This is a genomic window from Paenibacillus sp. FSL R10-2736, from assembly GCF_038000245.1.
GTDB lineage: Bacteria > Bacillota > Bacilli > Paenibacillales > Paenibacillaceae > Paenibacillus_AQ > Paenibacillus_AQ phytohabitans.
Genome location: NZ_JBBOBN010000001.1, coordinates 6168112 through 6551264, shown reverse-complemented (window position 1 = coordinate 6551264; position 383153 = coordinate 6168112). Strand labels below are relative to the sequence as shown.

Genomic DNA, 383153 nt, shown 5'->3' with positions numbered 1-383153 from the left:
AATCCGCTAGAAGTGGGCTGGATGGAGGAATGAAAGGGATAAATCCCACTAAATCCGCTAGTAGTGTGCTGGATGGAGGAATGAAGGGGATAAATCCCACTAAATCCGCTAGAAGTAGGCTGGATGGAGGAATGAAGGGGATAAATCCTACTAAATCCGCTAGAAGTAGGCTGGATGGAGGAACGAATTCGCCGAAAATGGGCGGCAGGCAGGACTGAGGAGCAAAAGTGCCCCTGAATCCGCCGAAAGTGGGCGGCAGGCAGGGAAGAGGAGCAAAAGTGCCCCTGAATCCGCCGAAAGTGGGCAACCGATGGGACTGAGGAGTAAAGTGCTTTTGGTTTCACCAGGCGTAGGCATAAGTGATCACCAGTGGAGTGAAGTGGACTGACAAGCCCTTATTTACTGGAAAAGCCTAGTTTTGAGGCTGAAGCGGACTGAGATTCCGTAAACTTGTGACTTCGAGCTTAAAACGTGGCATATGTTGACACATAGCGGAATCTCAGTCCGATTGGCCAGTGATTTCGCCTGATCTGACCAAATAACGGAATCTCAGTCCTCTTACTAGTCGAGGAGTGGCAAAGCCTTAGCAAGTCCCGCCGTCCCGCCAAGCCCCCGCTCTCGCAAGCCGCCAATCCCGCCAAGTCCCGCCAAATCCGGCAATCCCCGCCGTCCCGCTAAGCCGCAGCTCTCGCAAGCCGCAGCTCCCGCCAATCCCTCACCCATACTTTATGCTCCCGCTAACCTCCACCCCCATTTGCCCAACGAGCGGTTTTGTACCTGTACACCCGGGCAAGAGCGGGTTTTAGCATACATAGCTGGCAAGCGAGGTTTTTACTGTAAGCTATATTGTATATAATGGAAGCAATGCTTGATTTCGGAGGAGGTGCTTGGGGTGACGGAGACGGAGACGGAACGGTTGAACGGGCTGGAGAATGTGGAGCAGCCGGGAGAGCGGGGAGGGCCAGGAATGCGGGGGAAGCCGGGAAAGCGGAAGAAGCTTACGCTAGGCCGGGTCTTCCTGATTATTTTCCTGTTGGGAATTGCGGTTTATCACGTAGGTACGATTGTACAGATGTTCACCTCTTTCGAGGCAAGGGTGTCCAGCCGCATCAGCCTGCAGGATATCACCTCGATAGAAATTACCCGGTCTTTGCCGGAGACGGCTGATGACGTCGTGGTCACGGTGACCGATCCGGCAGAAATCGCGGGGATCATGAATGCTTTTGCCGGAGTTAAGTTAAGAAGCTCCTATGCTTCGCATGATTTCACCAGAAGCTACTGGATTAATATTGATGTGAACAAAGCCTACCGGTTCTCGATTAGAGTGGATGACGCCAAGTATATCTCGATCAGTGATTCCTCCCGGCGAGACAAGTACAGCAGCGGATCTTTTAAAATCATCAACGATTATGACATCCGGTCGATCGACCGCCTGTTTCCGTGAGAATCCGCCGCTTCCGGTTGACTTGCGTAGGACCCGCCCCTATGATGATAAATAATATGTAACATTAGGCTCGTACACAGAGGAGAGAAACAGCATGGCTATAGAGATTGAACGCAAATTCCTGCTGCCGGAATACCCGGAGCGGCTTATTGAAGAAGGACAGCTGAAGGTGCTCACCCGGCACAGCATTGACCAGACGTATTTAGCGATTGAGGACGGGCAGGAGCTGCGGGTACGCAAAATTACCGACCTGGATACGGGCGAAGTTTCTTATACACATACGTTCAAGGATGGCAAAGGCATCAGCCGCCAAGAGATCGAATATTCCATTTCGGCAGGTTTATATAATCAGATGATCGAGGCTGTGAAAGCTGTAGCACTGGTCAAAACCCGCATCACAGGCGTATGGAACGGCACAACGGTGGAGATTGATCTCTATACTCAGCTGGAGCTTACGGTGCTGGAGGTTGAATTCGATTCGCTGGAGGAAGCGGAGAGCTTCATCGCCCCGGAATGGTTCGGCCAGGATGTCAGCACAGAGAAGAAGTACAGCAACAAAACCGTCTGGAAGCAGCTGCAGAACAAATAGTGTCCATAGGCATGATGCCGTAAAAAGGATGCGTGCGAAACTTCGCTTTATTTTAAAAATAACGCCAATAATTAACGGACTTTAACGCGTAAACGTGTTACTATGTAAAGTAAAATTAAGCACCATATAAGCTGAACTTAAGAATGATGGCGAGTATTGTTATATGGTCAGTTAATATCAGCTGGTTAAATAAAGAGGGGTTCAGGAGGATGAGACGGGTATGGAGTATGTAAGCACAAGAGGCAAGGTGGAAGCAAGAGGCTTTATTGACACGGTTCTGATGGGACTGGCGGATGATGGCGGTTTGATGGTGCCTTTTCAGATTCCTACGGTTTCCCCTGAAAAGCTTGAAGAATGGAGAAGCCTCAGCTTCCAGGAGCTATTCCTTGAGATTTTCTCCTACTATACGAATGATGAAATTCCCTATGATGACTTGAAAGAAATGGTCTACACGAGCTACGGCAATTTCCGCGCTCCGGAAGTCACACCGCTGCACAAAGTAAACGACTCCCTGTATGTGCTGGAGCTGTTCCACGGGCCTACGTTTGCCTTCAAGGATGTGGCGCTGCAGTTCATGGGTGAGCTGTATTCCTATATTGCCAAGGTACGGGGCGAAATTATTCATATTCTCGGCGCAACCTCGGGCGATACCGGAGCGGCTGCAATCCAGGGCGTTCGCGGCAAGGAAGGCATCAAAATCTGTATTCTTCATCCGCACGGCAAGGTCAGCAAGGTGCAGGAGCTGCAAATGACGACCGTGGATGACAGCAACGTGCTGAACCTGTCCGTGGAGGGTAACTTCGACGATTGCCAGAAGATCATCAAGGAGCTGTTCGCCGACCTCGACTTCAAGGGACGGTATCACCTGCGGGCGATCAACTCGATCAACTTCGTGCGTATTCTGGCGCAGACGGTCTATTATTTCTATGCCTATCTGCAGCTTCCGGAGAGTGACAAGAAGAAGGTGAATATCAGCGTGCCTTCGGGGAACTTCGGCAATATTTTCTCAGGCTTCCTGGCGCAGAAAATGGGGCTGCCGATCAACAAGCTGATTATCGCCACCAATGAGAACAACATTCTCGAACGGTTCGTGTTAACCGGCGAATACAAACCGGGCAGCTTCACGGGCACCTACAGCCCGTCAATGGATATCCAGGTAGCAAGCAACTTCGAGCGTTATCTGTATTATTTGCTCGGTGAGGATACAGTGAAGCTGTCCGAATATATGGCTGCGTTGCAGAGTGAGGGCGCCATCACGGTTGACGGCGAATTGTTTGCCCGGGTGCAGGCTGACTTCTCGGCGCTGGGTGTCAAGAATGCGGAATGCCTTGCGACGATCAGCAAATACGAGCAGGAATCCGGCTATCTGCTGGACCCTCATACGGCCTGCGGGGTTGCGGCTTACGAGAAATTCAGCGCCCCGGGTGAGACAAGCATCGCCTTCGCGACAGCGCATCCGGCCAAGTTCGACGAGGCGATTGCCCTGACCGGCATCAAGCAGGAATTCCCGGCGCAGATTGCCGCCCTGTTCGAGCAGCCGCAGCATCAGGTCGTGGTTGATCATGACAAAGCGGAGATTGTGCGCCAGCTGCAGGCTTTTTACGGTTAAAATGGTTCGGGGGTCTATACAGGTCCCGCTCTCTGAATAGGAATAGTACAGCCCCCGCTCTCCTTCTGGAGCGGGGGCTGTTTATGTTCTGTGCTTAGTGTTTTCTGCGGAGAGCTCTTTATAAAAGGAAACATTGGTGCAGTTTCAAAGACGGAGACATTCATGGATATAGCCTAATCTGACAAATTTGAGGAGGATTACGATGATCAACCTTTTTGATTTAACAGGCAAGACAGCCATTATTGCCGGTGCGTCCAGCGGAATCGGTGTGCAGTTTGCCGACATGCTGGCTGATCAGGGTGCGGATGTGGCCATACTGGCCAGACGATACGACAAGCTGTCAGCAGTGGCCGAAGAGCTTCGCGCCAAATATCCGGAGCGGCGGATTATCCCTGTTGAATGTGATGTTAGAAAAGAAGATGAGATTATCGCCGCAGTCTCTAAGGTGATGGAGGCTTTTGGCCAAATTGATATTCTGGTGAACAACGCAGGTGTGGTGGACTCTGTGCCGATTGATGCGCTGGAGGAAGAAGCCTTGGACCGCGTCCTCGATACGGATCTGAAGGGTGTCTTCCTGATGTCGAAGCATGTCATCCGCCACATGAAGGATCGCAAATACGGCAAAATCAGCAACACCGCCTCCATGCTGGGCCTCACGGCATCGGCTTCGATTCCAACCCATTCCTACAATGCGGCCAAAGGCGGAGTGATCCACCTGACCCGGGGCGTAGCGGCTACGTATGCCAAGCACGGTATTACCGTCAATGCGATCGGCCCCAGCCTGTTCCATAGCGAGATGACAGAGAACACGCTGTTCACTGAACAGGCGCTGCGGATGTACAATGCGGTCTGTCCGATGGGCCGGCCCGGCAATCCGGGGGAGCTGAACGGGGCGGTGCTGTATTTTGCCTCGGATGCCTCCAGCTACACTACAGGTCAGACTCTGTTTGTAGACGGCGGCTGGACGATTGTATAGAAGCTGCATCGTATAGAAGCTGTATAAAAGATTGCATAAACACTGCATAAACATTGCATATTAGACGAAGCGCCTGCATTTATGCAGGTGCTTTTTTTCACAAGCGGAATCTAGCGGAATTTGTCGGAAATTACGGCTGAAAAGTGGACATACCTACCACGGAATGAGAAAATAGCAGTTATAGATCAGTATGACATGCTGAAACCCTTCTGCTGTCCTGAGTAAGGATGGGTAGGCTCAGCAGTAAACAGAAGGATACTTAATTGTGTTCGGATATAAAGTCTTATATTTATAAAAAAGGACGGGATCATTCATGACAATTCGTTTCGGGGTCGTAGGCACTAACTGGATTACTGACCGCTTCGTTCAAGCCGGACTGGAGAATGAGGAATTTATCCTCACAGCCGTGTATTCCCGCACAGAGGAGAAGGGACGGGCTTTTGCCGCAAAATATGCAGGGGCTTCGATCTATACGGATCTGGAGGAAATGGTATCCGGCGCAGAGGTGGACGCGGTCTATATCGCCAGCCCCAATTCGATGCATGCGGAGCAGTCCCTGATCTGTCTGAACCATGGCAAGCATGTGATCTGCGAGAAGCCGGCTGCCTCCAACAGCAGAGAGCTGAAGGCGATGATTGACGCGGCGCGCAGCAATGATGTGCTGCTGATGGAAGCGATGAAATCAACCTTTATGCCGAATTTTGGCGTAATCCGCGATAATTTATATAAGCTGGGTCAAGTGCGGCGATATTTCGCCGGTTATTGTCAATACTCATCGAGATACGATGCTTACCGCCAGGGCACGGTGCTGAACGCCTTCAATCCGGAATATTCGAACGGCTCGCTGATGGACCTGGGCATCTATTGCCTGTATCCCATGGTGGCGTTATTCGGCAAGCCGGACTCGGTGAAGGCAGTGGGCATGATGCTCTCCTCCGGAGTGGACGGCGAAGGCAGTATGGTGATGCGTTATCCGGATATGGACGCCGTGGTTATGCATTCCAAGATTGCCGACTCCTACCTGCCGGCTGAGATTCAGGGCGAGAACGGGACGATGGTCATCGACAAAATCAACCAGCCTTATCAGGTCAAAATCCACTACCGTGACGGCACCATCGAAGAGCTTACGCTTCCGCAGGTGTTCGAGCCGATGTATTATGAGATTCAGGAGTTCATTCATCTCTTGAAGAGCGGCCAGCGGGAGAGCGGCATTAACAGTCACGCCAATTCTCTGGCGGTCGCCGAGCTGATGGAGGATGCCAGAGCGCAGATTGGTCTGCGCTACGCCTCGGATCTATAGCTGTACGGACTGGATGGCCCGGATTAGGATGTACGATTGAAAAGGGGAGCGGAACTTGAAGACTTTCAAAAAGGTATACATCGAGATTACAAGCGTCTGCAACCTGGCCTGCAGCTTCTGTCCGCCAACCGAGCGGCAGAAGAACTTCATGAAGCTGGAGACGTTCAATACCATACTCGATGAGATTAAACCGCATAGCAATCATATCTACCTGCATGTCAAAGGCGAACCCCTGCTCCATCCGAAGCTCGGCGAGCTGCTGGATGCAGCGCATGCCAAAGGCTTCAAGGTCAACATCACGACCAACGGCACGCTGATCCATAAGGCGGGGCCGAAGCTGCTGGGCAAGCCGGCATTGCGGCAGATGAACTTCTCGCTGCACAGCTTCGACGGACATGCGGGCTCCGAGAACCGCGAAGGTTATGTGTCGGAGATTATCAGTTTCGTCCGGGAGATATCTGCCCAGGGCGTCATTGTCTCGTTCAGGCTGTGGAACCTGACGGAGGACAACCGGACGAATCTGGAGAAAAGCCGCAACCGCGAGACGCTGGCTCTGCTGGAGGAGGCCTTCGGGCTCGACTTCCGGATCGAAGAGAAGGTTGTCCCCGGCAGCGGGGTGAAGATTGCCCCGCGTGTCTATCTGAACCAGGATCACGAGTTCAGATGGCCGGCTCTGCACGAGCCGGAGGACGACGGCAAGGGCTTCTGCCATGCGCTGCGCAGCCAGGCGGCGGTGCTGGTGGACGGCACGGTTGTGCCGTGCTGCCTCGATGGCGAAGGCGTGATCAAGCTCGGCAATATTCACGAGACGCCGTTCTCCGAGATTGTTGAGGGTGAGCGGGCGAATAACCTGTTCTATGGCTTCTCCCGGCGGGAAGCTGTCGAGGAGCTGTGCCGCAAATGCGGTTACCGGCAGCGGTTCGGAACTTAGCGGGTTAGTGGTGCTGGTGAATACAGGAAGCTGCCGCAGGGGAAGTTAAGCTTATATCTGAAATATCAGTACAGGCCGTACAAAGCGAAAAGAGGGAACGGATGCCTACTATACTTGTTGCAGACGACGATGCGAACATCCGCGAACTCGTCTGCCTATTTCTGCGTAATGATGGATACACAACAGCTGAAGCCGCGGACGGCAAGGAAGCACTGGAGGTCTATGCCAGGGAGCATGTTGATCTCGTCGTGCTCGATATTATGATGCCGGTGATGGACGGCTGGACGTTATGCAAGGAGCTTAGAAAAGCCGATCCTGATCTTCCGCTGCTGATGCTGACGGCCAGAGGCGAGACATGGGAGAAGGTGAAGGGGTTCGAGCTGGGCACGGATGATTACCTGACCAAGCCGTTCGATCCGCTGGAGCTGACGGTCCGCGTCAGGGCGCTGCTGAAACGGTACCGGATTGGCAGCGCGCAGATGATCCGGTTCGGCAGCACTACCCTCGACCGGCAGACTTACAAGGTGATCAGCGGGACAGAATCGCTGTCGCTGCCGCTCAAGGAGTTCGAACTGCTGTACAAGCTTGCCGGGACACCCGGACAAGTCTATACGCGTGAGCAGCTGATCGATCAGATCTGGGGAATAGATTATCCCGGGGATGACCGGACGGTAGATGTGCATATCAAGCGGCTGCGGGAGCGGTTTGCGGCTACACCTGATTTTCGCATAGAGACTGTGCGCGGGCTGGGCTACCGGCTTGAGGTTACCGAATGATCAAATCCTTATATACCCGGGTTGTCCTGACCTTCCTGGTCTCCGTAATCGGGGGGACGGTTATTTCCTTTTTTGTGGCTACATGGCTGTTCAGAGATAAATTAAACGAGAATCTGCAGCTCCCCCTGCTGCGCTTCGGACAGGATATTGTGCGGATCTATGACGCCTTCCCGCTGAGTGAGGCAGATGCGTTCGTACACGGAATGCAACAACTTGAATCCTACCATATCCGGATTTATGAACAGACGGGCCAGTTTCAGTCTTTCGGGGAGCTGCATGAGAATAAGCCGGTTACCGTGACCACGGAACAAGTGAAGCAAGTCTTGTCCGGGAAGATTGTTCAGCTTAATCCAACGGGAATTTCCACTACGCTCTTAGGGCTGCCGCTCACAACTGATGCGGGGACGAAAGCGATGTTTGTAGAGCCCATCGGTCCTCCTTCCACCTCTTTTGTCCTGACATGGATTCTGAACTTCTCGATCTATTCGCTGGTAGCAGGAAGTCTCGTGATTCTGGTGGCTGCCATGTTTCTGGTCCGGCCGATCAAAAAGCTGACCAACGCGACCCGGCGGATCGCAGCCGGAGATTTCAATGTGAAGCTGAATATTAAGCAGAAGGGTGAGCTTGGCACCCTGGCACGCAGCTTCGAAGAGATGATGCGTGAGCTGCAGCAGCTGGAGCAGATGCGCAGGGAATTCGTCACCAATGTGTCGCATGAGGTTCAGTCACCGCTGACCTCCATATCCGGTTATGCACTGGCGCTTAAGCAGATGAATATCCCGGAGGGCGAGCGGAACCGTTATCTGGATATTATCATCAGCGAAGCGGAGCGGATGTCCAAGATGAGCGACAGTCTGCTGAAGCTGAGTCTGCTGGAATCGCAGTCCCGGCAGCTGCAGCTCACCACATTCAGCCTGGATGAACAGATCAGACGGGTAATCGTTGCACTCCAGCCGCAATGGTCGGCCCGCAGCATTAGCTTCGAGCTTCATCTGAAGGCCGTCCGGCTGACGGCTGACCATGATCAATTCAATCAGGTGTGGACGAATCTGCTGGGGAACAGCATCAAATTCTCCAGGGATGGCGGCGTGATCAGCGTCAGTATCAAGCAAGATTATAAGAACGTGACCGTGCGGATATCCGACACGGGCATCGGGATCTTGCCTGAGGACCAGAAGCGGATCTTCGAACGGTTCTTCAAGGCTGACCGTTCCCACAGCCGCCAGTATAACGGAAGCGGTATGGGACTGGCCATTGTTAAGCAAATCGTCTTGCTCCATCAAGGCGATATCCGGGTGGAGAGTGAGCCGGGACGGGGCGCGAGCTTCATTGTCACCCTGCCGGTCACTGCACCGGCGGATTAGTCTGTTCTGCTGCGGCAACCTGCTCAAGCTTAGGCTTGTACAGGTTGCCTCAGCTTTTTTTCAATGACTGGAAAATCATGCTACTCGTCTATTGTGGATAATATGTGCATAATATTGTGGATAAGTTACATTGGAATTTGGAGCAGGAACCGTCTATAGAGGACGATTGTTGTTCTTGTATCAGAAATCCCTCTGAATCTGCCAAAAGTGGGCAGTATGGGAAAATCAAAGGGATAAATCCCTCTAAATCCGCCGAAAGTGAGTGGCATGGGGAAATTAAAGGGATAAATCCCTCTAAATCCACCGAAAGTGAGTGGCATGGGGAAATTAAAGGGATAAATCCCTCTAAATCCACCGAAAGTGGGCGGCACGGGGAAATTAAAGGGATAAATCCCTCTAAATCCGCCGAAAGTGAGCGGCATGGGGAAATTAAAGGGATAAATCCCTCTAAATCCACCGAAAGTGGGCGGCACGGGGAAATTAAAGGGATAAATCCCTCTAAATCCGCCGAAAGTGGGCAGTATGGGGAAATCAAAGGGATAAATCCCTCTAAATCTACTGATAGTGGGCAGTGAGAGGAAATCAAAGGGATAAATCCCTCTAAATCCGCCGAAAGTGGGCAGTGAGAGGAAATTAAAGGGATAAATCCCTCTGATTCCGCCGAAAGTGAGCGGCATGGGGAAATTAAAGGGATAAATCCCTCTGATTCCGCCGAAAGTGGGCAGCACAGGAAATGAGGGGCAGAAGTGCCCCTGAATTCGCCGAAAGTGAGCGGCAAGAGGAAATGAGGGGCAGAAGTGCCCCTGAATCCGCCGAAAGTGGGCGGCAAGCAGAATGAGGGGCAGAAGTGCCCTTGAATCCGCCGAAAGTGAGCGGCAAACGGAATGAGGAGCAAAAGTGCACTTGATTCACCCGTAAAGGTGATTTTGTTCAAATATAAGAATTTATATGTTTCGCACGGTAACTTATCCTTCTATTGATCGCTGAAACACCCCGTCCTTATAGGACGGCGCAGCCGTTTCCACTTGTATGCAGCTGTTCATATTCAGTTCATATTGCCGTCACGGGGAGTACATCTTCATTGTGTAAGCTTACCTTATTGGTTCGTAAGGATCTTAATCAAACGATGAGGACAGGTGCATGTATAATGAAAAAATGGCTTAGGGTTACGCTTAAATCTATTGCGGCCATAATGATCGCCATAGTGCTTTTTTTAGCTGTTGTGTTTGTAGTGAATATTATCAGCAGCAAATCGGAGCAGGGGAAAATTGAGTCTTACGGCCAACTGGTGCCTGTAGACGGCAAAAAGATGAATGTACTGATTCAAGGGACGGGCGAGGAAACTGTGGTGCTGCTGCCTGGTTATGGCACAGGCGCTCCGGCACTTGATTTCAAGCCGCTGATCGATGAGCTGTCTCCGTTCTACACGGTGGTGGCGGTTGAGCCATTCGGTTATGGATTAAGTGATGGAACCGATAAGGAACGGACTAACGATAATATTGCAAGTGAAATTCATGAGGCATTGCAGCAGCTGGGTATTAACCGTTACACGCTGATGGGGCATTCCATTGCCGGCATATACGGACTGGATTATGTGAACAAGTACACAGACGAAGTGACTGCTTTTGTCGGAATCGACAGCAGTGTGCCGACACAAGGCGGGATGGATGCTGAAATGCCCATCGGACTGTTTAAGTTTCTGGACAAATCAGGTCTGATGAGAATGCTCAAGAAGCTGAGCGGTGACCCGTATGCCGGACTGCCATATGATGATCAGATCAAGCAGCAGATGAAAATGATCTCGAATAAAAACTCCAGCAACGATACTACTATGAATGAAATGAAACATTTCAATGATAACTTTACAGCGGCTCAGGCTTTGGCATTCCCTAAGGAGCTCCCGCTGCTCCTCTTCATACAGGCTAATAATACAGATGTTGAGGGCTGGCAGACGCTGCATGAAGGGCAAGTGAAGGATTCTGTGCACGGCAAACTGATCCCGCTTGAAGGGGAGCATTACCTACACCACACCCTGTCTAAAGAGATCGTCCAGGATTATAAGGCGTTCATGGAACAGGTTAAATAATAGAAGCTTTGCGCTATATTCTGGGTAAACAGAAACAGCGGCAGCCCGGGACAACAGGTCCTGGATTGCCGCTGTTTTGTGATGATAATTGTAGTTAGCTTAGTTGATTATTTACGGGATTAAGAAACCTGGCAAGCTTCTCTTTATAGGCTTCAATGTCATGAAAAGTCTGAAGCAGCCATATATCATTACCACCTTTAGATGGAGGTCTGAGCGGACTGAGATTCCCTTATTTCGCCAAAAAAGCTCATAATAAGGCTGAAGCGGACTGAGATTCCGTTATGTTGTTCTTTTGAGCGTAAAAGGAGGCAAATCAGGATACTTAGCGGAATCTCAGTCCGAATCCCCCGCAATATCCCCAGATCGTGCAGGATAGAGGAATCTCAGTCCGTTTCACAGCTGGATGGGCCATGAGGACCCGCCGAAGTTCCAGTGGTAGAATGGCTAGCTCCATGCGCAGCCGCTAAGCTCCCTCTTGATTCACCCGTAGTATAATTATGTTCTACTATTTACACCCGGCTTACCTTCCTCAGTCCCTGACAATAAGATCTGCCTGAATCAGGATCTTCTCGTAGCTGGTGCCCGGATTCAGGATTCTCCACAGCATATGATCTACAGCTCTTGTACCGAGCAGCTGCTTGTTTACATTAACGGTTGCCAGGAACGGCAGGTTGGGGTGCGTATTATCGAAACCGGTAAACACCAGATTGTCAGGAACAGGCATACCCATAATCTCCATCGTCTCCAGGGCGAACAAAGCGTAGATATCATTAGCACATACAAAAACCTCGGGCAGACCGTGTTCGGTAACAGCCGCAGTGAAGGTTTCCCGGAAATTATCAATTTCCGGCCCGTTAAGGGAAAGGTTCTGCTTAAGTTCGATCTCGTTATCCTCAAGTGCGGCCCGGAAGACCAGGAACCGTTCATAGAAGCTCTGGGCATCGCGGATGTTGCCGAGGAACTGGTAGCTGCGGTAGCCCTTCTTGATGACAAGGTTCATCAGTTCTCTCATGCAGGACAGATTATCGGTAAAAATAGAATCGCACGGAAAGCTGGGATCGTAGTGATCCACCATCATGACCGGAATGCCGAGACTCCTGATCTCTGCCAGAATAGGTGTGGAAATGGAGCCGACTGTAATGACCCCCATGATGGCCTCGGGATTGAGGAGCGAGAACATTGAATCATCTTTGGGCTCTGTCAGCGTTAGCACATTAATGCCCCGCTGATCCAGCCGGGTAGAGATGCCGTTGAACAGCGGGCCCCAATATAAGGAGTCCGGATTCTGGTAGCGGATGTTGGGAAATAAGATCAGAATGGTTCCCGACCATTTACGGGCATCCAGATCAATAAGCTCACCCGGAGGCTGCGCAGCGGTTGAGTCTTTAAAGTATCCGAGCTGCCCTGCGGCTTTGAAAATCATATCTCTGGTCTGTGTGCTTACACCGGGTTTGCCGGATAATGCCCGTGACACTGCAAATTTAGATAGCCCCGTAAAATCTGCTATGGATTGGATAGTTACTTTACGCCGCATGAAATCATCCTACTTTAGTCAGTTTATTTAGTCTCTTCAGAAGAACTACATTCCAATTTTACATGAAGAAGAGTAGACTAACACTTGTTTTTTTAGTTTTCTGAAAATGGTTTTGCCTATGAATCTATCTGTTATTATAATTATAGTTTTATATTATCTTTTTGTTTTTATATAATGTTATTTTGTTATGATAAAGATAACACTGTTGTACGACTTCAACAAGAGATAAGCGGTTTTTCCACGTAAACAAGCCTTTATTATGTTAAAATAAGGATTTTTAATAAAATATTATTGACCATCTTCCTGCTCGGTGGTAATATTTGTTATGCTAAGAAAAACAAATAAACAATAACAAATAGGGGCGGTGTGGAAAACAAACAAAGGTAAATGGGCTTTTGTTATTTTTTTAACCAGCATTGTAAGCGCTTTATAAGGGATGTGGCAGCACTGACGTATTCATCATTTATCAATTATCATGGGAGGTTTGACGGATGAGAAAGATAAAGGGGTATTCAGTTTTATTATTGTGTTTTGTTTTTTTACTTACAGCCTGCAGCGGCGGCAACAATGCAGCCAATAATACCAAGGCCAATGCGACGGCAGAGCCTGCTGCTACAGAGGCAGTGGCAGAAGCAACAGCGGAACCGACGGCAGCACCTGTTGATATGGGCGGACGTGTAATTAAGGTAGCGGCCTGGTGGGATCTGAAGCCTGCGGGCAATTCCGCATCCGAGAAGGAACGTCTGGCCAAGATTACTGAAGTGGAGCAGAAGTACAACTGCAAGTTCGAATTTGTAAACGTTCCCTTCGAAGAATTCATGCCTAAATTCACAGCTACCGCTCTTACCGGCGAACCCTTTGCCGATATCGTAATTATGGAGTACAACTCGGCCTGGCCGGCAATCCTCAAGGGACAGCTGATGAAAGTAAGCGAATATACAACAGCGGCTTCCAATATCAACAACGAAGCTAATCTGCTGGTGAAGGCGCCAAAAATTGCTAATGAGGACTACGCCTTTGCTGAACCCGGTGTGGGTGGAGCCGGTATTCACTACAACCGTGACTTGTTCAAGAAGCTTGGGCTTCCTGACCTTCAGGAGCTGTATGCCAGCGGACAATGGAATTGGGAGAAGTTCGTTGAAGTTGCCAAGCAGGCAACCAAGGACACAGATAATGACGGCAAAATCGATACTTACGGCTTCTCAGGCTGGGCGATCGATATGCTGCGTAACTTCTCCGCTGCCAACGGCGGCAAGCTGGTGGATGAAGCAACAAGCACTCAGGGTCTGACTGATCCGAAGGTTATTGAGGCGGCTGAATTCATTAACCGTCTATACAACGTAGAGAACGTAGTCAAAGTCAAAGGCGCAGACAAAGTCGGCTATGACGAATTCAATACCTTCAAGGATGGCGATGTAGCGATGTTCCCGGCTCCGATCTGGAACCTGGGCGATCTGACCTTCGATTTCGGTGTGGTTCCTTTCCCGAACGGACCTTCCGGATCGCCTGAAGTTACCTATGCCGATAACGGCAAGAATGCATTCTTCGTTCCCAAAGGTGTGAAAGATCCGCAGGCGGTCTATCAGGCTTTTGAAGATACCTATGATATTACACAAACCGGTGATTTCCCTAGCCAGGAATGGCTGGAAAGTATCTACGCACATGAAGAAGATGTCGCTATGATGCATGAGCATATCAACAACACAGGCCAGATCCTGCTTGAAACCGCTTACCCGGAATATCCGACCTCCGGTTACATGAAGGATATTATTGTAGACAATCAATCGGTTACTGCAACTGCCGAGAAGTATAAGCCGGAAGCAGAAGCTTCCATTGCTAAGCTAGGCAAGTAATAGGAGGGTTCCGGATCGTCATAACAACGGGGGGTGTCTTGGTGACTCCCCCTATTGTATGGATATAAGATTTCCGCTTGTAAGGAGGACTTCTGGTGACAGATAAAAAGCGTCAATCCAAAATAGCCAAGAATATAATGCTTGCTGCTGTAGCATTGCTGATCATGCTTCCGGCAGGCTTGAATGTACAGGCTGAGACAACTACGCAGGCTGTGGCCGCAAATGAGCAGGCTCCCGGCGAACCAATAGAGATTGCCGCGAATCAAGAGAATAAATACGTTGCCTATCTGGCTGAACATAAGGACGCTCCCAGACCTGATCAGGAAATTCTTCTGGAGGCGGCTGACTATAGCCGTGTAGAAGGAGGCGGCTTCGAGAAGTGGTCCGATTACGAAGGTATGGCCGGTGAAGCGCTGTTAACCGGTGAAACGGGCAAGGCCGAGTGGACTGTCCAAGTTAAGGAAGCCGGCTTCTATAACCTGTCGATGCTGTACTATCCCGTCGAAGGGAAAAGTTCGGCTATTGAGCGCGCCTTCTATATTGACGGGCAGCTCCCTTTCAAGGAGGCGGCGTTCCTGCAGTTTGACCGGATTTGGGATAATCAGTCGGATCAGCTGGTCCAGGACAATCAGGGCAACGACCTGCGGCCAAGGCAGGTGGAGCGGCCGGTCTGGAGCGAGAAGGCGTTTCAGGACTCCGACGGTTATGAGAATGAGCCGTTTTTATTTTATTTCAGCACCGGCACACATACGTTAACCCTGGAATCTTCAAGAGAACCTGTACTGATTAAGCAGCTGAAGCTGTTCAGGCAGAGTGCACCGCTGCCGTACGAAGAAGTGAAGAAAGCGTGGGACTCCGAAGGCATGCAGGCCGTAAGCGGCCAGCTCCTGACTGTTCAGGCAGAAGACGCAACAGCGAAATCCTCCCCGACGTTGTACCCGCTGAATGAGCGTTCGAGCCCGGCAGTGACTCCGTACAGTTCTTCTGTAATCAAAATCAACACTATAGGCGGGCTGAACTGGCGGATACCGGGTCAGTGGATCGAATGGGAAGTGGATGTGCCTGAGACCGGATTCTATAAGCTGGCCTTCAAGACGCAGCAGAATTATGTGCGGGGAATCTATTCAACCCGGAAGCTGACCATTGATGGTACCGTCCCGTTTGCGGAAATGGCCAAGGTTCCTTTCCGGTATAAGAGCTCTTATCGGCTGGACATTATGGGCGGCAATGAGCCCTATCTATACAAGCTCGAACAAGGGAAACATGTCGTAAGGCTTGAGGTTAGCCTTGGCGAGTTTGCCCCGCTCATCCGTGAGGTAGAGAACAGCCTGTACAATCTCAACTCCATGTACCGCAAGATTCTGATGATTACCGGAACGAAGCCGGATGAGTACCGGGATTACCAGCTGGACCGGAAGATTCCGGGCCTCCTGGAGGTATTCGCTGCGGAGCGCGACCGCCTGAAGGGGATTGCGAAGGAACTGGTCCGTTTATCCGGACAATCCAGTGATCAGGAAGCGCTGCTCAAGACGATGGCCGAGCAGCTGGACGAGATGATTGAGGACCCGGATACGGTCCCCAAAAGACTTACCGCCTACAAGACGAATACCGGCGGACTCGGCACCTGGGTCCAGACGGCAAGAGAGCAGCCGCTTGAAGTGGATGCGCTCTACATAGCTTCACCTGATCAGAAGCTCTCGAAGAAAGGGATGGGCTTCGGCGCGAAGCTGAAGCATGAGACCGCAGCCTTCTTCACTTCTTTCTTCACCGACTACAACCAGATCGGCAATGTGTCGGATGAGGATGACCAGAAGTCGGTAACCGTATGGATCGGCAGCGGACGGGATCAGGCGAATACGATGAAGGCGATGATCGATGAGACGTTCACCGCAGCCACCGGGATTAATGTCAATCTGAAGCTGGTCAACATGACCACGCTGCTTCCGGCGACCCTGGCCGGACAAGGGCCGGATGTGGCAATGCAGGTCGGCAATGATCTGCCTGTTAACTTTGCGATGCGCAATGCGGCGGCAGATCTGACGCAGTTTGCGGATTTCGGGGAAGTGAGCACACGTTTCCGCGAGAGTGCGGTGCTGCCTTACCGGTATGACAGCGGGGTCTACGCCCTGCCTGAGACCCAGACCTTCAATATGCTCTTCTACCGCAAGGACATTCTGGAGGAGCTGGAGCTTGAGGTTCCGCAGACCTGGGATGAGGTATCCACACTGCTCGCGGTGCTCAGCAAGAATCATATGCAGTTTGGCCTGCCCGTAGTGGTCCAATCGGCAGTGCAGGGACAGAACATCCCGCCGAACTCGATGTTTGCCGCACTGCTGTTCCAGAATGGCGGACAATTCTACCGCGATGGCGGCAAAGCGTCAGATCTGGATTCGCGTACCGGAATTGAGACCTTCAAGCAATGGAGCGAATTCTATACCGATTACAAGCTGGAACGCGAATATGACTTTGCCAACCGTTTCCGTACAGGTGAAATGCCGATCGGCATCGCGGATTATACCTTATACAACCAGCTGTCTGTCTTTGCTCCGGAGATCAGGGGCATGTGGGGCTTCGTGCCGATCCCCGGAACCGTCAAGGAAGACGGCACACTGGACCGGACAGTCTCCAGCGGAGGCAGTGCAGTCGTGATGCTGGATAAAGCGAAGGACAAGGATGCGTCCTGGGAGTTCATGAAGTGGTGGACGAGTGAACAGACGCAGACGGTGTTCGGGCGTGAGATGGAAGGCTTGATGGGTGCTGCCGCACGTTATCCGACAGCGAATATCAAAGCGCTGGACAGCTTGCCTTGGCCGATCGCCGATTACGAGAATCTGAAAGCCCAGTTCGAATGGGCGGAAGGGGTTCCTGAGGTTCCGGGCGGATATTTCACAGGCCGGCATTTGTTTAATGCTTTTTACAAAACAGTGGTCGGCGGTGTGGAAGCCAGGGAATCCATCATGGACTATGTCCAGTATATTCAGGACGAAATCACCACCAAACGCAAAGAGTTTGGTCTATAGCGGTAAGGGGGAGAGTCAAGCGTGCAAACTTGGTGGAGCCTGAAATGGCAGCAGATGAGAGCGAATAAGCATTCGTACATTCTGATGGCGCCGTATATGCTGTTGTTCGCCGTATTTACGGTGCTGCCGGTATTGGTCTCGGTTGTGCTTAGCTTCACATATTTCAATATGCTGGAATTTCCGAAGTTCATTGGGTGGCAGAACTACACTCGTCTTTTTTTGGAGGATGATGTATTCCTGATTGCCCTGAAGAACACGCTGCTGTTCGCAGTAATTACAGGTCCGATAAGCTATATCGCCTGTTTCGTGTTCGCCTGGATCATCAATGAGCTGTCACCGAAGCTTAGAGCTGTAATGACGCTCGTGTTCTATGCCCCGTCCATCTCGGGGAACGTGTACTTCATCTGGCTGATGATCTTCTCCGGAGACCGGTACGGGATCATGAACGGGCTGCTGCTGAAGTTCGGCTTCATTCTGGAACCGATCCAGTGGCTGAAGACAGAAGGCTATATTATGCCGATCATCATCCTGGTCCAGTTATGGCTTAGTCTGGGAACGGGCTTCCTGACCTTCATTGCCGGACTGCAGACCGTGGATGGAACCTTATACGAAGCGGGAGCCGTGGACGGAATCAAGAACCGCTGGCAGGAGCTCTGGTATATCACCTTGCCTTCCATGCGCCCGCAGCTGATGTTCGGTGCTGTCATCCAGATTACGACCGCGTTCGCCGTAGCTGATGTTTCGATTGCCCTGGCCGGGTTCCCGAGCGTGAACTATGCAGCGGAGACCATCGTGACGCATCTGATCGACTTCGGCACCACAAGGTTCGAGATGGGCTATGCTTCAGCGATTGCTACTGTATTGTTCTTCATCATGGTAGGCACCAACCTGGTGGTGCAGAAGCTTCTTAGAAAGGTGGGTGAATAGAAGACATGAATACCCCCTTTCAAATAGGTTCCAAACGGTTAAACCGGCCTTTGCGGATGCCCAAGAAGCGGGTGAACCGCTCTGCCTGGGGCACCTTCTCTTTATTTGCCCTGCTTACTGTATTCGGGGCGTTTATGATTTTGCCTCTGGTGTATGCGATTAATAATGCGTTCAAGCCGCTGGACGAAATCTTCATCTTCCCGCCGACCCTGTTTGTCCGGCACCCGACGATGAACAACTTTATCGATCTGTTCAACCTACTGGGGAATTCATGGGTGCCGTTTTCCCGGTATATTTTCAACACGGTGTTCATTACCGGTGCTGGGATTATCGGGCATGTCCTGCTGGCTTCGGCGGCAGCGTACCCTCTGGCCAAACATCATTTTCCGGGCAAAAAAGCACTGTTCAGCATCGTTGTCCTCTCGCTGATGTTCACACCGGCGGTGACGGCTATGCCAAACTATATGATCATGTCCTGGCTGGGCCTCATCGATACGTACTGGGCAGTTATCATACCGGCCTTTGCCTATTCACTGGGCCTCTATCTGATGAAGCAATTTATGGAGCAGATTCCTGATGTGCTGCTGGAAGCCGCCAAGATTGACGGGGCGAGTGAATACCGCATTTTCTGGTCGATCGTGATGCCTAACGTCAAGCCGGCCTGGCTGACGCTCATCATTCTGTTATTCCAGATTCTCTGGGGCAGCGACGGCAACGGGTTCATCTACAGCGAGCAGCTGAAATCACTGCACTTTGCAGCGGGCCAGGTGGTTGCAGGAGGGATTGCCCGTTCCGGTCCGGCGGCAGCGGTGGCCCTCATTCTGATGAGCGTGCCGATCACGCTGTTTGTGTTCTCGCAGAGCCGGATTATAGAGACCATGGCAACTTCGGGAATGAAGGATTAAGGGGGGAACGCAGTTGATCGCAAAAAAATGGCTGCTGTCACTTATGGCGGCATCCCTGCTGATTGTGTATGCAGCTCCCGCTCCGGCGCATGCAGATTCTGCGCCTTATGAGAGCTACAACTATAACTATTGGGAAGAAGCGGTGCCCGCTCCTGCGGCGTATATCCCTGACCGGACCCTGTCCGGCAAGGATCTCGGGGTAGGCGATTTCCGGGAACCCGGCGACATGGTCGTGGCGGCAAGCGGCCTGATCTATATAGCCGACAGCGGAAACGGGCGGATTATTTGCCTGGACCCGGACTGGAAGGTCGTTAAGGTCATTAATAGCTTCGATAATCAGGGCGCTGAGGATACATTCAAGAATCCATCCGGATTGTACATTACGGAAGACGGCAATTTGTATGTTGCCGATACGGATAACGGGCGTGTGGTGATCCTGTCCCCGGAAGGGGAGCTGCTCGGCATGGTGGAGAAGCCGGCGTCTGATATTTTGCCGGCGGACTTCAAGTTTATTCCCGTGAAAGTGACTGTAGATCAGGCTGAACGTGTCTATGTCATCGCTAAAGGGATCTTCGAAGGGATCATGCAGTTTGATAAGAACGGTGAATTCATCGGCTACGTCGGCACGAACAAGGTACAGCGTGACTATACCGAATATCTGTGGCGGCTGGTCTCAACCAAAGCGCAGAAAGCGCAGATGGCGCTGTTTGTGCCTACAGAATTCTCCAATGTTGATGTGGATGCCAAAGGTTTCCTCTATGCGACGAATATTGATCCGGGCTCGCAGGAGCCGATCAAGCGCCTGAATCCCTCCGGGGAGGATGTACTGAAGCGGTTCGGATATTTCGACATTAAGGGGGATATCCGGTACCGCACAGCGGATGGACCGTCCAAGTTCACAGATATTAAAGTGCTGGCGAACGGGATGTACAGTGCGCTTGATGCCAATCAGGGCAAGGTGTTCACGTACAACGATGAAGGTGATCTTCTCTATGTCTACGGAGGCAAAGGCAACCAGACCGGGACCTTCAAAATACCGGTAGCGGTAGAGTTCTCCCAGGGGAACCAGCTCGTACTGGACCGGGGGAAAGGCAACATTGTCGTGTTCAGGCCGACCCGGTTCGGCACAAGTGTCAATGAAGCGGTGGGGTATCACTACAATGGTGAAGATACGCTCGCTGTGCCGGTATGGAGGGAAGTCCTGAAGCTGAACTCCAACTACGATATCGCTTATATCGGCATTGGCAAGTCCTTGCTGATGGACAAAAAAAACAAAGAGGCACTTAAATATTTCAAGCTCGGAATGGACCGCGACGGGTATTCGGTAGCCTTCAAACGGTACCGGAGAGAAGTCATGCAGGAGCATTTCGGAACCTTCCTGACAGCGGTAATGATCCTGGTGCTGGCTTGGCTGTCTTATAAGCTCTTCAGCTTCTGGAGAAGGAAGCGGCGGTTAACCGCATCCAGGCAGGCTTCGCCAAACCTTAAGGAGGGGAACGCCCATGAGGCAGGATTTCATTAAATTCCCGCTGCACCTCATTGTGCATCCGTTTGACAGCTTTTGGGATATGAAGTACGAAGGCAAAGGGAAGGTCCGGGTCGCGTTGACGATTCTGCTGCTGGTCGTGATTTCGATGATCCTGAAGGATCAGTTTGCGGGTTTCCTGGTGAATTATAACGACCCCCGGCATCTGAACAGCATCACGCAATTGTTCACGATTATCTTTCCCTTCTTCCTGTGGTGCCTCTCCAACTGGGCGATCACCACACTCATGGACGGGGAAGGCAAATTCAAAGAAATTATGATGGCTACAGCCTATGCGCTAGTTCCGATTGTAATCATTTATGTGCCGATGATCCTGGCCAGCCGGTTTATGGCGGAGGAAGAAACAGCCTTCTATTATCTGATGATGACGATATCCTCCATATGGTTCGTCGCGTTATTATTCGTCGGTATTATGACCGTTCATCAATATACCGTGCTAAAAACCATAGTCACGATGCTGCTCACGGTTATTGTCATGGGAATTGTCGTGTTTCTGGGGACGCTCGTATTAAGCATGCTTCAGCAGATTATAGAATTCTTCGTTAACATTTACCGGGAATTAATTTTCCGTACGTAAAGGAGGCCGCACCTGTGAAAAATCGTAAAATGCTGGTCGCGGTGCTCGCCTGTGCCGCAGTCATGCTTATTCTTGCCGGTTCTGCCGTATTCTTCTCCTCACGCGGAGTGAAGGCGGTGGAAGCCTCGGCCTATATGGAAGTAACAGATGAGCTGGAGGCCGGAACCGGGTTCACCGCACTGCCGGATTCGTCCGGGGGCATTCCGGGTATGCAGCTCGCAGCAGATGAATCTGAGCTGTCCTTATATTTCAATCCAGAGACAACGGAAATCGCCGTGAAGGATAAAAGCCATGGTCAGATCTGGTACAGCAATCCGGCGGGCCGCGGGCAGGATACCCTGGCTTCGGGATTCGAGAAGGAGCTGCTGTCCTCGCAGCTGAACGTACTGTTCCGCGACTCTATAGGGACGCTTGAATCCTATACGAACTTCGCCCAGAGTATCAGCAGCAAACAATTCACTGCCGAGAGCATCAAGAACGGGCTGCGGATTGTATATACGATTGGAGATACATCCATCGGGATTGATGCGCTGCCTAAGTTCATCAGCAAGACAAGAATGGAAGAGAAGGTCCAGGCTAATCTGGATGCGTCCAGCGCCAAATATGTAGGGCAGCGTTATTATCCGAAAGACGGTGACCCGGAAGTTCTGGAGCGCATTGATGCCCAGGTCTCGAAGCCGCTGGTGCTGAGCAAAATGACCGCGGCCTTCAACAAATCCGGTTATTCTGCGGAAGATCTGGCCTTCGATAATGAGGAGAACGGAGTGGAGGGCGGCTCCGGAGCAAGCAAGCCGAACTTCATCATTCCGCTGGAATACCGGCTGGATGCAGGGTCGCTGGTAGTAACTATTCCTGTGAACCAGGTCAAGGAGAGCGGTGAATACCAGATCCGCAGCCTGGAGCTGCTGAATATGTTCGGAGCAGCCGGTCAGCAGAGCGACGGCTACATGTTCGTTCCGGACGGCTCCGGCAGCCTGATCTATCTGAATAACGGAAAAGTGAAGGAAGAGCAGTATGTACAGCGTGTATACGGCCCGGACCCGAATGATAACAGCTATAGACGCGGGCAGGTCAGCGAGAGTGCCAGAATGCCGGTCTTTGGCCTGAAAACAGAGGATGCCGCATGGTTTGCCGTGATCGAGAAAGGCGATGCCATAGCCAGCATTGCCGCAGATATCAGCGGCAAGAAGAACTCCTACAACTTCATCCACAGCAGCTACACCCTGCGGGGAGAAGATGAGCTTGAGCTGTATACGGGTTCTACCATTCAGGAAATCCAGCTGTTAAATGATGAGATTTACAAAGGCGATATTGAGGTCCGCTACAGCTTCCTCGGCAAAGATAAAGCCAATTATTCAGGAATGGCTGAGCTGTACCGGAATAAGCTGGCGGCGGAGCAGGTGCTGCAGCCTCTGGAGACCGGACAGGATGTCCCCTTCTATCTCGATATGCTGGGGGCAGTCGACAAGCAGAAGTCGTTCCTCGGCGTCCCTTACCGGTCCGAGATTGCCATGACCACCTTCGGACAGGCGGCACAGATTGCTGAACAACTGAAGCAGGATGGCGTTGACCGGCTGCTTATGCGCTATACCGGCTGGTCTGCCAAAGGGGTGAATCACGCTACACCGGATAAGCTGAAGACGGAAAGTGTGCTCGGCAGCAAAGCGGAGCTTCTTGAATTATCAGAGCAGCTGGAACAGGCGGGAGGTGTGTTATTCCCGGATGTGGCCTTCCAGAAGATTTATCACGATGATGGCGGCTTCACGCCTTCCTCCGATGCCTCGCGGTTCGTGACCCGGGAAGAAGCGGAGCTCTATCCGTACAACCGGGCCTTGAACCGGATGGATATGACGCTCGGAAGCTACTATCTGTTGTCACCGGCCAAGCTGCCCTATTATGTAGACACATTCATGAGCAAGTATAAAGCTTATAGGTTCAATGGCGTATCCCTGCGGGATCTCGGCAGTGTGCTCAGCTCGGATTTCCGGGTCAGCCGGGTCATTCAGCGGGAGACGGCCAAACAAATTGTAGAAGAGCAGCTGGGCAAGCTGGATCAGAGCATAGGCCAGACGATGGTCGCCGGAGGCAATGCGTATGCATGGCCTTACTCGGATCATCTGATCAATGTGCCGACCGCCTCCAGCGGCTTCGTGCTGACGGATGAAGAAATCCCGTTCTATGAAATGGTTGTCCATGGTTACATCAGCTATACGGGGACGCCGGTGAATCTGAACGATGAACAGGATCTCAAGGTGCAGCTGCTCCGCTCTATTGAGCTTGGTGCCGCGCCCCATTTCTCCTGGTCGTATGAGCCGTCCTCCAAGCTGAAATACACTCATTTTGACGACATGTATGCCACAAGTTATCAGGATTGGTACGGTCAGGCGGTTTCGCTGTACAAGGAAGTCAGTAAAGTGCTCTCTCCGGTACAGAACGCGCAGATCGTGAATCACATACGCCATCAGGAGGGTGTTGTGGAGGTGCAGTACAGCAACGGGATTTCAATCTATGTAAATTACACAGACATGCCAGTCTCCGTACACGGCTTCACCGTCGGAGCCGGACAATATGGGATAGAAGGTGGGCAGTCATGAGGGGGAGCAAGCTCAGCTTAAATCACAAGCGCTCTTGGCTGGGAATCGCCTTTATTACGCCGTGGCTGCTTGGATTCGTATTCATGTTCGCGGCTCCGCTCATTCAGTCCATCAAATTCAGCTTCAGCAAATTAAATGTCGATCCGACCGGGTTCACACTGGACTGGGTGGGCTGGTCTAATTTCAACAATGCGTTGTTTGTAGATGCCACCTTCAACCGCGTACTCACCGAATCCGTCAGGGATATGGTGCTTAACGTTCCGATGATCCTGTTCTTCAGCCTGTTCTCGGCAACACTGCTGAATCAGAAATTCCGGGGGAGAGTTCTGGCCCGTGCGATATTCTTCCTGCCGGTTATTCTGGCTTCGAATGCGATATCGGCGGCAGAAGCTTCCGGACTGATCAACCTGGTGGGGGATGCCACGGCTGTGAATGAACTCGGTCAATCCGGCTCCCAGTACAACGTCATGTCTATGGTGATGATTCTGAGTGATATCGGTCTGCCGCTGTCGTTCGTGGATTACATTGTGGATGCTATCCTGCGGATCTATGAGATTATTACGAGCTCGGGTGTACAGATTCTAATCTTCCTGGCCGCGCTGCAGTCTGTGCCGGGAGCGATGTACGAGGTAGCGAAGATTGAAGGGGCGACCGCTTATGAATCCTTTTGGAAAATCACCTTCCCGCTGGTAAGCCCGCTTATCCTGACCAATGTGATCTACACCATTATCGACTCTTTCACGGGTAGTAAAGTGACGCAAATGATCTTCACCACTGCGTTCACCACCCAGAACTTTGGTCTCAGCGCGGCCATGTCGTGGATCTATACGCTGATTATTAGCATCGTCCTGATTATTGTAGGATACGTGCTGTCCAAAAGAGTGCATTACAATTGATGAATCGCAAAGGAGGATATGGCTATGCAAGCTCCTCAATCTGTTCAGCCTGCTCATAGGGAGGCGAATCACCATAGAGTCCATAAGCTAAAAGGCAAAGCAGTGGATCTTCTATACGCACTGTTCCGCTATGCGCTGGTCATCGGGATCTCCTTCATCATTATTTACCCGCTGCTTATGAAGTTCTCCATCGCCTTCAAGGATAAAGCGGATATCTACAATCCGACGATTTATATGATTCCGGTCCACTACACTATGGATAACATCAGAATGGCGATGCAGATTCTGGATTACTTCCCGCTGCTGGGGAATACGCTGCTCTTCGTCGTAGTGACTACGGTGCTAACCACGGCTTCCTGCGCTTTGGCCGGTTACGGCTTCGCCCGGTTCAGCTTTCCGGGGAGCAACATCCTGTTCGCGCTCGTCATTCTTACCCTGCTTGTCCCTACCAGCACGCTGATGGTGCCGATGTACCTGCATTTCAGAAGCTTTGACATTATGGGGATTATTCATTTGTTTACAGGGAGAAGCGGCATTAATCTGCTCAATACGTATTGGCCATCGATGATTACATCCGCGACAGCCATCGGACTTAAGGCGGGGTTGTTTATTTATATTTTCCGCCAGTTCTTCAAAGGGATGCCGAAGGAGATTGAGGAAGCGGCGCTGATCGACGGTGCAGGGGGCGTGAAGACGTTCCTGCGAATTATGCTGCCCAATGCGGTCTCGCCGATGATTACGGTCATCCTGTTCTGCTTCGTCTGGCAGTATAACGATACCTTCTTCACCTCGCTGTTCATGAGTGAAATTGCACTTATGCCTACGAAGGTCAGCTCGCTGGCCGCGCAGGCCAATGCCCTGCTGCCGGGATTGCTGGGGGTAGGCGGGGGATCGGGTGTTAAGGCGGACCCCAATCACGTAGCGATGATTATCGATACCGGTATCCTGCTGGCGATTCTCCCGCTGATTACCTTGTATATGGTGGTGCAGCGTTACTTCGTAGAGAGCGTGGAACGCAGCGGAATTATCGGCTGATCTCATTCAGAGAGGAATTTAGAACATGCATAAAGAGAAGGCATCCCAATATATAGTGGAGCCTAAGCTGGTGAACCCGCATGCGGATGCGGGTGCGCTTAGGCTAATGACCTATCTGTGCAGCATCTACGGGTCCCGTGTATTAACGGGACAGCAGATCGGTGTCGAATCGGCGCCCGAGCTTGAGATTCTGTACGAAGTGACAGGCAAGTACCCGGCTGTCTATGGTTTCGACTTCATGAATTATTCGCCTTCCCGGACGGAGCGGGGGGCGGAATGCAGTGACACCGATATTGCCATCGGCTGGTGGCGGAGCGGCGGGATCGTCACCTTCTGCTGGCACTGGAACGCGCCCAAGGATCTGATCGATCTGCCGCCCGACAAGACCTGGGGAAGCGGCTTCTATACCAAGGCCACGACCTTTGATCTTGCACAGGCGTTGGATCATCCGGAATCGGAGGAGTATCAATTGCTGCTGCGGGATATGGATGCCATCGCCCTGCAGCTGAAGCGGCTTCAGGCTGCCGGAGTCCCCGTACTGTGGAGACCGCTCCACGAGGCATCTGGCGGCTGGTTCTGGTGGGGCGCGCGCGGCGCTGATCCGTATATCCGGCTGTGGAAGCTGATGTATGACCGGATGACGAATCTGCATAAGCTGAATAACCTGATCTGGGTATGGAACGGCCAGCATGGTGACTGGTATCCGGGTGATGAATACGTTGATATCATCGGAGAGGATCTGTATCCTTCGGCCAGAGACTATAGCTCGCAGAAGGGGCATTTCCAGCGTGCACGAAGCTATACCGGGCAGAACAAAATCATTGCCTTATCGGAGAATGGAGTGCTTCCGGACCCGGATTCCATGCTGAAGGATCAGGCCCTGTGGGCCTGGAACTGCACCTGGTACGGCAACTTTGTGTATATGACTGAAGAGGATGGCCGGCGAACCTACAGCAGCACGTATACCGGTAGAGAGCATCTGATCAAATATTATGATCATCCGCTCACGGTAACGAAGGATGAGCTTCCAAATCTGCGAGACGAGAACGAATAAAGCAGCATTTGAATGAGCATGTGTATTTAGAGATGATTAGGAAGGCGGCCTAAGATGAAGGTGAAACGCTCGTTCGTCATTACCTGTATACTGCTGCTGGCCGTCCTGGTGACGGCAGTTCCTGTACAGGCGGAAACCCGGGCGAAGAAGAATGCCCTGCAGGCTTATGTTGAATCGCTCGGACCGGGCTGGAACCTGGGGAATACCTTCGAGGCCTCCGGGGACGAAACCTCATGGGGGAACCCGGCCGTGACCCAGGCCTTCATCGGGCAGCTTGCGGCGGAGGGCTATAAGAGCATCCGTATCCCGGTTACCTGGAAGCACCGGATGGGCGATGCCCCTGATTATGTGATCCGGCAGGATTTCATGGCCCGGATTCAGGAGATTGTCGACTGGTCGCTGGCTGCGGACCTTCATGTCATCATTAATCTGCATCATGACAGTAACTGGGTGATGAACATGGCGGCGGAGCATGATGAGGTGCTGGCCAGATTCAATGCCGCCTGGACGCAGATTGCCGGGCATTTCAAGGATTATCCGGACAGCCTGATGTTCGAGAGTCTGAATGAGCCGCGTTTCTCAGACGACTGGAGCAAGGACAGCCCGGAGTATTTCACCATGCTGGATGAACTGAATGTGTCCTTTCATACTATTGTCCGGCATTCCGGAGGGAACAACAAGCGGCGGCCGCTGGTACTTTCTACGCTCACTGCTGCCCCTACCCAGGCCCGACTGGATGCATTAGCCGCAACCATCAAGAAATTAAATGATGATAGACTGATAGCAACGTTCCATTACTATGGTTATTATGCGTTCAGTGTGAACCTTGGGGGCTCGACCACGTTCGATACCACGGCCAGGGAGGATCTGATTCAGGCGTTCGACCGGGCTTATGATACCTTCACGGCCAAGGGCATTCCCGTAATTGTCGGGGAATTCGGCCTGCTCGGGTTCGATAAATCGCTGAGTACGGTCCAGCATGGCGAGATTCTGAAGTTTTTTGAATACGTTACCTACTATGCCCATGAGAAAAAAATGCCGCTGATGTTATGGGACAACGGGCAGCATTTCGACCGGCGCACGCTCAAGTGGGTAGACGAGGAGCTTCATCAGGTGATGAAACAGGGCTGGAAAGGCCGTTCCTCCAATGCGGAGACGGATTCGGTCTATATTCTAAAGGATGCGGAAATGAAGGATACCGCCATTCCCCTGAATTTGAACGGCAACACGTTCACGGCGCTGCTTAATCAGGAACAGGTGCTTGTAAAAGGAACGGATTATGAGCTTGATGGAGATAACCTTATCCTCAATGCCGGGCTGCTGCAGAAACTTGTTACGCAGAAGTACGGTATTAATGCAGTGCTAACTGCCAGATTCAGCGCGGGTGCTGACTGGAGAATGGATATTATCTATTACGACACGCCGAGCTTGATCAGTGCGCAGGCTCCGGAGGGGATCTTCACGATCCCGGCCTGGTTCAACGGGGATAGTCTGGCAACGCTGGAGGCTGTCTATACGTCTGGCGGCAATGCCGGACCTAATGACTGGACGCCCTTCAAGGAGTATTACAAAGCTTTCTATCCGGACTATACGACCGGAGAAATCAAATTCACGGATGAATTCTGGAAAGAAGTGAAGGATGGGGAAGTGCAACTGAAGATGCATTTCCGCAGCGGTGCAGTTATCCCGTATACGATTACCAAGACAGGCAGTCAAATCGTTGGTGTCTCTGTAGAGGATGCAGAAAAAGCGGCAGCGCTGGCTGCGGAAGAAGCGGATGGGCAAGCAGTAGAGGTGCTGGCGGAATCCGCTGATCCGGCACCAACAGACACTGCAGCAGCAACTTCAGTGGAGAATTCTGCTGAAGCTGTCCAGCCAGAGGAAGCCAGCCAAGGCGGCAGCAAAACCTTGATGATCCTGCTCGCTGTATCGGCGCTGATCGTTGTATCGGCAGCGGCCATGTACTGGCGGAGAGCGGGTAGAAGATAGGCTTAGCGGATAAGTAAACAGCAGCAACCGTGGACGGGGAAGCATGTCCTCGTTTGCTGCTGTTATTTTTGAACCCATAAATGCATGATTAATGTTCGCTGGTGTTCATTTGACTTTGCAGACGCGCAGCTGTTTCGGCAGTAGCTGTATAAATCATCAGCTTCAGATCCGGATGGCCCTGGGGCTGTAGGGTCATATGTTCGAACTCCAGCTCCCCGATGCCCGGCGCATTCCACTGTTTGTGGCAGTCCGTTACAACCTGAACATCATGCAGCGGCCATTTCTCGCGGAACAGCGGGCTGCTCTGCATAAATTCCCCGATAAGCTCCTTGAACCTCAGGTCATTAGGAAAATGTGCGTAATCCGCACGAAAGCGTGCAACGATTACTTCTGCTTTACTCTCCCAGTCCTCTGGATTCATTCTTCGCTTCCCGGTCGTCAACAGCAGCCTCATCCAGTTGGGACTCTCCTGCTCTGAAATTGAAGGAAAGCCGAAAACCAGCTCCGCTGCCTGATTCCATAACAGCAAATCCCAGCATCTCCCGATTACGAAGGCCGGATTAGGCTCCAGGGCCTTAATCATCCGTTCCAGGCCTGTGTTCAGTTGCTGATCTACTACTGACTGCTGCTGCACCGGTCTGGCAAGAAGATGAAGATGGTGGCGTTCATCTTCAGTCAGCCGCAGCGCCTCTGCTATGTTATTCAGTACATCCTCTGAAGGATTGATACTTCTTCCTTGCTCAAGAGACGTGTACCATGAGGTTCCGATGTGGGCAAGCTGGGCCACTTCTTCCCGGCGGAGCCCCGGAGTCCGCCGTCTTCCATAAGAGACTAACCCGGCTTCTTCAAGAGTCAGACGTTCCCGGCGCGAACGCAGAAATTCTCCTAACGGCATTCTGGAAGAAATCTCTTCCATGTTGAACTCCTCCTTATCCTGACACTGACAGTCCTACGATAAACGCAGGAAGGATGCCAGTTACACATTTTATTATACTGCCAGTATAGCATCTATAAACTTAGGAGGATTTGAACTATGAATATATTTGTAACTGGAGCCACCGGTAAAGTAGGAAGCCGTTTCGTTCCGCGTCTGCTGCAGCGCGGTCATCACGTTAAGCTGTTGATCAGGGATGCCGCCAAGGCGGATGGGCTCCGGGAGCAGGGGGCAGAAATTGTAGAAGGAGAGCTTCTACAGCCGGAGCATTATGTGGAGGCTCTCAGGGGGATTGATGTTGTGTTTCATCTGGCAGCACAGTTCCGCGGCGTAGACGAGAACACCACCTGGATATCCAATTTCGATGGCAGCATTGCTCTGGCCAAGGCAGTGCTGGAGGCGGGGGTGCCAAGGTTTGTTTTTGCGAGCACCAATAATGTCTACGGCTCCGGAAGTAACGCGGGACCCAGTCAGGAGGATGACGAGCTGAAGCCTGCGTTTGCTTATCCGCAGTCCAAAGCTAAGGCTGAGGCAGTACTGCTGCAGCTTCATCACGAACAGGGATTAGGCCTGCGCATCGTAAGGCTGCCTTTTGTCTATGGTGAGCGGGACCCGCATATCACAGAATATCTGCCGCTCGCAGGCAATTGGAATCCGGCGAAAAGAATGCATATGGCGCACCATGCCGATGTAGGTCAGGCCCTGCTGCTCGCAGCTTCCGCAGACGGGATAGATGGCCGGATCTACAACGTCGGCGACGATGCACCGATCTCCATTGCGGAGCTGCTTAAGCTGCATCAATTGGAAATTTCCCCGGAAGCGCGGCAGCAGGAATTCAATCCATGGGAGGGAGTCATCGATACCACCCGGATCAGGGATGAACTACATTACCGGCCGATTTTCCCGTCCTTCTATACGGCGAGGGATGCAGGTGCACTTTAAATTGGATTTATCTTCTCCCGGCAATCTGGTATACAATATACAATAGTAGTGCATTTTCTTGACCGCAGGCTTCTCTTCAGAAGCTTGCGGTTTGTTGTATGAACAGTATGAATAAGATGAACTAAAGAAATCTGGACACAACAGCGGCTGGAAGGCCAAATATTCACCGCAGTTACGTCCTCGCCCAGCTGGGGGGGCTTAAGTTGATCTATAGAGATCATGATTCAACCGCAGCCAGCAGGGCTATTGTATAGAGATCGTTATTACATAGGGAGGCAGGCAAATGCTGAAATCATTGCAGGCTATTGAAACATACCGCGAAGAAGGAAGACTCCCCGGTGAAGGCTGTCTGTGGCTGGGATATATCGTTCAGGCCGAGCAGACGATTGTGAACCTCGAACGGGTGGAGTCACTGGGGGAACTGGAGCAGCAGAGTCCGGTGCTGGATTACGTAGAGCGGAGCCTGCGCGTATTGGACAGTCTGCCGCTATCCTACTGGATCAGGGAATTGGCTGAAGAGACGCTGATCTGGTCGGAGACTGCCAAGGGCGGTACGATCCGGCAGCGCAGAAGCTGGCAGGAGGACGGTATTAATATATTTGTGCATAATATCGGTTCGGCACAGCTGTACTGGCGTTATGCAGAGGATGACCGGGAGGACGCTGCCTCTGCGGATAAGCGGCTGATCGTGCACCGGCTGATCGAAACCCACGGGCTGATCGGGCAGCAGATCCGCGGCGAGGTTCCGCCCTCGGTCAATCTTCCGTTATCCGGACTGGTGGAGCAGGGGCTGCTGACTGCAGATGAGCTGGAGCGGCTGCTGTTCGCGCTGAATCACTGCATTATCTCTGCCGTTGCCCCGGAGCTGTGGCAGGAGGTTCGTCCTCAGGTGATGGAGCTGATTGCCGTAATCTCCTCGGGGAATCTGCATGATGAAGTTCCGATGAAGGAGCGTCTGCGGAGAATGCGCTCCGGGTCTATCGCGCAGGGCGAGGATTATGAGACGGAGTGGAGCAGTCTTGTGCAGGAGGGCTTCAATCCTGCTGTACTGGAGCCGCTGCAGCCTGTCACCTTCTGGTATGTGGAATCAGCACTGCAGACCTTCTCGCTGGAGCAGTTTCTCAAAGTAGTAAGCCTCTCCGCTAGCAGTGATTTGTCCGCTCTGAACCATATCAGCTTCGAAGCGGTGATGAATAGCATTTATTATGACTACAAGGGCAGCAAAAAGATCAACGTGTACAAGAAACGGATCATTGAGAAATACTTGTCTGAGCTGGACTGGACAGAGATCTACAGCGGGGAGCAGCCTTCCGGCAATCCGCATCTGTTGCACCGGCTGCTGCGGAAGGAGCATTTGCCCGACACGCTGTTCTTCAACTTCGAATTCTCCCCGGCGGCTGAGAAGCTGATTGAATTCTGTATAGAAGCCGAGAAGTCGGCGCTGTATGAACGGGCGGTGCTGCTGCTGTTCGATCTGTTCGATCTGCGCCGGGATGCGTTCGACCGCTTCCATAACGAGGATACGTACTTAAGCCAGATGAATGATACGGCAGATTATAAGGCGGTTATTCTGGATTACGTCACCGGCCGCAAGGTGCTGGACATCGGGCCGGGCGGCGGGGTGCTGCTGGATCTGATCGAGCAGCGGATGCCGGACGTGATTCCGGTGGGCATCGATATCTCCAGCAATGTCATTGAAGCATTGCGGCAGCGCAAGCAGCGGGAAGACCATCGCTGGGAGGTGCTCCAGGGCGATGCGCTGAACCTGAAGGATTACGTGGAGGCGGGCACGGTCGACACGGTGATTTTCTCCTCCATCCTGCATGAGCTGTATTCCTATGTCCCGCTGGACGGGAAGAAGTTCAATCACGGGACGGTTGCGGCTGCGCTAACCAGCGCCTTCGGGGTGCTGGCGGACGGCGGAGTCATTATTATCCGCGACGGTATTATGAGTGAGCCGGAGGATCAGCAGCGGAGAGTGCGGTTCCTGGAGGATGACGGAATGGCGTGGCTGGAGCGGTATGCTAAGGATTTTGCCGGCCGGAGTATCCGGTATGAGCAGCTTAGCGCCCGGGAGGTCCTCATGCCGGTGAATGATGCGATGGAGTTCCTGTACACGTATACGTGGGGCGAGGAAGCCTATATCCATGAGGTACAGGAGCAGTTCGGATACTTCACTCCGGCGCAATATGCCGCGTTCATTGAGCAGACGCTTGGTGATCAGGCGAAGATTGAAGTCTTCCGCCATTACCTGCAGGAAGGGTATACGGAGGCGCTGCAGGATCGGGTCGTGGTGATGGATGAGAGCGGGCAGGCGGTCGCACTGCCGGACAGCACCTGCTTCATTGTAATCCGTAAGGCGGGCTGAAGCCGGGCGCTTGAGTGGAACATAAAAGGGGCATTACCACAGCCGTGTCCGGCGCTGGTAATGCCCTTTTTCGATAAACTGACCGATCAGTTGGTGGCCGGCAGCCTGGATTTCCTGAAGCCAGCCACACTGTAGACAATCAGGGCAACCCAGATGAAGGAGAAGCTGACCAGCCTCCCTTGTGAGAAGGGCTCACCAAGCAGGAATACTGCCAGCAGCATACTCGTCGTCGGCGAGATGTACTGGATGAAGCCGACCATGGAGAGCGGGAGCAGCTGCATAGACTTGGCGAACCAGAACAACGGCATCGCCGTAGCGGCTCCGGACAGCAGCAGGACGATCATCAGCAGGGGAGACAGCGAAGCGAACGTTCCTGTGCCCTGCGACTGAATGTAGATCAGATAGCCCAGCGCAACTGGCATGGCCATCAGTGTTTCCCCGGTCAGGCCGAGCAGAACATCGAGCCCTGCAAGCTTTTTGGCCAGACCATACAGGGAGAACGTGACCGCCAGCGCAATTGCCACCCATGGAACCTGCCCGTACTGGACCGCCATAATCCCCACACCGGTGCCTGCCAGAAGAATAGACGCCCATTGCCACGCTGACAGCTTCTCCTTGAGGAAGATGACCGCAAACAGAACGCTGATCAGCGGATTCATGTAGTAGCCGAGGCTGGTCTCCAACACGTGATTATTGTTCACGGCCCAGATGAACAGGAACCAGTTCATGCTGATGAAGAAGGAGCAGAGGACAACTGCTACGGTGCTTTTGGTGCTTGAAAAGATAGTCTTCAGCCGCCCCCACTGCCGCGAGCACGTAACCAGTACGGCTACAAAAACGAAAGCCCACACAATCCGGTGCCCAAGTATTTCCCACGCGGGCATAGCCTGGAACAGCCGCCAGTAGAGCGGCAGAAACCCCCAGATGAGATAGGATAGAACGGCATAAATAATGCCTTTTTTCATAATGACACCCCTGCCCGAAGAATCAGAAGAATGGAAATATTAGGTTCAATTCGTTCATTATATCAGGCATTCCGCATCCTGTATTTAGCTGAGCTTCGCTCCGTAAGCACGATAGACGAAATGCTCTGTGTCGAACAACAAAAAGGAGCCGCGTGACTGCGGCCCCCTTCACATTATAAATGAAATCTGTATCGCTACTTAAGCGTGATGTTAAGTAAGCTGATTTTACCGCTGCGTACCTTGAACTCGTGTCTGAACAGCTGCGGAGCGGGAACGCGGTTCTTGTTAAATTCCCCTTCCATCTCTGCTGTCACAGCGACGGACTCCCCGGATTCTTCTATTTCCATGATCGTATAGCGGACCTTGGCAGAGAACAGCTCTGATTCTCCCCAGGCCTGTATAGCCTCCCTGCCCGCAATCTCTTTACCGTTATCCTTAACGCTGGCGCCGGGAGTGAACAATTCTATAAAGGCTTCAGGCTGATATTGGTTAATGGCATTGTAGAACTCCTGTACCTCACTCGGCATAGTGACATGTTGATTCATGGTGATCTGCCTCCTGTAAGTAGAGTAGCGGAAGCGGCATGGCTCCACCCTTACACGTAACTTAAACGTATCCGGGCATCGGTAAGCAGATTGGAGGGTGAATAGGGAGGTGACCGATCCTATCGAACCCGCTGACCTCACGTCCCTACGCGGTACGTATAGACATTCTCGAAGAATAATTTTTTGAAATCATCCGCTTTGATGAAAAAATGCAATAAACCGGACAAGTCCCATTCCATCCCGATCTGATCATCAGAATCAGCCTGGAATAATAGAATCTCACCGCTGGGATGACCTCCGTATTGCAGTGCTGTCATATGGCCCAGAAAACGGAATCCGATTCCACGGTCGTAAGTAATCAGAAAATTCGGTTTGAATTCCAGGGAATAGCGGTTCAAGTCGGTTTCGTTGTTCATCAGATGGTTGGCTTCCAGATAATCTGAATCGGGAATCGTTAATTCAAGCTTTTTTTCGAGCAGCGCGGATTTGAATATTTGATCTTCCGATAATGTCATTGGCGGCTCCATTCGAACCAATTCTGTCGTTTCAGGGGAGTAATATACAACATTATTATTCTTCTTGTCTGAATCATAATCATCGCTGTTATACCATACCTCAGAATCATACACGTAGAAGAAGTAGAGAATTCCGGTAGCCGGATACCCCGGGTTAACCAAATTCATAGGGAACTCTTCAAGATTGATTTGAGCGACAAACGACATGGGATGGTTCTTCCACGAAGGCCATTGAAAGGAAGAGGGCATATCGGGATGTCCCCCGATTTTGCTGGCGCCAAGCTTGATTTCTGTTTCATCTGTCATTTGTGGAACCATGTAGAATCCGGGCAGAATGTGATGTTTTAATGTATCCCAATACTTATCAAGACCTGCTTCTCCCAGCATCAAGCGGATCTCACCCATTGAAGGGTCTGTGATTTGATCAGATGCCAGCGGGTGCTTGTATATGAAGGTCCCATTGCTGCCTCCTGCATCACCTGTTATTAAGAAGCGGAGCAGTAATATAAATGCTGTTATTATCTTAAATGTATTCAAGGTTTCTCCCGCCCTTCTGAATTGTTATTCTACACGGGCAGGTTAAATTTGTCAGTTCGAATTATCCCATTGATCTTACGGATAAAGCTGGCCCTGACCGGCTCCCGGAATAGCATCCTTGCGGAATTCGGAAGGCGAGCAGTTCATCGCTTTGCGGAAGACTTTAATGAAGTAGCTGACGTTGTCGAAGCCGACATCCATGGCGATATCGGAGATTTTGCGGTCACTCTGCTGCAGCAGGGCTGCGGCCTGGCGGATCCGGTAGGAGTTGATATAATCGACGGGCGTCTTGCGGGTCATGCTTTTGAAGAACCGGCAGAACTGCCCCTCGCTCATCGGAATCAGTTCGGACAGATCGCGCGTGCGGATCGGCTCCTGATAGTTGTCCTGGATATAGAGGATGACCTTCTTCAGCCGGTCGATCTTCGTGGTATCCGCGCCTGCCGACTGGCTGTAGTTCACCGAACGTCCCGGCGGCGCAATCTGTGAGAGCATGATCAGCAAAGTTCCTTTCATAAAGGACTCGAATCCGGGCATTTTATTATCATATGCCTCCATCATCCGCTCCAGGTGCAGCAGAAGCTCCCCTTGCCAAGGCACGGAGGAGGTGAGGTGACGCGGAAAGCTCTGGCGTTTCTCCTGAAGCGGCAGAATTACAGTCTGCTGGATGGTATCATATTGGGCGCTGGCCAGGAGATCGGGGTGAAAGACAAGTGCGCAGAACCGGCAGGGAGTGTCCAGAGCCGCATAGGCGGCATGAATATCACCGGATTCAATAAAGACGGCTTCGCCGGGGCGGAGCGTGAAATAATCCGTATCCACCTGAAAGAGAATCTCGCCTTCAAGCAGCAGGAAGAACTCCGCTTCCTCATGCCAGTGGGTATCCAGGACAGGGGCTCCGGCCGGGAGCTCTATCCAATAGGCGGCCAAGGGAAACATAACATCCCCGTGTTCACGGTCTTCTTTGAGCAATCGCTGCGATGTGCGGTCCATTAAAGCCCTCCTTGTGGGAAAAACATCAAAATAGTGTTATAAATAAGCTATATTATAGTAGTTTTGTGATTTTGTTATCGTTATAATGCAACTATAAACACCAAATTGAAGGGTGGCAAGTGCACACATGAAATTTACAGACGGCCTTTGGCTGGTTCGCGACGGAATCACAATTAATGGTGCAGTTCAGAACTATGCGGTGGAAAAAACTGCAGAAGGTCTGACAGCAATTACGCAGACAACTCCGATTACTGGACGTGCAGCAACACTGAACTCCACGCTGCTTACCGTAAAGTTCCATTCCCCGCTTCCGGGTGTGGTTGGAATTAAGATTATTCATAATGACGGCGTTATCGACCGCGGTCCTTCCTTTGAATTGACTAAGGGAACAGGCGATCATGTTCAAATCGAAGAAACCGAAGCACAGACCGTGCTGATCAGCGGCGGACTCCGTGTAGTGATTAACAAGGGAACTCACTGGTCGGTAGACTTCTACCGCGGCGACGAGCGCATTACAGGCAGCGGTTACAAATCGATGGCCTATATCACCGATCAGGACGGCAACACGTTCATGCGTGAGGAGCTGGATATCGGCATCGGCGAATTCGTGTATGGTCTGGGCGAACGCTTCACTGCTTTTGTGAAGAACGGCCAGGTAGTTGACCTGTGGAACAAAGACGGCGGTACAAGCTCCGAGCAGGCTTACAAGAACGTTCCGTTCTATGTGACCAGCAAAGGCTACGGCGTATTCGTGAACCAGCCTGAACTGGTGTCGTATGAAATCGCTTCGGAGAAGGTGAAGAAAGCCCAATTCAGCGTAGCTGGAGAGAGCCTGGAATACTTCGTTATCGAAGGGCCGACTATCAAAGAAGTTATTACTAAATATACTTCCCTGACCGGCAAGCCTGCGCTTCCACCGGCATGGACCTTCGGTCTGTGGCTGACCACTTCGTTCACTACGGACTACGATGAAGCTACGGTTAACTCCTTCGTAGAAGGTATGGCTGAGCGCGATCTGCCGCTGCATGTCTTCCACTTCGACTGCTTCTGGATGCGCGAATACCAATGGACCGATTTCCAGTGGGATTCCCGTGTGTTCCCGGACCCTGTGGGCATGCTGAAACGCCTGCATGAGAAAGGGCTTAAGATCTGTGTCTGGATCAACTCTTACATTGGGCAGCGTTCACCGCTGTTTGAAGAAGGCAAGAAGAACGGCTATCTGCTCAAAAAACCGAGCGGCGACGTTTACCAGACGGATCTGTGGCAAGCGGGTATGGGACTCGTGGACTTCACGAACCCTGCGGCTTGTGAATGGTATGCGGGTTACCTGCGAGATCTGGTTGACATGGGCGTAGACAGCTTCAAGACCGATTTCGGCGAGCGCATTCCAACGGATGTTGTGTACTTCGACGGCTCCGATCCGCACAAAATGCACAACTACTACACACAATTGTATAACAAGGTTGTCTTTGAAGTACTGGAAGAGAAGCTTGGCAAAGGCGAAGCAGCCGTGTTTGCACGTTCGGCAACCGCCGGCGGACAGCAGTTCCCGGTTCACTGGGGCGGCGACTGCTACGCTGACTATGAATCCATGGCAGAAAGCCTGCGCGGCGGCCTGTCGCTTGGCCTGTCCGGCTTCGGCTTCTGGAGCCATGACATCGGCGGCTTCGAGAACACTGCTCCGGCGCATGTCTTCAAGCGCTGGCTGGCCTTCGGCCTGCTCTCCAGCCACAGCCGTCTGCACGGCAGCACCTCGTACCGTGTGCCTTGGGCTTACGATGATGAAGCCGTGGATGTTACCCGCTTCTTCACCAAGCTTAAATGCAGCCTGATGCCTTACCTGTATGATGTAGCCGGACAGGCACATGAGCAGGGCTGGGCTTCGATGCGGGCGATGGTGATGGAATTCCCTGAAGATCCGACCTGCGAAGTGCTGGACCGCCAGTACATGCTGGGCGATTCCCTGCTCGTGGCTCCGATCTTCCATGAGAACGGCGAAGTGAAATACTATCTGCCGGCTGGACGCTGGACGCATCTCCTGAACGGTGAGACCGTAGTGGGCGGATCATGGCGCAAAGAGAAGCATGACTTCTTCAGCCTGCCGCTGTTCGTACGCCAGAACTCCCTGCTTGCCGTGGGCAGCGAAGACAGCCGCCCGGATTATGATTTTGCCGAAGGCGTGAAGTTTGGCTTGTACTCCCTGGAGGATGGCAAGGCTACAACTGCAACCGTACGCGACATCAACGGCGCTCCTGAGCTGAAGGTGGAAGCTGCACGCAGCGGCAATACCATAACTGTAACTGCAGAAGGCAGCGGCAAAGCATTCACCCTGGCTGTGAAGGATCTCGGCGCTATCGCTTCCGTAGAAGGTGCGGAGCAGGCAGATGAAACTACAGTGAAAGTAAACGCCGGAGCCAAATCCGTATCGTTCACCATTACACTGAAGTAAGCTTATACCGCCCTATACTCAAGCTCTCTGATGACAGGGGACATTCGTCCCCGGTGTATCAGAGAGTTTTTTGAGGATTAAACAGCGGGTACGGTATTTGAGGCTATTGGGACTTCAAGCTGTTCTTGCCGCGCAAATCTTGCACGGAATACAACATTTTCCACCTATTATCGATCCTGATCCGGAATTGTTGTATGTAAGGCAGCATTTCTCCTTCTCTCGGCTGCTTTGCGGGGGAATTCATGTATTTCGTACAACATTTCTCTCAAACAGCCTGTTATTCATGCATGGAAGTTGTAGAACGTACAACATTATTGCCTTTTTCTATTTATTACAGGTAAGCTGTGAACTAATAATCTCATTTCTGTCAGCAACGATAGGAGAATAGAAGGCTATGAACAATAAAGTTAATACCAGTGTGTACAGCCAGTCTGGATTCATTTCAGCAACGGCAGTATCCGCAGCCGCTAATTATATTATGAACTCGTCCGAGCCGTTCACCCATACCTACCGGACCTATGTCCGCCTGCGGGAGAATGGCAGCCTGACACTGAAGTTCTGGCACAGCAATGCTGTGGATTCGACATGGGACTTGGGCGCAGAGTCAGCGGCCAGTGAACCGGGCGGGGAGTGGAGCATTGAAGCGGCATATGTAGCCGATGGCGGAGCCGTGCCGGATGGTACAGTTGTGCCAGGTTCGCAGGTTCCGGTAACCTTCGGTGGCGAAGCCTCGCGGAACGTTGCTCCGGGCGAGCAGTTCTGGAGCGATGAAGCGCTGCTGAAGCTGCCGGAAGGGCATTACCTGGCCTTCACCTGGACGCTGAAGACGGCAGCTGCCGGCAAGTCGATCCCCTTCAACGTGGAGGGCATGCTGGTCTCCGGCTACGATGCGCCGGGCAATCTGGCTGCTCAGGAGACAGCTGAAGCGTTCACCGAATCGGACAAGCTGCAGGTATTGCCAAGCTTCATGGGGTACAAGAAGGATGTAACGAAGAAGCTGGTCTTCCTGGGGGATTCGATTACGCAGGGAGTGCGGACCGCGAAGGATGAGTATTCCTACTGGGCGGCAAGAATTGCCGAAGGATTGGGGACAGACTACGGGTTGTGGAATATCGGCTCCGGCTGGGGCCGGGCCTATGATGTCGCCACCGATGGAGCCTGGCAGCACAAGGCGCAGCAGGGCGATGAAGTATTGATCGTGCTTGGAGTGAATGATCTGGATATCGGGCAACGCTCGGGGGCGGAGCTGCTGGCAGACCTCACGCATATTATCTCCGCGATCAAGGAAGCGCGGCCTGAGACTGCCGTGATTCTCAGCACCGTGCCGCCGTTCAATTTCGAGGGGGAACGGGAAGCGTACTGGCGCAAGGTGAATGAGACGATCCTGACGAACCCTCCTGCCGGGGTGGATCGCGTGTTCGATATCGCGGCGGTACTGTCTGTACCTGCTCCGGCAGATCACAGAATCAGACCGGAGTATATGAGCGATGAGTTCGATCCGCATCCGAACGGCACCGCCGGCAAGGCAGTGGCGGATGCTTTTCTGGAGTGGTACGGGAAACAATTGTAACGAACTTCTTGAATGCACTAGGCATACTATGTAGTACTTTATCAGAAGGGTAGTGTGCCTGTAGTGAGCATTCAAGCGGGAGTACCAATGCAGCCCAAAGTGCTGTATCAAGCAGATCAAAATTATATTCAGAGTCTGAAGTCTGTTCGGCATCACTTGCACAGTGTATGCAGACAACATGTGAACCAGATTGTCCGGGTGCAGACGATTGACGGCCAGGTCGTTACTGGGAGAATTCTCGGCTGCGATAGAGGATTGTTATACATGGGGGTACAGAATCATCATGGAGCAGGACGCGCCTTCGGAAGCAGCGATGAAGCCATCCTGACCCTGGTACTGTTCGAATTGCTGGTTATAGTTTTATTGTCTTAACTCAAAAGATAAGAGCCTGCGTAAGCAGGTCCTTATCTTTTTTTTATGATTGGTTAGAATGTTTTGAGAATGATCACCAGCAAAATATAAAGGACTAAGATTGTAGTGGTAGAAGTAAAAAGTCCACCGACATTTCCGCAACCGCTCATCGTCTTACCTCCTTCACAATATCATCGTTCAGAACCATGATATGCACTTTTGGTCATTCGGGTATAGACCATCGACCAATTTAAAGCTCAGAGCCAGGTAAGAAATAGAAGCGGAAATGGATAATGTCTTCAATGCATTCAATGCTCCGCCTGCCCCCGGAAATCCTTCGGCGGGCAGCCGACCTGCTTCTTGAAGACCTTGCTGAAATATTTGACGTCGTGGAAGCCGACCATCTCCGAGATCTGCGCCAGCTTCAGATTAGGATTCTGCATCAGCAGCTTGGCCTTCTCGATGCGGACGCTGCCGATGTAGTCGGAGAAGTTGATGCCGTATTCCTGTTTGAATTTGCGCGAGATATACTCGCGGCTGACATAGAATTTGCCGGCAACCTCCTGCAGGGAGAGGTCGGACGGGTAATTCTGCTCGATATATTTAACGATCTCCGTCATCGGGTTCCGTTCTTTCATGTGTCTGGCCGAGAGCGTCTGGGACAGCTGCTGCATCAGCGCAAAGGACCAGTCACGCCAGGCGAACAGGGAGAAGGAATAACCGCTTGGCAGCGGTGAAGGACTGAGCAGATCAGCCTGCTCCAGCTCCGCCAGCACACTGTCCGACTGGTTGCCCAGCGCTTCCCGGACCAGCCGGGAACGGAACAGGAGGGCATCCGCCTTCCACGAATTCAGCATTTGCGGGGTAACGACACCCCGGCGGCTGAGCTCATGGGTCCAATGCTGTGCGGCGGCGGATATGGCTTCAGTGGTGCCGCTGATGACCGCCATCCGCCAGTCCTCCTGGACATCAGCGAAGTTCAGCGGTGCCTCCGCCTCCGTGTTGGCGGAATCACGGCTGTCTGCCGCCATGCCGCCGGCTCCCGCACCCGGGGAGAAATGGCAGTAATCCTCATGCCGTAACAGGTTCCGCCGCAGCAGGGCTTCGGCGGCTTCTGTGCGCTGCGCCGGCAGCTGTCCCGGGAACGTGCCTGCGGTGCTGATTCCGAAATGCATGCGGAACTGCAGGGTACGGTAGATCCCCTGATTAATCCGGCTGATCAGCTCGACAACAGATTCCTCCAGATCCCAGAGAATGATGGCAATCTCCGGCGGCCCGCCCCAGTAACGGAAGGCAATGCCCTTACGCTGCAGCTGCAGGAATTCATTGCAGATGTTAACGATGGCGTAGTACATCAGCTCACTATCGCCCCCGAACCGTTTGAGCAGCGGATTGTTGCCGCTGTCCGTCTGCACAAGGATCAGCCGCGCAGCCTGTACACTCTGCGGAATGATTCCGTCAACGTTAAGCCTGCGCAGCGAGGCCTCGGCATTGACCTTGTCATCAATCAGCGCGGAGAGCAGCTTCTCCCCGTAGATCGGCTTGATCTCATTCAGCCGGAGGCTCTGGCGCTGACGGTGGCTGCGCTCCTCTTCTTCGGAGCGCCAGGCGGCAACCGCCTTGGACACTGCGTTATTAATCATATCCGCTTCGATGGGCTTAAGAATATAGTCAATGCCGCCGTGGCGGACGGTCTGGCGCACGAAGTCGAAATCATCATGCCCGCTGACAACAATGAATTTGGTGTTGCCTGCGAATTCATCTACCCAGGTCATCAGCTCAACACCGCTCCCTGATTCCATCATCATATCCATAATCACCAGCGCGGGCTTCTCCTTGCGGATCAGCCCGATGGCTTCATTGCCGTTCCCTGCTTCCAGAATCTCATCAATCTGATGTGCATCCCAGTTCACCAGCAGCCGGACGGCCTTCCGGACTCTTGCTTCGTCATCCACAATAAGCGCCTTCATATCCGTTCACTCTCCACTAATATCTCAATTTCCAGCCGGATGATAACCCCGCCGGCCTCCAGATTATCTACCGTCAGCAAAGCATCATCCCCGCAAACCAGCCGCAGCCTGGCCAATACATTACCCAGGCCGATTCCCGCACCGGGAGCATCACGTTTGCTGTAGCTGTCCTGACCTGAGTTCTTTATCATGTCGAGCTCTTCAACAGCTCTGGGCTGCTGCAGCTCCTTGCGCAGCGTCTCCAGCTTCACGGCCGGAATCGAGAGGCCGTTGTTCCGGATACTGATCTCCATCCGGCTAGGGCTAAGTCTGGCTGCCGTAATCTCAATGAATCCGTCCGTGCGGGCAAGGTTGAACCCGTGCTTGAAGTAATTCTCCACAATCGGCTGCAGGATCATCTTGGGCATCAGCGCATGCAGCAAGGATGCTTCCATATCGTAGCGGAAACTGAACTTATTTTCAAAACGTTCCTTCTGCAGCTCAATATACGCTTTAACATGCTCCAGTTCATTCTGAATCGTCACAATCTTCTCATCATTGTACATGCTGTAGCGCATCATCTTGGCCAGTGCCGAGAGCAGGCCGTAGATTTGCGGCACCTTCAGCTCAAGGGCGAGTGTACCGATAATCTGAAGTGTGTTGTTCAGGAAATGCGGGTTGATCTGCGACTGCAGCGCCCTCAGCTCATTGGTTTTGTTCGACAGCTCCAGCCTGTACTCGCGCAGAATCAGGTTGTTGATCGTGTCCATCATACTGCGGAAATGCTCCGTGACCACACCGATCTCATCTTTTCCTGCCGGCCGGATATCAATCTCAAGGTTACCGGTCTGCACCTGATTCATGTACCGGGTCAGCTGCTTGATGGGGGCGGTGATCCGGAAGGAGATCAGAATCGTCAGGGCGATGATCATACTCATCAGCACGAAGAGCAGAAGCAGGTTAATGCCGGCGGCCTCCTTGGCTTCACGGAACAGATAGGAGACAGGGATTTGCTTGACGAGCGTCCAGCTCAGTCCTATGCTTTCGATCTTTTGATAGATGAATACAGAGTTATCCTGCTCAAAGTGCCCCTGGGCCTCGGTGCTGTCAGCTATCTGTTTATTGTACCATGCTGCATCCAGCGGTTGGCCGAATGTGCCGGCGTCAGGTCCGTATACGAGCTTGCCGGCGCTGTCCACCAGATAGATGTTCTCCTGATCCTGGTCGTACAGCTGGTCTACTATATCACCAAGAGCTGCCAGCTTGACATCAATCGAGAGATAGCCGAGTGCTTCAGAGGAGGGGATTCGCTCAATTCTGCGGTGCATGGTAAAAACAGGCTCCGGCACGAATTGTGTTAACGGCAGTTTTAACCCGTAGGCATTGCTTGTATGGGTACTTTGCACCGCAACCGGAGAGGCTCCTGTAATATTGGACTCTTGATACGGCAGGTTTTCCAGCCAGCGCTTGGGTGTCGTATTATCGGTAATCAGTGTAGCTTTACCGTCTTTGACGCCATATAAGTACACCTGTGAGATATTAGGCAGCGAGGTGGAAATGTAACTGAGCGAATTGTAAATTGCGATGTCGGAGGACAGATCGTCGTGCCCGGCTTCAAGCAGGCGGTAGAAATCCGAGTCAGAGTACACACTGAGCGACAAACGGTTGATTTCCCCAATCAGACTGTTAATGTTCTTGGAGCCCTGATAGAGCAGATTCTTATTCTCATCGACAGCCCGTGTTCTGAGGGAGTTGGTCGTATAGGAATAGCTGACGAACATAGTAGCCATAATACAGATTAATGTTGGCAGGAGTAAAAAAACGATCAATTTGGTGCGGATACTGTTCCATTTCATGAGGCACGCTTCACATCCGATCAATATTTTACACCCTAAAGATCACTTGCGTAGGTGTAAGGGGCTCTGTAAAAAACAGATAATATGTTTAGATCATAAACAAGTGAGTGAGTAAAAGAAAGGGGGACCATTACATGCGCGGCAATAAGTTGTCCCAATTAGGTCAACAAGTATTTTTCGTTGGCCCGGCATTGTTGTTTTTTACCTTGATCACGATTATTCCTTTTCTGATGGGGATGTACTATTCCTTCACGGACTGGAACGGCGTATCGGGTAATGTTAGCTGGGTCGGCTTTCAGAACTTTAAAATGATTTTTACCAATGATCCCGATTTCTGGTCATCCTTCTGGTTCACCGTGAGATTCACGGTCCTTGGAGTTGTATTGACCAATGTAGTGGGCTTTTTCCTGGCCTATCTGCTGACCAAACCTCTAAAAACACGCAATATGCTCCGGACCATTTTCTTCATGCCGAATGTCATCGGGGGCTTGCTGCTTGGGTTTATATGGCAGTTCATCTTCATCAAGGGCTTCGCCACAATGGGCGATATGACAGGCTGGTCCTTCTTCAACCTTCCCTGGCTCGGGGATGCAACAACCGGCTTCTGGGCGATCGTCATGGTGTTTATCTGGCAGTCCTCCGGTTATCTGATGGTTATCTACATCGCTTCGCTCAGCAACGTGTCCAAAGAAGTGCTTGAAGCCGCTGAGATTGACGGCGCATCCCGGATGCAGGTGCTGCGCAACATTATCGTGCCGCTGATTATGCCTGCGGTGACCATCGGCTTGTTCCTGGCGATTTCCTGGTCCTTCAAAATGTTCGACCTGAACCTGTCGCTGACCAAAGGCGGACCGTTCAAATCGACGGAATCCGTAGCTATGAATATCTACAATGAAGCCTTCCTGAACAACCGTTACGGTCTGGGTACGGCAAAAGCGTTGCTATTCTTCGTAATTGTCGCACTGATCACAGTGATTCAGGTCCGTGTAACGAAGAGCAAGGAGGTAGAAGCTTAAATGAATGCTAAATCAAAAGGCAGATGGAATATCGGAATTGAAGTGATTATGATTCTGCTGGCGCTTCTGTTCCTCTCTCCTTTCTATTTCCTGCTGGCGAACTCGGTGAAATCCTTCGGCGAGATCCTGAGCGATGCGGCAAGCTGGCCGCAGACCTTCATGTGGTCGAACTATACTAACGCCTGGAAGCTGGCCCGTTTCTCCGAGGCCTTCCGCAACTCGCTGATTGTTACGATCATCAGTGTGGTTCTGATCTCTCTGTTCAGCGCAATGGCGGCTTACCGCATGGTGCGTGCCAATAACCGGTTCAACCAGGTTCTGCTGCTGCTGTTCGTAGCTGCTATGGTTGTTCCGTTCCAGACCATCATGATTCCGATCCTGAAGGTCGTGAACATCCTGCATGTGAACAACTCCTTCACGGGTCTGATTATATCGAACCTCGGTCTTAGCATTCCGATGGCGATCTTCCTGTTCCACGGCTTCATCAAGTCCGTGCCGCTGGAAATCGAAGAGGCCGCTACCGTGGACGGCTGTAACCCGATCTCGGCATTCTTCCGGATTGTGCTTCCTCTGCTGAAGCCGATGCTGATGACCATTATCGTGCTGAATGCCCTGGGCATCTGGAATGACTATCTGCTTCCATCGCTGATCCTTCAGGCACCGGGACTGCGGACCATTCCGCTGGCGACCTTCTCCTTCTTCGGCCAATATACGAAGCAGTGGGATATGGCGCTTCCGGCACTGACTATCGGGGTTGCTCCAATTGTAATTTTCTATCTGTTCATGCAGCGTTATATTGTTGAGGGAATAGCGGCTGGCTCGGTGAAGGGTTAATTCACCGGGCTCCCGTTCCACATATTAAGCAGTTAAATTATTCAAGGGGGAAATAAAAATGATGAAAAAACGCTCTGCAGTGATGCTGTCCAGCGTCATGCTGATGTCTGTCGTGCTTGCGGCATGCGGCGGTAATAACAATACCGCTTCAAATAATGCTTCAAATGGAAGCGCTGGCAACTCCGGAGAAGTGAAAACGGTTAAGATCTTCCAGTTCAAAACCGAAATCGTAGAAGGCCTTAACGAGCTTAAGGTTGAATTCGAGAAAGAATACCCTAACATCAAGCTGGACATCCAGACTGTCGGCGGCGGTGCAGACTATGCAGCAGCCCTGAAGACTAAATTCGCTTCCGGCGATGCTCCTGATATTTTCTCCAATGGCGGTTACGCTGAAATGGAACTGTGGGGCGACAAGCTCGAAGATCTGTCCGATCAGCCTTGGGTGAAGGATCTGATTCCTTTGGCAGCTGAGCCAATGACGAAAGACGGCAAAACCTACGGTATGCCAATGAACCTTGAAGGTATCGGTTATGTATACAACAAGGATCTGTTCGCTAAAGCCGGTATCACTGAAACGCCAAAAACGATCTCTGAGCTGGAAGAAGCGGCTAAAAAGCTGCAGGCCATTGACGTTATTCCTTTCGGCAACGCATACCAGGAATGGTGGCTGCTGGGGATCCAGGGCATTAGCGTAGCTTTTGCACAGCAGGATAATGTAGATGAATTCATCAGCGGCCTGAACGCCGGAACTTCCACAATCGTAGGCAACGAGAAATTCAAGGATTGGAGCAACCTGCTCAACCTGACTGTGAAATACGGACAGAAGAATCCTTTGACTACAGATGCTAACACTCACCTGGCTATGTTCGCCAATGGCGAAACCGCTATGATGCAGGAAGGCAACTGGGCGCAGACCCTGGTTGACAACATTACTCCTGACATGAACATCGGTATGTTCCCTATGCCAATCAACGATGATCCTGCTATGAACGATAAGCTGTCTGTAGGTGTTCCGGCGAACCTGGTCGTTAACAAGGAATCCGGATCCAAGGAAGAAGCTAAGACTTTCCTGAACTGGCTCGTAACTTCTGACATGGGTAAAGAGTATATCGTCAAAAAATGGAAGTTCATCCCTGCGCTTTCCACCATTGCAGCAACACCTGAAGATATCGGTCTGCTTGGTGCGGATGTATGGAACTATGTTCAAGAAGGTAAAGTCTACGGACTGCAGGCTTCGAAATTCCCTGATGGTGTAACTCAGGAATTCGCCAGCGTTATTCAAGAGCTGATCGCCGGCAAAGTTGACGAAGCAGGCTGGGAAACTGGCATGCAGGCCGCTTGGGACAAGCTGAAGAAATAATCAGCCCCTGCAAGCAAGTCATTGTAATGTTAGGTTAAATAGAGAGTCCTTATAGGGACCTACACCCGGATAAAGTGGATTTGCCAGGACGCTCCAGTCTATCTCAGCATATGAGGTGAGGCGGGGGCGTCCTTTTGGTTATCCGGCGAACAGGCAGGCAGCTGAGATATACTCTATTCATAAAGACTCTGTGCATGAATGAGGAGAGGGAGCTGGTGGAACTTATGAAGCTGAACAGCTACAGCAAGGTGCAGATCGGTGTGGACTATTATCCTGAGCATTGGGACGAGTCTATGTGGGAGACGGATATCAAGTTAATGAAGTATGAGGATGATTTCTTTGCCGGTGCTCCTGCGGTTACGGTGAACTGGTTCGGGGCGGGCAGGGTTTATTATATCGGCACCCATGCGGAGGAGAGTTACTGGATGAAGCTTCTGGGTGATATCGCACCGGATGCGGGACTAACCCTGTTCCCGGAACTGCCGGACGGCGTGCAGGCCTTCACACGCACAGGATCAAAGGGAGAGCTGCTGTTTCTGCTGAATCTCAGCCGGACGTCTCAGACGGTGGGGTTAGACAAGCTGTACCGCAGCGCTCTTACCGGTACCCCGATATCTGGTCCGGTAGAGCTTGCGGCATATGGTGTAGAAATTCTGGAGAATCACGGCTGAAGGCTGAAGCTTGGCGGGGTGTTGACACTCAGGCGGAAGGATGGCGTCTCTTGTCCAGCATGCGCGAGATCAAGGGGATTACCACTGCTCTGGATTGCGGAGGATTCAATCCTGGCTGCTGTTCCTTCTGCGGAGTCTGAAGCTCTTCTTGCCGGAGCATGTCCAGCAGGTCATAGACCGTTGTGATTTGATTCGTATCTATAGTTAATTCTTTACCATCCGGGTTCCCGGGGATCTTGAAATTCCATTGTTTATTTCCCATCATAATCACTCCTTATTAGTTTGTGCCATCCGGCAGAGGCAGAGTGTTTCTTTTATATTTTCATCATAATCTGCGAAGCGGATCATGTATAATGAAGGGAAATGATGGTGGCCATCACTGCGGCTGATGGGTGATCCGGGGGAGAGATGCGGTATGGATATTGGTCTTCTTAAAGTATTTCAGGCGGTTGCTGAAGAAGGTAGTATCTCTAAAGCAGCCCAAAGCCTAAACTATGTGCAGTCGAATGTGACAGCCAGAATTCAGCAATTGGAGCAGGAGCTGAAGACTCCGCTCTTCTACCGTCATAGCCGGGGGATCACGCTGACTTCAGCGGGACAGACGTTCATGGAATATACGGTCAGGATTCTTAAGCTGCTGGACGAAGCCAAACAGGCGGTGCTGGATTCGCCGGTGCCCAAAGGCTCGATAACGGTCGGCTCGGATACGACGGCTGCTGTACGGCTGCCTGCCATCCTATCCGCTTACCGCGTCTGTTACCCTGATGTTGAAGTTCATCTGCAGGTGGGACGGGCGGGGGAGCTTATTGATTCTGTCCTGCAGCATACCGTGCACGGAGCCTTTCTCGACGGACCGGTTGAGCATCCGGAGATTGTCCAGGAGCTGCTCATCCATGAGCGGATCGGACTTGTCATTCCGGATACGATGGATTATCAGGGCATCCGCTCTGTACATGACAAGACCCTGCTGATGCTGAACTCAGAGTGCCTGTACCGGAGCAGGCTGGAGAAATGGCTCGCCGAAGAGGGCGGCCGGCTGGGCAAGGTGATGGAATTCGGGACGATGGAGGGACTCCTCGGCTGCGTGAAAGCGGGAATCGGCTATGCGGTGCTGCCTTTATCCTATTTCACCCGGATGAATGTAACGGAAGGCATCCGCATTTATCCGTTCCCGGAGAAGTATGCGGAGGTCCCGACGGTGTTCATCCGGCGGCGCGATCTCTATATGACGAGTGCTTTCCGGGAGTTCATAGAGGAGCTTAAGGCAGGGCTGCCTGAAGCGGTGAGCGGGGCAGATATGACGGCGGACACAGCGGCAGAGCTGTGAATTAACAGCTATATAATCAAACAGCGGCACCCCGGCTGGCTTAGCTGCGGGTGCCGCTGTTTATGTCTGGAGAAGGATTAATGCAGCTTCCTGAACTGCTCCGGCGTAATCGCCGACTGCTTGCGGAACGTAGCCACGAAGTGGCTGACGTCGCGGAAGCCGACGCGCTGTGAGATTGCTTTTACCGTAAGCGCAGGCTGGGTGACAAGGAGCTCCTTGCTCTTGCGGATTCGCAGCCGGACGAAATAGGCATAAGGGGAGAGGCCGAACGTCTGCAGGAACAGGCTGTTCAGATAGCGCCCGGATACATCGAGCTGGCCAGCGAGATCATAGAGACCGACCTCGGGATCGCCGTAGTGGCTGTCCATCCATTTCAGCAGCGGCTGAAGCTTGTCCACATTGCGGGAGATCGCTGTGTTATTGTGCAGCTGCCCGTATTTGTTCAGCGTCAGCAGGAAACGGTAGGCGTCGGTAGATTCACCCAGATTGAACATGTCGCTTGAAGCATCATGGCGGTCGAGCATCTCCTTCAGCATATGGCGGAGCGGTGATTCATTCTCCCAGCGGTACAGAAGATTGGTATTCATCGCGAGCGAATCCAGAATATGCCGGGCTGAAGTCCCGCCGAAGGTGAGATAATAGGTGCACCATACCTCGGAAGAGAGGGATTCATAGCCGTGTGGCATACCCGGCATCAGCAGAATGCCGCTGCCTTCGGCGAGTGTTATCTTTTTGTTATCGAAATGAATGATGCCTTCACCGTACGCGGTTTGCAGCCAGTGATAGGTATGATAGCCTTGCGGGCGGGAGACCTTCTCCTGATCGGGGTTATAGCCCATACTATCCAGGGCAATCGGAAGCTGCTGTCCGCTCTCCTGGGCGAACACGATTCTGCGCACGGTGCTAACTGGCATAAATGTCAACTCCTGTAGTTCCATATTATTATATGTTAGGTTTTTTATTTTATATATAAAGCGCTTAGTTTAATGCTTAAAATAAGAATATACTTATACTATAAAGGATGTGCAAAGTATGATCAACGAGAAATTGCCGAAGATCTGGTATGGTGGAGATTATAACCCGGAGCAGTGGGATGCCCCGGTATGGGCAGAGGATGAACGGATGTTCAAGCTGGCAGGGATCGATGTCGCTACGATCAATGTGTTCAACTGGGCAACGCTTCAGCCCTCTGAGGATACGTACGATTTCAGCGGTCTGGATGCATTAATCGACCGTCTATATAAGAATGGAACCTATATATGTCTGGCTACCGCAACTGGTGCGCATCCGGCTTGGATGGCTCACCGCTATCCTGAGGTTACACGGGTGGATGTCCAGGGCAGAAAGCGCAAATTCGGCGGACGCCATAACTCTAATCCGAACAGCCCGGTGTACCGTGAATATGCTGCACGGCTGGCCGGCAGGCTGGCGGAACGCTACAAGGATCATCCGGCGCTGCTGATCTGGCATATCTCCAATGAATACGGCGGATATGATTATTCCGAGCAGTCTGAAGCGGCCTTCCGCGTCTGGCTGAAGGAGCGTTACGGATCACTTGATGCGCTGAACAAAGCCTGGAATACCCGTTTCTGGGGCCATACCTTCTATGACTGGGAAGAGATCGTAGTCCCGAACGAGCTCAGTGAAGAGTGGAACGGCAACCGGACGAACTTCCAGGGGATTTCGCTGGATTACCGCAGATTCATGTCCCACAGCCTGCTGGAATGCTATAAGCTTGAGCATGCTGCGATCAGGGAACACAGCACGAATATTCCCATTACGACTAACCTGATGGGCTTCTATCCGGAGCTGGACTATTTCGAATGGGCCAAATATATGGATGTTATCTCCTGGGACAACTATCCGGCACTGGATACACCGGTCAGCCATACAGCTATGACGCATGACCTTATGCGCGGGTTGAAGAACGGCCAGCCGTTCATGCTGATGGAGCAGACGCCAAGCCAGCAGAACTGGATGCCGTACAATTCCGTGAAGCGTCCGGGCGTGATGCGCCTGTGGAGCTATCAGGCGGTGGCGCGCGGCGCGGACACGGTGCTGTTCTTCCAGCTGCGCCGGTCTATCGGTGCGTGCGAGAAGTATCACGGTGCGGTTATTGAGCATGTGGGACATGAGCATACGCGGGTATTCCGTGAATGTGCCGAGCTTGGCCGGGAGCTGGAGCAGCTGGGCGATGAGCTGCTGGATGCGCGCAGCGCGGCGCAGATCGGGATTATCTATGACTGGGAGAACCGCTGGGCGCTTGATCTCTCCAGCGGCCCGACCGTTGCACTGGATTATGTGAAGGAAATTCACAGCTATTATGATGCACTGTATCAGCAGAATATTGAAGCGGATATGATTGGCGTAGAAGAGGACTTAACGAAGTACAAGGTTGTAATTGCACCGGTCCTGTATATGATCAAGCCGGGATTCGCGGCGAAGGTTGAAGCTTTCGTTCAAGCGGGCGGAACGTTCATTACCACCTATTTCAGCGGTATCGTTAACGAGAACGATCTGGTTACCGTTGGAGGCTACCCTGGCGAGCTGCGCAAGGTGCTGGGGATCTGGGCTGAAGAGATTGATGCCCTGCTGCCGGATATGCGCAATGAGATCGTGATGAACCAGGAATGGGGGCAGCTTAACCGATCCTATTCCTGCGGTCTGCTCTGTGATCTGATTCATTCCGAAGGTGCAGAAGTGCTTGCACAGTACGGCACTGACTTCTATAAAGGGATGCCGGCCCTGACCGTGAACCGCTTCGGCGAAGGCAAAGCCTATTATGTAGCCACCAGTCCCGATGCTGCGTTCCTGCGCGCATTCCTGGCTACGGTGAGCGCAGAGAAAGGCATTGCCCCGCTGGTGAGTGCGCCGGAAGGCATTGAATCCGTTCAGCGGGTGAAGGAAGGCGTATCCTACCTGTTCCTGCTGAATCATTCCGCAGAGGAGCTTAGTGCAGATATCGGCACCGGCGAGCGGACAGATCTGCTGACAGGCAAGAAATGCAGCGGTTCCACTGTAGTTCCTGGCCGCGGAGTAATGATCCTGTCGGATAAACAGTAAATTGGAATAAGACAAAGCAGCTAAACCGGCAATTCTCCGCACAGCAGAGGTTGCCGGTTTTTTACGCAGTCAAAGCTGTTTCCGCTTGGATATTTTAATTGGTAAAGGAGCCGAAGTCTGTAATCTTCAGTTCAACATTAATATGGATGGGGGTCCGGCTAAACACATCATCCCAGTGATCCTCTGACTTTCTCCATAATGCCGGCTTTTGGATACTGAGCCTCTCGCCGAATCCGGCGACATCGGCCTTGTAGTCGGACTGCAGCTTCTGAATCAGCGCCTGCATCATTTGCTCCAGCTTTTCCTTGAACAGCTTTTCTGCTTTTTGCGAGTTCTTCACTGCTGCGGGATAGTCATCTATATTCCAGGTTTCGCTCAGTCTACCTTCGGTGGCGATTTTTACATCAAAGGCCAAGCTGTCGCCGTTCATTTTGGCATTGATTTCGCTTTTCATCGCCTTCATTTCGTAAGTTATTTCCTGTTTGTTCCCGTCATAGGTTTTGATAATACCGGTCTGTCCTTCATTGGTCAGCCAAGCGAGGCACTCTGTATCCTCCTGGTTCAACGCCCCTACCCAGTGCCCGGTATCTCCTTTAATAATACCTGCACCCGAGAATTCTACTTCGCCATTCGCCGTCACCAGATTTTGTAGCGCAAAGCTTCGCTTGGAATACATCAGGGCATCCATTTTGGATAAAATGACCGGGTCCATTACCTTGCTGGTTCTTTTCTGATTATGGACCATATCCCTGATATGAAATGCGGGAATTTCATTCTTTTCCTTGGAGATGAGTGTATCCTCTGCCCGGCCCTGACTCAGGAACACCATAGTACTTGGACGGATATCGTTATCACGAAGTACAAAATCCATTAACTGGTTCATCTCCTGACGCTTAAGCAGCTCGGTCGAGACCACAATAACTTTAAGGTGATGCCCGATAATCGGCCGGTCCAGGCGGAGCGAGTACTGGCGGAATATTTCCAGCACAGAATCTCCTGTCCCCGTTACATTCAGATAGGGAGCATCACTGCTACTGCTACTACTGCTGCTCTGACGGCCTGTCCCTCCTAAGGAATTTGCCGGAACGAGCTGTATGGTGGCTGTAATTGTATTCCGTTTGGGATAAGTCGCCCCCTGATCCTGCAGCGCCTGCTCGGTGAGGGTGGGCTCCCCGACATCCAGAGCCAGGCCGGAGTATAGCGCCAAATCTTCGATCTCCTTGCTGCTCCAGCAGGAGGTCTGTGTAGTCAGAAGGATTAGGCTGCACACCAAGAGGAGAAGCCTTCTATACATGCTGCTTCAACCCCTTCACACGGATGAGCCAGATAACCGAGAGCAGCACAGGCAGCAGCAGGAACAGAAGAATCCCCATTTTGCCGATGGCATCCCCGAGTGCGAACAGGTCGGTTATAGATTTGGGCAGCATCGCCGATAGGAACAGAACGGGAACCATAGCATAAATAATCGGATGGAGCTTCATCTTGAAAATCTGTGAGATTCCCAGCGTAGACTGGAAAAAGAAGCTGCTGAAGTTACAGAACATCTGCATCAGCCAGATGACCATAAACGGAAATTCCATACGCTCGAAGATAAAGCCCGGAATCTCGAAGCTGCGCATCAAATCGATCGTAGGCCAGGTGCTGGTAATGGCGGAATTAATAGAAATGCCTCCGATGACCATGACTACGGTCAGTAAATATAGACACAGAAGGACTGCAATACCTCCAAGCATCGCTCTGACTGCCTGCTTGGGCTTCTGCATGTACGCTACGAGTGTCATCGTAACCTCACATCCAGTGAATATAAGCACAGTAGATTTCAGGCCTCTTAATACAGGGAACAGTCCATTGCCGAGTACAGGGCGCAGATTATCGATATCGAAATGCCGGAAGCTGAGGGCATAGGAAATGAGCAGGATCATAATACTGATCGGAAACACAATGGTATAGACACGGGCAATGGAATTGATGCCTCCGTACACAAGGTAGGTGCTTAGCCAGAGAAAAGGAAGAATGACTGCCCAAATGGGGGTTCCCTCCAGCAAAAAGAACAGTGTGACCTCGGCCAGCGTGCGGATTTCAAAGCCGGCAATAACGATGAAATAGAGAATCAGAAGCAGGCATAGTGCTCCGCCGATCACCCGGCCGGTAATCAGTCCGGCATATTGGAATACGGTTTTGCCCGGGAATTGCTGGCTGATCTTCACCATCAGGGTTACAACCAGCATAACAATGGCTCCGCCGAGCAGGACGGATAGCCAGGAATCCGGGGTCTTGACGGTCTGGCTTACACTCCGCGGCAATGTAAGAATACCAGCACCCAGAATAGTGTTGTTCAAGAAAACGGTCGCTTGTAAAGCTGTGATTTTATCGTCGGTGCGTACAAACATTATGCGTTCCTCCTTGCGCGCAGGCGCGGTTATGATTTTCGTTTATCCTGTTTGGTTTTCATCATCACCGGTCTGCGTTTCATCAGAGCCATCGGAGCACGCAGGAACAGATCTTTCCAGTCACTCAGCCGGAAAGGGGATACCGGCGTCAGATAAGGCACACCGAAGCTTTTGAGCTTGGTGAGATGGCAGCAGATCAGCAGGAAGAACAGAATGGTGCCGTACATCCCCAGCACTGACGCGAACAGCATGCCGGCGAAGCGCAGCAGCCGCAGTGTGATTCCTGCACTATACATGGGAATTGCGAAAGACGAGATAGCCGTGACAGCAACCACTATGACCAGAAAAGGGCTGACGATGCCCGCCTGTACGGCGGCATCCCCGATGATCAGACCGCCGACGATCCCCATGGCCGGGCCGATCGGCTTCGGCAGCCGGATGCCGGCTTCCCGTAGAATCTCGATGGCAATTTCCAGAATCAGCACTTCAATCAGTGAAGGGAAGGGTACGCCCTGCCGGGTCTTGATGATGGTGATTGCCAGCTCCGTCGGTATCAGCCCCGGATGAAAGGAGATGAACGAGATATACAGGGACGGGGCCATCAGCGCCAGGAAGGCGGCTGCAAAACGGAGCAGCCGCAGCAGTGTGCCGGGAAGCCAGCGTTCATAATAATCCTCCGGCGATTGCAGCAGCATACTGAAGGTTACCGGTACAATCAGTGCGAAGGGTGTTCCGTCCAGCAGAATAGCAATCCGTCCCTCCAAGAGGGCGCTAATGACCCTGTCCGGCCGTTCAGTATTCTGGACCTGCTGGAAGGGGCTGAGATAGTTGTCTTCAATCAGCTGCTCGATATAGCCGGATTCGGCGAGGAAATCGATATCGATTTTGCCGATACGGTTCGTAACCTCCTCCAGCAGCTCGGGATTGACGATATCCTTCATATAGGCCAGGACTATATCCCGCTGAATGGTGTTGCCTGCCCGGTAGGTCTTCATCTCGAGCTGGTCACTGAAGCCCTGGCGACGGAGCAGGGAGGTGTTCTCGCTTAATACTTCAGAGAAGCCCAGTCTAGGCCCGCGCAGCAGGGCTTCAGAGACTGGCTCCCCAATCGTGCGGTTGGCGCCTCCGGGAAGCTCAATCAGCAGACCGCCGGGCAATCCTTCAATCAGCAGGGCCGTGTGGCCGAAAAGGACAGATTTATTGAAGCTCTCCACACTGTCCGCTTCATTAAGCTGGCTGAAGGGCAGCAGCTGGTTGGCAATCTCTGCAGAGGACACCGGGCCGGCGGGTATCTCATACATCAGGAACTGCATAATCCGCATATTAAGAATCCTGTCATTCTGCATGCCGTCTACGTAGATCAGCGCTCCCCGGCCTACGCCATTCGCGATCGTGAATTCCCGGATATGCAAGTCGCTGTTGGCACCGATAGCATTCTTCACCGCGAGCAGGTCGGTAGTATAGTTGCCGCTGAAGGGGATTGAAGCCGGTGTGCCAGATTTTGCCCCGGCTGGAGACTGTGCTTGTGACCGGGGAACGGTCTTGGTGCCGTAGCCAGACTGACCCCGCCCGCTCCCTACCAGCAGGTACAAAGCTTTGTACAAGTATCCGAGGACAAGCGGAACGAGCAGAGCAACACCCGCCTGACCAAAGATTGCCCAGCCGGGTATATAGGATACAATGGAAGCAAGCAATCTGATCATCCCCCCAGCCGCAGAAATTAAGAATCCGTGTTAATGAAGTTTTCCAAAGTTTGCTTCGATTTAGTCATTTCTCTGAAAAATATAAATAAAAACCGGAGGCGCTCTTGTGGAAGCGCCTCCGGTTTTTATTTAAGATAAGAATTTAATGGAATGACGGGTGCCGCCTTTCCGCCCGCTGACGGCCTCCGGAATTAACGAATCACCGGGTCCTCTGACTACTGTAGCCCGCCTCTTCTGTTACTTGCCGGTAGCCAAGCCGTTTGCCGCGGCATCGCCTGCCGGTGCCTTGCCTTGACCCTGTCCCCGTCCGCCGCCCATTCCACCGCCGCCGAAGCTGCCGAAGCCAAGCGTGATTTTCTCTGCCTCGGCAGTATCCGTCTTCAGTGTATATTGGATGATGTCATCGGCTTTCAGGTCGGAGAGGGCGAGCGTGGTCTCCGTCTGAGCGCCGTTGTCGAAGGTGACCGATACGTACTGGGTATCACTTCCGGTTGTGATATCGGTTGTCTCTTCCGAGAAGTTCTGCATCATGCCGCCCCTCATCATGCCGCCGCCTTGAGGTCCGCCGCCCTGCGCAGAGTCCTTACCTCCCCCGTCTGTGGGCTGTCCGCCTTCAGGGGGAGTACCTTGCCCCTCCGCCTGGGCACCTGCCGCGTTGCCGGGAGCCGCTGCCCCGCCTTCCGGCGCAGTCCCCTCTCCGCCGTTCTGCTGCCGTGCCGGCATATCAGCGGTGTAGATTGTGATGGTGTTTCCGCTGATGCTCTTGATTTTGCCGATATTCATTCCGGCCCGGTCCATCCGGTTCGCGCCTGCCCCGGCAGTCCCGTCCGGCTGAGCCGCCTTGCTGCCGCTCTGGGTCTGGGCTGTCTGAGCATCGCCTGAGGTTGCTGCCGCCGGAGCTGTATCCGAGCTGCAGCCGGCAAGCAGGATCGCAGCAAGCAGGCTGCCGGCCATCATATAAGGCACATGTTTTTTCATATTCATAGTCCTCCTAAACTGTATGGTGTGTATAAACTTCATCGCCTGTTGTCGTATAATGCTGGCATAAAAAGCCTGGGATTAGGTTTAACACTGTCCTGGAGGACAATATATCAGATGCTCCTGAAAGCAGGCTTAAAGTTAGGCAGAGCTTTCCCGGAAGTATCGCTTGGTGAAATGTTATATAATGCATAATAGAGTGGATTTGACAGAGAACAGGAATGAAGCGTTCAGGAAAGAGGCAGCACATGAAAACCTTACTGGTAACAGGCTACCGTGCGCATGAGCTCGGGATTTACGACAGCAAACATCAGGGGATTCCTTATATTAAGAAGGCGCTCGCCAACCGGCTCGCTCCGCTGATAGAAGATGGGGTGGAGTGGGTTATCACTCCCGGCCAATACGGCGTCGATCTATGGGCCTGCGAGGTTGTGCTTGAGCTGAAACGGCAATACCCCGGACTGAAGCTGGGGATCATTACAGCCCATGCAGCCCCGGAAGAGAAGTGGAAGGAAGAGAAGCAGAATGAATACCGCCGTATTATTGCCGGAGCAGACTACTACGGAGCTGTGAGTAATGCACCCTATGACGGCAGCTGGCAGTTCAGGGCGAGAGATGATCTGCTGTTCCGCAAAAGCGACGGGATTCTGCTGTTCTATGACGAGGATGCTGCGGAAGGCAGTGCGAAATTCACCAAGGAACGGGCAATGAAGCTGCATGCTGAAGGTGATTATGAACTCTATCTGATGCATGCAGAGGAGATTCAGAACATTGCCGACGAAGAGAGCCAGCGAGGTTACGAATGAGGAGGAGAGCAGGTTGAGTGAAAAGCAGGCTGAAGAGGATATTTGTTATGTAATATTGCTGAGCCCGACTGCACAGGACCGCAGAGATATGGATATCATCCGGGCGCATGTCAGACATCTGCAGGAGCTGGAACGCAGCGGACAGCTGGTGCTGTGCGGTCCCTTCAGTGACAGTCCCGGCGGAATGGTCATTATCCGCGCCGGTTCCCGTGAAGAGGCAGCAGAGATTGCCGGGCGGGACCCCTATGTACTATCGGGTATCCGCAGCTATGAACTACGCACCTGGGGCCTGTCCCATGAAGGCAACAGGCACATGGGCATAGCCGCCGATTAGGCGGCTTACAAGAGGATTTTAGATGAAGCTCTGCAGCGAAGGCGCCTTGCGGACCTTGTAATTCTGCTCGTAGGCATAAGCCAGCCGGATGAGCACCGGTTCCTCATAAGCCCGTGCCGAGAAGGTTACGCCAAAGGGAGCGCCAGCCGATGTGTAGCCGGACGGTACTACAATGGACGGGTAACCGGCTCTTGACGTGATTCGTGCGCCGAAGTCAGCCGGGAATAAGAGGGCATCCAGCTGATGCTCCCGCATAGTCGCATCGATACCCAGTTCCTTGCAGAGCCGCAGATCCGTCGCACGGTCACGCAGATACTGCGGCTCCGTGAGGGTGCCGGAGGTTGTATATTCGGCATCCAGCAGGGTGGCTTGCCCGAACTTCAGCGTTTCTACCGGATGGGCATGATTGAAATCAATGATATCCTTCAGGGTTCGCATGGGAGCGCCCGGGCCCAGTTTTGCCAAATAGGCGTTAAGTGAGGTTTTGAACTCATTCAGCACCACAGAGGAATAGCTGATCTCCCGTGCAGTTGTAATCTCTGCCGGATCAATAATGGTCGCCCCGAGCTCGCGCATTCTGTCCACTGAGGCATTGAACAGCGCGAGCTGTTCGTCTGTAAGCTCCTCGAAATAATAATCCCGCGGAATCCCGATGCGCGCACCCTTCAGGCCGTCTTCATCAAGGAAGACCGTATAATCCGCATGTAGTCTGCCTGTATTCGTCCCCATTGAGGCATCGCTGTCGTCCTGTCCAAGCAGGGCATTCAGCAGAAGTACAGCATCGCGGACGGTTCTCGCCATAGGTCCGGCGGTATCCTGCGTATTGGAGAGCGGAAGAATGCCGGAGCGGCTGATCATTCCCACAGTAGGCTTGATGCCGATGACCGATCCAAGGTTGCCGGGATTCAGGATCGAGCCCGAGGTTTCCGTTCCTACGGACACCGCGCAGAAATTGCAGGCAACCGCCACTGCAGATCCGGCGCTGGAGCCGCCTGTCGGCGTGGAGATATTATAAGGGTTAAGCACCTGACCGCCCCGGGAGCTGAAGCCTGAGGGCATGCCGTTCGTCATGAAATTGGCGAATTCCGTCATGTTGGCCTTGCCCATAATAATCGCCCCGGCTTCGCGCAGCCTGGTAACAATGAAGGCATCCTCCTGCGCAAAAGAATCCGCCAAAGCCAGCGAACCCGCACTGGTATGCATTTTATCCCCTGTGTTGATATTGTCCTTCAGCAATACCGGTATACCGTGCAGCGGTCCCCGGGGCCCCTGAAGCTGTCTTTCCACGTCCAGGGATTCAGCGATGAACAGCGCATCCGGATTAATCTCCAGCACGGAATTGATCGTCAGGCCGTTTTTGTCATGATCTGCAATGCGTTCAAGATACATAAGGACTAATTGTCTGGAAGTGATTTCTCCGGAATCCAGAGCGGCCTGAATCTCCGGTAGGGTAGCCTCTACGATTTCAAAACTCATGCGGGTTCACGCTTCTTTCCCTCTAGGTTTTAGGTTTTCTCCTTCATCTAACCATAGTTTTCCCTGTCTTCATAGTGTTGTTTTTGCTGTCCGGGTTACTCTTACAGTTCATGTTAGTTCTTAAAGAAATGTTAGAGGCGTATCTCCCGTGGTTAATAGTTGACATGCACTAACACATCTTGCCAATAACGATTAGGAGGATTACAACTTGAGAAAATGGACTGCATTATTCATGGGGGTTATTCTGTCTGCTGCCTTAACCGCATGCGGCAACAATGAAACGGCTCAGCCGGCTGCTGATGCTTCTGAAGCCCCGGCAGCAGCTGCCGGTACTACCGCCACTACAGCCCCAGCCGAACAGACATCCGCCGGCGTTCCGGCTCTGGAGGAACTGCTGCAGAAGACGGCTGCTGCACAATCGGAATTGAAGAGCTTCGCCATGAACTCGCAAATTCAGCAGAATATGGTGGTCAAGCAGGGCGAAACCAATCAGGAACAGGCCATTGAGATGGCAGTGAACGCTGAATATACTAAAGATCCGCTGGAAATGCATCAGGAGATCGTTATGACTCTGGCAGGCCAGGGAGAACAGAAGATGGAGCAGTATGTAACCGCAGACGGTTTCTTCTCGCTGACGAACGGGCAGTGGGTTAAGATGCCGGCTGCGATGACTGAGCAGTTGACCGCTGCCATGCAGCAGTCTGCAAATCCTGAGAAGCAGCTGGAGCAGTTCAACCAAATTGCTGACCAGACGAAAATCACCGAGGAAGGTGACAATTATCTGATAACAGCAGAAGTATCTGGCGAAGAAGTCAAGAATCTGGCGAAGAGCTATCTGAACCAGAGCGGAAGTGTAGACAGCCAGATGACTGCGATGATGGAGCAGATGAATATCAAGAGCATGAACATCGCTTACACCGTGGACAAGAAGACTTATTTCCCGACTTCATCGGATGTTAATCTGGTCATGGATATGAGCAGCGGTGAACAGACCGTCTCGATGGATATGAAGATGAAGGCAACCATTAGCGATCATAACAAGATCACGGAGATCAAGGTTCCGCAGGAAGCTCTGGAGGCGCAGGAGGCTCAAATGCCGGCAACCCAGTAACCGGCCCCAATATAAATCATGCAGAACAGGAGGACCCGTACACCGGGTCCTCCTGTTTGGTCATGGCAATGCTGACTACATGTTTACAGGCCAAAGGGGGACATGCTGTTGAACAGTCCGTAGGCTGCTCCGGCCAATACCGACATTACCAGCTTGTAGAATATATATCCGGTTGCAACGTTTGCAGTGGCAATCAGGTATAGGGTATCGATTCCGCGGTTGGAGGTGTTTAGCGGATATTGAAACGCCACGGTGTTGATGCTGACAAAGACGAAAAGAAAGGACAGAATAAGCAGGAGAACCGAGAAGGAATACAGGCTGAGGATCAGCGACAGGATAGCCAGAACCAGCAGCGCTACAGCGGGAACGAGCAGAGTGCCGAATCTTGCGATCAGCAGCTTGAGATCAAAGCTGACTTTCTCCAGCCGGAGTGCGGCATAAGTAGTCCCGCAGCCAACGGCAATTCCTGCAGCCGTTAATAGAAGCGGCCTCAGAAATCCGGGGCCTATGATTGGCGAGATATCCCATTTAATGAACCAGGTGAGAAAATATAGTGCTGACAGTATTGCCGTCAGTCCCATTGTAATCAGACTGTTCAACAATTGGGCGGCCTGGACCTCTTTCATCGTACTGTAAGGACGGGTTAGAGCACTCAAGAAAAATCCCCAGTACTGTTTACTGACCTGCTTAGCCTGCCTGACGCGTTCATCCTGGAGCAGATTGTCCCATTGCCCGGATGTTCTGCGCTGGGGCTGCGGTTGCCCGTTATCTGAATTTGGCCCTCCGGGATTCGTAAAGGGCGCTCCGCCTTCCGGATTGTTCATTGCTCTTCCTCCTTAAGAAAAATATGGAAATCATAGCATTGGCTATAGTATAAGGGGGTTGCCCTATAAATACTATAAATTTGCCAAAGACATAAACCGCCCATACCGGATTCGTTGCCGGGAGAACCTGGAATTTTTATGTTTCATAGGGTTTAGGCTTAATGGGCTTAATTGTTGTACGCAGTACAGCTTAGCTTCCTAAATCCCTGGGTGTTCGGACAGATTGTTGTATGAAATACAAGAATTGTCCCGCTTCATGCTATGTGGGAAGAGGAATGCTGCCTTTTGTACAACAATTTCCGATTATAGCCGGGATTACGAGGGGAATGTTGTATTATGGGCAGGATTTTAAAAAGCCTGTATTCCGCAGATAAAATGCGGTTTACAGGCTTTGCGTTGAATGTACCTTACAGGAAAGCTGGCGGGTAATCAGGAAGTTACTCCTGTTCCCGGACAAATCCCTCTTCCGCCAAATACTCCTCGGCTTCTTCTACTGTTTCGAAGGCCATCTCCAGCTGGAGGCCTGCATACAGGTACCACAGATCTTCCTCGAATCTTAGACTCAGCGTGTGGCCATCCTCATTCTTCCATAGAGATTCAGTACCAGTCTGCGCTTTTTTCTTTCTTTTGGCCGGAGCAGGGGCATCGGGAATGAACATGGATAGAGACGTAATCGAAGCATCCACCAGTTCCCGCAGTTCAGCTTCCGAATAATCCCTGATGTTCACCAGACCTTTGTCATCACTCTCATAGCCCCGCAGCAGGCCGGCATAGACGAAGCCGTTGCCGTTCGGGTGGAGATGGGAAGCGACGGTCTTCTTGTCATGCCGGCTCTCCTCGAAGTGGTAGTTCACCCGCCCAAGCGAGACATTCCGCCGTTCCAGCTGGGGGTAGGAATCAAGAATAGCTAATTTCTGTTCAAAAGTAAGCATATGCAGCCTCCGGTTCGCATTTTCGTCAGTTGATTATACCATGCCGGCGGGCAGTGGACTATATAGCCTGCCGGAACTGTTACGGCCCTTAAGCCGGCTCAACCGGCAAGCGGCAGCCGCAGCACGAACGAGCAGCCCTGCTGCGGGGTGCTGCCCAGCTCAAGGCTGCCGCCCATGCCTTCGGCGAGCAGCCTGCTGAAGGTCAGGCCTAGCCCGAGTCCGCGCAGCACGCTCTGCTTGGCAGTGCTGCGGAAGAAGGCTTCGAAGATCAGCTCCCGGCTCTCCGGATGAATACCCGATCCGTTATCCGTCACCGTAATTTCGGCGCTGCCCTGCGGCGTGGCCGCAAGCTCCAGCGTTAATTGAAGCTTGCGGTCCTGTGCCTTCGCCTGCACGCTGTTATTGAGCAGATTGACAATAATCTGCTGGATACGCAGCGGATCTCCCCGCAGAAACAGCCGGCTCTCCGGCAGATGAAGGATGGGCTCGCAGACATCCTCGCCTTGGGTCAGCTTCCATTGATAGAGGATTTCCTCCAGCAGCGGAGCGGCCTCCAGCCTATCATGACGGACAGCAACAATGCCCGCTGTCAGCGCGTTATAGTCGAGCAGATCCGCGACCATGCGCTGCAGCCGCTCGGCTTCGAGTAAGGCGATATCGAGGAACTCCCCGGCCTCATCCCCCTCGACCACACCCTCGCGGACCGCATGAAGCAGTCCTTTAATGGAGGTGACCGGGGTCTTCAGTTCATGTGACACTCCGGCCAGCATGACGGCCCGGGACTGCTCGAACTGCTGCAGCTTGCCCGCCATCTCCTGGAAGGATACCAGCAGTTCATGGATTTCCCGCTCCTTGGCTCCGGTCTCCAGCACGATGTTATACTGGCCGCCGCTGATCTGTGCAGCAGCGGCAGCGACCCGCTGAATCGGCTTGGCCAGCTTGATCGACAAGAGGTAGATCGTCAGCCAGCTTAAGATGATCAGGAAGACAATGATGATCGAGAAGAAGGTGATCTCTTCCTGCGGGATATGACGCAGGGAACGTTTGGACTGCAGGACGATTACCTGCCCGAGCGTTCCCTGATCTCCCTGGATCTGCGCAGCGGCGGCCTTGAATTCCGGGCTGCGGGAATCCGTCAGCGTATCATTCAGCTTATGCCGCATCTCTTCATCCGTCAGAGGAGGCTGGGAATACAGCAGCTCGCCCGAAGGTCCGGTAATGATCACGCACATTTCCATGGTTACCTTGAAGAACCGCTTGCGGTCCTCGACCAGCTTGTCGAGGCCCTGGGTGATGGCGAGCTGTCCGTCCGTGCCGACGCTGCGGTCGGCAATCTCCTGGGCCAGCAGGCCGGTGGTCTGCATCCGGTTGTTCATCGCTTCCTGCTGAATCCACCAGAAGGTTACCAGCGCCGTCAGCAGCAGCCCGATACTGATAATCAGCAGGTAACGGACGGTCCAGTAGGAGAGGATCGATGTGGGTTTCTTTGTTCTGTTATTCATGTTGTCCATAATTGATAACCTGTTCCTCTCAGGGTACGGATCTCTCCTTCATTGTCCGGCCAGTGCGAGAGCGCCTGGCGCAGTCTTTTGATGGACAGATCAACGGCCCGGTCACTTCCTTCATAATCCATTTCCCAGACATGCTCCAGCAGCTGGTCCCGGGTGCAGATCTGATTCGGGCGCTCCGCCAGGAATAACAGCACCGACATGTCGCGCGGGCTAAGACTGACCTCGGCCCCGTTCAAGAACACACTGCGCGCAGAGTAATCAATGAACAGGCTGCCGAAATGGCGCTTGCGGCTGCCGTCCGACCACTGCGAGGGGCGGCGCAGCACCGCATTCACGCGGGCGACAACCTCCTCGGGGATGAACGGCTTCGACATATAGTCATCGGCACCGCCGTCCAGTCCCGCCAGCCGGTCATTGATGCCGTCCCTGGCCGTGAGCATAATGACAGGACAGCTGCTTTTCTCGCGGATCAGTCCCAGCAGCTCGAAGCCGTCCATGTTCGGCAGCATAATATCGAGCAGAATCAGCGAGGGCGGCGCCACCTCGAAGGCTTCCAGGGCACTCCGGCCGTCGGCGGCACGGGTGACGTGGAAGCCCGCTTTTCGCAGATAAGCACTGAGCACCCGGGCAATCGCCTCCTCATCCTCAACAATCAGAATGGATTTCATCTATTCAGCCTCCTTCTCAGGCCCGGCGGGGAATGCTTCTCCCGGGGCTACAGCTATGTGTTAGTTAAAATTACGACAATTCTACCATACTGCGGGCCGGTGTGCTTTGACTTCTTCCCGACATATTGCTTTGTTAGAATGGGAACCAAGCCTAATAGGGCATACAGAGAATTGGATGGAGGGAATAAGATGAAGAAGAAAACAATCGCCTTAATAGCAGCCGTAGTCGTTATCGCAGGAGCCATCACAGCATTCATGTTACTTAACAATAGCCTGGGCAATAATGTTGAGATCGAATCTGTTATTCCTGCGCAGAATCAGGGAACTGAAACCCAGGAGGCGGGAACTGCAAACGCGGCGGCAGCGACTGGTGCTGCAGTTACGGCAGAGCAGCTGAACGGTGCCTGGAGCATTGCGGATACGTCCAAAGTCTACTGGTCAGTGACAACTTCCAAAGAAACTGTTAACTTCGTAGACCCTTCCGTTACCGGAAACTGGAATGTGAACCTGGAGGATGCCAGCTCGATGACGGGCGAGGGGACCGTAGAGATGAGTGCGCTGGATTCCGGCAACGGCCAGCGGGACGAGCATGTCAAGGGAGCAGACTTCCTGGCAGTGACGGAGTTCCCGGAGTCCACATTTACCGTGAGTTCCTTCTCGGAGCTTCCGGAGGAATGGACGGAGGGCACAGCGGTGCCGGTTGAGCTCCAGGGTACGCTGACAGTCAAGGGGATAGAGAAGGACGTTACGTTTGACTCGCAAGCCGTATACAGCGGCGGACAGCTTATGCTGTCAGGAACAACCATGGTTACCTTTGAAGATTTCGGCATGAGCAATCCGCATTCGATTGTGCTGGATACCGAGAATAACCTTGAGGTGCGTTTGGAGCTTGTACTGAGCAAATAATATAGGATTAGATTGTTTATAAGAAACTCTCCCCGTCACTGCGGATTCGCGGCTGGCGGGGAGAGTTTTTGGTTCGGGTATATATACAAACCTAACAGTGGCCGGAAGTCAAACATTCTCTGCAGCCACGGCTAATCCCCACAGTGGAATTTTCCCGGTTCAATCTATATAGTGCCTTTATCTTTATATGGAATGAACCGGACTGAGAAGCCGTTATTTCTTCCAAAATCCTCTTTATGGAGCTCAAGCGGACTGAGAATCACTTATCTTGTTTTTTTATGCCCGATAGGGTGTGAACCATCAATTAACGGATTCTGAGTCCGTTTGGCCAGCAAATACATCTGATTAACTGGAATAGAGGATTCTCAGTCCTTTTCACCGGCGGATGAGTTGATTTGTTGAACATTTGATGGTGTACTAGAGGAGAAATCTCTATGCCCTATTGCGGGTCCGGAACAAACTATTCACCCTCCATTTCGAAGGCGGCACTGCCCGGCGGAACAAAGGGAAATTGGTGTGACTGCTGGTGATATTGCTTCACTTCTGAAGTATGAGCTAGCTTCAATAGATTATGGTAGCTTCAATGGATTATGTTTGATTCAATGGATTATGATTTGTAGTTGGATTCATCCGGTGATCGTACATAAATATGTCTATAAATTCAATACATCCCGAAGGAGACAATGAAATTGGCTGATTATCCGAAACTGGTGCGTGACGGAATACCGGCGCTGATTGCGGCGAACGGGCAGACCTGCAGGACAAGAATTATGGACGAGGAGGAATACATAGGGGAGCTGCGTGCGAAGCTGCACGAGGAGCTGGCTGAGTATTTACGGGAGGACAATGACGGACAAGCGCTGGAGGAGCTGGCGGATCTGCTGGAAGTAATCCGGGCCTTGGCGGTAACCCATGGCGGGGACAGCGGTATTCTGGAACAGATCCGTGCTGACAAAGCGGAGCGCCGCGGCGGATTCAAGGACCGGATTCTGCTGCTGCAGGTGGAGAGCAGGGGTTGACCGTATGGACCCGGCAGGTGGCGATTAGCGGGCATCATGTACACACCAGGCACATTTTGATATATTAGTTTTCGCAAACTCGTGACTTTAGTCGTAAGTTAGGAAACTTCGGATAAGGCATGTCTATGATATATTAATTATCCGACATGTGTTCGATTGAAAAATAACTTATATGCCTTATTATCAATGAAAAAACCGATTTTTTTAATGACATATGTTATGATGAATAAGAGGTGACTACATATGTCTGAGATTAAGTATGGACGAGGTTATGTATTCTCCATCCAGTATCATATTGTTTGGTGCGTAAAATATCGTCATAAGGTATTGCTCAATGATGTAGAGATAAGACTTAAAGAAATCCTTAGCCAAATCGCATTAGACAACCACTTTGAGATTGCGGAGATGGAAAGTGACAGCGACCACATTCACTTGCTGGTAGAATGTTCACCGCAACACGCCATTCCTTCCATGATTAAGGCTTTAAAGGGAGTGTCAGCAAGATTGTTGTTCAAAGAGTTTCCTCCACTTAAACAGAAATTGTGGGGCGGTCATCTATGGAATCCCTCTTACTTTGTAGCTACGGTTAGTGAGAACACAGAGAAGCAGATACGGGAATATATTCAAAATCAGAAAGTGAAGTGAGAACCCTGCTAACACATAAAGCGTACAAATTCCGTATATACCCAACCGTAGAACAGCAGATACAGATTGCAAAAACGATGGGATGTAGTCGCTTTGTGTTCAATCACTTTCTGAACCAGTGGAATGAAGCATACAGGGAAACAGGCAGGGGATTAACGTACGCTTCCTGCTGCTCTGAACTCACGAATCTGAAAAAAGAAATCGATTGGCTGAGAGAGCCGGATAAGTTTTCACTGCAAAATGCGTTGAGAAACCTAGATGATTCGTTTAAACGTTTCTTCAAGAAGCAGAATGACGCTCCAAGATTTAAAAGTAAAAAGAATCCTACCCAGTCCTATCAAACGAATTTCACGAATGGAAACATTGCTCTTGTAGGCAATAAGATAAAGTTGCCGAAACTTGGGCTCGTTCGCTTTGCGAAAAGTCGTGAGGTAGAAGGGCGTATTTTAAATGTGACCCTTAGACGTAATCCTTCGGGTAAGTACTTTGTCTCTGTTCTTGTAGAAACGAATGTAGAGCCCCTTCAACAAACGAATAAAGAAGTCGGAATAGATGTAGGGGTGAAGGATTTTGCGATTTTGTCGGATGGCACCGTATTTGGCAACCCTAAATTCTTTCGTACGCTGGAAGCAAAGCTAGCCGATGCACAACGTATACTTTCTAGAAGACAGGAGTTGGCGCTTACGCAAAAGCGTCCTCTTGCCGAATCCAAGAACTATCAGAAACAAAAAAGAAAGTTGCACGTATACATGAACACATAACCAATGCTAGAAGCGACTACTTGCATAAAATCTCAACCGAGATCATCAAAAGCCACGATGTAATCGGTATTGAAGATTTATCCATAAGCAATATGCTTAAGAATGGTAACCTTGCCAAAGCGATTAGCGAAGTGTCATGGTCGCAATTCAGAAGGATGCTTGAATACAAAGGAAAATGTTACGGCAAACAGGTTGTAGTCGTAGCCAAGAACTTCGCAAGCAGTCAACGATGTTCAAGTTGCGGATATAAAAATAAAGACGTTAAGAATCTTGCCTTACGTGAATGGGATTGTCCAGAATGCGGAAGCCATCACGATCGAGATATTAACGCAAGTTTAAATCTTAAAAATGAAGCGATAAGACTTCTAACCGTGGGAATTACGGGGATAGCCTAATCAATTAGAAGCCATTAGGTTTCCGTACTTAGGAATCTCGTCACTTTAGTGATGAGTGGTTCAAAGAATCATAGGGACTAAGTTTCATTTAAGAGGAGGATTTAACTAATGACAGAAGATAACGCTTACACGATAAAATGGGGCATTCTCAGCACAGGCTGGATCGCCCATCAGTTCGCTACAGATTTGGCACATGCCAGCAATGGTGTGGCTTATGCGGTTGGATCGCGCACGCAGGAAAGCGCAGATGAGTTTGCCCGAAATCACGGCATCCCTGTGGCATATGCCACCTACGAGGAATTGGTCAGCGATCCTGAAGTGGATGCGATTTATATTGGAACGCCGCATCCGTTCCACAAAGAGAATGCGCTGCTCGCATTGCGTGCCGGTAAAGCCGTGCTCTGTGAGAAGCCTTTTACCGTGAACAGTGCAGAGCTGGAAGAAATCGTGGCGTATGCCCGCCAGCAGAAGCTGTTCCTGATGGAGGCTATGTGGAGCCGCTATATTCCGGCCAATGCCAAGGTTAGAGAATGGCTCGCAGCGGAGTGCATCGGCGAAGTGCGGCTGGTCAAAGCGGATCTTGGTTTCCGCGCGGACTGGAATCCGGAGGGGCGTCTGCTGAACCCGGCCCTTGGCGGCGGAGCCCTGCTGGATGTCGGTATCTATCCCATCTCCTTCGCGTCGATGGTATTCGGACCTCACCCGGAAGCCGTCTCCAGCACCGTACATATCGGCGAGACTGGTGTGGACGAGCACTTCTCCCTGCTGCTGTCTTATGGGGATGGCAAGTCGGCTTCCCTGAACGGCGGGATTCGCCTGAAGCTGCATGAAGAAGCCTATGTCTATGGAACTGAAGGCTATATCGTGGTCAAAGGCACGCTGGTAAATCCGAAATCGGCTGAGCTGTATATCGGCGGGGAGCTGGTGGAGACCTTTGAGGATGACCGTGCTTCGATCGGGTATTCTTTTGAAGCTGAGGAAGTGGGACGTTGTCTCCAGGCAGGGCTGACGGAAAGCCCGGTGATGACGCTGGATGAGTCCGTTGCGATTCTTAAGCTGCTGGACGGTGTGCGTGAACAATGGGGGCTTAAGTATCCCGGTGAATAAACTGAGCCTGACGCCATTAACCCGCAAGCTTCTGCTTCACACTGTAGTCTATCTTGTATTGTTTCTGGTGATCCCGTATTTTCAAAGCGGCGATTCCGGGGTAATGGAGGATCTTGGCAGCTGGCTGCTGCTGCTGGTTCTGGTGAATCCCACAGCCGTGCTGATTCTTGCTGCGGATTCGGGACTTAAGCTGGGCTTCAACCTGCTGGTATGCCTGTTGCCGTTGCCGCTGTTCGTGTTATCCATCTACGTGTTGTTTGACGGAAGCGGTGCGTTGTTCTATGGCATCATGTACTCCGTAATCGCTCTAATCAGCAATAGTATAGCTGCAAGCGTAAGAAGGAGGAAAAAGGGGGAAACCAAATGACATTGAATGCTGACCGCTACCAGGGCTGCCTGCAGGGTCTGGCCGCTGGAGATGCGCTGGGAACGACCGCTGAGTTCAAAGCACCCGGAACCTTTGAGCCGCTTACGGATATTGTCGGCGGCGGGGTATTTGGTCTCCAGCCGGGACAGTGGACCGATGATACGTCAATGGCGCTCTGCCTTGCGGAGAGTCTGCTTACGAAGCAGGCATTTGATCCTGTGGATCAGATGCAGCGTTATGTGAAGTGGTACCGCGAAGGAGAGCTCAGCAGTACCGGCGAATGTTTCGATATCGGCAATGCGACACGCGCAGCGCTGCATCAATTCGAAGCCGGCGGCGAAGGGTTCAGCGGATCGGAGGATCCTCATTCTGCCGGGAACGGCTCCATTATGCGGCTTGCGCCGGTGGTCATGTACTACGCAGAGAACCCTGCAGAAGCTATCCGCTATGCGGCGCTCAGTTCAAGAACGACGCATGGCGCAGTTGAATGTCTGGATGCCTGCCGTCTGCTCGCGGCGTACATCCTTGCCGGACTGCACGGGTGGAGCAAGCAGGACATGCTGGTCCCGGAGGCTTACCGTGATTGGCTGAATGAAGACAGCCTGACGCCGCATATGCTGAATATTAAGTATGGCTCCTACCGGATCAAGGAGCCGCCTGATATCCAAGGCTCGGGGTATGTAGTAGAGTCGCTGGAGGCGGCACTGTGGGCTTTTCACAAATCCTCCAGCTTTGCGGAGGGCGCACTGCTCGCTGTGAATCTGGGCAATGACGCCGATACCACAGGGGCGGTCTACGGCCAGATCGCCGGAGCGTATTACGGGCTGGATGGTATACCGGCAGAATGGCGGAGTAAGCTGGCCATGCGTGAGCTGATCAGTGACTACGCCGGCCGGTTGTTTACAGAACGGGTGGAATAGAAGGAAATAGGCTGCATGAGACAGGCTGAGCGCATCTATAACGGGCACTCAGCCTTTTTTAATTATGGAAAGGGGAGAATGGATATGGGCAAGGGTTGGCGGAAACTGCTGATATGGCTGCTGATTAACATCATCCTGGTAGTATTGACGGATGGGATGACATTCACATATAAAACCGGCGGAACGATATCCGGCAACGGCAATCCGGGAATTATCATGCTTGCGGCGGGATGGCTGTTTGGCATTATTCTTTTGTGCAGTGCGGGCATGGTGCTCTACCGATTATTCCGGATGAAATCCGTATTCAGCATACCAAGTCTGTTGATTGCCGTCTCAGCGCTTATTGTGCTGCCGCTCGCCATCTGGCTGGAAACCGGATATGTCGATGCGTTGAGAGTACATCTGAGAGGTTTCACCAGAGATGAGGATTCCGTCGTATTCCGCTTCGGCTGGATCAATCAATATACCAACAACCTGTTCTATAATGCTTATATTCTGGCTGGCGGGATCGCACTGGTTATCCTGGTGGCTTGGATTACAGCACTGCTGCGGCGGAAAGCCGGTACACAGTCACGGAGAAATTCCGGATAGTCGGAAGCGGAGAGCAGCGGCACTCCTACGTACGGCGATCCTTTCGGCGGGGGCTTAAGAGAAAGACAGGTAGAGATGAGCCGAATGCTATGCGAAAAACCGAATACATTGTGCCAGCGATAGGGTAAATGAACCGAATGTATACGAAAAACCGAATACATTGTGCTAACGATAGGGTTGATGAGCCGAATGTATGCGAAAAACCGAATACAAGGTGCCAGCGATAGGGTAAATGAGCGGAATGTATGCGAAAAACCGAGTATAATGCATCAACGATAGAGTAGATGAGCCGTACACTTACGGCAAGCCTGACATGGAGTAGATGTGAAAAAGGACAAGTACTCCGTTAATTTTTTCTGAACAAGGCAGTCCACAGAAAAGCTTCACCAAACAGCACATCCTTCTGATCCATCTGGCGCATGCGTCTGAACTCTATAAGCTCCAAACCGCTGAAGAAGCTCTTAAGCTTATCCTCGGTGAAGCCTAGTCCGCCCCGGAGGCTCCGCTGCCGGTACACTTCCCAATCTGTGATCTCCGCACCCATGGCGCCGGCGGCGAAGCAGACCAGTCCGAAATACCCGCTAGGCTTAAGTGTCCTGTTCACCAATTCGAGGAAGGTAACTCTCCGGTGGGGGTAGATGTGATGGAAACATCCGCTGTCATAGATGAGGTCGTAGCTGCCTGGCTCCAGGCTTAGGTCAAAAATATTGCTGCGGGCGAAATTCACCTCCACCTGATGTTTGCGGGCGCGTTCCTTTCCCCATTCTACCGCTGCCCGAGAGATGTCAATGGCATCCACGGCGTAGCCCTGCTGAGCCAGATAAACCGCATTTCTGCCGCCCCCGCAGCCTAATTCGAGCACCCTGCCGGGTGTAATATGCCCGCCACTTACGTATTCAACCAAATTCTCATCCGGACTATCCTTGAAGAAAGGAATCCCTTTATTCCGGTCCCCGTAGAACTGATCCCACCATTGCCCTTCTTCCCGAAAAAGAGAGTCCAGCATCCTCAGCGTATCCTCATGACTATAGATCGTTTCAATTGACATATAGCAGCAGTCTCCTTTCATTTCATTTGCCCGGTTTAGTTGTTAACGAAGATGGAGAGCCCCGGATATGCCTTCATCAGCTCAGCACTGTGTTCATTCAGCCGTGCCTGTTCAAAGCCTGTGCCCAGAAATTCCTGATCCGGCTTAAAAGTCACACTTGTCCCCGTATCCTTCGCGATTCCAACCGTCATCAGTCCGGACTGCGGCACACCATGCCTATATTCCTGGCGGTACATTCTGCCGCCGCGCCGGATATCAACGGTAAGTCTGCCGGAGAGGGCGTTGACCACGGCAATGCTGATCCCCTGCTCTGCACCGGGGACCTTAAAAGCTCCGTCTCCATTAAATCTATGAATATCGGTCAGTATGGATTGAACAGCTGGCATATTGGAATTCGGCAGAGACGCTACCGGAATTCCCCGTCCATTGTCCATTACGGTGACACTCCCGTCATCGTGCAGGAATATCCCGATTTCGCTGCAATATCCGGCCGCATGCTCCATCACCGGATTCTCGATAACGGCCCACAGCAGGTGATGGACATCGAAATTTTGTGCAGGGCCCAAATAAATCCCCGCGTTATTTCTCGTTCTCATCGTGTCCATATAATCGCTTGTATCCTCCAGAGTACTAACCGAAGCGAGCAGCAGGAGGAAGGGGAGGAGGCGGCGGGAAGGGAAGGCATAACGGCCTCCGTTCTCCTGCACTAATAAATCTGCGCCAGTCAATGCTTTGAGATGATGATACAGCTGGCCGGTAGTGCCCATGCCCAGACGTTCCACCAGCTCCGTGCCCGTAAGCGGCTCCTGAATGACGGATTTCAGAATGTCCAGCCGTTGCCGGTTGCTTAATGCCGCCAGTACTTTGGCTGATTTCTCGTTGTTCACTTCGAGCAGCTGTTCCATCGGACGCTCATGGGGCTCCCAGCGGTAGCTTTGTCCGTTAAGACGGGTATGGCCGGAATAAAATACAGATCCGCGTCCCGCGCCGGGCAGCCCCGCTTCTGCGGCTGAATTCACAGATTCTGGCGGATCAGCATGGCCTGCCAAGCTTCTCCGCTCAGTGTTCCAATGCTGGACGGCCGCCTGAAGTTCGGCAACCTGCTGCTTCAGCGTATCCAGTTCGCTGCTTAAGTCACGGGTCATGAAGGAAGACACCTGCTTTCGAAATTATGTAATTACGTAGTTACGTAATGATTGTAATTCATTAGCGTTATTTTGTAAATATTTAGGATGATATCTTTTTATGTGTAAACTAACATTACATATAATCCGAAATATTAATTAACATGTTAATTTATCTTACGTAAATTTATTGACAACTCTACCTTTTTATCTATAATGATGTATAAGCGGTGGACAATGATGCAGTTGTTGACGTACTTGTGACATAATGTAACATTATTAATAGCTATGAAGGTGTGATCGCAATGATCGCTTCCGCCGGACAATGGAAACAGGATATTTTAAGGATTTATAACGAAATCAACAAGAAGCTGTTTAACGCCGGCGTCAAGCAGCAGAAGGTCGACTTCGTGGGGAACAAGATTATTATTCTATCCATTAACAGCCGGGTGCCCGTACTGAAGGTGCTGGATACCCATGATGCCACGGCAAGCCGCCAGATTAATCTGGTACTGCATGAAGTATTCAAGTGTGAAATCAAGCAGGCATTTCTGGATGAATTTCAAGTGAATATCAAGGCCGTTCTTAAAGATTATGATGTGGAGACCGAGTATTCCGGTACGATCATAATTTTGGAGAAGGACCTCGAGCATTACCTGAACGTTACGTTGGAACTCTGATCTTCCGGAGAGCCGGCCTGCCGTCAGTTTTCGGACATTAGCCCTCTGGGGCTGTGTCTAAAACTGGCGGCTTTTTGTTTATCTGTTGTTTGTCCCGAGTTCATCCCGGCTGCCGATGCTATTAAACCTAATAAGGAGCTGATTCTATGAAAGCAAAGATTGAGATTGCCGGTGTAAGCAAGTGGTTCCGCCGTGACGGCCAGGAGATTATCGCCATGCAGGAGACGAATCTCTCTATAGAGCAAGGCAGATTTGTCAGTATAATCGGCCCCAGCGGCTGCGGCAAATCCACATTGTTCAATATCATAGCAGGACTGATTCCACCGTCTACCGGCCGCGTGCTTGCTGACGGTGAGGATATCGTTGGCAAGACCGGATATGTCGGATATATGCTGCAGAAGGACATGCTGCTCCCCTGGAGGACGATCCTGGATAACATTATTCTGGGCATGGAGATCCGCGGGGTGCCGCGTAAGGAAGCGGTAGCCCGGGCCCAGCCGCTGATGGACCGTTATGGACTGAAGGGCTTCGGCGGCCATTATCCGGCAGAATTGTCTGGAGGCATGCGCCAGCGGGCAGCGCTGCTCCGCACGCTGCTGTACGACCGGGATATTATTTTGCTGGACGAGCCCTTTGGCGCACTGGATGCCCAGACCCGGCTGACCATGCAGAACTGGCTGCTGGAGATCTGGGAGGATTTCCGCAAGACGGTGTTATTCGTCACCCACGATATTGATGAAGCCATCTACCTGTCTGATGACATCTATGTCTTCTCCGGGCGGCCGGGCAGGATCATCTCCAAGATTTCTGTGGATATGCCGCGCCCGAGACATAAGGAGGATACGGTATCTGCGTCATTTATGGAGCTTAAAGCCCATCTGCTGGACCTGCTGTCAGGCGGAGGCGAGGAGCCGGCAGCCCATATCTCGTAGAACTTACAAAACTTACAGAAGGAGAGAACAACTATGGAGAGTGTGCAAAAGAAAGGGTATGTAATTCACAAGCTGGAGCCGGCCCCAATCCATTCGGTCAAGCCTGAGAAAATGCAGAAGGAACCCGTCATCGTGGATGAAGAGGGTGCAAGGCGCCGGACACAGCGGATTGTCGGAATAGGGCGGCTGACGGTCGGGCTGCTGATCGTGCTCTGCTGGGAGCTGTTTACGCGGATCGGCTGGATGGATTCATACTATTGGAGCAGCCCGGTACGGATTCTCAGCACAACATGGACACAGGTGACGCAGGGTACTCTGCTGGAGGATATCGCTTATACCTCCAGCTCGACGATTCTGGGCTTCATCGGCGGAACCCTGATCGGATCGCTGCTCGGTTTATCCTTCTGGTGGTCACGCAGATTCGCCGGCATCAGTGAACCGTTCCTGATCCTGCTCAATGCCATGCCGAAGCTGGCGCTTGCTCCTGTGCTGGTGATTCTGCTGGGCATCGGATTCTTCTCCAAGGTGGCGCTCGCTTTTGCCATGACGGTAGTCGTTGCCGCCTTATCGGCGCACAGCGGCGTGCAGAGTGTGGACAAGGATATGGAGAAGCTGATGTATTCGCTGGGCGCGAAACGCCATCAGGTATTTACCAAGGTAGTCATTCCCTGGGCGATGCCCTGGATGATCAGCAGTCTGCGGATTAATATTGCCCTCTCGCTGGCCGGTGCGATTGTCGGGGAATTCATCGCTTCCAGCCATGGGATTGGCCGCATGGTGATCTACGCCGGTACGATCCTTGATATCAATCTCGTCTGGGTGGGAGTTGTAGTCTTGTCCGTTCTGTCGATGGTGATGTATGCGGGAGTGGTCCTGCTGGAGAAATGGCTGTCCAAGGGATACGGGATGAAGAAGGCTTGAGACCTAAGCAATCCTATATAAGATAAAGGGGAGAATCTGATGATGAATGTAACCAAAGTGAAGCTGTCCGCCGTCCTGCTTGCCTCTGTAATGATCCTGCTCTCGGGCTGCAGCGGTAAAAGTAATGCTGAAGTTGAAGCCGCAGCTGCCGGCAACGAAGCGGGGAAACTCAAGAAGCTGATCATTGCCGAGCCGCTGCACTACACAGGTTATCTGCCGCTGTACGTGGCGCAGCGCGAGGGATATTTTGCGGATGAAGGGCTTGAGGTTGAGATGCTGCAGGCTGCCGGAGGCACACATGTGACTTCGGTAGTCAGCGGGGATGCCTGGGGCGTCATCGGCGGTCCGGAATCCAATGCACTGGCGAATATCGGCAACTCTGACCCGATCGTATCAGTCAGCAATGTGGTTAACCGTGCGAATGTCTATCTGATGGCCAAGAAAGGGACAGCCCCTGCGGGCAGTTCTGATGAAGAATTGAAAGCCTTCCTGCAGGACAAGAAATTGAATGCCGGACGGCATGGCGGAACCCCGAACCTGCTGACCCAATATCTGCTCCTGGAGCTTGGGCTTGATCCGCAGAAGGATGTGCGGCTGCTTGAACCGGCGGATGGCTCCACCGTGGTGGCGATGGTTCAGCAGGGTGCGGCGGATATTGCGAACGGCGCCGAGCCGCAGATCAGTGACGGGATCGCCAAGGGGGTCTGGGAAGAACCTTTTTACAAGTTCCATGATATGGGCGACTATGCCTACTCTGTGCTGAGCGTGAAGAAGTCGACACTGGAGAAGGACCCGGAAACGGTGCAGAAGGCGGTTAACGCCGTTGTGAAAGCACTGAAGGCCATCCAGGAGGATAAAGCTCTGGCGATGAGTGTCCTGAAGGCTGAATTCCCTACACTATCCGATGAAGCGGCACAAGCTGCGCTTGACCGGGCGTATGCCGATCGGCTCTGGAGTCCGGATGGTGTGATTACCGAGGAGGCGCTGGATAAGGACATGAACGTGATGATTAAGACCGGAATCTACAAAGGCGAATACACCTACGAGGATTTGGTCGATATGCAGTTTGTGAACAACATAGCAGTGAAATAGCTAAGCGTCGTGCCATAAGCCTTCAAAAACTAAAGAGGTGAAGATGATGGAATTAACTGCCGATCTGATTATGCCTGATAAAACCGCACTTATTATAGTAGATGTACAGAACGATTACTGCCATGAGGAAGGAGCACTTGCCGCTGGCGGAAATGATGTGTCAGCCGTACGCGAGATGATGCCGCAGCTGCATGGGCTGATCGCGGCAGCGAGGACACAGGGCGTGCCGGTGATCTATATCCAGACCTTCCATGAAAAGGCGACCGATTCGCCCGTCTGGACTTCCCGCTCCGGGCGCGGTTCGCTGGGGGTCTGCCGCAGAGGAAGCTGGGGGGCTGAATTCTACGAGGTGGCCCCGCTTCCTGAGGAGATTATTGTCAATAAACACCGGTATAGTGCTTTTATCAATACCCGCCTCGATTCTGTGCTCCGTTCGCAGCGGATCGAAACCCTGATTATGACAGGAGTGAGCACCAATGTGTGCGTGGAGTCGACGGCAAGGGACGGCTTCATGCTGGATTATCAGATTGTGATGGTGCAGGACGCCTGTGCTTCCTATTCCCGGGCCGCTCATGAGATGACGCTGGAGAACATGAAGGGCTACTTCGGCGTGGTAGCTTCAGCCGCAGACATTGAAGAAAGCTGGAAAATGTGGAATCAGCCCGCCCTGCAGCGGATGTTATGAATTTACCGGTAAGGTCTTCAGGACAAGCTGTGAACCATTCGGCGGTCAAGGTGGTCATCTGCCTCGGGGCCTTTCTGTCCAATCTGTCTGCCGGTATGTTCAATATTTCGCTCATCGATATTGCGGCTGATCTTCGGTTCCCGGTGGCCTCTGCCCAGTGGATCGTCAGTATCTATCTGCTGGTGATCTCGGTGCTGCTGCCTGTAATGGGACGGCTGGGAGACAGGTTCGGCCGCCGTAAGGTGCATAATCTGGGTCTGTTCGCTTTTGCGGCGGGAGCCCTGGGCTGTGCGCTTGCCCAGAACGAAGCCATGCTGCTTGGCTTCAGAGTCATGCAGGGAGCCGGAGCCTCCATGTATCAGGCGACCAATATGGCCCTCATTGTCTCTGTATTTCCACCCGGGCAGCGGGGCAGGGCGCTGGGGCTGATGAGCACCTTCGTCGCTGCCGGCTCCATGGCAGGCCCCGGTCTGGGCGGCTTCCTGATCCAGTGGTTCACCTGGGAGAGCAACTTCTGGCTGCTGGCCGGAGTGGCGGCGGGCGTAGGCATGCTTGCGCACAGGCTGATTCCCCGGGATACGGAAACGGCCGGAGGCAGGCTGGATCTCGCCGGAGCCGCCTGGTTTGCGGCCTGTCTCTCCTCGCTGATGATCGCCTTCGATCTCGGCGGCCGCTCCACCTTCCTGTCTCCGCCTGTGCTGCTGCTGCTGGCGGCTTCAGCGGGAATGGCGGGCGCTTATACGGCACATGCCCGCTTCTCCCGCAGCAGGGATAAGAGGCGCACGCTTGGTGAATTCCCGCCAGCGGACAGCGGTGTCAGCCTGTTCACTAACCGGAGCTTTGCCGCAGGCATCGCCATTACGGTTATCACATATATGGCGGCCTTCGCCGCACAGCTGGCTTTGCCCTCGCTACTGCGTTTATCGGGGGCCGAGCCAGCCTGGGTGGGACTGATCATGATCGGATATCCGCTGGCGCTGGTGGTGACCGCTCCTGTCAGCGGGAGCATCGCGGACCGCAAAGGGCCGCTCGGTATCCTTACGGCCGGACTGCTGCTGATGAGTGTCACGCTGCTGGCGCTGGGCTTCGGCTCACCTGTGCTGAGGACAAGTGCAATGGTGCTGCCGGTTATGCTGCTCGGCTGCGCAATGGGGATGATTACTTCACCTAACACAAGTATTGTTATGGGACTGGCGGCGAAATCGCAGCTTGGCCGGGTCAGCAGCCTGCTTGCCTTGTCGCGCAACATTGGCATGATGTTCGGCACGGCGGCAGGCGGACTGATGATTGGCGGCAGAGGCAGTCCGAACGGAAGCTATCTGGCTGTGTTCGTAGTCTGTGCAGCCGCCGTAGGTCTTTCTTCAGTCTGGCAGCTGTATTCCTTCCGTCACAGCAGCAAGCGCAAAGGGGCGGAACAACTGCATATACCCTATAAATAAGAAGGAGCCTCTGCCCGCCGGGCAGAGGTTTTCGTGCTGAAACAAGAAGGAGGTCCCGCTTCTTAAAATGGTTTGTTCCATCGGCAAATGACATGGCGGGAGCATCCGGAGCTTTGCGTCCGCGGATGCGGAGAAGGCATAACCGGCTAAAGTAATTTTCTGCATTGAAAAGAAATACCGATGTTGGTATGGTGGAATCGCCCGTGTAAATATATGGTTATCTTATGAGATTCATAGCCTACTTACATAAAAGTTAACAATGAACGGCATTGGCTTGGAGGATGGCGGATATTGAGGGCGTTCGGGAGGACTGCGGCTCGCTCAATCAATGTCCGGTAACCGCCTCGACCAGAGAAGTAGTAGCTCATTATCTGGCAACAGGGATACATAACAAGCTGGTTTATACCAGTTCAATGCATTCGGTTCTGGGAGAGCCGCGGGTGCAGTGGGCCATTCTGCAGGATTGGGAAGGACAGGTGAAAAGATGAAGGACAAGGTTTCCATTCTCGGAGTTCCATTCTCCAAGCTGACGCTTGAACAGACAACCTCGCTATTGGACAGCCACATCGGGGGCGGACAGGGAGGGCTGTTTCACCTGATTACAGCGAACCCGGAGATTACATTGGCCAGTCAATCGGACGGGAGACTCCGCGAGATCATCTGCTCAGCGGATCTAATCGTGCCAGACGGGATCGGGATTGTAATGGCAGCACGAAGACAGGGAAATCCCATTCCGGAGCGGGTGACCGGCTACGATCTGCTGCTGAGTCTCCTTGCGAAGGGGGATGAGCGGGGCTGGAGCTTCTATTTCCTCGGAACGGATGAAGTGACCAGCGGACAAGCGGTGGAGAGAATCGCCCTGCGCTATCCGCAGGTGAAGATCGCCGGAAGGCATCACGGATTCTTTACCGCAGACGAGGAGCCAGGAATTATCGCCGGTATTCAGCAGGCCAAGCCGGATATTCTCATTCTTGCGATGGGCGCTCCCTACTCGGACAAATGGCTGTATAAGCATAAGGATGCGCTTAGCGGGATTAAGCTAGTGTTTGGCGTAGGCGGTAGTCTGGACGTAATCTCAGGCAAAGTGAAGCCGGCACCGGCCATCTGGAAAAAGCTAAATCTGGAGTGGGCCCACAGGCTCCTGTTCGCACCCGTTGCCAAAGGCCAGAAATCACGCTGGCGCAGACAATCCGCCCTGCCCAAATTCGTCTACCGGACGATGATCCGCAAATGAAGGAGACGATTCAATTGAAGAGAGTTGAACAGGAAAGGGGCAGAGTTCATGTCTAAGAGCTTTGAAGTGGTACTCAAAAAAGTAGTCGATAACTCCTACAATATAGAGATTGGTGAGAATCTGTTCGGTTCCCTGATCCGCGATCTGCAGCAGGGACTTCTGCCGGATGTAAGCAAGTTCGCCATTATTACCGATTCTACGGTCGAGCCGCTATATGGCCGTCCCTTACTGGAGCTGCTGCGGCAAAGCGGCTTTCAGGCGGATTTATTTTCTTTTCCGGCCGGAGAGAGCTCCAAAAACCGTGAAACCAAGGCGCTGCTGGAAGACCAGCTGTTAAGTCAGGCCTACGGGCGGGATTGCTGCATTATTGCCGTGGGCGGCGGAGCCGTAACGGATCTGGCGGGATTTCTGGCCGGCACCTTTGGCCGCGGGGTCCCTGCCCTGAATTATGCAACCACTCTGCTGGCAGCGGCAGATGCCTCTGTCGGCGGCAAAACCGGCGTGAATACACCTGTCGCCACGAACCTGATCGGCGTGTTCCACCAGCCCCGCAAAGTGTACATAGACCTGGCAGCATGGCACACACTTCCGGCCCGTGAGTTCCGCAGCGGTCTGGCGGAGACGATTAAGCATGCCTGCCTGGCGGATGAGACATTCTTCCGTTACCTGGAGGAGAATATCGGCAGGGTCATCTCAGAACAGGGCGGGCTTATCCTGGATGCGGATGTATGCGGGCATATCGCGCTGACGAACTGCCGGATCAAATACGAAGTGGTAGAACAGGATGAGCATGAGAGCAACCTGCGGCAGATTCTGAATCTGGGGCATACGGCGGGCCGGGCGCTTGAGGCGCTCAGTGGCTACCAGCTGCTGCATGGCGAGGCCGTTGCAGTCGGGCTTGTCATTCAGGCCAGGCTGGGTGTGAAGTATGGATATATGACGGCTGAGCAGGCTGATCGTGTAGTCTCATTACTGAAGAAGGCAGGCTTGCCGACGGAAATCCCGGATTCTATTGCTAACAGGGCACTGATGGACAAGATGTACACGGACAAAAAAGTGCGCGGCGGCCGCATACGCTTCGTCTTCCAGGACGGCATCGGGGAGATGAAACGTTTCGCGGACGGCTCCTATTCAATTCCGGTTGAAGAGACGGATATCATGGTGATGCTGGAGGAAATGCGCGGCAACTGATACATATTAAAGAGTGCTGTGCTTTATTTTAACCGATCGGGAAGCTGCCCCCTCCATTCTGGGTAAATGTAGATAAAGGGAACTTAGGAGGCATCGATATGGGCAACCCGCTGAAGGAATTCAAGAACAGCATTAACGGGCTGAAACAGTCGCTGGACGGTGTGAAGCAATCGGTGGACGGGCTGAAAGCACCAGTGGATGAGTTCAAAACGAATGTTCAGGAAACGCTGGACGAGGCGAAGTCGAGATCGGAAGGTGTGAAGTCAGAGCTCGGACGGATGAAGCAGGCTGTGAGGGAAACGCAGGCGGTGCTCACTGAGGTGAAGGATACCCTGACGGCATCGGCGGATGTGCTGTATACCCGCAAACGATATTTACGCTTATTCGGCCGCAAAAGAAAACTGCAAACCGCCAAGGCCGGGCGTGCTTAAGCCAGTCAGCAGTTAGACTTGGGAATTAGGGTTCCCAAAAAGAAGAAGCAAGAGACAAACGGCACAATCACCGTTCATCTCTTGCTTCTTCTGGCATGACCGGAACATCAGCGGCATCAGGGCATCTGAATGTTTAAACTACCAATCGAATCTACAATAAAGACAGGTACATACTGCTCGCCGGCATCCGTCTGCGCATGGTCATAGCCGTTCTCGAACTGGCCGCTGACGACAGCTAATCCGGTAACCCCGCCGGTTTCACCTTGAAGAATCAGATAACGCCCGTTCGAGCTGGCGACCGTTCTTCCGGCAGAGTCGATATATACATCACAGGAGAGCGTCACCTTCTCATAAGGATGAAGCTCCAGCTGTGTAGCGTCTATAGGGGTATACGTAACCTCCCGGTAGATTTCCGAGAACTCATACACGCCGTTCATTTGGCGGAAAATGGCCGTCTGCCCGTCTTGACCGTCTGCAAGGTCCGTATCTGCTACGCGGATGGAGCCGTCTTCTGCCATCAGCTCATAGCCGCTGCCGGCAAAGCTGAACAGCTGCGAGATCCCCTCGGGCCTAATGGTGTAGGCGGTGAACGTACGGCGCCCGTCCTCTCGGCTGCCTATAGCTGTAACTACAGGTACTTCTGAATAGACAGACAATGACTCGTCAAAAGCAAGCTCTATCAGTGCAGCCGCATCCGGAACGGTGCCGCCGGTGCGGGTGGAGAGGGTTCCGTCATCGCTCATATCGGCGTAGACCAGCCTGCCGCTGGCGTCCACTCCGGCCACAGCCACCTTAGCGCCATAGCGTCCGGTGACGGAGGCCGTAAGGGTATAGCTGCCTTGCACATCACCGCCGGGCAGCAGCCGTACCGGTTCAGCGGTATTCCAGGCGAGTGTCGCAGCGGCAACCGCCTCGGAGGTGTCCTGCAGCGGATTAAGATCCCCGTAGAGCCGGATGGCTTCGGCATATTGTCCGCCCCGGACCTGGCGCGCCGCCTCGCGAAGCAGCCTGGTGGTGCTGCTGTCGATCAGCTTCAGCGCTTTAGAGGATGCTATACCCGCAGACTCTGCATACTTGCGGTAGGCCACAGCGTGTCCGGCGAAGGCGGCGGTACGATCGCCGTCCAGGTCCTTGTTCAGGATAAGTGTGGTACTTTCCTGAACCTGATCCTCAATCCAGTCCGCTGTATAACTATGGCTTTGATAAGCCTCTTCCATAGATAAGGCGCTGTCCAGCATAGGCTGGAAGCTTCCGGCTGCCGCCAGAGCCTTCAGCCTGGCGGTGTCATGAGCCTCGAATTTCGCAGCCAGTAATTCTTCCTTGGCCCCGGCCCCGCCGTAATAGGCATCGGGGATTTGCAGCAGGCTCCATTTGACGCTCTCTGCGCTTCCGGCACTGTTCGTGTTATTCGCTGCGTACTTCTGGCTCTCCGTGAGCCCGGCAAGAAACTGCTCCTTGAACTGCCGGAACCCTGCCGTCATCTTCTCCGAAATGCCTGAATCAGCGGACAGCTGGCGATAATAGACTTCATAAGGTCCTCCCGTAACCATATACTTGCTCTTCAGGCTGAGCAGGGAGGCATAACTCTCCATATATCCGGTGAAATCCTTGACCGTCAACTGGTCTTCCAGGGTTAATACCAGTCCCCTTAGGCTGCTGCGTATAGCCGTTATGGGAGCGAGCTCTTTAAGCCGTGCGTTAATCTGTTCTTCCTTGTATAAGATTGCCGTATTTGCCGCTGCCAGCCGGTACTGGTTCTCGGCAGCGATGAGCTCTCCTGCAGCATACAGCCGCTCAGCCTCACGCACGGTCTGAATCTTGTCCTCTATCCCCAGAGCCTTCTGTCCCAGCAGAACCAGCATGAAGATACACAGAATGATCATAATATTCCGCAGGGTTAATGCTTGTTTGATCGTCATATAGTATAGCCCCTTTATTCGGATATAAGGATTGCGCGTGCTGCCAGCTATCATCCTTATACTTCAGGGTCCCACCGGTACTTGAGCTCGCGGATTTCCGCCACCTTGGCATCCAGGCCGTTCCACGGCTCATAGGGGTTCGCAGCAATCAGCCGGGATAAGCGCAGGAAGCGGTCCTTGGGCAGCTCCTGTACATATCTTCCGATCAGCCCGGAATAGAGCAGTGCATAACGCTTCAGGCGTACCGCTGCCCCGGCAACGACAGTCAGAATAGCCAGCCCTTTGTCCATTTCGAGAATCTGCACTTCGTAGTTCTTAACATAGCGGAGGGTGCGGTCTTTAATCAAATCGGGCCGGACCTTGGCGATCTCACCGATATATTCAGCGAGCAGCGGCTCAAAGTCCTTCAGCAGCAGCTGCTCCAGCTCCAGAACCATGTCCTTGCGCAGCTGGAAGCCGTGCAGCAGGGCTACGCGCTGGCGGGAGATCCGGTCTCCGCGCAGCAGAATGGAGATCTCGCGGAGCTTCTCATAAGCGAGGACATCATTCTCGCGGAGGACGGATACTGCCTCCTGGCGGTTAAGCTCCAGATCTTCCTTAATTCTGAGGATGTTCCGGCCCAGCAGCTCATTAAGGGCATACAGATTTTCGTTCTGCCGTACTTTTCGCTGCGTATAGTAGACCAGTCCGGCTATCACGATGCCGCCGGCACCGCTTAGCGCCATCTGCTGCAGGCTTTGGCCGAAATAAACCGAAGCCAGAGTCAGCAGGAGGATGAGCAGCAGCCGGGTATGCATCTTGCGCCCGGCAATGGATACCGCCTGCTTCTCCACGGGAGTAAGCGAGGCGCGGCCGCAGCGGCTGCAGCGTTCCTCGCCCAGGGCGGTGTAACGCCCGCAGCGGCGGCAGATACGGAGCTTCTCATAGGAATAGCGGGGAGCCTTGAACGGCCGGAACGTAACAGGTTTCTTCTTACTCACGGGTAGTGTCGCCTCCGTTCAGTGCAGCAAGGAGCCGCTCGTCTATGTCCTCACGGGTAAGCGGCTTCCGCTGGCGTGAAGCGTATAAGGAGATCTGAATAACGGCATAGAGGAACGTTACTCCGAGTATGACGTATGTAATCATGGAACTCTTCCTTTCTCTCTGGTTACGGTCTTTTAATCAAATATTCAGGAACACGGCGTATACTTAGAATAATCCATCCGCTTCAAGATGGCGATTCTACCAGACGGGAGTGCCGGTCCAGCGGTCACTATGTTGATGTTTACAAGGTTTAATTATATCATAATGGCATACTATTTACAGAATTTAGCTATGCTGCCGGATTTGCCAGATCCGCCGAATTTAACACAAGAGGAGCCCTATTTATGCTTCGTACACACCGTAACCCCAGAACGATCAAGAATAGACTGCAGCGCATTTTTCCTGTATTGCTGCTGATCCTATGCATCGCTGTCCTGCCTTTCGGAGGCGCAGCGGCCAGTGCTGCTTCTGCGGCGCCGTCCCATATTGATGCTGTACTGCTGATTGATGTCAGCAACTCGATGAACAAGAGCGACAAGAACAAAATCGCGAATGAAGCGATGAAGATGTTCATAGATATGCTGTCCACGCAAGGAGACAAGGTAGGGATCGTTGCCTACACCGACAAGGTGCAGCGAGAGAAGGCCCTGCTTGGCATCACCTCTGCCGGGGACAAACAGGATTTGAAGGATTTCATCGACGGGCTGAACCGTGGACCCTACACGGATATAGCGGTCGGAATGGAAGAAGCTGTGAAGGTGCTGGAGAACGGCAGCGATCCTGGCCATGAGCCGATGATCGTGATGCTGGCCGACGGCAACAATGACTTAGATGAAGCCAGCGGCGCTACGCAGGCCCAGTCCGATCAGGAACTGAAGGCCGCTGTAGAAACTGCGAAGCAGAAGGGGTATCCGGTCTATACGATCGGGCTCAATGCGGATGGTAAGCTGAACAAGGATATTCTGTCTAATCTGTCCGATCAGACAGGCGGCAAGGCATTCACAACGGATTCCGCGGATGATCTTCCGCAGATTCTCAGCGAGATTTTTGCCAGCCATCTGAAGCTGAAGGTCGTGCCGGTGCCGTCGATTACGGCGAATGGCGACTATCAGGAAGTGACGGTCAATGTGCCGAACGGCAGTGTACTGGAAGCGAATATTTCAATAATGTCCTCGCAGCCTGTAACCGCGAAGCTGAGTGATCCGTCAGGGAAGGAAGTAGCGATTCCCTCGGATGCTGTGCTGCTGTCCAAGTCTTCTACCTACACGCTGATCAAGTTGCTCTCGCCGGAGCAGGGAGACTGGAAGCTCCAGGTCAAGGGTGTGGCGAAGGACAAAATTGATATCAATCTGGTATTCAACTATGATCTGGAGCTTAAGATCGATGCGCTGCCTTCCCAGTCCTACCGCAAAGGTGACACCGTCGATATCTCCTCGCATCTGTTCAGCAACGGTGCTGAGGTTACAGAGAGCAGCTTGTACCAGGAGATGAAGGCAGTGCTGCTGGCTACGGATGTCGATACGGGCACTGTGGAGGAGATTGCGCTTGACAACTCAGGTGCTGAGTTTAAGGGTGCTTTTGAAATAAAAGACAATCATGCCTATGAACTTAAGGTACGGGCCGAAGAGAGCAGCTTCTACCGCGAGAGCGATGTGCTGACAATCAACGCCAAGACGGGAACGGTGGCTACAAGCCCTCCGGCTACGGGGGCAGGCACTGGTGAAGAACCGGTAACGGATCAGAAGTCCTCGAACACTCTTTACTATATTATAGGCGGGATTGTACTCCTGCTGGCTGCCGCCGCCGCATTCTGGCTGCTGCGCCGCAGATCAAACCGCGGTTTTGTCGGACAGCTGATTGTGGAAGTGCTGGACGGCAATACCGGAGAGAAGACCTATCCGCAGTACAAGAAGCTTGCAGGCTTCCGTGGCAAATTCACATTGCATCAGCTGCTGCAGCTGGCGCCAGAACTGAAGGAGAGCGAGAAGCTGGTCTTCACTCCGGGGAACAATGACCGGCTGATGCTGCGCGGAGGAGAAGGAATCTCTGTGGAGCGGTCAGGGCGTGCCGCCGATACCTCGCGGGGCCTGGAAATGAAGAGCGGTGACCGCGTATCGGTCTCCCTGCAGACGGTAGACAAGACGATATTACTCGAATATTTGATATAACAGCAGACTAAGCGTAAGCTTCCGAAGTGAATTTTGAACCAAGCATGTTCAGGAAGAAGCGCTACGCATAACTTTTAGGAGGATAACCTATGAAACCGGTAGTAAGAGAACATATTCAGCAGCTCGATGTATCGCTTGGCGGAGGAATCGTCAGCGACAAAATAAGAGTGGACACCATAGACAACCCGATTCTGATTATCGGACTTGGCGGCACGGGCATCGATGCCCTGCTGCGCTTGAAATACCAGATTAACCGCCGCTTCAAGCTGCCTGAGGATCCGTTGTCCAAGAAGAAACGGGATAAGCCCGACAATGTGGAATTCCTGGCGTTCGAGACCAATGAACAGGACCGCGGCAAAAAATATAAAGGCATCGGCCTCGACCCGCAGAATGAATTCGTGCTGCTGGCCAATGCCGAGATCGGCGGACTGCTGCAGAACCGCAGCATTCTTGATTCGTACATTACAGACTGGCTGTCGCCGGAGCTGAGCATCACGGACGGTATGAACGGAGCCGCCGGGGTGCGCCAGGCCGGACGCCTGCTGCTGTTCACGAAGATTAATCAGGTCGTGGCTGCGATTGATAAGAAGATCAAGACGCTGTCGGTCGGCACCAGCAAGAAGCTGATGGTTTTCCTGCTTACCGGCTTGTCCGGCGGAACAGGCAGCGGTGCCTTTCTGGATATTGCCTACATTGTCCGGGGGATTATTGAACGCGACTATGGCGCTGCCGGTATCGACCGCGTGAATACGCTGGGTTACCTGTTCACCCCGGATGTGAATCTGGCGAACAAGAGCCTCAGCGAGCATACCCGCGAGTATATCCGCAAGAACGGTTATGCTGCGCTCAAAGAGCTGGATTACTGGATGAATGTGGACAGCCGGGGAGAACGGTTCCGCCAGCAGTACGGCAATATTCTGAGCGTCAATTCGCCGCTGCCGCCGTTCAATCTGTGTCATCTCATCTCAGCGACGAACACGGAAGGCAAGCTGCTGGAGAATGCCTATGATTACTGCATGAATGTAACGGCTGAGAATATCACCAACTTCATGGCCAGCGAGGAAAAAGCCTCCGGCGAGGAATTCGCCATCCATGACTATATCAGCAACATCCGCACCAACATTGCGCAGATGAACAAGACGTATCCTGCGAATTATGAATACAACATTATCGGCGCTTCCTCGGCGGTGCTGCCGATTGAGGAAATGACCACATATCTGGCCTTCCGCCTCTTCGACAAGATGGACAAGATGTTCCATCACGCCCCGGGACAGGAGGATGTGGAGAAGATGGCACGTAAGCTCGGCATTGATCTCGATACGATGATCAAGACCTTCGAGTCCCGTGTGCCGGAGCCGCTGCCCGGCTATCAGAACAGCGAGCGCCTCAGCCATGCCAATGTAGTGAAGAACCAGGTGGTCAGCATGGATACGGAGCTGGAACAGAACTTCCTCGCCCGTGCGCGGGAAGAATACATCAAAGCGAAGAAGCAGCTGCCGGGTGAAATCACCGGACGTTTCGGCGAGGAGCTGGAGCGGATCTTCCTGCATCCGGAGCAGGGGCCGTTCTATGTATCCCGGCTGCTCTACACGGAGAAGGGCTTCTGTATCCTGAAGCTGATCCAGTCGTATATTGAAGCGCTGCGGGAGAGCCTGCTCCGTCTGCCGCGTGATATCGAGACGGCGCAGGACAGTGCAGAGGAGAAGCTGGGCGATGCGCGCAGCGCTTTTGTCTCCAAGGAGAAGAAGAAGAACGCCTATATCGAAGCCAAGATCAATGAATACTGGCTGCATGCCGATGTGGAGCGCACCGAGCAGATGATCCAGTTCTACGAGGATCTGTACGAGCTTCTGAATGAAGAGAACAGCCGGATCTACGGCGTATTCACAGAGATTCTGACGGCGCTCAGCTCAATCTTCGAGAAGAATGGCGACATTCTGATCAATGGCGAAGAGCAGGCTGATCATAAGGGCAACAAAACCTACTATTGGAATATCGTCAATGTGCCGGATATTTCGGCAACCATCTCTAAGGTGATGGACCAGAAGGACGGCGACGATCTGATCCGTGATTTCACGCGCGAAATGCTGAAGCATTCCGGACGCTGGGTCAAAGAGCAGGAGATTGATATCGTCCGTTCGATCTCTGAATTCCTCAGCGACAAGTTCGGTGATCTCATTACCCGTTCAATGGAAGATTTCCTGGTGATGAAATACGGGCGCGAGGAGCCGCTGGATAAGTTCGTTGAGCGGATTATCGCCGGACGTCTGGATGAAGATGCGGTGCCGATTTTCCACCTCAGCAACAGTTCAGGCAGTCTGCACTTCCCGTCTTGGGGCTTCGTATCCGTGCCGGTGAAGGCGCCGGGTATTCTGAAGGGAATCCGCAATTATCAGAACAATGCACTCGGCAAATCGCAGTTCACGATCAAGGAAAGCCAGGTTAAGAACCGGATTTTCTGGCTCAATACACGTAACGGGGTGCCGCTGTTTGTGTATACGCCGCTGCGGGTGTTCGAGGAGAACTATGAACGGACCATCCTGGACAAGGAAGGCATCGGCCGCCATCTGGTGATGACCGACAAGGATAACTGGACCTACCTGCCTTCCCCGATTCCGGAGAAATCATGGGGCGATACCTACGTTAATGCGCGGGTCCGTGATTATAATGCCAGAGTGCGTGCGGATTTCTTACGTGCCCTGGAGGCTGGTGTAATTATCGAGAAAGGCATCGACGAGAATACGAGCAGCCGCTTCTCAGTCATCTTCACGAAGCCGTTTGATCTGGATAAAATGCTAAGCGGCTATGATCTGCAGCTTGGCTCCTCGCGTCCGAATCTGGGCGAAGTGAGAAAAGCCGCTGAAGAGCTCAAAGCGCTGCGCTCGGGCGGCCTGGAACGTGAAGGAATTAAGGACATCTTCGGCAGCATCAACCGTGAACTGGCCCAGGAGAACCTGATCCGCTCACCGCAGCTGATTGCCCGTGTCCGTGAAGAGCTGGCGAAATACGACGTATTGTCGGCCAAGGCAGCGGAACTCGAAGTGCTGGTCCACCAGCATCTGGATGAAGACAAGTGGATCGACCAGTTCATTGAGGCGCTGTACACCGATACCATCACCAAAAAAGGTGCGCTCTATGTCTATGACCGTGACGAGGACGAAGATGCCTGGGAGCCGTTCGCGAACCTGATGAAGGAGCGCAGCTATGTGGAGTATGCCGTCTACCGCCATTTCCGTGCGCTCGATGAGAAAAGCCGCAGTCTCCTGCTGCGCAAGGCGGCACGCCGGGCCGGAGAGATGACGGCCGCGGAGGACGTAACTCCGCTGCTGTATAAGCTGGAAGGGATGTATGTATCCTTCCTGGAGGCGCGCGACAGCCTGGAATATGAGCGGGTAGAGCATGCGAACGGCGATGAAATGTACGGCTTCTACAAGAGCCTGACCGGCAAGCTCGGCAGCATCCGCAGAAAGCTGAAGTAAGCCTATGATCAGAGATCAGGCCTTACAATATTCAGAGCAGTACGCTGCGCAGGAGGAAGCGCAGCATAACAGGGGGGATGGGCGCAGCAGCATCCATTACCCTGCTCTGTTTCTGTTCCTCGGCGACAAGGTGACCCCGGCCATCGGTCCGGTGCTGGAGCGCTGCGAGCGCAAATGGGACAATGCAGGCGGTGTCATGGCGCTGCACGCGGGTTCTCCCAGCGGCAGCGGCAGTACGCAGGAGAAGGATGGAATCAAGGGATGGATCGGCAGCGGTAACAGCAGCGTTCATGAACGCGTGTTGCACATGGCCCTGCCGAACACGGCGGGCCGTGATCCCCGGACGGTCCGGCGGGAGCTGTACCGTGAATTTCATGAGGACAGCCAGTACCTGGCCGGGATGAACCGGACGCTGCGCCAGTTAAGCAACAGCATAGCGGACTACGGACGGCTGTATTCTTCGTTCGATGTCATCCATCTGTCCATCGTTACGCGGGTCGATGATCCGCTTAATGTGCTGCTGCCGGAGGTTGCCCTGCTGGCCCGCGCCATCCTTAGCCAGTCGTTCAAGTCGGTGCAGACCGATCTGTATGCGCTGATCAACGAGCGGGAGCAAGGGGATAACTTTGGCTATTCCAGCTCGGTAGGGCTGGCTTTTCTGCGTGAGCTGGACGGGATGCAGGCGGCGGACTATGCCTTAAGCGCTCCGCTTCTGGTTACGGAGGAAGGACTGTCCATCCCCGTGGGCCATGGTCCCTCCGCGTTGTTCGATCTGGTCTATCTGCTCTCCGACAAGAACGAGCGCGGACTGATGTCCGTTCACGGGATGGACGACAATTATGAGATTATTGCCCATATCAGCCTGCTGAAGAACCGTGTCCGGCCTGCGGCTGATCATGCTTCCGGGCATGGCGGCTACAATAATATGACCTTCAAAAGCGGCATCCGGGGCAGCACGGGCAGACAAGGCTATGCTTCGGCCGGTTTCTCGGCGGTACGCAGGCCCAACCGGCAGATTGCGCTGGCGGTGCTCTACCATGCCCTGCATTACCTGGCTGAGAAGCTGCGTGCCGGCAACAGCCGGAGCCTTAAGGAACGGCAGGCGCTGCTGGGCCTCGGAGCGGATTCCCTGCGTGCCCGCGCGGCGGAACTGCTGCCGGATGATACCGGCCTTGCGGAGATGACCGGGCTGATGAGCCATGGACGCCCGTCCTACTCGGAGCTCAGGGCGCTGTCGCTGCGCGAAGCCGAGGAGCTGCTCTTCGGTGAAGGCGGGCAGGCCTATTTCCGCAGCAACTTTGCGGAGGTGTCCGCAAGAAGGACTGCGGCCATCGACCCTGCCCGGGAGTGGGCCGGCGTTCTGCCCGCCGAGGAGCAGGCAACTCCGCCGGTGACCTTCTACCAGCTCGCAGAATGGACCGCTGAGCTGGCAGAGGGCGGAGGGAGTGTGCTTCATGCCCTGCGCCAGCATATGGGCGGACTGCGTTCGGCACTGCTCTCTGCGCAGGAGGAGCTGGAACGGCTCTATGCGGAGAGTGTAGAACGCCAGCCGTTCCAGCGGGTGCCGCTGCTGGATAAACGGACTGTGCGTAATTTCATTCATTATTTATTCGATACCGTATATGGTAAGAAATATGAGATTCTGCGGCTCGAAAGCGAGCTTGCCCTCTGCCTCCGCTATGATGCGGCGCTTGAGCAGCTGCATGCGGACAGCAGAGCCAAGGTCCTGGCGATGGAAGCGCTGGAGGAGGAGCTGCATAGCCTGGCCCTTGCCAGCATCGGCCGCAGCAAGGACACCGTGGACCAGAACATCATGGAATATTACCGCAGCGTGACAGAAGAGGTCATGAAGGATATCGAGACCCGACGCGGCGGAGATATCTTCTTCAGTGAGCGGTTTATGGGCAGCCTCTCAGAGCTGCTGCGGCGCGGCCGCGATGCCGTGGCTGAGCGGCTGATCGAAATCTGCCGCCGGGAGCTGCTGACGGCAGGGCCCTTCACGCTTCCGTTCGAGGAAGAGCTGCTGCGGCGTGCCAATGTCGCGGCGGCCTATGAGAACCGGGACATTGTCTCCAAGGAGGAGCTGTTCAAGCAGCTCTACCGCAGTCTCGAAGAGGAGGCGGCAATGAATGTCCGCCTGTTTGAATATACACAGGAGCACCGGCATGAGGAGAAATACTTTTTCGGCGACAGTGCTTCCGAATTCCTGCGCTATGCCTTCGGTGCTGACGAGACCACCCGCATCTACCGCTTGGGCTTCGTGCATGAGCAGCGCAGGAGCGGAGTGGAGAAGCTGAATCTGATGGGCGGCTTCCACCTGGAGGATCTGCTCTATTACCGCAACGGCAAGGTATATTATGAGACCTATGCGGGCAACGGCTATGAGCTGCACGGTCTTGCTGAGGAGCAATTGCCGGAGATGAGATGAGGACAATTTTCTCTCATTCTGCTGCGGGAAGTGCAATAGAATGAAATTTCAGATCCTTTTTCCGGGAATCTGTTGTACAGAATGCATCAGAATAGAATTAGCAGCCTATTCACCCTGCAGGTGAAACTTCAGCCCCACAGCGCCGGTTTCAAGCGCATTATTATTAAGGTTTTTCCGGAAAGGATGAATATTAATGCAGCGTAAAATCAATCTCCTCCTGCTCCTCTTCAGTCTGCTGGGCGGCGGTGTGGCTTTTGTGCTTGGAGAGCTGCTACTGGACCGCAGGCCGTATGACCTGCCGCCGATTGTACTGGTTGGGATCTATTTTGCCCTTGTCGCGCTCTGTGTCTCTATAGGCAGCGTGGTTGCCGAGACGATCTCGCCCAAGCTGAATGGCCAGTCCTGGAAGCTACGTTATCTCGGCACGTCATGGAAAATGCTTCCGCTGGCAGTGGTGCTGCTGTTTGGCATAGGTACGCTGACCGAGTTCGTGTATGAACTGAACTTTGGCGGCATCAAGCCGGTCAAGAATGTGATCATGGTCATCGATGATTCCGGCAGCATGCTGGAAAGCGACCCCAATAACAGCCGCTACGAGGCAGCCAGAGCACTGGTGCAGCAGCTGGATGAAGACAACAAGGTGGCCGTGGTCACGTTCAGCCATGAGGCTTCCGTAGTCCAGCCGCTGATCCCGCTCTCGAAGGCGGAGAACCGCCAGAAGGTGTCGGATGTAATCAGCAGCCTGGTGACTACCGAGGGCGGAACGAATATCAGCGGGGCTCTTACAGAAGCGATGAATGTCATCAACGAAGACGGCGCCGACCGCGGAGCGATGGTCATTCTGTTATCCGACGGCTTCAGCCAGTTTGATACTTCAACGGAGCTGACCGCATTTGTTGACCGCGGCATTGCGGTCAATACCATCGGGCTTGCCCTGGATGATCCGTCCGGCTCCAATCTTCTGCAGGATATCGCCAGCGTGACAGGCGGCCAGTATTATGATGTTACAGATGCGAACCGTCTGGGCGAGGTATTCCAGCAGATCTATGACCGTCTGGGTGACCGGACCCTGCTTACCGAGCGCAGTGATAGGGCAGCAGACAGTCCTTATTATGCTGTAGTGCGGATTCTTGCGTTGATCCTGATTGGTACCGCACTGGGTCTCGGGCTTGGCATTATATTCGATAACCGCCATCTGGCCCGCAGCTTCAGCTTCGGAGGCGCATTATCCGGGCTCGCTGCCGGACTGATTCTCGAATTCGGTCTCAACGGGGATACGGTTACAGATCCAATGATCCGCCTGCTGGCACTGCTGGTGCTCGTTGCTATTCTTACATTGTTTACTTATGTAGTACCTGTAGGGGAAGGACGCCTGTCCCGCAAGGGGAGAGCCGCCGGAGCTGCGGCCGCACCTGCGGACGGCTTCCCTCCGCCGCGCCGTAACCGCGGCAGTAAGGGATTCTGAGTCAGATGGTTACCAAATGAAAGGAGCATGTTGCCATGAAGTACGCCGAGGTTGATTCTGGTGCACCGGTTATAGCCGAAGTGGTATCCAGAGTGGAAGACCGCTTCTGCACGCTGCGGTGGCGCTGGCCGGATGGCGTGCAGGCGGTATGTATTCATAAAGCCTCTGCGGAGGCACCGGAGGATGAGGAACATCCGCCTTCCAGCATGAAGCTCTACACACGTGAAGAGTACAAAGCGAATAACGGTTACCGTGACCGGCTGGATGAGATCGGGCTGGTGGCGTATACCATCTATGCCCGGCTGGCCGGGAACGGGGAGACGCTGCTGGTGCGTCAGCGGGACGGTGCCAACAAGACACTGGTCAGCGCAGGCAAAGCGAGAATCTATTATTCCGTCCAGCACAAAAAGGGCCTGTTCAGCAAGCTGAAAACTGTGCAAATGACGATCACCGCTGAAGTGCCTGTACCGAAGGAAGTACTCTGCTACGTGAAGAAGCGGGATGGCCATCCGACCTCCAGGGAGGACGGGGCGCTTTTCCCGTTCGTGCAGGATTTCGCCCCCGGACGAAATCAGCTTCCGCCGATTGAGGTCGGCAAAGACGACTTCATCCGGATCTTTTTCACGGACGGCCGCAAGTACGGTTTATATTACGAGCTGGTGCCGGAGTGACCGGCCGGCAGGGTGTGAGGAATATTAGTTGGAGCGAGAAGCTCAGCCGGGTACGTCCAGATATGGAATAACTGTATTTCATACAGCTAAATTGGCAGATTTCTGCCGTACGGGATGTTTAATTGTATTTTGTACATCTATATCTCGGGGAACCCCTCTAATCATGCTCTCTGCTCTGGTATAGTTGCACGAACTGCAGCTATTCGGACGCAAGCGGGCGGAAACGGTAATATAGCTGTACAAAGTGCAGTTATATGCGCTCCAAGAACCGCGTACAAACGGAATGCCGGGGAAGTGCAATGTGTAAGGCCGGAGAAATTAAGCGAGCGGACCGTCTGCGCTCAGATATAGAAGCAAATTTGTGCGATACCCGTTTTGCGAGCAGCTCGTTCGTTGAGCCGCTGCTGCTGCTGCAAAACTTTAGGCTTATGCTTTCGAAGCCCGTTTTGCGAGCAGCTCGTTCGTTGAGCAACTGCTGCGGCAAAACTTTAGGCTTATGCTTTCGAAGCCAGTTTTGTGAGCCGCTCGTTCGCCTGAGCTGCTGCATCAAAACTTGGAGATTATGCTTTCGTAGCCAGTTTTGTCAGCCGCCCATTTACCTGAGCTGCCGGACAAAACGTTGAGGAGGAAGAGAAATGTCTTTTTTTAGCCGCTTCATGAAGAAGAATCAGCCCCCGGCAAGGCCGCTGTATTATGACATCGTCTGCCCGTACTGCTTCTCCCGCTTTGAGCCGGAGGAAGTGGTGTTCCGGGCCATGCACAGCCGTGAGGATGACGAGAATTATGCGCTGGGCGAAGATGATCTGCTGAATAAGTACCGTGAGCGCTTCGGCCTCGATACGGTAGACGATATGGAAGCGATTCTGAACCCGGCGGATATTCCGGAGGAGTACCATCATTATACGGACCATGTGCTGACCGGAATCACCGACCGCTATGGCGTGCTGACCCGCAGACGGCTCTGCCCGTCCTGCCATAATGAGCTGCCTGTAACTGCCGGCAAGGTGCCGAGCAATATTATCTCGATTATCGGCGCTTCCCAGGTAGGGAAGTCAGTGTATATGACCTCGCTGATCCATACGCTGCAGCATACGACAGCTGGGCATTTTGACGCGGCCTGTATGCCGCTGAATGCCGAGATCAGCCGCAAATTCCGCACCCTGTACGAAGAGCCGCTGTTCGAGCGGGGAGATTTGCTCGCTTCTACCCAGAAGGAGAAGATGCAGGAGCCGTTCATTTTCCAGTTCGTGTTCAAGGATGAATCCAAGCCCCCGCTGACGCTGGTGTTCTTCGATGTTGCCGGTGAAGGGATGGTCGATCAGGACTATCTGGGCTTGCACGGCCAGCATATCAAGAATTCCGCAGGCATTCTGTTCATGGTCGATCCGCTGCAGATCCGCTCCATCCGCGAGAAAATCCGCATCAACTTCGGCGACCGTCCGGGCGAGTGGGTGTCGCAGTACGATGAGCCGCGCGATGTGGTGCTGACGATGTTCGGCGACTTCATCGCTTATCAGGAGAAGAGCAAAACCAATATTCCAACGGCCATTGTACTGGCCAAAAGCGACATGCTGCACTCACTCAAGGATGAGGACGGCGATTACATCAAGTCCAACAGCAACGTGTTCAACAACTATGTGCACCGCAACACGCTGAATCTGGACGAGTTCCACAACATCGACGGTGAAATCCGCCGCTTTATCGAGAAGGTCGACCGTCCGTTTAAGGATACGATGGATGTGTACTTTGCCAATACCGGTTACTTCGCAGTATCTGCGCTGGGCAGCAATCCGGTCAATCAGAAGGTGGAGGGTGTCGTCAGTCCGATCCGTGTGGACGAGCCGTTTATCTGGCTGCTGCACAAGCTGAACTATATTGAGGGGAGCGACGGGCCGTGAACAGATTTTCAGGGTCCATGATCACCCAGCAGATGTATACCCGCGAGCGCCGCGGCGTTTACCGGGCGACAGAGGGATTCGATACGGTAGCGAAATCGGAGAGTCTCGACAATAATTTTGTCAAAAAAATCCTGCATCCCTTCTGCCTCTACGATGCTCCGGCCGAGCTCGCGGCACGCGGTGAGAAGGATGAGGAGCTGTATCCTGACGCGCTGCATCTGTTCCATACGGAGGGCAATGAGACGGTGATTGGCCTCAGCCGCTATCTGGCGGCGGATTTCACGGGGCAGCGGAGCGCTTTTTTTGCCCATAATTTCGTGGTGCCGCCTATCCGCTCTGAGGAGATTGTTGAGGGGTACGGGGAATGGCTGCATGCCGGCTTTGCGCGGAGTTATGAGGGGGAGCCGGGCGGAACACTGCCTGAGCTGGAATCCATTCCAGTCGGGGTCCGTGAAGAGTCTGCAGACCCGCTGACCGTGCTTCGCAGCCTCGGATTCACCGAAGAACTGTTCAAAGCCCTGCTGCAGGCGGTCATGCTGTCCGTAGCCGGCAAGAAGAAGATCTATGTGGCGCTGGATGTGCCGATCAGTGAGTTGTCGCAGCGTGCGGTGGAGCTGACGGAGGTCCTCTATGCTTCAATGCCGCATGACTTCCGCCGCAGGCTGGGAGTGATCACTTATGCCAAAGAGCCGCAGAGCCGCAAATATATTCACCTGAGCTTTGTGGAGAAGGGCTCGCTGCGCCCGGGGGACCGGAGTATTGAGAAGGATTATATTTTTGATCTGGCAGGCGCGCGGATTCTGAATGCCGATTTCGGGGAGTCTCGGCAGACGTATGCAGACCTGGCCTGGAAGACGCTGGGGCAAAAGGGCGGGAGTCTCAGAGATTTCGCCAGATTCGCCGACTCCCTGCTGCTTGGGGAGAGCGTGGACCGCAAGCTGTCGCTGGCACTCTACAATGAGCTGGCTGTCTTTTATGAGATTGAGCAGGGCAATGAAGATTTATATACTGGGAACAAGAACGCTGTGCTCGGCGGTCTGCTGTCCTATCTGAAGCCGGAGGGGGCGCTGGAATCCCGGGTGCGGCTAAATGATATGTTCCTGGAGCGGTTCGACCGTGAGTATGATCTGATCCGCAAAAAAGGGATACCGGCGCCGGAGATTCTGGAGTGGTTCAAGGAGTATTTTGCGCTGCCGGGCCATAATTACCGGGTCAAAATTGTGGATTACTTCATCAACGGAATGCTGAACTGCCAGTCGGCGGGACGTGAGGATGCGCTTGCTGCCGCTTACGGTATTATTGAGGGCAACGATGAGCTTAGTGCGGCCTTCTTCAAAAGAGTGCTGGCCCAGCCTATCTTCCGCAAAGCGCTGCTGGAGCCTTATATGGAATCCCGGCTGGCTGACGCGCCGAAATCGGCGGATATTCTGCGGTTCGTGGCGCATTGGGGCCGTTTCCTTCCGGAGGCGCTTCAGCAGGCTTTCGTGCGCGATACCGTCAAGGAATATCTGCTGGAGAAGCTGCAGCGGGACAATGATCCGGTGGCGGCGGTGGCATCGGTTCATGAGTCGGTGCAGAAGGCCGAGAAAGAACGCCGCAGAGGCGGCGGTGTACATGCTGAAGCGCTGTCACTGCTGCAGGAGCTGGGAACCGTTGCCGACCGCTTCCTGCTGAACCGGATCTCGCTGGACGAGCTGACGATGGAGCAGCTGCTGGAGATTTCCTTCCTGCGCTACCGGGATACGGCGGATTGGCAGCCGCCGCTGGATGCAATCGCTAAGCGTAAAGCGAATGCGCTGCGCGCTGCGTACCGCTGGTTCGGGGAGGAGAAGCCGGACGAGGAGATTTTCGCCGGTCTGTCTCCCCGGGAGCTGGATGATGTACAGCTGCTCGGAGGACGCTGGCTGAAGGAGTCGCGGAGCATCGAGCCGTTCGAACGGCTGCCGCTGGCCTTTTACCACAGCAGTGAACGAGAGGGCGGTCCGCTTGATTACGATGCGCTGCTGGAGCTGGTGGCGCGCAAAGCGGGCAATGATAAGGAAACGGTCTACCGTTTCCTGGCCTGGTCGCAGCATAACCGGCTGTTCACCATCTCGAGCAAGAAGCTGTGGCCGAATTACCGGCGGGCGGTGCTGAAGTATTTCCTGAAGAACGACCGCGAGGCGTTCAAGAACCGCGATTTCCGCAAAAGCTATAGCTCGGCCGCAACGCCCGCCATGCAGAATGTCTACAATGAAGCCCGCTCCCAGCTGGCTTCGCCGCTGGCGCGGTGGGTCAGCCGCAGCCGATTTCAGATCCTGATCTCCGGCAGCGTGCTTGGGATCGTATTGATCATAGCCGTCATCGCCATCAGCTGGCTGCGGCCGGATGCGGATACCGCTGCACCGCAGCCGACTGTAAGCCCGATTCGGGGCGATATCCACAATGCGGATGGGCAAGAGCAAGCCCCGGTCTCTGTGCGGCTTATCGGCAGCGGGGATGAGGGCGCCGGGTCAGGCAGCGGGACCGGAAACGGTGGAACAGAAGGTACCGGGAACGCTGGCGGAGCTGAAGGCGGCGGAACGGAAGGTAGCGGGAATGCTGGCGGGGCTGAAGGCGGCGGAACAGAAGGCAGTGGGAATGCAGGCGGGGCTGAAAGCAGCGGAACAGAAGGCACCGGGAATGCAGGCGGGGCTGAAAGCAGCGGGGAAGCAGGTGTCAAGCTGGTGTTCAGCTTTGCCGCTGCGGCGGAGTGCTCCGACTTCAAGCCGGCGGAGATCATTGTGATGTCCGGTAATAACGTTGCTGACACTTACAAGGTTGCAGCAACTGCGAGCAGTTGCCTGGCCGCCGGAGTTGACGGCGGCGCGAATGGGGATGCAGCCGCTGGAAATAGCGGCGGCTCTGATAAAGCCGAAGCCTCCCCGGCGGCGGGTGCATCGGGCGCCGGAAATGACGGCGGCTCTGATGAGGGAGCCGTCGGGACTGACGGCGGGGCGACCGGAAATGAAGCCGTGGGGACTGACGGCGGCGGAGATGCAGCCGCTGGAAATAGCGGCGGCTCTGATGAAGCCGAAGCCTCCCCGGCGGCGGGCGCATCGGGCGCAGGAACACCTGCGCGCGTATATGAAGTGACGGTGGAGCTGGAGCCGGGCGCAAAGCTGGCCGCGGGTGATGTGATCACCGCCGGAATCTATACGCTGAAGCTACAGGCTAGTCCGGGGAGCATTCTGGGAAGTACCCCAAGCACTACTCCGGAGACTACACCCGGCACCGACCCCACTCCTTCCGCCAGCCCGGACACGGATGCGGAATGATTGAGTGAGAGCCTGAATTGGGCGAAGCCGGATGTAAGAGAAGTCCGGCATTTCATCAACGGTGCTTCCGCGAAAGCTGGCAGAGAGGTCATTGTACTTTGTACACTCAACGTTTATTCCCATTCTGTTGTACATAATACAATCAACCAGCTGCCGGCTCTTGCCGGAAGCGGAAGCATCACTATTTAAGTCCTGAACAGCACGATATGCCGGGAGAATGCGGCGAGTGTTGTTCAGGATTTTTTGTGCGGAAGGGGCCGGTTGTGCCTATAATTGAAACAGCTTGTCTATAGACATACAGGGGAATAGTAGATATGATTGTTTGTGAATATTCAAATTTAATAAGCTTTGGAAAAAGGTGCGGATTTCCGTAGAAACAGGCGCAGTCATGCAACAGATACCCATGCCGGTTCTACGATTGTAATCTGCTTAAAAGGGAAGTCCGGTGCAAGTCCGGTGCGGTCCCGCCACTGTAAATGCGGAGCGACTCCTGAGAAGCCACTGTCTGATAATAGGATGGGAAGGCGGGGGAAGCAATGAAGCTTAAGCCAGGAGACCTGCCTTTTTCGTTGTTGTTTCTATTCTTCGGGGGTAAGAATGCGGAACAGGTGCAAATATAAGCAGTGGCTGTGTGAGGGAAACTTCATATCAGCTGCATGTATTGTATCCTTCCCCGGCCGCCCTGTACAGGGCGGTCTTTATGTTGCACCCGCATCAGCGGAGGACGCAGGATTCATCTATACCATTCTATTCACAGAAAGAGGTCAAGCAATGAAAAACAATTTATCATCCAAGTTTATCCGGCTGGGTCTGATCGTTGTCATGATGTTCGCGGTTCTGGGAGCGGCTGTAGCTCCGGCGGGACAGGCTTTTGCAGAGACGGCTGCGAGCACTGGGAATAACGCGGCATCTCTACCTTCAGGCACAGCAGTTAGCGTAGCTGAGGCAGTCTATGCCACTTCGGAGTTTGTGCTGAAGGCCGGAGTCCAGTCCGACTGGCAGGCCATCGGCCTAGCGCAGGCGGGCTATAAGGTTCCGGATAGTTATTTAAAGGCGCTTGAGAGTAAAGTAGCCGCAGCCAAGGGTGTCTACGCCAGAGCTACGGACTATGCGCGGATTACGCTTGCGGTTAGGGCGCTTGGCGGGAATCCGGCGGATGTTGCCGGATACAATCTGATTGAGAAGCTCTACAATAACGATAAAATTACCGGCCAGACGCTGAACAACGCAGCCTATGTACTGCTGGCGCTTGATTCCGGAACTTATACAATTCCTGACAATGCGAAATGGACACCGGCGAAACTGCTGGCCGAGATCCTGGCCAAACAGAACACTGACGGAGGCTTCACCCTGACTACGGGGGCTAGTGATCCGGACATGACGGCGATGGTGCTTACTGTGCTGGCAGGACATAAGGATGATCCGGCAGCCAATACCGCGGGACAGCGGGCGGCAGCCTGGCTGGCGACCGCACAGGACAAGAACGGCGGCTATGGTGACAGCAGCGAGAGTGTCGCTCAAGCCATTATTGGTCTGTCCGCCTTTGGCATTGACCCGGCAGGAGCGGAGTATACCGTAGGCAATGTAAACCTAGTCAGTAAGCTTCTTAGCTATAGGGCAGCAGATGGCGGGTTCGCTCATACAGCGGGCGGAAGCTACAATCAGCTCTCGACAGAGCAGGCACTGGAAGCATTGGTAGCTTACAAGCTTTTCAGCACAGGCAGCAAGCTCTATGATCTTAGCAATTCACCTGTGAAGAGTCCTCAGGTTAGTGTGTCCGTTGCCATTGAGAGCCCTAACGGAACCCTGGCAGAAGGCACTGTATATGCGGGAAATGTACTTCAAGCACTGGAGAAGGCAGCGGCGGCGAAAAAGGTGGCCCTGGTCAATGAAGCTGGCAATTACGTGACGGGAATCGGCGGCGTAACTGCGGGTGCTTTTGGCGGCTATGACGGATGGATGTATGTTGTAGCCCGCGGTGGAGCGTGGATCTATCCAAGTGTAGGCATGGGTGATTTCCTTCTTGCGGAGAATGACCGCGTGCTTGTCTATTATGGCGGGGATAACACACAGGTGGTAGAGTCCGTGGCGGTCTCCCCTGCACAGCCGCAGCCTGGACAAGATATTACTGTAAAAGTAACTCAAAAGCAGTGGGTATGGAATGAAGCGACCTTCACTTCCGACCCGGTATCCTCGCCAGCCGCAGGGGTTCAGGTATCCATCGGCGGTAAAACTGCTGTTACGGATGCTGCGGGTTCAGCTGTTGTTGCCGGCGGCCTGCCAGCGAATAAATATACGATTACCGTTACCGGATATCTCAAAGACAGCACACCTGCGGTAGTCCGCTATTCGCAGCCGCTGACCGTGGCTTCTGCTGCGGCTGACCGTGCTGCTTTTACCGATGTGAAGTCAATCTCGCCTTGGGCGCTGGAGTCAGTGTACACGGCCTATGACCGCAAGCTGATGGGCGGGGTCAGTGAGAGCAGCCTCGTGTTTGCACCGAAGCAGAATATTACCCGCGCTGAATTTGCGGCACTACTGCTGAGATTGACCGGCAACGAGCCGTCTGCGGCATCGTCAGCCCAGAGTTTCAGTGATGTTAAGGCGGATGCGTGGTATTATGGAGCAGTGAACAAGGCGAAGGAACTGGGAATTGTCAGCGGAGTAACAGGCACTGCCTTCAAACCGGACGGCCCCGTTACCCGCCAGGATATGGCTGTAATGATCGTGAGAGCCTTGAACCTGGACGAGGCTTCGGCAGCAGCCGGAACCGGGAAATTCACCGATGAAGACCAGATCAGCGCCTACGCATTAACGGCGGTACGTACTGTAACCGGACTTGGAATTATGAGCGGTACCGGCGGCGAATTCGCTCCTGCCACAGCTGTAACCAGAGAAATGGCCGCAGCTGTAGCGGTCAGATTGCCTTAGGAAGGATATGAGTCAAGGAAGAAGAGCCTTGATGAAGAAAAGATCCTAGATAAGCTAAACCTTAAATATGAATATATAACTTAGTCTTCACCGCAGTGAAATTTGAATAGTAGGGCTGCTGGGGCAAGAATCTCACGATTTCAACCCGCGTTTGGGGTGGGAATCCGAATGCTTGTTGAAAATCCTGCACATAATACAACATTTTCACCAGGATATCGCCTATATTCGAAAAATGTTGTACAAAAGGCAGCATTTCTCTTCTAACAAGCGGTGTAGCGGGAAGATTGTTGTATTTTATACAACAATCCTTCCGAATGCCTAAGGATTAAGGGAGTTAAGTTGTATTTTCTGCAAGATTTTGCATGGAGCAGCCTAATAAAGCGATAGTGCGGGGTGCTGGTGGGATATATAAGTGGAAAAATGTCACTTAATTCCCGGTAAATCTCCCGATATGGCGGCGTAGTTGGAAAAACAACACTTAATCTCGCATGAATTAGCGAATGACCGGCTAGGGGCAGAATTAAGTGTCATTAATCCAACTAGGATCGGCATTAAAGACTGCATAGGATAAATAAGTGTCATAAATCCAATTGCTGTTCCGGCGGAGGGATGTTTTGCGGAGTTTCGCTCGGGAAGGCATGCTTTCCCGGATTGAGCAGATGATTTAAAATGCTACTGATGCTACTGATGCTACTGATGCTACTGATGCTACTGATGCTGCTGCTGATGTTACTGATGCTACTGATGTTACTGATGCTACTGCTAGTGGGGCTAGAGCTGATGAAGCTGATGGAGCTATTGCTAGTGGGGCTAGAGCTGATGAAGCTACCGTTAGTGGGCTAGAACCAATGAAGCCAATGAAGCCAATGAAGCTAATGAAGCTAATGAATCTACTGCTAGTGAAGTTAGAGCTAATGAAGCTAATGATGCTATTACTAGTGGGGCTAGAGCTAATGAAGCTAGAGCTAATGAAACTGAGAGTATGGTGCCAGCCAGTATTTTAAGCGGCTGATTTTAGCCGATAGAGAAGCTCCTTCGGGTTGCGGGGCTGGATGCTCAGCGGCCAAGGGGCTGGCTGATGGTGCTTTGCTCAGGATTAGTTTGTATAAGTCACACTAAGAAATCATAAGGTGTTTGGACGGAACGGGGAACAGGCTGACTGCCCCCGTTCTTTTCCCTTTTGTGGAGGTGCTTGAGGTAATGTTCAGTCTATTGAAATCAGGAAGGGCGAGGCTCTATCCGCTGCTCCTGCTCCTGGTCGTCCTGCTGCTCTCCGGCTGCTCCAAGGCGCAGCCGGATTCCGCAGGCGGCGGGCCTGTGCCGCCCGCCAGTTCCCAGGCCGCGCAGACGCCGCGGCCTGAGGGCACTGCCATACCCTCCGCCACGGCGGACGGCATGGCAGCTTCCAGCTCCGGCGCAGCGCCAGCCGGAGCCGCCCCCGGCGTAACGGAGCAAGCTCCCGTTACGCAAGCCCCGGCAGCCACCGGCAGTCCCGCCGCGCCAGCATCGGCGGCCACGGGCAGTCCCGCCGCGCCAGTCCCGGCGGCCACCGGCAATTCCGCCGCGCCAGCCCCGGCGGCCACCAGCAAGTCTGCCGCGCCAGCCCCGGCGGCCACCGGCAGTCCCGCCGCGCCAGCATCGGCGGCCACCGCCAAGCCAGCCGCGCCAGCTCCGGCCGCCACCGCCGCACCGGTGAATACGGTGACTCTCTCCATTACTGGAGATGAGGAGCACGGCGTTATTCTGGCTCCGGCGGCTTATGAAATAGAGAAGAATGAGACTGCGCTGGAGCTGCTGGGGCGGATTACCCGCCAGCACAAGATCCAGATGGAATATCAGGGCAGCAAAACCTTTGCCTATGTGGAAGGTATAGATAATCTGTACGAATATGATCACGGGGCAGAGAGCGGCTGGATGTATAAGGTGAACGGAGAGTTTCCGTCCAAGGCTTCCGGCAGCTGGGTTATGAAGCCCGGAGATACGGTAGAGTGGCTGTATACGCTTGATCTTGGCAAGGATATCGGGGCAGCGTCGCCATGAACAGCGGCTTCCGGTCCACGCATCCTGCCGTAGCCCTGCTGTATTATGCCGGGCTGCTGCTGTTCGCCCTGCTGGGGCTTCATCCGTTGTTTCTGGTTACGGAAATAGCAGGTCTGCTGGCATTGCTGCTGCTGCAGGGCCAGGGGAAAGCGCTGCTGCGCGGTCTGCCTTTTATGCTCCTGATGGGCGGCTCAGTCGCAGTGTTGAATCCGCTGTTCTCGCACAGGGGAGCGCATATTCTCTTCTACTGGCTGGACCAGCCGATTACGCTGGAGGCTGTGCTGTACGGACTTATAATGATGACCGTACTGCTGACAATCTTCATCTGGTTCATTTCATACAATTACACGGTAACGACAGATAAATTCATGTACCTGTTCGCTGCCGCTGCGCCAAGAACGGCATTACTTACGCTGATGGCGCTCCGGTTCGTCCCCTTATTCCAGCGGCGGCTGCGCCAGATTACCCTGATCCAGCGCCTGCGCGGGGTAGATGTCCGCACAGGAAGCCTGCGCAAGCGGATGCAAGACGGCATGACGCTGCTGAAGGTGCTGCTCACCTGGTCGCTGGAGGAAGCGCTGCAGACCGGAGATTCCATGACGGCCCGCGGCTATGGGGTTGCCAAACGCAGCACGTACAGTATATACAAGCCGGATCGGCAGGATAAGCTGATTCTGCTGGTACTGACGCTCAGCGGTATGATTGCATTGTTCTTTTGGCTGCAGGGCTACGGTACGCTGGAGATTTATCCCCGGATGAAGAGTATGGATTTCGGCTGGCAGGATGCCGTGATGTACGGCAGCTTCTGCTTGTTCGTCCTGCTCCCTGCAGGTCTGGAAGGAAAGGAGAAATGGTTATGGAGATCCTCAAAGCGGAACAAGTATCCTTCCGCTATCCTGAAGAAGACAGGGACTCGCTCCATGAGCTCTCGTTCACAATAGAAGAAGGCGAATTCGTAGTGCTCTGCGGTCCGTCAGGCGGCGGCAAAACGACACTGCTGCGCCATCTGAAACGCGAGCTTGCTCCGGTAGGCATGTTCAGCGGAAGCCTGACATATAAAGGGCAGCTCCTGCCAGAGCTTCCCGCAGCCGTTGCCGCCGGGGAGATCGGCATGGTCTTCCAGAATCCGGATGCGCAAATCGTGATGGATACCGTCTGGCATGAGCTTGCGTTCTCCATGGAGAATCTGGGGATACCGCCTGCGGTGATGCGGACCCGGCTGGCTGAGATCTGCGCATTATTCGGGCTGGAGCCGCTGCTCTACCAATCCGTGCATGAGCTGTCCGGCGGGCAAAAGCAGCTGCTCAATCTGGCCTCGGTGCTGCTGCTTCAACCCAAGGTGCTGCTGCTGGATGAACCGACCTCACAGCTTGACCCTGTAGCTGCCCGGGAATTCATTATGGCGCTGCAGCGGCTGAACGAGGAAATGTCAGTGACGGTAATCATCAGCGAACACCGGCTGGAGGAGGTGCTGCCGCTCGCCGACCGTGTGCTGATGCTGGAGGGCGGCAGGCTGGTGGCAGATGCGAGCCCGCGCGCTTTCGTTCAGCAAGCCGGCAGCGCATCACTCGCTTCGCGTCAGGCTTATCTTCCGGCAGCTTCACGGTTATATCTGGCGCTGTCAACGGAAGCGCGAACAGCCGCGCCGGAGAATATTCCGCTGACCGTACGCGAGGGCAAACGCTGGCTGCATTCCAGGGCGGCGGGAGCTTCTGTTGTGACAGAAGCAGGAGTATGCGCTACTGTCATTCGTGATCATCCGGCCGCTAATCCCGGCGCTGGATTACCTGCTGCGCTCTCCCATGAAGCCTCTGCTACAGCTCCGTGTATTGTCACACCCGGCAATACAGCCGCTGAGCCCGTTACTTATCCGGCTGGAGCCTCCGGCCCGCCCGGGCAGGATTCACCCGTGAACCTTCCTGCACCATCCGCAGAAATTCTGCTCAGCTGCCGGGAGGTTACTTTCCGCTACGACAAGGAAGGCCGGGAGGTGCTGAGGAAGCTCTCGCTAACGCTGAGGCGGGGAGAGCTTCTGGCTGTTATGGGCGGGAACGGTGCCGGGAAGTCGACCCTGCTGCATGTACTGGGCGGCCTGATGAAGCCGCAGCGCGGCAAGGCCGAGCTGTCCAAGGGGAGTACAACCGGGCTTCTGGCCCAGAATCCGCTGCTCTATTTCAGCTATGATACTGTGGCTGAGGAGCTGCAGCATATGGCGCAGTATGCCGGGGCATCCCTGGAAGAAGCCGGGCGGGAAATAGATGCCCTGCTGGAAGTCTTCCGGCTCCGCGGGGTGCTGCAGAGCCATCCGCATGATCTTAGCGGCGGCCAGCAGCAGCAGACCGCACTTGCCATGATGATGCTGCTGAAGCCGGATATCCTGCTGCTGGATGAGCCGACTAAGGGGCTCGACCCGGCAGCCAAGGACAGGCTGGCTGCTCTGCTCCAGCAACTGCGCAGGCAGGGGGCCAGTATTCTGATCGTAACGCATGATGTGGAGTTTGCCGCTAAATATGCTTCCCGCTGTGCGCTGCTGTTTGACGGCAGCATAACTGCGGAAGGGGCGCCGGCAGAGTTCTTCAGCAGTAATTATTTCTATACTACGGCAGTCAACCGTATGGTCCGGGACATACTGCCGCAGGCATTGACAATAGAGGATGTGATTCGAACATGGTCCGGTTCCGCGCCCCCCTGCTGATTGCCCTGGGATTATTCGTGGCTGGCCTCGCGCTAACAGCGGCGCTGAAAGACCGTCATTATGTGCTGCTCAGCCTGGTGCTGCTATTGGCTGCGCTGCTGCCGCTGTTTCTCCGTCTGGAGCGCCGCCAGCTGGCATCCCGTGAACTGGTGCTGCTGGCCGTATTATCTGCTATTGCTGCGGTCAGCCGGATTCCTTTTGCCGCATTGCCGGGGGTCAAGCCCGTGTCTGCCGTTGTCATTCTGTCGGCTTATGTCTTTGGGGCAGAGGCGGGGTTCGTCATCGGTGCAGTGGCGGCGCTGGTCTCGAATATCTACTTCGGTCAGGGTCCCTGGACACCATGGCAGATGTTCGCCTGGGGGATGACCGGACTTACGGCAGGCTGGCTGCGGAATACCTGGTGGATGAAGAAACGGCCCGGGCTGCTGATCTTCGGTTTTATCTGGGGATTCCTGTTCGGCTGGATTATGAATCTCTGGGTTATTCTCAGTCTCCCGGATGCGTTCAGCTGGGGGCTTGTGGCAGCGACCTATGGAGCCAGCTTTTATTTTGACCTGGCCCATGCTTTATCCAATGTTTTTTTCCTGGCTATTCTGGCCGGCGGTTGGACCAAAGTGCTGAAGAGATTCCGCAAGAAGTACGGACTGCTTCAAGAGTGAAAAGCTGTTTATAGGTCTTTGTTCATATGAATCGATAATATTTTTCTTTTTTCGACATTTTTTTCAGCGTATTATCAACATTTTGGCCTAATTCTCCGATAAATACAGTTACAGCAAGATATCGAGAAGGCGGGATTATAAGAAATGAGACATCTGAAGATTAAGCATAAAATGACTTTGCTGATTGCAGTGATTGTAGTGTTACTCATAGGCATTGGGACGACAGGCATTATGACCACCAGCAGAATGGCGGACAGGTCCCAGGAGACATACGAACAGAATTTGCTGCCGATTTATCTCATTACGGAGATCCGCGGGAATAACCGGGCGATCGAATCTTTTCTGCTGGAGGATCTCATTACCAGGGATGCTGCCAAGAGTCAGGAGCTTAAGGCGGCTATTGAAACGAATATCACTACGAACAATGAACTTTTAGAACAGCTCAAGACGGTTGAGTTCAGCAATGACAAAATCGCGGCCAATATCAACGAATATCTGCTCCTTCTGCCCGACTACCGCTCCCAGCGTGATAATATCATCCATCTTGCCGACAATAAACTGAATGATGAGGGTTATCAGGTTTTCTCGGGTGGAGCGTTCAGTGAATCGCGCCGGACGATGGTTAACCTGCTGGAGGATACTGCGGCCCTGCTTGTACAGGATTCATCCGCGCATAATGAGGATACTGTAGCAAGCGCCAAGAGCTCCATCACTTTAAGCGGCATTCTGATTACTATTGCCTGGGTTCTGAGTATTGTGATCAGCATCATGATTACCCGGTTGATTACGAAACCGCTCAAGGAACTGCAGCAGCTGATGAAGCGGGCAGAGGAGGGGGATTTGACTGCTGCCGCCTCCTATCAGTCGAAGGATGAAATCGGCCAGATTAACACTTCGTTTAATACAATGCTGGAAGGCCTCCAGAATATGATGCGCGGAGTTTCCGAGAGTGCCGAGATTCTGTCGGCTTCCTCAGAGGAGATGAGCGCCAGCGCAGAACAGACGGCGCATGCTTCCCAGATGATCGCCGAGACCTCAAGTGAAATCGCTGCCGGATTCGATGTGCAGGCCGAGAGCATCGCACGTACCGCCCGGTCAGTCCGGACGATGACGTATGATATTACCGAGGCCCGGCACAGCGGCAATGAAATGAACGGTCTGATGGCACAGGCTGCCTCATCAACGGACCGGGGCGTCGAAGCGGTTGAACGGATTCTGGCCCAAATGCGGGAGATCGACTCCAGTGTATCGGCAAGCCAGAGTATTGTCGGCAGTCTGGGCAGCCTGTCCGAAGAAATCAACACGATCATCACAACCATCAATGACATTGCTACCCAGACTAATCTGCTGTCACTGAATGCCTCGATTGAAGCGGCCAGAGCGGGAGAGCATGGGCGGGGCTTCGCTGTCGTTGCGGGTGAAATCCGCAAGCTTGCGGAAGCTACCGGAAGAAGCTCGCTGCAGATTACGGAGATTATTACCCATATCCGCCAGCAGACTGAAAGCGCAGTGGAATCCATGGAGCTGGGCTCCGGGATTGTCTCCCATGGCGTAGCACAGAGCGAAGTGGTCTCCGCCGCATTTACTGAGATACAGACCTCTATTCAAGCAGCCAGCGAGCAGATGGAATTGATTACGGAGGTTATCGGACATGTCGCCCAGGAATCGGAGGGCGTAGCCCAGGCGATGGCTGAGGTGGATGAAATCTCGCGTAAAGGCGCCGGTGATGTTCAGGACACAAGCGCAGCGAGTGAGCAGCAGCTAACCGCGATGGGGGAGATGTCTTCCTCTGCCCAGTACCTCGCCACATTGGCCGAGGATCTGCAGAAGCATCTGGCCCGGTTCAAGCTATAGGAAGTACTGAAGCCTTGTTCGGCTAAAGATAGCAGGGAGTTTCCTGTTATATGCAGCTTAACAAGGCTTTTTTTGAATGAATAAGGTCATCCGGCCCTACGACAACAGGCAGCTTCCTGCAACATACGGCTTTCTGCTCACGTCTTTAATGATACCGGGAGAGTAGCTCCGGAGTATTGCTAAGGAAACGGAAGGGCATCTTGAGCGCGATTCCATGATTCCATGATTGGATGATCATTCCAGGAAGTGAACCTGAATTCAAAGGAGGCGATTCACAGGATGAGGACCCCAATATTCAAACTGGCCCTAGTTCCGGTATTATTGAGCACACTTATTGCCTGCAGTGCAGGTCAGGACGGAAATAATGCCACGGCTGAACCCGTCAAATCTGCCGAACCAACCCGGGAAGCAGCCGGGCCTGGGGTAACGGCGGGGGAGATCAGGCATTATGAGAATATAATTATTTCTGACTGGATGGATGAGGATACGGTTGTAGTGTCCAAGGAGAACGACAAGTTAGGTAAAATGAGTCTGGAGGAGCTCGCGGATTCATTGCCCAAAAGCCTGTACTTCTACCACCTGGATACCAAAGAATTTGAATTGATCAAGGAACAGGAAAATGTGTTTCTGGGAGACGCTGTATTGTCATCCGATCACAAGCATCTGCTGTATAGTGAATTCTCATTAGGAGATCCGGTCTACTATGTGATGGATTTAGGGTCAAAGAAGACCTTCAGCATCACAGGCGATGACATTGCAGGAGCTATGAGCGCCCGGTGGGCTGATGATGACACTGTTATAGGACCTGCATACAGCGGCGGTGCTTTTACAGCAAATACCTCCGGTAAGATCGCTGCGGTAGAGGGGCTTAGCGGTGAAGGACTGATTGTTGTCCGGCAAATCAAAGATAAGATTTATTACACCTCCAATTCCGGCGAATCGCTGCAAACCTTCGATCTGAATACCAAGGAAAAAGCCACCTTGAAAATTGACCGTGTCGGCAGCGTAATTCCTTCACCGGGCGGAGATCAGCTGCTGGTCCAGCAATATAAGGATTCCGCACAAGCGCTGCTCCTCACTGATACAGACGGGGGAAATCAGAAGATTATCGTGGAAGGCGCGGAGCTTGGCGGTATCTCCTGGTCGCCGGACCAGCGGATGATTGCCTACAGCATGTCCGCTGACGGGGACGGTACGGCCTCTACTGCTCTTTATGTCTACGATCTGGAATCGGGTAAGTCTGTCAAGGTTGCAGATGGTACAGGGAATCTGACGACCTCCTGGAGCCCTTCGGGCAAACAGCTTGCGTATACCGAATGGAGCGGGGATGAGAGCAGCAGCAGTGTGGTGCAGTTGCAGGATTAGTGATTATTTACTGAGAGCATCTGAGATAGCTAGATAATAACAAAAAGCGCAAAGGATCGGAGGGGGATTTTGGAACTGTAGGAGCGGTAGCGTCCGCCTTTGTCTACGGATTTCGACCGCCAAGAAGCGGTATCAATCCAAGAAATCTGTAGACGGGCAGCGGCCGGAAGTCCAAATATTCACCGTAGTGACGATTGAGCTTTTAGTTAATGCTTTAAGTTAATATTTAAAATACAGTCTAGCCAAAAAAAGCGGCCCGTCCCGGAACATACCGGAAACGGACCGCTTTTATTATGCTGCGTGGAAGGGACGTTCCCGCCCCTCATAAAGTTTAAGAGTACCAGCCCCACACGAAGATGAACAGGGTTCCGAAGATGGTAACCAGACCCACGAACAGTGCATAGGCGATGTTGATGTACAGCTCTTTCTTGGAGTCGGCCGATTCCCCGATGTGCATGAATACAAACAGCTGCAGAGAAGCCTGGATAAGCGCTGTAATCAGCAGCACGGCCATATTGGCCCCGGAGGAGAGATCTCCGTAGATGACAATCAGCGCAGCGGCAGAAAGGACCAGAGAGGCCAGATAACCCATCACATGGCGAATTGGGAACAGTTGCTTCATCATGTCACATCAGTCCTTTCAGGTAGACGAAGCTGAAGATAAAGATCCAGACAACGTCCAGGAAATGCCAGAACAGGGAGAAGATAAAAGCCTTGTTGGCGGTGGCCGGTGTGATGCCGTGGCGCCACAGCTGAATCATGATTCCCGCTCCCCACAGGAAGCCGAAGCTGACGTGGGCACCATGCGTTCCGAGCAGTACGAACAGACTGGAGAGGAAACCGCTGGTTTGCAGGGTCGCACCCTCATGCACGTAAGTGAAGAACTCGTCAATTTCAATGCCGATAAAGCCGAGACCCATAAGCAGCGTGATGGCCATGAAGACCATCATCGCTTTCTTATAGCCATGCCGCATGGCATGGATAGCCAGGCCGATCGTGAAGGAGCTCGACAGCAGCAGGAAGGTCTCGATCAGCACAGGGCCGATTTTGAACAGCTCGCTGGCGCTCGGTCCGCTGGCAAAGCGGTTGACCATTACGAAATATACTGTAAACAATGTAGCGAAGAGAGGGATTTCAGCTCCGAGAAAGACCCAGAAGCCGAAGATCTTGTTACTGTTCTCTTCCGTTGAATATTCGAGCGGCTTGGACGCATCTATTTTCATACAGTCTCACCCCGCTTCAATTTCTTTTCTGTAGCGATAACCTCTTCAGCCGAAATATAGTAGCCGTGATCCCGGTCGAAGGACATGAAGGCCAGCATGACAATGACACCGATACCTGAGAGGATGGCCGGAATCCATAAGCTGAATACCAGGGAGAATCCCAGGATGAAGAAGATCACGCCCAGAATGAACGGCTTGCCGGTATTGCTAGGCATATGGATCTTGGTGATTTTTTTGTCGTCATAGAGCGGGATATTGTCCTGCTTCGCGGACCACAAGGCATCACGGGTCTGCACAGTAGGGACAATTGCGAAGTTGTAGATCGGCATCGGGCTATGCGTAGCCCATTCGAGTGTCCGTCCATCCCATGGATCACTTGTTGTGTCTCTAGGCATATAACGTGTGCTCCAGTAAATATTGTAGACCAGCAGCAGGAATCCGATAGCCAGCCCGACTGCCCCTACGAAGGACAGCATATTCAGCGGGCCAAAGCCTGATTCCTCGGAATAGGTATACGTCCGGCGTGTCATTCCCATCAGACCCAGGAAGAACAGCGGGAAGAAGGTTACGTTGAAGGAAATCACGATCCACCAGAAGGAATGCTTACCGAGCCGTTCATTAAGGCGGAAGCCGAACACTTTAGGGAACCAGTAATGGAACCCGGCGATGACGGCGAACACGGCACCCGGAATGAGCACATAGTGGAAATGCGCCACAAGGAACATCGTGTTGTGATACTGGTAATCGGCACTGGCCATTGCGAGCATGACACCCGTTACCCCGCCGATGGTGAAAATCGGAATAAAGGCGAGTGTATACAGCATTGGCGTTGTGAAGGTAATCCTGCCTTTTCGCAGGGTGAACAGCCAGTTAAATATCTTAACCCCTGTAGGAACGGCAATGGCCATCGTGGTAATCGAGAAGAAGCTGTTGACCATGGCGCCTTGACCCATCGTATAGAAATGGTGAGCCCATACGAGGAAGGACAGGAGCGAGATAATCAGCATACTGAATACCATTGAGGTATATCCGTACAGGTTCTTTTTGGAGAAGGTGGCGATAATTTCGCTATAAATACCGAAGGCCGGCAGAATAACGATATAGACCTCCGGATGACCCCATACCCAGAACAGATTGGCCCAGAGCATATCCATCCCGCCGTTGGCCATCGTGAAGAACTGGGAGCCGAACAGGCGGTCGAACATCATCAGCGCAAGCGCGACAGTAAGTACCGGGAAGGCGAAGACGATAATGACGTTGGTGATGAGTACGGACCAGGTGAACATCGGCATCTTCATCAGCTTCATGCCCGGTGCGCGCATCTTGAGAATCGTTACGATAAAGTTGACCCCTGTAATCAGCGTCCCGATACCGGAAATCTGCAGAGCCAGAGAGTAGTAGTTGTTACCGACCGTCGGGCTGAATTCGAGACTCGCCAGCGGGAAGTAGGCTGACCATCCGGCATCCGGCGATCCGCCGATAACGAAGGAAATGTTCAGCAGCATGGCCCCCATGAAGAAGAGCCAGAAGCTGACGGCGTTAAGCCGCGGGAACGCGACGTCACGCGCGCCGATCTGCAGCGGAATGATCACATTCATCAGACCGATGATGAATGGCATGGCCATGAACAGGATCATGATTAGGCCATGCGTGGTAAATACCTCATTGTAATGCTGGGCATCAAGGAATTTCATTTCTGGCGCTGCCGTCTGCAGGCGCATCATCATCGCGTCCACACCGCCGCGGAACAGCATGAGCAGCGCCGCGAGGATATACATGACACCAATTTTTTTGTGATCTACAGTAGTAAGCCATTCACGCCAGAGGTATCCCCATTTCTTGAAATAGGTAAGCCCGACGAGAATCCCGATGGTGGCAAGTGCAATGCTGACCATGGCTCCGTATATCAAGGGTTCGCCGTGAACCTTAAATTTGTCTAAATCCATTAGGGTGGCTCCTTTCAGTGTGTTACGTTAAGCTCTTGCAGAGCTAGTGGCCATCATGAGTCTCGGCATCTACGGGTGAGCTTGGCAGCGGCTGTTCGACTTCCGGATCAGGTTCGCTGTCAAATTCGGTTCCGCTGGACGGCTCAGGAGAAGGGTGGATCTCTTTGTTATCCTGATGCTCTTCACTGCCGTTGTCCATATCCATCTCACTTCCGTCACCACTCATGTGCTCACTGTGGTCTCCAGGGGGAGGACTGAACTCCAAATGGGTCGAGGAATAGGTTTTGCGTCCGAGGAAGTCCGTGGCGAGCAGGCCTTTGAATTCATCCTCTGTAAGCTCTGGCGCGGTTTCCTTGACGTCGTTCACCCATTCGTCATAATCCTTGTTGCTCATAACAAGAGCTTCAAATTCCATGTGGGCAAAGCCTTTACCGCTGAAGTTGGCATTCTTTCCGATATAAGAGCCTTCGGTATCAGCAGAAAGGTGAAGCGTGGTGAGCATGTCGCTCATGGCGTACTTTTGTCCGGCAAGTTGTGGAATCCATAAGCTGGTAATGGTGCCGAATGAGTACATTCTGAATTCAACTGCACGATGCACAGGCATATTCACGTAGTTAACCGTTTCAATGCCTTCCTCCGGATAGCTGAAATGCCATTTCCAGTTGGAGGATGATGCGTAAATGACCAGCGGTGTCTGATCTTTGTAATCCGCGGCCACGTTCTCAACCTCGGTAGTTGTCTTGACGGTTACTACTGACAAGAAGGCGACGATAATGATCGGGATAATAATCCAGATCGCTTCAAGTACCTTGTTGCCCTCCTCGTGTTCAGGAATATAACCCTCGTTACTCTTCTTCGCCCGGTATTTCACCAGTACAAAGATATATAAGATGTAGACAACTGCCAGAACACTAAGCATTACAACAATGGAGAGAATGATGGTGTCCGATAACGTCCTTGCAGACGGCCCCTTCGGGTTCAGAACAGCGATCGAGCTGCATCCCGGCAGGAGAAGGATCAGGCTTAGAAACAAAGCGTATAACGGTCCCTTTTTTTTCATATAGAACTCCTTCCTTCAATACTACTTTTCATTCGCCGTTCATTAACGGTCTTACTACTTAACCTGTATCTATAGTAAGAACTACTTACCCATAATGCAAAATACATATTTTGTATATTAAGCTAAAAAAGGCCTTAAAAATGGCGAACAAGTTAAATATGTGTGATCAAATTGTTACAACTACTTAAAGGTATGATAAAGATCACTGTAGTGGCGCAGTTTAAGCTGATTTTAAGGTTGTTCAAACTTTGTTCAAGATTGCACAATTGTTATTAATTTTGTCACATTTATTTTGGGTCAAAAAGATGTGATTTAACCGCATATTGCTTGCTGTGACAGCATTCGACGCGAATTGTCGTATTTCAGAAAAAAAGCTGAATAATCATTTTCTCATTGCAAAAAGGGTAACAATATTTTAGCTTGCGGTTACAATCTCTCAAATTACGTTATATCTATGTGTGATAAAGTAATAGACAAATATACATAGATTGGAGATTGCTGCTGTGCCCATTAAAAAAATAATGCTGTTATTCTTCTCTTTATTCCTGATTACGGGTCTTGTACAGATCCCTGCTAACGCTGAAGGTAAGACTAATGTACTAAAGCTCGGGATCAACGATAAATTGAGCGGTATAGAAGCCGTGTCTGTAAAAGGCACTTATTATGTCCCGCTGCGTGCTCTGGCCGATGAATTAAAATGGACGCTTACCGGCCTGACTGACGGAGTTCTGGTGTCTGGCGGCTCCGGGTCGCTGACCTTACAGGGTGATGCCGGTGCTGTGCTCAAAGATGGTACAGTGGTGCCTGTGAGCACTTTTTTGCAGGACGGTAAACTTATGGTTCCGCTGAAAGTAAGCGGGTATCTTGGGTATATCATATCCTTTGCGGGGGATAAATATTTACTCCGGGTGAAGGACGGCTCGGCGGGACTTACGGATGACGCCTTTGTCACCAAGTATGCAGCAGAGCTGAAGCCGAAGGAAACAGTGCCTGCGGCTCCTGCGCCATCCGCTGAACCCGGCAAGCCGGGACAAACCGTGTATCTTACTTTTGATGACGGCCCGTCGGCGACGACTTCCCAGCTGCTGGATATCTTAAGCAAGTATGAGGTGCAGGCAACCTTCTTCATGCTGGGAAATAATATGAACAAATATCCTTCGCAGGTGAAGCGGATTGTGAAGGAGGACTACGGCCTGGGGCTTCATGGCATGACACACCGCAAGGAGAAATTCTATGCTTCTCCGGCTGCGGCACTGGCAGAGATGTCAGGCGATAATGCTGTCCTCAAGAAGCTGACGGGTGCTACTACAACGCTAATCCGGCCGCCTTATGGAAGCAAGCCCTATTTCACCAAGTCTTTCCGGGATATGGTACTGGGTCAGGGCTATCATCTCTGGGACTGGAATGTGGATTCGAATGACTGGAAGTACAAAGAGGACAGTGACAAGATCTACAATACAGTAATGGAGCAGGTTCGCACGCTGAAGAAGTCGAAGACTAATCCGGTTATTCTGATGCATGATCAGAAGGCTACGCTCAAGGTGCTGCCGCGTCTGCTAGAAGCGCTTAAGGAGGAAGGCTACACCTTCCAGGTCATTACGAAGGATATGGAGCCGGTGAATTTCTGGAAGGATAAACGGTGATCAGAAGGATTTGAATGCAAAAGAGTAAGCTGCGGGAGGTTTACGGCGGCTTGCTCTTTTTTTGCGGCTTGTACAGGGAAATATGGAAACAACCCTTGTGAAAAGTGAAAGGGTGAATAGGGCTAGGTTGCCAGACAGCCAAATCGCCAAACTGGCCAAACCACCAAACCGCAATTGCGAAAATCCTGCACGAAATACAACAATCGGTGGCGCTGAAGCGTCGATCTGGTGGAAATCTTGTACAAAATACAACAATCGGTACCGCTGAAGCGTCAATCTGGTGGAAATCCTGCAGAAAGTACAACAATTCTGGATATGGCCCGCCGAATCGCCGGAAATCCTGCATAAAGTACAACAATGCAGGTTCGCGCCGGCTGAATCAGCGGCCAGATGTGTTAGCACGAGAGTAACGGAGGCGCTACTTGTCATTGCTGCGGATCAGAGCGTTCAACAGCACATCTGTTTCTATGATCATCTTAGGTGGGGCTCTCGATGGCGCCTGTCATGTCTTCGGTCATCCGGGTCGTTCCTTAAGACAAGGTGGGCATAGCTTCGGGGGTAACCAATATGGCAAAGTCGCTGGGAAGTGTGCTCGGCGTGGCGGTTATCGTAACCGTGCTGCAGCATAATACAGCCGGGCAGTTGAGAGCAGCGAGCTCCGCTAACATACGGGTGATACCTGGAGCGGATGTGCAGCAGCAGGCTGCCGCAGATGCTTTCAGCCAGACTTATAAGTTCGCAAGTTACCTGATCCTGCCCGGCATCGCCGCAGCTTTATTCAGTGATGAACGCAGACAGCGGCGGGGCAGCGTTTGATAATTAGCGTGTCGTATCTCTACAGCTGTTTGTTTGCGAAACTGGACAGTGATTATTTTGTTCACCGGTGTTCCGAATCGTAGCAATAAGTCCCGGCCCCGCATAAATTGGAACAGGACGAGATGCCGGGCAGCGTTCTCTGCGGTCCCCCATCCTGTTCAAGTGCCGGGAGGGATGCTTATGCCACGCAGAATTACCAGTACACCCAGACAAGACGGCTACCGTATGCCCGGAGAATTCGAGCCGCATCAGGGGACATGGATGCTCTGGCCGACCCGGACGGACACTTGGCGGCTGGGGGCGAAGCCGGCGCAGGCTGCTTTTGCCAGAGTGGCGGCAGCGATTGCGGAGTTTGAGCCTGTAACGATAGGCACCATCAGTGCCCAATATGAGCATGTCCGGGCACTTGTGCCACCGCAGGTACGTGTGGTGGAGATCTCCTCGAACGATGCGTGGATGCGGGATATCGGCCCGACCTTTGTAGTGAACAGCAGCGGCGGGGTAAGGGGAATTGACTGGGGGTTCAACGCCTGGGGCGGACTGGACGGAGGGCTGTATTTTCCCTGGGACCAGGATCTGCTGGTGAAGCGGAAGGTGCTGGAGATCGAGAAGCTGGACTATTATGACCTGCGGCATTTCATCCTTGAGGGCGGAGCTGTTCATGTGGATGGAGAGGGTACGCTGATAACGACTGAGCAGTGTCTGCTGCATAAGAACCGCAACCCTCATCTGTCCAAAAGGCAGATCGGGGGTTACTTGCGCGATACGCTGAACGTAGACAAGATTATCTGGCTGCCCAGAGGAATGAGCGATGATGAGACGGACGGGCATATTGATGAGGTGGCCGCTTTTGTGAAGCCGGGCGTAGTGGTGATGAGCTGGACGGACGACCGGGAAGATCCGCAATATGAGGTGCTGCACGAAGCCTATTCACGGCTCATCCGGCAGAGGGATGCCCGCGGGCGCAAACTGGAGGTTCACCGGCTGCACATCCCGGAGCGGCTGATCATTACAGATGAAGAGGCGGGATGGATCGACCCGGCCAGCGGCAGCTACAGCCGTGCCTCAGGTACAACATTCGCTGCGACTTATGTGAATTTCTATATCTGCAATGGCGGAGTGGTAATGCCGGCATTCGGGGACAGGCGGGATGGGGAGGCGCTGGAGACCGTGCAGCAGTTATTCACAGACCGCACGGTGGTGCAGGTCAATACCCGTGAGATCGCCTTGGGCGGCGGGAATATTCACTGTATTACCCAGCAGCAGCCCCGGGGCTGGTAGTTTTGTACTTGACCTGCACCGGGCTCGAAACGGGCCGGCATATCGTCTAACCCGGGTCCTCTTGTGGCCCGGGTTCTTTTTGTGCATGGAGTGAAACTTGTTTACCCGGCCGACTCGCTGGAAAAGCGCTGGTTAAGGTTCAATCAATGCTTGTATGTTAATGATTGACATATGCCCATGACTGTATTAATAATAGTAGTACAGTTAATACACCCTGGCATCCTGTGAAACATCATATGAAAGGAGGACTGTCATGTTCGAACTCGATGTACGCAGCCGCAAGCCGATCTATGAACAGCTGACCGGTAAGGTCAAAGAGATGATTATGCATGGTATTCTGCAGGCGGATGAACAGCTGCCTTCAGTGAGGGCTTTATCCTCGCAGCTTACGGTGAACCCCAATACGATCCAGAAAGCCTATAGGGAGCTGGAGCGGGAAGGTTACATCTATTCACTGCAGGGCAAAGGCAATTTCGTAGCCCCGCTTCAGCACGGACAGAATGAGAGTAAACGGGCAGAGCTGAAGGAAGAGCTGCTGCGGCTGATGGCAGAGGCAGTCTATCTCGGATTCACGGAGAGTGAGATGAGTGCGCTGTACCGCCAGGCGCTGGATAAGAGAAGAGAGGAGAACAGCCATGATTGAGATACGCGGAGTGAGCAAGATTTTCCAGGAGGAAAAGGCTGTTGACGACATTTCGCTGACTGTACATAAAGGCGCCATTTACGGCTTGCTGGGCTCCAACGGAGCCGGTAAAACAACGCTGCTGAAGACGCTCGCCGGTATCTATCGTCCTGAAACAGGGAGTGTCAAGATAGACGGCCAGCCGGTGTTCGAAGCTCCTGAGGTGAAGCGCAGGCTGATCTTCATGCCGGACAGTCCTTATTTCTTCCCGCAGGCAACTATCAGAAGTATGGCGGCATTCTACCGTTCCATCTATCCGGAATGGAGCCAGAAGAGGTACGAGGAGCTCGGGACGGCGTTCCGGCTGGATACCCGGCGCAAGCTCAGCCGTTTCTCCAAAGGAATGCAGCGCCAAGCCGCCTTCTGGCTGGCCCTCAGCTGCAAGCCGGATGTGCTGATTATGGACGAGCCAATTGACGGGCTGGACCCGGTCATGCGCAGGCAGATCAAGAATCTGCTGTTCCAGGAGGTGGCCGAGCGGGAGCTGACCGTGCTGATCTCCTCGCATAACCTGCGGGAAATCGAAGATCTATGCGACCATGTCGGCATTATGCATGAAGGCCGGATGCTGGTGGAGAAGGATCTGGATGATCTGAAGGCGGACACGCATAAGATCCAGGTGGCCTTCCGCGATGAACGCCATGCGGCGGCGCTGGAGGCCAAGCTGCAGATTCTCCACCAGGAGCAGCGGGGGAGTGTCAGCCTGTATATTGTAAAAGGCGACCGGGAGCGGATCGCCCAGGCTTTTCATGTCTACGAGCCTTATGTGTTCGATCTGCTGCCGCTGACGCTGGAGGAAATCTTTATTTATGAAATGGGGGATGCCGGTTATGACGCGCAGCCGATACTTCTTTAACAGCAGCATTATCCGCCAGAATCTGCGCCAGCACGGCTGGATCGGAATTCTATATACACTGGTACTGTTGTTCATATTCCCGCTGCAGATACTCATGAACGGCTATCGTTTTACGGAGCCGATGGAGATACCGGACCTTTTTAACATTGGCATAGATATTGCACCTTTCCTTGTTGCTTTTCCTGTTGGAGCCGGCTTATTCCTGTTCCGTTATCTGCAGTCCAAAATGCCTTCCGACCTGTGGCACAGCCTGCCGCTGCGGCGCTCGCATCTGCTGGCTTCCCATACGCTGAGCGGTTTGCTCCTGCTGCTTCCGCCTGTCTGGATTACGGCTGCGGTTGCGGCTATCATCCGTCCGCTGGACGGCATCATGTATATCTACAACGCAGCCGATGTCTGGGAATGGTGCCTGACCGTCAGCCTGCTGACGCTGTTTCTATTTGTGTTCACGGTATTTGTAGGCATTTGCACGGGACAGACCATTCTCCAGGGAATCCTGATCTTCATCCTGCTGATTCTTCCCGCTGCACTCCTGCAATTCATCGACCTCCATCTGAACAGATATCTCTACGGGTATCCGGAATGGTCCGGCTTGCAGAATATCCTGAATAACTGGGCACCGCTGCTGCGTATTATGGACCTGTCCGTGGAGCCTTTAACTAGTGTGGAAACGTGGGTCTATGCCTTTTTATCCGCTGTGTTCATGGTGCTGTCCTTCCTGCTGTACCGTAAACGCCACGGGGAAAAAGCCGGTCAGGCTCTTGCCTTCTCCTACTTCAATCCGCTGTTCAAAGCCGGTGTGATGCTGTGCAGTATGCTGCTGGCCAGCCTTTACTTCGGTACCGGGCGGAATCAGCTTGGCTGGATCATCGGCAGTGTCTTTATCGGAGGGCTGGTTGGTTATATTGTAGTAGAGATGATTCTCCGTAAAACCTGGCATATCATGAACCGCAGGCTGCCGCTTGAATTCGCGGTGTACAGCGTGCTGCTCGGTCTGCTGCTCTACATCCCCGTGTCAGGGTTAACCGGGTATGAAGACAGGGTGCCACAGGTTGATAAAGTGACTGCGGTATATGCCGGGGGGAATTACGAGTTCTTAACCCAGGATCCACCACAAGGGATTAACGGCATTAAGGAACCGGAGGAAGAGATCCTATCCACGGATCCGCGGTACATTGAAGCTGTCACTGCGCTGCATCATGCGATTGTTACTTTGAGGCCGGATCCCGGGAATGCGCCGAGTTATGATTATACGGGTAACCGGCAGTTCACCCTGGTATATAAGCTGGAGAGCGGGCGGAAGCTGATGCGGACCTACAATGTTCCGGCCAAGGGTTTCGAGCCGGAACTGAAAGCCATAATGGAGAATGCGGACTTTAAGCGCGTGAAATATGTTCTGTCCATGCTGGACCGGAATGTAGACAGCTTCAGACTGAGTAATCTGGATAAGGCGGTCAGTATTTCTGACCGGCAGGAGGTTCAGGAGCTTAAGGAGATTCTGAAGCGGGAAGTATTGAATATGTCCTATGAAGATCAGGTTTCCGGTCAGCTTGAGCGGGCATCCATTGAGTTAGTCAATAAACCGGATTCAACAGGTTATCAGCGCTATTATTCTTATCCGTGGTATCCTTCATACCATGAATTGGGGACCTGGCTGGAACAGAAGGGCTATGCTAATAAAGTTAAAGCAACAGCAAAGGACGTATTGTCGGCTGTAATTTTCAAAGATTACAACAAGGATGGAATGGCTTCAGCGCTTCGTGGCAATATTGAACGGCGTTTGAATCTGGCCCGCAATGAGGAACGTTCAGTCACGGTTAAAGATAAGACACTTATTGATGATATTCTGGAGCACCGTCAGAATGTCACCGGACAAGATGGCAGGTACGTGGTGAAGATAGAGTACAAAATTGGAATGACGAGTTACATCTCAATAGACGAACAAGACGTAACGCCAGCGCTAAAGGCCCTTCTACCATAGTCATCTTGTCTATTAAAGCAATGTCAGATTAATGCCCCCGTATCCGGTGATGTTTCCCGGGCGGGGGCATTGTTCTGCCGCATCCATGGAATGAACAGCGGTTGAGGCTGCCGCTTTCGGGATGGATATTCTTGATTCTGCCCGAAGCGTGCCGGAAGAGGAAATGAGGTTCAGATAATGAGGCGCTTGCGTGTCTTAAGCCTCTGCTTTGGGTTATGCTTATATAAAGTAAGTATAATGAATCACATGGTGCTGCCGTGTAAGGAGGGAACTTTAATGGAAGAGGTACCGGATCATCTGGATCATGGACTGCAGATCGTCTTCATAGGATTTAACCCCAGCATCCGTTCCGGAGAGCTGGGTCACCACTATGCCAATCCGCGCAATAACTTCTGGCGCATCCTGCATAAGTCCGGTCTGACGCCGCGGCTGTATGATACCTCGGAGGACGGCGAATTGCTGAAGCTGGGCTACGGGTTCACGAACATTGTCGCCCGCCCCACGGTAGGCGCTGAAGATATTACCCGGGAGGAATACACACAGGGCCGGGAGCTGCTCCGTGCCAAGCTGGAGCAATACCGTCCGGAAATCGCCTGCTTTGTCGGCAAAGGCGTATACACGGAGTTCAGCCGCAGAACCAAAGCGGACTGGGGATTTCAGGAGGGGGTGACGCCGGTGGTCGATGGTGTGCGGGAGTTTGTCGCGCCTTCGTCCAGCGGACTTGTCCGGATGCCGATGCCGGAGATCTTGGATATTTACCGGCGTCTGCATGATTTTACGGAAGAGAAAGAGACTTGAGGCAAGGGCCGCCATATACTTGATTCGTAGTTTCCGCAGAATGGGGACTTCTAAGGAAGCCCTGTAGACCTGAAAGTTGTACGTTGTGCAACTTTGATTCATTGAGAGCAAGGTATTCAGGCGGATTGTTGTATGAAATACAAGAATAATCCTGCTAAGCCGCTTGAGAAAGGCTAAATCATGCCTTTTGTACAACAATGCTGGATTTAGGCCGATAGGATGAAGGGAATGTTGTATTATGGGCAGGATTTTATAAAAGTCACCAGATCTTTGCCCCGGAAAGCGTATAAGCGTATAAGCGGATTAATCGAACAATTGCAGTGAACTGAGCCTAAACAAAAGCCCCCTCGAACCGAGGGGGCTTAAACACTTAGATCTGAATCAGCAGCAGAATAATCGATGATAACGACAGGCAGACGCTGACTAGATACAGCACAGCAACGACCTGTTTCTGGTTCAGGCCGGCTTTGAGCAGGCGGTAATGAACCTGGGTGGCGTCGGCCTGATAGATGGCCTGGCCCTTGAGGAACCTTTTGACGACAACAAAAATATTATCGAAGATCGGCACGCCGAGCGCAAGAATCGGGATGCACAGGGACAGCACCGTTGCCTGCTTGAAGGCACCGTCGAGCGCAATCACGGCCAGAATGAAGCCGAGGAAGGTGGCACCGGCGTCACCCATGAAGATTTTGGCGGGAGCCTTGTTGTAGCGCAGATACGCGACTGTGACCCCGATAAGCGACATCGCCATGATGGCCGACGAAGATTGTCCCATGGTAATGGCGACTACGAACAGGGTTACTGCCGAGATCGCCGTCAGTCCTCCTGCCAGGCCATCCATGCCGTCAGAGAAATTAATCACCGTGGTGACGCCGAATATCCAGATAATCGTCAGCAGGAACTGCAGAATGAACGGCAGTGAGATATAATCTCCTGAGAAGGGATTGATGAATCCCGTGAAGGCATTGCCTGAGAAAAAGACGAGAATCGCTGCGGCGATCTGAACAATGAATTTCGGAAGCGCCGGGAAGTCCTTGCCTTTGGTTTTGTACCAGTCATCAATGGTTCCTATAGTCAGCAGCAGCACGCCGCCGATGAACAGGGCCAGCGTCTCCAGTGAGAAATCCCGGGCAAACAGCAGATATGTAATAAAGAAGCCTACGAATATGGCATAGCTGGCCGTGAGCGGAATCGGCTCCCTATGTATTTTGCGTTCTACATCTTCCCTGGGCCTGTCCACAAAATCAAGCCGGAAAGCGAGCTTACCAAGAGGGGGAATCAGCAGATAAACGATAAAAAATGACACGAGAAACGCTAAAACGTATAAAATGACAATCACCCCGTTGATTTATTTAGGCTGGTCTGAGTAAATTATATCGCAGAAGGTTATACGTTGTCGAACCGGCAAACGAGATGGAGGGAATTATTTTGAAATACGAATGTATTTTATTTGATGCTGATGATACGCTGTTTGATTACGGGATGGCGGAGAGCCATGCCTTGTACCACGCCTTTGCCCATTTTGGCCTGCCGACAGGGGCGGAGGACTATGCCGCCAGCTACAAAGCAATTAACCATTCGCTATGGAAGGATTTCGAGCAGGGGCGGATTACCTCTGCCGCGCTGCGGGTGGAGCGGTTCAACCGGCTGTTTGCCGCACATAGCCTTGAGCTTAAGCCGGATGAATTCAGCGAAGCTTATCTGCGGTTCCTCGGTGAAGGCACGTTCCTGATTCAAGGCGCGATAGAGCTGTGCGGAGAGCTTGCCGGATGCAGACTGGCGATTATTACGAATGGAATCAAGGATGTGCAGCAATCCAGAATCAAGGGTTCGCCGCTGAGCGAGGTGTTCGAGGCGATTATTATCTCTGAGGAGACCGGGTATCAGAAGCCGGAGACGGGGATTTTTGATTATGCTTTTGAGCGGCTTGGTATTTCTGATAAAAGTAAGGTGCTGATTGTCGGTGACTCCCTGACCTCGGATATTCAGGGCGGGATCAATTATGGCATCGATACCTGCTGGTTCAATCCGCTGGAGAAGCCGGGAGATCCGGGTGTGCTGCCTACCTATGAAATCCGCAGTTTAGATGAGCTGCTAGAGATTGTGCGCTAGGGTGAGTTTTGTGTCAGTCGGGTGAAGCGGAGCGCTAATCCTTCTTGAACTTGGCTTCCGGGAGGTTGAAAGATTCTCCCCTGTGTTAAATATATAAGGACGCTATATTCGTCCTATATTGATAACAACACACGGGAGAGGATTACTATGAATAAAAAATGGCTGATTGCCGCCGTTGTCACCGGACTTACGGTAACCGGCTCGGCAGGAGTCTATGCAGGCGCCAAGCTGCAGCAGATCAAAGCCTATCTCAACCACAGTCTCGGGATTGTGGTGGATGGCACTCCTTACTGGCTGAAGGACGGCAACGGCAAAACTCTAACGCCAATCACCTACGAAGGAACCACTTACCTGCCCATCCGTTCGATCGCGGATGCGCTGGATGTGCCGATAACTTATGATGCCGCGAATTATAAAGTGCGGATCGGTACCGGCAGCGAGGTTGCCCCTTCACCGGGAACCTCCGCCGGCGGCGGGACTACAGCTCCGGTAGAGGGTACTGCCCGGCCGGTTAATCTGCCGAAGGATTTCCCGATTCCGGCCGATGCCCTGATTGCGACTACCCTTGATACGGATGCTAACGGCGTGAAAAAGGTAGCCTTCAGCTACTCCACGCAGGAAACGCTGGACATGATGGGATTCGTATACAGTGAATATGTGCGGATTAAGCGGCTCGATAATGCCTCTGAGACCGTATCCGCCAGCACGGTCAAAATTACCGGCAGACTCGGTGGTACAAGCCCGGTATCGATCACTGGTAAAGCTTCGACTGCCCGGCCGGGCTTCAATATCTTCACCGTTACCTGGTCAGAGAGCTGACGGAGTAAGAATGCCGTCATACAGCCGTATACAGACTCAAAACTCCGGACCGCTTGTCGGCCCGGAGTTTTTGCTGGGATGCTGCAGATTCAGGAGGTGCCTGGTACACGGACTTCTGCACCCGGAGACCCTGATTGTCCACTGTCCGTGGGTCCTCTAAGAAGGATAGATGCTGTGCCCGCCAGCCGGGCAGAAGCCTTAAGCCTGCTGCCGGGTATCCAGCGGCTTCAAATGGGCTTCGATCTGTGCACGTTTCGACTCCAGGAACGGCGGCAGGGCCAGTGATTCCCCGAGATGCTCCACCTCTTCATCGGTGGCGAATCCCGGTCCATCCGTAGCCAGCTCGAACAGAATTCCATTCGGCTCGCGGAAATACAGGGAGCGGAAGTAGAAGCGGTCGACGAATCCGGAATTGGGCAGCTGCACGGTGCGGATACGTTCGATCCACAGCTTGAGCTCTTCTTCGTTATCCACGCGGAAGGCGACATGGTGTACACCGCCCCGTCCGAGGCGCTCCTGCGGCAGATCCTTGCGTTCCTCCAGATGAATCTCGGTGCCGGACCCGCCTTCTCCGGTCTCGAACACGATGACATCCGGCTGTCCGGTTACCGGCGAAGGATAAGTGCCTGCGCGGCGGAAGCCGAGCAGATCTTCCAGAATCAGTGCCGTATGTTCAGCTGTCTCCACTGTGAGATGTGCCGGGCCCAGTCCAACAATGGCATATTCCGCCGGTACGGGGCTCTTGTCCCAGGGCTTGCCACCGGCCATGCCCTGATTATGCTCATCTGAGACGAGGATGAGGCGCTGTCCCTCGTGGTCGGTGAAGGCCAGCGTCTTGCGGCCGCCGCGTTCGGTAATCTCATCGTGCTCTACACCAAACACCGTGAACCGCTGGGTCCAGAAGAGCAGCGCATCATCACTTGGTACACGGAGTGAAAGTGCAGAGATGCTGTTGTTGCCGTCGCGGTTGCGTCCGGCGTTCGGCAGCTCGAAGAAGGTGAGCTCCGTACCCGGATTCCCGGTCTCATCACCATAGAACAGGTGATAGACAGAGACATCATCCTGGTTTACTGTTTTTTTGATCAGGCGGAGTCCGAGCACTTCTGTATAGAATTTGTAGTTTTCCGGTGCTTTGGCTGTAATGGCGGATACATGATGAAGCCCTTTTAATGTTAAACTCATGGGAAGACCTCCTAATAAAGTTTTGCCGCTTCGTAAGCAGCAGCTATAATTTTGTGACCTTAAGCGGATGTATTTGAACGTGCTGGATACTTAATGAGTATTTTTAAGTTACTATAATTTTAATAGTTAGTAAGAATAAATGCAAGATGTATTTTATAATCCTATATAGTATCCAAGAAAGCGGGGGTAAACATGCATACCCAATCAAGTCTGCTACGGCAGCTGGAGAACCTGCGAATCGATCCGCGCGGAACGCTGCTGGTCCATTCCTCCTATAAAAGCATCGGTGAAGTAGAAGGAGGGGCAGACACCGTTCTGAATGCGCTCTCCGAATATATGAAGGAAGGGCTGCTTGTCCTGCCGGCACATACCTGGTCATATATTAACGGGGCGAACCCGAGGTTCTCTGTTCTGGAGTCACCCGTCTGTGTCGGCATCCTGCCGGAGCTGTTCCGTAAGCGGCCGGGTGTGATGCGCTCCTGGCATCCGACCCACTCTGTAGCTGCGCTTGGAGCGGACGCGGCGGCCTTCACTGCCGGAGACCAGCGCTGGGATACGCCCTGCGCGCGAGGCTCGGTCTACGGTAAGCTGCTGGACCGCAAGGCAGAGATTATGCTGCTGGGTGTGGATCTGCGGAGGAATACTTTCATCCATGGCATTGAAGAGTGGGTGGATATCCCCGGCAGAATGACGGACGGGCATGAACTGCTCTACACTGTGACACCTGAAGGGGAGGAAATCGCTGTTCCTTCACGCAGACATTCCGGGCTGTCCTGGTCGCAGCATTTCTGGAAAGTGGAGCCTGTGCTGGAGGAAGGCGGCGCTCTGCGCCGGGGGAGCTTCGGGGATGCCGGAGTCATGATCTGCGGAACCGTGGATACCACGGATATCCTGAGCCGCATGCTGGCGGACAATCCGGATTTGTTCTCGGACAATGAACCGCTAAGCGGAGGGGATGTGCCTGAAGCATTACCCAAGACGAAGCCGGGAATTCCGCAGCACCGGCCAGCCCGGGAGCGCTCCCGCCCTTAATCCGGGACCGGGCATCTGTTCATTCTGGCAAGGCTCTATCAATGTATGGTATATTATTCTCACAAAAAACAAAGTAAGGAGATTGGAAATGACAAAAACTTTGATCTTTGGACACAAAAACCCGGATACAGATACCATCTGTTCAGCAATTGCTTATGCAGCACTCAAGAAGGAACTGGGCTGGGATGCCGAGCCGGTCCGGCTGGGAGAAGTCAGCGGCGAAACCCAATATGCGCTTGATCACTTCGGGGTTCCGGCACCGCGCCACGTGGAGAATGTTGCCGCTGAAGCGAAGCAGGTTATTCTCGTTGACCATAACGAACGCCAGCAAAGTGCGAATGATATCGATCAGGTCCGTGTGGTTGAAGTTATCGACCATCACCGGATTGCCAACTTTGAAACCGCTCATCCGCTGTACTATCGTGCAGAGCCGGTAGGCTGCACTGCAACAATCCTGAACAAGCTGTACAAAGAGAATGGTGTAGCCATTCCGAAGGACATCGCCGGTCTGATGCTCTCCGCTATCATTTCCGACTCCCTGCTGTTCAAATCGCCGACCTGCACAGATGAAGATGTTGCCGCTGCCCGTGAGCTGGCTGACATTGCTGGTGTAGACGCTGACAGCTATGGCCTTGCCATGCTCAAAGCGGGTGCGGACTTAAGCGACAAGAGTATTGCCCAGCTGATCTCCCTGGATGCCAAGGAATTCAAAATGGGTGAATACAAAGTGGAGATCGCCCAGGTCAATGCGGTAGATGTGAACGATGTGCTCTCCAAGCAGGCGGAGCTGGAAACAGCCCTTACCGCGATTATCGACGACAAGGGACTTGATCTGTTCCTGTTCGTAGTTACCGATATCCTGAACAACGATTCGGTTGGACTGGCTCTGGGCCGCGTGGCAGGTGCTGTGGAGCAGGCTTACAATGTGAAGCTGGACGACAACAAAGCTGTGCTGAAGGGTGTAGTTTCCCGCAAATCGCAGATCGTACCGGTGCTGACCGAAACGATTGCCAAGCTGTAACAGGCACGCCCGGAACTCATCCGGAACAGTGAATAATCCATAATTTTACATAAAACCGGCTGCAGCATTCTTAACAGGATGAAGCAACCGGTTTTATTTTACAATTGACAGCAACTCCTTCCGGTTTGGCGGGTATAATCAGCATAGGAATATTTGAGGGGGACGGGAATGATGGGGAAGATACGTAAGCTGGCGGTGTCCACACTTGGACTGATGATTATCTCAGGAGGAACTTTGCTGTATGCTGCTGCGGGCAAAACGGATCTCTCTGTATACATAAATAACGTGCTTCAAAAGCAGCCGGGGATATCATCGGAAGGCCAGACCTATGTGCCGCTGGACCAGCTTCCTGACAATATGCATGCGATCCTGTCTCTGGACGAGTCGGCGGGGACGGTCCGTATCTATAAGCCCAATGTGAACACGGTGCTGCTTGATGAAAAGGGTACCATTTTCGGCAAAGTAAGAACCGCATCCAGCAGCACGTTCTACACCCTGGTGCAGGTGGATCAGCTGAAAACGGATGTTTCCGATTTGAAAATAACAATTACTGACCCGGCCGGCAAAACGGATACCGTGGACAATCAGCAGATTACGGAGAAGAAGGAGAGCTTCTGGTTCAAGTCGGCGGCGTATAATTACACCTTCACGGAGAAGGGCAGCTATACGATCCAGGTCTATTTGAAAGACACTGCATCCAAGAAATGGTTCATCGTTTCCGAACTGCAGATATCGACCACTTAAGGTCTTCATCATGAAGGAGGAGCGGGGAATATGGCAAAAACACGAAACAGCGGAGCTCCCCAATATAAGTCGTTTGGTCTTGTGCTGCAGGCATTGGTGATTCTCGCGAAAAAAGGTAGTACCTGTTCCAGCTGCGAAATCGCCGGATTGCTGTCGTCTGAAGCCACACTGTTGAGGCGCCTTATGGCTAATCTGACCCGTGAGCAGATTCTGGTAACCCGCGAGGGGCGTGACGGAGGATATCTGCTTAACCGGGCGCCGGAAGAGTTGACGCTTGCTGAGATTTATCAGGCTATGGAGGCAGGAGAAGGACGCGATAATGGTCATAGTGATACAATATGTGTAAATGCATTGGGGACACAAATGAAGGTAGCCTATGGTGAATTGCTGGACGAGCTGGACCAGAGTGCGCTAAGAGTTCTGGAACGTTATACGCTGGCCGATATGGTGCGCAAAACGGAAGATTGACAGGGTGCTTTTTTTTGAATTATACTGTGCGTAATATTATACAGTTAAACGCTGGCGCTAGAATACAGCGGTTGATGAAGTGCTTATTTGGATCAGGAAGAGGAAGAGGAGGATGAGCGTATGTCAGCAGAACTAAAGGTAGAACAGGAATTCGGCAAGGTGATTCGCGATAGGCATTCTGTGCGGAAATACGATCCATCCTGGACAATATCCGATGCGGAGATTAAGGAGATCCTCGAAGAGGCGATTCTTGCCCCGTCTTCGTCCAATCTGCAGCCTTGGCGGTTCATTGTTATTACCGACCCGGACGTGAAGGCGCAGCTCCTGCCGATCGCCCATAACCAGGCACAGATTACCGAATCCTCAGCAACGATAGCCGTGCTTGGCGATCTGGAGGCTTACCGCAACGCGGAGACCATCTATCAGTACGCAGAAGCAGCCGGTTATGTCACAGCGGAAATAGGTGCGGCTATGGCCAAAAGAAGCTATGACGGCTATTCGGGCATGCCTGCTGAGAAGCTGAAGGAGATTGCGCTGATCGACGGAGGGCTGATCTCCATGCAGCTTATGTTGGCAGCCAAGGCGAGAGGTTATGATACCGTGCCTATGGGCGGATTCGTGCACGACAGCTTCAAGGCGCTGTTCGGGATTACTGAGCGTTATGTGCCGGTGATGCTCATTGCACTGGGCAAGGCAGCTGTAGAGGGACGGCCGACAGCCAGACTTCCGCTGGAAGCAGTTGCGCAATGGAACGCTTTTCAGGCCTAATTCTGAAGGATTAAGCTTCACACTATATTACTGAACCTGCTGTCTTCTGAAGAAACGGATGCCGCCCCAAGGGCCGGTGCCCGTTTCTTCTTGTTTGCGGAGCTTTCTGCTACACTGAAGGTATGGAAGACCCTGAAATTCATTAAGACAGACCATAACAGCCTTTAGGAGGAGATCACAATGATTACAGTATATCCTGCAGAGTCTGCACACCGGTTCGATCACGGCTGGCTGAAGGGCAGTCATGTCTTCTCGTTCGGCGATTTCTATGATCCTGACAATACAGCCTTCGGCCCGATGCGGGTCTGCAACGACGATACCATCTCTCCGGGAAGAGGCTTTGGTGCCCACCCGCACAGTGATATGGAGATCGTCTCCATTGTGCTGTCCGGCGTGCTGCGCCATGAGGATAACCTGGGCAATGTGGCGGAGACTTCTTTTGGCGGCATTCAGCGGATGTCAGCCGGAACGGGCGCTATTCATACAGAGCATAACCCTTCTGACAGCGAGCCGGTGCGGCTGCTGCAGCTGTGGTTCATGCCGCGTACCCGGGGAACGGCTCCTTCCTATGCGACAGGACGCTTCGATCCGGCGAAGCTGGATGGAAGACTGCTTCCGGTAGTGGCAGCTGAAGCCTCGGCGGAGGTCGTCGGCATTGCCCAGGATATGACCATCTATCTGGGCAGAGCGCAGGCTGGCGGGCTGCTTGATTTCCGGCAGGAGCCGGGCCGGCGGATCTTCGTCTATTTAATCGGCGGACAAATTACGCTGAACGGGGACGCTGTGCTGAAGCCGGGAGATTCTGCCCGGATTGAAGGGGTGAGCCATTTGGAGCTGCAGGCAGACGGGGATATGCTTGTCATGCTGATTGATCTGCCTTAAATAAGGCTTAAACCTAAATGTGGAGGAGGAATCCTTGATGGCAGAGCAGGAAAGAGTACTGGTGAAGCATTCCGTAACAGGGCGTATGCTGATCAGCAGTACAGATGGCATAGGCTATACCTTTGATGAGCAGGGCGGGCTAACCGTGATTACCCTAACCGGAGTTCCGGCTGATAAGGGTGCGGCAGTTGCTGAACTCAAGGCTGAGCTGAATGTATTCCGTTTCGAGGAACCGGCTGGCGGGCCGGTGATTAAGCACTGGTATTACGTAGGTGATCATCCTGTAGTATATGATGCGGCCACGGGCCGTCTGACGATAGCTGTGCAATCCGAGATCGAATACCGGCCGGACCAATACTGGGAATAAAGCTGCAAAGACATCAATCTGACTCTCTAACGCTTCGCGTGAGGTTGATGTCTGTTGATTGCTGGATTTTGCTGAAAAAAGCTGAAAATGGGACAAAAGATATTGACAACATGTCCTGAAAGGTCTAGCTTTGTTATGAAACGTAACATGTACATAAAGTGGAGACAGGAGAAATGAAGCTAATGGAATTGTTTGCTGCAATGGAGCGGGACGACTACGAGGAAGTGCTGTTTTGTCAGGATAAGGCATCAGGCTTGAAGGCAATCATTGCTATTCATGACACAACACTGGGTCCCGCACTGGGTGGAACGAGAATGTGGACCTATGCTACAGAGGAAGAGGCGGTTGTGGACGCGCTCCGGCTGGCCAAGGGCATGACGTATAAGAATGCAGTTGCCGGGCTGAATCTGGGCGGCGGCAAGACGGTGATTATCGGGGATCCCAAAAAAGATAAAAATGAGGCGATGTTCCGCGCCTTCGGCAGATACATACAGGGCTTGAACGGCCGTTATATTACAGCCGAGGATGTAGGCACTACGGAAGAGGATATGGACATCATCCATCAGGAGACGGATTTCGTCACCGGCATCTCGGCTACCTACGGTTCATCCGGCAACCCTTCACCGGCTACAGCTTTCGGGGTATACCGGGGAATGAAGGCAGCGGCCAAGGCGGCATTCGGCAGTGATTCACTGAACGGCAGAACCGTTGCCGTGCAGGGTGTCGGCAATGTATCCTTCACGCTGTGCAAATACCTTCACGAGGAGGGGGCACGCCTGATCGTCACAGATATTAATAAAGAGGCTGTCAGCCGGGCAGTAGAGGCTTACGGGGCTACAGCGGTGGACCCGGGCGAGATTATTCAGGCGGATTGTGACATCTACGCGCCGTGCGCACTCGGTGCCACCATTAATGATGAATCCCTGCCGCTGCTGAGAGCCAAGGTTGTGGCGGGAGCCGCTAACAATCAGCTTAAAGAACCGCGCCACGGGGATGCCCTGCATGAGATGGGGATTGTCTACGCCCCGGACTATGTCATTAATGCCGGCGGCGTAATCAATATCGCCGACGAGCTGAACGGCTATAACAAGGAACGGGCGTTCAAGCAAATCGCCAAAATCTACGACAGCATCACCCGCGTGCTGGAAATCTCCCAGCTGAGCGGAATTCCAGCTTACGCTGCAGCGGATCAGCTCGCAGAGGAGCGGATCTCGCTGCTGCGTAACAGCCGCAGTACCTTCCTGCGCAACGGGCAGCATGCCCTTAGCAGAAGATAAGGTGAGCAGCCGGGGCGGGAGCGGTGATCCCGCTGCATAATCCGGGTTGCGTTGAATCTGTACATGAACGGCTCTGTTCCGCTAATCGGTGGTGAACAGGGCCGTTTCTTAGGCTGTATAGCAGATCATTCGACAATTCGTTTGCTATTTCATGCAGAATAGTGAGAAATGTAGCAGTAGCCGGCTTGGATAATAAGGAAAATAGAACCAGGAAAGATCTTGCAGGATTGAAAGGTGGAGACACATGGCAGCGGTGAATATGAATGCGGCAATGAATTACGGAAGCAGGGAGTCGTACTTTGACGGGACACTTATCGAGTATATTGGCTGGTGCCTGGCAGGCTGGCTGGTTACGGTGTGTACCCTCGGAATTTGCTATCCTTGGTCTGTGGTGATGATCTACCGCTGGAAGGTGGAGCATACCGTAGTTAACGGGCAGCGTCTGCGGTTTGACGGCAGTGCCGTAAGCTTGTTCGGACAATGGATCAAGTGGTTCCTGCTGTCATTAATAACGCTCGGCATCTACAGCTTCTGGGTAAGAATTAAGCTGGAGCAGTGGAGAACGAAGAATACTCATTTCCAATAATCCGCCGCATGATTTAAGAATACGTAAGACAGACCAAGAGCCATCGTCCGTAACCGGAGGATGGCTCTTGCTTTGCAATTCCGCTGCTGGAAGGGCGGCAGCGGGGTACGGGATAAATAGCGGTTATTGCACCTTTTGCGGCTCCGGATAGGTTACGCCGAGAGTATCGACCGTTACCTTCTTCATCACCGGCGGCTGTTCAGGGCGGTCATTAGCATCACGCGGCAGATTGACGATATCCTGGACGGCTTCCAGTCCTTCGGTAACCTTGCCGAAAGCGGCATAGCTGCCGTCAAGGCTCGGATACGCGGCGGCCATAATGAAGAACTGCGAGCCTCCCGAATTCACATCCTGGCTTCTGGCCATGGATAGAACGCCTTCTGTATGCAGCAGATTATTGGTGAATCCATTGGCGGAGAACTCTCCGGCGATACTGTAGTCCGGACCGCCCATACCTGTACCGTCAGGGTCGCCGCCCTGAATCATGAAGCCGGGAATAACCCGGTGGAAGATGGTTCCGTCATAGAAGCCCTTCTGGATCAGCGAAATGAAGTTGTTGACCGTGTTGGGGGCAACCTCGGGATACAGCTCAGCCTTAATAATGGCGCCGTTATCCATTTCAATTGTAACTACCGGATGGCTGGCCGTGGCTGAAGGTACGCCTTCCGTAGCTGCAGCAGCATTATCCTGTGGCGCCGTAGTAGCCTCGCTGCCGGCGGTAGTACTATTTCCGTTTCCGGCAGCAGCATTATTGTTCATAGGCTTGTTGCCGCAGCCCGCCAGAATCACGAGCATCAGACACATCGCCGCCAGCAGGATGACGGGTTTTCTAGTAGTAAGCTTCACGGTACAAATCTCTCCTTTTATCTTTGAATAATAGGTGCAGTCTCCCTAGTATCATACCTTCTTTGTCCCGCTTCATGCAAAGCCTGCCCCTCCGGCCGGGATTGGCACATTCTTCAAAGAGGGGTAGAATGGGAGAAGTGCTTCCAAAAAAACGCTGAAGGGATGTGTACAGCATGAGTTTTTCATGGAAGCGGAACCTGATCGTGCTCTGGGTAGGGGTTTTCTTTTGCAGTACGGCATATTCGATCTCGATTCCGTTCCTCTCAATTTTTCTTAGCGACCAGTTAGGTGTTACAAGCCATTTGGAGATATGGTCTGGGGTCAGCTTCGGCATTACGTTTCTGGCCAGCGCGCTAATCTCGCCTTACTGGGGTTCACTTGCCGACAAATACGGCCGCAAGCCAATGCTTATCCGTTCGGGCTTCAGCCTGGCGGCCCTGTATCTGATTAATTTCTTCGTGCATGATCCTTATGTATTCTTAGTCGTGCGGATTCTGCAGGGACTGCTCGCAGGGTTCGTTCCGGCAGCAATTGCTATGGTAGCGACCAACACACCGGAGGATAAGACAGGCTATGCGCTTAGCATCATGTCTACAGCCGGAGCCACCGGCAGCATCATCGGGCCGCTCATCGGCGGCGTAGTCAGCTATTATTCCAGCAACCGTGTTGCGTTCCTGTTCTCGGCTGTTATTGTGCTGGTCTCCGCGCTGATCGCTACCTTCTTCGCCAAGGAAGAGAACTTCGACCGTTCTGCCCCGCGTTCCAGGGTAAGTGATGATATCCGGGAAGCCGGCCAGAACCGGGCATTTATCACCCTGCTTCTGCTTGCGGGCATCAGTACCTTCTCCGTCATGATTCTGGAGCCGCTGCTGCCGATCTATCTGCTGGACATGGGGATTTCACGCAGCAGCGCCTCGCTTAGCTCCGGAATCGTTTTCTCGGCAGTCGGCATCGCTACCGTAATTATGGCACCGCAGTGGGGAAGAATCGGCAGCCGCAAAGGCTATGGCTTTATTCTCTTCATCGGTCTGATTGGCGGAGGGATCGGGAATATTCTGCAGTATTTTGTATCAGGTTATGTAGAGTTTGCTATTCTGCGGTTTGCCTACGGCCTCTTCTATGCCGGTGTGCTTCCTTCCGTTAACGCGATGATAGTCCAGGTCATTGAACCGGGATTTCGCGGACGGGCCTTCGGGCTGAATCAGGCGGCCAGCCAGCTGGCAACGATGGCGGGACCGATTATCGGCGGTCTGCTCGGAGCCTTCCTGCCGATCCGCTGGGTATTTGTCATTAACGGCGTCATGCTGCTTGTAGCGGCTGTACTCGTGAAGACCCACAAGCTGGAATCGAAGGTGAATGCCGCGCACGCGGGAATCCAGGTGACACCTTGAGAAGTAACTGCCGCTGTTTCTACTTGTGAAGCTCTTTGACGGCGGCCAGCGTCGTCCCTTCAGGAACAGGGAGCAGTGCGCTTTTGGAGATGCCGATGAGCTGGGAACTGTAGATGCCGCTGTGTCCGGAGAACAGATAGCTGATTACGCAGGCGATGAACATGTATACCGCTCCGCCGGAGCCAAACAGCTCAATGCCCATAATGAAGCAGGCGATCGGTGTATTGACCGCTCCGCAGAAAACGGCGATGAAGCCGAGCGAAGCCAGGAAAGGTCCATAGAGATGAAGTAAGCCGGCCAGACTATTCCCCAGAGTAGCTCCGATGGCAAAGAGCGGGGTCACCTCGCCGCCCTGAAAACCAGTCCCTAGGGTGAAGGCTGTGAAGACCAGCTTCCACAGAAAGGCGAAAGGATGGACATCCCCCGTAAATGAACCGCTGATTAGCGGAATCCCGAGGCCCAGATAATCCCGTGTACCGGCAATGTACACCAGGGCGATAACGATAAGACCGCCGGTGGCGCTTTTGAGCATAGGGTTACGGATTAGGGCGGTGAAGGTCCGCTTCAGATAATGGGTAAGCTCGCTGAACAGCAGGCTGACCAGACCGAACACAATGGACGCGGCAATTACTTTGACCAGCACCAGCGCATCCATTCCGGGGACAACATCCACCTGATAGTGGATATGGTGCACACCCCACAAGCGGGAAGCGACAAGATCACCGGTGAAGCTGGCAACGAAACAGGGCAGCAGGGCCTTGTGGCTGATCAGGCCGATGGCGATAACCTCCAGACCGAAGACCGTTCCGGCCAGCGGGGTCCCGAAGATCGAGCTGAAACCTCCGCTGATTCCGCACATGAGCAGAATTTTGCGGTCCAGGGAGTTGATCCGGAGCCGTCTTCCCAGCGCATCGGCCAGACTGCCGCCCATTTGCACAGCCGTTCCCTCACGCCCGGCAGAACCTCCGAAGAGATGGGTAATGAGTGTCCCGATAAGGACCAGAGGCGCCATCCGCAGCGGAATCGCTTCATCTCCCTGCTGAATCTGCTCCAGAATCAGATTGTTGCCCTTTGCGCTGGTTTTGCCGAACCGCATATACATACCGCTCACCAGAGCTCCCCCCACAGGAAGCAGGAACAGCAGCCAGGCATGCTCCAGCCGGACCTTGGTCACGGCTTCCAGGCTTTTCAGGAAAATAGCCGAGGCACTCCCCGACAATAGTCCCACCATTCCCCCCAGCACCACCCATTTCACAAATGTACTCCAAAGAGCGAGCTGGCTCTGCCGTGCTGCAAGCTCCACCCACCATGCATACTTCCTCTTCATCCTGCTATGCCCCCATATCCCGAGTCTGCTCCCTGAAAATAAACAGACTCCTACCAGCAAGTGATCACTGGTAGGAGTCATTAGTCCCGAAGGACGGTTATGGCGAACTCCATCGCCGTATTGAATGCCATTATAGTAAGTTTATTTCGTTCAAATGTCAATACGGTTATGCCGCTTAGTCCTCTTCGCCGCTCGAGCCGTTCAGCACATCGGTTCCGGGCATTGCGTCGGGGTCCGGGGAGACCGGGTCGATCGCGCTGCCGGGATCAATATCGTCGGCATCCGGAATATCCTCCAGCGGAAGCTCTTCCTCTTCCTCCAGCAGCTCTTCCTCATCCGCATAATCAATTACATTGCCGGTCAGGCCTGCCGCGCCGGCAGCGTACAGTGCATCCGATTCCAGGAGCTCGTCCCGTTCCGGCGCCGGAGTCCCTGGCGGAGGGGGGTTCCGGTCTGCACGCGGGCCCAGCCCGGAATCCGGCACATTCAGTCCGATGTCGGCAGCCAGAATATTATCGCCGACCAGTGCCGGATCGGAACCGTCGTCCACCACACCGTCGAAATCTATGGGTGTGAAATTAGCGGGATCGTGGCTGGCCAGAGCAGATTCAAGCGGCCGGTTCCCGGCGGTGTCCACTTCATCACTTGGACTTTGTTCGGTAATGGTGCCGAGCGGACGCAATTCTTCCAGCGGAATATCCTGTTCCGGGGAAATGCCGCCCATTTTGGTATAACGCTCGTACACAAAGTCAGCTTCGGTCTTATTGAATTCATTGCCCATTGCTGTTCAGCTCCCTTTATTTTAAGTCTGCCCCACTTTGGGGACAGCATGATTAACCGCAGCTTTCTGATCCTTGTCCGGAAGTGCGCCGGGATAGGTGCCTTCCTGGAACAGTCCGGACTCTTCATCAATATCCCGCTCGGTAATCAGGTCCTCACGGTCTTGTTCTTCACCATCAGCAGGTTTCTTATGAGTGTCCATCGCGAGCCTCCTTTACCTATAGTAATTGTATACCCTTTAAACCGGCGGCGAATCTGTTCGGCAGCCGGGCAGCCATTCTGTTAATATATTCATTCCACCCGTGGAATAACCGCAATTAACGCGTAAATATAAGAATGCATAGGCTTCACAAGCTAACTTATCCTTCTATTTTTCGAGGTTTTTTGCAGGATAAGGCAGGTATAGTGCGAACGTTGTCGAAAATAAGAATCATATGAACTACGTAAATACAACTAAGGATTCACTGGGGTGCCACAATGAAGTTGCCTTCAACCAAAACAGCAGCCGCACTAATTATGCTGCTGCTCGTAATTGCCATAATCCCGGTTGGCATTGCCATGGAATGGGGCGGACATAAGGAAGTAGCCCTTCCGGCATGGCAGCTTAAATGGGAACATGCAGCTCTACATGATATTCAGGAGGCGATGGCTGCTCCTTCCGGGGAGTGGCGGACTGTACAGGCGCGGGCAGACAGGCCGCAACCGCCTGTAGGTGCGGATTCAGTCTGGCTGCGGTTTTCTTTGCCGCGGACAGAGGCGAATTCAGCACTCCTGATCGACAAAGTATACGGCGACAGCCTTAAGGCATATATAGACCGCCGGCTTATCTATGATTCCAGTGAGGTGATCAATTACAGCGGCAACAAGGTGCTAATTCCGCTATCCGGGGAGGACAGTGCCAAGCAGCTGTATCTATGGAGTGCCGGCGGCGGCAAGGATTTCGGCATCGGGGGAAAGGTCAGGGTAGGCAGCTATGACAAGCTGCTGTCCTTCTATGTTAAGCAGGATCTGGTGGATATTGTCATTGGAGCGGCGCTGATATTTATGGGCGGAGCGCTGATGATCTGTCTGTTGTTCCTTAAACCGGAATTTTTCTCGGGCGGATTATTTCTGATTCTGGTCATTATATCCTTTGGCGTGCTGCTGATTACGTATTCTCCGTTCCTGCGGCTGATCGTGAACAGCCAGGAGCGGCTTACGGGAATCTGCTTCGATCTGGCACTCTTCACACTTCTGCCGGCGTTTACGATCTACTTTGAACAATTATTTGGACCCGGCAAGCGGGGATATACCACCCGGCTGCGCAATTTCCAGCTGGCTTACTCCTTGTTCTGCCTGGGTGCGCTTGCACTGAATGCCGTGCTCTCATTCCGGCTCGACTACCTGTACTCCTTCCTGACCATCAATGTGACAGGTGTGCTGATTATGGCGCAGTTTGTTTATTTGCTGTATATGTCGCTGACTTATGCCCTCAGGGGCAATAAAGATGCTGTGATTTTCTCGATGGGGTTCTCTGTGTTTGCCTTCCTGTCCCTGAGTGAGCTGCTGATCTATTATTTCTCTTCAGAGAGGTATCATCTGTATTGGTGGAAATGGGGAATGGTTCTGTTCGTTATTTCCCTGATTGTTATTCTGGGAAGACGGTTTGCGGGGAGTCATGAGCAGGCTTTGGAATACTCCAGGGAACTGGAGAAATTCAATAATGATCTGCAGCGGTCGGAGAAAATGGAGATTATCAGTGAACTCGCAGCCTCGGTTGCCCACGAGGTACGGAATCCCCTGCAGGTAACCCGCGGTTTCCTGCAGATTCTGGGAGAACGCTCCGGCAAGAAGGAGAAGGAGTATCTGCAGATGGCCATGGAGGAGCTGGACAGAGCCTCGGTCATCATTACCGACTTTTTGACGTTCGCTAAGCCCGGTATGGATACGGTAGATGTATTTGAAGTCTCCGGAGAGCTGAAGCATGTGTCAGGCATTCTGGTGCCCCTCGCCAATCTGCAGGGTGGAGCCATTGAACTGCATCTGCAGGAGGATCTTCAAGTGTCGGGCAGCCCGGCCAAATTCAAGCAGGCATTCATTAACCTGATTAAGAACAGCATTGAGTCATTGCAGGAGGAAGGCCTGATTATAGTAACCGCCTGGAAGACAGGCAGTCATGTGGTCATCAGTGTGCAGGATAACGGCGAAGGCATGAAGGTCAGCGAGCTGGCCCGGCTGGGGGAGCCGTATTATTCCAATAAGACGAAGGGAACGGGGCTTGGACTCATGGTTACCTTCCGGATTATTGAAGCGATGAACGGTTCCATAGAGTTTCTGAGCAGGAAGGGTGAGGGGACAGAGGTTATTGTTAAATTACCAGCCTCAGGTAATAATTAGGAATTATTTTTGTTTATTCCGTTTTTTTGAAGGGATGGGCGGAGGGCGGAGCGAAATACTAACACTAACAGAACTTTGTTTCTGAAACTTTCTTCTGAGGTGCTTGCATGTCTTTGATGTTCAAAAGTTTACATATAACCTTAGTGCTGTTTCTGCTCTCAGTAACCTGTGGACCGTTTCTGGTATCAGCGCAAAGTTACTACCCTGCCAGCGAGATCAGCCATTGGCAGATGAAGTGGCAGGAGGGTCCGGGAGACAGCGGGCGTAAGATTCCTCTGAGGGAAACGGAGGGATGGATGGAAGTTGAAGCGAAGACAGAGATGCCTCAGCTGCCTTCCGGGGTATCCTCCGCCTGGACGAAGCTAACACTGCCCTCATATAGCTACGCAGCCCCTTCCGTCTATATTGATGCGATCTATGCCCTGCATGTCAAAGTGTACGTGGAAGAGCGTCTGATTTTTGAGAGCGACTACAGCTTTATTAAGGATAATTATTCGCTGCTTGTGCCTCTGGATATGACGGACAACGGCAAGACGATGTATATCTGGACGGAAACCCTGAAGGACCGGATTGGAATCAAGGATAAGATCGTGGTCGGTGAGCATAGTGTTCTGATCAAGGATTATATTAAAAATGGACTTATCGATGTGATCCTGGGCGGCGCCTTTGTGTTCGTGGCGGTGGTCCTGTTTGTCTGCTCATTTTATCTGAACAAGGAGTACTTCCCGGTTGCAGCTTCCTTAGCCATAGTGATAGCCTCCACCGGAGTGCTGTCTATTACCTACTCACCGTTTACATATACCTTCTACAGTTATCTGGGACCGGTCAGCGTGGTGTTCTTTGACGTGGCGCTATTGTCGCTGTTGCCTTCCCTGACCTTTCTGTTTGAGAAAATATTCGGCGGCGGCAAATTCGGCATCATCCGCTCATTCCGCAAATTCGAGTCCGTTTACTCCCTTTTTTGCATCCTTTGTCTGATTATTAATACGCTCTCCGGCGACCGGATTTTGGAATTCTACTATTTTGTCTCGACTAAGATTCTTGGGATCATCATGATCCTGCAATTCATTCTGCTAATCGCCTGCGTGATCATATTCTCCCTGAAGCGCAATAAGGATGCCATCATTTTCGCCATTGGTTTCGGTACTGCAGCATTAACCGGAGCCTCGGAGCTGGTCTGGTATTATGTTAAGGGCGGAAATTATGACCTATTCTACTGGAAATGGGCGCTGGTTGTATTCATCCTGTCGCTGATTGTCATCCTGGGCCGGCGGCTGGCGCAGAATCATCAGCAGGTGGTGAAATATTCGCGAGAGCTGGAGCTGTTCAACAATGAACTGCAGCGTTCGGAGAAAATGGAGATTATCAGCGAGCTGGCAGCGTCTGTAGCCCATGAGGTGCGCAACCCGCTTCAGGTTACCCGGGGGTTCCTCCAGCTGCTCAGCGAGAAGTCGAACGGCGATGAGCGGAGATATCTGTTCATGGCTCTCAGTGAACTGGACCGTGCAGCAAGTATTATCACGGATTTCCTGACCTTTGCCAAACCGGAGTTTGAGCAGATTTCCCTGCTTAACGTGAACGAAGAATTCAAGCATATCCAGAGCATACTCTTGCCGCTGTGCCATTTAAATGGAGGCAAAATGATTCTGGATGTTGAGGATTGCTTATGGGTTAAGGGCAACTCGTCCAAATTCAAGCAGGCGCTGATCAATATTATCAAGAATAGTATCGAATCACTGGGAGAAGACGGCGCGATCCATCTGCTGGCCTATGGTAAAGGGGATAAAGTATACATTCATATTAAGGATAACGGGGCGGGGATGGAGCCTGCGGTCCTCAGCCGTCTGGGTGAACCGTATTTCTCTTCCAACAAAACAAAAGGTACGGGTCTTGGACTGATGGTTACTTTCCGTATTATCGAGGCGATGGAGGGGGAAATCCGCTTCATGAGCAAAAAAGGAGCCGGAACCGAATCCATCACCATTCTGCCGCGTGCAGAAGGTCCGGATGATTCCAACTCCCTATTAGCTTGATTTCATTAGTGAAAGTTACCAGATGCCGAGCGCAGAGACATTAGTCTTCATCATTCCGGAGGCCGGACTTGGAGGAATAACGAGATAGAACTCATTGGAGCCTTCCTCTACTGTCTTAAGTGTAATGTTATCAGGAAGGGTAATGCCGAGCACTTCTTTGAGGGCTGCTTTCGGATCTGTGAGTAGTCTCTGTTTGAAACTCGGATCTTCCCAGGCCTTCTGAATCACTTGATTCTTAAGAATTGCGTCTGACAATACAATCACCCTTTCAAAATGGTTATATTTTCCTGATAAGCATAACATAGGCCAATCTATAATTCTATTGCTTTTTTATATATTTTATAAAATATTCATATTTTTGGTTAACCAATAATTGAGCCCTCCGCTTTGCAATAATTGCTTCTCGGCTTCGATCGCTGCGGCCATATGCTGCAGGTTCTTCACCAGCACCTGATGGAAGGATAACAGATGGGGAAGCTCCAGCGTGAAGGCTTCCAGTGTGCTGTGATTAACCAGAGCTGTCCCCGCATACGAAGCAAGTCCGCCATTTGTGAAAATAAAATCCTTCACCGATGATTTAGTGAGCGGTACTCCTTCATCCTCCCCATGGCAGCGTGCCAGCGACAGCAGGCAATTGTAATTTCCCTCCTCCAAATCCTGTTCCCAATCCTCATAGTCATCAAGCATCTGCAAGGTCAGCAGTACGCCGTGAATCATCTCTTCAGCTTCAGTTATCAGGTGGGATTGGTCTGAGAGCAGCAGTGCCGCCGTGCTGGTAAGCTTAAGCGGACTAGCTTTGTGGGAGATACGGAGGCGGTCCCTCAGGAAATAATCTCCGCCGGCTTCACCGCTTACACTGTCTGCCCACTCCGAGATATAACGCCCAAAGTATGACCAGAACGGGGAATCCGCCGGGAAAAGCGGACGGTAAATATTCAGAAACTCGACATAGAGCAGATTGGCCAGCGGCAGTGCCTGTACAGCGGAGAGCTCATTACTGTCCATCAGATCATCCTGGAGGAAAAAATAAAGCATAAAAAAGACGTTGCCGACCGACATTTGACGGGTCAGGGGGATACTCAGGCCGCATCTGTCCTGCAGCCAGAAGGGGAGAAGATAACATATGTAATTTTTGTGGCTTCCTGCCCTAAATACGTTAAACTGATCAAGATAGGACAGGCCTTGGGCATTAAGCGGTTCGGGAAACGCTGAGATAACCGTGCAGCTCTCCTGAAAAACCAGGCGGAGCTCGTCCTCGTAATCATGAAGCCAATCCATAGGCTTGTCTCCTGTCAACAATGTATTGTTCTTCTACTATTAGGAAAAAAGTGGGTATTTGTCATGATTATAGTCCTAGATTCAGCCTATTTCAATCCAATTTTGGAAATGAAGTCCCTGGGGGTCTAACGGACTATTTAACCGCAGAGATTACAGGCCGGGAGAAGGCTGGAGCAACGGAATAACACTATGTGAGCAGTGCAGAAAGGAAGGATGTTAAGCATGGATATTATCAGGTTCGGACTGGTGGGGGGAGGCTGGCGGGCTGAATTCTATCTGCGGATCGCCAGAGCACTTCCGGAGCGCTTTGCCGTAGGGGCCATGTACGTCCGTAATAAGGATAAAGCGGAAGCATTGAAGAGAATCTGGGGAGTGGAAGTATATACTTCCATCGATACGTTTATTGAAGCAGGCGGCTATTCCTTTGCTGTTATCTGCCTGAAGCGGGAGGCCAGTAAAGACTACATCATTAGAATGGCGGCGGAAGGGATTCCGCTCCTGGCGGAAACTCCGCCGGCACCGGATCTGGAACAGCTCACTCAGCTATGGAATGCGCTGGACCGTTCAGCCGTTATCCAGATAGCCGAGCAGTATATGTTCCAGCCGATGCATGCAGCCCGGATCAGGCTGGCCCGCTCAGGACGCCTCGGGACAATCAGTCAGGCGCAGGTGTCAGCGGCCCATGGATATCACGGGATAAGCCTGATCCGGCAGCTGCTGGATCTCCGCTTCGAGAACGTGAGTATCCGTGCACAGCGTTTCGGTTCTTCTATTATTAACGGTCCGCAGCGCAGCGGGCCTCCGGCTGCCGAGGAGCTGGTGCAGACCGAGCAAACGCTGGCTATCCTGGATTTCGGCGGCAAGCTGGGGGTCTATGATTTCACCCGTGACCAGTATTTCTCCTGGATTCGCGCTGGCCGCGTGCTCGTCCGGGGGGAACGTGGAGAGATGATGAACGATGAAGTCTCCTGGCTGCAGAGCTATGACACTCCAGTCTACAGCAAGCTGCGCCGGATCGATGCCGGCCACGGCGGGAACCTGGAGGGCTTATATCTCAGGGGGATTATGGGGGACGGGGAGTGGCTGTACCGCAATCCCTTCATTCCTGCCCGGCTAACGGAGGAAGAAATTGCTATCGCCGAGAGTCTGGACAGAATGCAGCGGCACGTAGAGGGAGGCCCTTCATTCTACAGCCTGGCCGAGGGTAGCCAGGATCAATATCTGGCGCTGCTGATGGAGCAGGCTGCGGCAAGCGGTGAGATTGTCCTCTCTACTACTCAGCCTTGGGCGGCCGAGTGACCAACTGGCGGGTGGAGGAGGGAAGAGCGGAGCAGGATCAGGGAAGTGCCGGATGTAGTAAAAACGAGTCCCAATTCCACTATTGTGGATAGGGACTCGTTTGTTTAGAGATCATGAATGGTTGGGTACCGCATTCCAGTACAACTTCGATCAGAATTCCTGCACGAAATACAACATTCTTCGAGATATATAACCCTTAACCGGAGATTGTTGGAGAAAATACAGCATTTCTCCTCTTCCAACCGGCTTAGCGGGGGAATTGTTGTATTCCATACAACATTCCTCTAAAAGCCCGCCTATCAGGAGGTTAAAGTTGTAATTCTTACAACATTTTTTTGCGCTTACCTCTTCTGATCACACTAAGCGCGTGTATAGTCCTGGGACTAGCTCTATCCTTGTACTTCAGCCTCACTGAGCTTGGCTGCAAGCGCAACATACTCTCCGCGCAGGCGGACCAGCTTCGACACACTTTGCTCCAGGCCGCCGAGCCGGTTGCGCCGGGTCCATAGCTGCCGGTAATGATGTAGCAGGAGATCCAGATCATGGATCAGCTCCTGAACGAGTGCCGCATCAATCTGCGGCGTTGCCCCGGCCATCTGTTTCTTAAGCCGGGTCAGCTGCACGGCATGCTTCACAAAGTGAATCCCGTTGCTTAGCTCTTCTGCGACAAGACCGGCATCATCGCATTCCAGGGCGAGCCCTTCAAGCTTTGCTTCTATGCCGGTGATGTAATGCTCAAGCTGCTGAAGCTGCTCTCCAGTCAGCTTCTCTGCCAGATGCACATGATCCAGACTGCTGCGCAGCAGCATGGACATTTCTGTATCATTCGGGCGGAGGGTTCCGGATTCGAAGGTATAATAATTTCCGAGATCGAGCAGTAATTGCCCGATGGCTCCGGAGCGGTCTTGGAAGATGGAGGTGTTCAGGTATTCGGCAACATCCGCTTCAAGGTTGCCCTCCACATTCCAGGCCAGTGCAGCCCCGTATACGAATCCGGCGTAGCTGACCGGCAGATGCTGCCAGTGGCCGAAATCGCCCCAGTCTGTAATCAGGTAGCCGATCGCACCGTTACGTTTGCCGTGGACTGCCGCACTGCGCAGATTAGCCAGCATATTGTCGGTCCGTCCGGTAAGTGAATTCCAGGAGCTGGTTCCCGGACAGACATAGAACGGAATCTCCGCTTCACGGAACTTCAGGGTATCCGCTTCGAACGGATGAGCGGCGCTGTAGCCCCATTCCATGGCGATAATATCCTTCGGCAGGCGGGGAATCAGCTCCGGATGCTGGATAATGATATCACCCCAGAACTGCATGGTTTTACCGCGCTCCGTAACGAGCCCGTGGATTTTCTCCAGGAAAGAGAGATAGAGCTCGCCTTTACCGGTGGAGTCAGCCTTCGCTTTGCTTTTGCCAAGTCCCAGTTCATAGGTCTCGTCACATCCGACATTGAATAGCTGCGAATGGAAGTAAGGAAGAAGGTCATCATACATTGTGCCCAGAAGCTTCAGTACTTGCGGATCTTCCGTATCGAAGGTTCCGGGATGCATAAACAGCCCGTCGGGATACAGATCGCTGTCATACATATGATCAGGGAGCATGAAGCCTTCGGGAATTTCGGCCAGACTATTGAATTCAGGACGGGTCAGCCAGCCCTCCATATGGCCGAAGCTGTTCTGGTTAGGCACCAGCTCGATATAACACTCACGGCAGTAGGCATCCAGCAGCAGAATTTCCTCCCCGGTAATGGGCGTTTCCAGCTCCCAGACCTGCGGGAAAGACTCATAGGCAAATGGAACTCCTTCTATATATAGCTGTAACTGATTCAGCTTCAGATCGGACATCAGATCAATGATCCGGTACAGGGTTTCCAGCTTGGGGATTTTGTTGCGGCTGATATCGATCATGAGTCCTCTGGCGGCAAAGTCCGGCTGATCACGGATAAGCAGCTGGGGAATACTTCTGCCATACTGCTCCAGCAGCTGCTTCAGCGTACCGGCCGCATAATAAGCGCCTTCCGGGGAGCCATAGGCAATGGTGATTCCGTGTTCATCAATGTGAATCTCGTAGGCTCCGGCCGCCAGCAGGGCATTATAGCTGAAGGTAAAGGAGGAAACGGTGGAAGGGCGTATCCCCACCGACAGAGACAGACGGAGCTGAACCGCCTGTAGAGTAACCTGTTGAAGCTTGCGTGCTGCCGGGAGTGCGGTTTGATTCCTCTCACCGGCCAGAACAATACTCCCCTTGGCGGGAATGAGATACTGGCCTTGGGATACTGTGACCTGCTGGGGGTAAGGGAGCAGCTGTAAATTACTGTTTTCAGGCATAGCGTGGACACCTCTTATTCATGTAGAATATGATCATCTTCATTACAACCATATCACTCCTAAACAGGTGGAGGAATGCAATGTATGCCCAAGCTCATGGATTATATGATCAGTCCCTATCCGATCCGGATTATCGATCCCAAGGTAGAAGCTTCCAGGCTCCGGCTGAAGTCGATACGGATAGGGCAAGCGGGTCATCTGCCGGGAAGAACGCTCTTTCGTTCAGGTGTGGTGTTCGAGCACTGGGCGCTCGTATACATAGTTTCGGGTGGCGGTTCTTATAGTGAGAACGGAGGCAAGGAGCAGCAGGTCCGCGAAGGGAGCCTGTTCTTTTTCCGTCCCGGCTGCACCTACAGTTTCGGACCGCCTTCAGGAGGGTATTGGGATGAATACTATATTAATTTCGCCGGAAGCCGTGTCACGGAATGGCTGGAGACCGGAATGATAGCTGGAGGGGCTGTCTGTCAGGCGGATGGGGTGCAGGGACTTACGGCCTTGTTTGAAGAGGTTCTGGGGCTAATGGACGGCGGGGCTCCCGGAGATGCGGACCGGGCGGCCTTGAAGCTCGAAGAGATGCTGCTGGAGTGTTCACTGCGTATTCAGGGCAATAACCGGCTCCTGCAGGCAGAACCCATGTCTCATATCCGCGAAGCGCTGAATGCCTGCATCTATGAGGAGCCTGATCTGCCTGGAATCGCTGCAGGTCTGCATATCTCCATGTCCACACTCCGTCGTACGGTTCGCAGAAGCAGCGGTTATCCCTTGCATGAATATATCCACCGTCTCAAAATGGCAGAAGCCAAACATCTTCTGCTCAATACTTCCCTGCAGGTACAGGAAATCGCGGGAATGCTTCATTATAGGGATTCCTTCTATTTCTCAAGGCTGTTTAAGAAATATATGGGTAATTCTCCGCAGAACTGCCGCAGCAACGTATAAAAACCGACATTATTCTACTTTATTTCTGGATATATGTCGTAATTTGCAGATTATTGTTGACATGCAGAAAAAGACAGTGATATGATTTAGAACATATTAACAGTTTTTTGAATAGTTCTTCTAGACTATGCCGGAGATGAAGCCATGAGAGAATATTACTGCATCAGTTGCCGCAGTCTCCATAAGGTGGACGCAAGAAACCATACCTTACGTATTCTGTCCACCGGGTATCATATCGTTGGCGAACAGCGTTACCAGATTTGCATATGTAATAAAGCCAAGCAGCAAACAGCCTTGCCGGCGGTGACTGAGTAGACTGCAGACGACAGAATGATCATGACGGTTGTGAATATTATATAACGAACAGCCTGTCCCTCCAGAGGGACAGGCTGTTTGTCTTGTGCAGGAAATGGTTGTTAGACCATGAATGCGCTATTATTTGGAATTATGGATATAACTGAGTGCGATTTTGTAAAAAAAGGTTAATGACATGCTTTTTATTTTAAAAGTAAACGCTGTCATTAAAAAGCGAAACTTGTTATTGTGATTTTTCTCATGTATGATGCTTTTAAACATAGCTTAGAATAAGCTCGAATTTTCCACAAACTGGAGAATAGGGTGGTGGGATGAAAATTAAAGCAACAGCCGAAGACAGAATGATCGCCTTTTACAGAACCATTTCTTTGTCCCTCACATCGTTTATGTTCCTCATGGTTCCTGCGGGGCCTTCCGTAATATACAAATCCCTACTAATCATTGTGCTATTCTTATTTGCTCAAGTATTCACTTTCTATTACCGGAGGCTTCGTGCAAGACCGCGTATTCTTATGCTCGTTATCTGTATAGAGCTGGCGGGAATCATTGTGTTGACGCTATTTACAGGGGGATATGACAGCCCGTTTAAGCTGTATGTGCTGAGTCCCGTCCTGATTGCTGCTGGATCGCTATCATACTATTTTGTCTGGAGCCTGCTTCTCGGGTATTTCGGCATCGTTGCCGCGCTATGTTATTTTCTCCCCGGATCTACGGGGAAATCTTTCTCCGAAATCGTGCTTACGAACGGCAACATGTTTCTAGCCCTGGCTCTTGCGGTTATAGTTATGCAAATGGTTAACGGGATAAAGCGGCAACGGGAGGAAGCAAACGCGCGGACCAACGATACCATGGAACATATCAAGTCGCTTTATCACATCGTGGAAACATCGAGCCAGCATGATTTCATGAACATAGGCCAAGTCATCACCGACTACGTTGTAAAGCTTACCAAGCTGGAGAAGGCCTTGTTCTGGTTCGCGAAGAAGAGCGGAGAACCCGCTCCGGAGAGCCGGCAGACGGGCTGGCAGCATGAGGAAGAACGGTTTCTGTTCATGGAGCTGGAGAAGCATGAGCATGAATGGAGGCTGCAGCGGGAACCGGTATTCAAGAGTCTGCCGGGTCTTGGGGATTTCCTGCTGATGCCGGTAAGGATGAGTACACGTTTCGTGGGGATGATCGGCGTGAGGCTGGAATCCTCGGAAGGGCTGGAAGGCCGCAGATGGTATATCCAGCAGCTGATGTTCCTGTCGGAGCTGAGTGCGATTATTCTTGAGCGCCATGAGCTGGGCGTGATCGAGAACCGGCTGATCATCACGAACGAACAGAACCGGATAGCCGATGAAATGCATGACAGTGTATCACAGAGCCTTTTTGGCATTGTATATGCTACGCATTCCCTGAAGCAGTCCTGGCGCAAAATGTCCGAAGGCGAGCTGGAGGAGCAAATTGAGCTGATCCACGATTCAGCCACCAAGGTGGCCAAGGAACTCAGGATCACCATCTACAGCCTCAGCTCCAAGAAGAGCGGCGGCCCCAGCTGGCTTGGTATGGTCCGCTCCCATCTCAAGAGCCTGTCCCGGCTCAATGATGTGGAAATTGAACTAAAAATAACGGGGGATGATTTCAGTCTCCCTTATCCTTACCACAAGGCGCTCTTCCGGATTATCTCCGAAGCGACAGGCAACGCCATACGTCATGGTGCGGCCAGCCGGGTGGATGTTGAATTGTCCCTGAAGCCCAAATGGATCAGACTATCGATTATCGACGATGGCGTCGGATTTGATACGGACTTGATCTGGACCGAGTCCGAGGATAACACCGGCGGACTGGGAATGAAGAATATGCAATATTTGGCACAGTCCCTTGGCGGTGACTTCCAGTTGTCCAGCAGTGAGAATGCAGGTACCAGAATTTTGATCTCAATCCCTGTCGGTGTGGCTGAACTAAAAAATGCATAAACTTTAGGCAGGAGGTCGTTCAAGTGAAAATCGTCATTGTTGATGATCACCCTTTGGTGAGAAGAGGATTGGCTGCTGTGATTTCAATGCAGGCTAATCTGGAGTTTGCCGGTGAGGCTACGAATGGCCAGGAAGCTCTTCTCGTTATAGAAGAGATACAGCCTGATCTTGTGCTGATTGACCTGAAGCTTGCCGATGAATCGGGTCTGGACATTATCAAGGCAGCCCGTATACGCGGAATTGCCAGTAAGTTCATTCTGCTTACGTCCTCCGCAAGCCGGGAGGATTTCCTGAAGGCGGAAGAAGTGCTGGTAGACGGTTACGTGCTGAAGGAAGCTTTGCCGGAGGAATTGCTGTTTGCGATTCAACTGGTGCACAAAGGCAGAAAGTATTATGATCCCGGCCTGATGGAAGACAAAATGCGGATGAGCGGCAACAGTCCAACGGATGAATTGACACCGAAAGAGAAGGAAGTGTTGATTGAGCTTGGACAGGGGGCCTGCAACCGGGAGATCGCTTCCCGCTTGTTCATCAGTGAATTCACAGTCAAGAAGCATGTCAGCCAGATTCTGGCGAAGCTTCAGGTAGCGGACCGGACGCAGGCGGCATTATATGCCAATGCGGTTGGGCTTACCAAATACGAGATGTCGTACGACTAAGGTTACCTCATAACGGATGGTTAATGAACACGGACAATGATGTCCGTGTTTTTTTGTGCCCTTTGGCCCCTACCCTACCATGAGCATCTGAACATTTTCTGAACAGTTTCTTTATCTTTCAAAAGCATGAAGTGACACGTGAAGTAGGTAACGCTACCGGATGCTGTTAGTTATTACCAGTCGTATGGTACTAAAGTATACCATCCCTACCCTCTTAGGGACTAAACGGCATCACACGAAAGTGAAGTGTAAAGGGATGCTATGAGGCATGTGACAAATGTTGCGCGTTGATAGAATAAAAGCAAGAGTTCTGAAATTTTCATGATTGCTTTCAAAATGAACACATGCGGAAGGAGGGTTACTGTGGAAAAGACGATTTTGGATTACATTAACCTGATTAAAAAAAGATTATGGTTAATCACGGTGTTCGTGCTTATCTCCTGCGCCACCACCTTCTATGTCAGCAAAAACTTCGTTGTCCCCGTCTACTCCGCCTCTGGACAGCTACTGGTCAACAACGTCGTAAATGTTCCCGAGAGCAACAATCTCAACGCACTCAACTTCAGTCTTAACCTCATCGAGAGCTATAAGGAAATCATGAAGTCACCAACGATTATGAAGAGTGTGATCGCGGAGCATCCCGAATTCGGTCTGACGGCAGGCCAACTCGCTGCCAAGCTGCAGATCAAATCCTCAGAGAAGAGCCAAGTGATTAATCTGAGTGTGCAGGATGAGGATTACGCCACCGCAGCTACGATCGTAAACGCGGTCTCACAAACATTCATCCGCAGCCTGCCGGCACTGATGAATCTGGACAATGTAACGTTCCTGACCCCGGCGGACCCGGCGAATCAGCCTGGACCGGTCAATAGCGGTTCTACCATGAACATTATCATCAGCTTTGTAGTCTCGCTGATGGCGGCAGTAGGTATCATCCTGCTGATGGAAACGCTGAACGGTACATTGAGATCCGAGAAGGAAGCAGAGTTCGATCTTGGCCTTCCGGTCATTGCCAGTATTCCGGCAATCCGTAAACGTGATTTGGGCAAGGCGGCAAATGCCAAGGCAAGAGTAGGGGAGGGCGCTTATGTTACGGCTGAATAGAAGTTTGATTACGGACATGAACCCGTCCTCGCATATCTCTGAATCCTTCCGCTCGCTGCGTACCTACATCCGCCAGCTCGGTCTGCTGAAGGGCAATGGTGGACAGGTGCTGCTCTTCACTTCTGCGGAAGGCGGGGAAGGCAAGACAACGATTCTCTCCAATCTGGCCGTATCCTTTGTCCAGGACGGCAAGAAGGTTGCCGTTGTAGACTGCAACCTGAGGAAGCCCGGACTGCACAGTGTGTTTGAGGTAGAAGGAAGCCAAGGGCTGGCCGCTTATCTGGCCGGTTATGAGGAAACCAAAGATATTGCCGTATACGGCAGCCTGGCTAATCTGGCCGTAATTCCTGCAGGTATTACCAGTGTCAGTCCCCCGGATCTGCTCGGGAGCGACAAGATGTCAGCCCTGCTGGAAGAACTGAAAGCAAGCTTTGATCTGATTCTGCTGGATTCGCCGCAAGCGGTGGAATTCAGTGACGCCCGCATTCTGGCTCCGCTCTCAGACGGTGTAATCATCGTGGCCAGACATGGCCGGACGAAGCGTGAGTCTCTCCGCAAGCTGAAGGCTCTTATGGAACAGACAGGTGTGAGAATTCTCGGAATTGCGATGAACCAGACCAAATAATGTACTGAAGCGGCAAGGTGAATGAAACTTTTGGGAGGTATGTGTGATGAAAAAGGTCAAAAAGGTAATAATCCCGGCAGCCGGGTTAGGCACACGTTTCCTTCCGGCAACCAAAGCGATGCCTAAGGAAATGCTGCCTATTATCAACAAACCAACGATTCAATATATCGTGGAGGAAGCAATCGCTTCCGGGATCGAAGACATCATCATCGTTACCGGTAAAGGAAAGCGGGCGATTGAGGATCATTTCGATAATGCCTTTGAACTCGAATCCAGATTGCTGGAAGACGGTAAGCTGGAGCTGCTCAAAGAAGTACAGCGTTCCTCAAAAGTGGAAATTCACTATATCCGGCAAAAGGAACCCAAGGGTCTGGGCCATGCCGTATGGTGTGCCAGACGGTTTATCGGGGATGAACCCTTCGGCGTTATGCTCGGCGATGATATTGTAACCGGACAGGTCCCCTGCCTGAAGCAGCTGATTGACCAGTATGAAGAAACACAGAATTCAGTGATTGGTGTTCAGGTCATCCCTGATGAATTCACCAACCGCTACGGGATTATCGAACCGGATCTGCAGGACGGACGGCTCTACCGGGTTAACAACTTCGTGGAGAAGCCTCCGCTCGGAACGGCTCCTTCCAACCTGGCGATTATGGGGCGTTACGTGTTCACACCGAAGATCTTCAAGTATCTGGACCTTCAGGAAAAAGGCGCGGGCGGCGAAATTCAGCTCACGGACGCGATCCAGAAGCTGAACCAGAGCGAGCGGGTATATGCTTATAACTTTGATGGTACACGATATGACGTTGGTGAACGCCTTGGTTATATTTTGACCACACTGGAATTTGCTCTACAGAGCGAGGATTTGCGCTATCAGGTCATGGATGCAATGTCGGAATGGCTGAAACAGGCCGGACAAACCACGCTGAGCAGCTGAACCAACAATATTTAGGAGGAATGAGGAGAGATGAGCATGCAAAAACTGCCGGAAGACTATGAGGCCGTCCTGCCGAAACTTTACATGCTGCATGCCAATGAAGGAAGTAAGGAAATGGATTCCTATCTGGTATTGAAGCGGATTATCGACATTTTTTTCTCCGCTCTTGGCCTTCTCGTACTGCTGCCGCTGTTCGCGGTGGTGGCTGTCCTAATCAAGCTGGAGGATCCTAAAGGCAAAGTATTCTTCCGCCAGAACAGGGTCGGCAAGGATGAGAAACTGTTCCCTATGTACAAATTCAGATCCATGGTCTCCAATGCCGAGGAGCTGAAGGCCAATCTGATGGCCTACAACGAGGTGAGCGGCGCAATGTTCAAGATCAAGAATGATCCCCGCATCACGCGGACAGGAAGATTCCTGCGCAAGACAAGTATTGACGAACTGCCTCAGCTCTGGAACGTGCTTATGGGCCATATGAGTCTCGTAGGACCCCGTCCCCCGCTCGTTGAAGAGGTGGCGCAGTATACGGAGTATGACAAACAACGGCTGATGGTTACACCGGGCTGCACCGGGTACTGGCAGGTTAATGCCAGAAACAGCGTTGGCTTTGACGAAATGGTCCAGCTGGACCTGACCTATATCCACATGCGCAGCACTATGCTGGATCTTAAGATCATTGTCAAAACCGGCCTGATGCTGCTCGGCTCCAAAAATGCTTATTAAAATTATGGGAATTGGGTGAATGCCGATGCTTGTACACGGAGAAGTACCTAAGATTTCCATTATCATCTGCACCTACAACCGGTCGGCGCTGCTGGTCAAGACTCTTCATTCGCTGCTTCCGCTGGAGAATCTGGACCACGCCGAAATCATCGTAGTGGATAACAGTTCCAAGGATGATACGGCAGCCGCTATCCGGAGGTTTATTGATACCTATGGTGCTGATATGGATATCCGTTATCTTCTGGAGCCGGTGCAAGGACTGTCGGCGGCCCGGAATACGGGGATTCTGGCTTCCAAATCGCCGCTCATCGCCTTCCTGGATGATGATGCGATACCTTGCCGGACCTGGATTAGTACGATCGTCAGTACGTTTGAGCAGAAGCCGGAAGTGATGGCGATGGGCGGTAAAATTGCTCCGATCTTCGAGAGCAAACGGCCGGAATGGCTGATTAAGCCATTCGAGCTTCCATATACCATAGTTGATCTGGGCAACCGGATCAGGGAATATCCGAAGCGTCTGCACCCCTGCGGAGCCAATATGGCGATGCGCAAGATCGTGTTCGACATCAGCCTGTTTCCGCTGGAGCTGGGGAGAAAAGGTGATTCGCTGCTCTCCGGTGAAGAGACCTGGCTGTTCGGCCAAATCCAGCAGGAGGGGCATTCCATTCTCTATCATCCGGAGATGGCGGTGGATCATTTCGTACCGGCTAACCGTTTGACGGAAGACTGGATTATGAAACGTTATTACAGCCAAGGCATCTCGAACGCGATGAAAAGCGAAGGGATGAAGGGCAACCTGCTGCTGCTGGGTAAAACAGGGGCCAAGGTGATGTACATTCTGGCAGATTCCATTCTCTCCCGCAGTCAGGGAAGAAGGCTGCTGAACAAATGCCGGCTGGAGAGTATTCGCGGAACTCTCCATATGATTTGGAACCGGAAGAGGGAATCCGCAGCGGGGTGAGGGGAGTGCGTGACATGACTAATTTTGAATGGGGCTCCAAAATAAACGCTTTGCCATACGGAATGCTCTATCTCATGTCCGCATTATTCCTGGGGGCAGCGGTCATCTACCAGCCGGTCATAGCCGTAGCTGCTGTACTCCTGATTATGCTGCTGTTCGTCTCCATCTCCCGTCCGGAACTGATCAGCTACTTCGTTCTGCTGACCACCGCAGTCTCGATTAATTTCCTGTTCAGCGGCAGTATGTTCGGTGTTGAGATTCTCTCACTCTACAAACTGGTTATCCTGGTGCTGCTGGTGCCGTGCATTCTGGTCAACGGCCTGAAGTTCCGGCTCAGCCAGCCCCTGTGGGCGATGCTGGCGCTGGTCTTCATCACCTTCACCTTCTCCATCTGGCTGCCGGAGATGAGCTCATCGATTGCAGTCAAAGCTTTTATCGGATTATCGCTGCCCTTCGTATTCCTGCTTATCAATTGGAAGAAGGAGGTGGCTGAGAAGCAAATCCGCATCATCACCCTGCTGCCGCTGGTCAGTGTATTGGCCGGAGTGGTGCTGCAGGCGGCTCATCTGCATTCCTTACTCGACATCGAATTCACCGGCGCAGTACGGATTCAGGGGGCGAATATTCCGGCGCATCTGGCTATGCTGGCGTTCATGGGAGTCGCGATCGCGTTCATTGAAATTAAGCGAAGCCCGCAGCATATCCGCTTTTACTACACAATGCTGGGCCTGAATTTCCTGATTCTCATTGGAACCGGGACACGGGGGCCGATCCTGGCGCTGGTCCTGATGGTGCTCTATTATTTCTACGACATCTCCCGCCAGTATTTAAAAGGCAAAACGAAATTTCTAATCCCGCTGCTGTGTTCACTGCTCGTGATCACCTCGGCAGTATACCTGCAGCTCGATAACATCAAGAAACGTTCCTTCGAACGTACGACGGAAACGGGGGTCGACCTGTCAGGGCGTGCGGAAGCCTGGGAGTACTTCCTGAACAAAGCGGAGGATTCCCCCTATGCGGGACGGGGTCTTGGAGCGGTGACGGTGGCGAATGACGGATCGCTCTACAAAGGGTTTGTTGTTCCTCACAATGAGTATATCCGCTTCTACTTCGATGGAGGGTATTTCGGCGCAATCCTGCTGCTGCTTTCCTTGTTGGCTGTGTTCCTTCTGGTGTACAGGGCTTTGGCACCGCCGGTCAAACCTTATTATCTGCTCTTTATAGCAGCGTTTCTGATCTACTCATTTACAGATAACACGCTGTCGACGGTCCAATTCATCATTCCGTTCTGTTGGTACCTGAACTGCCTGTATCGATCTTCACAGCTGGCCGATTCCCCACAAAAAGAAGTGATACGATGAACCAAGTGAATATGTTCGATGTCAATTTCGATAACTATGATTTCATGGACCTGCTCGATTACATTGACAAAACGATTCAGGAAAGGAACCAGTCCTACATCCTGACATGCAATGTCGATCATGTGATCAAGCTCCGCAAGGACAAAGAGTTCCAGGAGGTCTATTCCGAAGCCGGAGCTGTTGTGGCAGACGGAATGCCGCTCATCTGGGCTTCCAAAATGCTCGGTAAGCCGCTGAAGCAAAAGGTATCGGGAGCGGACCTGTTCAGCAGGCTGGGCAATGCTTTTGAACAAAGGAAATACCGGCTGTTCTTCCTGGGCTCAGCGGAAGGCGTGCCGGAGCAGGCGACGAAGAACCTGAAAGCAGCTTATCCGGGTATCAATGTTGTCGGCTGCTATTCTCCTTCCTACGGCTTTGAGCACAACGAAGAAGAGAACCAGCGGATTATCCAGATGCTGACCGAGAGTCAGCCGGATATTGTGTTCGTAGGCGTGGGAGCGCCGAAGCAGGAGAAATGGATATACCGTCACTATACCTCTTATCAGGCGCCGATCTCGATCGGTGTGGGCGCAACCTTCGACTTCCTGTCAGGCTCGGTCAAACGGGCTCCGGATTTCATGCAGAGAACCGGAATGGAATGGCTGTGGAGGCTCAGTCAGGAGCCGGGCCGTCTATGGAAAAGATACCTGGTCGATGATGCCCAGTTCCTGGTGCTGCTCCTCAAGGAGCTGCGCAAGCGGGATAAAGTGAAGAACAGCAAATCGCAATAAACGAGAAGCGGCGGAGACGGGAGGCGGGGGAATGAAGATGCTAAGCAGGGATGAGAACAGTCTGAGTCTTCCCTCTAGATCAGCTGTGAAGTCAGCGGCAGTGATGACCATGATCTGTGGCGCAGCAGTGATCCTGCCGCTGCTGATCGGCTTCGCCAGTGCGAAGCTCAGCTCATCGAACAGTCTGCAGGGAGTGATACTGGCAGGAATCCTCTTCCCGGCCTTCCTGCTGGCGCTGCTGAATACGCGGCTGCTGATTCCTTACACGCTGCTGATCTGGGCGGTTGCTCCGGAGCTGCGGCGGATCGCAGACTGGTATGAAGGGGTGTATCACTCCGTATCACTGCTGAGTCTGGCTCCCCTGCTCACCGGAGCTACCTTAGCCATTCCGGTACTGAAGGAGATTCACAAGATCCGCAAATCCTCTACCCGGATCCTGCTGCTGTTCTCCATTGCGCTGGCCTACGGCGCGATGATTGGCCTCGCGAAGAACGGCATTGGCTCGGTATACGATCTGGCGAATTATATCGTACCGCTGCTGCTGATTCCGTTCTTCGCAGTAACCCAGTACAAACCGAAGGATATCGACCGGCTGCTGTACGCTTTTGCGAATATCGCCGTGCTGGTTGCAGCATATGGAATTGTACAGTATCTGACGGTTCCCCCGTGGGACGCCTTCTGGATGCGGAACGCGGATATGATGTCCATCGGCACACCGTATCCCCTGGAGATCCGGGTGTTCTCCACTCTGAATTCTCCGGGCCCGGCGGCAACCTTCCTGGTCTTCGCACTGGTCCCGATGATTCTGGAGAAAAGATGGCAGGGGACACTGCGCTGGATCGGTGTTCTGCTCGTAGTAGTCTGCCTGTTGACTACGCTGGTGCGTTCCGCATGGCTGGTCCTGCTGGTGATGCTGCTGGTGTACATTGCCTCCTCTCCATCCAAAGGCAAATGGAAAACCCTGCTGCAGCTTGGATTCGTGGCAGCCGCGCTGTTCACGATTGTTCCCAAGCTGCCGGGGGCAGAGGGGCTGGTCGCCCGGATGGAGACCCTCACCTCGGTGCAGGAGGATCATTCCTACAATGAACGTCTCAGCCTCTGGACGAACATGCTGCCGATGGTGGCAGGTAATCCGGTCGGGCAGGGTATCGGCAGTGTAGGACAGGGGACGAAGATCGGCAACGGCGGGGAGCTTGGTGAATACGGGAACATGGATAACGGTGTGATCGCACTGCTGCTTACCTTCGGAGTACTCGGCGCATTGTTCTTTTTCGGAGCCCTGGGGGCCGTCATTAAAGAGATTGCCGTCAGAGTTACCAGCAAGGATCATCTTCAGCCTTATGCCCGCCTGTCGCTGGCGGCATGGATGGGGGCTGTGGTAAGTCTGGTATCGGATAACGGATTTCCGGGTCTTAAGGGTTATCTGATCTGGATGCTGATCGGACTCGGACTCAGTGCCAAAGAGATTACTCAGAGCAGAAAGAAGGGTATACCACATGCAGCAGTTGAACGCAAAATCACTTCCCGCTAGTACAGTCTGGTCCTCCCTCCGGCGCTTCACGAAGAGTAAGGACAACAGCTCGGCTGCCGTCAAAACAATGTTCGTCAGCGTACTGATTCTGCTGGTCAATATGCTGACCGGCGTGCTGACCGCGCGGTATCTCGGCCCGACAGGTCGGGGGGAACAGACCGCTATGGTGAACTGGTCACAATTCCTGGCGTTCAGCATGAGCTTCGGTATCCCCTCGGCACTGATCTACAACGCCAAGAAGAACCCGGATGAAGCCGGGGTGCTGTACAGGGTGGCGCTGCTGATCGGACTTGTGTTCGGAACCATGGCCATGATCATCGGGATTATTGTTCTCCCGTATTGGCTGAAGTCCTTCAGCCATGATGTTGTGGTCTTCGCCCAGTGGTCGATGATCCTGTGTCCGCTGATTGTGGTCTCACAGGTCAATAATGCGGCGTTCCAGTTCAGAGGCGATTACAAAACCTTCAACTGGCTGCGTTATCTGATTCCCCTGCTGACGCTGGCCGCGATTGGGATACTCATCCTGACCGGACACATGAATCCTTATACAACAGCGCTGGCCTATCTGGTCCCGTCGGTTCCGCTGTTCATCGGAATGACGGTCTCGCTGCTCCGCACCTACAAAGTAAAGCTGCGGGATGCCTATCTTAACTTCAAAAGATTGTTTACTTACGGTATGGGCTCCTATGGTAATGACCTGCTTGGACAGTTCTCTTATTACATAGACCAGATCATTATTGCCGGGCTGCTCCGGCCGGCCGATCTGGGGCTCTATGCGGTTGCGGTAAGCTTGTCGCGGATGGTCAACTTCTTCTCCAATTCGATTACGGTGGTCCTGTTCCCCAAAGCCTCCGAGATGTCGAAGGACGAAGCGGTAGCCCTTACCTTCAAGGCTTTCCGGATCAGTACTACCTGTACTCTGCTAGGCGCAGTGTTCCTGATGCTGGTTGCCCCGTTTGTCATCCCGCTGCTCTACGGCAAGGATTTCAATACGGCGCTTACCGTGTTCCGCCTGCTGCTGCTGGAAGTAACCATCAGCGGAGGGACCCTGATTCTGGCCCAGGTGTTCATGGCGCTGGGCAAGCCGAAGTTCGTATCCATCCTTCAGGGAGTCGGCCTCATCCTCGTGATTCCGCTGCTCTTCCTGCTGGTGCCGAAGTTCGGATTGTTCGGAGCCGGAGTGGCTATGCTCTCCTCGGCAGTGCTGCGGTTCCTGTTCATTATTCTTAATATCAGATACAACCTGAAGGTTAAGCTTCCGCGGCTGCTTATTAACGCCCAGGACCTTCAGTGGCTGAAGACGACGATGAATTCGTATATTCGCAAAAAACCTATGGATGTGTAAGCAGGTAAGTAATTGATTCAGCGAGCCGAGAATACGAGGCGAGCGACTTATCTGCTAAAAAACCAAGGGACGGTGATTGGAGGAGCGCAGAGAAAATTTGGAGCTGCAGGAGCGTCAGCGTCCGCCTTTGTCTTCTGATTTCAACCGCAAACAGCGGTCCAATCAATGAAATCAGAAGACAACAGCGGCCGGAAGCCCAAACTTTTCTCGCAGCGACGACACACACCGGACCTACAAGGCAAAGGAGGATACCTTCATGGATTCAATGACAAGCGTGCTTGGCGGCCGGGGGAGTTACCCGATATCGGCGGTCATCATTGCTCAGGATGACGAAGTTCGAATCTCCGCAGCAATTCAGTCCTGCCGGTTGTTCGCCGACGAGGTGGTTGTAATCGACGGGGGCAGCAAAGACGGGACGGTCCAGCTGTCCGAGAGCCTGGGATGCCGGGTGTACGTTAACCCATGGCCCGGATACGCGAAGCAAAGGGAATTCGGAGTGGAACGCGCCGTCCATGATTGGGTCTTCCTGATTGATACCGACGAAGTGGTCAGTGAAGAGCTGGCGCGGGATATTCTGGAGCGCAAGCCGGGACTTACGGATGCTACCGTAGCGTTCTCGCTATACCGGATTGGTGATTTTCTCGGCAAATGGCTGGATAAGGGTGAGTACCTGGTGCGGCTGTATAACCGCAAGGAGTACGGCATCCGCAACAGCCTGGTGCATGAGATGCCCGAGGTATCCGAGGAACGGACGGTGAAGCTGAACGGAACGCTGTGGCATCAAGGCTTCCGCAGCATCAACGACCATGTGGCCCGGTTCAACAAATACACGGATCTGGAAGCGCAAAGCGCCTTTGAAAGCGGCAAGCCGTTCAAATTGAGCCACCTGCTGCTGCGGCCGCCGGCACGTTTCCTGCAGAAGTATTTCGTGCACGGATTATTCAAAAAAGGAATTTCAGGCTTCGCGGTATCGATATTCTGGGTGATGTATGAATTCATGGTCGGCTTCAAGCATTACGAATTACACAGCTCCGGCAAGCTGACCCGGCATAATGCCATGGGCCAGGCCGACAAGGAGAACAAAGGGGAGAGAAGCTATGTCGTACAATGACGGATTGAACATTATGACGACCGGCCTCAGCTGGCCCTCGTTACAGCCCGGAGGACTGAACACCTATTTCAAATCCGTATGTGAGCAGCTCTCCTCACGGAACCAGGTGCATGCCCTGATCTGTAGTCAGGAGACACCTGATACCCCGAAGGAACTGATCATCCACAACGCCGGTGATCCCAAGGAGACGATCTGGAAACGCAAGGATGCCTTCCAGCGCAAGGCGGCGGACCTGATGGGAGACGGCAGCGGGCGGATTGATATCCTCTATACCCACTTCGCACCTTACGGCATCGGGCCGGCAATTGAAGCGAAGAAGCGGGGCATTCCGGTGGTGATGACCTTCCACGGCCCGTGGAATGAAGAGATGAAGATCGAAGGTCAAGGCATCAAGCACAAGGTGAAAACAACGATTGCCAAATCGATTGAACATAAGGCTTACAAGCTGGCAGACAAATTCATTGTCCTGAGCGAATACTTCCGCAATATGCTGCATGATCTGCACGGGGTGCCGCTGCACAAGATCATCGTCATTCCGGGTGCGGCTAATGTGGAACGGTTCGTGCCTTCCACCAACCGGCTGGCGATCCGGCGGACACTGAATCTGCCGGAAGGTGCAACTACCGTGCTGACGGTCCGGCGGCTGATGAACCGGATGGGGCTGCTGCAGCTGCTCGAAGCCTGGAAGCAGGTTGCCGAGCGGTTCCCGAACGCAATTCTGCTGATCGGGGGCAAAGGCCCGCTGCGCGGGGAGCTCGAAGAGAAAATAGCCGATTACGGACTGGGCAACAAGGTCCGGCTCCTGGGCTATATTCCCGATCATGAGCTGGCCTCCTATTATCAGGCGGCGGATATGTTCGTCGTTCCTTCGCAGGCGCTGGAAGGCTTCGGCCTGATCACCGTGGAGGCGCTGGCCTCCGGCCTTCCGGTGATGGCGACTCCGGTCGGCGGCAACAAAGAGATTCTGCAGGGCTTCCGGCCGGAGCTGCTGTTCAAGAGTGCAGGCAGCGACGATATGGCAGAAGGCATGATTCATATGCTGAGCAACCGTAAGCTGCTGCCGGGCCGTGACGAATGCCGGAATCATGTGCTGGAGAAATATACCTGGCAGCATGTAGGCGATCAAGTGGAGTCCGTATTCCTCGAAACTTTGGGAAAGGGTGTGAGCGTAGGATGATCAAAGTCGCTTATATTGATCACACCGCCAAATGGAGCGGCGGAGAGGTTGCCTTGTTCAACATTCTCACCAACATCGGTGAACAGATTAGCCCGCTGGTGATTCTGGCGGAAGAAGGCACTTTGGCCGAACGGCTGCGGGAGAAGGGCATTGATGTCCGCATTATCCCGCTGGACGAGAGCATCCGCAGCCGCGGACGCAACGCTGTGAACCTCGGTGCTCCGGCTGCTGCAATGAAGCTGCTGGCCTACGGCCGCAAGCTCGCTCCGCTGCTCAAAGAGGAGAAGGTCGATTGCGTGCATACCAATTCGCTGAAATCGGCATTTTACGGAGCGGTGGCTGCCAAAAAAGCCGGAGTGCCCCTGATCTGGCATATCCGGGACCATATCGGAGCCCCGTACCTGAAGCCGGTTGTCGCCAAGGCGATCCGGCTGCTGTCACGCCTGCTGCCGAACGGCGTCATCGCCAATTCCCATTCCACGCTGAATGCGCTGGAGCTGCCGCGGTCGAAGAAGACGCTGGTCGTTTACTCCGCTTTTGCCAAAGCGATTGGTGAAGGGATCGGCAAGCGGGACCAGAAGGACTTCAATGTCCTGCTGGTGGGACGCCTGGCTCACTGGAAAGGCCAGCATATTGTACTGGAAGCCGCCAAGGCCTTCAAGCATGACAGCCGGGTGAAGTTCTGGCTTGCCGGAGACGCGCTGTTCGGGGAAGAGGAATACAAACAGGAATTAATTCAGCAGATGCAGCAAGGCAACATTACCAATGTCAGCCTGCTGGGTCATGTAGATGATATACAAGGACTTATGAACAAAGCCGATTTACTGATTCACACGTCGATCACCCCCGAGCCGTTTGGCCAGGTCATCGTCGAAGGTATGGCGGCTGGACTGCCGGTGATTGCCTCCAATGAAGGCGGACCGGTTGAGATTGTAGTTCCTGGCGTAACAGGAATGCTGATCCAGCCGGGAGATGCTACTGTACTTGCAGACTCCATCACCTGGATGCTGAACCATCCCGAAGAGCGTAGACGGATGGCGGATAATGGAATGAAACGGGTGAAAGAGCACTTTGTCATCGAGAATACGGTCAAGGATATCGTCGCTTACTACAAAGGTTTGCTGGCGGTTACCTGACCCTCGTACTTGGACAATGCTTAAGACTTGCTTCACTATCCGTTTCTACCATGCGTTCACTGCTTGATGATGCTGCTCCATAAAACTTTGAGGATGATTCACATGAAAATTGCGATAGCGCACGATTACTTAATCCAAATGGGCGGAGCGGAAAGAGTGGTGGAGGTTTTTCATCACATGTATCCGGATGCTCCGATCTTCACAACGGTTTTTAACGGAAGCCGCCTGACCGATAACCTCAAAGATGCGGATATCCGGGCCTCCTGGCTGCAGAAAATCCCCGGCGTGAAGCGGAATTTCAAAGGGGTGCTGCCGCTCTATCCCATGGCCGTCCGCGATTTGGACTTCAGCGGGTATGATATCGTCCTTAGCTCCAGCAGTGCTTTTATGAAAAGCATCCAGGTGCCCGAGTCTACATTTCATCTGTGTTACTGCCATACCCCCATGCGGTTCGCCTGGGATTATGACACTTACATGGAGCGGCAGTCGAATTCCGGATTATTCAAAAGACTGCTCAAGGTGTATATGCAGCGGCTGAAGAACTGGGACCAGCGTACCTCCAAAAATGTAAATCAGTTCGTAGCCAACTCCTCCGTCGTGAAGACGCGGATTCAGAATTATTATCACCGGGATTCCGATGTGATCTTCCCGCCGATCAATACAGCACGCTTCACCAGCTCCCCTACCATTGGAGATTACTATCTGATCGTATCCCGGCTGGTTTCCTACAAGCGGATCGATCTGGCAGTAGAGGCGTTCAACCGTAACGGTGTGAAGCTGTACATCGTGGGAGACGGGCCGGACCGCAAGCGTCTGGAAGGCATGGCTAAGGATAATATCTCTTTCCTGGGCCGGCTGGAGGATGAAGAAGTGACAGGACTGATGTCGCAGTGTCGGGCTTTTGTTTTTCCCGGAGAAGAGGATTTCGGCATTACGCCCCTGGAGGCGAATGCAGCAGGAAGACCGGTCATCGCCTATCAGGCCGGAGGAGCGCTGGACACGATTATTCCTTACGTCAACGGCGTGTTCTTCCAGCACCAGGAAGTTGATGATCTGCTCCAGGCCATAGATGAAGCAGAATCCTATGCGTGGGATATCGAGCAGATTATGGGCCATGCACGTAAATTTGATGAGCAGGCGTTTATGGTCCAGTTCAAGCAGTATGTGGAACAGGCCTACGTCAATTTCCTAAAAGGAGGATGATTGTATGAAACTCGCAGTAATCGGTACCGGATATGTAGGTCTTGTCTCAGGTGTCTGCTTCACCCTTAACGGAAATCATGTCATCTGTGTGGATAAGGATGAGGCGAAGATCGAGAAGCTGAACCGGATGGAATCCCCAATCTATGAGCCGGGTATTGAGGCACTGATCGAAATGAATCTCCGTGAGGGCAGGCTGAGCTTCTCGGCCGATCTTAAGGATTCGGTCCGCCGCTCCGACATCGTCATCCTTGCCGTAGGGACCCCCTCACTGCCGGGCGGTGAAGCGGATCTAAGATATATCGAAGGGGCAGCCATTGAAATTGCGCAGGCAATGGAAGGCTACAAGGTCATCATGACCAAGTCAACCGTACCCGTAGGCACCAATGAGAAAATCCGCAATTTGATCGCTTCGCACACGAATCATCCCTTCGACATTGTCTCCGCCCCTGAGTTCCTCCGTGAAGGCTCCGCGATCCGCGATACGCTGCATCCCGACCGGATCGTGATCGGACTCGATAATCCTGAGCTTGAGCCGATGATGCGCCAGCTTCATCAGGGCTTCACAGACAATGTATTCGTCACGGATATCCGCAGCGCCGAGATGATCAAATATGCGTCAAATGCATTCCTGGCTACTAAAATATCGTTCATTAACGAAATCGCCAATATTTGCGAAAAAGTGGGAGCTGATGTAACCGAGGTGGCCGAGGGCATGGGAATGGACCGGAGAATCGGATCTACCTTCCTGCAGGCCGGTATCGGTTATGGAGGCTCCTGTTTCCCGAAAGATACCAATGCGCTGATCCAGATTGCCGGCAACGTGGATTACGAGTTCAAGCTGCTGAAATCGGTGGTCGAGGTCAATAAAGGCCAGCGCTTCATGATCATCTCCAAGCTCCATGAGTCGCTGGGCAGCCTGCGCGGCGCAGTCATCGGCATCTGGGGCCTCGCCTTCAAGCCGAACACGGATGATGTCCGCGAGGCGCCTGCCCGTGAAATCGTTGAGGCGCTGGTAGCCGAAGGCGCCACCGTGAAGCTCTATGATCCGATTGCCGCCGAGAATTTCCGGGCGCAATATGATCACCCGCAGCTCCGCTGGTGCGGGCTGGCGGAAGAGGCTGCCGAAGGCAGCGATGCGGTATGCCTCCTGACCGACTGGAGCCAGTTCAAGGATATCGACCTGCATCTGCTGGCGAAGAGCATGCGCCGCCAGGTGTTGATCGACGGCCGCAACGTCTATAGCAAAGAGCAGATCGAAGGAACCGGCCTGGAGTATCATTCTGTCGGACGCCCGCAGATGGGCGGCCTTAGCGGATTCTCCGCCAGCGTTGCCGGCGCGGTCTAAGCTCTTGGTCTATCAGTGATCCCGCAGCCTCCCACTGAAAGTGTGATGCACGGGGAAATTAGAGGGAAAAACCCCTCTAATACCGCTGAAAGTAAGCTGTATGGGGAAATTAAAGGGATAATTCCCTCTGATTCCGCCGAAAGTGTGCTATACGGGGAAATTAAGGGGATAATTCCCTATAATTCCGCCGAAAGTGTGCTATACGGGGAAATTAAGGGATAAATTCCTCTGATTCCACCGGATGTGGGCCAATGGAGGAAATGAGAGGCATTAGTGCTCTTGATTCCACCGCCGCGTAAGTGAACGTAAAACCTTGGAACAAGAGTGTTATGTTTCCCCTTCGCTGCTACAGCGAGCGGAAATCCCTTGGAACAAGATGCACTTAATCCCTTAAATCTCTCACTGCCGCATAGTTGAGCGGCGCCGCCTTGGAACAAGCGTGAAATGGCTTTGTCCCCGCAAAAGCAGGCGGGGCAGCCACAGGCTATATTGCCGTAACAACCAGCGGCAGCAGTTAATTCTATTGCCGCTCAACCAAGCGGCAATAGCCGGATCTTTAGCCGGGAGCTTCGCCTGTGGGCGAAGCGAATAAGCCAGCTGTTATGTAATGGAACGGAGAGGAATTTTGGAACTGTAGGAGCGTTAGCGTCCGCCTGAAAGCTTTCCGTAGGAAAGCTAGCTTCGGAAGCATATGCTGTCTCCGGATTTCTACCGCGATAAGCGGTTTAAATCAGGAAATCTGGAGACGGGCAGCGGCCGAAAGTCCAAACATTCCTTGCAGTGACCCTCATAACAGCCCGCCTTTTTGGCTTAAGCAAACGCAGCCAGTTCCCAATAACAATCCGATATTTTCGCGACATCACATAAACTTAGGAGGGTTCACTTATGAAACTAGTACTTCTATCAGGCGGTTCTGGTAAACGGCTCTGGCCTTTGTCCAATGATTCACGTTCGAAGCAATTTCTGAAAGTACTGGAAAGCCCGGCAGGTGAACCGGAATCCATGGTACAGCGGGTATGGAGACAGCTGCAGGAGACAGGGATGGCGGAATCGTCCTACCTGGCTACCGGCCGCAGCCAGGTAGAGATGATTCAGAGCCAGCTGGGCAGCGGGGTGCCGATTATCGTTGAGCCGGAGCGGCGCGATACCTTCCCTGCCATCGCACTGACAGCAGCTTACCTGTATTCGGTCGCCGGTGTTTCACCAAGCGAGACGGTAGCCATCCTGCCCGTCGATCCTTATGTGGAGTCGTCCTTCTTCGAAACCGTTCTGCAGCTGGAGAGCACGATGCTGGAGAGCGGCGCCAATCTGGCGCTGATGGGCGTAGTTCCGGAGCATGCCTCCGAGAAATACGGCTATATCATTCCTACCAGCGCCGAAGCGGGGGCGAGCGGGTATCTGCAGGTGAGCCACTTCCAGGAGAAGCCGGACCGCAAGCAGGCTGAGGAGCTGATCAGCCGGAACGCGCTCTGGAACTGCGGCGTGTTTGCTTTCCGTCTAGGTTATCTGCTGGATATTCTGCAGCGCAAAGGACTGCCGCTGAACTATGAGGAACTGCAGAAGCAGTATAAACTGCTGGCTTCCATCAGTTTTGATTACGAAGTGGTGGAAAAAGAAGAGAATATCGTGGTTCAGCCTTACGCCGGATTCTGGAAGGATCTGGGCACCTGGAACACGCTGACTGAAGAAATGACCAGCAATCATGTCGGCAAAGGCTTCGTCACTGCAGATTCCGAAGGCACCTGCCTGATCAACGAGCTGGACATTCCGATCACCGTGATCGGAGCGAAGGATCTGATTATCGCCGCCAGCCCGGACGGAATTCTGGTTACGCACAAGGCGGAGAGCCCGCGCATTAAAGAAGTGCTGAAATCTTTTGAACAAAGACCGATGTACGAAGAACGCCGCTGGGGCCACTACAAGGTAATTGATTATGTGAAATATGCGGAAGGCAATGAGGTGCTGACGAAGCGGATCTTTATCTCTGAAGGTAAAAATATCAGCTATCAGCTGCATCACAAACGCAGTGAAATCTGGACCATTGTCAGCGGTGAAGCCAGCATTGTGCTCAATGAGAAAATGCATAATGTGAAGGCGGGGGATGTCGTACGGATTCCGGAAGGCACCAAGCATGCGATCCTGGCATTGACAGATATGGAATTTATCGAAGTGCAGACCGGCTCTGAGCTGGTGGAGGAAGATAACATCCGAATCACCTTGGATTGGGAAGATATCGCCTTACAGCAATTCATTTCGTAGGTCTAATCTATCTATATAACCAATTGTTACAAATCCAAAACAGGTATTAAGAACCATTTATTAAGAAAATTTCATTTTTGCTCTAAATTAAAACTAAATAGGGACGATACTTACGGTAAGAGGGATTAATCCTTCCAATACGACAAAGGCAAACCTAATCGAAAGATAGGGACGCAAAGCTATAGGGCCTTCGCAAGAGTGGCAGCCTGGCTACCGAAAGGAAGATGGATTTTGATAACTTACCGTAAGTCTCGTTTGCTGTGCACTGTGCTGTCTCTGGCCCTTTTATTGACTGCAGTACCTCTGGGACTCGGCGGAATGCCTTCATCTGCAGAAGCTGCATCTAGTTCCAAAGCGCCCGTTAATCCGGAGGCTTCAACCGAAGCAGTCAGATTGCTGGATGATCTGTATTCTATCACTGGAAAAGGCATTATTACCGGCCAACATGACTATCTGGAAAGTCCGGACGAATTCAGCAACAAGCTGAAGGGAACCAGCGGACAATATGCAGCTCTTCACGGCTATGAACTGGGTGTAATCAGCGGCCAATCGGAAAGTACAGCAGCGGCGCAACGCAGAAATGTTGTGAACAGCGCGATCAACTGGTATAAGGGCGGCGGCATTGTAGCCATGACTTTTCATGAGAATCTGCCGGGTACCGCATACCTCTGGTCCAATGTTCAGAAACCGCTGAGCCAGGCGGAATTCAATAAATATATTACTCCGGGTACAACACAGTACACTGCATTGATTGCAGATCTGGACAAAGTGGCAGTTTCACTTAAAAGCCTGCGGGATGCTGGTGTTCCCGTACTCTGGAGACCTTACCACGAAATGAACGGTGACTGGTTCTGGTGGGGGAAGAAAAATAACTTTGCTGCGCTTTGGAATATTATGTATGACCGTTTCGTAAACGTTCATAAATTAAACAACCTGCTGTGGGTATGGAACCCCAATGCACCCAATGCCTGGTCTGATCCTTATGCGCTGACCTATCCGGGGGCTGACAAGGTGGATGTACTCGCGGCAGATATATATGAGAATGATTATATGAATAAATACCATGACAGCCTGCTTGCCCTTGCGAATGGCAAACCGATTGCCATTGGCGAGAATGGACAAATGCCAAGCACGGCAAAGCTGCAGCTCTCCCAGAAAAATTGGGTATATATGATGAGCTGGGGAAAAATGCTGTATGAAACCAACACCAATGCTACCATCAAAAGCTTCATGAGCGACAGCTATACTGTGACCCGGGACGATTATAAAGCAGGCACATTTGCTACGGCGACGCCGAAACCAACAGCAACGCCAACGCCGGTACCAACAGCAACACCAACGCCGGTACCAACAGCAACGCCAACGCCGGTACCGACAGCAACACCAACGCCGGTACCGACAGCAACACCAACGCCGGTACCGACAGCAACACCAACGCCAGTTCCAACAGCAACACCAGCGCCGGTACCGACTGCAATGCCAATACCGGTACTGACGCCGCCCCCTGCTTCCAATGATTCTGTGACGGCCCCCGTCGTTCAGAATGGTCTTCAGGGAGAATACTACAAGAACATGACGCTTTCGGGCACTCCGGTTCTGGTCCGGAATGATGCGCTGCTGAACTTTAACTGGCGCCAGGCAGCGCCGGATGCCAAGCTTGGAGTGGATAGCTTCTCCATACGCTGGACGGGTCAGATCAAACCTTCTTTCAGTGAAACCTATCAGATTATCACTACATCCGATGATGGTATCCGCGTCTATATTGACGGCACAGCTGTAATCGACAGCTGGACCAAACAGAGCGGTACCGAGCGTACAGGAAGCATAAACCTGCAGGCAGGCCGGCTGTATGATATCAAAGTGGAGTATTACGAGAATGCCGGCGATGCCAATATCCGCCTGATGTGGCAGAGTCCAAGCCAGGCGAAGGCAACTGTCCCTACAAGCGCGTTATTTGTGAACACGGCTGCTTCTTCAGCCAGCAAAGCAGCTTTGGATGCTCCGGCTGTGACTGCAACACCAGTACCAACAGCAACGCCGTTACCAGTATCAACACCAACACCGGTGCCAACAGCAACGCCGACAGCGGCACCAACGCCGACAGCGGCACCAACGCCGACAGTGGCACCAACGCCGACAGTGGCACCAACGCCGACAGCGGCACCAACGCCAGCAGCGGCACCAACGCCGACAGCGGCACCAACGCCAACAGCGGCACCAACGCCAACAGCGGCACCAACGCCGGCAGAAGCTCCATTACCGGAGAATCTTACGGCCGAGGCTCCTGCGGCGAATGGGCTGGTTGCGGAATATTTCAATAATATGACGTTGTCTGGTGCTCCGGCAGTGGTACGTACCGATGCAGTGCTTGACTTCAACTGGCGTCAAGGCACGCCGGATGCCGCAATCGGCATAGATTTCTTCTCTGTACGCTGGAGCGGTAAGCTCAAGCCGCTATACACTGAGACTTATCAGATTTATACCACTTCAGATGACGGCATCCGCGTACGGATCAATGGTGAGCTTGTGATCGACAGCTGGATGAAGCAGAGCGGGACCGAACGCACAGGAAGCATAAGCCTGACAGCCGGTCAGCTATATGATATACAAGTGGAGTACTATGAGAATCAAGGAGATGCCAGAGCACGCCTGATGTGGGAGAGTCCGAGCCAAGTTAAGGCAACGGTTCCTGCGAGCGCACTGTTTCTCCCTTCCGCTTCCTAAGATCATACCCCCGCAGCTGTATTCATTATTGGCGCTGATACTGGTTAAGACGTTACAATTCTAAATCCTATAAAGTCCAATCTTAATGGCCCTGCTTATCAGCAGGGCTACTAAGCTATAGACCATCCGGGTAATTCATTGCAGCCTCTTAAAGAGAGAACTGCATGCCTGCACGCCTAAGGCGGCAGTGAGACCCGGGGAAAGGAGATTATATTGAACACTTACCGTAAGTACAGGCTATATACGACAATTATTCCAATTATCCTTATCCTTTCTCTTCTGCCATGGGGGGAGGCGCGCAGTCTTCCGGTAGCACGTACCGTCAATACTCCTGCCGCTCCAATCAAACCCGTTAATCCCTCCGCTTCCAAGGAAGCCACCGCACTGTTAAGCTATCTTGCCGATCTCAGCGGCAAAGGTATGATCTCCGGCCAGCATGATTATCTGGAGAGTCCTGATGAATTCAATAATAAGCTTAAAAATGCAAGCGGGCAGTATGCCGTTCTGCACGGCTACGAGCTGGGAGCCATTAACAACCAGTCCGAAGAGACCATTGCTGGGCAGCGCCAAGCTGTCGTAGACAGTGCCATTAAGTGGTACAAAGGCGGAGGCATTGTGGCGATGACCTTCCATCAGAATCTGCCGGGAACCTCTCCCGAATGGACTAATGTGAAAATGAACCTGAGCCAGGCCAAATTCGACGCCTACGTTACTCCCGGAACACCCCAGTACAAAGCCCTGATCGCAGAGCTGGATGAGGTTGCCGGATATTTGGGTGAGCTGCGGGATGCAGGGGTGCCGGTCTTATGGCGGCCTTATCATGAAATGAACGGCAACTGGTTCTGGTGGGGTCAGAAGGACAACTTCGCCAAGCTGTGGGACATTGTGTATGACCGTATGGTGAACACGCATAAGCTGAATAACCTGCTCTGGGTATGGAACCCGAATGCACCGAACGAGTGGGCAGAGCCTTACAGCAATTATTATCCGGGTGCCTCCAAGGTGGATGTACTGGCAGCCGATATTTATAACAATGACTTTAAGCAATCCTATTACGAGAACCTTCTGAAGCTGGCTGACGGCAAACCCATCGGTATCGGGGAGAGCGGAGAGCTTCCAGACCCTGTCATATTGTCTCAAACCCAGAGTAAATGGGTATATACGATGACATGGGGGAAAATGCTGCTCGAGAATAATAATCTCCAGAAAATTCAAAGCTTTATGAGCAATAAGTACACCGTATCACGGGATGATTACAAGCTGGCACTGAATGCTCAGATCAACACACTTACTGCGGTATCGCGCAACGGTCTCAAGGGGCAATATTTCGGCAATGCGGAGCTGTCCGGCAAACCGCTGCTTACCCGGAATGACAGCAGGATTGACTTCAACTGGCATGGGGATTCACCGGCGCCGGGAATCGGCAAGGACTCTTTTTCCGTACGCTGGACCGGTAAGATCAAGCCAGTCTACAGTGAAAAGTATACTTTTACAGCCTCTTCCGATGACGGCATCCGTGTGTGGATCGGCGGCAAGCTGATCATTGACAGCTGGAAGAAGCAAAGCGGTGTCAGCCGGGAGGGAAGTATAACTCTTACAGCCGCAACTGCCTACGATATTAAAGTGGAGTATTATGAGAATCACGGTGACGCAAGCGTCCGTCTGATGTGGCAAAGCCCGCGCCAGAAGCAGGCGGTGATTCCCCAGAACGCGCTGACTCTTCCTTGAGGAATGAAGCTGGTCATCACGAATGCGGCTCTACGGAAACCGGTACATTACAGCCACCCTGGAAGAAAGTGAGGACAAGGGAATGAGGACTAGACTCAAAACAAAGAGAAATAAACCCATTCATCTACTACTAAAATTTGCAGCATTGATCATCTTGTTTCTGTTGTCCGTTTCTGTCTTCGGAGAGGATGGGACAAATAGCGGCGAGGTGGAAGTTGACATGTCGGAATTATCTGCGGCCAAGGATGCGGGTCCCGCAGTTCCGGAGGGGACTGTGCTATGGAAGCTTGGCCAGCATGACGGTTCAGCCGCAGAGTTTGCAGCAGCCGGATCAAACGGGGCCAAGGGGGTATTCAGCGTTGCTTCAGCCGCAGCGAAGACGGCGGAGCTTCAGAGTATCCCGTCCGGGCTGCACGGCGCTACCAATCCTGAACTGCGGATTACCTACAAGCTGGATAAGATCCCGGTTAACGGGGTCTTATTTCGTGTCAGCATCCTTGAAGCCTACAAATCTGTACCGCAGATGAGCGTATTCTCCAACCGGCAGCTGTCAGGGATTATTCAGATTGCCGGTGTAGACGGTACGGACAGTAAATATGATTTCCGCAAAACCTATGAGCTGTACATTCCCAAAGAACAGCTCATCAGCGGAACCAACGAGCTAACGCTGCGGGCAGCGCGCGGGATCTATTCCTCGGCTGCGGAGGATAAGTATAACTGGTGGACATGGGATAACCTTAGTCTGGAAGCACTGAAGACTCCGGTTAAGGAGCCGATTCACGGGAGCTATACACTGACCGGAACCATGGTCAACAACAAACAGTTCTATTTCGACAAAGGTGCCGTTACGCATTTGCCTTATATTATGAAATGGCTGGGTTTAGCCTACAGCGGCAACATTATGCGGACCAGCTGTGCCAGCGATGTGGGCAGATCCTGTGAGAATATGGGAGAGTACTATGAGGTCCTGAAGGATTATAATATGCAGGCTGTTGCCCTCTATCTGTACACGGGTGATATCAAGCTCAAGGAAGACGGTTCACTGCCGGATGATGCGGAGAAGAAGCTGACCGATTATTTCAAGCAATACGGCCAGTATTTCCAGTACTATGAGGTGGATAATGAGCCCGGACTGTTCAACCGTTCCAAAGCAGTCAATCTGGCGATAGCCGACTGGCTGAATAAGAAAGGCAAGACGATCGCACCACATCTGCAGACGGTGGCCCCGGGCTGGGCATACTGGCCGGGTTACAGCGAAGATTCCTGCGGCAATCAGAAGGGGACGCTTAAGCAGTGCGGCGATCCGGACGGCTGGGAACGTGACCCGGAGCAGCGGAATGAACTGGAGGAAGTTACGGATTTGACCAATGGGCATTCCTATGGGGAATCCTACATTTTCAGCAACGGAGGCAGCTTTACAGAGAATCTGAAGACCTTCGGGGGAGCGGTTGACGGCCTCAGCAAAAAAATGCTCACCACCGAATTCGGCACTTCGGATACCCATGTGGATGCCTATCAATACGGCGCATCCGAGCGGACTGCGGCGGTGTTTGACCGGATTATGCGGGGGCATATCGGATATGCCGATATGTTTGTGCAGCATGCCGCTTTCTTCAAGAACTTCAGTCTGTTCAAGTACGGCTTCAACCTGGAGGAGCATGATCCGGGAGCTACAGAGATTTATTATACCAAAGAAGGTGAAGACTCACGCGTAAGTATTATGCGCCGGCTGGATCTGGCTTATGCCACACACGGGGCGCCGCTGAGCTACCAGATTACGAACAAAGATGATTTGGCTGACAAAATGGTGTATGTACGGGCGGTAGACACTTCTACTCTTGAGCCTCTGGCAGGCAGCGGAGCCACATCCAACAAGTTGCTTGTGAACTTTGTCAATTTCGAAGAAACCGAGCAGACGGTTAAAGTGAAGGTGACCATGCCGGAGAAGACCGTATATGAGGGTGAACGCTTTGGCCGCGGAGATACTTATGAAGAGGCACGCAGCTATATGTCGGGCAGGAATGCTACACCTGTGCTGGAATTCACCGAAACGCTGGCTCCGGGTGAGGCGGTGCAGTACATTCTGCAGCCCTCTTCCGAAGTAGCGGATGTGGCGCCGCAAGGCTTCAAGGCCGCGGCAGTCAAAGGGCTGTCGATGCATCTGAGCTGGCTGGAGGCTCCCGGGGCAAGCTATGAAGTGCTCCGGGCCGACGGCCCGGGCAGTGAACTGAAAGTGATTGCGGCGGGTGTGCAGAGCACAGAGTACACTGACAGCAAACTGCAGGAGGGCACATTGTATACTTATGCGGTAAGAGTGTCAGGCTCTGGCGTCATGTCAGAGAAGACACAGATTACAGCAACCGGACTCGTCCCGCTGGACCGGACCGGCTGGAAGGTTACGTCTAATGTGAACACGGCAGCCTCGAAGCCGGAGAGTGCCATTGATGGAGACCGGCGCACACGCTGGGATACCGGTAAACATCAGGCATCAGGTGAATACTTCCAGATTGATTTAGGTGCAGTACATGCAATAGAAGCCATAGAGCTGATTTATACTTTATCGTCGTATGATTATCCGCGGGGATATACCGTCCAGGTATCCGATGATGCCAAGAGCTGGACACAGGTAGCATCCGGCAAAGGGAAACTGGAGTTGACCAGAATTGCCTTTTCCCAGGTCCAAACCCGTTATATCCGCATACAGCAGACAGGTTCCGGAGGCAACTATTGGTCAATTCAGGAGCTGCAGGTGTATTCAAGAGAATAAAGGACGGCATAATAAGCTCCGTGGATTTAAGAAGCCACCGGGGTTTTTTGCTGCGAAGTATGAATGGGAAAGGGGTGAACCGGATCGATGACTCATCTTGCAGATCAAATTATTCTGCTGCTGGCGGCTTTGCTGCTGGTAGGCGTGCTGTCCACCAAATTCTCCACCCGTTTTGGAATGCCCGCACTGGTTCTGTTTATCGCTGCCGGGATGGTGCTCAGCCATTTCATTTATTTCAACAATGCTTCATTAACACAGATCGCCGGGATTTTTGCGCTTGTGGTTATTCTGTTTGAAGGCGGAATGCAGACGAGTATGAAGGATATCCGTCCGGTCATGAAGCCGGCGCTGTCGCTGGCTACGGCAGGTGTGCTTGTGACAACGGGGGTTGTCGGTGTTTTTGCCAGATTTATATTAGGCGTGCCGTGGGCGGAGAGCTTCCTGTTCGGGGCGATTGTCGGTTCGACGGATGCGGCTGCGGTGTTCTCAGTACTGGGCGGCAAAAACATTGATAAACGCCTGACCTCCACACTCGAAGCAGAATCAGGCAGCAACGATCCGATGGCGGTATTCCTCACCGTCTCCCTGATCGAATGGATACAGCATCCTGATACTGCAATCTGGAGTCTGGTGCTCTCCTTCTTCTGGGAGATGGGGATTGGTCTCCTGCTGGGGATTCTTATCGGTAAGCTGGCTACATATCTGATCAACCGGATCAATCTGGACTCCACCGGGCTGTACCCGGTGATGGCCATCGGCTTTGCGGTTCTGACCTACGGGGTTTCGGCGATGGTCCACAGCAGCGGTCTGCTTGCCGTCTATGTCATGGGGCTGGTGCTGGGGAACTCCGAGCTGATGTATCACCGTACGATCATGAATTTCAATCACGGCTTTGCCTGGATGATGCAGATTGCCATGTTCATCCTGCTCGGACTGCTGGTCTTTCCCCAGGAGCTGGCGGATATTGCCTGGCAGGGCATTCTGCTGTCCGTTATTCTAATGGTAGTAGCAAGACCTGCGGGTGTATTCATCAGTCTGCTGTTTGCCAAGTTCTCCTTCCGCGAAAAGACACTGATCTCCTGGGCCGGACTCAGGGGCGCCGTCCCCATTGTGCTTGCGACCTACCCGCTGCTCGCGGGGCTTCCGCAGGGCCGGCTGTTCTTCAATGTTGTTTTCTTCGTAGTCCTGACCTCGGCGGTCATTCAGGGAACGACCATTTCGCCCTTGGCATCGCGGCTTAGACTGGTAGGACGGGAGGATGCATCCCAGCCGTCGCTGATGGAGCTCGTGGCTCTTGGCAAGACGGATTCCGAATTTAACCACATCGGGATTGACCGGCATATGCCGATTGCCGGGATGCAGATTGCGCAGATCGGGCTGCCGGATGATATCCTGTTCACCGCGATTATCCGCAACAAGAGCATCGTGACGCCGCATGGCAGCACGGTTATTGAACCGGGTGATACAGTATATGTACTCAGCCCAAAGACCAAACGGGACGAGATGCGGGCGATCTTCCGGAGCGGGAAGGGGAAGGCGGCGGAGACAGATATCACATCGGTTTAGGATAAATGTGAGCTTCTCTGCCGGGTGAAGTGATTTGTGTCAATATAGCAGATTTTACAGCATTGTGACCGAAATAATAGGAGGTTCCGAAAGGGGAATGCTAGAATTTGCAGTAACCCTATATCATAAAGCAGAGTTGCATTAAGGCGTAATCTGTGTTAAATTGTATATAGATTTAGAATGAGTCTAAATACAATAACAAATAAACACATATCCCAGGAGGTTATTAGAATGAGTACACAAGTTAAAAGCCATACTGAATTGCATGCTGCCCTGAACCGTCAGACAGCGAACTGGACGCTGCTTGGAGTGAAGCTGCATCATTACCACTGGTATGTCAGCGGAGCACAATTCTTCACGCTGCATGAGAAATTTGAAGAGCTGTACAATGAAGCTGCCGGTTATGTGGATGAGCTGGCTGAACGTTTGCTCGCCATTGGCGGACAACCTGCTTCCACAATGACACAATATCTGGCTCTCTCCGGACTGAAGGAAGCAACCGGCGGCGAAAGCGCGAAGGAAATGGTAGCGCAGCTGGTTAAGGACTTCACTGCCGTAGCCGAAGAGCTGAAGCAGGCGATCTCTGCTGCCGAAGAGCTTAGCGACCAGCCTACGGCTGACCTGCTGATCGGTATTAGAACAAGCGTCGAGAAAACATCCTGGATGCTGAACGCTTACCTGGCTTAAACCGTAACAATAGTATATAAGAAGAGCGCCCGTGGGTATCCGCACGGGCGCTCTTTGCAGTATGGCCGGTTATCCCGGCAGCAGGCTTACTTGATAAATACTCCGCCAAACGGCAACGCCTCACGCAGGAAGCGTTTGATAATGCCGTCTTCATTATTATCCCGCTGAAAACGCCTGCTCTGGCGTCCGGCCTGGAACAGCACAGGCCCGTGGCCGGTCATCTTCCAGTGATAGCTCATATGCTGGCTGGCGAGATGATTGCCGTAGACCGTAAGCTCAAGCCGGGCATTCTCGGGATAGGCAATAATACTGCCGGCATCGACGTACAGCGGATCAAACGGGTCAAGCTCGGCTTCACAGACCGTGCCTTCTGTCAGAATGCCGATGCTGCCATGTCCGGAGAATTTCACCTTGACGATATCCCGGGTAATCAGCATATTCTTCATATTCAGCACTCTGGTCTGCATGGTGACTCCCTTGCTGTAGAAGAACAGATGCCTGAAATCATAGAGCAGATCGCTCTTGCCGTCGAGCTGCAGCGTCTTGACCCGGTAACCGGGCGGCAATGCCGCTACGAACCGGCAGGGTCCGGTGATATCCGAGCGGATCAGCTTCCGTTTGCGGTACATGCCCTTCACATCCATCAGCCGGTCCGCCCGTCCTGAAGAGGGGCCTTGATAGGCTATAATCTGCTGCGGATGGAGCACATGAACCTCTTCATTCTCTGCGACGGTAAAAGCAACGGCCTGTCCGCTGCCGCTGTCGCCTTCATCCTGGACATCAACATTCATTCCTTATGCTCCCCTCGTGCAGTGCCGTGTACATGCGCTTCTTCCTCCGGCCTTAACGCAGCCGGTCGCTTCTTCTGGAACGGTGGCGCATGGTGAAGCGCAGCAGCCGGATCAGCAGGAAATAACCCAGGATAAGAGCAAGTCCGGTGATCACAGTCACCTTGATCCGGTTATAGTAATTTTCCCTTGCCGTACGGTCATTCTTCAGTTCATCGACGACCTGGCTGAGCTGGCGGTTCTGTTCCTGCAGCGCGGCATTCTGGGCCTGGTAGGTCGCCATTTGCTGCAGAGACTGGTCCAGCTGGTCTTTTGTCTGCCCCAGCTCGTCCACTGCCGTTCCAAGCTCCGCCTTTGTTTTCTGCAGTTCCTCCGCCGTCTGCTGATAGCTCTCCTGCAGTTTGTTGACTTCACCGGGCAGCTCCGAGAAGCTCTGTAGTCCATTATATAAATCAGTGAAATAGTTGGCTTTGGCCGCAGGGATATCATAAGTGAAAGAAATCCCGAGCAGCAGCAAGGCCGACCCCAGCAGCTTTATCATATTTCTTGTTGCGCGTTTGTTCATTACTGATCACCACCTGTTATAGGCTTGTTGTATTCTTATTTTATCATAGCCGGTCCTGATTTGGGCAGTGCGGGCAGCTTTAGGAATAATTACCCTTCCTGTCTATGCAGGTAACCATATGTGTAATACAGCACAAATCATATGAAGGTTTCTATTATATTGAGTGTGCACATAAATTAACGTATACTTTGAACGGAAAGGAGCTGCTTCGAGTGAATAAATGGCTCAAAACGTTGTTGTTTCTGGCAGGTTCTGCACTGTTGACCCGGTTTATTCCGTTCTCATCCTTATTCCGTAATCTGGATACGATGTTTCACGAATTCGGCCATGCGCTGGTAACCCTGCTGCTCTCGGGGAGTGTGCTGCGGATAGAGCTGCATCCCGACCATAGCGGTGTAACCTATTCAGCGATTGCCGCAGGGGGGAGGGCAATTCTTGTATCGCTGGCCGGTTATCCTCTGGCTTCACTATTCTCATTGCTGCTCTTCTATCTATATAGTAGAGACAAGCGGCAGTGGGGGCTGATTATGGCCAGCGGTGTTGCGCTGGTGATGCTGGTGCTCTATGTACGGGGCGGCTTTGGGATGATTTGGCTGAGCGGTTTTATTCTGCTGAATGCCGCTATGCTGTTCCTTTGGCCGAAGGTCAGCAAATATTATTATTTATTTCTTGCATTTCTGACTCTGGAGGAGTCCGTAATGGGGACGCTGTTTCTGGTAACGGCTTCGGTACTGACGCCTTCCCGTGCGGGGGATGCAGCAAATTTGGCCAGATTAACGCCGCTGCCGGCTATATTGTGGGCACTGCTGTTCTTCCTCTTCTCGCTGCTGTGTGCCAAGTGGGCGCTGGGCTTTTTCTTTAAGGAAGAAAAATCAGCTAACCGGGCAAGAAGCCTATAATGCGCAAAACTGTGTTCGTCATATTTTGACAAAATAATAGACTTTCGCAAAGAGGCAATTACCTTTAGTGGTAGGTTGGCTCTTTTTTTGTCGATATTATAGGACCGAACATATATTCCATGACAAGGAGTTGTCCGCCATTATTGGTACATTAATAGAAGACCCAAAAAAAGAAAGAGGTGGAAATATGCAAGCAAGTATTCAGCCCATATTTACTTGGAGCCAGGATCGGATTTTAGCAGGAGGTGCGAAGAATATTATCCTGCTCGTGGAGTGGAAAGGAGTGTCACAAGGAGAGGAATTCCGCAAGAAAAGCCGAAAGGTTGTAGCCCGGGAGATTGAGCTGCGCGTATGGCTGGAAAGCCACGTTACGGTGACCGGATGCTACGGGTGTACAGCAGAAGAAGGAGAAGGACGCTCACTGCTGCTGAAGCTGGGCAAAATCCATTCCGGGCAACGCAGGTTTATTGCTTTGGAATTTACGATGTCAGGCATGCCTGCAGGCATACATGAGGCGCTTTGGCTGCAGTGGCAATACAGACAGCCCACGGTAGAACGTATACGTGAGCTGCCGCTCAAGAAGCTCGGAATGGAATATTCACATCATACGGATGTACTGGGCGCTCAGTGTTGTTTTCATGTTGAGAAGCATGTAGAACTGCTCAAAATGGAGGGATTATTAGCAGAAAGGGAAGTGGCCAGAGCCCAAAATCAGCAGCAGGTCTCCACGGAGAAGCTGCGGCGTCAGGCGGATAAATTGCTGCTGCTCGCTGCACGTTCCGGCGATATGCAGCTTGTAAAGGAAGCGGAAGCACTCTATAAGCAGCTTGAGGTGGAGATGACTCTCTTGGGAAAGGTTGTAACGAGATAAATGTAAGGAATGCAGCAGGGATACAATAGGCAGTGATCATACATATAGGTTAAAATTTGAATCCAATTCGCAGAAATAGATAACGAATCGTGTAATATATAAATGTGGTAATATAGTAAAATAGTTCTATTATATTTTCTTATCTCGGTTATTACATCCTTGGTTATAGATATATATAACTAGTTTATTTAAAAATAATGGGTCTATTTTACCATGAATCAAGGAGAACTGAAAATGACAGACCGATTAATCCGGCTGATGCGCATTATTACGCTAGTTCAAGCCAAACCGGGAATTCTGGCCCGTGAGCTGGCGGAACGATGCGGCAACAGTGAGAGAACGATTTACCGGGATATGGATGCGCTCAGTGCCATGCATATCCCCATTACCCATATGGGACACGGTAAGGGATATGCTTTTATCGGTAATTTTGCACTGTACCCTTTGGATTGGTCAGAAGAAGAAGCAGCCGCATTTTCACAGTTGCGCAGTATTATGACGGATATCAAACCTTTACTGCCCCCGGATTTTGAAGACGCCTATGAGAAAGTGATGGCCGCAGAATATAAGCAAAAGGCAGAAAGGGAAGAAACGATGGAGAGCGCGAAGAAGGAAGCGGGTCAGCATTGGATGGAGAGAAGCGGATCTCATGGAGATCAGCCATTCTATCTGACCGGCATTCTGGATGCCGTGATGAAGCAGCGCAGTATACAGGCGGACTACAGTGAGAATGCATACGAAGAAAAAGGTATCAAGATTGATCCCTACTGCCTGGTCCCGTTGGAGAATCGTTTTCATTTGATTGGGTTTTGTCATCGCTTCGGGATCATCCGCACCTTTCATATTAACGGGTTTTCCAGTGTGAAGCCGCTGGACAGCTGGTTCTCCAAGGATAAATTTGATTTACAGGCTTTTATGGAGCAGAAGTGGTCTCTGGACCAGGATAGTCTGCAGGTAGAATTCAAAGTCAAGTTCTCGGAACGGATGATGGAGAGGCTTAAGCATGAGGAGATGTTTGTGAAGCCCAGCAGGGTGGACCGCCAGAACCGCTGTCTGCATTTTAAGGTTGCGGTGGAGCAGGATATTGGCTTTGTTCACTGGATTATGAGATACGAGGAAGAAGCTGAGATTATGGAGCCGGTCTACTACCGGGAAGTTCTCAGAAATCAGCTCGAGAAATGGCTGTCGCTATATAAATAGCGCAGTTTTTCTTTTTATATATAGGTATTTACACAGGTTGGGCATGTAATTATTCATACCAAAACACTCGTGTTAGTTATATGCGCAAATTTTCCTTGTCTAGTCGGGGTATATATAGTAAGTTATACATTAAATAACAACAATGTGTATTTAAGCGGATTATTGTAACGTGTCATGTCAGGTATTCGTTAATATATCTAACTTTTTAAATATATTTTCTATCCTGTCATTTGACCTTTGTTCAATTTTTAAGTAGAAGAGAGGTAGAGATTTGATCCAGCCCATTCTAAAAATTGAAAATTTGCACACCCACTTTTTTACCGACCGCGGTGAAGTTCCTGCAGTTGACGGTGTTGATTTGTACATTAATCCGGGTGAGGTTCTGGGTGTGGTAGGCGAATCCGGCTGTGGTAAAAGCGTAACCTCCCTGTCCATTCTGAAGCTGGTTCCGAATCCCCCGGGAAAAATCGTGGGTGGACGTATCCTGCTGAAGGGCCGTGATCTTGTCCCGCTCAAAGAGAAAGAAATGCGTAAGATCCGCGGTGACTCGGTCTCGATGATTTTTCAGGAACCGATGACTTCGCTCAATCCGCTGTTCACGGTCGGACAGCAAATTATAGAAACCGTACGCCTGCACCGCGGCCTCTCCAAGAAGGAGGCCCGGGAGCACGCTGTAGAGATGCTCCGCAAGGTTGGCATTCCCCGGCCGGAGGCCATTATTGATGAATATCCGCATCAGCTGTCGGGAGGCATGCGCCAGCGTGTAATGATCGCCATGTCCATTTCCTGCAGTCCGGAGCTGCTGATTGCCGATGAGCCGACGACTGCGCTTGATGTAACGATTCAGGCACAGATTCTGGATCTGATCCGCCGGCTTAACGAAGAACAGGGTACCGCAGTTATGCTGATTACCCATGATCTTGGTGTTGTAGCGGAGATGTGCCACCGTGTTGCGGTTATGTATGCCGGCAAGGTAGTGGAGGAAGGCAGCGTACGTGATATTTTCAAGAATCCGCTGCATCCGTATACCCGGGGGCTGATCGAATCTGTACCGCGGATGGATGAAACCAGGGAACGGCTGTATTCTATTCCGGGCAATGTGCCGATTCTCAGCAAAGAAATGCAGGGCTGCCGGTTCGCGCCGCGCTGCCCTGATGTCATGGATATCTGCCGTCAAAGTCTTCCGAAGCTTACGCTCCAGGAGGAACAGCACAGCTGCAGATGCTGGCTGCATGAAAGTCAACAGGAGGATGCGGTATGAGTGAGAGCCTGCTAGAGGTCAAGGGCCTTAAGAAGTATTATCCGATCAACAAAGGGTTCTTCAATCGCGCGCAGGGCTATGTCAAGGCTGTGGACGATATCTCCTTCTCGGTAAGCAAAGGTGAGACCTTTGGCCTGGTTGGAGAGAGCGGCTGCGGTAAATCCACAACCGGCCGTGCCTTGCTTCGGCTGATTGAGCCCACGGCGGGAGAGGTTTGGTTCGAAGGTCAGGATATCACGAAGCTATCTATAGAGGAGATGCGGAGGCGGCGCCGGGAGATGCAGATTGTTTTCCAGGACCCGTTCTCATCCTTAGATCCGCGCAATACCGTACAGCGTATTCTTGAAGAGCCGATGATCGTGCACGGAGTAGGCGATGCCAAGCAGCGCCGGGCCGAAGTAGAACGGCTTGCGGATGTAGTCGGGCTGGCTAAAGCGCATTTGCAGCGTTACCCGCATCAGTTCTCCGGCGGACAACGCCAGCGGATCGGGATTGCCAGAGCACTGGCGCTCCAGCCGAAGCTGATTATCGCCGATGAGCCTGTATCTGCACTGGATGTATCGATCCAGTCACAGGTTATTAACCTGATGCAGGATTTACAGAAGGAATTCGGATTGACCTATATCTTCATCGCCCATGATCTCAGCGTGGTGAAGCATATCTGCGACCGTGTTGCCGTCATGTATCTGGGACGGATTGTTGAAGTCACCGATAAGCATAAGCTCTATGCCGATCCGCAGCATCCCTATACGCAGGCACTGCTGTCCGCAGTTCCTGAGCCCGATCCCGATATCCGCAAGGAACGGATCATTCTGCAGGGTGAGGTACCGAGTCCGGCGAATGCGCCGGTCGGATGTGCTTTTAATACACGTTGTCCCAGGGTGATGGAGGTATGCCGTAATGTCAGACCGCCGCTGCAGGAGACAGGGGCCGGACATTTGACCGCGTGCCATCTGTATGATGAGGAAGTCCGTTCCCGGCTGGCCTAATGAAAGAAGGAAGAATTCAATACCGCTCTCTATGCATGGGCCCTGATATATGGCAGCGCTTTGGCGCAGCTCCATATAAACGCTTTAATACTTTTAATGAGAGAAGGGAGTTTTCTAGAGATGAAGAAGTGGAGTAGTCTTGCACTGGCAGTAACGCTGGGGGCGGTATTAACATTAAGCGGCTGCGGGGGTAACAATAACAACGCAGGCACAGAAGCGACTGCAGGCACGAATGCAGCGGCGACTACCGCACCGGAGAGCTCACCTGAAACATCGGCTAACACTCAGGATACACTGATTCTTGGGCGCGGCGGCGATTCTGCATCGCTGGATCCGGCCATTGTCACCGATGGCGAATCCCTGAAGATTGCCCACCAGGTATTCGATTCCCTGCTGGAATACAAGCCCGGCACCTCTGAAGTACAGGCTTCCCTTGCGGACAGCTGGGAGGTATCTGCTGACGGTCTGACGTATACCTTCAAGCTTCATCCGGGCGTGAAGTTCCATGACGGAACGGATTTCAACGCTGAAGCAGTAGTCTTCAACTTCACGCGCTGGAGTGATCCGGCAAGTGAGTTCAAGTTCGAAGGCGATTCCTTTGACTACTATGATTCGATGTTCGGTCCGGACGGCAGCCGCGTAATCAAAGAAGTTAAGGCTGTGGACGCAACTACTGTTGAGTTTACACTCAATCAGCCGCAGGCACCGTTCCTGCAGAATATCGCTATGACCTCCTTCGGGATTGCCAGCCCTGCTGCCATCCAGGAGAAGAAAGAAAACTTCAAGAACGAGCCGGTAGGCACAGGGCCTTTCGTGTTCACGGAGTGGAAGCATAATGATTCCATTACACTGGACAAGAACCCTAACTACTGGAAAGAAGGCCTTCCGAAGCTGAACAAAGTCATCGTCCGCTCGATTCCGGACAACTCGGCACGCTTCAATGCCCTGCAGAACGGCGAGATCGACCTGATGGAGGATTTGAGCCCGGATGACCTGTCTACACTTGAAGGCAACACTGAGCTGCAGAAGATTGAACGTCCGCCGTTCAATGTCGCATACCTCGGCTTCAACTTTAAGAAGAAACCTTTTGATAATGTGAAAGTAAGACAGGCCCTTAACTATGCGGTGAATAAACAAGCTATTATTGATGCATTCTTCTCGGGCCAGGCTAGTGCCGCTGTTAACCCGATGCCGCCATCACTGTGGGGCTACAACGATGCTGTGCAGGATTATGCATACGATCTGGACAAAGCGAAGGCGCTGCTTGCGGAAGCTGGCTACCCTGACGGTCTGCCGGATACAGTAACCCTGTATGCTATGCCGGTATCCCGTCCTTACATGCCTGACGGCAAGAAGGTTGCTGAAGCGATCCAGGCAGACTGGGAGAAAATCGGCGTGAAGACGGTTATTGAATCCCCGGAATGGGCGACTTATCTGGATGATACCAAAGCCGGCGAGAAAGATGATATCTACATGCTCGGCTGGACCGGCGACAATGGTGACCCGGACAACTTCCTGTATACCCTGCTCGATAAGGATGCTATCCCTGGTAACAACCGTTCCTTCTATGTGAATGAAGATCTGCACACGATCCTGATCAATGCCCAGAAGGAAACGGATCAGACGAAACGTTCTGACCTGTACAAACAGGCTCAGGAAATCATCAAAGCGGATGCACCGTGGATTCCGCTTGTGCACACTACACCGCTGCTGGCAGCGAAGGCCAATCTGAAAGGATTCGTTCCAGGCCCTACAGGTACGGAATATTACAGCGAAATTTACTTCGAATAGTATGCTCCATAAGCATTTGCTTGCCGCCGCATGCCGGGCGGCAAGTTATGCTTAAGGACCACTGGAAGGTGAGCCAACTTGAACTCCTACCTATTAAAACGTGTCATGGTTTTATTCCCTGTGCTGATCGGGATGACGATTATCGTCTTCTCCATTATTCACGCCATTCCGGGTGATCCGGCAGAAACCATTCTGGGCCAAAAAGCAACCGAGCAGTCCAAACAGGCGCTGCGCGAGCAGCTGGGTCTCGACAAACCATGGCTGCAGCAGTACTTCAACTATATGGGGGATTTGGTGCAGGGTGATCTGGGGACCTCAATCCGGACCAAGACACCGATTGCCAAAGAAATTATGCCTTATCTGGCGGCAACGCTGGAGCTTACGGCAGCGAGTATGCTGTTTGCTACCATTGTAGGAGTGAACGCCGGTATTCTAAGTGCCTGGCGGCAGAATTCCTGGTTTGATTATACCGCGATGATTATAGCGCTCATTGGCGTGTCCATGCCGATCTTCTGGCTGGGGCTGATGGAGCAGATGTTATTCGCGCTGAAGCTGCACTGGCTGCCCTCTATAGGCAGGATGGATCAGCGGAATCCCGTGGAGAGTATAACCAATCTGTATGTGATCGACACGATACTGGCAGGAGACTGGCGCCAGCTGTGGACGGTCATCAAGCATCTGATCCTGCCAAGCATAGCGCTGGGCACCATTCCGATGGCAATTATTGCCCGGATGACCCGTTCGAGTATGCTGGAGGTCATGAACTCCGACTATATCCGTACGGCAAAGGCCAAAGGATTGTCGCAATTCCTTGTCGTATATAAGCATGCACTTAAGAATGCGCTGATTCCCGTGCTGACCGTAGTAGGTCTGCAGACAGGTGCGCTTCTCGGCGGTGCGGTGCTGACAGAGACAATCTTTGCCTGGCCGGGCGTGGGAAGATATATATTTGAGGCGATCAGCTCACGCGACTATCCGGTCATCCAGACCGGCATTCTGATCATTGCTTTTATCTTCGTGTTCATTAATCTGCTGGTGGATCTGCTGTATGCCGTCATTGATCCGCGCATCAACTACAAGTGAGGGGTGAACCTATGGGACAGGCATCAATTCAAGTAACGCCCCCGGCTGTACCTGCTGACAAGGTTTCCGGGCCTTGGCGGGATGCGTGGAAGGCTTTCCGCAAGAATAAGACAGCGATGGCCGGCCTTGGCATCATCGTATTTTTTGTGCTGATTGCCCTGCTGGCACCCTTCATCGCCCCTTACGGCTTCAAGGAGCAGGAGCTGGTTAACCGGCTCAAGGCGCCGTCCGCTGACCACTGGTTCGGTACAGATGATCTGGGCAGAGATATGTTCACCCGTATTCTATACGGTGCCCGGATCTCTCTCTGGGTGGGCTTCTTCTCGGTTATCGGCTCCATTGTTGTCGGTACGTTTCTGGGGATTCTTGCGGGATTCTACGGCAAATGGATTGATATGCTGATCTCCCGCATGTTCGATATTCTGCTGGCCTTCCCGAGTATTCTGCTGGCCATTGCCATCGTAGCCATTCTGGGGCCTTCGCTGCAGAATGCGCTGTATGCCATTGCCATAGTTAATATCCCTACCTATGGCCGGCTGGTAAGGGCCAAGGTACTCTCTCTGAAATCGGAGGAGTACATTACGGCAGCCCGGGCGATCGGAATGACGAATAACCGCATTCTGCTGACCCATATTCTGCCGAACAGCTTAACGCCGATTATCGTGCAAGGGACACTTGGCATCGCCACCGCGATTATTGAGGCAGCTGCACTTGGCTTCCTGGGACTCGGCGCACAGCCGCCCGATCCGGAATGGGGCAAGATGCTCTCGGATTCACGGCAGTTCATCCAGAAGGCACCCTGGACGGTTATTTTCCCGGGGCTATCCATTATGCTGACCGTGCTTGGCTTCAATCTGGTAGGGGACGGCCTGCGCGACGTGCTTGACCCGCGGATGAAGAATTAACTTCTGTTCACTGATAGCCCTGCAGGCCTTTGGCTTGTAAGGGCTATTTTTTCTGAGTAGCTATACTTACAGCTGAAATTATCACTTGTTCATATCAATAATAACTAAATATAATCAAACATAATCAAAACGTATAGTAAAACCAAAAAAGATGTGCTAGAATAGCACCAAAATATATAAGATACATACATGGGAGGAATGGAAATGTTCAAGAAGCTGGGGTTAGTGTTAGTAGCGGGATTGGTAGCGGCGGGATTGTCTGCTGCACCTGCTGAACAGGCACAGGCAGCTAAGAAAACTGAAATTATTATATCTGCGGCAGCCAGCCTGCAGGACAGTCTCGACAAGATTGCCGTGACTTACGAGAAGCAGCATCCCGGTATTGATCTTGTTTTTAACTACGGTGCTTCCGGTACGCTGCAAAAGCAGATTGAACAAGGCGCTCCGGCTGATCTGTTCTTCTCTGCAGGAGACAAACAGATGACTGCCCTGGTAGATGGCGGGCTCATTAGTGATAATACGGAGCTGCTGAAGAATCAGCTGGTTCTCGTGGTGCCTTCTGATTCGAAGACTTCCATTACTACAATCACCCAGCTTACCGATAAAGCCTTCAAGAAGGTGGCTGTCGGCCAACCGGAATCGGTGCCGGCCGGGCAATATGCGCAGCAGTCATTGACGGCTAAGAAGGTATGGGATACGCTGCAGAGCAAGCTGGTCTTTGCCAAGGATGTCCGTCAGGTATTGTCTTATGTGGAAACAGGCAATGCAGATGCCGGCTTCGTCTACAAGACAGACGCGCTTACGTCGAACAAAGTGAAGATTGCCCTGACAGTGGGCGGACATGTGCACAAGGCCATTAATTATCCGGTAGGCATTGTTAAGGAGTCCCCGCATCAGGCGGAGGCCAAGGCATTCTACGATTATGTACAGACAACAGCGGCGGACGCGGTATTTACAAGCTACGGCTTTCAATTAGCACAATAATAACTACTATATAAATGGGGTGAGAAGAGATGGAGATCAATTGGACCGATTTTTTCGCCCCGGTCTGGCTTTCGGTCAAGATTTCAGTGATTACCAGCATTATAGTGTTCTTACTGGCTACGCTCGCAGCCAAGAAGATGGCAGGGCGGAGGTTCTTCGGACACAGCCTGGTTGAAACGGTCCTGCTGCTTCCGCTGGTTCTGCCGCCGACGGTTGTCGGCTTCGTCCTGCTGGTGATCCTCGGCCGGCGTAGCTGGATCGGCAGGCTGTATGAACAGTTCACCGAGCATACCATTCTGTTTACCTGGGGCGCGGCGGTCATTGCCGCAGTAGTGGTCGCTTTCCCCTTGGTATACAGGACGGTCAAGGCGGGCTTCGAAGGGGTGGAGAAGGATCTTGAGGATGCCGCGCGGGCGCAGGGAGCCAGCGAGCTTCAGGTCCTGCGCTATGTAACCCTTCCGCTGGCCAGCCGTTCACTGGCCGCAGGTTATGTGCTCGGGTTTGCCCGGGGGCTGGGCGAATTCGGCGCTACGATTATGGTAGCGGGGAACATTCCCGGGCGGACCCAGACGGTGCCGACCGCAATCTATGTAGCAGTTGACGGAGGCAATATGACGCTGGCCTGGATGTGGGTATGCTCGATTATTGTCATCTCGGCCCTTATGCTGATGTTTGTTAACCGCCGTTCCTGACGGAGTGTAAGCTGAATTACCCCCGGTATCACCAGAAATTCTGGAGATACCGGGGGTTTTTCATTGGGGCATTCCCATGCCCATTCTGCGGTAATCGGAAGGGGATACGCCGGCCTCTTTCTTGAAGATCCGGTTAAAGGACCGGTAATTCTCAAAACCGATAGATTCAGAAATTTCAAATGTCTTATGATCCGTGGTAAGCAGCAGCAGCTTTGCCTTTTCAATCCGCAGACGGGACAGGTATTGAATGAAGCTTTCGCCTACTGCTTTTTTGAACATGGAGCTGAAATAAGGCACACTGTAATTAATCGAAGCTGCCAGCTCCTCCAGCTTATAGGGATAGCTGAGGTCTTCACGCATGTGCTGAATGATTCTTGTAATCGAAGCATCGATCTTCCGGCCGCCCTCCTGAAGCTGCTGAAGCTTGCGGAAATAATCACAGGTCGCCTCGTGTACGGAGTTGAAGGTCTGGCACAGCTCCATTTTTTTACGCAGGTCCGCTTCGAGATCCGCACCACCCTCTGCTCCAATAACGTTATGGCTCATATCCAGGAAGACTCTCAAATATAAGGATTTGATCTGCTCCGGGTCCCAGGATTGCTCCATAGCCTGGCGGTATAAGGAGAGGCGTTCCTGCTCCAGTGCAGCCGTGTTCAAATGCGGCTCCAGCAGTGCTTTCTTGAGTACCTTGCTCCAGAACCGGCTGAGCGGCTCCGGAATCCGCTGGAAACGGGCGATTTGTTCCCAATCCTCAATAGCGATGCTCTCGCCAAAGCGGTAAAAGAAAGGATAGGGGGCAGAAGCCAGCCGTTTCAGTGCCTCAGGCCGGGCCTTCAGTCCCTGGCCGAAGCTGCACTGCAGGGCAATACAGCTCATTTTGAGATTGGCGGCAAAGGAATCCAGCACCTGTTCCGGGAAATTGGGGCGCATAGCCTTTGACGTATCGGTGTATATGGCGAGAAAACGTCCCTTGTCGAGCGCGATGACTTTATGCGGGCCTATGCCGGCCAGCAGCTCCTTAAGTACGTTGACTCCGGCGAATTGCCACAGCTTCAGCTCTTCAAGCTGATCAATCGGGAAGCGAAGGGAATTCCTGTCCAGCTCCAGCAGCAATACCTTGAAGCTTTGTTCGTGAAGCGGGAGCTGGGAGTCCTCCAGACTGCGCAGCCACTTGGCTTCGGCCGCCGGACTCAGCAGCATATCCAGAAAGAGGCTCTGCTCAATCTCCACCTCACTGAGCCGGACCTGCTGTTCCAGCTGGAGATGCTTTTCCCGGGTTTCATCAAGTGAGTTCACCTGGGAGGCCAGCTCCTCCATCGTCCGGGTCAACAGGCCGGGATCAGAAAGACAGTCATCTTTAATGAGATAGGCTGCAGCCTTCAGATGAATGGCCTGCTGGGCATAATGGAAATCCTGGTGGCAGGTAAGGATGATGATCTGCGGCGGACGTTCTCCGCTTTTCTCAATTTCGCTTAGCATCTCAAGCCCATTCATGCCCGGCATGGTGATATCGGTTACGACAAGCTCCGGCTTGTGCTTCAGGAACAATTCAAGTCCGTCCCGGCCGTCTTCGGCTTCGCCAACCAGCGTGAATAAATCGGCACGCTCTTCAATGAAATGACGGAATACCGTTCTTGCCGGAATTTCGTCCTCCACGAGCACAACTCTATAGGGATTCATGAGGCTCCTCCTTTACAAGAACATTCTCAGACGGCAGCATAATACGGATCGTCAGCCCTTCACCCGGGTCACTGGAGAGCAGAATTTGCGCATCCCCTCCGAACAGCAGCTTCATCCGCAGCCATACATTCTGCAGCCCGATGTTCTCCGTGGACTCTTCATGGAGCAGATGGAGCTGCAGCTTCTTCAGTTCGGCTTCCGCAAGGCCAATCCCGTCGTCAGTAATCTCAAGGATGATATAGTTCTGGCCGGTATCGGTGAAGACCCGTATACTGATATGCCCTTCCGGCGTTTTACGCGGAAGAATCCCATGGAACACAGAATTTTCGATCAGCGGCTGGAGGCTCAGCTTCGGAATCTGCATACTCTGCAGCGGCTCCTCGATGCTGGACTCCAGCCGGATTTGACATTTATACCGCATATTGAGCAGCCCCACATAATCCGCCAAATAATCAAGCTCCTGCCGAAGCTGTACGGTCTGCTCGAAATTCTCCATAGAGTACCGCAGCAGCGCGACCAGCCGGCCCATCAGCGAATTGATCTTCTCATAATCCTTCATCATGGCGAACATCCGGATGGTGTTTAAGGTATTGTACATGAAATGGGGATTAATCTGCGATTGCAGCGCTCTAATCTCCAGTTTGCGCTTCAAATCCTCTGAATCATGCAAATCTGCCAGCAGATCCTGAATGCGGACAGCCATCGTATTGAGCATCCGGCCCAGATCCCCGATTTCATTATTGGCAAAATGAGTGACCCGGGCCTCGAAATGCCCTTTCTTAAGCGCATCCACCTGCCGCTTCACGGCTTGCAGCGGCCGGTATAACTGATATCCGAACCCGACAACGCATAGTGCCCCCAGCACCGCAAGAATGACCAGGAAATAAGTTACGGTCCGCCGGATAATGTCTGCGCTGGCGGTAAGCTCCTTGGACGGAATTTCCGAGACCACGATCCAGTTGTCGTAGGTGGAGGTCTGTTTGACTGAGACAATGGAAGAGCCTGCCGCGAATTGATCGGGGCGGTTCAGCTCTTTCCAGTGCTTGAGAATACCCTGTACACGCCGGGTATCCTCGGCTTTCTCAAGCTTGCTGGTTGTAGCGATCGTCAGCCCGTCTTCGGTCAACAGCGAAATGGAGCCTTCGCTCCCGAGCTGAATATTCTCAATCTGCCGCTGGTATTGGTTATTGCTCATGGAGATCAGCAGTACTCCCTTCAAGTCCTCATACAAATCGAAGGGAACCCGTGAGATATAATAGGTGGAAGAGTCCAGAATCGCAAGTTCCGGCAGAGAGTGCTTATCCAGAAAAATATTAGGTTTCCCCGAGGCCAAATACGTTTCAATCAGCGGCCGGTAAGGGGAATCCGCAAGGGCAGCCGGGGCCTCCGTAGAAGAGAGCACTTCTCCTGTAATAGCTGAATAGACCTGCAGTCCTTCAACATTCCCGATAATCGCCGAGGCGCTGCTGAGCACGGAGATCAGATCCTTTTTGCGGACAACCTCTTCAAAATATTGGGCCGACGGTGAAACCAGCGCGCCCTGAATCGACGAAATACGTGAGTATTGCTCGCTTAATTCCCTCAGCCGGGTCATGGTTAATTCAATCCGGTCTACGACCTGATTGACCAGCTGGGCATTCAGACGGTTCACCTGTTTCTCTACGGTTGTGGTGGATACGCTTACAGAGATAATAGACAATACAATCAGCGGAATCACGGAGATGGCGAACATGACGAGAATCATCTTGATGTAGAAGCTCCGCCGCAAAAAGCTGAAAAATGGTGAACTCATAGGAACCCCTTCCGTTAACCGGTTTTAGACGCTGGATGCTGGATAGGCTATCCTATAAAGATTATAGTACATTGGAGAATAAGGAGAAACACAGATCCGGGGAAATCTTAAGAATGGTGACACTTTGGCTCGAATCCGGCATGTTCACTACCTGCGGTGTCTTCTATAATCCAAAGTGTAAGAACAATGTAAACGCACTCAATACAAGCGAATGGGGGATAACAATGAATTTTACAAGAAAGCTTGTACCGCTTATGGCATCAGCAGCATTAATGGCAACAGCCCTGGCAGGCTGCTCCGGTAACAACAATTCTGCGGCAGGCAGCACAGCCTCACCGGATGGAAGCGCACAGACAGAGACTGGCGGCAAGCCGGCCAGCATCAAAGCGATGACGATCCTCTTCGGCAATCCGCCGGAGATGGGCAGCAATAAAGCGCTGGAGGATCTGGAGAAACGCGGCAACGTTGATCTGGATGTGACCTTCGTACCCTCCGAGGCCTATACCGATAAGCTCTCCGTAGCCGTGTCGGCAGGTGATTCCTATGATCTGCTGCTCATGGACGGCGGAAAGGACGACAAATTCAATAACCTGGTGAAGATGGGCGCGTTCCATGATCTGACGCCTTATCTGGAGAAGACGGAGAATATCAGCCAGATCGATGATGTCGTCTGGGATGGAATCAGAATTGACGGCAAGGTATACGGAGTTCCCCGGCCGCGCGGCCTGTACGGCGGAGGGGAAGCCAATATCCTGATCCGTAAGGACTGGCTGGACAAATACAATCTGGCTGTGCCAAAGACGATGGATGAGCTGACGAATGCACTTGCCGTATTCAAGGAGAATGATCCGGCGGGCGGAGGCAAAACCATTCCGTTTACGATCTATGGTTCAGACGGAGTCAACAGTCCAGGACCTTTCTCAGGAGTGCTTCCAATTCAGTTTGCCTTCGGCATTCCTAATGTGTGGAAGCTGGACGGCGGGAATGCTGTGCGCGATTTCCAGACTCCCGAATACAAGGCATTTCTGGAGTGGCTGAGAGATTCCTGGAGCAAAGGCCTGATTGACAAGGATGCGCCGGTGCTCAAGAACCAGGGCCAGGCACGGAGCAAGTTCCTGTCAGGCACAGCGGGTGCTTTTGTGGGGAATGTCAGCGATCTGGGAGAGGCCAATGTGGAGAAGCTGAAGCAGACAGATCCAAATGCTGAAATTGCCATTGTCGACGTGCTCGAAGGGGCAGGCGGACACAAAGGTGCTGCTGTACTAGGCGGATACTACGGGCTGTGGGTCATTCCAAGCTCCGTACCGGAAGATAAGGTTCAGCAGATTGTTGATTTCCTTGATTTTACCGCCTCCGAGGAGAATATAGCGTTCTCCAAAGCGGGAGTTACCGGCATTCACTCCAGTGACTTCAAAGATGGTGTTGCTGTGCAGACTGAAGAGCAGAAGAAGCAATACGACCTGGATAAGCCGAGCCAATTCGTGCTGGAGAACCGGGTAGATCCATATGTATACGCCAGCTCCAAGGAGCCGGAGATTCTGGCGCAGCAAAAGGCGACGCTGGATATCATCAGCAAGATCGGTGTTGAGAATCCGTTCCTCAGCTACAACTCACAGTTCGCCAGCAAGAATCCGGACAGCTACAAAAAAATGAGCGCCGTGATGACGAAATATGTGCTGGGTGAAGGCACCTGGGAAGATGTGCAGAAGGAGATTGATACCTGGACTAATGGTGCAGGCGGGCAGATAGCCAAGGAACTGCTGGATCAATATAATGCAGCGCACTAAATAAGACACCACTAAATATACACAGAGGCAAAGGAGGGGGCTTCCCCTTTCTTTTGCCCATGGATAAGGAGGTTTAGCCTGTGCAGAGAACTTTGCGCCCTAAACGGTTTAATCAATTATGGCCTTTCTATTTACTGGCGGCACCTGGCATTCTCTATTTTCTGGTTTTTCATTATATCCCGATGTCGGGACTCATTCTGGCCTTCAAGGAGTACAGCCCGTTCAAAGGCATTATGGACAGCCCGTGGGTGGGGCTGGATAATTTCAGACAGTTTTTCGGAACCTCCGATTTCTATATTTTGCTGAAAAATACACTGCTCATCAGCCTGCTGAACCTGATCATTTATTTTCCGTTTACGATCCTCCTGTCGTTACTCCTGAATGAAGTGCGGCTCAAAGTGTTCAAACGGGTGTCGCAGACGATCGTCTATCTGCCCCATTTCCTGTCCTGGGTCGTCATTTACGGGATTACGATTTCGTTCTTCGGGCCTTCAGGCGTCATTAATCATTATCTCAGCCAGTGGTTTGACGGCAATGCCAATTTCCTGGTGAGCAATGAATGGTTCCGGCCGCTGGTCATCTTCCAGTCCATCTGGAAGGATGCAGGCTGGGGGACAATTATCTTCCTGGCGGCACTGGCAGGGATCAACCCGGAGCAGTACGAAGCGGCCAAAGTGGATGGAGCGAGCCGGCTGCAGAGCATCTGGCATATTACCCTCCCCGGCATCAAGAGCACGATTGTTATACTGCTGCTGCTCCGTCTGGGCTCATCTATGGACTCCAACTTCATGCAGATCTTCCTGATGACCAACAGCCTCAACCTGGATGTCTCCAATGTGTTCGATCTGTTCGTCTACCATATCGGTCTGGAGCAATTCAACTACAGCTTCGCGATTACCGTAGGCATGTTCAAATCCGTTGCCAGTCTGATCCTTGTAGTCGGGGCCAATTATGCGGCAAAGCTGCTTGGCGAGGAAGGCATATTCTAGAACAAGAACAGGAGTGGAGACGTTATGAAGCTCAAGGCAACATGGTTTGACACCATTATTGTAGTTATTATCTGCTTAATCAGTCTGCTGGTTATTCTGCCTTTTCTATACATTATCGCGGTATCCTTCAGTCCGCCCGGAGATTCAATGGCCGGGAATTTCTTCATCTGGCCCAAGCACTGGACGCTGGATGCTTACAGCTATCTGCTGAATGCGAATACGTTCCTGACCTCGGTCAAGAACTCCGTCATTATCACGGTAATGGGTACGCTGCTTAGCCTGTTTGTATCGATTACCCTGGCCTATGCCTTATCCAAGAAGTTTCTGCCCGGCCGCCGCATCATGCTGCTGATTATTTTCTTCACCATGATCTTTCACGGCGGGATGATTCCCAGTTATCTGGTGGTCAAAAATCTGGGTCTGATCGATTCCTACTGGGCAGTGGTGCTTCCGGCGGCCTCCAGTGCTTTTAATATCATGGTCATCCGCTCGTTCTTCCAGAGCCTGCCGGAAAGTCTGGATGAAGCGGCAAGAATTGACGGGGCAGGAGAGTTCAGAATTCTGTATTCGGTCGTGCTTCCGCTGTCCAAACCGATCATCGCCACGTTTACGCTGTTCTTCATGGTGCAGTTCTGGAATGAGTTCTTCTCAGCGGTCATCTATCTGAATGATACATCGCGCTGGCCGATTCAACCGCTCCTGCGGCAGATGGTGGCGATCAGTGCCTCCAATATTTCGGCAGAGGCTGCAGTTGACGCACAGCTTGCGGCCAACCTTGGACCCAATGTCCAGAATGCGGCGATATTGCTGGCCATGCTGCCTATTGTAATCGTGTATCCGTTCCTGCAGAAGTATTTTGCCAAGGGTGCCATGCTGGGATCGATCAAGGAATAGACGCGGATGAGATCCGTTAAACCAATAAAGGTGAGGGTTCAAATGACGATTGGATATAAAGACTTGCGCCATAATCCTATATATACAAAGCCGCAGCTATCGGATGAAGAATTCCTCGGCACCATGCTGGACTTGAACAGACCTGAGCTTGGCGGTGTGGCTGCATACTTGAAGTCAGGTGATGTGCCGGCTGCACGGAATGCCTATCTGGAACTCATTTCAGCTGGTAACAACGGGAGATATTACTTTGAAGTGAAGGATGTTCCCAAGCTTCAGGCGTATGCCGCAAGCTACTACGGCCATGAGGAGGAAGCGCAGCAGACAATCGCTGAGGCAGACCGGATCGTGGAAGGGGATATTCCGCTATTTAAAGGGAAAAGAGTGGTCTTTCCGCGTGGAACCTATGACTGGAACAGCTGGCTGTATGACAGCTCACAGTATCAGCTGCATCTGACCCGGTTCGTATATGTGAAGCATCTGTCCAGAGCTTATGCGCTGACCGGTGATGAGAAATACGCCAAATGCTTCAATGACATGATCAGCGACTTCATCGATGATAATAGGGTGCCGGTCGATGATACATTCCGTTCCGAGCATTCGACCTGGGACCCGCTGTCTGTCGGGGTGCGGCTGTTTATGCTGCCGGAAGCCTTCATTATCTTCTTCAGCTCACCTGCGTTCGAGCCTGAGGTTAGGCTGAAGCTGATCAAGTCCTTCCAGGAGCACGGGCAGTATGTGCGCAAATACCATGCCGGCGGCGGTAACCATGTCTGCATGCAGCTGCGGGGGCTGATCCAGACGGCGCTGCTCCTGCCGGAGCTGAAGGATTCCGCGGAATGGCTGGAGTACGGGCTGCGTGAGCTGCCGGGATATATCCGCCAGAACGTATATGCGGATGGGGTACAGTTCGAAGGCAGTCCGAATTATCATCTGATCGTGATGCGCGATCTGTACGAACTGGTGGCACTGTTCCATAAGCTTGGAATCGACGCCGGGGAGTATCGCGACACCTTGGAGAAGATGTTCACCGTGACGATGCATCTGCTTGCCCCTGACGGACAGCTGGTCAAATTCGGCGATACCGATGTGCAGGTGGTCAGCGAGCTGCGCAATGTCATGAGTCTGGGCGCTTATCTGTATCAGCGCGGCGATTTCAAAGCGCTGGGGCATGAGCGGCTGCCGTTCTCGCTGCTCTGGAGAGTAGGGCCGGAAGCGGTGCAGCAATATGAGCAGCTGAAGGCGAAGCAGCCTGCTGAAACGGCAGCCTGCTTCCCGATTGGAGGTTACATTACCTCCAGGCAGGGCTGGAGCCGGGAAGACATGTACATGGCGATGCGTGCAGGGGTTGGAGTCGGCGGACATGCCCATTCGGATGCGCTGAGCCTGGTGCTCTACGCCGGAGGGCGCGAGCTGCTGGCGGATTCAGGCATGGGATTGTTCGAGTGGAACAAGGAGCGTAAATATACGGTATCCACCCGGGCCCATAATACAGTAGTGGTAGATGGCCAGGACCAGCATGTCCGCAGCTTTCACTGGAATACGCCGACTACGGCAGCCTGCAGAATCTGGGACGTCCAGTCCAGTGCAGCCTATGACTACAGCTTCGCGAGCCATTACGGCTATACCCGTTACGATGATCCGGTCATCCATTCCCGCAAGGTGCTGTTCATCAAGAACAGCTACTGGCTGATTGTGGATCTGTTTGAAGCGGAGGAACAGCACCGTTATGAGCAGTACTTCCATCTGCCTACAGGCGGAGCGGGATATGACTGCCGCAGCGGTGAAGTATCCACTCAGCTGGAGGGGGCTAATCTGCTGCTGCTGCATCTGCCGGCCGGCCACGCTGAGGACCAGCTGATGCTTGAACCGGGCCTGATTTTCAAGCAGGGGGAGTATACTGAGAGTCCGGTGGTGAAGCGTTCGCTAACTGTGACGGGGAGGACGGCAATCGTAACGCTTGCCGTTCCGTTCGGAACGGAGAAACCTAAGGTGACCATTGAGCCCCTGCCTGCACGGATGAACGGAAAAGAGCTATCTGCTGAAGAGGCAACGGCCCTGCGTATTATAATGGGAGATCGAGTGGATGAAATCTGCTTATACCATAATAGTGTAGAGGTAGCGGGCTACCTCGATCACACCGGCAATATCATTGCCGAAGGGCTGCTGCCCCGCAAGGAAGAGCCGGCAGGCTTGGAGTTTGCCGGGGGCAGCTATAGCCGGGATGTTATTGTGATCACGGAATCCAAATCATAGCGGTCTGAAAAGAACAACGTCTATCCTGAACCGGGGTGGGCGTTGTTTTAGTTTGGGGGGGAGAGGAGGAAATGAAAGGGAGAAATCCCCTTGAATGCGGCGGAAGCAGGCAGCAGGCGGGAATGAGGGGCAGAAGTGCCCCTGAATCCGCCAACTTGAAAATGTTTGCGCCGAATCTCCTTGTTGCAACCGTTATCATGTTATAATTTTAGATATAATTTGAATGATAATGGAGGGACTCATGAGGAACTCTTTGGAACTGCTTGAGCATGTCGTGGATACACAGGCGCTGCAGATCATTCAGGACGATCTTGCTGCGGTGACGGATATGGCTGTGCTCACGGTCGATGCTGGCGGCAAGCCGGTGACCCGGCACAGCAAATGCACGGACTTTTGCAGAGCGATGAGATCGGCCACCCAGTCCTCCCGGTTATGTGAGAGCTGTGATTACCGCGGGGGATATGCCGCACAGAGTATGCAGCGTCCCTATGTCTATAAATGCCATATGGGGATTGTGGATATGGCGGTACCGCTGGTAGTCGGCAGCAAGTACCTTGGCTCCATTATGCTGGGGCAGATCTCTATTCCCGCACAGGATACCGGTAAGAAGCTTGATATGCTGAGCGCAACCAGCACTCCAGATCAAAGGGAGCATGACAGCATGCTGGAGGAATATTACCGGAGCCTTCCGGAGATGTCTTATGAACGGATCGAATCCGTAGCCCGTCTGGTCACCCACATGAGCCATTATATAACCGGCAGAGTTAGCGCCAGGAACCGGACTTATGTATTCGGCGCTTCTGCAGCTGCTGCCGATGTGAAGCTTACAGAAGAAGCAGCGCAGGTACATGAGATTCCCCGGCAGCAGGTACAGGAGGAGGCGGGCCAGCCGACTGACAGGAAGCAAGCTGCGGGCACAACAGGCGGCAGCCTCAGGCTGAAGCCGGCGCTGGAGCATATGCATGGGCATTTCCGGGAGCGGCTGAGACTGGCGGATATGGCCCAGTTATGCTGGATCAGCGCGGACTATTTCAGCAGACTGTTCCGGCAGGAGACGGGCAGCACCTTTTCTTCCTATATAAATAGCCTTAGGCTGGAGGAAGCGAAACGTAGTCTGGCGGAGGGGGAAGAATCTGTAGTGAGCATCGCGTATTCGCTGGGTTTTGAGGATAGCGGGTATTTCATCCGGACCTTCAAAAAAGCTACAGGCGAAACACCGGCGGTCTACCGCCTGAAGAGCCGTGCATAATCCGCGCTGCGCTGGGAGTTTATAGGATGAAATGACGGAATAGTTCTATACAGGATCGTGCAATGCCAAACAGCGGCAAAGCGCTTATACTGAATAGGAAGCGTTTACAAATCCTGCCTAAGGAGTGCTGTGAAATGAGAAAAATACTAACCTCTCCCTCTAAATATGTTCAGGGCAAAGATGAACTGTACAACATCGGGGACTATGTAACGATCTATGGACGGAAAGCGCTGCTGGTGGCGCATAAGGATGATCAGGCCCGGGTTCAGGATTACCTGGACAAGGCAGTTGCCAAAGGCGGCTTCGAATTCGTAACCGGCGGGTTCGGCGGGGAATGTACGCTTAAGGAGATCGGCCGGCTGGAGCAGTTCGCGGCAGCAGAAGGCTGTGATGTGATTGTTGGCCTCGGCGGCGGCAAGGCGCTGGATACAGCCAAAGCGATCGCCAACCGGGCTAGAATTGCGATTATTGTCGTACCGACGATTGCGGCGACTGATGCACCATGCAGCGGCTCTTCGGTGATCTATTCGGAGCACGGCGAGTTCGAATCCTATCTGTATGCGCGGCAGAATCCCAATGTGGTGCTGGTGGATACCGGAATCATTGCCAATGCACCGACGCGTTTTCTGGTGGCCGGGATGGGGGATGCGCTGTCGACCTTTTTTGAGGCGAGATCCTGTGTTAGAGGGTTCACCTATAACAATTCCGGGGCGGTAAGCACGAAGGCGGCGATGGAGCTGGCCCGGCTCTGCTACGAAACACTGCTGGAGGACGGACTGAAGGCCAAAGCGGCCAATGACAGCAAGGTGGTTACGCAGGCGCTGGAGAATATTATCGAGACGAATATCCTGCTCAGCGGGCTTGGATTCGAGAGCGGGGGACTGGCCGCAGCGCATGCTGTGCATAACGGACTGACCATTCTGGAGGAGACTCATCATTATTATCACGGGGAAAAGGTGGCTTTCGGCACGCTGGTGCACATGGTGCTGGAGAATGCGCCGCAGGAAGAACTGGACACGGTGCTTGGCTTCTGCAAGTCGCTCGGATTACCTACCTGCCTGAAGGACCTGGGTGTTACAGATATCAGTGAAGCCCGGCTGATGCCGGTGGCCGAAAGAGCCTGTGCCGAAGGGGAGTCCATTCATAATATGCCGTTCCCGGTTACGAAGAATGATGTATATGCGGCCATTCTGGCTGCGGACCGGCTGGGCGGAAGCGGAGGCGAAGCCAGATGAAGAAGATCATCAACGCTCCTGAAGATGTAGTCGTGCAGATGATCGAGGGCATGGTGCTTGCCCATCCGGAGCTGCTGGAGTGGAACCGGAAATACAAGATTATTACGCGCAAAGAGCTGAACCCGGACAAAGTCACCCTGATCAGCGGCGGAGGCAGCGGACATGAGCCTGCGCATGGCGGATACGTAGGTAAGGGAATGCTGGATGCGGCGGTATGCGGTGATGTGTTTGCATCTCCGTCGACGATTCAGGTCTACAATGCGATTACGAAGACGGCTTCCTCCCAAGGAACGCTGCTGATTATCAAGAACTATTCCGGCGACTGTATGAATTTCGATGCGGCGGCGGAGATGGCGTTCGAAGATGATGATATCACCGTGGAAAAAGTGTATGTGAACGATGATGTGTCCGTAGCGGACGATGCATCGACGGCAGGCAGAAGAGGCGTGGCCGGAACGGTGTTTGTGCATAAGATCGCCGGAGCGGCTGCAGAACGGGGAGATACACTTCCGGAGGTCAAGGCCATCGCGGAGAAAACAGTGCGCAATGTCCGGTCGATCGGCTTCGCGCTGACTTCCTGTACCGTGCCGGCCAAAGGCTCACCAACCTTCGCGCTTGGAGAGGATGAGATCGAATTCGGTGTAGGCATTCACGGCGAACCGGGTATTGCCCGGGAAAAGCTCGTTCCGGCCGATGAACTGGCCGCGAAGGCACTGCAGGCGCTGCTCGCCGATATGCCGGTTAACCCGGAGGAAGAGGTCGTGCTGATGATTAACGGCTTCGGGGCAACGCCGCTGCAGGAATTGTACATTCTGAACCGTTCCGTCAGCCTGCTGCTGGAGGAAGCCAAGATTAGGGTGTACCGGACCTTTGTCGGTAATTATATGAGTGCGATTGATATGGCGGGAGCATCGGTCACCCTGCTGAAGCTGGATGATGAGCTGAAGCAGGCACTCGACTATAGCGCGGAGACGGCAGCTTATAGATGTTAGGAGGCGGAAGCAATGGAGAAGCTGCTTACAGCTGATATAGTAGTGATGATAGATGAGATGGCGAAGCTTATCATTGAGAAGGAAGTCGAATTCTGTGAACTGGATTCCTTTGCCGGAGACGGGGACTTCGGCATGTCGCTGGCCAAAGGCTTCCGGCAGCTGAAGCTGGAATGGGAGGAGCTGCCGCAGGAGGAAATCGGTGAATTCCTCAAAGCCTGCGGAATGGTGATCATTGAGCACTGCGGAGGCGCTTCGGGTCCGATCTGGGGCTCGGCCTTCCGCAGCGCGGCGAAATACGCCAAGGGCCGGACAGAGCTAAGCGGACTTGAACTTGCCGAGCTGCTGGAGCATGCAGCGGAAGGGATTCAGAAGCGGGGCGGAGCGAAGCTTGGCGATAAGACGCTGCTCGATGCACTGATTCCTGCTGCTGAAGCTCAGCGGAAGAGTGCGGAGAGTGGCGACGCCCTGCTGATCAGCATGCGCAAGGGCGCAGAAGCGGCGGTGCAGGGAGCCGAGCACACCAAAGACATTATCGCTTCCAAAGGCAGGGCAAGCTATGTGGGCGAGCGGAGCCTCAGCCACCCGGATGCCGGAGCTACAGCGATAGGTATTCTGTTCACCGGGATTGTAGACCGGATGCAGCAGTAAGGATTGAAGACCCCGATTGAAATACAGATGCAGCGAAAAGGGACGTCCCGGTGGTATATCTCCGCCTGGCGTCCCTTTGCTGTTCCGCTAGTTCAAGTCTCGTATATAATATTCCCTGTTTCGGTAAGGTCATAGCTGTGAATGGACTTCAGCTCGTTCTGGAAGGCGGATGAACGCAGAATATCAAGAACCGTGCTGATCCATTGTTCATTCTCGGGCTTCTTGACCATGACCAGATCGTAGCGTTCCGTGGTGAGCGGAATGAAGTCGATGCCGTCAATAATCTTGGCGGCCTTCTCAGTTCCGATGCCCACATCGGCGCTGCCCCGCGCCACCATGCCGGCTATAGCCAGATGGCTGTTCTCTTCGGTTCCGTAGCCCTCCAGCGATGCGGATGGAATTCCGAGCAGGCGGAGCTGCTCATCCAGCAGCACCCGGGCCCCGGAGCCGCGTTCACGGTTGATCAGGGTCAGCCCGCTCTGCCGGAGATCACTCCAGCCGCGGATGCCTTTGGGGTTGCCCTTCCGCACATAGAACCCGGCACTGCGTGATAGCAGATGCACTACGATATAAGAGAAGCCTACGAGCAGCTTGCGGATATAAGGCAGATTATATTCGCCGGTATCCCCATCCAGGAGATGGGTGCTGACAATATCCGATTCCCCGTGATACATGGCAATCAGGCTGTCCAGACTGCCGGCATACGAACGGAGCGGGCGGGTGGACGGCAGCGTACGCTCCAGATAGGTCGCCAGAATATCAAGCGACATATCCTGGCCGGTAATGACCACATTCATACTGGTGCTTTTGCCGGTATGGGGCGGCGGAGGGGCGAAGGCCTGAAACGGAGCCGCGAAGGAAGCGGGCGTCTGCAGCGGCTGTATTTCCTGTAATCCGCTTCCGCCGGGGAGCGGATGCCCATAAGCCCCGCTGCTGCGGGAATTCTGCTTGTATGCCTCCAGATCAGAGAGGTCAACACGCATCTGTTTGCCGACACGGTAGGAGGGCAGCTCTCCTTTTTTGATCAGATCATAGACTTTAAGCTTGGATATTTTGAGTAACCGGGCGATTTCCTCGGTGGTATAGGAAGTATTCTCAGACATGAATTAAACCCTCCCAGGGGATGCACTGCGGCAGAAGTCACAGGTAGCCATATAATGCTTATAATGCTCAAGACTACCTTATTTTGTGGACCTGCGCAATCTAAGAAACCCCCGGACCGCAGGCGGAGAGCGGCAGACGGAGCTTCAATAAGTCCCGTGCCGCTCTGTCTTCGCCTGCTGCGCATCGGATAACGTGATCAGCTCGGAGACAGTGACGAACCTGAACCCTTGCTTCTCAAGCTCGGGGAGGATAATCTTCAGCGCTTCCTTCGTTTGCGATTGCCCATGGACATGGTCATGGAACAGAACGATATCCCCATTCCGGGCATTGCGGATCACTCTGCTGGAGATGCTCCAGACTCCCGGGCGGTTCCAGTCGCGGGTATCCTGATGCCAGGACCAGAGCACCGGCTTCAGGCCCATGCTGTTGGACACATCAATCATCGTGTCGTCGTACATTCCGCCCGGCGGTCTGAACAGGCTGCTGTGTTTGCCGGATACTTTGACAATCTCCTTCTCCGTCAGCTCCAGCTCCTCCTGAATCTGCTGCCCGGAGACCGGTTTTTTGAAATAAACGTGATTATAGGTATGGTTCGCAAGCTCATGGCCTTCATTAATGACGCGTCTGGCGACCTCGGGATAAGCGGCGATCCGTTTGCCAATTGCAAAAAAAGTGCATTTCGCATTGTATTCATGCAGTACCTCCAGAATGCCATCCGTCTCGAAGGGGTCCGGGCCGTCGTCGAAGGTGAGTGCAATAACCTTTTGGCTGGTCTGCACCTCCCAGATCATGTCGCCCCGTTCCTCATAATAATAGCGGTTCTTGGCCCTGTTCGGGCTGCCTAGGGCAATGTCTGCAGAGCCGTGCATAAGCGCGAGCGCTGCAAGGGCCGCGGCAGTGATTCGGATTCCTGTTTTCATGCGTCTCAAGTTTCACTCCACACCCTGTGTTTTTATAAGCCGTTCCTGCGCTGCTTGAGCCTTAGAATGCTCGATTTGCCCCGGGAAATATGCATTTTATATAGAGCGAACTGGAAGGTTAATGATAAAGATGAAAGTAACATCTGAACCGGAAACTTATCTGGCCGCATTTTAGAGTGAAAGTTCTGCCGGAAATGACTTATAATGAGATACTAAATACAGAATAATGGAATAGGGGCAGCGGAGATGACACTAATTGAGAAAAGAGAGCATAGGCAATATCCGGAAATTACCCGGCTGGAAACGTCCAGAGCCGCATATGAACGCGATTATTCGCGTCTGATCCATTCGCCGACCTTTCGACGGCTGCAAGGCAAATCACAGGTATTCGGTGCAGGCACCGGAGATTATTACCGCACACGGCTGACCCACTCGCTGGAGGTGGCGCAGATTGCCCGCGAAGCGGCCAAGAGTCTGCTGCGTTCTTATCCTGAGGTAGAGACGGGGGCAGCTGAGAATCCGGGATTGGTCATCGATCCGGAGGTTGTGGAATGTGCGGCCATTGCGCATGATTTCGGCCATCCGCCGTTTGGGCATAAGGGGGAAGAGGTGCTGGACAGCCTGCTGGAAGGGCTTATTGCCAAGAAGACAGCGGAGGCTGCCGCGAAGTCCGGGGCCGGTCCGGTACAGAAGCAGACGATTCATGAGAGCATGAAGCGTAAATATGAACATTTTGAAGGCAATGCCCATAACTTCCGCCTGATCATGTTTCTGGAGAAACGCGAAAATATTGATGGACTGAACCTCTCGGATGCGGTGCTGCTGGGCATTAACAAATATCCGTTTCCCGGTACTGTGCTGAAGAAGGGCATGTACCTGCATGAATGGGAGTACATCAACGAGATCCGCACCCAGTGGGGGGTTCCGGCAGGCAAGAAGACACTGGAAGCACAGCTTATGGACTTATGCGATGATATAGCCTATTCGGCCCATGACCTCGAAGACGGCATCAAGGCCGGCAAGATAGAGGTACACGAGCATTTCATGCACGACGAATACATTCAGCGGCTGATTGTTGAGAAGATCACGACGCTGGAGGATGCCTTCTGGTCAGGCTGGCAGGCCGAGGCGATCAGCGCCAAGGTGGAGGAAGTGCTTAGCTCATTCCTTCGGGTATGGATGGAGAAAATGCCAACCTGTGAGAATGACTACTCCCGCACGCGCCGTGAAGTTAAAGCTTATTGGGTCAGTACTTTCGTCGCCAGTCTCGGCGTCATCGAGGACGGGGACTGGAAGAAGGTTACCTTCATCAAGGAAGGCCAGGAGGATGAGGATATGCTGCGGACGGTCAGTGTGCTCAAAAGCTTCGCCTGGGTAACGATGATCCGCGATTTGCGTGTGCAGCGCCTGCAGAAACGGAGTGAATGGATCCTCCGGCGGCTGTGGGAGGCCTTCCTGGATCCCGAGACCTCCCGGAGTATTATTCCGAGCGACTGGCTGCAGCGGTATGAGAAGGATCAGAGGTCGGCCAGGCCCATCTGGACCTGGGAGCATATGGTGACAGATTATATCGCCGGGATGACCGATGCGTTTGCCGAGAAAATCTACAATGAGCTGTATGGACTAAAGGTAGGCTCGATTTACGATCTGGATTAGGACATACTGCTGCGTTTATAGTACCTGTCAGCCAGTTTGGCTTGCGGGTACTTTTTTTATAGTTCTGGATATACATATAAAACTTTTTGGGTGTTTTGCCGAAATAGTACTAGCAACCTATTTTTTTTTGTTCTTTTATGAAAATGGAATGTAATAGAATGGAATTCCGGTCATGTTTTCGGAAAAAGTTTGAGGAGGCGCGCGTAGATGGGCAAGGGTCAACAACTGAAAAGTGCAGTTAAAAAATGGGTGAGTAGAACTAAAAAGGTGCGCCAGACCGCAGTAGCTAAAGGAAGTAAAAGTATTGGATTCAAGATTGCCTCCGGTTATGCGGCTTTGGCAGTACTGGTTCTGGTTACCGGCGGGGTCTCGCTCTATCAAATGAATGGTATGCAGAAGAACACAGGCAATATTATTGATCAGAGCATTCCCGCACTGGATAAAATCCACAATGTAAATTACCTGACAGAGCATGTTATGGCGATCAGCATGCAGCATATTCTGAGCACGGATAGCGCAGAGAAAAACACACTTGCGGAAGAGCGGGCTGAATTCATCCGCAAAGTGTCAGATACATTGAAGGAATACAAGCTCACCTTGCGGGGAGAGCAGGAGCTGGGGCAATTACAGTCGCTCGTCGGGAAATGGGGAGAGTTCCTGACCGTCAACAATCAGGCGATCCTGCTCAGCAGCTCGAATGACGAGGAATTAGCATTGGAGGTATCCCACAAGGGGATTGAGGCGTTTAATTCGATGCAGATTGATCTGGACGCGCTTGTTGCACACACTCAGGATGAAGCAGCGAGTGAGGGTGAAGTTTCCGAGAATATTTTCCACACTTCCCTGACGTTGAGTATTGTAACTGTGCTGATTGTCCTGGTAGTCATCGGAATGATTAACATGGTGATCCGTAAGACCATGATCAATCCGCTCAAAAAGGTAACCGTACACCTGCAGCGGATCTCCGGCGGTGATCTGACCGCAGAGGATACCCTGATCGGCAATATGGATGAAATCGGCCAGCTTGCCAAGACCGTTAACGAAACTAACCGTACCTTGCTGGAAATGGTGAACCGGATCAGAAATGTCTCCGAGGTGATTTCGGAACAGGGCGATGAGCTGATGCATACGATTTCCGAAACCAAGGAGGGCAGCAGCCAGATTGCCTTGACCATGGAAGAGCTGGCCAAAGCCTCCGGCAGCCAGGCCGAAGCAGCGGTAGATGCTTCTAAGGCGGTGGAGGAATTAAATGCTATAATTGAGAATTTTGCCGGCAGGGGAATTGACCTCTCGCTTCATTCGGAGCAGGTGCGGCAGAAGGGTGAAAAAGGCAAAGCGCTCATGGAGAGCTCGGTGGCGCAAATGAACCAGATTGCGGACGCTGTATCGCAGTCTATGGACACGGTGGAGGAGCTGAACCGCAAGAACGAGGGGATCTTCCGGCTTGTCGGCTCCATCCGCAGCATCTCTGAGCAGACGCATCTGCTGGCGATCAATGCGGCCATTGAAGCGGCGAGAGCCGGTGACAGCGGCCGGGGCTTCGCGGTAGTAGCACAGGAGGTGCGCAAGCTGTCGGAGGATGTGCAGCGGACCGTAGCGGAGATTACCGGAATTACACAGGGAATCCAGCATGACTCCAGAGCGATGGTTGAACAATTGCGCGGCGGCGTGGCGAAGACGGAAGAGGGCAGCCGGCAGATAGTCGAGACAGGCGAAGCCCTGGCCGATATCAACGGCTCGGTGGGGGTAATGGCGCTCACGGTGGAAGAAATGGCCAAGGATCTGGAGCAGATGACCGGAGCCAGTGAAACCATGAACGAGTTCAGCCAGCATATCTCGGCACTCGCCCAGCAATCTGCGGCCGGTGTAGAAGAGACTTCAGCTTCGGCTCACGAGCAGCTCAGCGCGACTACGGAAGTGGCTAACGGCATCGAGCATCTGAAGCTGCTGATTACTGAGCTTAAGGAGTCTGTTACTCGGTTTCAAGTGTAAGGGGCTATATAGGCTGAAGCAGTGAAATTTAATTACTTAGGGATACGCCGTGACTGCAGAGAATGTTTGGACTTCCGGCCGCTGTTGTTCCCGGATTTCTTGATTTATACCGCTGGTAGCGGTGGAAATCCGTGAACAAAGGCGGACGCTGCCGCTCCTACAGTTCCAAACTTCTCTTCCGCCACTAAATGTAAATTTCAAGTTCAAACTATATAGTGAGATGGGAATATAAAAACAGCCTCTGCTTAGTTTAGCAGAGGCTGTTTTTGTCTTGGTATTGTGCTGGGGAGAGTGAAGTTATGTTACCTACTGCTATATTACTGCTTGAACTGGGGGTTTTTCGGATGGCCCGTGCTCCTAGCTCCAACTGCAGGCTCGAACTCCTTGGCGAATTGATGACGAAATTCGCGCTGCCTAAGTACTAACTAACTGTATTTTGTGCAACTAAAGCGATCGTTTTTTGCGCTGCGAGGGTTTTAATTGCATTCTCTGCAGTTAAAATCCCCCATACTCCGGGAAAAAAGACGTACCGCTAATTTTAGTTGTACAGAATACAGTTAACCGGGCAAATCCGTTTTTTCGCCGTTATTTAACTGCAGGAAATACAATTAAAGTAATTGCAATGCACTCCGCACTAGCTAGTTCACAATAGACTTGTCCGCGCAGGAGTCTTGCCGGCACAGGGTTCTACGGAGCAAGGTACTTTCCAGCTCAATCTATAGTCTATATAGTTAAAATCCTGCACAAAATACAACATTTTCCTCAAAAGATCGACGTTAACCGAAAATTGTTGTACAAAAGGCATCATTTCGCCTCCATCCGGCAGATTAACGAGAGAATTGTTGTATTTCGTACAACAATTCTCTAGAAAACCCTTTTATCCAGCATCTAATGTTGTAATATGTACAACATTTAGCCGCAGGAGGCACCTTTAAACCCGCAAGTCACAAACAAGTCAGCAAATCCTCAGCAATCACCGGCCCGTCCACAAGTTAGCAGCGACCCCGCAGCAGGCTCGCCAGCCTAGTTCGCAAGTCCGCATATCCCACAGTTACCCCGCCACCCAGGCAGCGGAGGCTTAATATTGGCGGCTGTAGTCGACCAGATTGAGTGAAGGCGTTCCGGACTCCAGATAGGCCTTCATGTTCTCAACGAAAATATCCACTACCCGGTCCGCGTAACGGTCGGTTACCCCGGCACAGTGAGGGGTCATGATGACCTGCTCCATTCCCCACAGAGGGTGATCCTCCGGCAGCGGTTCTTTCTCGAAGACATCGAGTCCGGCACCGGCAAGCTGTCCGCTGTGCAGCGCAGAGATTAGATCGTCCGTATTGGTAGTCGCTCCGCGGCCAATATTAATGTAATAAGCCCCCTGCTTGGCAGCGGAGAAGATGTCTGCATCGAATATTCCCTGCGTCTCGTCGGTGATCGGCAAAGTGTTGATAATAAAATCGGCGTCGCTCACGGAAGCCTTCAGCTGTCCGGTCGTGAAGACCTCATCGAAGCCGTCAACCGGCCGGCCGGAACGGCTCACACCGATCGTCTTCATACGGAAAGCCTTGGCAATTCTGGCGGTTTCACTGCCGATGGAGCCGGTTCCGGCAATCACTGCCGTCTTGCCGGTCAATTCACTCTCTTGTCCATCCGAATGCCAGCGGCGGTTCTGCTGGTTGCGGATAGCGGTATGCATGTTCCGGGTGAACATCAGCATGAAGCTGAAGATAACGGCAGTAATCGGTTCGGCATGAACACCGCTGGCATTCGTCAGCAGAATCCCGCGTTCATGCATGGCTTCGAGCGGAAGTTTCTCCACACCGGCAGACCAGGCCTGGACCCAGCGCAGCGGTGAACCCTGGCGCAGAAGGGTATCACTGACGCCTTTTCCCCAGCCGATGATAATTTCCGCACCGGAGAGCAGCTCAAGGTCCGGATTCCTGGAATCTCCGAGGGTAAGGGTATAATCTGGTGCAGCGGCGCGGATCAGCTCCTGCTGCCCATCTGATAAATGCTGCATACAAACGATGGATTTAGTCATGTTGGTTCCCTCCTATTCTACATTTCAGTAGAGAAATGGACGATAAGTATAGAATAAGCATAACAAATCTGCCTGGAAAGGTGAAATTAGAATGGAACATAAGGAGCCGGAGCAAGAATTTGAGCGTCTGTTTATCGCGATACCTTTGCCGGAAGCACTGCGCTATTATCTTAAAAATGAGTCTGCCCGCGTGTCTTCCGGACTTAAATTTGCCAGATGGACACATTTTGAAGATTTCCATATTACGCTGCAATTTCTTGGCGACACTCCGAAGGAGGATATCCCGGCCCTGTTCGCGGCGCTCCGGAAAGTTTCCTCGTCAAGCAAAGGCTTTCAGCTGAAGCTCGGAGAATGGGGCACATTCGGCCTCCCGGACTCGCCAAGAGTGCTCTGGACGGGGGTTTCCGGGGAGCTTGAGCCGCTCAGGGAGCTGCAGAAAAAGGTGGTTTCGGCGACACTTCCGTTAGGGTTCACGGCGGAAACGCGAACGTATAATCCCCATTTGACAGTGGCCCGCAAATACCGTGAGGAGCAGCCGTTTACGCTGGAGCGGCTGGGAAATTTACGGGTAAAGGGACGTCCCGCAGGCAATTTACTTCCAGACTTAGGCTGGACGGTGGATGCTTTTGTGGTGTATGCTACCAGGATGCATGCCATTCCTATGTATGAAATGACCGAAAAATTTACATTTTTCTCAACATAAATCGACAAGAAAGTTTTCAAAGCTTCCATTTTCGGTTACATACAATAGGAGTGTGCCGTAAAATAGGAGGTAAATAATGTTAATATTTAAACAGAGCCGCTGTATTGCGCTGCTGGTTAGTGTAATTCTAGTGTCTTTCTCAGCGATAAGTTTGATGAACCCCGAAGGATCTGCTGCTACCGGGGAGAATGTAATAGAAATGGGTAAATTGAAGTCTGCCGGCCATGAGTCTCTGGAGCCCCGTGTTCCGAAAGCTGCATCAGCTGTATATAGGACAAGCCCTTCATCCAGCACAATGATTCCCATGCTTTACACCACAGCTGCCGAACCGGTCCACACCTGGGCCCGCATGGTAAGCGCCGGATGGTTAAGCCCCGAGAAGCTGCAGCGTGAAGAGGCTGTGAAGACGGGCGCCGTTCAGCCTAAGCCTAAGGCTAAGGTAACTGTGGTGAAAGCAACGCCGTCAGCGGCGCAAGCGCTGAAGAAAGCGGCCAAGGGGACAACGAGCGTAAATAAAGTCAAAGCGGCAACTCAGCAACATCCCCCCGCAACATTGTTCTTCTCTCGGACCAAGCTACTAAGCCAGGAGCAGCAAGCTGAAGCTACCTGGAGCTACGCCGTATCCGAAGAAGACCTGCTACTGCTGCAAAAAATCGTCATGGCAGAAGCAGAAGGCGAACCGTACCAGGGCAAGGTGGCAGTTGCCAACGTTGTTCTGAACCGGCTGCGGTCAGCCAATTTTCCCGATACCATTCATGATGTAATCTATCAAAAAAGCCAATTCAGTCCTGTCGCCAACGGCCGTCTAAAGCGTGTGAAGCCCAACGCAGACAGTATCAAGGCTGTTAATGCTGCACTTATGGGAGTTAAGGAAGTTACGGATGACACGTACTTCTTCTTATCGCTGACACTCGCGCAGGATCTTACTGTGCATCATTCACGGACACTCCTTAAGACCATCGGCAATCATACCTTTTACAAATAATCACTGTTACGGTCTAGCCATCCGAATTCACGCTGGCTGCGCGCGGAGAAGGTTTCCGCTGCATTCTCATCTTAAGTAATGCAAAAGAACCTCCAAATCCACGCTTACCAGTGGCTGGAGGTTCTTTATGTTGTTGTTCACCTGGGGGCCGTTTACGGGGTGACATAGACGGCCTCTTCATTGCGCACCTGTGAGGGGGAGCTCCACGACTCGGATTCGGCAACAGCTTGGCTGGCGGGCTTGCCCAGCAGCTGGAGCACAGTAGCTGCACAATGCTGAGGCTGCTGGCGTTCCGGAGAAGTCCGGCGTTTCCGCTGTAATTCAAGTCCGGCATATTCATGCAGCAGCATGGAGAACCATTTGTTCACCACTTCCGAATCAAGCACCTCGGCCAGCCCCAGCTCTACAAAATACTGGCTGTTCTTCTCTTCCTGCCCCGGGATGGCGCTGTAGAACAGCATCGGAATGCCTTTGGCCTGACCTTCAGTACAGGTCATTCCGCCCGGCTTCGTAATCAGCAGATCGGAAGCATCCATTAATTTGTTGATCTCGCTGCTGTAGCCGAGAATCTTTACATTGGGATGGTCCAGCAGCGGGTTGGCTTTCATTTTGGCTACCAGCTTGTCATTGCTGCCCATACAGAATATAAGCTGGATCTCATCCATCCGGGCCGTGAGCGAATTCATGATGTCCTTCCCGAACATCAGCCCCCAGCCGCCGCCCATAATGAGCACGGTAGGAATGTCGGCGAGCCCCAGCTCCTTGCGGAGCTGAGTCTTGCTATGGCGCTCCCAGAACTTCGGATGCACCGGGATGCCGGTAACCGTCACCAGCTCAGGAGATACGCCCCGTCCGGTAAGAATCGATTTGACGCGTGAAGTAGAGACGAGATAACGGTTAGCTTCGGCGTTCACCCAGCTGCCGTGCGCATCATAATCTGTAATCAGCGTGTAGAGCGGGACATCCAGCCCCTGCTGCTTCAATCTGGAGATGACAGCGGCCGGAATCGGATGAGTGCAGATAATCAAATCGGGTTTAAGCTGCTCTATGACCTGTGAGGCATGTGTATAAAAAATCCGGTGAAGAGCCAGCTTGGTCAACCGGTTCAGTGATTTATGATATTGGGTCTTATACATCATGCCGACCAGCTTCGGCTGGCTGCTGACTGTTTTGCGGTAAGCGGAAAGAATCCATGGTGCGACCGTAGGATTGAGGAATTTTCCAAGCTCAATGACCCGGCACTGCACATCCGGACTCAGCAGTCTTATTCCTTCGGCCAGAGCATAGGCTGCCCCTGTATGGCCCGTGCCGAAGCCTTCCGAAAACAGCAGTACTCTTTTCTTTCGCATAAGTTCACCTGCTACTTTCCATCATGGGTAGAATTACGAGTTCTCTTCATCGGTTCATTCGAGATCCCATGTTCATGTTCTATTATATTATACTAGGGTTTTTGCTTCTTTTCTCACATTATACAAATAAGACGTAAATAGAAAGTTAAAACACTGCAATAAAATAAAAAAAGTTGGGCATAAGTATTGCATTGGCAGGAGCATCGTGATAAAGTTGGTCTTGACCGAGTGACCGGATTAGTAAATTGGTCAGAACGCGGACGCAATGATATTTCCTGACGAAAGGGAGTGCACGGGTGGCTGTGGTAGATCGAAGGCAGCAGGTGCTTCAGGCGGCGACGAAATCTTTTTCATTATTCGGCTATAAGGCAACTACAATGGATCAGGTCGCCAAGATTGCCAATGTCGGCAAAGGGACGATTTATACCTTTTTTACGAACAAGGAACAATTATTTGACGAGATTCTGCGAGATGTCATTATTGAGATGAAAAGAATCGCCGAGCGGGAGATTAAACGCGACAAGCCGTTTTTTGATAATCTGCACCGCGTGCTTGACGCCCTGCTGGAATTTCGGAGCGAACATGAGCTATTCATTAAGCTGTCCCAGGAAAGTCGTGATTTCGGAACGCCGCAGGCCGGTGATGGGCTCGACAAGATCGAGAGTGTCGTACTTGAATATTTGGAACGGGAGGTGGAACAGGCAATCCGTCAAGGGGAGATCAAACCCTGCGATCCCCAGATTGTCTCGGTAGTAATGTTCAGGCTTTATATCGTACTTACTGCTGAACTGAGCAAGGTGCATGTGCCTTTGACCAAAGAGCAGATTAAATGCTACTTTCACTTATTTTTGGCAGAAGGCCTGTCACAGTAGAATTTAAGTCCGGTATAGGGACGGCGCCCTGCGAACCTGCGCTTTCCCTGATGGAACAGGCGAAATTTTTTTTGCTCTTGACTGACTGAATGGGGAAAATGGTCAACCAGTGTTACTGTAATATTCACGAAAATATCATTTCAGAGGAATTTATAGCATTTTAAAGAGAGCATATGATTAGAAGGAGAGAACCAGAATGAAATCTTTATCCGTGTTTATCAAGGACCTTGGCGCGGTTTTTAAGAATCCCAAGATGCGTATTTCCATGTTTGCCATTCTGTTCATTCCTGTACTGTACAGCGGATTATTCCTGAAGGCATTCTGGGATCCTTACGGTAAAATGAACGAGCTTCCGGTCGCTGTCGTAAATGAAGATAAAGGTGCTGATTATGAGGGCTCCAAGCTGAGCGCAGGAACAGACCTGGTCGCAGAGCTGAAGAAGACGGACGGGTTCAAGTGGAATTTCGTCAGCCGTGAAGCAGCGGAAGCCGGACTTGCGGACAATACCTATTATATGGCGATTATTGTTCCGGAAGACTTCTCGGCCAAAGCTACTACCCTGCTGGATGTGGATCCGCAGCCGGCCAAAATCATCTATGAGCCTAATGAAGGCTACAACTTCCTGGCTGGCCAGATCGGCGGCACGGCAGTGAAGGATATTAAAACCAAGGTATCTGCCAAGATCACAGAAGCGTATACCGAATCTGTATTTGATAAAATCACGGATATCGCCAGCGGGCTTGGCGAAGCCGGGGACGGCGCCACCAAGATTGCTGACGGTGCCACCAAGCTGGATGACGGAGCGCTTAAGCTGAAGGACAATCTGCTTGTCCTGACTGAAGGCACCGGCAAGCTGCTCGATGGTGTAGCGCCGCTTACCCAGGGTGTGACGGATCTGAATACCGGAGCAGCGGCTCTGGAAGCCGGCAGCAGCACGCTGGCCGGAGGGCTTCAGCAGTTGTCCGCAGCCCATAAGCAGCTGCAGGATGGTGTGACCCAGTCGGCAGCAGGCAGCAAGCAGCTTGACGCAGGGCTGCAGAAGACTGCAGCCGGAGCGGCTTCGCTTAAGGACGGCACACAGTCGGCCGTAGAAGGAACCGCCAAGCTGCAGGCTGGCACGAAGTCGGTGGTAGACGGCAGCGCGAAGCTGGAAGCGGGTCTGACATCTTCCGCAGAAGGCAGCGCGAAGCTCGAGGCCGGTCTTACGGCTTCGAAGGAAGGCAGCGCGAAAGCGGCAGCCGGAGCCAAGGCGGTAGCAGACGGTCTGCAGGCACTGGCGAAATCGAATCCGCAGCTTGCGGCAAGCCCGGATGTACAGAAGCTGCTGGCGGCAAGTACAGCAGTGGCCACCGGCACTGCACAGCTGGACCAGAGCCAGGAGCAGCTGCTGGCAGGAGCAACAGCGCTGCACAGCGGTCAGGAGCAGCTGGTGCAGGGAGCGAATCAGCTGCACAGCGGTTCCCAGCAGCTTGATGCAGGTGTAACGCAGCTGCATGCCGGAGCGCAGCAGCTGAACGCCGGCAGCGCACAGCTGCTGGAAGGCCAGCAGCAGCTGGCGGCTGGCGCTGGCACACTTGCAGCAGGCGGCGCTAAGCTGTCGGCAGGCATGCAGCAGTTCGGGGCGAAGCTGGACGAAGCGGCCGCAGGCGGTGCGAAGCTGGCCGACGGCGGCAAGGCGCTTGAAGCCGGAACAGCGAAGCTGCTGAGCGGCGCAGGACAGCTTGGCAGCGGCCTCAGCTCTGTAGCTGACGGCTCGAAGCAGCTGAGTGACGGAGCAGGCCAGCTCAAGGACGGTCTGGATGAGCTGAAAGCAGGCTCCGGTGAGCTGGCCAGCAAGCTGGGCGATGCTGCAACGCAGACTAATGCTGTGAACAAGAGCGATGCGCTGGTATCCATGTTTGCCCAGCCGGTACAGATTGAAGAAGTGAAAGTCAGCAAGGTACCGAACTATGGAACAGGGTTCGCCCCTTACTTCCTGTCGCTCGGTTTGTTCGTAGGCGCACTGATCTGTACGATTGTTATTCCGATGCGTGAATCTGAAGTGATCGGAGCCAGCCGGTTCAACCGGTTCATGAGCCGTACTCTTACGTTCTCCATGATGAGCTTGCTCCAGGCACTTCTCGCTATCCTGATTGTTCTGTACGGCCTGGGCCTTGAAGTGCAGAGTGTAGGCTTGTTCTACGCCTTCTCCTTCATTACCAGCCTTGCCTTCATGTGGATGATCCAGGCGATCGTAACCTGGCTCGACCAGCCGGGCCGTTTCGTAGTCATCCTTATTCTGATCTTCCAATTGACTACGAGTGCGGGTACGTTCCCGCTGGAGCTGATTCCGAACTGGATGAAGATCTTCAATCCGCTGCTGCCGATGACTTACAGTGTCAAAGGCTTCAAGGCAGTCATCTCCACTGGCGACTTCAGCTCGATGTGGAATGATGCCGGACTGCTGGCCGCTTACGGCATAGTATTCCTGGCGCTTACCTTCACCTACTTCATGACCCGTGACCGCGGTAATGAAGCTCTGCTGAAAAGTGAACAAGTTTTGACTGTATAATGGAACACATTTCCTTGTAAATATGAGGACACAAAAACGCCCCTGAGGGGGCGTTTTTGGCTTATACAGAAAACTAAATGGGTAAAAAAAGTGCCATACCCATGGCAGGAAAATAAATGAAACGCTTTCAATGCATAAGAACTTATTCGTCTTTTATGCATAATTATACATCGAGAAGATTTTTTACGCTTTTATCCGCTAAAGCTGCGCTGCAAAAGCATTTGTTAATCAAGCTCATAAAAAAGTTTAAATTGCGCTCATGTCAGGTCGATGATAAAATAATATAACCAATCTGGCTTGAATAATTATTAAGATTTTCCTCTGAAAAATTTTCCTGGAATTCCGTCTACTTTATAATAGAAAGGTTGCGTATGATGAGACACACTGAACTGCCCGGCAAACAGGGCCTTTATGATCCTCAGTTCGAAAAAGACGCTTGCGGCATGGGATTTGTTGCCCATATTAAAGGCAAACCGTCCCATGATATTGTTAGCAATGCTCTGACTATGCTCTTTAATATGGAGCATCGGGGAGGCCAGGGAAGCGAGCCGAACTCTGGTGACGGAGCCGGCATTATGCTGCAGATTCCGCACCGTTTCTTTGCCGGCGAAGCAGCGAAGCTTGGCTTTGAGCTGCCGGAACAGGGCCATTACGGCGTGGGCATGATCTTTCTGTCTCATAACGAGGAGATCCGGGCCCGCCACGAGGCGCTCCTGAGCGAGATTATCGCTGAAGAGGGCCAGCAGGTGCTCGGCTACCGTGATGTGCCTACCTTTGACGAAATGCTCGGCAAGACGGCCAAGGCTGCCAAGCCTTATGTGCGGCAGGTATTTATCGGCCGCTCTGAAGGAATTAAGGATGATCTTTCTTTTGAACGCAAGCTGTACGTGATCCGCAAACGTGCGGAGCTGTCGATCCGCTACGGCGGAGCAGAAGAGGGAGAATCCTTCTACGTACCGAGTTTATCCTGCAAGAAGATCGTATACAAGGGTATGCTGACTACTGTACAGGTTGGACAGTTCTACCTGGATCTGCAGGATGAGAAGCTGGAGTCGGCGATTGCGCTTGTCCACTCCCGGTTCAGTACCAATACCTTCCCAAGCTGGGAACGTGCCCACCCTTACCGCTTCATGATTCACAATGGCGAAATCAACACCCTTCGGGGCAATGTGAACTGGATGCATGCCCGCCAGTCGCTGTTCAAGAGTGAAGTGTTCGGAGAGGATCTCGGCAAGATCAAGCCGGTGGTTAACCCGGACGGCTCTGATACTGCGATGTTCGATAATACGTTCGAATTCCTGTACCTGAGCGGCCGCTCCCTGCCGCATGTTGCGATGATGATGGTTCCTGAGCCTTGGAGCAATCATGACAGCATGGACGAGAAGAAGAAAGCCTTCTATGAATTCCACAGCACCCTGATGGAGCCATGGGACGGGCCTGCCGCTATGGGCTTCACCGACGGCGTGCAAATCGGGGCGATCCTCGACCGTAACGGTCTTCGTCCTGCGCGTTATTATGTCACCAAAGATGATCTGATCATTCTGTCCTCCGAAGCGGGAGTCCTAGATATCCCGGCAGAGGATGTACTATACAAAGACCGCCTGAGACCGGGCCGTATGCTGCTCGTGGATACGAAGCAGGGCCGGATTATCTCTGATGAAGAGGTCAAGGCTGAAATTGCTTCGCAGCAGCCTTATCAGGATTGGCTGGATGAGCACCTGATCAGCCTCGATGAGCTTCCGGAAGCACCGGAGCTGCCGAATCCGAAGCATGATAACGTGCAACAGCTTCAGCAGTCGTTCGGTTATACCTTTGAAGATCTGCGCAAGGTGCTAGAGCCTATGGCTTCCACAGGTGCCGAAGCTGTCGGGTCCATGGGTTATGATTCACCGCTGGCGGTATTGTCTGACCGTCCGCAGCGGCTCTACAACTACTTCAAACAAATGTTTGCCCAGGTAACCAACCCGCCGATTGACGCGATCCGTGAAGAACTGGTGACGTCCACGGCGACAACGATCGGACCTGAACGCAATCTGCTAAAAGCAGAGCCGGAGAGCTGTCGTCAGATCTCGCTGGATTCTCCGATTCTCTCGAACGAGGATTTCGCCAAGCTGCGCCATGTACGCCGTGCCGGCTTCAAATCGATGTCCATTCCGATTCTCTTCCCGGCAGAGCTGGGGGCGGAAGGGCTGCGTATCGCTCTGGAGCGTATGAATGAGGCGGCAGACCGTGTTATGGCCAAAGGACATAATATTCTTATTCTGTCAGACCGCGGGGTAGACCGCGACAATGCTGCTATTCCGGCGCTGCTGGCTGTCTCCAGCCTGCATCACCATCTGATCCGCTCGGGAACACGGACCAAGGTCAGTATCCTGCTGGAATCCGGTGAACCGCGTGAAGTTCATCATTATGCGCTTCTGCTTGGTTATGGTGTCAGTGCGGTCAACCCTTATCTGGCCTTCGAGAGTCTGGATGATATGATCGGCCAAGGCCTGCTCCGCGGAATCTCGCATGAGAAGGCTGTGAAGAACTATATCAAGGCAGCTACGAAGAGTGTTGTCAAAATCCTGTCCAAAATGGGGATATCCACAATTCAATCTTACCGCGGCGCACAGATTTTTGAAGCTGTAGGCCTGAACTCGGAGTTCGTAGACCGTTACTTCACCTGGACACCATCCCGTATCGGGGGAATTGGCCTGGAGGAAGTGGCTCTAGAAGCACTTGCCAGCCATAACCGCGCCTTCACCGACAAAGACGGCAACGACAAGGTGCTGGATTCCGGCGGTGAATACCAGTGGCGGAGTGACGGGGAAGAGCATCTGTTCAACCCGCAGACGATTCATCTGCTGCAGCATTCCGTACGCAGCGGAGATTACGAGATGTACAAGAAATATGCGGCACTTGTTCAGGGCGAAAGCGAGAAACACCAGACTCTGCGCTCGATGCTGCAGTTCAAATCGACTAATGCACCCGTTTCGCTTGATGAGGTAGAACCGGCGGAATCGATCATGAAACGCTTCAAGACCGGCGCCATGTCCTTCGGCTCGATCAGCAAGGAAGCCCATGAGACATTGGCCATTGCGATGAACCGTATCGGCGGCAAGAGCAATACCGGCGAAGGCGGGGAAGATCCGGCGCGCTTCATTCCGGACGCTAACGGCGATTCCCGCCGCAGTGCGATCAAGCAGGTGGCATCGGGACGGTTCGGCGTAACCTCGAACTATCTGGTGAATGCCGACGAGATCCAGATCAAGATGGCACAAGGCGCTAAGCCGGGTGAAGGCGGACAGCTTCCGGGCCGCAAGGTATATCCTTGGGTTGCCGAAGTCCGCGGCTCTACAGCAGGCGTAGGTCTGATCTCACCGCCGCCGCATCATGATATTTACTCGATCGAGGATTTGGCAGAGCTGATCTATGATCTGAAGAATGCCAATCCTCGTGCCAATATTAATGTTAAGCTTGTATCCGAAGTCGGCGTAGGCACCATTGCCGCCGGTGTGGCCAAAGGCCGTGCCGATATTATCCTGATCAGCGGCTATGACGGCGGCACCGGTGCTTCACCGATGAACTCCATCCGTCATGCCGGACTGCCTTGGGAGCTGGGTCTGGCTGAGACACACCAGACACTGATGCTGAACAATCTGCGCGACCGTGTTGTACTGGAAACAGACGGCAAGATGCTCAGCGGGCGTGATCTGGCAGTAGCTGTTCTGCTTGGCGCTGAAGAATACGGCTTCGCTACTGCACCGCTGGTAGCTGTAGGCTGTATCATGATGCGTGTGTGTCAGATGGATACCTGCCCGGTCGGCGTTGCTACGCAGAATCCGGAGCTCCGCAAGAACTTCATGGGAGATCCGCAGCATGTCGTTAACTTCATGACCTTTGTAGCACAGGATCTGCGCGAGATTATGGCTGAGCTCGGCTTCCGCACCATTGAAGAAATGGTCGGCCGCACGGATTGCCTGGATGCGGTTCAGGCTTCGACCCACTGGAAGAAGAAGGGTGTCGATCTGAACAGCCTGCTGCATACACCGGCTATGCCGGAAGGAAGCACACGCTTCCGCAGCAAACACCAGAATCATGGCCTGGAAGAAACGCTGGATATGACTCACCTGCTCGATATTGCCGCTCCTGCACTGGAATCCGGCACAGCAGTTGAAGCATCCCTGCCGATCACGAACGTCAACCGTGCAGTGGGTACGATTCTGGGCAGCGAGCTGACGCGCAAATATGGCGCAGCAGGTCTGCCGGATGACACCATCAAGTTGTATTTCACAGGCTCGGCCGGACAAAGTCTGGGCGCATTCGTACCGAAGGGCATCACGATTACGGTCGAAGGCGACTCCAATGACTATGTCGGCAAAGGGCTGTCCGGGGGCAAGCTGATTATCAGACCGTCCCGTAAGGCAACCTTTGCCGCTGAAGATAATATCATCATCGGGAATACGGCGCTGTATGGAGCGACTGGCGGCGAAGCTTATGTCAGCGGGATTGCGGGTGAACGTTTCGCAGTCCGCAACTCCGGGGCGAATGTAGTCGTTGAAGGCGTGGGCGACCACGGCTGCGAATACATGACTGGCGGCCGTGTGGTTGTTCTGGGTGAAACCGGCCGCAACTTTGCGGCAGGGATGTCAGGCGGTATCGCCTACGTATATGATCCGGACAGCACGTTCATCAAACGCTGTAACCTGGAAATGGTATTGCTGGAGCGTGTAGAGGAGGCGGATGAAATCGCTGAGCTGCGTAGCCTGATTACCCGTCATACCGAGCTTACAGACAGCAATGCGGGCAGAGTGATTCTCGATTCATGGGATCAGGCCCTGCCGAAATTTGCCCGTGTCATTCCGAAGGATTACAAACGGATGATGGAGCAGATCCGCAAGGTGGAGCAGAATGGCCTGACCGGCGAAGCTGCCCTGATGGCTGCTTTTGAAGCGAATATGCGTGAGCTTGCCCGTGTCGGCGGCTAAGGTTTAAGCTTTCAACTTTTAAATGGCTCCGGTATTGCCGGTGTGCACTATACGATCAAGGGACAGTATTCTTACCCGTATCAGACGGGGAAGATACTGTCCCTTTTACTATTACTGCATTTCTTTCCTAATTTCAGGAAAAAGGAAAGCTATGGTAGAATATAAAAATGTATGAAACGATTTGCTGATACAGCGATAAGGTTAATATAGCTTGAACTGAAAGAGACAATATTAAGATGAGGGAGCGGAGGGGAAGTTTGGAACTGGAAGAGCGGAAGCGTCCGCCTTTAGGTTTGAATTTCTACCGCAATCAGCGGGATCAATCAGGAAATTCAAACCTAACAGCGGCTGGAAGTCCAAACATTTCCCGCAGTGAGGGTTACATCGAATTAGTATATCTTTGTTCATCTATGGTTCACCTTATCCGAAAGCGCAAGGCCGTTTCATCCAAACCGACGAAAGGAAGTGAAGTTATGCCGAATACGGCAGAAGTTGTGAAACCTGTGGCCAGCCTGATGGGGGTTACCAAAAAGATCGGCTCCAAAACGCTGATCAGCGACTTGACCCTCGATATTCCGCCCGGGCAAATCTTCGGATTCCTGGGTCCGAACGGTGCCGGTAAAACAACTACCATCCGCATGATGGTAGGGCTTATTTCCATTAGCCGAGGGGATATTCTCATCTGCGGACGCAGTATTAAAGATCATTTTGAAGAAGCGATAGCGAATGTAGGGGCGATTGTGGAGAATCCGGAAATGTACAAGTTCCTTACCGGATACCAGAACCTGCGCCAGTATGCCCGCATGGTCCCCGGTGTGACCAAGGAGCGGATTAATGAAGTAGTAGAGCTGGTAGGTCTCGGCCAGAGAATCAACGACAAGGTTAAGACCTATTCTCTGGGGATGCGCCAGCGGCTGGGTGTGGCCCAGGCACTGCTGCACCGGCCGAAGCTGCTGATTCTCGATGAGCCGACCAACGGGCTGGACCCGCAGGGCATCCGCGAGCTGCGCGATTATCTGCGCCTGCTGTGCCAGAAGGAAGGTACTACTGTTTTTGTCTCCAGCCATTTGCTTGCTGAAATGGAACTCATGTGTGATAGTGTGGCGATTATCCAGAACGGCCGCCTGATCGAAGTGAAACAGCTTAAGGCTGTAGGCAATGTGCTGGTGCCGGTGGGTGAGACCCTGTTCGAAGTGGATCAGCCTGAAGCTGCGCTGGAACTGATGGGCCGTGGAGTGGTGAAGGACGGGGGCATTGCTGTAGAGGCGGTGCGGGAGGAAATTGCCGAGCTCAACGCGAAGCTGGTGGCCGGCGGAATTAAAGTGTACAGCATCAAGCCGCTGTTCCGGTCACTGGAAGATCAATTCTTGGAGATTACAGGAGGTGAAGGCATTGGGTGAGTTCGCTGCTCTCATACATAATGAGAATATCAAAATTTACAGACGTCTGCGCACATGGATTATGCTGTTCATTCTGGCGGTTATGAGTGCGCTGTTTCCGGCGCTAATCCATTTCACCAGTGGAGGCAATGAGGTAACGATCGGGTTATGGGACAGCTTCCAGACTACCGTAGCGATCGCTTTTTTCCTGAACACCATCTTCACAGCACTGGTGGCTGCTGACTCCGTTGCGGGCGAATTCACCTGGGGAACGATTAAGCTGCTGCTGATCCGCCCTTGGAGCCGCTCCAAAATCCTGCTCTCGAAATATATATCGATGGTGCTCTTCAGCTTGTTCAGCACTCTGCTGCTAATCGTGTTTGGTTATGGCTCAGCCCTGATTTTCTCGTCCTCGGCCGTGGATTCGATAGGGGGGCCGACGATGGCCTGGAGCCAGGGGGAATACGTTTTTCTGACGATTATGTGCGCCTACATTGAGCTGTTTCTCACAGCAGCCATTGCCTTTATGATCTCCAGCGTATTCCGTTCCAGCGGCCTTGCGATTGTACTGTCGCTGTCCATCATGTTCACCAAAGATATCTTTATCGCCATCTTCAGCCCGGAACGGTATGAGTGGGCCAACTATCTGATTTTTGCCCATATGAATCTAAGCGGCTATCTGCTGTCGGACACCGGCCCCGGAGGCGCTACGTTAGGATTCGCAATTGCTGTCCTCGCGGTGTATTACGTTATTTTCATGCTAGTCTCTTGGGTTGTATTCCGTAAAAGAGATGTCGCTGCTTAATGTAATACAGGGCTGCACAAGGACTGGAAGCAAGCATATGCGGGGTTATGCCCGCTCAGCCTGCTTCCAGTTTGTTCTGTTTATGGGAACCCCGCTTACCTGCCTTGTCCGCAGAACCATCTGCCTGAAGCCCGCCCGCTGTCTCTGTGGCGGGCTGTTCGGCCATGGCTACGGACCCATTCAGCACGCTGCCTTCCATAATACTCAGTGCGCCGGCTGCGATATTACCGTGCAGCTGTCCGGTTTCGGTCATGATCAGCTTCTGGTTGGCGGTCACGTCGCCGTAGACCTTGCCGGCGATAATAACCTCCTGCGCCTTAATGCTGGAGTGGACCGTTCCCTGTTCGCCGACCGTAACTGTCCCCTGGCACAGGATTTCCCCGCTGAAATTCCCTTCAATCCGCAGATTGGTATCGCAATGGACTTTACCTTCAAGTGTGCCTCCATGTCCGATAAGTGAATCGGTCGATTTATATGGAGCACTTTGTTTGCGTTTGTTCCACATGCCTGCATTCCTCCTTGTATTCTTAAGGTTTAACATAATTCAGCGGATTCACCGGCTTATTCTGCTTCACAACCTGGAAATGGAGATGGGGACCCGTGCTGCGTCCGGTATTGCCGAGCATACCAATTTGCTCCCCTTTGCTGACCTTGTCACCGGGCGAGACCACCATGCCGTTCAAATGCATATACCAGGTTTCCAGCCCGTTCGCATGCTTGATAATGATATATTTGCCTCTGGCGCCCAGCTGGTCGGCAGAAGTGACCACACCTTCCATCGCTGCGTATACAGGGTCACCGATGCGGCCGGCAATATCGATTCCGGAGTGGTAGGCAGAGACCCCCTTGAAGGGATCAGAACGATAACCGAAGCTGGAGGTGATCACCTTCGAGCCTGTGGGCCAGAGGACAGCCGGGGCCAGTCTCGCTTTTTCTTCACGTGCCTTCTTGGCCAGCAGGTTAGCCTCCAGGGTGTTGGCTTTTTCGGCCTCTGTAATTGTAGTGGAGATACGGCTGACCATTTCCTCCAGCATCGTTTTTATTTCTTCGTAGTCGTCTCTTGTTTCCTGAACCAGCTCCAGCGGGTCATTGGCATATACAGCAATGTACTCCCCGCCGACCTGGGGGGGCACTGTACTTCCTAATGCAGCGGTAACTACCCCGAAACGGAAATCAACTGCAGACAAAGTGCCGGAAGAGGTGTCTGATGGATGCTCTGCAAGGAACGGAGCCGTACTTGAACGGCTTATGGTTCCCTTGACGTCTCCCTTAGTTCCGCTTGCAGCAACTTTGGCTGATGCGGCAATGAACGGCTGGCTGCTTGCGGCAGAAGCTGCAGAGGCAGTGGGTTCATTGTCTGTACCGGAAGAAGAGGTCGTCTCTTTCTCAATCAGCGACTGCAGCTGCTGCTCCAGTTCAGAGACACTCTTCAGCTTGTCTTTAATGCTCTGGGCTTCCTCCGAGAGCTCGGTCACCTGGCTGCGGAGCTGCAGCAGCGCCTGGTCCTTGTCGGCGACCTTGAGCTCCATCCGGATATTCGTCAGCGATAGTGCCGCAGCTTCGGCTTCCAGCTCGGAAATGGACCGGGAGGCATGAATATGCATGGAGGTGACCAGACTGGAGAGAGACAGGGCAGCCGCAGCAGGCAGGGCGAAGGCAAGCGGCTTGGACAGCTGCAGCTGTCTGACAGGCCGTCCGGCCTCACGGACGACGAGCAGCGTAATCTTTTTATGATCGGGCTGACTCTTCATAACATCTCCTTCCTGCGGCCTTTAGCAGCCGCGTGGTATGAACTGAGTGAATCCAACATTGCTATAGAGCGGGGCTCATCCGATTCGTCCTACTACTCTATGTATTCCATTCCTCTGGCGAACATGACAACGGTTTGCTTGAATAAAGAAGGAGAGTTACGGCAAGACCTGTAGTAGATCATCTTCAATAACATAACTTTTAGGAGGTCCGGGATGAGGATATTCGCAGTTATCTTAAGTCTTTTTATCATACAGATTGCCATTATCGTTATATCGGAGTTCCGCCGTCCGCAGAGGGCACTGGCCTGGATATGCATTACCTTCTGCTGTCCGCCGCTGGGGCTGCTGTTCTATTATTTCCTCGGGCGGGATTATTGGCAGAGCCGGAAGCTTGGCAAACGGTGTGTGTCCCTGCTGCGGGAGATCCGCGCCCATGTTGCCGGCAAAATCCATATCGTCAAAAGCACGGCAGAAACCGGAAATCCGGGGTTTGAGAACCGTAAAGAACTGCTGCATTTGCTCTCAGGCCTGTCAGAAAGCCACATTACAAGCCATAATCAATGTCAGGTGCTCAATAATGCCGGGGATGCCTATAAGGCGATGCTGGATGTTATGGAGAATGCGCAAGAGCATATCCACATGGAATTTTATATTTTCCGGGATGATGATATTGGCAGGCAGTTTCAGGAGATTATGATCCGCAAGGCGCGTCAGGGGGTTAGGGTGCGTCTGCTGTGTGATGGGCTTGGGAGTCATCAGTTGAGCCGGAGATTCGTGAATACGCTCAAGAACGCAGGAGTGCAGGTTCACTTTTTTCTGCCGCCGCTTACTTCGCTGCTGGACCGCCGCTTCAATTACCGCAATCACCGCAAGATACTCGTGGTTGACGGGCTGACGGGCTTCACCGGGGGAATGAATGTAGGTGATGATTATCTGGGAAAAGACCCCAAGATGGGCTATTGGCGAGATACACATCTTCATGTTGAAGGGGATGCTGTGTATCATCTGCAATATGTGTTTCTCAAAGACTGGAGACTGGCAGCCGGTGACACTATGAGCCATCCGCGGTTTTTTCCTGTTCATGCCTGCAGCGGGCCGGATGCTGTGCAGATTGTAGCCAGCGGGCCCGATGGGGCGGTTGATGCCACACAGGAAATGTTTTTCGCTTCACTCTGTGCGGCGAAGGAGCGCATCTGGATGACCTCCCCGTATTTCATTCCGGACCCGGCCATTTGCCGGGCGCTCAAGAATGCGGTGCTCAGCGGAGTGGATGTGAGGATCATTATCCCGGCGAAGCCGGACAACAAGCTGGTGTATAAGGCAACCCTGTCTTACCTTGAGAATCTGCAGGATGCCGGAGTGAAGTTCTACCGCTATACAAGAGGCTTCATGCACGCCAAAGTGATGATTATTGATGACGTGCTGGCAACGGTAGGCAGTGCGAATCTGGACATGCGCAGCTTCTATTCCAACTTTGAACTGACGGCTGTTCTGCTCCGTCCGGCGATTATTGCAGAACTGGCAGAGGACTTCAGCCAGGACCTGAAGCACAGCGAATTCATCGATCCCAAAAAGTTTAGGGAGAGAGCGCATAATGTCAAACTGATTGAGGGGCTCTGTCAGCTCTTATCGCCGCTTTTATGACATAAAAGGTGAAGTAAGCATCGTTTATCGAAGGTTATATCATGTTCCATGCGTTATTTGAGCTTCCTTTATGATATAATAGGAATATAAGAAGCAAAGGGGAGAAAGCGCAGCTGTGAAGTCTGCTTTCGTATACTTCTTAGATATACTATTTATAGGGGGAGTTCTATGACTGTAAGCCAACAAATCTTTACGAGTGAGGAACAGAAGAAGCCTCAGAAATCAGGAGCCTTCAAGACAGCGAAGCTGGCCCAGCGGATTGTGATGATTGTCATCGGAGCGGCCATGATGTCTGTTGCGCTTGAGATTTTTCTTGTTCCCAATGAGTTGATTGACGGCGGAATAACCGGTATTTCCATTATGTTGTCCCATATTTTCAATATACCTCTGGGTATTTTATTGACACTGCTTAACCTGCCGTTTCTGGTGATCGGTTATAAGCAGATTGGTAAGACCTTTGCCTTATCTACTTTATTTGCTGTAGTTGTAATGTCCATTGGGACGCAATTGCTCCATCCTGTGAATCCGATTACGGTTGAACCGCTGCTTGCGGCAGTATTCGGTGGGGTTATCCTCGGGGTCGGGGTCGGACTCGTGGTACGTTATGGAGGATCGCTTGATGGTACTGAGATTGTGGCCATCCTTGTGTCCAAGAGGCTTCCGTTCTCCGTAGGGGAAGTTGTAATGTTCTTCAACCTGTTTATTCTTTCCGGCGCGGGTTTTGTCTTCGGCTGGAATAATGCGATGTTCTCGCTGATTGCCTATTACATTGCTTTTAAATTAATAGATATTACACTTGAAGGTCTGGATCAGTCGAAATCGGTATGGATTATCAGTGATAAATTCCGTGATATCGGTGAAGCATTGACGGAGCGTCTGGGACGCGGAGTGACGTATCTGGATGGTGAAGGCGGATTCTCCGGCGATAACAAGAAAGTTATCTTTGTAGTCATTACCCGTTTGGAAGAAGCCAAGCTTAAGTCCATTGTAGAAGATTGGGATTCTGACGCATTCATCGCGATCGGTAATATCCATGATGTCAAAGGCGGCCGCTTTAAGAAAAAAGCAATCCATTAGCGAGTACGGTATAACCGGAGCGCTTCCGAAGGAAGGTATATTTACGAACGTCAGAGTAATCAATGCGGCGGCCTGTGCTTGCTGCGCCGTATTCTCATATATAATACCTTCCGTCCATATGCTGGACGCCAAATAAGCCCGCAGCCTAGAGTATAGGTAACTGCGGGCTTATTGCTGTCTTCAGGGCCATTCTCAGGGCAGCTTGGCAATAATATCACCCACCGGCTGCGGAGGGACCTGGGCGATAAGATCGCCCATCCGGGCCAGACGCTCCTCAATGTTCAGCAGATGGTAATCGGTAGGCTTGACGTTACGCTGCACTTCCTCCCACAGGAGGGGCGTTGAGACGGTTGCCAGCGGACGGGCCCGCGGGGTGTATGGGGCAGCAAGAGTTTTGCCGCCGTAATGCTGGAGGTAATCGAAATAGATTTTGTCCCCGCGGTTTTTCTTCAGGCGCTCCAAAGTGAACAGGTCGGGACGCTTCTCCGTAACATAGCGGCCGACGAAATGGCCTGCCCGGCGCAGGCCGTCGAAGGTGACTCCCGGCTCCACCGGAACAATGATCTGCACACCGGTGGCACCGGAGGTCTTGGGTACAGATTCCAGTCCCAGGGACTTCAGTACCTCGCCCACCGTAGCGGCTGCCTCCATAATACGCGGCTCGACCTCAAGCGAGGGGTCCAGATCAATCATCCATTCGCAGGGGAGCTCACTGCCCGCATAATGCAGCGAGGGATGGAATTCGAGCGCGGCCAGATTGCCGAGCCAGAGCAGCTCCGGGAGCCCCTGCAGCACAATATAGGTAATATTCTCATGAGTTGCTGTATGCACGAATTCCGGCAGCGGCTCGGGGGCATTCTTCTGGTAAAAGGACATCCCCGGAACACCATGAGGGTAGCGGATTACCGTGAGCAGCCGTCCCTGGCAGTAGCGCAGCAGATAAGGAGAGAGCGCGGCCAGCTTAAGCAGATAGATCTGCTTGGTGATGCCGCGTTCAGGCCATAGCAGCTTATCCGGGTTCGTAATGCTGATCTCATGTCCCCCTGCGGTAATGGAGCCTCTGATCGTCTTCGGCATGCGGCATCCTCCTTGTATAGTTATACGAGCTTGAGGCGTAGTCAGGTGAGACTTTAGGCAAGGCTCAGGCAATGCAAGGCTCGTGCAAGGCTTAGACTAGACATAGTCAAGGCTCAGACAGGGCTCAGGCAAGATTAGGCAGCTCAGGTAAGGCTCAGGCCCGGTGATCCCGTTACTACGTCTGTGTTCTCTGGTCCATGCGGCAGGACAGCGGAGGGAGCTCTACCTGTGACTGTATGACCGGCTGGCGGAAGGTTCCGGAAGTATTCCATTCCAGATAGTGCAGCTTGAACACCAGCTCAGGCTTAATCCAGACCGATCCTTTACTGCGCTGGGGCAGCTCTGCAAAAGGCATCTGCTCTGTGATCATGCCGCTGATCTGTGCGGTCAAATTCCGCCAGTCCTGTACGGTCATTTTGCCCGCTCCTGCATGGCCGATATAGTGCAGCTTGCCCTCATCATCATACAGTCCGAAGAGCAGGGCGTTGACCAGACCGTCACGGAAGGTGACGCCGCCGGCTACAGCAGTGACATCGGAGATAATTTTGCATTTCTGCCAGCGCTTATCTTTGCCTCCCGGGGCATAGGTACTGGTGAGCTCTTTGCATACAATCCCCTCCAGCCCGCCCTTCAGAGCGGCAGCGTACAGCTGTGCGGGCTGATGGTAGCTTGGCACATTCTGCACATGGGGATGGGGCAGCAGCATTTCACTTAACATCTGCTGCCGCCGGGACAACGGCTGGTCCAGCAGCCAAATGCCATTGCAGTACAGGATATCGAAGACCATGTAGAGCACCGGCACCTGCGGGCTTACCGCCCGGATCGCTGCTTCATTCTTCAGGCTATCCCTCCGCATCACCTCATGGAAGGAGGGCTTGCCGCCGCTGAGCGCAATAATCTCACCATCGAGAATGACGGAACCGGCCCGGCAATACGCCTCCGGTCTGGCAAGCTCAGGATACTGCAGCGTGCGCCGGTTGCCCCGCCGGTTGATCAGCTCGGCATGGCTTCCATCGTAATAGGAGAGCATCCGCACGCCATCCCATTTGATCTGGGCGATCCACTCCTCGCCCTCCGGGAGCCTGGAGGCCAGCACGGGCTCGAATGGAATAACCGGCTGCAGCGTAAGCGGACCGCCAATAACGGGAGGTGCGGATGACCTGCTCCTAGGCACCGGTTACCTTGCTCTTGGCCGTCCGGCGTTTCGGCTTCGGAGCGATGACCGGAATCGGGCCAGTTGCCTCGTTAACTGCCGGCACTTCCGGTTCAGGGGCAGGGGTTCCGGAGGCTTTGGCCTGTGCCGTTTTTTTCTTACCGGCCGCAGCCGCCCGCGGCTTTTTGCCTGTACCGGTTCCTGTGCCGGACAGTGAAGGTCCGGGGTCGGACGGAATATGCTGTACAGCTTCGATACTGGCCTGCAGGGCAGCCATCAAATCGATGACATTGTTCTCCTGGCGTGCCGGAGCAATATGGAATTCCTCACCGGCGATCTTGTGCGTGATCAGGTCAAGCATCCGCTGGCGGTAATCGTCCGTGTATTTAGCGGGTTCAAACGGTGTGGACAGCTGGGAGATCAGCAGCTTGGCCATATCCAGCTCTTTGTCGTTCACGATCCCCGGCTCCGGCAGACCGGGGACCTGCGATACCGGACGGACCTCGTCCGGGTAATAAATGGTTTCAATCGCCAGGCAGTCGGCGAGGACGCGGATCGCAGCCAGACTGCTTTTGGAGCGGATGGAGATTTTGGCGATCCCGATTTTGCCGGTCTGGCGCATCGCCTCCATGAGCAGACGGTAGGCGTTGGCACCGGCCTGATCGGGAGACAGGTAATAGGTCTTTTGGAAATAAATCGGGTCGATCTCCGTCAAATCCACAAAATCCAGAATCGTAATGCTCTTGCTGCTCTCCTCGGTTAGCTGATCCAGCTCTTCCTTATCGAACAAGACAAACTTGCCCTTCTCATATTCGTAACCCTTGCCGATCTCTTCCCAGGCCACTTCCTTCTCGCACACGGGGCATTTACGCACGTAGGATAGCGGGCTTCCGCATTCTTTATGGATGTAACGCAGCGAGATATCCTTGTCTTCCGTAGCGGAGAACATTTTGACCGGAACATGCACAAGCCCAAAACTGATGGCTCCTTTCCAAACGGTATGCATGAGAATCGCCTCCTGAGTATAAGTGCTGTTTATAATTGCTGTATCATGAGTTCACGATCAATATGGCTTAGTATGACGCGACGGGGCTTTTTCTAGCCGGATGCATTATTTGCGATTCATGGGAAAAAATAAAGCCGTTCAGCATACGCATTGCACAGTGAATGGGACATTCATTGCTGGTCATTGCTGGATAGTCATGCAAAGGGAGGCCGTTATGGAAAAAGAGCGGAACAACTGGAGCGACGTCCTGTCCGAGCAGGATATCCCGGCGGAGGCTGTCGATTGGGAGAGCATTATTGCCGAGCCCGGGGAAGAGGAGCTGTACGGCGAAGCCGGACTGCTGGATGCTGATGCAACCATCGGTGAACTTTCTGCAGAAGATGAGGATGAATAGGGAGGCGACAAAATGGATGTGAAACGTGCGGGGGATATTTATGCCTCCAAGGATAGGATTGCTGTCCATCTCGATGGTGAACCGGTATGGATTGAGCATGTGGATGCCGATAATGGCATGGCGACTGTACAAGTAGGCTCGCGGCCTGATAATACACGGACCGTTGGCGTAGACCGGCTGGAGGAGCAGGGAAGTTAGATAGGCTGATGCCTCCTTAGGCAGTGGCCGGATGGGGTAGAGAAAAGGACGGATAGGAACGAAACGAACAAGAACGGATAAGGCAGATAATAAGAGTATATAAAACCGGTTGAGGAGGTATCCGATCAGCCGGTTTTTTTGTAGTTTAGAAATTATGTGATGAGCAAGTTGCTACGGCGAACCGAGCCAAATGTATGCAAAAAACCGAGTAGAATGTGCCACTGGGAAGATAAAAGAGCCAAATGTATGCGAAAAACTGAATACAATGTGCTGGAGGGGGCTGGCTGGTGAACATAAAGGGGGAGGTCTCTTTAAATCCGCCAGAAATTGGCCAGAGCGTCATCCGGCAAAAAGATCATATTAGAGCTGACACAAAGGTTGACGGAATGCGCCATAACCCCCTATATTTGGGGGAAGAATTTTGACGAAAAGAGATGATAGGCGTGCGTCCCATTTTGCTTGGCGTATGTTCGGCGCTGTTTTTTGCGGTAACATTTGTGCTTAACCGTAGGATGGAGCTTGCGGGAGGAAGCTGGGCCTGGAGCGCCTCGCTGCGTTATTTCTTTACCCTGCCGTTTCTGCTGGCCCTTGTGGCCGGAAGAGGGCGGCTGAGGCCGCTGCTGGCTGCGATGAGAGAACGTCCGGGGGCCTGGCTGCTATGGGGGACAGTCGGCTTCGGCCTGTTCTATGCGCCTATATGCTTCGCGGCTGCGTATGCACCCGGCTGGCTGACAGCGGGGACCTGGCAGATCACGATTATCTCGGGTTCGCTGCTCGCCCCATTCTTCGGACAATGGGTAAACGGTCCTTCCGGTTCTGTATACATAAGAGGTAAAATCCCGCTCCGCGGGCTGCTCCTGTCCCTGATCATTCTGGCCGGAGTAGCGCTGCTGCAAGTGGAACATGCGCGCCAGCTGACTCCATCCCAGCTGCTGCTGGGCATTATTCCGGTACTTATTGCTTCATTCGCCTATCCGCTCGGCAACCGCAAGACGATGGAGCTCTGCGGAGACCGGCTGGATGTGTTCCAGCGGATTCTCGGCATGACGCTGGCCAGCCTGCCCTTCTGGCTGGCAGTCGCATTATATGGCCTGGCAGACGCGGGCCTGCCGTCGTCCTCGCAAGCGGGACAGTCCGTGATCGTTGCCCTATCTTCAGGAATAGTGGCTACCGTACTCTTCTTCCGGGCTACGGATATGGTCCGGGGCAGCATGAGCGGCCTGGCGGCAGTTGAGGCGACCCAGTCCCTGGAGGTGCTGTTTGCCCTGCTGGGTGAGATGCTGATTCTGGCTTCCCCGCTGCCATCCCTCCTGTCATGGGTTGGGATTGCGGTCATTATTGCCGGCATGGCGCTGCACAGTCTGTTCTCCCGGTATCCGGGAGAAGCGGCATCCGGCAGAGAGAAGCGGCGCGGAGGAGCTGAAGTTCCTGCAGCCGGAAGGAAGGTTACATAATGAGAATCCGTGCAGTTAGCTCTGTACACTGGCTCCATATACAGATAACAGCGGCCTGTTGCGGTGCAAGTATCATACCGATATAATTAAAAGTATTGTTAACCGTTAAGGGATATCAAGTAGAAACGGCTACGCCGTCCTTGAAGGACGGTACCCGTTTCAGCGAGAAATAGAAGGATAAAGTATAGCGTAAAACATATCCTTTCTTATATTTTCTAAAAGGTGGTAGTTGCAGTTTTGGACAATAATATTGAAACGGTGTTTACTTACCGTTCCTCCAGCCTTCAGGACACTGAGGCGCTTGCAGCCGCCATCGCAGCCGTGTCGGAGCCGGGGATGGTGATCGGCCTGGACGGGGATCTGGGCGCGGGCAAAACCGCGTTCTCGCAGTGCTACGCCCGCCACTTAGGTGTGGAGGGGATTGTGAACAGCCCTACTTTTACAATTATCAAAGAGTATGAGGGCCGTCTGCCGCTGTATCATATGGATGTATACCGGATTTTCCTCCAGGAAGCGGATGAGCTGGGGCTGGAAGAGTATTTCTACGGCCAGGGAGTAAGCCTGGTGGAGTGGAGCAGTATCATTACGGACCTGATGCCGCCGCGGCATTTGCATATAGAGCTGAAGTCAGCCGGCCCGGAGAAGCGGGAGATTACGGTAACCGGAATCGGGGAGCCTTACGGCGGAGTGTGCCGGGTGCTGATCCAGAAGTGGGGTAAAGAAACATGACGAATCTTAATAATGAGCCGCGCAAGCGGTTTTTGGCGCTGGATACATCAACGGCTGTGCTGGGGGTGGCAGTTACCGGGAACAGGGAGCTGTTGCATGAGATTAATGCTTCCGGGGAACGGAATCACTCGGTACATCTGCTGCCGATCATTGAACAGGCGCTGCAGGCCTCGGCTACGGCGGCAGACATGATCGGCGGAATTGCAGTCGGTGTCGGTCCGGGATCGTATACCGGGACAAGGATTGCTGTAACTGCAGCCAAAACGCTGGCCTGGGCCTGGAACGTTCCGGTCACCGGGGTGTCCAGCCTGCATGCGCTGGCGTGGGGCGGTTATCATGCCGCGGCTCTCCAGCAGGAAGCCGGACAGGCTGATGTGACGACCGCGAACGGGACAACGGGTCCGGACTGGATCATCCCGCTGATCGACGCGCGCCGTGGACAAGCCTACACTGCGCTTTTTGCAGCGGACGGGTGCAACCCTCCGCAGCGGCTGGCGCCTGATGCCATCCGTCTGATGGCAGACTGGGTGCGTGAGCTAGGAGAACGGCTGAAGGACGCTGCAGCGGAAGGCGTGATGCCGGGCACCCTATGGTTCACCGGGGACACGGCACTGCATGGAAGTGCAGAATCGCTGGCCCCGCTAGCCGGGGCTGGCATTGTTCAGGCACTGTCTTACGAACTCGAAGGCCGCTGGACCGGATTCTTGGCCGAAGCGGGCATCTATGAGGAAAGCGCAGATATTCACGTATTGATTCCCAATTATACGCAGCTTACCGAAGCGGAGGCTAATCTCCGCCGAAGCAGTGAAGGGAGCCTGAATAAAGGATGACGGTATCGGAACCAGGAAAAGATCAGGGGACTGAGCTTGTTTTTCGCCTGATGCGGCTTGAGGATATACCTGAGATTCTTGTGATTGAACGCGAAGCCTTCACGATGCCATGGACGGAGGAAGCGTTCCGCAACGAGCTGAGCCATAATCATTTTGCCAAATATATGGTAATGGAGCTGGCCGGGCATATCATCGGCTACGCCGGGATGTGGGCGATTGTCGATGAGGCGCATGTAACGAATATTGCGCTGCTGGAGGCCTATAGGGGACGTAAATGGGGAGACCGGCTGCTGGACGAGCTGATGAAGACGGCGGCGTATCTCGGGATGAAATCGATAACACTTGAAGTGCGGGTCTCGAACGAGGTGGCCCAGAATTTATACCGCAAAAAAGGCTTCCGTCCTGCCGGCACCCGCAAGGGTTATTATTCGGACAACCGCGAGGATGCACTCATCATGTGGGCGGATCTGCCGGAGTACGGGGAGCAAGGGTTGACGGAAGGAAGCGTGGACTTGAAATGAAGACCGGAACGGGCGCACTTAAGCCTGTATATATACTTGCAATTGAAACGAGCTGTGACGAAACTTCAGTAGCTGTAGTCAAAGACGGCTGTGAAGTGTTATCCAATATTATCTCCAGCCAGATTGAGACCCACCGGGCATTCGGCGGCGTGGTGCCTGAAGTGGCCTCCCGCAAGCATGTAGAGGTGATCACGCTGGTTATTGAGGAAGCCTTGAACGAGGCGGCAATCTCGCCGCAGGACCTGACGGCAGTCGCGGTCACCCAGGGTCCGGGGCTTGTCGGGGCGCTGCTGGTCGGTGTCGTGGCGGCCAAAAGCCTGGCGCTGGCCTGGGGCAAGCCGCTCATCGGCACCCATCATATTGCCGGCCATATCTATGCCAACCGGCTGGTCAAGGAACTGCAGTATCCCAATATGACGCTGGTGGTATCCGGCGGTCATACGGAGCTGGTCCTGATGGAACGGGAAGGCGAGTTCAAGATCATCGGGCGCACCCGGGACGATGCTGTCGGCGAGGCTTACGACAAAGTGGCCCGGGCGCTGGGCTTTCCTTATCCGGGCGGTCCACATGTGGACCGGCTGGCGCGGGAAGCAGAAGAAGCCTTCCCGCTGCCGCGTGTATGGCTGGAACCGGGTTCGTATGACTTCAGCCTCAGCGGCCTGAAGTCTGCGGTGCTCAATGCGGTGAACCAGAGCAAGATGAAGGGGCTGGAGCCGGATGTGGCCGGAATCGCCCGAGGCTTCCAGGAATCGGTTGTTGAGGTACTGGTTGAGAAGGCTGTGCGTGCCGTACGTGAGTTCAGCGCTGGGCAGCTTTTGCTCTGCGGTGGGGTGGCTGCGAACAAGGGCCTCCGTGAAGCGCTGACCTTGAGATGCGCCGCAGAAGGGATCGAGCTGATCATCCCGCCGCCGGTGTATTGCACGGATAACGCAGCGATGATCGGGGCCGCAGCTTATGTGAAATGGAAGCATGAAGGCGGGATTCCGCTGGATATGGTCGCCGATCCTGGCTTCTCGCTGGAGAAATGGTCTGTATCTGCCTATTGACTTCTTTTGGAGAAGCCGGGTATAATCAGTTCAATTCATGAATCTTATATTTGAACAAACGCGATGATTGGAAGCAGTAAGGAAACTCCGGGATAAGAGAGCTGCGGGAGGGTGCGACGCAGTCGAAGGAGACCTGAACTCGTCCGGGAGCGGAGCGGTGGAAGCAGGGAACTCCTTGAACAGGGAGTGCTGGCCGGTGCAGAATGCAGACCGGGCCCTTTTGTACACCGTTACGGTTGACCTCCGTAAGAGGGTTGTTGAGTGGATACCGCAGGCGCAGCAGAAGAGTTGCTGACCCGGGTATCAACAAGAGTGGTACCGCGAGGGTGAACAACCTGTCGTCTCTTGAATGAGACGGCAGGTTTTTTTGTGCGCTTGTATAGGCATTCATAGAATTACACGCAATGAACGGGAGCAGTAGACGGCCAAGGTGAACAGAGAGCTGCGGGTGGTGCGACGCAGTCACCGGAGGCCGGCGAATCTCGCCCGTGAGCGGAACGGCGGAAAGAGCTTCAAGTACGCCGTTACGGAGGTCCCCGTTACCGGACTGTTCGTATCCCCCGGGCTACCCTTACGGGAGCAGGGAGATATGAAGCGGAGCTGGACGCAGCTTGGGCTGCCTGAATGGAATGAGGTTCAGGAGCCTATGCGTCAAAAAGAGTGGTACCGCGGAGGGGTGACCCGCCGTCTCTTTAATTAGAGACGGCGGTTTTTTGTGTTTTTTGAAGTTGAGCTGGTAGGCTGGCTGTATGAACCCAATTTGAGGAGGATGAACAATGATTATTCCGGTAAAGAAACGAATTCAGATTTTTGATACGACGCTGCGTGACGGAGAGCAGGCCCCGGGGGCTAGCCTTACCCCGGAGCAGAAGATCATTCTGGCCGGCAAGCTGGCCGAGCTGGGCGTGGATGTCATGGAACCGGGCTTCCCTGTATCCAGTCCGGGTGACTTTGCAGCGGTAGAGACCATCTCCCGCAAGATTCAGGGCGTAGAGATCTGCGGCTTCGCCCGCGCGGTCAAAGGGGATATCGATGCTGCTGTGCGGGCAACGCGGGATGCGGAGCGGCGGCGGATTCATCTGTTCATCTCCTCCTCTGACATTCACCTGCGCCATCAGCTGCGCAAGAGCAGACCTGAGGTAGTTGCCGCCGCACGCGAAATGACAGCCTATGCCCGCCAGTTCAGCGATGTGGTGGAATTCACTGCCATGGATGCTGCACGGACGGGAATCGATGATCTGATCGAGATGGTCGAGGCGGTGATTGAAGAAGGTGCAACCATTATTAATCTGCCCGACACGGTAGGGTATGCGCTGCCGCAGGAATACGGGGAGATGTTCCGGCGTGTGCGGCTCGGTGCGCGGGGCGGCGACAAGGTCATCTATAGCGCCCATTGTCATAACGACCTGGGGCTGGCCGTGGCGAACAGCCTGGCGGCGATTGCCGGCGGTGCCACACAAATTGAGGTCACCGTCAACGGAGTGGGCGAGCGGACCGGCAACTGTGCGCTGGAGGAGCTGGTTATGGCGCTGGAAACACGGGGGGATTCTATCGGTGCTGAGACGGGCATCCGGCTTGAGAAGCTGTACGATACCTCGCGTATGATCAGCGGGGCCATGCATTTCCCGATCGCCTTCAACAAGCCGGTCGTCGGCCGGAATGCCTTCCAGCATGAATCCGGCATCCATCAGGACGGCTTGCTCAAGGACCGCAGCACCTATGAGATTATGGACCCGGAACGGCTGGGCATCCCGCGCAGCATGATCATTCTCGGCAAGCATTCCGGCAGGCATGCCCTGAAGGACCGCGCAGCGAAGTACGGGATTGCCCTGGATTCAGCGGAGCTGGACGCGCTCTATGAATCCTTCAAGGAAACCGCTGACCGCCAGAAGGCCGTCAGCGATGATGAGCTGCTGCGGATGGTCAGCAGCACCACCGGGCAGCAGGCGCAGGTCTATGCGCTCGGCGAGGTGCAGGTACTGGCAGGCAGCGCGCCGCGCCGCGTAGCCGCCGTATCGTTGCGCCATCTGCAGAGCGGCGCAGAAACCACGCACACCAGCACCGGAGACGGTCCGCTGGAAGCGATCATTGCCGCCATCGGGCAAGGGATCGCTGAGGATATCCGCTTCGACGGTCTGGAGCTGCACTCCCTGGGCAGCGGCGGGGATGCCCAGGCTGAGGCTGCCGTTATGGTGGAATGGAAGGACACCAAGTTCCGGGGGACGGCCATCCATCACGATATCGTAATGGCAGCGGGAATTGCTTACATTGCCGCCTGCAATGCAGCACTGCTGTCAGAATCGGCTGCGGATTCTCCGGAAACGGAAACTGCGGTGAACAGCTAAGCATTACCCTGCATGCAGCATTAGACACTTCATGGACGCGTCTTGCCGATGTCACTCAGACACGGCGGGGCGCGTTTTTTTAGCGGATAACTCCGAAGAAGCGGTGCAAGCAAGAAGCTGGGATGGGGTTGGCTGGTGCCGGCGGCCGGAAACAGGTGGATTTTCTCCACTTGCTTATGAACAGAGGAGCTCTTGCCGGGAAACAGTTGGATAATCAGCACTTAATAGGCTGCAAATGTCCAGGCTAGAGGAAATTCATGAATTTAAATGACGTTTATCCACTTAATGATCTGAAACGCTCCAAAACAGCCAAATTAAGATACGTTTATCCAACTAAATTATTATGCATCGTGGAGGCCCATTAACGCCCTTTCATGCACCTGAAGGGGAAGTGTACTCGCGGCAACGTCCGCCAGAAATTTTTTCCGCAGGAAAGTGCACTTCGGAAGCATCAGCAGTCTCCGGATTTTCACCGATAACAGAAAGAAGAAATCTGGAGAGCACAGCGATGGGAACAACGGTCCTGCTTTTATCCCTTAATCAGCAAATTTTGATCCATTGCGGCTTTTGTCAAGCTGTGGACAACGTTATCCACATATTCCGCACGAGTTGTGTAAAAACCGTGTAAAATCAGCAATAACGCCTTTTTTTCGAAGGCCATAAACAGAAGGTTATACCTTGAATCATTTTTGTGAAAACTGTGGATAATGTGGATAATTCGGTGGATAAAAAGTCCTTGACAAGGAAAATAGCGATTTTACGCATAAAAAAAGCCCCGGAGGGCTATTTTTCAACAGGAGTTATGCACGAAAACTGTGGATGGCGCTGTGGATAACTATTTATGAACAAATCGGAAACAGTTGAATTTTATTTTTTTACTGCCTTTACATTATTCGTCAGCCAGTTTCTCCCATTCGCTAAATAAATCTGCCAGCTGCTGTTTCTTGTCCTTCAGATCACTTTCATGCTCCTGAAGCGCCAGGTAATCCTGATAAATCTCAGGTTTGGTCATTTCATGCTCAATCCCGGAGATGGCTTCCTCCAGCCTGGCGATATTCTCCTCAAGGTCAGAGATCCTCCGCTGGCGGTTGCGCTCCTCACGCTTGGCCTGTTTGTCTGCTTCATAAGAGAGCGAGGTCCCTTTCTCGGCAACAGCAGCCTCGCTGTCCGCATTCCGGGAGGACTTGGCGGCGGCAAGCTCCGCTTCCTCCTCGGCAATGGCTTCAAGTTCACTTTTTTTCTCGACATAGTCGTCATAGTTACCGAGATATTGATCAATACCGCCAGGATGCAGCTCGAGCACCCGCTCAGCCATTTTGTTCAGGAAATAACGGTCATGGGAAATGAACAGCAATGTGCCTTCAAAATCAATCAGTGCCGCTTCCAGCACCTCACGGCTGACCAGATCCAGATGGTTGGTAGGCTCATCGAGAATCAGCATGTTGGCCCCGCGCAGCATCAGCTTGGACAGGGCGACACGTGCTTTCTCACCGCCGCTGAGCGCGGCTACCCTCTTCAGGACATCTTCGCCGCTAAACAGGAAATTGCCGAGAATGGTGCGAATCCGTGCTTCCTCCAGCATGGGGTACTCGCTCCACAGCTCTTCCAGAACGGTGTTGCGCGGATTCAGCCTCGTCTGCTCCTGATCATAGTAAGCGATCTTCACCTTGGTTCCCCAGTTGACCGTTCCGGCGGATGGTTCACGGGTGCCGGTCATGCACTGCAGGAGCGTGGACTTGCCGATACCGTTCGGACCGATCAGCGCCGCTGTCTCGCCGCGTCTAAGCTCAAAGGAAGCATTGCGGAACAGCGGGGCAGCCCCTTCGTTAAAAGCTACTGCGACCTCGCGGACCTGCAGCACTTCCTTGCCGGACATGAAGTCAGGCTCGAAGGAGAAGCTGGCCTTCTTCAGATCGCCCAGCGGCCGGTCGATGCGCTCCATTTTGTCGAGTGCCTTGCGCCGGCTCTGCGCCCGCTTGGTGGTGGAAGCCCGCACAATATTGCGTTGTACGAAATCCTCCATCCGCGAAATCTCGTCCTGCTGCTTCTCATATTGCTTCATGCGGATCTCATATTCCGCTGCCTTAAGCTCCATATAGCGGCTGTAATTGCCTGTGTATCTGCGGGACTGGTGCCGCTCAATTTCCACTATGGTCGTGACCAGTCTGTCGAGGAAATACCGGTCATGGGAGACCACAAGGATACCGCCGGGATATCCGCGCAGATAATCCTCCAGCCAGGTGAGCGTCTCAATATCCAGATGGTTGGTCGGCTCATCAAGCATAAGCAGATCAGGGGCCTGCAGCAGAATGCGCGCCAGTGCCAGGCGTGTCTTCTGACCGCCGCTGAGCGTAGCGATCGGTGTCTCGGGTGCAAATTCCCCGAAGCCCATACCATGCAGGACGCTGCGAATCCGCGTGTTCATCTCGTAGCCGCCATGATCCTTGAACCAGTCTGAACGTCTGGCGTAGCGCTCCAGCAGATCCTCATAACGCTTCGGATCTTCCGCTAGCGCCGGATCAGCGATATCCGTTTCCAGCTGCCGCAACTCCGCCTCCGCCTCAAGCAGCGGCGCAAAAACAGCGAGCATCTCTTCCTGAATGGTTTTATCGGATTGCAGGCCGCTGTTCTGGGCCAGATACCCTATTGTGGTTTCTTTGGATTTATGAATTTGCCCGCTGTCATACGACATCTCGCCTGCGAGAATCTGCAGGAAGGTGGACTTGCCGGCCCCGTTGACGCCTACCAGACCGACTCTTTCCTTCTCATTGACCATCAGGCTGATGCCGTCCAGCACGCTTTGTATTCCATATGATTTCGAAATTCCTGTCGCTTGAAGAAGCATTCTGATGAAACCTCCGCCCTTGCATATTCGCCTTGGCTCATTACGCCCGGCTTGTAATAATCTTATTCTATAGTTTACATGAAAAAGGTTTGCCGCGCGAGGGGGCTGCATCATTCCTGAGGGCCCTGACGGCGGCAGATCAGCTGTCCGGGCTCCCGGCATTTCACGGCGGGGCGGTCAAAGACAGTGCGCAGAACATTCTTCTAACAATGTAAATGCCGTAGCCTTGGCGAACCGGGGAGAAGAGTGGTAAACTGAGCTTACAAACTATGATAAGCTAGGAACATGTTGAAGAGGAGGCGGCTGCCTATGCAGGATAGCAGCATGCGGCTTGCTCTCCGGAAGCGTGAGCTGCGGGCCGGGAAGGCCGCTCTCCGGGACGGACTATCCGTGGAACAGAGAGGCCGGTTGTCTGCTCTGGTATGCAGTCATGCCTTGACCTGGTTCTCTCAGGAGCAAGGGGATTCACTGCTGGCCTATGCCCCGTTCCGCTCTGAGCTGGATTGCCGCCCACTGCTGGCTGAGGCTTGGGCCAGAGGACATGAAGTGCTGCTTCCGAGGGTCATCCGGGAGAGCGGAGTCCTGAGCATCCATCCGGTCCGGTCCTGGGAAGAGCTTGCTCCGGGAGCTTACGGTATACCGGAGCCAGTAACAGAAATAGCCGGACCCGGCTTATATGCCGGCAAGAGTGAGAGATCCGGCCTGCCGGATGCCGTATTCGTACCCGGCCTGGCCTTCGACTTGCGCGGCGGGCGGCTCGGCTATGGGCAGGGCTACTATGACCGCCTGCGGGCAGCGTGGGAAGCAGAGCTTCCTGAATCTGCCGCCAGGCCCCTGTGGGTGGGACTGGCTTTTAGCCTGCAGCTGGTACCTGAAGTGCCGCTGGAAGAGCATGATGCCTTAATGGATGTGCTGATTACGGAGAACGGCATTTGGGACTGCCGGAAGGAGAGGAAGACATGGAGTTAACTCATTTCAATGAACAGGGCAGAGCCCGCATGGTGGATGTGAGCGAGAAGGAAGTCACCAGCCGGACAGCGGCGGCGCGAAGCCGGGTGCAGATGGACCCGGAGACGCTTGCCGCCATTAAAGCGGGCAGAATCAGCAAGGGAGATGTGCTCGCCGTAGCCCAGGTTGCGGGAATTATGGCTGCCAAGCAGACCTCCGCCTGGATTCCGATGTGCCATCCGCTGCCGCTTACCGGGGTGGATATCAGCTTCTCGGATAACAGCAAAGATGAACTATATATAGAAGCAACCGTCAAGACTACCGGCAAAACCGGAGTGGAGATGGAGGCGCTGACTGCAGTTTCAGCAGCGGCGTTGACCGTATACGACATGTGCAAGGCGCTGCAGAAGGATATGATTATCGGACCTACCCTGCTGGTGTCCAAGAGCGGCGGCAAGAATGGCGATTACGCGCTGGAGGAAGAATAGCTAACAGCATGAGACTTACGCTGAAGGTGCGGGCAGCGGCTGTATCAAGCAGCCGGACTTACATAGTACATAGAGAGGGAGGGACAACCTATGGCGTGGAAAACAGCAATCCTGACGGCCAGCGATAAAGGGGCCAGAGGCGAACGGGAAGACACGAGCGCCCAGGTTATTCGGGAACTGGTGGAAGAAGAGCTTGGAGGCGAGATTGTAGAATACCGGATCGTACCCGATGAGCAGGATGAGATTATTGCTGCATTGATTGAACTGACGGATTATTTCCAGGCGGATCTGGTGCTGACTACCGGAGGAACCGATCTGGCGATCCGCGACGTTACACCGGAGGCTACACGGCGTGTCATTGAACGTGAAGTCCCTGGACTCTCCGAGGCGATGCGCAGCACAGTGATGCAGAAGAACCGGGCGGTGATGCTGTTCCGGGGAATCTGCGGCATCCGCGGCCGGACATTGATTGTCAATCTGCCCGGCAATCCTAAGGGTGTGCATGAGAACCTGGCGGCTATTATGGATCAGCTGCCTGAAGCCTTGCTGATGGTTACCGGACAATACCGCCAATAACAGCTCATGCTCGTTAACTTCCGCATGATTCGTCACTCTAGACGATGGATGTGTGATATAAGTTATGGTATTATTAATTTATCGTTAACGATATCATGAACGGATAGAGTGATGGGAGGAAACAGTAATGCTAAATGGTATTGGTGCACCCGGAATTATTCTATTGGTTATCTTGGCGCTCCTGCTCTTTGGCCCGAATAAGCTTCCTGAGCTTGGGCGGGCAGTCGGACGTACCTTCCGTGAATTCAAGGACGGGGCGCGGGAGATCATTAATGAACCGGAACCGGCCCGGAAGAGTGAAGTGCCTGCTCCTCCGGCTCCGCAGACTGTAGCAGCAGAACTTCCGCAGGACCGCCGTCTGCCGGAATAATTTCCATCCACTTACGCAGGGGCGTCTTTCCCAGGTCTGCTTCAGACTGGGGCGGCGTCTCTTTTTTCTCTAATCTATATAAATTTAATTAAAAATGACAAACAAGATGTGAGTAACGGAAGGGGAATTTGGAACTGTAGGAGCGTAGCGACCGCCTTTGTCACCGGATTTCCACCGCTAGAAGCGGTTTAAATCAAGAAATCTGGGGACAACAGCGGCCGGAAGTCCAAATGTTCTCTGTAGTTACGGTGGCATCTTCATTGAAATACCTTGAATTTAATTTATATAGCCATTTTATATGTCATTTCGGGTGGTGTCAGTCATGTCTCTGGAAGCGGAAGAAATGTCTTTGGTCGATCATCTGACCGAGCTGCGCAGACGGCTTATCTACGTGCTGATTGTATTTGCAGCCGGACTTGTACTCGGGTTGTTCGTTGCCAAACCGATCTATTTGTATCTTATCAGTGCTGACCCTGCCCAGGGATTCGTGCTGCATGCCTTCTCTTTCTGGGACGGGATCGGCATGTACATGAAGATTGCCATGGCCGTGTCACTGGCGTTCTCCGTGCCGTTTATTGTCTTTCAGCTGTGGGCCTTCATCAGCCCGGGCCTCCGGCCTGTTGAACGCAGCGCAGCGCTGCGTTATGTACCGTATGTGTTCGTTCTGTTTATTCTGGGCGTAGCCTTTGCCTATTACATCGTATTTCCTATGGCCTTGTCCTTTACAATCTCGATTACGCGCAGCATGGGACTTGAGGAGACATACGGCATAGCCGAATATTTCAATTTCCTGTTCAGTCTGGTGATCCCGCTGGCCTTGCTCTTCGAGCTGCCGCTGATTGTCATGTTCCTGACCAAGCTGAGAGTGCTCAATCCGCTGCGCCTGCGCCGGATGCGGCGGTATGCTTATTTTGCGCTTGTATTTATTGCTGTGGTGATCACACCGCCCGATTTCATCTCGGATTTTCTGGTGACAATTCCGCTTCTGGTACTGTATGAATTCAGTGTATTTCTGTCTGCGTTCGTTTACCGGAGGCAGTTGGCGGAGGATGCGCAGCGGGAAGCACGTTATATTAAGGCGGAGTAATGGAGGGGGCATATTTTGCCCCCTGGTGGATAGAATGTAAGAGAGTGTGTGCCGGACAACCCCTGAAACCATAATTTTCCCCAAAACAAATACGATTTTACGTAAAAGGACTTGAAATCCGTCTTCAAGTTGAGTATCATAAAAATTGTTGTTAGCACTGCAAGCAGTTGAGTGCTAACGCTGTGGAAAATAGGGAATGGGCCGGCGAAACAGCATTTAAGTATGCTGATTCTCAACAGTGCCATAAGGACCGCTAAGATTCCCGGCAGTTCAATCTATGTTTTCAAGGTAAACAACATAATTTCAAAGGAGGCTATTTTTTCATGATTAAACCACTAGGTGAACGCGTATTGGTAGAACCAAGCGAGCAAGAGCAAACCACTTCTTTCGGGATCGTGCTTCCGGACTCTTCCAAGGAGAAACCGCAAGAAGGCACAATTATCGCTGTAGGCAGCGGAGCTTTGAAAGACGGAGTACGTGTAGCGCTGGAAGTTAAAGAAGGCGACCGTGTGCTTTTCTCGAAATATGCCGGAACTGAAATCAAATACGAAGGCAAAGAATATCTGATTATGAAAGAAAGCGACATTCACGCGATTCTTGACTAGTCTGTTAGAGCCTTTCATAAGTTAGACCCCGATTACTTATATACACAAAACTTAAGTTTATGCTTTCGAAGCGAGTTTTGTACGAAGTGAAATTAATGAAGCGAATGCTACACAAAACTTTTAGGAGGTTAACAACACAATGGCAAAAGAAATTAAATTCAGTGAAGATGCCCGCCGCGCTATGCTGCGCGGGGTTGATGCTTTGGCAAATGCGGTTAAAGTTACACTCGGACCTAAAGGCCGTAACGTGGTGCTTGAGAAGAAATTCGGCAGCCCGCTGATCACTAATGATGGTGTTACCATCGCCAAAGAAATCGAGCTTGAAGATGCATTCGAGAACATGGGCGCGCAGCTTGTTAAAGAAGTTGCTACCAAAACTAACGATGTAGCCGGTGACGGTACTACAACTGCAACAGTTCTGGCTCAAGCCATGATCCGCGAAGGTCTGAAGAACGTAACTGCAGGCGCTAACCCTATGGTTATGCGTAAAGGTATCGACAAAGCGGTTAAAGCTGCTGTTCTTGAACTGCAGAGAATTTCCAAGCCTATCGAAGATTCCCAGTCTATCGCACAAGTAGCTGCTATCTCTGCTGCTGACGAAGAAGTAGGCCAACTGATTGCTGAAGCTATGGAAAAAGTCGGCAAAGACGGCGTTATCACCGTTGAAGAATCCCGCGGATTCCTGACTGAGCTTGAAGTGGTAGAAGGTATGCAGTTCGACCGCGGTTACATTTCCCCGTACATGATTACTGATACGGACAAAATGGAAGCTGTTCTGGAGAACCCGTACATCCTGATCACTGACAAAAAAATCAGCAGCACTCAGGAAATTCTTCCTTTGCTTGAGAAGATCGTTCAACAGGCGCGTCCGCTGGTTATCATCGCTGAAGATATCGAAGGCGAAGCTCAGGCAATGCTGATCGTGAACAAACTGCGCGGAACCTTCAATGCAGTAGCTGTTAAAGCTCCTGGATTCGGCGACCGCCGCGAAGCTATGCTGCAGGATATCGCTGCTCTGACAGGCGGCCAAGTGATCACTGAGAAGCTTGGACTTGATCTGAAAAGCACTTCCATCGAGCAACTGGGTAACGCACGTCAAGTGCGCGTAACCAAAGAAAACACTACAATCGTAGACGGAAGCGGCGACAAAGCGGATATCAATGCACGTGTAAGCCAAATCCGCTCCCAGCTGGAAGAAACTACTTCCGAGTTCGACAAAGAAAAACTGCAGGAGCGTCTGGCTAAATTGGCTGGCGGCGTAGCCGTTGTCAAAGTCGGTGCTGCTACTGAAACTGAACTTAAAGAGCGCAAGCTCCGCATCGAAGATGCCCTGAACGCAACCCGCGCTGCGGTTGAAGAAGGTATCGTATCCGGTGGGGGTACTGCTCTTGTGAACGTATATGCTGCTGTTGCTGCTGTAGTAGCTGAAGGCGACGAAAGAACCGGCGTTAACCTCGTGCTGCGCGCACTGGAAGAACCTGTTCGCACCATCGCTGCTAACGCAGGCCAGGAAGGTTCCGTTATCGTGGACCGTCTGAAAAAAGAAGCTGTAGGTATCGGCTATAACGCTGCTACCGATGAGTGGGTAAACATGTTCGAAGCGGGTATCGTTGACCCTGCGAAAGTAACCCGTTATGCTCTGCAGAACGCGGCTTCCGTAGCGGCAATGTTCCTGACTACTGAAGCTGTTATCGCTGACAAGCCAGAACCGGAAAAGGGCGGAATGCCTGATATGGGCGGCATGGGCGGTATGGGCGGCATGATGTAAGACAGCGAATAACCCTTGCTGAGGCAAGGGGGAGCTGTTGGGGAGTTCAATTCCCCACATAGGGTAATACAATTAGAGGCTTCTCACGAGTTCAATAAACTTGTGGGAAGCCTTTTTTTAGCTTTGAGGATTCAAAAGTAAGGATAACTAGTGATTAAATGGAAAATTAAACCGATATATAGGTTATTAGTAATCTTCTTGTTTTATATAAGCTTTCCAACGATGAAGTAGTGTATAAAGAATTGGAGGGAAGGAATGTCAGCTGGAAAAATGGTGTTTGACGCCGATGAAGCCCGGCGTCTGCAAACGAAAATAAGCCAGGTAAGTGAAGACACGAACCGGTTGTACCTGCAACTGAAAAACCAGGCCAGCCAATGGGACGGGCTACCCATAGGGACAGGCCGGTTGCAAGCTCAGGTGCTTATCAACGAGCTGACTGTAGAGGCGGAGAAGCTTGAGGATCTCATTCGGATAGCGGTGAAGGGTGTTCAGGACGTGCAGGACGAAAGCAAGCGTCAGGCGGGCCAGCTCAGCCAGCAGTTCGGCATTTTTGGCGGTATGTTCGGAAGTTTTGGAGCAGGGTTCGGGAGCGCGGGAAGGTTGCCAATTCCGGCCTTTGCCCAGAAGATATCAACCCACCTGATTTCTTCGATAGCGATCCTGAGCGGCAAGGATGAACTGAACATGGATCCAATGGTGCGGAAGCTTCTGGACATGATCAGTCAGTCCGGCCTGGGGACAGTGGACTCAATTGCCGTGCAAAGCAAGCTCAAGGATATCTACGAAGCTCGGGACCAGATCGCAAAGGCGCAGACGGCTTTTGGCGTGTACCAGGCATTTGGAAACCAGGCGCAGATGGATAGGGTGCACCAGTTGGCGGAAGAGGCACGGGCGAAGCTGAAATCGTTTGGAGTGGATGAGGTCCAGTACCAGGCGGGGAAGGATCTGAGTGTCTACTTCAAGCAGCCTGCAGTCAAGGCATGTAAGTATGATCCGTCCATTACGTCTGGTAACGTACCTCTGGTACAGAATGAAGCATATCTACTGCTGCTGCGGATGGGGATGGAAGATGGAGTTCAGGGCAATTGGGCGAAGGGGCAGCTGGAAGGCATTCATGCTACAATGAAGCAAATGATAGCTACAGGGGTCAATTTAGGCGTACATATGATGAGGAACCAAGGTGCAGAAGCTTGGGGAGAAGTTGCCCGGTTAACATCCTCATTTGCGCAATTAGAAAGCTATAATCTGTTTAAAAGCAAAGCGCCGGATGAACAAGCGGAAGCACCAGAGAAGCCGAAAAATGCATTGTTAAAATCGCTGGACAGTTTCAAGGAGATTGGGACGGGTTTCATGGATACGTTAAGAATCCGTGCGGATAAAGCCACAGATTCCCCCTATGACTTTGTCAACTGGATAACGTTAGGCATTGCAGGCGATCTTCCCGTAGGGATATACAGGCAAGCCAAAGAGCGGGCGGATCATATGTTGGATTCACCGGAGAAGTTTGCGGATTGGTTGACGCTCGGGACAGTAGAAATGGGGAAGGGGGCATTCCACCCCGAAGAAAGCTGGTCCGCAGAGCATTGGCTGAACAGTTTGGGAGTAGTATCGTTGTTGGTGGGTCCCTTGGAAAAGTCCTTGTTATCTACAGGTGGCGAATTGCCGAAACCGATGATTTCAAAAAATGCAGCTGACAATGGGATGGATATATTCAGTAAAGATAAGGGCGGGCAGGGTATTGAGGGGACGGGAAATTTTGATTACAAAGAATGGGCAGACATGCCTGTTAGCGGTGAAGTCAGAATAACATCCAATGGACAAAGATTAATTAGCATAAGTGAATTGAAGTTGTTTAAAAAAGAAATGAATGGAAAAGGAATTGAACTTATTCCTGATAAAAAAGGAAGTATATTACCGGATGATGTGGCTGCTGCTTTCGATCCAGATACTGGATCGATAATCTTAAGAAAAAACCCAACCTATTTAAGTGCTGTTCATGAATCATACCATGCTGAGCAATGGATGAAGTTGGGAAAAGAAAATTATTTAAAGCAATCAAGACTCGAAAGGGAAGAGTATGTTTTTAACGAAATAATGAAGAACAAAGATAAGTTTTCAGAAGCCGAAATATTATTTTCTATGAAGTATATTTATAAAGTAAGGCATGGAGAATGGCCACCACGAGATTGGACAGGATTCACAGATTGAAAGGAGAACAATTAAGTATGAACTTATCAAGTAAGCAAGCATTGGAGATTGCTTCGGCATATACAGAGAAATACAATTTATCAGGAAAAATTGTAATTAATAATGAAAGAACTGTAAAATCATATGATGGATTTGATGGAGTAGAAGGGATTACATGGATTGTCTTAGTTACAATAGAACCTACAATTTATCATGCGGATAGTGAATTTTCTATTATTATTTCTGATGAAAAGTCACAGGTTGAATACATTATTGATGCAAATGGGCATTATTACGCTCCTCATATAAAAGGAAGTGGCGGTATGACGGATGAAGAATTTGATTCACTATGGGATGATGACAGTGATAGCTAGAATTATTTAAATAGGTAACAGACTCATCATATTGCATCAACTATGGCAGGTTTAGAAAGCTATAATCTGTTTAAAAGCAAAGCGCCGGATGAACAAGCGGAAGCACCAGAGAAGCCGAAAAATGCATTGTTAAAATCGCTGGACAGTTTCAAAGAGATTTGGACGGGTTTCATGGATACGTTAAGAATCCGTGCGGATAAAGCCACAGATTCCCCTATTATTCGCTTTTTCAAACCTTGCCAGGTCGGGCAAGGTTTTTTTGTTATGGATACTCACTGAAGAGACAATTTCATTGTTCGGACATCTATCCGCACACCCACCCGCCCCCGCTCTAACAATATACTGCTGCACCCAATCAGAAATGCTTTTGAAAGAGTAGATTACTATGAGGGTGTTGTGATTGGAGCGGTAGCAATGGCTGGTGGCGAAAAAGTGGACAGGGAGTAAGGGCGCATTCATTTCTGATGACAGAATCTAGATTACATTATAGGAACGGGGGGACTACCCATGGATTTCAGTGCATTGACTGGCCTTTTTGTGAATAACAATGGTTCGGTCGTGCTAAATGTCCTGTTATCTACTGCATTAATCTGGAGTATTAAGCAAATTGCGAACAAAGAGAAAGTGATTCAGAATTACCAGAAACGTGATGAAGAGAACGAAAAGCAGCTGAATGAATATAACCGTACGCTCGTCAAGCTGCTAATCGAGAGAGGCACTGCGGAGAAGAAACCTAAAGATGAGGAGGTCGTCAACAAGTGAAGCTCCTCGATATATTCAGAAAACACGAGATGAAGCCCAGCCGGGTCAAGCATGAAATAGATACCTTGGGCGAAATTCAGGAAGCGTATGAATCCAATGATCTGGAGAGACTCATTGATCTGCACCGTACCGGCTTAGGTAGAAGGGGAGATGATCTGCATGGAAATTGTTGACTTGACACTGATCACACTGGAAACGATAGCCTTTATAGCTTTTACTGCTTATGTTATCCGTTACCGCAGGTATTTTATGGGACGAGGCCCCTTGCGGACGTATAATTTGTATCTCCGGAGTGTATGGGTTACCTACGGGGCTGTAGCACTGCTATGTCTCAATCTGTTGTGGGGACGGCTGAACATCATTCTCGGATATAATACGGACGGCAGCCTATCGGGCATAATGAGGGAGTATGTCCTGATTCTGACCCTCGTAATGCTCGTATTCGCAGGCTGGATGCATAAGGAGCTATGGGATTCCAACCGGCGTGAAGAAAAGAACCGGGCCCGTTCAAACCAATCAAACAGACTCAAATAGGCCTAAATAAGCCCAGAGAGACGCAGATTCACATCATAGCTATTCCTGTGCTGGACGAGCTGGCCAACGGAAGGGATCTCCCGGGGAAGTATGGAGCATTCACAGCGTATTCCGCTCTCGTGAAAAAGGATATTCATATATAATAGGGGAAAAGAGTACAAGGAGGCGGTCTGTTTGACTACTAACAATACACTCCAGGTGGCCACCTTCGCCGGCGGCTGCTTCTGGTGTATGGTCAAGCCGTTCGACGAGCTGCCGGGTATAGTCTCGGTGGTATCCGGTTACACGGGAGGACATACGGAGAATCCTACCTACGAGGCATTAGGAAGAGAAGCTACAGGGCATAGGGAGGCCGTGCAGATCACCTTTGACCCGGAACGTTTCCCTTATGAACGTCTGCTGGACATTTATTGGCAGCTGATTGATCCGACAGACGGCGGCGGGCAATTTATGGACCGGGGGCGTGCTTACGAGGCGGCGATTTTTGTACACAGTGAAGAGCAGCGGCAGAAGGCGGAGCTGTCGAAGGCGGCGCTTCAGGCCAGCAAGCGGTTCAAAGCACCGATTGTGACGGAAATTCTGCCGGCAGCAGCCTTCTATCCGGCGGAAGCGGAGCATCAGCATTATTATAGAACCCATCCGCTGGACTACAAGCTGTACCAGAAGGGTTCAGGCCGTGATGATTTCACGGAGCTGCACTGGAACAGCCGCGAAGACAAGAAGCAGCTGCTGAAGCAGCTGACAGAGCTGCAATATGAGGTCACCCAGAAGAAGGCTATGGAGCCGCCGTATCAGAACGAGTATTGGAACCACTTCGGGGAAGGGATCTACGCCGATATGATCAGCGGTGATCCGCTATTCAGCTCCACGGACAAATTCGATGCCGGCACCGGCTGGCCCGGATTCACCAAGCCGGTGGAAGAGGGGCTGATCCGCCGAGAAGCGGACTACGGCAGCGGTGAAGTGCGGACGGTGCTGCGCAGCAGGCTGAGCGGGGCTTATCTGGGGGATTTATCCTACGATGGCCCGGAGCCGGCGAAGCTGCATTACCGGGTGAATTCCGCCGCACTGCGTTTTATTCCGAAGAATGAGCTTGCGGAGAAAGGGCTTGGGCGGTATTTAGAGCAGTTTGAGCGGGAGAGCCGAGGTTAACTCCGGATGAAGGCAGACTTCAGGACGGAATATCATATGTATTAGGGCAGGCTTCCGGATCTGGGGGACTGCCCTAACTTGTTTTTAATGGGGATTATTCATGATTAGCGAGTGTAAGGCATAATATATAACGTCAAGAAAAGAGGAGATCTCCGGCATGGGAGAAGCATCGGCTTCAGTGCGGGGGATGATGTCCGGAAGCGTGGAGCATGAAGGGGAATGGATTTGGATTCAATCATATCTAGGAATTATAAGCCGTAATTTAGCGATTAGTGATACAGAAGCCGGTACCTCTATTAGGGTATGGGCTTTTTCTTTTTCTATTACCCGGGAAGCAGGTGAGGCATATGCCCGAGATAGACAATCAAACCGTCATGATCCGCGGCAATACATTAACCATTGAGGAAGTTGTTAAGGTGGCCCGGTATTATCGGATGGTGGACCTGAGCGAGGAGAGCTGCCGCAAGGTGGACCGTACCCGCCAATATGTAGAGAAGCTCCTGCTGGAGAAAAAAGTGGTGTACGGCCTCACGACCGGCTTCGGCAAATTCAGTGATACGTACATCTCGCCGGAGGATACGAAGCAGCTGCAGCTTAATCTGATCCGCAGCCACTGCTGCGGAATTGGCGAGCCGTTCCCGGAGGAGGTCGTGCGCGCAATATTGCTGCTGCGGATAAACGCCTTATCCCTTGGTTATTCCGGCATCCGTCTGGAGGTGATCCGGCTGATGGTGGAGATGCTTAACCGGGGCGTAGTTCCGGTAATTCCGGAGAAAGGCTCCCTGGGCGCAAGCGGTGACCTCGCCCCTTTGTCGCATATGGTACTGGTTCTGATCGGCGAAGGCGAAGCCTATTATCAGAGTATACGGATGCCTGGTGCTCAGGCGCTGGCCAAGGCGGGGCTTGCGCCAATTGTCCTTGCGGCCAAGGAGGGGCTGGCCCTGATCAACGGAACACAGGTGATGACCGCTGTCGGCACGCTGGCCTGCCGGGATGCGCTGAATCTGGCCAACTGGGCCGACTGCACGGCCGCGCTCAGCTGTGAGGCGCTGCGGGCGGTCCGGGATGCGTTCGACCCGGCAACGCATGCGGTTCGTCCGCATCAAGGCCAGCGCCAGGCGGCCGATAATATCCGCAATCTGACAGCCGGCAGTAAGCTGATGACTAATCAGGGGGAAGTGCGGGTGCAGGATGCCTATTCGCTGCGCTGCGCGCCGCAGGTTCACGGTGCAAGCCGTGATGCGCTGGCTTACATCGCAGAGAAGCTGGAGATTGAGATTAACTCGGCCACGGACAATCCGCTGATCTTCGCGGATGAAGACAAGGTGATCTCAGGCGGGAACTTCCACGGGCAGCCGGTTGCGCTGCCGATGGATCATCTGTCCATCAGCGCGGCGGAGCTGGCGGATATTGCCGAGCGGCGGATCGAGCGGCTGGTCAATCCGCAGCTGAACGAGGGACTGCCCCCGTTCCTGACGAAGAACGGCGGGCTGCAGTCCGGGTTCATGATCGCCCAGTATGCGGCGGCGTCCGTGGTGTCCGAGAATAAATCACTGGCTCATCCGGCCAGTGTGGATTCGATCCCCTCCTCCGGCAATCAGGAGGATCATGTAAGCATGGGCACGATCGGCGCCCGGAAGGCGAAGCAGATCGTCGACAATACCTATGCGGTGCTGGCGATCGAGCTGCTCTGCGGGGCGCAGGCTGCCGATTTTCGGGGGCCGGAGCTGCTCGGGGCGGGCACGAAATGGCTGTATGACCGATGCCGGGAGCTGGTCCCGTTCGTGGAAGGGGACCGGGTGCTGTCCGGTGATTTCGCCACTATCGCCGAGTGGATGAAGGAAGCGGATGTGCTGGAGGAGCTGTTCACACTGGTTCCGTTTCATTCCTGATCAAGGGCAAGCAGAAACATTCGATTCCGCTAACCGGTTAGTTACTGGAGGACGGGGTCTGGCCGATCAAGCCTTTTGGCGAGTTTTAAACGAGGCAATGGGGCGGTAATGAAACTGTTTGCTCAGAGTTCATGTCTGGAAGCCGGCTGAGAACTTTAGTTCAGCCGCTGTAGGCATAATTGTTGTAAATTTTGCAACTTTGATACCTGGATACCCGGGTGTTCAGGGGGATTGTTGTATGGAATACAACAATTCTTCCGCTAAGCCGGCTGGAAGAGGCGGAATGCTGTATTTTCTACAACAATTTCCGGTTACGGCCGATCTGATGAAGGGAATGTTGTATTTTGTGCAGGATTGTTAATCAAAATTGTAATTTGCTCTCTTGCGGGATAACGCTGCATTCAACCACGTATGAAAGTTCCCGCTGGAAGGGGAGTTATCTACAGCATAAGCAGTCACAGGATTCCCGGCATGATCAGCATGTTCAATGGAGGAAGGGGAGTTAAGAATATGAGTATGGACGAACCAAGAGTCTGCCGCGCGCCAAGAGGCAGCGGGCTGAACACCAAGGGCTGGGTGCAGGAAGCGGCGCTGCGCATGCTGATGAACAATCTCGATCCCGAGGTGGCGGAGCACCCGGAGCAATTGGTTGTCTATGGAGGCATCGGCAAGGCCGCGCGCAACTGGGAGAGCTATGATGCTATTGTGCGCTCCCTTAAGATGCTCGAGGACAACGAAACTCTGCTGATACAGTCCGGCAAGCCGGTTGCCGTCTTCCGCACCCATCGTGATGCCCCGCGCGTGCTGCTGGCCAATTCCAATCTGGTGCCGGCCTGGGCCAACTGGAGTACCTTCCATGAGCTGGACCAGAAAGGGCTGATGATGTACGGGCAGATGACGGCGGGCAGCTGGATTTATATCGGTACGCAGGGAATTGTGCAGGGGACATATGAGACGTTCGCGGAGTGTGCGAGGCAGCATTTCGGCGGTTCACTTCAGGGGAAGATCACACTTAGCGCGGGACTCGGCGGCATGGGAGGCGCGCAGCCGCTGGCCGTCACCATGAACGGCGGGGTATTCATCGGCATCGATGTGGACCGGACGCGGATTGAGAAAAGAATCCAGTCCCGCTACTGCGATGTGCTGGCCGAAACGCTGGATGAGGCGCTGTCGCTGGCTGAAGCAGCCCGGGACACCGGGCGGGCGCTTTCGGTGGGCGTGCTCGGCAATGCGGCAGAGGTATTGCCGGTGATGATATCCCGGGGATTTGTCCCGGATATTCTGACCGACCAGACCTCGGCCCATGATCCGCTGAACGGCTATGTGCCGGAAGGCTTCACGGTGGATACGGCTAAGCAGCTAAGAATTGAAGACCCGCAGGGATATATACAATTGGCGCGAAAGAGTATCGCCCGCCACGTCGAAGCGATGCTGGAGCTTAAGCGGAGGGGGGCGGTTACCTTCGACTACGGCAATAATATCCGCCAGGTCGCTTATGATGAAGGCGTGAAGCAGGCTTTTGACTTCCCGGGCTTCGTCCCGGCCTATATCCGCCCGCAATTCTGCGAAGGCAAAGGACCGTTCCGCTGGGTCGCCCTGTCGGGCGATCCAGAAGACATCCATAAGACGGATGCGGCTATTCTAAAGGCATTTCCAGGTAACGAAGGGCTGAAGCGCTGGATTATGCTGGCGCAGGAGAAGATTTCCTTCCAGGGGCTGCCTGCACGGATTTGCTGGCTCGGCTACGGTGAACGGGCGAAGTTCGGGCGGATTATCAATGATATGGTGGCAGCCGGAGAGCTGTCTGCGCCGATTGTTATCGGCAGGGATCATCTCGATGCAGGCTCTGTCGCTTCCCCCAACCGGGAGACGGAAGTGATGCGTGACGGCAGTGATGCGGTATCGGATTGGCCGCTGCTGAATGCGCTGGTCAATACCGCTGCAGGCGCCAGTTGGGTATCGCTGCACCACGGCGGAGGCGTCGGCATGGGCTATTCGCAGCATGCCGGAATGGTCGTGGTGGCGGATGGAACGAAGGAAGCGGAAGCACGGCTTGAACGGGTGCTGACCTCAGATCCGGGGATGGGCGTAGTCCGCCATGCGGATGCGGGTTATCCCCTGGCTGTGGAGACAGCCAAGGATCAAGGCATTGTGATGCCCATGCTGATTGACCCGAAAGGAGTCAAGTGATGATCTATATTCAGAACGCTGCGCAGATCGCGACGCTTGGCGGTGCCGGCAATAAGCCGAAGACGGGCAAGGAGATGGAGGAGCTCGGGCTAATCGGGCACGGGGGAATCGTGATTGAAGACGGTATCTTCACCTTCGTCGGCAGTGATGAGGATGCGCGCAGCTATGTGGAGCAGCATGCCGGAGATAAACAGGTGACGGTGTTCTCAGCGGAAGGGAAGACCGTTACGCCGGGGCTGGTCGATCCCCATACCCATGCCGTTTTTGCCGGCTCCCGGGAGTTTGAGCTGAATCTGCGGCTGCAGGGCGCTAAATATATGGACATTCTAAATGCCGGAGGTGGAATTCTGTATTCCACCGAACGGACCCGGGAAGCTACGGAGGAACAGCTGATCGCCGAAACCGTGAAGAGGCTGGACCGTTTCCTGGCGCATGGGGTAACGACCATCGAAGCCAAGAGCGGATACGGATTGCGGCTGGAGGATGAGCTGAAGCAGCTGCGGGCGGCCCGGAGGCTGGATGCTTCCCATCCGGTGGATGTGGTGTCCACATTCATGGGCGCCCATGCCGTGCCGGTGGAATATCGCGGCGATGCGGATGGATATGTCCGCTGCGTGATTGAAGAGATGATTCCGGCTGTGGCCCGGGAGGGGCTGGCGGAGTTCTGTGATGTGTTCTGCGAAGAGGGAGTATTCACGGTGGAGCAGTCCAGGGACATTCTGGAGGCAGGCCGGAGCTGGGGGCTGAAGCCCAAGCTCCATGCCGATGAGATTGTCTCCTGCGGAGGAGCGGAGCTGGCCGCCGAGCTGGGGGCAGTGACAGCGGATCATCTGCTGCATGCTTCCGAAGCTGGCATACAGGCGATGGCGGAGAGCGGAGTAATCGCCGTATTGCTTCCGGGTACAGCCTTCTTCCTAATGGCGAAGCCTGCGGATGCGCGGGCGATGATTAATGCCGGTGTGCCTGTTGCGCTGTCGACCGACCGCAATCCCGGCTCCTCCCCGACGGAATCGCTGCCGTTTATTATGAATCTGGCCTGCCTGACGATGGGCATGACTCCGGCGGAGGTGCTGACAGCCTGTACAATCAACGCGGCACATGCGATCTGCCGTGCGGATGTGATCGGCAGTATTGAGGTTGGCAAACAGGCAGATATGGTAATGTTCGATGCGCCGAATGTTCTCTACCTCCAGTACCATTATGCAGTGAATCTGGTGGATACCGTGTTCAAGAAGGGTGAGGTAGTCATTCAGAACGGACGGAGGGTATGGTGATGAGAGCCTTGCGGATTAATGCGGAACGTCTGCAGAATAACATCCGGGAGCTGGCTATGTTCGGCCTGAATGAGCAGACCGGAGGGCTGGACCGGACGACCTTCACTGAGGCCGAGCTGGCCGCCCGGCAGTGGCTCAAGAGTAAGCTGCTGGATCTGCAGCTTAGGGTCAGGGTAGATGAAGCGGCGAATATCTGGGCCACCCGAAGGGGCGCGGGACAGGGGACTATATCCGGAGATTCGGATGTTATGGAATGTACAGAGGTTTCGGAAGACTTAGAGGTTTCAGGAGTTCCGGATGGGCAGAGGATTTCAGATCAGTTAGGAAATTCCGCAGCTGCCGGCAGAGCACGGGAGAGCCTTCCGGTGATCGCGTTCGGCTCCCACATCGATACGGTTCCAAACGGCGGTAAATATGACGGTGCGCTTGGGGTTCTGCTGGCTCTGGAGGTCATGAATGTACTGGAAGAGAACAAGATCAGCACCCGGCATCCGCTGGAGCTGGTTTCCTTCAGTGCGGAAGAACCCAATCCGTTCGGACTATCCACGTTCGGCAGCCGGGCGGTCTCGGGCAAGCTCGAACAGGATGATCTTGCCGGAGTGCGCAATGATCAGGGGCAGCTGCTGACGGAGGCGCTGCGGCGGGCAGGCGGCGATCCTGAGCATTTCGAACAATGCCGGAGGGAACCCAAGGCGCTTGCGGCTTTTCTCGAAGTCCATATTGAGCAAGGTAAGCGTCTGCTGGACCGGGGCATTCCAGTGGGAATCGTCACCGCCATCACGGGAATTTACCGCGAGGAGATTACCGTCACGGGAGAAGCGAATCATGCCGGTACCACCTTGATGCAGGACCGGAAGGATGCGCTGATGGGCGCTTCTGAGATGATGCTGGCGTTCGAAGCGGTCTGCCGGAAGCATCCGGCGGATGAAGCCGTGGGCACGATCGGGCGGATCAGCAATGAACCGAATGCCGCCAATATTATTCCGGAGAAGGTACTCTTCCATCTGGAGGCCAGGGGAGCGGACCGCCAGCAGATTCAGGACATGATAGAGGACTGGAGCCAGCAGGGTGAGGATATTGCCCGAAGCAGAGGCCTCCGGCTGGAGCGGCGGCTGATTCTGGATCAGTCACCGCAGCCGATGGATGCGCTGATCATGGGTGCGAGTGCTGCACAGGCAGAGGCGCTGGGGATTCCGGTTCTGCAGCTGGGCAGCATGGCTGGTCATGATGCTACGCATATGGCTTCGCTGACCCGCGCAGGAATGCTCTTCGTACCGAGCCTGGGCGGCAAAAGCCATTGCCCGGAGGAAGAGAGCCGGATAGCGGATATTGAGAAGGCGGGCAATATCCTGCTGCAGTCTATTCTGGCACTCGATGAGCAACTAAGCCGTTAGGAGGACCAAAACATGCGCGAAATATATTCAGCAGATGTTCTGTACACGCAGGACGAATTCAAGAAGAATGGCGCTCTGCTGGTGGAGAACGGGATAATTACGGATGTGGGAGAACGTGAAGAGCTGAGGGATCGCTATCCCGATGCCAGGCACATCCACTGGGAGGGCAGAGCTATCGTCCCCGGTACCGTCAATTCACATAATCACTCCTTCCAGAGTCTGCTGCGCGGGATCGCGATTGATAAACCGTTTCTGGATTGGCGGGATCAGGCCCTGTACAAGTACACACCGCTTCTCGATGAAGAGGCCATCTATACCGGCGCGCTGCTTGCCTTCGGAGAGATGCTGCGCTACGGAATCACGACCGTCTGTGATTTCTTCTATGTGCATAACGGCGGAACTGTCTACGATGAAGCTGTGATCCGGGCCGCGGGTGATCTGGGAATCCGGCTTGTATTTGCCCGCACGATGTATGACTGGACCGGGGCACCACTTGCTTACCGGGAGACGGTTCCGGAGGCTGTAGAGCGGACGCGGTCATTAGCCAAGAAGTATCAGGGCAATCCCATGGTTACGGTACATCCGGCTCCGCATAGCCCGCATGCGGCTTCACCAGAGATGATTAGGGCCGGGCATAAGCTGGCTATGGAGCTGGATACGCCTTTTCATATCCATGTGGCGGAAGAAATGTTCGAGGTAGAAGAGATCCGGCGTGACTATGGCCTGCGGCCTGTGCATTATCTGGATTCCCTGGGCGTTCTCGACGAGCGGATGATTGCGGTTCATCTGGTCTGGCTGGAGGATTCCGAGATTGAGCTGATTGGCGCAAGACGCGGGTCCTTGGCATACTGTCCGTCCAGCAATATGTTTCTGGCTGACGGGGTGACACGCATTCCAGACCTGCTGAAGGCAGGCGTCAGAGTGACACTCGGGACTGACGGAGGCTGCAGCAATAACCGGATCAGCGTGTATGAGGAGATGCGCATGTGTGCGCTTCTGCAGAAGGTCAGCCGACTGGACGGTACCTGCATCACCGCCGGACAGGTGTACCGGATGGGCACCCGGAGTGCCGGGGAGATTCTGCGGCTGCCGGTGGGTTCGCTCGAAACCGGGCAGCACGCCGACTTCGCGGCGCTCGACCTTCAGGATCTGTCGCTGGCTCCGAAGCGGGAATTGTTCGCGAACATGGTCTATGCCATGCAGCCGGGAGCGATCCAGACAGTAGTCGTGGGCGGGAAGGTGGTTTTTGAACAAGGAAAGATCAAGGCATTATCCGAGGCAGCCATCGGAGGACGGGTAGACCGGTTGTTTGAGAAGTGGGCGAGGCTGGAGTAATTCATGTCATTCATCACCATCAGATTCTAATGTATTTCAGACAATTGATTGCTGGAGTCCGGCTCCATAACACCCTTTCTACTGGAATCTGCTGTACAGAGTACAATAGATTCAATTTTTTAAGCATATCTAGGGCTGATCTGTTGTACAAAATCCAATTGAACTCTCGTTGGGGCGCCACCAGTTCAATCTACATAGAAAGAAAATAATGGAAGCCTGGTTATATTTAAGGCTGCCGGAAGCATAAGCTTGTCTATAAGTCCTGTCCACAAAAGGGGTTGAAGACTTGGCGAGTGCGTTTCTAGGCAGCTTTTTATCTGCAATGGCTACGGTTCTTGGCGTGATTCCCATCCTGTTCGTGAAGCGGCTGTCTGAGCTGTGGAAGGATGTGCTGGTGGCCTTTACCGCCGGTATTATGGTGTCCGCGACCACCTTCGGACTGATGCCGCAGGCGATCAAAGAGTCGGGAATCATCGCTCTTACTCTGGGTCTGATTACCGGGGTGCTTCTGCTTGATCTGATCGAGAGCCATATTCCGCATATTGATGTGGAGAACAAGCCCGGTCTCAGCAATCTGGATTCCAAAGCGCTGCTCGTGATGATCGCGCTGTTCATTCATAATATTCCCGAGGGGCTGAGTACCGGCTTCAGCTATGCCAGTGAGCAGGCGAGCCTGGGGCCCATGGTAGCTATTGCGATCGGTGCCCAGAATATGCCCGAAGGCCTGATCCTGGCAATATTTCTGATGAATGCCCGTGCGACCCGGCGCAAGGCATTGACTATTGCTGCCCTGACCGGCCTGATGGAGATGGTATCGGCGGTCATCGGATATTTTACAGCCAGCTATGTGCAGAATGTGGTCGGTTACGGGCTGGCCTTCGCGGCCGGAGCGATGCTCTTCATTGTCTATAAGGAGCTGATCCCGGAGAGCCACGGCCATGGATATGAGCGGCCTTCAACCTATTCGTTTATATTCGGCCTGCTGGCGATGGTATATATCACAACGTTTTTTGGCGGATGAAGGAATTGTTCCATCGCTGCCTGGGCACGGCCATATGCCAGTGCTGCCCAGAAGCTTGGGCTGATCCTGGGACAAGGCGGCAACAAATTTAATCCGCTGCAGAAGGCTACGCGGGCTGAAGCGGTACCATTGATCTCCAAACTATAGTTTCATTGATCTCAATATTCAGACCGCCTATGGTGTAGACACCAGGCGGTGTTTTGTTTGGAATTGAAACTTCGCACGATTTGCGTCTGCTTCCCAAAGCAGCTATACTGGCTGTTATCCCAGCGATTCATAGAGCGCTAGCTTGAAGATGGAAGGTGTGATTTGATGGACAGACTAACCTGGGAAGCTTTACTGACATTTGTACTTCTGGTTGCTGGTTTCATAAGCTTGTATGCTGCCATTCACAAACGGACGAACTTTGCCCGTTACAGTATGACGGTTCTGCTGATTGCCAGCGGGGCTCCGCTCGCGGTGATGCTGGTGCTGGAGAGCAGAAGAGACGCGCTCGATGCGAATATTGGGCTGGGTATGGCTTTTTTGCTGACATGGCTCATTACTGCCCTGGTATTTGCCGCTTCGGTGATTATATGGATCGTTAAGAAGAGAAAGCACGGTTAACCGGATTTATCGCTGTAATTCAAACTTGTTCCCCGGATGTATGAAAAAGAAGCTGTCCAATGACTGCAGATTTCCTGCAGCTTCAAAGGCAGCTTCTTTGGTTTTGGAAACATTCAACTCTACAAGTGCAGTGTATACCGTCCTGCCTTGCTCACCTTACGGACAGCCTCTAGCTCAAGGGCTGAGAGTGGCGGTGAGGTAGCGGATGCAATATTTTGCCGCAGCTGTGCAAGGCTGCTCGCCCCCGGAATAATTGCGGCAACGGCAGGATCAGCCAGCGGATACTGCAGCGCTGTCTGCGTCAAGGTACGGGTGAGGGTAGTCTGCTGCATCAGCTGGCCGTGCAGCTCTGACAGCTCCGCAGCAGTATAGTCCAGATATGCCCGCTCCGCCTTGCTGCGGCCATGTTCTGTCAGGATGCCGCTGGCCAGCGGTCCCCGCGCAATCAGGCTGATACCCTCCCGGGCCAGCAGCGGAAGGATGCTCTCCTCCGGGCGTCTGTCGAGAATGCTGTACTGGCCCATCACACTGACTATTCCCGAGCGCTGCACATATTCCCGGATGACATTCGGCCGGATGGAGGAAATCCCGTAATGACGGATTACCCCTTCCTGCTTCAGCTCTTCAAAAGCTTCGATAGTCTCGTCAATCTCATCTTCCAGCGTTCCCCCGTGCAGCTGATACAGATCGATATAATCGGTCTGCAGCCTGCGCAGACTCTCTTTCACAGCCGAGCGGATATAGCTTTTGGAAGCATCCCAGCTCCAGCCCTCTTGGCCGGGAATTCTGCGGTTGCCCACTTTGGTGGCCAGAATTACATCTGCACGGCGGTGCCGGATCGCCTGGCCGACGATTTCCTCATTGCGGCCTTCATCGTAGAGATCGGCGGTATCCAGGAAATTGATTCCGTGATCAAGCGCTTCGTGAATAATAGCAGCGGCCTTCACCTCATCCGTCCCCAGCGTCATACAGCCGAGGCCCATGGCGCTTACATATAAATCAGATTGTCCCAAACGGTTAGTGTTCATCTGACCTGACGTCCTTTCGTTACTGTAATTGTGTCTATTATATCATCCTGATACGCCAAAACGGCAATCCCGCCGCCGCTGGCTGTCAGCCGGGCGGGCAGGATTGCCGTTATAAGTAAGCGTAAATGTTGTCTTTCAGCCTTTCAGGCGCCGGATTATCCGCGCAGAATGTTCTCGATCTGCTCCAGCTCTTCTGCACTCAGCTCAGGCGCATTCAGGGAAGCTACAGCATCTTCGATCTGGCTGACTTTGCTCGCGCCGATCAGCGCGGAGGTCACTTTGCCGCCGCGGAGTACCCAGGATAAGGCGAGCTGGGACATCTTCTGTCCGCGGGCAGCGGCAATATCGTTCAGCTTGCTTACCTTGGCGATCACCTCGGCCGTGATTTCCTTCTCGGAGAGGAACACGCTTGGTCCGGCTGCGCGGGAATCCGCGGTAATGCCTTTCAGGTAACGGTCGGTCAGGATACCCTTTTGCAGCGGTGAGAAAGCGATAGTGCCGATACCTTCTTCAGCCAGCACATCCTGCAGCCCGTCTTCGATCCAGCGTGACATCATTGAATAGTTCGGCTGATGAATCAGGCAGGGAGTGCCGAGACGGCGGAGAATCTGCGCGGCTTCACGCGCTTCTTCAGGCTTGTAGTTCGAAATACCGACATACAGCGCTTTGCCCTGGCGTACTAGCAGATCCAGTGCAGACATGGTTTCTTCGAGCGGTGTATTCGGATCTGGACGGTGGTGATAGTAGATATCCACATAATCCAGGCCCAGCCGCTTCAGGCTCTGATCCAGACTGGATACGAGATTCTTCTTGGAGCCCCATTCGCCGTACGGGCCGGGCCACATATAGTAGCCGGCTTTGCTGGAGATGATCAGCTCATCGCGGTACGCGGCGAGATCCTTCTTCAGAATCTGTCCGAAGCTCTCTTCGGCGGAGCCTGCGGGCGGACCGTAGTTATTGGCGAGATCGAAGTGGGTAATTCCCAGGTCGAAAGCGCGGCGGACCATGGCCCGGCCGTTCTCGAACACATCGTTGCCGCCGAAATTATGCCAGAGTCCAAGCGAAATCGCCGGGAGCAGCAGGCCGCTGCGGCCGGTGCGGTTATATTTCATAGTGTCATAGCGTTCAGGACTAGCGATATACATATTATTCCTCCTACAATTTGTTGGTTAGTGTGTTCTGTGATTAATGTGTACAAACTGGCGCTCCCTATCCGGGGAATGTTAGCGTTTGCTTCTCCGGCCGGGCCACGTTCTTATTGTACCGAATCCGTGCGGATAATCGTATGTCAGCATGGATGATGTTTATAGAACAATGTCAGTATCGGTGTGGCGGATGCGGTATTCTTTGGGGGAGCAGCCTTTAACCTTTTTGAACATACGGGAAAAGAGCAGTGCGTCCTGATACCCGACAGAATGCGAGATCTCGCCGATGGTACAGCTGGTCTCGGTCAGCAACTCGCAGGCCTTGGCAATCCGGAAATTAAGCAGATACTGCTGCGGCGGCAGACCGATCGTCCGTTTGAACAATGTGGAGAGGTACTTGCGGTCCAGCATCAGAGAAGCGGACATGCTCTCCACGGTGACATTCTCACAGTAATGGGCATGCAGGTAGTGGAGGCATTGCTCGACATAGACACTCTTTTGACGCGGAATCACCAGGTTTGCAGTGGCCGGAACCGTGCGCAGCAGCAGGGATAAGAACTCATAGAGGATTACCTTGAGCGGCAGATCCAGCACATCCTGGCAATCGGCGGCTTCAGACAGCCTCCCGAATAGAGAGGGCATCAGCTCTTGATCCATCGGGAACACCGGCTGCTCCGGCGACAGCGAAGTCCGCGACAACAGATATCCGGCTTCTTCTCCGGTAAAAGCAATCCATGAATAGGTCCAGGGACTGTCCTGGTCTGCGGCATAATGCGTCACAACATGGGGATAGGTGAGGAAGGCTTGTCCTGCCCCCAGCGTGTGGCTCGCTTCCCCGACAATAACTTTGCCGGTGCCTTCGTGAATGAAGTGGATTTTGTACAAATCACGGACCCCGGGTCCGACGGAATGGCCGGGTGCGCATTGCTCCTGTCCCCAATAATGGAGATGTAGATCGGGACTGGTGCGGTGCGGACGATGGGAATTATATTTGAATATGGCCATGCTTCAGCCTCTTTCCTGTATAGGGAGTGTTCTTTGCCTAAAAAGTGTATATTCCCCATTATACATCAGTTTCCCCAAGGCTGATCAACCGCAAAATAACCCCACAAAGTGGGGCTCTGGCTTCGATGATTACTCAGGTACTTTGCGGGGACCCCAAGGCAGATCAACCGCAAAAAGTCCCGGCTCCGCTGAAGGGGAGAGGGACCATACGTACATATTTCATAACACAGATGCCGGAGCTTCGGCAGTGTCAGGCTTCCATTTTGAGCATAACGAGCTCTTCCACGGGCACCCCGTTCACCAGATGCTCCTCCACAATGCGCGCCACATCATCGGTGGTTACATTGTAGTACCAGATTCCGTCAGGATACACGATGACAAAAGGCCCGTTGCCGCATAGGCCGAGGCAGCTGGTTTTGTTGATTTTGACCGTTTTGTTAATCCCGTGTTCCACCATCTGCTCTTTGAATTCCTGCATGACCTCTTCAACATCCTGGTTATTGCAGTGTTCGCTGCAGCAGAAAAGTAAATGTTTCTTGAGCACCTTCAAACGCATATTCATCGCGGTTCCCCCTAAAAGATATCTGAGTGGCTGACCTGTCTTATGAGGAGTATAGCCTCTTTTGGCGGTGCTGTAATGCGGTTGAGACCATTGTTCTAAAAGGCTTAATAAATGCCATGAGGCGGATAATTAAGTGTTATCTATGCTGACTCCGAAACGGGGAATATGAGTAAAATGTGTCCGGAATGCAGGAGGAAATCCGCTTGGAAATTATTTCCCGGATTATTTCCTGTTTCATAAATAATTTTGAGGTTACGTTTACAAGTTTATAAAATATCAGTTTCGCGGATGCCTGTTTGGTTAAGTAAGGGATGTGAAAGTTAAAGTGAGACTAACCTTATTCACAAAATAAGCTACCAGGAGGGAATCGTTATGAACAAGAAAATTGTAGGTGTATTCTATACCGAGCATGAAGCTTCACGGGCCATTGAAGACCTGAAGAGTCACGGGTTTCTGACAGAGGATATCTCAGTGATAGCGAGAAACAAACGGGATGTTGAAGCGATCAGTGATGAGACAGGAACCAAGGCGCCTGAAGGCATGGCATCCGGTGCAGCAACAGGCGGTATACTCGGCGGTGTCACCGGGCTGCTGGCAGGCATCGGCGCACTGGCGATACCAGGGATCGGGCCGATTATTGCTGCCGGACCGATTGCCGCGACATTGACGGGAGTAGCCGTGGGTGCAGGAACAGGCGGGCTTGTGGGCGGTCTGATCGGGCTGGGTATTCCCGAGGATGAAGCGGAGAGTTACGACAACTATGTGGATGAAGGACGCATTCTGGTCATGGTTGATGCAGATAACACGCGGGCAAGTGATGTATACTCCATTTTCCGCAACCATAATTCTGCGAACGCAGACCGTTATATGGATGATCCTAATACAACCGGCGATGCTGCGGATACCGCACGTCATTCGGTCACAGATACCGTGGATGCCGCGTTCAACGGCTCGGGTCTTGAAGGCAGGGACGATACAGGGCTGGATACGATGAATTCGGCAACGGAGCATGATCTCCCGGGGACAAGAGCACTGGATGATGTGAACCGGCCGGGAATGACGGGAGATGTATATTCCGGTACGCCTAATGGCATAGACGGGACGCTGGATAGTACACGAACTGGCGGGTTCAATGATCCGGATGAAGACCGCAAGCTGCGTTTGCGTGAAGAACAGCTGGATGTATCCAAGAACAAGGTGCAGACCGGTGAGGTCAACGTACACAAGGAAATCATCGAAGAGCAGAAAACGATCAATGTCCCGGTTACCCATGAAGAGATTGTCATTGAGCGGCGTGCCGTCAATAACGACACAACAGCAGAGCCGGTTGGCGCGGATGAAACGATCCGAATCCCGGTGAGCGAGGAGCAGGTGGAGGTCCGTAAGAATACGGTCGTTACCGGTGAAGTCGAAATTCACAAACGTGAGATTCAGGGAACCGAGCAGGTACAGGATACGGTCAGACGCGAGGAAGCACGGGTCGACAAGAGCGGAGATGTGAAGGTGGACGGCAGTGACGAGCTGCTGAGAGACCACAGCCGCAGCCGTTAAATAGCAGTGACGTTATAACATTCTGACAGGCTAGATGACGGGATTTGTCATTAAGGCTAAAGCTAGTGGGAACGACCTTGCCGTCACTTTAATCATGGAACTGTTTCAGCGAGAAAATAAAAGGGTTTCCGCGAAGTCCAGCCGGACTTCACGGAAACCCTTTTGTATATTCATTGAACCGGTAATCTTCGGATCAGAATGAAATTCAGCTTGAAGCAAAGGGCCCAATCCGGCGAGGCTTTAACTGTATTTTCTGCAACTAAAATCACTGATAATTGCCCGGGAAGTGCTTTAGTTGCACTTTATACAATTATATTGACCAGTTTCTCTCAAAAGGCTCACCTCATGCTATTTTAGCTGTACAGAATACACTTAGCGTAATAAATCTGGGCGTATACCTTGTTTTAACTGTACGAAATACAATTATCCGCTGCCCCTGTGCCTACATAAAGGCCGCATTGGCTCTGGCCGGAATGACCTCCGGGATGTCCTTGCCCGGCAGGAAATGAATGCTGCGGATGTAGCGGATCGTACGGCTCTGCGCCCGCATGATCACCGAATGGGTCTCGGCGCGTTCCTTGCCGATGAAGCGGACGCCGCTGAGGAACTCGCCGGAGGTTACCCCGGTGGCGGCGAAGATGACATCGCCGGTGCCGACCATATCCTCCATGGACAGCACCCGTGCCGGATTGTCCAGACCCATCTGCAGGCAGCGCTGCATCTCGAAGGGGCCTTCGGGCAGCAGCCTGCCCTGAAGCTCTCCGCCCAGGCAGCGCAGTGCGGCGGCGGCGAGTACACCTTCCGGTGCTCCGCCGGAGCCCATGTACAGATCTACATCGCTGTCCGGCAGCGCAGCGGCTATTGCCCCGGCGACATCGCCGTGATTGATCAGCTTGATGCGCACGCCTGCTTCACGCAGGATGCTGATCAAGCCTTCATGCCGCTTGCGGTCCAGCACCATCACCGTCAGCTCGGAGAGCGCTTTGCCGGTGATCATGCCGGCTTTGCGCAGCGTTACTTCGGCCGGATCGTCCAGGCTTAGCTTACCGGCCAGCTCCGGTCCGCAGGCCAGCTTCTCCATATAGATATCCGGTGCATGCAGCAGGCTGCCCTTGTCAGCAATTGCAATCACCGACTGTGCATTATGCAGTCCGCAGGCGACGACCTCGGTCCCTTCCAGCGGATCTACCGCTACATCGACGGAAGGGCCGTTCCGGTTACCGACACGTTCTCCGATATAGAGCATCGGCGCCTCATCCATCTCGCCTTCGCCGATCACCACGGTTCCGTCAATGGAGACAGAATCGAACATGGAACGGATTGCGGTTGTGGCAGCATCATCTGCCGCATTCTTGTCGCCCCGGCCAATCCAGCGTGCTGAGGATAAAGCACCCAATTCAGTGACCCGTACAATTTCCAGTGCCAATTCGCGTTCCATAATGATTCCCTCCAGTATAGTTAGATTAGATATAACCCATAATGATGCCGGCGGTTTCTTCAATCGCCTTATCCGTAATATCAATGACCGGGCAGCCCAGCTTGGCGAACAGTGTTGCCGCATATTCCATCTCTTCTGTAATGCGTTCGAGGCTGGCATATTGCGAGCCGGTAGGCAAGCCCAGCATCTTCAGCCGCTCAGAGCGGATCTTCAGCATGTACTCCGGCTTCATGGTCAGACCGATGATCCGGTTCGGCGGCAGGCTCAGCAGCTGCTGCGGCGGACCGACCTCCGGGACGACCGGATAATTCACCACCTTCTTGCCGCGGTGGGCCAGAAAGATGCTGAGCGGTGTCTTCGAGGTGCGGGACATGCCGAGCAGAACAATATCCGCCTTCAGCATGGCCCCGAGATCACGTCCGTCATCACAGGCGACGGTGAATTCAATCGCCTCGATCCGGCTGAAATATTCCTCGTCCAGCTGATGCAGCAGTCCGGGCCGGGCCTCCGGAGCATCATCGAAGGTATCGATGAACGCCTGCATCATCGGGCCCATAATATCCACAATCCGCAGATCGAGGCGGACCGCCTCCTCGCGGATCATCTCCCGCAGCTCCGGCTGGACCAGGGTATAAGCTACGAAACCCTGAAGCTGGGCGGTCTCTTCCATTAATTTGCGCAGTTCATCTTCATGTCTGACATTGCCGTATCTTCTGATCGTGACACGCTGATTCTGAAATTGGTGAATGACGGCCTGCACGACAGCTTCCGCCGTATCTCCAATAGAATCCGAGCATATCGTAATGTAATGGGTGGATGGCTCCATGCTCTATCGATTCCTCCGTTATCCTTTGGCTTCAAGCTCGAGGAGAAGCTTCACGATGGAAGTCTTCGTGAGCCGCCCTACTACGTCCAGACCTGAGCCGGACCCTTCCCCGCTGCCGGGAACAACTACCGGCAGACTGTCTACCTCGTGGTATATCATGCGCTGCGCGGCGTCAAGCACCGTGTCATCGGGCGAAACTGTTACTACCTTGGGCTGGCGGGTCATGACCATGCTCACAGGCATGGTTACCGCTCCGGGGTTACCGAGCGTGACCTTCAGGAAGTCCTTGCGCGAGGCGACACCGGTCAGCTTGCCGTCGCTATCGCAGATGATCAGCGTACCGACATCCTGAAGAAACAGTGTAACTACGGCGTCCTGAATCGTTGTATTCTCGCGGATAATGACCGGGATGCTCTGGATATCGCTAACCTTGGTATCCTGCAGCAGCCCCCGGCTGTTATGGCGCGCTGCGGCTTTGGTACCGGGGAAATAACCGACCTTCGGCTTCGCATCGACATATTCGAGCATAACCAGGATGGACAAGTCCCCCCGGATGGTCGGCCGGCTCAGGCCCAGGCTTTCCGCGATTTGGTCTCCGGTAATCGGCGCTCTTTTTTTCACAATCTCAATAATTTGCAATTGCCGGGTTGTCAGTTCGATCACAGTTTTCCTCCACTTTCCGGTTTACGTTATAGATACAGGCACTCCCTTGGCAGAAAAGGAGCACCGTGCGCCGATTCCCCCTCTTCATTCAGACGTCCTATTTGGAATTAAATCCCCTAACTTGCTTATATAATACGCAATAATGATCATAAATGCAATATATAGTACGTCATATATAATAATTTTCTGAAAAAATAGGTAGCTTAATCAGATTTACGTTAAGGGAAAAGAAAATATTCTAATATATGGTATTTATTTAATGCTCTTTCCTCACATGTATGGTAAGGTTTGATCAGGCAAGGAGGTGTATTCATTTGAGGAAATCAAGCTTCGTTCTCATTTGCGGGATAGTCATCCTAACGTTGTTATCTGCCGGATGCAGCAAGGACACCCCGAAGTACGCAGAATTGTTCACACAGGTGGAAGAGCACAGGGCTGTGTTCAACCAGCCGCTCGAAGACGGGCTTGCCGTTCTGGGGGTTACCGATGCTGTGGGGGAATATGATCCGAATTTGGGTACAATCATGCAGGATGATGTCCTGACCGTCAATCAAATGGAGTTCATCCAGCAGATTACGGCAGATGTTACAAATGATACAATTATCGGTTACCGGATTGGGACGGTCTTTCCCAGATCAGAAAGCGGTTATGAGGATGCAAGAGAGCTAGTGCGTGCTTTTCTGGAACATTACAAGCCTGCGGATGATGAAGAGGCTGACAAAGTCGAGCAATCGGTTCAGACGATTGACCGGATGGCGCTTCCGCTCATGCCGTCAATAGGCTTTATCCGAGAATCGTGGACATATGGCGAGGGTGAGAACAAGCTGTATATCACCTACAGGATATCGAACAGTTTTGAGAGCGATGAGGAATTGCCGCTGAATTTGTTTTTCAGCTCTGAGGAGTAGCGTTATCCCCCAGCGTGCTTGAGCCATAGGGTGAAAATAACAGAACAGCCCGGAGCCCTTTGTAAGGGTCCAGGCTGTTTTTGCTAACCAGGGGCAGGATTAATTAATCCTGCGGAAGAGCTTCAATGCTTGTTTTTTGAAGTACGGGTATTGCCGGTTTTTGTTTGAAAATCAGCTGCTTCAGCGCGCCCGCATTCACAAGGACGGTGCCAGCGATAATGGTGAATACACCAAGCAGCGTTACCCACGTTACCGCTTCGTTATAGAACAGGAAGCCCACCCCGACGGCAATCGGCGGAGAGATATACAGCCAGGTCGACGGAAAGACGGGATTCGTCTTGGAGACGAGCCAGTAGAACAGGGTATGACCAACCATGGAGCCGACAACGGTCAGGTAGAGCAGGGAGCCTGCGGTTTTGAACGACAACAGGAAGGCGGGATGCAGCGGCTCGGTAAACAGCGAGATGATGAACAGCAGTGCTCCGCCGTACATCATCTGGGCCGCGTTCAGTGCCACAGGGGATACTCCGGAGAAGGTGGTGGTTACTTTTTTGGAGTAGATCGCCCCTGCCGCATAGCAGATTTCTCCGATCAGGACGACAACACAGCCGATCAGCCAGAGCGGAGTGACATCAGCCGCAAGGCTGGGGAGCACAAGCAGCAGTACGCCGGTGAAGCCGATGATACAGCCGAACAGCGAGTAGCCGGGAGCCTTTTGCCGGAGAAAAGCCATCTGCATCAGCAGAATCATCATCGGCCCGGTTGCCGATAATACGGCCGCGAGTCCGGAGGATACATATTGCTCGGCCCAGTAAAGTGCGGCGAAGGTGCCGAAGGTCAGCGTCGCTCCGGTAAAGAGCATTTCCTTGCGCAGCAGCAGGGAGAAGCTGGCTTTGCCTTTCACTACCATGAACAGGAACAGCACCGCCCCTGCCGTGAAAAAACGAAGTCCCGCAGAGAAGAACGGCGGCGCTCCGGCGTCTACGCCGATTTTGATCGCGAGAAAGGTTGTGCCGAAGATCAGACAGACCAGTGAATAAGCTAACATAATCATGTTTCCGTGCCCCTTTGTGGTGGTAATGTGGCAATCTCCTAAAGTATTCTGTTAATCATATCCTCATAGGCGCAGAACAGATTGCAGAACACAGAACAGTTGCCGGGCGGAATGCTGTACAATAGGGCAAAGGGAAGTTAGCGGAAGCGTGAGCGAGTGAACAGCGGGCTGTGGGCTGTGAGCTGTAGGAAGCGGAGCTGTTGCGAGTAATTGTGGAGAGGGCGGGGTATATGAAGAAGTCAGTAGGTATTGAGCAAAGCAACCCGTTGTTCCGCCAGGTCTACGAGTTCATGCAGAACCGGATCGAGCGTGGGGAGTGGACGGCCCATGACAAGCTGCCGTCGATCCGGCTGCTGGCGGATGAGCTGGGTGTCCACCGGCTGACGGTATTTAAGGCTTACCGGGCACTTGCGGAGAACGGTATGCTGTATGTCAAAGACAAATCCGGTTATTATGTATCGCCGGGCAGCCGGATGGCCAACTCAGTGGAAGAAGGAGCAGCAGTGCTGGGGTATACGGTCAAGAGTCCGATGTCCGATATTCAGCGGAAGCCGGTCACTTACCAGTTCTCTCAGGCGCTGATTGATCCGGGTCTGCTGCCCAACCTGTTCCTGTCCGATTATGTCAAAAAAGTATTCGACCTCTACCCGAAGGTCATGGGTACCTATTCCACCGTGCAGGGGGATGAGGAGCTGCGCGCAACGCTGAGCAGCCATTTCCATGACCGGTACCGGCTGCAGTTATCAGCCAGTGAGCTGCTGATTACCTCGGGCGCGCAGCAGGCGATCAATCTGATCGCCGGAATCATGCTCGGCCCGATGGATGCCGTGCTGGTGGAGCGCCCGACGTATAGTGTGGCGCTGGATATTTTCCGCCGGGCAGGCGCGCGGCTGGTTCCCGTGGAGATCTCGCCGCAGGGGTATGATCTGGCGGCGGTCGAGGAACTGATGCGCAGGCATAAGCCGCGGATGTTCTATATTAACCCGACGCACCATAATCCGACGGGTTATACAGTGCCTGCTAAGCAGCGCAAGCTGCTCGTTGAGCTGGCGGAGCGCTACCGTTGTCTGCTGGTGGAGGATGATCCGTTCCGTGATATGCACTTTGAGGAGGAGCCGCCGGCGCCGTTTTTTGCCTATGATACCGAAGGCTGGGTCATCTACATCAGCAGCTTCAGCAAGTATGTAGCCCCCGGGCTGCGGATCTGCGCAGTAGCCTGCCGTTATCCGTTCATGGAGCGGCTGATTGCCGCCAAGTCGCTGGCGGACAACGGGACGCCGCTGCTGAATCAGAAGATCTTCCTCCACTACTACACCTCGCCGCGCCTGCAGCAGCATCTTGGCAAGCTGCGGATCGCGCTTCAGGTGCATAAGGAGATCATGGAGGAGGAGCTCGCTGCCGCCGGCTGGGAATGGACAGCGCCGCAGGGCGGTCTGAACCTGTGGGTGAAGCTGCCGGACACAGTGTCCGTAGATGTGCTGTTTGTACGCTGTATGGAGCAGTCCATCTCCTTCGTTCCCGGTGAAATCTGTGATCCGCTGGGCGAGATGAAGTCCTGGCTTCGCCTCAGCTACTCCTTCGCCAGCGAAGCGCTGCTTCGTGAAGGGATGCGGCAGCTGACCGCAATTGCGCGGGAGATCGAGGCGGAGGGTGGACATAGAGAGTGAATTTAGAGAGTAAATACGAAGAACAGATGCAGAAAGTAGATGCAGAAATTAGATGCAGAAAGCAGATGCAGAAATTAGATGCAGAAAGTAGATGCAGAAAGTAGATGCAGAAAGTAGATGCAGAAAGCAGATGCAGAAAGCAGATGCAGAAAGTAGATGCAGAAAGCAGACGCGGGTAAGCCTTGGGGTTTAGCCTGCAGACATGATGAGCCAGCTGCTATCATATATCCGTCAGGCATATCTGGTAGCACATGCTCATGACGCAGCCGTTATCACGTAGCTGTCTGGTCGCAGCTTGCTATCACATGCCAGTGACGCAGGCGTTATCAAGTAGCTGTTATTACGCTGACTGTCCTATTATACCCGCGTGCCTTTTTGCTGGCATGGGATTTTATGGTTTATAGAGTAACCTTTCTCTGGAAATTTCGTCTGGTGAATAAGGAGAGTGATTATGATGATTGCGATAAAAAGAATCCGGGGCGTCCTGCTCATGTTCCTGTGTGCCCTGCTTGTCTTCATGACACTACTGACCGTACGTCCGCAGGTTACCTATGCCTGTTCTTGTGTCATACCAGCTCCGCCGCTGGAGGCTATGGAAAACAGTGCGGCTGTGTTTGAAGGCACCGTAATATCGGTCGCCAAACCATCCGGAATTATCCAATCCAGCGCCGATCCCATGCAGGTTACCTTTCAGGTAGGTGCCCGCTGGAAGGGTGATTTGGGTAATCAAGTGACCGTAAGTACGGCGCAGTCCGAAGACAGCTGCGGCTTTGAGTTCGCCGAGGGTGAACGCTACATGGTTTATGCAAGAGGAGCGGAAGCAGATGGAAACCTAGTGAAGGGGAATGAAGAACAGCGTGAGCTGACTACGAGCCTGTGCAGCCGGACTGCCCTGTATGCTGACGCGCAGGAAGATCTGAATGAGCTGGGGCCAGGTACCGGCGGCGGGTCGCCGACAGCTCCGCCGGAGACCGCTGAAGGTGATGCACCTTCAGTACCTGTAGACAATCATTCAGCAACAGCACCATGGCTGCTATATGTGGGAGCGGGTGCGGGGATGGTGATCTTGATAGCACTAGGGCTAACCTGGCAGCGCCGTCAGAGTAACAAATCACGGAAATAGTGTAAGGCAGATTAAAGCGGGATGAGGCGGAGTAAGATGTGACGGAGGGAAGCAACGTTGGAGGATACCTGAGCAACGCGGCTAGTTTGTTGGAGGAATGGGAGCTTCATATCAATAAGAAGGGAGGCTTATGGCTATACGCTATAAGTCTCCCTTCTATTATGCTCATAGTGCAGGCGAAGCAGGAGAATGTCCGCACTCTAACTCTAGCGCCACGGCTGATAGAGCCGGTTCTCCGTAAGCCAGTCTATCATTTCCTCCACGCATTCCTCTGGTGTACGCTCTGCCGTGAGCAGCCTCAGCTCCGGGCGGTCCGGAGCCTCATAAGGATCGGAGATCCCGGTGAAGGCCGGGATTTCACCGGAGCGGGCCTTGGCGTACAGCCCTTTGACATCCCGCGCTTCACAGACGGGGAGCGGGCAGTCTACATAGACCTCCACGAACCCCGGCAGCTCCAGGCGGGCATAGCTGCGCATGTCGGCATAAGGGCTGATCACCGAGACCACGGTGACCACGCCGTGCCGGTTCAGCAGGCCGGCAATATAGACCGCCCGGCGGATATTCTCGAACCGGTCCTCGCGGCTGAAGCCGAGGCCCCGGCCCAGTGTGCGCCGCAGTTCATCACCGTCAAGCCACTCCACTGCCCGGCCCTGCTCCTGCAGCCGGTCCTTGAGCAGAGCGGCAAGCGTGGACTTGCCCGCTCCGGACAGGCCGGTGAGCCATATCGTTACCCCTGTTTGTGTCTGAGCATGTAGCTGAGCTGTCATTGCTTTGTCCTCCCGTAACTTTTCGCTTCATTGTAAGCACCTTGTAGCCACCTTGTGGCCATATTGTAGCTACATTTGCTCTATCCATTGAACGGTACTCTTTCGAAATAGCGGCCTGGGAGATAGAACCAGACTTCTGCTCGAAGCCAGGAACCTCATCCGACAATAACTGTATTTACTACAACTAAAGTCACCAGTTATTGTCTTTCCAGTCTAATAGCTGCACTTTATACAACTAAAAGGACTGACTTTCCCCAAAGGAGCGCCTTCCGCCATTTTTAGTTGTATAGAATACACTTATCCGTACAAATCCGGTGTTTATCCTGCTTTTAATTGTACGAAATACACTTATCCGTGGCCTCTCTACGTCTGCATTCCCCCACATACAAGAGAAAGTGTGTTTGGAACTCGCCCTGCCTTAGCGGTATCTATTCATCGCCGTGTCAATTCTATCGAATCTGCCAACCTAACCCGCCAATCCAATCCGCCAACCCAACCCGCTCACCGCTGAATACCCATTTCCCTCATTTCGTCTGGGATTCTCTCTCCCGCGCCGTAAGGAATCCGCTCCAGCAATCCGGAGCCGTAAATCTGCTCCAGGCCGAGCTCCGGCATATGAATATAGCCGATGTAGCAGTCGCAGACCTTCATCCGGCAGCTCCGATGCGCGGCTAGACCCTCAAGGCCGTCGCGGTAGAGGTTACCGATGACCGCGCGGTCCTTGTAGCAGCGTTTCACGAGACCTGCCCCTTGCACATAGAACACGTTGCTGCCTGCATTGCAGCTTTTGCCCAGACTGTCGTAGTCAACGGCATTGATCCGGAAATAAGGATCTATCCCGCTAAGGAAGCCTACATCCTCTGGCGTATAATAATCCGGCTTGTCCTTGTAGGCGTTCACCCACAGATAGACATCCTCCGGCAGGGCGGCACGCAGAGAAGCAATAGCGGGAAAAGCGCCATGAACACCTACACTGCCCACGCTGAAAGGAATGCCTTGCCCGTATACAGTCATGCACTGCGCCAGAAACCGTTCCTCACTCACCTGACCGGGATGATAGGTCGCCCAGAGGGCGGCTTTGGCCGGATTCAGCTCTGCGGTGAAATCAAGCCGGGCCGACAAATTCGTCTGGATGGCGACTTTGTCCACATGCTCCAGATGGGATAGAGTGATTAGCGCGTCCCGGTACCAGCGGTGTGTCAGTCCTTCCCCGTAGGGATTGAAGAAAATAGACAGCCGGTGGCCTGCCGCTCCCTGCTCCGACACCCAGCGGACGAAGGCCGTAAGATGCTCACGGTCTTTGGCGAGGGTGGCGGCGCTGTCTTTTGTTTTGCCGAAGGGGCAGTAAGGGCAGTCATAGTTGCAGGAGGAGAGGGAGCCGCGGTAGTAGAGGACCGCCTTCATGGCAGGATGAACCCTTCCATTTGCTCCCTGATCTCGCCGGAGATGAACCAGTCACCGATGGAATCGGAGTAGCCGAGACCGCCCGGAGTAAGCCGCAGGATGCCCTCTTCATCCGTGGCGAACCCGCTCTGCACCAGCAGACCCAGCTCTGGATGATCTTCCCATAGCGTAGAACCGAATCTCCGGCTGTAATCTGCCACGGTGAGACCTTCGCTATGCAGGATAGCTTTGAGAATGAAGCGCCGTTTCTGTTCTGCAAGGCTCAGTACAATCCCGTAGTCAGCAGTATCATAACGTTCGGCTGCTACATAGTCAGCGATGATGCTCTCCGTGGCTTTGCGGCTGACGCCGTAGCGGGAGGCATAATGCACATTCCGGGTATAAGAGCGGGCACCGCAGCCGAGGCCGACCATGCCTTCCTCCTGGCAGCTGTAATCGAGAATATCTTTGGCAGTTCCTGCGTTCTCCTTGGCGAACCTGCGCATCGAGTACTGGCGGTAGCCGTGCTCTGCCAGCAGCTGGCCTGCGGCCTGATAGCATTCATGGCGGATATCAGTCTGGCGCAGCAGATCGCCAGGCTTCACAATTGTGTGCTCACGGGTGTAGAGCGGATAGATGAAGATTTCCTCCGGCTCATGCAGCAGCGCCTGATTCAGCGAATACAGCCATGACTCCACCGTTTGGCCCGGAAGCCCGTAGATCAGATCCAGATTGAGGATGGGAAAATCATATTTACCCAGCAGCTCAAGCGCCCGGTATACCACGTCCGGGTCCTGCGGCCGGTAGATGGCAGCCGACTCAGCGGCCACGAAGCTCTGAATCCCCATGCTGACCCGGTCGACGGTATGCTCCTTCAGGATCGACAGCTTCTCCTCTGTCAGTGTCTCGGGTGAGGTTTCGACGGAGATGGAGGTGGCCGCGAGGTCTACACCCATGATATCCGCAGCAATGCCGAACAGCCGGTTCAGCTGCGCGGGAGCCAGCAGGCTTGGCGTTCCGCCGCCGATGGCGAAGCGCGCATAAGGCTTGTGACTGGTAAAAGCAGCCCACTGCTTCGCCTGCCGTTCCAGCGCATCCACGTACTCGGCGTGGACATTCGCTCTTTTATCAGGCAGGGTGAACAGGTTGCAGAAGCCGCAGCGAGCGCCGCAGAAGGGAATATGCATATATAAGAAAAAACTCTCCGCAGGCTCGTCCCGCCACAGCTCCTCTAAAGAAATGGGGGCCGCGAACTCGCGGTAAGCGGTTTTGTGCGGATAAGAATAAAGATAATTGCGGTATGGATTGGCCGTGATCTGTCCGGTCCATTCCTGAAGCTCCCTTGGGGAGAAGGGAGGTTGCCCGTCATTGCTCTTATGATGAAGGGATTGCCGGATTGACGTCATACGTTCTCCTTCCTGTTGCGGGATGGTATCGCTATAAAATAAACTCGCGGTAAGGGACATTCCATACCGTTTCATGCGCGAGCCGGTGGCCCTGATAGCCGTCTTCGCCGTAAGCTTCTCCATGATCGGAGAACGCCAGGCAGAACACCGGGTTACCGCGTTCGCGGAAGGCAGCAAACAGCCGGCCTAGTTCACCGTCGGCATAGCGGAGGGCAGCGCGCTGGCTGTCCACGGAATCACGCTTCGCACCCGGCAGGAACATATGATTCGGGCCATGGATCGCCGAGACATTCAGGAACATGAACAGACGCTGGTCCAGCGCGGTATTATTCAGTATCTTGAGCGCATGATCTACCTGATGTTCCGTTGAGCGCGGATTCGTTACCCCGAACGTCATCCGCCAGTAGCTGTGCTGGAAATAACCGGGCAGGACACGGGCGAGGGGAACCTTTTTGCTGAAAAAGATTACGCCCCCGATACACACCGTCTGATATCCCGCCGCTGCCAGCCCGGACACCATATCCGGCGTATCGAACAGCCAGGTATGGGGGTGCGTCCTCAGTCCGGTATTCCGGGAATGGAAGAGCCGCACATGCTCAGCCTTATTCGTAGTGGCCGGAGTGGGCAGGAATCCGCCGAAGAAGGCATGATGGGCCGCATAGGTGAAACTGCCGGGTGTATGCCGCTTTTCCCAGGAACCGCTGCCGCACAGGTTGGGACAATTGGCCTCCTCCAGAACAGCGGCATCATAGCGCAGCGTATCGAGCGTAATCATTAAGATATCGTGGGTGCCGACAACGGCATTCATATCGGTCATAGGGCCAGATTCCTCCCGGATAGCTGTTTCATTTCCCATTCATAGGTGCTGCAGCCTTGGTATTCCACATCGTACAATAAGTCGCCAAAAGGATTCACATCCGCCGTATACGTCCGCCCGGTGCTCCCCACCAATACATCAATTCCCGCGACGGAGGAACGCGGAAAAGCAGCCAGAGACTGCTCGGCCGTCTGCCGTACCTCTGCCTGCATGTCCTCCGTGAGTCCGGCTTCGGCCGGAGTCATCCGGCGGCTGCGCAGATGCAGGTTCGTAATCGGTGTGCGGCTTACCCGTGCAACCGAGTGGCAGGCCACACCGGCAACAACCAGCTGGCGGATATCGAACGATTGCCCGCCCGCGCCGGACTTCGGAATCCACTGCTCGGCGTAGGCGCCGTGGCGGTAGAGCCAGTTGATGATTCCGGCGAGGAGCGCAGAGTCCGTATAGCGCCGCAGCTTGCCGGAATTATAATACACCGGGGGACGGGTGATATAGCTCTCGACCCCGATGGTAGTGACCGCCACCTCAGCTCCCGTTGCCGGATTGAGCTGATAGGCAATGACGCCCGATGCGGCTGAGCCGCTGGCCAGCTTGATGAATACGCGGTGCATCCGCTGCGAGAGCATCAGCCCGCGGAGGGAGGCGTAGTCCACAGGGGCTTCTCCGCTGCTGCCCTTAAGCGGCCGGGGAATAGGAACGCCAGCCGCAGCCAGAATCTGCTGCGTCCGGCGTTTGTCGGTCATCGCGGCGATCTCGCCGGGATGGTTGGTCCAGCGGGCGGCGGGCAGGAGCTGCCCGGCTTCGCGCTGAATCCGGGCCAGCAGCCGGCAGTAGCCGCGGAACCACTGGGACGGATGATGCAGCACGCCGGGCATATCCTTGAGTGCGCCGGCCGCCTTGAAGCTCAGCGGACGGAGGTCCGGCTGGCCGCCGTAAGGATGCAGCGAGTCGTCTGCGTCCGGCGCATCCGGCGCACCGAGCGCGATCAGGGCGCGCTCGGTTTCGAAGCTGCAGCCCGGCGACTCCAGCCGCAGCAGCGGCGGAGCCGTGTCCGGGGCAGGCACTACGGGGGCAGGTGCGGCTGGCCTGGACTGCCGGCTGCTGTCGCGGCCTTGGGCAGCCGGCTGCGTCAGCTCCGGCAATCTGTCCGGTGCCGGTGAATTCACCTTTGCCTGTCCCTGCAATGCATCCAGCATCCGCATTCCATCAACCCGCTGCCCTGCCTGCCCGGACACTCCGCCCAGCGGCTGCTCCCGCACCGGCAGCATGTCTGGCCGATACCCCGCCTGCTCCAGCAAATCAGCCAGCGGCTGGCCCTGCAACAGCCCGGTGTACGGAATCAGGACCGCCGGAGGCATACCGAGGCGGCTTCGCGCCTGCTGGATGCCTTCCGAGCGCCTGTCACCGGGATTGCAGAACACAATCAGCGGCTCTGCGGGTGGCATCACTCGGTGATCGACGGATAACGCCAGTCATCCTCGTCGTCGCTTTTCTGCTGGTCACTGACATCGGCAGGCAGTCCGCTGTTCTTCCAGCGCTGAATCATTCCGTCAGACATATAATGATGGCTCAAGTTGAGCAGCTTTAGTCCTTTGATCTTCCCGCTGGCGAGCAGCGCCTCGGCGCCGGTATCGCTAAGGGTTCCGAGCGACAGGTCGAGCGTCTCGAGCTGATCCAGAATAGGTGCATCGGCTAAGGCTGCAGCGATTTCATCCTGGATTTCACTATTTTTGAGTCCCAGATAGGTAAGCTTGGGGAACTTTCCGGGGGCGATCAGCGGATACAGGTCTTCCAGACCGCCGTCAAAGCCGTAGTTGTCCACGCCAAGATATAATTCGAGCTTTTGCAGATTAGGCAGATTGGCGGCGGCGATATCGGCCAGGACATTTTTGCCGAGTCCGCCTGTTATAATAATCAGTTCTTCGAGCTTTTCATGCTGCAGCTGGCTCAGCCGCAAGTTCGTGCCTCCCTGCGCAGTCAATGACTGCAACTCCGGATAAGCGGGAAGCAGCGGCGAGAGGTCAGTTTGGGTAATCCACGAAATTTCACATTCCTCATATCCCATTTCCCCGATAAAAAGCCTGCGCAGCGCAGGGAAACTTGCACTGTGCTTCACCAGCGCCTGGACGGCATCCTCCGAGCTGTTCTCGTAGGCTTGTCCCCAATCGCCAATCGTCAGGCTGCTTACTTCAGCAGCTTCGGGGCTATTGCTCAATTGTTCTATCTCCGTCTCTATCCGCTTACCTTCTTCAAATGCATCGTAATCGATACTGAGCTTCACTGCTGTCATGAACATTCCCTCCCGGAAATTTATGGCTTCCAAATCACCCTAACATTAAGCAGATGGGGAGTCAAATGGCCGAGACAGAAGGTTACGGGAGAGGGATTGGCGGCAGCTGGAGCGGGTGGGTAGGAGGGATATGAGAGTAGGATGAGGGTGTGTGGAGAGTGGCTGAAGAGCAGTTGGTGAGTAGGAGTAGAGCGGTAGTTGAGGTGCTTGTAGAGTAGCATGGGGAGTAGTATGGGAATAGCTGGGAGTAGCAAGAGAGTAGCTGGAGAGCAGATGTAGAGTGGGAGTAGAGCAGAAGTAAAGGTGTTTGTAGAGTAGCTGGAGAGTAGTAGGAGAGTAGTAGAGCGGTAGCAGAGTAGGTGGAGAGTAGTAGTAGAGGTACTTGTAGAGTAGCATGGGAGTAGTAGGAGAGTAGTAGTAGAGGTACTTGTAGAGTAGCATGGGGAGTGGCTGAAGAGTAGCTGTAGAGTGGCTTGAGGGGATGATTTTCGTAAATTTATGGAGTTTTTGAATCTGCAGAGTAATTTTAGGCTTTTGCGTGCGCGAAATGAAGTTATGCAGCCCGTATGTAACGCTCCTCCTAAATAGCAGCCTTCCGATCGCTGATAATAAGATGAACTGATTCAAATGTTGCACAAATTACAACTTTGAGGTAGAGATACCGGGGCATTCGAGAGAATTGTTGTAGAAAATGCAAGAATTTCTACATAAATTCAATGAAAATAAGGGAAATGTTGTATTCTGTACAACAATTTTGATTTTCGCCGCTTATCGCGATGGGATTGTTGTATTTCGTGCAAGATTTTGAAGGGAGGAAGGGGAGGGGGCCGCACAGCGTCCCGCCTGCACGTCCGGATCCATTGCCCCGCCCCGTCGCCCCGGCTCGTCGCCTCTCTCCATTGCCCAGCTCCATCGCCCCGCTCAGCGTCCCGCCTGCGCGCCCAGCTCCGTCGCCCCGCACAGCGTCCCGCCCACGCGTCCGGCTCCATCGTCCCGCCCGCGCGTCCGGATCCATTGCCCCGCCCCGTCGCCCCGCACAGCGTCCCGCCCGCGCGTCCGGCTCCATCGCCCCGCCCCGTCGCCCCGCACAGCGTCCCGCCTGCGCGCCCGGCTCCATCGCCCCGCCCCGTCGCCCCGCACAGCGTCCCGCCCGCGCGTCCGGATCCATTGCCCCGCCCCGTCGCCTCTCTCCATCGCCCGGCTCCCCGCCTTAAGCGGCGTGGCATCATACCCAGCCGAACAGCCGTGCTGCGGCTGCAACCAGGTAGGTTACCGCGATGGCGATGCCGAGCGGAATGACGGCGGAGAGCACCGCCCACTTCATGCTTTTGGTCTCCTTGTAGATGTTCACCAGCGTGGTGCCGCAAGGATAGTGCAGCAGGGAGAACAGCATCATATTCAGCGCCGTCAGCCAGGTCCAGCCGTGGCTCAGGAAGATATCCTTGATGCTGCCAAGACCTTCGATATCGACCATGGCACCAGAGGACATGTAGCCCATGAGCAGGATCGGCAGCACAATCTCATTGGCCGGCAGCCCGAGGATGAAGGCCATGATAATGAAGCCGTCCATGCCGAGCAGCTGGGCAAAAGGATCAAAGAATGCAGCCATATGGTTAAGCACGCTCTCTCCACCGACAAACACATTGCCGAGAATCCAGGTGATGATACCAGCTGGAGCGGCGACGACGATAGCACGGGTCAGCACATTCAGCGATTTTTCTTTGGAGGAACGGACGATGGTCTTCCAGATCTGCGGACGGCGGTATGGCGGAAGCTCCAGCGTGTAATGGGTAGGCACACCGCGCAGCGCTGTTCTGGACATGACCCAGGATACACTCAGAGTTACGGTAATGCCGACCAGCACGATGCCCATCAGCACCAGCGCTGTGGAGAAGGTGCGCAGCATTCCGGTTGTCGCTGCCCCGACCATGAACATGGAGGAGAGCAGGATAAGTGTAGGCCAGCGGCCGTTGCAGGGTACGAAGTTGTTGGTCAGAATAGCCAGCATCCGTTCACGGGGTGATTCAATAATGCGGGTCGAGAGAATGGCGGCAGCATTGCAGCCGAAGCCCATCGACATCGTTAAGGCCTGCTTGCCGTGGCCGCCGGATTTCTTGAACAGGCGGTCCATGTTAAAAGCTACACGGGGCAGATAACCGAAATTCTCCAGCAGCGCAAACACCGGGAAGAAAATCATCATCGGCGGCAGCATGACACTGATGACCCATGAGGTTCCGCGGTACAATCCGAGCACAAGGACGCCGTGCAGCCAGGCCGGCGCATGAACAGCGGTAAATCCAGCAGTCAGATAACCTTCGATCCAGCTGAAGAGGGAGGCAAGCCAGCTTGAAGGATAGTTGGCTCCGGCAATCGTAATCCAGAATACCAGGCCGAGACCGGCAAGCATGATGGGGAAGCCCCAGAGCTTGGAGGTAACGATATTATCCAGTTTATAGGTGCTGCCCAGCTTCTTCTTATCTTGATAGGTGACTGCATCGCTGCAGATGCCGGCGGATACGCCGTAGATCCCGCTGACAATCTCATCGCGGATTCCCCCTTGATCAGCCAGCTTCTTAGCGGCTGCGAGCAGAGAATCCACCGGGTCGTGACCGTTAATGGCATGCGGTGATTCCATGGCCGACTACCTCCTCGCTTACGGGAATATCCTTACGGCTCATGCGGGCTTTGAGTGAAGTAAGCAGGCTGTGATCACCATCCAGCAGCCGCAGGGCAATCCAGCGGGCGGGGTATCTCGAACCGATGGTCTGCTCAACCATAGGAATCAGCTCGGCAATGCCTTGCTCAATGTCAGAGCTGTAGGTGATTTTCAGCGGCTCTGCCTTGAATGCACCCGTAGCCACGCGCTCGATTTGATCAAGAAGCGCTTCGATACCAATTTTGTTACGGGCAGAAATAGCGGTTACGGGAACGCCGAGCCTCTTGGAGATCCGCTTCAGATTGATATCAATCCCAAGCCGGCGGGCTTCATCGATCAGATTGATGCAGACCACGGCGCGGCCGGTGATCTCCAGTACCTGCAGGGCAAGGTTAAGATTGCGTTCCAGCGAGGTAGCATCCAGGACCACTAGCGTTACATCCGGCTGTTCAAAAATAATATAGTCCCTCGCAGCCTCTTCATCGGCGGAGTTGGAGTAAAGCGAGTAGGTGCCCGGAAGATCCACAGCCAGGTACGTGTGGTTCTTGTGGGAGAACCCGCCTTCGGCGGTGACTACGGTTTTGCCTGCCCAGTTGCCGGTATGCTGGCGCATGCCGGTCAGCAGATTGAACAGCGTGCTCTTACCCGTGTTGGGATTGCCTGCAAAAGCGACCGTGTACTGGCTCATCCTTCACCGCCTCCAATTAATTGACCATAGATTAATGAGCTCTCTTCCCGGCGCAGGGCAATCGTTGTATTGCTTACCCGGAATGCCGTAGGATCTCCCAGCGGGCTGCGCCGCAGCACTTCTACAGCATTGCCGACGACGAATCCCAGATCAAGCAGTCTTCTCCGCAGCACGCCCTGAACTTCAATGCCGCTGATGCGCAGCGTACTGCCGTTCACAGCTTCTGACAATGGAATAACGGCTTCAGCCATAAGATCTCCTTCTTTCGTATGAAATGGAATGAATGAATATATAGCCATAAGTATGGAGTATGCATTTATATAGTGTATTGTGCACGCGGCATAGATTATTGCAGCCTGCCACAATATTAGTATATGTAAATAATTTTGTCCTTGCAACAAGAATGTTTCCCTAGGGAAAGAAAAAATAATCCCTGCTATAAAAGCGGCACGAGCCTCTTTATAGCAGGGATAGCGGAAGAGTAATAAATTAGAAGAGTCTATTCTGTGGTGATACTTGTTTGAATATAACGGAGGCTGTCTGCTGCTTACTCCCGGCTGCCGAAATCCAGGGTGCGGCCGGTTTCTGCCAGCGTCTTCGTATTGCTGAGAATCTGCCACCATGAACTGTTGCTGGCATCGTAGGAAGGGTCATCCGGATGCCAGTCTCCATGAACCAGTGTCAGCCTGGTACAGCCGCCCGCCGGCTCCAGCTTCCAGGAGATGACAGACTCATAACCCTCTCTATTCGTGAGGTAAGAGGGTCCGGTCTTATGGGAATAGCGCAGCGTCTGCTGCGGAATATATTCGAGCAGAGTGCCGTAGACATGCACCGTTTCTTCCCCGGCAGCCCCCGGACCTACATACTCCAGCTGTTCACCCACAACAAAGCTGGAGCGGATCACACTCCCGTAATAGATTTGCCGGACCTTCTCCGGGGAGACTAGAGCCTCCCATACCTCTGCAGCGGCAGCACCAATATAGAAGTCATACTTCAATTCTCTCATTCCCTGTTCCTCCTGGCATTATTGGATTCATGAACAATATACACAAGGATCACTGACAGCTGCAGTCAGTCATCCCTCAGGAGATTAAGAATCCTTATAATGTTCGGCGAGATCCGCAGCAACCCTGGACAGCTTGTGCTTGAGGGATGCGGGTTCCACAATGGCCAGCGATTTGCCGTAAGGCAACAGGAAATAAGGGGCGTAGCTGTGTAAGGCAGCCTGATTCAGCAGAAAGCGGGCACTTCCCGTGCTGCGCCGCTCCAGCGTATGCCCGAATAGCCAGTGACTGCACAGATCGTTCAGGGTGGCTTCGGCCGCTTCGATGACCACAGCGGTTAACTCAGAGTCCTGCTCCGTTGCAGCAGGAAGCAGCCTCTGCAATAAGAAATCCCGTGCCGAGAATCCGTCAGGACGAAGGAAAGCTGCCCCTGTCCGCTGCAGTCCGATGATCCGGTCCACCCGGAAGTTGCGGATATCCTGGCGCAGATGGCAGAAGCCGGAGAGATACCACTGGCCCTTCCACATCACCAGACCATAAGGGTCGATGCAACGGGAGGAAACAGAGGTACCGTTCCCCTTACGGTATTCCATCTGAAGAGAGAGACTCTCCGCAGTGCAGACTTCCAGTTCTTCAAGCAGCAGCGAAGGGTGCTCTCCAGGGGAGTGGAGGATCGCAAGTCCGCTCTCATGGCGTTCCATCTGCGACAGCTGGGCTTCATTGCTGTAACGCTTAAGCTTGGCAATTGCCCCGTCGAGCGCATCAACGTAAGGGTAGCCGCTTCCCCTGGCAAAAGCAGATGCCTGTACAAGTGCCCGCCGTTCTCCATCATTGAAGAATAGCGGAGCGGTGCTGAAATGCTCCGGCAGCCAAAAGCCGCCGCCCGGCCCGGCATCGGCCTCTACAGGGACACCGCTGGCGCACAGCGCATCGATGTAGCGGTAGATCGAACGGACGCTCAGTTCAAGCTTGTCTGCCAGTTCGGCGGCCGTTCTTTTGCGCTGCTTCAGCATCCAGAGTATAGACAACATATAATCGGCTTTGGCCATTGGCTTGAACCTCCTAGGCAGAATGACTGATCTAACAGCCAGTTTACCTTCAACAACCCGTTTTGCCAACCTTCTGCAGCGCCGCCGGGTAATGTAGCCTGGCTGGGACCGGCTTACGAAGTGGATCTCTTAAACCCGCTGCGCACCAATATGGAAATGGCCAGCAGCAGGGGGATAGCGACCTGGAACACCGGATCAAGCCTGAGGCTGGGGCCCAGGCCGATGGCGATATGCTGCGTGTAGTCGCGCTCCAGAAAGGAAGCTCCATAGATCATAGCGCCTACCGGAAAGACCCACCATTTGGCCGGTTTGCCGGTTAGCTCCGCAATAGCTTTTACCGAACAGAAATAGAAGAGCATCATCTTAATCAGCAGTCCCAGAAAGAGCTGGATGGTCACCAGGATATCGAGCCGTTCCACAAACTTGAGGTTCGATAAGGTCCGGACGGTTTTGAGAAAAGGCAGCTGGCTGATTCCCGCAATGGTCGGGCCGAGGACCGCCACATTCAACGCATTCATGAAGATCAGGAAGAGACTGATCAGGAGATAGGCGTTCACGGTATATTTTACAGGCACACCGGGCTTCTCCCATAAGGACCACAGCATCAGGAATACGATCATCTGCCCAAACGGGAACGAGACGATATCCGGCAGCGCGGCTTTGACGATAGGCATCAGTCCGCCCTCCATGACCGGAGCCAGCCGGCCGAAATCAATCGATCCCATAATTCCCAGCAGCACAACAAGCACAATGTAAAAGAAGATCATCACCGGCAGCAGAATCTCCGGCAGCCGGAAAATAACCTCTGCCCCCTTCCAGATCGCATAGAGGGCAAGAAGCACAAAGACTAACATCGTTACGGCCATCGGGGTTCTTGGCAGCATGGTGATTGCTGTGAGCTCACCTAAATCACGGACATTACGCATGGACTGATAGGCGAAATAGAGGCAGTAGACACCGCCGATGAATGAGCCGGCAAACCTGCCGAAATGAAATTTCAGCATTCCAATCAGATCTGTATGCAGAGAACGGTGCTGAATCCACATCAGAAGCAGAAGCAGGATGAATCCGGCGGCTGAACCTGTACACATCGCCAGCCACGAATCCTGCTTGGCTTTGCCTCCAAGCAGGAACAGCGGCGTGCTGCCAATTTCAAACAGCATAATCATGAACGCAATTTGCAGGGAGGACACCTGTTCTTTTTTGGGCATAATCAGCATTCAGCCTCCTAACCAATAGATTATTGCCCTGCCGATAGGCTGAAAGAACGCCGTATACAAGATCCCGACACTAATGAAGGGGGTTCTTGTCATTCCGCAAATATTAATATAAGCGCAATAGACAAGAATGCAGCCCAGCCACAGGCGGTGCAGCTGGCGGCCCTTTCCGCGCAGCCTGGTGCTGCCCCATAAGAAGGCAAGAATATAGAGTATAAGAGTTATAGCTATTTTCATAGTGAAGCTCCTTTACTCCTGCTGGACAGACTTGAACGATTTATTGCTGAGGCCTGTCCGTTCAATCTGGAACGAGACATGCGGGCGGATTTCAATCTCCTGAAATACGCTGTCCCAGCTTTTCTCCTTCTCAATCTGCTTCCAGCGCTTGCGGTCGCTGCGGTGGACTCTTACCGCAAAGCCTGTGACGTCTGCGCCGAGCTTTTTAACCTCCGTCCAGGAGTTATTCACGAGATCGAGTACCTGCCGTTCGAGGGATGCTTCCATTTCACTGATCGCTTTACGGTCATTCAGATCCATGACACTGCCAAGCTCCGTTAATACCCCGCTGCCCTTGATGTCTATATCCATGATGAAATGGTCTTTAGCCCAGACGGGATGTACATTAGTCCAGGAATTCTGGAGAATGAACGAGGCGTCAAGCTTGTCGCTCTTCCGGGGCTGGGAAGCGAAGGCGATGGTTGCGGTCTCGATATTGTCTGTCATAAAAGACAAGCCAAAGGCCTGTTCCTGGCTGAGCCAGCCCACAAACTTCTCGCCTTTGATTACACCCAGTCTGCCCAGCGCCAGGCGTGAAGGCAGATCTGTCCGGCCGGTCTCGCTGGTCTCATCCATAATATCCGGACCCGTAAGCAGAATCTCCGGCAATAACGCACTCCCGGACTCAGAGGCGAGGGACATCGCCAGCTCAAACAGGCGTGTACCGGGATAAAAGGACAGCAGCCGCGACTCCTGTTCAATCATGAGCTGGATACCGGCGCCCTGGTTTTTGGTCAATTGCATCAGCTGATCCAGGATATCGCCGGCTTCGCCTTTGGAGATGAACACATATACGGTTTCCCGGGCATCCTGCTTGCGGAGGAACATGTCAATCAGCTGGTTGATGCCATGCTTAGCCAGACTTTCCCCGATGACCGTAATCCGCGAATGGGAGAAGAACATCTCACGCGTGCTGGTCAGATTGGTCCGCTCGATCGCTTCCATAATCGTCCGCCCTTTTACCGTGAAGGTGACGAACGGCGGTGAGCTTGTACTGCCTCCTCCGCTGCCGCCCATCCCGCTGGAACCGGATGAAGGATTGATGACCTGATAGGTAGCTTTCCATTGATTGTTCTCCCAGTCATAAGCTGAGCCTGAGGTAATACCCAACTCGCTCAGTTCACGGTCATCCCAACAGCCGGAGAGAAGGGCAGACAGAAGCGGGAGACAGAGGATGAGATGTAATGTCTTTCTCTGCAGGTTCATGATTCCCACCCTTTCCGCTTGGACCTCGACTTCCGTGCCCGGTACAGTAGGATAGCCCCCAGCGGTACGAGCACATTGAACAGGAAGAAGACCACAAAACGTCCTTCCTTGTTATAAACGTTGAGCTTGGCCGAACTTTGCCAGGTGAACAGGCATTCCAGTGCAATAAGCAGACCAAGCGCTCCGATAAAAGGCCGGCTGCTGCTCACCCGGAACGTCTGCTTGAAGCACTCTACTGTCACGAACAGGAAGATCGCGAATTTCAGATAGATGGACAGCACCCAATAGGAAATGAACAGAATATCCAGCTTCTCAATGAATCGTCCAATCCTTATAATGCCCACGGTAGAGAAGCCCGGATAGGTGCTGAGCTTGATGAAATCCGGACCGAACACCATCAGGGCCGAGATCAGGGAGAACATCATAAGAGCGGAGACGAACAGCAGTCCGGTCCACCCGATAATCCGCGCTCTCTTCGGATATTGCAGGTAGGGGGCCAGAAACAGCAGCACGGCCACTTCAGACATCCAGGCAGTCGGTGTCAGGCTGGCCAGCGTTAATTCAGCCAGGTTATGATCGAACATTGGCAATAAATTATGCACATTCAGATCGCTGAACAACCCGAACAGGTACAGGGGTACGAAAACGAAATAGAGCAGGATAACCAGGGTATTCACTCTGGCGATGGATTCGATGCCTTGTCTGACCATATAGATGGTGATGAACAGAATCAGGCTTACCAGTATGGTAACCGGGGTTTCGACCAGTACATTGTCCTTGATGAAATTGACGAATTCACGCAGGATCGTTGCCGTGGTATCCAGATAGAATTGCAGCATCAGCAGACCGAGTATGGTCGAGACTACCGGAGAACTTTGCTCCCTGACCCAGTCCAGGAAAGGCGCGCCATTGTTATTCTGAATCACTGTCCCGACAATTGCAGCAATAAGCAGCCCGGCCAAGGTGGACATAATAATCGCCATTGGCGCATCTTGCTCTGCATAGGTGCTAATAATGATGGGCAGCACGACGGTAGCCGTCGGCAGAATCGTATTAACAACCAGCATGGCTGCCTGGGTGGTGCCGATTTTTCCATTCATGCTGGACCCTCCTCCTGAGGCTTCGGCTGTTCCGGTGCTCCTTGATTCGCTCCTTCAACAGGCTGAGGCTTCTGGTTCGGCCCTTGTCTGCGGGTTTCTTTGCCGAGATCGGTCTTGGGACGCATAGTCATGCTCCATAGCGGAACGCGGATGAAGATATCCTTCAGATAACGCGGAATCATCGGCGCTACCGGAGACAGATAGGGAACGCCGAAGGAACGCAGTCCCGCCATATGAATCAGGAGCACCATCATGAAGGACATGATTCCGAATAAGCCAAGCGATGCAGCGATGAACATCATTACAAAGCGGATTAGCCGGATGGAGTTGGCAATCGCCAGTGACGGAATCACAAAGTTCGAGATGGCGGTAAAAGAAACCACAATAACCATAGCCGCCGACACAAGCCCGGCCTGAACGGCAGCCTGGCCCAGCACCAGCGCGCCGACGATGGAGATAGCCGGTCCGATGGTGCGCGGCATACGTACCCCCGCTTCACGCAGCACATCGAAGGTGAGCTCCATGAGCAGCGCTTCCGCCAGCGCGGGCAGCGGCACCCCCTCACGCTGGGAAGCGAGACTGATCAGCAGGGTGGTCGGCAGCATTTCCTGGTGAAAGGTAGTGACTGCAATATAGAGAGCGGGCAGCAGCATCGACACAAAGAAAGCCCCGTAACGGATCAGCCGCAGAAAGGAGGATATATCATACCGCTGATAATAGTCTTCACTGGACTGGAAGAAGTTGAAGAAGGTAGACGGCGCCAGCAGGGCAAAGGGGGTGCCGTCAATAATAATCCCGATTTGTCCTTCCAGAATGCCTCCGGCTACCGCATCGGGACGTTCTGTGTTCTGAATGGTAGGGAAGGGGGTCAGGCCGCCGTCCTGAATGAATTCTTCAATATAGTTGCTCTCCAGAATGGCATCCGTATTAATGGCATTAAGCCGGCGGCGGATTTCTGTCAGGACCTGTTCGCTGGCGATGCCCTTCAAATAGATGATGGCGATGCCGGTCTGGGTACGCTGGCCGATTTTATATTCTTCGATCCGCAGATCGGTAGTTTTGAGCCGGCGGCGCAGCATGGAGGTGCCCGTGCGCAGACTTTCCGTGAAGCCCTCCTTCGGACCGCGGATGACACCCTGGGAGGTAGGTTCGTTAATGCTTCTCTTCTCCCAGCCGGAGGTATCTGCGGCCAGTGCCACCTGAAGTCCTTCGAACAGAATCAGCGTATAGCCTTCAAAAAGCATAGCCAGCAGCACTTCCAGCGTCTTGCCTTCCTTGACGCCCCCGACCGGCAGCATCTGATCCTTGATCATGCTGAAGGCAGCTTCGGCGGTAATTGAATCTCCTTTCAGCGTCACATTCTCCATCAAGGGCTGGAGCACCGTCTGGTTGACAGAATCGGCATTCACCAGGCCGTCAATATATATGAACGTAAGGGAAAGGGAGCTCAAGGATTCATTGGTGAAGTTGCGGATGACGATATCCGAGCTGCTGCCGATCCGCTTTCCGATTTCCTGCAAATTCACCTCTAGTGAGGAGTTCAGCGGGAGCGGTGCGGGCACAGAGGTTTCCACGGGATCTTTGCCTGTCTTCCGGCCTTTCTGCTGATTCTGCGGCATCTTCGGGGGCTCCTTTCTGCTGGATTCTGGATTCTTTGGCTGTATTATCCCCCGCAGTCGGATTCCTTATTCTGCCTGATTTACGGAATCAGTAGGTGAAATCCAGGCTTGTGAACGCGAAAAAGGCATTTCTCCAACCTGTTCAGGATGGTAGAAATGCCTCCATATAGATGCTTATGGCCAGATACTATTTGGTCTGGACGACCAATGCATTGCTGATCAGGCGGCCGGGGGTGGTCAGATATTTGCCGTTATAGTAGAGACCACTGGAGGCGCCGCCATCCAGATTCATCGCCTGGTACGCCCCTGCCTGCTTCATAATTTCCGCCAGCTGGGGGATGGTCGCCCCGCCGGAGGTCAGCAGAATCAGCTTGTGGTCGCGCGTCAGGCCCAGCGCGCTGCGGGAGCCTCCGCCTGTCAGTATCTTAGGGTCCTTGAAGCCCTCGGCGAGCACATTGAGGGATACCTTGCCGTTCACCAGCAGCCGCGGGCCTGCCTGTAACGCTCCTTGAATGGAGCCGCTGTCGAAGCGGTTCTTGAATTCACTGCCCGGAATCAGCTCAGCCAGAAGGTTGCCGTCATAGGCAAAGACCGTCCGCTTATCTCCGGGGCTGTTCTTCAGCATCTTGCCGCCGCTGATAATATAGCCGTAGGGAGCATAATAGGTTCCTTTGGTATAGGCATCGAAGAAGGTGCCGTTGATGGCGGCTGCGGCATTGCTGCGCTTAGCAATGCTGGCGAGCGCCTCTGTCTTGCCGACAGTATTTCCGGCAAGGACGGCATCCAGCTTCACTGACGGATGCAGCAGGGAGACCGTAACGGTCTGCACGGCGAAGGAACGTCCGCCGACCTTATATGTATGTTTGCCGCTGACTACGCAGGCGTACCGCTCTTGATCAGGGCGCCGTTCTGCACAGGCAGGGTGGCTGTTGCCTCGCCGCTCGTGAGCTTGAGCGATGCGGAATCTTTATTCCACTGGAGCTGTATGCCAAGCGTCTGGCTGACGAGAGACAACGGAATATAAGTCATGCCATTCTCGCTAAAGGGACGTTCGCCCAGGGTAACGGGCTTGCCGTTGACGGAGGCTCCGGCCGTGCCTGGAGTGAAGGTAACAGACAAATCATCGCGTGTTACCTGGATCTGTCCTCCAGCAGAGCTTACGACAGACTGGATGCCGGCGAAGCCGTTCAGGAATCTTAGCGGAATGAACGAATGGTTCTCCTTATCAACATAGACGGCAAGTTTGGCTGGTGCCGCCGCAGCGGCCCGGGATTGCAGCGGGGACAGAAGGACAGCAAGCAGACAGAAAGCGGTGAAGAGGACGGACATTCTTTTCATAGTAAACGAAATCTCCTTCAATTTGTAGCAGTATAACTGCAGTTTAGGATGAATCTGGAATGGACTCCAGAAAGAAGCACTTGAAATACTATAATATAGCGGGCTCTCTTGACCGTCAATGGAACATGCATAGAGAGGAATGTTCGTTTATCTAAAAAAGCCGAGAATACCTCCACCCTCGATAGGGTGGGGATGAATCAGCGGTTTTCGATTTCGAAACGAACATATGTGCTATAATATGGATAAGTTCACTAAAAGGAGGTGTTGCACATGCTCGTGTCTGCGCAGGATGTTTCTTCGAAACCCCTGGTTCATCAAGCCTATAAATATCGGATCTACCCCAATACAGAGCAACAGCAACTCATTCGTCAAATGTTTGGCTGCTGCCGTTTTGTGTTCAATTACTTCTTGGGAGCTTGGAATCAAAGGTATGCGGAAACGGGAAAAGGCTTGTCTTATCACGCTTGTGCAACACAACTCCCCGGTTTAAAAGCACAATACGACTGGCTGAAAGAAGTCGATAGCATCGCTTTGCAGTCGGCTGCTCGTCATGTGGCGGATAGCTTTGATCGTTTTTTCAAGAAGCAAAATCAAGCGCCACGCTTCAAGAGCCGAAAGCATCCGATTCAAAGTTACACGACCAAATTCACCAACGGGAATATCGCCATGGAGGGCAGTCGCTTGAAGCTCCCAAAACTCGGCTGGATACGTTTTGCAAACTCCCGGAAGCTGGAAGGCCGGATATTGTCCGCTACCGTTCGTAAAAACGCCAGCGGGAAATTTTTCGTTTCGCTCGTTTGCGAAGTTCAAAAGAACCCTCTGCCCCAAGTGGATACACCTATTGGCATCGACTTAGGCTTGAAAGAATATGCAGTATGCTCAAACGGGGAACATATCGCCAATCCTCGCTTTTACCGTCAATACGAGAAAAAGCTGGCGCTTTGGCAGCGGCGGATGGCTCGGCGTACTCCGGGCGGCTCCAACTGGAAGAAAGCAAGGCAGCATATCGCTCGTATTCACGAACGCATTGCCAATAAACGAAATGACTTCCTCCACAAGCTGACCACGAGACTGATTCGTGAAAACCAAACGATTAGTATCGAACATCTGCGTGTGGCGAATATGATTCAGAACCCCAAGCTTTCAAAATCCATTGCTGATGCGTCTTGGGGCGAGTGGGTGCGACAGCTGACGTATAAAGCGAAATGGTATGGACGAAATCTTCGGATCGCCGACACGTTTGAGCCGACCAGTCAGCGTTGCCATGTGTGTGGCACGATCCACCCCGAGGTGAAGAACCTGTCCGTTCGGGAATGGACATGTACGACGGCCTGCGGGACGATCCATGACCGTGACGAAAACGCCGCTCACAATATTGAACAAGTAGCGGTTTAACCGCCACCTAACCAAACGATAGAATTCAACATTTCACTTGCGTCAAAAATGTAAAACTGCGGGAACGCAGGGATCGCTTGCTCCATAAGAAGAGGGTACTCTTCTGTTCGCAAGAATCCGCCACTTCAAGCGTTAGCTAAGAGTGGGGGAGAATTCAAAATTAAATCACTTACGGATATTGGCACAAAGGCGGGAAGCGATGATAACAAGAATAGGCTTGATTCGGCACGGCAGCACACTCTGGAATCAGGAAGGCCGGATACAGGGCCACACGGATAATCCTCTGGACGAGGAGGGCTTCCGGCAGGCAGCCGTACTTGCAGAGCGCCTCAGCGGTGAATCGTGGGATTATATCTATTCAAGCGATATGCTGCGGGCCAGACAGACGGCGGAGGTCATTGCCGGGAGACTGGGCAAACCGCTGGCGGGTCTGATTCCGGGGATACGGGAAATGAACGGCGGGTTGATAGAAGGGACTACGGAGAAGGAACGGATCGAGCGGTTCGGCAGCGGGTGGAAGACGATGGATATGAAGCTGGAAAGCCGGGACCTGGCTCAGCAGCGGGGTGTCCGGGCCGTTGAAGAGGTTGCCGCCCGCCATCCGGGGCGCAATGTCCTCATTGTCAGTCATGGCGCCATTCTGCGCAGTACGCTGGCAGGACTTGTTCCCTCACTGGATCTCAGTGTAGTGCTTAAGAATACTTCAATTACCCGTATAATCAGAGATGCCGGAGGCTGGACCTGCGAACTGTACAATGGCGTGGAACATATGAACGAATAGACAGTCTGGACGATTCTGGAATACAAGAGAGTCTCCCGTGCAAAGGGCGGCTCTCTTCCATATGTCCCAGAACATACCATCGCAAATCCTGCAGCTTTTGCCGATAATATTCTTAGCATTTATGCAAAGTCTGGCCTTACCTGCCGGAAATGTTCAGAATATGTTCAGACTAACCCTGTACAGTAGCGCTTAAAAGCGATAAATCATATGATTATCAAAGGAGGGCAGAGTAACTTGGAAGAGGCCCGGAATTATATACTGGCTGTATTATCTATTCTCATTGGAGTACTAACGGTGTACAGCATCCTCAGGCTGACGCGGAATTTCTCCAAATGTCACCAAAGAGCCCGCGCGGTCCGCACGAGCCTGGTTGTACTAGTTATTAGTGCAGGTCTTGGCAGTATGCACCTGCTGGGTAAGAGAACTTTGTCGGGGTTCACCGCTGAAGATAGCAATCTGTTTATTACTATGGCACTCTATGTGCTTACGCTCGCCGGAATATTGTACCTGTTCCTGCGTGTGCGTATGCTCCTCGTAGAGCGCGAGCAGCTGAAAGAACTGGCCTACCGGGATACCTTAACCGGACTGCTCAACAAGAATGGAATGGATCATTTCTGGGATCACTGCAAATCAGGCGAACAGCTTGCGGTATTATATCTGGATCTTAACCGCTTCAAATCGATTAATGATACGCTCGGCCATCATGCGGGAGATTTGCTGCTGGAAGCCGTTGGCGGCAGTCTGCAGCAATTTTCCCGTAAAGGCAAACGGCATATCTTCAGGGTGGGCGGGGATGAATTCGTCATCATCGCCAAACGCTGCAGCCGCAAGGATGCGGAGCAGCTGGCCCTTAAGGTTCTGGAGAATATCACCCGGAATTATAAATTGGAGACGCATGAATTGTTCGTATCCGCGAGCGTCGGCATCACTATGAGCCAAGGCAGGATTGACCGGAAGCGGCTGCTCCAGGAGGCTGATTCCGCTATGTACAATGCCAAGCAGCTGGGCAGCGGGCGTTATGCGGTCCATAAGCAGGAGAATACTCTTCCTCCTGTGAAGCTGGTCAGCAGCTCCAGAGCCCAATAGCTTGTGAAATCCTGCCCAAAATACAACATTTTGCTCATAAAATCGGCCCTAATCCACAAATGTTGTATGAAATACAGCATTTCCCCTCATTTAAGCCGATTAGCGGGAGAATTCTTGTATTTCGTGCAACAATTCTCCCGGACAGCTGGGCAGGTGGCAAGCCAAGTTGCAGTACGTACAACATTAATACCGGGGCCAGCAATGAACCTGGTATGAGGCGGGTACGAGCCAGGTGTGAGACAGGTACGAGCCAGCTATGAGCCAGATATGAGACAGTGATAGCTGTACGCAGAAACGGATACCATCCCTTAGAGGAAGGTATCCGTTTCTGTTTGGTACGGCCGCTGCCTGAGTGCTTCAGACGGCTCCTGATCCGGAAGCAGCAGCCACTCCGGCCTTTTTGCCAATACTATAATCCCTTGGCTGCCAGCAGCCCGGCAAGTACATCCGGGTGATCGGTAATGATGCCGGCCACTCCGGCCTCAATCAGATAGGTCATCCGTTCGGGATCATTTACAGTCCAGGGATGATAGACGATTCCGCTCTCTGCTGCATCGGTGACGAACTCCGGCAGAACGGAAGAGAAATGGGCATGCAGTGCATCCGCCTGAAGCGTAGCCGCATAATCCCACGGACGGTATAAGCCTTCGCCATACAGTATGCCGGTGCGGATCTCCGGTGCCAGCGACTTGCAATAAGCAAGGGAGTAGTGGTTGAAGCTGGAGATGACTACCCGCTCACTCATGCCCTGCTCCCGTACAGCGGCTATTACCTTTTCCTCCATACCGGGATAAAGGAACGTGCCGTTCTTCAGCTCAATATTAAGTACTGTCTCACGTCCCTGAAGCAGATCCAGCAGCTCATCCAGTGTCGGAATCCGCTCTCCCGTGAACTCAGGACTGAACCAGGACCCCGCATCGACCTCCAGCACTTCACGAAGCGTCTTATCCTTCACATATCCGCTGCCTGTAGTGGTGCGGCTAAGATTCTCATCATGAATGATTACTATGGCTCCGTCACTCGTCATCTGCACGTCCGTTTCGATGCCGGTTGCGCCAAGCTCAAGACCCTTGCGGAATGCCGCCATTGTGTTCTCCGGGGCGACTGCGGATGCGCCGCGATGCGCGAAATTAATGATGTTCATGTACTGTAATTCCCTCCGTCTCTTGGTTGTGATGATGCCCGTGTTGGACGGGCCCCCTTGTAGTGTATTCCACATAACATGAAGAAACCCTGTCCGCAAGCAGCGAAAAGGGTGTGATTTCTTGGAAACTAACATGCGCTGGCAGAAGCTATTAGAATGGGGGATTAATTCCCCAGCTCTTTCAGGGCCGCAGCAGCCAGCTCTGCGAAATACTGTGCTGTCGGCAGCAGCGCCGATTCATCGACGTCAAAGCGCGGGTGATGAAGGCCGTAAACCCCTTCGGTACCGATGTTGACGAAAGCGCCCGGCAGCTGCTGCAGATAAAAAGCGAAATCCTCGCCCCCCATCTGCGGATCAAGCTCAAAGACAGTGAGGCCAAGACGGGCCGCAGTCGCTGCGGCAAACCCGGCCCAGCGGGGGTCATTGACCGTTGCCGGCGGTCCGGGTATCCACTCAAGCTGTGCTTCAGCTCCAGCAGCGGCAGCGACCCCTTCGATAATCTGCCGGATCTGCCGTGGCACGGCTTGGCGGATGGCTTCATTATACGTCCGGACTGTGCCTTCCAGCTCTACAACGCCGGGCAGGACGTTCCAGGTGTTGCCGCCCTGTATCCGGGTTACGCTGACCACCACCGATTCAACCGCACTGGTAAGCCGGCTCACGATTGTCTGCAGCGAGGTGATGATCTGCGCCGCTGTTACAATCGTATCCTGGCCGCGTTCCGGCTGAGCTGCATGTCCTCCTTTGCCGAGAATCGTAATGACAAACCGGTCTACACCGGCAGTAAGTGCACCACTGCGTGTTCCGAATGAGCCTGCTGGCAGGTCGGGGTTATTATGCAGTCCAAAAATGGCATCTACTCCACGGAGCCCGCCGGACTCAAGTACGGCTATGGCCCCATGCCCGGTCTCTTCCGCAGGCTGGAACAGTATTCTGACGGTCCCGGCAAGCTCGCTTTCCTGTGCCTTCAGCAAGTAGGCCGCGCCCAGGATGCCTGCCGTGTGGAAATCATGCCCGCAGGCATGCATCCTGCCGGGAATCACGGAGGAGAAGGGCAGCCCCGTATCCTCTTCAATAGGCAGGGCATCGATATCTGCACGGATGGCAACAACCGGGCCCCGGCCGCTGCCAATCTCGGCAATCAGTCCTGTCTGCAGCGGAAGATCAAGCACAGTAATTCCCGCTTCAGCCAGCCAGCGGCGCAGCCTGTCTGTGGTCTGAAATTCCTCGTTCGACAGCTCCGGCTGCTGATGAAGCTCCCTGCGCACCTGAATCAAACGCTGAGCCAGCTGCTGTTCCTGATCTTGCGTTAATGACGGCATGGATGTACAGCCCCGCTTTCTCCAATTAATCTATCATTCCTGTAGATTCCTGATTAATCCGATTGATTTATTTACTGCGCATAATACCTTTAACGGAAAGGCGCTGTCAATGTGTTATTTAACGATCCGGGGATTTATGAAATATTTCATGAAAGTGATGGATATCTCATTGACGTTTCATTTTTCCCCATGCTATTATACGGCCAATTCATTTAAATCCGATAGAATAACTCTTTATTTAATATTTCGGAGACAATGTGTTGCATCCAGAAGGGGGAGAGCATATGGGAGAGTGGTCGAGACAGGAGCGTTTTGCGGCCTTGCTGTCAGGGGAGCGGGCCGATCGGCCGATTGTCAGCGGCTGGCGCCATTTCATAGACCGGGAGAGTAATGCCGGTGATCTTGCAGACAGTACAGTAGCTTATACGAAGCAATTCGATTGGGACTGGGTCAAAATCAATCCGCGGGCTACGTATTATGCAGAGACATGGGGCAACACCTATGATTCCGCGGATTACCGTACGGTATTTCCCAAGCAGACCCGTGCGGTGATCCGGAAGCCGGAGGATGTCTGGAATATACAGGCGCAGCAGGCTGCAGCCGCAGCGCCGCTGGCCGAGCAGTTAGAGGCTGTAAGCCTTATACGCCAGGGCCTGCCGGATACTCCGCTGACCCAGACCATTTTCTCGCCGCTTACCGTGCTGCTGTTTCTGGCGGGCCAGTCGGCTTATGCCGGTGACACGGTTTATGGCAGCCGTGAGCCGGTGACCGTGGCAAGTCTGCTGGAGGAGCAGCGGGCTGGTGTACATCAAGCGCTGAAGGCCATCGCCCTGACGCTGGCAGATTATGTGCAGGAGCTGGGCAAACGGGGGCTGGACGGGATTTTTTATGCGGTGACCGGCACCGCTCATCCGGGGGTTTTTGACGAAGCAGCGTTTCAGGAGCTGTCCCGTCCGTATGATGAGATGGTGCTGGAAGCCGCCGGTTATGGCAAAAGGATTCTGCATACTTGCGGTGCCTATTCGCAGCCTGAAAGGTTCAATAATTATCCCATTGAGGGCATCAGCTGGGATACCGCAGCACCGGGTAATCCCGGTTTGCATGCAGAGCTGAGGCCGACGAAGGTGGGGGGAGTGGATCATGCCTTATTCGCAGCCCATGATCCCGGGCGCATCCGTGCACAGGCTGAATTCGCCCTGCGCCTTATGGCGGACGAGCCGTTCCTGCTTGCACCCAATTGCGCGATACCGCTTACCGTGGAAGATCGTTCCTTACAGGCATTACGTGATTCTATTCCGCATGAGTTCACATATGAAAAGGGGTTCAAATAATGAAAAATATCGTGAAGCTTAAGAAATTGGCAGCTGTGGTTCTGGTGGGGATGTCGGTCGTGCTGGGAGCCTGCGGGAACAAAACGGCTACAGGAGAAGAGAAGAAGGATATCGTTGTGGGCTTTGGCGTGGGCACCTATGAAGAGCAGTTCCGGCTTGGCATTGTGCCGATTCTGGAGAAGGAAGGGTACAAGGTGGAGATCAAAACCTTCTCCCAGAACATGCAGGTCAATCCGGCGATGAAGGAAGGCTCCATTGACGCAAGCATCTTCCAGAGTACGGCTTACATGGAAGGCATCAACGCGGAACTGGATGCGGATATGGCTGTGCTGAACTTCGTGCCGAGCGCACCGCAGGGACTCTATTCCGAGAAGCATCAATCGCTTGATGAAGTGAAGGACGGCTCTGTGATTGCCCTGCCGAATGATCCGGTTAACCAGGAGCGTGCGGTACGAATTCTGGAGGATCTCGGCTGGGTGAAGGTCAAGGCGGATGCCGGGACCACAGACTTCAACCTCAGCAGTGTGGAGCCGGACAAATACGATCTGAAGCTGGAGTCGCTGGATTCGGCGCAGATTCTGGTCTCGCTGGCTGATGTGGATTACGGCGTGGTGAACGGCAACTATATCGCCAATGCCAAGCGGCAGATTACCGAAGCGCTCCAGATTGAGAACACGCCGGAGCAGCACCGGGTAACCGTAACGGTGAACAAGGGCGATTTGGATACCCAGTGGGCCAAGGATCTGAAGGCAGCGTATGAATCGCAGGAGTTCGAGGATTACATCAACGCCCAGGATAAATACGACGGCTTCATCCTTCCGGATGCCTGGGAGAACAACTGATATGGCAGCGGGCAGAATTCATTTCATCGGCGGCGGGCAAATGGCGGAAGCGATCATCCGGGCCGTTGTTGGCAATGGTACTTATAAGGCTGAGCAGATCAGCGTGGCAGACATTCATGAAGAACGGACGGCTTATCTGAATACTGCCTATGGCGTGCGGGCAGCCGGCAAGTCTCAGGAGGCGGAGCTTGCCGGAGCGGAGCTGATCATTATTGCCGTCCGGCCGCAGGATGATCTTGCAGCTGTTGGCGCGGCCATCTCCAGCTATGCGTCAAGCGGAGCGGCGGTCCTGTCCATTGTCGCCGGAGTGACCATCGATAGGCTGGGTGGTTACGTTGGAGCAGAACGTCCGATTATCCGGGTGATCCCGAATACGCTGACCGATACCGGACTCGGCTACAGCGGGGCAGCTCTGAACGCTTTCGCGGATAAGGAGCAGGTGGAAGAGTTCCTGAACGGGTTCGGCAAGGTGCAGTATCTGGAGGAATCGCTGATTGATATCTTTACCGGGTACGGGGTGGCCGGGCCGAATTATGTCTATTATTTCATCGAGTCCCTGGCCGATGCCGGAGTGCTGGCAGGACTGCCGCGCGAACAAGCATGGAACACGGCGCTGGAGAATGTAGAGGGGGCCGTAGCCATGCTTCGGCACAGCGGACTGCATCCCCGGCAGCTGCTGGACATCAACAACTCTCCGGGCGGAGTTGGCATTCACGCGCTGTATGAGCTGAACAACAGTGACTTCGCAGCCGGGCTTCAGCGCAGTGTCAAGGCTGCAGTGAAACGCACAACGGAGCTGGGGCAGGTGAAGTCATGAGCGCGCTGCATTGGGATCATACCGTGCATTATGTCAATGATCTTGAACAGGCCATCGGAGCCTTCAGGGACAATGGCCTGGCCGCTTCCTACGGCGGATCGCATAAGCTGTGGGGGACTCATAACGCGCTAAGCTATTTCGGGCTGAACTACATCGAATTTCTGGCGATTGAGGACCGGGAATTAGCGGCAAGTCTGGATACCCCTAATCTGGTGGTGAAGGATGCCGTGAATCTGCTGCCTGATCATGAAGGGTTCAGCAGGGTAGCGATCCGCACCGATGATATTGAAGCAACCGCCTCAGCGCTGGAAAAGCAGGGCCTGAAGCTGTCTCCCGTACTTGATGGCAAACGGCTGAACGCACAGGGGCAGTGGATTGAATGGCGTATGCTGACCATCGGCGGCCATTACCAGGGTCTGGTCTATCCCTTCATAATCGAGTGGAAGGGAACCGATGCCCTTCGGGAAGAGGATCTGACGGCAGCGGGAATTATCGTTCCCCATCCGGCAGGAGAAGTGACGGTCCGCCGTGCTGTATTCTCCGTACCTGATCCGGCAGCGGCGGCGGCTCACTGGGGAGAAATCTTCGGCTTGGCGGAAGTCCAGGCCGGTTCATCTGCAACCCCCGGCGATAGCGTTTCACTCGCGGTTGGCGATAAGGTATTTGAATTCCGGCGCGGGGAAGACCGGCAGATGACCCGGCTGCTGCTAAGCGGCGATGCTCCGGGCCTGGCGGGCCGTACGCTCACTATTGCTCAAGGCGAGTATGTGTTTACAGCCGAGTAATGAAGAATTGCAAGTCCGTTGCCTGCGCGTGTTGCCGGCAGCGGGCTTTTTGTTGCCGGGAAGCGGTCTATGTGCGGTATTGAATTACGGCTGGTGTGTTCTTCAGCAATCGCTTAGAATAAGTCTGAACTATACCCATAACAGAAAGAAGCGATACACTTGAAGTTTTGTCTCGAATGTGGAAGCCGTCTGGTCCTGAAGGAATGTAACGGAGAGGGGGAGGTACCCTACTGTGAGTCCTGTGCCGCGTTCCGGTTCCCGGTGTTCAGCACGGCAATGAGTACAGCGGTGCTGAACAGGGAGCTGGATAGAATCCTGCTCATCCAGCAGTATAACCGCAAGGATTATATCCTGCTGGCCGGTTACGTGAATAAAGGGGAGAACGCCGAGGCAGCGCTGATCCGCGAAGTGCAGGAAGAAGCAGGGCTTGAGATCATCGCTTATGAATATATGCGCAGCCAGTATTTCGCCCCTTCCAATACACTGATGCTTAATTTCATCAGTGTGGCTGACACGGAGGACCTAAGCGCAATGAGCGCTGAGCTGGATCATGCGGCATGGTTCACGCTGGATGAAGCTGCGGACGCCATACTGAAGGGCAGTCTCGCGGAGAGCTTCCTGCTGACGATTATCGGTAAGCTAAGACAAGGACGGACCTTGGAGAGCTTCACAGCGGCCTCACGTTAAGCATGATTTCAGGCTGAGACGATATTGCGGATTCTCTCGTGCACCTGCTGCGCCTCCAGAAAGGCTGCGGAGTACTGAAGATCTGTTTTTCGGGCCGGCAGCAGCCGGGGCAGGAAGGGAATCGATACGACAGGTGTATCCGCGTTGTTAAAATAGATTTTTAGCGTCAGCTCGCTGATCTCTTCGGCATTGCTTATGGCTTGGACAGCTTCTGCGAACCCGGGGGTGGCGGCTACACTTGGGCGGATTCTCGGCGCACTGGTCGTAATCCGGCTGGTCTTGCTGACTTTGCTGAGCGTTAAGGCATTCTCGACGATCTCCGCTCCCAGAATGGTATCGAACGTGTAGATAGTGGCTGTAGCCGGCTCCTGTCTGCCGGGATGGAGCAGACCGATGGCCATAGTCTGGCCCGCCTCATCCAAGGCGATCAGATGGGATTCGTCAGGTGTGATGAACCGCTGGGGAAACTTAAGATTGAATGCGGACAAGGCATGGATGGCCTCTTTCCGGCCGGGTGCTTGGGGATGGGACCGTATGAACTGAAGCACCGCAGCTGACAGCAGGAGCGAAACGCCAAGCACAGCAAACATGTACATCAGAATAATAAGCACTGAACCGCCTCCTAAAAGGTAACTATTTAATAGATATGCGGGGAGTACGTGAACAAATACATAGACCGGGCCTGCCGGGATCATATATTATTTGGGTATTCTGCAAGGCGGGGAATAATTCAGAGATTCCAGGGGGATTCCAGGCATGATTGTTGATACACTTAGCCATTTGCTCAAAGATGAGGCTGCATACGGAGAGAAGATCCAGAGAGGGCTGCAGTTTCTGCGCGATACCGATTTCACCGGGCAAGCGGCCGGACGCCATGAGGTCAATGATGAGATGTTCTATTTCATCAACGAATATCAGACCAAGGATGCCGGAGAATGCTTCTGGGAAGCGCACCGCGTGAATCTGGATCTGCATTATATTCTGGAAGGTACAGAGCGGATCGGCTATGCTGCCATTGAGCAGCTTGATGTAAGAGATGACTACAGCGCAGAGAAGGATGCGATCTTCTTCACCGGTGCAGTAGAATCTACGGTAACTGCAGGACCGGGCGCTCTTGTCGTGTGTTATCCGCAGGACGGACATATGACAGGGATTGAAGCAGGCAAGCCCGAGGCTGTGCGGAAGGTAGTTTTGAAGATTAAGCTATAGTCCTTAGGACAAGGAGCAACGGCTATGCTGACCCTCAGGGGACGGTGTAGCCGTTGCTGGTTAAGCTGCCGGAACAACGCTTCCCGATGTCACAAGAAAGTAAAGTTGTAGACTGACGATGCCATCATTAAGCTTTCGGGCAGGATTGTTAGACCAAATGCGGTGAAGAGGACAAGTAGATCTGTGAGCAGATGAAAGGGTGATATTTCAATGCAATTCAAGTGGTATACGGATGTGCATGAGTTTTACCATGATACCTATGATGTCCTGATGCGTCATGAAGCACAAAATTTGATTCCTCTTGGCAATATCATCATTGGGCATGAAGGAAAAGACAAAACAGACTGGCGTGACCCTGTAAATTGGCTAATGGCAACTATTTCGGATGCTAAGGGCATACAACTTACCGCCATAATGACACCGCCACACAATATTACGCTTTATGCAACAGACAACATCATTAACCCGGAAGCTATAAACTGTCTGATAGACGGGTTGAAGGACAGTGAAATTCCAGGTGTGACAACCGAAAAAAACCTGGCAGAGTATTTTGCCAAAGAATATACCTTGCGCAAGGGAATAACCTGTAATACAACCATGAGCCAGCGTATATATGAACTTACGGCAGTAAACCCGGACATTCAAAAGGTTGGTATCGTTCGATTGCTGAATGAAAAGGATATTCACTTTTTCCCATACTGGGCTGAAGCATTTTATGCAGCGGGGAGTTATGGCCAAACAGAAATGTCCATTCCGCAAGAGGCAGATCCTTACTTCTACCGGATAGCATCAAAAAAAATCTATATTTTAGAGGACAACGGGATACCCGTTTCTATGGCAGGATATACAAGGGTAATGCAGACGGCTATTGGCGTGGCATTTGTATATACCCCTCCATATGAGCGCGGCAAGGGTTACGCTACTTCAATTGTGGCGCAAATAAGCCAGCTTGCCTTGGATAAAGGGTTTACGAAGTGCGTCTTATATACGGACTTAGCAAATCCCACATCTAATAGCATCTATCAAAAGATAGGCTATATGCCAATTTGTGATTCGCTCCAGTTAAAATTTGATTAGTAGAATGAGGCGTACATATGCAGAAAAGATACGGCGGCGCATCATGGTGATGTACCGCCGTTTTTTCGTGAACCGGAATAGTACAACAGGTGCAAGCCGGTACCTTCGTCAGAAGTGGAGCCTCTAAGCGTTATGTAGGACTTCGAGCGGGGCTTTCACATCCTGGTGTGTTCCAGAGATCATGTTAATCCAGGCAGTATACAAACGTCCAAGGCCCGAAAGCAGTAACGGCAGCATCAGCAGCAGCACAAATCCCATTCCGCATACGATCCAGGAGCGTTCATCCGGTGTTGTACCAGACAGGAACACGAAGACGTCCGGGTCCAGCATATTCTGGTCATAAGAGAATACGGAAGAGCTGACTCTCTGGACTACAGGCGACAGGAGGGCACTAATGGCAACCGAGGGCAGGGCAAGAGCAAGGGTGAATCCCAGAATGCCTGCGGGCAGCTGCAGTATGCTGTACAGGATTCCCCGGTACGACTGGCCTTGGCGAAGCTGGTATCCTAATGTCCGCAGACCTTCCCAGCGGAAGGCAGCCGGATGGTCTGGCATAATATGCTGCGAGGCTCCCCCTTTACCGTGAGACCAGGCTTCGGCAGCCTTCTGTTCGCTGATCATCAACGTGCGGCACCAGGTTAGTGTCAGGGCCAGCAGTGGCAGCCCAACCCATATAATTACCAGAGGCAGACTTACACATAGGCCTGTAATGGCAATAACAAAAGCGATTATTCCTTTAGGCAAAGAAAGCATGAGCATTTTCCACGCGTTTATACTTCGTCGTAACATCAGGGCAACCCCTCTCCAAATTTTACCTTCTCCAGTATAAAGGTTAAATCCATACAATACACGCACCCGGAGGCGGGAATAATACTGGTCTTTGGTCTAGTGCGGCTCTCCTATACTTTAAGTTGGCATGGGCAGGCATATTTCTCTAAAATGAATATAGAGTGTGCAATGATCAATATCCCGGACAAGGAGCCGCGCTTATGAATATCTATCTGGAAATTCCGGATGTGGACAAGCATTTTCCGTTTCGCAGCCTGGTCTGCGGAGGAGATGATCTGACCTATCCGCATTGGCATAAAGAAATCGAAATTATCTATGTAACCAAAGGAAGTCTGAATCTGGGAATCAATGATGTGCCGATCCGCATGGAGCAGGGGGAAGTCCAGTTCATCAATGGCGGAGATGTGCATTATTTCCTGGCGTCACCTGACAGTGAGCGGGTAGTGATACAGTTTGATCTGAATTTCTTTCAGGAGGTTGCAGCACTGGGAGGCAATGACTATCCGCTGCGGGATATGTTCACGGAGATGGAATTCTCCAGTTCAAAGTGGCCGAAAGGGGTTGCCGCCAGTATAAAGGCTCTGATTGAGAGCATTTATGAGGAGGATACACAGCGCCGGGAAGGCTACGCTTATCTGATTAAGGCCAGGATGTTTGAAATGCTGACGGTTATTATGCGGGAGGTGCCGAAGAGCAGGGTCAAGAAGCAGCCCAAGTTCTCGGAAGACACATTGTCCCAGTCCAGAGAGACGCTGGAGCGGCTGGAGCGGATCTTCAGCTATGTGGAGCAGCATTATCAGGAAGCGATTACACTGAATAAGGTGGCCGGCTACATGGGCTTCAGCCCGTATTATTTCACCAAGCTGTTTAAGAAGAATACGGGCATGACCTTTGTCGCGTTTTTGACGGAGTACCGGCTGAATAAAGCCAAGTGGATTCTGCTCAACGAAGACCTGCCGATGTCAGGGGTAGCGGAAGCGGCCGGGTTCGGCAGCGGGAAGACCTTTCACCATTTATTCAAGGAAGCAACGGGGATCTCTCCGCTTAAATACCGCAAGACAATATCCGGGAATAATTGAGCAAGAATACAGGAAGAAAGCCTGCTTGCGGATTTGTATGATAGAGGTATAAAAAGTAGTCAAAAACTTAAATTAACCGTAAAATTCACCTTTGAAACAGGAGAGTGTCCATATTGACCAGAGTAACCGTATGGAATGAATACCGCCATGAGCGGCAGGAAGAACGAATCCGCCAGGTCTATCCGAATGGCATACATGTACAGCTGGCCTCTTTTCTGAGCGCAGCGGGACTGGATACAAGAACGGCAACGCTGGACGAGCCGGAGCATGGCCTGACAGAAGAAGTGCTGAATAACACTGATGTACTGGTATGGTGGGGGCATGTTGCCCATCAGGAAGTCAGTGACGAGGTAGTGAACCGGATTCATAAGCGCGTGCTGGAGGGGATGGGGCTGGTGGTGCTGCATTCAGGCCACATGTCCAAAATCTTCATCAAGCTCATGGGCACAAGCTGTGATCTGAAATGGCGCGAAGCCGGGGAGAAAGAACGCCTCTGGGTGATGGAGCCCAGCCATCCGATTGCCGCAGGCATCGGCGAATATATTGACCTGGAGCAGGAAGAGATGTACGGGGCGCACTTTGACGTGCCTGCACCGGAGAGCCTGATCTTTGTCGGCTGGTTCGAAGGCGGCAATGTGTTCCCTAGCGGATCAACGTACCGGCGCGGCAGCGGGAATATTTTCTATTTCCAGCCCGGCCACGAGTCCTATCCAACCTATTACAACAAGGAAATTCAGCAGGTTATCATCAACGGCGTGAACTGGTGTGCTCCGGTCAAGCGTGATGTTCCGGTGTACGGCCATTCCGAGGCGCTGGAGCCGATTAGAAGCACAGTAGGCGTATAACCTATAGTCTTGCAGTCGATGATAAAAGTTACCCGCCAGACCTAACGGTCTGGCGGTTTTTTGTGCTGACGCGCTAACAGATGGGTTACGCTGTAGAATCCTGCAGAAAATACAACAATTTCTTCAGGATAGCGGCTCTAATCCAGGATTGTTGTACGAAAGGCAACATTTTCTCTCCTGAAAGCGGCCAAGCGGGGGAATTCTTGTATTTCGTACAACAATCCTTAGGAATCCTCCATTATTGGGAGGTTCGAGTTGCAATACGTACAACATTTTCATTTTGAGGCCGGCCTTCACAAGCCGCATGCCTTTCACCGCTGGCCGACACCATCCTCCGCCACATCTATCATTAGCTGGACTGCTTCCGCTATAAGCTCAGCGCTAGGTTCCCGCACTCCCGCACGTCTCCGGTTAGCCATGACCAACCTTACGCTTGTGGCAGATAAACTAACAATGTTGAATTTAAACCAATTAAATTGCGGCATATATATGTTAGATATAAATGCTTGTATATCAAGGGTTTGGCTATTCTGCCAAGTCTGGAGTGAGAGGATGTTAAATATTTACTCCGTTATTTTCCATGCAGCAGTCTGCAGAATCCTTTATACTGAATAAAATTTAACGGACCAGGAGGAGAGGCTGATGATGCGGCGGTGGAACAACTTAACATACCAGAGCAAGCTGATGCTCGCCTTCTTCATGCTTGGGATTATCCCGTCGATTGTGATCGGCACGATGGCATATTTCAAATCGGTCAGCACGCTGGAGTCGCGGGTGAACGCCGATCTCGGCGTCATTGCCGGACAGCTGAATGCGGCGATCCAGCGCCAGGTGGAGGATGTGGACCGTTTCAGTACTTTTCCTTATTTCACACCGGAAATCTTTCAAATATTGAACCAGCCTTACATACCCCGCGACCAGTGGGGTTACCGCGAGATTGAAACCCAGCAGCAGTTCGCCAAGCTGCTCGTGACTTACCCTTCGATTTTCTCCACGATTCAGGGTCTGGTATTCTACAGCACCAAAGGCAATATCTACGGCTACAGGGTTAGCGACCGCTCCTCCATTAATGAAGCCGTAAGTCCGGTAGACGAGGAATGGTATAAGGAGACCCTCAAGCGAAGCGGAGGCGTATTCATCTCCGGGCTGCGGCTGGAGCGGCAGTTCAACAGTGCTCCGTTCCCCACAATTACCGCTTCCCGCGTGCTGCTTAATGATGATTTCACTCCGGCCGGAGTAGTAGCCGTGGATATCCGTCCGGACTTCATGGACAAGATTGTCCGCTCCTTCCAGCTGGAGAGCATGCATGTGATTGTGGCAGATGAGAAAGGGGAGCTGATCTACTCCACACAGACCGGAGACAACGAGCGGTTCCTCCGCGCAGCGGCGGAGCAGTCGGCGGGCAGCGGGGCAAGCCGCGGCCTGATCAATCTGCCCAATCTGGGCGGCGGGCTGGCAGCGGCGACCGGTGTATATGCGCACAGTGAGTATTTGGGCTGGACAAGCTATCTCATGATTGACCGGGAAGAACTGCTTGGCGATGCGAATGTGATCCGCAACTTCACCGTGGTGCTGGTGCTGATCTTCAGTGTGGCGGCTGCGGTCTTGTCGCTCTTGCTGGCCCGGAACCTCTCAAGGCCGATCCGCAGCCTGATCTCTTCCATGCGCGACGTAGAGCGGGGACTGTTCATCACTCCGGCGGCTCTGCCGGTCCAGGGCGAAATCGGCCAGCTGCATCTCAGCTATGTCACGATGGTGCGGCGGCTCGATGTGCTGGTCCAGTCGATCGAAGAGAAGGAGCGGCAGAAGCGGGAGGCCGAGCTGTATGCGCTTAGAGCGAGAATCGCTCCCCACTTCCTGTACAACACGATCAATTCCATCCGCATGCTGGCCGTGCTGCAGCAGTCGGAAGGCATCGCCCGGCTGCTGCAGTCACTGAACAAGCTGCTGCATGCCAATATGAAGCTGGACAGCGAGCTGGTGCCGCTGTCTGCGGAGCTGGAGCTGCTGCATCATTATGTGCGGCTGATGGAGCTGCGCTACACGAACCGCTTCAAGGTGGAGTGGCAGATTGAAGAGAATATCGGGCAGGCGATGGTCCCGCCGATGATTCTGCAGCCGCTGATGGAGAATGCGATCTTTCACGGCTCCTTCGATATCGAAGGCCCGCTGCTGATTGAGGTGGGTGCCCGGATAACAGGGAATGGCGGGGATGAGCTGCTGATCACCATCACGGACAACGGGCACGGTATACCGCAGGATACACTGGAGGTGCTCAACGGCGAGAGAGAGCAGGGCCCAGCCCCTGATGGGGACGGCAACGCGGGTTCAAGCATCGGTGTAGCCAACGTCCGTGACCGTATCCGGCTTAGGTTCGGACCGCCGTATACCTTGACGCTGAAGAGTGGTCCGGGCCAGGGAACCCGGGCAGAATTATATTTGCCTTATCAACCGGAGGACGGAGATACGTCCCGGCCGCGAATGGAGGAATGAAGCATGTGGAATTTGCTTGTAGTGGAGGATGAGACCATTGTGCGGCTGGGGCTGCGCTATATGCTGAATTGGGATGAGCTTGCCATTGCCTGGAAAGCCGAAGCTGCGAACGGGCATGAGGCGCTTAAGGTGCTGGCCCGGGAGGAAATTCACATTGTGATGACGGATATCCGCATGCCGGGTATGGATGGCCTGGAGCTGGCGCGCAGAATCAAGGAACAGTACCCCAGTGTGCAGATTATCTTCTTCAGCAGCTTTGAGGACTTTCCTTATGTAAAAGAAGCTGTCCGCATCGGAGTCGTTGATTATTTGCATAAGCCGACGATGGCGGCCGAGGAGATTGCAGCAGCGCTGCTCAAAGCAGCGGGGACCCTGGAGCAGCTTCATCAGGCGGCAGTGCCGCAGGTGCCGGGATACAGCGACAAGGACCGGGATCAATTCCTGCAGTCGATGCTTGAGACACAGGCCCCCCTGGAGAATTGGATGGAGCAGTGGCAGCAGTATGGACTGGAGTCCCTGTATGGAGCGGGATACAGGCTGGCTATTCTGCGCATGGCCGAGAACGAAGGGATTGAACCGCAGGCGGCGCTGGCCCGCTTTATGTCGTTCCGGTATTATCTGGAGGAATATACTTCCCGGGAATGGGGCGGGATATTGCTCAGCCGGGAGAACAAGGAGCTGGTCTGGCTGCTGCCGCAGAAGGCGTCCATTGACGAAGCGGGAGCCGGTGCTATGCAGGGTTATCTGGATCAGCTGGAACAAGGGTTGTACAAAATGCTGGGCATCCGCATGGCGTATACCTGCAGCGGACTTCACCGGACAGCGGCGGAGCTGCCGGAGGCCTATAGAAGTGCGGCGGAGCGTGAGCCGGTGAGCGGCGGGAAGCTGAGCGGAATTATCCGGCTGGCAACGGCTTATATCGATGAGCACTTGCTGGAGGATGTGACGCTGGCGCGGACCGCAGAGGCAATTCATGTCAGCGTCAGCCATCTGAGCCGCCAGTTTCTTAAGGAGACCGGACAGCATTTCAATGAATATATGACCGCCAAAAAAATGCTCCTTGCCCGCAAGCTGCTGCGCGAGAGCAACCGGAAGGTGTACGAGGTAGCCGAGGAACTGGGGTATGCCAACCCGCATTATTTCAGCAAGCTGTTCAAAGATGACACGGGTCTAACACCGCTGGAATTCCGCAATCAGTGAGTAAAGAGCAAATATTTGACGGAAACAGCAATTCTCGTCTAGTTGGAGGATCAGACATCCGGCAGAGCGGCCAAGATAAGCAATTAATAGCTATAAAGCAGCAGATCAACCCGGTAGTTAACCTGACACAAACAGAGTACGATTAACTCATGAAACAAACATAATGTCAGGGAGGCTAACACATGAGAAGAAAAGGCGGGTTCTGGTGGTTGTCGGTATTATGTCTTGGGTTGTTGGTCATTCTTGCAGGCTGCGGCAGTAATAATGCGGCATCAAACGGTAATTCCGGAGCGGCAGCTACAAGCGGTTCTGCTGCAGAAGGGGATGCTGAGAAAGAGCCGGTGGTGCTGAAGCTGACCACATGGAACCCGATCAGCCAGACGGTGGTTGATAAATTCCAGGAGAAATATCCCTACATCACGATAGAGCATGACAAGGTGTATGATCAATTCCGGGAAATTATCCGTACGCGGATTGTCTCCAAGTCCGATATGGACATGTTATGGCTGTTTCCGAACCAGGTGGCTGAATTCTCCAAAGAGAATGTCCTGATGGACATCTCCGGCAGCCCTTGGCTGGATAATTATCTTGAAGCGGCAGTAAAGCTGGGCACAGTGGACGGCAAAACCTACGGTGTCCCTTATAACAGCCAGCCGATCGTGATGTTCTATAATAAAACGCTGTTCGACCAGCTCGGGCTTGCGATTCCGACCAATTGGGAAGAGCTGATGGCGGTGAGTGAGACCATCAAAGCCAGCGGCACCGCACCGATGGTCATCGGAAGCAAGGACGGCTGGGCGACCCAGTTCATCACTACTTCACAGTTCGGACTGTATCAGCATGACAATGCGGATGTATTCCCGCAGCTGGCCAGCGGAGACAAAAAGTGGACCGATCCTGAGTTCACAGGCTACTTCGACGGCATGAAGGAATTAGCGGATAAAGGTTATCTGCTGGAGAACTCCGTCGGCCTCAGCTATGACCAGGTGGCGCAGGTATTCAAAGAAGGCAAAGCCGCCATGTGGCCGATGGGCGAATGGGGCTACAGCGAGAACTTTGATGCAGACTTCTCCGCCTTTGAGCTTAGTGCCTTTCCGATTCCCGTCAACCGCGGCGATCAGCCGCTCGTAACGAATCTGGTGTCCGACAACCTGCTGGTTGGCGTATCCTGGAGCAAGCATCAGGAAGAAATCAAGCTGTTCATGGAATTCGTGGCCGAGCCGGAAATGGCTAAAATCTGGTCCGATGAAACGAAGCAGGCGGTAACGGTAAAAGGCGGCACGTCCGAAACCTACAGCCCGCTGGCCGCTTCTCTCCAGCCGCTGATTGACGCCAGCGAAGCACAGATTTTCCCGAGTATGACCTCGTCCATCGAGCCAGTAATGTTCCCGATCTTCCAGCAGATCCTGCTGAAGCAGGACGTGGACCCCGCCAAGCTGCTGGAGCAAATGCAAACGGCTCAAGATAAAGATATATAACACAAACAAAGCTATAAAGATTGAACTAAGGAATAGACAATACAAGATGAAAGTAACGGAGGGGAAATTTGGAACTGTAGGAGCGTTAGCGTCCGCCTTTGTCCCCGGATTTCCACCGCGGCCAGCGGTTACAAATCAAGAAATCTGGGGACAACAGCGGCCGGAAGTCCAAATGTTCACCGCAGTTACGGCCTACATCTAATTGGAACGTTCTTAATGTTTAATCTTTATAGAACACACACAACACAAGAGAATAAGCGAAAGCTCAGATCAAGGACAACCCTGTCTTTCGCTTAGGTTTCTTTTTTTTTACCCAAATTTGGGGTGAGGGATGGAGGCAGAAGATGAAATTCATGAATTTTCGCAATTACCTGCTGTTTATCGCGCCGGCGCTCCTGATCTACCTGCTGTTTTTTGCCGGACCGATCTTCAGCGGCTTGTATTACGGCTTCACCGACTGGAACGGCTTCTCATTCAAGGCCGACTGGGTCGGGCTGGAGAATTTCCGCGAAGCCTTCCGTGATCCGCTGCTCCTGACGGCGCTGAAGAATATGGCGATTCTCTCCGTTGTAGTCATCGTGCTGCAGCATAGCGCATCAATTCTGCTGGCCGTATTGCTCGACCAGAAGCTTAAGGGCATTGTGTGGATGCGGGCGATTATCTTTTTCCCGGTTATCCTGAACACCGTTGTAATCGGCTATGTGTGGAGCTACATGTATGCGCCGATGGTCGGATTTCTGCCGAAGTTTTTTGCCGCAGTCGGGCTGAAGGGTCTGGCACAGCTGGACTGGCTCGGTGATCCTTCCTTAGCAATCTACGCGATTGCGCTCGTCATGGTCTGGCAGTACACAGGCTACTCGATGATGATCTACTTGGCTGGACTACAATCCGTTTCGGGTGAAATATATGAAGCCTCAAGCATTGACGGCGCAGGACCGTGGAACAAATTCTGGAAAGTTACACTGCCGCTGCTGATTCCTTCGGTCATTGTGAACACAGTGCTGTCGGTGATCGGCTGTATGAAAATGTTCGAGCATGTCTTCATCATGACGCAAGGCGGACCGGCCAATTCCACGCAGACATTCGGGATTATGATCTATCAATATGCCTTCAAAACCTCGCAGATGGGCTACGGCACCGCGATGGCGATGATCCTGTCCGTGATGATTCTGGTTGTAACCTTTGTGCAGATGAAGCTGCTCAGCCGTCTGGAGGTGGCGAATTGACGACTACATTACAGAAAACCTCTATTTACACCGTGCTGATGATCGCGCTCATTATTGTACTCGTTCCGATGGCGGTCATGATCTCGGTTTCGCTGCAGACACCGTCAACGATCAATCCGCTCAGCCTGCCCAAAGACCCGCAGTGGAGCAATTATACCGAAGCGTTCCGTACCGGCAATCTGCTGCCGTATTTCGGGAACAGCGTTCTGGTGCTGGTGATGACAACCGCTGCCGCCATTGGCGTCTCGGTGCTGGCCGCTTACGGTCTGCATCATGGCAAAAGATATAAATCGGACGCGATGTCGACCTTCTTCCTGATGGGGCTGATCCTTCCGGCCTTCTCCGGCACGATTCCGGCGTTCCTGGTGCTGCGGGAGATCCATCTGCTCAACACGCATGTCGGGCTGTCGCTGATCCAGATTGCTTCCGGGCTGGCCCTGCCGATCTTCCTCTATGTGAATTTCTTCAAGACCGTGCCAAGTGAAATTGAGGAGGCGGCGCTGGTGGACGGGTGCGGACCTTGGCGGACCTTCCTGAAGATTATTTTTCCGCTGACGCTGCCGATTACGGCGACCTGTATTATCGTGGTGGCGATCAACTCGTGGAATGACTTTTTCAATCCGCTGGTCTATCTGTCTTCGCCGGATATGCGTACGCTGCCCGTGGGCCTCATGGCCTTCAAAAGCCAATACAACACCAACTGGCCGCAGATGTTCGCCGGTGCTGCACTTGTGGCCCTGCCGATCATCATTCTCTACCTGTTTGTCCAGCGCTTCATTATTAAAGGTCTGGTGGGCGGGGCGGTTAAGGGTTAAGAGACTTAAGAGGCTGGTAGACTAAGGTGCAAGAATGAGAGAATGTTAAGAGGGCAGCCGTGTAATACGCGAAAATGATATGCAGGGAGGGTGTGGGAGGTATGGAAAAACGCTCAGGGAGTCTCATTCCCTATCAGGGTCTGGTCGTATCCTGCCAGGCGTTGGAGGACGAGCCGCTGTTCGGAAGCCATCATATGGTGGCGATGGCGATGGCGGCGAAGGAAGCGGGGGCGGCCGGTATCCGTGCCGGAGGGCTGGCGGATATCCGGGCGATTAAGGATGCCGCCGGTTTGCCTCTGATCGGACTGGTCAAAATACAGCATGAAGGCAGTGAGGTCTACATTACGCCGACGCTTGAGGATGCACTTGCCGTCCATGCGGCCGGGGCCGATATTGTGGCCATCGATGGTACCAGGCGGCTCCGGCCGGACGGGCGCACGCTGGAGGCGACCCTTGCCGCGCTGAAGGCTGCGGGGATACCGGTGATGGCCGATATTGCGACCTTCGAAGAAGGGGTGCAGGCGGCCGGATGGGGCGCGGATTACATCTCGACTACGCTATGCGGTTATACCGCAGAGACGCTGGGAACTCCGCTGCCGAATCTGGATCTGCTGGAACGGCTGTCCGCTGTCCTGGAGGTGCCGGTAGTCGCCGAAGGCGGGATATCCGAGCCGGCGCAGGCGGCTGCGGCGCTGGAGCTGGGTGCGGACTTCGTCGTCGTGGGCTCGGCGATTACCCGTCCGCAGTGGATAGCCGCCCGTTATGTGAAGGCGATGAAAGAGAAGGCGGGCGGCGCAACAACGGAGGCCGAAGGATGAGCCGCTATTATATCGGGGCCGATATCGGCGGAACCTTCATTAAGGCGGCAGTGGTGGACGGGCAAGGGGAGATTGTTGCCCGCCGCAGTACCGCTACGCCTGTGAACGAGGGGGCAGCAGGGATTCTCGCTGCGCTGAAGAAGATTATTGCAGAGCTAGTGTACTGCGGATACGGGATCGGCGGCATTGGCATAGGCACCGCCGGGCGGGTAGATCCGGCTGAAGGCGTAGTCCTCTATGCGACGGAGAATCTGCCGGGCTGGACCGGCATGCGCCTGGGGGAAGCTGTGGAGAAGGAGTTCGCGCTGCCTGTGTCGGTTGGCAACGATGCCAATGCAGCCGCTCTTGGCGAAGGCTGGCGCGGGGCGGCTGCGGGGCTGGAGCATTATGTAATGCTGACGCTGGGTACAGGTGTCGGCGGAGCTGTTATTCATAATGCTGAGGCTATCTCAGGCAGACAGGGCGGGGCCGGGGAGATCGGGCACATGGTGCTCTATCCCGGAGGAATTCCCTGCAGCTGCGGGCAGCGGGGCTGCGCCGAGCATTATCTGTCCGGCAGGGCGCTTAGCCGGCTGGGAGCAGAAGCCGCGGAGGGCTGGGACGGCCGCAGACTGCTGGCGGAATTCGCCGCAGGCAGCGCCACAGCGGCTGCACCCATGAAGAGATATATGCACGACCTGAGCCTGGCCGTGCATAATATCCAGTCTTTCATGGACCCGGAGGCGATTATTCTTGGCGGCGGAGTCGCGGAATCCCATGCCTTATGGTGGGATGCCTGGATGAGCGGGCTTGCCGCCGTGTCACCGCTGTCCATTAAGGTGCTTCCTGCCGAGCTTGGCAATGATGCCGGAATGATCGGCGCGGCACGGATGATTATGAACAAGGAAGGGAAGTAGAGTGAACTATGCTGTTAGAGGTTATAGCCACGACAGTAAGTGATGCAGTTACCGCTGAACGTTATGGAGCGGACCGGATAGAGCTGATTACCGGAATCCGTGAAGGCGGATTAACACCCAGCCTTGGGCTGATTGAAGCGGTGCGGGAGGCAGTCAGCATTCCCGTAAGAGTAATGGTACGGCCGCATGCGCGTTCCTTCCGGTATGACCCATCCGACGCGGAAACGATGCTGCGCGATATCCGGCATATTGCCGGAGTGGGCGGACTGTCCCTGGTCACGGGCATGCTCCGCAGTGACGGGACCGTGGACGAAGAATTGCTGGTCCGGCTGCTTGATGCTGCGGGCGGGATGGAGGTAACGTATCACCGGGCTTTTGATGAGGTGCGGGATCAGCTTGAGGCGCTTGAAGTCTTGAAGCGGTATCCGCAGATTACGGATATATTGACCTCCGGCGGCAGCGATAAGGCTACTTCCGCTGAGGGTATGGCGAGGATTGCCGTATTGGAACGGCTGTCCGCCGGTTCTTCGCTCTCCATCCTTGCAGGCAGCGGCTTGAATGCTGCAGGCCTGAAGGATTTCATCTCCCGGACGGCTGTCCGCCGGGTGCATTTCGGTTCCGCTGTCCGGGAGGACGGCGATCCGCTGAGGCCGGTTGACCCCGGGCGGCTGGAAGCCGTCCGCAAGATTCTCAAACCATAGAAGAGGTGAGTTCCTTGTCAAAACCATCGCTGCATGAGCTGCGCAGACAGAAGAAGCTGGAGATCAAGGATACTGTAGAGAACGGCCCGTTTAGAGCGGATTGGAAGTCTCTGGAGGAGTACTCCGTTCCCCGCTGGTACGAGGAAGCGAAGTTTGGGATTTTCATTCATTGGGGGGTGTATTCTGTACCCGCCTTCGGGACAGAGTGGTATGCGCGCAATATGTACAGGGAAGGCACTGAGGTGTATGAGCATCATCTGAAGACCTATGGCCCGCCGGATACATTCGGCTATAAGGATTTCATTCCCCAGTTCACGGCGGAGAAATTCGATGCCGAGGAGTGGGCTGCCCTGTTCAAACGCGCCGGTGCCGCGTTCGTAGTGCCGGTTGCTGAGCATCATGACGGCTTCGCCATGTATGACTGCCCTTATTCGGAGTGGACCGCTGCCAGGATGGGTCCGCGCAGAGACATTATCGGCGAGCTTGGCGCAGCCGTGCGGCGGCATTATATGACCTTCGGCGTCTCCAGCCACCGTGCGGAGAATTGGTGGTACTACAACGGAGGCCGCGAGCTGCCTTCAGATGTGCAGGACCCGAAATACGCGGAATTGTACGGTCCTGCGCAGCCTTGCTACGGTGATCCGGCGTATCCGCTGCCGATTCTGCCGCCGAATGAGGAGTTTCTGGACGACTGGCTGGTCCGCACTTGCGACCTGATCGACCGTTACGGCCCGCAGCTGGTCTATTTCGACTGGTGGATCGAGCAGCCGGTCTTCAAGCCTTATCTGCAAAAGCTCGCCGCCTACTATTACAACAAGGCTGCCGAATGGGGCCAGGGGGCAGTCATCAACTATAAATTTGATGCTTTTGCCGAAGGAACCGCCGTCTATGATATGGAGCGGGGCCAGCTGGCCGATATTAATCCGGAGGTCTGGCAGACCTGCACCTCGGTAGGTGAAACCGCCTGGTGCCATATTGCCGACCACAAATATAAGACCTCGGGAGATATACTCGGCGACCTGGTCGACATTGTCAGCAAGAACGGCGTCATGCTGCTGAATGTCGGACCGCGTGCGGACGGGACGATTCCTGAAGAAGAGCAGCAGCTGCTGCTGGAGGTAGGAGACTGGCTGGCGGTGAACGGGGAGGCGATCTATGGAACGCGGCCCTGGAAGGTATACGGTGAAGGCCCGACGCAGATCGTCAGCGGAACATTTAACGATACGAAGCGCAGCCCGTTCACCCCGCAGGATATCCGCTTCACCGCCAGAGGCGGGGAGCTGCTCTATGCCTCTGTTATGGGCTGGCCCGAGGGCGGAACGACAGTGATCGGGACCTTGGGCAACCGCTCCAAGCAGCTCGCCGGAGAGATTCTGCAGGTGGAGCTGCTGGGCTGGAACGGAGAGCTGCAGTGGAGCCGGGCCGGTGAAGGCCTGATTGTAGAACTGCCCTCTGACATGCATGACCGGGGCATTCTGGTGCTGAAGATCAGGTATTCTACACCTGAAGCGGCGAAATAGATATTTGAGCTGTAAAGGGGCGGGCGGTGGAGTTAAGGGACTGCTCCGGGTGAATCCGGCAAGCTTCATATTCCGGCCAAGCTCCGGGGCTCCGGTATGTCCGAAACCAGCTCTAAACAAGCTCCAAAATGGCTCTAAACCAGCTCTAAATGGCTCCAAGCAAGCTCCAAACCAGCACCAACAAGCTACAAGCCAACTCCAAGCCACTCCGGACTAACCTCACAGCCGGCTGATCGTATTTTGTACAACAGAATCGGGGTTTTAAGGGTCTGCAAAGGCATTCTAATGTATTTACTGCAACAGAATCTAGGGATCGTCCCCGATTGTGGCTGAAAGGAAGAAATCTATTGTACGAACTCTGCCGAGATACGAATTCAGGCGATCTAGGGCAGCTCCTGGTGTAGCGTCAGATTTATTTAGTGAAAACCATTTTGGTAAATCGCTTGCTAATGGCCTGAGATGATCCGATTACGGTATATGCCTAGGTGTGTGCGGTAAGGGATATGCATAAGTGCACTTTGTACAACTAAATCGTCTGATATACACCCAATTATCCGTTTAGTTGTATTTCGTGCAATTAAATAGCTGTTTGTAGATTGTTTTCACTCATTTGGGTAATTTTAGTTGTACAGATTGCACTTATATGAGGCAAGCCTCTCTTTTCGCTGTTTTTAATTGCACATTATACAACTATCACTGAATTTCCATTTGGAACGGAATACAGCAGTTGCTGCATTGTTAAATGGACTCACTTCTTTAGTTCTGATATTGTACCAGGTTCCAGTCACTCTGAATTCCCGAACCCGCCTACCCGCCCGCTCCCCCCAGCAGCCTGGGCAGCAGGGTCAGCAGCCGCTCGCGGGTCAGGGCATCGCCGGAATTCCATTTGGCGCCGTCGAGCATATAGACGCGGCCCTCCTGTACGGCGGGCAGGCTGTTCCACAGCGGCGTCCGCAGCAGCTGCTCCATGGCTTCCCGCGAGTCTTCGCGCTCCGGGATGAGCATGAAGACGCGGTCCCCCGCGTAGCTGTGCAGCTTCGCCGGGTCCACCTCGCCGAAGCCAAGCCCCTGGTCCAGCAGGCCCTTAATCTCTGCCGTCGGCTGCAGGCCGCCGGGAGCATACAGGGCCGTGGACAGTCCGGTCATCGCCATAGCGAACAGGCGGTTGCCATGGTCATAGACCAGCGCGGAGGCGGTTTCTCCCGTCTGGAGCCCCTCTGCGTACAGACGCTGCCACATGGCAGCGTTTTTGGCGTGGTAGGCCTCCAGCCAGGCTTCTGCTTCGCGCTGCCTGCCGAGCCACCCGCCAAGTATCCGCAGCCGATGCTCGAGCGGCGCGAACGAATCGAAGGTGAGGGTCGGGGCGATACCGGAGACGCGCGTATAGGCGCGCTCGTCCGAATTCGCAATAATGATCAGGTCAGGGCTGATCAGCCGGGTCAGCTGTGGGTCCAGCGGGAAGCCGACATTGGCCAGATTCTTGACGCGGTGCTTATAGACGCTGTTCCGTGCGAAGGCCTCATCGCCTCCGGCCGGCTTGACTCCCAGCGCCAGCAAATCCCCAAGTGTCTCTCCGTGGTAGACAATCCGCTTCGGACGCTCCGGAATTTCCACTTCATGCCCCGTCCAATCCTTGACGGTAACTTTGCGCTGCTGGGCCTGGGCATACTGCCCGGGCGTGACTCCCGTCTTCTGCCGGAAGCGGCGGCTGAAGTAATATTCATCGGAGAAGCCCACCCGCCGGGCGATTTCGCGCAGCGGCTCGGCGGATTCCAGCAGATAGTTCTTGGAGTGCCCGATGCGCAGATCAGTCAGATAATCGAGCGGCCGCTTGCCGGTCAGCTTCTGGAAGATAGGGGTGTATTGCCAGGGAGAGACCTGTGCCAGCTCCGCAAGCTGCTTCACCGTGATGCTCTCCATATAATGATCCTGCAGGAATTGAATTGTACTCTCCACGGATTGCGCGGGACTGGGCAGCTGGCGGGTGGAGTAATTATGTTCAAACAGCAGGAGCAGCAGCTCCTGGAACTGCAGCTGCTGTCTGAAATACTGGAGCTCGTCCCCGCTGCCCTGGTTCGCAAGCAGCTCTTCCGCGAGCCGGATCACCCGGGTGAAGGGGTGGACGATTAGTTCTTTCCGGCCGGGCAGCAATTCAGCTGTATAGGAAGCAGGGGAATCTCCAGCCGCGATAGCGGCAAAGGATATCAAATAATAGTATAGTGTCATTTCCGCGTTATCCGTACTGTAGGAAGTTCCGGGGGACAGCAGACAACATTTGTCTGCATGTACTGAAAGGGCCGGCTGCTCCCCGATACAGAGTTCACCGCGGCCTCCGGTAAAGATCAGAAGTGTATGCTGACCGGCAGTCTGCACAGCGGACACAGTGTCAGCACTCTGGATTACCATCTCAATGCCCTTCAGCTGAAACAGCAGGGAGCGGAGCGGAACTGCCGGCAGGGCCGGAGCCGCTGCAAGTGCGGGTTCAGGGGGGAGTCCCGGGTTCAGGGCATTCTGTCTCAAGGCTCAGCACTCCTTTCAAGGCAGTTGAATTTATATGTATATTGAGAACGATTATCAATAAACTTCATTGTATATAAAATAAAGCAGCTTATCAACATTAGTTGATAAGCTGCTTTTAATATTCGTCCTGTCTGCATGCGTAATCGTTACTTATTCAGCATGGCGGGGATTTCGCCCAGCAGCCATTCTCTGGTGGTGGCATCACTGGAGGTTTTCATGATGTCCTGCGTGTAGACATAGCCGTTCTTAACGGCCGGCAGGCTTTTCCAGACTGCACTTTCCAGCAGCTTGTCGGTCGATGCCTTGGCTTCGTCAGCTACCGGCGTCAGAAGGAAAATACGGTCCCCTGCGTATTCCTGGATAACCTCCATCGAGATCTCCTGGAAGCCCATGTCGGCGTCAAGCACCTTTTGGATCGCCGGAGTAGGCTTGAATCCGTTCTCTCCATACAGTACCTGTGACAGGCCGGTTGTAGCCATTACAAACAGTCTGTCGCCCGGATAGTAAGTGAAGACTGCGGCGGTTTCGCCTTCCTTCATGCCTGAAGCTTTAAGCTGGGCCCACATGGCGTCTTCCTGCGTCTGGTACTGGGCCAGCCAGGCTTCTGCTTCTGTTGTTTTGCCCAGGATACCGCCGATTTCCTGCATCCGTTCCTTCAGCGGGGCGAAGGTATCGAAGATAATGGTTGGAGCGATTTTGGACAAGGCATCGAAATCAGCCTCTTCAATTCCGGCATAGATGATCAGATCCGGCTGAAGCTCAAGCGTCTTCTCCAGGTTGATCGGGAAGCCGACATCTTCTACCCCGGTCAGCTTGTCCTTGAATACCTGGCCATCAGCCATGGAGAGCGGATAGCCGATGGCCTGTACGCCCAGCGCAATCAGATCGCCGTAAGTTTCCCCGGAGTAGATGATCCGCTGCGGGTTCACAGGAATCTCAACCGTATGGCCTTTGTAATCGGTGTAAGAGCGTGTTGTGGCTGCCGGTTCTGTAGTAGCTTCTGCGGTTGGAGCAGCGGTTGCAGCGGTATTGCCGGCAGCTGTGTTAGCTGCAGCGTTGCCTTCGTCATTCTTGGTGCTGCTGCAGGCGAGCAGTAAGGTGCTCATCAGGAAGATGATGCACAGGATAGCGAAAGGTTGTCTTGCCTTGTTCATTGTAAGTAGGCCTCCCAATTATATCGATTACCAATAATGATAATCATTCTCGTTGAAATGATCATAGATGATAACTATCCGTTACTCAATGGACAAAACCCAAAGCTGGAATTTAGTTTGTGCAAAGAAGAATCGAGTTTGTGCAAAGGTGATTAGAGTTTGTGCAAAACCGGATATCCGCTGTGAATTTTCAGGTTATTAAAAAAGAATGAGGCTATTCAGACTACATTCAGTTTGGGTTGTTATGATGCATTAAGCCTATCTCTTGAGCAGGGTGTATTTAGAGCTGTTCTTTTTCCGCGGATTGTGTAAATACATAGATAAATAACAGATTTATTACCGTTGTTATAAGAAAAAAGTTAAGTCTTTAGTACCTGAATTAAAAGTCAGAATATGTCGATAAGAGATTCAAATCATAATTCACCAAGGAGGATAACAGATTGAAGAAAAACAGCTTTTTCCGGTTTTTGCTGATGGCATTGCCGCTGCTTCTGGTATTGACTAACGGGGGATTGGCGCTGGCAGCCACCACGGTAACGGTCTCCAAAATTGTGCTGAATGTAAGTGAACTTACGCTTGCGGTGGAAGAGACTTCGGCTCTAACAGCTACTGCGGTCTATTCCGACAGCACGTCAGGCGACGTGACGGTTAACAGTGACTGGTCCAGCGATAAGCCAGCGGTAGCCACCGTATATAACGGGATTGTGACGGCCAAGGCGGAAGGGACAGCTACGATTGTTGCGGTATTTACATATAGTGACGGCACGAAGTTCTCCCAGGCCACAACGGTTACTGTAACCAAGAAGGTCAAAGCCCTGACGCAGAATGTCCAGAGCCTGGATCTCCGCAAAGCCGAGTCGGACAGCATTATTCTGACCGCAACGTATTCGGATAATACAACGGACGCCACGGTGGCAAACAAGGCAGTCTGGAGCACGAACGATGCTGCGGTAGCAACCGTAGTGAACGGTGCAGTCAAAGGGATCTCCTCCGGGACAGCCACAATCACAGGCGTATATGGCAAAAAAACCATCACCGTTACAGTGAATGTAGAGGTGGCCAAGCGGATTGAAGCGGATCAGCCGGAGCTTGCGCTTTTGCTGAAAGACAGCTCGGCTGTTAAGCTTACAGCTACTTTCCAGGATGGCACGCAGGAGAATGTAACGTCCCTGGCCGCCTGGTCCTCCAGTGATGAATCGGTGGCCGATGTCCTTAAGGGCGTCATTACCGGCTACAAGCAGGGAACGGCGGTCATCACCGCCAAATACGGCACCAAGACTACCACAGTAGAGGTAACGGTTGACCAGACCAGTAAGCTGGTTGTGGATGATCAGAGTGTTTTTTTGAAGACGGAAGAAGCTCAGCAGCTTAAACTCACCGCAGTCTACCCGGATGGGACGACCAAAGATGTGACCGGCACTGCGGTCTGGAGTTCGAGCGATTCCAGTATCGCTTATGTATACAAAGGCAAGATTTACGGCTACACAGCCGGAACGGCGACGATTACAGCGACCTATGGCGACAAGTCTGTACAGGTGGATGTGGATGTTGCGGTGGCCCGGTATTTGGATCTGAGCGAAGAACAGCTTAGCCTGAAAACAAGCTCCACCCATGCGCTTACCCTGACGGCGACCTATGCCGATGGCAGCACCGAGGATGTCACTTCTAAGGCGGCATGGAGTTCGAGCGATGAGCTTGTGGCTTTTGTCAAAAAAGGATCCCTCACTACTTATAAATTGGCTGGAACCGCAACAATCTCTGCCGTCTACGGCACACTTGAAACCTCGACCCAGATCGAAGTCGGAGCCGTAAGCAAACTGGTAGCCAGCGATGATAATGTATTCCTGCAGATTAGCGGTACGAAGCAGCTTGTGCTGACTGCCGTAGCAGGCGACGGGTCCTCATCGGATATTACAAGCAGTGCGGTATGGACCACAAGCGATAAGAGCATCGCTCTGATCAGCAAAGGCCTGATCACCGGTTATTCCGTAGGTACGGCGACCCTTACAGGAACTTATAATGGAGCGGCGGCCACGGTTACCGTTGATGTGGGAACGGCAAGACATCTGGCCTTAAGTGAAACTAGTCTGAATCTTGCGGTGGATGCTGCTAAGGTGCTTGTGCTCAAGGCGACTTTTGCGGACGGTACGGTAACGGATGTAACCAGCAAGGCAACCTGGAGCTCCAGTGATGAAGCTGTGGCTTATGTGGATAAAGGAAGTATTACAACCTACGCAGAGGGCAACGTGACGATAACGGCGGTCTATGGCGGGAAGACAGTCACTGCAACAGCTGCTGTAGGTAAAAGCAATAAGCTCAGCGTCGACAACGACAGCCTGAACCTGCGCCTGAACGGAACTCAACAGCTAGTGCTGACTGCCCTGGATGCAAGCGGCACTCCAAGCACAGTGACAGACAGCGCAGTCTGGTCCACCGCTGACGAGAATATCGCTATCGTGACCAAAGGTCTGGTTACAGGCTACAAGTCCGGCAAAACTACAATTACCGCCGTTTATGGCGGCAAAACCCTCACCATTGCGGTGAGTGTCGAAACAGCTGCGCGCCTGAATCTTACGGTCAGCAAGCTGAACCTCGGCAAGGACCAGAGCAAAGCAGTAACGGCTATGGCCAGTTATGAAGACGGAACTTCACAGGATGTCACAGAGGATGCAGTGTGGACTACAGATAATGCGGATGTAGCTGATGTTAGCAAAGGAACCATTACCGCCTATGCTACAGGCAGTGCTGTAATTACGGCCGCTTACGGCGGCAAGACGGCAACGGTCAAAATCACCGCAGGCACACCGGACAAACTGGCGCTGCAGGCCAAGACCATTGAACTGAAGGAAGACGAGACTTATCAGGCCGAGGCTACCGGCAGTTACAGTGATGGCAGCGACAAGACGATCACCAGTGATGTGGAGTGGAGCTCCAGCGATGAGAAGATTGCCGAGGTTAAGGACGGTCTGATTACCGGCCTCTCTGTAGGCACAGCGGTGATTACCGCCAAAATAGGTACGGAGAAGGCGGCCATTACCGTGAATGTGGGCCTTGTGGATGAGCTGGCTGCCAATGTGAGCCTGATTACGATGTCTGCCGGAGACAAGGAGCAGATTACACTGACTGCCACCGATTCCGTCGGGGTAGAGAGTGATGTAACGGCGGATGCGGACTGGAGCTCGGCCAAGACTACAATCGCTACGGTCAAGAAAGGTCTTGTAACCGGAGTGCTGAAGGGCAAAACGGCGATCACCGCCTCCTATGGAGGGCAGAAAGTGACGGTCAACATTGAAGTGGATCAGATCACTGTCATCGAAGCATCGGTGACCAACCTGGCGATGAAATCCGGCGATACGGCCAAAATCACAGTAAGCATCACTTACAGCGATGGCAAAACGAAGGATGTGACGGACAAGGCGGAGTGGAAAAGCGGAAGCTATAAGATCGTCACAGTTACAGGCGGCTCGGTTAAGGCAGTGGCTTACGGCAAATCCTATGTGACGGCCAAATACGGCGGCAAAACCGTCAAGGTCCCCGTAACCGTTGATGTGCTGAAATATCTCGAGGTCAGCCAGATGAATCTTACGCTGAGTGCAGGACAGTCGGTGCAGCTGACGGCAACGGCTACTTTTGAGGACGGCAGTGAATCGGATGTATCCAAGACAGCAGTCTGGGCTTCCACCAAGGAGCTTGTAGCTACCGGCAAAAACGGGCTGATTAAAGCCAACAGCAAAGGCACTGCGAGCATATCCGTGAAATACGGCGGCAAAACCGTCAAGATAAAGGTCACTGTAAAGTAACTTACTTACACCTGCCTCATTTTCCATTTTGGAGAGTGAGGTGTTTTTTTTGCGGATTTTTGTTATTAACATATTGATAATATCATTAAAGTCTGCTAAGATATTGTTAATAACATTTTAATAATAACATTAAGTTAATATCAATCGCTAAAATAAAAACAGCAGGAGGTAATGACCATGTTCGGATTCCGCTTCGTAAAGTTCCAGCCCAGTGAATATGTCCTTAAGGTGAAGAACGGTAAGGTAGTGCAGGAAGGTGTAGGACTTTCTTTCCATTATTACGCGCCTACGACCTCGGTTGTAGTGGTGCCGGTCTCTTCGATTGATGTACCGTTCATGTTCGAGGAAATTACGGCTGATTATCAGACGGTGACCGTGCAGGGGCAGCTGACCTACCGGATCGTGGATTACCGCAAGACTACACAGATTCTTAACTATACGTATAATCTGCGGAAGAATACCTACCTCTCCGATGATCCGCACAAGCTGGCCCAGCGGGTGATCAATATCGCCAAGGTGCTGACCAAGAAGCAGCTCGGGCAGCTGCCGCTGAAGGAAGCCATTCAGTCGAGTGAACGTCTGGCTAAGACAATTACGCTCGAAATCGGACAGAGTGCGGAGATAGAGAAGCTGGGCATCGAGCTGATGGGGCTGTCCATTCTGGCAATCGTGCCGAATAAGGAAACGCTGCGCGCGCTGGAGGCGCAGGCCCGCGAAGAGATTCTCCGCAGCGCCGACGATGCGCTATATGAACGGCGCAATGCCTCGATTCAGCAGGAGCGGCGGGTGAAGGAGAATGAGCTGAATACGGAGATCGCCGTGGAGACGAAGAAGCGGCAGATCCGCGAAACCCAGCTCGATGCCGAACGCTCGGTGAAGCAGAAGCAGAATGAGATGAAGGAGGAGCAGCTCAGCTTCGATACTGCGCTGGAGGAGAAAAAGCAGGAGCTGATTGAACTGACAGTAGCGAATCAGAGAGCGGAAGCGGATGCCAAGGCCTACGAGTTGTCGGCGGTGATGAATTCGCTCCAGGGCGTAGCACCTGGTGTACTTCAGGCACTGACGAATGTAGGCATGAATCCGGATAAGCTGATTGCCATCGCGTTCCAGGAGCTGGCTGAGAATGCCGGGAAGATCGGGCAGCTCAATATTACCCCGGATCTTTTGCAGGGAATTATGGCCGGATCGCCGGGTAACGGGGCGGGCGCGGCAAGAGGAGGCAACGTACGATGAGCAGCCCGGTATCCGAGAACAAGATTATTCTGATCAAGCGCAAGACGCGCCTGGAAGAACTGGTGGTCCGCTACAATACGATCCAGCAGGCCCAGTTCTATATTGAACGGCTGGGGGCCGATTTCAGCGATTATCTGAGCGAGGACTTCACTTACCGCAAGGCGGTAGAGGCTGCCGTAACCGAGCTGAGCGCGGCCGGCCGGCTGCAGCTTCTGGACCGGCAGCATGTGCCTAACTTTATTTTTGGAGAGCGGGATACAGTAGTTGTGCTGGGGCAGGACGGTCTGGTCGCCAATACACTGAAATACCTGCGGGAGCAGCCGCTGATCGGTGTGAATCCGGATCCGCAGCGCTGGGATGGTGTGCTGCTGCCCTTCACGGTTAAGGACCTGCGGCAGCTGGTGCCGGAGGTGCTCCGCAGCCAGCGGCAGGTACGCGAGGTTACCCTTGCCAGGGCAGAGCTGAATGACGGCCAGAGTCTTTACGGTGTCAACGATCTGTTCATCGGCCGCCGGACCCACGTCTCGGCCCGTTATCAGCTTGAACTGAACGGCACGCTGGAGCAGCAGTCCTCCAGCGGGATTATTGTCTCCACCGGCATGGGCTCCACCGGCTGGCTCAAAAGCGTTCTCGCCGGAGCAGCGGGAATTGTCAGCCAGACGGCGCAATGGCAGGCAGCGGAACAGGTGACGGTAACGGCGGGCTTGGAAGCACATGCGTCTGTCCATGGGGGCAGACCGCAGGAAAACGGCGCGGCGCTCAAGCTGGCCTGGGATCATCCGGAGCTCTACTTTACGGTACGGGAGCCTTTTCCCAGCCGGACGACTTCAGCCGATCTGGTCTTCGGCAGGATCAACAGCCGTATGCCGCTGCGAATTACTTCGCAGATGCCGGAGGACGGGGTAATCTTCAGTGATGGAGTCGAGAGCGACTACCTGGAATTCAACTCCGGCGTAGAGGCAACGATTGGCCTCGCGGAGAAGAGAGGACGGCTGGTAGTCTAACATGCATATGTATGAATGCCCAGACGCGAAGTGCAGATACAAAGAAGGGGTTCCCCGCAGTGCCGCTGGTGCGGCCTGAGAGAACCCCTTTGTCTTGAGCAGCTTATTCCGAACTTATATTACTGCTGGAAGCTGCGTCCCTGATTCATCGGAGAACCGTAGGAATGGTTTGTCTGCATGGGTGTATGCAGCGGCTGCGGGTTAAATGAAGAGTTAATTGAAGAGTTAATTGGGCTATGCAGTGAATTTACCGGCTGGCTATTGGAAGTGAAGGACGGACTGAAGGAAGAATTATACCCTCCCGAGCCTGTGCTATAGCTTTGGCCAGAGTTACCAGTGCTGAAGCTTGGAATTCCTGTATTAAAGCCCTGTTGTTCGGTATTGAATCTTTGAATACCACCTGTATTGTAGCCGGCAGTCTGCGGAATCTGCTCCAGCTGTCTGATTAACTGCGAGACTTGCTGCAGCTGCTGCATAGCGGTCTGATGGCCCTGCAATGCCTGCTGAATCATCTGAATGGCCTTATTGCTGTGCTGGCTGAGCTCCTGCAATTTGGCGGCATGCTCCTGCTCCTGCTGCAGAAGCTGCTGATAATTCTGCGTGCCCTGCTGGGTCTGTGTCATCAACTGCTGGATGATTTGCTCGCTTTGGCTGATCTGGCTGGAATGGTTTGAATTCAAAGTAAATGGCCTCCTTGGCGGGTGCTGTAATGGTCATGCGGGCTTATTATCTCTGGCGGAGGCACTTAATATTCATCCTCATGAAACCGCACACGACGCACCGCTTGAACGGTTACAATTGTGCAAACTCTGCTTCAAATCCGCACGGACGAGTTGATATGAATAGGTACAAGCTGCTGTGCAACTAATGCGGCAGACTGACGTCTATGTAGAAAAGAGTTTCCAGTATCACCCATAACCTGGAGGTGGGGCAACCATGAATCTGCGTGAGCGTATCAGCCTGACTACAACTTATGTTCCAAGGAGCATCAAGCTTATGCTTGTGTTCGCAGTGCTGTTCACAGCATGCTTCACAGGATCAGCCGCAGCAGCGTCATCATCATCCTCAGATCTGATTATTGTGAACAAAAAGACGAATAAGCTGGCCTATTTCAGCGCCGGTAAGCTGGAGAAGGTTTTTCCGGTCGCCACCGGCAAGACCAAGAGCCTGACGCCTGAAGGCAGCTTCAAAATTGTGGTCAAAATCAAGAACAGACCCTATTACAAAGAAAAGATTCCCGGAGGCGATCCGGCCAATCCGCTGGGCGACCGCTGGCTGGGGCTGGAAGTGAACGATACCTACGGCACGACTTATGCCATTCATGGCAACAATAATGAAGCCTCCATCGGTAAATATGTCAGTGCCGGATGCATCCGGATGCATAATGAGGATATCCACTGGCTGTATCCAAGGGTAGCCAATAACACTCCCGTGATCATTACTACTTCAGGACTTGATATGGCAAGCATCGCAGTGAAGAGCGGCTATTCCACCGGGCCGACAATGATTGCGGGCGTCTTTATTATCAATGGAGAAAAGCTGGAGGTTAAGGATTCTTTCCTGCTGGAGAATTCACGGGTATTCGTTCCGCTCCGCGAATCGGTTGCCCTGCTTGGCGGAACCCTGAAGCAGGAGGCGGGAACCGGAGCGCTTATCATTACAATAGGTGAGCACACCGCGGTCCATAAACCGCTTAGCGAAACAGCGAAGGTGAACGGCAAAACGGTGGCCATGCTGGCCTCGCGGAGTGTAAACGGGCGATTGTATATTCCCTTAGGCAGCTTGACGCCGCTCTTTGGCCTTCCCGTCATATGGAACGCCAAAGAGGCGGCTGTGGAGCTGTGATGCGCCTAGACTAGAAGCTGCCAGATGAAGGTCTATCCGTAGCAATCACGTGCTGCGTATATGCTCACTGAGGCAGCTTGCTGCTATGCTGCAGCCGGCTGATTATATTTTCCGTGACCGGCCGGCCTAATTGCTCCAAAGCATACAGGACAGCTCCTGCTTCGGGCGGGAGCTGTGGCGTTACTACCTTATACTGTTTGTTGGCCCCGCTCTTCAGTAAACTGCGTAATTCCGATTGGAAATACCTGCTGTTTGCCACACTGCCAATGAAGGCTACCGGGACGGTCTGCTGCGCAAAAGAAGAAGCCAGCAGCCCGATGCCCGTCTTAATCTGCTCTGCAGCCCTGCCGCAGACCCGGACGGCGGTGGAGCTTCCCTGCTCCGCTTCTTCCGTAACTATAGGAGCAAATTCTCCAAAACGTCTGTCCCGGGCTTTCCGGTCATCGTCAAACCCTTCACTTGCAAGCATATATAGTTCAGAGACTGCAGCAACGTTCCAGTGCGCAAGCATCCGGGCGACAAGCAGCTCATCGCTTGAATCTGTGTGACCGGCCAGCACTTCAAAGACGGTATCATATGAGAGGAGCCGGGCGGCACTTGCGGCATAATGATGGAAATCATAATTGCGTAAATAACGTCCGTCTTCATTAATGGCAATAATGATGGAGCCAGTTCCCGAGATGACAATAATGCCGGGCTGCGCAAGCAGTGCTCCGTAATGGGCGATAAGCGCGTCATTGACATGCCACCTCGGACAAGTCAGCTCCGGAACCCCGGTGAGCGGCAATATCCAGTTCAAATCCTCCGGCGAGTCATATCCGGCAACCCCGGCAGCCATGCCGATGACCCTGCCGGGCTCGATGCCGCCGCTTTCCAGCGCTTCTATAATCGCTGACCTCACGTTATGCTGAGCGGCAGAGTCCCGGTACGCGGAAGCGCTTCCCTTTTTGCAATAGGCTAGTACATTTCCCTCAATATCGGCGGCTATAACCCGCGTATGAGTTCCTCCTCCATCGATTCCAATTACAACATCTGTTCGCTGCATTCCGGACACCTCTTCACGTTCTTTTCTACAGAATACTATAATCACTCCAGCGTTGGATATAACACAGGCAGATACTGCGAGGGGATAATACTCCTTCACGGCAGCAGCTATACCGGGAGCTTGCTGTTGCTGAAGCAGGATTAACAGGGTAAATATAGAAGTTATAGAAGAGCACTGGAAAACGTTGATTCGGAGGACAAAATGAGTAAACTCGCAAGTTTTATGGCAGAAATGCTGCGTTTAGTGGTTCTGCTGGTTCTGACACTAGGTATACTCGGGGGTGTGGAGCAGTGGATCTTCAAAATGTTATATGGATGGACCGGGTATTTGTATACTGCAGTAATCGGTAATTTTCTCATATTCTTAGTGATGTACCGGAACTATTGGCAGTTCAAGGGCTGGTACAAATCGGAGAAGAATCAGAAGCTGAAGCCGGTGTGGACCCGGAGTCTGAGTGTCGCCGCGCTGCTGCTGATTCTTGTTCCGTTTGCGGTACCGATCTGGATGTAATTAGTTTTGTACAGAGGATGATGCTTCCCCTGGAATTTCAAAGAACTCATTTAGATTCATATTTTGTTGCCCGACCGTTCTGGAGACACCCGTAGCATCAATGAATCCATAGGTTGCCTCCATAACCGGAAGCATCAGATGATAGAACGCGAGGCTTCCCTTATAGGAGGGCATTTTTCCGGCCTGATCCACAATTTTGTACGGTATAAAGAAGAGTCCGGCGGAGGATGGGACACTGTAGTCTATTTTGGCAGACCAGATCTCTTCCGCATAATTACCTGTAATTTCATAATACGAAATACCAGGCCCGCCTTGAATGAAGAACCGGCCCGCTGTGCCTTCCGGGAAATAATAGTCCTGATTCTGTGACTCATTAATGATAGGGATTTGCTTAAGCGCACTGACGCGGGGGAAATGAAGGGCTGCTGTACGTGCTTCCCCCAGATTCGCAGATTGGAGTTGAGTGATCAGCGCCTCATCTGCTTTGGCGACATACACAATCCGGGTGGCAGCATTCCAGGCTACATGCGCATCTGCGGCTTCTGCTATGAAGCGGATCGGCACCATGACTCTGCCTTTAAGCAAAACCGAGGCGACAGGCAGTGCGGTTGGTTTGCTTCCAATCAGGGCAGTCTTGTGACCCGCAACCAGTGTGATTGTTTCCCCGCTGCGGCCAATTGTAACCGTCTTGGTGCCATTGTTCCAAGCGACAGTAATCCCCGGGATATGCTTCACTACATTTAGCGGGACCATGGTTGTGCCTTGTGTGAGATAAGGGGGAATGTCCGTGCTTATCGTGGAGTTGTTTATTTCTACTGTAATGGTTGGAGCTGAAGCAGGGGCGGCCAGGGCAGTGCCGGACAGCAATATTAACAGCAGCAGCGGCAGGCAGATAAATTTGATGACTTTCATCTTGAGTAGTCCTCCTTCGAAAATTTTGTTGCTTTACTAAAATTATACAGTTATAGACGCCGGATCTATTTGAAAGTTGCGTATATGCCAGTTACTCGAATATGTCTTGGAAGTTCATAGTAGAGATGAGGGTGAGCTCTGATCCGGAAATCATGGATAATGTCCGCAATAACAGTACTGATCGTGGCATTCCTGGGCTATGAATGGTTTCGTCCGCAGCATGTGGAGCGGGAGTACCCTGGTGTGATCTACTCCAATAATGAAGTCGTGAAGCATAGCGTAATCGGGCTGAGGGGTGAAGTATGGAGAGGTGTGCCCGGAAGCAGTGAGTTTACCGGCGAGCTTACACTGGATGGAGGTCTTCATTATGATGTGAAGCTTAAGGATGGCGGCGGATACTACTTGGGAATTCTGACGGTCCTGGATGCAGACCGGTCACGGCGTTCGATTGGCTCTATTATAGCGTCTCAGAAGCTGGATAAGTTCTGGATTATGCTGACCCATCTTGATGAGCGCTACGGGCTTTCCGCCGGAGAGGGATATATCTCGGGTCCGGCTAATACGCTAGAGGAGGCCATACAGACCGGGAAGGATATTATGGATTGATTATTATACACTGAGGGGGAACAGTATGGAGCAGCGGGTAGAGGAACAGCTCGATTTGGATGACTATGTAGGTTTTTGGAAAAGGGTGCTGATCAGCTTCCTTGATTTTCTGATTCTGGCCCTTCCTACGTATTTTTTGAACAGGTTGTGCGTCTCTGCCGCAGAGTCGGCGGAGTCGGCGTTTCCACTTTTTATTCAGTTTGTGCTGCTGATAGGCTTCAATGTGTTCATGGTTGTCAAATATGGAGGCACTCCGGGCAGACTGCTTCTGGGGGTAAGAATTATTAATGAGGATGGCAGATATCCGGCGCTGAAGCAGGCTTTGATTAGATATCTCTTCTTCATCGTCAACGGCTTTCTTGCGGTTATTGTGAGTCTGAACTCTGAGGAATTATCTGCGGTTTCCAGCAGTCTGGCCAACTGGACCCCGCTCGCCACGAATTTGAATGTGTTCTTTGGCTGGGTCGTGGTCGCCGATTGCCTATTCGTTGCATTCACCCGGCGCAACCGGGCGCTGCATGATATGATGGCCGGAACCTATGTGGTTAAGAAGAATGCACTGGACCATCTTGTTTGAGCCAAAAGAATAGAATAAGCCAACTGCAAATGGGATAGATCAGGCGGCGCTGCCGCTCCTGTTCTATCCCCTTTGCCCTGCTCCGGAGGTGGATTAGCCCACCTCCAGAACGGCCTTCATGAATGTCTTCAGCGGGGAATCTCCGCTTTCTTCAGTCCATTCCCTAAGTTTCCCGGACCTTGCTGTATATAGCTCCAGCATCTGTTCCAGCTGCCGGTCAAAGAGCTCCGGCTGTCCCGTACGCTCTGCCTTCATCTGGGTTATCAGCTTCGCCCAGTTAACAGTGCCGGAGCCGGGACTATGCTGGGGATAACGCTGAGCAAGCTTTAGTACGTCATCCAGCGGCTGTCCCGCCGCCAGCTCTGCAGCCAGATAGCTGCCGGTGAAGCGGTGGCTGCCATCCTCCTCCAGTGAGGCGACGAATTGCCTGCGGGCTTCGTCCAATTCCCCCTGGTACATCAGCGCGGTAGCGTTAATTCCCTGATCATAGCTGTGCGGTTTCTGCTCACGCAGCTCAAGAAACCAGGAATAATAGTGATTGTAGCTTCTCCAGTCGGACTGCTCATAGTAGTAGAGCGCCAGGTTGAAGACAGAGTCTGCAGTCGGACGCAACTCTACAAGCTTCACTAGCAGAGGTATCGTTGCTGCTTCTAAGTATTCGTCTTTTGTATAGGAAGCCTTGGCTGTCATGAGATGAACCAGCATTTTGAGCGCATGATCATCCTGGGGATCTCCGGCATAATCGTGGCGGTACGCTTCCAGTGCCTGCTCAAGCTTCTGCGCTTTAACCAGCAGATCGGCAGCGGTAAGACTGCGTGAATGTAAATAGAAGAAAGGCAGATTGCCGACGGTGTCCTCGTTCAGCCTGTAGCCATTGCTGCGGGTAATCACCCGTCCAGCTTCATCATAGGCTTCGATGCTCCACGAGAAGCGGCCGCTTGGATCGGCGAAGCCGAGCAGAGACGAAGGCTCAACCGATTCCCAGCCTTCTCCGCTGCTGCTGGTGGAGAAGCCGCCGCTGCTATACAGCTCTGTTACAGGGATGGAAATCTTATTACCCGTGATATGCTGGCGGATTACATAACTGAAGCTGCTGCCTTCCGCTGAGACTGTGCCGCTGAGAGTGTATGAGGCGGCATTCCGGACAGTTTCCCACTCGAATTCTACAGAATCTCCTGTAAGGATCTGCGAATTTACCGGTGATTTCAGCTCCAGCAGAGGCTGAAGGATAATATTATTAGTCAAACGATCATTTGGTTTGATCTCGATCCAGTCATCCGTCTGCACAGGCCAGGTCCAGCCGTCGATCTGCTCAAAGCTCAGGCCCAGAAATATCTGATAATAGCCGGGAATAACGCCTGAGAAGGAAAAACGGCCCTGTGCATCTGTGACGATTTCATATGGCTCCGAGCCATATAACACACTATGACTAACTTCGCTCTCCGGCCGCAGGAAGATGCCTGCCCGGGAGACCGGAGTGCCGTCGCTGTAGGTTAGTGTCCCTGACACGGTGGCAGGAGCAGAGTTTCCTGCTTCCGCAGCGGATAATAAAGCGTTCTGCATCAGGAGCAGTTGCCGCTCTGATTCAGAATGTGGCTCCTCCAGAAACTGTGAAGCTGCTGTAAAGGATTCCGGTGCGGATGCAGAGTCCCCCGTGGAGCCTTGGAAGTCTTTGGAGTCTTGGGAGTCCCCGCCACTCCCATCGTTCATCTCCTGATACTTCCGGTCACGGACCTCCTGGTAATTCTCCAGACCGTTGTTTATCAGCTTCAGCGCTCCGCTGCTGTCTCCCTCTGCAAAGAGCAGCCGTGCACTCAGCCAGGCCGAACGGGCATCTGATTCTTCTTCACCATAATGCCCCGGGGAGTCAGCCTGCACGAGCAGCACTTTTGCAGCCGCCCAATTCCCTGCACTCAGTGCCCGCTGTGCCTGAAGCAGGAGCAGCTCTCTGGCCAAAGAGGATTTGCTGCTAATTCTTGCAATAGCCTCCGTAAGGACCTTGTCTCCGTCACTTCCGGTGCCCAGGACATCATATTCATAGACCAGCTGTTTAGCCGCAGTAAGCAGATAGCGGTCTATAGGGCCTTCTAGCATATACTCTCTCAGGAACCGCAGCTTATCCCCGGGAAGCAGTAGGGAAGGGGGTTCTTCGTTATTGTTCTGGCTCCACTGGCTTGAGGAAGAACCGATATATACATTGTACTGATATGGAGGCCTCGCATTGCCGGGCTCAATGATCCTGGTACGGATAAGCGTCATACGCTTGCTGCCGCTGCTGGAATTCAGAGTGTTCAGCAGTTCCTGGCGTGCCTTGGCCCCGGTATCCGCTGTGGCGGAGGTTGCAGGCTGAACGGATGGCGCTGCTGCCTGCTGCAGAACACCCGGTAATAGTATCAACAACGTAAGCGGAAGCAGCACGAACAGCACTAGCTGTTTGACCTTGATTCTAATTTTCATGGCGTCTCACCGCCTGTTCATAAATGTCTTTCCAATACGTATTGCCGCCGGCTTCAATCAGTTCCCGCTGGCCCTGTGCCGGCAGTGTACGGGCTTCATGTTCCGGGGTCCCGCTCTGCGGGTAGCAGAGGATCAGCGCTCCTGCGATTAACAGTGCAGATAGCGCACCCAGTGGCTTGAGTGGAATTTCCAGCTCCTTATTCCATAGTGCACGCAGGCGGGCCAACGGTGCAGTAGGGTGAGTCTGCTGCAGAACCCGTTCCTGTCCGCTGAAGGAGAGGCTGCTCAACTCTTCATCCAGACGGCGTTTGATGTGTTCTTGTTCACTGCTCATAGAACATGCCCCTCCTTCTCCAGAATCTGCTTCAGCAGTGTCCGTCCCCGGGATAAACGGGATTTCACCGTATTGTCCGGTAATCTCAACTGCCCGCTGATCTCACGGATGCTCATCTCATGGTAGTAGTACAGCGTCAGGCATTCGCGGTAGATGTAATCCAGACTTCTTACAGCTTCACTTAGCTGCAGATTATGCCATTCTGCTATAAACAGCTCTTCTGCGCCTGCGGAGGCGCCTGCTTCATTCTGTACCCAGGCCCCGCCCTCCGGCGCAGGAAAAATATTTCGCCAGCTCCATGTCCGCTGTCTCATCCGGCAGCGGTTAACCACAATGGTGATCAGCCAGGGACTCAGACGCTGAGGGTCCTTCAGCTGCCCGATTTTGGCATAGGCCTGAATGAAGGTATCCTGTACGGCTTCCTCGGCAGATTGCCGGTCCCGCAGCAGCAGCCAGGCGGTCCGGAGCAGCATATCCCCATATTGCTCCATTAGCTGGCGGAGAGCGGACTCATCCCTGGCTTTGATTCTCTCTATAATATCCAGATGAAGCTCCCCTCCCTTTATTAGTAAGATGCGTGCTGCGGGAGGAAGGTTGCGTGCCGCAGGGAAATAATTCCTGAATTGAAGGGCTTGAGCAGCGAATATGCTTCTCAATTGCAGAAAGTGCAGTAGAATCGAATTCCGGGTAATTTTTAGGGAGTTCTATTGTACTAAATGCAACAGATCCGGTAATGCAGCTTTGGGGGCGTTCTGCGGTGAGAGCAGCGCTGCAACTTCACGCGGCAGCATCATTCCCCAGCTGCTCCATGCCAAAAATGTTCTATAGAAGGAGCAGCCTGAGAAGGAGCATCGTGCAACCTTTAACGGGGACACTGCGTCATAGGGTAACAGCTTAGACTTTAGAGGAAGTTCCCTATTATGAAGGAGATGGCATCATGATCACATCATTCAAAACGATAGCAGGCATAATTCTACTCGGCGGAATGCTCAGTCTAACGGCTTGTAATTCCGGTAAGCCGGATGCGGCGGATACCGGAGGGGCGGCTGCGCAAGCCTCGGAGCTTCCGGCGTCTGCACAGCCGGAAGGGAGTCCCGCCCCGGCGGCGGGCACGGAGCCGGCTGAAGCTGGCGGCGCTGCAGCAACAGCTGCGCCTGACGCGGCTCCTGCTGCGCAAGGCGGCACTGGCGCGGCCGCTTCACCTGCGGCTGCAGAGCCTGGCGCAGCGGCAGGAGCCGTGTCGGCCGCTACGCCGCAGGAGCTGAGCAAGCAGCTGAAAGAGCTGCTGCAGCTAGCCAAGCAGGGCAAGGTTCCCGGCGTGGAATATGCTGCACACAGCGGACTTATTGACGATGTGGAAGCATCATGGGGAGAGCCGGACACCAAAGAATCGGCAGGCAAAGGCATTTATTCCACGTATGCCGGCAAGCACGTGGTAATCGGCTTTAACAAGGGCAGCCAAATCTTTGATGTGCGTTCAAGCGCCTCCGACTTACAGAAGCTGACGCTGAAGCAGATTGAAGAAGTCCTCGGCAAGCCGGACGCTACCTCCGTGAACGGCAGCGATGACATTTATATATACCAGGCGGGCAAGCAGTATCAGCTCAAGTTCATCATTCCGGATTCAACGGGTACCGTCGATCATATCTCAGTATTCTCCGAACAGGATTCGATCAACAATATGGCTGGTTAGAACAGCATCTGTAAGTCGCCGGATTGCGGCAGCTGCAGTCACATAGATAGAGCAATTTAAGAAGAGTCCCTTCGCAGCGGCAACTGTGGAGGGACTTTTCTTTTTTTGATCATCGGATACAAGTAACTGGCAACCGCCGGGAGCAGGCCCTCCATGAATGCAGCTACTGCTATCGTGCGTAGAACTTCTTGCTGATATAATCAGTTTATGGGTTGATCTGTAGAAGAAAAGAGGCACAGCTATGCATCTGGAGTTGAACGGAAGCGAATATAAAGTATCTGCCGGCGGATTAACTATAGAGCTGCTGCCCAAGGAGTTTGCGCTTCTGCAGTTTCTGTACCGCAACAGGGGACGGACCTTCAGCCGCGAGCAGCTTCTCGATAAAGTATGGCCGATGGAGTATCCGGTGGAGCGGACCGTCGACGATCATATCTACCGGCTGCGCAAGAAGCTGCGCGGGCTGGGCGGGATTGATATCAAGACCATCCGCGGGTTCGGTTATAGTCTGGCCGTACCGGGCTCGCCGGAAGGGGTAGCAATGACCCCTGCAACGAATGATCCGGAGCTGCGGAATACAATGTCAGAGGTATTCATGAAATTTCATATCTACGGTCAGGGCAAATCGATGCTGACCCTCGCGCGCCAGCAGGATATTCTCGGCTACGAGCTGGACCCGCATTATTCGATGGTCGTTCATTTCGTCCAGGGAGATTTGGAGTGGCTGATCTACACGGACGAGGTTCCGCTGAAGGACCGGCTTTTTTACCTCAACCTGTTCTACTTCTTCATAGGTGACCCCAAGGTGAAGATGGAATACGCCGAGCGTCTGATTGCGCGAAATTTGTTGAACCCGCCTGAACAGCTGGAACTGGAGATTCTGACCATGCTGGATCTCTACACATTGGCAGGCCAGCCGGAAAAAGCGCTGGAACGCCTGAAACGTTCCTATCAGGTAATAGCCGAACCGGATTTTGAGAACTTCGTTCCGGCGACGCAGATTACGGAGCTGTTCATTCATCTGGTGGCGGGAACCGGGGATGAGCAGCTGGATCGTATGGATGAAACCGTCAGCCGGACCCTGAGGGACAAGCCTTTTCTGCGGGAGATCGGCGGTTACAAAGTAGTAAAGGGACTGTGGGCGCTTCGGCGTGCACAGTGGGCAGAGGGAGAGAAACTGATACATGAGGGGTTGCAGGTGCTCGATATGTCCGGCTTTGTGCCACTGCGCTTCTATTCGGTGTACCGGATTTATCATTTCTGCCGGATGTATCTGGCCGGGAGCTCCTTGGCGCGCAAGTATGAGAGCCTGTTTACAGCAGAGCTTGAAGCTTTTGGTCTGCTAAGGCTGGAACTGCCTCTCGAAAATCTGCTGCTGCCGCTGCTCGAATCCCCCTGATAATTCTCTGACAATTCTCCGTTACAGTAGGATCATGAATGTTTCGCACATTCAATGATATTACATGTAACCTGGAGGAATGTCAGATGGAGCTTACAACCAAGCAGGGAACCAGCCTGCTGCATAACAAAACGTACATGCGGGTATACAGCGCATTCGCCACGGCAAGCTTCGGCGACTGGTTCGATGCACTGGCTATTCAGGTGCTGGTCGGCTACCGCTGGCAGGCCGGGCCGCTGATGCTGGCGCTTATTCCGGTAGCGCTGGCGCTGCCGAGCATTCTGTTCGGCTCGATTGCCGGAGTAGCCGCCGACCGGCTGAACAAGCTGAAGCTGATGCGTGTCTGCGATCTGCTGACTGCGCTGCTGACTGTACTGGTGCTATTCGCCCCGAGCATGTTCTGGCTACTGCCTTTGCTGGCGCTGCGTTCAGCGCTATCCACGCTGAATATGCCTGCCCAGCAGTCTTTGACCCGCAGCCTGGTCAGAGAGGATCAGCTGCTGCAAGCCTCGTCGCTCAATGGGCTGGTTAACCAGGGCTCCAAAATTGCCGGCCCTCTGCTCGGAGGTCTGGCGCTCGCCTTCCTTACGCCGCAATGGTGCATACTGATCAATGCCTTGCTGCGCGGCTGTTCTTATCTGCTGCTGCTGTCCGTTAAGAACATCCGTACAGATGAAGAGGACAGCAAACAGCCAGAGGCGCCGGAAGACAAGATTCCGCTGCATACGATGTGGCGGGAAGGCTGGAGCTTCATGCTGCGCAGCCGGATTTTGCTGAATACTATGCTGTTTGGGCTGGCCGGGGCACTTGTACTTCAGGTGGTCGACTTCCAGTTCACCAGCCTGTTCCGGGTATTTGCACCGGAGCGGGAATCCCTGCTCGGCTGGATGGTAGCCGCTACCGGAGTAGGAGCTGTGCTGATCATCCTTCTGCTGAACAAGCTGAATCCCGAAACGGGATATAGCTGGAGGCTCGGCTCGGGATATGTACTGATCGGCGGTTCCATTGCTGCACTTGGATTGCTTCAGCCCGGCGCTTCGATAGTATGGGTTCTGCTGATCGGATTTGTACTGGGGATCGGAAACGGGGTATTCATGGTTACGTTCAATTATTGTCTGCAAAAAGAAACCCCGCCGCATATGACCGGCCGTATCTTCGGCATCCAGAACACCGTACTCAGCACGGTACTTATTGTTGCACCTTTATTAGGCGGCATACTTGTCCAGTATGTAGGCCCTGCCCGTATTTTTATCAATATCGGCCTTCTGCAGCTCCTTCTGGGTCTGGCGGGTCTGCTCTTCGGACGGCTGCTCTGGCCTGTGGCCAAGCTCAAGCTGGAAGGTGTACAGCCAGCAGCTGCAGTAGAACAGGGGTAGCTTAAAGGCAGACAGTAAGTTTAAGATCAAGCCCTTCGGGGCTTTTTCTGCACTGCCACATTACATATTCAGGAGGAACCAATGACGACTTATATTTACATGGTGAGACACGGGGATTCACTCCGGACCGGGGCGGACGAATGGACGCGCGGCCTATCTCCTGAAGGGGAAGAGGACGCCCGCAGAGTAACAGCATGCCTGCGTAATGAAGGCATTAACGCGCTGTACAGCAGCCCGTATCTCCGCGCCATACATACGATTGCCGATTTGGCAAAGGTACTTGGGCAGGAAATTACCCTCGAGGAGGATCTAAGAGAGAAGGTCTGGATGGAGGGCAACCGGCAACTGCCGGACGAGGATCTGCTTGCTTCACTTCAGGCGATGTATGCCGATCCGGACTATGCCCTGCCGGGCGGGGAATCGAACCGCGAATGCCAGGCAAGGGCGGTAGAAGCGTTGCAGGAAATCCTGCAGGCACATGAAGGAGAAAGAGTTGCCATCGGTACCCACGGGCTCGTAATGGCGCTAATGATGGGCTATTTTGCCCCGGAATATGATCTGGACTTCCTGCTGAAGACCACCAAGCCAGATATTTATGTCATGGCCTTCTCGGCAGGCCAGCTGACCGGGGTGGAGCGTCTTATAGTTAAGGGATGAGCATGGAGAATGGCCGGAAGAACGTACCAAGCCGCGGATGGGCTGGGTGCGTTCTTTGGCGCGAGGGAGGTGAGTGAGCATCTTAAGTTCGCTTGCATAAGCAAAAATGTTGTACAAATTGCAACTTCGATCCATAGATATCCGGGCAATCCGGAAGATTGTTGTATGAAATACAAGAATTGTCCCGCCAAACCGCCTGGAGGAGGAGAAATGCTGCCTTTTCTACAACAATTTGAGATTGCGGCCCATTTAATGCGGGAAATGTTGTAGTTTGTACAGGATTTGCTGGTGGTCGCCGCGGCACGGCGGAGTCCATCATTCACTGGGGTACGGTGACGGCTAAGCTACAGTCCGTAGAACCGCACCGTATTCGCTGTTAAAATAGCCTTCGCCTCGCTCCCGGTATAACCATGCAGCGCTCCCCAGGCGGCGGCAACGTCATGCACCATCGCCGGATGGGTGGTACGCCCGGTGAATGGGCCTTCAAAAGGCCACGGACCATCGGTCTCCGCCATGACCAGCTCCGGCGGGTAGCGGCGTGCGAGATCCTGAATCTCCTGTTCATAGAGAATATCGGGAGTGAACGAGATATAATAGCCCCGGCTGATCATACGGTCGACAGTAACTCCCGGGCCCTTGAACCAATGGAAATGGGCCCGGGTAATGTGATGCTGCTCAAGCAAATCACATACGGTCCAGGCATCTTCGTAGACGGCATGCAGCACCACTGGTTTGGCTAATCGTGCCGCCAGACCAAGGAGTCTGTCCAGAAGCCGGATATAAGGTTCCATATCCCATGCTTCCCCGCGTTCTATAGCTTCGGTCCGGGAATAGTAGGGAAGCCCGATTTCACCTATAGCGGTCATATCCGGGGCATGGAGTGTGATCCAGTCCAGCAGCGCGGCCAGATCCTCTTCCGGCGGCAGCGGCTGCTCGGGATGGAAGCCGTAGGCGGGTCTCACCAGCCCGGGATAACGGGCTGCTATCTCCTGAGTACGCAGACTGGAGGAGAGGTTCATCGAGACCGCAATCAGCGACTCAATGTCCTGCTCCGGCAGACTCTGCAGCAAAGAGTATAACAAAGTCTCTTCATATTGGTCCAGATGAATATGGGCATCAATCATGCGTAATTGCTCCTTCCTCCGCAGGTTACTTCTCTACAAATTGCTGAGTGGTATCATGCGGTTCAAAGGTGATTGAGCCGAGCTCCATCCCCGCCGCGCCTGCCTTGTATACCAGCTTCAGCGTCCCCATGCTCTCGGTCATTCCTACCATTAGGCTGGTATCCGCTAACAGCTTGCCGTCTTTCACCGAGTAGTAAGTAACCGCACCAATACCGGCATTCTTGCCGAAATATTTCAATCCGTCTTCTGCACGGTCCGGAATTCTCATTGTTACTTTGGACGGGGTTGCTCCTTGGAGCTCAAGCTTCAGCAGCACATCGTTCTGATCTATTGAAATGCTGGAGGATACTACAGCAGAAGCCGCTTGGTCCGCTGCAGTCACGGAGAGCTCCTTCCATTGTTCAGGCTTGACCACATGTACTTCCTGCACTACCAGCGAAGTTCCGGTACCCACTGTGAACACAACCGTTACTTCAGGCTTCCCGTCAGAATCTACATCGGCATAGAAGAGCTGGGGCGGATTCGAGAAATCTCTGTCTACGGTCCAGTCGAAGCTGTGCTTCTTGCCGTTCACTTCCAGGATGAATCCTTTGTAGGTGTTGCCGTCCTTCAGCGAAGCATACAGCTTGACCTTGGCATTATCCCCGGCCACAACAAGGGGTTCAGCGGGAACCCTGACCGTTGTGCTGAGACTGCCCGGCGTAATCGCGACCCGGGTTCCTCCCGCTTCCAGCTCTGTGGTAGCACCCGTAAGCGAATTCAGACTATCTGCCGGAATATATATATGTCCGGCCTTAAGAATAACAGGGGCCTCCAGGCTATCTTTATAACTTCCATCTGTTTGTGTATAGCGGACCTGGATAGAGGAGCTGCCGGGGGTAAGGACTTTATTATCCCAGCCAGTCGTGAGAGTAAGCTGCTTGAGGACATTATTCCATTGCAGCTGGACAGGGTAAAACTCCATCAGGGCAAGAGCCGGTACATATAATATCCCATTGGAATGAAATGGCGGAACTTGGGGAAGAACGGCTTGTCCGTCTACCTTAAGGGATAGAGGAGCTGCAGCAGAATGGGCAATATTTATGGATGAAGCCGCCGCATGGCCTGCGAGGAGCAGGGCGATAGCGGAAGCGCCAATTAATTTTTTCATAAGTTAACCTCCGGAGTCTGGAAATTCCAATCCATTTTATTATAAATGAAAAACTCCGCTTGCGGGTCACGTTCTGTTAACAAAGATAAGACAAGCCTGTTACGGTTACCTGCTCTGCGCGCTAAGCGTATGACAAAGACCCGCAGGAGAAGGAAGCGGATGCTGTCCTTTTCTTGCGGGTCCTTTAAGATACAGTCTATTAATTTAGTTATACGGAACGTTTCATAGCCTGAACGGGAGCCAGAGGCCGGGCTGCGGGAGTATGATCCTTCTTGTGGAACAAGCTGCGCAGGTAAGGGAGGACCCAATAATCAAGACCGATTCTGCCGGCATTGGCCGCCGAGACCACAATGATCATTCCCATAAGCAGCAGCTGGACGTTGGTGCTGACCGTGCCTGAGAGCAGGTAGGCAGAGTTCATAACGATTCCCATCAGAGCGGCGAAGGTAGTGAAGGTGCCCAGAATCAGGCCAAGTCCGACCAGAAATTCACCTGCAGGAACCAGCAGATTGAAGAAATTGACACCGGGAAGCGCCGCATGCTGCAGGAAGCTGCCCCACCAGGCTTGTACAGTGGCATCTTCACCGACACTTTTGGCAATGGCCCCTTTCAGGAAGCCAGAAGCATCGAAACCGCCGGTAAGTTTGTGCCAGCCTGCTTCAATCCATTGATAACCTACATATAGACGTACTATTGTGAGCAGCACCATAGCTGCTTTGTTTGTGCGAAACCAGTTGTTGAACATACTCTCCACTCCTAAAGTTTAGTTAGCATACCTTCTGCAAGTCACGTCGTTCATAACTCACTTCGGAAGCATTGGCTTAAGTTTTATTGGCTAACTGTCTGTGAGCTACCTATCCTGAAAATCTTTATCTGTGTATCGGATGATCATCTTCGATACCTTAATTTTAAGTGATTTTTTTCACAATTAGTGTGATATAAATCATAAAATCCGAATAAAATTTTATATCAAACTAAAATTTGATTAATATTTCATAAAATTTTCAATACCCGGATTATATATACTTTTAGAGGGCTGGACGAAGCCGCTTGACACCTAATTTATATAAATCTACCATATAAGATATGAATGAAAAAAATGTATTGGCGGTCATTGGCCGTATTCACCGACGCGGAAATAAGTTCATTGAACAGGAATTGAAAAAGCATGATATTCACGGCATCGCTCCATCGCACGGAGATATTCTGTATCAGCTGTTTGCCCGGGAAGCTCTTACAATGAACGAGTTGTCCCGTGGGATTGATAAGGATAAGTCTACGATTACGGCATTAGTGGACAAATTGCTGCGGCTGGATTACGTGAGGCGGGAGCAGGACCAGCAGGACGGACGGATCTTCAGATTATCTCTTACTCCAAAAGGACGGGAGCTGCAGCCGGTGTTCGAGGCGGTATCCGAATCGCTGCTGGAAGCGGTCTATGAGGAGTTCGCTCCTGAAGAGAAGCAGCAGCTGATGAGCCTGCTTGCCAAGATTAAGCTGTAATACAAGTGCATGCCGGAGAAGCAGGGTCTTTCGAGAACGAAAGGCTCTGTTTGCTGTGAAGAATAAGGGGGATATGCTCCGCCAGATATGATTTATCTACCAGAAGAGACAGCCGGTAATTCCGTATAATTAACAACAAATATCTATACATATACGCAGGAGGGGTGGAGACAATGTTACGGACCCGAGGAATTATTATGGCCTCCGGCGGAGCGTTATTATGGGGAATATCGGGGACGGTCGCCCAGCATTTGTTCCAGCAGGCCATGCTGCCTGCGGCCTGGCTGGTGACCCTGAGACTGCTGGTATCGGGAGCCCTGTTCCTGATGTTTACACTCCGCAAGGAGGGCTCGCAGGTATGGAAGCTGTGGCTGGACCGGAGATTCGTTCTACAAATGCTGCTCTTTGGGCTGCTGGGTATGCTTGGGGTACAGTACACGTACTTCGCTTCCATTGAGTCAGGCAATGCTGCAATCGCCACACTGCTGCAGTATTTAGCCCCGTTGTTTATCCTCCTGTACACTGTTATCCGGAGAAAAACCAAGCTGGCTCCGCTGGATATCACCGGTGCGCTGCTCGCGCTGGGAGGAACGTATTTACTGCTGACCGGCGGCGATTCCTCGGAGCTGACCGTTCCCCTGAGAGGTTTGGTCTGGGGGATTCTATCCGCAGTGTCCTTGACGTTCTATACGCTCTATTCCGGTCCGCTGCTGAAGCTGTACAGCACTTCACTGCTGATGGGCTGGGGGATGATTGTGGGAGGAGCAGGGATGAGTCTGATTCATCCGGTCTGGTCCGTACCGTCTGCTGATTGGTCGCTGTCTATCATTCTGGCTATACTATTCGTTATTCTGCTAGGAACATTAGCCGCCTTCTATCTATACATTGGCAGTCTCCGCCACATTGCTCCGCATGAAGCCAGCCTGCTGTCCTGTACAGAACCGGTCTCAGCAATTATCTCCTCCGTAATCTGGCTGTCCGTCCCCTTCAATCTATACCAGGCACTGGGAGCGGGAATGGTTGTACTTATGACTGTAATGGTTTCTTTGAAATCACGGACTAAAGAGACCGCGAAATAAATCGAACGAAATCCCTGATCCCATCCAAGTAGATAGTGTAAGCCTGAAGGGGGAATGACGGATGGAGACAACAGACCCATATTCGCAGCTCATCGGACTCACGCTAGCCGGCAGCCGTGAAGCTTACGGTGAGTTATACGAGGCGACTATTCAGGATGTCTATAAGGCCGTGCGTTTCCTCGTTTCCGGGGTTTCAGATGCAGAGGATATTGTGCAGGAGATATATATTGAGCTGTACCGTTCACTTAGGAAATTTGACAGGACACAAGCGTTTAGACCCTGGCTTATGGGGCTCACGATACGGCAGATTCATGCCTATAGGCGGAGAAGGTGGAGACAGTTCCGGATTCAGAACAAAGCGGAGCAGACCAGCCAGACTATAGAACATGATCTCGCCAGCGATGTTGTGGACCGGATGGCAAACCGGGTACTTACCGATATGGTAAGCCGTTTGCCGTACAAGCTGAAGCAGGTCATCATCCTGCATTACTTGCATGAGTACACTCAGGAAGAGATCGCTGCCATCCTCCAGATTCCGCTGGGAACGGTGAAATCACGGCTTCATGCCGCTCTGCAGAAGCTTAGACGGAAACATCAGGTGACTACGATCAGATTAGGGAAGGTGGAGGATCTGCATGAGTCTTGAGCACAATTTGCGGCAGGCGCTTCATGAAGAAGCCGGAGCTATGCACGCTCCACCCGAACTGAAAGGGGAGATCCTTAACAGGATTTCACCCGGACAAGGAGGAAGACGCATGAAAAAATGGCTGGTAGCGGCAGTAGTAGCTGCGACCTTAATTATCCCTACCGGAGCGTATGCCGGTTACAATTATCTGGCGGATTCACTATACGGCTCGCAGGACAATACAGCGAAGATCGGCGGCACACAGCAGGATTATGACCAGCTTGAGGCTAAGCTCCAGCAGGCCAAATCCAGTTTGAGCGGGGAAGACTTCACAGCACTGTCGACTCTGCTGCATGAGTTAGCCGGCTATAATCTGCAGATCGCCGATGATGAGGGGGGGCTTCATCCTGAGAAGCTGAGTGCCGCAGATCAGCAACGCTACAAGGAGCTGGCTGCAGCAATTGAGCCGTATAATGACAAGCTGAATCAGGCAGAAGCTCCGGGAACTGCCGCAAACACCGCGGATACGGATTTCGCCGCCTTCAGCAATCAACTGCTTGTTAAGGCAGAGCAGACGTTTAGCGGGGAAGAATTGGCTGTAGTCCAGCAGCTGATTGGTGACTGGAAGGTATATACAGCCCGAATAAGCGGTCCGGATCATAGCAGTGTATCAGATGATGAGTTAGCCGAGCAGGCCGCTCTGCTGGAGAAGCTTAATCCATATCTGAAAAAGATGGGGTATAGGATAAAGCCTTCTAACCGTTAAAATTGCCGCCATGCACAAAATCAAAAACCACCGGATGGGGAAGATTCCCGTATATCCGGTGGTTTTTTTATAAATATAAGAATTTATATGTTTCACATGATAACTTATCCTTCTATTTCTCGCTGAAACGGTACCGTCCTTACAAAAGGACGGCAAAGCCGTTTCCACTTGCCATACTGCATTGTACGGAGTACCCTGCAATTCGCCATATCCTTATAAAATATTTGCAGGAGGGAAGATAATGGATCATTTGGAAGCTATACAAAAGCATATCGAAGCAGAACGGACCCGGCTGAACCAGATGGAAGAGCAGCACGGCCGCCTGCATCCCAGTGTAATCAGACAGTCCAAAAAATTTGACGACCTCATTAATGAATATCATAAAGCGGATGCCATCGTTAAAAACCGCGATCCTAAGTATTAAACAGCAGTCAGGCCTGAATCCCCTCAAGCGCCAGCAAGACTAAGTTCCGGACAGATTCCTCGTTCAGTGCATCCCCCGTCAGCAATAACCGGTAAAAAATAGGCCCATAAATCAAGTCGATGCTGCTCCCGATGTCGAGCTCTTGCTTCAATTCTCCTCTGGCTACTCCCCGTTCAAGCAATTGCCAGGCCTCCTGGCGGCGCGGACCGAAATATCTGCTGCGGTAAGCCTCAGCCAGTCCTGCGTCAAATTGCCCTTCACCGATCAGTTCAGTAATGACTTTGCCTTCCCGGCTGGACAGGAACATGGCCAGATTTCCCGCATGAATCAGCAAATCCTCCTTCACAGAGCCGCTGTCCGGTATAGGCAGTCTGGCGGTGGCGGCAAAAAGATATCCGTCCATCACTACCGCAGCTTTATTCGGCCACCATTTATAGATGGTCGCTTTGCTGACCTGAGCCTGTTCCGCGATTTTCTCCACCGTCACTGCACCGAATCCCATCTCCAGCAATAAATCATATGAAGCGTTCAGAATGGCATTCTTCGCCTCCGTATTGCGCGGCCGGCCTCTCTTCTTATCCATGGCTCGTTCCTCCTAATAGATTACTACATAGATAACCTGCGACATCCAAACTTAAGATCGATCTGTAACTGGAGTATAACATAAAAATGCCTATTTACAATACTGAACGTTTAGTATATTATTTGGTCATAGTAATTAATAAACTGTACGTTCAGTATTAAAAATTGAAAGGTGGAGTTACTAATGAAACAACAAGCAGTATCCGCTATGAATCACAAAGCCGTTCCCGGTTGGATCACATTTCTGCTCGCAGTATCCTGCGGACTGATTGTGGCGAATCTCTATTATGCACAGACGCTGGTCGGACCGATCGGGCAGGCTATTCATCTGTCTCCCGGAGCCACGGGGCTGATTGTGACGCTGACACAAATCGGTTATGTTGTCGGGCTGCTGTTCATTGTACCGCTCAGTGATATTATCGAGAACCGGCGGCTCGCTGTAACATCATTAATTCTGGTCGTAGCTGCACTGGCAGCTGCGGCACTTGCACCGAATGCTCCGCTGTTTCTTGCAGCCTCCATGTTCATCGGGCTGGGCTCGGTAGCTGCGCAGATATTGGTACCTTATGCTTCTTATCTGGCAGCAGAGGAAGAACGCGGCCGTGTGGTAGGCAATGTGATGAGCGGACTGCTGCTGGGTATTATGTTTGCCCGGCCGGTAGCAAGCTTCATGGCCGGACTATGGGGCTGGAAGTCTATATTTGTGGTCTCAGCAGTTGTGATTGCGCTCCTGACCCTGCTTCTGTCCCGCATACTTCCGGCACGCAAGCCAGAACCTACGTTGAATTACGGCCAATTAATCCGCTCTCTGGGTACACTGTGGATGCAAACGCCGGTTCTACGGCGCCGGGCGATTTATCAGGCCAGCTTATTCGGCGCCTTCAGTCTGTTCTGGACGACAGTTCCTCTGTACTTGTCCAGCTACTATCACCTGTCCCAGCAAGGAATTGCCCTGTTTGCACTGGCCGGTGTGGGCGGAGCAGTGGCAGCCCCTATTGCGGGCAGACTGGCAGACCGGGGCTGGACCAGACTGCTGACCGGTCTTGCCATCTCACTTGCCGCCGTATCCTTTATCTTGGCTTATCTGCTCCGGGATGATTCGAATCTAACACTCGGCCTGCTGGTTCTAACGGCCATTCTGCTGGACATGAGTGTATCCGGCAACCTGGTGCTGGGGCAGCGGGCGATTTATTCGCTCGGCAATGAAACAAGAGGACGGCTGAACGGATTGTTCATGGCGATATTCTTCGTAGGCGGAGCAGTAGGCTCCTCGCTGGGCGGCTGGGCTTATGCTTACGGCGGCTGGAGTCTGGCTACACTAATCGGGCTGGCCCTGCCGGTGCTGGCTCTGGTGTACTTTTTGACCGAGAAGAAGAATCTGGTTTAAGACCGGGAGCATGGTGTTTGTTCAGCAATAATCCGCATAGCCGGATATTTCGAATATAATTAAAGTAGGCAGGGGAGCTTCGATCCTCTGTCTTTTTTATTTTGCCGCGTGATGTAATGGAATCGGGATGAAGAGCGTACTAGCTCATGTAAATTACTTGGCCAAGTAAATTCAGCCTGGAAGGGAGGGCCTCTAAGGATGCAAGAGCGCGCATTGCTGCCTTTGATTCATGGAAGAGTTCAAGAAAAGACGGAAACCGAGCTGGAGTTCACAGCGGTTTTTGAAACCTACTATAAACGGATATTCAATTATATTGCCTACCGGGTGAATTGCCGTTATACCGCCGAAGACCTGACCAGCCAGGTGTTCGAGAAGACATTGTCCAAGCTGCCCGGCTACTCTCCGGAGAGAGCTCCGCTGGAGGTATGGCTGTTCGCCATTGCCAGGAATGTAGTGAATGACTATTACAGAAGCCGCGCCAGGCACCGGTTCTTCTCATTGGATGCAATCCGGGAGCTGGTATCCGGCAAAAAAGAGCCTGAAGACCTGATTCTCGAAGGCGAGCGAAGTGACAGGCTCAAGCTGGCGCTGGATACGCTCAGTGAGAAGGAGCGGAATATCATCGCGCTGAAATTCGGGGCAGATCTGAAGAATACGGAAATTGCGCTGGTCACAGGAATGACGGAGAGCAACGTTGGGGTCATTCTCTATCGCAGTATGCGGAAACTGAAATCTGAAATAGGGAGTGTGGAAGGGCTATGAAGAACAAGCAGGAGACAGCGGATTCGCTTGAGCTGCTGGAGCTGGAACAATTTCTGGCACAGCAGGACTTTTCCCGGGACTCCGATAAGGCAGCCATTCTCCGCCAAGTGAGAAGCCGCTCATTACAGGAACAGGAGGAATTAAAGATGAATATTAAACAACGGTTTAGACGTCCGGCCATGATCGTGGCTTCCCTTCTGGTGGCAGGGATAGTAAGTGTTTCCTTCGTCAGACCTTCTTTCGCGGAGGAGATGCTGGAGAGGGTGCTAATGTCGGTAAATCTGGGACACATTGAGGTAAGTCAGATGGATGCGAGCGTTCCGCCGGTGTTCCCGGATGCCTGGAAGGGCAAAATATTTGATCAGGAAGGCAATCCGGTCAATTCCTTCGGCCCCATGCCGGAAGCCATCTTCAATGCAGCCGGTGAGGCTATAGTGGATTTTGACGGGGATCAACTGATTACACTGAGCGAGCAGGAGCAGCGGGAGAAGGAGGAGGCAGCGCATAAATTTGCTGTCAAGGAGCCTGCGGAGCTGGACAAATACGCCCTCTTCAAAGTAAAGCTGCCGGAATATCTGCCTGAGGGCTTCGCCTTTGACCATGGAGAATTCTTCAAGGGCGAGGAAGGCGTGAACGGACAGGTTGTTGAATTATTCTTCTCCGGCAAGGAGAAGGGGAAGCGGATCTGGATGCAGCTGCGCCTGGCCAATGAGGATAACGCCTTTGCAATGTCGACAGAGGGTACGGTAGAGCAGGTGAAGGTCAAGGGAACCGATGCGGTTCTAGTCAGTGGCAGAGGTCTGGACTGGGAAGCAAACGGAGTACTGTACGGCCTCAGCACCCGCGGCCTTGACCGGGCTGAGGTAATGAAGATCGCAGAGTCCATCAACTGGTAAGCAGGCAGGAGCGGAGAAGGTACCAGGTACCAGGAACAGGATGAATCACAGCACCAGACTGCAACCCCGGAGCGTAGCGGGGAACGCGGTCTGGTGCTTTTTGAAATAGCGTTTCTCTTATATAAGAAGTAATAAGAGGAACCATACATAGATTGTAAGATTCCCGGGAGGCCGGAGCAGATTCGGGGCCGGATGAATACTTCTCCGCCTGCTTGTCATGCCCGTCTGCATATTGAGGACAAGTCCTTCATAGACATGTACTAATCAATGCATTCAAAACAGGTTAAGGGGATGATGTCATGCGCCGGATAACATGGGTACTCGCGATCATTATGAGCGTGGCCTTAGTATTGACGGGGTGCGGGAAGAAGGATGCCGCCTCTGTGGTCAAGGATTTGAATAGTGTGTCTGACAAGCTGGAAAGCAAGCAGGGAGCTTATCAAGGCTCAGGCACGATGACCTTGTACACCGGGGAGCAGCCGCAGGAATACAAAGTGGAAGTGTGGTACAAGAATCCGTCCTACTACCGGATCAGCCTGTCCAATGTCCAGAAGGATGTGAAGCAGATTGTGCTGCGCAATGATGAGGGCGTATTCGTTCTGACACCAAGCCTCGGCAAAAGCTTCCGGTTCCAGAGCGACTGGCCGGACAGCCAGGGACAGGTATATCTGTACCAGACGCTGCTCAAGGGAATTGTCTCTGACAACAACCGCCAGTTCGTAGAGGACGGGGACAATTATGTGTTTGAGGTAGCAGCGAATTATCAGAGCAGCGCGCTGGTCCGCCAGAAGATCTGGCTCGCCAAAAAAACCTATGAACCAAAGCAGGTTCAGGTATCGGATTCCGAAGCCAAGGTTGTCGTTAACGTGACCTTCGACAGCTTCAAGTTTGATCCGGAATTCGCCGCAGATTCTTTTGATATGCAAAAGAATATGGCCACGGGCTCACCTTCGGAGAGCACTGTAGCTGAGGTGGATGAGAACGGTAATCCGGTAGTGGCGGAAGACGGGGAACAGGCCGTCCAGCCGGTTGCGGCAGAAATGGGTGACTTCGGAATCATCGAGCCGGATTATGTTCCGGCAGGCGTGAAGCTGAAGGATACGAACAAAATTGAAGGCAGCAAGGATCATGCGGTGCTTATCCGTTATGACGGCATCTACCAGTACACCATTATGGAAGCCCGTCCGTTGGACCGTGCGGTATCTCTGGCTCCAGGCAGTGTGATCGATCTCGGGTTCACTTGGGCACTTCTCAGCGGAGACGAGCAGCAGACATTGACCTGGATGAATGAGGGTGTCGAGTACCGGATCACGAGCGATAATCTGCCAGTTACGGAAATGATGCAAATTGCCGCTTCTATGGAGGAACAATCGGGTAAATAAATATCAGTAGGCGGATACTGCGCAACGTGGGAAATATTCCTCTACACGCAGTATCCGTTTTTTTGCTGGTTCTGCTCACATTGACAGAGGCCTTCTCTAAGCATTACCATTGCAGTAAGACCCCAAGTTCTATGCGATTTCAGCGTAGATGTTTTACTACAATGTAAGAAGGTGAACCTGAAGTGCAAGCAAGCTATCGACCGACAGTAGCCGAGATCAATCTGGATGATTTGCGTGCCAATTATGAGGCTTTCCGGGCGGCACTGCTGCCGGAGACCAAATTCATGGGATGCGTCAAAGGAAATGCGTACGGACACGGTGCCGTGGAAGTGACCCGGGAGCTGGAACGACTTGGAGCGGATTATGTTAGTGTCGCCTTTTTGGATGAGGCATTGGAGCTGCGTCAGGCGGGAATACTACTTCCTATTCTGGTGCTGGGCTACACCTCCCCTGAAGGAATAGCCGTTGCCTGGAAGAATAATGTTACCGTAACACTGTTCACACCGGAAGTACTGGAAGCTGTTAGAGCGCTTCCTGTAGAGAAGGAGCACCGGCTGAAGGTGCACATCAAGATTGACAGCGGGATGGGCAGGCTGGGATTATTGCCGGCCGATGCACCTGCTTTCATTGCTGAAGTGCATTCAGTAGCGCAGGCGGAGCTGGAGGGCATGTTTACTCATTTTGCTAAGGCAGACGAACAGAACAAAAGCTATACACTGATGCAGCACCGACGTTTCATGAGCGTGGCGGAAACGCTTCGGGACATGGATATTAAGATCCCGATCATACATACGGGCAATAGCGCTACGGCCATTGATACACCTCTCTTATCCAGCAACATGGTGCGTGTAGGCATAAGCTTGTACGGATTCTATCCTTCAAGTGAGGTGAACCGCGAGCTGGTGGCTTTACACCCGGTAATGACGCTGAAGACGCAGGCTGTCTATATCAAGACCCTGCCGCCTGACTCAGGCATCAGCTACGGCACCCGGTATTTCACGGACAGCGATGAGGTTATCGCTACGCTTCCCGTGGGATACGCTGACGGATATTCCCGCATGCTAACGGGCAAAGCGGAGGTGCTAATACGCGGACGCCGCGTTCCTGTCGTCGGAACAATCTGCATGGACCAGTGTATGGTATCACTCAAATCTTTCGCTGAAGAAGCGGAACAAATCAAAGCTGGCGAAGAGGTTGTACTCATCGGCCGCCAGGGAGCCGTGTCGATCACGGCAGACGAACTGGCGCTCCATCTTGGGACGATTCACTACGAAGTCATCTGTATGCTGGCTCACCGGGTACCCCGCGTATATGTACGCGAAGGCATGTTACCCAACCTCGTGAATCCCTTGCTGCAGACTTGAAGCCCGGACCAGGGGACCTTGTGCAGGAATTGAAAATAAGGACTAACCCGTATAGAGCGTGTGACTTATAGTCTATACGAACCGCCATTTCTAGTTTATAATGGGATGCAGCATACTTGATATACTGGCGGCATATATTCCTTGTATAAAATTCCTTGTATATTGTAACACTGGAACACAAGGGCAGAAGGTTTGTGGGGGTGGAAGAGAAGGTGGCCAATTTGCAGAACACCAAAAGAATCATGATCAGCTTGCCCGATCATCTCTTGCAGGAAGTGGATGGGATCGTTCAATTGGAGAACTCTAACCGTAGTGAATTGATCAGGCAGGCCATGAAGCTGTACTTGACTGAACGGAGGAAACGTACCATCCGGGAGTCGATGCAGCGGGGATACATGGAAATGGCTAAGATTAATTTGACCATGGCAAGCGAGGCCTTTCTCGCAGAGGAAGATGCAGACAGTACTCTTGGCCGCTTAGTAAGCGGGGTGTAAATATTGATTGTTAAACGCGGCGACGTTTTTTTTGCCGACCTTTCACCGGTCGTGGGTTCAGAGCAAGGCGGAGTTAGGCCGGTACTGGTCATTCAGAACGACATTGGCAATCGCTTCAGCCCGACTGTAATCGTGGCAGCTATCACTGCCCAGATCCAGAAGGCCAAACTGCCGACGCATGTGGAGATTGATGCGGCTGCCCATGGCTTTGACCGGGATTCTGTTATATTGCTGGAGCAGGTTCGGACCATTGACAAACAACGCTTAACCGATAAGATCACCCACCTGGACGATGAGACCATGAAGCTGGTGGATGATTCGCTGCAAATCAGCCTGGGTCTGATTGACTTCTGAACCTTATAGGGCTATGACATCAATAATTGTACTAAAAGGCATGCCGGAGATACATCCGGTATGCCTTTTTTACAAGGATAAGAACGAATACGTTCGGGGTCGACGGAAAGTAGCTGAGTAATGATTGAAGTAATGCCCCGCTGTGTGGGTTATTTGGCAGTCCCACCGGGTGTTGTGCAAGGGCTTGACCTTATGTTACAATTAGACCGGTCAGTCGGTCTATAGGGGGGATACATATCAAAGGACGCTCGGATGGAGAAGAAACCAAGAACCGTATTCTGCAGAATGCTTCACATTTGTTCGCACATAAGGGTTATGGTGCGGTAAGTATGAATGAAGTCTGCTTAGCTGCCAAGGTCAGCAAGGGCAGCCTGTATCACCATTTTCCCAGCAAGGATGAACTGTTCCTGTATGTGGTGGAGGATGATACCCAGAAGTGGCTCTGTGAGTGGGAGGAGCTGCGGAGCAAGATCAGCGGGACGGAAGCCAGGCTGTTCGCGCTGGGAGATCATTACGCGAATGACTTCCAGAATCCGCTGATTCATGCGCTGGAGGAATACGCCAGATCCCGTACGCTTACCGATGATATGCGCCAGCGGCTCTCGCAGATCTACGAATCTGCTTCACAGGCCTGCCGTGACCTGCTTCAGGAGGGTATGGATTCCGGATATCTGATTCCAGGCAACCTGGACAACTATGTGACCATCGTCAGCGGGATGCTGGAAGGGATCGGCAGGGTCAGCGAGATTACAGCACTCGCCAAGGGGCCTGAGGATATCAGGGAATATTACCGCGGGGCCATTCAGCTGCTGCTTCAAGGACTGCGTACCCGGGAGAGCTGAACGGTAAACGGGATTTTTAATCCACAAGCAGAAACGGCTAAGCTTCATTCATAGGAGCTTATTGCTTTCGAAGCAGCGATATTGCATATCGCTTTCAGGCTGTTTCTGCGTGAATGATAGGGATAATTTTTTGCGGTGCGAAGCGGATGAATTATTTTCTTAAATAGACCGGATGGTCGGTCTTGTCTACGGCGTTATGCAAGCAGCTGTACCCGCGCCGTTATGAGTTCTTCGCCCGTTAATGGGAGAGACTGTTATTACATGAAATGAAGTACACCTGGAGCCTGAAGATTTGCCCGGGAAATACGGAGGGATTTACAATGTCATTATTACTAAGAAACCGGGGCGCGATGCTGCTCCTGATGTTGAATATATTTTTGGCGTTCACGGGGATTGGTCTAGTTGTCCCTATTATGCCGACCTACATGAATGAGCTGGGCATTGGCGGGAGTGTTGTCGGACTGCTGGTGGCCGCTTTTGCCCTTACACAGCTGCTGGTGTCACCGTTTGCCGGGAACTGGTCGGACCGGATGGGCCGCAAAAAAATCATTATCGCCGGACTGATTGTCTTTGCCTTGTCGGAGCTGCTCTTTGGTCTGGCTAATGTGCCTTGGCTGCTCTTCGTATCCAGAATGCTCGGCGGTGCGGGTGCGGCGATGATTATGCCGGCGGTTATGGCTTATGTTGCTGATACGACCTCTTCTGAAGAACGCGCCAAAGGTATGGGCTTGATCAATGCGGCCATTACTACGGGATTCATCATCGGGCCGGGAATTGGCGGATATTTGGCTGAGCTCGGCATCCGGGTCCCTTTTTTCGTCGCTGCCGGAGCGGCTGCCGTTGTCGCACTCATTACTTTTGCCGTTCTGCCGGAATCACTGTCTGCGGAGAAGCGCGATGTAGCGAAGTCTGATGAGGGTAACAAGGAGAATCTGGGAATGCAGATGCTGCGCTCTTACCGCGAGCCTTATTTCTTCGGTCTGGTGATCATATTCGTGCTCTCCTTCGGGCTGGCTAATTATGATACAGTGTTCGGGCTGTTTGTGGATCATAAGTTCGGGTTCACCCCCAAGGATATTGCGTTTGTCCTGACATTCGGTTCCATCGCGGGTGCGGTGGTTCAGGTTACGGTGTTTAGCTGGATTTTGAACCGTTTCGGCGAAAATAGAGTGATCTCCATCTGTCTGCTCATTGCCGGACTGTCTATCTTCCTCACGCTGTTCGTTCACGGGTTCGCAGCTATTGTTGCAGTGACCTTCATCGTATTCTTGGCGATGGATATTCTCCGCCCCGCCGTCGGTACGCAGCTCTCCAAGATGGCGGATGAATCGCAGCAGGGGTTTGTCATGGGGATGAACTCTGCCTACACCAGTCTGGGCAATATTGCCGGCCCGATTGTTGCCGGAATCCTGTTCGATATGGATGTGAATTTCCCATATGCGGCGGCTGCGCTCGTCATGGTGCTCTGCTTCCTCATGTCGCTGAGTTACGGGCGGCGGAAACGGAGCCGGCGGAGTGCGGTGACGCGGTAACGGGAGGGGAAGGTTGGATACCTATACAACCATGTCCAAGCGTTAGAGGTTATGAATCGGCTATACTGTCCCGCGAGGGACGGTGTAGCCGTTTTTTGTATAACTCCGCTGGGGCGGGTAAAGACACCGGAAACCTCCTCATTAGCCAGGGGTGCTGCAGGGGGGCAGGGAGTTGGATTTGTTCCACTTGCTCATAAGTGGAGAAGCCCCTCTGAAACAGCAGTTGGAAAAACAGCACTTAATATAAGGCATATTAGCCAAAGTTGAGGAAGTGCATGGAATTAAATGACGTTTATCCAACTAAAACACTCGAATGCTCCAAAACAGCTAAAATAAGATACGTTTATCCAGCTATTGTTGCAGAGCGGGTGGGTGCCTGAGGGAACCTTAAACGGGAAAGGTAAAGGTATGCAAGGTAGGGTCCAATTAACCTTGGTAAGCTGCATATTTCGCCTTCCGGGCGGAATATGCTTTGGGGTCCCCGTAAATCTGCTGAGTTATCACCCGGTTGGTAGCTTGCGTTGCGGGGGTACTTTACCGTGCCAAACTTTGGTCCTGCGGCAAACTGTGATAGTATTTTAGTAGAGAGTTATGAACTCAGACTGCGTATAGAAAGAGGGATATACTTGAGCGTTGATACTAATGGGGCGGGTAAAGCGGCGGAAGATGCGGCTGCCCGCCAGGAGCAGGAACTGATTACTGCAGCAATTGCGAAGGAACTGGGCATTAGCTTGAAGCAGGTACGGACTACGGTGGGGCTGCTGGATGAGGGCAACACGATTCCGTTTATCGCCCGGTACCGCAAGGAAATGACCGGAGAGCTGGATGAGAACGCGCTGCGCGATATCGAAGAACGGCTTGGATATCTGCGCAACCTCGGCGAGCGGAAGAAGGATGTCATCCGCAGCATTGAGGAGCAGGGCAAGCTGACCCCGGAGCTGCAGGCGCAGATCATGAAGGTTGTGAAGCTGCAGGAAGTGGAGGACTTGTACCGTCCGTTCAAGCAGAAGCGCAAGACACGGGCCAGTGTTGCCAAGGAGAAGGGGCTGGAGCCGCTTGCCGATTGGATCATGGAGCAGCGCCGCCAGGGTAATCCTTATGAAGAAGCGGCCAAATATATAGATGCGGATAAAGGTGTAGACAGTGCGGAGCTTGCTGTCCAAGGGGCAATGGATATCATTGCCGAGAATATTGCCGATGATCCGGCCATCCGTTCCTGGGTGCGCCAGTATACAGCAAGCCAGGGAATTCTGGTCTCCGAAGCGAAGGATGCGGAGCAGGAGAGCGTATATGAGAATTACTATTCCTACCGTGAGCCTGTGCACAAAATGCCGCCGCACCGTATTCTGGCCATCAACCGCGGGGAGCGGGAGAATGTGCTGAAGGTCGGCATTGAGATTATTGCCGATAAGATTCACGCTTTCATTATCCGTAAGCTGGTGAAGGGTCCGTCCCCGGTCAAAGAGCTGCTCGAAGCCGTGACCGAGGATGCCTACAAACGGCTGATCGCACCTTCCGTCGAGCGCGAGGTGCGCGGGGAGATGACGGAAAAAGGCGAGGCGCAAGCGATTTCCATCTTCTCCGGAAATCTGCGCAGCCTGCTGCTGCAGCCGCCGGTGAAGGGCCGCCATGTGCTGGGCGTAGACCCGGCTTACCGCACCGGCTGCAAGCTGGCCGTTGTGGACGATACCGGCAAGCTGCTGGAGGTAGCGGTCACATATCCGACGCCGCCGAACAACAAGAAGAAAGAGGCGGCGGCCAAGTTCAAAGAGCTGATTGCCAAATATGGCATTCAACTCATCGTAATCGGCAACGGCACCGGCTCGCGGGAGACGGAGCAGTTCACGGCCGAGGTTATTGCCGAGGTCGGGAATCCTGAGCTGGCCTACCTGATCGTTAACGAGGCAGGGGCCAGCGTGTATTCGGCCTCCAAGCTGGCGCAGGAGGAGTTCCCGGATCTGGATGTGGCAGAGCGCAGTGCCGCCTCCATCGCCCGCCGCGTGCAGGACCCACTCGCGGAGCTGGTGAAGATCGACCCGAAGGCGATCGGTGTCGGGCAGTACCAGCATGATGTGTCGCAGAAACATCTGGAGGAGAGCCTTAAGGGCGTCGTGGAGTCGGCGGTTAACCACGTCGGTGTCGACGTGAATACCGCTTCGGCCTCGCTGCTGTCCTATGTGGCGGGAGTCAATGCGACGATCGCCAAGAATATTGTGAAGTTCCGCGAGGAGAACGGCAAGTTCGCCACGCGCAAGGCACTGCAGAAGGTGCCGCGCCTGGGCGCGAAATCCTACGAGCAGTGCATCGGCTTCCTGCGTATCCCCGGAGGGGATAACACGCTGGACCGCACGCCGATCCACCCGGAATCCTATCCGGTGGTCGACCGGCTGTTCCGCGAGCTGGGCCTCGATGTGGAGAAGCTCGGCAGCAAGGAAGTAGCGCAGCAGCTGGAGGTGCAGGATGCCGCCGAGCTGGCTGTGAAGCTGGATGTCGGCGTGCCTACGCTGCGCGACATCCTGGAGAGTCTGCAGCGCCCGGGCCGCGATCCGCGCGAGGAGCTGCCGCTGCCGATCTTCCGCACGGATGTGCTGAAGATCGAGGACCTGGTTCCCGGCATGGAGATGCAGGGAACCGTCCGCAACGTGATCGATTTCGGCGCCTTCGTCGATATCGGCATCAAGAACGACGGGCTGGTCCATATCTCCCAGCTGAGCGGCAGCTTCGTGAAGCACCCGATGGACGTGGTCTCCGTGGGAGACAATGTCACCGTCTGGGTGATGGGCGTCGACCTGAAGAAGGGCCGCGTCAGCCTGACCATGCGCCAGCCGCGCGAGGTGGCCGGCAGCGTGAAGTAGGGCCGGCGGCATCGCTGGCAGGTTGAAGCAAGGGCAGGCGGTATGCGAGGCTGGCCATGTGAGAAGTTAGACCGGCGCTGCAAGCTGGGCGGCAGCGTGAAATAGGGCAGGCGACATCGCTGGCAGGTTGAAGCAAGGGCAGACGGTATACGAGGCTGGCCATGCGAGAAGTCAGATCAGCGAAATAGGTGGCCTGCAGCGTAACGTAGAGCCAAGCGGCAGATGCCGGGGCCGGCACAGACTCGTGGCACAAGGGAAGCCGGGCCCATTGGGCCCGGCTTGCCGAACACGCGGAAACTGGCCCGTCTGAGCTCTATTGCACGAACTGTCGCGGACTCAGATGACCCTATTTTGCGGAAATCAGCGTTTTGATCGTGGTTGCGGACTCAAAGGCCTCTATTTCATGGCTCGAGGCCTGCTGGCATGCCCGAAAGATCAAATAGCGTCTTCTGAGTCCGCAAGGGAAGCAAAACAGGCTATTTTCGCAAAATAACGTCTCTGGAGTCCGCAAGGAAGAATGCCGACATGTACATTGGAGTGGAGCACCCGGGCAACTGGATATTGGACAGTCACTGTGGAGCTCCAGCAAACTAACCTATTAATAATGACCAGCCAACGAGTACAGCAGCAGAAGAAACGAATACGAAACACCACGGCTAATAACAAATCAAGACAGAATAAGACCCAAATCAGAACAACCCAAGAACAACCCAAGAACAACCCAAGAACCAACCCGCTAGACCAGCCGGACGGCTGCGCTTCCTTGACCAGGACGGCGCAGCCGTTTTTTGGCAACCCCAAATAGCAGATGTAACGCTCCGGGCCAAGCTGCGGTAGAGAATAGTTATAATTGTTAATGATCTTAATCCCTCTTCCACACAGTGTTATGATGAACAAAAACAGAAGGTGGCGGACCGGTATTGAGCAATAGAGTGATCAGGAATTTCGGACAGAACGATATGGCGGCGCTTGGGGAAATGTATGCGCGGGTGTCGGCACAGGAGGATGTGCTTTTTTGGTGGGTAGGGGAGGAGAGCAATTGGGAGAATGTAATCTGTGCCTTTGAAGGGGATAAAATGGTGGCCAAAGGCCAGCTGCAGATCTTCAATGTGGTTCCTCCGGGGCGTCTGCCTGGAAGCAAACATAAGATTTTTGTGAATCTGAAAACACTGCCCGGGCGTGAACAGGATATCGGACTGCTGGACAGTGTCTACTCCCTTCTGCTGGAACGGGCGCATGAACTGAAGGGGACACTGCCCCGGGAATACGGAACGGTTCTGTGTACGGGGAATTACGCCGCAGAAGAGAACTGCAACACTTATTTCGCACAGCATCTGGGTTACCTGCCGCATAGCCGCTTATATACGCTCCACCGTGACTTGAACGAACCAATACCCGTGGTTGAGCTTGCGGCAGGGCTTGAATCAGCGTGGGTTCAGTTGGATTCACCGGAGCAGAGAGAAGCTTATCTGGAACTGGAGGCGGAGATCTGGCCGGATGTCCCGCTGGGACTGGAGCGTCTGCTGGAGTATCAGGAGCATCCGCTTTGGACATCGGCTGTTGTACTGGATGAAGGCAAGGTGGCCGGCAGTCTGATGGTCTGGCAGGAAGATAAGAACGGCATTATCGAGGACGTGTTTGTCCGTGAGCCATGGAGAAGACGCGGGATCGCCAAGGCCCTGCTGGTCCGCGCCCTGGCGTATCTGAAGGAGCACGGGCTGGAGCAGGCGCAGCTTATCGCCATGACTACCAATGAATCGGCACTGTCCCTGTACGCATCCGTGGGTTTCCAAACGGGACGGCAGGAGATCAGATTGTATACGGAGCTGGATTAATAATCACTTAGGATGAATTCCTCTACACAGTGATATCTGCGCAGTGAAAGTTGGGAGGAAGTTCGTATGGCAGTTGAATTAAAGCCAGTGTGTATTGATAATTGGTATGAATGCACCCAGCTTACGGTTAAGCCGGAACAGCTTAATATTTTTCCTGCACCTGTGGTGTATTGGATTGCCGAATCTAAATATGTTGATGAACAAGGAGGATAACTGTTGGATTCCTGCCCTAATGATTGATCACAAGCATCAAGGCAAAGGGTATGGCAAGGCGGCAATGGAAACCTTGATTCAGCTGATGAGTGGTTCCAATTGTACTAGAATCATGATTGGGCACCGGCCAGACAATCTGATTGCGGGAAGAATGTATGAAGCTTTAGGGTTTCTAAAAGCCAGTGAAGAAGTTATCGAGGGTGAAATCGTTCGTCTGCTACAAATCAGTTAACTAGCCCCCTCCCAATGCTTACCTCCCCATGTGATAAGCGCCTTGCAACTATATCCGGCCGGGCAGCGTCTACAAGGGTAAGAATGGCAGCATGAGGAGGGATATCATGTACAAGGCACAATCAATTGGATTCGCCGCGTTAACGGCAGGAATGCTAATGCTCGCAGCCTGCAGCTCAGCGCCGGAAGCGGCCCCGGGGACCACATCCACACCGGAGCAGACTCAGACATCTGCCCCGGCCACTGCTGCGGCCGTACCATCACCATCTGCATCCCCGGCAACGGTTGCTCCAAGTCCTGAAGCTACGGAACCAACTCCGGTAGCGGAAGACCCCGGACCGCCGGAGGAAGGCACACCGCCTACAGCGCTGGAAGCGGCAACTACAGTAATGCGGGCGCTGAAGAGCGGGAATATGGAGACGCTCGCCGCGTGGGTACACCGGGACAGAGGGGTCCGCTTTTCCCCTTACGCTTATGTTGATGTTGATAAAGACATTGTGTTCAGTCAGGATGAGCTGAAGGCTGCAATGCAAGATCCGGTAAAGCGCGAATGGCGTGAGTTCGCCGGTACCGGAGAGCTGATTAAGCTGACCTTTGCGGACTATTATAAGCGGTTTGTGTACGATGCGGATTTTTCCGGTAAATCTGAAGTTGCACTGAATCAGGGCTTGGGCCAAGGAACGACTCTAAATAATCTCAATGAGGTGTACCCCAAGGAGACCCATGACTTCGTAGAATATCATATCGCCGGTATCGATCCTTCCGCAGAGGGCATGGATTGGCGCAGCCTGCGGCTGGTCTTCGAGAAGAATGGTCAGGACCATATTCTTGTAGGGATCATTCATGATCAGTGGACACCTTAACGTAAGGACTGAAAGCGCCAGTTATTAGTACATCGCAAAAAGCCGCATCCCTTGGTTATCCCAACGGCGATGCGGCTTCTTTTGACGTATATGCGTTTATAGGTTACTGCCATGTGCCATGGTATCAAGCAGTAGCCGCTGTATTTCTCACTTACATCCCTGCGGAAGAAGTGGCAGCAGAAGCCGAACCTGTTACGGATTTGGCTACCGCTGTATACCCTTCAGGCAGGTAAGTCACGGCGGAGGCGGTAGAGATGACCTGCAGATTCATGGAACCGGCAGGCGGCGCAGTCACTTTGAAGTAGATCACTGCTGTTTGGTTAGCGCCGAATTCAATCCGCTCAATCGACAGGCCGTAACCCGAGGTAGGCAGACTCTCAACAGTGACAGTGGCTTTGTTTACGCCTGTTGCCGCTTTTTCCAGCGTAACCGCTGCTTCATAGTCATTAACCGGAGCAGTAGCGCTGTCATCCGGAGTGATTACCTCTTTGACGAATTTGGCTGCATCATAGATCAGAACTGCGGCTTCTGCACGGGTAACCGGTTCATTCGGACGGAAGGTGTTATTCTTCTCCAGCGTGATCAGGCGGGTATTGACCAGAATCTGCAGACTGTTCATCTCCGCTGTAGACAGCTTGCCGCCATCCGTGATATTCGCATACATCAGCGTAACCGGGAAATTCCCTTTACTCTGCAGCGCCTGGGTCAGCAAATGAGCGAACTGGATCCGCGTCATTGCCGCGTTGGGGTTGATGGACTTGTCCAGAGACAATCCGCTCTGCTTGGCAGCCACGAATGCGGAGGCATACCATGCGTTATCTTTTACCTTGTCGAAGTAATCGCTGGCTTTGCTGCCAGTTGTATTCTGCGGAGACAGCTTAAGGCCGCTGACGATGAACTGCAGGCCTTGGGCGTAAGTCAGCTTGGATTTCGGTGCGAACATATCACTGGTAATTCCGTTAATGATGCCATTTTGATGGAGTGCATTGATTTTGGATTCGGCCGCATTGCCCTTCAGATCCGAAAAGGCAGAAGCCGATGCTCCGAATGATACTGTTGCTGCCAGAATGCTGCACGCTAGAGTGATTTTTGTAGCGCGCTTCTGGAATGATGATTTATTCTTCATTGTGCCTCACCTCTTATACTCTTAGATGGCCAAAGGGGCCGAAATGTTGCAGACAGATCTGATTAAGCTGAAAAATATTGTTGTTGGGCTGAGTGATGTGCGTCTGTCACCAAGTAAACTAATTGCAGAAGGCGCGTTGTTGTTAGTATCAGCAGACCGCGGGGCCGTCATCCGGGAAAGTGCTTAACGATTGAACATTAGCGGCATTTGGCTGTACACTTGAAGCAGAGTCAGTAAACGGATTCAACCACTATCAGGCATTCATACATTCGGCTTATGACAGGAGAACATAGATGATTCAGCAGCAGAGGGTTGAACGGATCAACGTGGGGATTTTTGCCCATGTAGATGCGGGGAAGACGACTACGACGGAGCATATATTATATGAGAGCGGGCGGATTCGCGCACTTGGCAGTGTGGACAGCGGAACGGCGCTGACGGATTCCATGGAGGTGGAGCGGCAGCGGGGGATTTCTGTGCGGGCGGCTCTGGCATCATTCTCGTGGCGGGGAGTGCAGATTAACCTGGTCGATACCCCGGGGCATGTGGATTTCCTGTCCGAGGTGGAGCGCAGCTTGCGGGTGATGGATTGTGCGGTATTGATCCTGTCAGCAGTGGAGGGCGTGCAGGCACAGAGTGAGATGATCTGGAATGCGCTGCGCAAGCTGGGAATTCCGACGCTCATCTTCGTGAATAAAATGGACCGGATCGGCGCTGATCCAGCCGCTGTGCTAACTCAGGCGCGGACCTATCTGTCCGGGGATATTGTGCCTGTGCAGCAGCCCTTATATAGGGAACGGGAGTACATAGGGGCGGCGGATTTATGGAGTGAAGGCGCAGACGCGGCGGCGCGGACAGAACTGCTGGAAGCGCTCGCGGAGCGGGACGAGGAGCTGCTGGAGCTGTATATGGCGGGCGGTACGGCAGAGCTGGCGCGGTGGAAAAGAGAGCTGGCCGTTCGGACGGCCGCAGGAAAAATGTATCCGCTGGTGTATGGCGTAGCGGCCAAAGGTCTCGGTGTCACGGCGCTGCTCGATGCCATGACGCAGTATTTCCCCCGCGCGGGCGGGGATGCGGAGCAGCCGGTGTCCGGCATCGTGTACAACATCCAGCGTGACAAAAGCATGGGCCGCATGGCCTTCGTGCGCCTCTATCAAGGAACTATCCGTAACCGGGATACGGTGATGAATTATACGCAGGAGGTTCAGGGCAAGGTGACACAGATCCGCAAGGTCGAAGGCGGACGCACCGAGGATGTCGGGGCGTTGGAAGCGGGGGACATCGCCGTAGTCTACGGGCTGTCCGGCGTGCGGATCGGTGATGTGCTTGGCCGGCCGGAGGCCATTCCGCAGGAGGCGAAGCTTGCCGTGCCGCTGCTGACCGTACGTGTCTTCTGGGGAGCGGATGCCGACGATCATAAGGTGATTGCCGCATTTCAGGAGCTGGCCGACGAGGACCCGCTGCTGGATACGCAGTGGCTGCAGGAGGAGCGGGAGCTGCATATCAAGGTGATGGGGCCGATCCAGCTGGAGATTCTGGACAGTGTATTGAAGGAACGATTCGGGCTGAAGGTTACCTTCGGCCAGCCGTCGGTGATCTACAGGGAAACGCCAAGCCGCGCAGGTGAAGGCTACGTTGCGTACCTGATGCCGAAGCCATGCTGGGCGATTCTGAGGTTCCAGATAGAGCCGGGCCCGCCGGGCAGCGGCCTCGTCTATGAATCATTGGTGCGCAGCTCCGATCTGCTGCCGCAATACCAGAACGAGACGGCCCGCCGCGTGCCGGAGGCGCTGCAGCAGGGTCTGCGCGGGTGGGAGGTCACCGACCTCAAGATCACACTGGTGGAGGGGAACCACCATGTGTGGCATACCCATCCGCTGGATTTTGCCGTGGCTACGCCTATGGCCATCATGGATGGGCTGGCCCATACCGGCACCAGCCTGCTGGAGCCGATCCTGCAGGTGCGCATCGTTGTGCCTGAGGAGAACGGCGGCCGCGTGATGAACGACCTCGTGCAGATGCGCGGCACCTTCGAGCCGCCCGTGCTGCAGGGCGAGCGGATGATCATCGAAGGCAGGCTGCCGCTGGCAACCTCGCTAGATTATCCTGTGACCTTAAGCTCCTACACGAAGGGGCGGAGCACGTTTACTTCCTTTTTTGCCGGCTATGAACCGTGCCCGCCGGACGTCACTGCCGAGCGCACCCGCCGGGGAGTGAACCCGCTGGATCAGGCGAAGTATATTCTAAGCGTGCGGAAGGCGCTGCAGGGGTAGGATGGGTAAAAGAAATAGGCAGGGCATGAGAAGCAGTAGCACAGTATAACGATAGAAGCAGCAATGGAGAGGAGAGAACCGCATGTTTAGAAGCCTGAAGCGGCGAATCGACAATGCAAACCAACTGCAGCGAATGCGCAACGAAAATCCCGAGGAGTTTCGGCGGGTACTGGAGAAGCATGCCCGTGAACAGCAAGCCCCAGATAACACTCCCCCGGTACAATCCGGTCCGGCTATCCGGTTTACCCGCTGGTTTCTGTACTTGCTGACCGCGCTCATTCTGCTGGTCATTTTCCTCGGCGTGCCCCAGGCGGATAACCCCATATTTTCACTGCTCAGCTTCGGCCTGCTGCTGTCTCTCCTGTATATGGCGGCTGGACTGGTCCATCCTTCTATCGTATTTTTCCGCAAAAGCCGTTCCCGAATGTTTGCACTCGAACTGTTCGGGCTGATAAGCGGTTTGCTGATTCTTCTGATGACGGTTTTTCATACTTAGGAGGGAATTAATTACTTTTGCAGAATATAATCCTGGATCAACAGGTAGAAGATGATCAGTGCGAATGGCAAGCTCCCATGAAATCCCCGGGTCCTTCGCACCTCAGAATTTGACGAAACCTTCTAAGTTAGCGATTGTTTAAGAAAAGTCAACGGCTGATCGATACTTATTGTAGTATCGTTTCGGGGAAAGTGCAGTGAATTGATGCAGGAACAGCATGGAATGTGCTGGTTTCCGCTGTCGCACTCCGTGTGGAGTGCGTGGATTGAAATAAACACAGGTACCGCACCAGCCAGGAATCGTTTGTCGCACTCCGTGTGGAGTGCGTGGATTGAAATCTGGTCTACTCTACTCTACTTTTGCAGATCATAAGGTCGCACTCCGTGTGGAGTCGTGGATTGAAATGACCCCACACCACCAGTACAGCCAGACACACCGTCACACTCCATGTGGAGTGCGTGTATTGAAATAGATTATAGCGGCCCCAGGCGACGATGGCGTGGAGGTCGCACTCAGTGTGATATACGTAAAATAAAAAAACAGATCATGACCCAGAAATCAGGCATGATCTGTTTTTCAATTCATTTGCTTGTAACCTTACAATAAGCCTTGCATCGAGAATTACTGTACGTCAGTTGCAGGCTGCAGCCAACGCGAACCCATTACAGGCTCTGCTGTAGCAGTATAGCCTTCGGGCAGATAAGTGGAGACCGTCCCTTTGGTGATGACTTGTGGGTACATCATATCCGGATCGGGCAGGGTTATTTTGAAGTAGATCACTGCTTTGGTGGCACTCGTGAATTCGATACGCTCTACCGCCAGGCCGTAGCCGGGGTTAGGCAGATTATCGACGGTGATGGTGGCTTTATTGACGCCTTCAGCAGCTTTTTCAAGTACGACATCTGAAATGTAGTTATTAACCGGAACTGGTTCCGGTTCAGAAGGCTCAATGACTGTATCGTCTTGGTTGATCACCCGCGCTGCAAACTCAGCAGCATCATGAACCATAACAGCGGCCTCGGAGCGGGTGATGATATCGGCTGGGCGGAATTTTCCGTTGTCCAGCGTAATCACCTTCGTGTTCAGCAGAATCTGCAGGCTGTTCATGATTTCTGAAGAGAGGTGTCTGCCATCCGCAACATCTACATACATTTCGGTAACCGCAAAATCACCTTTACTCTGCAAGGCTTCAGTCAACAGATGAGCGAACTCTGCACGGGTCAAGGTTGCATTCGGATTGGCATTCTGTGCCAGAGTCAAACCGCTCTGCTTGGCGGTCAGGAATGAGGAGGCATACCAGGCATTATCTTTTACATTGTCAAAAAAACTGCTGGCCGTAGAAGAATTGCTGCCCGTATCTGTCTGTGGCTTCAGCGCCAGCCCTTTGACGAGAAATTGAACGCCTTGCGCCAGGGTCACTTTAGCGTTAGGGGCAAAAAGGTCGCTGGTTATACCGTTGATCACACCGGCGTCATGCAGCGCATTGATTTTGGTTTCGGCAGAATGTCCGTTCAGATCAGAAAAGGCAAAAGCGGATGCCCCAAACGACAAGCTGGCAGCCAGGATTCCGCACGCGATACTCATTTTTTTTGCGCGCTTCATTAGATTAGTTGTTCTCATTGTGCATCACCTCTACCTACTAAGATGGCTTTTAGGTGGGAAATGTTGCACCTGGCAAAGAAAATTTTTTCCACATGAATTATTTTCGGATTAAAACAGTGTTTGTTTTACGTTTAAAATAACTCGGATTTTGTCGGATCGCAGAGAAAGGTTTGTTTTCAAAAAAAATAGTAAATAATGAACATGTTTTTTTGAAATACATAAAGTTGGGAATGCGGCGAATGCATATGTCTTGAAGATTGATCTAATCTGATCCCGCTGTCGCATTCCGCGAGGAATTATTGATAAAAATTAGGTCTGATGACCTGTTGACGGAAGGATGGCGGAGAGTAACTGATGCATAGGAAAGGTTGTCCGCGAAGCAGAGGGCGGCAATGAGTTATGCAGTATTCTGCGAATTGATTTTTTTAATATAACGCTATGATATTTTTCCTTTTTTATCCTAATTAATACTATAAAATAGAAAACGAAACCCTTGGTGAAATTCGGTGTAGGTTGAAAAGAATGGGATTGGAGAGAAGCGCATGCGGGTTGCACTGGTTTGTTGTGCGGGTTCCACAGAGCCTTGTGAAGGGTGTAGGTTTCAGAATGTTCATTCTTTTTTTTCAAGGGTGTATGGTTGTAAAGTATTTCATTTCAAGGAGCTTGAGGCGCTGGTCGATATTGTTAAGGATGGCTTGAGGTTTGACGGCGTGGTGGTCAGTACCCCGGACTTTAACCTGGGCTTCATTCATACGATGCAATACCTGCAGCAGATGCTTAAGCTTAAAGTATTCCTTATTGTTGAGAAGATCAGCACTCAGGGCATTACCGTCCAGTTCCCTTCCAATCATATTTACATCGACAGCTCGGGAGGCCATGGCTTCCAGGAGGAATTATTCAGCCGTTTGCGCTGCTGGTTCGACGAAGAGCTGAGTGTGAATACGCACTGTACCAGACAAATCAAGGATATCGCGCTTAACCTTCACTCTAAATCCCTGAAAGTCGGAGAGGTTATCATTGAACTCACCAGTAAAGAATATGAATTGCTTGACCTGCTGCTGGAATGCCAGGGCCAGTACATCCCCACCGAGAAGATACTGCACCACCTGTGGGACAGCTATACATCCCCTGAAATTGTCAGGCAGTATGTATACAAGCTGAGGCACAAAATTGAAACGACAGCCGGCAGAAGCGACATCATTCACTTCCGCCGGGGAATCGGATATTCGGTTAGCTTTTAGATCTGACAGTTTTCTGTCAGGTCTTTTTTTTGATTTTTTTTGATAGGGAGCCTGTGCTGCCTTCGTGCTGCAGAATAACTGTAAATTAACGCAAGCTTAACAGCCGGGTTATGTCCCCCTCCAAAATTTAACGATACGATGTAATTAATACTATTAGGGAGGCATGTACAGTGACAACGATTCAGAACAGTATCTGGATTCAGGCAGACCGGAACACCGTATTTGACAGAACCAACGATATTGCGGGCTGGACGGATTTGTTCACGGAATATAAAGAAACGCGGGTGCTGGAGCAGGGGGAGTCCTACATCCGTTTTGAATTGACTACATTTCCCGAGCCAAATCGCCCGTCGCGCTCATGGACATCCGAAAGATGGTTAGACCGGCCTAATTTCCGGATTACCGCCAGACGTCTTGCGCCACTGCTGCCGTTCAAGCATATGAATCTGGAATGGCTCTATGAGGAGCAGGGCGAGGGCACGTACATGACCTGGATTCAGGAGTTTGAGGTTGATCCCGTAAGCGGCCTCACCGCAGAGCAGGTGGAAGCCCATCTGAACCGTACCACGAAGGAGCAGATGGAGGCGGTCAAGCTTAATATCGAGAAACCAAGGATTCGGAGCTGAGGCCTGGATGGAGAATGTGATGGGAAGAAGAGTGGTTATCACCGGAATGGGTCTGCTTACCCCGCTGGGGAATACGCCGGAGAATTTCTGGAAGAACAGCCTGCAGTGCAAGGTTGGATATGACAGCCTGCAGGGTTATGAGCATATGGCTTTGAAGAGCCGGGTCACCGGGAGAATACCGGATTTTGAGCATCTTGGCAGGACGGCCGATGAAGCAGCGAGGGAAGGCATGGGCCGGCCGGGAATTCTGGCAGTCAACGCCGCTGTAAGGGCTGTTGCCGATGCGCAGCTGGAGTTCACTAAGGAAATGCGGGAGCGTTCAGGGGTCTGCATCGCCAATGCGATTGCCGACACCCCATTCTCTGAGCAGACCTTTCTGCAGGTGACGGAGGGCGGCCAGGGGCCGATTGCCCAGGGGCTTAGACAGGATGATTTATACCGCAAAGGCATGTTCTCCTATATTGCCTTTGATGTGGCGCATGAGTTCGGGCTTCAGGGAGAAGCGCTGGTCATGTCAACGGGCTGCACAGGCGGTATTGATGCTGTCGGGTATGGATACGAATCTATCGCGGCAGGAGAACATGACATCATGATATGCGGTGCAGCGGAAGCGCCGATCAGCTCCATGACCATCGCTTCCTTTGATGCAATTGGAGCATTGACCTCAAAGTTCAACGATGATCCCAAGCGCGCCTCCAGACCCTTTGAGCGGAACCGGAGCGGATTCGTTCTCAGTGAGGGCTGTGCAGTGGTTGTAATGGAGGAACTGGAGCATGCACTGCGGCGGCAGGCCAGAATCTATGGTGAGGTCACCGGCTTCTCCAGCACGAACAATGCCTATCATATGACCGATTTGCCCCAGAACGGTGAGGCGCTCAGTCTGACGATGAACGAGGCGCTTGAGAATGCCGGCATTGAAGCGGGAGAGGTTCAATATATCAATGCGCATGGAAGCTCGACCCCGCAGAATGATGCTTTTGAGACCGCTGCCTACAAAAGAACCTTTGGCGAATTAGCCTATTCCATTCCGATCAGCTCCACGAAGTCGATGGTGGGTCATCCGCTCTCGGCAGCAAGCGCCATTGAGATCGTACATTGTCTGCTGGCTTTGAACGAAGGCTATATCCCGCCCACGGCGAATCTGGACGAGCCGGATCCGGCCTGCGATTTGAATTATGTGCCGGGGCAAGCCTTAAAGCGTGACCTGTACCATATTCTGACCAATGCAAGCGGCTTCTCCGGCATTCATTCCGCCATGATTCTGGCGAGGAGCGAGTTCTGTAATATGACGGGGAAGCTTCAGACTGAACAATGGATGTGCAGCCCATGAAGAATAAAGTATTCGTAACCGGAGTAGGTATGGTTGGGCCTTGCGGGAATACTGCCGGGGCCTTCTGGGACGGACTCCTGAGCGGCCGTAACTATATGACCCCACTCCAGCTTGAGGGTACGGTTGGAGAGGCGCCTCCCTTCGCCGGACAAGTCAGCGGGATGGAGCCGGAACAGGTCATCTCGAAGCGTCTGTTCAAGAAGTGCTCCCGGTTCTCTGTAATGTCGATCCTGGCAGCGAAGGATGCCATGGATGATGCCGGCTGGGATCTTGACACGATGAGCCGCGGGCGGATCGGCATCTTCGTCGGCAACAACTCGGGAGGATGGGAGAGTGCCAGGAATGGCTTGCGTGTTCTGCATAACGAAGGTGCCCCCTTCATTGATCCTAACCTCGCAAGCAATTGGTTTCCGGCCGCTGCACAGGGGCATATGTCCCTGGCCTTCGGCATTAAAGGCTACAGCAAGACGGTTATCGCAGACCGGAGCAGCGGACTGCTTGCCATTGCTTATGCGGCCAGAGCCATCCGCAGCGGAATCATTGATGCGGCCATCGTGGGCGGTGCTGAGACGCCGCTTGATCCGTGGGCGCTCTCCTTCTACAACTCGGAGGGGCTGCTGAACCTGAAGGCGGACAGCCCGGAGACTGCGTATCGTCCGTTTGTAGCGGCCCGGAGCGGAATAGCCCTGGCTGAGGGGGCGGCTTTCCTCTGCCTTGAATCTGAACGCAGCCTCCGGAAGCGTGAGTCAACCGGCCGGGTGAGAGCGAGTATCCAGGGCTTCGGATTCACGAATGACGGGCAGGAATCCGCCCCGCATCAGGAGAGTGTGGAGCAATATGCCAGGGCCATCCGGCTGGCCATCGGACATTCGGAGATCCAACCGGAGCAGATTGGCTATCTCTCACTGGATGGGGCGGCTTCCTCCCGTCAAGACGGGATTGAATGCGCGGCAATCCAAGAGGTATTCGGTGGCAGTGCATCGGACAAATGGGCGGGCTGTCCCAAGACATCCTTCGGCAACACGATTGGGGCTGCAGGCGCGTTCGATGTGGCACTAAGCGTGCTTGCCATGAATCACGGGCAGCTGCCCGGTCTTCCGTATTTAGCGGAATCGGCTCCGGACAACGACTTGAATTTCGTGGCGGGAAGCAGCCGCCGGGTATCTGTCGAGTCCTCACTTATTCTGTCCAGAGGGAGGGGCGGGGTCTCTTCGGCACTGGTTGTGAAGGGCGAAGGCTTGTGAACAACGAAGGTTATGGCTCATAAACTCAAGCGGGAGGGTGTATATAATGGTATTCGACCAGGTAAAGGCCATCATTGAGGATATCGGAATTGAGGAGGAGATTACGGAGGCGTCGCGTTTGTATGAAGATTTGGCTCTGGATTCGACAGAGCTGGCGCTTGTGTCTACAGGGCTGGCCAAGACCTTTGGCATCTTTATTGAAGGCAAGGCGCTCAGAGCTTATTCCGTGGGCCAGGTGATGGAAGCTATTGCCTTGAAGGCATGATCAGAGGGATCGGCACGGATATTATCAGCATTAGCTTTGTGGAGCAGATGATGGCGAAATGCGGTGATATCTTCATGCAGCAATATTTTTCGAAGGAAGAGAGAGAATTGTTCACTTGTAAAAAAAGACATGCCGCAGACTTCCTTGCGGGCAGATTTGCCGCCAAAGAAGCGCTGCTGAAGGCCATCGGAACCGGAATGAACTGTGAGCTGGGCTGGAATGAAATGGAGTTTCTCAACCATGCCAGCGGCCAGCCCTATCTGGTCCGCAGCAGCGCCCTTGAGCCTTATGTACAGCAGCAGGAGACGATTCACGTAAGCATTAGTCATCACGGTGATTATGCTGCTGCATTCATCATTATTGAGAGCAGTCAATGACTGTGAGGAGAGGACAATTGATATGAGCAACAACAAAATTTTCACACTCTTAGCCATTAATATTTTACTCGTCTTTTCGATTATGGTCAGTATCTTCCCCATCGCACCCCTGATCAGCAGCGATCTCGGCATGACCTCCGGTGAGATTGGAAGCATAGCGGGGATTGCCTCGCTGGTGATGACCTTTCTGTCGATTCCCTCCGGCGTGTTCGCGGACCGCTACGGGCGGAAGAAGATTATTATCGCTTCCCTGGCCCTGTCGGCAGTGGCCGTATTCATGGTAGCTGCATCCCACGGAGTCCTGCTGTTTACGGCGGGGTGGCTGCTGTTCGGCTTCGCCAGAGGTTTCGTGTCCACACCGATCTTCGCGGTGGTGATGGATGTGTGCAAGCCCGAGGAGCGGGGCAGAGCGATGGGCATTGTGTCCGGGGCGATTGGTGCCGGGTCGGTGCTGGGGTATGTGCTTAGCGGCCTGCTGAGCAATTATTTTGGCTGGCATACCTCCTTCGCGGTGTTGGCTTCACTCCTGCTGCTGTCCACGCTGGTTACCACGGTGCTGCTGAGGGAGACTGGGGTCAAGAATACAAGCAGAAGCATCGGGCAAGCCTTCAAAAGCTCCTTCAAATGGCTGGGCGTCCGTGAAATCCTGCTGGCGGGAATTGTAGGAACCCTGTGCTTCATGGTGGGTGTGTTTACGACCTTCCTGGTGCCGTTTGCTGCCAAGGAACAGGATATTTCCCTCGTGCTGCTCAGCCTGCTCTTCATTCCTTATGAAGCCGTAGCCTCGTTCGGGGCGGTATTCATTGGCTGGATCTCGGATAAGGTGGGTAGACATGCGCCCCTGATCTGGGCCCAGTCGATCTGTCTGGGAGCACTCGTGCTGCTGTATGCGCTTGACTTCAACCCCTGGCTGCTGACCTTCGGCTATGCGCTGATTGGACTTACAGAGGGGCCTATTATTACTCTGGTCAACACGATTATTACGGATAAGGTCATCAAGATCAATCCGATGGAAATGGGCGCGGCATTAGGGACCTTCCGAACCCTGCAGGGAGTCGGGATTGCGCTGGGGTCGACGCTTGGCGGCTTCTTCTACAGCAGGATCGGAACGCATCCCAGCTATCTGGTGGCAGCCGGAATGATGGTGCTTACGATTCTGATCTCGCTTGGCCTGGGCAAAAAGGAAGAATCGGGTGTATCTGAATATAAATCAGCCGGATAAAGGGGTGCGAGGATGAAGCAGGTGTACACAAGTACAGTGGTTCAATTTGAGGATGTGCCGGTGGTTCTTGCCAGGGGAGGACAGATGCGCGTGCTGGCGAGTCCGGCAACGGTCGGAGCCTCGCAGCTGATTATGGGTCATGTGATTCTCCGCGCCGGGGAAGAGATCAAGGAGCATCTCCATGATTACGGTGAAGAGACCGTATTTGTGGTCCGGGGACAAGGAACGGCGTTCATTGAAGATATTCCGCATTCCCTTCAGGAGCATTGCCTGTTCATTGCGAGGAAGGGTGAGCGGCACCGGGTGGTTAATGAGGGGCCGGGCGAAATGGAGCTGGTCTTCGCCACGGCACCGCTGGCCCCGAGTGCAGAGAAGGGCCACAGAGATGTATAGCTCCCGGGCAGCAGTAAGCAATTCCATACAATCCAAAGGGGTGAGAAGAGAAACGTGAAAAGCAATCTTGTTATTGTAGACACTCATGCCCATTTTGCCGTCAAGGAGAATAAAAGTCTGGAGCTCAGTCTGGCTGGCGCCGGAACCGTCCCCGATTACAAGAAGCAAAAAGGATTCGATGATTTGCAATATTTGAAGAAGATGGTTGGTGCTGCTCAAGAAGGATTCGTAGATGACAACAATCTGCTCGAGGATTACCTCTCCTGTATGGCCGAGAATCAAATTGCCATGAGCTGGGTCCATCAGCTCAGCTTTGAGGATGTATACGGCTATGAGGTGCTGTCCAATGAAAAAATCGCCGAGGCGGTCCGGGCACACCCTGACAAGCTGCGCGGATTCGCGAGTGTCAACCCCTATAAGGGGAAGGAAGCGCTGGCGGAGCTGGATTACGCGATTAACACG

General features: G+C 53.1%; 335 protein-coding genes, 2 pseudogenes, 3 riboswitches and 1 other annotated feature (1 of these 341 running past the window's edge). Of the genes and pseudogenes, 240 read left to right on the top strand and 97 right to left on the bottom strand.

Features of this window, described 5'->3' with window-relative positions:
- On the top strand, positions 1-218 hold a 218-nt coding region (locus NSQ73_RS28055; RefSeq protein ID WP_340989161.1), incomplete at its 5' end, for a hypothetical protein.
- Positions 219-561: 343 nt separating this feature from the next.
- On the opposite strand, the gene NSQ73_RS28050 is transcribed toward NSQ73_RS28055, so the two are convergent.
- A complete protein-coding gene (locus tag NSQ73_RS28050; RefSeq protein ID WP_340989160.1) occupies positions 562-723 on the bottom strand; it encodes a hypothetical protein in 162 nt (53 codons plus the stop codon).
- A 169-nt stretch (positions 724-892) separates the two neighbouring features.
- Between NSQ73_RS28050 and NSQ73_RS28045 the strand changes: the two genes are divergently transcribed.
- The 9 genes from NSQ73_RS28045 (at position 893) to NSQ73_RS28005 (ending at position 11075) form a co-directional block, all read left to right on the top strand.
- Positions 893-1444, top strand: coding sequence for a hypothetical protein (locus NSQ73_RS28045; RefSeq protein ID WP_340989159.1), 552 nt, complete (start codon positions 893-895; stop codon positions 1442-1444).
- 94 nt (positions 1445-1538) lie between these two features.
- On the top strand, positions 1539-2033 hold the full coding sequence (locus NSQ73_RS28040) for a CYTH domain-containing protein (protein ID WP_340989158.1): 495 nt from the start codon (positions 1539-1541) through the stop codon (positions 2031-2033).
- A 220-nt stretch (positions 2034-2253) separates the two neighbouring features.
- Positions 2254-3642 carry a threonine synthase gene (thrC, locus tag NSQ73_RS28035; RefSeq protein ID WP_340989157.1) on the top strand — a complete coding sequence of 463 codons (1389 nt, stop codon included), beginning with the start codon at positions 2254-2256 and terminating at the stop codon, positions 3640-3642.
- A gap of 202 nt (positions 3643-3844) precedes the next feature.
- Positions 3845-4618 carry an SDR family NAD(P)-dependent oxidoreductase gene (locus NSQ73_RS28030; protein ID WP_340989156.1) on the top strand — a complete coding sequence of 258 codons (774 nt, stop codon included), beginning with the start codon at positions 3845-3847 and terminating at the stop codon, positions 4616-4618.
- A gap of 313 nt (positions 4619-4931) precedes the next feature.
- Positions 4932-5918, top strand: coding sequence for a Gfo/Idh/MocA family protein (locus NSQ73_RS28025; protein ID WP_340989154.1), 987 nt, complete (start codon positions 4932-4934; stop codon positions 5916-5918).
- 55 nt (positions 5919-5973) lie between these two features.
- Positions 5974-6849 carry a radical SAM/SPASM domain-containing protein gene (locus NSQ73_RS28020; RefSeq protein ID WP_340989152.1) on the top strand — a complete coding sequence of 292 codons (876 nt, stop codon included), beginning with the start codon at positions 5974-5976 and terminating at the stop codon, positions 6847-6849.
- A gap of 101 nt (positions 6850-6950) precedes the next feature.
- Complete coding sequence (locus NSQ73_RS28015; RefSeq protein ID WP_171720634.1) at positions 6951-7625, top strand: response regulator transcription factor; 675 nt, start codon at positions 6951-6953, stop codon at positions 7623-7625.
- On the top strand, positions 7622-8989 hold the full coding sequence (locus tag NSQ73_RS28010) for a sensor histidine kinase (protein ID WP_340989149.1): 1368 nt from the start codon (positions 7622-7624) through the stop codon (positions 8987-8989). The genes NSQ73_RS28015 and NSQ73_RS28010 overlap by 4 nt, the downstream gene beginning before the upstream one ends.
- Positions 8990-10136: 1147 nt before the next feature.
- On the top strand, positions 10137-11075 hold the full coding sequence (locus tag NSQ73_RS28005) for an alpha/beta fold hydrolase (protein WP_340989147.1): 939 nt from the start codon (positions 10137-10139) through the stop codon (positions 11073-11075).
- 529 nt (positions 11076-11604) lie between these two features.
- On the opposite strand, the gene NSQ73_RS28000 is transcribed toward NSQ73_RS28005, so the two are convergent.
- On the bottom strand, positions 11605-12609 hold the full coding sequence (locus NSQ73_RS28000; RefSeq protein WP_340989146.1) for a LacI family DNA-binding transcriptional regulator: 1005 nt from the start codon (positions 12607-12609) through the stop codon (positions 11605-11607).
- A gap of 491 nt (positions 12610-13100) precedes the next feature.
- Between NSQ73_RS28000 and NSQ73_RS27995 the strand changes: the two genes are divergently transcribed.
- From NSQ73_RS27995 to NSQ73_RS27945, 11 genes are all read left to right on the top strand, one after another.
- Positions 13101-14462: an ABC transporter substrate-binding protein gene (locus tag NSQ73_RS27995; protein WP_171720630.1), complete on the top strand. Its 1362-nt coding sequence runs from the start codon at positions 13101-13103 to the stop codon at positions 14460-14462.
- 137 nt (positions 14463-14599) lie between these two features.
- Positions 14600-17482 (top strand): extracellular solute-binding protein, encoded by a 2883-nt coding sequence (locus NSQ73_RS27990; protein ID WP_340989436.1) that lies wholly within the window; start codon positions 14600-14602, stop codon positions 17480-17482.
- Between the two features lie 54 nt (positions 17483-17536).
- Positions 17537-18409: a carbohydrate ABC transporter permease gene (locus NSQ73_RS27985; RefSeq protein WP_081970408.1), complete on the top strand. Its 873-nt coding sequence runs from the start codon at positions 17537-17539 to the stop codon at positions 18407-18409.
- A gap of 5 nt (positions 18410-18414) precedes the next feature.
- Complete coding sequence (locus tag NSQ73_RS27980; RefSeq protein WP_042133769.1) at positions 18415-19314, top strand: carbohydrate ABC transporter permease; 900 nt, start codon at positions 18415-18417, stop codon at positions 19312-19314.
- Between the two features lie 13 nt (positions 19315-19327).
- Entirely contained in the window at positions 19328-20836 is a 1509-nt protein-coding gene (locus tag NSQ73_RS27975) for an NHL repeat-containing protein (protein WP_340989142.1), read from the top strand.
- A complete protein-coding gene (locus NSQ73_RS27970; RefSeq protein ID WP_042133771.1) occupies positions 20817-21437 on the top strand; it encodes a YIP1 family protein in 621 nt (206 codons plus the stop codon). Before NSQ73_RS27975 ends, NSQ73_RS27970 begins: the two co-directional genes overlap by 20 nt.
- 14 nt (positions 21438-21451) lie before the next feature.
- A complete protein-coding gene (locus NSQ73_RS27965) occupies positions 21452-24031 on the top strand; it encodes a DUF5696 domain-containing protein (RefSeq protein ID WP_340989141.1) in 2580 nt (859 codons plus the stop codon).
- Positions 24028-24927, top strand: coding sequence for a carbohydrate ABC transporter permease (locus tag NSQ73_RS27960; RefSeq protein ID WP_039306560.1), 900 nt, complete (start codon positions 24028-24030; stop codon positions 24925-24927). Before NSQ73_RS27965 ends, NSQ73_RS27960 begins: the two co-directional genes overlap by 4 nt.
- Positions 24928-24951: 24 nt before the next feature.
- The gene (locus NSQ73_RS27955) at positions 24952-25962 is read left to right on the top strand and encodes a carbohydrate ABC transporter permease (RefSeq protein WP_171720626.1); all 1011 of its coding nucleotides are present in this window, start codon (positions 24952-24954) and stop codon (positions 25960-25962) included.
- A 25-nt stretch (positions 25963-25987) separates the two neighbouring features.
- Positions 25988-27016: a glycosyl hydrolase gene (locus NSQ73_RS27950; protein WP_340989140.1), complete on the top strand. Its 1029-nt coding sequence runs from the start codon at positions 25988-25990 to the stop codon at positions 27014-27016.
- Between the two features lie 54 nt (positions 27017-27070).
- Complete coding sequence (locus tag NSQ73_RS27945; protein ID WP_340989138.1) at positions 27071-29005, top strand: cellulase family glycosylhydrolase; 1935 nt, start codon at positions 27071-27073, stop codon at positions 29003-29005.
- A gap of 88 nt (positions 29006-29093) precedes the next feature.
- Here NSQ73_RS27945 and NSQ73_RS27940 read toward each other — a convergent pair whose 3' ends face one another.
- The gene (locus NSQ73_RS27940; RefSeq protein WP_340989136.1) at positions 29094-29921 is read right to left on the bottom strand and encodes a helix-turn-helix transcriptional regulator; all 828 of its coding nucleotides are present in this window, start codon (positions 29919-29921) and stop codon (positions 29094-29096) included.
- 117 nt (positions 29922-30038) lie between these two features.
- Here NSQ73_RS27940 and NSQ73_RS27935 point away from each other — a divergent pair, with 117 nt between their 5' ends.
- On the top strand, positions 30039-30881 hold the full coding sequence (locus NSQ73_RS27935; protein ID WP_340989134.1) for an NAD-dependent epimerase/dehydratase family protein: 843 nt from the start codon (positions 30039-30041) through the stop codon (positions 30879-30881).
- 283 nt (positions 30882-31164) lie between these two features.
- On the top strand, positions 31165-33249 hold the full coding sequence (locus NSQ73_RS27930) for a class I SAM-dependent methyltransferase (protein ID WP_340989132.1): 2085 nt from the start codon (positions 31165-31167) through the stop codon (positions 33247-33249).
- Positions 33250-33335: 86 nt separating this feature from the next.
- On the opposite strand, the gene rarD is transcribed toward NSQ73_RS27930, so the two are convergent.
- The 4 genes from rarD to NSQ73_RS27910 form a co-directional block, all read right to left on the bottom strand.
- Positions 33336-34214: an EamA family transporter RarD gene (gene rarD / locus NSQ73_RS27925; RefSeq protein WP_340989131.1), complete on the bottom strand. Its 879-nt coding sequence runs from the start codon at positions 34212-34214 to the stop codon at positions 33336-33338.
- A 194-nt stretch (positions 34215-34408) separates the two neighbouring features.
- On the bottom strand, positions 34409-34759 hold the full coding sequence (locus tag NSQ73_RS27920; RefSeq protein WP_340989129.1) for a nuclear transport factor 2 family protein: 351 nt from the start codon (positions 34757-34759) through the stop codon (positions 34409-34411).
- Positions 34760-34896: 137 nt separating this feature from the next.
- Positions 34897-35661, bottom strand: coding sequence for a YwqG family protein (locus NSQ73_RS27915; protein WP_340989435.1), 765 nt, complete (start codon positions 35659-35661; stop codon positions 34897-34899).
- A 225-nt stretch (positions 35662-35886) separates the two neighbouring features.
- Complete coding sequence (locus NSQ73_RS27910) at positions 35887-36804, bottom strand: AraC family transcriptional regulator (protein WP_340989128.1); 918 nt, start codon at positions 36802-36804, stop codon at positions 35887-35889.
- A 127-nt stretch (positions 36805-36931) separates the two neighbouring features.
- Between NSQ73_RS27910 and yicI the strand changes: the two genes are divergently transcribed.
- From yicI to NSQ73_RS27895, 3 genes are all read left to right on the top strand, one after another.
- Positions 36932-39253, top strand: coding sequence for an alpha-xylosidase (yicI, locus tag NSQ73_RS27905; protein WP_340989126.1), 2322 nt, complete (start codon positions 36932-36934; stop codon positions 39251-39253).
- 394 nt (positions 39254-39647) lie between these two features.
- Positions 39648-40823, top strand: a complete 1176-nt coding sequence (locus tag NSQ73_RS27900; RefSeq protein ID WP_340989125.1) for an SGNH/GDSL hydrolase family protein — start codon at positions 39648-39650, stop codon at positions 40821-40823.
- 87 nt (positions 40824-40910) lie between these two features.
- On the top strand, positions 40911-41195 hold the full coding sequence (locus NSQ73_RS27895) for a hypothetical protein (RefSeq protein WP_052421674.1): 285 nt from the start codon (positions 40911-40913) through the stop codon (positions 41193-41195).
- A gap of 53 nt (positions 41196-41248) precedes the next feature.
- Here the strand turns inward: NSQ73_RS27895 and NSQ73_RS27890 are convergent, their stop codons facing one another.
- The 3 genes from NSQ73_RS27890 to NSQ73_RS27880 all read right to left on the bottom strand — a co-directional run bounded on the left by NSQ73_RS27890 (position 41249) and on the right by NSQ73_RS27880 (position 44979).
- Positions 41249-41344, bottom strand: coding sequence for a YjcZ family sporulation protein (locus NSQ73_RS27890; RefSeq protein WP_231575287.1), 96 nt, complete (start codon positions 41342-41344; stop codon positions 41249-41251).
- 138 nt (positions 41345-41482) lie between these two features.
- Positions 41483-43144 (bottom strand): helix-turn-helix domain-containing protein, encoded by a 1662-nt coding sequence (locus NSQ73_RS27885; protein WP_340989122.1) that lies wholly within the window; start codon positions 43142-43144, stop codon positions 41483-41485.
- Positions 43141-44979, bottom strand: coding sequence for a cache domain-containing sensor histidine kinase (locus NSQ73_RS27880; protein ID WP_340989121.1), 1839 nt, complete (start codon positions 44977-44979; stop codon positions 43141-43143). The genes NSQ73_RS27885 and NSQ73_RS27880 overlap by 4 nt, the downstream gene beginning before the upstream one ends.
- A 134-nt stretch (positions 44980-45113) precedes the next feature.
- On the opposite strand from NSQ73_RS27880, the gene NSQ73_RS27875 reads away from it, so the two are divergent.
- The 4 genes from NSQ73_RS27875 (at position 45114) to NSQ73_RS27860 (ending at position 48860) form a co-directional block, all read left to right on the top strand.
- Positions 45114-45995 (top strand): carbohydrate ABC transporter permease, encoded by an 882-nt coding sequence (locus NSQ73_RS27875; RefSeq protein ID WP_042210709.1) that lies wholly within the window; start codon positions 45114-45116, stop codon positions 45993-45995.
- The gene (locus NSQ73_RS27870) at positions 45996-46829 is read left to right on the top strand and encodes a carbohydrate ABC transporter permease (protein ID WP_171720611.1); all 834 of its coding nucleotides are present in this window, start codon (positions 45996-45998) and stop codon (positions 46827-46829) included.
- 58 nt (positions 46830-46887) lie between these two features.
- A complete protein-coding gene (locus NSQ73_RS27865) occupies positions 46888-48189 on the top strand; it encodes an ABC transporter substrate-binding protein (protein WP_081971905.1) in 1302 nt (433 codons plus the stop codon).
- Positions 48190-48413: 224 nt separating this feature from the next.
- A complete protein-coding gene (locus NSQ73_RS27860) occupies positions 48414-48860 on the top strand; it encodes a Beta-galactosidase C-terminal domain (RefSeq protein ID WP_340989434.1) in 447 nt (148 codons plus the stop codon).
- A gap of 28 nt (positions 48861-48888) precedes the next feature.
- Here NSQ73_RS27860 and NSQ73_RS27855 read toward each other — a convergent pair whose 3' ends face one another.
- Positions 48889-49125, bottom strand: coding sequence for a hypothetical protein (locus NSQ73_RS27855; RefSeq protein WP_144026175.1), 237 nt, complete (start codon positions 49123-49125; stop codon positions 48889-48891).
- Positions 49126-49275: 150 nt separating this feature from the next.
- Here NSQ73_RS27855 and NSQ73_RS27850 point away from each other — a divergent pair, with 150 nt between their 5' ends.
- A complete protein-coding gene (locus tag NSQ73_RS27850) occupies positions 49276-50187 on the top strand; it encodes a LysR family transcriptional regulator (protein WP_340989118.1) in 912 nt (303 codons plus the stop codon).
- Positions 50188-50264: 77 nt separating this feature from the next.
- Here the strand turns inward: NSQ73_RS27850 and NSQ73_RS27845 are convergent, their stop codons facing one another.
- The gene (locus NSQ73_RS27845; RefSeq protein WP_042133802.1) at positions 50265-51101 is read right to left on the bottom strand and encodes an AraC family transcriptional regulator; all 837 of its coding nucleotides are present in this window, start codon (positions 51099-51101) and stop codon (positions 50265-50267) included.
- Positions 51102-51219: 118 nt separating this feature from the next.
- Here NSQ73_RS27845 and NSQ73_RS27840 point away from each other — a divergent pair, with 118 nt between their 5' ends.
- Positions 51220-53250 (top strand): beta-galactosidase, encoded by a 2031-nt coding sequence (locus tag NSQ73_RS27840; RefSeq protein WP_340989116.1) that lies wholly within the window; start codon positions 51220-51222, stop codon positions 53248-53250.
- Positions 53251-53344: 94 nt separating this feature from the next.
- On the opposite strand, the gene NSQ73_RS27835 is transcribed toward NSQ73_RS27840, so the two are convergent.
- The 4 genes from NSQ73_RS27835 to NSQ73_RS27820 form a co-directional block, all read right to left on the bottom strand.
- On the bottom strand, positions 53345-54523 hold the full coding sequence (locus NSQ73_RS27835; protein ID WP_340989114.1) for a Ger(x)C family spore germination protein: 1179 nt from the start codon (positions 54521-54523) through the stop codon (positions 53345-53347).
- A gap of 13 nt (positions 54524-54536) precedes the next feature.
- On the bottom strand, positions 54537-55640 hold the full coding sequence (locus tag NSQ73_RS27830) for a GerAB/ArcD/ProY family transporter (RefSeq protein WP_340989112.1): 1104 nt from the start codon (positions 55638-55640) through the stop codon (positions 54537-54539).
- A gap of 29 nt (positions 55641-55669) precedes the next feature.
- Positions 55670-57343, bottom strand: a complete 1674-nt coding sequence (locus NSQ73_RS27825) for a spore germination protein (RefSeq protein ID WP_445669645.1) — start codon at positions 57341-57343, stop codon at positions 55670-55672.
- Between the two features lie 237 nt (positions 57344-57580).
- A complete protein-coding gene (locus NSQ73_RS27820; RefSeq protein WP_340989110.1) occupies positions 57581-58321 on the bottom strand; it encodes a hypothetical protein in 741 nt (246 codons plus the stop codon).
- A gap of 248 nt (positions 58322-58569) precedes the next feature.
- Here NSQ73_RS27820 and NSQ73_RS27815 point away from each other — a divergent pair, with 248 nt between their 5' ends.
- Both NSQ73_RS27815 and NSQ73_RS27810 read left to right on the top strand, forming a co-directional pair.
- Positions 58570-59127, top strand: a complete 558-nt coding sequence (locus tag NSQ73_RS27815; RefSeq protein ID WP_076247188.1) for a DUF1273 domain-containing protein — start codon at positions 58570-58572, stop codon at positions 59125-59127.
- A complete protein-coding gene (locus NSQ73_RS27810; RefSeq protein ID WP_340989108.1) occupies positions 59093-59461 on the top strand; it encodes a YciI family protein in 369 nt (122 codons plus the stop codon). Before NSQ73_RS27815 ends, NSQ73_RS27810 begins: the two co-directional genes overlap by 35 nt.
- Before the next feature lie 18 nt (positions 59462-59479).
- Here the strand turns inward: NSQ73_RS27810 and NSQ73_RS27805 are convergent, their stop codons facing one another.
- Complete coding sequence (locus NSQ73_RS27805; protein WP_340989106.1) at positions 59480-60937, bottom strand: amidase family protein; 1458 nt, start codon at positions 60935-60937, stop codon at positions 59480-59482.
- 208 nt (positions 60938-61145) lie between these two features.
- Between NSQ73_RS27805 and NSQ73_RS27800 the strand changes: the two genes are divergently transcribed.
- A complete protein-coding gene (locus NSQ73_RS27800; RefSeq protein ID WP_340989105.1) occupies positions 61146-62048 on the top strand; it encodes a DUF6612 family protein in 903 nt (300 codons plus the stop codon).
- 83 nt (positions 62049-62131) lie between these two features.
- Here the strand turns inward: NSQ73_RS27800 and NSQ73_RS27795 are convergent, their stop codons facing one another.
- The 4 genes from NSQ73_RS27795 to NSQ73_RS27780 all read right to left on the bottom strand — a co-directional run bounded on the left by NSQ73_RS27795 (position 62132) and on the right by NSQ73_RS27780 (position 65983).
- Positions 62132-62872: a hypothetical protein gene (locus NSQ73_RS27795; protein WP_340989103.1), complete on the bottom strand. Its 741-nt coding sequence runs from the start codon at positions 62870-62872 to the stop codon at positions 62132-62134.
- Positions 62873-63309: 437 nt separating this feature from the next.
- A complete protein-coding gene (locus NSQ73_RS27790) occupies positions 63310-63804 on the bottom strand; it encodes a hypothetical protein (RefSeq protein WP_076247182.1) in 495 nt (164 codons plus the stop codon).
- A 98-nt stretch (positions 63805-63902) separates the two neighbouring features.
- Positions 63903-65315: a HAMP domain-containing sensor histidine kinase gene (locus NSQ73_RS27785; protein ID WP_340989101.1), complete on the bottom strand. Its 1413-nt coding sequence runs from the start codon at positions 65313-65315 to the stop codon at positions 63903-63905.
- Complete coding sequence (locus NSQ73_RS27780) at positions 65303-65983, bottom strand: response regulator transcription factor (RefSeq protein WP_042133826.1); 681 nt, start codon at positions 65981-65983, stop codon at positions 65303-65305. The genes NSQ73_RS27785 and NSQ73_RS27780 overlap by 13 nt, the downstream gene beginning before the upstream one ends.
- A gap of 189 nt (positions 65984-66172) precedes the next feature.
- On the opposite strand from NSQ73_RS27780, the gene NSQ73_RS27775 reads away from it, so the two are divergent.
- The 8 genes and pseudogenes from NSQ73_RS27775 to NSQ73_RS27740 all read left to right on the top strand — a co-directional run bounded on the left by NSQ73_RS27775 (position 66173) and on the right by NSQ73_RS27740 (position 72694).
- Entirely contained in the window at positions 66173-66889 is a 717-nt protein-coding gene (locus NSQ73_RS27775; RefSeq protein WP_340989099.1) for a YceI family protein, read from the top strand.
- A gap of 689 nt (positions 66890-67578) precedes the next feature.
- Positions 67579-67908, top strand: coding sequence for a nucleoside triphosphate pyrophosphohydrolase (locus NSQ73_RS27770; RefSeq protein ID WP_340989098.1), 330 nt, complete (start codon positions 67579-67581; stop codon positions 67906-67908).
- 243 nt (positions 67909-68151) lie between these two features.
- Positions 68152-68553 carry an IS200/IS605 family transposase gene (tnpA, locus tag NSQ73_RS27765; RefSeq protein WP_042232763.1) on the top strand — a complete coding sequence of 134 codons (402 nt, stop codon included), beginning with the start codon at positions 68152-68154 and terminating at the stop codon, positions 68551-68553.
- Positions 68554-68558: 5 nt separating this feature from the next.
- Positions 68559-69709 (top strand): annotated as a pseudogene (gene tnpB, locus NSQ73_RS27760) (IS200/IS605 family element RNA-guided endonuclease TnpB).
- 108 nt (positions 69710-69817) lie between these two features.
- Positions 69818-70816, top strand: coding sequence for a Gfo/Idh/MocA family protein (locus tag NSQ73_RS27755; protein ID WP_076247175.1), 999 nt, complete (start codon positions 69818-69820; stop codon positions 70814-70816).
- Positions 70809-71183, top strand: a complete 375-nt coding sequence (locus NSQ73_RS27750) for a hypothetical protein (RefSeq protein WP_340989096.1) — start codon at positions 70809-70811, stop codon at positions 71181-71183. The genes NSQ73_RS27755 and NSQ73_RS27750 overlap by 8 nt, the downstream gene beginning before the upstream one ends.
- Entirely contained in the window at positions 71180-72103 is a 924-nt protein-coding gene (locus NSQ73_RS27745) for an ADP-ribosylglycohydrolase family protein (protein ID WP_340989094.1), read from the top strand. Before NSQ73_RS27750 ends, NSQ73_RS27745 begins: the two co-directional genes overlap by 4 nt.
- Before the next feature lie 84 nt (positions 72104-72187).
- Positions 72188-72694, top strand: a complete 507-nt coding sequence (locus NSQ73_RS27740) for a hypothetical protein (protein ID WP_340989093.1) — start codon at positions 72188-72190, stop codon at positions 72692-72694.
- 346 nt (positions 72695-73040) lie between these two features.
- On the opposite strand, the gene NSQ73_RS27735 is transcribed toward NSQ73_RS27740, so the two are convergent.
- On the bottom strand, positions 73041-73742 hold the full coding sequence (locus NSQ73_RS27735; protein ID WP_340989091.1) for a class I SAM-dependent methyltransferase: 702 nt from the start codon (positions 73740-73742) through the stop codon (positions 73041-73043).
- A gap of 35 nt (positions 73743-73777) precedes the next feature.
- Positions 73778-74887 carry an ATP-binding protein gene (locus tag NSQ73_RS27730; protein WP_340989089.1) on the bottom strand — a complete coding sequence of 370 codons (1110 nt, stop codon included), beginning with the start codon at positions 74885-74887 and terminating at the stop codon, positions 73778-73780.
- 284 nt (positions 74888-75171) lie between these two features.
- On the opposite strand from NSQ73_RS27730, the gene NSQ73_RS27725 reads away from it, so the two are divergent.
- From NSQ73_RS27725 to NSQ73_RS27680, 10 genes are all read left to right on the top strand, one after another.
- On the top strand, positions 75172-75546 hold the full coding sequence (locus NSQ73_RS27725) for a Na-translocating system protein MpsC family protein (RefSeq protein ID WP_171720587.1): 375 nt from the start codon (positions 75172-75174) through the stop codon (positions 75544-75546).
- A 146-nt stretch (positions 75547-75692) separates the two neighbouring features.
- On the top strand, positions 75693-76478 hold the full coding sequence (locus NSQ73_RS27720; protein ID WP_042210734.1) for an ABC transporter ATP-binding protein: 786 nt from the start codon (positions 75693-75695) through the stop codon (positions 76476-76478).
- Positions 76479-76589: 111 nt separating this feature from the next.
- The gene (locus NSQ73_RS27715; protein ID WP_373604790.1) at positions 76590-77399 is read left to right on the top strand and encodes an ABC transporter permease; all 810 of its coding nucleotides are present in this window, start codon (positions 76590-76592) and stop codon (positions 77397-77399) included.
- 42 nt (positions 77400-77441) lie between these two features.
- Entirely contained in the window at positions 77442-78491 is a 1050-nt protein-coding gene (locus NSQ73_RS27710; protein WP_340989431.1) for an ABC transporter substrate-binding protein, read from the top strand.
- A 46-nt stretch (positions 78492-78537) separates the two neighbouring features.
- Positions 78538-79176 carry a cysteine hydrolase family protein gene (locus NSQ73_RS27705; protein WP_340989429.1) on the top strand — a complete coding sequence of 213 codons (639 nt, stop codon included), beginning with the start codon at positions 78538-78540 and terminating at the stop codon, positions 79174-79176.
- Positions 79173-80615, top strand: a complete 1443-nt coding sequence (locus tag NSQ73_RS27700; protein WP_340989087.1) for an MFS transporter — start codon at positions 79173-79175, stop codon at positions 80613-80615. The genes NSQ73_RS27705 and NSQ73_RS27700 overlap by 4 nt, the downstream gene beginning before the upstream one ends.
- Before the next feature lie 281 nt (positions 80616-80896).
- A complete protein-coding gene (locus NSQ73_RS27695; RefSeq protein WP_340989086.1) occupies positions 80897-81103 on the top strand; it encodes a hypothetical protein in 207 nt (68 codons plus the stop codon).
- Positions 81100-81849, top strand: a complete 750-nt coding sequence (locus tag NSQ73_RS27690) for a WecB/TagA/CpsF family glycosyltransferase (protein ID WP_340989085.1) — start codon at positions 81100-81102, stop codon at positions 81847-81849. Before NSQ73_RS27695 ends, NSQ73_RS27690 begins: the two co-directional genes overlap by 4 nt.
- Positions 81850-81897: 48 nt before the next feature.
- Positions 81898-83040: a 3-dehydroquinate synthase gene (aroB, locus tag NSQ73_RS27685; protein ID WP_340989084.1), complete on the top strand. Its 1143-nt coding sequence runs from the start codon at positions 81898-81900 to the stop codon at positions 83038-83040.
- A 98-nt stretch (positions 83041-83138) separates the two neighbouring features.
- Positions 83139-83471 carry a hypothetical protein gene (locus NSQ73_RS27680; RefSeq protein ID WP_340989083.1) on the top strand — a complete coding sequence of 111 codons (333 nt, stop codon included), beginning with the start codon at positions 83139-83141 and terminating at the stop codon, positions 83469-83471.
- Between the two features lie 116 nt (positions 83472-83587).
- On the opposite strand, the gene NSQ73_RS27675 is transcribed toward NSQ73_RS27680, so the two are convergent.
- The 3 genes from NSQ73_RS27675 to NSQ73_RS27665 are packed head-to-tail and all read right to left on the bottom strand — an operon-like array spanning position 83588 to position 86515.
- A complete protein-coding gene (locus NSQ73_RS27675) occupies positions 83588-85390 on the bottom strand; it encodes a hypothetical protein (RefSeq protein ID WP_340989081.1) in 1803 nt (600 codons plus the stop codon).
- 56 nt (positions 85391-85446) lie between these two features.
- Positions 85447-86370 carry a hypothetical protein gene (locus tag NSQ73_RS27670; protein ID WP_076247337.1) on the bottom strand — a complete coding sequence of 308 codons (924 nt, stop codon included), beginning with the start codon at positions 86368-86370 and terminating at the stop codon, positions 85447-85449.
- Positions 86363-86515 carry a hypothetical protein gene (locus NSQ73_RS27665; protein WP_171720579.1) on the bottom strand — a complete coding sequence of 51 codons (153 nt, stop codon included), beginning with the start codon at positions 86513-86515 and terminating at the stop codon, positions 86363-86365. Before NSQ73_RS27665 ends, NSQ73_RS27670 begins: the two co-directional genes overlap by 8 nt.
- Positions 86516-86757: 242 nt before the next feature.
- Between NSQ73_RS27665 and NSQ73_RS27660 the strand changes: the two genes are divergently transcribed.
- The 15 genes from NSQ73_RS27660 to NSQ73_RS27590 all read left to right on the top strand — a co-directional run bounded on the left by NSQ73_RS27660 (position 86758) and on the right by NSQ73_RS27590 (position 113362).
- Positions 86758-88581, top strand: a complete 1824-nt coding sequence (locus NSQ73_RS27660) for a vWA domain-containing protein (RefSeq protein WP_340989079.1) — start codon at positions 86758-86760, stop codon at positions 88579-88581.
- 89 nt (positions 88582-88670) lie between these two features.
- Positions 88671-92060, top strand: coding sequence for a tubulin-like doman-containing protein (locus tag NSQ73_RS27655; RefSeq protein WP_076247339.1), 3390 nt, complete (start codon positions 88671-88673; stop codon positions 92058-92060).
- A 4-nt stretch (positions 92061-92064) separates the two neighbouring features.
- Positions 92065-94488, top strand: coding sequence for a transcription initiation factor TFIID (locus tag NSQ73_RS27650; protein WP_340989077.1), 2424 nt, complete (start codon positions 92065-92067; stop codon positions 94486-94488).
- A 193-nt stretch (positions 94489-94681) separates the two neighbouring features.
- Positions 94682-95953 carry a vWA domain-containing protein gene (locus NSQ73_RS27645; protein WP_042133858.1) on the top strand — a complete coding sequence of 424 codons (1272 nt, stop codon included), beginning with the start codon at positions 94682-94684 and terminating at the stop codon, positions 95951-95953.
- A 35-nt stretch (positions 95954-95988) separates the two neighbouring features.
- A complete protein-coding gene (locus tag NSQ73_RS27640) occupies positions 95989-96624 on the top strand; it encodes a beta-mannanase (protein WP_340989074.1) in 636 nt (211 codons plus the stop codon).
- A 635-nt stretch (positions 96625-97259) separates the two neighbouring features.
- Complete coding sequence (locus NSQ73_RS27635) at positions 97260-98522, top strand: hypothetical protein (protein WP_076247346.1); 1263 nt, start codon at positions 97260-97262, stop codon at positions 98520-98522.
- The gene (locus NSQ73_RS27630; protein WP_340989072.1) at positions 98519-101818 is read left to right on the top strand and encodes a GAP1-N2 domain-containing protein; all 3300 of its coding nucleotides are present in this window, start codon (positions 98519-98521) and stop codon (positions 101816-101818) included. Before NSQ73_RS27635 ends, NSQ73_RS27630 begins: the two co-directional genes overlap by 4 nt.
- On the top strand, positions 101819-102007 hold the full coding sequence (locus tag NSQ73_RS27625; RefSeq protein ID WP_340989070.1) for a hypothetical protein: 189 nt from the start codon (positions 101819-101821) through the stop codon (positions 102005-102007).
- A gap of 201 nt (positions 102008-102208) precedes the next feature.
- Positions 102209-102397: riboswitch (cobalamin riboswitch) on the top strand.
- Between the two features lie 192 nt (positions 102398-102589).
- The gene (locus NSQ73_RS27620) at positions 102590-104749 is read left to right on the top strand and encodes an S-layer homology domain-containing protein (protein ID WP_340989069.1); all 2160 of its coding nucleotides are present in this window, start codon (positions 102590-102592) and stop codon (positions 104747-104749) included.
- Between the two features lie 1200 nt (positions 104750-105949).
- Complete coding sequence (locus NSQ73_RS27615) at positions 105950-106789, top strand: DUF4430 domain-containing protein (protein WP_340989067.1); 840 nt, start codon at positions 105950-105952, stop codon at positions 106787-106789.
- The gene (locus tag NSQ73_RS27610) at positions 106786-107730 is read left to right on the top strand and encodes an energy-coupling factor transporter transmembrane component T (protein ID WP_340989065.1); all 945 of its coding nucleotides are present in this window, start codon (positions 106786-106788) and stop codon (positions 107728-107730) included. Before NSQ73_RS27615 ends, NSQ73_RS27610 begins: the two co-directional genes overlap by 4 nt.
- Positions 107646-109484: an ABC transporter ATP-binding protein gene (locus NSQ73_RS27605; RefSeq protein ID WP_340989063.1), complete on the top strand. Its 1839-nt coding sequence runs from the start codon at positions 107646-107648 to the stop codon at positions 109482-109484. Before NSQ73_RS27610 ends, NSQ73_RS27605 begins: the two co-directional genes overlap by 85 nt.
- A complete protein-coding gene (locus tag NSQ73_RS27600; RefSeq protein ID WP_171720567.1) occupies positions 109457-110143 on the top strand; it encodes an ECF transporter S component in 687 nt (228 codons plus the stop codon). The genes NSQ73_RS27605 and NSQ73_RS27600 overlap by 28 nt, the downstream gene beginning before the upstream one ends.
- A gap of 144 nt (positions 110144-110287) precedes the next feature.
- On the top strand, positions 110288-111997 hold the full coding sequence (locus NSQ73_RS27595; RefSeq protein ID WP_340989061.1) for a methyl-accepting chemotaxis protein: 1710 nt from the start codon (positions 110288-110290) through the stop codon (positions 111995-111997).
- Between the two features lie 279 nt (positions 111998-112276).
- Positions 112277-113362, top strand: a complete 1086-nt coding sequence (locus NSQ73_RS27590; RefSeq protein WP_340989060.1) for a hypothetical protein — start codon at positions 112277-112279, stop codon at positions 113360-113362.
- A 331-nt stretch (positions 113363-113693) separates the two neighbouring features.
- On the opposite strand, the gene qoxD is transcribed toward NSQ73_RS27590, so the two are convergent.
- From qoxD to qoxA, 4 genes are read right to left on the bottom strand one after another with little or no spacing between them, the layout of a single operon-like run.
- A complete protein-coding gene (gene qoxD / locus NSQ73_RS27585; RefSeq protein ID WP_039302907.1) occupies positions 113694-113987 on the bottom strand; it encodes a cytochrome aa3 quinol oxidase subunit IV in 294 nt (97 codons plus the stop codon).
- A gap of 1 nt (position 113988) precedes the next feature.
- On the bottom strand, positions 113989-114585 hold the full coding sequence (gene qoxC, locus NSQ73_RS27580; RefSeq protein WP_042133881.1) for a cytochrome aa3 quinol oxidase subunit III: 597 nt from the start codon (positions 114583-114585) through the stop codon (positions 113989-113991).
- Positions 114582-116531 (bottom strand): cytochrome aa3 quinol oxidase subunit I, encoded by a 1950-nt coding sequence (gene qoxB, locus NSQ73_RS27575; RefSeq protein ID WP_171720564.1) that lies wholly within the window; start codon positions 116529-116531, stop codon positions 114582-114584. Before qoxB ends, qoxC begins: the two co-directional genes overlap by 4 nt.
- A 43-nt stretch (positions 116532-116574) precedes the next feature.
- Positions 116575-117591, bottom strand: a complete 1017-nt coding sequence (gene qoxA, locus NSQ73_RS27570) for a cytochrome aa3 quinol oxidase subunit II (RefSeq protein ID WP_340989058.1) — start codon at positions 117589-117591, stop codon at positions 116575-116577.
- 503 nt (positions 117592-118094) lie between these two features.
- On the opposite strand from qoxA, the gene NSQ73_RS27565 reads away from it, so the two are divergent.
- From NSQ73_RS27565 to NSQ73_RS27535, 7 genes are all read left to right on the top strand, one after another.
- Positions 118095-119234 (top strand): polysaccharide deacetylase, encoded by a 1140-nt coding sequence (locus tag NSQ73_RS27565; RefSeq protein ID WP_340989057.1) that lies wholly within the window; start codon positions 118095-118097, stop codon positions 119232-119234.
- Between the two features lie 567 nt (positions 119235-119801).
- Entirely contained in the window at positions 119802-120050 is a 249-nt protein-coding gene (locus NSQ73_RS27560; RefSeq protein ID WP_340989055.1) for a hypothetical protein, read from the top strand.
- Positions 120051-120230: 180 nt separating this feature from the next.
- Positions 120231-121331, top strand: a complete 1101-nt coding sequence (gene aguA / locus NSQ73_RS27555) for an agmatine deiminase (RefSeq protein WP_076247379.1) — start codon at positions 120231-120233, stop codon at positions 121329-121331.
- A 253-nt stretch (positions 121332-121584) separates the two neighbouring features.
- Positions 121585-121974, top strand: coding sequence for a GntR family transcriptional regulator (locus NSQ73_RS27550; protein WP_042133893.1), 390 nt, complete (start codon positions 121585-121587; stop codon positions 121972-121974).
- Complete coding sequence (locus tag NSQ73_RS27545; RefSeq protein WP_340989054.1) at positions 121967-122869, top strand: ABC transporter ATP-binding protein; 903 nt, start codon at positions 121967-121969, stop codon at positions 122867-122869. The genes NSQ73_RS27550 and NSQ73_RS27545 overlap by 8 nt, the downstream gene beginning before the upstream one ends.
- On the top strand, positions 122844-124850 hold the full coding sequence (locus NSQ73_RS27540; protein ID WP_340989052.1) for a DUF6449 domain-containing protein: 2007 nt from the start codon (positions 122844-122846) through the stop codon (positions 124848-124850). Before NSQ73_RS27545 ends, NSQ73_RS27540 begins: the two co-directional genes overlap by 26 nt.
- A 276-nt stretch (positions 124851-125126) precedes the next feature.
- Entirely contained in the window at positions 125127-125648 is a 522-nt protein-coding gene (locus NSQ73_RS27535) for a mismatch-specific DNA-glycosylase (RefSeq protein ID WP_340989051.1), read from the top strand.
- A gap of 370 nt (positions 125649-126018) precedes the next feature.
- On the opposite strand, the gene NSQ73_RS27530 is transcribed toward NSQ73_RS27535, so the two are convergent.
- A complete protein-coding gene (locus NSQ73_RS27530; protein WP_171720677.1) occupies positions 126019-126978 on the bottom strand; it encodes an MraY family glycosyltransferase in 960 nt (319 codons plus the stop codon).
- A gap of 98 nt (positions 126979-127076) precedes the next feature.
- Between NSQ73_RS27530 and NSQ73_RS27525 the strand changes: the two genes are divergently transcribed.
- Positions 127077-127760 (top strand): YjjG family noncanonical pyrimidine nucleotidase, encoded by a 684-nt coding sequence (locus tag NSQ73_RS27525; RefSeq protein WP_340989049.1) that lies wholly within the window; start codon positions 127077-127079, stop codon positions 127758-127760.
- 147 nt (positions 127761-127907) lie between these two features.
- On the top strand, positions 127908-128579 hold the full coding sequence (locus NSQ73_RS27520; protein ID WP_340989048.1) for a stalk domain-containing protein: 672 nt from the start codon (positions 127908-127910) through the stop codon (positions 128577-128579).
- 198 nt (positions 128580-128777) lie between these two features.
- Here NSQ73_RS27520 and NSQ73_RS27515 read toward each other — a convergent pair whose 3' ends face one another.
- Positions 128778-129761 carry a ring-cleaving dioxygenase gene (locus NSQ73_RS27515; protein WP_340989047.1) on the bottom strand — a complete coding sequence of 328 codons (984 nt, stop codon included), beginning with the start codon at positions 129759-129761 and terminating at the stop codon, positions 128778-128780.
- A gap of 192 nt (positions 129762-129953) precedes the next feature.
- Here NSQ73_RS27515 and NSQ73_RS27510 point away from each other — a divergent pair, with 192 nt between their 5' ends.
- The 9 genes from NSQ73_RS27510 to NSQ73_RS27470 all read left to right on the top strand — a co-directional run bounded on the left by NSQ73_RS27510 (position 129954) and on the right by NSQ73_RS27470 (position 136906).
- Complete coding sequence (locus tag NSQ73_RS27510) at positions 129954-130793, top strand: AAC(3) family N-acetyltransferase (RefSeq protein ID WP_340989046.1); 840 nt, start codon at positions 129954-129956, stop codon at positions 130791-130793.
- Positions 130794-130881: 88 nt separating this feature from the next.
- Positions 130882-131814: a manganese-dependent inorganic pyrophosphatase gene (locus NSQ73_RS27505; protein WP_042133906.1), complete on the top strand. Its 933-nt coding sequence runs from the start codon at positions 130882-130884 to the stop codon at positions 131812-131814.
- Positions 131815-131982: 168 nt separating this feature from the next.
- On the top strand, positions 131983-132558 hold the full coding sequence (locus tag NSQ73_RS27500; protein WP_336103547.1) for a hypothetical protein: 576 nt from the start codon (positions 131983-131985) through the stop codon (positions 132556-132558).
- Positions 132559-132588: 30 nt separating this feature from the next.
- Positions 132589-133026, top strand: coding sequence for an RrF2 family transcriptional regulator (locus tag NSQ73_RS27495; RefSeq protein WP_340989045.1), 438 nt, complete (start codon positions 132589-132591; stop codon positions 133024-133026).
- A 120-nt stretch (positions 133027-133146) separates the two neighbouring features.
- Complete coding sequence (locus tag NSQ73_RS27490; protein WP_340989043.1) at positions 133147-133794, top strand: nitroreductase family protein; 648 nt, start codon at positions 133147-133149, stop codon at positions 133792-133794.
- A 180-nt stretch (positions 133795-133974) separates the two neighbouring features.
- A complete protein-coding gene (locus NSQ73_RS27485; protein ID WP_336103545.1) occupies positions 133975-134676 on the top strand; it encodes a pirin family protein in 702 nt (233 codons plus the stop codon).
- A gap of 37 nt (positions 134677-134713) precedes the next feature.
- Positions 134714-135043 carry a hypothetical protein gene (locus NSQ73_RS27480; protein ID WP_076247394.1) on the top strand — a complete coding sequence of 110 codons (330 nt, stop codon included), beginning with the start codon at positions 134714-134716 and terminating at the stop codon, positions 135041-135043.
- Positions 135044-135225: 182 nt separating this feature from the next.
- Positions 135226-136320, top strand: a complete 1095-nt coding sequence (locus NSQ73_RS27475) for a Leu/Phe/Val dehydrogenase (protein ID WP_336103552.1) — start codon at positions 135226-135228, stop codon at positions 136318-136320.
- A 244-nt stretch (positions 136321-136564) separates the two neighbouring features.
- A complete protein-coding gene (locus tag NSQ73_RS27470) occupies positions 136565-136906 on the top strand; it encodes a DUF898 family protein (RefSeq protein ID WP_039302961.1) in 342 nt (113 codons plus the stop codon).
- A 123-nt stretch (positions 136907-137029) separates the two neighbouring features.
- Here the strand turns inward: NSQ73_RS27470 and NSQ73_RS27465 are convergent, their stop codons facing one another.
- On the bottom strand, positions 137030-137752 hold the full coding sequence (locus NSQ73_RS27465) for a peptidylprolyl isomerase (RefSeq protein ID WP_340989041.1): 723 nt from the start codon (positions 137750-137752) through the stop codon (positions 137030-137032).
- Positions 137753-137925: 173 nt separating this feature from the next.
- Here NSQ73_RS27465 and NSQ73_RS27460 point away from each other — a divergent pair, with 173 nt between their 5' ends.
- Positions 137926-139143, top strand: coding sequence for an MFS transporter (locus NSQ73_RS27460; protein ID WP_042133924.1), 1218 nt, complete (start codon positions 137926-137928; stop codon positions 139141-139143).
- A 19-nt stretch (positions 139144-139162) separates the two neighbouring features.
- Here NSQ73_RS27460 and NSQ73_RS27455 read toward each other — a convergent pair whose 3' ends face one another.
- From NSQ73_RS27455 to NSQ73_RS27445, 3 genes are all read right to left on the bottom strand, one after another.
- Positions 139163-140470 (bottom strand): voltage-gated chloride channel family protein, encoded by a 1308-nt coding sequence (locus NSQ73_RS27455; RefSeq protein ID WP_340989039.1) that lies wholly within the window; start codon positions 140468-140470, stop codon positions 139163-139165.
- A gap of 64 nt (positions 140471-140534) precedes the next feature.
- Positions 140535-140596: riboswitch (Fluoride riboswitch) on the bottom strand.
- A 49-nt stretch (positions 140597-140645) separates the two neighbouring features.
- Positions 140646-141251 carry a hypothetical protein gene (locus NSQ73_RS27450; RefSeq protein ID WP_052421682.1) on the bottom strand — a complete coding sequence of 202 codons (606 nt, stop codon included), beginning with the start codon at positions 141249-141251 and terminating at the stop codon, positions 140646-140648.
- Positions 141252-141272: 21 nt separating this feature from the next.
- Positions 141273-141452 carry a hypothetical protein gene (locus NSQ73_RS27445; RefSeq protein ID WP_340989038.1) on the bottom strand — a complete coding sequence of 60 codons (180 nt, stop codon included), beginning with the start codon at positions 141450-141452 and terminating at the stop codon, positions 141273-141275.
- 275 nt (positions 141453-141727) lie between these two features.
- Between NSQ73_RS27445 and NSQ73_RS27440 the strand changes: the two genes are divergently transcribed.
- Positions 141728-143626, top strand: coding sequence for an ATP-binding protein (locus NSQ73_RS27440; protein WP_340989037.1), 1899 nt, complete (start codon positions 141728-141730; stop codon positions 143624-143626).
- 116 nt (positions 143627-143742) lie between these two features.
- Positions 143743-145659, top strand: a complete 1917-nt coding sequence (locus NSQ73_RS27435; protein ID WP_340989036.1) for a HAMP domain-containing sensor histidine kinase — start codon at positions 143743-143745, stop codon at positions 145657-145659.
- Positions 145660-145674: 15 nt separating this feature from the next.
- Here NSQ73_RS27435 and NSQ73_RS27430 read toward each other — a convergent pair whose 3' ends face one another.
- Together NSQ73_RS27430 and NSQ73_RS27425 are read right to left on the bottom strand one after the other, a co-directional pair.
- Positions 145675-145914 (bottom strand): NHLP leader peptide family RiPP precursor, encoded by a 240-nt coding sequence (locus NSQ73_RS27430; protein ID WP_039302970.1) that lies wholly within the window; start codon positions 145912-145914, stop codon positions 145675-145677.
- A gap of 84 nt (positions 145915-145998) precedes the next feature.
- Positions 145999-146937: a hypothetical protein gene (locus NSQ73_RS27425; protein ID WP_340989034.1), complete on the bottom strand. Its 939-nt coding sequence runs from the start codon at positions 146935-146937 to the stop codon at positions 145999-146001.
- A 222-nt stretch (positions 146938-147159) separates the two neighbouring features.
- On the opposite strand from NSQ73_RS27425, the gene NSQ73_RS27420 reads away from it, so the two are divergent.
- Positions 147160-148236, top strand: a complete 1077-nt coding sequence (locus tag NSQ73_RS27420) for a Gfo/Idh/MocA family protein (RefSeq protein ID WP_340989032.1) — start codon at positions 147160-147162, stop codon at positions 148234-148236.
- Positions 148237-148625: 389 nt separating this feature from the next.
- On the opposite strand, the gene NSQ73_RS27415 is transcribed toward NSQ73_RS27420, so the two are convergent.
- Positions 148626-150560, bottom strand: a complete 1935-nt coding sequence (locus NSQ73_RS27415) for a glycoside hydrolase family 20 zincin-like fold domain-containing protein (protein WP_340989030.1) — start codon at positions 150558-150560, stop codon at positions 148626-148628.
- 84 nt (positions 150561-150644) lie between these two features.
- Between NSQ73_RS27415 and NSQ73_RS27410 the strand changes: the two genes are divergently transcribed.
- From NSQ73_RS27410 to NSQ73_RS27300, 23 genes are all read left to right on the top strand, one after another.
- Positions 150645-151499, top strand: a complete 855-nt coding sequence (locus tag NSQ73_RS27410; RefSeq protein ID WP_340989028.1) for a helix-turn-helix domain-containing protein — start codon at positions 150645-150647, stop codon at positions 151497-151499.
- A gap of 863 nt (positions 151500-152362) precedes the next feature.
- On the top strand, positions 152363-153772 hold the full coding sequence (locus NSQ73_RS27405) for a sensor histidine kinase (protein WP_231575289.1): 1410 nt from the start codon (positions 152363-152365) through the stop codon (positions 153770-153772).
- A gap of 23 nt (positions 153773-153795) precedes the next feature.
- Positions 153796-154431: a response regulator gene (locus NSQ73_RS27400; RefSeq protein ID WP_042133942.1), complete on the top strand. Its 636-nt coding sequence runs from the start codon at positions 153796-153798 to the stop codon at positions 154429-154431.
- Positions 154432-154794: 363 nt separating this feature from the next.
- Positions 154795-155535 carry a YveK family protein gene (locus NSQ73_RS27395; RefSeq protein WP_039302983.1) on the top strand — a complete coding sequence of 247 codons (741 nt, stop codon included), beginning with the start codon at positions 154795-154797 and terminating at the stop codon, positions 155533-155535.
- Positions 155519-156160, top strand: a complete 642-nt coding sequence (locus NSQ73_RS27390; protein ID WP_042133946.1) for a CpsD/CapB family tyrosine-protein kinase — start codon at positions 155519-155521, stop codon at positions 156158-156160. Before NSQ73_RS27395 ends, NSQ73_RS27390 begins: the two co-directional genes overlap by 17 nt.
- Positions 156161-156206: 46 nt before the next feature.
- Positions 156207-157097 (top strand): UTP--glucose-1-phosphate uridylyltransferase GalU, encoded by an 891-nt coding sequence (gene galU, locus NSQ73_RS27385; RefSeq protein ID WP_042133948.1) that lies wholly within the window; start codon positions 156207-156209, stop codon positions 157095-157097.
- Between the two features lie 30 nt (positions 157098-157127).
- Entirely contained in the window at positions 157128-157820 is a 693-nt protein-coding gene (locus NSQ73_RS27380; RefSeq protein ID WP_039302991.1) for a sugar transferase, read from the top strand.
- Positions 157821-157839: 19 nt separating this feature from the next.
- Positions 157840-158781: a glycosyltransferase gene (locus tag NSQ73_RS27375; RefSeq protein ID WP_231575290.1), complete on the top strand. Its 942-nt coding sequence runs from the start codon at positions 157840-157842 to the stop codon at positions 158779-158781.
- A 14-nt stretch (positions 158782-158795) separates the two neighbouring features.
- Complete coding sequence (locus tag NSQ73_RS27370) at positions 158796-160142, top strand: O-antigen ligase family protein (RefSeq protein WP_042133950.1); 1347 nt, start codon at positions 158796-158798, stop codon at positions 160140-160142.
- Positions 160139-160912, top strand: coding sequence for a WecB/TagA/CpsF family glycosyltransferase (locus tag NSQ73_RS27365; protein ID WP_039302998.1), 774 nt, complete (start codon positions 160139-160141; stop codon positions 160910-160912). The genes NSQ73_RS27370 and NSQ73_RS27365 overlap by 4 nt, the downstream gene beginning before the upstream one ends.
- Before the next feature lie 31 nt (positions 160913-160943).
- Positions 160944-162443 carry an O-antigen ligase family protein gene (locus tag NSQ73_RS27360; protein WP_340989026.1) on the top strand — a complete coding sequence of 500 codons (1500 nt, stop codon included), beginning with the start codon at positions 160944-160946 and terminating at the stop codon, positions 162441-162443.
- A complete protein-coding gene (locus NSQ73_RS27355) occupies positions 162409-163788 on the top strand; it encodes an oligosaccharide flippase family protein (protein WP_042133953.1) in 1380 nt (459 codons plus the stop codon). Before NSQ73_RS27360 ends, NSQ73_RS27355 begins: the two co-directional genes overlap by 35 nt.
- Positions 163789-164044: 256 nt before the next feature.
- Entirely contained in the window at positions 164045-164899 is an 855-nt protein-coding gene (locus tag NSQ73_RS27350; protein WP_042133955.1) for a glycosyltransferase family 2 protein, read from the top strand.
- On the top strand, positions 164886-166076 hold the full coding sequence (locus tag NSQ73_RS27345; RefSeq protein WP_340989025.1) for a glycosyltransferase family 4 protein: 1191 nt from the start codon (positions 164886-164888) through the stop codon (positions 166074-166076). The genes NSQ73_RS27350 and NSQ73_RS27345 overlap by 14 nt, the downstream gene beginning before the upstream one ends.
- Positions 166073-167212: a glycosyltransferase family 4 protein gene (locus NSQ73_RS27340; RefSeq protein WP_042133960.1), complete on the top strand. Its 1140-nt coding sequence runs from the start codon at positions 166073-166075 to the stop codon at positions 167210-167212. Before NSQ73_RS27345 ends, NSQ73_RS27340 begins: the two co-directional genes overlap by 4 nt.
- 102 nt (positions 167213-167314) lie before the next feature.
- A complete protein-coding gene (locus NSQ73_RS27335; RefSeq protein WP_042133962.1) occupies positions 167315-168415 on the top strand; it encodes a glycosyltransferase in 1101 nt (366 codons plus the stop codon).
- Between the two features lie 4 nt (positions 168416-168419).
- On the top strand, positions 168420-169760 hold the full coding sequence (locus NSQ73_RS27330; protein WP_042133965.1) for a UDP-glucose dehydrogenase family protein: 1341 nt from the start codon (positions 168420-168422) through the stop codon (positions 169758-169760).
- A gap of 885 nt (positions 169761-170645) precedes the next feature.
- Entirely contained in the window at positions 170646-172019 is a 1374-nt protein-coding gene (locus tag NSQ73_RS27325) for a sugar phosphate nucleotidyltransferase (RefSeq protein WP_042133969.1), read from the top strand.
- 137 nt (positions 172020-172156) lie between these two features.
- Positions 172157-172237, top strand: a riboswitch (cyclic di-GMP riboswitch).
- 13 nt (positions 172238-172250) lie between these two features.
- Positions 172251-174743: a PA14 domain-containing protein gene (locus tag NSQ73_RS27320; protein ID WP_340989024.1), complete on the top strand. Its 2493-nt coding sequence runs from the start codon at positions 172251-172253 to the stop codon at positions 174741-174743.
- A gap of 213 nt (positions 174744-174956) precedes the next feature.
- On the top strand, positions 174957-176471 hold the full coding sequence (locus NSQ73_RS27315; RefSeq protein WP_340989022.1) for a glycosyl hydrolase: 1515 nt from the start codon (positions 174957-174959) through the stop codon (positions 176469-176471).
- Between the two features lie 220 nt (positions 176472-176691).
- Positions 176692-179238, top strand: coding sequence for a discoidin domain-containing protein (locus NSQ73_RS27310; RefSeq protein ID WP_340989020.1), 2547 nt, complete (start codon positions 176692-176694; stop codon positions 179236-179238).
- 87 nt (positions 179239-179325) lie between these two features.
- On the top strand, positions 179326-180804 hold the full coding sequence (locus NSQ73_RS27305) for a potassium/proton antiporter (RefSeq protein WP_042133975.1): 1479 nt from the start codon (positions 179326-179328) through the stop codon (positions 180802-180804).
- A gap of 231 nt (positions 180805-181035) precedes the next feature.
- Complete coding sequence (locus tag NSQ73_RS27300) at positions 181036-181491, top strand: Dps family protein (protein WP_042133976.1); 456 nt, start codon at positions 181036-181038, stop codon at positions 181489-181491.
- A gap of 86 nt (positions 181492-181577) precedes the next feature.
- Here the strand turns inward: NSQ73_RS27300 and NSQ73_RS27295 are convergent, their stop codons facing one another.
- A complete protein-coding gene (locus NSQ73_RS27295) occupies positions 181578-182282 on the bottom strand; it encodes an AIM24 family protein (protein ID WP_042133978.1) in 705 nt (234 codons plus the stop codon).
- Positions 182283-182334: 52 nt separating this feature from the next.
- On the bottom strand, positions 182335-182844 hold the full coding sequence (locus NSQ73_RS27290; protein WP_042133980.1) for a hypothetical protein: 510 nt from the start codon (positions 182842-182844) through the stop codon (positions 182335-182337).
- A 212-nt stretch (positions 182845-183056) separates the two neighbouring features.
- Here NSQ73_RS27290 and NSQ73_RS27285 point away from each other — a divergent pair, with 212 nt between their 5' ends.
- The 10 genes from NSQ73_RS27285 (at position 183057) to modB (ending at position 193519) form a co-directional block, all read left to right on the top strand.
- Positions 183057-183743 carry a M50 family metallopeptidase gene (locus NSQ73_RS27285; RefSeq protein ID WP_340989018.1) on the top strand — a complete coding sequence of 229 codons (687 nt, stop codon included), beginning with the start codon at positions 183057-183059 and terminating at the stop codon, positions 183741-183743.
- Between the two features lie 187 nt (positions 183744-183930).
- Positions 183931-184614 (top strand): hypothetical protein, encoded by a 684-nt coding sequence (locus NSQ73_RS27280; protein ID WP_042133982.1) that lies wholly within the window; start codon positions 183931-183933, stop codon positions 184612-184614.
- Positions 184615-184848: 234 nt separating this feature from the next.
- Positions 184849-185814 (top strand): helix-turn-helix transcriptional regulator, encoded by a 966-nt coding sequence (locus NSQ73_RS27275; protein ID WP_076247430.1) that lies wholly within the window; start codon positions 184849-184851, stop codon positions 185812-185814.
- Between the two features lie 271 nt (positions 185815-186085).
- Positions 186086-187075, top strand: a complete 990-nt coding sequence (locus NSQ73_RS27270) for an ABC transporter ATP-binding protein (protein WP_042133986.1) — start codon at positions 186086-186088, stop codon at positions 187073-187075.
- Positions 187072-188064, top strand: a complete 993-nt coding sequence (locus tag NSQ73_RS27265; protein WP_336101736.1) for an ABC transporter ATP-binding protein — start codon at positions 187072-187074, stop codon at positions 188062-188064. Before NSQ73_RS27270 ends, NSQ73_RS27265 begins: the two co-directional genes overlap by 4 nt.
- 120 nt (positions 188065-188184) lie before the next feature.
- Complete coding sequence (locus NSQ73_RS27260) at positions 188185-189855, top strand: ABC transporter substrate-binding protein (RefSeq protein ID WP_340989016.1); 1671 nt, start codon at positions 188185-188187, stop codon at positions 189853-189855.
- A gap of 78 nt (positions 189856-189933) precedes the next feature.
- The gene (locus tag NSQ73_RS27255; RefSeq protein ID WP_042133990.1) at positions 189934-190938 is read left to right on the top strand and encodes an ABC transporter permease; all 1005 of its coding nucleotides are present in this window, start codon (positions 189934-189936) and stop codon (positions 190936-190938) included.
- A gap of 11 nt (positions 190939-190949) precedes the next feature.
- A complete protein-coding gene (gene nikC / locus NSQ73_RS27250) occupies positions 190950-191843 on the top strand; it encodes a nickel transporter permease (RefSeq protein ID WP_171720516.1) in 894 nt (297 codons plus the stop codon).
- Positions 191844-192047: 204 nt separating this feature from the next.
- Complete coding sequence (modA, locus tag NSQ73_RS27245; protein WP_340989013.1) at positions 192048-192827, top strand: molybdate ABC transporter substrate-binding protein; 780 nt, start codon at positions 192048-192050, stop codon at positions 192825-192827.
- 29 nt (positions 192828-192856) lie between these two features.
- Entirely contained in the window at positions 192857-193519 is a 663-nt protein-coding gene (modB, locus tag NSQ73_RS27240; protein ID WP_042133997.1) for a molybdate ABC transporter permease subunit, read from the top strand.
- 60 nt (positions 193520-193579) lie between these two features.
- Here the strand turns inward: modB and NSQ73_RS27235 are convergent, their stop codons facing one another.
- Positions 193580-195199 (bottom strand): helix-turn-helix domain-containing protein, encoded by a 1620-nt coding sequence (locus NSQ73_RS27235; protein ID WP_171720514.1) that lies wholly within the window; start codon positions 195197-195199, stop codon positions 193580-193582.
- Positions 195186-196991: a sensor histidine kinase gene (locus NSQ73_RS27230; protein WP_340989008.1), complete on the bottom strand. Its 1806-nt coding sequence runs from the start codon at positions 196989-196991 to the stop codon at positions 195186-195188. The genes NSQ73_RS27235 and NSQ73_RS27230 overlap by 14 nt, the downstream gene beginning before the upstream one ends.
- A gap of 224 nt (positions 196992-197215) precedes the next feature.
- Here NSQ73_RS27230 and NSQ73_RS27225 point away from each other — a divergent pair, with 224 nt between their 5' ends.
- From NSQ73_RS27225 to dhaK, 7 genes and pseudogenes are all read left to right on the top strand, one after another.
- Positions 197216-198778, top strand: a complete 1563-nt coding sequence (locus NSQ73_RS27225) for an extracellular solute-binding protein (protein WP_171720512.1) — start codon at positions 197216-197218, stop codon at positions 198776-198778.
- Positions 198779-198858: 80 nt separating this feature from the next.
- Positions 198859-199767: an ABC transporter permease gene (locus NSQ73_RS27220; protein ID WP_042134003.1), complete on the top strand. Its 909-nt coding sequence runs from the start codon at positions 198859-198861 to the stop codon at positions 199765-199767.
- 24 nt (positions 199768-199791) lie between these two features.
- Positions 199792-200661 (top strand): carbohydrate ABC transporter permease, encoded by an 870-nt coding sequence (locus NSQ73_RS27215; RefSeq protein WP_042134005.1) that lies wholly within the window; start codon positions 199792-199794, stop codon positions 200659-200661.
- Between the two features lie 42 nt (positions 200662-200703).
- A complete protein-coding gene (locus NSQ73_RS27210; RefSeq protein ID WP_340989004.1) occupies positions 200704-202914 on the top strand; it encodes an alginate lyase family protein in 2211 nt (736 codons plus the stop codon).
- A 241-nt stretch (positions 202915-203155) separates the two neighbouring features.
- On the top strand, positions 203156-204163 hold the full coding sequence (locus NSQ73_RS27205) for a PocR ligand-binding domain-containing protein (protein ID WP_340989002.1): 1008 nt from the start codon (positions 203156-203158) through the stop codon (positions 204161-204163).
- A 134-nt stretch (positions 204164-204297) separates the two neighbouring features.
- A complete protein-coding gene (locus NSQ73_RS27200; RefSeq protein ID WP_340989000.1) occupies positions 204298-205398 on the top strand; it encodes a glycerol dehydrogenase in 1101 nt (366 codons plus the stop codon).
- A pseudogene (gene dhaK / locus NSQ73_RS27195) lies at positions 205395-207038 on the top strand (dihydroxyacetone kinase subunit DhaK). The gene NSQ73_RS27200 and the pseudogene dhaK overlap by 4 nt, the downstream one beginning before the upstream one ends.
- Positions 207039-207130: 92 nt before the next feature.
- On the opposite strand, the gene NSQ73_RS27190 reads toward dhaK, so the two are convergent.
- Together NSQ73_RS27190 and NSQ73_RS27185 are read right to left on the bottom strand one after the other, a co-directional pair.
- On the bottom strand, positions 207131-208141 hold the full coding sequence (locus tag NSQ73_RS27190) for a helix-turn-helix transcriptional regulator (RefSeq protein ID WP_340988999.1): 1011 nt from the start codon (positions 208139-208141) through the stop codon (positions 207131-207133).
- 144 nt (positions 208142-208285) lie between these two features.
- Positions 208286-209062 (bottom strand): polysaccharide deacetylase family protein, encoded by a 777-nt coding sequence (locus NSQ73_RS27185; protein ID WP_340989427.1) that lies wholly within the window; start codon positions 209060-209062, stop codon positions 208286-208288.
- A 246-nt stretch (positions 209063-209308) separates the two neighbouring features.
- Here NSQ73_RS27185 and NSQ73_RS27180 point away from each other — a divergent pair, with 246 nt between their 5' ends.
- Positions 209309-210718, top strand: coding sequence for a deoxyguanosinetriphosphate triphosphohydrolase family protein (locus tag NSQ73_RS27180; RefSeq protein ID WP_042134021.1), 1410 nt, complete (start codon positions 209309-209311; stop codon positions 210716-210718).
- Between the two features lie 207 nt (positions 210719-210925).
- Positions 210926-212710, top strand: a complete 1785-nt coding sequence (locus tag NSQ73_RS27175; protein ID WP_340988998.1) for a methyl-accepting chemotaxis protein — start codon at positions 210926-210928, stop codon at positions 212708-212710.
- Positions 212711-213788: 1078 nt separating this feature from the next.
- Here NSQ73_RS27175 and NSQ73_RS27170 read toward each other — a convergent pair.
- Entirely contained in the window at positions 213789-214745 is a 957-nt protein-coding gene (locus NSQ73_RS27170; RefSeq protein ID WP_340988997.1) for a D-2-hydroxyacid dehydrogenase, read from the bottom strand.
- Between the two features lie 91 nt (positions 214746-214836).
- Between NSQ73_RS27170 and thpR the strand changes: the two genes are divergently transcribed.
- Both thpR and NSQ73_RS27160 read left to right on the top strand, forming a co-directional pair.
- Positions 214837-215448, top strand: a complete 612-nt coding sequence (gene thpR / locus NSQ73_RS27165) for an RNA 2',3'-cyclic phosphodiesterase (RefSeq protein ID WP_340988995.1) — start codon at positions 214837-214839, stop codon at positions 215446-215448.
- Positions 215449-215524: 76 nt separating this feature from the next.
- Positions 215525-216433, top strand: a complete 909-nt coding sequence (locus NSQ73_RS27160) for a cell wall hydrolase (RefSeq protein ID WP_340988993.1) — start codon at positions 215525-215527, stop codon at positions 216431-216433.
- Between the two features lie 152 nt (positions 216434-216585).
- Here the strand turns inward: NSQ73_RS27160 and NSQ73_RS27155 are convergent, their stop codons facing one another.
- Positions 216586-217782: an MGDG synthase family glycosyltransferase gene (locus NSQ73_RS27155; RefSeq protein WP_171720504.1), complete on the bottom strand. Its 1197-nt coding sequence runs from the start codon at positions 217780-217782 to the stop codon at positions 216586-216588.
- Positions 217783-218078: 296 nt separating this feature from the next.
- On the opposite strand from NSQ73_RS27155, the gene NSQ73_RS27150 reads away from it, so the two are divergent.
- The 5 genes from NSQ73_RS27150 to NSQ73_RS27130 all read left to right on the top strand — a co-directional run bounded on the left by NSQ73_RS27150 (position 218079) and on the right by NSQ73_RS27130 (position 228359).
- Positions 218079-218654: a TetR/AcrR family transcriptional regulator gene (locus NSQ73_RS27150; protein WP_039302173.1), complete on the top strand. Its 576-nt coding sequence runs from the start codon at positions 218079-218081 to the stop codon at positions 218652-218654.
- A 196-nt stretch (positions 218655-218850) separates the two neighbouring features.
- Entirely contained in the window at positions 218851-221205 is a 2355-nt protein-coding gene (locus tag NSQ73_RS27145) for a YhgE/Pip domain-containing protein (RefSeq protein WP_340988991.1), read from the top strand.
- A 374-nt stretch (positions 221206-221579) separates the two neighbouring features.
- Entirely contained in the window at positions 221580-226175 is a 4596-nt protein-coding gene (gene gltB, locus NSQ73_RS27140) for a glutamate synthase large subunit (RefSeq protein WP_340989425.1), read from the top strand.
- Positions 226176-226648: 473 nt separating this feature from the next.
- Positions 226649-227575 (top strand): ABC transporter ATP-binding protein, encoded by a 927-nt coding sequence (locus NSQ73_RS27135; RefSeq protein ID WP_340988989.1) that lies wholly within the window; start codon positions 226649-226651, stop codon positions 227573-227575.
- A complete protein-coding gene (locus NSQ73_RS27130) occupies positions 227568-228359 on the top strand; it encodes an ABC transporter permease (RefSeq protein WP_042134035.1) in 792 nt (263 codons plus the stop codon). The genes NSQ73_RS27135 and NSQ73_RS27130 overlap by 8 nt, the downstream gene beginning before the upstream one ends.
- Before the next feature lie 55 nt (positions 228360-228414).
- On the opposite strand, the gene NSQ73_RS27125 is transcribed toward NSQ73_RS27130, so the two are convergent.
- Together NSQ73_RS27125 and NSQ73_RS27120 are read right to left on the bottom strand one after the other, a co-directional pair.
- Positions 228415-228864: a bactofilin family protein gene (locus NSQ73_RS27125; protein WP_171720501.1), complete on the bottom strand. Its 450-nt coding sequence runs from the start codon at positions 228862-228864 to the stop codon at positions 228415-228417.
- Between the two features lie 22 nt (positions 228865-228886).
- Positions 228887-230110: a M23 family metallopeptidase gene (locus tag NSQ73_RS27120; protein WP_340988988.1), complete on the bottom strand. Its 1224-nt coding sequence runs from the start codon at positions 230108-230110 to the stop codon at positions 228887-228889.
- A gap of 213 nt (positions 230111-230323) precedes the next feature.
- Here NSQ73_RS27120 and cls point away from each other — a divergent pair, with 213 nt between their 5' ends.
- A complete protein-coding gene (cls, locus tag NSQ73_RS27115; RefSeq protein WP_340988986.1) occupies positions 230324-231754 on the top strand; it encodes a cardiolipin synthase in 1431 nt (476 codons plus the stop codon).
- A 168-nt stretch (positions 231755-231922) separates the two neighbouring features.
- Positions 231923-232831 carry a YitT family protein gene (locus NSQ73_RS27110; protein WP_039302151.1) on the top strand — a complete coding sequence of 303 codons (909 nt, stop codon included), beginning with the start codon at positions 231923-231925 and terminating at the stop codon, positions 232829-232831.
- A gap of 192 nt (positions 232832-233023) precedes the next feature.
- On the opposite strand, the gene ligD is transcribed toward NSQ73_RS27110, so the two are convergent.
- The 3 genes from ligD to ku all read right to left on the bottom strand — a co-directional run bounded on the left by ligD (position 233024) and on the right by ku (position 236067).
- The gene (gene ligD / locus NSQ73_RS27105) at positions 233024-233908 is read right to left on the bottom strand and encodes a non-homologous end-joining DNA ligase (RefSeq protein ID WP_340988985.1); all 885 of its coding nucleotides are present in this window, start codon (positions 233906-233908) and stop codon (positions 233024-233026) included.
- Between the two features lie 175 nt (positions 233909-234083).
- On the bottom strand, positions 234084-235082 hold the full coding sequence (locus NSQ73_RS27100) for an ATP-dependent DNA ligase (protein ID WP_256703720.1): 999 nt from the start codon (positions 235080-235082) through the stop codon (positions 234084-234086).
- Positions 235075-236067, bottom strand: a complete 993-nt coding sequence (gene ku, locus NSQ73_RS27095) for a non-homologous end joining protein Ku (protein ID WP_336103790.1) — start codon at positions 236065-236067, stop codon at positions 235075-235077. Before ku ends, NSQ73_RS27100 begins: the two co-directional genes overlap by 8 nt.
- Before the next feature lie 214 nt (positions 236068-236281).
- Between ku and NSQ73_RS27090 the strand changes: the two genes are divergently transcribed.
- From NSQ73_RS27090 to NSQ73_RS27055, 8 genes are all read left to right on the top strand, one after another.
- Positions 236282-236461 (top strand): hypothetical protein, encoded by a 180-nt coding sequence (locus tag NSQ73_RS27090; RefSeq protein ID WP_042134045.1) that lies wholly within the window; start codon positions 236282-236284, stop codon positions 236459-236461.
- A 12-nt stretch (positions 236462-236473) separates the two neighbouring features.
- Complete coding sequence (locus NSQ73_RS27085; protein WP_039302140.1) at positions 236474-236659, top strand: H-type small acid-soluble spore protein; 186 nt, start codon at positions 236474-236476, stop codon at positions 236657-236659.
- 443 nt (positions 236660-237102) lie between these two features.
- Positions 237103-238113, top strand: coding sequence for a DMT family transporter (locus NSQ73_RS27080; protein ID WP_336103731.1), 1011 nt, complete (start codon positions 237103-237105; stop codon positions 238111-238113).
- 237 nt (positions 238114-238350) lie between these two features.
- Positions 238351-238842 carry a tRNA (adenosine(37)-N6)-threonylcarbamoyltransferase complex ATPase subunit type 1 TsaE gene (tsaE, locus tag NSQ73_RS27075; RefSeq protein WP_445669641.1) on the top strand — a complete coding sequence of 164 codons (492 nt, stop codon included), beginning with the start codon at positions 238351-238353 and terminating at the stop codon, positions 238840-238842.
- Positions 238839-239672: a tRNA (adenosine(37)-N6)-threonylcarbamoyltransferase complex dimerization subunit type 1 TsaB gene (gene tsaB / locus NSQ73_RS27070; RefSeq protein WP_340988984.1), complete on the top strand. Its 834-nt coding sequence runs from the start codon at positions 238839-238841 to the stop codon at positions 239670-239672. Before tsaE ends, tsaB begins: the two co-directional genes overlap by 4 nt.
- Positions 239669-240193 carry a ribosomal protein S18-alanine N-acetyltransferase gene (gene rimI / locus NSQ73_RS27065; protein WP_042134051.1) on the top strand — a complete coding sequence of 175 codons (525 nt, stop codon included), beginning with the start codon at positions 239669-239671 and terminating at the stop codon, positions 240191-240193. The genes tsaB and rimI overlap by 4 nt, the downstream gene beginning before the upstream one ends.
- Positions 240190-241239 carry a tRNA (adenosine(37)-N6)-threonylcarbamoyltransferase complex transferase subunit TsaD gene (tsaD, locus tag NSQ73_RS27060; RefSeq protein ID WP_340988982.1) on the top strand — a complete coding sequence of 350 codons (1050 nt, stop codon included), beginning with the start codon at positions 240190-240192 and terminating at the stop codon, positions 241237-241239. Before rimI ends, tsaD begins: the two co-directional genes overlap by 4 nt.
- Before the next feature lie 395 nt (positions 241240-241634).
- Positions 241635-241934 (top strand) — a binding site (T-box leader).
- Between the two features lie 81 nt (positions 241935-242015).
- Positions 242016-243584 (top strand): 2-isopropylmalate synthase, encoded by a 1569-nt coding sequence (locus tag NSQ73_RS27055; protein WP_340988981.1) that lies wholly within the window; start codon positions 242016-242018, stop codon positions 243582-243584.
- An 889-nt stretch (positions 243585-244473) separates the two neighbouring features.
- Here NSQ73_RS27055 and NSQ73_RS27050 read toward each other — a convergent pair.
- Positions 244474-246429: an ABC-F family ATP-binding cassette domain-containing protein gene (locus NSQ73_RS27050; RefSeq protein WP_340988979.1), complete on the bottom strand. Its 1956-nt coding sequence runs from the start codon at positions 246427-246429 to the stop codon at positions 244474-244476.
- Positions 246430-246738: 309 nt separating this feature from the next.
- On the opposite strand from NSQ73_RS27050, the gene NSQ73_RS27045 reads away from it, so the two are divergent.
- The 23 genes from NSQ73_RS27045 to NSQ73_RS26940 all read left to right on the top strand — a co-directional run bounded on the left by NSQ73_RS27045 (position 246739) and on the right by NSQ73_RS26940 (position 266992).
- Positions 246739-247398: a 5-formyltetrahydrofolate cyclo-ligase gene (locus NSQ73_RS27045; RefSeq protein ID WP_171717506.1), complete on the top strand. Its 660-nt coding sequence runs from the start codon at positions 246739-246741 to the stop codon at positions 247396-247398.
- Positions 247389-247865 carry a cyclic pyranopterin monophosphate synthase MoaC gene (gene moaC / locus NSQ73_RS27040; protein WP_171717505.1) on the top strand — a complete coding sequence of 159 codons (477 nt, stop codon included), beginning with the start codon at positions 247389-247391 and terminating at the stop codon, positions 247863-247865. The genes NSQ73_RS27045 and moaC overlap by 10 nt, the downstream gene beginning before the upstream one ends.
- 90 nt (positions 247866-247955) lie before the next feature.
- Positions 247956-248441, top strand: a complete 486-nt coding sequence (locus tag NSQ73_RS27035) for a MogA/MoaB family molybdenum cofactor biosynthesis protein (protein ID WP_039302112.1) — start codon at positions 247956-247958, stop codon at positions 248439-248441.
- Positions 248442-248568: 127 nt separating this feature from the next.
- Positions 248569-248811: a twin-arginine translocase TatA/TatE family subunit gene (tatA, locus tag NSQ73_RS27030; RefSeq protein ID WP_039302110.1), complete on the top strand. Its 243-nt coding sequence runs from the start codon at positions 248569-248571 to the stop codon at positions 248809-248811.
- A 322-nt stretch (positions 248812-249133) separates the two neighbouring features.
- On the top strand, positions 249134-249898 hold the full coding sequence (gene tatC, locus NSQ73_RS27025; protein WP_171717503.1) for a twin-arginine translocase subunit TatC: 765 nt from the start codon (positions 249134-249136) through the stop codon (positions 249896-249898).
- A 323-nt stretch (positions 249899-250221) separates the two neighbouring features.
- On the top strand, positions 250222-250503 hold the full coding sequence (gene groES / locus NSQ73_RS27020; RefSeq protein ID WP_039302104.1) for a co-chaperone GroES: 282 nt from the start codon (positions 250222-250224) through the stop codon (positions 250501-250503).
- Positions 250504-250642: 139 nt separating this feature from the next.
- Positions 250643-252271 carry a chaperonin GroEL gene (gene groL / locus NSQ73_RS27015; RefSeq protein WP_039302101.1) on the top strand — a complete coding sequence of 543 codons (1629 nt, stop codon included), beginning with the start codon at positions 250643-250645 and terminating at the stop codon, positions 252269-252271.
- A 255-nt stretch (positions 252272-252526) separates the two neighbouring features.
- On the top strand, positions 252527-254479 hold the full coding sequence (locus NSQ73_RS27010; RefSeq protein ID WP_340988975.1) for a zincin-like metallopeptidase toxin domain-containing protein: 1953 nt from the start codon (positions 252527-252529) through the stop codon (positions 254477-254479).
- A gap of 17 nt (positions 254480-254496) precedes the next feature.
- Positions 254497-254832, top strand: coding sequence for a hypothetical protein (locus NSQ73_RS27005; protein WP_246354306.1), 336 nt, complete (start codon positions 254497-254499; stop codon positions 254830-254832).
- A 42-nt stretch (positions 254833-254874) separates the two neighbouring features.
- Positions 254875-255111, top strand: coding sequence for a hypothetical protein (locus tag NSQ73_RS27000; RefSeq protein ID WP_340988974.1), 237 nt, complete (start codon positions 254875-254877; stop codon positions 255109-255111).
- A 228-nt stretch (positions 255112-255339) separates the two neighbouring features.
- Positions 255340-255594, top strand: a complete 255-nt coding sequence (locus NSQ73_RS26995) for a hypothetical protein (RefSeq protein ID WP_039302090.1) — start codon at positions 255340-255342, stop codon at positions 255592-255594.
- Positions 255591-255767, top strand: a complete 177-nt coding sequence (locus NSQ73_RS26990) for a hypothetical protein (protein WP_156118540.1) — start codon at positions 255591-255593, stop codon at positions 255765-255767. Before NSQ73_RS26995 ends, NSQ73_RS26990 begins: the two co-directional genes overlap by 4 nt.
- Positions 255754-256128 (top strand): hypothetical protein, encoded by a 375-nt coding sequence (locus NSQ73_RS26985; protein ID WP_042134071.1) that lies wholly within the window; start codon positions 255754-255756, stop codon positions 256126-256128. The genes NSQ73_RS26990 and NSQ73_RS26985 overlap by 14 nt, the downstream gene beginning before the upstream one ends.
- Positions 256129-256302: 174 nt before the next feature.
- Complete coding sequence (gene msrA / locus NSQ73_RS26980; RefSeq protein WP_340988973.1) at positions 256303-257280, top strand: peptide-methionine (S)-S-oxide reductase MsrA; 978 nt, start codon at positions 256303-256305, stop codon at positions 257278-257280.
- A 347-nt stretch (positions 257281-257627) separates the two neighbouring features.
- Positions 257628-259172: a histidine ammonia-lyase gene (gene hutH / locus NSQ73_RS26975; protein WP_340988972.1), complete on the top strand. Its 1545-nt coding sequence runs from the start codon at positions 257628-257630 to the stop codon at positions 259170-259172.
- Between the two features lie 238 nt (positions 259173-259410).
- Positions 259411-259533 carry a hypothetical protein gene (locus NSQ73_RS26970; RefSeq protein WP_340988971.1) on the top strand — a complete coding sequence of 41 codons (123 nt, stop codon included), beginning with the start codon at positions 259411-259413 and terminating at the stop codon, positions 259531-259533.
- A 149-nt stretch (positions 259534-259682) separates the two neighbouring features.
- Entirely contained in the window at positions 259683-261362 is a 1680-nt protein-coding gene (gene hutU / locus NSQ73_RS26965) for a urocanate hydratase (RefSeq protein WP_340988970.1), read from the top strand.
- Entirely contained in the window at positions 261362-262636 is a 1275-nt protein-coding gene (hutI, locus tag NSQ73_RS26960; protein WP_340988967.1) for an imidazolonepropionase, read from the top strand. The genes hutU and hutI overlap by 1 nt, the downstream gene beginning before the upstream one ends.
- Positions 262636-264030, top strand: coding sequence for a Zn-dependent hydrolase (locus tag NSQ73_RS26955; protein ID WP_340988965.1), 1395 nt, complete (start codon positions 262636-262638; stop codon positions 264028-264030). Before hutI ends, NSQ73_RS26955 begins: the two co-directional genes overlap by 1 nt.
- Positions 264031-264042: 12 nt before the next feature.
- Complete coding sequence (locus tag NSQ73_RS26950; protein WP_340988963.1) at positions 264043-265365, top strand: amidohydrolase family protein; 1323 nt, start codon at positions 264043-264045, stop codon at positions 265363-265365.
- Positions 265366-265651: 286 nt separating this feature from the next.
- Entirely contained in the window at positions 265652-266386 is a 735-nt protein-coding gene (locus NSQ73_RS26945) for a ZIP family metal transporter (protein ID WP_081969841.1), read from the top strand.
- A gap of 12 nt (positions 266387-266398) precedes the next feature.
- On the top strand, positions 266399-266533 hold the full coding sequence (locus tag NSQ73_RS35020; protein WP_445669685.1) for an S-layer homology domain-containing protein: 135 nt from the start codon (positions 266399-266401) through the stop codon (positions 266531-266533).
- Positions 266534-266698: 165 nt separating this feature from the next.
- A complete protein-coding gene (locus NSQ73_RS26940) occupies positions 266699-266992 on the top strand; it encodes a hypothetical protein (RefSeq protein WP_042134081.1) in 294 nt (97 codons plus the stop codon).
- 119 nt (positions 266993-267111) lie between these two features.
- Here NSQ73_RS26940 and NSQ73_RS26935 read toward each other — a convergent pair whose 3' ends face one another.
- The 4 genes from NSQ73_RS26935 to NSQ73_RS26920 form a co-directional block, all read right to left on the bottom strand.
- Complete coding sequence (locus NSQ73_RS26935; RefSeq protein ID WP_340988962.1) at positions 267112-268020, bottom strand: aldo/keto reductase; 909 nt, start codon at positions 268018-268020, stop codon at positions 267112-267114.
- Positions 268021-268175: 155 nt separating this feature from the next.
- On the bottom strand, positions 268176-269165 hold the full coding sequence (locus tag NSQ73_RS26930; protein ID WP_039302057.1) for an aldo/keto reductase: 990 nt from the start codon (positions 269163-269165) through the stop codon (positions 268176-268178).
- Between the two features lie 159 nt (positions 269166-269324).
- A complete protein-coding gene (locus NSQ73_RS26925; protein WP_340988960.1) occupies positions 269325-270170 on the bottom strand; it encodes an AraC family transcriptional regulator in 846 nt (281 codons plus the stop codon).
- Between the two features lie 250 nt (positions 270171-270420).
- Entirely contained in the window at positions 270421-270732 is a 312-nt protein-coding gene (locus NSQ73_RS26920; RefSeq protein ID WP_042134087.1) for a (2Fe-2S) ferredoxin domain-containing protein, read from the bottom strand.
- A 372-nt stretch (positions 270733-271104) separates the two neighbouring features.
- Here NSQ73_RS26920 and NSQ73_RS35015 point away from each other — a divergent pair, with 372 nt between their 5' ends.
- Positions 271105-272283 (top strand): YsnF/AvaK domain-containing protein, encoded by a 1179-nt coding sequence (locus NSQ73_RS35015; RefSeq protein ID WP_445669634.1) that lies wholly within the window; start codon positions 271105-271107, stop codon positions 272281-272283.
- Positions 272284-272725: 442 nt separating this feature from the next.
- Here NSQ73_RS35015 and glpX read toward each other — a convergent pair whose 3' ends face one another.
- The 3 genes from glpX to NSQ73_RS26895 are packed head-to-tail and all read right to left on the bottom strand — an operon-like array spanning position 272726 to position 275210.
- Positions 272726-273721, bottom strand: a complete 996-nt coding sequence (gene glpX / locus NSQ73_RS26905; RefSeq protein WP_340947772.1) for a class II fructose-bisphosphatase — start codon at positions 273719-273721, stop codon at positions 272726-272728.
- A 25-nt stretch (positions 273722-273746) separates the two neighbouring features.
- Positions 273747-274547 carry a pyruvate, water dikinase regulatory protein gene (locus NSQ73_RS26900; RefSeq protein WP_039302045.1) on the bottom strand — a complete coding sequence of 267 codons (801 nt, stop codon included), beginning with the start codon at positions 274545-274547 and terminating at the stop codon, positions 273747-273749.
- An 18-nt stretch (positions 274548-274565) separates the two neighbouring features.
- On the bottom strand, positions 274566-275210 hold the full coding sequence (locus tag NSQ73_RS26895; RefSeq protein ID WP_340947771.1) for a helix-turn-helix transcriptional regulator: 645 nt from the start codon (positions 275208-275210) through the stop codon (positions 274566-274568).
- Between the two features lie 314 nt (positions 275211-275524).
- Between NSQ73_RS26895 and NSQ73_RS26890 the strand changes: the two genes are divergently transcribed.
- On the top strand, positions 275525-276118 hold the full coding sequence (locus tag NSQ73_RS26890; protein ID WP_340988959.1) for a hypothetical protein: 594 nt from the start codon (positions 275525-275527) through the stop codon (positions 276116-276118).
- Between the two features lie 103 nt (positions 276119-276221).
- On the opposite strand, the gene NSQ73_RS26885 is transcribed toward NSQ73_RS26890, so the two are convergent.
- Entirely contained in the window at positions 276222-277172 is a 951-nt protein-coding gene (locus NSQ73_RS26885; RefSeq protein WP_340988958.1) for a DMT family transporter, read from the bottom strand.
- Positions 277173-277402: 230 nt separating this feature from the next.
- Between NSQ73_RS26885 and NSQ73_RS26880 the strand changes: the two genes are divergently transcribed.
- Together NSQ73_RS26880 and NSQ73_RS26875 are read left to right on the top strand one after the other, a co-directional pair.
- Positions 277403-278839 carry an aminotransferase-like domain-containing protein gene (locus NSQ73_RS26880; protein ID WP_340988957.1) on the top strand — a complete coding sequence of 479 codons (1437 nt, stop codon included), beginning with the start codon at positions 277403-277405 and terminating at the stop codon, positions 278837-278839.
- Positions 278840-279290: 451 nt separating this feature from the next.
- A complete protein-coding gene (locus NSQ73_RS26875; RefSeq protein ID WP_340988956.1) occupies positions 279291-279962 on the top strand; it encodes a hypothetical protein in 672 nt (223 codons plus the stop codon).
- A gap of 206 nt (positions 279963-280168) precedes the next feature.
- Here NSQ73_RS26875 and cysC read toward each other — a convergent pair whose 3' ends face one another.
- The 18 genes from cysC to NSQ73_RS26785 all read right to left on the bottom strand — a co-directional run bounded on the left by cysC (position 280169) and on the right by NSQ73_RS26785 (position 298778).
- Positions 280169-280729, bottom strand: a complete 561-nt coding sequence (cysC, locus tag NSQ73_RS26870) for an adenylyl-sulfate kinase (protein WP_076242303.1) — start codon at positions 280727-280729, stop codon at positions 280169-280171.
- A gap of 501 nt (positions 280730-281230) precedes the next feature.
- The gene (locus tag NSQ73_RS26865; RefSeq protein WP_340988953.1) at positions 281231-282133 is read right to left on the bottom strand and encodes an STM4011 family radical SAM protein; all 903 of its coding nucleotides are present in this window, start codon (positions 282131-282133) and stop codon (positions 281231-281233) included.
- Positions 282130-283518 (bottom strand): STM4012 family radical SAM protein, encoded by a 1389-nt coding sequence (locus NSQ73_RS26860; protein ID WP_340988951.1) that lies wholly within the window; start codon positions 283516-283518, stop codon positions 282130-282132. Before NSQ73_RS26860 ends, NSQ73_RS26865 begins: the two co-directional genes overlap by 4 nt.
- Positions 283519-283549: 31 nt before the next feature.
- Positions 283550-284335, bottom strand: a complete 786-nt coding sequence (locus NSQ73_RS26855; RefSeq protein WP_340988950.1) for an STM4013/SEN3800 family hydrolase — start codon at positions 284333-284335, stop codon at positions 283550-283552.
- Positions 284332-285780: an STM4014 family protein gene (locus tag NSQ73_RS26850; RefSeq protein WP_340988949.1), complete on the bottom strand. Its 1449-nt coding sequence runs from the start codon at positions 285778-285780 to the stop codon at positions 284332-284334. The genes NSQ73_RS26855 and NSQ73_RS26850 overlap by 4 nt, the downstream gene beginning before the upstream one ends.
- Positions 285780-286625, bottom strand: coding sequence for an STM4015 family protein (locus NSQ73_RS26845; protein ID WP_340988946.1), 846 nt, complete (start codon positions 286623-286625; stop codon positions 285780-285782). Before NSQ73_RS26845 ends, NSQ73_RS26850 begins: the two co-directional genes overlap by 1 nt.
- 1225 nt (positions 286626-287850) lie before the next feature.
- The gene (locus NSQ73_RS26840; RefSeq protein WP_042134111.1) at positions 287851-289260 is read right to left on the bottom strand and encodes a nucleoside recognition domain-containing protein; all 1410 of its coding nucleotides are present in this window, start codon (positions 289258-289260) and stop codon (positions 287851-287853) included.
- Entirely contained in the window at positions 289238-289969 is a 732-nt protein-coding gene (locus NSQ73_RS26835; protein ID WP_340988945.1) for a FeoB small GTPase domain-containing protein, read from the bottom strand. The genes NSQ73_RS26840 and NSQ73_RS26835 overlap by 23 nt, the downstream gene beginning before the upstream one ends.
- A complete protein-coding gene (locus tag NSQ73_RS26830) occupies positions 289966-290220 on the bottom strand; it encodes a FeoA family protein (protein ID WP_039302013.1) in 255 nt (84 codons plus the stop codon). The genes NSQ73_RS26835 and NSQ73_RS26830 overlap by 4 nt, the downstream gene beginning before the upstream one ends.
- Positions 290221-290516: 296 nt before the next feature.
- Positions 290517-290975, bottom strand: a complete 459-nt coding sequence (locus NSQ73_RS26825; protein WP_340988942.1) for an SRPBCC domain-containing protein — start codon at positions 290973-290975, stop codon at positions 290517-290519.
- A gap of 84 nt (positions 290976-291059) precedes the next feature.
- Positions 291060-292022 carry a helix-turn-helix transcriptional regulator gene (locus NSQ73_RS26820; RefSeq protein WP_340988940.1) on the bottom strand — a complete coding sequence of 321 codons (963 nt, stop codon included), beginning with the start codon at positions 292020-292022 and terminating at the stop codon, positions 291060-291062.
- 113 nt (positions 292023-292135) lie between these two features.
- Positions 292136-293233, bottom strand: coding sequence for a GerAB/ArcD/ProY family transporter (locus tag NSQ73_RS26815; RefSeq protein WP_340988938.1), 1098 nt, complete (start codon positions 293231-293233; stop codon positions 292136-292138).
- Positions 293234-293242: 9 nt separating this feature from the next.
- Positions 293243-293476, bottom strand: a complete 234-nt coding sequence (locus tag NSQ73_RS26810) for a hypothetical protein (RefSeq protein WP_042134121.1) — start codon at positions 293474-293476, stop codon at positions 293243-293245.
- A 12-nt stretch (positions 293477-293488) separates the two neighbouring features.
- Positions 293489-294721 carry a Ger(x)C family spore germination protein gene (locus NSQ73_RS26805; protein WP_340988935.1) on the bottom strand — a complete coding sequence of 411 codons (1233 nt, stop codon included), beginning with the start codon at positions 294719-294721 and terminating at the stop codon, positions 293489-293491.
- Positions 294718-295821 (bottom strand): GerAB/ArcD/ProY family transporter, encoded by a 1104-nt coding sequence (locus NSQ73_RS26800; RefSeq protein WP_340988933.1) that lies wholly within the window; start codon positions 295819-295821, stop codon positions 294718-294720. Before NSQ73_RS26800 ends, NSQ73_RS26805 begins: the two co-directional genes overlap by 4 nt.
- Positions 295818-297440: a spore germination protein gene (locus NSQ73_RS26795; protein WP_340988930.1), complete on the bottom strand. Its 1623-nt coding sequence runs from the start codon at positions 297438-297440 to the stop codon at positions 295818-295820. Before NSQ73_RS26795 ends, NSQ73_RS26800 begins: the two co-directional genes overlap by 4 nt.
- Before the next feature lie 187 nt (positions 297441-297627).
- Positions 297628-298269: a phosphodiester glycosidase family protein gene (locus NSQ73_RS26790; RefSeq protein WP_340988929.1), complete on the bottom strand. Its 642-nt coding sequence runs from the start codon at positions 298267-298269 to the stop codon at positions 297628-297630.
- A gap of 44 nt (positions 298270-298313) precedes the next feature.
- Positions 298314-298778, bottom strand: coding sequence for a stalk domain-containing protein (locus NSQ73_RS26785; protein WP_340988928.1), 465 nt, complete (start codon positions 298776-298778; stop codon positions 298314-298316).
- A 270-nt stretch (positions 298779-299048) separates the two neighbouring features.
- Between NSQ73_RS26785 and tnpB (NSQ73_RS26780) the strand changes: the two genes are divergently transcribed.
- From tnpB (NSQ73_RS26780) to NSQ73_RS26770, 3 genes are all read left to right on the top strand, one after another.
- On the top strand, positions 299049-300173 hold the full coding sequence (tnpB, locus tag NSQ73_RS26780; RefSeq protein WP_340988927.1) for an IS200/IS605 family element RNA-guided endonuclease TnpB: 1125 nt from the start codon (positions 299049-299051) through the stop codon (positions 300171-300173).
- 199 nt (positions 300174-300372) lie between these two features.
- A complete protein-coding gene (locus NSQ73_RS26775; protein ID WP_340988925.1) occupies positions 300373-300954 on the top strand; it encodes a histidine phosphatase family protein in 582 nt (193 codons plus the stop codon).
- Positions 300955-301188: 234 nt separating this feature from the next.
- A complete protein-coding gene (locus NSQ73_RS26770) occupies positions 301189-302040 on the top strand; it encodes a GGDEF domain-containing protein (RefSeq protein WP_340988924.1) in 852 nt (283 codons plus the stop codon).
- 409 nt (positions 302041-302449) lie between these two features.
- Here the strand turns inward: NSQ73_RS26770 and NSQ73_RS26765 are convergent, their stop codons facing one another.
- Positions 302450-303184: a glycerophosphodiester phosphodiesterase gene (locus NSQ73_RS26765; protein WP_042233051.1), complete on the bottom strand. Its 735-nt coding sequence runs from the start codon at positions 303182-303184 to the stop codon at positions 302450-302452.
- Between the two features lie 164 nt (positions 303185-303348).
- Positions 303349-304506 (bottom strand): amidohydrolase, encoded by a 1158-nt coding sequence (locus NSQ73_RS26760; protein ID WP_340988923.1) that lies wholly within the window; start codon positions 304504-304506, stop codon positions 303349-303351.
- 284 nt (positions 304507-304790) lie between these two features.
- On the opposite strand from NSQ73_RS26760, the gene NSQ73_RS26755 reads away from it, so the two are divergent.
- The 5 genes from NSQ73_RS26755 (at position 304791) to NSQ73_RS26735 (ending at position 308968) form a co-directional block, all read left to right on the top strand.
- Positions 304791-305837, top strand: a complete 1047-nt coding sequence (locus NSQ73_RS26755) for a uroporphyrinogen decarboxylase family protein (protein WP_340988921.1) — start codon at positions 304791-304793, stop codon at positions 305835-305837.
- Complete coding sequence (locus NSQ73_RS26750; RefSeq protein ID WP_171717460.1) at positions 305837-306679, top strand: MetQ/NlpA family ABC transporter substrate-binding protein; 843 nt, start codon at positions 305837-305839, stop codon at positions 306677-306679. Before NSQ73_RS26755 ends, NSQ73_RS26750 begins: the two co-directional genes overlap by 1 nt.
- 1 nt (position 306680) lies before the next feature.
- The gene (proC, locus tag NSQ73_RS26745) at positions 306681-307496 is read left to right on the top strand and encodes a pyrroline-5-carboxylate reductase (RefSeq protein WP_340988918.1); all 816 of its coding nucleotides are present in this window, start codon (positions 306681-306683) and stop codon (positions 307494-307496) included.
- Complete coding sequence (locus NSQ73_RS26740; RefSeq protein WP_340988917.1) at positions 307493-308281, top strand: VOC family protein; 789 nt, start codon at positions 307493-307495, stop codon at positions 308279-308281. The genes proC and NSQ73_RS26740 overlap by 4 nt, the downstream gene beginning before the upstream one ends.
- Before the next feature lie 159 nt (positions 308282-308440).
- Positions 308441-308968, top strand: coding sequence for an NAD(+) diphosphatase (locus NSQ73_RS26735; RefSeq protein WP_042134141.1), 528 nt, complete (start codon positions 308441-308443; stop codon positions 308966-308968).
- A gap of 8 nt (positions 308969-308976) precedes the next feature.
- Here NSQ73_RS26735 and NSQ73_RS26730 read toward each other — a convergent pair whose 3' ends face one another.
- Positions 308977-309579, bottom strand: coding sequence for a hypothetical protein (locus NSQ73_RS26730; RefSeq protein ID WP_340988915.1), 603 nt, complete (start codon positions 309577-309579; stop codon positions 308977-308979).
- A 145-nt stretch (positions 309580-309724) separates the two neighbouring features.
- Between NSQ73_RS26730 and NSQ73_RS26725 the strand changes: the two genes are divergently transcribed.
- Both NSQ73_RS26725 and NSQ73_RS26720 read left to right on the top strand, forming a co-directional pair.
- Complete coding sequence (locus tag NSQ73_RS26725) at positions 309725-310177, top strand: YhcH/YjgK/YiaL family protein (protein WP_340988914.1); 453 nt, start codon at positions 309725-309727, stop codon at positions 310175-310177.
- 210 nt (positions 310178-310387) lie between these two features.
- Complete coding sequence (locus NSQ73_RS26720) at positions 310388-311254, top strand: GNAT family N-acetyltransferase (protein ID WP_340988913.1); 867 nt, start codon at positions 310388-310390, stop codon at positions 311252-311254.
- Between the two features lie 123 nt (positions 311255-311377).
- Here the strand turns inward: NSQ73_RS26720 and NSQ73_RS26715 are convergent, their stop codons facing one another.
- Positions 311378-312043 (bottom strand): sensor domain-containing protein, encoded by a 666-nt coding sequence (locus tag NSQ73_RS26715; protein ID WP_340988912.1) that lies wholly within the window; start codon positions 312041-312043, stop codon positions 311378-311380.
- Between the two features lie 200 nt (positions 312044-312243).
- Between NSQ73_RS26715 and NSQ73_RS26710 the strand changes: the two genes are divergently transcribed.
- The 11 genes from NSQ73_RS26710 (at position 312244) to NSQ73_RS26660 (ending at position 325114) form a co-directional block, all read left to right on the top strand.
- A complete protein-coding gene (locus tag NSQ73_RS26710; protein ID WP_340988911.1) occupies positions 312244-313122 on the top strand; it encodes an AraC family transcriptional regulator in 879 nt (292 codons plus the stop codon).
- A gap of 113 nt (positions 313123-313235) precedes the next feature.
- Complete coding sequence (locus NSQ73_RS26705) at positions 313236-313967, top strand: ThuA domain-containing protein (RefSeq protein ID WP_039309665.1); 732 nt, start codon at positions 313236-313238, stop codon at positions 313965-313967.
- Positions 313968-314609: 642 nt separating this feature from the next.
- Positions 314610-316460, top strand: coding sequence for a cache domain-containing sensor histidine kinase (locus NSQ73_RS26700; RefSeq protein ID WP_340988910.1), 1851 nt, complete (start codon positions 314610-314612; stop codon positions 316458-316460).
- A 3-nt stretch (positions 316461-316463) separates the two neighbouring features.
- Positions 316464-317660, top strand: coding sequence for a response regulator (locus NSQ73_RS26695; RefSeq protein WP_340988909.1), 1197 nt, complete (start codon positions 316464-316466; stop codon positions 317658-317660).
- A gap of 182 nt (positions 317661-317842) precedes the next feature.
- Complete coding sequence (locus NSQ73_RS26690; RefSeq protein ID WP_340988908.1) at positions 317843-319138, top strand: ABC transporter substrate-binding protein; 1296 nt, start codon at positions 317843-317845, stop codon at positions 319136-319138.
- A gap of 344 nt (positions 319139-319482) precedes the next feature.
- Entirely contained in the window at positions 319483-320364 is an 882-nt protein-coding gene (locus tag NSQ73_RS26685) for a carbohydrate ABC transporter permease (protein ID WP_340988907.1), read from the top strand.
- A complete protein-coding gene (locus tag NSQ73_RS26680) occupies positions 320361-321179 on the top strand; it encodes a carbohydrate ABC transporter permease (protein ID WP_340988905.1) in 819 nt (272 codons plus the stop codon). The genes NSQ73_RS26685 and NSQ73_RS26680 overlap by 4 nt, the downstream gene beginning before the upstream one ends.
- A gap of 101 nt (positions 321180-321280) precedes the next feature.
- The gene (locus tag NSQ73_RS26675; RefSeq protein ID WP_340988904.1) at positions 321281-321997 is read left to right on the top strand and encodes an N-acetylmannosamine-6-phosphate 2-epimerase; all 717 of its coding nucleotides are present in this window, start codon (positions 321281-321283) and stop codon (positions 321995-321997) included.
- Positions 321994-322893, top strand: coding sequence for an ROK family protein (locus NSQ73_RS26670; protein WP_340988902.1), 900 nt, complete (start codon positions 321994-321996; stop codon positions 322891-322893). The genes NSQ73_RS26675 and NSQ73_RS26670 overlap by 4 nt, the downstream gene beginning before the upstream one ends.
- Before the next feature lie 8 nt (positions 322894-322901).
- Positions 322902-323594, top strand: a complete 693-nt coding sequence (locus NSQ73_RS26665; protein WP_340988901.1) for a copper homeostasis protein CutC — start codon at positions 322902-322904, stop codon at positions 323592-323594.
- A 5-nt stretch (positions 323595-323599) separates the two neighbouring features.
- Entirely contained in the window at positions 323600-325114 is a 1515-nt protein-coding gene (locus NSQ73_RS26660; protein ID WP_340988899.1) for an alpha-L-fucosidase, read from the top strand.
- Positions 325115-325921: 807 nt separating this feature from the next.
- On the opposite strand, the gene NSQ73_RS26655 is transcribed toward NSQ73_RS26660, so the two are convergent.
- Positions 325922-327634: a helix-turn-helix domain-containing protein gene (locus tag NSQ73_RS26655; protein WP_340988897.1), complete on the bottom strand. Its 1713-nt coding sequence runs from the start codon at positions 327632-327634 to the stop codon at positions 325922-325924.
- Positions 327635-327780: 146 nt separating this feature from the next.
- Complete coding sequence (locus tag NSQ73_RS26650) at positions 327781-328788, bottom strand: ABC transporter substrate-binding protein (protein ID WP_340988896.1); 1008 nt, start codon at positions 328786-328788, stop codon at positions 327781-327783.
- Positions 328789-329228: 440 nt separating this feature from the next.
- Between NSQ73_RS26650 and NSQ73_RS26645 the strand changes: the two genes are divergently transcribed.
- The 3 genes from NSQ73_RS26645 to NSQ73_RS26635 all read left to right on the top strand — a co-directional run bounded on the left by NSQ73_RS26645 (position 329229) and on the right by NSQ73_RS26635 (position 334825).
- Positions 329229-332588, top strand: a complete 3360-nt coding sequence (locus tag NSQ73_RS26645) for an Ig-like domain-containing protein (RefSeq protein WP_340988894.1) — start codon at positions 329229-329231, stop codon at positions 332586-332588.
- A 177-nt stretch (positions 332589-332765) separates the two neighbouring features.
- Positions 332766-333821 carry an SPFH domain-containing protein gene (locus NSQ73_RS26640; RefSeq protein WP_340988892.1) on the top strand — a complete coding sequence of 352 codons (1056 nt, stop codon included), beginning with the start codon at positions 332766-332768 and terminating at the stop codon, positions 333819-333821.
- Entirely contained in the window at positions 333818-334825 is a 1008-nt protein-coding gene (locus NSQ73_RS26635; RefSeq protein WP_340988890.1) for a sugar kinase, read from the top strand. Before NSQ73_RS26640 ends, NSQ73_RS26635 begins: the two co-directional genes overlap by 4 nt.
- A 119-nt stretch (positions 334826-334944) precedes the next feature.
- Here the strand turns inward: NSQ73_RS26635 and NSQ73_RS26630 are convergent, their stop codons facing one another.
- The gene (locus NSQ73_RS26630) at positions 334945-335505 is read right to left on the bottom strand and encodes a hypothetical protein (RefSeq protein ID WP_340988889.1); all 561 of its coding nucleotides are present in this window, start codon (positions 335503-335505) and stop codon (positions 334945-334947) included.
- 256 nt (positions 335506-335761) lie between these two features.
- Here NSQ73_RS26630 and NSQ73_RS26625 point away from each other — a divergent pair, with 256 nt between their 5' ends.
- Complete coding sequence (locus NSQ73_RS26625; protein ID WP_340988887.1) at positions 335762-336670, top strand: L,D-transpeptidase family protein; 909 nt, start codon at positions 335762-335764, stop codon at positions 336668-336670.
- Between the two features lie 64 nt (positions 336671-336734).
- On the opposite strand, the gene NSQ73_RS26620 is transcribed toward NSQ73_RS26625, so the two are convergent.
- A complete protein-coding gene (locus tag NSQ73_RS26620; RefSeq protein ID WP_340988885.1) occupies positions 336735-337715 on the bottom strand; it encodes an N-acetylglucosamine kinase in 981 nt (326 codons plus the stop codon).
- Positions 337716-337916: 201 nt separating this feature from the next.
- Here NSQ73_RS26620 and NSQ73_RS26615 point away from each other — a divergent pair, with 201 nt between their 5' ends.
- The gene (locus tag NSQ73_RS26615; protein WP_340988884.1) at positions 337917-338225 is read left to right on the top strand and encodes a hypothetical protein; all 309 of its coding nucleotides are present in this window, start codon (positions 337917-337919) and stop codon (positions 338223-338225) included.
- Here NSQ73_RS26615 and NSQ73_RS26610 read toward each other — a convergent pair whose 3' ends face one another.
- The gene (locus tag NSQ73_RS26610) at positions 338226-339137 is read right to left on the bottom strand and encodes a copper amine oxidase N-terminal domain-containing protein (protein ID WP_340988883.1); all 912 of its coding nucleotides are present in this window, start codon (positions 339135-339137) and stop codon (positions 338226-338228) included.
- A gap of 159 nt (positions 339138-339296) precedes the next feature.
- On the opposite strand from NSQ73_RS26610, the gene NSQ73_RS26605 reads away from it, so the two are divergent.
- Both NSQ73_RS26605 and NSQ73_RS26600 read left to right on the top strand, forming a co-directional pair.
- Positions 339297-339743, top strand: coding sequence for a hypothetical protein (locus NSQ73_RS26605; protein ID WP_340988882.1), 447 nt, complete (start codon positions 339297-339299; stop codon positions 339741-339743).
- Positions 339744-339768: 25 nt separating this feature from the next.
- Positions 339769-340320, top strand: a complete 552-nt coding sequence (locus NSQ73_RS26600; protein WP_340988880.1) for an RDD family protein — start codon at positions 339769-339771, stop codon at positions 340318-340320.
- A gap of 93 nt (positions 340321-340413) precedes the next feature.
- Here NSQ73_RS26600 and NSQ73_RS26595 read toward each other — a convergent pair whose 3' ends face one another.
- Genes NSQ73_RS26595 through NSQ73_RS26585 form a run of 3 tightly spaced genes read right to left on the bottom strand, consistent with a single transcriptional unit; the run spans position 340414 to position 343584 of the window.
- A complete protein-coding gene (locus tag NSQ73_RS26595; RefSeq protein ID WP_340988878.1) occupies positions 340414-342777 on the bottom strand; it encodes a carboxypeptidase-like regulatory domain-containing protein in 2364 nt (787 codons plus the stop codon).
- The gene (locus NSQ73_RS26590) at positions 342767-343111 is read right to left on the bottom strand and encodes a hypothetical protein (RefSeq protein ID WP_340988876.1); all 345 of its coding nucleotides are present in this window, start codon (positions 343109-343111) and stop codon (positions 342767-342769) included. Before NSQ73_RS26590 ends, NSQ73_RS26595 begins: the two co-directional genes overlap by 11 nt.
- Positions 343108-343584 carry an RNA polymerase sigma factor gene (locus NSQ73_RS26585; protein WP_445669627.1) on the bottom strand — a complete coding sequence of 159 codons (477 nt, stop codon included), beginning with the start codon at positions 343582-343584 and terminating at the stop codon, positions 343108-343110. Before NSQ73_RS26585 ends, NSQ73_RS26590 begins: the two co-directional genes overlap by 4 nt.
- Before the next feature lie 464 nt (positions 343585-344048).
- Here NSQ73_RS26585 and NSQ73_RS26580 point away from each other — a divergent pair, with 464 nt between their 5' ends.
- The 5 genes from NSQ73_RS26580 to NSQ73_RS26560 all read left to right on the top strand — a co-directional run bounded on the left by NSQ73_RS26580 (position 344049) and on the right by NSQ73_RS26560 (position 348503).
- The gene (locus NSQ73_RS26580) at positions 344049-344804 is read left to right on the top strand and encodes a YjgB family protein (RefSeq protein WP_340988874.1); all 756 of its coding nucleotides are present in this window, start codon (positions 344049-344051) and stop codon (positions 344802-344804) included.
- Positions 344805-345045: 241 nt separating this feature from the next.
- The gene (locus NSQ73_RS26575; protein WP_340988872.1) at positions 345046-346200 is read left to right on the top strand and encodes a winged helix-turn-helix domain-containing protein; all 1155 of its coding nucleotides are present in this window, start codon (positions 345046-345048) and stop codon (positions 346198-346200) included.
- Positions 346201-346286: 86 nt separating this feature from the next.
- A complete protein-coding gene (locus NSQ73_RS26570; protein ID WP_076242333.1) occupies positions 346287-347576 on the top strand; it encodes an MFS transporter in 1290 nt (429 codons plus the stop codon).
- An 81-nt stretch (positions 347577-347657) separates the two neighbouring features.
- On the top strand, positions 347658-348233 hold the full coding sequence (locus NSQ73_RS26565; RefSeq protein ID WP_340988871.1) for a histidine phosphatase family protein: 576 nt from the start codon (positions 347658-347660) through the stop codon (positions 348231-348233).
- A 9-nt stretch (positions 348234-348242) separates the two neighbouring features.
- On the top strand, positions 348243-348503 hold the full coding sequence (locus tag NSQ73_RS26560) for a hypothetical protein (protein ID WP_340988870.1): 261 nt from the start codon (positions 348243-348245) through the stop codon (positions 348501-348503).
- Between the two features lie 74 nt (positions 348504-348577).
- Here the strand turns inward: NSQ73_RS26560 and NSQ73_RS26555 are convergent, their stop codons facing one another.
- The 3 genes from NSQ73_RS26555 to NSQ73_RS26545 all read right to left on the bottom strand — a co-directional run bounded on the left by NSQ73_RS26555 (position 348578) and on the right by NSQ73_RS26545 (position 351252).
- Positions 348578-349357, bottom strand: a complete 780-nt coding sequence (locus NSQ73_RS26555; protein ID WP_340988869.1) for a TatD family hydrolase — start codon at positions 349355-349357, stop codon at positions 348578-348580.
- Between the two features lie 25 nt (positions 349358-349382).
- On the bottom strand, positions 349383-350507 hold the full coding sequence (locus NSQ73_RS26550) for a stalk domain-containing protein (protein WP_340988867.1): 1125 nt from the start codon (positions 350505-350507) through the stop codon (positions 349383-349385).
- Between the two features lie 208 nt (positions 350508-350715).
- Complete coding sequence (locus tag NSQ73_RS26545) at positions 350716-351252, bottom strand: DoxX family protein (protein WP_042134203.1); 537 nt, start codon at positions 351250-351252, stop codon at positions 350716-350718.
- A gap of 341 nt (positions 351253-351593) precedes the next feature.
- Between NSQ73_RS26545 and NSQ73_RS26540 the strand changes: the two genes are divergently transcribed.
- From NSQ73_RS26540 to NSQ73_RS26520, 5 genes are all read left to right on the top strand, one after another.
- A complete protein-coding gene (locus NSQ73_RS26540) occupies positions 351594-352010 on the top strand; it encodes a MarR family winged helix-turn-helix transcriptional regulator (protein WP_039307558.1) in 417 nt (138 codons plus the stop codon).
- Positions 352011-352183: 173 nt separating this feature from the next.
- Complete coding sequence (locus tag NSQ73_RS26535; protein ID WP_340988866.1) at positions 352184-353089, top strand: EamA family transporter; 906 nt, start codon at positions 352184-352186, stop codon at positions 353087-353089.
- 61 nt (positions 353090-353150) lie between these two features.
- Complete coding sequence (locus tag NSQ73_RS26530; RefSeq protein WP_340988864.1) at positions 353151-353735, top strand: sigma-70 family RNA polymerase sigma factor; 585 nt, start codon at positions 353151-353153, stop codon at positions 353733-353735.
- Between the two features lie 109 nt (positions 353736-353844).
- On the top strand, positions 353845-354480 hold the full coding sequence (locus tag NSQ73_RS26525) for a DUF3600 domain-containing protein (protein ID WP_340988863.1): 636 nt from the start codon (positions 353845-353847) through the stop codon (positions 354478-354480).
- Between the two features lie 241 nt (positions 354481-354721).
- The gene (locus tag NSQ73_RS26520) at positions 354722-354904 is read left to right on the top strand and encodes an aspartyl-phosphate phosphatase Spo0E family protein (protein ID WP_340988861.1); all 183 of its coding nucleotides are present in this window, start codon (positions 354722-354724) and stop codon (positions 354902-354904) included.
- A gap of 7 nt (positions 354905-354911) precedes the next feature.
- Here the strand turns inward: NSQ73_RS26520 and NSQ73_RS26515 are convergent, their stop codons facing one another.
- Entirely contained in the window at positions 354912-355487 is a 576-nt protein-coding gene (locus NSQ73_RS26515) for a TetR/AcrR family transcriptional regulator (protein WP_042134209.1), read from the bottom strand.
- A gap of 183 nt (positions 355488-355670) precedes the next feature.
- Between NSQ73_RS26515 and NSQ73_RS26510 the strand changes: the two genes are divergently transcribed.
- The 14 genes from NSQ73_RS26510 to NSQ73_RS26445 all read left to right on the top strand — a co-directional run bounded on the left by NSQ73_RS26510 (position 355671) and on the right by NSQ73_RS26445 (position 370496).
- Positions 355671-356873 carry an MFS transporter gene (locus NSQ73_RS26510; RefSeq protein WP_216626574.1) on the top strand — a complete coding sequence of 401 codons (1203 nt, stop codon included), beginning with the start codon at positions 355671-355673 and terminating at the stop codon, positions 356871-356873.
- 198 nt (positions 356874-357071) lie between these two features.
- Positions 357072-357635 (top strand): sigma-70 family RNA polymerase sigma factor, encoded by a 564-nt coding sequence (locus NSQ73_RS26505; protein WP_340988859.1) that lies wholly within the window; start codon positions 357072-357074, stop codon positions 357633-357635.
- Entirely contained in the window at positions 357632-358531 is a 900-nt protein-coding gene (locus tag NSQ73_RS26500; protein WP_340988858.1) for a DUF4367 domain-containing protein, read from the top strand. Before NSQ73_RS26505 ends, NSQ73_RS26500 begins: the two co-directional genes overlap by 4 nt.
- A 299-nt stretch (positions 358532-358830) precedes the next feature.
- Entirely contained in the window at positions 358831-359913 is a 1083-nt protein-coding gene (locus tag NSQ73_RS26495; protein WP_042134215.1) for a LolA family protein, read from the top strand.
- A 182-nt stretch (positions 359914-360095) separates the two neighbouring features.
- A complete protein-coding gene (gene alr / locus NSQ73_RS26490) occupies positions 360096-361277 on the top strand; it encodes an alanine racemase (protein ID WP_042233123.1) in 1182 nt (393 codons plus the stop codon).
- A gap of 212 nt (positions 361278-361489) precedes the next feature.
- On the top strand, positions 361490-361771 hold the full coding sequence (locus NSQ73_RS26485; protein ID WP_039307597.1) for a CopG family ribbon-helix-helix protein: 282 nt from the start codon (positions 361490-361492) through the stop codon (positions 361769-361771).
- 3 nt (positions 361772-361774) lie between these two features.
- Complete coding sequence (locus tag NSQ73_RS26480) at positions 361775-362125, top strand: type II toxin-antitoxin system PemK/MazF family toxin (RefSeq protein WP_019913013.1); 351 nt, start codon at positions 361775-361777, stop codon at positions 362123-362125.
- A gap of 200 nt (positions 362126-362325) precedes the next feature.
- The gene (locus NSQ73_RS26475; RefSeq protein WP_340989418.1) at positions 362326-362967 is read left to right on the top strand and encodes a TetR/AcrR family transcriptional regulator; all 642 of its coding nucleotides are present in this window, start codon (positions 362326-362328) and stop codon (positions 362965-362967) included.
- 320 nt (positions 362968-363287) lie between these two features.
- Complete coding sequence (locus tag NSQ73_RS26470) at positions 363288-364499, top strand: MFS transporter (protein WP_340988856.1); 1212 nt, start codon at positions 363288-363290, stop codon at positions 364497-364499.
- A 692-nt stretch (positions 364500-365191) separates the two neighbouring features.
- The gene (locus NSQ73_RS26465) at positions 365192-367354 is read left to right on the top strand and encodes a Tex family protein (RefSeq protein ID WP_340989417.1); all 2163 of its coding nucleotides are present in this window, start codon (positions 365192-365194) and stop codon (positions 367352-367354) included.
- A gap of 920 nt (positions 367355-368274) precedes the next feature.
- On the top strand, positions 368275-369189 hold the full coding sequence (locus NSQ73_RS26460) for a GNAT family N-acetyltransferase (RefSeq protein WP_340988854.1): 915 nt from the start codon (positions 368275-368277) through the stop codon (positions 369187-369189).
- 66 nt (positions 369190-369255) lie between these two features.
- Complete coding sequence (locus NSQ73_RS26455; protein ID WP_340988852.1) at positions 369256-369402, top strand: hypothetical protein; 147 nt, start codon at positions 369256-369258, stop codon at positions 369400-369402.
- A gap of 19 nt (positions 369403-369421) precedes the next feature.
- Positions 369422-369634, top strand: coding sequence for a GNAT family N-acetyltransferase (locus NSQ73_RS26450; protein ID WP_340988851.1), 213 nt, complete (start codon positions 369422-369424; stop codon positions 369632-369634).
- A gap of 106 nt (positions 369635-369740) precedes the next feature.
- On the top strand, positions 369741-370496 hold the full coding sequence (locus tag NSQ73_RS26445; RefSeq protein ID WP_340988850.1) for a hypothetical protein: 756 nt from the start codon (positions 369741-369743) through the stop codon (positions 370494-370496).
- A 151-nt stretch (positions 370497-370647) separates the two neighbouring features.
- Here NSQ73_RS26445 and NSQ73_RS26440 read toward each other — a convergent pair whose 3' ends face one another.
- Positions 370648-371622, bottom strand: coding sequence for an S-layer homology domain-containing protein (locus NSQ73_RS26440; protein WP_340988848.1), 975 nt, complete (start codon positions 371620-371622; stop codon positions 370648-370650).
- A 43-nt stretch (positions 371623-371665) separates the two neighbouring features.
- Between NSQ73_RS26440 and NSQ73_RS26435 the strand changes: the two genes are divergently transcribed.
- From NSQ73_RS26435 to NSQ73_RS26425, 3 genes are all read left to right on the top strand, one after another.
- On the top strand, positions 371666-371809 hold the full coding sequence (locus NSQ73_RS26435; RefSeq protein ID WP_340988847.1) for a hypothetical protein: 144 nt from the start codon (positions 371666-371668) through the stop codon (positions 371807-371809).
- Between the two features lie 106 nt (positions 371810-371915).
- Positions 371916-373895, top strand: coding sequence for a translation factor GTPase family protein (locus NSQ73_RS26430; RefSeq protein ID WP_340988845.1), 1980 nt, complete (start codon positions 371916-371918; stop codon positions 373893-373895).
- An 82-nt stretch (positions 373896-373977) separates the two neighbouring features.
- Positions 373978-374391: a hypothetical protein gene (locus tag NSQ73_RS26425; RefSeq protein WP_340988843.1), complete on the top strand. Its 414-nt coding sequence runs from the start codon at positions 373978-373980 to the stop codon at positions 374389-374391.
- A 621-nt stretch (positions 374392-375012) separates the two neighbouring features.
- Here NSQ73_RS26425 and NSQ73_RS26420 read toward each other — a convergent pair.
- Positions 375013-376011, bottom strand: coding sequence for an S-layer homology domain-containing protein (locus tag NSQ73_RS26420; RefSeq protein ID WP_340988842.1), 999 nt, complete (start codon positions 376009-376011; stop codon positions 375013-375015).
- 611 nt (positions 376012-376622) lie between these two features.
- Between NSQ73_RS26420 and NSQ73_RS26415 the strand changes: the two genes are divergently transcribed.
- The 9 genes from NSQ73_RS26415 to NSQ73_RS26375 form a co-directional block, all read left to right on the top strand.
- Entirely contained in the window at positions 376623-377234 is a 612-nt protein-coding gene (locus NSQ73_RS26415; RefSeq protein ID WP_157763983.1) for a winged helix-turn-helix domain-containing protein, read from the top strand.
- Between the two features lie 170 nt (positions 377235-377404).
- Positions 377405-377860: an SRPBCC family protein gene (locus NSQ73_RS26410; protein ID WP_340988838.1), complete on the top strand. Its 456-nt coding sequence runs from the start codon at positions 377405-377407 to the stop codon at positions 377858-377860.
- 7 nt (positions 377861-377867) lie between these two features.
- Positions 377868-379190, top strand: a complete 1323-nt coding sequence (locus NSQ73_RS26405) for a beta-ketoacyl-[acyl-carrier-protein] synthase family protein (RefSeq protein WP_340988837.1) — start codon at positions 377868-377870, stop codon at positions 379188-379190.
- Positions 379187-380434 carry a beta-ketoacyl-[acyl-carrier-protein] synthase family protein gene (locus NSQ73_RS26400; protein WP_340988835.1) on the top strand — a complete coding sequence of 416 codons (1248 nt, stop codon included), beginning with the start codon at positions 379187-379189 and terminating at the stop codon, positions 380432-380434. Before NSQ73_RS26405 ends, NSQ73_RS26400 begins: the two co-directional genes overlap by 4 nt.
- Before the next feature lie 46 nt (positions 380435-380480).
- Complete coding sequence (locus NSQ73_RS26395) at positions 380481-380699, top strand: acyl carrier protein (protein WP_171717786.1); 219 nt, start codon at positions 380481-380483, stop codon at positions 380697-380699.
- Positions 380696-381076: a holo-ACP synthase gene (gene acpS, locus NSQ73_RS26390; RefSeq protein ID WP_340988833.1), complete on the top strand. Its 381-nt coding sequence runs from the start codon at positions 380696-380698 to the stop codon at positions 381074-381076. Before NSQ73_RS26395 ends, acpS begins: the two co-directional genes overlap by 4 nt.
- 22 nt (positions 381077-381098) lie before the next feature.
- Positions 381099-382298: an MFS transporter gene (locus tag NSQ73_RS26385; RefSeq protein ID WP_171717788.1), complete on the top strand. Its 1200-nt coding sequence runs from the start codon at positions 381099-381101 to the stop codon at positions 382296-382298.
- A gap of 12 nt (positions 382299-382310) precedes the next feature.
- A complete protein-coding gene (locus tag NSQ73_RS26380; protein WP_171717789.1) occupies positions 382311-382691 on the top strand; it encodes a cupin domain-containing protein in 381 nt (126 codons plus the stop codon).
- A 54-nt stretch (positions 382692-382745) separates the two neighbouring features.
- Positions 382746-383153, top strand: partial view of an amidohydrolase family protein gene (locus tag NSQ73_RS26375; protein WP_171717790.1) — the start only. 558 nt of this gene lie beyond the right edge of the window; only the first 408 of its 966 coding nucleotides appear in the window; the start codon lies at positions 382746-382748; the stop codon falls past the right edge of the window.

Bases quoted from the DNA above. Each gene is read 5' to 3' on its own strand.
- NSQ73_RS27265 (WP_336101736.1), top strand. From the start codon at position 187,072: ATGAGTGAGAGCCTGCTAGAGGTCAAGGGCCTTAAGAAGTATTATCCG.
- acpS (WP_340988833.1), top strand. From the start codon at position 380,696: ATGATCAGAGGGATCGGCACGGATATTATCAGCATTAGCTTTGTGGAG.
- qoxC (WP_042133881.1), bottom strand. From the start codon at position 114,585: ATGAAAATAGATGCGTCCAAGCCGCTCGAATATTCAACGGAAGAGAAC.
- NSQ73_RS27715 (WP_373604790.1), top strand. From the start codon at position 76,590: ATGCAGAAGGAACCCGTCATCGTGGATGAAGAGGGTGCAAGGCGCCGG.
- NSQ73_RS27755 (WP_076247175.1), top strand. From the start codon at position 69,818: ATGACAGAAGATAACGCTTACACGATAAAATGGGGCATTCTCAGCACA.
- NSQ73_RS26675 (WP_340988904.1), top strand. From the start codon at position 321,281: ATGGAAAAACGCTCAGGGAGTCTCATTCCCTATCAGGGTCTGGTCGTA.
- NSQ73_RS26550 (WP_340988867.1), bottom strand. From the start codon at position 350,507: ATGAAAAAATTAATTGGCGCTTCCGCTATCGCCCTGCTCCTCGCAGGC.
- NSQ73_RS26560 (WP_340988870.1), top strand. From the start codon at position 348,243: ATGGCCGGAAGAACGTACCAAGCCGCGGATGGGCTGGGTGCGTTCTTT.
- NSQ73_RS26455 (WP_340988852.1), top strand. From the start codon at position 369,256: ATGGCAGTTGAATTAAAGCCAGTGTGTATTGATAATTGGTATGAATGC.
- NSQ73_RS27980 (WP_042133769.1), top strand. From the start codon at position 18,415: ATGAATACCCCCTTTCAAATAGGTTCCAAACGGTTAAACCGGCCTTTG.
- NSQ73_RS27830 (WP_340989112.1), bottom strand. From the start codon at position 55,640: ATGTTTGTACGCACCGACGATAAAATCACAGCTTTACAAGCGACCGTT.
- NSQ73_RS27855 (WP_144026175.1), bottom strand. From the start codon at position 49,125: ATGATGGGAAATAAACAATGGAATTTCAAGATCCCCGGGAACCCGGAT.
- NSQ73_RS27000 (WP_340988974.1), top strand. From the start codon at position 254,875: ATGGCAGGTTTAGAAAGCTATAATCTGTTTAAAAGCAAAGCGCCGGAT.
- NSQ73_RS26400 (WP_340988835.1), top strand. From the start codon at position 379,187: ATGAAGAATAAAGTATTCGTAACCGGAGTAGGTATGGTTGGGCCTTGC.
- NSQ73_RS27520 (WP_340989048.1), top strand. From the start codon at position 127,908: ATGAATAAAAAATGGCTGATTGCCGCCGTTGTCACCGGACTTACGGTA.
- groL (WP_039302101.1), top strand. From the start codon at position 250,643: ATGGCAAAAGAAATTAAATTCAGTGAAGATGCCCGCCGCGCTATGCTG.
- NSQ73_RS26755 (WP_340988921.1), top strand. From the start codon at position 304,791: ATGGGAGAGTGGTCGAGACAGGAGCGTTTTGCGGCCTTGCTGTCAGGG.
- NSQ73_RS27485 (WP_336103545.1), top strand. From the start codon at position 133,975: ATGATTACAGTATATCCTGCAGAGTCTGCACACCGGTTCGATCACGGC.
- NSQ73_RS27660 (WP_340989079.1), top strand. From the start codon at position 86,758: ATGCTTCGTACACACCGTAACCCCAGAACGATCAAGAATAGACTGCAG.
- NSQ73_RS26900 (WP_039302045.1), bottom strand. From the start codon at position 274,547: ATGGAGCCATCCACCCATTACATTACGATATGCTCGGATTCTATTGGA.
- NSQ73_RS27225 (WP_171720512.1), top strand. From the start codon at position 197,216: ATGAATTTTACAAGAAAGCTTGTACCGCTTATGGCATCAGCAGCATTA.
- NSQ73_RS26850 (WP_340988949.1), bottom strand. From the start codon at position 285,780: ATGCCACCCGCAGAGCCGCTGATTGTGTTCTGCAATCCCGGTGACAGG.
- NSQ73_RS27915 (WP_340989435.1), bottom strand. From the start codon at position 35,661: ATGCTGGGAGAAGCAGGTCTTGATAAGTATTGGGATACATTAAAACAT.
- NSQ73_RS28010 (WP_340989149.1), top strand. From the start codon at position 7,622: ATGATCAAATCCTTATATACCCGGGTTGTCCTGACCTTCCTGGTCTCC.
- NSQ73_RS27170 (WP_340988997.1), bottom strand. From the start codon at position 214,745: ATGACTAAATCCATCGTTTGTATGCAGCATTTATCAGATGGGCAGCAG.
- NSQ73_RS26940 (WP_042134081.1), top strand. From the start codon at position 266,699: ATGGACAGACTAACCTGGGAAGCTTTACTGACATTTGTACTTCTGGTT.
- NSQ73_RS26925 (WP_340988960.1), bottom strand. From the start codon at position 270,170: ATGGCCATATTCAAATATAATTCCCATCGTCCGCACCGCACCAGTCCC.
- NSQ73_RS27010 (WP_340988975.1), top strand. From the start codon at position 252,527: ATGTCAGCTGGAAAAATGGTGTTTGACGCCGATGAAGCCCGGCGTCTG.
- NSQ73_RS26565 (WP_340988871.1), top strand. From the start codon at position 347,658: ATGACGACTTATATTTACATGGTGAGACACGGGGATTCACTCCGGACC.
- NSQ73_RS26805 (WP_340988935.1), bottom strand. From the start codon at position 294,721: ATGAACCTGCAGAGAAAGACATTACATCTCATCCTCTGTCTCCCGCTT.
- NSQ73_RS28025 (WP_340989154.1), top strand. From the start codon at position 4,932: ATGACAATTCGTTTCGGGGTCGTAGGCACTAACTGGATTACTGACCGC.
- NSQ73_RS27500 (WP_336103547.1), top strand. From the start codon at position 131,983: ATGATGGGGAAGATACGTAAGCTGGCGGTGTCCACACTTGGACTGATG.
- NSQ73_RS26385 (WP_171717788.1), top strand. From the start codon at position 381,099: ATGAGCAACAACAAAATTTTCACACTCTTAGCCATTAATATTTTACTC.
- NSQ73_RS35015 (WP_445669634.1), top strand. From the start codon at position 271,105: ATGAACAAGAAAATTGTAGGTGTATTCTATACCGAGCATGAAGCTTCA.
- NSQ73_RS27035 (WP_039302112.1), top strand. From the start codon at position 247,956: ATGGCGTGGAAAACAGCAATCCTGACGGCCAGCGATAAAGGGGCCAGA.
- tnpB (WP_340988927.1), top strand. From the start codon at position 299,049: ATGCTCGTGTCTGCGCAGGATGTTTCTTCGAAACCCCTGGTTCATCAA.
- NSQ73_RS27425 (WP_340989034.1), bottom strand. From the start codon at position 146,937: ATGGATTGGCTTCATGATTACGAGGACGAGCTCCGCCTGGTTTTTCAG.
- NSQ73_RS27410 (WP_340989028.1), top strand. From the start codon at position 150,645: ATGCCCAAGCTCATGGATTATATGATCAGTCCCTATCCGATCCGGATT.
- NSQ73_RS26445 (WP_340988850.1), top strand. From the start codon at position 369,741: ATGTACAAGGCACAATCAATTGGATTCGCCGCGTTAACGGCAGGAATG.
- NSQ73_RS26470 (WP_340988856.1), top strand. From the start codon at position 363,288: ATGTCATTATTACTAAGAAACCGGGGCGCGATGCTGCTCCTGATGTTG.
- yicI (WP_340989126.1), top strand. From the start codon at position 36,932: ATGAAATTTACAGACGGCCTTTGGCTGGTTCGCGACGGAATCACAATT.
- NSQ73_RS27605 (WP_340989063.1), top strand. From the start codon at position 107,646: ATGGAGATCCTCAAAGCGGAACAAGTATCCTTCCGCTATCCTGAAGAA.
- NSQ73_RS26700 (WP_340988910.1), top strand. From the start codon at position 314,610: ATGATGCGGCGGTGGAACAACTTAACATACCAGAGCAAGCTGATGCTC.
- NSQ73_RS27675 (WP_340989081.1), bottom strand. From the start codon at position 85,390: ATGACGATCAAACAAGCATTAACCCTGCGGAATATTATGATCATTCTG.
- NSQ73_RS27330 (WP_042133965.1), top strand. From the start codon at position 168,420: ATGAAACTCGCAGTAATCGGTACCGGATATGTAGGTCTTGTCTCAGGT.
- NSQ73_RS28030 (WP_340989156.1), top strand. From the start codon at position 3,845: ATGATCAACCTTTTTGATTTAACAGGCAAGACAGCCATTATTGCCGGT.
- NSQ73_RS27450 (WP_052421682.1), bottom strand. From the start codon at position 141,251: ATGGGCAATGAATTCAATAAGACCGAAGCTGACTTTGTGTACGAGCGT.
- hutH (WP_340988972.1), top strand. From the start codon at position 257,628: ATGCCCGAGATAGACAATCAAACCGTCATGATCCGCGGCAATACATTA.
- NSQ73_RS27260 (WP_340989016.1), top strand. From the start codon at position 188,185: ATGAAGAAGTGGAGTAGTCTTGCACTGGCAGTAACGCTGGGGGCGGTA.
- NSQ73_RS26985 (WP_042134071.1), top strand. From the start codon at position 255,754: ATGGAAATTGTTGACTTGACACTGATCACACTGGAAACGATAGCCTTT.
- NSQ73_RS26395 (WP_171717786.1), top strand. From the start codon at position 380,481: ATGGTATTCGACCAGGTAAAGGCCATCATTGAGGATATCGGAATTGAG.
- qoxB (WP_171720564.1), bottom strand. From the start codon at position 116,531: ATGGATTTAGACAAATTTAAGGTTCACGGCGAACCCTTGATATACGGA.
- NSQ73_RS27645 (WP_042133858.1), top strand. From the start codon at position 94,682: ATGCAGCGTAAAATCAATCTCCTCCTGCTCCTCTTCAGTCTGCTGGGC.
- glpX (WP_340947772.1), bottom strand. From the start codon at position 273,721: ATGGAACGCGAATTGGCACTGGAAATTGTACGGGTCACTGAATTGGGT.
- NSQ73_RS27955 (WP_171720626.1), top strand. From the start codon at position 24,952: ATGCAAGCTCCTCAATCTGTTCAGCCTGCTCATAGGGAGGCGAATCAC.
- NSQ73_RS28015 (WP_171720634.1), top strand. From the start codon at position 6,951: ATGCCTACTATACTTGTTGCAGACGACGATGCGAACATCCGCGAACTC.
- rimI (WP_042134051.1), top strand. From the start codon at position 239,669: ATGACGGTATCGGAACCAGGAAAAGATCAGGGGACTGAGCTTGTTTTT.
- moaC (WP_171717505.1), top strand. From the start codon at position 247,389: ATGGAGTTAACTCATTTCAATGAACAGGGCAGAGCCCGCATGGTGGAT.
- NSQ73_RS27370 (WP_042133950.1), top strand. From the start codon at position 158,796: ATGACTAATTTTGAATGGGGCTCCAAAATAAACGCTTTGCCATACGGA.
- NSQ73_RS27665 (WP_171720579.1), bottom strand. From the start codon at position 86,515: ATGATTACATACGTCATACTCGGAGTAACGTTCCTCTATGCCGTTATT.
- NSQ73_RS27345 (WP_340989025.1), top strand. From the start codon at position 164,886: ATGTCGTACAATGACGGATTGAACATTATGACGACCGGCCTCAGCTGG.
- NSQ73_RS27950 (WP_340989140.1), top strand. From the start codon at position 25,988: ATGCATAAAGAGAAGGCATCCCAATATATAGTGGAGCCTAAGCTGGTG.
- NSQ73_RS27490 (WP_340989043.1), top strand. From the start codon at position 133,147: ATGTCAGCAGAACTAAAGGTAGAACAGGAATTCGGCAAGGTGATTCGC.
- NSQ73_RS27305 (WP_042133975.1), top strand. From the start codon at position 179,326: ATGACTCATCTTGCAGATCAAATTATTCTGCTGCTGGCGGCTTTGCTG.
- NSQ73_RS26885 (WP_340988958.1), bottom strand. From the start codon at position 277,172: ATGATTATGTTAGCTTATTCACTGGTCTGTCTGATCTTCGGCACAACC.
- NSQ73_RS26575 (WP_340988872.1), top strand. From the start codon at position 345,046: ATGCATCTGGAGTTGAACGGAAGCGAATATAAAGTATCTGCCGGCGGA.
- NSQ73_RS27940 (WP_340989136.1), bottom strand. From the start codon at position 29,921: ATGGAAGAGATTTCTTCCAGAATGCCGTTAGGAGAATTTCTGCGTTCG.
- NSQ73_RS26650 (WP_340988896.1), bottom strand. From the start codon at position 328,788: ATGAACAAGGCAAGACAACCTTTCGCTATCCTGTGCATCATCTTCCTG.
- NSQ73_RS26765 (WP_042233051.1), bottom strand. From the start codon at position 303,184: ATGAACATCATTAATTTCGCGCATCGCGGCGCATCCGCAGTCGCCCCG.
- NSQ73_RS26600 (WP_340988880.1), top strand. From the start codon at position 339,769: ATGGAGCAGCGGGTAGAGGAACAGCTCGATTTGGATGACTATGTAGGT.
- NSQ73_RS27900 (WP_340989125.1), top strand. From the start codon at position 39,648: ATGAACAATAAAGTTAATACCAGTGTGTACAGCCAGTCTGGATTCATT.
- NSQ73_RS26800 (WP_340988933.1), bottom strand. From the start codon at position 295,821: ATGAATGGAAAAATCGGCACCACCCAGGCAGCCATGCTGGTTGTTAAT.
- NSQ73_RS26435 (WP_340988847.1), top strand. From the start codon at position 371,666: ATGTTGCAGACAGATCTGATTAAGCTGAAAAATATTGTTGTTGGGCTG.
- groES (WP_039302104.1), top strand. From the start codon at position 250,222: ATGATTAAACCACTAGGTGAACGCGTATTGGTAGAACCAAGCGAGCAA.
- NSQ73_RS26855 (WP_340988950.1), bottom strand. From the start codon at position 284,335: ATGACCGATATGAATGCCGTTGTCGGCACCCACGATATCTTAATGATT.
- NSQ73_RS27375 (WP_231575290.1), top strand. From the start codon at position 157,840: ATGCCGATGCTTGTACACGGAGAAGTACCTAAGATTTCCATTATCATC.
- proC (WP_340988918.1), top strand. From the start codon at position 306,681: ATGGCAGCGGGCAGAATTCATTTCATCGGCGGCGGGCAAATGGCGGAA.
- NSQ73_RS27550 (WP_042133893.1), top strand. From the start codon at position 121,585: ATGTTCGAACTCGATGTACGCAGCCGCAAGCCGATCTATGAACAGCTG.
- NSQ73_RS26555 (WP_340988869.1), bottom strand. From the start codon at position 349,357: ATGATTGATGCCCATATTCATCTGGACCAATATGAAGAGACTTTGTTA.
- NSQ73_RS27445 (WP_340989038.1), bottom strand. From the start codon at position 141,452: ATGGACACTCATAAGAAACCTGCTGATGGTGAAGAACAAGACCGTGAG.
- NSQ73_RS26540 (WP_039307558.1), top strand. From the start codon at position 351,594: ATGAATGAAAAAAATGTATTGGCGGTCATTGGCCGTATTCACCGACGC.
- NSQ73_RS26750 (WP_171717460.1), top strand. From the start codon at position 305,837: ATGAAAAATATCGTGAAGCTTAAGAAATTGGCAGCTGTGGTTCTGGTG.
- NSQ73_RS27460 (WP_042133924.1), top strand. From the start codon at position 137,926: ATGAGTTTTTCATGGAAGCGGAACCTGATCGTGCTCTGGGTAGGGGTT.
- NSQ73_RS27360 (WP_340989026.1), top strand. From the start codon at position 160,944: ATGAAGATGCTAAGCAGGGATGAGAACAGTCTGAGTCTTCCCTCTAGA.
- NSQ73_RS27545 (WP_340989054.1), top strand. From the start codon at position 121,967: ATGATTGAGATACGCGGAGTGAGCAAGATTTTCCAGGAGGAAAAGGCT.
- NSQ73_RS27355 (WP_042133953.1), top strand. From the start codon at position 162,409: ATGCAGCAGTTGAACGCAAAATCACTTCCCGCTAGTACAGTCTGGTCC.
- NSQ73_RS26795 (WP_340988930.1), bottom strand. From the start codon at position 297,440: ATGCCGCAGAATCAGCAGAAAGGCCGGAAGACAGGCAAAGATCCCGTG.
- NSQ73_RS26725 (WP_340988914.1), top strand. From the start codon at position 309,725: ATGATTGTTGATACACTTAGCCATTTGCTCAAAGATGAGGCTGCATAC.
- cysC (WP_076242303.1), bottom strand. From the start codon at position 280,729: ATGACAGCTCAGCTACATGCTCAGACACAAACAGGGGTAACGATATGG.
- NSQ73_RS26810 (WP_042134121.1), bottom strand. From the start codon at position 293,476: ATGAAAATAGCTATAACTCTTATACTCTATATTCTTGCCTTCTTATGG.
- NSQ73_RS27880 (WP_340989121.1), bottom strand. From the start codon at position 44,979: ATGAAATGGAACAGTATCCGCACCAAATTGATCGTTTTTTTACTCCTG.
- NSQ73_RS26950 (WP_340988963.1), top strand. From the start codon at position 264,043: ATGCGCGAAATATATTCAGCAGATGTTCTGTACACGCAGGACGAATTC.
- NSQ73_RS27655 (WP_076247339.1), top strand. From the start codon at position 88,671: ATGAAACCGGTAGTAAGAGAACATATTCAGCAGCTCGATGTATCGCTT.
- NSQ73_RS27870 (WP_171720611.1), top strand. From the start codon at position 45,996: ATGAATGCTAAATCAAAAGGCAGATGGAATATCGGAATTGAAGTGATT.
- NSQ73_RS27995 (WP_171720630.1), top strand. From the start codon at position 13,101: ATGAGAAAGATAAAGGGGTATTCAGTTTTATTATTGTGTTTTGTTTTT.
- gltB (WP_340989425.1), top strand. From the start codon at position 221,580: ATGAGACACACTGAACTGCCCGGCAAACAGGGCCTTTATGATCCTCAG.
- NSQ73_RS27390 (WP_042133946.1), top strand. From the start codon at position 155,519: ATGTTACGGCTGAATAGAAGTTTGATTACGGACATGAACCCGTCCTCG.
- NSQ73_RS27640 (WP_340989074.1), top strand. From the start codon at position 95,989: ATGAAGTACGCCGAGGTTGATTCTGGTGCACCGGTTATAGCCGAAGTG.
- NSQ73_RS26605 (WP_340988882.1), top strand. From the start codon at position 339,297: ATGTCCGCAATAACAGTACTGATCGTGGCATTCCTGGGCTATGAATGG.
- cls (WP_340988986.1), top strand. From the start codon at position 230,324: ATGAGGATATTCGCAGTTATCTTAAGTCTTTTTATCATACAGATTGCC.
- tatA (WP_039302110.1), top strand. From the start codon at position 248,569: ATGCTAAATGGTATTGGTGCACCCGGAATTATTCTATTGGTTATCTTG.
- NSQ73_RS27795 (WP_340989103.1), bottom strand. From the start codon at position 62,872: ATGAACAATCCGGAAGGCGGAGCGCCCTTTACGAATCCCGGAGGGCCA.
- NSQ73_RS27910 (WP_340989128.1), bottom strand. From the start codon at position 36,804: ATGGACCGCACATCGCAGCGATTGCTCAAAGAAGACCGTGAACACGGG.
- NSQ73_RS27050 (WP_340988979.1), bottom strand. From the start codon at position 246,429: ATGCTTCTTCAAGCGACAGGAATTTCGAAATCATATGGAATACAAAGC.
- NSQ73_RS27215 (WP_042134005.1), top strand. From the start codon at position 199,792: ATGAAGCTCAAGGCAACATGGTTTGACACCATTATTGTAGTTATTATC.
- qoxD (WP_039302907.1), bottom strand. From the start codon at position 113,987: ATGATGAAGCAACTGTTCCCAATTCGCCATGTGATGGGTTATCTGGCC.
- NSQ73_RS26710 (WP_340988911.1), top strand. From the start codon at position 312,244: ATGAATATCTATCTGGAAATTCCGGATGTGGACAAGCATTTTCCGTTT.
- NSQ73_RS26405 (WP_340988837.1), top strand. From the start codon at position 377,868: ATGGAGAATGTGATGGGAAGAAGAGTGGTTATCACCGGAATGGGTCTG.
- NSQ73_RS26500 (WP_340988858.1), top strand. From the start codon at position 357,632: ATGAAGAACAAGCAGGAGACAGCGGATTCGCTTGAGCTGCTGGAGCTG.
- NSQ73_RS27350 (WP_042133955.1), top strand. From the start codon at position 164,045: ATGGATTCAATGACAAGCGTGCTTGGCGGCCGGGGGAGTTACCCGATA.
- NSQ73_RS27420 (WP_340989032.1), top strand. From the start codon at position 147,160: ATGGATATTATCAGGTTCGGACTGGTGGGGGGAGGCTGGCGGGCTGAA.
- NSQ73_RS26665 (WP_340988901.1), top strand. From the start codon at position 322,902: ATGCTGTTAGAGGTTATAGCCACGACAGTAAGTGATGCAGTTACCGCT.
- NSQ73_RS27960 (WP_039306560.1), top strand. From the start codon at position 24,028: ATGAGGGGGAGCAAGCTCAGCTTAAATCACAAGCGCTCTTGGCTGGGA.
- NSQ73_RS27820 (WP_340989110.1), bottom strand. From the start codon at position 58,321: ATGAAAAAACATGTGCCTTATATGATGGCCGGCAGCCTGCTTGCTGCG.
- NSQ73_RS27730 (WP_340989089.1), bottom strand. From the start codon at position 74,887: ATGACCCGTGACTTAAGCAGCGAACTGGATACGCTGAAGCAGCAGGTT.
- NSQ73_RS26830 (WP_039302013.1), bottom strand. From the start codon at position 290,220: ATGGCTGAAGCCGTTATTCCATTGTCAGAAGCTGTGAACGGCAGTACG.
- NSQ73_RS26380 (WP_171717789.1), top strand. From the start codon at position 382,311: ATGAAGCAGGTGTACACAAGTACAGTGGTTCAATTTGAGGATGTGCCG.
- NSQ73_RS27200 (WP_340989000.1), top strand. From the start codon at position 204,298: ATGAGAAAAATACTAACCTCTCCCTCTAAATATGTTCAGGGCAAAGAT.
- NSQ73_RS27295 (WP_042133978.1), bottom strand. From the start codon at position 182,282: ATGAATGTTGATGTCCAGGATGAAGGCGACAGCGGCAGCGGACAGGCC.
- NSQ73_RS27475 (WP_336103552.1), top strand. From the start codon at position 135,226: ATGGAATTGTTTGCTGCAATGGAGCGGGACGACTACGAGGAAGTGCTG.
- NSQ73_RS27325 (WP_042133969.1), top strand. From the start codon at position 170,646: ATGAAACTAGTACTTCTATCAGGCGGTTCTGGTAAACGGCTCTGGCCT.
- NSQ73_RS27700 (WP_340989087.1), top strand. From the start codon at position 79,173: ATGAATTTACCGGTAAGGTCTTCAGGACAAGCTGTGAACCATTCGGCG.
- NSQ73_RS26695 (WP_340988909.1), top strand. From the start codon at position 316,464: ATGTGGAATTTGCTTGTAGTGGAGGATGAGACCATTGTGCGGCTGGGG.
- NSQ73_RS26880 (WP_340988957.1), top strand. From the start codon at position 277,403: ATGAAGAAGTCAGTAGGTATTGAGCAAAGCAACCCGTTGTTCCGCCAG.
- NSQ73_RS27990 (WP_340989436.1), top strand. From the start codon at position 14,600: ATGCTTGCTGCTGTAGCATTGCTGATCATGCTTCCGGCAGGCTTGAAT.
- NSQ73_RS27415 (WP_340989030.1), bottom strand. From the start codon at position 150,560: ATGCCTGAAAACAGTAATTTACAGCTGCTCCCTTACCCCCAGCAGGTC.
- NSQ73_RS26585 (WP_445669627.1), bottom strand. From the start codon at position 343,584: ATGCTGCTCCGGACCGCCTGGCTGCTGCTGCGGGACCGGCAATCTGCC.
- NSQ73_RS26545 (WP_042134203.1), bottom strand. From the start codon at position 351,252: ATGTTCAACAACTGGTTTCGCACAAACAAAGCAGCTATGGTGCTGCTC.
- NSQ73_RS27780 (WP_042133826.1), bottom strand. From the start codon at position 65,983: ATGAAATCCATTCTGATTGTTGAGGATGAGGAGGCGATTGCCCGGGTG.
- NSQ73_RS26635 (WP_340988890.1), top strand. From the start codon at position 333,818: ATGAGCAGCCCGGTATCCGAGAACAAGATTATTCTGATCAAGCGCAAG.
- thrC (WP_340989157.1), top strand. From the start codon at position 2,254: ATGGAGTATGTAAGCACAAGAGGCAAGGTGGAAGCAAGAGGCTTTATT.
- NSQ73_RS27790 (WP_076247182.1), bottom strand. From the start codon at position 63,804: ATGCTTACTTTTGAACAGAAATTAGCTATTCTTGATTCCTACCCCCAG.
- NSQ73_RS27045 (WP_171717506.1), top strand. From the start codon at position 246,739: ATGCAGGATAGCAGCATGCGGCTTGCTCTCCGGAAGCGTGAGCTGCGG.
- NSQ73_RS27090 (WP_042134045.1), top strand. From the start codon at position 236,282: ATGGAAAAAGAGCGGAACAACTGGAGCGACGTCCTGTCCGAGCAGGAT.
- NSQ73_RS27620 (WP_340989069.1), top strand. From the start codon at position 102,590: ATGAAAAACAATTTATCATCCAAGTTTATCCGGCTGGGTCTGATCGTT.
- galU (WP_042133948.1), top strand. From the start codon at position 156,207: ATGAAAAAGGTCAAAAAGGTAATAATCCCGGCAGCCGGGTTAGGCACA.
- NSQ73_RS26865 (WP_340988953.1), bottom strand. From the start codon at position 282,133: ATGAAGGCGGTCCTCTACTACCGCGGCTCCCTCTCCTCCTGCAACTAT.
- NSQ73_RS27710 (WP_340989431.1), top strand. From the start codon at position 77,442: ATGAATGTAACCAAAGTGAAGCTGTCCGCCGTCCTGCTTGCCTCTGTA.
- NSQ73_RS26625 (WP_340988887.1), top strand. From the start codon at position 335,762: ATGAATCTGCGTGAGCGTATCAGCCTGACTACAACTTATGTTCCAAGG.
- NSQ73_RS26640 (WP_340988892.1), top strand. From the start codon at position 332,766: ATGTTCGGATTCCGCTTCGTAAAGTTCCAGCCCAGTGAATATGTCCTT.
- NSQ73_RS26815 (WP_340988938.1), bottom strand. From the start codon at position 293,233: ATGCCCAAAAAAGAACAGGTGTCCTCCCTGCAAATTGCGTTCATGATT.
- NSQ73_RS26440 (WP_340988848.1), bottom strand. From the start codon at position 371,622: ATGAAGAATAAATCATCATTCCAGAAGCGCGCTACAAAAATCACTCTA.
- NSQ73_RS27180 (WP_042134021.1), top strand. From the start codon at position 209,309: ATGACACTAATTGAGAAAAGAGAGCATAGGCAATATCCGGAAATTACC.
- NSQ73_RS27725 (WP_171720587.1), top strand. From the start codon at position 75,172: ATGATCGCTTCCGCCGGACAATGGAAACAGGATATTTTAAGGATTTAT.
- NSQ73_RS26835 (WP_340988945.1), bottom strand. From the start codon at position 289,969: ATGAGCCAGTACACGGTCGCTTTTGCAGGCAATCCCAACACGGGTAAG.
- NSQ73_RS27155 (WP_171720504.1), bottom strand. From the start codon at position 217,782: ATGCGAAAGAAAAGAGTACTGCTGTTTTCGGAAGGCTTCGGCACGGGC.
- NSQ73_RS27885 (WP_340989122.1), bottom strand. From the start codon at position 43,144: ATGAAGGCGCTTATTGTGGATGACGAAGCAAGAGTCCGGAAGGCCGTC.
- NSQ73_RS26760 (WP_340988923.1), bottom strand. From the start codon at position 304,506: ATGCCGTCATTAACGCAAGATCAGGAACAGCAGCTGGCTCAGCGTTTG.
- NSQ73_RS27210 (WP_340989004.1), top strand. From the start codon at position 200,704: ATGACGATTGGATATAAAGACTTGCGCCATAATCCTATATATACAAAG.
- NSQ73_RS26530 (WP_340988864.1), top strand. From the start codon at position 353,151: ATGGAGACAACAGACCCATATTCGCAGCTCATCGGACTCACGCTAGCC.
- NSQ73_RS27510 (WP_340989046.1), top strand. From the start codon at position 129,954: ATGCATACCCAATCAAGTCTGCTACGGCAGCTGGAGAACCTGCGAATC.
- NSQ73_RS27515 (WP_340989047.1), bottom strand. From the start codon at position 129,761: ATGAGTTTAACATTAAAAGGGCTTCATCATGTATCCGCCATTACAGCC.
- NSQ73_RS27735 (WP_340989091.1), bottom strand. From the start codon at position 73,742: ATGTCAATTGAAACGATCTATAGTCATGAGGATACGCTGAGGATGCTG.
- NSQ73_RS26620 (WP_340988885.1), bottom strand. From the start codon at position 337,715: ATGCAGCGAACAGATGTTGTAATTGGAATCGATGGAGGAGGAACTCAT.
- NSQ73_RS27805 (WP_340989106.1), bottom strand. From the start codon at position 60,937: ATGAGTTTTGAAATCGTAGAGGCTACCCTACCGGAGATTCAGGCCGCT.
- NSQ73_RS27125 (WP_171720501.1), bottom strand. From the start codon at position 228,864: ATGTGGAACAAACGCAAACAAAGTGCTCCATATAAATCGACCGATTCA.
- NSQ73_RS26860 (WP_340988951.1), bottom strand. From the start codon at position 283,518: ATGACGTCAATCCGGCAATCCCTTCATCATAAGAGCAATGACGGGCAA.
- NSQ73_RS26720 (WP_340988913.1), top strand. From the start codon at position 310,388: ATGCAATTCAAGTGGTATACGGATGTGCATGAGTTTTACCATGATACC.
- NSQ73_RS27235 (WP_171720514.1), bottom strand. From the start codon at position 195,199: ATGAATCCCTATAGAGTTGTGCTCGTGGAGGACGAAATTCCGGCAAGA.
- NSQ73_RS26520 (WP_340988861.1), top strand. From the start codon at position 354,722: ATGGATCATTTGGAAGCTATACAAAAGCATATCGAAGCAGAACGGACC.
- NSQ73_RS26505 (WP_340988859.1), top strand. From the start codon at position 357,072: ATGCAAGAGCGCGCATTGCTGCCTTTGATTCATGGAAGAGTTCAAGAA.
- NSQ73_RS27705 (WP_340989429.1), top strand. From the start codon at position 78,538: ATGGAATTAACTGCCGATCTGATTATGCCTGATAAAACCGCACTTATT.
- NSQ73_RS26825 (WP_340988942.1), bottom strand. From the start codon at position 290,975: ATGAGAGAATTGAAGTATGACTTCTATATTGGTGCTGCCGCTGCAGAG.
- aguA (WP_076247379.1), top strand. From the start codon at position 120,231: ATGCCACGCAGAATTACCAGTACACCCAGACAAGACGGCTACCGTATG.
- tsaB (WP_340988984.1), top strand. From the start codon at position 238,839: ATGACGAATCTTAATAATGAGCCGCGCAAGCGGTTTTTGGCGCTGGAT.
- NSQ73_RS27775 (WP_340989099.1), top strand. From the start codon at position 66,173: ATGAAGAAGAAAACAATCGCCTTAATAGCAGCCGTAGTCGTTATCGCA.
- ku (WP_336103790.1), bottom strand. From the start codon at position 236,067: ATGCATACCGTTTGGAAAGGAGCCATCAGTTTTGGGCTTGTGCATGTT.
- NSQ73_RS26920 (WP_042134087.1), bottom strand. From the start codon at position 270,732: ATGAATATGCGTTTGAAGGTGCTCAAGAAACATTTACTTTTCTGCTGC.
- NSQ73_RS27280 (WP_042133982.1), top strand. From the start codon at position 183,931: ATGCAAGCAAGTATTCAGCCCATATTTACTTGGAGCCAGGATCGGATT.
- NSQ73_RS27175 (WP_340988998.1), top strand. From the start codon at position 210,926: ATGGGCAAGGGTCAACAACTGAAAAGTGCAGTTAAAAAATGGGTGAGT.
- tatC (WP_171717503.1), top strand. From the start codon at position 249,134: ATGTCTCTGGAAGCGGAAGAAATGTCTTTGGTCGATCATCTGACCGAG.
- NSQ73_RS27055 (WP_340988981.1), top strand. From the start codon at position 242,016: ATGATTATTCCGGTAAAGAAACGAATTCAGATTTTTGATACGACGCTG.
- NSQ73_RS27650 (WP_340989077.1), top strand. From the start codon at position 92,065: ATGATCAGAGATCAGGCCTTACAATATTCAGAGCAGTACGCTGCGCAG.
- NSQ73_RS27120 (WP_340988988.1), bottom strand. From the start codon at position 230,110: ATGAAGAGTCAGCCCGATCATAAAAAGATTACGCTGCTCGTCGTCCGT.
- NSQ73_RS27595 (WP_340989061.1), top strand. From the start codon at position 110,288: ATGAGACATCTGAAGATTAAGCATAAAATGACTTTGCTGATTGCAGTG.
- NSQ73_RS27470 (WP_039302961.1), top strand. From the start codon at position 136,565: ATGGCAGCGGTGAATATGAATGCGGCAATGAATTACGGAAGCAGGGAG.
- NSQ73_RS27300 (WP_042133976.1), top strand. From the start codon at position 181,036: ATGAGTACACAAGTTAAAAGCCATACTGAATTGCATGCTGCCCTGAAC.
- NSQ73_RS27365 (WP_039302998.1), top strand. From the start codon at position 160,139: ATGAACCAAGTGAATATGTTCGATGTCAATTTCGATAACTATGATTTC.
- NSQ73_RS27985 (WP_081970408.1), top strand. From the start codon at position 17,537: ATGAGAGCGAATAAGCATTCGTACATTCTGATGGCGCCGTATATGCTG.
- NSQ73_RS27970 (WP_042133771.1), top strand. From the start codon at position 20,817: ATGAGGCAGGATTTCATTAAATTCCCGCTGCACCTCATTGTGCATCCG.
- NSQ73_RS27335 (WP_042133962.1), top strand. From the start codon at position 167,315: ATGAAAATTGCGATAGCGCACGATTACTTAATCCAAATGGGCGGAGCG.
- NSQ73_RS26525 (WP_340988863.1), top strand. From the start codon at position 353,845: ATGAAAAAATGGCTGGTAGCGGCAGTAGTAGCTGCGACCTTAATTATC.
- NSQ73_RS27845 (WP_042133802.1), bottom strand. From the start codon at position 51,101: ATGCCAGTTAGCACCGTGCGCAGAATCGTGTTCGCCCAGGAGAGCGGA.
- NSQ73_RS28005 (WP_340989147.1), top strand. From the start codon at position 10,137: ATGAAAAAATGGCTTAGGGTTACGCTTAAATCTATTGCGGCCATAATG.
- NSQ73_RS27230 (WP_340989008.1), bottom strand. From the start codon at position 196,991: ATGAGTTCACCATTTTTCAGCTTTTTGCGGCGGAGCTTCTACATCAAG.
- NSQ73_RS26670 (WP_340988902.1), top strand. From the start codon at position 321,994: ATGAGCCGCTATTATATCGGGGCCGATATCGGCGGAACCTTCATTAAG.
- aroB (WP_340989084.1), top strand. From the start codon at position 81,898: ATGTCTAAGAGCTTTGAAGTGGTACTCAAAAAAGTAGTCGATAACTCC.
- NSQ73_RS27615 (WP_340989067.1), top strand. From the start codon at position 105,950: ATGTTCAGTCTATTGAAATCAGGAAGGGCGAGGCTCTATCCGCTGCTC.
- NSQ73_RS26685 (WP_340988907.1), top strand. From the start codon at position 319,483: ATGAAATTCATGAATTTTCGCAATTACCTGCTGTTTATCGCGCCGGCG.
- NSQ73_RS27160 (WP_340988993.1), top strand. From the start codon at position 215,525: ATGTTAATATTTAAACAGAGCCGCTGTATTGCGCTGCTGGTTAGTGTA.
- NSQ73_RS26820 (WP_340988940.1), bottom strand. From the start codon at position 292,022: ATGGCCAAAGCCGATTATATGTTGTCTATACTCTGGATGCTGAAGCAG.
- NSQ73_RS26590 (WP_340988876.1), bottom strand. From the start codon at position 343,111: ATGAGCAGTGAACAAGAACACATCAAACGCCGTCTGGATGAAGAGTTG.
- NSQ73_RS26610 (WP_340988883.1), bottom strand. From the start codon at position 339,137: ATGAAAGTCATCAAATTTATCTGCCTGCCGCTGCTGCTGTTAATATTG.
- NSQ73_RS26935 (WP_340988962.1), bottom strand. From the start codon at position 268,020: ATGAACACTAACCGTTTGGGACAATCTGATTTATATGTAAGCGCCATG.
- hutU (WP_340988970.1), top strand. From the start codon at position 259,683: ATGAGTATGGACGAACCAAGAGTCTGCCGCGCGCCAAGAGGCAGCGGG.
- NSQ73_RS27920 (WP_340989129.1), bottom strand. From the start codon at position 34,759: ATGAATCAACATGTCACTATGCCGAGTGAGGTACAGGAGTTCTACAAT.
- NSQ73_RS26595 (WP_340988878.1), bottom strand. From the start codon at position 342,777: ATGAAAATTAGAATCAAGGTCAAACAGCTAGTGCTGTTCGTGCTGCTT.
- NSQ73_RS27875 (WP_042210709.1), top strand. From the start codon at position 45,114: ATGCGCGGCAATAAGTTGTCCCAATTAGGTCAACAAGTATTTTTCGTT.
- NSQ73_RS26570 (WP_076242333.1), top strand. From the start codon at position 346,287: ATGGAGCTTACAACCAAGCAGGGAACCAGCCTGCTGCATAACAAAACG.
- NSQ73_RS27745 (WP_340989094.1), top strand. From the start codon at position 71,180: ATGACATTGAATGCTGACCGCTACCAGGGCTGCCTGCAGGGTCTGGCC.
- NSQ73_RS27840 (WP_340989116.1), top strand. From the start codon at position 51,220: ATGATCAACGAGAAATTGCCGAAGATCTGGTATGGTGGAGATTATAAC.
- NSQ73_RS27190 (WP_340988999.1), bottom strand. From the start codon at position 208,141: ATGTCTGAGAATACTTCCTATACCACCGAGGAAATCGCCCGGTTACTC.
- NSQ73_RS26510 (WP_216626574.1), top strand. From the start codon at position 355,671: ATGAAACAACAAGCAGTATCCGCTATGAATCACAAAGCCGTTCCCGGT.
- NSQ73_RS27680 (WP_340989083.1), top strand. From the start codon at position 83,139: ATGGGCAACCCGCTGAAGGAATTCAAGAACAGCATTAACGGGCTGAAA.
- NSQ73_RS27930 (WP_340989132.1), top strand. From the start codon at position 31,165: ATGCTGAAATCATTGCAGGCTATTGAAACATACCGCGAAGAAGGAAGA.
- NSQ73_RS27005 (WP_246354306.1), top strand. From the start codon at position 254,497: ATGAACTTATCAAGTAAGCAAGCATTGGAGATTGCTTCGGCATATACA.
- NSQ73_RS26715 (WP_340988912.1), bottom strand. From the start codon at position 312,043: ATGTTACGACGAAGTATAAACGCGTGGAAAATGCTCATGCTTTCTTTG.
- NSQ73_RS27110 (WP_039302151.1), top strand. From the start codon at position 231,923: ATGACTGTAAGCCAACAAATCTTTACGAGTGAGGAACAGAAGAAGCCT.
- NSQ73_RS27560 (WP_340989055.1), top strand. From the start codon at position 119,802: ATGGCAAAGTCGCTGGGAAGTGTGCTCGGCGTGGCGGTTATCGTAACC.
- NSQ73_RS27480 (WP_076247394.1), top strand. From the start codon at position 134,714: ATGGCAGAGCAGGAAAGAGTACTGGTGAAGCATTCCGTAACAGGGCGT.
- ligD (WP_340988985.1), bottom strand. From the start codon at position 233,908: ATGCCGAAGACGATCAGAGGCTCCATTACCGCAGGGGGACATGAGATC.
- NSQ73_RS27340 (WP_042133960.1), top strand. From the start codon at position 166,073: ATGATCAAAGTCGCTTATATTGATCACACCGCCAAATGGAGCGGCGGA.
- NSQ73_RS27185 (WP_340989427.1), bottom strand. From the start codon at position 209,062: ATGAAAACAGGAATCCGAATCACTGCCGCGGCCCTTGCAGCGCTCGCG.
- NSQ73_RS27505 (WP_042133906.1), top strand. From the start codon at position 130,882: ATGACAAAAACTTTGATCTTTGGACACAAAAACCCGGATACAGATACC.
- NSQ73_RS27540 (WP_340989052.1), top strand. From the start codon at position 122,844: ATGACGCGCAGCCGATACTTCTTTAACAGCAGCATTATCCGCCAGAAT.
- NSQ73_RS28000 (WP_340989146.1), bottom strand. From the start codon at position 12,609: ATGCGGCGTAAAGTAACTATCCAATCCATAGCAGATTTTACGGGGCTA.
- NSQ73_RS26615 (WP_340988884.1), top strand. From the start codon at position 337,917: ATGAGTAAACTCGCAAGTTTTATGGCAGAAATGCTGCGTTTAGTGGTT.
- NSQ73_RS27085 (WP_039302140.1), top strand. From the start codon at position 236,474: ATGGATGTGAAACGTGCGGGGGATATTTATGCCTCCAAGGATAGGATT.
- NSQ73_RS27455 (WP_340989039.1), bottom strand. From the start codon at position 140,470: ATGAAGAGGAAGTATGCATGGTGGGTGGAGCTTGCAGCACGGCAGAGC.
- NSQ73_RS26875 (WP_340988956.1), top strand. From the start codon at position 279,291: ATGATGATTGCGATAAAAAGAATCCGGGGCGTCCTGCTCATGTTCCTG.
- NSQ73_RS26450 (WP_340988851.1), top strand. From the start codon at position 369,422: ATGATTGATCACAAGCATCAAGGCAAAGGGTATGGCAAGGCGGCAATG.
- thpR (WP_340988995.1), top strand. From the start codon at position 214,837: ATGGAACATAAGGAGCCGGAGCAAGAATTTGAGCGTCTGTTTATCGCG.
- NSQ73_RS26690 (WP_340988908.1), top strand. From the start codon at position 317,843: ATGAGAAGAAAAGGCGGGTTCTGGTGGTTGTCGGTATTATGTCTTGGG.
- NSQ73_RS27895 (WP_052421674.1), top strand. From the start codon at position 40,911: ATGCAGCCCAAAGTGCTGTATCAAGCAGATCAAAATTATATTCAGAGT.
- NSQ73_RS26785 (WP_340988928.1), bottom strand. From the start codon at position 298,778: ATGAAAAGAATGTCCGTCCTCTTCACCGCTTTCTGTCTGCTTGCTGTC.
- NSQ73_RS26515 (WP_042134209.1), bottom strand. From the start codon at position 355,487: ATGGATAAGAAGAGAGGCCGGCCGCGCAATACGGAGGCGAAGAATGCC.
- NSQ73_RS27695 (WP_340989086.1), top strand. From the start codon at position 80,897: ATGGCGGATATTGAGGGCGTTCGGGAGGACTGCGGCTCGCTCAATCAA.
- NSQ73_RS26775 (WP_340988925.1), top strand. From the start codon at position 300,373: ATGATAACAAGAATAGGCTTGATTCGGCACGGCAGCACACTCTGGAAT.
- NSQ73_RS27440 (WP_340989037.1), top strand. From the start codon at position 141,728: ATGAAGTTGCCTTCAACCAAAACAGCAGCCGCACTAATTATGCTGCTG.
- NSQ73_RS26970 (WP_340988971.1), top strand. From the start codon at position 259,411: ATGGAATACAACAATTCTTCCGCTAAGCCGGCTGGAAGAGGCGGAATG.
- NSQ73_RS26420 (WP_340988842.1), bottom strand. From the start codon at position 376,011: ATGAGAACAACTAATCTAATGAAGCGCGCAAAAAAAATGAGTATCGCG.
- NSQ73_RS28050 (WP_340989160.1), bottom strand. From the start codon at position 723: ATGGGTGAGGGATTGGCGGGAGCTGCGGCTTGCGAGAGCTGCGGCTTA.
- modB (WP_042133997.1), top strand. From the start codon at position 192,857: ATGGAGATCAATTGGACCGATTTTTTCGCCCCGGTCTGGCTTTCGGTC.
- NSQ73_RS27145 (WP_340988991.1), top strand. From the start codon at position 218,851: ATGAAATCTTTATCCGTGTTTATCAAGGACCTTGGCGCGGTTTTTAAG.
- NSQ73_RS27310 (WP_340989020.1), top strand. From the start codon at position 176,692: ATGTCGGAATTATCTGCGGCCAAGGATGCGGGTCCCGCAGTTCCGGAG.
- modA (WP_340989013.1), top strand. From the start codon at position 192,048: ATGTTCAAGAAGCTGGGGTTAGTGTTAGTAGCGGGATTGGTAGCGGCG.
- NSQ73_RS27860 (WP_340989434.1), top strand. From the start codon at position 48,414: ATGAAGCTGAACAGCTACAGCAAGGTGCAGATCGGTGTGGACTATTAT.
- NSQ73_RS26740 (WP_340988917.1), top strand. From the start codon at position 307,493: ATGAGCGCGCTGCATTGGGATCATACCGTGCATTATGTCAATGATCTT.
- NSQ73_RS27610 (WP_340989065.1), top strand. From the start codon at position 106,786: ATGAACAGCGGCTTCCGGTCCACGCATCCTGCCGTAGCCCTGCTGTAT.
- nikC (WP_171720516.1), top strand. From the start codon at position 190,950: ATGGGACAGGCATCAATTCAAGTAACGCCCCCGGCTGTACCTGCTGAC.
- NSQ73_RS27635 (WP_076247346.1), top strand. From the start codon at position 97,260: ATGTCTTTTTTTAGCCGCTTCATGAAGAAGAATCAGCCCCCGGCAAGG.
- NSQ73_RS27380 (WP_039302991.1), top strand. From the start codon at position 157,128: ATGAGCATGCAAAAACTGCCGGAAGACTATGAGGCCGTCCTGCCGAAA.
- NSQ73_RS26430 (WP_340988845.1), top strand. From the start codon at position 371,916: ATGATTCAGCAGCAGAGGGTTGAACGGATCAACGTGGGGATTTTTGCC.
- NSQ73_RS26995 (WP_039302090.1), top strand. From the start codon at position 255,340: ATGGATTTCAGTGCATTGACTGGCCTTTTTGTGAATAACAATGGTTCG.
- NSQ73_RS26930 (WP_039302057.1), bottom strand. From the start codon at position 269,165: ATGTATATCGCTAGTCCTGAACGCTATGACACTATGAAATATAACCGC.
- NSQ73_RS27275 (WP_076247430.1), top strand. From the start codon at position 184,849: ATGACAGACCGATTAATCCGGCTGATGCGCATTATTACGCTAGTTCAA.
- NSQ73_RS27290 (WP_042133980.1), bottom strand. From the start codon at position 182,844: ATGAACAAACGCGCAACAAGAAATATGATAAAGCTGCTGGGGTCGGCC.
- NSQ73_RS27135 (WP_340988989.1), top strand. From the start codon at position 226,649: ATGCCGAATACGGCAGAAGTTGTGAAACCTGTGGCCAGCCTGATGGGG.
- NSQ73_RS27495 (WP_340989045.1), top strand. From the start codon at position 132,589: ATGGCAAAAACACGAAACAGCGGAGCTCCCCAATATAAGTCGTTTGGT.
- NSQ73_RS26535 (WP_340988866.1), top strand. From the start codon at position 352,184: ATGTTACGGACCCGAGGAATTATTATGGCCTCCGGCGGAGCGTTATTA.
- NSQ73_RS28040 (WP_340989158.1), top strand. From the start codon at position 1,539: ATGGCTATAGAGATTGAACGCAAATTCCTGCTGCCGGAATACCCGGAG.
- NSQ73_RS27890 (WP_231575287.1), bottom strand. From the start codon at position 41,344: ATGAGCGGTTGCGGAAATGTCGGTGGACTTTTTACTTCTACCACTACA.
- NSQ73_RS27815 (WP_076247188.1), top strand. From the start codon at position 58,570: ATGAAAACCTTACTGGTAACAGGCTACCGTGCGCATGAGCTCGGGATT.
- qoxA (WP_340989058.1), bottom strand. From the start codon at position 117,591: ATGAAAAAAAAGGGACCGTTATACGCTTTGTTTCTAAGCCTGATCCTT.
- NSQ73_RS27825 (WP_445669645.1), bottom strand. From the start codon at position 57,343: ATGATCAGATTGCTTGCTTCCATTGTATCCTATATACCCGGCTGGGCA.
- tsaD (WP_340988982.1), top strand. From the start codon at position 240,190: ATGAAGACCGGAACGGGCGCACTTAAGCCTGTATATATACTTGCAATT.
- NSQ73_RS27590 (WP_340989060.1), top strand. From the start codon at position 112,277: ATGAGGACCCCAATATTCAAACTGGCCCTAGTTCCGGTATTATTGAGC.
- hutI (WP_340988967.1), top strand. From the start codon at position 261,362: ATGATCTATATTCAGAACGCTGCGCAGATCGCGACGCTTGGCGGTGCC.
- NSQ73_RS27535 (WP_340989051.1), top strand. From the start codon at position 125,127: ATGGAAGAGGTACCGGATCATCTGGATCATGGACTGCAGATCGTCTTC.
- NSQ73_RS26840 (WP_042134111.1), bottom strand. From the start codon at position 289,260: ATGGAATCACCGCATGCCATTAACGGTCACGACCCGGTGGATTCTCTG.
- rarD (WP_340989131.1), bottom strand. From the start codon at position 34,214: ATGAAAAAAGGCATTATTTATGCCGTTCTATCCTATCTCATCTGGGGG.
- NSQ73_RS27850 (WP_340989118.1), top strand. From the start codon at position 49,276: ATGGATATTGGTCTTCTTAAAGTATTTCAGGCGGTTGCTGAAGAAGGT.
- NSQ73_RS27600 (WP_171720567.1), top strand. From the start codon at position 109,457: ATGGTCCGGTTCCGCGCCCCCCTGCTGATTGCCCTGGGATTATTCGTG.
- tnpA (WP_042232763.1), top strand. From the start codon at position 68,152: ATGTCTGAGATTAAGTATGGACGAGGTTATGTATTCTCCATCCAGTAT.
- NSQ73_RS26580 (WP_340988874.1), top strand. From the start codon at position 344,049: ATGATCACATCATTCAAAACGATAGCAGGCATAATTCTACTCGGCGGA.
- NSQ73_RS27740 (WP_340989093.1), top strand. From the start codon at position 72,188: ATGGGCAAGGGTTGGCGGAAACTGCTGATATGGCTGCTGATTAACATC.
- NSQ73_RS27945 (WP_340989138.1), top strand. From the start codon at position 27,071: ATGAAGGTGAAACGCTCGTTCGTCATTACCTGTATACTGCTGCTGGCC.
- NSQ73_RS26495 (WP_042134215.1), top strand. From the start codon at position 358,831: ATGCGCCGGATAACATGGGTACTCGCGATCATTATGAGCGTGGCCTTA.
- NSQ73_RS27865 (WP_081971905.1), top strand. From the start codon at position 46,888: ATGATGAAAAAACGCTCTGCAGTGATGCTGTCCAGCGTCATGCTGATG.
- NSQ73_RS26845 (WP_340988946.1), bottom strand. From the start codon at position 286,625: ATGACAGCAGTGAAGCTCAGTATCGATTACGATGCATTTGAAGAAGGT.
- NSQ73_RS27205 (WP_340989002.1), top strand. From the start codon at position 203,156: ATGAGGAACTCTTTGGAACTGCTTGAGCATGTCGTGGATACACAGGCG.
- NSQ73_RS26425 (WP_340988843.1), top strand. From the start codon at position 373,978: ATGTTTAGAAGCCTGAAGCGGCGAATCGACAATGCAAACCAACTGCAG.
- NSQ73_RS26955 (WP_340988965.1), top strand. From the start codon at position 262,636: ATGAGAGCCTTGCGGATTAATGCGGAACGTCTGCAGAATAACATCCGG.
- NSQ73_RS27785 (WP_340989101.1), bottom strand. From the start codon at position 65,315: ATGGACAACATGAATAACAGAACAAAGAAACCCACATCGATCCTCTCC.
- NSQ73_RS27690 (WP_340989085.1), top strand. From the start codon at position 81,100: ATGAAGGACAAGGTTTCCATTCTCGGAGTTCCATTCTCCAAGCTGACG.
- NSQ73_RS27935 (WP_340989134.1), top strand. From the start codon at position 30,039: ATGAATATATTTGTAACTGGAGCCACCGGTAAAGTAGGAAGCCGTTTC.
- NSQ73_RS27435 (WP_340989036.1), top strand. From the start codon at position 143,743: ATGTTCAAAAGTTTACATATAACCTTAGTGCTGTTTCTGCTCTCAGTA.
- NSQ73_RS27720 (WP_042210734.1), top strand. From the start codon at position 75,693: ATGAAAGCAAAGATTGAGATTGCCGGTGTAAGCAAGTGGTTCCGCCGT.